Annotated in this window: 244 protein-coding genes, 5 tRNA genes and 2 riboswitches (1 of these 251 running past the window's edge); of the genes, 109 read left to right on the top strand and 140 right to left on the bottom strand. The window is 47.8% G+C overall.

The genetic code is table 11. The features are described 5' to 3' along the window. Positions 1-101 precede the first annotated feature (101 nt). The 14 genes from AC5JBY_RS15825 to AC5JBY_RS15760 form a co-directional block, all read right to left on the bottom strand. Positions 102-953: a sialate O-acetylesterase gene (locus AC5JBY_RS15825; RefSeq protein WP_495905583.1), complete on the bottom strand. Its 852-nt coding sequence runs from the start codon at positions 951-953 to the stop codon at positions 102-104. 28 nt (positions 954-981) lie between these two features. Beyond that, positions 982-2,670, bottom strand: a complete 1,689-nt coding sequence (locus AC5JBY_RS15820) for a glycoside hydrolase family 43 protein (protein ID WP_495905582.1) — start codon at positions 2,668-2,670, stop codon at positions 982-984. Positions 2,671-2,790: 120 nt separating this feature from the next. Beyond that, complete coding sequence (locus AC5JBY_RS15815) at positions 2,791-3,150, bottom strand: hypothetical protein (protein WP_495905581.1); 360 nt, start codon at positions 3,148-3,150, stop codon at positions 2,791-2,793. 54 nt (positions 3,151-3,204) lie between these two features. Next, positions 3,205-4,428, bottom strand: coding sequence for a peptidylprolyl isomerase PrsA family protein (locus tag AC5JBY_RS15810; protein ID WP_495905580.1), 1,224 nt, complete (start codon positions 4,426-4,428; stop codon positions 3,205-3,207). A gap of 93 nt (positions 4,429-4,521) precedes the next feature. Then, positions 4,522-6,678: an endo-1,4-beta-xylanase gene (locus AC5JBY_RS15805; protein ID WP_495905579.1), complete on the bottom strand. Its 2,157-nt coding sequence runs from the start codon at positions 6,676-6,678 to the stop codon at positions 4,522-4,524. A gap of 30 nt (positions 6,679-6,708) precedes the next feature. After that, positions 6,709-7,662 (bottom strand): DUF5627 domain-containing protein, encoded by a 954-nt coding sequence (locus AC5JBY_RS15800; RefSeq protein WP_495905578.1) that lies wholly within the window; start codon positions 7,660-7,662, stop codon positions 6,709-6,711. Between the two features lie 31 nt (positions 7,663-7,693). After that, entirely contained in the window at positions 7,694-9,463 is a 1,770-nt protein-coding gene (locus AC5JBY_RS15795) for a RagB/SusD family nutrient uptake outer membrane protein (protein WP_495905577.1), read from the bottom strand. Positions 9,464-9,494: 31 nt separating this feature from the next. Further along, positions 9,495-12,317, bottom strand: a complete 2,823-nt coding sequence (locus AC5JBY_RS15790) for a SusC/RagA family TonB-linked outer membrane protein (RefSeq protein WP_495905576.1) — start codon at positions 12,315-12,317, stop codon at positions 9,495-9,497. 29 nt (positions 12,318-12,346) lie between these two features. After that, positions 12,347-14,224, bottom strand: coding sequence for a RagB/SusD family nutrient uptake outer membrane protein (locus tag AC5JBY_RS15785; RefSeq protein ID WP_495905575.1), 1,878 nt, complete (start codon positions 14,222-14,224; stop codon positions 12,347-12,349). Between the two features lie 10 nt (positions 14,225-14,234). Further along, a complete protein-coding gene (locus tag AC5JBY_RS15780) occupies positions 14,235-17,363 on the bottom strand; it encodes a SusC/RagA family TonB-linked outer membrane protein (RefSeq protein ID WP_495905574.1) in 3,129 nt (1,042 codons plus the stop codon). A 375-nt stretch (positions 17,364-17,738) separates the two neighbouring features. Beyond that, on the bottom strand, positions 17,739-19,733 hold the full coding sequence (locus AC5JBY_RS15775) for a family 43 glycosylhydrolase (RefSeq protein ID WP_495905573.1): 1,995 nt from the start codon (positions 19,731-19,733) through the stop codon (positions 17,739-17,741). Positions 19,734-20,032: 299 nt separating this feature from the next. Then, positions 20,033-20,611 carry a YdeI/OmpD-associated family protein gene (locus AC5JBY_RS15770; protein ID WP_495905572.1) on the bottom strand — a complete coding sequence of 193 codons (579 nt, stop codon included), beginning with the start codon at positions 20,609-20,611 and terminating at the stop codon, positions 20,033-20,035. 253 nt (positions 20,612-20,864) lie between these two features. After that, positions 20,865-21,038, bottom strand: coding sequence for a hypothetical protein (locus tag AC5JBY_RS15765; RefSeq protein WP_495905571.1), 174 nt, complete (start codon positions 21,036-21,038; stop codon positions 20,865-20,867). A 109-nt stretch (positions 21,039-21,147) separates the two neighbouring features. After that, positions 21,148-21,495 (bottom strand): hypothetical protein, encoded by a 348-nt coding sequence (locus AC5JBY_RS15760; RefSeq protein WP_495905570.1) that lies wholly within the window; start codon positions 21,493-21,495, stop codon positions 21,148-21,150. Between the two features lie 496 nt (positions 21,496-21,991). On the opposite strand from AC5JBY_RS15760, the gene AC5JBY_RS15755 reads away from it, so the two are divergent. Then, positions 21,992-23,218: an MFS transporter gene (locus tag AC5JBY_RS15755; protein WP_495905569.1), complete on the top strand. Its 1,227-nt coding sequence runs from the start codon at positions 21,992-21,994 to the stop codon at positions 23,216-23,218. Positions 23,219-23,323: 105 nt separating this feature from the next. Here the strand turns inward: AC5JBY_RS15755 and AC5JBY_RS15750 are convergent, their stop codons facing one another. The 5 genes from AC5JBY_RS15750 to AC5JBY_RS15730 all read right to left on the bottom strand — a co-directional run bounded on the left by AC5JBY_RS15750 (position 23,324) and on the right by AC5JBY_RS15730 (position 33,881). Further along, a complete protein-coding gene (locus AC5JBY_RS15750; protein WP_495905568.1) occupies positions 23,324-26,485 on the bottom strand; it encodes a glycoside hydrolase family 2 TIM barrel-domain containing protein in 3,162 nt (1,053 codons plus the stop codon). Between the two features lie 12 nt (positions 26,486-26,497). Beyond that, a complete protein-coding gene (locus tag AC5JBY_RS15745) occupies positions 26,498-27,460 on the bottom strand; it encodes a BT_3987 domain-containing protein (protein WP_495905567.1) in 963 nt (320 codons plus the stop codon). Positions 27,461-27,499: 39 nt separating this feature from the next. Next, complete coding sequence (locus AC5JBY_RS15740) at positions 27,500-29,281, bottom strand: RagB/SusD family nutrient uptake outer membrane protein (protein ID WP_495905566.1); 1,782 nt, start codon at positions 29,279-29,281, stop codon at positions 27,500-27,502. A 23-nt stretch (positions 29,282-29,304) separates the two neighbouring features. Then, positions 29,305-32,595, bottom strand: coding sequence for a TonB-dependent receptor (locus tag AC5JBY_RS15735; protein WP_495905565.1), 3,291 nt, complete (start codon positions 32,593-32,595; stop codon positions 29,305-29,307). Between the two features lie 119 nt (positions 32,596-32,714). Continuing rightward, positions 32,715-33,881 (bottom strand): FecR family protein, encoded by a 1,167-nt coding sequence (locus AC5JBY_RS15730; RefSeq protein ID WP_495905564.1) that lies wholly within the window; start codon positions 33,879-33,881, stop codon positions 32,715-32,717. Between the two features lie 199 nt (positions 33,882-34,080). Here AC5JBY_RS15730 and AC5JBY_RS15725 point away from each other — a divergent pair, with 199 nt between their 5' ends. Both AC5JBY_RS15725 and AC5JBY_RS15720 read left to right on the top strand, forming a co-directional pair. Beyond that, entirely contained in the window at positions 34,081-34,665 is a 585-nt protein-coding gene (locus AC5JBY_RS15725) for an RNA polymerase sigma-70 factor (protein ID WP_495905591.1), read from the top strand. Positions 34,666-34,844: 179 nt separating this feature from the next. Beyond that, positions 34,845-36,395, top strand: coding sequence for a glycoside hydrolase family 43 protein (locus tag AC5JBY_RS15720; protein ID WP_495905563.1), 1,551 nt, complete (start codon positions 34,845-34,847; stop codon positions 36,393-36,395). A gap of 43 nt (positions 36,396-36,438) precedes the next feature. Here the strand turns inward: AC5JBY_RS15720 and AC5JBY_RS15715 are convergent, their stop codons facing one another. Then, complete coding sequence (locus tag AC5JBY_RS15715) at positions 36,439-37,107, bottom strand: hypothetical protein (protein WP_495905562.1); 669 nt, start codon at positions 37,105-37,107, stop codon at positions 36,439-36,441. 172 nt (positions 37,108-37,279) lie between these two features. Here AC5JBY_RS15715 and AC5JBY_RS15710 point away from each other — a divergent pair, with 172 nt between their 5' ends. The 3 genes from AC5JBY_RS15710 to rsgA all read left to right on the top strand — a co-directional run bounded on the left by AC5JBY_RS15710 (position 37,280) and on the right by rsgA (position 40,058). Further along, entirely contained in the window at positions 37,280-37,942 is a 663-nt protein-coding gene (locus AC5JBY_RS15710; protein WP_495905561.1) for a hypothetical protein, read from the top strand. A 56-nt stretch (positions 37,943-37,998) separates the two neighbouring features. After that, positions 37,999-38,718 carry a hypothetical protein gene (locus AC5JBY_RS15705; RefSeq protein WP_495905560.1) on the top strand — a complete coding sequence of 240 codons (720 nt, stop codon included), beginning with the start codon at positions 37,999-38,001 and terminating at the stop codon, positions 38,716-38,718. A 278-nt stretch (positions 38,719-38,996) separates the two neighbouring features. Beyond that, positions 38,997-40,058 (top strand): ribosome small subunit-dependent GTPase A, encoded by a 1,062-nt coding sequence (rsgA, locus tag AC5JBY_RS15700; RefSeq protein WP_495905559.1) that lies wholly within the window; start codon positions 38,997-38,999, stop codon positions 40,056-40,058. A gap of 119 nt (positions 40,059-40,177) precedes the next feature. Here the strand turns inward: rsgA and AC5JBY_RS15695 are convergent, their stop codons facing one another. After that, entirely contained in the window at positions 40,178-40,978 is an 801-nt protein-coding gene (locus AC5JBY_RS15695) for a hypothetical protein (RefSeq protein ID WP_495905558.1), read from the bottom strand. Between the two features lie 237 nt (positions 40,979-41,215). Continuing rightward, positions 41,216-41,647 carry a hypothetical protein gene (locus AC5JBY_RS15690; protein WP_495905557.1) on the bottom strand — a complete coding sequence of 144 codons (432 nt, stop codon included), beginning with the start codon at positions 41,645-41,647 and terminating at the stop codon, positions 41,216-41,218. A gap of 21 nt (positions 41,648-41,668) precedes the next feature. On the opposite strand from AC5JBY_RS15690, the gene AC5JBY_RS15685 reads away from it, so the two are divergent. Then, positions 41,669-41,989 (top strand): hypothetical protein, encoded by a 321-nt coding sequence (locus AC5JBY_RS15685; RefSeq protein ID WP_495905556.1) that lies wholly within the window; start codon positions 41,669-41,671, stop codon positions 41,987-41,989. A gap of 177 nt (positions 41,990-42,166) precedes the next feature. Here AC5JBY_RS15685 and AC5JBY_RS15680 read toward each other — a convergent pair whose 3' ends face one another. After that, positions 42,167-42,919, bottom strand: a complete 753-nt coding sequence (locus AC5JBY_RS15680; RefSeq protein WP_495905555.1) for an SDR family NAD(P)-dependent oxidoreductase — start codon at positions 42,917-42,919, stop codon at positions 42,167-42,169. Between the two features lie 141 nt (positions 42,920-43,060). On the opposite strand from AC5JBY_RS15680, the gene AC5JBY_RS15675 reads away from it, so the two are divergent. Both AC5JBY_RS15675 and AC5JBY_RS15670 read left to right on the top strand, forming a co-directional pair. Further along, entirely contained in the window at positions 43,061-43,429 is a 369-nt protein-coding gene (locus AC5JBY_RS15675; RefSeq protein WP_495905554.1) for a winged helix-turn-helix transcriptional regulator, read from the top strand. Between the two features lie 128 nt (positions 43,430-43,557). Then, positions 43,558-44,094 carry a DsbA family protein gene (locus AC5JBY_RS15670; RefSeq protein ID WP_495905553.1) on the top strand — a complete coding sequence of 179 codons (537 nt, stop codon included), beginning with the start codon at positions 43,558-43,560 and terminating at the stop codon, positions 44,092-44,094. Between the two features lie 423 nt (positions 44,095-44,517). Here AC5JBY_RS15670 and rbp (AC5JBY_RS15665) read toward each other — a convergent pair whose 3' ends face one another. The 3 genes from rbp (AC5JBY_RS15665) to rbp (AC5JBY_RS15655) all read right to left on the bottom strand — a co-directional run bounded on the left by rbp (AC5JBY_RS15665) (position 44,518) and on the right by rbp (AC5JBY_RS15655) (position 45,529). After that, a complete protein-coding gene (rbp, locus tag AC5JBY_RS15665) occupies positions 44,518-44,823 on the bottom strand; it encodes an RNA-binding regulator (protein WP_495905552.1) in 306 nt (101 codons plus the stop codon). Between the two features lie 147 nt (positions 44,824-44,970). Continuing rightward, complete coding sequence (locus AC5JBY_RS15660) at positions 44,971-45,210, bottom strand: RNA recognition motif domain-containing protein (protein WP_495905551.1); 240 nt, start codon at positions 45,208-45,210, stop codon at positions 44,971-44,973. Between the two features lie 13 nt (positions 45,211-45,223). Next, positions 45,224-45,529 (bottom strand): RNA-binding regulator, encoded by a 306-nt coding sequence (rbp, locus tag AC5JBY_RS15655; protein WP_495905550.1) that lies wholly within the window; start codon positions 45,527-45,529, stop codon positions 45,224-45,226. 304 nt (positions 45,530-45,833) lie between these two features. Between rbp (AC5JBY_RS15655) and AC5JBY_RS15650 the strand changes: the two genes are divergently transcribed. Both AC5JBY_RS15650 and AC5JBY_RS15645 read left to right on the top strand, forming a co-directional pair. After that, positions 45,834-46,964 carry a hypothetical protein gene (locus AC5JBY_RS15650; RefSeq protein ID WP_495905549.1) on the top strand — a complete coding sequence of 377 codons (1,131 nt, stop codon included), beginning with the start codon at positions 45,834-45,836 and terminating at the stop codon, positions 46,962-46,964. A gap of 65 nt (positions 46,965-47,029) precedes the next feature. Then, positions 47,030-47,557: a hypothetical protein gene (locus AC5JBY_RS15645; protein ID WP_495905548.1), complete on the top strand. Its 528-nt coding sequence runs from the start codon at positions 47,030-47,032 to the stop codon at positions 47,555-47,557. Between the two features lie 69 nt (positions 47,558-47,626). Here the strand turns inward: AC5JBY_RS15645 and AC5JBY_RS15640 are convergent, their stop codons facing one another. Beyond that, a complete protein-coding gene (locus AC5JBY_RS15640; RefSeq protein ID WP_495905547.1) occupies positions 47,627-48,406 on the bottom strand; it encodes a hypothetical protein in 780 nt (259 codons plus the stop codon). 453 nt (positions 48,407-48,859) lie between these two features. Between AC5JBY_RS15640 and AC5JBY_RS15635 the strand changes: the two genes are divergently transcribed. The 3 genes from AC5JBY_RS15635 (at position 48,860) to AC5JBY_RS15625 (ending at position 54,093) form a co-directional block, all read left to right on the top strand. Then, on the top strand, positions 48,860-49,636 hold the full coding sequence (locus AC5JBY_RS15635; protein WP_495905546.1) for a patatin-like phospholipase family protein: 777 nt from the start codon (positions 48,860-48,862) through the stop codon (positions 49,634-49,636). 107 nt (positions 49,637-49,743) lie between these two features. Next, a complete protein-coding gene (locus AC5JBY_RS15630) occupies positions 49,744-52,191 on the top strand; it encodes a TonB-dependent receptor (RefSeq protein WP_495905545.1) in 2,448 nt (815 codons plus the stop codon). 297 nt (positions 52,192-52,488) lie between these two features. Continuing rightward, the gene (locus AC5JBY_RS15625; protein WP_495905544.1) at positions 52,489-54,093 is read left to right on the top strand and encodes a PepSY-associated TM helix domain-containing protein; all 1,605 of its coding nucleotides are present in this window, start codon (positions 52,489-52,491) and stop codon (positions 54,091-54,093) included. Here the strand turns inward: AC5JBY_RS15625 and AC5JBY_RS15620 are convergent. Continuing rightward, positions 54,090-55,148, bottom strand: a complete 1,059-nt coding sequence (locus AC5JBY_RS15620) for a serine hydrolase domain-containing protein (protein WP_495905543.1) — start codon at positions 55,146-55,148, stop codon at positions 54,090-54,092. The genes AC5JBY_RS15625 and AC5JBY_RS15620 overlap by 4 nt on opposite strands. Positions 55,149-55,297: 149 nt before the next feature. On the opposite strand from AC5JBY_RS15620, the gene AC5JBY_RS15615 reads away from it, so the two are divergent. Beyond that, positions 55,298-55,684: a nuclear transport factor 2 family protein gene (locus tag AC5JBY_RS15615; protein WP_495905542.1), complete on the top strand. Its 387-nt coding sequence runs from the start codon at positions 55,298-55,300 to the stop codon at positions 55,682-55,684. Between the two features lie 84 nt (positions 55,685-55,768). Here the strand turns inward: AC5JBY_RS15615 and AC5JBY_RS15610 are convergent, their stop codons facing one another. The 3 genes from AC5JBY_RS15610 to AC5JBY_RS15600 all read right to left on the bottom strand — a co-directional run bounded on the left by AC5JBY_RS15610 (position 55,769) and on the right by AC5JBY_RS15600 (position 58,866). Beyond that, positions 55,769-56,464: a peroxiredoxin-like family protein gene (locus AC5JBY_RS15610; protein ID WP_495905541.1), complete on the bottom strand. Its 696-nt coding sequence runs from the start codon at positions 56,462-56,464 to the stop codon at positions 55,769-55,771. Positions 56,465-56,515: 51 nt separating this feature from the next. Continuing rightward, complete coding sequence (locus tag AC5JBY_RS15605) at positions 56,516-57,364, bottom strand: helix-turn-helix domain-containing protein (RefSeq protein WP_495905540.1); 849 nt, start codon at positions 57,362-57,364, stop codon at positions 56,516-56,518. A 119-nt stretch (positions 57,365-57,483) separates the two neighbouring features. After that, positions 57,484-58,866 (bottom strand): chloride channel protein, encoded by a 1,383-nt coding sequence (locus AC5JBY_RS15600; protein WP_495905539.1) that lies wholly within the window; start codon positions 58,864-58,866, stop codon positions 57,484-57,486. Positions 58,867-59,055: 189 nt separating this feature from the next. Here AC5JBY_RS15600 and AC5JBY_RS15595 point away from each other — a divergent pair, with 189 nt between their 5' ends. After that, positions 59,056-60,498 carry a phage tail-like protein gene (locus AC5JBY_RS15595; protein ID WP_495905538.1) on the top strand — a complete coding sequence of 481 codons (1,443 nt, stop codon included), beginning with the start codon at positions 59,056-59,058 and terminating at the stop codon, positions 60,496-60,498. Between the two features lie 41 nt (positions 60,499-60,539). Here the strand turns inward: AC5JBY_RS15595 and AC5JBY_RS15590 are convergent, their stop codons facing one another. Next, complete coding sequence (locus tag AC5JBY_RS15590) at positions 60,540-61,820, bottom strand: serine hydrolase domain-containing protein (RefSeq protein WP_495905537.1); 1,281 nt, start codon at positions 61,818-61,820, stop codon at positions 60,540-60,542. A gap of 166 nt (positions 61,821-61,986) precedes the next feature. On the opposite strand from AC5JBY_RS15590, the gene AC5JBY_RS15585 reads away from it, so the two are divergent. Continuing rightward, complete coding sequence (locus tag AC5JBY_RS15585) at positions 61,987-62,523, top strand: pyridoxamine 5'-phosphate oxidase family protein (protein WP_495905536.1); 537 nt, start codon at positions 61,987-61,989, stop codon at positions 62,521-62,523. 42 nt (positions 62,524-62,565) lie between these two features. On the opposite strand, the gene AC5JBY_RS15580 is transcribed toward AC5JBY_RS15585, so the two are convergent. From AC5JBY_RS15580 to AC5JBY_RS15560, 5 genes are all read right to left on the bottom strand, one after another. After that, positions 62,566-63,879 carry a gluconate:H+ symporter gene (locus AC5JBY_RS15580; RefSeq protein ID WP_495905535.1) on the bottom strand — a complete coding sequence of 438 codons (1,314 nt, stop codon included), beginning with the start codon at positions 63,877-63,879 and terminating at the stop codon, positions 62,566-62,568. A gap of 37 nt (positions 63,880-63,916) precedes the next feature. Then, the gene (locus tag AC5JBY_RS15575) at positions 63,917-64,744 is read right to left on the bottom strand and encodes a fumarylacetoacetate hydrolase family protein (protein ID WP_495905534.1); all 828 of its coding nucleotides are present in this window, start codon (positions 64,742-64,744) and stop codon (positions 63,917-63,919) included. A gap of 92 nt (positions 64,745-64,836) precedes the next feature. Further along, the gene (locus tag AC5JBY_RS15570) at positions 64,837-66,555 is read right to left on the bottom strand and encodes an IlvD/Edd family dehydratase (protein WP_495905533.1); all 1,719 of its coding nucleotides are present in this window, start codon (positions 66,553-66,555) and stop codon (positions 64,837-64,839) included. Positions 66,556-66,560: 5 nt separating this feature from the next. Then, entirely contained in the window at positions 66,561-68,105 is a 1,545-nt protein-coding gene (locus AC5JBY_RS15565; protein WP_495905532.1) for a SusD/RagB family nutrient-binding outer membrane lipoprotein, read from the bottom strand. An 11-nt stretch (positions 68,106-68,116) separates the two neighbouring features. Beyond that, positions 68,117-71,290 carry a SusC/RagA family TonB-linked outer membrane protein gene (locus AC5JBY_RS15560; protein WP_495905531.1) on the bottom strand — a complete coding sequence of 1,058 codons (3,174 nt, stop codon included), beginning with the start codon at positions 71,288-71,290 and terminating at the stop codon, positions 68,117-68,119. 176 nt (positions 71,291-71,466) lie between these two features. Between AC5JBY_RS15560 and AC5JBY_RS15555 the strand changes: the two genes are divergently transcribed. The 7 genes from AC5JBY_RS15555 to AC5JBY_RS15525 all read left to right on the top strand — a co-directional run bounded on the left by AC5JBY_RS15555 (position 71,467) and on the right by AC5JBY_RS15525 (position 80,216). Beyond that, entirely contained in the window at positions 71,467-72,354 is an 888-nt protein-coding gene (locus AC5JBY_RS15555) for a helix-turn-helix transcriptional regulator (RefSeq protein ID WP_495905530.1), read from the top strand. Between the two features lie 10 nt (positions 72,355-72,364). Further along, a complete protein-coding gene (locus AC5JBY_RS15550) occupies positions 72,365-73,924 on the top strand; it encodes a gluconokinase (RefSeq protein ID WP_495905529.1) in 1,560 nt (519 codons plus the stop codon). Positions 73,925-73,951: 27 nt separating this feature from the next. Next, a complete protein-coding gene (locus AC5JBY_RS15545; protein WP_495905528.1) occupies positions 73,952-74,875 on the top strand; it encodes an RraA family protein in 924 nt (307 codons plus the stop codon). A 34-nt stretch (positions 74,876-74,909) separates the two neighbouring features. Then, complete coding sequence (locus AC5JBY_RS15540) at positions 74,910-76,406, top strand: mandelate racemase/muconate lactonizing enzyme family protein (protein ID WP_495905527.1); 1,497 nt, start codon at positions 74,910-74,912, stop codon at positions 76,404-76,406. Positions 76,407-76,544: 138 nt separating this feature from the next. Next, positions 76,545-77,690, top strand: a complete 1,146-nt coding sequence (locus AC5JBY_RS15535) for a bile acid:sodium symporter family protein (RefSeq protein ID WP_495905526.1) — start codon at positions 76,545-76,547, stop codon at positions 77,688-77,690. Between the two features lie 36 nt (positions 77,691-77,726). Then, positions 77,727-78,671, top strand: coding sequence for an RraA family protein (locus AC5JBY_RS15530; protein ID WP_495905525.1), 945 nt, complete (start codon positions 77,727-77,729; stop codon positions 78,669-78,671). 264 nt (positions 78,672-78,935) lie between these two features. Continuing rightward, on the top strand, positions 78,936-80,216 hold the full coding sequence (locus AC5JBY_RS15525) for a mandelate racemase/muconate lactonizing enzyme family protein (RefSeq protein WP_495905524.1): 1,281 nt from the start codon (positions 78,936-78,938) through the stop codon (positions 80,214-80,216). Positions 80,217-80,219: 3 nt separating this feature from the next. Here AC5JBY_RS15525 and AC5JBY_RS15520 read toward each other — a convergent pair whose 3' ends face one another. Beyond that, positions 80,220-82,439 (bottom strand): tetratricopeptide repeat-containing sensor histidine kinase, encoded by a 2,220-nt coding sequence (locus tag AC5JBY_RS15520; RefSeq protein ID WP_495905523.1) that lies wholly within the window; start codon positions 82,437-82,439, stop codon positions 80,220-80,222. A gap of 251 nt (positions 82,440-82,690) precedes the next feature. On the opposite strand from AC5JBY_RS15520, the gene AC5JBY_RS15515 reads away from it, so the two are divergent. The 11 genes from AC5JBY_RS15515 (at position 82,691) to AC5JBY_RS15465 (ending at position 95,458) form a co-directional block, all read left to right on the top strand. Continuing rightward, entirely contained in the window at positions 82,691-83,455 is a 765-nt protein-coding gene (locus AC5JBY_RS15515) for an NAD(P)-binding domain-containing protein (protein WP_495905522.1), read from the top strand. A 200-nt stretch (positions 83,456-83,655) separates the two neighbouring features. Continuing rightward, positions 83,656-84,282, top strand: a complete 627-nt coding sequence (locus tag AC5JBY_RS15510) for a hypothetical protein (protein WP_495905521.1) — start codon at positions 83,656-83,658, stop codon at positions 84,280-84,282. Beyond that, entirely contained in the window at positions 84,279-84,581 is a 303-nt protein-coding gene (locus AC5JBY_RS15505) for a winged helix-turn-helix domain-containing protein (protein WP_495905520.1), read from the top strand. The genes AC5JBY_RS15510 and AC5JBY_RS15505 overlap by 4 nt, the downstream gene beginning before the upstream one ends. 136 nt (positions 84,582-84,717) lie before the next feature. Continuing rightward, a complete protein-coding gene (locus AC5JBY_RS15500; protein ID WP_495905519.1) occupies positions 84,718-85,962 on the top strand; it encodes a hypothetical protein in 1,245 nt (414 codons plus the stop codon). A gap of 24 nt (positions 85,963-85,986) precedes the next feature. Further along, positions 85,987-87,615 (top strand): serine hydrolase domain-containing protein, encoded by a 1,629-nt coding sequence (locus tag AC5JBY_RS15495; protein ID WP_495905518.1) that lies wholly within the window; start codon positions 85,987-85,989, stop codon positions 87,613-87,615. A gap of 24 nt (positions 87,616-87,639) precedes the next feature. Then, positions 87,640-89,016: a B12-binding domain-containing radical SAM protein gene (locus tag AC5JBY_RS15490; protein ID WP_495905517.1), complete on the top strand. Its 1,377-nt coding sequence runs from the start codon at positions 87,640-87,642 to the stop codon at positions 89,014-89,016. Positions 89,017-90,184: 1,168 nt separating this feature from the next. Beyond that, positions 90,185-92,329, top strand: coding sequence for a cbb3-type cytochrome c oxidase subunit I (locus tag AC5JBY_RS15485; RefSeq protein ID WP_495905516.1), 2,145 nt, complete (start codon positions 90,185-90,187; stop codon positions 92,327-92,329). Next, positions 92,307-93,320, top strand: a complete 1,014-nt coding sequence (locus AC5JBY_RS15480; protein WP_495905515.1) for a cbb3-type cytochrome c oxidase subunit II — start codon at positions 92,307-92,309, stop codon at positions 93,318-93,320. Before AC5JBY_RS15485 ends, AC5JBY_RS15480 begins: the two co-directional genes overlap by 23 nt. Continuing rightward, complete coding sequence (locus tag AC5JBY_RS15475; RefSeq protein WP_495905514.1) at positions 93,317-93,577, top strand: hypothetical protein; 261 nt, start codon at positions 93,317-93,319, stop codon at positions 93,575-93,577. Before AC5JBY_RS15480 ends, AC5JBY_RS15475 begins: the two co-directional genes overlap by 4 nt. Positions 93,578-93,586: 9 nt before the next feature. After that, positions 93,587-93,991 (top strand): cytochrome C, encoded by a 405-nt coding sequence (locus tag AC5JBY_RS15470; RefSeq protein WP_495905513.1) that lies wholly within the window; start codon positions 93,587-93,589, stop codon positions 93,989-93,991. Between the two features lie 582 nt (positions 93,992-94,573). Next, entirely contained in the window at positions 94,574-95,458 is an 885-nt protein-coding gene (locus tag AC5JBY_RS15465; protein ID WP_495905512.1) for a bestrophin family protein, read from the top strand. A 55-nt stretch (positions 95,459-95,513) separates the two neighbouring features. Here the strand turns inward: AC5JBY_RS15465 and AC5JBY_RS15460 are convergent, their stop codons facing one another. Further along, positions 95,514-96,581: a sensor histidine kinase gene (locus AC5JBY_RS15460; RefSeq protein WP_495905511.1), complete on the bottom strand. Its 1,068-nt coding sequence runs from the start codon at positions 96,579-96,581 to the stop codon at positions 95,514-95,516. Then, positions 96,578-97,636: a sensor histidine kinase gene (locus AC5JBY_RS15455; protein ID WP_495905510.1), complete on the bottom strand. Its 1,059-nt coding sequence runs from the start codon at positions 97,634-97,636 to the stop codon at positions 96,578-96,580. Before AC5JBY_RS15455 ends, AC5JBY_RS15460 begins: the two co-directional genes overlap by 4 nt. 172 nt (positions 97,637-97,808) lie before the next feature. Between AC5JBY_RS15455 and AC5JBY_RS15450 the strand changes: the two genes are divergently transcribed. Beyond that, positions 97,809-99,119, top strand: coding sequence for an amidohydrolase (locus AC5JBY_RS15450; protein WP_495905509.1), 1,311 nt, complete (start codon positions 97,809-97,811; stop codon positions 99,117-99,119). Positions 99,120-99,129: 10 nt separating this feature from the next. On the opposite strand, the gene AC5JBY_RS15445 is transcribed toward AC5JBY_RS15450, so the two are convergent. From AC5JBY_RS15445 to AC5JBY_RS15430, 4 genes are all read right to left on the bottom strand, one after another. Next, entirely contained in the window at positions 99,130-100,182 is a 1,053-nt protein-coding gene (locus tag AC5JBY_RS15445) for a hypothetical protein (RefSeq protein WP_495905508.1), read from the bottom strand. Between the two features lie 24 nt (positions 100,183-100,206). Further along, positions 100,207-100,605: a VOC family protein gene (locus AC5JBY_RS15440; RefSeq protein WP_495905507.1), complete on the bottom strand. Its 399-nt coding sequence runs from the start codon at positions 100,603-100,605 to the stop codon at positions 100,207-100,209. A 147-nt stretch (positions 100,606-100,752) separates the two neighbouring features. Beyond that, complete coding sequence (locus AC5JBY_RS15435) at positions 100,753-101,967, bottom strand: hypothetical protein (RefSeq protein ID WP_495905506.1); 1,215 nt, start codon at positions 101,965-101,967, stop codon at positions 100,753-100,755. A 214-nt stretch (positions 101,968-102,181) separates the two neighbouring features. Further along, a complete protein-coding gene (locus AC5JBY_RS15430; RefSeq protein ID WP_495905505.1) occupies positions 102,182-103,183 on the bottom strand; it encodes an NAD(P)-dependent alcohol dehydrogenase in 1,002 nt (333 codons plus the stop codon). 177 nt (positions 103,184-103,360) lie between these two features. Here AC5JBY_RS15430 and AC5JBY_RS15425 point away from each other — a divergent pair, with 177 nt between their 5' ends. Further along, a complete protein-coding gene (locus AC5JBY_RS15425; RefSeq protein WP_495905504.1) occupies positions 103,361-106,624 on the top strand; it encodes a choice-of-anchor tandem repeat GloVer-containing protein in 3,264 nt (1,087 codons plus the stop codon). Positions 106,625-106,725: 101 nt separating this feature from the next. On the opposite strand, the gene AC5JBY_RS15420 is transcribed toward AC5JBY_RS15425, so the two are convergent. The 3 genes from AC5JBY_RS15420 to AC5JBY_RS15410 are packed head-to-tail and all read right to left on the bottom strand — an operon-like array spanning position 106,726 to position 112,821. Continuing rightward, entirely contained in the window at positions 106,726-107,718 is a 993-nt protein-coding gene (locus AC5JBY_RS15420) for a hypothetical protein (RefSeq protein WP_495905503.1), read from the bottom strand. Between the two features lie 16 nt (positions 107,719-107,734). Then, a complete protein-coding gene (locus AC5JBY_RS15415; RefSeq protein ID WP_495905502.1) occupies positions 107,735-109,648 on the bottom strand; it encodes a RagB/SusD family nutrient uptake outer membrane protein in 1,914 nt (637 codons plus the stop codon). 11 nt (positions 109,649-109,659) lie between these two features. After that, a complete protein-coding gene (locus AC5JBY_RS15410; RefSeq protein WP_495905501.1) occupies positions 109,660-112,821 on the bottom strand; it encodes a SusC/RagA family TonB-linked outer membrane protein in 3,162 nt (1,053 codons plus the stop codon). Positions 112,822-113,214: 393 nt separating this feature from the next. Here AC5JBY_RS15410 and AC5JBY_RS15405 point away from each other — a divergent pair, with 393 nt between their 5' ends. The 3 genes from AC5JBY_RS15405 to AC5JBY_RS15395 all read left to right on the top strand — a co-directional run bounded on the left by AC5JBY_RS15405 (position 113,215) and on the right by AC5JBY_RS15395 (position 122,694). Then, the gene (locus tag AC5JBY_RS15405; RefSeq protein ID WP_495905500.1) at positions 113,215-117,507 is read left to right on the top strand and encodes a hybrid sensor histidine kinase/response regulator transcription factor; all 4,293 of its coding nucleotides are present in this window, start codon (positions 113,215-113,217) and stop codon (positions 117,505-117,507) included. Positions 117,508-117,801: 294 nt separating this feature from the next. Beyond that, the gene (locus AC5JBY_RS15400; RefSeq protein ID WP_495905499.1) at positions 117,802-120,825 is read left to right on the top strand and encodes a SusC/RagA family TonB-linked outer membrane protein; all 3,024 of its coding nucleotides are present in this window, start codon (positions 117,802-117,804) and stop codon (positions 120,823-120,825) included. Positions 120,826-120,834: 9 nt separating this feature from the next. After that, the gene (locus AC5JBY_RS15395) at positions 120,835-122,694 is read left to right on the top strand and encodes a RagB/SusD family nutrient uptake outer membrane protein (protein ID WP_495905498.1); all 1,860 of its coding nucleotides are present in this window, start codon (positions 120,835-120,837) and stop codon (positions 122,692-122,694) included. Between the two features lie 127 nt (positions 122,695-122,821). Here AC5JBY_RS15395 and AC5JBY_RS15390 read toward each other — a convergent pair whose 3' ends face one another. The 9 genes from AC5JBY_RS15390 to AC5JBY_RS15350 all read right to left on the bottom strand — a co-directional run bounded on the left by AC5JBY_RS15390 (position 122,822) and on the right by AC5JBY_RS15350 (position 138,528). Then, a complete protein-coding gene (locus AC5JBY_RS15390) occupies positions 122,822-125,605 on the bottom strand; it encodes a M16 family metallopeptidase (RefSeq protein ID WP_495905497.1) in 2,784 nt (927 codons plus the stop codon). Positions 125,606-125,642: 37 nt separating this feature from the next. Further along, positions 125,643-126,995, bottom strand: a complete 1,353-nt coding sequence (locus tag AC5JBY_RS15385; RefSeq protein ID WP_495905496.1) for a MutS-related protein — start codon at positions 126,993-126,995, stop codon at positions 125,643-125,645. Continuing rightward, complete coding sequence (locus AC5JBY_RS15380; protein WP_495905495.1) at positions 126,992-128,323, bottom strand: MutS-related protein; 1,332 nt, start codon at positions 128,321-128,323, stop codon at positions 126,992-126,994. The genes AC5JBY_RS15385 and AC5JBY_RS15380 overlap by 4 nt, the downstream gene beginning before the upstream one ends. Before the next feature lies 1 nt (position 128,324). Next, positions 128,325-130,628, bottom strand: a complete 2,304-nt coding sequence (locus tag AC5JBY_RS15375) for a DUF4350 domain-containing protein (RefSeq protein ID WP_495905494.1) — start codon at positions 130,626-130,628, stop codon at positions 128,325-128,327. A 9-nt stretch (positions 130,629-130,637) separates the two neighbouring features. After that, the gene (locus AC5JBY_RS15370; RefSeq protein WP_495905493.1) at positions 130,638-131,564 is read right to left on the bottom strand and encodes an ABC transporter ATP-binding protein; all 927 of its coding nucleotides are present in this window, start codon (positions 131,562-131,564) and stop codon (positions 130,638-130,640) included. 82 nt (positions 131,565-131,646) lie between these two features. Further along, positions 131,647-133,044, bottom strand: coding sequence for a RagB/SusD family nutrient uptake outer membrane protein (locus tag AC5JBY_RS15365; protein ID WP_495905492.1), 1,398 nt, complete (start codon positions 133,042-133,044; stop codon positions 131,647-131,649). Positions 133,045-133,055: 11 nt separating this feature from the next. Next, the gene (locus AC5JBY_RS15360; RefSeq protein ID WP_495905491.1) at positions 133,056-136,412 is read right to left on the bottom strand and encodes a SusC/RagA family TonB-linked outer membrane protein; all 3,357 of its coding nucleotides are present in this window, start codon (positions 136,410-136,412) and stop codon (positions 133,056-133,058) included. A 260-nt stretch (positions 136,413-136,672) separates the two neighbouring features. Next, positions 136,673-137,842, bottom strand: coding sequence for a FecR family protein (locus AC5JBY_RS15355; protein ID WP_495905490.1), 1,170 nt, complete (start codon positions 137,840-137,842; stop codon positions 136,673-136,675). A 74-nt stretch (positions 137,843-137,916) separates the two neighbouring features. Then, a complete protein-coding gene (locus AC5JBY_RS15350; protein ID WP_495905489.1) occupies positions 137,917-138,528 on the bottom strand; it encodes an RNA polymerase sigma-70 factor in 612 nt (203 codons plus the stop codon). A 590-nt stretch (positions 138,529-139,118) separates the two neighbouring features. Here AC5JBY_RS15350 and AC5JBY_RS15345 point away from each other — a divergent pair. Next, positions 139,119-140,303: a hypothetical protein gene (locus AC5JBY_RS15345; protein ID WP_495905488.1), complete on the top strand. Its 1,185-nt coding sequence runs from the start codon at positions 139,119-139,121 to the stop codon at positions 140,301-140,303. A 142-nt stretch (positions 140,304-140,445) separates the two neighbouring features. Here the strand turns inward: AC5JBY_RS15345 and AC5JBY_RS15340 are convergent, their stop codons facing one another. After that, on the bottom strand, positions 140,446-140,991 hold the full coding sequence (locus AC5JBY_RS15340; RefSeq protein ID WP_495905487.1) for an alpha/beta hydrolase: 546 nt from the start codon (positions 140,989-140,991) through the stop codon (positions 140,446-140,448). A 125-nt stretch (positions 140,992-141,116) separates the two neighbouring features. Here AC5JBY_RS15340 and AC5JBY_RS15335 point away from each other — a divergent pair, with 125 nt between their 5' ends. The 3 genes from AC5JBY_RS15335 (at position 141,117) to AC5JBY_RS15325 (ending at position 145,311) form a co-directional block, all read left to right on the top strand. After that, positions 141,117-141,521, top strand: coding sequence for a DUF3592 domain-containing protein (locus AC5JBY_RS15335; protein ID WP_495905486.1), 405 nt, complete (start codon positions 141,117-141,119; stop codon positions 141,519-141,521). A 602-nt stretch (positions 141,522-142,123) separates the two neighbouring features. Continuing rightward, complete coding sequence (locus AC5JBY_RS15330) at positions 142,124-144,415, top strand: Piwi domain-containing protein (RefSeq protein WP_495905485.1); 2,292 nt, start codon at positions 142,124-142,126, stop codon at positions 144,413-144,415. Then, positions 144,403-145,311, top strand: a complete 909-nt coding sequence (locus AC5JBY_RS15325) for a hypothetical protein (RefSeq protein WP_495905484.1) — start codon at positions 144,403-144,405, stop codon at positions 145,309-145,311. Before AC5JBY_RS15330 ends, AC5JBY_RS15325 begins: the two co-directional genes overlap by 13 nt. A 321-nt stretch (positions 145,312-145,632) precedes the next feature. On the opposite strand, the gene AC5JBY_RS15320 is transcribed toward AC5JBY_RS15325, so the two are convergent. Together AC5JBY_RS15320 and AC5JBY_RS15315 are read right to left on the bottom strand one after the other, a co-directional pair. Beyond that, a tRNA-Lys gene (locus AC5JBY_RS15320) sits at positions 145,633-145,709 on the bottom strand. Positions 145,710-145,737: 28 nt separating this feature from the next. Beyond that, a tRNA-Cys gene (locus tag AC5JBY_RS15315) sits at positions 145,738-145,808 on the bottom strand. Positions 145,809-145,911: 103 nt separating this feature from the next. Here AC5JBY_RS15315 and AC5JBY_RS15310 point away from each other — a divergent pair. The 5 genes from AC5JBY_RS15310 to AC5JBY_RS15290 all read left to right on the top strand — a co-directional run bounded on the left by AC5JBY_RS15310 (position 145,912) and on the right by AC5JBY_RS15290 (position 149,768). Next, on the top strand, positions 145,912-146,790 hold the full coding sequence (locus AC5JBY_RS15310; RefSeq protein WP_495905483.1) for a nucleoside phosphorylase: 879 nt from the start codon (positions 145,912-145,914) through the stop codon (positions 146,788-146,790). A 127-nt stretch (positions 146,791-146,917) separates the two neighbouring features. Then, a complete protein-coding gene (gene dapF, locus AC5JBY_RS15305) occupies positions 146,918-147,706 on the top strand; it encodes a diaminopimelate epimerase (RefSeq protein ID WP_495905482.1) in 789 nt (262 codons plus the stop codon). After that, positions 147,703-148,245, top strand: a complete 543-nt coding sequence (locus AC5JBY_RS15300; RefSeq protein ID WP_495905481.1) for a DinB family protein — start codon at positions 147,703-147,705, stop codon at positions 148,243-148,245. The genes dapF and AC5JBY_RS15300 overlap by 4 nt, the downstream gene beginning before the upstream one ends. A 28-nt stretch (positions 148,246-148,273) precedes the next feature. Continuing rightward, positions 148,274-149,212 carry a magnesium transporter CorA family protein gene (locus tag AC5JBY_RS15295; protein ID WP_495905480.1) on the top strand — a complete coding sequence of 313 codons (939 nt, stop codon included), beginning with the start codon at positions 148,274-148,276 and terminating at the stop codon, positions 149,210-149,212. Between the two features lie 88 nt (positions 149,213-149,300). Further along, positions 149,301-149,768 (top strand): NUDIX domain-containing protein, encoded by a 468-nt coding sequence (locus tag AC5JBY_RS15290; RefSeq protein WP_495905479.1) that lies wholly within the window; start codon positions 149,301-149,303, stop codon positions 149,766-149,768. Between the two features lie 173 nt (positions 149,769-149,941). Here AC5JBY_RS15290 and AC5JBY_RS15285 read toward each other — a convergent pair whose 3' ends face one another. Then, complete coding sequence (locus AC5JBY_RS15285; RefSeq protein ID WP_495905478.1) at positions 149,942-151,204, bottom strand: response regulator; 1,263 nt, start codon at positions 151,202-151,204, stop codon at positions 149,942-149,944. Between the two features lie 125 nt (positions 151,205-151,329). Continuing rightward, positions 151,330-157,782, bottom strand: coding sequence for a HAMP domain-containing protein (locus tag AC5JBY_RS15280; RefSeq protein WP_495905477.1), 6,453 nt, complete (start codon positions 157,780-157,782; stop codon positions 151,330-151,332). Positions 157,783-158,267: 485 nt separating this feature from the next. Between AC5JBY_RS15280 and AC5JBY_RS15275 the strand changes: the two genes are divergently transcribed. The 8 genes from AC5JBY_RS15275 to tamL all read left to right on the top strand — a co-directional run bounded on the left by AC5JBY_RS15275 (position 158,268) and on the right by tamL (position 171,240). Continuing rightward, the gene (locus AC5JBY_RS15275; RefSeq protein ID WP_495905476.1) at positions 158,268-159,134 is read left to right on the top strand and encodes an STAS domain-containing protein; all 867 of its coding nucleotides are present in this window, start codon (positions 158,268-158,270) and stop codon (positions 159,132-159,134) included. A gap of 9 nt (positions 159,135-159,143) precedes the next feature. Next, on the top strand, positions 159,144-159,545 hold the full coding sequence (locus AC5JBY_RS15270) for an STAS domain-containing protein (RefSeq protein ID WP_495905475.1): 402 nt from the start codon (positions 159,144-159,146) through the stop codon (positions 159,543-159,545). Further along, positions 159,514-159,939, top strand: a complete 426-nt coding sequence (locus tag AC5JBY_RS15265; protein WP_495905474.1) for an anti-sigma regulatory factor — start codon at positions 159,514-159,516, stop codon at positions 159,937-159,939. Before AC5JBY_RS15270 ends, AC5JBY_RS15265 begins: the two co-directional genes overlap by 32 nt. Before the next feature lie 2 nt (positions 159,940-159,941). Beyond that, a complete protein-coding gene (locus AC5JBY_RS15260; RefSeq protein ID WP_495905473.1) occupies positions 159,942-160,946 on the top strand; it encodes an ATP-binding protein in 1,005 nt (334 codons plus the stop codon). 5 nt (positions 160,947-160,951) lie between these two features. Beyond that, positions 160,952-162,574, top strand: a complete 1,623-nt coding sequence (locus tag AC5JBY_RS15255) for an ATP-binding protein (protein WP_495905472.1) — start codon at positions 160,952-160,954, stop codon at positions 162,572-162,574. A gap of 109 nt (positions 162,575-162,683) precedes the next feature. Then, a complete protein-coding gene (locus AC5JBY_RS15250) occupies positions 162,684-163,115 on the top strand; it encodes a response regulator (RefSeq protein ID WP_495905471.1) in 432 nt (143 codons plus the stop codon). A gap of 480 nt (positions 163,116-163,595) precedes the next feature. After that, positions 163,596-168,869, top strand: a complete 5,274-nt coding sequence (locus AC5JBY_RS15245; RefSeq protein WP_495905470.1) for a translocation/assembly module TamB domain-containing protein — start codon at positions 163,596-163,598, stop codon at positions 168,867-168,869. Between the two features lie 46 nt (positions 168,870-168,915). After that, a complete protein-coding gene (gene tamL, locus AC5JBY_RS15240; RefSeq protein WP_495905469.1) occupies positions 168,916-171,240 on the top strand; it encodes a translocation and assembly module lipoprotein TamL in 2,325 nt (774 codons plus the stop codon). Here the strand turns inward: tamL and AC5JBY_RS15235 are convergent. The 5 genes from AC5JBY_RS15235 to AC5JBY_RS15215 form a co-directional block, all read right to left on the bottom strand. Beyond that, the gene (locus AC5JBY_RS15235) at positions 171,237-171,842 is read right to left on the bottom strand and encodes an ester cyclase (RefSeq protein WP_495905468.1); all 606 of its coding nucleotides are present in this window, start codon (positions 171,840-171,842) and stop codon (positions 171,237-171,239) included. The two genes, tamL and AC5JBY_RS15235, sit on opposite strands and share 4 nt — an antisense overlap. Before the next feature lie 331 nt (positions 171,843-172,173). Then, a complete protein-coding gene (locus AC5JBY_RS15230) occupies positions 172,174-172,941 on the bottom strand; it encodes a helix-turn-helix domain-containing protein (protein WP_495905467.1) in 768 nt (255 codons plus the stop codon). A gap of 663 nt (positions 172,942-173,604) precedes the next feature. Next, a complete protein-coding gene (locus AC5JBY_RS15225) occupies positions 173,605-176,010 on the bottom strand; it encodes a TonB-dependent receptor (RefSeq protein WP_495905466.1) in 2,406 nt (801 codons plus the stop codon). A gap of 53 nt (positions 176,011-176,063) precedes the next feature. Next, the gene (locus AC5JBY_RS15220; RefSeq protein WP_495905465.1) at positions 176,064-177,107 is read right to left on the bottom strand and encodes a sensor histidine kinase; all 1,044 of its coding nucleotides are present in this window, start codon (positions 177,105-177,107) and stop codon (positions 176,064-176,066) included. After that, complete coding sequence (locus AC5JBY_RS15215; protein WP_495905464.1) at positions 177,104-177,778, bottom strand: response regulator transcription factor; 675 nt, start codon at positions 177,776-177,778, stop codon at positions 177,104-177,106. The genes AC5JBY_RS15220 and AC5JBY_RS15215 overlap by 4 nt, the downstream gene beginning before the upstream one ends. A gap of 181 nt (positions 177,779-177,959) precedes the next feature. On the opposite strand from AC5JBY_RS15215, the gene AC5JBY_RS15210 reads away from it, so the two are divergent. From AC5JBY_RS15210 to AC5JBY_RS15185, 6 genes are all read left to right on the top strand, one after another. Further along, complete coding sequence (locus tag AC5JBY_RS15210; RefSeq protein WP_495905463.1) at positions 177,960-178,283, top strand: ArsR/SmtB family transcription factor; 324 nt, start codon at positions 177,960-177,962, stop codon at positions 178,281-178,283. Between the two features lie 6 nt (positions 178,284-178,289). Further along, positions 178,290-178,772, top strand: a complete 483-nt coding sequence (locus tag AC5JBY_RS15205) for an SRPBCC family protein (protein ID WP_495905462.1) — start codon at positions 178,290-178,292, stop codon at positions 178,770-178,772. A 7-nt stretch (positions 178,773-178,779) separates the two neighbouring features. Further along, a complete protein-coding gene (locus AC5JBY_RS15200) occupies positions 178,780-179,163 on the top strand; it encodes a DoxX family protein (protein ID WP_495905461.1) in 384 nt (127 codons plus the stop codon). Positions 179,164-179,174: 11 nt separating this feature from the next. Then, positions 179,175-179,753 (top strand): YdeI/OmpD-associated family protein, encoded by a 579-nt coding sequence (locus AC5JBY_RS15195; protein ID WP_495905460.1) that lies wholly within the window; start codon positions 179,175-179,177, stop codon positions 179,751-179,753. A 20-nt stretch (positions 179,754-179,773) separates the two neighbouring features. Continuing rightward, on the top strand, positions 179,774-180,349 hold the full coding sequence (locus tag AC5JBY_RS15190) for a DUF4256 domain-containing protein (protein WP_495905459.1): 576 nt from the start codon (positions 179,774-179,776) through the stop codon (positions 180,347-180,349). A 90-nt stretch (positions 180,350-180,439) separates the two neighbouring features. Further along, on the top strand, positions 180,440-180,883 hold the full coding sequence (locus AC5JBY_RS15185; RefSeq protein ID WP_495905458.1) for an SRPBCC family protein: 444 nt from the start codon (positions 180,440-180,442) through the stop codon (positions 180,881-180,883). 57 nt (positions 180,884-180,940) lie between these two features. Here AC5JBY_RS15185 and AC5JBY_RS15180 read toward each other — a convergent pair whose 3' ends face one another. Beyond that, a complete protein-coding gene (locus AC5JBY_RS15180; protein WP_495905457.1) occupies positions 180,941-182,644 on the bottom strand; it encodes a T9SS type A sorting domain-containing protein in 1,704 nt (567 codons plus the stop codon). A 484-nt stretch (positions 182,645-183,128) separates the two neighbouring features. Here AC5JBY_RS15180 and AC5JBY_RS15175 point away from each other — a divergent pair, with 484 nt between their 5' ends. From AC5JBY_RS15175 to AC5JBY_RS15165, 3 genes are all read left to right on the top strand, one after another. Then, positions 183,129-183,638: a DUF4382 domain-containing protein gene (locus AC5JBY_RS15175; protein ID WP_495905456.1), complete on the top strand. Its 510-nt coding sequence runs from the start codon at positions 183,129-183,131 to the stop codon at positions 183,636-183,638. Between the two features lie 159 nt (positions 183,639-183,797). Continuing rightward, positions 183,798-186,077: a heavy metal translocating P-type ATPase gene (locus tag AC5JBY_RS15170; protein ID WP_495905455.1), complete on the top strand. Its 2,280-nt coding sequence runs from the start codon at positions 183,798-183,800 to the stop codon at positions 186,075-186,077. 13 nt (positions 186,078-186,090) lie between these two features. Beyond that, positions 186,091-186,306, top strand: a complete 216-nt coding sequence (locus AC5JBY_RS15165; protein ID WP_495905454.1) for a heavy-metal-associated domain-containing protein — start codon at positions 186,091-186,093, stop codon at positions 186,304-186,306. Positions 186,307-186,385: 79 nt separating this feature from the next. Here the strand turns inward: AC5JBY_RS15165 and AC5JBY_RS15160 are convergent, their stop codons facing one another. The 4 genes from AC5JBY_RS15160 to AC5JBY_RS15145 form a co-directional block, all read right to left on the bottom strand. Further along, positions 186,386-188,335: a KUP/HAK/KT family potassium transporter gene (locus AC5JBY_RS15160; protein ID WP_495905453.1), complete on the bottom strand. Its 1,950-nt coding sequence runs from the start codon at positions 188,333-188,335 to the stop codon at positions 186,386-186,388. A 200-nt stretch (positions 188,336-188,535) separates the two neighbouring features. Beyond that, a complete protein-coding gene (locus AC5JBY_RS15155) occupies positions 188,536-188,700 on the bottom strand; it encodes a DUF1328 domain-containing protein (protein ID WP_495905452.1) in 165 nt (54 codons plus the stop codon). A gap of 19 nt (positions 188,701-188,719) precedes the next feature. Then, positions 188,720-188,935, bottom strand: coding sequence for a hypothetical protein (locus tag AC5JBY_RS15150; RefSeq protein ID WP_495905451.1), 216 nt, complete (start codon positions 188,933-188,935; stop codon positions 188,720-188,722). A 317-nt stretch (positions 188,936-189,252) separates the two neighbouring features. Next, on the bottom strand, positions 189,253-191,496 hold the full coding sequence (locus tag AC5JBY_RS15145; protein WP_495905450.1) for a TonB-dependent receptor: 2,244 nt from the start codon (positions 191,494-191,496) through the stop codon (positions 189,253-189,255). Between the two features lie 177 nt (positions 191,497-191,673). Between AC5JBY_RS15145 and AC5JBY_RS15140 the strand changes: the two genes are divergently transcribed. The 3 genes from AC5JBY_RS15140 (at position 191,674) to AC5JBY_RS15130 (ending at position 195,131) form a co-directional block, all read left to right on the top strand. Further along, entirely contained in the window at positions 191,674-192,450 is a 777-nt protein-coding gene (locus AC5JBY_RS15140; RefSeq protein ID WP_495905449.1) for an MbnP family protein, read from the top strand. A gap of 2 nt (positions 192,451-192,452) precedes the next feature. Continuing rightward, positions 192,453-193,535 (top strand): cytochrome-c peroxidase, encoded by a 1,083-nt coding sequence (locus AC5JBY_RS15135; RefSeq protein WP_495905448.1) that lies wholly within the window; start codon positions 192,453-192,455, stop codon positions 193,533-193,535. Between the two features lie 87 nt (positions 193,536-193,622). Beyond that, positions 193,623-193,847: riboswitch (cobalamin riboswitch) on the top strand. 204 nt (positions 193,848-194,051) lie between these two features. Continuing rightward, complete coding sequence (locus AC5JBY_RS15130) at positions 194,052-195,131, top strand: DUF5074 domain-containing protein (RefSeq protein ID WP_495905447.1); 1,080 nt, start codon at positions 194,052-194,054, stop codon at positions 195,129-195,131. 57 nt (positions 195,132-195,188) lie between these two features. Here the strand turns inward: AC5JBY_RS15130 and AC5JBY_RS15125 are convergent, their stop codons facing one another. From AC5JBY_RS15125 to AC5JBY_RS15115, 3 genes are all read right to left on the bottom strand, one after another. After that, the gene (locus AC5JBY_RS15125) at positions 195,189-196,820 is read right to left on the bottom strand and encodes a hypothetical protein (RefSeq protein WP_495905446.1); all 1,632 of its coding nucleotides are present in this window, start codon (positions 196,818-196,820) and stop codon (positions 195,189-195,191) included. Between the two features lie 123 nt (positions 196,821-196,943). Continuing rightward, the gene (locus AC5JBY_RS15120) at positions 196,944-197,363 is read right to left on the bottom strand and encodes a hypothetical protein (protein WP_495905445.1); all 420 of its coding nucleotides are present in this window, start codon (positions 197,361-197,363) and stop codon (positions 196,944-196,946) included. Between the two features lie 37 nt (positions 197,364-197,400). Further along, entirely contained in the window at positions 197,401-197,901 is a 501-nt protein-coding gene (locus AC5JBY_RS15115) for a hypothetical protein (RefSeq protein WP_495905444.1), read from the bottom strand. A 392-nt stretch (positions 197,902-198,293) separates the two neighbouring features. On the opposite strand from AC5JBY_RS15115, the gene AC5JBY_RS15110 reads away from it, so the two are divergent. The 3 genes from AC5JBY_RS15110 to AC5JBY_RS15100 all read left to right on the top strand — a co-directional run bounded on the left by AC5JBY_RS15110 (position 198,294) and on the right by AC5JBY_RS15100 (position 200,775). Further along, a complete protein-coding gene (locus AC5JBY_RS15110) occupies positions 198,294-199,025 on the top strand; it encodes a ferritin-like domain-containing protein (RefSeq protein ID WP_495905443.1) in 732 nt (243 codons plus the stop codon). A 171-nt stretch (positions 199,026-199,196) separates the two neighbouring features. After that, entirely contained in the window at positions 199,197-199,688 is a 492-nt protein-coding gene (locus AC5JBY_RS15105; protein WP_495905442.1) for a low affinity iron permease family protein, read from the top strand. Beyond that, on the top strand, positions 199,681-200,775 hold the full coding sequence (locus AC5JBY_RS15100) for a DNA topoisomerase IB (RefSeq protein WP_495905441.1): 1,095 nt from the start codon (positions 199,681-199,683) through the stop codon (positions 200,773-200,775). The genes AC5JBY_RS15105 and AC5JBY_RS15100 overlap by 8 nt, the downstream gene beginning before the upstream one ends. Here AC5JBY_RS15100 and AC5JBY_RS15095 read toward each other — a convergent pair. From AC5JBY_RS15095 to AC5JBY_RS15085, 3 genes are read right to left on the bottom strand one after another with little or no spacing between them, the layout of a single operon-like run. Continuing rightward, positions 200,772-204,542, bottom strand: a complete 3,771-nt coding sequence (locus AC5JBY_RS15095) for a sensor histidine kinase (protein ID WP_495905440.1) — start codon at positions 204,540-204,542, stop codon at positions 200,772-200,774. The two genes, AC5JBY_RS15100 and AC5JBY_RS15095, sit on opposite strands and share 4 nt — an antisense overlap. Beyond that, positions 204,539-205,321 carry a nucleoside triphosphate pyrophosphohydrolase gene (gene mazG / locus AC5JBY_RS15090; protein WP_495905439.1) on the bottom strand — a complete coding sequence of 261 codons (783 nt, stop codon included), beginning with the start codon at positions 205,319-205,321 and terminating at the stop codon, positions 204,539-204,541. The genes AC5JBY_RS15095 and mazG overlap by 4 nt, the downstream gene beginning before the upstream one ends. Positions 205,322-205,349: 28 nt before the next feature. Next, positions 205,350-206,558: a DUF3667 domain-containing protein gene (locus tag AC5JBY_RS15085; RefSeq protein ID WP_495905438.1), complete on the bottom strand. Its 1,209-nt coding sequence runs from the start codon at positions 206,556-206,558 to the stop codon at positions 205,350-205,352. Positions 206,559-206,624: 66 nt separating this feature from the next. Here AC5JBY_RS15085 and AC5JBY_RS15080 point away from each other — a divergent pair, with 66 nt between their 5' ends. Both AC5JBY_RS15080 and AC5JBY_RS15075 read left to right on the top strand, forming a co-directional pair. Beyond that, complete coding sequence (locus AC5JBY_RS15080) at positions 206,625-207,491, top strand: hypothetical protein (RefSeq protein WP_495905437.1); 867 nt, start codon at positions 206,625-206,627, stop codon at positions 207,489-207,491. Positions 207,492-207,582: 91 nt separating this feature from the next. Beyond that, positions 207,583-208,014 carry a hypothetical protein gene (locus tag AC5JBY_RS15075; RefSeq protein WP_495905436.1) on the top strand — a complete coding sequence of 144 codons (432 nt, stop codon included), beginning with the start codon at positions 207,583-207,585 and terminating at the stop codon, positions 208,012-208,014. Positions 208,015-208,087: 73 nt separating this feature from the next. Here AC5JBY_RS15075 and AC5JBY_RS15070 read toward each other — a convergent pair whose 3' ends face one another. From AC5JBY_RS15070 to AC5JBY_RS15025, 10 genes are all read right to left on the bottom strand, one after another. Beyond that, on the bottom strand, positions 208,088-210,676 hold the full coding sequence (locus AC5JBY_RS15070; RefSeq protein WP_495905435.1) for a sodium:solute symporter family protein: 2,589 nt from the start codon (positions 210,674-210,676) through the stop codon (positions 208,088-208,090). Between the two features lie 26 nt (positions 210,677-210,702). Beyond that, positions 210,703-211,641, bottom strand: coding sequence for a dihydrodipicolinate synthase family protein (locus tag AC5JBY_RS15065; protein ID WP_495905434.1), 939 nt, complete (start codon positions 211,639-211,641; stop codon positions 210,703-210,705). 117 nt (positions 211,642-211,758) lie between these two features. Continuing rightward, a complete protein-coding gene (locus tag AC5JBY_RS15060) occupies positions 211,759-212,901 on the bottom strand; it encodes a sialidase family protein (protein ID WP_495905433.1) in 1,143 nt (380 codons plus the stop codon). A 71-nt stretch (positions 212,902-212,972) separates the two neighbouring features. Next, positions 212,973-214,121, bottom strand: a complete 1,149-nt coding sequence (locus tag AC5JBY_RS15055) for a sialidase family protein (protein ID WP_495905432.1) — start codon at positions 214,119-214,121, stop codon at positions 212,973-212,975. Next, positions 214,118-215,044, bottom strand: a complete 927-nt coding sequence (locus AC5JBY_RS15050; protein ID WP_495905431.1) for a dihydrodipicolinate synthase family protein — start codon at positions 215,042-215,044, stop codon at positions 214,118-214,120. The genes AC5JBY_RS15055 and AC5JBY_RS15050 overlap by 4 nt, the downstream gene beginning before the upstream one ends. Positions 215,045-215,046: 2 nt before the next feature. Beyond that, on the bottom strand, positions 215,047-216,720 hold the full coding sequence (locus AC5JBY_RS15045; RefSeq protein WP_495905430.1) for an exo-alpha-sialidase: 1,674 nt from the start codon (positions 216,718-216,720) through the stop codon (positions 215,047-215,049). Between the two features lie 131 nt (positions 216,721-216,851). Further along, entirely contained in the window at positions 216,852-218,699 is a 1,848-nt protein-coding gene (locus tag AC5JBY_RS15040; RefSeq protein ID WP_495905429.1) for a RagB/SusD family nutrient uptake outer membrane protein, read from the bottom strand. Positions 218,700-218,770: 71 nt separating this feature from the next. Then, positions 218,771-221,866, bottom strand: coding sequence for a SusC/RagA family TonB-linked outer membrane protein (locus AC5JBY_RS15035; RefSeq protein ID WP_495905428.1), 3,096 nt, complete (start codon positions 221,864-221,866; stop codon positions 218,771-218,773). A gap of 30 nt (positions 221,867-221,896) precedes the next feature. Further along, on the bottom strand, positions 221,897-223,357 hold the full coding sequence (locus tag AC5JBY_RS15030; protein ID WP_495905427.1) for a RagB/SusD family nutrient uptake outer membrane protein: 1,461 nt from the start codon (positions 223,355-223,357) through the stop codon (positions 221,897-221,899). Between the two features lie 80 nt (positions 223,358-223,437). Beyond that, positions 223,438-226,782 (bottom strand): SusC/RagA family TonB-linked outer membrane protein, encoded by a 3,345-nt coding sequence (locus AC5JBY_RS15025; protein ID WP_495905426.1) that lies wholly within the window; start codon positions 226,780-226,782, stop codon positions 223,438-223,440. A gap of 259 nt (positions 226,783-227,041) precedes the next feature. On the opposite strand from AC5JBY_RS15025, the gene AC5JBY_RS15020 reads away from it, so the two are divergent. The 4 genes from AC5JBY_RS15020 to AC5JBY_RS15005 all read left to right on the top strand — a co-directional run bounded on the left by AC5JBY_RS15020 (position 227,042) and on the right by AC5JBY_RS15005 (position 231,730). Further along, on the top strand, positions 227,042-227,737 hold the full coding sequence (locus tag AC5JBY_RS15020; RefSeq protein ID WP_495905425.1) for a FadR/GntR family transcriptional regulator: 696 nt from the start codon (positions 227,042-227,044) through the stop codon (positions 227,735-227,737). 777 nt (positions 227,738-228,514) lie between these two features. Beyond that, positions 228,515-229,753 (top strand): sialidase family protein, encoded by a 1,239-nt coding sequence (locus tag AC5JBY_RS15015; RefSeq protein WP_495905424.1) that lies wholly within the window; start codon positions 228,515-228,517, stop codon positions 229,751-229,753. Positions 229,754-229,977: 224 nt separating this feature from the next. After that, a complete protein-coding gene (locus tag AC5JBY_RS15010) occupies positions 229,978-230,613 on the top strand; it encodes a hypothetical protein (RefSeq protein ID WP_495905423.1) in 636 nt (211 codons plus the stop codon). Positions 230,614-230,719: 106 nt separating this feature from the next. Continuing rightward, positions 230,720-231,730 (top strand): winged helix-turn-helix domain-containing protein, encoded by a 1,011-nt coding sequence (locus AC5JBY_RS15005; RefSeq protein ID WP_495905422.1) that lies wholly within the window; start codon positions 230,720-230,722, stop codon positions 231,728-231,730. A gap of 6 nt (positions 231,731-231,736) precedes the next feature. On the opposite strand, the gene AC5JBY_RS15000 is transcribed toward AC5JBY_RS15005, so the two are convergent. Continuing rightward, positions 231,737-232,450: a type 1 glutamine amidotransferase domain-containing protein gene (locus tag AC5JBY_RS15000; protein ID WP_495905421.1), complete on the bottom strand. Its 714-nt coding sequence runs from the start codon at positions 232,448-232,450 to the stop codon at positions 231,737-231,739. Positions 232,451-232,579: 129 nt separating this feature from the next. After that, positions 232,580-232,801, bottom strand: a complete 222-nt coding sequence (locus tag AC5JBY_RS14995) for a hypothetical protein (protein ID WP_495905420.1) — start codon at positions 232,799-232,801, stop codon at positions 232,580-232,582. A gap of 818 nt (positions 232,802-233,619) precedes the next feature. Here AC5JBY_RS14995 and AC5JBY_RS14990 point away from each other — a divergent pair. The 8 genes from AC5JBY_RS14990 (at position 233,620) to AC5JBY_RS14955 (ending at position 243,338) form a co-directional block, all read left to right on the top strand. Then, on the top strand, positions 233,620-234,096 hold the full coding sequence (locus tag AC5JBY_RS14990) for a ribonuclease H-like YkuK family protein (protein ID WP_495905419.1): 477 nt from the start codon (positions 233,620-233,622) through the stop codon (positions 234,094-234,096). 136 nt (positions 234,097-234,232) lie between these two features. Then, positions 234,233-234,424 (top strand): hypothetical protein, encoded by a 192-nt coding sequence (locus tag AC5JBY_RS14985; RefSeq protein WP_495905418.1) that lies wholly within the window; start codon positions 234,233-234,235, stop codon positions 234,422-234,424. Between the two features lie 94 nt (positions 234,425-234,518). Continuing rightward, positions 234,519-234,686, top strand: coding sequence for a hypothetical protein (locus AC5JBY_RS14980; RefSeq protein WP_495905417.1), 168 nt, complete (start codon positions 234,519-234,521; stop codon positions 234,684-234,686). 188 nt (positions 234,687-234,874) lie between these two features. Continuing rightward, positions 234,875-235,975: a slipin family protein gene (locus AC5JBY_RS14975; RefSeq protein WP_495905416.1), complete on the top strand. Its 1,101-nt coding sequence runs from the start codon at positions 234,875-234,877 to the stop codon at positions 235,973-235,975. Positions 235,976-236,062: 87 nt separating this feature from the next. Continuing rightward, positions 236,063-236,497, top strand: a complete 435-nt coding sequence (locus tag AC5JBY_RS14970; protein ID WP_495905415.1) for a PepSY-like domain-containing protein — start codon at positions 236,063-236,065, stop codon at positions 236,495-236,497. Between the two features lie 118 nt (positions 236,498-236,615). After that, a complete protein-coding gene (locus AC5JBY_RS14965; RefSeq protein WP_495905414.1) occupies positions 236,616-237,803 on the top strand; it encodes a FecR family protein in 1,188 nt (395 codons plus the stop codon). Positions 237,804-238,040: 237 nt separating this feature from the next. Beyond that, the gene (locus AC5JBY_RS14960; protein WP_495905413.1) at positions 238,041-241,436 is read left to right on the top strand and encodes a TonB-dependent receptor; all 3,396 of its coding nucleotides are present in this window, start codon (positions 238,041-238,043) and stop codon (positions 241,434-241,436) included. 27 nt (positions 241,437-241,463) lie between these two features. Then, positions 241,464-243,338, top strand: coding sequence for a RagB/SusD family nutrient uptake outer membrane protein (locus AC5JBY_RS14955; protein WP_495905412.1), 1,875 nt, complete (start codon positions 241,464-241,466; stop codon positions 243,336-243,338). A gap of 75 nt (positions 243,339-243,413) precedes the next feature. Here the strand turns inward: AC5JBY_RS14955 and AC5JBY_RS14950 are convergent, their stop codons facing one another. The 9 genes from AC5JBY_RS14950 to AC5JBY_RS14910 all read right to left on the bottom strand — a co-directional run bounded on the left by AC5JBY_RS14950 (position 243,414) and on the right by AC5JBY_RS14910 (position 256,851). Further along, entirely contained in the window at positions 243,414-243,971 is a 558-nt protein-coding gene (locus tag AC5JBY_RS14950) for an RNA polymerase sigma-70 factor (RefSeq protein ID WP_495905411.1), read from the bottom strand. 149 nt (positions 243,972-244,120) lie between these two features. Further along, a complete protein-coding gene (locus tag AC5JBY_RS14945; protein WP_495905410.1) occupies positions 244,121-245,188 on the bottom strand; it encodes a dipeptidase in 1,068 nt (355 codons plus the stop codon). Between the two features lie 82 nt (positions 245,189-245,270). Continuing rightward, positions 245,271-246,380, bottom strand: a complete 1,110-nt coding sequence (locus AC5JBY_RS14940) for a D-TA family PLP-dependent enzyme (protein ID WP_495905409.1) — start codon at positions 246,378-246,380, stop codon at positions 245,271-245,273. Between the two features lie 16 nt (positions 246,381-246,396). Next, on the bottom strand, positions 246,397-246,876 hold the full coding sequence (locus AC5JBY_RS14935) for a RidA family protein (RefSeq protein ID WP_495905408.1): 480 nt from the start codon (positions 246,874-246,876) through the stop codon (positions 246,397-246,399). An 11-nt stretch (positions 246,877-246,887) separates the two neighbouring features. Further along, positions 246,888-248,201: a gluconate:H+ symporter gene (locus AC5JBY_RS14930; RefSeq protein WP_495905407.1), complete on the bottom strand. Its 1,314-nt coding sequence runs from the start codon at positions 248,199-248,201 to the stop codon at positions 246,888-246,890. Between the two features lie 9 nt (positions 248,202-248,210). Then, a complete protein-coding gene (locus AC5JBY_RS14925) occupies positions 248,211-250,343 on the bottom strand; it encodes a glycoside hydrolase family 20 protein (RefSeq protein ID WP_495905406.1) in 2,133 nt (710 codons plus the stop codon). Further along, positions 250,331-251,968, bottom strand: a complete 1,638-nt coding sequence (locus AC5JBY_RS14920) for an alpha-L-fucosidase (protein WP_495905405.1) — start codon at positions 251,966-251,968, stop codon at positions 250,331-250,333. The genes AC5JBY_RS14925 and AC5JBY_RS14920 overlap by 13 nt, the downstream gene beginning before the upstream one ends. 161 nt (positions 251,969-252,129) lie before the next feature. Beyond that, the gene (locus tag AC5JBY_RS14915; protein WP_495905404.1) at positions 252,130-253,683 is read right to left on the bottom strand and encodes a SusD/RagB family nutrient-binding outer membrane lipoprotein; all 1,554 of its coding nucleotides are present in this window, start codon (positions 253,681-253,683) and stop codon (positions 252,130-252,132) included. Between the two features lie 18 nt (positions 253,684-253,701). Continuing rightward, positions 253,702-256,851: a SusC/RagA family TonB-linked outer membrane protein gene (locus AC5JBY_RS14910; RefSeq protein WP_495905403.1), complete on the bottom strand. Its 3,150-nt coding sequence runs from the start codon at positions 256,849-256,851 to the stop codon at positions 253,702-253,704. A gap of 318 nt (positions 256,852-257,169) precedes the next feature. On the opposite strand from AC5JBY_RS14910, the gene AC5JBY_RS14905 reads away from it, so the two are divergent. The 4 genes from AC5JBY_RS14905 to AC5JBY_RS14890 all read left to right on the top strand — a co-directional run bounded on the left by AC5JBY_RS14905 (position 257,170) and on the right by AC5JBY_RS14890 (position 263,000). Then, positions 257,170-257,952 carry a DeoR/GlpR family DNA-binding transcription regulator gene (locus AC5JBY_RS14905; RefSeq protein WP_495905402.1) on the top strand — a complete coding sequence of 261 codons (783 nt, stop codon included), beginning with the start codon at positions 257,170-257,172 and terminating at the stop codon, positions 257,950-257,952. 95 nt (positions 257,953-258,047) lie between these two features. After that, the gene (locus AC5JBY_RS14900; protein WP_495905401.1) at positions 258,048-260,639 is read left to right on the top strand and encodes a glycoside hydrolase family 3 protein; all 2,592 of its coding nucleotides are present in this window, start codon (positions 258,048-258,050) and stop codon (positions 260,637-260,639) included. 40 nt (positions 260,640-260,679) lie between these two features. Then, entirely contained in the window at positions 260,680-261,489 is an 810-nt protein-coding gene (locus AC5JBY_RS14895) for a helix-turn-helix domain-containing protein (protein ID WP_495905400.1), read from the top strand. Positions 261,490-261,557: 68 nt separating this feature from the next. Further along, positions 261,558-263,000 carry an alpha/beta fold hydrolase gene (locus AC5JBY_RS14890; RefSeq protein ID WP_495905399.1) on the top strand — a complete coding sequence of 481 codons (1,443 nt, stop codon included), beginning with the start codon at positions 261,558-261,560 and terminating at the stop codon, positions 262,998-263,000. A gap of 51 nt (positions 263,001-263,051) precedes the next feature. Here the strand turns inward: AC5JBY_RS14890 and AC5JBY_RS14885 are convergent, their stop codons facing one another. Continuing rightward, complete coding sequence (locus AC5JBY_RS14885; protein WP_495905398.1) at positions 263,052-265,598, bottom strand: TonB-dependent receptor; 2,547 nt, start codon at positions 265,596-265,598, stop codon at positions 263,052-263,054. Between the two features lie 629 nt (positions 265,599-266,227). Here AC5JBY_RS14885 and AC5JBY_RS14880 point away from each other — a divergent pair. Further along, entirely contained in the window at positions 266,228-268,624 is a 2,397-nt protein-coding gene (locus AC5JBY_RS14880) for a TonB-dependent siderophore receptor (protein WP_495905397.1), read from the top strand. 178 nt (positions 268,625-268,802) lie between these two features. Here the strand turns inward: AC5JBY_RS14880 and AC5JBY_RS14875 are convergent, their stop codons facing one another. After that, positions 268,803-269,951, bottom strand: a complete 1,149-nt coding sequence (locus AC5JBY_RS14875; RefSeq protein WP_495905396.1) for a DUF4932 domain-containing protein — start codon at positions 269,949-269,951, stop codon at positions 268,803-268,805. Positions 269,952-270,046: 95 nt separating this feature from the next. Further along, positions 270,047-271,123 (bottom strand): helix-turn-helix domain-containing protein, encoded by a 1,077-nt coding sequence (locus tag AC5JBY_RS14870; RefSeq protein ID WP_495905395.1) that lies wholly within the window; start codon positions 271,121-271,123, stop codon positions 270,047-270,049. A 33-nt stretch (positions 271,124-271,156) separates the two neighbouring features. Here AC5JBY_RS14870 and AC5JBY_RS14865 point away from each other — a divergent pair, with 33 nt between their 5' ends. Then, the gene (locus tag AC5JBY_RS14865; RefSeq protein WP_495905394.1) at positions 271,157-272,056 is read left to right on the top strand and encodes an arginase family protein; all 900 of its coding nucleotides are present in this window, start codon (positions 271,157-271,159) and stop codon (positions 272,054-272,056) included. 68 nt (positions 272,057-272,124) lie between these two features. Here AC5JBY_RS14865 and AC5JBY_RS14860 read toward each other — a convergent pair whose 3' ends face one another. The 8 genes from AC5JBY_RS14860 to AC5JBY_RS14825 form a co-directional block, all read right to left on the bottom strand. After that, complete coding sequence (locus tag AC5JBY_RS14860) at positions 272,125-272,802, bottom strand: collagen-like triple helix repeat-containing protein (RefSeq protein WP_495905393.1); 678 nt, start codon at positions 272,800-272,802, stop codon at positions 272,125-272,127. Between the two features lie 27 nt (positions 272,803-272,829). Further along, a complete protein-coding gene (locus AC5JBY_RS14855; protein WP_495905392.1) occupies positions 272,830-273,396 on the bottom strand; it encodes a hypothetical protein in 567 nt (188 codons plus the stop codon). A 25-nt stretch (positions 273,397-273,421) separates the two neighbouring features. Further along, positions 273,422-273,949 (bottom strand): hypothetical protein, encoded by a 528-nt coding sequence (locus AC5JBY_RS14850; protein ID WP_495905391.1) that lies wholly within the window; start codon positions 273,947-273,949, stop codon positions 273,422-273,424. Between the two features lie 81 nt (positions 273,950-274,030). Continuing rightward, complete coding sequence (locus tag AC5JBY_RS14845; RefSeq protein WP_495905390.1) at positions 274,031-276,013, bottom strand: fibronectin type III domain-containing protein; 1,983 nt, start codon at positions 276,011-276,013, stop codon at positions 274,031-274,033. A gap of 48 nt (positions 276,014-276,061) precedes the next feature. Continuing rightward, positions 276,062-282,385 (bottom strand): carboxypeptidase-like regulatory domain-containing protein, encoded by a 6,324-nt coding sequence (locus AC5JBY_RS14840; protein ID WP_495905389.1) that lies wholly within the window; start codon positions 282,383-282,385, stop codon positions 276,062-276,064. Between the two features lie 41 nt (positions 282,386-282,426). Then, positions 282,427-284,133 carry a hypothetical protein gene (locus AC5JBY_RS14835; RefSeq protein ID WP_495905388.1) on the bottom strand — a complete coding sequence of 569 codons (1,707 nt, stop codon included), beginning with the start codon at positions 284,131-284,133 and terminating at the stop codon, positions 282,427-282,429. A 127-nt stretch (positions 284,134-284,260) separates the two neighbouring features. Further along, on the bottom strand, positions 284,261-284,905 hold the full coding sequence (locus tag AC5JBY_RS14830; RefSeq protein WP_495905387.1) for a response regulator: 645 nt from the start codon (positions 284,903-284,905) through the stop codon (positions 284,261-284,263). 89 nt (positions 284,906-284,994) lie between these two features. Next, a complete protein-coding gene (locus AC5JBY_RS14825; protein WP_495905386.1) occupies positions 284,995-286,878 on the bottom strand; it encodes a tetratricopeptide repeat-containing sensor histidine kinase in 1,884 nt (627 codons plus the stop codon). Positions 286,879-287,055: 177 nt separating this feature from the next. On the opposite strand from AC5JBY_RS14825, the gene AC5JBY_RS14820 reads away from it, so the two are divergent. The 4 genes from AC5JBY_RS14820 (at position 287,056) to AC5JBY_RS14805 (ending at position 291,770) form a co-directional block, all read left to right on the top strand. Next, entirely contained in the window at positions 287,056-287,628 is a 573-nt protein-coding gene (locus AC5JBY_RS14820; RefSeq protein WP_495905385.1) for a TetR/AcrR family transcriptional regulator, read from the top strand. A gap of 72 nt (positions 287,629-287,700) precedes the next feature. Beyond that, a complete protein-coding gene (locus AC5JBY_RS14815) occupies positions 287,701-289,041 on the top strand; it encodes a TolC family protein (RefSeq protein WP_495905384.1) in 1,341 nt (446 codons plus the stop codon). Positions 289,042-289,068: 27 nt separating this feature from the next. Beyond that, positions 289,069-290,178, top strand: a complete 1,110-nt coding sequence (locus AC5JBY_RS14810) for an HlyD family secretion protein (protein ID WP_495905383.1) — start codon at positions 289,069-289,071, stop codon at positions 290,176-290,178. Between the two features lie 11 nt (positions 290,179-290,189). Then, positions 290,190-291,770, top strand: a complete 1,581-nt coding sequence (locus tag AC5JBY_RS14805) for a DHA2 family efflux MFS transporter permease subunit (RefSeq protein WP_495905382.1) — start codon at positions 290,190-290,192, stop codon at positions 291,768-291,770. An 81-nt stretch (positions 291,771-291,851) separates the two neighbouring features. Here AC5JBY_RS14805 and AC5JBY_RS14800 read toward each other — a convergent pair whose 3' ends face one another. Next, positions 291,852-293,768 carry a tetratricopeptide repeat-containing sensor histidine kinase gene (locus tag AC5JBY_RS14800; protein WP_495905381.1) on the bottom strand — a complete coding sequence of 639 codons (1,917 nt, stop codon included), beginning with the start codon at positions 293,766-293,768 and terminating at the stop codon, positions 291,852-291,854. Between the two features lie 371 nt (positions 293,769-294,139). Between AC5JBY_RS14800 and AC5JBY_RS14795 the strand changes: the two genes are divergently transcribed. After that, on the top strand, positions 294,140-294,760 hold the full coding sequence (locus AC5JBY_RS14795) for a tetratricopeptide repeat protein (protein WP_495905380.1): 621 nt from the start codon (positions 294,140-294,142) through the stop codon (positions 294,758-294,760). 69 nt (positions 294,761-294,829) lie between these two features. On the opposite strand, the gene AC5JBY_RS14790 is transcribed toward AC5JBY_RS14795, so the two are convergent. The 5 genes from AC5JBY_RS14790 to AC5JBY_RS14770 form a co-directional block, all read right to left on the bottom strand. Further along, a tRNA-Leu gene (locus AC5JBY_RS14790) sits at positions 294,830-294,913 on the bottom strand. A 30-nt stretch (positions 294,914-294,943) separates the two neighbouring features. After that, positions 294,944-295,029, bottom strand: a tRNA-Leu gene (locus AC5JBY_RS14785). 53 nt (positions 295,030-295,082) lie between these two features. Then, a tRNA-Gly gene (locus AC5JBY_RS14780) sits at positions 295,083-295,155 on the bottom strand. A gap of 134 nt (positions 295,156-295,289) precedes the next feature. Beyond that, on the bottom strand, positions 295,290-295,508 hold the full coding sequence (locus AC5JBY_RS14775) for a hypothetical protein (protein WP_495905379.1): 219 nt from the start codon (positions 295,506-295,508) through the stop codon (positions 295,290-295,292). A 44-nt stretch (positions 295,509-295,552) separates the two neighbouring features. Continuing rightward, on the bottom strand, positions 295,553-296,581 hold the full coding sequence (locus AC5JBY_RS14770; RefSeq protein ID WP_495905378.1) for a glycosyltransferase family 2 protein: 1,029 nt from the start codon (positions 296,579-296,581) through the stop codon (positions 295,553-295,555). A gap of 67 nt (positions 296,582-296,648) precedes the next feature. Between AC5JBY_RS14770 and AC5JBY_RS14765 the strand changes: the two genes are divergently transcribed. Beyond that, positions 296,649-297,800, top strand: coding sequence for a sensor histidine kinase (locus AC5JBY_RS14765; RefSeq protein WP_495905377.1), 1,152 nt, complete (start codon positions 296,649-296,651; stop codon positions 297,798-297,800). Between the two features lie 61 nt (positions 297,801-297,861). Here the strand turns inward: AC5JBY_RS14765 and AC5JBY_RS14760 are convergent, their stop codons facing one another. From AC5JBY_RS14760 to AC5JBY_RS14750, 3 genes are all read right to left on the bottom strand, one after another. Next, positions 297,862-299,772, bottom strand: coding sequence for a metallophosphoesterase family protein (locus tag AC5JBY_RS14760; protein ID WP_495905376.1), 1,911 nt, complete (start codon positions 299,770-299,772; stop codon positions 297,862-297,864). Between the two features lie 174 nt (positions 299,773-299,946). Next, complete coding sequence (locus AC5JBY_RS14755) at positions 299,947-302,214, bottom strand: GH92 family glycosyl hydrolase (RefSeq protein WP_495905375.1); 2,268 nt, start codon at positions 302,212-302,214, stop codon at positions 299,947-299,949. Positions 302,215-302,406: 192 nt separating this feature from the next. After that, the gene (locus tag AC5JBY_RS14750) at positions 302,407-304,737 is read right to left on the bottom strand and encodes a TonB-dependent siderophore receptor (RefSeq protein ID WP_495905374.1); all 2,331 of its coding nucleotides are present in this window, start codon (positions 304,735-304,737) and stop codon (positions 302,407-302,409) included. A 165-nt stretch (positions 304,738-304,902) separates the two neighbouring features. Next, positions 304,903-304,977, top strand: a riboswitch (Fluoride riboswitch). 38 nt (positions 304,978-305,015) lie between these two features. On the opposite strand from AC5JBY_RS14750, the gene AC5JBY_RS14745 reads away from it, so the two are divergent. Continuing rightward, positions 305,016-306,314, top strand: coding sequence for a voltage-gated chloride channel family protein (locus AC5JBY_RS14745; RefSeq protein ID WP_495905373.1), 1,299 nt, complete (start codon positions 305,016-305,018; stop codon positions 306,312-306,314). 315 nt (positions 306,315-306,629) lie between these two features. Here the strand turns inward: AC5JBY_RS14745 and AC5JBY_RS14740 are convergent, their stop codons facing one another. Then, positions 306,630-307,508: an AraC family transcriptional regulator gene (locus AC5JBY_RS14740; protein WP_495905372.1), complete on the bottom strand. Its 879-nt coding sequence runs from the start codon at positions 307,506-307,508 to the stop codon at positions 306,630-306,632. Between the two features lie 424 nt (positions 307,509-307,932). Here AC5JBY_RS14740 and AC5JBY_RS14735 point away from each other — a divergent pair, with 424 nt between their 5' ends. The 3 genes from AC5JBY_RS14735 to AC5JBY_RS14725 all read left to right on the top strand — a co-directional run bounded on the left by AC5JBY_RS14735 (position 307,933) and on the right by AC5JBY_RS14725 (position 313,691). Next, entirely contained in the window at positions 307,933-309,663 is a 1,731-nt protein-coding gene (locus AC5JBY_RS14735; RefSeq protein ID WP_495905371.1) for a DUF885 family protein, read from the top strand. A 7-nt stretch (positions 309,664-309,670) separates the two neighbouring features. Next, positions 309,671-312,016, top strand: coding sequence for a S9 family peptidase (locus AC5JBY_RS14730; protein WP_495905370.1), 2,346 nt, complete (start codon positions 309,671-309,673; stop codon positions 312,014-312,016). Positions 312,017-312,170: 154 nt separating this feature from the next. Then, positions 312,171-313,691: a M61 family metallopeptidase gene (locus tag AC5JBY_RS14725; RefSeq protein WP_495905369.1), complete on the top strand. Its 1,521-nt coding sequence runs from the start codon at positions 312,171-312,173 to the stop codon at positions 313,689-313,691. A 200-nt stretch (positions 313,692-313,891) separates the two neighbouring features. Here AC5JBY_RS14725 and AC5JBY_RS14720 read toward each other — a convergent pair whose 3' ends face one another. Then, positions 313,892-315,574 (bottom strand): GH39 family glycosyl hydrolase, encoded by a 1,683-nt coding sequence (locus AC5JBY_RS14720; RefSeq protein WP_495905368.1) that lies wholly within the window; start codon positions 315,572-315,574, stop codon positions 313,892-313,894. A gap of 218 nt (positions 315,575-315,792) precedes the next feature. Here AC5JBY_RS14720 and AC5JBY_RS14715 point away from each other — a divergent pair, with 218 nt between their 5' ends. Further along, positions 315,793-316,452, top strand: coding sequence for an HAD family hydrolase (locus tag AC5JBY_RS14715; protein ID WP_495905367.1), 660 nt, complete (start codon positions 315,793-315,795; stop codon positions 316,450-316,452). A 335-nt stretch (positions 316,453-316,787) separates the two neighbouring features. Here AC5JBY_RS14715 and AC5JBY_RS14710 read toward each other — a convergent pair whose 3' ends face one another. From AC5JBY_RS14710 to AC5JBY_RS14695, 4 genes are all read right to left on the bottom strand, one after another. Beyond that, positions 316,788-318,509: a sodium:solute symporter family transporter gene (locus AC5JBY_RS14710; protein ID WP_495905366.1), complete on the bottom strand. Its 1,722-nt coding sequence runs from the start codon at positions 318,507-318,509 to the stop codon at positions 316,788-316,790. Positions 318,510-318,844: 335 nt separating this feature from the next. After that, a complete protein-coding gene (araA, locus tag AC5JBY_RS14705; RefSeq protein ID WP_495905365.1) occupies positions 318,845-320,335 on the bottom strand; it encodes an L-arabinose isomerase in 1,491 nt (496 codons plus the stop codon). 98 nt (positions 320,336-320,433) lie between these two features. Continuing rightward, positions 320,434-321,135 (bottom strand): L-ribulose-5-phosphate 4-epimerase, encoded by a 702-nt coding sequence (locus AC5JBY_RS14700; protein ID WP_495905364.1) that lies wholly within the window; start codon positions 321,133-321,135, stop codon positions 320,434-320,436. A gap of 62 nt (positions 321,136-321,197) precedes the next feature. Continuing rightward, positions 321,198-322,871, bottom strand: coding sequence for a ribulokinase (locus AC5JBY_RS14695; protein ID WP_495905363.1), 1,674 nt, complete (start codon positions 322,869-322,871; stop codon positions 321,198-321,200). A 505-nt stretch (positions 322,872-323,376) separates the two neighbouring features. Here AC5JBY_RS14695 and AC5JBY_RS14690 point away from each other — a divergent pair. The 3 genes from AC5JBY_RS14690 (at position 323,377) to AC5JBY_RS14680 (ending at position 327,976) form a co-directional block, all read left to right on the top strand. Next, entirely contained in the window at positions 323,377-324,909 is a 1,533-nt protein-coding gene (locus AC5JBY_RS14690) for an alpha-N-arabinofuranosidase (RefSeq protein ID WP_495905362.1), read from the top strand. Positions 324,910-325,005: 96 nt separating this feature from the next. Then, complete coding sequence (locus AC5JBY_RS14685) at positions 325,006-326,964, top strand: alpha-L-arabinofuranosidase family protein (protein ID WP_495905361.1); 1,959 nt, start codon at positions 325,006-325,008, stop codon at positions 326,962-326,964. Positions 326,965-326,980: 16 nt separating this feature from the next. Beyond that, complete coding sequence (locus AC5JBY_RS14680) at positions 326,981-327,976, top strand: arabinan endo-1,5-alpha-L-arabinosidase (RefSeq protein ID WP_495905360.1); 996 nt, start codon at positions 326,981-326,983, stop codon at positions 327,974-327,976. 123 nt (positions 327,977-328,099) lie between these two features. Here the strand turns inward: AC5JBY_RS14680 and AC5JBY_RS14675 are convergent, their stop codons facing one another. Then, a complete protein-coding gene (locus AC5JBY_RS14675) occupies positions 328,100-328,804 on the bottom strand; it encodes an NUDIX hydrolase (protein WP_495905359.1) in 705 nt (234 codons plus the stop codon). A 107-nt stretch (positions 328,805-328,911) separates the two neighbouring features. Between AC5JBY_RS14675 and AC5JBY_RS14670 the strand changes: the two genes are divergently transcribed. Beyond that, the gene (locus tag AC5JBY_RS14670; protein ID WP_495905358.1) at positions 328,912-329,814 is read left to right on the top strand and encodes a serine hydrolase; all 903 of its coding nucleotides are present in this window, start codon (positions 328,912-328,914) and stop codon (positions 329,812-329,814) included. 70 nt (positions 329,815-329,884) lie between these two features. Here AC5JBY_RS14670 and AC5JBY_RS14665 read toward each other — a convergent pair whose 3' ends face one another. From AC5JBY_RS14665 to AC5JBY_RS14600, 14 genes are all read right to left on the bottom strand, one after another. Then, a complete protein-coding gene (locus AC5JBY_RS14665; RefSeq protein ID WP_495905357.1) occupies positions 329,885-332,608 on the bottom strand; it encodes a hypothetical protein in 2,724 nt (907 codons plus the stop codon). A 32-nt stretch (positions 332,609-332,640) separates the two neighbouring features. Continuing rightward, positions 332,641-333,150: a hypothetical protein gene (locus AC5JBY_RS14660; RefSeq protein ID WP_495905356.1), complete on the bottom strand. Its 510-nt coding sequence runs from the start codon at positions 333,148-333,150 to the stop codon at positions 332,641-332,643. Between the two features lie 7 nt (positions 333,151-333,157). After that, the gene (locus AC5JBY_RS14655) at positions 333,158-342,091 is read right to left on the bottom strand and encodes an RHS repeat-associated core domain-containing protein (RefSeq protein ID WP_495905355.1); all 8,934 of its coding nucleotides are present in this window, start codon (positions 342,089-342,091) and stop codon (positions 333,158-333,160) included. 21 nt (positions 342,092-342,112) lie between these two features. Then, positions 342,113-342,892 (bottom strand): hypothetical protein, encoded by a 780-nt coding sequence (locus tag AC5JBY_RS14650; RefSeq protein WP_495905354.1) that lies wholly within the window; start codon positions 342,890-342,892, stop codon positions 342,113-342,115. Between the two features lie 29 nt (positions 342,893-342,921). Then, entirely contained in the window at positions 342,922-350,016 is a 7,095-nt protein-coding gene (locus tag AC5JBY_RS14645) for a DNRLRE domain-containing protein (protein ID WP_495905353.1), read from the bottom strand. 9 nt (positions 350,017-350,025) lie between these two features. Continuing rightward, complete coding sequence (locus AC5JBY_RS14640; RefSeq protein WP_495905352.1) at positions 350,026-350,442, bottom strand: hypothetical protein; 417 nt, start codon at positions 350,440-350,442, stop codon at positions 350,026-350,028. Between the two features lie 84 nt (positions 350,443-350,526). Beyond that, a complete protein-coding gene (locus AC5JBY_RS14635; protein ID WP_495905351.1) occupies positions 350,527-351,627 on the bottom strand; it encodes a hypothetical protein in 1,101 nt (366 codons plus the stop codon). Positions 351,628-351,629: 2 nt separating this feature from the next. Further along, positions 351,630-353,999: an ATP synthase subunit B family protein gene (locus AC5JBY_RS14630; RefSeq protein WP_495905350.1), complete on the bottom strand. Its 2,370-nt coding sequence runs from the start codon at positions 353,997-353,999 to the stop codon at positions 351,630-351,632. Between the two features lie 384 nt (positions 354,000-354,383). Next, the gene (locus AC5JBY_RS14625) at positions 354,384-355,292 is read right to left on the bottom strand and encodes an AraC family transcriptional regulator (RefSeq protein WP_495905349.1); all 909 of its coding nucleotides are present in this window, start codon (positions 355,290-355,292) and stop codon (positions 354,384-354,386) included. 87 nt (positions 355,293-355,379) lie between these two features. Then, entirely contained in the window at positions 355,380-357,707 is a 2,328-nt protein-coding gene (locus AC5JBY_RS14620; RefSeq protein ID WP_495905348.1) for a DUF5703 domain-containing protein, read from the bottom strand. A gap of 12 nt (positions 357,708-357,719) precedes the next feature. Continuing rightward, entirely contained in the window at positions 357,720-361,232 is a 3,513-nt protein-coding gene (locus AC5JBY_RS14615; RefSeq protein ID WP_495905347.1) for a glycosyl hydrolase, read from the bottom strand. A gap of 512 nt (positions 361,233-361,744) precedes the next feature. Beyond that, the gene (locus tag AC5JBY_RS14610) at positions 361,745-362,440 is read right to left on the bottom strand and encodes a LytR/AlgR family response regulator transcription factor (RefSeq protein ID WP_495905346.1); all 696 of its coding nucleotides are present in this window, start codon (positions 362,438-362,440) and stop codon (positions 361,745-361,747) included. Between the two features lie 17 nt (positions 362,441-362,457). Further along, positions 362,458-363,813, bottom strand: coding sequence for a serine hydrolase (locus AC5JBY_RS14605; RefSeq protein ID WP_495905345.1), 1,356 nt, complete (start codon positions 363,811-363,813; stop codon positions 362,458-362,460). A 20-nt stretch (positions 363,814-363,833) separates the two neighbouring features. Further along, positions 363,834-365,450, bottom strand: coding sequence for a sensor histidine kinase (locus AC5JBY_RS14600; protein WP_495905344.1), 1,617 nt, complete (start codon positions 365,448-365,450; stop codon positions 363,834-363,836). A gap of 403 nt (positions 365,451-365,853) precedes the next feature. On the opposite strand from AC5JBY_RS14600, the gene AC5JBY_RS14595 reads away from it, so the two are divergent. Next, positions 365,854-366,747 carry a tetratricopeptide repeat protein gene (locus tag AC5JBY_RS14595; RefSeq protein ID WP_495905343.1) on the top strand — a complete coding sequence of 298 codons (894 nt, stop codon included), beginning with the start codon at positions 365,854-365,856 and terminating at the stop codon, positions 366,745-366,747. 50 nt (positions 366,748-366,797) lie between these two features. After that, positions 366,798-367,835: a hypothetical protein gene (locus AC5JBY_RS14590; RefSeq protein WP_495905342.1), complete on the top strand. Its 1,038-nt coding sequence runs from the start codon at positions 366,798-366,800 to the stop codon at positions 367,833-367,835. A gap of 8 nt (positions 367,836-367,843) precedes the next feature. Here AC5JBY_RS14590 and AC5JBY_RS14585 read toward each other — a convergent pair whose 3' ends face one another. Beyond that, positions 367,844-369,344: the 3' portion of an aceric acid hydrolase gene (locus AC5JBY_RS14585; protein ID WP_495905341.1), read on the bottom strand. The gene runs 512 nt beyond the window's last position; the window shows 1,501 of its 2,013 coding nt (coding positions 513-2,013); the start codon falls outside the window, past its right edge — the gene reads right to left on this strand; the stop codon is at positions 367,844-367,846.

Genomic DNA, 369,344 nt, shown 5'->3' with positions numbered 1-369,344 from the left:
GTTTATCCATAAAAAATGCCCCCATAAGTGTCTAACTTTTTGGGGGCACTTCATTGCCGGCTTTTGTTATTATAGATCTTGTCTACGATCCGTTACATTGTCTACTTTCCCGCATGCTGTGTATTCTTCAGCAAGGACAGCATTTTATCAGCATATCTTTCGCCCAACATCCTATATCCTTCCGCATTGAAATGCAAATTATCAGGCCCATCCGTACATCCGGCAGAAGAAATAACATAGGAGTTAGGAATAGTAGTGGGTAAGGTAGCGATGACCTTGTTCATGCTGGCGCAAACGCCACCCTGATCTGCATTCACCACTTCTCCAGCCAGCAGGGGCACTGCTGCAGGATCAAGGCGAAGGTCTTTTATCAGATTATCATATACCGTTTTTACCTGCCGAGGCCATGTGGTATCGTTGGTATTGGATTCGCCCTGGTGCAGCAATATACCTTTGATCACGCCATCACGCTGCGCAATCTTTGCCATTTCCACCAATCGTCCATAAGGATTACCGCCATACTCTTTGATCATGTTCTTCATCCAGTCAGGCGCTGTTGCTGCGTACGCTTCATAACGGTCTTTATCGAACAATTCAATTTTGCATCCGCCCACCGCCACATGGACCACGCCTACCTTTGCATTTGGTGGCAGACCAGCCAACATTTTTCTACCGAAATAATCAGCGGGCGATAAGCCCGTGCGGCAACGGCACAGCGGTGGCTTTGCCGTATACCATTTGCCCATCTCCCTGCCGAGATTGGGACAATCCACCGCCTCCAATACCTGAAAGCGATTATCCACCGTTGTATCCTGCGGTTCAAATCGGGCAGCCCCTTCCATATTAGATTGACCCAAACATAAGAAAATATAAAAATTGGGATCCTGTGCCCAGGCGCTTGCACTTATCAATAGCAGCCCCGCCAACAGCAGCTTGTACGTTTTCTTTTTCATACAATCGAATAATTTATTCAGTTATTTTTTATTTAAACATGGGATCATTACCACTATATTTCAGATAGCCAAAGGAAGCCGTGCTACCGGAAGGCTTGCCCGATGAAGTGGCATAGAGCGCAAAGAAGCAACCGGTAAAGCCACCTGCCACGTGTGTGCTCAGGAATTTGGCATCCAGATCGCCCTGCAGTTTATTCCACTTGCCGGCAATGGTAGCATAATAGAAATCATATACATCACCTTTGGCTTCTATTTTCAATTGCACTTTATCCGCTTTGCCAGTAAGTGGAGTTTCTTGCAGCAAGTCCATGCCTTTGGTTGATGGGTTGCCTTTGTACAACTGCAACACTGGCTTACCATTCCCTACTGATTTGCACAGGTAGTAAAAGTGGTATTCGTCATAATAAACCATGAATCCTGCCTTTTCATTATCTGCTGCAGTAGTAAAAGACATTTCTGTCTCTGCAGTGGCATACAGGTGTTGCTGCCGCTTACCGATAAAAGAAGGTACACCTAATTCCATTACTGTCTCTGGCTTCAGCTTCATGGTAACGCCTGTTTTTTTATTCAGGGAAAAAGAACTGCTATCGCAGGAGCGCAGAAACAGCAGCGATGGGTCCCATTGCTGGCCAAACTTAACGGTGTAAGAAAAGTTTCCACTTTGCGGTAAGGCGCCGGACTGCTTCACTTCCGGAAAGTTCGCGTCATAATAATATTGCACTTCCACTTTGCCCGGATTGATAACCGGCCAATCGTTTGTCCATTCTACAGGAGCAATGAATGTTTCTCTGCCCGTGTTATAATAATCGCCGGCATAGGGACGGCAGGCGAGGAAAATTGCATAAGTCTTTCCATCAGGGCCTTCTACCATTTGTGCGTGGCCGGTACTGGTAATGGGATGTTTTCTGTCTTCCGGTAAGCCTCTTTGTGTAAGGATCGGATTGTTCTCATACGGCACATATGGTCCCCATACCGACTTGCTGCGCAATATCACCTGGGAATGATTGACAGAGGTGCCTCCTTCCGCTGCACAGAGGTAGTACCAACCATTTCTTTGCAGGAGATGCGGACCTTCGATCCATACCGGTTTTTTGCTAATATCCACACCGCCATTCACCAATATCCTCTCCTCTCCCACTGTTTTTAAAGCAACCGGATCGAACTCATACATGCGTATCGTTCTGTGGCCGGAATACAATGGCTTATAATCGGGTGCATCGCTATTGTAAATGATGTAGGCTTTTCCATCCACGAAATGAATAGAAGGATCGATACCACGTACATTACGCAGCCACACCGGATTGCTCCACGGGCCTGCCGGGTTCTTTGCAGTGATCACAAAGTTACCCCCATCATCGATATTGGTACAGGCTATATAATAGGTTCCATTATTGTGGCTGATACCAGGAGCAAACAACCCACGTGTGGTACGCTGCTTCAGAAACTGCATCTGCGACGTCCTGTCGATGGCATTGCCGATCTGTTTCCAGTTCTTGAGGTCTTTACTGTGCATAATAGGCAGGCCAGGAAAAAAGGAAAAGGTAGAGTTGACCAGGTAATAATCCGTTCCCACCTGTACAATACTGGGGTCAGGATAAAAGCCGGTCAGGATAGGGTTCGTGAAACGGATCGACTGGGCATTGGCCGGTTGGCTGCACAGGCTTACACTCATCAGCAAAACCAAAGCCCATGCGGTAACAAAACGATTCTTCTTCATTGTGTGTATCTTTTTAGGGTATGTATAACATAAGCCCGGCTATCCACTGCAAGCAGTCTAACCGGGCTAAACGATCAATATGATAAGTACCTGATCAAACAATTATAAAAATACGACTACTTAAAGTCCCCACTCCAGTTTCGATTCTCCATAACAGCTGGTCACAGCCATGTACATAGTTACGGTTCCCCAATATTGATTATAAAAAATGGAGCTGCTATAAGAGGGTGTGTTGTGGCCTGTCCACCAGGAATACTCTCCGATGAGTGTGCCACCATCGTAGGCGACAGAGCTACCCCCATTATAACTGCCTGACAAATCATACCACGAGCTACTGAACTTCAGGTAACTGCAGGTTGCATTGATGGTAACGTTTGATCCTGCATACCCTATCATTGGATTACAATAAAACACATGTTGATAGGCTGATGCAGATATTGACATAAAGATGATGGCAAAAGCGATAAGGATCTTTTTCATACTGATAATTTTGAAAATGGTTTAATGATAAAACGAATGGTCTGACAAGACTATCTATTGATCGTCTTTCTTTTGTAATGCTATTCTGTTTGCAAGGTAGGCTTCGAGATGATCGACGCTTACCGGATATTGTTGATCCAATTGATGGTTGACGTGTTGGGTTTTATAATAACTGATGAATAGTTGCTGCTGATACCGGTCCCTAAATTGCACGTAGGCGACGTCACGCTCCATATTCATTTGCCGTCCCTGTTCATACAAGTGGATACCGATCAACCAGGCATACAGCATTTGTTTGATATCGCCGGCATCGGCTAATGAACCGGTGAATGCGGGCTGACATTGAATGAATTCAATCAAGTCAGTCAGTCTATAGTTCCGGCGTACTCCCTTCCATTCATACTCCATCAATACCAGCTCCGGATCTACACCCGTCCATTTCTTTTCTGTCGTATCCGCTTTGGCAGCTATGTCGGCGATAGTAGTTTCATACAACAGCGGCTTCGTATCGCGCAATACCTGTTGCCTGCTTTCCCAAATAGCTTTCTCTTTTATGGCCAGCAGCAATTCTTGCCGGATGCGATCTTGCTCCTGTGCTATAGGCGCGGGGGCCAGCGGCTGTTTATCAGCAAGGTGCACGAAGTAATAACCCGATAATGCTTCAATTGGCCCCCATACGGTTCCTGTTGCAGCATTCCCTAATGCTGGTAGGTATACGCCCAGCGGATAAAAGGGATAGCGCAGATAACCGCTGAATATATTTGTACCAGGTACTCCTTTTACTTTTTGCTGCAAGGCATAAAAGTCATGCAGGGAAAGCTTCGCCTGATGCCCTGTATAATACTCCTTCAACAACGCTTCTTTACTAAAGTAAATGGTCTCTACTTTGTATTCCTGCCTACGTAAAGCATGGACTTTCTGCACATCTTCATCCGACACCTGCAACAGGAGTTTCACCTGTTTACTCCATACATATCCGTCTACGGAAGATACATGGTATTGCATCGCGTGGTCCAGCTGGCAACGAAGGCTGCTGATGGTGTCGAACCGATGGTCCGCAGCAAATGCCAGTATACGTCCCTCTTCTATCAGCCGGTCCCGTTGCTGCTCGGGTGTTAACGCTGTCCAGGATGGGCTGTTGACGATGTATTCGCAGGTGGCCGTATCGAGCTGCCAGGTACCAACTTTCAGGAGTACAACCTCTTTACTGGTGGAGGCAGTTTGGCATCCTGCCAGCACCATTGTTATACCAATTAGTTGTACAAATTTGGTAAACACGAATATATTTTGAGGAAAGGTTTAAAGAAAGGTGACATCCGGCGGGCGATGTCACCTTGTATTGAATGGTTTAGCAGATTCCGGAGCTTATTGCTATTTTGTATTCGTCTTCAGAGACTCAGCCACAGATGCATAAGCCTGTTTGCGCACGTAGGTCTCTGTCCAGATACCGATCGGCTCTCCGGCACGCCAGCTGGAGTTGGCCGGACTGTCGAGCGGGCTCCAGATGGTGATACCATAGCGCTGTTTGGCAGGTACCAGCTCAAAGTATTTATCGATCACGTATTTGTACATCTCTGCCTGTGCTTTGTAATGCTCAGCAGTAGCGGCAGGAGTCTTTACACCTACGCCAATGTCCAGTTCTGATATTTTAACCTGCTTACCTGTTGCAGCCAGCAGCCTGAACATCTCTGCAATATTGTCCTTGTTAGTAGTGATCGTGATGTGCATCTGGGTGCCGATACCATCTACTTTGGCGCCCTTGCTTTCGATGTACTTAACATACTCGATCAGGCCACGGCATTTATCGAGGTTGTATTCGAGGTTATAATCGTTGATGAAATGAATATCGCTGGCGTTGCCGAATTGGCGGGCCTGTTTAAAGGCCATCACTGCATAATCTTTGCCGAGATAATCCTGCCAGTAAAACTCGTCAGCTGCCAGTGTTCTGCCTACACCTGTTTTCAATTCGTACGGCTTGCCATCGTCCATAGGCTCATTCACTACATCCCAGGCTTTCACGTATGTCTTGCTGACGTCCAACATGCTTTTCATCCATTTATCCATCGCGCCGGTAAGAATGCTTGCTTTCTCTACCGGTGTCTTCTCTACAATGGTAGTGCTGCCGCCGGTTGCTTTGGTGCTCTTAACCACCACATCGTCGAGGTACACGGTACCGGCATATTCTCCATAGCTGAAGATAAGCCTGATCCTGGTGGCGGCAGTTGTTGTTGTCTGGATCGTCACCAGTTTCCAATCGGTAGTAACCGCTACCTGACCAAAGCCATTGGAGGAATAGTCGGCACTCTGCAATTCGGGCCTGATGATGCCTGCCGCTGTACCCTTCACCCAAAAGCTCAGCTCATAAGCTTGTGCATTGTCCAGCGCAGCTGCAAAGGAGTAGCTGGTTTGCACATCCCAGTAGTTGGTTGCCTTGGTGGGGTTAGTTACATAAAAGGCCTTCCCTTTGTTACCCACGCCCATGCCATCGGCTGTGATACCGCGGGTAGAGCTGCCGCCCCAGCCGCCCCAGGCTACACCTGTTTCGAAATCACCACCAGTAACCAGGTTGTTGATCGCAGGCACACCTTGCGTATCATATACATACAGGTTGTTGATATCTACAGAATAAGTAACGCCGGGTTTATAGCCAAGGTCGATTTTGATCTTGATCTGATCGCCGGCAAAATCACTGATCTGGAACCTGATCTCTTTCCAGGAAATACCAGTGGTGAAGGTCGCTGTAGCCGTACCCGATTTTGTCCAGTCGATCTGCGGTGTATTGTTGTTCAATCCTTCAAAAGAAATGCGTCCTTCACCTGCTATATCTGATTTGATATACATCACCACTTCATACTTATGCGTTTTGTTCACATTGATAGTGGGTGATATCAGTTGCAGGTCGGTAGCCGCCGAAGAAGAACCAGTGGCCACCAGCTTTACCGCATGGTTGCCGGTACCCATACCGGTGCCATCGGCAACGGTAATGCCGGCGCCGGGATTAGCCTTGTTCCAGCCATTGAAAGTCTTGTCTTTCAGGCCGGCCAGGTTCAGGTCGTTTGCATAGGCAGGCGACGTTACTACCATGGGCGACAGCAACCCGTTCAGGTAAGTCGCTTTCTGGTTAGCATGCCACATCAATGTATGGCCGTATACCGACATGCCTGCTTTGTTGGCTGTTTCGAGCAAGGTCTTTACTTTGCTAAGGTCGATGCTGCCATCGTTTTGTACCGCAGCGCCGTGCTTCATTTCATAACCCAGCACGATTTCATCGAAGTTCTTGTTGGTGAGTCGATACTTCACACCTTTATCAAGGTATTCCTGCAGGCCCAACGCTGCACCCCATTTGAAGTTGGGATGAGCCGCCCGGTTGATATAAGTTTTCAACGCAGGGTAAGCGTCGATATCTTCCTGAACGGTAACGCTTCCGGGTTTGTCTACGTTGAATTCGGGGGTTTTATACTTGTTGCAGGCAGCCACCACGGTCAATGCCGTGAGGCCGGCAGCAAGAGTATGTAGTCTGTTCATCATAATGACGAAGATTAAATATGGCAGAATTGATTACTTGTTCACTGGTGTAAAAGTTTCCATTGTTACGGCCCGGTCACGCATCACCAGCGTATCGGTGGAAGCCACCTGCATATCGGGCAATGTAACCTGGTAATTGAGGTAAAGCGCATCACGGTCTTTGCTTCCCCAGCTGTTCTTCTCTCCTCTTTTTACAAACTGGCCACTGCCGGTAGCAGTAAAGCTGGCATTGGCAGCAGCGATGGTGCATTTACCGGCATCGTCGAAAGTGAGCAGCAGTGGGCAGTTCACATTCACGCCGTTCTTATCCTTGAATACTACCGGAAACTCCAACTGTTTCATAGCACGCGTATTCAGTTTGTTCACCTCATCCTTCTCTACGTATTGCTGATGGCGAACGATGGTCTGGTTTACACTGCCGGTGATCACATCTTTACCACGGCGCAGGTAGTTACCATGCCAGGGGTTCACATACTTGATAGCATACAGCGTGAAGTGTTTACCAACGAGCACAGAATCTGCGCCTGATTTATCTGCGATACGCACAGGGATCACGTAGGTATTTTTGATGGCTTTGGGATCGTTGAAGAAAGCTTGTGTCAGTTGCACCTCCACACCACCGGTAAGACCGCCTTCGGGGATGGTGACGCTGTTGGCAGCCAGTGTATAATAGTTAGCGGGCATGGGCAGTATCTCATCCTTACCCGCACCAAACAGCAGGCCATTACCCAGCAAACTGTTGTCAACAGCAATACCGATGTTGAGGTTCTTTTTGTTGGAATACACACCACCGGTGGTAACCATGATCTGGCACTTTCCCTGGTTGTCGAGGTCGGTGTTGAAGATGTCCTCACCAAAGGTGAGCGTACGAACCGGGTACTGGTAAGCAAAATAGACGGTCTGGTACTTGTAGTCCGCGAACTCCACGTCTTTGTTGCAGGCGGCCAGTACAAAGAGCCCTATGATTGGTAATAGAAACTTTTTCATTGTATTGTTTTCAATAAGTCAATAGAATCTTTTATCGCCATCCCTGGTTTTGCTCCAGTGCGCCAAACTTCAGTATCTCGCCATAAGGTATAGGGCCATAGATCATGAATGGCTGGAACTGCCTTCCTTCCACATTGATAAAGGAAGGAACGTTGTTGCGGATGCTCACGCCTTTCGCTGTTTCCGTAAGGCTTGCTTTCCAGCGGCGCAGGTCCCAGAAACGAAAACCTTCAAAGCACAATTCCAGCCTGCGCTCGTTGCGGATCAGCGCACGCATTTGCTCTTTACTGGTCTTCGCTGCTTCGAGATAAGCATCATTATTGGCAGTACCGATACCAGCTCTTTTACGGATCGCTTTGATCACATCATACGCAGAGAAGGTCTGGTTGCCGGTTCCCGTCGGGCCCCAGGCTTCGTTGGCAGCCTCGGCGTAGTTGAGGAAGATCTCGGTATAACGGATATGGGGTTTGTAATGGCGCTGGTTGTTAGCCGATGTGGGGTTCAGGTTCACATCCTGGCGCAGCAGTTTGCGCATATAGTAGCCGGTACGGGTAGATGTCTCTACCTTGCTCAGTGCATCGTTGGTAGTGCCATCAGCCGCCGTAGTGATCACGGTATTATTCGGGCCAGCTGTGCCACCGTTCACCAGGATAAACTGGCGCAAACGTGGATCACGGTTGGCATAGGGATTAGCAGCATCATATCCGCTGGCAGGCTCAGTGATAGGATATCCATTCACAGCAGGGAAAGCATCCACCAGGTTCTGGGTAGGATTGATCCGTCCATTACCAAACAAACTGGGAGGATAGTTGGCTTGCTCCAGATCACGGTTGTCGCCATAGTTGTTGCGCCACAATATTTCGGGAGGGTTGGCGCCATCAGCCAGCCCTGCAATTTCAGCCGTGTTGGAATACCAGGTCAATCCGGTGGGCGCCAGTGCATTCACACCACCTTTCAATGTCAATACTTCTCCTGCATAGTTGGCAGCATCGGCCCAGGCAGTAGCAGAACTGGTATTGAAAGCCGGGCTGGCAGCCAGCAGCGCCGCTTTTGAACGGATCGCTTTGGCAATACGGCCAGTGAGAAATCCGCGGTAAGCAGATCCAAACGCCCGGTCATATTGCTCTTTGGTAACAGCACCAAACTTCACCGGTATTTGCGATGCGTTGGGAATATTTTCATAATCCAGCGGCAATAGCGCTTCTGCCTGGTCGAGATCACTATAGAGTTGTTTCATGCAGGCATCGAAGCTGGCACGGGGTTGGTTGAAATCGGAATTGGTACCTTGCACATTTAGCAGCAGGGATACGCCCAGCAGCTGATTGCTTTCTCCTACGCCGCCATGCATTTGCAGCAGGTGATACAGGAAGTAGGCACGCAGACCATAAGCTTCCCCTTTCACACGCATGCCAAACAATTTACTCACCACCGGATCAGCTACCCATTTCACCGTATCCACATCGCGCAACATGATGTTGAGATATTGGATGGCTGCGTAGGAGTTGGTCCATTGGTTCAGGGGGTTGTTGTTGGCTGTCCACTGCCCATTGGCCATTTTCAAAAAAGCATTGGTCTGATCATTACTCACCGCATCGTCTGTAGCCACATCGCTGAAAGTCCAGCCATTCGTAGGCATACGGTTGTAGCCATTGAGCAATACACCGAAAGGAAAACGGGCATCGTTGGGGATGAACCCATCAGGGTCCAGTTGCCGGTTATTTTCTATAGCCGGCTCCAGCAGGTCCTTGCAACTGCCCAACAGGAAGACCGAAGCCAGCAGGATAATAATACTTCTCTTCATATACATATACTTGATTGAATGCATCAGCTTGTTAGAATAAAGCCTTTACACCCAGATTATAGAAGCGGGTTTGCGGCGCACTGCCAATGTTAGTTTCCATAAGAGCGCGTTCAGCTGAAAGCGTAAGCAGGTTGAACCCACTCACATATATGCCCAGTTCTTTCACAAAATCCTTATCACCCAGCACGCCACTCAGATCGTAAGACACCTGTACTTTGGACAGGTCGAAACGGTTGGCCCTGTACATCCAGAAATCAGATGACCGGAAGTTGTTGTCGCTGTTGAAAGTGGTGAGCCTGGGGTATTTCGCTGTTGCTGCTGTGGCAGGCGTCCAACGATCGCGTACTACTATGGAATACTTGTCTTCTCCATCTACCCAGAAATAAGAGCTATTCTTCATACCATACGCACCTAACTGAGCAGTGCCCAGTGCGAAGAAGCTGAAGTTCTTCCATTTGGCGCTCAGGTTCACACCCAGTGATAGGGGTGCACCAAACCAGCCGCCTCTGCCGAGGAATACCTCATCCCTTGAATCGATCACGTTGTCGCCATTCTGGTCTTTGTATTTGATATCGCCTGCCTTAACCTGTCCGTAAGTTTGTGCGGGTGAAGCAGCAATATCATTGGCATCCTGGAAGAAGCCAAGGCTTTGCAGACCCCAGATCGCATCCAGCGGTTTGTCCGCGCGGTATTGATATTGATCCTGGTATACCTCCGCACGCTTGGTAGCGGTAGTTTTGTAATAAGTACCCACGATGCCAAGGTTCCAATCTACTTCACCGAGCTTTTTGTGAAGGCCCAGGCTGAAATCGAAACCGATACGTTTATCGTCGTTATAGTTTACATAAGGAATAAAAGAAGAAACGGGGAACCCGGTAGTAAAGTAAGACGGGAACAATACGCCTGCCTGTATGATATTACCGGTGATCTTATTGACGAAGAAATTGCCTTCAAACTTCACCAGTCCTTTGAAGAAAGAGCCTTCCACACCTACACTCACTTCTTCGCGTTTGGGAAATTTCATTTCAGGATTATCGCCCCTGCGCGATTCAGTAGCCTGGGTACCGGTACCATCTTTCCAGCCAAACCAGCTACCCAGTGGAGTATACACGCCCTGATAGAGGTAATAGGAAGTGATATCGAGATCGGTATGAACGATACCTGCTGAAGCAGTCAGCCGCAGGTCATCCACGACACTGTTTCCACGCAGGAAGTTTTCATTGCTGAGGCGCCAGCCCAGTGATACAGTGGGCGACAACGCAGTCCGGTTACCTTCAGGCAGTTTGGCACTGTGCGAAACCGCTCCGCTGAAATCGGCGTAATAGGTGTTCTTATAATTATATCCCATTTGCAAACCAAGGTTGGCATTGCTGGTACGGTGATACACAGTCGACTCGGATTGCTGCCATCCATTCATCAGCAACACAGCTGAGAGATTATGCTTATCCCGGATGGAATTTATGTAGTTGAACTGGGCAGTAGCGGCAATAGTTTGACTATACCAGCTATTACTCACAGTTTGCACGCCCGTCGTAGCATCCTGTCCATATTGAGTAAGATTGCTCACGAGGTCTACACCGGAATAAGTATTCCAGGTAGGTGCGTACACGGCATAGGTATTGTTAAAAGCGAGGTTGTAAGAAGTATTGTAATCCACCGCAAAAGTAGAGCGGAACGTAAGCCCCTTCAGCACATTGCGGAGATCGGCGTTTACACCGGTATTGAACTGAAACTGGCGGCTGGTGTACTTGTTGTTACCACCGGCATAAATAGCTGCAAATGGATTCGTTTGGTCCAGTTGCGACCCACCCAGCAGGTATTTACCATCGATGATGTGGTTGCTGTTCCTTACAAAGATCTGTGAGGCTTCATCTTCCGGCTCTATCATATCGATAGGAATGAGCGGCGAAAAGCGGTAAGGGCGCAACGTAGCAGCACTGCCCCAATAGTTGGTGTTGACGCCCTTGCCGGTATAAAAGATAGCAGAAGCATCTACAAAGCAACTAATGTAATCACTGAGGTTGATATCAACATTACCACGCAGATTGAGGCGGTCGGACTTATCATTCTTAATAGCCTCTCCGAAGTTGAGCGGCGAACCGGCAGTTATGTAGCCAATATTGGTGTAATAACGTGCTTTATCGTTACCGCCTGAAATTTCTGCCGTAACATCATGACGGCCGAAAACTTTCTGCAGGTATTCGTCGGAATAGTAGTCTACGCTCGGATAACGGTACGGGTTTTTACCGGATGCATAGTTGTAGATCGTTTCAGGAGTATACAAGTCTGCGAGGCCATCATTGCGGCGCGCTTCATTGTACAGGGTCATGTATTCGGCCGAACCCAGGTACTCAGGATAGGCTTTCGGCACATGCATGCCGGTATTCACACGCACATTGATACGCTGGTTGCCCACCTCACCTCTTTTAGTGGTAATATACACCACGCCCTTGGCAGCACGGCTACCATAGAGCGCCACTGCATTGACGCCCTTTAAGAAGGTGATCTGCGCAATTTCGGTAGGCAATACGTTGGTTGCATCACGTGGCACACCATCGATCACCAACAGGTAGCTGCCCATGCCCCAGTTACTATTACCATTGAAACCATTCGCCCACGCACCCATATTCTCCAGGCTATAGGTCATGTAGTTCTGCTTCATTTGTGTGGCCACATCCACCACAGACACACCGCCCAGCAGGTCTTTCTTATTCACCTTGCGGAAGGCTACCTGCACAGCCTCAGGATCGGGGGCATTGGAGGTTGTATTATTGATGACGGTATCCTGCGCTTGTGACAACGATGCTGTTGCCATCAGCGCACCTAATACCATTATATTTTTTATTTGCTTCATGAATTTTCGGGTTTGACTGTACTCAATAATTACCAACCGGGGTTTTGTGCGAACTCGAGGTACATATTGGCGTCAGCATTTTTCAGCGGGAACCAATAGTGCTTTTCAGTATACCTGCGCTCCAGGATCGTCACTTCGCGTATGTTAAGAACACGGTTGTTTTTAGGATCAGCGTTATTGAATCCCGGTGCACGGTCGAATTCAATAGACTTCTTCAGGGTATAGGGGCTTTTGATCAGGAGCATCCAGCGACGCAGGTCATTAAAGCGGTGTCCTTCGAAAGACAATTCCACCGCCCGCTCGCGACGCACTTCACCCGTGAAAGCGTCCAGGGAACCGAGAAACTGGGCGTTAACATGCCCCACACCTGCCCTGTCGCGCAGCGTATTGATGGCTTGTTCAGCAGTCTTGCCAAAGTTGCTTGATTTGCCGTTAGCAGAACCATAACCCTGCGCAGCCGCTTCGGCATACATCAGGTATATGTCTGCCAGCCGCATATAAGGCAGGTGAATGTTGAGCGCCTTGTCATAACTCCAACCCTGGTCCATTTCATTCGCAGTCATCGGTATGAACTTGTACAACACATATCCTGTACGGCTGCCGTTGGAAATATTGCGGTAGCTACCGCCTGTAAACAGGTTGGCATAACGGGCACCTTCATTGGTGGTGGCGCCCTGGATACATTTTACACCATCATATACGATATCATTGTAAAAGCGGGGATCTCTTCCTCTCCAGGGATATGAAGGATCATAACCTGACGTTGCATCTGCCTGGGTGATATCTTTAATAGGCAAACCATTCGCCATACCATAATTATCTACATAATTCGCAGTAGGCAGGAATTTTACCGACTCCTGCGACAGCGGGTTGGGTTGGTATTGCTTGGCAGTATTATAAGTAGTACCATGCGCACCATAATAAGGACCGCGGAAGATAGCTTCGGTAGCGCCCGGCATCAGCCAGTTCTGCCCGGTAGAGTAAAAGTTGGTATAGTACTTTGAGAACTCAACCAGCTTGTGAGGCGCAGCACCGGATTCAGTCAGTTGCAATAACTCTCCGAATGCCTCTGCTGCCTTCTTGCAATATTCTGCATTGTAATTTTGACTGCCGCCAGATACATAGTTCATCAACGGACTGCCAGCCCACAGATAGTTCTTACCAAGATAGCCCAGCGCCATGATCTTGTTGATGCGTAGTTGGTTTTTACCCAATGTTCTTTTACCGGCAGTAGTGTTGTCCCAATCCGTGGGCAACAAGTTGGCTGCTTCGCGGAAATCGGCAGCTGCTTTATCGGCACACTCACTGTATTTAAGACGAGGCAAAGTGAGTTTTTCATCACCGGCCAGCACCTTGTCTATATAGGGCAAGCCGCCAAAATACTGGATGAACTGAAAATGGAACCAGCCGCGGAAGAACAACAATTGTCCTTTGATGAGGTCTTTCTCCTCCTGCGTAGCATCGGTGAGCTTATCGAGATTTGCCAAACCCATATTGCATTTGCGGATGCCATACCAGCCGAGTCTCCAGAGCGACTTGGAAAAGCGGTCATCATTGGTGCTGGTATTGTTGCGGTCCATCCAGCCGGCCTGCCAGCCGTCGAACTGCGCCTGCCAGCCCCAGAAATCACCATTATCGATCTTTACCACGAAATGGAAATCATAAGAGGTAGACTGGATCTCATCTTCGCCCCAGTTCCAGCAATTGGTCCAATAAGCATTGGAAAAATCGGGAATGCAATGATATAGCTCTTCTGTAAAACCCTGGAAATTGATAAAGTTTTTGAACGCTTGTTCTCCACCTACGATGGATTGCGGCTCCCTGTCGAGAAACTTCTTGCACGATGTGAAGCCGGGCAAAATCGCTACCAGGCAAGCCACCATCAATGTTTTTATATTCTTATTCATATAGCCGTGTTTAGAATGTAATGTTTGCGCCGAGGTTATATCTTTTTACTGTAGGATAGGCTCCCTGAGATGCCCAGCCGGTACCGGCAAAGTTCGATTCGCGGTCATCAGGCATCTTGCTCCAAACGGCAAGGTTGTTACCATTAACGTATATCCGCAGAGATTCCAGTCCTAAGCGCTTTACCAGTCCTTTGCTCAACGTATAAGCGACCTCTGCGTTCTTCAGACGCACGTATGATCCGTCGAACATATATTGATTGCCGCGGTAATAGCCAGCCGGCGTGGATAACCAGCGGGGCATAGGCACATCACCATTGGGGTTATTTTTAGACCAGTAGCTGCCTTCATCATACACAATGTGATTTTGTGATCCAAGGCTGTTGAACACTACCTGGCGCGTAACATTGTTCACACCATAGAACTGTACAAAAGCACTCAGCCCTTTCCAGTCTACCCCAAACGTGGCATTGTAAGTGTTCTGCGGCCAGCCGGTATGGCCATAAGGAATGTTATCCTGTGCATCGATAACACCATCGCCGTTGTAGTCTACGATATAGTAGTTACCGGGCAGCTTTTGGTTATCGTTGGCATTGTGGATAGTACTGCCATACAGTTCATCCCAGGTATTGTAATAACCCTGGCTTACATAAGAATAAGCCTGACCGATCTGGAAGCCTTCCGATTTCTGGTAGGCAGGCAACAAAGCAGGATTGTCTGCTTCGATCACTTTATTCTTCGTGTGCGTCATGTTCAGGTCAGCCCAGAGACGAAGATTTCTGGCCGTTGAATGGTTGAAGTGCAACTCAAGTTCATAACCTTGCGCATTCACCTTACCAAGGTTGGCTACCGGCGGCGTGGCGCCGAAGTAAGAAGGCACGGATGTACGGTTGGCCAACAATATCTTGGAACGTTTATCACGGAAGAAATCTACTTTACCCCTGATGAAGCCTTTAAACAATTCGAAGTCGGCGCCGAAATTGAATTTCTCCGCCTGCTCCCACTGCACGTTGGGGTTACCCACCGTAGCTTCGCGGTACCAGTTGTAAGGGCTCTGTTCAGCAGCTTCACCCGTTACCCCCAACCTCGCACGGCCACCATAGGCCCATTCTGTGAGGTAAAGGAAACGGCCAGCTACATCGTCAAAGCCAGTCTGTCCATACGAAGCCCTGAGCTTAAACAGGTCGAGCCAGGCAATATCGCGCATGAACTTTTCTTTAGACACGATCCAGTTCACACCACCGGATGAGAAGAAGGCAAAGCGATAATCAGGCGCAAACTTCTCAGAACCGTTATAGGCGCCGTTATATTCGATCGTGTATTTACTATCATAAGAATAAGTGGCACGGAATACCCAGTCTTCGCGGTAAGAAGGGATCATGCTACCATTGGCGGTAATGTTACGGTTAAGCAATCCCATAGCCGTAACCGCATGCTTTTTCGCAAAGGTTTTTGCATAGTTCAGCTGCAGCTGGTAGAAGAGCCTGCGCTGGTTGCCTGTTACGGCGCCACCAGCCGGAGACCATTTGGTACCTTCCTGGAAGTCGAAGCCCGTAACCGCGTCAAACGCATTCTTATAAGTAACAGCACCTGTTTCAGGGTTGATCCACTTACGCTGCACATCATTGTACAGGTCGTTAACACCACGGTCGCTTTCAATGAAAGTATTATCCATAGAAACAGTACCATTGAAACGCAACCCCTTCAACAGCATACCAAGATCCTGCTCCAGGGTAAAGTCGGTCGTAATACGTGTAGTCGTTTGGTATTGAATACCACCCACTGCAAGACTACGCGCTGAGTTTTCCGCACGGCCTTCATTGGGCGCAAAGAAACCCCAGGAACCATCTGCATACACAGGCATGAACACATCAGGCGCTGTGGTATACGCATCTATCCACGGACCATATTGGTTGCCCGAAAAGCCCCAGGGACTTTTCCTTACACCATAAGAACCCGACAGGTTTACTTTAAATAAGGTAGAAGGAGTCAATTGAAAATCGAGGTTGGTACGCGCATTCAGACGCGTAAAACCAAACCCCGGTTTATAACCACGGCTGTTATCATAGATCCTGAAAAGGTCACCTTCATGCAGGAAGTCGGCGCTGGTGAAATACTTCACGAAGCGCGTACCGCCACTGATGTTCAGGTTGGCATTTTGCGACATGGCGTAATCCTTGAACAACGCTTTCGCCCAGTCCACATTGGGATAACGCTCTGCCTCTGCGAGGTTGGCAGGATAACGATATTTATTCAGAATGTCTTGCGGGTAAAACGCACTCCAGCTTTCAGGCTTCAGCGCCAGCTCATATTCGATGGCTTCGTTGATCGTACGCAACGCATCATAGGAATCAGCCTTACCAGGCAGTTTGGAAGGCACTTTCATGATGGTATTCACGGTTCCGCGGATAGAAGCTTTACCGGTCTTACCCCTTTTAGTGGTAATTAATATTACCCCATTCGCACCACGGGAACCGAACACAGCAGTAGCGGAAGCGTCTTTCAACACGCTCACGGTTTCTACCGATCCGATATCCACACTGGTCATCGGGCGTTCAACACCATCCACCAATACAAGCGGATTACTGTTGTTCCAGGTGCTGCGGCCACGGATGATGATCTGTGGATCTTCCTCACCGGGCAAACCAGTACTTTGTGCAGTAATGAGACCTGGCACGTTACCGGTAAGCGCAGCGCCGATGTTGGACACACCACCTGCACGCTCCAGCGTTTTACCGGTGGTGGTAGACACCGCGGCCACCACACTTTCTTTTTTCTGCCGGCCATATCCCACTACCACCACATCTTCCAGGCCAATGACACTGTCTTTTAAGTTGATGATAATATTGTTCTGGTTACGGATGTTGATTTCCTGCGCCACCTTGCCCACAAAGCTGATGAGCAGAATGTTTTTATCGGCAGGTACGCGCAAGCTGAATTTTCCATCCAGGGTCGTACCTGTACTGATGGTCGTTTGCTTTACCTGTACAGTAGCGCCGGCCACCGGTACTTTTTTCTCGTCCAGCACTACGCCCTGCACAACGCGGGCATCCTGCGCCAGCAAGGGTGAACAGACAAGTGCCATCGACAGCGTTACCGCTGTGGTCACCAGCCATTTCCAGGACTTTTGTTTAGAGTTCATGTTGAGCATTAGCTATATGATATTTAATGTGAGGACAATAAGGGCCCGGCAGCCCACAACAGACTATCTTACCATGAGCCTTAACCAATGATGGTCAATGCTGCAGGCTCTATACGCCGGACCGCTTACAGGGTTTTACTGGCTTTTGTGTAATTCTGATGATGATGTTTGGGAAAATGGCCGGAAGGGAGCATGTCGGCCGCAGATGCGTTCACAGTTCATAAAGCAATCATTTTAGTTAAATAAACAATTTTATCAAAGCGTTAGGTGTAGAAAATGGTCACATGGCACTGAACACGAAAATAACAACGCACGAATCTACAATTGTCATACTGACACACAGGGTACGAATTGCCAAAAGGAGAGTAATAATGTCTAATCGCGTTTTAGGCGAATACGCTTGACAAATATATCCTGCTGATTACCAGCAGGAAACCTGATAAACAGATCGTGCTGACCGGAAACACCCGCTACCCTGCGTAATGAATACACATGAGTAGCTGTCTTACCAGGTTTGATGGGAACAGCTGCCAGCCGTGTTCCTTCTTCAAGGCCATCCAGCAGTACTTCTACCACCCCTCCTTTTTGTGCATAAGCTTCCAATTCGATCGCTTTGGCTTCTCCGGCCTTACCAAAATCGACACCCGATATCATCAACCAACCGCCAAACGTCGATTGATTGGTCACAACCTCCTCACGCTCCTGCGCTATCTTTTGTATCCCGTAATGATTGCTGCTGCCAACAGCAGGCATAGCGGAAAAACCATCTTTACAAATGAAGAGATCGAAATCCACCGCCCCGCCTTCCGCAAATAAACCCACGCTCGTGCCCACCCAGCTATTGTAATTAGGTTGGGTTTTATCGAGCGGCACAGCACTCACAGGCGCACCAACGGGTAACCATTTCTTGCCATCAGCACTGTAGTAACCCGTCAGCTGGTGCTCATAACGTTCGAGTTTCAACCATAGGGCTCCTCCTTTATTATAAGATACTTTCCGCAGGGCCGTGTCCAGTTGCAATACAATACTTTTATCATCTGATGCGCAAAACAGTCGTACGAATACACGCTGATTGCCATTAGTGAGATAGATACCACCCTTGGCTGCTACCTGCTTATTACCCAGGTCAACCTTTGTGACAGCCGAATAATAATGATCAGTTTCCTTTTGAACCAGGTGCGTCAGGCCACTATCCGGCGTGAGGCGCACCCATCCTTTCCGCGCTGTGAGAGAATAATTGCCGGCCGCCCTTTTGGTAAGAAAATGCCACCAGTCGCCGATACTATCAGCATCGAAATGATCGGAGTGAACACTGCGCCAGGCAGTCCCGTTATTTTTTAGTGCCGGCTTCATCACAGGTGTACTCACGGGCGGCAAGCCCCAGGGCCTGTCATTTTCCCAGATCACCTGGTACAACGATGATTGCCGCCCCATACCACTCCAGTCGTCATTGCCACGACGCTGATAACTTTGACCAATGGTCCACCAGGTACCATCCGCCAGTTGCACCGGTGCAGCTATATGATTGGGACGTGGGAAAGTATTATTAGGATCAGGGCTTGGCTTGAAGAAATTACCCAGCCGCTCCCACTTGGTAGAATCAGCCGTCAGGGCAGTGCCCCGCAATACATACTGGCCACCCGACACATCACCGGCAGGGAAATAATAATAGTAACCATTGCGCTTGCACATCACCGGCCCTTCGGCCCAGCTGTATTGCAATTTGGCATTGATCCAATCGAGGTTGATGACAGAACCCGCCAGTTGGCCATCACGCCCGAGTTCTTGTAGACGGTTCACTTTCTGACCGTTCTTGATCACCATATAAGGCTTGCCATCATCATCCACAAAAATGGAGTTGTCGTATCCAAGCGGGCCGGTTTCAGCATTCTCTTTCACGCGCACGGGCGCCGTCCACGGTCCTGCCGGTGAAGCAGCCTTGGAAAACCACTGCCCGCCGGAAGAAAAATAGATCCAGTAAGAGCCATAGAAATACGTGATGGCCCCCTGCCACACACCGTTGGAAGGACGGTCGCTCACCATGGAAGCCTGCCCCGGCGGCAACACACGGCCGATCACTTTCCAATGCACGAGGTCTTTGGAATGATAAACTGGCAGGTAAGGATTGAAATGAAACGAAGACCCACAATGGTAAAAATCGTCACCCACCTTTAGCAAGGTGGGGTCAGGATGATCGCCCGGCAACACGGGATTCACGTAGGTATTTATAGTATTGTAAAATCGCAGGGAGTCGGCATCGGTCAGCCCCGCAGCATTTGATCCTGAACCGGAGGCATTGGATTGAGCTAAGAGACATTGGTTTACAAAGAGTACACTACAAAAAAGAAATACAAGCGATCTGCAATTCATCAGGCAAGTCATTGGTGATTGACAGGCAAGATATTATTGCACATTTGTGCACGATGCTACAAATGTTTAAATGAAGGGGAAAAATGTATTAACCGATCTGGAATGTATCAACCTTTGAGAATTGGTGGGTAAAAGCATTTACCGCCTGTTGAATAGGCTGTGTTGCTCCAATTGCCCGGCCCTTTAGGGCCGGGGTATAAACAAATCAATCTTCGGGCTTTAGCCCAACCCGGCACTGGCGCAAGCATGCAGCACAGCTACCGCGCGTTGGGTGCTTGTGCCCAACTTCCGGACTCTATTCAAAACTGTTTCGGCTTCTTTTGCTGCGCAGCCAGCGAAGCAATCTCGGTAATCCTTTTTTGCCGGGTTCCAGGACGTTTGGCAAACAGTATCCATTGCAACATGCCCTTTTTGACCGACTTGCTGAGTCCCTTGAAATAGCTGGCGGAACCCGGATAAGCCTTAAAAGCCGCGCTCAGGTCTTTGGGTATCGTCAAATTATCTACTACATCCAGCATGGTCCACGAGCCATTCTGCTTCGCCGTTTCGATAGCGGCCAACCCTGCAGGGGTCATACGCCCCTCATCGATCAACAGCTTCACCTTGTCTTTATTGATCTTCGACCAGGTACCCTTCGGCTTCCGCCTGGTGAAGAAATTCATGAAGCGTTCTTCGTCGATCGACTTCCGGATGCTATCCACCCACCCAAAACACAACGCTTCGTCCACAGCACTGCTCCAGTCGATGGTCGGCTTATTACACTCCTTTTTATACATCACCAGCCACACGGATTCCTTTTTATCATGATGGGCCTTCAGCCACGCTCTCCACGCGCGCTGATTGGTTGGCTGAAACGTCTCTACATCTTTGATGGGCATATACTTTCCTTATTTCATATTTAAGATAATACTTACCGGTGAAACAGCCGCCACCTTGCAGGCTTCCGCAAACTTACAACCTCCTGATGTCAGCCCTATGTCAGGAGAGAAACAAAAGTTGAAGATAAGCATGGACTTTGCACAACAGCGATTAGTCAGGCCGCTCAAAGCGGCCAGACTGAACGACCCGCTACTATTACAAAAGCGTAAAGCCCCGTTGCCAGGGCTTTACACGTTTTACCAACTGATGTGGTTATGCTTTAGCACATTTGCTTTTGTCGCATTTGTCCTTGCATGGTTTGGGACAAGGCTTGGTGCAGGTCTTTTTGCATTTTTCCTTGTCTTGTTTTTTGTCGCCATTGTTGGCATAAGAGATTGCGCTGATCATGAGCACGGCAGTAGCTGCCAATACGAATATCTTTTTCATATTGAGTTTGTAATTAATAATTGAACAATACAGTTTCAGGTCGTGCACCTTCAGGCCACGCACAATGAAACAAAAACTACTTTATTGAATTAAATGATATCGGTATGTATCAACCCACGTTGGGCGGCTTCCAGGAAGTGGCGTAGTAAGTATAGAAATAATGAGAGCGATAGAGTGAATATTCTTTCTTGATAATGTTATCCTGACCACTAAGCAGGTGCATCGCCGTAAGGGTAGCGGCATGACCGATCGGGCAATTGGCACAACAGGAGCCGGTATTGCAATCTTTCGAAGGCTGCTGGCAAGGCAACTCACCGGTCTGCTTTTTTTTGGCGCAGCATTTCTTCGGTGCTGCAGCTGCTACCACCGGCTTGGGCTGCAGGTAGAAAGGCAGCGCCGCCCACTCCGCGATGTACACGAAAAGAAAAAGTAGCAATATGGTAGCCTTAAGTTTCAAACTGTTTTATCTAAAAGCAAGTTAATAAAAGATCAGCAGCGAAACTACTTTGATCCTTTCAACTTGAAAGGTTAGAACTGTAAATTAAAATGTAACCTTTGTAAATTATTGTAAAAGCACCCTGGATCTTTACAGATGCTAAACTAAAGGTATTGTAACACCGGCCACCGACAAGCCAAATGTTGCGGAACCGACTAAATAATGCGTCGGGCAGTACCTAAACCCATTTGAGGCGATCCTGCCCCACCACTTCCCGGCACTGTTAACGAATTGTATAAAATATCGGGGGCGTCCGAACATATTGAAACATTTCGATGTTTCTATGTATCTTTGCGGGGTCATTCACAGCATTAGCCGCTGTCCCCGCTACTCAACCGGTGGATGCTGCACCTTACAGAACGCATCCTTCCCGACGATTCAATTGCCTGTTTTTACCAGATGCAAACAACAATCCCTGCATGCAAAAAAGGATGCGGGGTGCTCAACTATTCTATTTATGAAAAGATCAATTTACATCATGGCGCTGGGCGCCTTCGGCATCATTACCACTGAATTTGGCGTCATCGGCATCCTGCCTACCCTGGCAAAAGAGTTCAACGTATCCATCGATACGGCAGGCTGGCTGCTGAGTGGTTTTGCACTCACCATTGCATTGACAGGCCCCTTCACTACCCTGCTTACTTCAAAAATCAACCGCAAGGTGATGATGTGCCTGGTACTGGCCATCTTCGTCCTGTCGAACCTCTTATCGGCAGTATCCACCAGCTTTACCATGCTGATGATCGCGCGCATCCTGCCGGCATTCCTGCATCCGGTATTCTGGGCAGTAGCCACAGTGGCAGCTTCCAAACAGGTAGAACCTAAAGATGCACCCAAAGCAGTATCGGTAGTGTTGGGAGGTTTGAGCATCGCCACGGTGTTGGGTGTTCCCATCACCACGTATGTGGCCGATCTTTTCAACTGGCAGGCATCATTCCTCTTGTCGGGCATTGTGAACCTGGTAGCTTTTGCAGCACTGGCCTTCTTCGTGCCTTCCATGCCGGTGGCGGAGAAAACATCCATCAAAGATGAACTGGTCATTTTAAAGAAAGGACAATTGTGGGTTAACCTCACAGCTACGCTGATCATGATTGCCGGCATGTTCTCCACCTATGGGTATCTCGCAGAATACCTGGGTAAGATATTGCACATGAGCGGCGGACAGATCAGCCTGATGCTGTTATTATTTGGCGGTACGGGCATTGTAGGTAACTGGCTTACGGGTATCGCGCTCAGTAAAAATGTACAGCTCACCAACAGGGTATTCCTGATATCACTTATATTAATACACTTCGCCGCTTACACCTTCGGCGGTCTGTTCATTCCGATGGCCATCATCATTTCTATATGGGGCTTCATACACACCGGCGGTTTCCTGATCGGCCAAACACGCTCTACCTCCGTGGCGCCGGAAGCGCCGGAACTGGCAGCCAGCCTGATGGTATCTTTTGGCAACGCAGGCGTCACGCTGGGTACACTACTGGGAGGTTTTGTGATTACAGCATTTGGTGTACACGAAGTGATCTGGATCAGCGGACTCCTGCTGCTGGCAGCGTTTGGATTGAGCTTTGTGGCAGTAGGCAGCAAGAAAGAAGTTACAGCAGTAGCGGCAACAACAGCTAAAGAAGCAGCAAGAGAAGAAGAACAAGTAACAGAAGTTGAACGCGAAGCAGTGATCGGATAGCATACATATAGCCATGAAAACAAATTTAGTTACGCTGTGATAAAAAGCAAACGGCCATCATCATCGATGGCCGCTGCTTTTTTAACTAACTGCTTACTTATGCTGCTACTTACTGCTTTTCAATTGTAACAGGTAACTGAAGTTGGTAGCCTTCGCGTAAACCTTGTATGGTTCCAGCGGCCTTGGTCCACAACCATGCGAACCCACACCCAGCGTTCTAGCGCTGATGCACAACACGGTTCCCTTGCTGTCAGGCAGGTCTATTTTATATTCCACTTTTTCCATCTCTTCATCGCTATAAGGCAACGCGGCTACCTGCAAATGCGCAGAATCCTGCTGAACGGTTAGCCCCGCTCCTGCTGCATTGCGCACACTGGCCCAGCGCACATCTTCATGATTGCCACATTCCATGGGCTTTTCATAAGGCGTAAGCTGCGCTTTCACAGTACTGCTGTAGCGGCCCACATCGAATCCCTGCTTACGGTCAGCATAGTTCTCCATCGGCCCGCGGCCAAAGTAACTGAACTGATCGAGCGACTTATCAAGGAATAAGCGCACACCCATGCGGGCCAGTACAAGATTCTCTTTGTTGGAGCTGACGGCATTCGCCACGTGAATAGCGCCATCAGCCTTTATGGTATAAATAGCCTGATGCACCACGGTGAAGTTTTCTTTTCCTGAACCGGTCAGGATGGCTTTGATCTCCACAATGCCAGGCGAAGGCTGTAATGTTTTGATTTCGCCAACTGTCCATGTCAATGTCTTGAGTCCATATTTATCCCAATCGGGCGAAGCCCAGGTATCATCGATCTGATGAGGCGCCCGCCACAGATGCAACAAAGGACCACCACCTTCCTGCAATAAGTTTTTTCCATTTTCCTGTAGCTGTGTGAAAGTACCCTTCTGCTTGTTGAAAGTGAGTTGGAAGCCATTGCCCTTCACTTGTATGGCATTGGCATCTTCCTGCAAAGCAAGCATGCCGGTAATGGTTGGTGCGGCTGCAGGCGCTTGCACCGGCAGCTGGAATTGTTGCCACGCCACTTCATAACCTTTAGCCGCCCAGTTAGTAGCAGCTAACAGTTTAAAAGAAATACGCAGAAAATATTCAGCACCGGCTTTGGGCTGCACGTTATAAGGCACTGCTATCTCTTTTTCCCTACCGGGTGCAATAGTTCCAACAGGCAACGCCCCCGTTGCAATGACAACACCATTCTCCTGCAACTCCCAGTTGGCGCCAAGCCCACTAAGATCAAGGAATTGGTAGCGGTTCTTAATGACAAACGTTTTATAACCATCATCTTTCGCGCGGATACTGATCCACTGATAAGCATGCTTCAGCTCAGGGAAATGTGGTTTCAGAGAGCGGTCGGAAAACACTACGCCTTTATGAATGAAGTAACGGTCATTGGGAAACTCACCAAAGCCGCCACCGAAAGCAGTAATAGGATGCTTGGGATCACGGTTGTTGTAAATGCCCTGGTCCTGCCATTCCCAGATAGCCCCACCCAACAAAGCAGGGTACTTATCAAAAAGATCATTATAAATATCTACCGATCCCATCGAGTTGAACATGGCATGAGCATACTCACACAAGTAAAAAGGCTTCATCAGCCGCTGGCTGTTGGCGTGTTGTTCCAGCTCCACCACGTTGGTGTACATACGGCTGTCGATATCGGCAGGATTGTTGTCGCCAATGCCAAACCCTTCATAGTGTGTGGGCCGCTCAGGATCGATCTGTTTAATAGCCGCAAGCGCCGCCCTGAAGTTGGTGCCCCCACTGCCATTCTCATTACCCAGCGACCAGATGATTACAGAAGGATGATTCTTGAAGTTGTCTGTATTGGCAGTGTTGCGCTCAACGATAGCGGCCTTCATACGCGGCTCTTCATTGAAGCGGTTCATAGCACCGTGACATTCTACGTTGGCTTCTGCCACGAGGTAAAGACCATATTCGTCACACAACTCATACCAGCGCGGATCATTGGAATAATGAGATGTACGCACATGATTACAATTGGCCTGCTTGATCAGCAACAGGTCTTTGATCATTTGCGCTTCTGTGACAGCATGCCCGTCATCAGGCCAGTTCTCGTGGCGGTTCACGCCTTTGAGTTTCACAGCCACACCATTCACTTTCAACAAACGACCATCGAGCTCGATCTGCCGAAACCCGGTACGGGATGATAACATCTCTACAGTCTGCGCCCCTTCAAGTAAGCTGAGCACAGTAGTATACAATACGGGCGTCTCTGCCGTCCACTTCTGCGGATTGTTGACGGGGCATTTGATCTCCACAGAGACTTCTTCACCGGGCTGCAGCGCTGGTACAGCCTGCTGGCTTTTGGCGCCGGGTACAGGTTTATCGTTTTTATACAATACCACTTCCAGCGTGCGCGCTTTCACAGCCGTGCTTCCGTAGTTCTTTATTTTCGCAGATACGGCAAGCGTGGCATCACGATACTGTTTATCGAGTGGCGTTTTAATATGATAATCGCGGATATGCCCGGCAGGGCTGCTCCACAGCGTCACATTGCGGAAGATGCCACTGAGCCGCCACATATCCTGGTCTTCCAGATAACTGCCGGTGGTAAAACGATATACTTCCACCGCAATCATATTCTTACCAGGCTTCACATATTGCGTAAGGTCAAACTCCATCGCATTACGGCTGTTCACGCCATAACCCACCTTTTCGCCATTCACCCACAGGAAGAAACCGGCGTCCACCCCATCAAATGTGATGAAGACTCGCCGGCCTTTCCAGTTGGCCGGCAGGTTGAAGTCGCGACGATAACTTCCTACCGGGTTTCTTTCATTATAAGCAGTAAACCTCGCCGGAGGCGCACTCATGATCCGTGGAAAATCACTTTGAAAAATGTAATTGAAGTTGCTGTAATAAGGCGTGCCATACCCTGCCAGTTGCCAGTTGGAAGGCACTTTGATGTCCTTCCATGCTGATACATCATAACCGGGCTTGTAAAAATCGACAGGACGTTTCTGCGGCCAGTCCACCCAATTGAATTTCCATAAACCATTCAATGATTGTGCATACGTAGAAGCATGCCGCTTACCTGCCAATGCCTCCTGCAAAGTTGCATACGGCATCAACGTGGCATGATTCGCTTCACGGTTGATACCAATGTTTTCGGGGTCTTCGATTTCCGCTGGCACAGGCGCATGGTGATTGCCGGGTGTCCCAGGCTGGGCCAATAAAGTTCCATTCACCATGAGCGCTACAGCCCATGCCGTTACTTTTTTCCTGAACATATTTTGTTTTTGTTAGAAGGCGTTCAACTCGGCCAGGTGCGTATAGCTGGCACTATAAGAAGTATTAATGATTACTTTAAAATACCGGGCCTGCTTGAATCCTTCAGGCAGAAATACGGATTGCAGCTCTTTGCTGTTCTGCAGGTTGAAAGTGCCGGCATCGGTCCAGACAGTATTGTCGAGACTTACCTGTACATTCACTTCATTGGGCTTTCCATTATTATCCCCCTGGCGTGCCAGAAAAGCCAATCCATGCAACGTTTTCTCAACCCCCATATCGATAATGAACCAATGGGGTGGACCGGGAGATGCACCCTGCCACTGCGTATGCCAGAAGGAGGCAGTGTTGTTGTCGAGAATATGGACCACACGGCCATTGTTAGCGCCTTCGCCATTGGCTTCCTGCGAGGAGAAACCGGCAACAGCCCAGGCAGCCCTGTCATAGTTGGGATAATCTTTAAGATCAGGTTGCGCCTTTACAATATAGAAAGTAGTGCGCAAGCCTTCATTCACGGTGCCTGTTTTGGCGGTCAGCGTGATTGGTAATATATAAGATTTCAACGCCACCATGGCGCCGGCGCCATTGGTTTTAAAGGACACCAGCAATGGTTCTGTACTAAGCTTGCCTTTGGGTATCACCGCTTCAGTGGCCGACAAAGCATAGCTGCCTGCGGGCAACAGCGGATAAGTAGTCCTGTTCGCATTATTGAAGCTGTCCGCCTTCTGTTGATTCACCGTAAAGTTCACAGCAATATCTTCAGCAGGATAATCCTGCCCGCCAAAGTTGGCACCATATACCAGCGATTGTACGCTATCGGTAATTTTCAGCGTGCGTACGACAGGACCGTTCACAGCCTGTGGCATATACACACGATTATAACTTTCAACAGGCTGGTAAGGCAGGTTGAGATCGTCCTTACATCCGGCAACAGATAAACAAACAACGATCAGCAGCGCCGGTATAGATCTATGCATATTGTTCATAGTAATAACATGAAAGTGATTGAATAGAGTTTACCATCCGGGGTTTTGCACCACGAGTTTCGATCGGTCGATATCATACTGGCTCACCGGGAACCAATAAGATGCAGGCGTGCGGAACTTATGATCGCTGGCCACTACCCTTGTATAAAAAGAGTTATCATCCTTATTGATGTTCATGCCATGCATAGGCCCCATCACCTGCGCAGCGATCTTCCAGCGCCTGATATCGAACCAGCGCTGACTTTCAAAAGCCAGCTCGATCCTCCGCTCCTGCCAGATCATAGTGCGCATCTCGGCCTGACTGCCCGGCACAGGTAAATTGGCCGATCCATAAGTGGGTATACCTGCACGTGTACGGATCAGGTTGAGGTATTGCACAATGTCTGCGTTGCCCGGACTGTATTCATTCAATGCCTCTGCATAATTGAGGTATACTTCTGCCAAACGAAGCAGACAGATCGGCCGTTGGAACTGCTGACCATTACCACCACTACCCGCGTTGGTTTGTGGCGCCACATTCTTACGGATGAGATAACCCGTCTTGCTCCAGTCTGTCGGATGACCATTCTTACCATTGGGGCTGCTGGCGTAAAAAGTGATAGCCCGTGAAGCAGTCATAGTACCACCCTGGAAGAAACTGTTATTGTAAGTAACGGAAGCATAAAAGCGCGGCTCACGATTGATATACATGTTGAAGACAGGTACGCCATTCACAGTAGTAAAACCCGTCTCTGAATACAAAGCAGAACTGCCGATAGTCTTGCCATCACTCATGAAATAAGCATCCACCTGCTCCTGCGTCACCCCCATACCACACCAGCCACCTGCCTGCCGGGGCATGCAATGCACATCCCAGGTCCCCAGGCCATTACCCTTGCGGTTGAAGATCTGCTCACTGTTCCAGGCCTGCATGAACACACCCTGGTATGATTTGACAGGATCATTGCCCGCATCTTTATACAGTGAATACAATCCCATATCGATGACAGCTTTGGCAGCATCGGCAGCACGTTTCCATTTTTGCTGATCGTACGTCTGGCTGATCAACTGCTTTCCATCCTGGTTTTTCAGGCTGGCCATTTCAGTATTGCCATTATACAAAGGACTGGCAGCATACAACAGCAACCTTGCCTTCACAGCCAGCGCCATACCCACCGTTGCACGGCCATATTGAATATCACTTTCCTGGCCGTTGCTGGAAGGCACACGCGGTAATACAGACGCCGCTTTATCAAGCTCACTCACCACATACTCCACACAGCTGTCGTAAGGACTGCGGGGAATTTGCATAGCTTCAGCAGAAGCATCGGCAGCGATCTCTGTTTCTCCTACCAGCACCACCGGACCATACTGACGCATCAGCAACGTATAAAAGAAGGCACGGAGAAAACGGGCCTCAGCCTTATATTGATCGATAACCTGTTGTCCATCCACCGCCAGTATTTCGGCATTGTTATCGATATGATTGATAAAATAAGTAGCCGAACGGATACCCCGGTAATAAGTGCCCCAACGGTCAAACAACACATTACCCGCACTCATGTTGCCAATGTTCAATTCGTAGGTAGGATATTTACTCCAGGTAGCATCCAGTTCATCAGAATTGGCGCCCCAGGGATTGCCCTCCCACTGGTTACTCTCATCAGGTATGTAATTATAGATGTTGGCCAGGTATTGCTCAGAAGGTCCCTTTTTCTGAAACACCTGCTCGATCGTGATACGGTCGTTGGGCACCTGGTCCAGGTACTTCTTACAGCCTGCCAGCAACAGGAGCGACAGGGCCAGCAATGCTATGTGGTTATATTTTTTCATATAGCGTAGTCTTTGGGAATGCCTTATTTGAATGAACATTTGATACCGAAGTTGAAAGTTTTGGTGAGTGGGTACTGCGCACCTTTGCCATCACCCAGCTCCACATCCCACATATCGAATTGGCTCGCCGTCCACAGGTTATAGCCAATGAAGTAGACACTGAGATTACTCATACCTACATACTTCAGCCAGGAAGAACGCGCGAAGTCATAACTCACCTGCAAAGTTTGCAAACGGAGGAAAGAACCATTTTTCACCCACCAGGTACTGTTGGCATAATTCATATTGTCATTGCCATAAGTAAGGCGTGGATACAAGGGCCTTGGATTCGTATTATCAGGCGTCCATCGATCGGTGATCTGCTTCATCAGGTTACCGCGTTCACCACCCTGACTAAAAGGTTGCAAGCCATCACCGTTGAGTGAGATATCGACATTGCTGATCCCTTTGAACCAGCCAGCCACAGAGAAGCCTTTCCAGGTTACGGTAGGTCCAAAACCATACACGATCTCGGGGAAACTGCCATAACCAATAGGCCCCTGATCATACGTATCGATCTTGCCATCACCATTAAGGTCTTTGTATTTGATATCACCCGCTTTGTTGGTGCCGGGTTGTGAAGGACTATTAGCCACATCCTTGTCATCTTTGAATAAGCCGAGATCAGTGTAACCAAAACGCTGCCCAAACTTGCGGCCAATACGTTGTTGCCAGGGATAAGGCCAGGGCGCATTCGCATCATCGATCACCTTGGCGCGCGTCCAGGTAAAGTTACCCCTGATAGCAAGCACCCAATCCCTGCCCACCTGCTTGTTGAGATCGAGCGTACCATCGATACCCTTGTTATGGATCTCACCAAGGTTGGCCCAGGGCAAAGCAAGCACACCCACATAGTTGGGCACATCACCACGTTGACGGAAAATGGCCGTACGATCTTCGCGGAACACATCCACGATGAGCGAGAGCGCATTGTTCCAGGTCTTCAACTCTATACCGAGGTTTTGTTTCGTAGCTTTTTCCCAGGTTACATCAACCGCATAGTCGCCAATATCGAGGCTGTTGAAAGTGCGGTCCGTACCATTGCGGCCATAAGAATAACTACCGCCACTGCCACCACCTACGGTAGAAATGTAAGCGAAACGACGGCCACCAATACTACTGTTACCTACAAGGCCATAAGAGTACCGGAGTTTTGCAAACGACAACACCTTCGTAAGCGGTTCGAAGAATTTCTCTTCCGACAACAACCAGCCAACACCAAAAGAAGGGAAGAAACCGAAACGCTTTTTAGGCGCAAAAGTCTCTGAACCGTTGTAACCAAAGTTGACCTCTGCGAGATACTTGCTGTCCCAGCCATAAGTAGCGCGACCGGCCACACCGAGATAACGGTAAGGAATTGAGCTGATGAAGTCACCGGCGAAAGCATCCTGCCTGTCGGAGGCATTGAACAGGAGAAGACCCGATACATTGCTTTTACCAAAACTATTATTGTAGTTTAAAGCTGCTTCTGAATAATACTGCCGCGTACCACCATTACTGCGACTATAGCCGAGGAAGCTGGTACCAATAGAAGTTTGATCGAGCAACAACTTGCCGTTTGCATCACGGCCTTTGGCCAGCCAGCCATCTACCGATTTCGTCCGGCTGATGGTGTGCGAGTTATAGTTATCGAAAGAGAACATAGCCGTGGCCGATAATCCCTTCGTGATAGTACTAAGGTCCTGCGTCACACGGATATTACTCCACAGCTGGCTTCTGAACTCCGTAACGTATCCGCTTTGCGTAAGACGGTTATACGGATTGAAAATATCACCCGTGCGTATTTGCGCAAACAACCCATTGGAATATACCGGAGGAATGAGAACGGGCGGCAACAAATAAGCAGCATTCCAGATATCCCCCACGGAGCTACCGGGGAAGTTACCATTGCTGATCCAGCCCGAAGCACCAAAATCTACTTTGGTGGATTTGGTCACCTTCAGGCCAAGATTCGCCGTAAAGTTGTAACGCGTGAACTTGATGGCCGAATTATAATTAGCCAGTTCATCGGTTTTATACAAACCATTCTCGTCGTAGTAACCAATCGATAAATAATATTGCGACCTGTCCGATCCACCGCTGGCATTTACCCGCGCACGGCGGTTTTGTCCATGCTTCTTGAACAATACATCAAACCAGTCTACATTCGGATAAAGATCAGGATCTTCCCCGGTGATGGTTTTCTGTATCCTTTCTTCGGTGTATTTCGGCAAAGGATCGTTGGGGTTACTGTTTTTGTTGGCTTCATTCGCCATCCGCATATAAGTAGGGCCATCGGCAAACTCGGGTATGCGCGTAAACTGCGTAATACCCTGATCATATTGCGCATTGATCAGCGGCTTGCTCGACTTACCTTGCTTTGTTTGAATGATGATGACACCGTTGGCGCCCCTTACGCCGTACACGGCAGTAGCCGACGCATCCTTAAGAATGCTGAAGCTGGCAATATCTTCCGGGTCAACATTCCCGAAATCACGCTCCACTCCATCCACCAGCACCAGTGGCCGGCTGTTGGTGAAAGTGGAAATACCACGTATATAGATATCGGCATTGTCATAACCAGGTTGGCCGCTACGCTGCACACCTACCACACCGGCAATACGGCCGGCTACCAGGTTGGTCATATTGGCAACAGGCTGCTTCAGCTCCTCCGCCTTCACGGTGCTGATGGCGCCGATGAGGCTCACCTTCTTTTGCTGGCCGTAACCCACGACCACCACATCTTCCAGTCCGGCAGCATTGGCTTTGAGTGTAACGTTGATCTCTTTGAGGTTATTGATAGGCACCTCCTGCGCAGTGTAACCCACATAAGTGAATACAAGCACAGTGCTGCCATCGGGCAAAGCGATCACATAACTACCATCCTTTTGCGTGGTAGTGACAGTATTGCCATCTTTCGACGAAACGGTCACGCCAAACAACGGCAACGATTTTTCGTCAACAACTTTACCGGTGATCTGCTGCACGATGGAAGGAGGTTGAGCTTTACGCGGCGTAACAACGATGGTTGTTTTGTTGATAGCGTAGGTAAAAGGCTGGTTACTGAAACATTGCTGTAACGCCTCTTCGAGCGAAGCATCTTTTAATCGCAGACTGACTTTCTGGGCTTTTCCGATGAGGTCCTCATCATAAAGAACGCTGTAGCCGCTTTGCAGCCTGATATCCTTCAAGGCTTCCGCCAGGGGGATATTACTTTTCTCCAGGCTGATCTTTTGCGCGCATACTGTAATACTTACGAGCAGTAATGCCGCAAGTTGCAGGGTCAATAATCGCATGGCAACAATTGTTTTATTGGCAGTTAGTGTATTGCTGTTTTGGTAATCGCATAGGTATCCCGCTTTTCCTGGCCAGGGAAGTAGTATTGTATTCTACCGGTTAATGGCTTACTTGATTTTTATTTCTTCGTCAGCGTCACCTTTCTTCCTTCAATCCTGTAATCGATACCTCCTGTCAGTTTTAGATTTTCGAGGAGTTCGGATATCTCTTTATACCGGGAGATGTTACCCCCGAGTTTTTTATTCGCGATAGCAGGGTCGATCACGATCTCAGCATCGTACCAGCGCCCCGCCTGTTTCATCATGTTCTGTAAACTTTCCTGATTGAAAATGAACCAGCCATTCTTCCAGGCCACCACCTCTTCAACATTTACAACCTTCACCCGCATCTTGCTTTCTCCATCCTTTATCATGGCCTGCTGCCCCGGCACCAGCGATACCTTTTCCATATCATTACTTACATCCACCAGGCCTTCCACCAGCGTGATCTTGATAAAAGGATCATCATTATAAGCATTGACATTGAAAGCAGTACCAAGGTCTTCAATAAGTTGTCCTTTGGCTTCTACATGGAATGGGCTCGAAGCATTGTGCACTACATCGAAATAAGCCTGACCGGTGATCTGCACCCGGCGCTCCTTACCTTTAAACACAACAGGGTAAGTAATGGAAGACGCCGCATCGAGCGTCACCATGGTACCATCAGACAATGTAAGCGTAAACTTGGCGCCTCTCGGCGTGGTAAGCGTATTGTATACAGGAGGCTGATCGTCCGTCAGGCCCTGCATGGCCTGATAACCAATACCTCCTGACTGCAAACGCTGTATCTCAGTATTATTTTGTGTGGCGATATGTGCATTCCCTGAATCCGAGAGCACGATCTCTGAACCATCTGCCAGCTTTAGCACAGCCTTGTTGCTGCCGGGCTTGATATCATGCACAGGCTGCGTAGCCTGCTTGTTCTTGTCTGTTTGCGCTAACTCGCCACCCTGTTGCTTTTGATAAAACACGATGAGCAAGGCGATCAACACAGCTGCTGCAACAGCCACTTTGTACCACACAGCTCCACCCTTCCGTTTCGCCGGTGGCGCCACCCGCTCCCTGAAATCTGCATACAGCTCTTCAGTCAGCGCCTCAGCACCGCCTGCCTCCTGCAACCAGTTGCGCATATCAGCAGTACCCGGGTTCCAGGCATGAAACCACGCATCCAGCTCCTCCTGTTCTTCAGGGCTGCATTCGTTCAGCTGATAGCGCTCCAGCAGGTATTTTAACCGGTCCTCATTCATTGATACACATGTGTTTGATGCGATCGGGAGCCAACCTCTTATAGCTGGCCGTCCATTTGAAGACGGGGCATGAGCAATCCACCGTTATCGATTCGGAAAAAATATTTTAGGGATGTGCGATTCTGTCTCGACTATGATAACCGGGGTTGTTTTTTAAGAAAAATTCTTAATATTGTTCCACCGCTATAACGATTAGGCCATCAAAACTCAACTGCACCATACCGACCAGGAACTGATCCTGCTTTGGCAGGAAGGTGATGAAAATGCATTCGGTGTACTATACGCACGCTACGTAACCGAGCTGCTATCCATCGCCATGCAAAAGACCAACGACCGCGATACAGCACGCGAATTGGTGCAGGGCATCTTCGTCGCATTCTTCCACAACAAAGCCACCGCACACGATATCAACTCACTCAGAGCATATCTCTACACGATGCTGAAGAACCGCATCCTCGATCATTATCGCCACGACCAGGTACGCGAACAATACAAAGCCTATGCAACCCGACTGCACGTTGCAGTAAACGTAAACGATGTGGATTCGTATGTAGATACCCGGGAACTCGAAAAGCGCCTGCGCGAAGAAGTATCAAAACTGCCACCCCAATGCCAGCAGGTATTCCGCCTCCGCCGCGAGCAGGAGCTATCCAATAAAGAGATCGCCCTGCAAATGAATATTTCCGAGAACACAGTAGAACAACACATGCGCAAAGCCCTCCGCACCTTGCGCAATGCCCTGCAAGCCGCCAACCGCAGCTTTTTCTCGTTCCTGAATTTGTAATCCGTTACTGTCACCTGAGCTCGTCGAAAGCCGTCGCAGACGGCCTTACCGCCTTGACGTCTTACCGGCTAATATCAAAGAAGCCAAAGGCTTTCCCTATTGATACATTGAGACTATATTGCCAAATTTAGCCTCCCTGGATAGTTGCAGGCAACTGTCTATTTTGTACATTTGATTATATGTCAATTAAACACTTATTACTAACGATTGCGATCTTCACATCCTGCGTACCCGCCTGGTCACAAAAAGCCATCAACCCTATCATACATGCCGACGTGCCCGACCTCTCGATGATCCGTGTGGGCAACACGTATTACATGAGCAGCACCACAATGCACATGAGCCCGGGTGTGCCCATCATGAAATCGAAAGACCTGGTCAACTGGCAGATCGTGAACTATGTGTACGATACCCTGGCAGACGTCGACGCCTTGAATCTCAACAACGGCAAAAGCACCTATGGCCGTGGTTCCTGGGCCAGTTGCATCCGCTATCACAAAGGGATGTATTATGTATCCACTTTTGCTGGCACCACAGGCAAGACATATATCTACTCAACAAAAAATATTGAAAAAGGCCCCTGGAAAAGGACTTCTTTCAGGCCGATGATGCACGATCATTCATTATTCTTCGATGACGATGGCAAAGTGTACATGTTATATGGTGCAGGCAAGATCATGATTGCCGAACTGGAAGCTGACCTTTCCGGGATCAAGGCAGGCACTACACCACAAGTGTTAATTGAAAATGCCAGCGCACCCGCAGGCCCCAACATCGGTTTACAATCAGAAGGCTCACAACTCTTCAAAGAGAACGGTAAATATTATCTGTTCAACATTTGCTGGCCCCGTGGTGGCATGCGTACAGTGGTTATACATCGTGCAGATAAGATCACAGGCCCTTATGAAGGCCGCGTAGGCTTACAGGATAAGGGGGTAGCACAAGGTGGTATGATCAGTACACCAAAGGGAGAATGGTTCGCTTACCTGTTCCGTGATTACGGTGCGGTGGGCCGCATTCCCTATTGGGCACCTATACAATGGAAAGACGGCTGGCCGGTGATCGGTGTAGATGGTAAGGTATCCGACACACTGAACCTCCCTGCCAACAAAAGCCTGATACCAGGCATCGTAGCTTCTGATGAGTTCACACGCAAAAAGAAAGATGCTCCTCTCCCATTGGTCTGGCAGTGGAATCACAACCCTGACAATGCACATTGGTCGGTAACAGCAAGACCGGGCTATCTGCGCCTCACTACCAGCCGGGTTGATACTTCATTGATGTTGGTACGAAACATGCTGACGCAGCGCACGTTTGGCCCTACCAGTGTTGGCAGCACATTGATGGATGTAACCAATATGAAAGACGGTGATTGTGCCGGTCTGATCCTATTGCAAGGCAAGTATGGCTGGGTAGGCGTAAAGATGGAGAATGGCTTTAAGTCCATTGTGATGATAAATGCTGGTTCAGGTAAACTGGTGGAAATAGAACGCATACCGCTGAGTCAGAATAATGTCTATTTAAAAGCTGAATGTGATTTCCGAAACCGGACAGACAAAGGATATTTCTATTACAGCCTGAATGGCGAAAAATGGATAAAGATTGGCGATGTGCTGGAGATGAAATACACCCTCGATCATTTTATGGGGTACCGGTTTGGGTTGTTTAATTACGCAACCGCGGTTGCGGGGGGATGGGTGGATTGGAATTGGTTTAGGATAAGTAATTAAACACCTCATTTGTAATTGCGTCGGCAGTGCGGACGCAATTACCCTAATGGCATGCAGCAATTAGCTTCTCCAAATGTTGTAACTTTTCTACATCCAACCCCATGAAATTTTTACTCAGATGGAGAAATACATTAATTACCCTACCAGTTCTGGAATCCTCATCAGGAGAATGTTTGCATACACTCAAAGGCTTGCCTCCCACTACCCGCGTCAACACATACACTGCGCCATCCAATACGGCCCAGGCAGATATAGGCCTTCTTGCAGAGGCAATTGCACTATCCACAATAGCAACAAGTTGATCCCCTATATGCTTAGGCAATTCATCAATTAAAATTTTCCGCTCAACCTGTGTCGCCTCCTGATCTTCATATAACACACTCCAGAAACTTTCAAGCAATATTGTAAAAGTAAGTACACATTTATCTGGCAAGATATCTATGACCAGTAACCCTTCCGGTGTAAATGAAGGCCTAAGCAAAAAGGAGATTTGATTTTCCTGTATTTCGTCAAATGGCAACAGAACCCGCAGCCGCTGTTCGTAGACACTCGAAATATCATTACCAATTCTATACTCGAATGGCTCAAAATAATTTTGATCCTCCAGATATAAAAGATGCTGCTGATACATCCTTTCACAATGAACCTGCTTTTCCGGAGTATCAATTATGGTAAACCGCTCGAAATCCTTTTTATATTCTTCAAAAGTCATTATAGGCTGATTTGATCGTTCATGCACTTATAGGGTTACCACGATATTAAGCATTTCCGTCGGCGTAAGCAAGCCTTCCAACTGACCGCTATCACAACACTACCTAACGCCAGTCATCCATTCTCCTCCCGTCATCTCCTATCTTCACACCAGCAACAATCTCCTTTCTCTCATGCAACCACACCCCAACACTCCCGCCCTCAAACTCGGCTACTGGTCAGCAGTCCTGGCAACCACATTCAGCCTCCTCTACATCATCGGCCAACTCGCCGAATGGCTGAACATCTTCAACTCAGGCGGCGGACCGGAAAATGCCAGCACGCCCGCAGGATTAATCATCCTCATGCTGCCGTCGCTACTATTGGGCATTGCCTTCCCCGTATTGATGACAGCCATACATTATTACGTCCCAAAAGAAAGAAAGCTATTCAGCCACCTGGGAATTGTATTTGCAGCTATTTACTCCGTATTGATCTGCATGAACTACTTCATCCAGCTCACACTGGTGGTACCGCATATGCTGGCAGGAGAAACAGCCAGCGTCCAATTCCTGCTATTCAAACCATTCGACTCCTTCCTCTACAGCGTAGATATTCTCGGCTATAGCTTCATGAGTTTATCTACCCTCTTTGCCGCCTTTGCCTTTAGCAACAAGGACCGTGAAAAAACAGTTCGGGCTTTTATGATCGCCAACGGCCTGCTCATCCCATCCCTGGCATTGCAGAATTATTACCACTTTCTGATCTGGGGCGGCTCGCTTTGGACGATCACTTTTCCGGGAACAACGATCACTTTGGCAGTATTATTCAAAAAAGCATCCACACCTGCTGCATAGCCCCATTTGCACCCACACAAAAAAGCTTTATCATTGTCATCTCAACCCGGTCCTCTATGCCAGTAAGACATTCTATATACCTGCTACTGTTAACCACCTTTGCCGCCTGCCACTCCGCAGTCGAAAAAGAAAACGGGTACGACAAAGAATATACGGTAGGTCACATTCCTGACGCCGAAAGCTTTCAAACGCTCATACCAGCCGAGCATCACCTCGATAGCACCTACAAAGTACGCGATCAAAGGATCGACTCACTCATCCGGTATACCGATACCTCCCAGGCTGATCAGTCGCTGAGGAAAAGAAATTTCCGCAGCAACAGAAGCAGGATACAAATGGATTACAGAAAAGCAGGAGACACATTGCCTGCTATTGAATCAGGCATCTATTTCACACCCTGTGATTGCGTAGCATCGAATGACACGCTCCTGATAACCATGAATACCTCCAATTCCATAGCGAGCCGCCACCTGACAATTAAAGTATTTAAAAACCATTTCCGGATTAATTATCTTGACTCTGCATTTAATGGATCGCCCTATCAGGAAGCAGAGAACTCCACGCTTACAAACGCCATTGTTGTCAATAGCAAATCGCAGACATTGATACTTGATAAAACGCCGGCCTTTAAACCAGGACAACAACTATTAGGCTATTTCTCCATCACCAGCAACAACTATTGGGAACTTAGTCCGGGAAATAAGCAACAGGCAAGATTTATTACCGCACGAGGTTATTTCACCTGTCACACAAGTCTCGAATCGCTTCTCCCATAATGTTATTCAATTCCCAGGCTCAGGCATCTAACCTCCCCACATTCGGGCATAAACATAAAGCCACACACTATCACAAAATGTGTTATCTTTGCACCTGATGACACACACACCGTCATATCAACTCCCGGCAACCATTGCCGCCTAACGCAGGCCACGCTTAGCATCGTTATCACCATGCTCTCCCCCTGTCCGCCTGCGCTAAGGTTTCCAATCTATTTATTCAATCGGTTATGACTGAGCCATTATGCGCTTCAGTACATGACGTTATATTATTATCCATGTCGATATTACAATCGTACGGATGGAATGACCATTTCAACAACCTGTATACAAACTCCAATCACCAACACCTCGAAGCCGGCAGGGTAATGGCCATTCTGGCATTCAAATATGTGTTGATCACAGAGACAGGCAAACTGGACACACTGTTGTCCGGAGCCCTCATGAACAACAACGAACCCGAAGCCTACCCGAAAGTAGGCGACTGGGTGCTGTTCAAGCGATATGATGCCGAAGGAATTATCCTGGAGGTGTTACCACGCATGAATGAACTCAGCCGCAAAGCACCGGGTGCCGCTACGGCGCGGCAGGTATTGGCAGTCAACATCGATGCAGCCTTCATTGTACAGGGCGTCGACCGCGACTTCAACCCAATGCGCCTGCAACGCTACATCCAACAAGTACAGCAATGCGGCATTCAACCGATCGTGCTGCTCAACAAGGCCGACCTCGTACCAGATCCACAGGAGTTTGTGCGCGCTGTGGAAGAATTGGGCTATGGCTGTCCGGTATACCTGGCCAGCGCGCTCGATAAAGCCAGCCAGGAACAATGGGCTGCCACTTACCTGCAGCCGGGCAAAACGTATATCCTGCTGGGTTCTTCAGGAGTGGGTAAGAGCACTTTACTGAATGCATGGCTGGGCTACCAGTTGCAACAGGAAGGTGCTACCAGCACTTCCAACAGCAAAGGAAAACATACGACTACCGCACGCAACCTGATGTTGCTGTCCAACGGCAGCCTGGTAATCGACGCACCGGGCATGCGCGAGTTTGGCATGACACTGGAAGATGATGCCGCAACAGTGTCTCACCCGCTCATCGATGAACTGGCAGATCAATGCCGCTTCAGAGATTGCTCCCACCAGCAGGAGCCGGGCTGTGCAGTAATAGCAGCTGTCGGCAATGGCAATCTGCCGCAGGCTGTTTACCGCAGCTACTTAAAACTGCTGCGCGAGCAGTATCACTACCAGGCAAGTGCCGCCGATAAAAAGCGGAATGAACGCCAGTTCGGCAAGATCAGCAAGCAGGTATTCGCTCATCGGAAGAAATACAAGTATTAGGCTATCTTATCATCTACAAGGGGGGCTATCATCTATGTTTGCGAAATAGGCGATAGCCTCCTTTACCTATCTGAACAACAGGATAAGAGCTATAGCTAAATAAATTATCTATAATAATGTCATGGCGCGCTTGGCGGAAGCTTAAATCTATAACTAATATTCCCATCTTTTTCTTTAGGGAAATCTTTGCTGCTGCTTTCATAAATCTGAGCGCCATTTTTATCAATTATTGTAGTTGCATTTTGCGGAGGAGGATTCCAGCTCCTTATGCCTATCCATCGAATTCTCTGATAAAAAGTATTGTATCTTGTTTTGATTGTTGCGTATAAAATAATTTCATTTTGTTCTTTAAGGACAGGAATGCCAGGTAGATATATTTTTTGTTCCAAGGAGACATCTCCGATGTCCATTTTGTATGTAGTTATTTCTCGTAGATATTGGTCACCGCCATCGATATGTGTATTTACAGTTTGGGTTAAAAATAGATATGGTCTTTGCCATCGATCTACGATAGTAACCGAAACATCAAACAAAGGATACTTGCCTCGATGAATGATATAAGGAAAAACAGAATCTCGTCGAAAATTCGCAACAAATGAAGTAAATTCATTTTCTAATGTGATCATGCAATAGCTATACTTACTCTTTAAATGATCATCTATTTCCATAGACAATCTAATATCTTTACTCAGTCTTTCATTTATTGAGTCTGCACGATCCAACACTCTGCTCTGAATTTTCAAAAGCTCTTGAGCATTTTCCAAATTCAATTTTGTATTACTAAGAGTTTGTTGTGCTCGAATTGAGTCTTCTACTCTTTTTTGTATTAATATAGCCTGATCTATTTCATTCTTTTTATCGTCTAAATATGTTCGATAAACACCCCACCCTGTTAATATAATACTTATCAAAACCAACATCCTTCCTGCAAAGGCGCTTTAGCTTGAATCCCCATTTTTGAAATCGAGATCTATGTTGGGCAGTTTCTATTTCTGGCTTTTTTTCCTTTTCTACAATTTCATTTAGGATTGCCGTTCCTGCCCCCACCATGATCAATAAATACTTGTCTAACTCTCCAAACATATCATTTGTTATCAATTAGATTGACTTAACTAAAAGATACGCAATTTGAAACAAATGAGAAATACACAAGTTAACTACCCCACCCACACAACCTTCATCCCCGAATCACTCATGAGCCGGATAGGACCATCATCTTCTTCGTGAGGCACAACGCCCATCATCAACATACAAGGGGTCTCCACCGGCGGCAATTCAATCGTTAATTCAACAGCCTTGAGGTCGGCGTCATAAGAAGTCAGTAAACCCAAAGCCTCTCTTTTATGAGCCGTTCCCGCCGCAGCATCCGGCACCACTACCATAAAGCGCAGTTGATAACCTGCCCGGGGAATCTTATCCTTTACTTCCGGATGCATGTGCAAGAGTGCCCGTATATGCAGATCGGATTGCTCCCGCGTTGCAGAAATTTCATAGCCGCCGGCAAGCACTTCCGACAGCGGATGTTGTAAATTACATTCAAAGCTTTTCAGGCACTGAACACCCAATGGTGTATGAAGGATCTTATTCATAATCAGTTAAATCCAATTTTCATGGCCAAAAATATCTCTGCCATTTTTAAGCTCCAGGGAACTGTTGAGGGACTTACATTTGTTGACAGCAAGCGTTATAAGCCTCATGTCCGCGCCCGTAAGAACTCCAAAACACCTTTTGTGATGCCTGCCGCCCTGGCTGAAAGCAAGAATCGCTTACAGGCGTGTAACCAGTACGCTAAGCCAATTTTCCAGTTTTTGCGTAAGGAAGCTGATGGTTCGCTATGGTCACGTATTGTAAGCCAGCTATTTAAAGAACTGAAAGCCGGCCCACGTACATCCTTCACTAATACTTACGGCAAAACGGTCCTCGCGGATTGACCCTTATCGAGACCTTACCGAGACCTTTTCGAGACCTTATCGAGACTTTATCGAGACCCAATTCCTGGGCAATCCTTTATCAATCCTTGGTAAGTCCCCTACCAAACTTATATCACGCTCATCTCGCCTTCACTCCAGCCTAATGTCAACTCCCTCAATCAGGTTGTTTTCCTCCCCTCAAAACGGATAATGCCGCATGCCCCCATCCACCACTGCTACCGAGCCGGTTATGTATCGCGCGCGGGGCGAAACAAGGAAAGTAGCCATATCAGCGATGTCTTCCGGCTCCCCAAAGTCACCCAACGGAATGGCCGCCTGTGCAAATTGCTGGCGCACCTCCCCCGGAAAGAACCGGCGGATATTCTCCGTATCGATCAATCCCGGCTGCAGGCAGTTCACCCGGATACCATACGGCCCCAGTTGCGCCGCCAGTTGCTTAGACCACACGATCAGCGATGCCTTGGCTACTGCCGAAGCATTCACCGATCGCAACTCATAAGTACTGGCAATATTCAGGATCACCCCCTCCCTGCGCTCCATCATAGGTGGTAACAACTGCTGGGTAAGCTGCCGCGGACGATCGAAATCAAGCCCCATCGAATCGCTCCACCCCTGCTCATCACCTATTACCTCCAGTGGCTGACTCCGCCCCGCATTATTAATAAGAATATCCACATGCCCCAGTTGTTCCAAAGCAGCAGTAGCAATATTAGACGGTCCGTCCTTCGCCATAATATCCTGAACAAAGATCAGCGGCTCCACCCCGCCCGTAGCAACAACCTCATCCTTGAGCGCACGTAACAGCGTTTCATTTCGTGCAGTAGCGAATACTCTCACGCCTTCATTAGCCAGTGCTGCGGTAATAGCACGGCCCATCCCCTGGCTGGCCCCTGTTACGACCGCCGTTTTACCTTGCAGATGCAGTTCCATATTTTTTGACAACTTTATACAATGAAGAATGTTAGAATATCCTTCAGCCGGCTGTTGGAAATATTGCTGTAAAAGTAACAGGCGCCAGCTGATGTTGATTACGCCACAACCAATTGTGGGATACATACAAATATGTAAGCCATGACAACCAGGAAGAAGAACTCTACCTATAGCCGCAACGAAGAAACACTCATTGAATGCGATCTTACCTACGCCATCAACAAGATCGGCGGACGATGGAAACTCCAGCTCCTCGACCAACTCGAACGTAGCAAACTACGCTTCAGCGATCTCAAACGCGCCTTCCCCCACATCACCGAGCGCATGCTCACCTTGCAATTAAAAACCATGGAACAGGACGGCCTTGTAAAACGAACCGTCTACGCCGAAGTACCTCCACGCGTAGAATACGAACTCACCGAACAAGCGCAAGAGCTAACACCCATTCTTAAACAATTAAGCGCATGGGGAAATAAACAAAGAGAAAAAGCTAAAATGCAGGAACAATAAGCAACACAGGTAATTCCGACAACATTTCCCATTATTTATCCATTGCTCCACCAACATAAAGATTGCAACTTTGAATACGATGATTAAACGGTATCAGACCGGCATTGCTCATTCAAAAAAAAATCTCTATGCTCCGACCAGCACTTACCCCTGCCCGCGATCACATAGCGGGCGATCAGTTTGCACCCGTTCAGCTTGTGCAGTACGGCGACCTGCAATGCCCGCATTGCGCCGATACCTATGCCACCATTAAGCAGCTGCAGGATGCAATGGGCGATCATTTGAAATATGCATTCAGGCATTATCCACAGCCGCAGATACATCCACATGCCCTTGAAGCAGCCATAGCGTGTGAGATGGCGGGACTGCAGGGAAAATTCTGGTACATGCATGATATGATCTTCGAAAACCAGTACCGGCTATCGAGAACTTCGTTCCTGCACTTTGCCAGGGAAATAGATTTAGACACAGAATTATTTACCGACACACAAGACTACCGCCGCATGTCGAGGAAAGTTATCAGCGATTTTGAAAGCGGTATCCGCAGTGGAGTAAACGCCACACCAACCTTTTTCATCAATGGCTTGCGATACAACGGCACGAATGACATCGAGAGCCTATTGACAGCTTGCAGATATAGGCTGTTATTGCTGGAAGAACTATAACAACCCCTCGCGCTATTTGAATATTTCCTTCAGGCTGAACAGAACACACAACAATTAAGTGTACTAAATACAATTATAAGAAGACGGACGCAGGTAAAATTCCATAAATCACCACTGGAGAATTCTGTAAAAACGCCCCCTAATGGCCACCATGACACTCAAATTACGGCATTGCATCATTGGTTGAACAATAAAAAAGGAGAGATGCGACCATCCCTCCTTTACTTGCATTGCTATTAAAAGCTACAAAACGATTGTTCCTGCTACCGAAGCTGCCGAAACGGTAACAGGCCCTGTAAAAATGCGAATAGTGCTATCGATTTGATAGCACTATTCGCGAATTATATGATTCAATTGTTTAAATCTCCCTCTTTCAGGTAAGGGCACAAAAAAGCCCGCAGTAGATCGCGGGCTTTCTCTTAGTTACCATTTACGTTCGGAAAAACTGTTATTGCTCTTAAAAGGGCTTTTGCTGTATGACTTTTCAGTCTTGGGTCTTGCTTCTGCAACCTTGATCGCTCTGCCGTCGATACTTGATTGATCCAGCTGCTGGATTGCTTCACGTGCAGCATTGTCATCTGCCATCTCCACGAAACCGAACCCTTTGGAACGGCCAGTCTCCCGGTCGTTAACAACCTTTGCAGAGGAAACTTCACCATACGGCGTAAATAAATTCTTCAACTCTTCGTCCTGGACACTATAAGCCAGGTTAGAAACATAAATGTTCATGTATAAACTTTAAAAAATGATATCTGAGAAAGGCAAGAAGTAAGAAATAAAAATGCGGCTTAGTAGCTGATTAATAACGTTTACTGATGCGAAGCTCAAACGAATACAATAAAGGTATGCTTATTAATCGGTATTATCCTTTTTAATTTAGGCAGTCCATTCACTAACGGATATCTGTTTACCATCAACCGTTGTTTGATGCAGACTGACGATAGCTTGCATGGCCTGACTGTCTACAGGCATTTCCACGATACCGTTTCCCCTCGAACGACCGTTTAATGAATTCCTGTCCACAACCGCAGAATTGACTACACCGTATGGACGGAAAAGCCGCTCAAGTGCCCTGTCGTCGATATTTTGACTCAGGTTGTAGATCTTTATATTCATACTATATATCGTTCTACCATTTGCGGCGATTAAAATTATTATCGCCTTTGAAAGAATTTTTACCAAAAGAACCTTCCGGCTTGGGACGTGCTACGGTCACCTGTATCTGTCTTCCGTTGAGAGTCGAGGCGTTAAGCTTATCGATCGCTTCTTGACCGGCCTTGTCGTCCTCCATATCCACAAACCCGAATCCCCTTGACCGCCCGGTTTCCCTGTCTTTGATCACAACGGCAGAAGCTACAGAACCGTAAGGCGTAAACAAGCCCATAAGGTCTTCATCGCGGACATTGAAGTCCAAATTCGACACATAAATTTTCATGTAATAACTTTTAAAGGTGAGATCTGAGTAAGGCAAGAAGTAAGGGGACTAAAATGCACCTACAAGGCAGATTAATGACAATACTGTGATGCGAGGCTCAAATGAATGTTTTTGAAGGTAAGCCTAATTTCCGGGAACCCTCATTTTATTTTTCCGGCGTCAGTATTCAATAACATAGAATTGAAAAAAAATTTCATACACCCATCCATTCAGTTGGGTCGGGAAAACTGACGGTTCGGTGTCCTTTTACATTTTGTTAAGTACGTCTGCCCTGAATTTCGTGGTGCATTAAATTTTAAGCGCCATGAAAAATGTTATTACACAAACAATGTACACACTGGGCCTGAGCCTCTTATGCCTCACAGCCTGCCGGAAGGACCGCATTCCCCCGGCCGAACCCAACCCGAACCCCAAACCTATTCCAAAACCACCGGGCAACTCATCCGTTGAAACCATCGATATCCAGCTCCAGGCGGTGATAACGATCGGCTCCATCGTGTATGACAGCATACCTGCCAACTTCCGCATCCTTTCCTGGGATGCACAGGGAGCGGCTTATCAAAAAGATACCCTGCTGCCGGCAGGCGCACAGAAAGTACCTGTGCCCAAAGGCCACAACCGCTACCAGCTAAGCATGAGCCAATGGGGCATTACAGATGTGATGGACCTCACGAAAGATCAGCTGCAAACAGATGTAGTATACACACTGGGTGGAGCTAAAGCCGCAAAGCGCCTGAGCAAAGAAGAGAGCTTTATTTTTGCATCAGCTGCTTATCGCCCCCAGGGCAAAACATTGTACACCTACAATGCAAAAGGCCTGGCAGTAGCCACGTATTATCAAAAACTACCCGAGCACGCAGAGCTACAGCTGACCCAAACACAACGTTACACCCACACCGGCAACAACGTTACCCGCATCGACTTCACAAACAGCAATGGCTCTACAGGCTACACAGCCTTCGAATACAATGCACAGGCTACCAAAGTAACCAACATCCGCGACGTGCAGCCCGGCGGCGAAACAGGCGCCGCAGTGGAACATGGCTATGCTACCGGCGGCAACACGATCACCATCGATTACCTTTTTGACAATGGCCACTCCATGCAATACACCATGCAGTTCAAAGGCGGCAATAAGGTACAGGATGCAGCACGCACCTCACGCAACGGCGGCGAAGGCGGCACGTACACCTACGACAAAAGCATCAACCCTTATGCACACATGAACATGCCCAACCGCTACCTGTCAAACAGCTCGCGCAACAACCTCATAGGCCAGCAAAAGAGCTATTCAGGCGGTTTCCCCGTAGCAGAGCCCTACAAGTTCGAATACAGATATGACGCAGAAGGTTATCCCGTGGAGTTGGTGAAGTATTACAAGAACTTCCTCACAGGCGAAGAAGCCTATAAAGTGAAGACCGTATATACTTATTGAGAAAGAAATCGACAGTTTAAAAAAAGATAAATGTATTTTTTGGCGGGGTATTAACAAACCCCTGTTTGGAACTACCCCGCCTGTTTTTTAATTTCGACCAACTATCGACCGACCTATACGCCATCAACCTACAACCAGTCATGACACTCAGCCGCAATATCTTTTTTTTGCTGCTCCTGATCATTTGTATTAGCCCCTTTGTGATCTGGAAATTAGTATGGCTATCCAAAACCACCACCACCACCGGCAAGATGTGGTATACAGGACATACCATCGAGCTCGACGGGTCGATTAGCTCACACCTTATTATCCTTTTCATGGCAGGCAAGGATTCCATTAGCTTTCAGGCACCCACCAATTTACCATTCAAAGAAGGAGACGCCGTTCCTGTACGTTATGTACCAGGCGAAGCGGCTAAGGCGCGGGTAGACACACCACTACGCATCTGGGGCGATACCATTGTATATGGCCTCTGGCCCGTATTATTTATCGTGGTACTCTTCTCGATCCCCAAAAGGTTCGACCCGATCATACCACGTAAAAGCAAAATAAAACTGACCCGGAAGAAACTTATTGAAGTAGTTAGTCCTTAATTACGACGCGAAACACTTAGCATATATTGACAAGAGCCTGCAGTCAGGCCGCTCCAAGCGGCCAGACAATCAGTAATACTCATAATGCCCATAATGAAATTCCTGGGCCCGCCGTAAATAAAAATTATCGGTGATAGCCTTACCAATGTCATCAACAAGCTTATGTAGATACTTGTTGTGCTTCACCTTATGCTGTTCCGCCGTTCCGGTATCGATACTATCTTCATCTTCTACCAGCTGATGTAGCGATTGAATATACAAGGCTTTTTGCCGGGTAATATCGTATGTCTTATAAAGGTTATCTTCAGAGTACTTGTACAAGTAAATGGAATATTCAGCATATCCCTCGATCCGCATTGCCTGATGCCCAAAATAAGTACCGCCATGTTCAAAGTCGCCAAACAATTCATTGATCCTATAGTAAATATCTAAAAGCTTATCCCTGCGTTCAGCATACTTTTCCACCCCGTTTTTCTGCTTCAGGAAATAAGCATACAAAACATAATAATAGTCCTGTCCCACTTCGCTGTTAAAGCCAGGTCTATTTTCATTATAAACAAGATCCGGATTCATTACATAATCACTGTACAACTCCGGGTGCTTATCAACCATAGCATTAAACTCCTCCTTGGTATAAACCAGGGTATCGCCAAGTTTCGTTGGAATAACTAAAGAATCTTGAGTTAGATAGTAAGCCGACTTATCAACCTGCTTTGTCACCGGACCATGATCTGCAGTATCAGCCGGAACAGTAGCCTCCGGATGTTTTGCCGGACTATTACAGCTTACAGCAGTCAACATACTTGAAAAACTAACCAACACAATAAATAAAAAGAAAAGATGTCTCACGATCAGTAGGAGTTTAGGGTAACCGGGCTGAAATTACAATAAAAAAAGCCCCCATGTTGGGGGCTAATAAAATTTTCAGGACGAGTTCTTAACCTGTCTTTCACTGGACATTGGACGCGGATCTGGATGTTTAGCGTTGATACGATGCATGATTCTTGGGTACGGATTATAAACGGGCTCTTTTCAAGGATCATTGGACATTTTGGACTAAGGGTGCGATCAAAACCATCACATTGTATCAACGATTATAAAGCTACTCTTCAACAATTGCAATGTCAATAGGAAATCTACGATAGAAGAAAAGTCTTTTCGCATCATTGGTATTATCGCCGGCCATTATTTGTTGTGGATACCAGCACTTTAGATTTCTAAATCACAGATTAATGACGTATTATAGAGCCCGTTTAAACCTCGGAACTTTGTTATTGTTGAATACCGTAGATTATTTTTTCTATGATGAAAACCGGCCTGGTACTTAGTGGAGGTGGCGTAAGAGGATTTGCCCACCTCGGTTTACTGAAATTGCTCGATGAAATGGGAGTAAAACCCTACGCCATATCAGGCGTAAGCGCCGGCGCCATTGCCGGAGCTTTTTACCTGGCCGGTCATTCCCCTGAAGCCATCCTGAAGATTTTAAAACACAACGGCTACTTTGGCTGGACCAACCTGCTCTGGAAAAAAGATGGGTTCTTCTCCATGCAGCCCCTCATGCGAACCCTGCAACAATACATTCCCAAAGAACGCTTCGAAGACCTCGCCGCCCGCTTTTTTGTTACAGCCACCGATTTCACGCACAGCAAGGCCATTACATTTTCCAGTGGTCCGCTATATGAACCGGTAGTAGCTTCCGCCTCGGTGCCGGTGATCTTTGCGCCGGTAAAGATTGGCGACAGCCTGCTGGTAGATGGCGGACTCATGAACAATATGCCCGTAGAACCATTGGTCGGCCTCTGCGACCGCATCATTGGCAGCCATGTAAACAAGCTCCACCAGCAGACACAACCCATGCTCAACCCGGTAGGCAAAAGGAACATCCTCGAAAAATGTTTCCACATGGCCATCTCCTCTTCAGTAGAAGCCCGGCTGCAGCAATGCTCATTATATATTGAGCCCGACCTCCACCAGTTCAACATGTTCGACGTCAGCAAAGCAGACGAGATATTCAATATCGGCTACATCACAGCCGCACGCCTCCGCCCACAATTAGAGAAGCTGCTGCTTACAACATAAAACTGTATACAACACATTATTTCTGATTTCATAAATACTTTTTCCAAATACGGGACTTAAACCCACCTGATCCGCATAACCTTTGCGCCACCAAAAAGAGATTGGACATGCAGGCCCGGCTATTTCGTATCATCATATTATTTATAACGATTGTAACAGCATTTACAACAACAGTCCACGCGCAGGACAACAAACCAGCATATCAATTAAACGGCGCTGTGCAGGATTCCATCAACGGAAAACCCATTGCTTACGCCACGATCACCCTCTACGATTCAGCCGGCAACAATATCGCCTCCACCTATTCACTGGAAAGCGGCGCCTTCAAAACCCAGCTATCCGGCCCCGGCGCCTGGCGGCTGGACATAAGTATGGTAGGCTATCGCACCAAAAGCATACACATTACCATCAGTCAGGACCAACCCATTCAGCCAATATATAAAATATTACTCACTGCGGGCAGCGACGAACTACAGGCAGTAGTAGTGAGCGCACGCAAAAGACTCGTAGAACAAAAGCCCGGCATGCTCGTCTACAATGCCGACAACGACATCACCAACAAAGGCGGCACAGCAGCCGATGTCCTACGCAAAGCACCGGTATTGAACGTAGATGCGCAAGGAAATGTAAGCATGCGCGGCAGCAGCAACCTGAAGATCCTCATCAATGGAAAATACTCAGGACAGATGGCCCGCAGCGCGGCCGACGCACTCAACATGATGCCGGCTGCCATGATCAGATCAGTAGAGATCATTACCACACCCTCAGCCAAATACGATGCAGAAGGCGCCGCCGGCGTCATCAACATCATCACAAAAAAAGGAAAGAAAGACCTGAGCGGCACACTGGAAACCAGCATCAGCAACCTCGAACAAATGCTGAACCCACGACTGTCCATGGCCACCGGCAAATGGAATATCAACCTCGCAGGCCACATACATCGCCTGCGCAACAAGTCTGCCACGCTTACAGACAGAACCTCCTTCTCCGGAGGCAACACCATTAACCGTTTACAACAGCAAGTGGACGAAGACAACGCTGCCCCGCACGGATCAGCCGACCTCTCTATCGATTATACCATTGATGAAGTAAGTGAATTGAGCCTTGGAGTAAACGCTTGGCTGGGCAGGTGGCCCGATGACAACCGCGTAAGAAGTGTAGTATATGCACCCGGCGGCCAGCTTACAGAACAATACGGACAAAACATTACCAGCAGCAGCGCATACCTGGGTGCAGATATTAACCTCGGCTACAACAGAAAACTAAAGAAAGCCGGGCAACAACTTACCCTGTTGTTACAAAGTTCTCCATCAAGAGACATCTCTAAATACAATGCACTGCAACTATCACCTTCCGAAGCCTTACTATACCGCGAACGGAACGATAGCAAAACAAAGAACCGGGAATGGACATTCCAGGTAGATTATGCCCATCCCCTGAACGCCAAAGGAACATTGAACCTCGAAGTTGGCGGCAAAGCCATCTTCCGCAACGTGAACAATCGCTACGACGTTAAAGCCAGCGATCCACAACAGCCGTATCAGTTGATACCACAACCAGACAGGTCCGACAACTTCCGTTATAGCCAGGATGTAATGGCCGGCTACGGTATGCTGAAGATCAACCTGCCTAACAACTGGTACATTGAATCCGGCGCACGCATCGAAGCCACCTACATCGATGGACGCTTTACACATGCAGGAACGGGAATCGACAACCAGTTCGTCAACTTTGTTCCCACAGCCACCCTATCCAAAAAATTAGACGAACACCACTCCTTCAACCTCAGCTATACAAAGCGCCTCACGCGTCCCTACATTTGGGACCTCAACCCCAACGTCGATGCCAGCGACCCGAAGAACCTCGAATCCGGCAATCCCAACCTGCAGCCTGAGATCGCCCACCAGGCAGAACTATCCTATGGACTGAATACTGGCCAGACATTCTTCATGAATGCAGCTATCTTCTGGAAACAGACAGATAATGCGATCGTTGATTTCATGTCAACCAACGCAGAAGGCATTTCATTTGCCAACAAGCAAAACCTCGCAGCCAACCGGCAATGGGGACTTAACCTCTCCGCCACATCCAATATTTCGGAACACTGGTCCATGAATGGCAACGTCAATGTCAACTACTTTGATTACAGCAGCAGCGCCCTCGACATTTTCCGCTCCGGATGGGGAACCGATGTCAACATAAACAGCACCCTTAAACTGCCCCGCAACTTTTCCCTGCAGGTCTTTGGAGATTACAATACAAGAGCCATCACATTGTTGGGAACAGGGGGACGCATATACTACTACAGCTTTGCCGGTAAGAAGGAGATCAAAAAGGCAAGACTGACCATCACACTGGCCGCCATTAACCCCTTCACACAATACATCGCACAAACAGATCAGAAGCAACGACCCGACTTTATATCGACCGTCGACAACCGTTTCTATAATCGTGCATTTAAGCTCACCATCAACTGGGAATTTGGCGGCAAACTCCGCCAGAGCGAACGGAAAAAGATCGACAATAATGATGTAAATGTGCAAGGCAAAGGATAACGATACTAAGACCGGGATTGTGAAGACGGGACCATCGTAAAACAGTTGCACAATACCCGGCACTAACTATGAACAAAGTTTTTTCATAAGCAAGCAGTCGTTTTGTGGGCCCCTGTTTCTACAGGGGCCTTTCTATTACAAGTCAGGCCGCTCCAGGCGGCCAGACGTTAAAGCTTAAAATGATCTTCTTGTCTATGAGGCACATTAATTCTGTATCTCGTAACTGATTTTACCGAATTAGACAATCGATGTGATAGCCCCCGGTTACATTCGCAGCCTCAAATTCAACCCTACCACATGATCAATACGGAGGCCAGCGCTACTCCCGCTACAGTTACTACACAACAACCAGAGAAGAAGAAACGCAAATGGCGCTGGGCCAGGCACCAGCCAAGGTGGTGGGGCAAATGGCACTTATACCTCGGCATTTTCGCCGGCATCATTGTATCAGTAGTCGGCGCCACAGGCAGCATCCTCGTATTCCAGGATGAGATCGATGAAGCGCTGAACCCCCAATTATTTCATACACTGGCTAAAGAAAAGAAGATTCCGCTGGTAGAGATTGTCCCACTGATCAGGCAAAAATACCCAGACCTGCAATTCTCCTACATCTTTGAAGAAGAAGACAATCCCAATTTAACCTACAGTCTGTACGACGGAGCAGCAGAGCAACAAATATTCATCAATCCTTATACGGCAGAAATTGCGGGCAAAAGACTTTATACAAGTTCTTTCATAAGTATAGTCACGAGCATTCATCGCACTTTACTAATACCGGTGGCAGGACGTTACATTGTTGGCATTTCCTCACTCATATTACTCATCCTCACGATCACAGGATTACGCTTGTGGATACCGCAAAAATGGAAGCAGCTAAAGTCAGTCCTGACAGTCAACTTCAAAATGAGCGCTAAGCGGCAGAACTACGACTGGCACAACGTGCTGGGCTTCTATTCTTCCCCCGTAGTGGCACTGCTATCCCTCACAGGCTTTTGCATCACCTTCTCCATGCTGGTAATTCCGATGCTGTTTATATTAAGCGGCAAATCACCACAAGGAGTAGCACAGTTGTTAGGCGCAAAATCGCACTATACAACCGGAGCCACTCCCTTACCATTAATAAAGGTCGCTGACATTGCCAAACAAGCGATGCCCGAAGGAAGGATTGCCGGCATTGCACTTCCTGGTCCCAAAGACACCCTCGGAAATTACCGCCTCGACCTCGAAGTACCTGGCCTGCCAAAGAGCGGCAAGCGGGCCATGCTTGTTGTTGATCAGTACACCGGCAAAATATTACTCAATAACCAGAAAGATTTCCCCAACGTAGGTAACGCCTATTTAAGCTGGCTCACGCCCATTCACTATGGTAGCTTTGGAGGCCGGCCCACACAGATACTCGCGTTGATCGCCGGGCTCATACCACTGGCACTGGCAATTACAGGTTTCATCATCTGGTGGCCACGCTATAAAAAGCAACGGCGCAGCGACAAGAAGCAGGCAGAAAAACAACGCGCAACTAATTATACTCCTCCCGCTGCCATCACTCAACCACTTCCCCAACCCGCGCGTTATGGATGGAACTACTTTTGGCAACATAGTAAGAAAGGATTCATCTACGCAGGTTGGCTATTGGTCATCGGTCTTATTATGGGAGCATTATATGGATTGCCTTCAGGCATCATCATTCAGCCAGCCGTTTTTACAGTCGCCTTTACAACAGTACTGGTAGTGCTCAATTTCGCAGTGGCCCTGCTTACTTTTATAGTATGCCTCCTTTTCCTGGCGCCCTTTAAAAAGATGAGCAAGGCAGTCATCAAATACTTTGCGATCTCCCTTTCTTTCACCATTGTGTTTATGCTGATCTATATGATCCTGCTGAATACAGGACTGCAAACATTTTAGTGTCCAGCTTTGGTAGCACGAAATACCACCTGCGCCAGCTGATCACTATCGAGGAATATATCGCGCTCCGAAGAATTACTAAGAATAATCACACACAGATCATCCTTGGGATAGAATTGTAAATTGGCTTGAAACCCCGGCACCCCGCCGGCATGGGAAATACAGGTACGTCCCTGCTTTTGCTCATTGAACCACCCGTAACCATAATCCCCGTTTCTGTGCACAAAAGCCTGATCGCGCATACTATCCTGTATTACCCTCCCATCATATAACCCACGATACCAACGGTAAATATCCATAGCTGTAGAATACATGGCCCCGCATCCCGGCGCCCACGAAGAATCGAAATCTGTCTTAACAATACTACTATCCTTCATCGTCAAATGCCCGGTAGTCTTATTGCTGCTACGAACATGTTTAAAATCGTACCCTGAATGTTGCATACCCAACGGATCAAAGAACAAACGCCTCACCTCCTGTTCAAAATTGTTGCCGGTCACCCTTTCCACAACAGCAGCCAGTAATATATAATTGGAATTAGAGTAAGAGAACTTTGCGCCCGGCTGCATCGTCAATGGTTCATGACTGAAATAAGCGATCAACCTGTCACGATCAACAGGCGGTGATCCATCCGGCAGGTCCTGTATTGCCTTTACCTGCAGGTATTCCTTCACGCCCGAACTGTGCGTAAGCAAATGCTCTACCGTGATAATATCTCCCTTTGGGTATTGTGGTAAAAATTTCGAGAGTGGGTCCTGCAAAGACAACTTCTTTTCTTCCGCCAGCCGGAGTATAACAGTAGCAGTAAAAGGTTTCGTGAGAGAACCTATGCGGTAAATGGAAGCAGTATCATTAAGCGTTCCGGCAATAATATGCTTATACCCGTATCCCTTATACAATAAAATATTCCCCCGATGAACTACAAGCGCCGTTCCATTAAAAGCCTGCTTCTTCCGCGGGGCCGAAAGCACCTTATCCAGTTGTGATGAAATATCCTGTGCAGAAACAACAACAGTCATCAGCACAGCCACGACCATAGTAAATATTTTATACATACAGCAACGAATGGTAAGGCGTACAAGTTAATCATTGGCAATGGCGATTGTTCGAACAGTTTGTTAAAATTGGCTGTATAGAAATGTGATACAGGTCACACAATCCACACCCGGCCTCATCCCATCTTTGTGTTGCAAAAACAAACACAATGACACAGCAAGCAACATCTACAGCCACCGCTGCTATTTCAGAAGCACTGGAAAAATATTACTTTCAGGGGATCTATGAAGGCAATTTACACACACTCAATGAGGTGTATCACCCCGGCGCCCTCGTTTTTGGAGATGTAAAAGGAGTGCCCTATTTCAAAACACTCGACCAATACCTCGATGGCGTTAAGAACCGGCAAAGCCCCAAAGACCTGGGTCAGCCATTTAAAGGCGAGATCATCTCTATCAAGGTAGTCAATTCAATAGCCGTTGCCGAAGTAAAAGTGAAAATGTACCAATTTAATTACTACGAATACCTTTCCCTCCACCACATGAACGGCCGCTGGCTCATCGTCAACAAAATGCTCACCGATACGACCATGTAACCACTAAAACACAAGACAGTACAAAAGAAGAAAGGTGCCCCTTTGCGAATGGAGTCACCTTTACTACACTAAGATCCTAATACACTATAATTCTTTCACAAGAGATTCAGCCGCTGCTTTCAATAACCCCGCGCCGATCCTTTGAGTCATATCCGGATTGATATATTCGAATGCGATCTTACCCTTCCTGGTAAGAATGAATACAGAAGGCACCGGCAATAACTTATCAATATTCTTACCTCCGGAAGCTCCGGGCAGAAATGAATCGTAATTCTTTGGCGCCTTGAAAGCAATCCCTACCTTTTTAGACAATGCGAGGTCAGCATCCGACAACAAAGTATACGAGAGCTTTTGTTTATCCGTCGTTTTTTGCAGGTTTTCAGGACTGTCAGTACTAACAGCGATCATTTGATATCCCATATCACTAAGCTCTTTTTCTACCTGCTGCAGACCGGCCAACTGCTTGTTGCAATAAGGACACCACCCACCCCGGTAAAATATTAGTATAGTCGGCTTTTGCGCTATCAGCGCCTGTAAGTCTGTTGGCTTGCCCGCCGCATCAGGCAGCGTCATGGCAGGTATAGTTTCACCAACCAACAGGGGACTGATATCTTCCGGCTTTAATGGTACACCCGACACATTGATAGTAGTATCACCCGGTGCAATAACACATTTGACCGGTGGCACTGCAGCCACTATTTGTTGTAAGCCTACACCTGCAAACAAAGCCATAGTCATCGCCATTACCCGGCAGCGTCGAAACGATCTATAAAACCTCATGATCAATTAGTATTTATTGTTGTTAATGAATTATTCTATAAATCTCCTTGTCTACTCCAATGTATCCCTGAATACAGAAAGATTACTACCGGTTTTTAGCTTGAAGAACCGGCTGAAATGAGCCGCACTTTCAAAGCCCAGCTCATACCCAATTTCCTTGCCCGTTTTATCAGTGTAACAAAGATGCCGTTTGGCTTCCCGTATAATACGCTCATGAATGATGCTCGAAGGAGACGGGTAATTGCTCAGGCGGAACAAGTTGGATAATGTCTTGGGCGATTTATTCAACGCATCAGCATAAAAATTTACCTCGTGCTGTTGCCTGAAGTTGATCTCCACCAAAAGATTGAACTGCCGGATGAGATCGTACCGCTCATCTGTCAGTTGCCGCGCATTATCCATCTGCTGCTTGGCCATACGCGTACTCTTTATAATGAGCCGCTTGAGCAGCGTACGCAACATTTCACCCTGCATCCTGTCCTTCTCGCGCATATCTTCTAAAAACAATTGCTCGATAGTAGCGATCTTTTTCAGGTTGCTGTCATCGAGTTTGATGAACATGGGATTGTGTATACCAAAGAACAGGAACCCTACACAGCTTACCTCTGCATCATGATCCACAATACAATAAAAATCTCGGTTGAAGTGCCAGGCGATCAATGTCTCCGGCTTCTCGAAAATAAAATGCTGGTTAGCGACCAAAGGCAACAAAGTGTGGCCAGGCATCGTATAAGCAATTTCATCGATAACCACCCGCTGCCCTTTTGCCGATTTATTCACCACAATAGTATTGATCGGTTCGGGGTGACGATCAGCCATCCCTGCTCCATGCAACGAAGCGTCATTGACAGACATGACAAGCATGCCCCCGGTCGTTTTGTTGTTGAACACCCATTTCATGCACCCCAAAAGTAACATTATCCCGGTTATGGCCGATGACAGTAATTCCCGATGAATTGACAATACTTCCCGACATAATTGACAGAGCGAGAAGCTTATGGGCTAAAAAGGAGAATATTTTAATGACCGGGGCTGTTGGTAGAGATGGACGTCGGCTGCTCGCGCAACAGCTCCTGCTCGTACATAGTCTTGAGACGGTCATAAAGAGAATGACGGTCCACCAGCAGCGATACCAGGCTGGCGATCATACCCGCCAGCATAAGGTGAAAGATCACATTGTGCCTGTCGGTCATTTCCAACACGAGAATAAAAGAGGTAAACGGCGTACGCGTGACACCCGTTAAAAAAGCAACCATACCTGCGAGAATGACAATATTCATATCGGCAGGCGCAAGATGCAGCCACCCGCCTACCACAGAACCTATACTGGCGCCCGCTGCCAGCCCGGGAGCAAATACGCCACCGGCGCCGCCTGTAGTAAATGATAATACCGAGCCAGCCATGCGCATGAAAGGCATATACCACGGCAATTGCTTATCAGCAGTAAACAACGTATGCGTCATGATCTCTTTACCGGAGCCAAACGCCCGCTCATCGAGCCATATGCCCATAGCTGCAACAGCCAGCCCGCAAACAACGATGTAGAAGACATATTTTCTGACCGAATTGAACTTCCTCACCCTTGCCATTACAGCAAGGATCAATTTGGCCATACCACTGCCACCCACGCCCGCTATGGCTGCCACGAGCGCCACAGTAAAGAATACATAGGGAGAAAGATGATTAACATCAGGATAGCCGAGATAAAGATAAGGCCCCAGAAACGCCTGTGCTGTAAGGCCGGCAATGATCACAGCAGTAAACAAAGCCGTTCTAAAATAACTGATATGCGTTTTAGCAATTTCTTCTACAGCGAAAACAAGCCCACCGAGCGGAGTATTAAAAGCCGCCGATAACCCGGCAGCGGCGCCGGTCATGATCATGTTGCGCTTGGATATCTTCGGCCACCAGGCAGGCAGCCATTTGTTCACCTGCCGGAACACAGAACCTGCAATCTGTATAGTAGGACCTTCTCTACCAACTATACCTCCGCCCATGACCATGATGAAGCTGGAGGCGATCTTTACCAGTATGATGCGCACACTCAATAACCTGTCCACTTTATGATGGTGCTTAGGTGTAGCGAGATCTACTGCCGCTATTACCTGTGGAATGCCGCTGCCACGGGCGAAAGGAGCAAACCGTTTTACGAGATACCAGGCAACGATAAAACATGCAGGAGTAATGAACAAAAACCACATCACATGATGATGTATAACCCAGGCGGCTATTTTTTCAGCGCCGGCAAACAAGTCGGCATACAATACAGCCACCAGGCCGGTGATCACAGAGGCGATCCAGAAAGGAACAGCCTGCAGGAGGGAATTTTTCAGGCGTTCATTACCAATACGATCGAACAAATGCTTTAACCATGCTCGCAACTTACGGACCATGTTGATCATTCCGCAAAATTACAGAGCCACACATTAGAAGGAGATTAGAGCGGCATTAAAAATAAGTTGATATGTTAATCACTTGATTCTCCGGCAGCTTACTTATCGTTCCTCACATACAAAGGATGGTAGTTCACATACAATCCCCGTTCTTAATCACGGCTTTGAAGTTATTTGCCTGCCGTTAAATCCACTTGTATGTGTACAAAACTGATCCTGCTGTCTGTACTATTATCCTTTACCGGAACAACTTTCGCACAAGGCGTTGCCATTGGAGCCAATAACAATCAACCCGACGCCAGCGCCATGCTCGATGTTCAAAGTGACACCAAAGGATTATTGATACCACGTCTCACCCAGGCACAGCGCAATGCCATTACGACGCCCGCTACCGGCCTGCTGATCTATCAAACAGATGCTACGCCAGGATTTTATTACAACAACGGAACACCTGCTACTCCCAACTGGACAGCCTTACAATTGTCGGGTTGGCAACTAAACGGCAATGCGGCCACCAACCCTGCCAACCAGTTTGTAGGCACCACCAACTTCGCAGCACTGCAAATGCGCACGAATAACTTATTAAGGATGCAGGTAACGGAAAATGGACAAGTGATCATAAACGGTGCTACCGTCAGAAGTCTGCAGGATGGATTAGCAGTATATGGTACTGGTGCAACGCAGGCCTTAAACAGCTATAACTTCCCGATCAATGGCTACACCGGAAACACCCCTTCTGCCGGCATTTATGGAGAGAACACAGGTACTGGCCAGGGTGTGTTAGGACAAAATTTGGGAACCGGCACGGGCGTTTATGGCGTTAATCATTCTAACGGCGTTGGTGTTGCAGGCATGTCTTTCAACAGTACGGGAGTAAGGGGGCAAACAAATGTTGAGTCTACTGCTGGTGTGATGGGCGTTGGCGCCCATGCCAATGGTATAGGCGTGATCGGATTAGGAAATAATATGACAACCTTTAACAATCCGGGCGTTGGAGCAGGCGTATTAGGTCAGGGAGCAAACTTTGGAGTAATAGGATATGCTTTGTCGGGCACACCCTTTACCCCCGGTTTTTGGGGCGGCTATTTCGATTTCCTGCCAGGCGCCAACACTTACGCTTATATAGCAGGCCGCTCAGGAACTACTGACTATGGTATTTTATCCACCGGTGTCAAGTCAACGATGGTCAAAGACGAAGAGAACCGCAACCGCATCATGTATTGCACCGAAGCGCCGGAAGTATTGTTCCAGGATGTAGGCACAGGACAACTGGTAAACGGAAGGGCTCACATCAAGATCGATCCACTGCTGGCACGCAATATTCATGTCAGTGAATCTAAACCACTCAAAGTATTCATTCAGCTCGAAGGAGATTGCAAAGGCGTGTATGTTACCAATAAGTCAGCCGCCGGTTTCGACGTGATCGAACTGCAGGGGGGCCGCAGCAACACACCATTCACGTATCAGATCATTGCCAACCGTGCCAACAGCACCGATGCTGCAGGCCGTGTAACGAGCCGGTTTGCCGACAGCCGCTTTCCCATCGGCCCCGATCGGATCGAACCTGCCGGCCAGGACAAAGCCCGTATGGTACAGGTAGCTCCACTCGAACTACCTGAACGCGCACGCACAGATCAGTAAGACAGTCAGGCCGCTCAAAGCGGCCAGACTCTTCTCTTTCATTACTTCTTTTGCGGGTCATACACACCGTACACCGCATCCCGGAAACTTTTGTGCAGTTTTACTTTATCGAAAGGTATCAGTTGAGTAAACAATACTGCAGCAAGTTGATTTTCAGGATCAACCCAAAACATAGTACTGGCTGCACCGTCCCAGAAGAACTCTCCCACGATCCCGTTGTTCTCCTCCTTATTCGCAGGCGGTTGCGTACGCACGGCAAAGTCGATACCGAAGCCAACCCTGCCCTTACTGGGTAGCCACATGCGTTTTGTAATAGTATCGGACAAATGACTGGTAGACATCAGCTTTACAGTCTCAGGTTTTAATATGCGCGTCTTTCCCAGGCTTCCCTTGTTGGCCAGCATTTGTGCAAACTTCGAATAATCATCCAGCGTTGAAGTAAGTCCCCAGCCACCGGGCTTCAGGGCCTGCGGTTTTGTATTCATCGCATTAGCCTGCTCATCAGGCACCCTTGTCAGCTTACCATCATCACTGCGATTATAAAGCGCCGCGAAACGGCTCCTGTCACTTTCCGGTATCAGGTAGCGCGTATTAGCCATCCCGAGCGGATCGAATATATTTTCTTTCAGGTACACATCGAAAGGCTTGCCCGAAAGCTTCTCAACGAGATAAGCCTGCACATCCACCGATGGGCCATACGCCCATTGATCACCGGGATGAAACGCCAAAGGCAGAGAGGCCATTCTTTTTGCCATTTCTGCAAGCGTATTGGAAGTATTCATAGCATCAGCTTGTCTCACAAGCGCTGCCAGCGCAGGAATTTCAGTACCCGCAAAACCTGCCGTATGACGGGTGATATCACGAATAGTGATAGGACGTTTTGCCGGTTCTGTGATCACCTGACCATTGGCATCTACACCCTTATACACCTTCATATCAGTAAACTCAGGCAGGTATTTCGACAGCGGTTCATCCAGTTGAAAAGCCCCCTTCTCATACAAGGTCATTAAGGCTACACCGGTAACGGGCTTGGTCATGGAAAAGATACGCACGAGCGTATTGCGGTCCATAGCCTTGTTCGCTTCCCGGTCGGCATAGCCAAACGCATTGAAGTATACTTCTTTTCCTTTTTCGAAGATGAGTGCAGACACCGCAACAGTTTTACCGGAATCGGTAAAACTTTTCAGCGTGGCATCGATGCGGCTTTTAACAGCAGCATTGATAATGGGAGCAGGAGCCTTTTTATCACGAGCAGCAGTTAATAGCGTGTAAGCACCGGCAATGAGCAATACCGGCAAAATGGCAAGGATCGGCTTTTTCATGATTATGCGTTTCTATTGTTTTAAAATTAACTATTTCTACACTTCCCCTTCCTGCTACTTCTTTAATTAGTATCCAATTCCCCAGGTTCAATTAAATAGTGGAACCAGTGCATTTTCCTTAAACACAGCAGGCATCGTTTTTTAAGCATTGCTGCTAAAACATACTATGGACAGCATCAATAAAAACCAGCCGGAAGAGAATCATGAAGCATTGGCAGGCTCTTCAGCCATTGAGAAAATAAAAGAACTGGCCGAAAAAGCCGAAACCTGTTTCTTTTGTACACGCATTTCACAGGATGTAGAGATAAAGACACGGCCCATGGCCCTACAGGAGATCGATGAGCAAGGCAATATGTGGTTCCTGAGTGCCAGCGATAGCCATAAGAACAAAGAAATACAGGAAGATGCCGCTGTCCAGTTATTCTTCCAGGGCTCCAAACATTCCGATTTCCTGTCCCTATATGGAAAAGCGTCCATCAGTACCGACAAAGCAAAGATTGACAAACTATGGAAACCACTATTGAAAACCTGGTTCACCGAAGGCAAGGACGATCCGCGCATCACGGTTATTAAAGTGTCACCAGCCAGCGGCTATTACTGGGATACCAAACATGGTAACATGGTAGCCTTCGCCAAAGTAATTGCCGGGGCTATTACCGGTAAAACACTCGACGATTCGATCGAAGGCGAACTGAAAATATAACAACCCTTTTTAGTACAAACATCGCCCTATCTCAGGCGATGCTTATAAGACCGCATCGAGCACCAGCACACCTGCCAGGCCGATGACGGAAATAACTGTCTCCATCACTGTCCACGAACGCAAAGTTTGTGGCAATGACAGTTGAAAGAATTCTTTAAACATCCAGAAACCCGAGTCATTGATGTGAGAGCCGAATACGCTGCCTGCACCAACAGCCAGAACCATAAGTTCAGGCGATACGCCGGTTGTTGCGATGAGTGGCGCCACGACCCCGGCAGCGGTGATGCCTGCCACAGTGGCCGACCCGATCATCACCCGCAGAAAAGCAGTGATCACCCAGGCAAACAACAACGGCGGCATATTCCATTGACTGCTGAAGCCAGCTATATAACTACCGGTGCCGCTATCCACCAGCACTTGCTTGAACACGCCACCGGCTGTAATAATGAGCAAGATCATGGCAATGCCGGATATCGACTCCGTCAACAACTTCATCATACCAGTCATATTGATACCAGCATCTCTGCCCAGGAAATACATCGCAAGCAATACCGTGATCAGCAAAGCGATCACACTATCACCGATGAACAACAATATCGTTTCAAGGATACTCTCCTTCTCCAGTACATGACCGGCCACTACTGCCAGCGCAATGAGGCATACCGGCATAAGCGCAAACAACAGACTGGCCCCAACAGAGGGCAACATTTTGTGCTCACGCGTAGCAGCAGTCAGCGCCACATCCTGCGCCGGTGTGGTCAGGTTTTTCAGCACCCTGCCCAGCAAAGGACCGGCGACAATAACCGCGGGAATGGCCAATACAATCCCATACAACAGCACCTTACCCATATTGGCATTGAATGCTTTTACGAGTACCACTGGCCCGGGGTGCGGCGGCAGAAAACAATGCGTAGTACTTAATGATGCCGCCATAGGTATCACGATATACAGCAACGGTAAACCCGTCTTGCGCGTTAGTGTCACTACCAACGGCACCAGGATCACGAAACCCGCATTATAGTACAGCGGTATACCAATTAAAAAACCAGTGAGCAATACTGCCCACTGGATATTCTTAATGCCAAATGCCCGTATGAGTGTAGAAGTAATTTGTTCAGCGGCACCTGTCACCTCGAGTATTTTCCCCAGGAAGGCACCAAGACAAATGATCAGGGCCAATCCCCCCAACGTGCTGCCCACCCCCTTTTCGATAGAACCCAATAATGCAACAGGCTTCATACCGAGGAATAGGCCGGCCAATATAGCCACTACCAGTAAAGAAATAAACGGACTGACTTTCTTAGCCGATAAGAATATCTGCAAAGCAATGGCAAGAACAATGATAAGGATGGTCATGGGCAATCGTTTGGGCCAAAGCCCTTTTGTTACAGCACTACTGAACAGTATTTACAAGCGTTCCGATATTATCAATCGTAATAGCTATTTCATCACCACTTTGCAAAGTAAAATCATGTCCCGGCACGATGCCTGTCCCCGTCATGACCAGGCAACCGTGCGGAAAGCTGCATTCTCTGTAAACAAAGGATACCAGCTCTTCGGGAGTTCTTTTCATTTGATTCAATAATATATCCCCCTTGAACACCACTTCCTTATTACGCATAATAACAAGATTGATATTGGTATCACCATTCAAGCGGGCGCTGGGCACATATACACAAGGCCCTACGGCCGCACTGCCGTCATAAGTCTTTGCCTGTGGTAGATACAACGGGTTCTCCCCTTCTATACTGCGGCTGCTCATATCGTTGCCAACCGTATAACCAACGATCTTACCGGAAGAAGTAACGACCAGGGTCAACTCGGGCTCAGGCACATCCCAGGTGCTGTCTTTGCGGATGCGCACAAATGCGCCAGACCCAACAATACGGTGAGCGGTCGATTTAAAGAACACTTCCGGCCTTTCAGCCTCATACACTTTGCCATAGAAGTCGGCACCGCCTGCAGCCTTACTTTCTTCCTGCCGGCCGATCTTGCTCCGCAGGTAAGTAACACCACAGGCCCACAACTCCTGCTCCTTACCTACCGGCGGCAGTATTCCATTGATCAGACTGCTGTCTCCGGCCGGCAATGTTTTTGTGAGCTTGTTTAACCTGTCATACAATTCATCATCGTTCACTAATGTTTCCCAGTTTTCATTGACGGCATAATACTTATCATTCTTTTCAATGACTGCCCCATTTTTAGTTTTATATAACCTCATATAACTTCACTTCTTTATTATAACGTTTTTTAGTTCATACCGCTCATTACCTTTCCTTTTCAACTTGTCAACCTTTCAACTTATCAACCAACCTAATGCGAATCTCTTGTTACCGTAGAACCAGAACTACCTTGTAAGAAATCGAGATCAGCCCCCTTATCAGCCCCCAACACGTGTTTCACGTAAAGACTCACGTATCCACGATTGGCAGCCGGCTTAGGCGGCGTCCATGCAGCCCTTCGTTTTGCCAGCACTTCATCACTCACATCGAGGTGCAATCGACGCTGTTCCACATCCAGCTCGATCATATCACCGTTTTCCACCAGCGCCAGCGCGCCACCGATGGCACTTTCCGGCGACACATGCAGTACCACCGTTCCATACGCGGTACCACTCATCCTGCCATCGGAAATACGTACCATGTCAGTGACCCCCTTTTGCAATAGTTTTTTCGGAAGCGCCATATTGCCTACTTCAGGCATGCCTGGATAGCCAACCGGCCCAACATACTTCAGTACCATCACACAGGTCTCATCGATGTCCAGCTCCGGTGTATCGATCCGTGCATGATAATCTTCAATACTCTCGAACACAACCGCCCTGCCACGATGTTTCATCAGCGCAGGCGTGGCAGCCGAAGGTTTCATCACAGCGCCATTCAGCGCCAGGTTGCCCTTCACCACCACACAGCCCGCTTCCGGCATGAAAGGCGTATCCATCGCCGCGATCACCTGATCATTATAACAAGCAGTATGCCCTTTAATATTCTCGTGATGGTTCTTTCCGGTTACCGTAACTACGTTCTTATGCAAATGATCCTTCAATTCGTTCAATATCACCGGCAGACCACCTGCATAGAAGAAGTCCTCCATCAGGTATTTACCGGAAGGCATAAGGTTGAGCAACAACGGTATCTTACTACCGATGGTATCAAACTCTTCGAGATCAAGTTTGACGCCTATCCTTCCCGCAATAGCCGTGAGGTGAATGATAAAGTTGCTGGACCCACCTACCGCGGCATTCACCCTGATGGCATTCTCAAAAGCTTCACGCGTCAGCACTTTGTCGATAGTAAGGTTTTCCTTCACCATCGCCACGATCCTTCTGCCGCTGAGTTGCGCCATCTGCTTCTTCCGGCTGTCGGCAGCAGGTATCGCAGCAGCGCCACTGAGCGTAAGACCGAGCGATTCTACCATACACGCCATCGTGCTGGCAGTGCCCATCGTCATGCAATGACCAATGCTGCGGCTCATGCAACTCTCAGCATATTCGCAATCCTCCTGCGACATTTTACCGGTCTTCATATCCTCATCAAACTTCCACACATGAGTGCCCGAGCCGATGTCCTGCCCTTTGTACTTTCCGTTCAACATGGGGCCGCCGGGCACCACGATCGTAGGCAAGCCAACACTCGCTGCACCCATTACTGTGGAAGGAGTGGTTTTATCGCAGCCGGTCAACAACACTACCCCATCGATAGGATTGCCGCGAATACTTTCTTCTGCATCCATGCTGGCCAGGTTGCGAAACAACATGGCCGTAGGCTTCAGCAGCGTTTCGCCCAAACTCATGATCGGAAACTCGACCGGGAACCCACCCGCCTCCAGTACACCCCGCTTTACCATCTCTGCATGCTCACGGAAATGAGCATTACAGGGCGTTAGTTCACTAAACGTATTGCAGATGCCGATCACCGGCCTTCCATCAAACATGTCATTAGGCATGCCCCGGTTCTTCATCCAGCTCCTGTAAATAATACCGTCCTTGTCTTTTCTGCCAAACCAATCGTGGCTGCGTAATTTGTTTTCCATTGTTTCTATTGTTTATCCCACCATACCCGTGTGCTCAGTTTATCGGGGCCCATATTAGCGATAGCAGCATTCACATTTGTCGTGTTCACGCTCAGCTCCGATGTAGGATAAGTCAGTCTTCTGATAAAAGTGCCATTGGGTACGTCGGGGTTATTAGGTTGTCCATAAGGATTGGGCGTAAGCGCCGGGAAGCCGCTCCGTCTAAAGTTAGCAAAAGCTTCCGGACCATTGAGGAAAGATGCGATCCAATATTGAGTGTTGATATCGCGCAGCTCATTACCGCCTGTAAGCGGGTTGTTTGTTACATACGTATCGCGGGCGCCAGCAGCAACGGCACTGTTTGGATCATAAACTGCCATCTGGTCCATGTGTGCACGGATGCCATCAGCATAATATTGAGCAGCAGTATTGCCGGTAGTGATCCATCCCCTGAAGCGGGCTTCAGCAAGCAATAAGTTGGTTTGTGCAGCTGTCAGGAGAAACATGGGAGAAGTTGTCTTCACTATCCTGCGGCGATCCACCTGGCTGTAATCATAGAAGCTGGCCAGCCCATCAGCTATGGCGGCTGCACCTATGGTACCATTGTCTTTGCCGATAGGCATACCGATCTGCTTGGTGGGATCAGTGCTGCCAACACCCACCACTTGCCCGGCGCCGCTGGCTGCACCCACATAGCGGATGGCAATAGCTGACAAACGCGGATCATTTGTATTCTTTAATTGATCTACAAATGGCTTGGCAAGGTAAATATTGGCTGCTTCACTACCGTTGAGTGTGCCACCAATACCTTGCTGGAAGTTCGCATCATGGCGTATGTAGGCATTATCGGCATTGCTGGTAATAACACCTCCGGCAAAAGCAGCCTGTACAGTGGTTTGGGCTTTGCCCGGGTCTATTTTGGACAACCGCATACCTGCACGAAGTATAAGAGAATAAGCAAACTTTTTCCACTTCGGTATATCACCTGCATACAATACATCACCTGTTTCAATATTACCTGCAGGATTGAGGGCCGTTGCCGCTTCCGTCAGCTCCTGTATGAGCTTCGGATAAATATCCTGTTGTTTGTCATATTTGGGGAACATCACCTGTGTAACAAATCCTGCACCACCTTCCGTATAAGGAATATCGCCATATGCATCCGTCAGGATCATGAACACATAAGCCTGATAAATACGCACCATGTTATACATGTTGCTGCGGGCTGGATTGTCCTTCGAGCGGGTGAGCGCATCATAGGTATTTTTGATCACACTTTGATAGTAGACTGTCCACAAAGGCGCCAGCGTTACGTCGCGGCTATCCTGGTTGAAGTTGGCGCCCGTAAGTACACCACCGTTGGGCGTAACCATTTGCTGTACGACACCCTCATCGAATACGAGCGTTTTTGCAGGGAATGAAGTATTGATTATTGCCTGGTTCAACAACAGGGCCGGGTCAAGCGCAGTGGGACTTGTTTTATTGACATTCAGGTCCGACAATCCTTTGTCACAACCTGCTACGGCAAACAGGCACAAGACCGGTAATATATAATTGAAGATTCTTTTCATGACGACAAGTGTTAGAATTTAATATTCAGGTTCAATCCAAGGCTGCGGGTAGTAGGCAGGCCAGGTGATTCAAGTCCTACCTGGTTATCCGAACCGAAACCAAACGTTTCAGGATCGATATTGTCTACCCATTTTTTGAGCATGAGCACATTGTTGGCAACAAGATCGAGCTTCACCCCTTTGATGGGCCATTTGGCCGGAATGAATTTGGTAAGATCATAACCTACGGACATCTGGCGCAGCTTCCAATAACCACCATTATAGATTACCGGCTCTACGATCTGCTGTGTACGCAAGTGCTCCCAATAAGTTTGTACCGCAGCAACTGCATTGTTGGGGTTGCCGTTGGCATCCACTCCTACACCCTTCACACCACCTACGCGGCCTTCCAGCGTCATCGCATGCAAGCCCTGGCGTATAGCGTTGAAGTTGGTGCCCGACAGAATTTTACCACCCAATTTATAATCGATAAACACGGTGAGGTGAATACCTTTATAGTTGAAGGTATTGAGGAAACCACCTACCCATTTAGGCAAGGCACTGCCAAACAATAAGAAATCGCCTGTACGTTGCGGCACACCGTTGGATTGGAATATTCTTTGCCCTTTGACATCACGTGCATACCCAAAGCCAGCGATCTGTCCGATCTCCTGACCTACCACATGCCTGGTCTCTCCATTAAATACGTGCGTAGCCGTAGTGATGCGCTCACCCGGTTTATCGGTGATAATACTCAGTACTTTGGTTTTATTGTAAGAAGTATTGGCCGTGAATTCCCAGGTAAATTGCCTGTTTCTGATGGGCACCAGGTTCAGCAAAGCTTCAAAACCAATATTGCGGCTTTTACCACTGTTGATCGGCGTATTGAAATAACCGGAAGCATCGGATATCTGAACGTTGACGATCTGGTCACTCGTGATCTTCCGGTAGGCTGCGAGGTCAATGTTCACCCGGTTATTGAACATACGCAACTCCAGGCCGATCTCTGTTTCCGCTACGCGGCTGGGGCGCAGGTTTTTATTGGGCAAAGTAGTACCAGTACCGGTGACGATATTGCTGGTGCCTACGGGTACAGGCACACCACTGGGGTTGTTGATAAAGTTGGCATTTACTGTATAGAACAATTGATCGGCGTAAGGAGCTACATCACCATCGCTACCCACTTCTGCATATCCGAGACGCACCTTACCAAAGTTGAGCCAGGAGACCGTTGGCAAATGCTCAGAGAATACATAACTACCCGACACAGAAGGATACAGGATACTCCTGTTTTCCGGAGACAAGGTAGAGAACCAATCATTACGTAAAGTACCGGTGAGGTAAAAAGTTTGTTTCCAGTTCAATTCAGCAGATCCATACAATGAATTAACACCCTGTTCTATCAGTGTATAGGTAGGGTCCTTGCCACGTCCGTTCTGAACAGTATACAGTCCGCGGATGATAAAGTCGGTAACCACTACGTTGTTGATATCCGAACGCTTGCGCATACGGTTACCGCCAGCATTGATGTTTACACCAAGGTCACCAAACTCTTTATTGGCATTCACGAGGAAGTCGAGGTTGGTTTCGCGGAAGCGGCGTGACTCCTGCGTATATACACCATTTACGAAACCCGGAGGGGCTGCTGCACGGGAAGCATGGCCGGTGGGGAAGTTATTGACATCCTCATCGCGTGACCAGTAATCCTGTCCGAAGCGGCCTTGCACACTCAGCCATTTCAATATATTATACTTCAGCGAAACGTTACCAAAGATGCGATCGCGTTTGATGTTATGAAACTGCTCGGCCAGTACCCAGTAAGGATTGGTACGATTGGTGAATCTTGACCAGGGATACTCATTGCCGGCGGCATTGTATTTATTCTCATTGAGCACACTCAATGGCATGGAATTGGACAGGCCCATGATCGTAGTAGGAACAGAATTGTCCTGGTTGGCAATATTTGGAGGGTTCTTATTGAACTCCCTTGAATAATTGACATTGCCCGCTATAAGAAAGTCTTCCGTAAGGTTGTAACTGAAGCCAAGGTTCATACCCTTACGATTGAAAGAGTTATTGGGCATGATACCTTTATTCTCATTATTATTGAGTGATAACCGCATGCCTCCTTTTTCACCGCCGGTTTCGAATGCCACGGTGTTGGCGAAGTTCTGTCCATGACGATAAAAATTCTTGATGCGGCTTCCCTGTGGCGCGTAGGGTACAGTAAGGTTATTGAACAATATCTGTGTAGCGCCGGGTGTGAATTTTTCTCCAAAAGACCATTGACCAGACGTAGGATTGGGAGCATTGGGCTTGACTCCGTTCTCGCCCTGGCCATACTCGCTCTGATATTCGGTAAAGTCCAACGGATTATCGTTGGTATAATTAAGGTTGTAAGTAACGCCGATACCTTTGGTCTTTCCCCTTGTTTTAGTGGTTATCATGATGACACCATCCTTGGCGCGTGAGCCATAGAGCGCCGATGCCGGAGCTCCTTTCAGCACCGTCATGCTCTCGATGTCATCAGGGTTGATGCTCGATAACCCATCACCGCCATCGGCATAGGAGCCTCCTCCCTTTACGCTAACCGCATTGTCGTTGAAGTTGGAATTATCAACCGGTACACCGTTAATAACAATAAGCGGGTTATTTTGTCCGGAAAGAGAAGACTGTCCCCGGATGCGGATCTTGGAACTACCGCCGGGGCCGGTGCCCAATGAGGAAATGTTCATACCTGCCACCTTACCTTGCAGCGAGTTCATGACATTGCTGGTGCGGTTCACACTCAGCTCTTCAGGCTTTACATTCGTAGCAGAATACCCCAATGCACGGGATTGCTTTTTGATACCAAGCGCAGTCACCACTACTTCGCCCAGGTCCTGGTTGGTGGCCACCAATGTTGCATTTACTACACTGCGGCCTCCTATGACCTCTTCTACTGTTTTAAAACCAACAGAGCTGAAGACGAGCGTAGCGTTATTTCCTGCGGGAACGGAAATACTGTATTTTCCGTCTGCATCGGTGGCAGTTCCCTGTGTAGATCCTTTAACGACTACAGATACATTCAACAATTTCGTACCTTTTTCATCTGATACAGTTCCTGTAACTGTTTGAGCGCGGGCGGCGGATATACATAAGAGCAGAAAAGAAAGCAGCCATAGTCGCACAAAGCGGAATGGCTTGCCGCTGGAGTACTTTTTCATACCGGCAGTTTATTTTGGTGAGTTAATCGTTAGGGTGCCAAATTATCAGCTATTACACTCAAAAACTTCCAAAATAGAACAACGTTGAATTTTGTACATCTGACACGAATAAATTTCCTTTCTTTATGCAAGCTCCGAAATGGGGCAGATTGCTAAAGTACCATCGCTAACGTCATATGAATCAATTTGTGCTACAACACGGCAAGTCAGCAGAGCTTCGGCTATTTCCGCACCTGCTGGAAGTGGGCACAAAAAAGAATGTTTCTATCCAGCTCAACACTTTTCCTACCACCACTGCAGAGGGCATCAGGATATACTATATTATAGAAGGCAAGTTTGAATGGCGCATCGACCATCAATCATACGTTGTTTATCCCGGCGATGTAGCGATTGTGCTGCCCGGCGTCTCTTTTGGCAGTGACAATGGTGTGCTGGAGATCGGCGCTTTTACCTGGGTGCACCTCGGTATTCAAAAAATGGAGAATGGGCACATCCTGCCCGGCAAATGGAGCGGCCTCTCTGAAAGTGAAGGAGCGGCCATCGGCAAAATGTTATCCCTGAACAGTTCACCCATACTATCACGATTCGACGAAGCCGGTAAGATACTCAAGTGCATCAGTGCCGAATTGTTTGGCCATGAAATAGGTTACCAGGCGCGCATCAATCACCAGCTGGACGACCTGCTGATACAGGTAACACGCCACATGACAAGACAAAGCCATCCGGGCCGCGACTTCCCGAAGACATTCATGCGGCTGGAAGAAGTGCTACGGGAAAACCTCTCACACCAATGGACAGTAGAAGAAATGGCGGCCCTCGTGGGTCTGGGCACTACGCTGTTTACAGAGCGGGTAAAAAGTTACTCAGGATTTTCGCCGATCAACTACCTGATCAATATCCGTATTTCAGAAGCTATTAAATTATTGAAGCGGCCCGATATCAGTGTGACCGACATAGCGCTGGATACCGGCTTCTATTCATCGCAACACTTTTCGACTACATTTAAAAAGCTGACCGGTTACCGTCCCAGTGAATTCAGAAAAAATCATTTACGCAATATATAACCTCTACAATATGAAATGCATCATTACGATAGAATTAGGAACCAACGGGATCAGGGTATTTGCCTTTGATCTCAGTGGCCGTGTCATCGGATCGATGAAAGGCTACTATCCTACATTTCATACGGAACCCGACCACAGCGAGCAGGACCCCGAGCAGATATTCATTACTACTCTCTATGTAATGAAGAACCTGCTGAATGAATATATACATCCGAAGAAATATAAAGTAGCCTGTATTTGTTTCAGCGCCGCCATGCACAGCGTACTGGCAGTAGACAAAAATGGTAACCCGCTGGGCAACGCCATTACCTGGAGCGATAACCGCGCCAAGAAAGAAGCGCTGGAACTGCGCAACTCGAAAGCAGGGAAAAACCTGTATGCCGCTACAGGAACCCCCATCCACCCCATGAGCCCTTTGCTGAAGATAGCGTGGATCAGGAACCGTGACAAAGAGCGTTTTAAACTCACCAGTAAGTTTCTGTCCATTAAGAGCTACATCATCCATCAGCTCACCGGCGAATACCTGATCGATTACAGCATTGCTTCCGCTACGGGGCTGCTGAACATCCATACCATTTCATGGGAAGCAGACGCCTTACAATATGCCGGCATTACCGCTGCCAAGCTGCCCGGCCTGGCGCCGGTATTTGCCAATGCAGGCAAACTGAAGAAAGCCTACCAACAATCACTGGGGCTGAGCGCAGACACAAAAATACTGATCGGCTCCAGCGACGGTTGCCTTGCTACGCTGGGCGACGGCGTAAACGGAGAAGGTAATGCCACGATAACCATTGAAGACAGTGGCGCGGTGCGCGTGATGGGCCCTGCCGTATTGAAAGATGAACAGATGCGCTTCTTCAATTACCTGCTTACGGAAAACTGTTATGTAAGTGGCGGTCCCACCAACAACGGGGGAAACATCTTCGAATGGTTTACCCGGCAGTTCGGAGACTTTACACACCCCTACGATATAGAGCACAGCACCCAACAATTGATCGAAGAAGCATCACAGGTGCCAGTGGGTTCAGATGGCCTGCTCTTTCTACCCTATCTGTTGGGCGAACGCGCCCCTATCTGGAATGCCAATGCCCGCGGCGCTTATTTCGGACTGAACATCAAACACGAACGCAAACATTTTGTGCGAGCTACTATTGAAGGTATCCTGTATGAGATATACAGCATTGGCAAAAGCCTGGCAGAACAACGTACGATCAAGAGCCTGTCGGTGAATGGCAGCTTCGGCACCATTCCTTTCTGTACACAAATGCTGGCCAACATGTTCAACAAACCCGTACGTCTGCGTCAGCAGTTTCACAGTGTGAGCTATGGCGCGTGGTTGTTGAGCGCAACAGAAATGGGCATTTATAAATCATTGGATGAAGCGGCCCGCACGGTGCAACTGCCGGATGTATACAAACCGGACAAGCAACACCACGCTGTGTACGCCGACTACTTCAGCATTTTCGAAAAACTCAGCGGTAAGCTCTTCGATGAATTTGAAGCCATCGGGAATCTGCAACAGAAGTATGCAGTGACAGAAGAACCGGTGAAGCAGAAGATAAAGCTATAAAGACATTGACACAAAACCATCCTGCATATGAGAAGAAACAAACTAACGATGATTGCACTGCTGCTATGTACCCTGGTGCAGGCACAGCAGGTGACACTTACACCGGAACAGATCAAGGCACTGACGCCGGAATGGAAAGGCGAACGCTCTGCCGACGGGCGACCGCGCGTATCCGACAAGCTACTCGAACGCCTGAAAGGCATACACCTCGAAGAAGCCTGGGGTGTATTGCGCAACAAAGGTTACCAGAACCAGTTTGAAGGCGACTGGATGGTAATACACCCCGACTCCGTCATGACAGGCCGCGCCGTCACTGCCCAATACATGCCACTGCGTCCTGATGTAGACAAATTGATAAAAGATAAAGGCAAAGCCGAAGGCCGCATCGGCGCCACCAACTCATGGCCTATCGATGTACTAAAAAATGGCGACATCTACGTTGCAGATAGTTATGGAAAGGTAGTTGACGGCACCCTGATCGGTGACAACCTTGGCAATGCCATCTACGCCAAATCTGCCCGCGGCGTTATCTTCTATGGCTCTGTTCGCGATGTAGAAGGCCTTGAGGAGATCAAGGGATTCAACGGCTGGATAAAAGGGTACGATCCCTCTTACATACAACAGATGATGCTGGGCAGTATCAACATGCCGATCCGCATAGGTCGCGCCACGGTGTTGCCCGGCGATGCCGTGCTGGCCAAGAAAGGCGGTGTGGTATTCATTCCTGCCCACCTGCTGGAAGATGTGGTATTGACTTCCGAGTTCATTTCATTACGCGATGCTTTCGGCCATCAGCGCCTGCGCGAAGGCAAGTACACACCCGGACAGATCGATACACAATGGACCGATGAGATCAAGAAAGATTTCCTGCAATGGCTCGATGCCAATCCGGATAAACTGCCGATGACGCGGAAAGAACTGGATCAGTTCATGAAAGACAGAACCTGGTAAAACAAATTAGGTTAACCAAATAAAATTATCTGCTATGACTCCATCACAAAAATTCCTGACCAAACTGGGTTTGAAAGACCCGGTACCCGATACCGATAATAATACTACCCACAACGACTCCGCACACAACAGCCGCCGTTCCTTTATAAAGCGGTCTGCGCTCGGCGGCATTACGCTTGGCGGCGCGAGCATGTTGTTGCCCATTCAGGATGTAGTAGCGCAAAGCACACAAAAGGTAAATCGCTTCTCCGCCCCCTCCGATCTTAAGATCACCGACCTGCGTTACTGTGTTACCACAGTATTGGGCAGAACAGCCATCATACGCATTGACACCAACCAGGGCATTTATGGTTTGGGTGAAGTAAGAGATGGCGCCGACGAGCGCTATGCACTGATGCTTAAAAGCCGCCTGCTGGGAGAAAACCCTTGCAATGTAGAAATGCTGTTTAAGAAGATAAGACAGTTTGGCGGGCCCGCGCGGCAAGCCGGTGGTGTGTGCGGCGTGGAGATGGCTTTGTGGGACCTGTGTGGCAAAGCCTACAATGTACCCGCCTGGCAATTACTGGGTGGCCGCTACCGTGATAAAGTAAGGTTGTATGCCGACACACCGGAAGCAGGTTCACCGGAAGAACAAAAGAAACTCATCAATTACCGGATGAAAGAGCAGGGCTATACCTGGTTGAAGATGGATGTATCCATCAATGAGTTGAAGGGTAAACCTGGCACGCTGGTAAATGCAGATCAATGGCGCAATGCGCAGGGCAACCTCGCACAATGGGGTGATATGAACAACCCCATGTCCTACGCCAATGCCCTGCACCCTTTCACGCAGATACAGATCACCGACAAAGGGCTGGCAGAGCTGGCCAGTATTGTAGAAACTGTGCGTGGCATGGTAGGTTATGATGCGCCTATCTCCACAGACCACTATGGCCACTTCGATCTAAACAATGGTATACGCCTCGGCAGGGCTTTGGAAAAGTATCGGCTTGCCTGGCTGGAAGATGTGGTATCCTGGGAACTCACCGACCAATGGAAAACATTGAGCGATGCATTGGAAACACCCTGCCTAACGGGTGAAGACATTTACCTGCTAAAAGGCTTTAAAGCGCTGATCGATAAAAGAGCCGTTGATATTATACACCCCGACCTTGCGTCTTCCGGCGGATTATTGGAGACTAAGCGAATTGGTGATTATGCCGAAGAGAATGGTATCGCGATGGCCATGCACCAGGCGGGTACGCCCATTTCATTTATGGCGAGTGTGCATTGCGCAGCTGCCACCCAAAACTTTCTGTCGCTGGAGCACCACTCTGTTGACCTGCCATGGTGGGAAGACCTGGTGAAAACAACAGATGGCAGAAAGCTGATCACCAAAGGATTTGCCAATCTTCCATTAACAGCGCCGGGACTGGGCATCGAGCTGAATGACGAAGTAGTGAAGCAACACCTGCACTCCAAAGACAAAACCTATTTCGAACCGACGCCGCAGTGGAATGATGTTCGTTCACACGACCGGGTGTTTAGTTAGCGCATTTCCTTTTATCTCAGGGTGAGCCGCCCTCCCGCAAAGCGGGACAAGTTTTGAGGGCGACCCACCCTGAGACCGACAAAGTAACATTGACAGATTATCAGAAGAACCTAATCCTTCTACTAAACGAATTGCCAAATGAAGCGTTCAACCTTTTTTTATCTTGGAGCGGCGGCCTGCCTGATTGCTTACGCCGTGCTGGTGGTGCAACAGCAGCACGATTGGGGCGGCTGGATATTACTCCTGTTCTTTTTCAGCCTGGCGATGGCCTTCCGGGAACACCGGCTATTGAAAGGACTTTCCTATACACTCATGATCATGGCAGTGGTAAGCCTCGCGATGTATTACCCGCAGTACTTCAAAACCTATCGCGGCTTCAAGCTATCGGAACTCATCATTCCTTTGCTGCAGATCATCATGTTTGGCATGGGAACTGAGCTAAGCCTGAAGGACTTTGCCAACGTGTTGCGTATGCCCAAAGGCATCATTGTAGGTGTAGTATGTCACTATATTATTATGCCTCTGGTAGGATTCGGGATTGCCAACCTGTTCAATTTCCCGCCTGAAATAGCAGCGGGGATCATCCTCGTAGGCTGCTGTCCCAGCGGACTGGCCTCCAATGTGATGTGTTACCTCGCCAAAGGTAATCTTGCCTTATCGGTTTCAGTAACTACCATCTCGACCATCGTAGCACCTTTCTTAACGCCACTGCTCATGCGCCTGTTGGGCGGCAGCTTTATAGACATTGATTTCTGGGGCATGGTATGGGATATTACCAAGATCGTGATCATCCCGGTAACAGCCGGGCTGGCATTTCACTACCTCATCCACGGCAAAATGAAATGGCTCGACAAAGCCATGCCGTTGGTATCCATGGCTGGCATCGGCATCATCCTCACCATCATTACTGCAGCAGGCAGGGATAACCTGATTAAGGTTGGCGCGCTGTTGATCATTGCTACCGTCCTGCACAATGTATTGGGTTATTTCATGGGCTATTGGTCTGCCCGCATACTGCGCTTTCATGAACGCGATTGCCGCACCATTGCCCTCGAAGTAGGAATGCAAAATGCGGGGCTCGCTTCAGGATTGGCACTGGCGATGGGCAAGCTGTCCACTGCCGGGTTAGCACCCGCCATCTTTGGCCCTGTCATGAACATCAGTGGTTCTTCGCTGGCCAGTTGGTGGCATAATCACCCGCCGGGGGAAACAAGTCAAGAGTCAGGAGTTCAGGGTCAAGAGTTGGGAAGCGGAGGCAAGGAGAAACAACTTTCATCTCAATAGATCATGCTTTAGCCCAAACAATATAAACATCTGCATATGCAACTTATAAAAAGAATACTGTTCTTACTCACCATCACAATGATTGGTGAGTACACTGCTGCACAGGAAGTGCAGATCAGCAGAGAGGAACTGATCGCATTAACACCGGAATGGAAAGGCGAACGTTTCCCTGATGGGAGACCCAAAGTGCCGGATAGAATACTGGAACGTATGAAGCAAGTGAGCGTGGAAGAAGCCTGGGCCGTGATGAAGAATGCCGGCTATGGCTACCAGGTAGCCGAAAGCTGGCAGGTGATCAATCCTGACAGTGTATTGGTAGGAAGAGCCGTCACCGCGATGTTCATGCCTGCCCGTCCCGATGTGTGGAAAGCCATCGACACCGTTGGTAAGAAAAAAGGAAAACGCGGACAGAACACCTGGCCCGTAGACCTGCTGGTAAAAGGCGATGTGTATGTAGCCGATCAGTTTGGCGCGCACAGGAATGGCCCTACCATTGGCGACAATGTGGGCAATGCCATCTATGCCCGCACAGGCAATGGCATCGTGTACGATGGCGCATTGCGCGATGTGGAAGGATTGAAAGAAATAGGCGGCTTCACTTCTTACTACACCAGTTATGATCCATCCTATCACAATCCTCCCGGAGACCTGAACACCATGATCGTTGGCATTAACCGGCCGACCCGTATTCGAACGGTTACGGTGATGCCGGGCGATGTAGTACTCGGCAAGCTGGGCGTGGTGGTATTTGTTCCTCCACATCTGGCTGAGAAAGTTTGTACTACTTCGGAGATCGTTCGCCTGCGTGATATGTTTGGCCACCAAAGACTTCGCGAAGGGAAGTACACAGCGGGCCAGATCGATACAAGGTGGACGGATGAGATTGAAAAGGACTTTTCCAAATGGATTAATGATCATATCAATGAGTTGCCGGTGCCAAAGGAGACTATTCAACAGTTTTTGAAAGACAGGACTTGGTAAGGCGTAGTTTCTTTGCTCTTTACTTTTTTGCTTACGCAAGGGTTTCGCGCTGCACGCGCGGGGGTGTTGTTACTTTCTTTGCCTTGATGCAAAGAAAGTAACCAAAGAAAAATCAAGTCAGGCCCGATCGCTCCGCGCGGCCTGACGGGCTAACGCCTCTCCAAGGTAAAACATACCTTGCTTGATACGAACACCAAATCACTTCAAATGTGACATTCGTTAAGTATATACACATACGTAGATAACAATAAAAAACAAGATACTATGAGTAACATACATTCAAGAAGATCATTTATCAATAAAGCAGCTATTGCAGCGGCGATGACGCCGTTGGCGTCGCTATCTACCTTTGGCAGGGAATATGAGCAGGCGGTAGACCGGACGCCTAAAGTTTCTCCTCCCTCTGATCTGAAGATCACGGATGTGAAGTGTGGTTATATACGGGGCAGTTTGTTTGTAAAGATCTACAGCAACCAAGATATCTGGGGGTGCGGCGAAGGCGTAGATGCCATTCCCGGCACCTACCACCTCGTCAAGAATTTCGGGCAACGCATCAAAGGCAAGAACCCCCTGAACGTTCATCGGTTGTTTGAAGACATCCGTAAGTCGGGCTTCTTCCAGGGCGCCCAATCGGGTATGTATGTAGCGGTATTGTCGGCTATAGAATCCGCGCTGTGGGACCTGGCAGGCAAAGCCCTCAAATTACCGGTGTATCAATTACTCGGTGGTAAGTTTCGCGACAAAGTACGTGTGTATTGTGATACTGCTTTGTACCAGCGCAACCTGCCCAAACCTTCAGACTTTGCCGAGGCAGCGAAGAAAGCCAAGCAGATGGGCTTCAACGCCATCAAGTTTGATCTTGACCAGGCCACCGACCCCAACAAATATGACTGGTACAACTGGACGGCCAGCCCCGCAGAGTTACAACGCATGTACGATCAACTGGCCGCTGCCCGCGAAGCAGTAGGCCCCAACGTCGACATCTGTGCAGACATGCACGGCCGTTATGATGCCGTAACCGGCCAAAGCATTGCCAAGAGACTGGAACCACTCAACCTGATGTGGTTGGAAGAACCCATACCCGCTGAAAATGTAGAAGCCTACAAACTGATCACGGAGTCGACCAGCACGCCCATCTGCGCCGGCGAAAACCACTACCTCGCCTACGGCTTCCGGCGCTTGCTTGAGATAGGCGCCGTAGATATTGTGATGCCGGACCTGCAGAAATGCGGTGGACTTGGTGAAGGACAACGGATTGCCAACCTGGCCAATCTATACTATGTGCCTTTCGCCCCACACATGGTGGCTTCTTTCCTCGGTGCGATGGCTTGCGCACATGTGTGCGCATCCGTTCCCAACTTTATGATCATGGAATGGCAGTCTTATTTTCATACAGACCCCATGTTTAAAGATATCGTGACGTATGATGGAGAATGGGTGAAAGATAGCTTTGTTACCGTATCTGACAAACCGGGCATCGGCGTGGAGATCAATGAAGCCGGCATGAAGAAGTATGCTATTCCTGGTGTCCCATTTTTTGAATAGCAGCTACAGCTTTGTTTTCACTTTGCTGGTCCTGTGCACAGAAATACCAGATAGGATAACCTTTAATCCATTTTCATTGATCACTTGCACCTGGGCTTCCAATTGTTCGCTCAACCCTTTTATCAGTTGGAAGCCCAGGGTCGTGGCAGTATCCAGATTGAAGTCTTTACCGAGTCCTGTTCCATTATCGGCAATGATCAATTCATACTTATCGGTCCCGGTGGGTTGCAGGCTGATATCAATCTCTCCATGCTGATCGCTCTTAAATGCATATTTCATGGAATTGGTCACCGCTTCATTGATGATAAGACCCAATGGAACAGCATCTTCCACGTAAAAGACCACTGAATGATCCATATTTATATTGACATGCATATTGTGCTGCCTGCCAAAACAATCTTTTAAATAAGCAACGAGTTCCGGAATGTAGCCCGCCATGTCTACTGTCTTTGCATCATCATCCGCCTGATAAAGCTTTTGATGGATCAGGGACATCGAAAAAATGCGGGTTTGGGAATTGCGGATCGCATCGAGTGCATCATCATGTAAATAAGCCGATTGAAACTCCAGCAGGTTCATGATCGTATGCAGGTTGTTCTTAACGCGGTGATGCATTTCTTTCAGCAGCCAGCTTTTATCCTTTACCAATTGCTGTAGTAATTCATTCTTATGGGTGATCACCTTGTTTGACTTCAGCTTTGCCCTGAATAACCAGAAGAGCAACGCTATAATGACTGCCAGCAAGGATAAAATAACAATAGTGACTGTCCTTATCAGTTCAGCTCTCTGACGGAGAAATTGGATGTTGTCTTCTTTTATCCGTAGGTCTGCTTCCTTTTTCTGTGTCTGGTATTGTACTTCCAGTTCCTGTGTAAGTCTTGCTTTGTTTACAGCAAACATGGAATCGGAGATGGTCTTGCTTTTCAGGAGGTAATCATAAGCCTGTCCATGATTACCCAATGCAGCCTCGGAACGGGATATGTAAAGGAAGCCATTGGCCAAAATGGGTTCGCTGACCCAGCTTTTTTCTGCTTCTTTAAGCACGTCGAGCGCTTTTTGATGCTCATTGGACTGATTATACAGGATACCCAGGTTGAGAGATACGCCAGCTGTCGGCGTTTTAGCTGACTTGCCATAACGTATTGACTCCAGGTAGTTGTTTTCCGCCAGTTTAAACTGCTTCATCTCCCTGTATACATTTGCCAGTATTAAATGGTAATAGCTTCTATCGTAATCGGATTGTATCGGACATTGTTGTTTGAACTTTTGCATGAAAGATAATATCTCTTCCACAGGTTTTACTTTTCTTAAGTTGTTGCAATAAGTATTTGCTATGGCGTACATACCTAAAAAAGGCCTGTACTTTTGGGGATCGGCAACGAGTTTTCCAAAATACAGTACAGCCTGCTCTGTTTTTTCCTGCAATGAAAAGAGGTTACCCAGGTTCATGTATACAAGGGAAAGGTCTGCATCACTACTGCTCGTGTTCAATGCTTTTTCTGCATTTATCCCATAGCTGGTCGCCTTGTAGAAATTACCCTGATCGGAATAGGTCCTGCTCAGCCAGCTCAATACACGTGCCTTAGCCGAGAAGCCGGCACTATCCACATAGTTCAGCAGGAACAGGTATTGTTTTTCGGCGAGGTCATGAAACTTTTGATCGCTATATCCTCTTCCGATGGACTCCACCAATAGCGCCGTTTCAGCCCGCAGCATCTTTAGCTTTAATGCCAGCTTCATGGCAGCCTGTGCACTCAATACTGCGGAGTCGAGAAAGGAATGTCCACCGGGTGCAAACGGCTGGGTATGCATATCGAACTTGCCCAGGCAAATCAGCATCTTAAGCCGGTTACTATCGTTCAATATCGGTAGTATTTTTTTAGCAGCAGGCATATTCTTTTGCTCCATATATAGCATAGAGGTCAACAGTAAGGACTCATTGCTAAAAGAGGCATGTTTTATTTGCGTGCTGTAATCAGCGGCCTGCTGCGCATACAGCATACCGCTGTCCAGATCGGCCTTGTTTTCGCCATCTTTATATAAATGGCCATAGCCAACCTTCAATAGCAGCTCTGCTCTTTGAGGGCCATCGGGCGTGTTTTTCAACTGCCCCACGAGGCCGGGGATCTCAGTTGCAATAACGATCCTCTCCCCCTCGATATACTGGGTATAACCCACCGAGAAAAAACTTACCATTGTGGTAAATAGTATAAGGATTTTCATCTCGCTTATGTTTGTAAATGACCCGGGGAAAAATAAAGGCAGGATTATATAAGACCGGTAAATGTAATAATGACAATTATTGGACGTCAAATATAACGCATTATGCCGACAAGCGGTGCAAGGCCCATCCTCCCCCACTCAGCCCGTTAATTGACGGGTGTTTTTCGCCAGTATCGGTAAAACATACAGTCCCTTTTCTCTTTAATTTCGTGTAGCCGCTAATTGGCCATTCACTATACAAGTCATTAAGCATGAAGTTAGGTTTTATCGGTACGGGCAACATTGCATCGGCAGTTATTGAAGGGTTTTGTACTGCTGGCTTAGAAGAGCTGACCGTTTATGTATCGCCCCGGAATGAAGCACAATCGAAGCAACTCGCCGACAAATACGCCTGTGTCACCAGGATGGAAAGCAATCAAGCAGTAGTGGACCAGGCGGATATTGTTTTCATTGCCGTTCGTCCATTGGTAGCTGAAGCGGTTATACGTGAGCTGCAATTCAGGAAAGATCATACCGTGGTTTCTTTTGTGCCCTTTTTAAAGCTGGCTGCGCTCACGGATGCTATTGCGCCTGCCAGCGTTGCCTGCCGGGCTATCCCCTTGCCTTCTGTGGCGGTGCATCAATGTCCCATTCCTATCCTGGCTTCAACGCCAGCCATTACACAATTATTCAGCCATATCGGTCAACCGCTGGAAGTACATGATGAGCAACAATTGGTTGCCTTGTGGACGCTTACCGGCCTCATCACTCCCTTTTATGATATGCTGCTTACACTCAGCAACTGGACCGTAGCGAAAGGTGTTCCTGCGCCAACAGCCAATGCGTATATCGCCAATATGTACCAGGCTTTATCCTACATGGCACAGCAAGCCTCGCCCATCGACTTCCAGGAACTGAGCAGGCATGCTGCCACGCCCAAGGGCATGAACGAACAGGCAGGCAGAGAGATCAGGGAAAACGGTGCGCATGAACAGTATGCATTAGCTTCCGACCGTTTGCTGGAAAGATTTAAATGAAGCTGTGAGCTTTGAGCTGCAAGCCGGGTGAGCCGCCCCGGCAACGCTCAATATCCTGCGGCAGGGCGACCCACCCTTAGACCAGTCTTCTGAAGCTTCCGGAAGGCAAGCCCGTGGTAACATTTAAGGGGCATTATTTTTTGGTAAGTGTTGCTTAATTTGAATTTATGTATTAGCTTTGAACCACAAAGTGCTTTTAGATGAAAGAAGAACAAGATTATATCCAGGATATAGCGGAGATGCGCTCGATGATGGAACGCTCTTCGAAGTTCCTGTCGCTCTCGGGCCTTGCAGGTGTGATGGCGGGTATTTATGCACTGGCAGGCGCCTTCATCGTTTATAAGGTATTTCACTTCAATCCCGATCAGCTTGCTTACGATAGCCAGCCGGAGGGTCTTTTACCTGCCGGCCTGTTGCCTGTTATTTTTGTGGCGCTCGGCGTATTGGTGCTGGCCATTGGTACGGCTATTTTTCTTTCTTCGAAAAAGGCGCATAAAAGGCAGGAAAAGTTCTGGAACTCTACCACCAAACGGCTCCTGTATCATATGGCAGTGCCCCTTGTTGCGGGCGGGTTGTTGGTACTTATCCTGATCGCCAAAGGGTTTATTGGTTTGATCGCTCCGTGTACTTTATTATTTTACGGCCTGGCTTTGTATAATGCCAGTAAGTTCACGTATGAAGAGGTAAAAAGCCTGGGGCTGATCAATATTGTATTGGGCCTGGCCGGTTGTTACTTTGTACAATATGGCTTATTGTGCTGGGCGATAGGTTTTGGGCTGGTCCATATTATTTATGGCATTTATATGCATTACAGGTACGAAAGATGAAATTATTAATCGATGGTTTGGTCAAGGCATTTGAACACAGAACGAGGCTCGGCATCATGTCGGTGCTGGCGGTCAATGACATGCTCGACTTCAATTCGCTGAAGGACTATTTCGACATCGGTGACGGCAATCTGGCCAACCATCTTAAAGCGCTGGAAAAGGAAGAATACATTGGGGTTAAGAAAACATTTATCGGCAAAAAGCCTAATACTAAATATTTCATGACGAAGGCTGGTAAAAAAGCTTTTGATCATCATTTGAAGACTTTGGAATTGATCCTTAAATCGAGGAAGCCATGAGTCGGCAATCGGCAGTCGACAGTCGGCAATGGAGCGACGTACAGGCTCTATTTTTTTTGCCTTTACACTTTGAAGCACAAAGTTCTTTTTAAACAAATAATGCACAGTAATCCTAACCAACTTATAACTACGCAATATGAAAGAAGCAATATTATCCAACCTCGACAATCCGGTGCAGCTTGAACAGTTGTACAGGACCGACAAGCCCGCTTTTAAGCGGTCCTTCGATGCGCTGTATCCTCAACTAAAGGATACCAGCATTGGCGGCTTTTGGTATGCACGTTTAAACTATACTAAGGAGGATATTTCCTGGGGCAGTGGCAAAGACCTGGTATTTGTGGTCATTGCTGCACTCATTTCAGGGCTGATCGCGAAATTGCCGGCCATCCTATCCATCAACGAAGAAGCTTTCTATACGAGGAATGCCGGCTTCATCATCTTTCCTGCATTGGCGGCCTACTTTATCTGGAAAAACAAACTGTCGCTCAATCATATTGCCGTTGTCGTTGGCACTATTCTCGTAAGCGTGCTTTTTATCAACTTCCTTCCCGGCAACCTACAAAGTGATACCCTGCTTTTGTCGTGTATGCATTTGCCGGTATTGTTGTGGGCCGCCACTGGCTTCGCTTTCGTTGGCGGGCAACGCCATCCTATCGAAAAAAGGTTAGGTTATCTAAGTTATAACGGCGACCTCGTAGTAATGACTACTCTTATTCTGATCGCGGGCGGTATATTGACCGGTGTGACTATTGGTCTTTTTAACCTGATCGGATTCAGGATTGAAGATCTTTATTTCCAGTATGTAGTCATAGTAGGTTTGCCTGCCGCGCCCATTCTCGGCACTTATCTTATCCGATCCAATCCACAACTGGTGGGCAAGGTTTCACCAGTGATTGCGCGCATATTCAGTCCGTTGGTATTGGTGATGCTCGTGATCTATCTCGGCGCCATCATTTATTCGGGGAAAGACCCTTATAACGATCGTGACTTTCTACTGATCTTCAATGTGCTGCTGATCGGCGTGATGGCCATCATCTTCTTCTCTGTTGCTGAGGCCTCCAAGAAGGAAAACAACCGTACTGAAACCCTGGTACTTTTCCTGCTATCTGTTGTCACCATTGTTGTCAATGGTATCGCGCTATCGGCCATTCTGTTCCGTATATCCGCGGGTGGTATTACTCCCAACCGGGCAGCGGTACTGGGCAGCAATGTATTGATCCTGATAAACCTCTTGCTGGTTACTGTACAGCTGTTCAAGGTTGTTTCCAGGAAAACCGACATCAATGCTGTTGGAAAAGTAATTGCGTGGTTCCTACCTGTTTACTGTTTATGGGCCGCCATCGTGGCCTTTCTGTTCCCTTTCTTATTTGGTCATCAATAATATCATCTACTAATTAGTATAGCCATGAAAATAGCTTCCTTTGTTATCGCCCTGTTTCCCTGTATGACAGTTATTGCGCAGGACAAAACCAGTGATATCGACAAAGTATTCAGCTGGGCTTCGCCTACCGCGCCCGGCTGCGCCTGCACGGTTTATCAAAACGGAAAGCTGATCGCCCACCGTGCTTATGGATCGGCAGACCTGGAACGCGCCGTTCCGATCACTACATCCAGTGTATTCGATGCAGGCTCCTTGAGAAAGCAGTTTATTGCTGCCGCCGTGTTGTTGCTGGTTGAAGAAAAGCGGCTCGCGCTTACGGATGATATCCGCAAGTATATCAAAGAGCTGCCGGATTATGGTCACAAGATCACTATCGACAACCTGCTGACGCATACTTCCGGCATCCGCGACTGGACCGGTATGCAGCAACTGGCCAAGGACAATCCTGATGCGCTGACGCTGGCCTTCCGCCAACGGGGACTCAATTTCGTGCCTGGTGAAGAATGGGCTTATTCAAACAGTGGTTATGCATTGGCCAAAGAGATCGTGGCGCGCGTGAGTGGTGTGCCTTTCGCTGAATTTACCCGCAAGCGTTTGTTTGAGCCTCTTGGCATGCAATCGACCAGTTTCCGTGAAGACCTTCGTGCACCAATCAAGGACCGTGCGCTTGCTTATAACAAGATCGATGGTCAGTGGAAGGTGGCTATGTTGCTCGACAATGACCGTGGTGGTGGCGGCGCTTTGTTTACCACAGCGGCAGACCTTGCGCTCTGGAATGAAGGGCTGACGGGTAACAAACTGGGGCGCTTCGTATCTGCCAAACTGCAGGAGCCTGCGCGGCTCAACAATGGGCGGGTGCTTAGCTATGGCCGTGGCCTGATGCTGGATACTTTTCGTGGCACTCCTGAGATATGGCACAGCGGTAGTGCCGAGGGTTATAAATCATGGCTGGGCCGCTATCCTGCGTATGGTATTTCCATCGGGATCATGTGTAATTCCGGTGATGGCACTGACCGGCGGTCTTTTGCACGCCGCATCTTCAACGTGCTTGTTCCCGACACCGCCGGCTCACAACCAGAGTTCAATCCATTGCCGCCGCTTGCCAATGTAGAGGGACTGGACGTGAACAGTAAGGCGGGCTTGTATTTCAATGAAAAGACCGGCGAGGCTTTGCGGCTGGTGACCTTCCAAGGCAGGCTGCGTGTAGACAACGGCCCGGGCTTTGTGGCCGAAAGCAAGGAGCGTTTCAAGCGTTGGGGTGCGGTCATATCGTTTATGTCGCAGGACGCCTTTGCATTGAATTTCCTATCACCGGATGAGTTTGAATTGCAATCTATGGAGGGGGCTATTACACGTTATCGGCGTGCACAGCCGTACTCACCTACTCCAACGGACCTATCGGCTTTTGCGGGCCGGTATGAGAGTACTGAAATAGGATCGGTATTCCAGGTGGCCCCCGCAGCAAGTGGTATCGAAGTGAGCCTTGGGCATGATCCGGACAGAAAGATACCTTTCAAGGCAGTGGCGCCTGATACGTTCCAGGCGAGCCAGATCTTTATTCATTTCGTGCGGGACAAGCAGGGTAAGGTCATTGCTTTCGAGTTTACCAATCCTTTGGTGCGTAAAATACCATTCACTCGTCTTGCTCAATAAATAGCTCCCCAAAAAACAAGTGTTATGAAGATCGATATTATCATCGCTTATATGCAGCGGTATGAGTTTGGCCATGAAAAAGATTTTGTGCCACCTATTACCGGTATTCATCTTGCTGCGTTGACGCCCGCGGAGCATACGGTGCGGGTGATCCATCAACAGGTGGAGCCTATTGATTTCAACACAGATGCCGACCTGATCGCCATTTCGTTCTTTAGTGGATTTGCTCCGGCTGCGTTTACATTGGCGCGGGAGTTTCATAAAAGACGTAAAACGGTGATTGCCGGTGGCCCTCATGTTACTTACAATATTGAAGAGTCATTAACACATTTCGATGCCATTGTGACCGGCGAGGCAGAGTCTGTGTGGAAGCAGTTGCTGGCCGATTTTTGTGATGGGAAGCTGCGGCCTGTTTACAAAGGTGAGCCCACCGACCTGCAGGATATTCCCACGCCACGATTTGACCTGCTGCCTAATAAGTTCTTCATCAAGAAAGTGATCCAGGCTACGCGGGGATGTCCCTTCACTTGTTCATTCTGTACTGTTCCTTCTCTCAATCCAGGTTTCCGGTTGCGGCCGGTGGATGATGTGATCCGGGATGCTTCTTATAACAACTTCAAGTATTGGTGGCAGCGAAAGGTGGTGTGGTTTTGGGATGATAACTTAACGATCAACCGGAAATACATCAGAGAGCTGTTGGTAAAAATGAAAGCGCTGAAGGTGTGGTGGCTTACGCAAGCCAGTATGGATATTGCCAAAGATGAGGAATTGCTGCAGCTGATGAAAGAGTCGGGTTGTATTGGTGTATTCTTTGGGATCGAGTCGTTTGGCAAGGAATCGCTGGCTGATGCCAATAAGAAGCAAAACAAAATAGAGAATTATAAGAAGGCGGTTGCCGCGGTACATAAGAAAGGGATTGCCGTGATGGCCGGGTTTATATCGGGCTTTGATCATGACACGAAGGAAAGTATCGAGGAAATGGCTGACAGGCTGATGGACATTGGTGTGGATGTGCCCTTCTTAAGTATCATGACGCCTTTTCAAGGTACTCCCATTCGTACTACATTCGAAAGGGAAGGAAGAATTTTACAAGACAGGGATTGGAGTTTTTATAATGGGTATAATGTGGCTTTTGTGCCTAAGAATTTAACGCCGGATGCATTGCTGGAAGCGCACAGGAATTTATGGAAGCGGGCGTTTTCTTTTCCGTATGCCGTTAAACGGATCATTAGAAGCTTTTTCAAATTAAGACTGGGTGCTTTTTACCTGTCGCTGTTTATGAATGGGTTTTATTGTTACAAGCGAACGAAGGGTAATTACCCGATCGATATGAGTAAAAGGAAAACAGTACCAGTGTTACCCATATCCGATCACTGGCATAAGGTGGCCAAAGGGATTTGATACCCCGAAACAGATTGCCTACAGTACCGCCTGAACTTTTGCTTACAGTAAGGGGCACCCACTGCCCTGCCCTTTTTTGCAAATTGCATCACTTTTACCCTTTCGTGCTATTAGTACGTACTATCTACGGCTGATCTACGTACTATCTATGTACCATCCACGTACTATCTATGGCGTATCCTCTTCTCATTTTCCTTTTTCACTCCTCTTCTCTTCCCTTTTCCGGAATTTTTCCCATTTCTATTCTGTTGTCCGTCTCTAATAGCAAGCGTCGAATATACAATGCCGGTAATGCGATTTCCAAATTATTTTTTGCATGACATGGGATGAAATGGGATGGTTTCGGAAGGAATGGGATAAAACAGGAATCAATTTATCCCATTCTATCCGGTTTCATCCGAAACCTGGTCAAATAAATTTGGAAACGGGTATCGCGATGTTGTACGTTTGTCTGGAGCAGCAAGTCATGATTCGCTTTCTTTAAAAAAGTTCATTCGTACCGATACTGTAATTCATAAACTGGTAATTGATCAATGCCTGTTTGGGATTCAGTAAAAGTGTGATGAACGATGTGCAGCATTTATCTTCAGTTGTTTCTGCTGGCCACGGCCAACTCTATATATTGTTGCGCATTTTAGCCGGGAAGACGGGAAGGCGTTATCCGCCGTCTTCTACTAACTTTCTACTTATTCAGGATGACGCAAACAGCACCGGCAACGGCAGTACACTGCTACCTCGCCCACACTCCGGTAATCGTTGTTCAGTAGTTGTTTTAAGTAGTAGCTCATTGTTGTGAGCAAACTATTGACATGCTTCTGTTCAACAGCCAGCCAGGATGCTTCCTGCAATCTTTGGTGGTTTTGCCGGGGTCCCCGTTTCAGCAGGAACTCCGTTGCCGGGTTGAGTCTGTGCCGGGAAGACGGAAAGTTGGGAAGGATAAAATCAAGGTTTTATTTTTCCTGCTTTCCGGCGTCCTGGTTTGTATCCTGTAGCTAAGATATTAAGTCCACTTTCCATATTAAGAATATACAACGAAAGCCGCTATCGCTACCTTGACTTTACTTTCCTGATCATTCAACTTTGTAGCAATGATTCCAAGGTGAGCCTCCCCGCTGCCCGGCAAAGCAGCGCTCAGGGAAACTCACCTTAGTTCACCTACCCCTTTTGTATGATCATCCTAACTATTTTACCGAAACGTTTACTATCTGCTACCATCATCCTGCTGGCAACGTCGACGGCTATGGGCCAAACAGCACAGCCCAAACAGGTTAGCAATGCAGTAAGCCATAACTGGCTGTTATTCGCCTGTTTTATTGCTCTCGCCATGTTGGCGGCGGCTCTATTCCTGCTGCTGCGTATACAATCTTCCTTAACCAAGCTCAAAGAAAAAGCGGACGCTGATCATCCGGGCATCTTTAAACGTTACTTCAATCGCTTCAGCAGTGCACAAATAGACGACATCCTGCAAAGTGAGCAGAAAAAGAATACTTTACCGGTATGGATCACCATCGCTTTGTTGCTGGCATCCGGTGGAACGCATGCACAAGATGCCGGTGGCTCGCTTACGGACCAACCGGGTATCCTTATCACCATCGTATTGATCATGATCCCGCTATTCGTTGGTCTTCTGCTGATGATCGTGAAGGCGGCCCGCCTTTTCCGCCGACAGCAGGACCAGCATAATATCCGGGAAGGGAAGCAGCTTGCTGCTCATCTTCAATCAATGGATGAACAGGTGTTGCACGAACAGCTGGTGCAAAGGAAAGCGGCGCTCGATTTTCATCTTACCAATCACGAGCTTTCGGGGATGGAAACTGTGTTGGATAAAAAGGGGTTGATCTCCGAAACGGGCACTGAAGAAACAATCCCTTTCGTGGCGGTTAAAAAGAAAGCAATCAAACGGCCAGACATCACTCCCGAACTGGCCCGGCTCATCATTTGGTATTTGTGCTGCGCAGCTTTTTGGCTGGTGCTTGGTACTACGGCCGGTGAGTACCTGGGCATCAAGTTCGTGTCGCCGGACATCGATCACACCAGCTGGCTAAGTTTTGGCCGTCTGCGCCCCGTGCATACGAATATGGTATTCTGGGGCTGGTCGTCGCTGGCTATGCTGGGTCTGGGGCATTACATTGTACCCATGGTGAGTAATACTAAACTGTACAGTATTAAAGTTGGTTGGTATGCACTGGCGCTCATCAATGGGGCAGTTATAGCTGGCAGTTTATGCCTCATGGCCGGGATCAACAATGGTGGTGGTGAATACCGTGAATATGTCTGGCCGGTGATGTTGTTGTTTGCAGCGGGGCTTGTGCTGACGCTTCATAACTTTTTGCAGACTATTGCGCGACGCACTACCAAAGAAATTTACATTTCGAATTGGTATATCGTGGCGGCCATTATGTTTGCGCTGGTGATCACGTTGGTGGCTTACCTGCCCTGGTGGCAGGATGGACTGGGTGAAACGATCGTGCAGGGTTATTATATGCACCAGGGTGTAGGCATGTGGTTTATGTTGTTTACGCTTGGTATCGTTTATTATTTCCTGCCGCAGCAATTGAATAAGCCTATTTATTCTTATAGTCTTGGTATTCTTGCTTTCTGGGCGCAGATCTTTTTTTATACGGTTATCGGCACGCATCACTTTGTATTCAGCTCTATTCCGTGGTGGCTGCAAACGACTGCTATCGTTGGCAGTATTGGTATGATCATACCGGTGTGTGCAGGGTTCACCAATTTCCTGCTCACTTTCAAAGGGGCCTGGCACAAGCTGGCTGGCAGCTATACGCTTCCTTTCTTTCTTACCGGGGTTGTATTTTATGTTACCGGCTCTTTGCAGGGTACGGCAGAGGCCTTCCGGTTTACCAACCTGTTGTGGCATTTTACTGACTTCACGGTAGCTCATTCGCACCTGACGATGTATGGCATCATTGCTTTCTTCGCGTGGGGTTCCATCTACGCGGTGCTTCCCCGGCTGACGGGACGTGAAGCACCGCAAATTACCATTGGCGCCCATTTCTGGCTGGCGCTTATCGGTGTGCTGTTCTATACCATCCCGCTTATGTATGGCAGCACCTTGCGGGGTATTATGTGGATGGAAAAGAAGCCTTTTATAGAGAGTGTGGTGTTGATGGCTCCTTATTGGTTATGGCGGGCCATCGGCGGCAGCCTTATGTGGGCCTCGCATTTATTCTTTGCCTGGAATGTATATAAGATGCTGGCGCCTTCGAAAGTAGCCGACATCAACGAAACGGCTATTCAACAATTAAAGGCAGTTTATCAACCAACGACTAATGGAACTCTTCAACAATCATAAAAAGCTTTTCGGTACTGCGCTTGTTCTATTCCTTGCACTGACGTTGCTGGTAGCCATTCTGCCGGCGTTCAACAATCAACGCAACAATGCTGTGTTGCCAGGTTACGAACGGCTGAGTGCGAGTGCAGCCAAAGGACGTCAGGTATTCATCGCCAATGGCTGTGTGGCCTGTCATACGCAGCAGGTGCGTAATGTGGAGATGGACAGGGCGTGGGGATCGCGGCCCAGTATGGCGGCGGACTATGCGCCTATTCACCGGACGGATATCTGGCGCAACACGGCCACGCTGATGGGTACAGAACGCACGGGGCCTGATCTTACCAATATAGGCATGCGACAGCCCTCAGTTGAGTGGCAGCTTACGCATTTATATAATCCCCGCCTGCTATCGCCCGCTTCCATTATGCCAGCTTATCCGTTTTTGTTTCGTATAAAAAAAGATCCTGCACCGGGTGAGGTAATCGTGCATGTAGCAGAAGGCATGTTGGCTGAAGGATACCAGGTAGTGGCCAACCCGGAAGCGCTTCAACTGGTGGATTATCTGTTGTCGCTAAAGCAAACGACTGTGCCGGATGGCAAGCCGACACCGGCTTTCCTGTATCAGAAGGCTGCTGCAGCCGGCAAGGCCGATAATACGGTTTCTGTCGATGGCGGAGAATTATACGTTGCCAATTGCCAGGCTTGTCATCAACCGAATGGTGAAGGACTGAAGGGTGCTTTTCCTCCTTTGAAAGGCAGCCCCATCGTGCTGGACGAAAATCCTGAATTGTTCGTGGACATCATCATGAATGGTTACACCGGCCGTATGAAGGAGGGATACGGAGCGATGCCTGCGGTTGGCACTAATAATAAATTGAGTGTTGAAGAGGTAACTGCCATCATCAACCATGAGAAAACAAGCTGGGGTAACAGCGCCAAGAAAGTGACCACAGAGGAGATACAAAAGATCATGAACAATATTGCCACGTCCACTAAAACACCCAAACCATGAAGAAGCGTCTTTGTCTGCTGTTGTTGTGCAGCCTTTACCAGGTCTACGTGTTTGCCTGCGATGCCTGTCAAAAGCAGCAGCCGGCCATTACCCGTGCTGTATCGCATGGCGGCAGGCCCGACAGTGAATGGGACTATCTCATTGTTGGTATAGTGGCCGTGCTGGTATTGCTCACGTTGTTCTTTTCAATCAAATGGCTTATTAGGCCGGGCGAACGCTCTGAACAGCATATCAAGCATCTTATCATTAATTCTTAACCCGACCATATGGAAGACCATAGCAGTATATTGATCTTTATCGACGATGAGCCATTGCCCATCGCCAACTTCAGCACACCGGTGCACCTGGAGCTGGATACGCGTAAGCTGGTAGATGGCGAGCATGTCCTGAAGATCGTGAGCCGTGATCCTACCGGCAAGGAAGGCGTTCGCAAGATCCCTTTCGAGGTTCGTAATGGTCCTGCGATCAGCATCGAGGGGATCAAAGAAAACGCTGTGATAGATGGTGTGGTGCCGCTTATGATCAACGCTTACAGCAAGGGCGATCAGACGCGGTTTCTTATTGCCGGCAGTGAAACGCCGCAGAGTATTCCATCCTGGTTGTGGGTGCTTGTGCTGGGCGTGGTGGTGTGGGGCTTATATTATTTTATTGCGTATATCTCGGGGTCGTGAGTATAAATCATAGAGGCTGCCTCTAATGAGACAACCTCTATGCAGGCTACATAAGGCGCCTGTTTGGGGGTATTGGATTTAAAAACGGAGCATACATGTCCTTCATGCGGCACACCCTTATATCTTGAAATAATAAATAGCTTACTGCTTAACACGGCTACAACATGTGACTGACCCAGGAGATATGAGCGCTTACAGTTCAGGGGAAGTTCTTAATCGAGAGAAGTTGCTTGTTCAATCAGTGCAAATCTATTGCCAAAGTTGTCTTTTTTGCCATGCCACTCTTATTTATAGCGTGTATACGTTTGTTTTTGACGTTCATCAACCTTGTTATGTACTAAGGGGTATAATCTTACGGAAACAAATATCTTATTTATGTGGTCATCTTTCACCATTACGTTTATGCGCTTTCTACATTAAACACGATATCACTACATTCAGTACAATCGTGCTATATCGTAATTCTACCAGACAGACATCGTAAAAGCCACATCAAGAACCAATGAAGTGGAATGTTCAACAAGGCGGTAATGGCATGGATATTTTATTCAAATTTGTTGGTGAACAACAAATTATCCGGCTATGCTACTAAATAAGCGCATTTCAATCCTTGATTTCATCAACATCATCTGGGCTGATCTGATCGTCATCAGTTTTTACGCAATTGCCGTGGGGCTGGCTGACGAAACTGATCTTGTAAAGGGTGTCACTGTACCCATCCCCATTACCTCTGCGTTGGGAACTGCGGTGGTGCTTTTGCTTGCATTCAGGACGAATCAATCGTACGAGCGTTGGTGGGAAGCGAGGGTAATCTGGGGTGCGATTGTGAATGATTCTCGGACATTGATCAGGCAATTTCAGTCTTTCCGTTCAAAGGATGCGCCCGACGCAGCCTTGAAGGACCTGACTGAGCGCCAAATCGTATGGTGCTATGCGCTTGGTGAAAGTTTGAGAAAGCTGCCGTTTTCAGATAAAGTTTCTACTTACCTGCAATCGCACCAGGTAGAGATGGATAACATCCCTAATGCTTTGCTTTCGCTGCATAGCCAGCAAATACGGGAGGCGTATGAGGATCAACATATCAACAGTTATCAACAGGTACAACTGGATACAACGGTGGCGCGGCTTACCGATGCTATGGGAAAATGTGAACGCATCAAGAATACGGTTTTCCCCAAATCCTATAGTCTGCTGATCCATTTTGTCATCTATGTTTTTGCCACCTTATTGCCGTTTGGTTTGAACAATGAAAAACTGGTTGTGGAGATCGGGTTGACGATCGTTATCCCTGCTGTATTTATCTCTATTGAAAGAACCTCCATCCTGATGCAGGACCCTTTTGAAAACAGGCCTCTCGACACGCCTATGACTGCCCTGGCAGAGACCATCGAAATGAATTTAAGGCAAATGACCGGGGATAAACGTCCCTTCAAGAAAACGGAGCCAGACAGTTATTATCAGTTGTGAGTTAGTTTATAAGCTGGAAAGTTGATATGTTGAAAAGGAAAACGCTTGTGCGGGTTCAGGGTGATACTTTCTGCAGGTGAAGCAAACCAAGTGATTCATCGAGGAGGGGTAAGATCACGGTAAATTCTTTATGGTCCTGCATAATGATAATGTTCTCCTGCTGCAGCAGTTCGTATTTCAACCGTATATTCCTGAGCCCCATCTTGCTGCTGGGGACATTGACCAGCCGGCGCTGTAAGTTATTGGTGAGTACCAGGCGACCTTCACGAATGTAGATGTGAATGGTGAGGGGTTGTGACCTGGATACGATGTTATGCTTTACTGCATTTTCCAGTAATAATTGCAGGCTCAGGGATGGCAGCAGCCAGTTGTCATAATGCGGATCGGTTTCTACCTGCAGGCGAATACCCTCTCCATAACGGGTTTGCAATAGTTGGTAATAGGAATGTACAAAGCGCAGCTCACTGGCCAGGGTGCTGAGGCCCGTTTCATTGTTCTTTAGCAGGTAGCGATATACTTTGCTCAGCTCATTCAAAAACCGATCGGCTCTTCGCTTGTCTTCGTGGATGAGGGATGACAGGGTATTAAAGCAATTGAATAAGAAATGTGGATTGACCTGGTTCTTCAATGAGTCGAACTCTTCGCGGAAGGTGGTTTGCCTCAATACTTCTTTTTCTTCTTCTGCTGCTTTGTACCTCGCTATTGCATACTCGGCTTCGTAGAGTGTTTCAAACAGGATATTGACGGAAATGGTCAATACCGCACCGCTCCAAATATCTGATGCCTGAAAATGGTATCCTTGTATATGCAGCAAGCTGTAAATCGTGAGTACGATCGAGACACCGCTGATCATAGAGATCAGACAAATCAATATTTTGAATCGTATGCGTGCCCAGGTCTGGTCCAGTCCGGGGTATTTTCTTTCTACTTTTGCAGTGGCGTTTATCCGCGCATAGAAAGAAAAGAAGCCGAGCACAAATATCAGGGGAAACGACACCAGCCATATTTCCCACTCACTCCATAATCTTTCGCGGAACAATATCTGGTTGATGCCGACATCAATAACCGGCATGGACAGGAGGAAAGAATATATTTTGAGTTTGGGTATTGCCTTTATCTTCATGGCTGTCCCTCCTTTCCGGCGTCGAACAAAGGGAGGGTAATGATCCGCTCTTTGTCGTTGTCTTTTATTTCGATCTTTGCCTGGTGAAACAACTGGTATCTCGTTACAAGCGTATCGATGCCCGATTCTATGTCCCTGTCCTCACTCCTATGCTTTGGCTGTACATTGTTGCGCACAGTGATACCGCCTGCTGCCGTACTTATTTCTATGTGAAGGGGTTGTTCTTTTGCCATCACATTTTGGGTGAAGGCATTTTCCACGATGGTTTGCAAGGTTAATGATGGGAGCCAGCGGTCCCATTGATGTTTGTCGACATCGATGACGATCTGCAATGCATCGCCGTATCTTGTTTTGAGCAGGTAATAATAGGATGCCATGAACCGGAGCTCGGCGCTCAACCTCACCATCTCTCCTTCTTCATTGCGGAGCATGTAGCGGTATACTTTGCTCATTTCGTCGAGGAACTTTTCTGCTTTCTCTTCATCTTCCTCTATGAGACTGGACAGGGAATTGAGACTATTGAACAGAAAGTGGGGATTTACCTGGCTTTTGAGTCCCTGTATCCTGTTTTGACGCGCAGCCTTGCTCAACTGCTCGTTTTCTTTCATCTTATGTTTCCATATCTCATAGCGGGCTATGCCTTCCTGGACGAAGGTGATGAAAATGACAAAGATGGCGGTGCCTATGAAGGCCCAAACAAAGGAGCTCTGGTTGAATGTATATTGGTAAAGCGGCACTTGCCCGTAGCCTTTGAACAACGCCAGGAGGAACACAATGGTAAGCGCCATGAAGATGGCTATCATAACGAGCATCCGGGCTCCTATACCTTCCTCGGACTTGTAGCGTTGGCGCAACCAAACGCCAATGACGCAATAGAGGGTGAACCCTACTGAAAAATCGGTGGCTGCCAGCGCAGTGGCCGAAAGGAACACGCGGTAGTCGGTGAAGTATTTAATGCCCAGTGTAATGGTGTTGATGCTCAGCGTAAAGGGCCCAACACACAATGCCAGTACGAAGTAATCTTTTCCACTATATCGAGGTAGTTTCCAAGCCATATTGCCCGCTCGCGTTACAAATTAAAGCCAATTGTCGCTATTTGGCCTCCTTATGGATGAATTGATGATTTTGTGTGATGAATTGTTGATTTCTCCGATGGATTGAGCACAAATCATCTTATTTGTGCAAATAAGCATTACATGTTATTTTTATCGACTTAATCAGTAGACTGTGAAGCAATCTCTCTTTTTGTTTTTATTCGCATTGCCCGTATTTGTGTTTGGCCAGGATGCTGCGCTCAACCGGTTGGTTGATCAGGTGGAAGGTAAGGTTATTGCCTGGCGAAGGGATATTCATGAACACCCTGAACTGGGTAACCGGGAAGTACGTACTGCCGACCTGGTGGCGAAGCATCTCCGGTCATTGGGGCTGGAAGTGCGTACCGGTGTTGCCAAGACCGGCGCAGTGGGTATCCTGAAGGGTGGTTTGCCCGGGCCAGTGATCGCTCTTCGCGCCGATATGGATGCGCTTCCTGTAACAGAAAATACCAACCTTCCTTTTGCTTCGCATGTAAAGGCTATTTATAATGGCCAGGAAACCGGCGTGATGCATGCCTGTGGTCATGATGCGCATACAGCGATCATGATGGGTGTGGCGGAAGTGCTGGCAAGTATGAAGAAGCAGGTGCGTGGCACCATCAAGTTCATTTTTCAACCTGCCGAAGAGGGCGCTCCTGCCGGTGAAGAGGGTGGCGCCAAACTGATGATCAAGGAAGGGGTAATGGATAACCCAAAAGTGGAAGCGGTGTTTGGTCTGCACATGGCGGCCCTGACGGAGACCGGCAAGATCACTTACCGCCCTGCGGGCACGATGGCCAGCGCCTGTGATATGAAGATCACCGTGACCGGGAAGTCTTCACACGGCGCTTTTCCCTGGGGCTCTGTTGATCCCATCACGGTTGCTGCGCAAATTGTGGTGAACCTGCAAACTATTGTGAGCCGCAATCTTAATGTGACAGAAAACGCCGGTGTGGTAACGATCGGCAGCATCAATGGCGGCAACCGCTATAATATTATACCGGAAAAGGTGGAAATGATGGGCACTGTTCGTGCGCTAAGTCCGGAAGATGAAAAGATGATCTATGATAAGATCAGGCTGATCGCTACCAAAACAGCTGAAGCGAATGGCGCCGTGGCCACGGTGGAACTGCCGTATACGATCTACAATCCTGTCAACTTCAACAATATTGAACTTACCAACAAGATGCTTCCTTCTTTAAGGAAAGCGGCTGGCGATACGAATGTTGTTTTTGTACCTGCACAAACTATTGGAGAGGATTTTGCGTGGCTGGCACAGGAGGCGCCCGGCCTGTTCATTTTCCTGGGCGCTTTACCTAAAGGGACCGATCCGCGGAAAGCTGCGCCGCATCATACAGCTGGGTTCCTGATAGATGAAAGTAGTTTTAAGCTTGGTGTACGTGCTTTGGTGTCACTTGCGCTGGATTATCCCGCTACGCAACAATCATCTGTGCGAGGTAAGTAATAAATGTGGATCACATTTTTATGCTGCGGGCTGTTGCTTTGAATTTATCGAGCCATTTTCCGCTTTCGCTATCAGAACATAAAAACATCACCGCTTTTGTGTCCTTATGAATAATGACGTGGTAGAGGGTAGCCTTGTCGCCACCAGCATCCTTCGCCTGCAAAATGACCTCATAAGCGGGATTGCCATTGATAGTAATGTCCTGCCGGGTTACCTTGCTGATATCAACTCCCTGTGCATCGTAGTCGGAGATAAGGGTATCAAGAATTTCTTTGGCTTTTGCGAAAGTGGGTGCTTTTATTTCAGAGAACTGAAACCCTGGTAACGCGTCCCGCCCTGCTCTGCTCTTATTCAAATCCTCTTTACCATTGGGGGTATAGAAATATACATTTTTCGCAAACATTAAATATTTAAAGCCCGTTATGCTCTCGTCGAATTTAAAGTAAGCCAAATCCAACGGGTCAAGGTCAAGAGCCTTTTCATAATAGGATGAACTAAATATCTTATTTAGTTCATCTATCGCTCTTTTATCGGAGGTCTGACAAGTACCTGTCAGCATTACCACAAAGTCCTTATCACCAAACGCTAATACTATCTTGGTTTCGCCGGCGGTAGTGGATGGTCCTACATAATAGGTCGCCTCATATTCATTGTATTTAACTGACTGGTAGATATCTATTTTAGTGCCTTTTTTTTCCAGGGCTTCTTTTGTGAGCTTGCTTTTCATTTCAGGAAAATTTGCACCGGGGGCTTCAAGCACACGTAAATAAGTGTTACTGTCTCTTTGCATGCGCATCATGCTTTCTACCGGTTGATAGTTGTCGGGCGTGACAACAAAGACTCTTGTACCTTTTACTCTTTTAAACTTCTCCGATTTGACAACCTGGATATTGTCGGGGAATTTTTCCTGCCCATTACTGCTTATTGATAAGAGGGAAAAAAAGGTAAGGGCAATGGCGCATGTAAGTAGTCTCATAAAATCAAGGCTTGGATATGCTGTAACTAAACGGATAAAAGGCCGCAAAATTGCGCTTATACCGTCAGCATTCAGGCAGGCCGCCACGGGCGGCTTTTGAATATTACAATCTTATTTAAGGCGTCCGAAGTAGAGCAAATAACCATCAGCGTCCTTCACCTCAAAGCCTCTCAGACCATCGTCATTGTCTCCCAGCGAGGTAAAGAACTCAACATTACGCGATGCGTATTCTGCTGCCAGGGCATCCGGGTCGGGGACATACAGGTAGGCGTCCCAGCGGGCAATGCCTTGTTTGATATCGCGTGTATAGTTTGGGACAGGCTCTACTCCTATTGCCTTCATCATGATCATTGCCGCTCCGCGTTGTACGATGCCGAAGAAGATATCATCTTCAGAAGGCCCCTGAAAGGTGATCTCGAACCCGAGCTTGTCGCGGTAAAATGCCAGCGCTACGGGAACGTCCCTGACGATGAAGAATGGCGAAATGCCGGCGATGGCTGTTGGGGTCATGTGTATGGGGTTGAAACTCAGCTTCTGTAACGAAGTTAACAAGTATTATTATCAGCACCATGAATAACAAATAAATCATAAAGTATACAAGCAATAAATGCCTATATACTTTATGTTCAACAAATACCATTAAGCCATGAAATTTATTTAAGGGGCATTAAAATTACAAGTGGATGTATAATTATGAGGGGCAACCATCGGACTATTAAACCAGCACGTGATCTTCATAGTGCTTGAATATTGCATCATCAACTGAGCCTTTCTTTTGTCAGTAGAAATGGATATTGCTCGATTCGTAATAGTGCAATCGGTCTCAGTACAAGCAGGCGACTGCCCTCCTTTTATGGCAGCGCCTTCGCAGGTAAATTCCTTAAACTTCCAAATGTCTCCTTCTTTTTCGAGTATTCCTGTTGCAGTAATTGAATATGTCCAGTTATACCACAACAAATTGTTTCTGCTAAAATTAGGCCACTCGAAAAAACATGTTTTGGTTAGTTTTCCTGAAACAGGATCAATACTTTCCGTTAGACAGTTAACAGCACCTGGATTGCTGCTTGCCTCTGAAGTGAACTGTGCATTCTCATCAGGAATGCAACAATCTATCGGGGGATCTTCGCCACCACCACCATCACCCGGAGGACAAAAGCCCTGGTTCATAGGATCACAGGGAGCATTATCTGTACAATATGTTCCTAAATACGTTTCCGTTTGATTGACCAATATTCCGTCCACATAATAAGAAATGACGAGGTAATAGGCTGTACATTTCGCATCTGGCTGTCCCGGCACCTGCTTCGTAATAGAAGAAGGCTTTGTTGTATGTCTTCCATAAGAAGAAATCTTCCCATCCGAAAAGCCCATAGAGTATATAAACCTACCTCCTACACTCAAGAATTTAACCTCGCCATCCAACTCTACCGGTTTGTTGTTATAGATATTATGGAATGTATTTTCCGGGACTTGGGATTGTGGCGTTTTTGGTTTAAAGAAGACCATTTTAGCATTTTCAATGTTCTCTGTTTTATCCAATGCCAGTACGAGGTTGGATATGATCTCCCGGTCTACATTTTTTTCTACTTTGAACGCTTCCTTAATAGGAATGATTAACAGGTCTTTATTACCGTTCAGTTTTTCAAACCTGTGTTGTGTGTAATCAAGGTTTTGTTTCAGTAGTTCAATATTGGCGCTTTCAGCTGTGGGGACTGTTGCTTTTTGTTTATCTAACCAGGTTTCTACCTTTTCAATGATCTGTTCTGTTTTTTCAACATCGGACATTGATCCGGCAGATCTTTTTTGACAGGAATTAAAGAGCAGCATTGCAGTGAATACAACTGCAATGCACAGCATGATTTTGTGTCTCATTTTAGTTAATAAGGTTCGTTAGGAATAAAGCTTAATGGTATTAATATCAACTACTACGAATAACGACTTAAATCATGAACAAGCCAAGCACAAACTATTAAGTGAGTGGTTTAAAGCAGCAAGTGTGCTGTATTGGCTTATAAGTGTGCAGGTGAAGAGATCACATAAAACCCTGACTGAACAATAAAACAAGGCAAGAGATTGTTTGGTTGGTTTAATGTTCCAAGACAAGCCTTGCCGGAGTATTCTGGCTTTTCAGTATGTCTATTGCCTTCTCCATGTCAGTAAATGGCATCACGTCAATCATGCATTCAACATTATGCTTTGCTGCAAAGGCTAACATATCCGTCATGTCTTTGCGGCTGCCCACATAGTTGCCATAAATCGTACGCTGTGCATAATCATACAATAAGCCAACGCTGATCGATTGTTTTTGTAAAGGTGAGGCTACCAAACCCAATTTCCCCTGGGGTTTTAACAATCTTAAATAAGTGTCTATATCGAATCCTACGTTCAACGTAGAGAGGATGAAGTCAAATTGTTTATGCAGTCCTGATAAATCTTGCTCACTGGAGCTATCCACGTATGTGCCCCCGGCCTGTTCGATCATTTCTTTCTTCCCGGGGGAATGAGAAAGTGCAGACACCGTATGGCCCATCCTGGTCAGGAATTGTATGGCCAGCAAGCCAAGTCCTCCCACGCCCAATACTCCTACCCTTGCCTTGCCCTGCAAGTTGGCCTTAGTGATCGCAGTATATACGGTGAGCCCTGAAGACATCAGCGGGGTCGCTTTTGCGGAATCGAGGTTTGCCGGAAGCTTAAATACAAACCTGCTATCGGTGATAATGTGTTCGGCCAAACCGCCATAACAGTTCACGGCTATCACTTTCTGATCTGCACAAAACTGTTCGTTGCCCGATTTACAGGACTCACACTCAAAGCAAGCTTCCTGCTGGTAACCAATACCCACCCGATCGCCTACTTTCAAATCAGTAACATTGGGGCCTATTTCTTCTACTATCCCAACGATCTCATGTCCTGTGACCACCGGGAAATTCGTGTCGCCCCAATCATCATTCATGAATTGGATATCGCCCCTGGCGATACTGCAGTGGCTGATCTTAACGAGTGCATCGTTTTTGCCAACTTCTTTTTCGTAGTAGAAGGGTTCGGGCCTTCCTCCTTTTTCTTTAACGCCGTAGGCTTTGATCTTCATGGCAACTTAAATTGTTATATGAAGGTGCTAACAGAATTTGACTTTGCCGGGGGGTATATGCGGCTATTTACGGGTTATTTGCGAAAATGTTAAGTCAGTATCCCGTTTCATTAACTGTCACTGCATTCCGGGAGGTCCTTATTCTACTTTGGAGCCGTATTTAAACATACAGGCACCATGAAACATCTTTACACTCTTCCTTCTTTCCTGATCTTTTGTTTATTATCGACTGTCACCCATGCGCAGGGTATCTATCAGTTGTGGGGTACTACCCAAGTGGGTGGTCCAGACGATATGGGTATTTTATATAGTACAAAATACGATGGCACCGGTCAGGTGATCAAAAAGACCTTTACATATACCAATCCCGGCATAGCTACCGGCCGCAACCGCCCGGTGGTGTACAACAACAAGCTGTATGCTTTGCTTAGCAAAGGAAACTCATCCATATCGGAAGGCGCCATCATTGTGGAGTATGATCCTGCCACGAACGCTTATACAAGAAAAGCAGACCTGCTTGACATCGGGTTTCATGGAGGCAGCGGTTCTGCACTGACCGTTTATAATGGCATGCTGTATGGGTTGGCGTATGATAATAATTCACCGGCCGACGCCATACTGTTTGCATTCAATCCCGCATCCAATTCGCTCACTCTTAAACACCAGTTTACCAATGCTACCGGTGAATATCCTGCGGGCGACCTAACCTTATTCAATAATAAATTATACGGCATCACTATGGAGGGTGGCATCAACAATGAAGGGGTTATTTATGAATACGATCCTGCTAACAATACTTACACAAAGAAGCGAGACCTGTCTGAAGCTGTGACCGGCAAGTTTCCCAGAGGCACTTTCAGTGTATACAATAGCAAGTTGTGGGCAGTGACCAACTCTTACCAAAGTGATGCTACGAAAGGGGCCATTACCTCCTATGATCCTTCCACCAATATTTTCACCAGGCATGCGGTCCTGAGTAGTATTAACGGCCTTACACCTACGGGTGAGGTTGCGTGGTATAACAATAAAGCATACGGCATTACCAATAATGGCGGCTCTTCCGACAATGGTTTGGTTTTTGAGTTCAACCCGGCTAATAACAGCCTTTTAAAGAAAGGCGAGCTCTCTCATTTTAGCACTGGCTTGAATTGTGGTCCTTTTATAGTATATAATGATCTGTTATACACTCAGGCAGCATCAGGCGGTTTTGATGGTGAGGGTACCATCACTGCGTATAATCCTGCCACCGAGCAACTGGACCTGAAAGCATTTTTTGATCCCGCTACCGGTGCAGGCAGCGCAACAGCCCTGACGCAGTACAACGGCAAATTGTATGGCTTTACGCGTAATGGCGCTACTTATGGCCGTGGATGTCTTTTTGAATATTCTATCAACCCCATTCTGTTCACCAAGAAGATCATACTCGGTGGTCCTGAACAGCTACATCCGGACGGCAAACTGGTGTACTACAACAATAAGATATATGGTATTACGCAGGAGGGTGGCGATCATGGTATTGGCGGCATTTATGAATACAATCCCGCTACCGGCGCCTATACTATCAAGGTACACATGCAAAATAGTGAAGGACAGTTTTATGGCCATGGCGGCATGATCGTTTACAACAACAAGTTTTATGGCATTACGCCGAGGGGTGGTGCAACGGATGCCGGCGTGCTGTTTGAATACGATCCGGCTACCAATACTTACACGAAGCGGTATGATTTCCAATATACTACCGGCAGCTCCCCTCATGGTTTGCTGACAGAATATGGCGGCAAATTATATGGCACTTGTTCTGACGGAAGCACCAATGGCATGGGCAATATCTTCCAATATGATCCGGTAACATACACGTATGCGCAAAAAGTGATCTTCAGCAACAGTTCGGGTAATCAACCGCAAGGTGAGCTGCTGTTGCTCAATAATAAATTGTATGGCACTACCGCGCTGGGTGGGGCCAACAATAACGGTACCTTATTTGAATATAGCCCGCTTGCCAACGGGCTTACCAAGCTGGCTGATTTCGATGAGACAACTGTTGGTTCAAGTCCTATTGGAAAACTTGTGCTCTATAAAAATAAATTCTATGGGATTTGTGCCAACAGCAGTGTGGGTTATTTAAGTGGTGCGCTGTTTTGTTACGACCTGGCCGATGGCACACTCACGAAAAAACTAGAGTTGAGTACCTATCCAACAGGAAGATTGCCGAAGGCTGAATTAGTCCTATCCAACAACAAACTGTATGGCACCACTCAACTTGGTGGTGATTATAACTTTGGCGGCACACTCTTCGAGTATGATCCCGAGACTGAAACGCATACGCAACGGATCAAGTTTACCGGCGCGAATGGCCGGTGGCCCGACCGTAACGTACTGCTGCCTGTTCCCGCACCAACAGCACCCGGCAGCCCGGGCTCCTGCGCAAACACCAGCACGGTGAATATACAGGCTGGCAACAGTAACCAATGGATACCTTTTACCGACAATCAAGGCAGGGCAGTTGCAGAGATCAACGCCAATGGAAATATACTTGGCAATGTAACTGTTCGTTACTTTGTGAACGATGGCAACGTGCGGAAGGATAGCAAAGGAACTTTCTACCTCGACCGCAACCTTACTTTTACGGTGGAGCACCAACCCAGCAGCCTGGTGAGTATAAGACTGTACATCCTCAAGTCGGAATACGAAACGCTGAAAGCCACCGCAGGATCAGGTGTAACGGTTCCGTCAGATATTGCGATCTTCCACAACAATGATTTCTGTGCATCTGAAGTAGATGGGAAGGCGGTTAAAATAGCTACGACAGCCGTAAATTGGAGCAATGATTATGTGTACATAGCGCATGTGCCTTCATTCTCCTCTTTCTACTTTGCAACTAACACTGCATTAGCGCTGCCCATACATATCGAATCTTTTACGGGCAAGCCCGAAGCAAACGGCAATCTCCTCACCTGGAAGGCTTCCTGTACCAATGCCGTAGACTTTACGCTGGAAAGAAGCAGCAATGGTATCGATTTTACGCCCATCGGCAAAGTGGTTGCCACCCAACAGGATTGTGCTCATCCTTTCTCTTTTACGGATGCATCTTATCTGCCTGGCAAAAACTATTACCGGCTCATGATGCATGAACAGGGTAATATCACTTACTCTAAACAAGTATTGATAGATCGCAACAACAATAATGGTTTGTCCATACAAGTATTGCCCAACCCCGTAACAGGTTCGCAGGCACAGTTGCAGATCAACAGTGGCATCAAAGGCACGATAGCCATATTGATCACTGATATGGCAGGCCGTAACGTAATAAGCCACAAACTACCGGTAGTGACGGGTGTACAAACCATTCCATTGTCCGTAGGTAATCTGCCGGCCGGTTTGTATGCGGTACGTTATTATGATGGTCAACAGTGGCAATCGACCAGGCTGATCAAGCAGTGATGCCAAGCGCTATAATACACGATAAAAGGCCAGCCCAGGAGGGCCGGCCTTTTTTGATCCCAATTGGTCAATACGCCACATATTGACCAATACACTCTTTCTTATTGTTGAATCTTGATCTGAAATGTCAGGTACCGGCCAGTGAGGTGGTTTCTTCCTGTACTGCTCATGTATGCGATACCGAATTTGCCTTCCGGCGTCTTAAAGTATACACAACTGGTCCCTATAGCAGGAACAGGCGCACCTGCAGCGGGCGCACTATTGGCTACTTCAACGGGACCTGATTGGTCGATGGTTACTTTTGCTGCAGCCGTACCAAGGGAAGATGCACTAATGAGCTTGCCAAAATCGCTTGAGCTGATGGTAAGGCGATTGCTGAAAAGGGTTGTTCTTTTGTTCCAGGCAGCCACATCGTACACGGTGAACGGGGATGGTGATTTGCTCAATGAATACAGGTAGTACCTGTGGTATTCCGGAATGGCGGCAGTAGAGCCAGAGGCGGGCACCTCGGGATAAAACACGCCATAGATGCCGCAATCGATCTTCGAGGAGAGTGAAGGGTTGGCAGCCACTTCGCTGTAACTAAATGTCTCCCCGGTAGTCAGTGAAAGGAAGCAAGGGTTGATCTTTGCAGTGGTATCTGCGGGCCGCACTATCCGCTCGTTGAAATAGGACATGTTATTGACAACATCGATAGTTATCAATTTACCACCATCTCCCATGTAAACTCCTTGCCTGTCCAACGGGTAAACGCGGTAACTGGTTTGGCCGATCCTGGTGGCTTTGATCTTAATGACATTGGAAAAGCTCCTTCTATCCGATGGTTTTATATCTACTTTGGCCGGAGAAGAGGTACCTACCTCCAACAGACAGGCTGCATACATGTCTTTTTTGGATGTAATGGTATATGCTATCGAAACGGTATCGCCATCCATGACTTGTTTATAGCCGGTGATGCTGGTTTTTCCTGTATCATGGAAGGTGATCTCCACGTCTGTGAACATGTTGAAGATATTCGTCCCTTCTTTTTTGCAGGAAGACAAGTAGAGAACTCCTGCAACCGCTATGTATATTATATATTTAATTGACTTCATCGCTTTTGATTTAGTGTTATTTTAACGGATCAAATGTTCCATATTCCCATCCTAATGTCTGATCTATCAACGGGGAAGATTGCAGGAACCCACTATGTATACCATAGAAATAGATCGTTTCAGAAATGCTGATCGCATTGGTAACGTTTCCGATAATAGACGCCTGCGGTTTGAAGTAAAACAGGTAGGTAGTTTTATTATTCATATCCAGGGTATCTCTTCTCCGAAGACCCGTGTTGGGATCGATGCCCTCCAAGTGATCTTTCTTCACCCGCACCCCGGAAGGTTCATTCAATTCCACCACAGGTGCTGAAATAAATTGTCCCGACAGTAAATGAAGCCGCCTTGTTCTGCGAAGATCATGGGCTCTTTTGCCCTCGAAAGCAAACTCTACCATTCGCTCGTTGAGCATCAGGTCACGCATCTGCTCTTTCGTGATGGCTGCAGCCAAACCATAATCGTTGCCTGCAGCGCCGGGCAGGATACCTGCTCTTACACGTATCTGCCTTACGAGGTTCTTTGCTGCAGTCAGGTCACCGGTCTCATTCAAGCACTCTGCATAGTTCATGAGGACTTCTGCAAAGCGTAATTCGATCCAATCGAGTCCATTGCCGCCTTTGTCGTTGGCGATACCGACAGAGCCGGGCGCGAGCGTAATGTCGGAGAAGCGTTTGCAATAAAATGGTTTATTGCTCCCTTCGATCTCATTTTTATATGTCCATTGCTTCGTACCTAATTTCCCGTTGAGCTTCCATGTGCTGCCATTGTAAGCAATAGTGGCATCAAAGCGCGGATCCCTGTTTTTCCAGTAAAACACCGCATCATATGCCGGGTTGCCCGTGATCGGAGTACCGTCGTTCATTGTGTAGGCGTTCAACATCTGGTTGGTAGGTACGTAGCCGTCATAGCCTCCACCTCCGGTGGTGGCGCCTGGTGGTCTCGATTTCGACTCTACATTATTGTATCTCTTTTCCCAGGTCTTCGAGTATGACCGCACAATGATCGCTTCGGGGTTGGCCGTTCCTTCTATCAAGAAAATAGAAGGGTATGCAATCGACAGACTCTTACCAGCTGCCACACAGAGGTCATAGGCTTCTTTATTGGCTTTCAGGGCAATGTCCCAACGAGTTGGATCATGGGGATGGAGGGGATCATTAACGGGGTTGAACTGGGGGCTTGCCCAGTAGAGCAAAATCTTTGCTTTGTAGGCCGCAGCGGCAAATTTTGTCCATTTGCCCCGGTCAGCAGCATCCGTGTAAGGAACTCCATCGAGCTGCACCATCGCTGAATCGAGGTCTGCGATCATTTGTTTAAAGCACCCGGCTGCATTGACACGACCGCCTATATCCAGGTTGTCAGGGTCGGCAGGCTTCAGCAGCAAGGGTACGCCACCATAGGCACGGATCAAATCGAAGTAGCCCATCGCTCTTAATGCATAAAACTGTCCCATCAGGCTTTTTTTACTAAGCGCCGGTATGGGGGCATCCGGAATTTTCGTGAGGGCCAGGTTGCATCTTGCGATGTCGAAATACCTGTTGTCCCACTTTTGTGATCCCTGGTATTTATTGCCGATCAATTTGATATCGTTGGCTAACAATGTCTGCCCTAATCCATATACCTTTTTCAATATGGCGTCGCCTGTTGCTGCCAGTACGTTCTCATCCGATCCCCAGAAGTACCAGGGGATATTGCTGGAGCTGAAGTTCTGTGTCTCGAAAGGATAATCGGGCATGATGACACTGTAGGTACCATTGAGGAAAAGCTGAATAGCGCCTTCTTCCTGCCATAACCGTTCGTCCATCGCATTGTGATCCGGCAATATAAAATCGGTTTTCTTACAGCCTGAAAGGCTTCCTGTCAATACAGCGGTTGCCAGTAACAGGGCAATCAATGTTCTGTATCGTTTGTTATTTGAGTGATTGAATTTCATGTTGAATAGTTTTACAAGCTTACGTTTAGACCTACGGATATTGTTCTGAGTGTAGGATAGTCCAATACGCTGGAGGTGTATGGATCTTTATATGGTAAAGGGTTTACAATGGTCCACAGGTTATTTCCTGTTGCCATGATCCTCGCACTGTTCATCCCTATGCAGGATAATATTTGCTGAGGGAGTGTATAACTTAAGGTGAGGTTGTTGACGCGTATCATGGTACCATTTACCGCCCAGAAGGTAGATTGCTTGCTCAGGCCGGGGTCATCTGTTCGTGGGAACAAGCCATTGATGTTATCTACTGTCCAGTGGTCTTTCCAAAACGCATCTACGTTGTCTGTTTTGGTGGGTCCTTTCTTGGCCTGGTCATCGTAAAATACTTTTCCTCCAAGGTTTGCAGCGATATTGGCATTCAGGCTCAATGCGCGGTAGCTAAACCCTAACGTGATGCCCGTAACAACCGGATTGGGATGTTTGAACATGGGCACGTAATCTCTTTCATCGATCCTGCCATCTTTGTTTACGTCTTCGTAATACATCCATCCTCTTTGTGGCACGACTGTAAACAGGGTGTAGTTGGGATATTTAGCTAATAGTGCATCTACTTCTTGCTGTGTTTTGAGCAGGCCTTTCGAGATCAAACCGAAATTATTGGTATTGTAAATAGCGGCGTTGGTGCCTACGAAATATTGCCAGTCTTCCGGCGTGTTCTCAAAATACCTGTATGGATTCATCAATCCTTTTTTCTGGTAGCTGCTGTTGAGGGCGATATTGAAATCTGCAGTAATCCTGATATCCCTGCCAATATTGGTGCGGTAGCCAATGGACAACTCCAGGCCATCGGTTACGGTTTGCGCATAATTGACAGCGGGAGGGGTAAATCCTGCAAACATCGGTACGCTTTGCGAAGCGTAGGCATCGAACTGATCATAGTTCAACCGGTGAAATGCCTGGAGGTTGAAGTCCAGTTTATTGTTGAACAGCTGTGCTTCTATGCCTACATTCCATGTTCCGGCTTTTTCCCAGGTGATGTTGGGATTGGGGAACCGGGTGGGGTTCAGGGAAGCGTTTTGGTTTTCTCCGTAGATATAACCGGTGTTTGCGAGATCGACCTTGAAGTTCTCCTGCCATAGTCTGGTGCCTACATCGCCGGGACGGTCATCACCTGTAACGCCATAATTGACTTTCAATCGCAGGCCATTGATGAACGGAAACCTGTCCCTGAAAAAGTTCTCATTGCCTATATTCCAGCCCACACCGACGTTGTAGGAAAATCCCCAAATATTGTCTACTGCAAATCGTGTAGAGGCATCGTAGCGGGCTATGGCATCAAAGAAATATTTCTTATCGAAGTCGTAGCTCAACCTGCCGAGGAAGGACTGTTTGATATTTTCAGTGGCGCTAATGCCCTGGTTGACGAAGGTGGTTTGGTTGAATGCCCAGGTTTCGTCGATGTTACTGATCTGTTGATCGGTATAATAAAACCGGGCGCTTTGGCTGCCGCCTTTGGTGCGGTCGGCACCTGCCATGGCGCTGAAGCTGTGGTCTCCTATCTTTTTTACATAATTGACGGTGAGGATGCCCTGGTAGCTCGATGACCTGGAGTATTGATTGGTAATTCTTGCATTGACAGCAGACACCCCTACTCCACTTGCCACACCGTCCGGCGCCAGCGGCGTGATGTTCAATTGATCGGAGTAGAGTAAATTGTTGTTGCCAGCCCGGAGAAAATCATAGAGTTTGTATGCGGGCGAATATGTTTTACCGGCTGCATTGCCTCCCGACTGGGCAAATTGAAAACGGATGGTTAATCCTTTTACGGCAGCGGGGGAATAGTTGAGGGCTGTATTAACCTGGTAGGACGTGTTTTTATCTTGCTGGTAATAGCCTGAGTTGGTGAGGGCCAGGGGATTTCTTACGTTACCGGAACCGAGGAATACCGGTTTGCCTCCTATTTTCAACGGGACCCACTTAGGGGTCTTGACCAATGTCATAAAAAAGTTCTGGTCGGTTTCGTCGAAACCGTTTTGACTGTTCCTTATGTTGTGGTTGACTGTAAAATTCACATCCATCTTCAATCCGGGTATTACGGTTGCCGTCATGCCGCTGCGAAACCCATAGCGGTCCATGCTCATGCCGGCATAGTTGGCATTTTCGTTCTGGAAATTTCCTCCGGCAAAAAAGGTGATCTTATCATTTCCTCCGCTCATGCTTAGATTATGTCTTTGGGTGAGGGAAGCCTGCCACATTTCGTCGTACCAGCTTTTAATGGGATTGGTCTTCAGGTATTCGAGGTCGGCCTGTGAAAAGTAATCTGCTGCGGACACGTTTTGTTTTGCATCATAGGTTTCGTTGAGCAGCAGGGCGTGCTCATACGCGGAGAGCATGTTGGGCTTTCTGGCCGCATCGGTGTACCCCGCATATCCGTTGTAGGTCAAGGTAGTCTTGCCTATCTTGCCCCGTTTGGTCGTGATGAGTACCACTCCTTTTGCCCCGGTGGCGCCATAAATAGCGGCTGTAGCGTCTTTTAATATAGTAAGTTCTTCCACCAAGGCGGGATCAAGTGCATCGAACTGTCCTTTATCGACAATAATTCCGTCGATGACATACAGGGGCTCTGTGCCTGTGAGGCCGGATGGATTGGTACGGGCGTTCCTGATATTGATTGAAATGCTCGCGCCGGGTCTTCCTGAATTGGCGCTGACGCCCACGCCTGCCAACCGGTTTCTCAGGGCACCGGCAATATTGGGAGCAGGAATATCTGCAATCTCGGCAGCCTTGATAGTGGATACGGCGCCCAACACTTCAGACTTCTTTTTGGCTCCATAACCGACCACCACTACATCGTCGAGCGACACATTCTGCTTCACGAGCAAGATATTGATGCTGGCATCGTTGCCCAGCTTTACTTCCTGTCTGATAAAGCCAACATGGCTGATGACCAATACATCTTCTTTATCGCCCACGTTGATCCTGAATTCTCCTTTCTCATCGGTTAACGTGTTTTGTTTGGAGCTTTTAATGGCGACCGATACGCCGGCCAAGGGGGTTCCGGCTTCTTTATCGATGATCTTTCCGGTAATGGCCCGATTCTGGGCAGCAATATCCGGACTCATAAGCAGCATAATAAGTAGTGCGGGAAGAAATCCCAACCATCGTTTTAATGTCATATGGCAGTAATTTTAATCTACCTCAAACGTACCTGTTAGTTCAAGGACAGGCGTTCACTTTTCGGACAAATACGTTTAAAGATTGGACAGGCTGTATACCTCCGTATTGTAAATCAATGTTTCCGGATTTATTTGGTAGCTGGAAGCACTTAAAGATGTGCGCATGCGAAACATCTTCCGGTCGATATGATGGGAGCAGGCTTAGTAAAATAGTCCATCATTTTGCCTGAATCTGCCATTTCCAGGCGAAGGCTTCTTAACTAATTTAGAATACAGAAATAACTGCTTTTATAACGACGATTTGCTGCTATGAACGCTTGTAAATACTTTTTGTATTTATTCGTATTTATTTTCCTTCTAACAATAAATACGCTTGCGCAACCAAGGTGCAAGGTGGAATATTTTTCAACAGAGCAAGGTCTCTCTCACAGCAGGATCAGTGAAATCTTAAAGGACAATGAGGGGTTTATGTGGTTTGCCACCTGGGATGGCATCAACCGGTTTGACGGACGCAGCTTTGTATCGTACAAGGCCAACCAGGGAGAGATGTCGCAAAAGGGCGACTACAGGATTGCCCAGATCTTAGAAGATGAATCCGGCTATTTGTGGATCAGAACGTATCGCAACCACGTGTATCGTTTCGACAAAAAGACAAAGGCTTACTTTCCCGTCTCCTCCCTTGTTTCAACTGATGCCAAACAAGACATTTGCTTCGATAAGATCTATTCTGTGAGCAATGGCTTTGTGTGGATCAAATCTCCTACGAACGGGCTCTTTTGTTTTCCCCAACATAGTTTGACCAATAGGCAAATCAGCAGGTTTAGTACCGATCAGCCGAAGCATCGGCAATTGCCCTCCAAAACGATCCGTGTTTTTCATGAAGACATGGATCATCGTATCTGGATCGGTACACCCGATGGGTGGTGTTGTCTTGCGCAATCGGGCTCCGGACAATATGAAAAGAAAAATATTATTCCGGATGGGATAGCGCGTAGAGAACTAACTGATGTCGAAGAGGACAAGAACAATATTTATTTCAGCACGGTCGATGGAAGCATGGTCATCTATAATAAGCAGCAGCAATCGTTTTCCACTTACAAGATGACGAACAGCAGGATCAACAGCATTTTACGATCGCTCAAGGCTCCCGTGGTATATGGAACAACTGCTGACGGACATGTTATTACATTCAGTATTACCAACAATACTTTTTCTACCAAGCAATATCGTCACGAAAGTTTGTATTCCCTATACGAGGATCAAACGGGGGCTTTGTGGATCGAGCCGAAAGACTCGGGGGTGATCCGCTTCAACCCAATCAATTCATCATTTTCCTTTTTCTCACAAGCTGCAGCAGGCCCTACAAAATTGATGGGCAATCATTTCAATGTCTTTGAAGACGTTCGCGGGACTATCTGGGTAAATATGAAAGCGGGTGGATTTGGTTATTACAATGCTGCCCGCTCAACGATGGAATATTCTCTCGATGCGGTGAATATGCCTGGCTTCCAGCTACCTCAATCTGTTGACAGAAGTTACTATGACAGCACCGGAGTATTGTGGTTGCGCATGCATGGCGGATTGCTCGTCCGGGTTATTTTGCAGGAAGATAATTTTAAGCAGCAATTGCTGGCTGACCAGCGGACAGGATATGGATATAATGAGGTAAGGGGTATTTTGTGCGACAACCGGAACAGGTTATGGCTGGCTTCCAAGAGAGGGAAGCTGTACCTGCGGCAGGATGAAAAATGGGTAAATGGATTTTTGACGAATGAGCCTGCAGGTGGACTCGGTAATGTGTATGTTATTTTCGAGGATAGCCGCCACAATGTATGGCTGGGCACTAAAGGCAATGGTCTTTTTAAGGCAACACCTAAGGACAGCCAATGTACGCAATATGAACTGACACATTTCTCAACGGGCAATAGCAAGGGCGAAGGCCGGAATGATATTTATTCCATTATAGAAGATAAATCTGGTTGTATCTGGGTAGGTACTTATGGAAGTGGTTTGGCTATGGTATCAGCACACAGCGACAGCCTGCAGTTTATACATCATGCGGGCGCTTTCAAAAATTATCCCCAGGAAAGATTCGCAAAGATCCGTCATATGAACCTGGATAATGCCGGCAATATCTGGGTGGGCGCCACGGATGGGCTGCTGATCATACATCCCGACTACTCTCCTACTGCTTCTTATATCTTTAAAAGCTATTCCAGAGTTCCGGACAGGGGGACTGGCCTGGCGAGCAGTGATATCCAATTCATCTATCGCAATCCGGGAGGAGGCATGTGGCTGGCGACCGCGGGTGCAGGTATCTGCCTGGCTACCGGCAATCCGATCACGGGATTAGCATTTAAAAGTTATACAACGAGGGATGGTTTGCCGAATGATTATGTGTTAAGCTGTACAGGTGACAGCGCAGGGAATCTGTGGATCGCTACTGAAAATATCCTTTCGAGGTTCAACCCTGCGACTGGTATTTTCCGGAACTATGACTCCTACGACGACTTGCCCAAGGTAAATTTCTCCGAAGCGGCTGCGTGTCGTGAGCTAACAAATGGCAACCTCATATTTGGCAGCTCTGATGGTTATATTGTCTTCGACCCCAACCATGCAAGTATGCGGCCCGTGAGCGCCAATATCGTTTTTACCAACTTGCAGATCAATAAGCAGGATGTACACACGCTCGATAATACAACAGCAGCGAAGACCGATATCAATTATACGTCTGAACTGCTGTTGAAGTATAATGAGAATATCATCAATATCGACTATGCGTTATTAGACCCGCGTGCCGGTAACCGCCAGGCTTTTGCTTATCGCCTGATTGGTTTCGACACTACGTGGCATGCAGACCGGGCATTCAAGGGAGCAGCGTATACGAACCTGCCTCCCGGTGATTACACACTCGAAGTCAGGAGTCTGTATGATGAGTTGTATGTAACCACGCCCTATAAACGGCTACACATTACCATTTTGCCTCCACCCTGGAAAACCTGGTGGGCGTATTTATGTTATGCCGTATTTATTGTACTTGTTCTTGCCATCATCAGGCATCATGCCTTGAAGATGGTAAAGCTGCGCAACAAGGTGATCGTGGAACAAAGGTTATCGGAGCTCAAGCTTAATTTCTTTACAGGTATTTCGCATGAGCTCAGAACTCCCCTTACACTGATTGTCAATCCGCTCGAAGTGATCGCCAACAGAGAACGGTTATCACCCGAAGGGGCTACCTACCTGGAAGTAGCACGGAGAAATGCAGACAGGATGATCCGGTTTACCAATCAGTTGCTGGACCTGCGGAAGATACAAAGTGAAAAGGCAAGGCTTACCATATCGAGGATAGAGGTGGTTGGTTTTGTGCAAAAGATCTGCGATCATTTTATAGAGGCCATCGACAGCAAGCAGATCAGATTGGAGCTTTCTGCTGAAGCAAAGGAGATATTTGTATTTGCAGACATCGAGAAACTCGATGTCATCATTTATAATTTATTGAGTAACGCCATCAAGTTTTCCCCGAAGGGCGAAGTGATCAGGATATTCATTGAGTCCTGTGCGGCCGACAATAATTTTACCATTATTGTACGCGACCATGGTCCGGGCGTTACAATGGAGAAGATCGGGGAAATATTCGAGTTGTTCCAGCAGGGAGAAAACACGACAGATACCTATTTTAAAAGCAACGGAATTGGCCTCGCTCTATGCAAAGAGTTTGTGATGATGCATGGAGGGGCTATCCATGCGGCCAACAATGAGGATGGCGGCCTGACGATGACCGTGACCATGAAACTGGGGCATGAATTTGCCGGTATGGTTGCCTCCAACAAGTGCCCTGAAGCCCCGGTTGAACTGCCCGGGAACGAACTATCAACGCATGTTGATGCAGGACCGCTTTCTGAAGCTCCGCTGTTGTTGCTGGTGGAGGATAACAGCGACTTATGCCTGTTTCTAAGGGGGCAGCTGAGCGAATCTTTCCGGGTAGAGACGGCCTCGAATGGCAAGGAAGGATGGGAGAAAGCGCTTGCGCTGGTTCCCGATCTCATTGTAAGTGATATTATGATGCCGGAGATGGATGGCATCCAGTTGCTGGATAAAATAAAAAACGACATCCATACGAGTCATATCCCCGTAGTGCTTCTTTCCGCCAAATACTCGATTGAAAGTCAGGTAGAGGGTTTGAAGTATGGCGCTGACTGTTACATTACCAAGCCTTTCAACAATGCGTTGCTGGTGGCGTCTATCAATAATATATTGCGTCAGCGAAAGAAGTTGTCCGAATTGCTCGTACAAAGAAAGCGGCCCGCCTCTGTGAACGCCGACCGGGTTGTGATGACTTCCAAGGATGAAGCTTTTATCAAAAATGTGATCCTGACCGTGGAAGAGAGAATGATCGATGCGCAGTTTAAAATTGAAACGATTGCAGAGGCTATGGCCATGGGCCAAAAGACCTTTTACCGGAAGTTAAAAAGCCTGACGGGTGTGGCACCGGGGGAATTCGTTCGCGATATCCGTCTGCAAAAGGCAAAGCAACTGCTGGACACGCATACGAATAATGTTTCAGAGGTCGCCTACCTGGTAGGGTTTACCAGCCCTAAATACTTTGCAACCTGTTTTAAAGAAAAATACCAGGTTTCTCCTTCCGATTATTTGAAGTCGGGACAGGTGCAGGTGTTATCGGCTTAATGTGGTTGAATGACTATCTTTTCATACAGCTCTTCGAAGGCGCCCCACCCTTTCGCAAAATCGTGGTTGCAAAGCCAGAGGCTTTGAAATACCCGTCACCAGCCAGAGGCTGGCGACTGAGGAACTTCGACAACCCTTCGACAGGCTCAGGGTGACAGCAATTCGGGGTGACAGCTTAAGGACATTGTCCAATCTTTGAACCTAATTGTCCAAATCCTGTACTGCTTTTTTTCTGTTAGCGGATAGGTTTGTTTATTATTTGCCCGTACGTGGCAATTTTAAACAAGCCTGCATATGAAACGACTGTTACCATTATTATTCTCCTTTTGCATTATTGTGAATGGCGCCCTGGCACAAACGGGCCGTATAACGGGTACCATTAAAAACCCTACCGGCGAGCCGCTGGCTGGCGCCACGGTCCAGGAAAAGGGTACTACGAACTCGGTAATCTCAGACACCAGTGGCCATTTTTCCATCACCATTACACGACCGGCGGCCGTGCTCCAGGTATCTTTTGCGGGTTATCAAAATGAAGATGTGAAACTGGCCGGCAAAACCAGCGTGCAGATCGTTCTACAAATTGCCGCAGCCAGCAACCTGAATGATGTGGTGGTGATCGGGTATGGTTATGCCCGGCGGAAAGACCTGACGGGTTCTATCGCTTCGGTGAAAGCTAAAGATATTGCGCTCAGTCCCGTGAGCAGTCCTATGGAGGCCCTGCAGGGACGTGTTTCCGGTCTGGACATTCAACGAACAAGTGGTCAGGCCGGAACAAGTCCTGACGTGCTGCTGCGGGGCAACAGGTCGATCAACGGCGGTCAGGAGCCGTTGTATATTATCGACGGTATCCCTGGCGATATCAACAATTTGAATCCATACGACATCGAGACGATCGATGTATTGAAGGATGCGTCGGCCACTGCCATCTATGGCGTTCAGGGGGCCAATGGGGTTATTATGGTGACGACCAAAAAGGCCGTTGCCGGCAAGCTGCAGGTTGATGTGAACAGTTATTACGGTATCAACGGGTTTGCTTCGTTTCCGAGACCTCAGTATGGTGACAAGTGGATCGAGTATATGAAGGACCGTTACCGGGTGTCTACGGGTAACGAGCCTACGCAACCTATCGACTATTTAACGCCTGAGATGATCAGTCTCCTCGACAAGGGCCAATGGGTGAACTGGGTGGATGAAACGCTGCGGCAAGGCGCCCAACAAAATCATTATATTTCTTTACGGGGCGGCAACGATAAGCTAAGAGGCTATCTCACGCTGGGGTATGCAGGTGAAAAAGGGATTTATAAATATGACCAGGTAAATATCTTCAGCTCGAGGTCGGGGCTTGACTTCAATTTCAACAAATTTATCAAAGCCGGTATTCAAAACATTGTCAGTGTTCGTAATGGTGAAAGCACCAACAGCCGGGTGAATAAGGCATACGGCCTCGTTCCGTTGGGTGTTCCCTACAATCCCGATGGCTCTATCAATGTCCGGCCATTGGGGGCCAGCAATGCCACGGTGAGCCCGATCGCTAATTATGCTCCGGGGGTGTATATCGATGAGGAGAAAAGCCTGAGCCTGAATGTTTATCCTTACGTGGAAATAAGTCCTGTACGCAACCTGATGATCCGTTCCAACTTCGGGGTCACCTTGTCTGGCAGCCGCTCGGGTGGCTTTGAGAACGAAAGGTCTTATAATATGCTTATTGAAAGCAGGGTGACCAAACAGGGGACGTATGAAACGGGTGTTGGGTATAATTACAATTGGGAAACGTTTGCTTCTTACAATTTCAAGTTTAAGGAGGATCATCAGTTTTCTGTTACTGCGCTTACTTCAATGGCCAAATCAAAGGATGAAGAAAGCTCTCTGATCGTTACCGGCCTGGATTACGACAAGTATCTGTTTTACAATATGGGTGCAGGAACCAACGTAACGAGCAGATCGACAAAATATGAGGAAACGAGCAGAATGTCTTATGGTGGCAGGCTCAACTATAATTATAAGGGTAAATATTTTTTGACTGCTTCCAATCGCTGGGATGGCGCCTCTCAACTGGTTGACCACTGGGCTTCTTTCCCGTCTGTTGCCGTGGCGTGGAGGATCAGTGATGAAAATTTCATGGCCACCACGAGCTCGTGGTTGAACTATTTAAAAATAAGGGCGAGTTATGGTGTAACGGGTAACAGCAAGATCGATCCCTACCAGGGGTTAACAGAGGTAGTGTCCAAAACCTCTGCCAGTCTTTCTCTTGGCGGTACGGCCATGCTGCCCGTATTCGTGCTGAAGCAGGCATTGGCCAACCCTGACCTGACCTGGGAAAAAAGTTATTCGGCCAACCTGGCGCTCGAAATGTCTTTGTTTGACAACAAGATTGATATAACAGCGGAAGCTTATCATACCAATACCAAGGGGGTGTTATATCGCAGGAAGATGCCTTTTACTTCGGGTGGCTTCGATGCGAAGAATGCTTATACCAAAGCTTCCAACATTGCCGAAACAGAGAATGACGGCATAGAGATCGCGATCAACAGTAAGAACATCAACACACCCACCTTTCAGTGGACCTCTACTTTAATATTTACGATGGCCAAAGAAAGGCTTGTTGGTATCAATCTGGGCAACAAGGATGCGGCCACGCAATTGATATCGGAAGGTTTGTTTCCCGGTCATCCGCTTAAAAGTTATTATGGCTATAACAAGATCGGCATCTGGCAATATGCAGATACTGCTCAAGCACGCCTGTATGGCGCCAGGGCTGGTGATATCAGGCTGGCAACTGTTCCATTGATGGTGAATGGTGTATCAGATAAAGGAGTGCATGTCTATTCGCCTGCCGACAGGATGGTGCTTGGGCATCAGAATCCTGATTTTTACCTGGGTTTTCAAAACAACTTTACTTACAAAAATTTCGATCTGACCGTTTTCATCACTATGCGATATGGTCAAACGATCAATGCGCAATTATTGGGGTACTGGAATACGGTAGCGCAACCGGAGTCGTATGATTATTGGATGCCGGATAATCCGACGAATGATTTTCCACGGCCCGGGTCGGGCTTTAGTTCAACGTATTCATCAGCGCTTGCTATTGTAGATGCCTCTTATCTTAAAATCAAGAACCTGACATTCGGCTATTCCCTACCACAAAGGGCTGCCAAGAAAATAGGTCTGTCAAGGTTGAGAGTATATGGCACTGCTTATAACCCATTGATCTTTGTAAAGAACGATATGCTGAAAGACGTGGATCCGGAAACAGGCGGAACAGATTCTTTCCCGTTGTACAAGCAGATCGTATTTGGCATCAACCTGTCATTTTAAAACTGAAGTATGAAAAATACCATCAAAAATATTGCTATAGCTATCGTTTGCCTGCCTTTGTGCATAACATCGTGTCAGAAGCTCACTGAATATAATCCTGCTACTGTGAGTGTAGATGAAGCTTTTAAGGATAAGACCGGCCTCGAAGGCGCCATCAACGGCTGTTATACGGACCTTTATTTCCTGCATGGAAAAATCGACTTCATCGGCCCAACTGATCTCGGCACCGACAGCTGGATCAATATTGGCGGGAACGAGTCTGGTTTTTCTGTGTATGATAACACATTGAATACGTCAACAGGTACATTGGGGACCTTGTGGAATACGTTTTACTCGCTTGTGAATTACTGTAATACTGCCATTATTTATTCAAAGGGAGTGGCAGGATATGCTAACCAGGCTGAGATCGACGCCAAGGTAGCGGAGGCTCATTTTATCAGGGCTTATGCGAACTTTAATCTTGTTGAGCAATTTGGCGGTGTTGTGCTACTGACGAAGTCTGCCGCTACGGGTGGCATAGAGTCTGCACCTAAGAGAACGGAAGAAAAAGTGTTTTATGATTCGATCATTACAGACCTCAAGTTTGCCTGTGCCAATCTACCTTATCAGCAAACGCTGCGGGGCAGGGTGACGAAGAAGGCGGCTTATGCCTTGCTGGCAAAAGTATATCTGCAACGCACCAGGCTTGGTGAAAAAACGGAATATGCACGACTCGCCCTGGAGACCGCCGAAGAGCTGATCAACAACCAAGGGACTTACAAGTGTGGCCTGTATACCAGCGACAATAGCAAATCTGGTTTTACCAAATTATGGGAAGGGGCGAGTAATAAAAACAATACGGAGTTTTTGTTTATTCAGGCAGTAGATGGTGTGACGTTTATCAATCCCGAAACTTTTAACCGTGGGCGTACCAGGCAATATTATCTTCCCGACCTCGGCAGCAGGGGTGCTGAATGGGGAAGTGCGGAAACAAATATTTTGTATGGACGTGCAAACACGAGGCGTTTCCGGCCAACCAAATATTTGTTGACAAACATTTTTGAGCCCAGCGCCACGACAGCGGATACACGATTTAAAGAAACGTTTACATATAAATTCTATGCAACTGTTGACAAAACTATTTCCTCCGCTTTGGTGACGACCTATAAGAAAGATGCGTCTTTAGTCGGGAAAGTTATTCTCAGCACTGTTGCGCCAGTGACCGGGCCTGCCGCCACCCAGAATATGGAGGAGGAAAAGAACATGACCAATGATGCAGGGTTGGCCGTGTTTGCGCCCAACTGGATTGTTCCGGAGGCGGATAAAAAGCTGATGCCATACCTGGTGGCAGACCCGGGTGATATTTTTAGCCCTGTGACCGGTAATTATAAGGTAGCAGCAGAAATACCAACGGGCGATCCTAACCTCACGAATATTTTCCCTGCTTTCAGGAAGTTCTCTTCCAAAATGTGGGTGTATACGAATCAGTACTGGGAAGGTGATATGCCGATCATTCGATTGGGCGATATCTATCTTGTGGCGGCAGAAGCTGCTATACTGCAAAACAACGATCAGCAAAAGGCGGCGACCTACCTCAACACGCTCCGTAAAAGAGCTGCGTTGATAAGCCGGGAGACTGAGATGCTCATTACGCCGGCGCAAGTCGATATAGCTTTCATTGCAAAAGAACGTGGCCGGGAGCTTACCGGCGAACATTGGCGCTGGTATGATATGAAACGTATGGGGTTGTTGACAAAAGAATACCTGCAATCAACGAATCCCGCTGCCTCTGTAAACTTTGTAAACAGTAAACATATTATCCGGCCAATTCCTCAATCAACCCTGGATGGTATTACCAATGCGGCGGAATTTGGCAATAACGGATATTAACGCTCTCTTCATATGGCACTCACAATCAAGAAAAGGCTACGGAAACGTAGCCTTTATCTTTTTAAACAGCCCCTTGATGTGATCTCGGGGCTGTTATTCAGAACTGTAACGGGGAACAGTCTAAATATTATGGCTCGGGCATTAGTATCAACCGGATGTAGTTGTCTGGATCGATGTATTGACGAGCAGCCTGCTGTATGGACTGTATCGTTATCGTATTAAGCAAAGCGTTGGGATGTAGTACTCCATTGACTGGTTCGTCGTTCTGCAGTGCATATACTATATATCCTCTCCAGTAGGCATTGGTGCTTATTTGTGTTTCTGCTGCTCTTGTTCTCTCTGCCATAAACTTACCGATCTCATCGGCGGTGGGACCATCGGTTTTGATCTTTTCGATTTCCTCCTGGACAGCGGTTATCAGTTTCTCCACATTGCCAGAGGCACAGGTGATCTGTATGGAAAAGGTGTAACGGCTTTGTGGCTTTTTGTTGTAGGACACACCGGCTTGCGGGGAATAAGCGCCTCCTTCCAGTTCGCGTATCCTACTGGTCATCCTATACTGCAAGATAGTACCTAATGCGGAGAGCTGTGTGTTGTTGGCTTCATTGAACTGGTATTTGCCACTATAGTAAAGCCTGATGGTTGCTTTATTGTCTTTGCCTTTGTACACTGTTTTGCTGATCTTTCCTTCGGGCATGGGAATGCCGGCGCCTTTTGCCTGTTCTCTATTGGCGGCGGCAGGCAGGGAACCGAGGTAGCGTTCTATGAGTGGAATAAAGGTGGCGGTGTCGATGTTGCCAGTAAATACAAATGTAAAGTCGCCGGCGTTGGCAAAGCGTTCTTTATAGATGTTATATGCTTTGTCAAGATCGATGGAATCCATCCGGCTGACCGTTATAGGTTGACGGCGGTAATGGTATTGCCCCAGCACAAGGTTTACCGTATCGGCAAACATGGCTTCGGGATTGTTGTGCCTGTTGGCTATCGCGGCTTTGCTGCTGCTGATAATGTTGTGGAAGATGGCGGTATCCTTACGGGGTGCGGTAAAGTACAGGTATGTCAACTGTAAAGCGGTTTCGAGGTCTTTGGGCGTGGCTCCACCGCTGATGCCTTCATATCTTTCCTGTATGTAGGGTTGCACCTGCACGGATCTACCTGTCAGCATCTTGCTTAATTGAACGGGGGTGAACGTGCTGACGCCGTTGGCAACCATCAATTGCACGGCATTGGTGGCGCTGAGGAATACTTCATCGCCATATAAGGATGTGCCTCCTTCACTGAATGCCGTGAAGGTTATTTCTTCATTTCTGAAGTCGGTGGCTTTCGTCCACACTTTTACGCCGTTGTTCAGGGTGTAGATGGTCATGGCGATGCTGTCCATCTTTTCGCGTTTGATCACTTTACCGGCAACAGGCAAGGTGGACAGCAAGGTTTGCTGGCTGCCTTCGTCTTTCCAGGGCGACAGCTTCTCTCTTTTTACTTTTGCGATCCAACTATTGACAGTGGTTTCACCGGGCAAAGTTGTTCTTTCTTTTTCGGGGGCGTAGATAAAGATATCGCGGTCGGTGTCTTTGATGGCTTTGGCAACAGCTGTATTGAGGTCCTGTAAAGTGATGCCGGCGATCAGTTCTTTGGTCAGGGCAGCTTCGGCGGTGATGCCTGGCGCGGCTGCGCCGCGCAGGAAATATTCGAGGTATTCTTTTACGTAAGCCGAGGAAGGCGTTTTACTGCTTTCTTTTACGGCATTGTCCATGCGCGTGAGCCAGGAAGTTTTGGCTCGTTCCAACTCACTGGTGGTAACACCTGTTTGCTGCAGGCGTATGACCTCTGTCCATACAGCATTGAATGCTTCTTCGGTCCTGCCGGGTTTGGGAACAATGTTTACACTGAAGGCGTCCAGTCCGCCCATGAAGCCCTGCATACCGGCGCCAGCCTGTGTGAAAGGGGGATTGGACTTAGCAGCTAATTCGCGGAAGCGGCCAGCAAGGGCCTGGTTGTACAAAATGCGGATGAGCTGATCCCGGAAGTCGGCTTTGGTTTTCATTGCCAGCTCCGGCTGCTTGATGGTAATGCTGATCTGCGTAGTGGTCTGCTCCGGATCGGTCAATATTTTGAACTGGTCTTTTCCGGTGAGGGGAATGGTGTATTGCTGTACCGGGCGTTTGACGGCAGGATTCTTCAGGTCACCGAACAGCTTTTTGATCTGCTGCTCGATGGCATTGACGTCGATATCTCCTACTACGATCAATGCCTGCTGATCGGGGCGGTACCAGTCTTTGTAAAACTTTTTTAGTGTGGCGGGCGTGAATGTTTTAAGGACTTCTTCAGTACCGATGGGTAAGCGGACTGCATAGCGGGAATGATTCATTTGCAGGGGAAAGGCGCTGTCCTGCATACGCTGCCCGGCTCCGAGGCGCAAGCGTTTTTCTTCCAGCACTACACCCCGTTCTTTATCGATCTCTTCTGTTTCGAGGGTGGCATCGGCGGCCCAGTCGCGCATGATCTGTAACCCATTTCTGACGATGGAAGTATCATCGGAAGGCAGGGGTAACTGGTAAACGGTTTCAGTGAAGCTTGTGTAGGCGTTGAGGTCGGCACCGAAGCGTACGCCTGACTTTTGCAGGTATTCTATCAGCTGGTTTTTAGGATAGTGTTTGGTACCGTTGAAGCTCATGTGCTCCATGAAGTGGGCCAGGCCACGCTGGTTGTCGTCTTCCTGGATGGAGCCGATCTTGTTGGCCAGGTAAAGGACTACGCGATGCTTCGGTTCGGTATTGTGACGGATATAGTAGGTAAATCCATTGGATAGTTTGCCCGTTCTGACCGCGGGGTCGAGTGGCAGGGTTTGAGCGAAGCTGGCGGAAGATGCTATGAGTAATAAAGAGAGTATTCTATTTTGAATAGGAAGCATAAAATGATGTTGCAGGTTACAAGTTTCAGATTACAGGTTACAAGGTTTCGGATTTTGCGATATCGCTGTTATAGATAATGTCGAGTATCTTTTCATTCTCTATGATGGTCATGCCGTGGCGGTCGCTGGATATGCCTTCGGTGAGGCGATAGGTATAGCGGGGCACGGCGCCTTCGAGGATGGTAGGCAAGTACGCGTATTGTACATGGGTGTTGGTTTGCTGCAGCGCCTGTCCTACTTCGGTGATGTGGGTAGACACGAGGAACCAACAACGATGAAACTCCGTGAAGGCATGGGTAACAGCGAGTGTGGCATCGTAGGCATCTTTTACATTGGTGCCTTTGAAAAGCTCGTCGAAGATGACGACCAGTCTTTTGCCACTGCTGACATCTGCAGCTACTTTTTTCACCCGGAGCACTTCTGCATAGAAATGACTGTATCCAAGTGCCAGGTTGTCGGCCACGTTGATAGAGGAATACATGCCTTCCATAACGGAGAACTTCATACTGCGGGCGGCTACAGGAAAACCCATGTGCGCGAGATAGATGGCGATGCCGAAGGCTTTCATGAAGGTGGACTTGCCGGCCATGTTGGCTCCGGTAAGAAAGAAGGTATTGGTGACGGCATCCAGTGACAAGTCATTGGGCACGGCAACGCCTGCGGCGATGCGGGGATGGTACAGGCCGGTGATCTGCAGCCGGTTGCTGTCCGGCAGCAATGGATTTGCAAAGCAGAAGCTATGTTCCTGCGCCACGGCGGCCACGGCCGTATAGACATCCAACTCGTAAATGATCTGTATGACTTTCTCCAACTGTTCGCTACAGGTGTGTTTCAGCAAATGATCGTACCGGGCGGCATCCTGCAGGGATAAGCTGGTTCCATCTTTGCGCTGCAGCATGCCGGTGATGGCCTCGCTGGCCAGTAACTTTTTCACTACCGTTAGCTGTTCGCGGAAGGGGCCTTGCTCATCCAGCGGTTGGATGCATTGCTGCAATTGCTGCAACAGGAGGATGGTGGCGCGGATGCCTGCTATCACCTGGCTGTATGCTTCGTCCTTAACAGTGGTTTCCATCGCCTTCTTTTTCCACAACAACAAAGCTGCGACAGGCCGGTAGCGCGAGGTAGCGCTTTGCTCAATATAATCTTTCGCTTTGTTCAACTGTTCGTTGGAAAATGGGATGTGTAACGACTGCTGCCGGAAGTATTGCAGCATGGCCACGCGCTGTTTGATGGCCTCCAGGCTGGTGAGGGGCGTACGGAACATGGATTCCAACAACTGTTCACCACCGCTCAGGCGGCAGCGGTTGAAGAGACTGAAGATGGAATCGGCCCTGTAGCGGCCAGTGAGGTTCAGGTCGTCGGTGGTTTGTTTGTCTGCTATAAAGCTCATGGTGCTGTTCGTTTAAATGGGCTGCTTTGCAGCATATCGAGCAGGCCTTCGTTGCGGATGATGACCATGCCGTGCCGATCGCTGGTGATGCCTGACTGTAACTGATAGGTGTACACAGGCCGGTCGCCCTGCATGGTGGTAGGCATGTATACGAATTGCAGGTTGCTGCACTGGGGCTTCAACTCCTCGCCTGCTTCGATGATGTGTGTGGACACGATGAATACGCTTTCTTTTTTCTGCGCAAAAGCGCGTGTAAGGGCCACGGTGGCTTCCCAGGCATCTTTCACGTTGGTGCCACGGAACAGCTCGTCGAAAATAATGAGCAGCTTTTTGCCGCGGCTTAGCTCACGGGCCACTTTCTTGACGCGTAATACTTCAGCATAAAAGTGGCTGGCGCCCATGCCCAGGTTGTCGGGCAGGTTGATGGTGGTGTAGATGCCATCGAGCACAGAGAACTGCATCTCGCGAACAGGTACGGGGAAGCCTGCATGGGCAAGGAACAATACGGTGCCGAGGGTTTTCATGAGGGTCGATTTGCCAGCCATGTTTGCGCCTGTCAAAAAGATCACGTTGTTGTGTGCCGTGATGTGGACCGAGTTTGGTATGGCCTGTGGCAATGCAGGATGCTTTACGTCTGCAATGTCGATGCGCAGCGGTGAGGCGGGCAAGGCCGTGGCAAATACCCATTGTTTTTCGTTGGCCACGGCGGCAATGGCGATGTATGCATCCAACCGGTAAATGTATTGGAGCAATTGGTGTAGCTGTGCGCGGTGACGAAAACGCAGGAAGGCGTCGAGTTGCACTACCTGCTGATAGGGAATGTTCTTTTTGTAGGGCAGGTGCAGCACCAGCTGCCAGTCTTCGCTGGCCAGCAAGGCTGCTATTTCGCGGCTGTTATTCTGCTCCTTCCCTACTCCATCGACCCATGTGTGCAGCGACTGCACGATCTCCAGCAGGGCTGTGATGCCTTTGTACAGGTTCTTGTATTCGTTGTCTTCTGCCATGAGGTTGCTGAGCCGGTTGCCCCATCCTTTTTCTCTGCCTGACAGGCGACTGCGCTCATCGGTATTGGCGAGGTAGTGTTCTGCCACATCAAATAGTTCTGCGCGGAAGGGAAAAGCGGTTTTGTGGGTGGCGAATTGCCGGATCACTTTGCTGCGTTGGTTGATGGCGTCTGCATCGGCCAAGGGATAGCGCAACAGCTCTTCCAGCAGGGCTGCGCCTTTGATCGTGGCTGTTCGATTGAACAGGCCATGAATGGAGGCGCCCTGGCTGCCAAAGAGGTTGAGGTCGTTGAGTGTTTGTTGATCGGTGACGAAATGGCTCATGTTATTTGCGTTTACGCCTGATCAACAATATGGAACCGATCACGAGGAGCAATGCAGGGAATATACCGATGCAAATTATTTTCAACAGTTTGAAGCTTTCTTTGGTCAGGTTCAGCTTGTTGTCGCGTGATTCGGGCCGGCTGCTGTTGATGGGAAAATCTCCGTAGGTGAACCAGCCAAAGATGGCGGTGTTGAAATTGAAGTTGGCGGTGCGCGGGTTGTAGCGGACCAGTTCCTTGTTGCTAAGGAAATCCGCATCGCCGATGACTACTATGCGCTGTTCGCGGTTATTGATCTTTCGTGTGAGCTTTACAGCGACGGCAAAGGCCCCTTTCCGATCTCCTTCTTCGGGCTTGTATTCAATGGTGGCGCTGTCGGTGACCAGTTCACTTTTCTTGATCCACGTTTTTGCGGCGTCGGTCATCATCAGGGGCTGTACTGCAAATCCTTTATCGGTGGTATAGCTCAGGGCGGCGGCGCCGGGCGTGGAGATGCACATGCTGTCGTCTTTGCTGCGTGCAAGTGCTTTGGACAAAGTGGCGGCGGTGTCGGTGAGGTAATTCAATACCAGGTCGGGACTGAAATCTTCGCTTTTCTGCACCAATGTTCCGGGTTCCAGCTGTACTCCCAATGGCTGGAGCAGCGGATTCAGCAGATCCTGTTTACCGGGCTCTCCGGCAATGAGCAGGTTGCCGCCTTTGTCGATGAATGCCCTGATGCGCGTCAGCGAAGCGGTGTCGAAAGGCGTACGCGGATCGGCAATCACCAGTGCGGCTATGCTGTCGGGTATGTTGCTTTGTGTGAGGTTCACATTGATGACGTCGAAACCCTGGTTGACCATGGCATGCCGGAAACTTTTTTCATTGGTGAGGACCTGGTATTCCCGGTCGCCTTTTTTATCGGCGCTTCGTTGGAGCTGTCCCTGTGCAAAGGCAATGACGGGCGCCTTTGTCATCAGCCGTTTCATGGCCGCGGAAGTTTCTGTTTCGGTAGGATAAATGAACTGGTCGTTGAAGAGCCGCAGGAAAGTGGTTTTGCCCTGGTATTCGAGCTTCATGACGTATTTGTTTTCTTCCGGCCGCAGGTCTATGATCTTGCGGATCTCTTCGGGTGTCTTGAAGCGTTCGATGTCTACGCGCGAAGAAGTGGCATAGCGCTCTGCAAGTTGTTTATTGGTTTGTCCTTTGTTGTATTTGTAGAAGCCGGGGTTATAGGTGCTGTCGTAATAGTATACGTAGTTGAGCTCGATATCGGACTTGAAGCGAATGTACCGGTCCCATCGCTGGAGATCGGTGTTGCGCTGTTTGGGCTGTCCCATCCAGAAGAAGTTGTCGAGGAGGTTGATGTAGGAAGTCACTTTCAAGGGCCCGCCGTTCATGGACTTTGTGATCTTTTGCCCGCCTTCTGTGATGGTCATACTCTTAGTGGCGGTCACATCCCAATATCCGTTCCATCCCTGCCGGTTGCTAACGTAACCAACGATCAGGGCAATGACCACGTATGCGGCATAGCGGCCTACTTTTATCCATACGGGTATGGTGCGGCGGGTGGAATGCAGTTTGAAAATGGTCATGGCGAGGAACAGCACGATGATGATGAGGAAATACAATACATCACGGGTGGTGATGAGGCCCATCATCATGGTTTCTGTGCGACCGGATATGGACAGGAAATGGGTGAGGTCGCGGACAAAATCCATATCCTGCCAGAGGGTGCCTACGTAGTTGAGTAGTCCCAGCAACGCGAGGGTGCTGACGGCGGCCACGATCTGGTAGGACGTGAGGCTGGACATGAAGAGGCCGATAGCTGAGTAAGTACACATGAGCAGGTATATGGCGAACAGTCCGGACAGCATCAGGGGAATATCTGCGTGCTGAATATTAAACATGCCAATGATGGCAAACAGGGCGAGCACGCCTGTGAGGACGGCGGAGAAGACCATCATGGAGAGGAATTTTCCCAGCACGATCTCTTTGACGCGTGTGGGTGAAGAATACAAGAGCTTGATGGTGCCGCTGCTGATCTCCCGGCTGATGAGGCCCATGGTTAGTAATGGCAGGTATAGGTATACGTAATTTTTGATGGCAGCCAGGATGCCGTAGGGGAAAGCGAATATGCCCTGGGTCAGGAATCCCAACTGTTTGCTACGGGCACCGCCCAGTTGCTGCGATATGAGGTAATTGTCGATGTGGTCTGTATACGACAGGCCGCACTGGAACATGAACACGACGAGCAGGAACCAGGCAATGGGTGAATAGAACAGGAGGCTGAGCTCGGTACGGGCTATTTTAGTGATTGTTTTCATAATCGTGCATTAATTCTTACGGTTTGAGAGTTGGGCAAATATTTCGTCGAGGGAGCTTTTATCGAGACTGATCTCGCGCAGGCGCCAACCGTGTTGTACGCTGGCGTGTACGATGCGTTCGGTGATCTCCTGGTCGCCGTTGAAGAAGATGCGCAGTTTCCTTTCGGTGAGTATGTCGACTTTGGACACGCCGGGAATCTTCAGCAGTTCTTCTGTGGCGGGCGGCTCTTCGAGGTGGACGAGGGCGCTGTGGGGCTCTACATAGTTGTTGAAGGCGTCCATGGTATCGGCGAACACGATGCGACCGTTCTCTATCATGCGGATCTCTTTGCAGAGTACCTGTACTTCGGAGAGGATATGGGTAGAGAAAATGACGGCGCGGTCGGTGGCAATTTCTTTAATGAGGCTTCTCACTTCAATGATCTGGTTGGGATCGAGGCCATTGGTGGGCTCGTCGAGCACCACGAGTTTGGGCCGGTGGATGATGGCCTGTGCGATGCCGACGCGCTGCCGGTAGCCGCCGGATAGATTGCGGATGAGCCGCTTGCTGTAATGAGCGATGCCGCAGCGCTCTTTGACGGTTTCCAAGGCGCGGGGTATATCGGCCTTGCTCATGCGGCGGAGGTGGGCGCAGTAGACGAGGTATTCATCGACGGTAAGGTCCATGTAGAGCGGCGGGTTCTGGGGCAGGAAGCCGACTTCCATTTTGGCGGCTTCGGGGTTTTCGCGGGTATCGATGCCGTTGATGGTGACGGTGCCTTCGGTTTGGTTGAGCACACCGCACAGGATGTTCATGGTGGTGGACTTGCCAGCGCCGTTGGATCCGAGCAGGCCAATGATGCCGTGCTGGTGTATTTCGATGTTGATGTCGCGGATCGCCCAATTGACACTGTATTTATGCGACAGGTGTTGGATGCGCACGATTGGTTCTGCCATATTTATTTTTGTTTAGACAAAGTGATAACAGGGCGCTGCCACCGGTGTGGCAGCGCCTGTTAAAAAAGAGAGCCTTAACTAACTACTGGTAACCCTTGTTCTGTGTTAAAAAGGGATTGGTGTCCATTTGCTGTTGCGGTATAGGGTATAAAGTGTCTGTTGCCTGCCAGTCTGCTTTGATTGGCTGAAGCACGGCGGTTGCCCTGCCGGTCCTTTTCAGGTCAAACCAGCGATGGCCTCCTTCGCAAAACATTTCGGTTTGCCGTTCGCGTTCGATTGCCATCAGTACATCCTCTTTCGATACGGCGGTGGTACCTGCGAGACCGGCGCGGGTGCGAATGCGGTTGAGGTCGGCGCGGGCACTGTCGAGCAGGCCGCGCTGCGCATTGGCTTCTGCCCGGATTAGGAATTGCTCACCTGCGCGGAAGAACATGTAATACTCTTTGGGTGTATTGGCCAGGTCTCTGTTCTTGTACTTCCAGGGATAATAATACGTGACGGTGTTGACGGTGGTGGCGCCGGTCCATGTCTGTTTGCGCTGGTCGGTTGTTTCGAAGGCATTCATTTGCGCGTTGGTCAATGCATAAGTTGGTACACTACCTGTGTAGGGTATCAAATAATTGGCATCGACGGTCTGTCCGTAATTGCTGGTGGACGCCATTTGCCAGATGGCTTCTTTACTGCCATCGAGGAACACTTTGCTCAAAGGTTCCAGTGTGTACAAGTTGCTGCCGAGCACCTGGCTGGCTTGTTCTGCCGCCTGCTGCCATTGGCTACGGGTGAGGTATACCTTAGCGAGCATGGCGCGGGCGGTGTGCACGTTGGGACGCAGGCGGCCTGCCGAAGGATAGGTCTCGGACAGTTGCGTGATGGCGTTGTTGAGATCGCCGATGATAAACGCATACACAGAATCGGCGGACACTCTTGGCTTGACAGCATTTTCTTTGTAATCGGTGCCGGTGATGAGGGGCACTCCATCAAAGAGCTGCACAAGGTTGAAATAGTACAAAGCGCGGCAGATGAGCGCTTCTCCTGTGACCTGCTTTCTCAAACTGGCGGAGAGCTTGCTGCTTTTGGGCACACCGTTCAGGAAATCGTTGGTCTGGTAAATACCACTGTAGCCCGAAGTCCACAGCGTGTTTACGTTTCCGTTATCTGTCCTGATCTTGTTGAGGTAAATCTCGTTGAGCCCTGTAGCGTCGGATGCGGGCCATAATTCATCGGACGAGAAGCCGGTAAAGAAAACGAGGTAGCTGGTGTTGATGCTACCGGAAGACCCTCCTGCGCCGAAGTTCATGTAAATGCCCGACAATGCGGCCATCACATTGAGGCTGTCGGTATATACCTGGTCGGCCGATATTTTATCGGTGGGGTGCGAGGGAATTTCAATGAGCTTATTGCAGGAGCCGGTGAGCAACCCTACAAGGGCAAGCACCGTGAAGCAACGCACTGCATAGTTTTTATGGATGGAGTGTTTCATTGTACGTTGTATTAAAAGTTAAAGGATAATCCGCCTGCTATGGTGCGCTGCAGAGGAATGGTGAATGGGGTACCGTCCTGCTCGGGATCGCCAATTTTGTAGTTGGTAATGGTGAGCAGGTTTTGCGCATTGACGAACAGCCGGATATCTTTTATGCCTGTTCTTTTCAGGAGGTTTTGTGGTATGGTGTAGTATACCGAAGCGGTTTTCAACCGCACGTAATACGTATCGCTGAAAGCGCCTGAAGAGTTGTTAAAGTTGAGGCCGGGCGAGTAAGGCGCGTCGAAGCCGGTAGTGAGTTTTTGGAGGGGCGTTTGGTCGCCTGGTTTTTGCCAGTACTTGCCCAGCACTTCCTGCGGCAGGTTTACATAGCTGCCGGGTAAACTGTAGGCATTGATGGAATACAGGTAGTTGCGTGCCATTCTTTGCTGGAACTGGAAGAACAGGTGCAGGCTAAGCCCTTTGTAAGTGAGGGTGTGGCCCATGCCGCCAGAGAATTTGGGGTCGACATTGAACAGGGCCTGCCGGTCGCCGCCCTTCGCAAGCATCTGGCTGTTGGGGTTGGTGACCTTAGTGCCTTTGCTGGTATAAAATTCATACAGGCCGGTAGCGGGGTTGAGCCCGGCAAACTGGTATCCGACGATGAGGCTGGTGCTCTGCCCTACTGTGTACATGGAAGCATAAGGGGATTGATCAAGTCCATCGAATGCCACGAGCTTGTTGCGGTTGAGACCGATGTTGAAGGTGCTTGTCCACGTAAAGTTCTTCGTTTGAATATTGGTGGACGAAGCGGAGAACTCCCATCCGTTGTTTTGCAGGACGGCGGGGAAATTGCCGAGCACATTGGGGAAGCCTACCTGTGCGGGCAAGGTATACGGGATCAACTGGTCGTACATGCGGCTCTGGTACCAGGTAACATTCAACAACAGGCGGTCATGAAAGAAGCCGAGATCGAGCGAGGCGTTCCATGATTTCTTGACGCTCCAGCTGTAGTTGGGATTGAACAGGTTGGAAGGCGTGTAGGGCATGAATCCCTGGTAGGGCAAGGTGGTGGAAGCGTAGGCAACGCCATAATAAGCCTGGTAATTGTAAGGCGCTATACCGTCGGAGCCATTGGTACCGTAGCTGGCGGACAATTTACCAAAGCTAATGAAGGGTGCTATTTTTTTGAAATCTTCTTCTTCAGAGAAGATCCAGCCAGCGCCTGCTGAACCAAAATTACCGAATCGTTTGCCGGGACCAAAGTTGCTGGAGCCATCTCTTCTGCCCGACAAGTTAATGATGTATTTATTTTGGTAAATATAACCGAGGCGTGCATACGCGGCCACGTACTTGTAGATATTGCCGGAGTTGCTGGCTGAGATGGTCGCCGCATTATTGATAGAGCCCAGCAAATCATCATTGGGAAAATTGCTTCCATTGAGGTATTGGGATAATGTGGTTTGCTTCCGGTAGGTGCCGCCGACCATGGCAGACAATACGCCGGCGCCGATGTTGCGGCGGTAATCAACCTGCGGCTCTACGTTGAGGGTCTGGTAATTATTGGTCGTAAAGGTAGCGGAAGAACGCGAGCTGGCAGAGCCAGGATCAAGCGTAGAGAGTGGTGTAGCTGAATAAGAAGTACCATTCATGCGGCTGTAGCCGAAGTTGCTGCTGATGGTGAGGCCGGGCAGCACCTGATAAGCAATGCGGGAAGTCATGTTCAGACTATGCGACTGCACGTCTGCAGGCTGGCGCAGGTTGGCATATTGCTGGTACATGCCAAAGCTCAACCCTTTGTAGCGCCACAGCAGGTTGTCGTTCTCATCGAGCAATGCCGGGTAATTGGGTGGCATCATCATGGCAGCAACGACTCTCGGCTGCGCACTGGCGTTGTTCTTATTATATGAATAATCCGTGATGAACTGCACAGTGAGCTTATTGTTGGGCGAACGGTACGTGTAACCGCTGTGAATGCTGAGCCTATCGTCGGCAAAATCGCCGGGGAAATTATACGTGGTGTGTGTGTAACCACCAGACAGGATGAACGTGCTGTATTGCTGTCCACCGCTGAAGGAAGCATGCACATCGGTGCTGAGCGGTGTATTGTTGAAGAACTCGTCGTACCAGTCCACATTGCGGGTGGAATCGAAGAGTGTGATATCGGGATAGTTGATGGCATTGGCGGGCGTGATGACGACCTTGTCGTTGGCCAATGCTTCGCGCCGCATGGCGAGGTATTGCTGGGTGTTCATCATCTTCAACTTGCGCGTGGCGATGTTGACATTGGTGTTGACGGTAAGGTTGAGGGCGGGCTTGCCGGGCTTACCTTTTTTGGTGGTGATGAGCACGACGCCGTTGGCGCCCTGTGAACCGTAGATGGACGTAGCATCGGCATCTTTGAGAATGCTGATGCTTTCAATGTCTGCCGGATTGATGCTACCGAAGGCGCTGACACCATTGCCGGGAATCCTGGAGGAGGACTGGTTGGTGATGACGGAGGTGAGCAGGTTGCCGATGGTATTGTTTTGCGCAGCGAGGGGCACACCATCGATGATGAACAGGGGCTGATCAAGGGGTTTGTAGTTGCCAGAATAGGGACTGCTGGACAGTGTATTTTGTCCGCGTATCTGGATCTTGACGGCAGAGCCGGGCGCACCGCCGGTTGGCGTTACGATGAGGCCGGGCACTTGTCCCTGCATGGCCAGCAGGATGTTGGGTACGGGTTGTCTTTCGATCTGTTCGGACGTGATGGTGGAGATGGCGCCTACGCTAAATCTGCGAGAGGTAGTACCATAGGCCTGCACGACGGTTTGATCGAGTAAACTGGGACTCAATTTCAACTGGACGATGATGGTGGTGCGGTTGTTCACAGCCACGGTTTGTGTCTGAAAAGTATTGTAGGAAACAATGAGTATTTCATTACCGGTAAGCTCATGGAGGGTGAAGAAACCGTTCACGTCGGTCTGCGTTCCTTTTTTAGCACCTTTGACCATGACAGAAGCCCTGTCGAGCGGCCTGTTGAGTGTATCGTATACATATCCCTGCACGGTGATCAATGGCGGTGGAGACGGTGCTGTAGTTACAACAGCTGTTTCCTTTTCGCTGATGACGATCGTTTTGCTGACGATGGAGAAGCGGAGGGGCTGCTCGCTGAGCACGTCCTGCAAAAATTCTTCGAGGGGCTTGTTGTTGGCCGAGACGTTGATGGGCGTGGTCTTTTCGAGCAGGTCGGCGTTGTAGACCACGACGTAGCCGGTTTGCTGTTTGATGACGCCAAAGATGGTGGTCAGCGGCACCCTGTAGCCGGTGAAGCTGATGGTTTGTCCTTTGGTGGCAGCACTCAGGTGGAGGGTGAAGCCGAGCAGCAGAAAGGCGATCATTCTCATAATACGGCCAGTTTTGGTTAGCCAAGCTTTGGCGGGCCTGTGAAAGGCCCGGCAATTGCCGGCAGTCTTTTTACTTTGCATACATTTGCAATGCCCGGTGACCCCGGGACTGGGTTTTGGAATTTTAATAAGCAGTCTTTGTCGAGGCCATTTACGACGTCCAGAACCTTGTGCCGTCATGTGGTGCAAACACATGGCGGTTTTTTATTTCCGCGTCGCAGCCGATTTCTTTACTGTGGACAGTAAGTGGCAGCACCGTGTTACGGCAAGATGATAAGGTTTTTTCCTTCGAGGTTTACGTGAACACCCATTTTTTGCAGCACTGTTATGACCTGGGAGAGGTTGAGGTCCATTCCCATTTCGCCGGCGATATTAACGTTTGGTACCGGGCCCTGGTACACAATGTCGACATCATACCAACGGGACAACTGGCGCAAAGAAGTAGCTACGGGTTTATCGTTGAAATTGAAGGTTCCATTTTTCCAGGCCATCACTGCTTCAGTGTTGGGATGGCCATTGAGTGTTACCACGGTGGTAACTTTTGCCTGCTGACCGGGCCGGAGCGTGAGCTGGCTGCCAGGTTTTGCTACGCGGACGGCGCCTTCGAGCAGGGTAACCTGCAGGTCGGGCTCGTCGGTATAGGCGTTTACATTGAAGTGCGTGCCAAGCACCGTGATATCCACGTCGTCTTTGCTGACGATGAAGGGATGTGCCGGGTCTTTTTGTACTTCAAAGTATGCTTCGCCGGTGATGGTGACCTTTCGCTGTGCGCCGGTGAAGGCGACGGGATAGGTAATGGAGCTGGCTGCGTTGAGCCATACCTGTGTGCCATCGGGCAGTGTGAGACGATAATGTCCGCCGCGTGGTGTGGACAAGGTATTATATACGACAGCAGCACTGGCGGCAGCAGCTGAAGGTGCGTAGGCAATGCGGCCATTGGCTTGTTTGCTGATGGCAACCGTGCCCTGTAGGGCAAGCTGTCCATTGGCGGCGGTGTCGAGCACAATGCGTTGGCCGCTGCCCAGCGTGAGTGTAGCTTTGTGACCGCCGGGTGCTGCATCCTGCACGACTGCAACGGGTGGTTGCTGCGATGGCTGTTGTGTTTTCCAGATGGCAATGCCAGCGATAATGAGCAGGATGGCGGCTGCGGCAATTGCGGACCATTTCCTTATTGACCGCAGGCGGCTTACCGGTGCAGGCTGCTGACGACCGGGGAACAGGCGTTGCTCAATACGGTCTACGGCCGGCGTGGCAAAAGCTTTCAAGGCATCATCGGGCTCGTATTGGTGCCATGCTGCGCGCAGCTCCTCCAGCAGGGATTCCTCCTGTTGCGGCTGATTGGCCCAATCGGCCAATTCTTCCTTTTCCGCGAGGGTGCATGTGCCGTCGAGGTAACGTTGTATGAGATAGGCGATCCTTGTCTGTTCCATAGTGTTGGTAACAATTCCTTAATAAGACAAACGGGCGGGCAAACAGGGATAGTGGACGGGAAAGTTTTTTTCAATTATTTTTCAAAGGCGGCAATTATGAGCAGGAAGCAATAGATGCCTGCGGGTGGATGAAGGTTTTTTTCGAGGTGCTCGCGCAAGGTGCGGAGGAGCTGTACCATATGGTTTTTGACGGTGCCGGGCGATATCTGTAATTGTTGTGCGATCTCTTCATGTTTCAGCCCTTGCTCGCGGCTAAGCTGGTAGACCTTTTTTTGCTGGGGCGGCAACTGGTCGATGGCTTTCCGGAAAAGGGCTTCCATTTCTTTATAGGCAAGGACCGACTCGGGGGTATCGGGCGTAAAGGGGGCTTCTCCCGTCAACAGCTGACGCATGATGGCGGTTTCGCGGGCCATGCGTTTGAAGGCGTTGATGCACTGGTTTTGTGCCATGCGAAAGAGATAGGCGCTGAAATTGTCGATGGCAGCGAGGGTAGTATTGTTTTTCCAGAGTTGCAGGAAAACATCCTGGACGACATCTTCGGCCATTTCGGCGGACTGGGTGAGGCGGTATACGAATCCGTACAGCTTGAACTTGTAGCGGGTGAACAGTTCGGCAAAAGCCGCCTCCTCTCCTGCTGCTGCGCGCTGTAACAGTTCTTGTTCTGTAAACCCATTTGCTACCATCATACCTTTTATCGCTTTTCTCCTGTCAGGTGGTCAAATCTACAAAAAAACGGGATATGCGTTTTTAAAAGGCAGCGGGCCTGGGTTGTACAGTGATGGTGGCCGATGCAGCATTTTACTTTGTTGTCTTGTCTTATTAAAGTATGTTTTTCAATCTATTATATCTGCTTTCACCACTGACCATTTCCAGCCTTCGGAGCATTTTTCCGCGTCCAGCCTGCATTTGAGCCTTCTCCGCGTACTATTAGCCTACTATTGCCCTACTATCAGCCTATGATTACCATACTTCTACCATGCTTCTGCCGGGAGAGTATTATGCCTGAGCTATGGCTGAACCATAGGAGCTCTATGGGAACATGATGACACTACTGTGCACCGGATATGGTTGTGGTGCGCATCGATGTTGGCGCCTGGTGTCTTTACGGATGCTGTTATGACGATCCATGTTGCACCATTGCGAGCATGATTAAAGTCAAGAAATTAAAAAAATTGTGACGTGATATGAGACTTTATGCGGTGGATCGTACCCTGCTCTGCCGGCACTGTTGTTTTGGGCTGTACAATGACGTAAGTTTATGTAAAATCCATATGCTATGCCAAAACAAATTGGACCTATCAAATTCCGCGGCCTCCTCGATGATGTTTGCGGACGCAAGACTGAAGATGGTGATATCCTGCAACGCAAAACCGGTCCTACCCGGAAGCAGGTACTCAAGCACAAAAAATTTATCAATACACGACGGAATGCGCGTGAATTTGGCGGTGCGGTGGCGGCCTCTACCCTGCTGCGGCGGGTGCTGGGTTATACGGTGAAAGCTGTGAAGCATTCCAAGCTGGTAAGCTATATGAACAAGCAGCTGCATGAAGTGGCGATGTCGGACACTGAGAGTGGCTGGGGTGATCGTTGTGTGAACAAAGGTGATCTTCAATTGCTGGAAGGGTTCGACTATAATCAGGAACTAAGTCTGGATGTTGCATTGCCGGTGAAGCTTTCGCATGAGCTGAATGTGGCTACGGGACAGGTGCAATTGTCGGTGCCCGGTTGCCTGGTACGGCACAAGCGGGTGTTTCCGAAGGAAGCGACGCATTTCCGGATCGTGTCGTGTGCCGGGGCGGTGAACTTCGATAAGAAGCGTTGTTCGTTCCATATAACAGAGAGTGAATTGCTGCCACTGGGCAAGAAGATGACGGCTTTGCAACTGGAGCATCAGCTGGCTGGTAAGCCGGGAGAAGTGATGTTGCACACCGCAGGGATCATTTTCTTTGAGGTGATTGACGGTAAGGAACGGATGCTGCGTGGCGGGGTATTGAAGGTTGTGGAGGTGGCGAGGGTTGCGGCTTCTATGCGTGTTGCTGACAGGAAGGATACCAGCATTATTAACAAGAATAGCTCACGGACGTCTGTGCGACAGGTTAAGCAGCAGGCTTGCGCCCTTGTTTGTGTTGATGAAGACACTCCTATTGTGCAGCTGGTGGTGGCGAAGAAGAGGACTTGCGCTCCTTGTGTGTTGCCTGAGATGTTGTCTGAAACGGCAAGAGATATTATACCTGGAGTGATGGAAGAAAAAGTTGTACATGCCGTAGTGATGCATGATGTGGCTGGTGTTGTTGATGATGAGGTAACGGTTATTTTACCTGCTGAAACAGATGACTTTACTGTGGGCATTACAGATGCGATGGGAACACCCTTGCAGGGAGCTGTTACGGTTTCGGAGGGACTGGCTCGTAAGCCGTGGTCTGGAAAGAAGAGGTGGCTGAGGAGATATTATAAAGAGTGAGGGCTATTGAAAGAGGCACAAGTACGCCAACCCACAAGGCACTGCTGCATACTTGCGCCAGTTAGGGGGAGCGTCTATTGAAAAAAGACACGAATACGTCAGCACACCAGGCTCTGCTGTATACTTCCGTCAATGTTGGAAGTTATAGGTTCTTAATGTCTGTTGCTACCAGTTTCAAGTCATTATTAAATTGATGACCTCCTTTCTTTATTTCACGGACAATTGCCTGTGGCAATTTTTGCCTATATAAAGCGAGGTGTTCGAATGGAACCTCTTCGTCATCCATGCTATGGTATAGAAAGAGCGGAATGTCGGAAGGTAGTTTGCCGGGGAAATCAGTGCGTAGTTTAAGCCCTTGTACCCAATCTTCGTCGCCACTCCACCAGGCGGTAGCGATCAGGAAAATGCCACTTATCTTTTTTTCGATCTTCGTTTCGGAGAGGTATTTGAGTATGAGTGATGCGCCTAATGAGTGTCCGACTACAATAAGGTCTTGCTGGCTGTGCTGTATTTCTTTACCGATCTGCCCGGGCCATCCAAAGTCTGAAACGCGTTCATCACTTTGCAATTTTGGATAATTCACTTCATAATCGTTTCCCAAGGCATTCTTGAGTGAATCTACCATTTTTGTATCTGCCTCATAACCATTATCGCCACCTCCCTGTATAAATAATACTTGCTTTTTCATAGTTGATGTATTTGCCTATAAAGATGTCAATAGAATTTGATACTGTCGAAAGAGTCGAAGCAAAGTCCCTGCCTTATGAACTTTCCCAAAATTTAGGTATTATTGAGTAAACATCGCCCTATTATATGTGGTATACCATCTGTGTAGTCGTTGGCGCTGCCCTACTTATCGCCTCCCTGCTAATGCTGAAAAAGTCCATGGCATTTTTAAAAGATAGTGAAAGGGCTACCGCCACGGTAGTGGACCTGCAAAGGGTTTCCGGTAGCGATGGCGATACCTATAAGCCGGTCTTTACCTTTAAGACTTACGCTAATCAAGATATTACTTACCGTTCCGGGGTGTCCAGTTCGCCGCCTGCTTTTGAGATAGGTGAAGAAGTTACCATTGCCTACGACCGTAATAATCCCTCTACGGCTCAACTCCTGACGTATTGGGGCTCTTTCCGATGGTCGATCATCCTGGCGTGTATTGCCATGCCTTTGATCATCATTGGTGGGGGTTATCATTTGGCGCAGCGGGTGCTGCAGTGAGTAAGGAAATGATTTCTGTTGTGCAGTTCTCAATAGATGGGGATTGAGTAGTAGGTTGTGGTTTGGGAAGATGAGTCGGTTAAGGAGATATTGCAAAGGGTGAGAGGATATTGAAAGAGACACAAGTAGGCCAACCTACTAGGCGCTTCCGCATACTTGTGCCCGCCAGTGTTAGCTGAACATTCTGCTATTAAGCCACTACAGCAAACTCATAATTAGCTGATTATAAACAATCAAGATGTAACTTTATACGCGGCCCAGAATGTGATTTACCTGTTTAAAACAAAGAAGGTCAAGTTTGGAATTGTTAAAATATTAATATTATTTTCGATACGGATATCTACCTCTAACCTATATCCTTTCCGAAGTACCGCTATTAAAGCCTACCTAATCATTTTAGTTCCTTTCACTTGTAAAGGGCTGCTACTATTTTATTTGGAATTTCAGGCCAATTATGGCAATCTGGTTTACTGAATTATTATAAAGCAGTCTAATAGTTATACATGAAATTGATCTATTAGCTTAAGGTTCGGCATTTAAAATATATCGTTGATAACAAAACAATAGTTAATTCATAGAAGAAAAGAGGAGAATCAAAAAGTATGCAGTTAAATTATTTTCCAATAAATATTGAGTTTGAAAAATATCAAATCAATACAGAATCTTATAGCCAAGAACGACTTGCAGAATTAAGAAAGCTTTATAATTCAACCCATTCTTTTTTCAGAAATGGTGACTTAATCTATATTTCAAATAAAGATGGAGATGAAAATCATTCTATTGGAACGCACAGTGAAAGAAATACCTATGATGATCATGAGATTACTTCGTCGCTAATTAAGCATCTTTTCTTTCGAACATTTAAAGACCGGTTTACTGGTTATACACCAGTTGATTTCTATCCATTTCGCTTTTTTTCAGCCCAATCAAAAGACGACATTATTCACGACGCCCTTCCTAGCCATTTACAAAATAAAATAGCCTATAAAAAATTAATTGAGATACAACTACGCCTAACGCATATTGATGGGAAGAAGCAATTTGGATTTGTGATAAGTATAAAAAGGAATTGGATATTTGACAAAAACTGCGAAGTTCTACACTTAGAGGGTTACAACCTAGTAGGAATTGATGTATTACATGCTGAAGTATTGCCTGGCTTACAAAACATTCTTGCTCCAAATGAAGAGTTTGTTGGTGTTATAAAAGAAGTTATTAAAGATAAAGCTAAGGTAGAAACTAACGAAGGGGTGAAAGAATATGATCTTAACGAATTGGTTATTAAAAAGACGAAGTTTAATATTGGTAATTACTTAGCATTTGCGGTATCTCAGCAGAAAAGCAATGAAATACTTACAATTATAGAAAACAAGCGTTCAGAAATATATAATGCAAAGCATTTGTACACAGAAATCGCCAATATCGCAAAGCGATTGTTTTACAACGTAGATCAACCTGTTTTTTTTCAAAATAAAGAAAATTTTTTCTTTACAGTGGAAAGTAAACCTATCGTTGTTCAAAATACAATGGAGCTGAAAACTCCAACTTTTATTTTTGATTACGCGGCAACTAAAACGCATAATTCCAACCCCGATATTGGACTTAGTAACTATGGTCCTTATGATAGTATGACTTTTGATACGAAAACTCCAAATGTTCTTTGCATGTGCAACCGAACTAATAGGGGCTATTTTTCAAACTTTTTATCAAGCTTAAAAGATGGGGTGCCACAATCGAAGTATTTTCAAAAAGGTCTACTAAAAAAATATGATTTACAGGATGTTATATTTGACATCAAAGAAATGCAGTCTTATAGCTTAGATGAATATCTTAATATCATTAAAAATTATGACGAACTTAAACCTAATTTGGCTATAATTGAAATCCCCGCAGAGTTCAGAAAATACGACGACAAATCTAATCCTTACTATAAAATAAAAGCAAAGCTTCTTTCTCTTGAAATACCTGTTCAGTATGTGACTTCCGAAAAAGTGAAAACCTACAATGAATTTATTTTAAACTCTATTGCCCTTCAGATTTATGCAAAACTTGGTGGGACACCTTGGGTATTACCTTCACATCGCTCAGTTGATAGAGAGATCATTATTGGTATTGGACATAGTTGGCTTAGAACTAACCAATATAGTGGCGCAGAACAAAGCCGAGTGGTGGGAATAACTACATTCCTTTCGAGCGACGGTCAATACCTTCTGGGGGACAAAGTTAAAGATGTTTCATTTGAAAATTATTTTCAGGAATTACTTAGAAGTTTAAAAAGCTCGATTAAGCGACTTTCATCAGAACAGGGCTGGTCAGACGGCGACACTATCAGATTAATTTTTCATATTTTCAAACCCATTAAGAATACAGAGTTTGATGTTGTTAGCCAGCTTATAAAGGAAACTCCGGAATATAAAATCAAGTTTGCTTTTGTGACAATTAGCAAATCGCATCCTAACTTATTATTTGATGTCAACCAAAGCGGCGTGTCCAAATATGGTAATCCTCAGATAAAAGGAGAATATATTCCAAACAGGGCGAGCAATGTTTTCCTTGATGCCGAAACTTGTATTGTCCAAATGTTTGGTGCAAACGAATTAAAAACAGCAAAGCATGCGATGAGTGCCCCGATTCAAATCAAAATACGGACACCGCAGGGCAACTATAATAACAATGAATTAAATGATTTGCTTTATTATGATTTGAGTTATATAACACAGCAGATATACTCCTTTACTTATTTATCATGGAGAAGCTTTTTGCCTGGAGAGCAACCTGCGACAATGTTGTATTCAAATTTGATTTCAAAATTACTAGGCAAAATGAGAACTGTTCCTGGTTGGGATGCTGATAACTTGAATTACGGTTTAAAGAGAAAAAAATGGTTCCTTTAGAAGAAAAGTTTATATATCAAGTTAGAATAAATGAGAGCCCTAAACTGTCTGCTTTTAACAATTTGTTATTGAGCAAACCTATTATAAAACTTGATATAGCTGATTTAAATGAATCGGATGAAATATTTTTCTCGATAGTAAATGCCATTCAAACAAATAATAAGACTTTATTTGAGGCATATTTCAACAAAAAGAATAAAAGTAATCCAAGTAAAGAGTCGCTATCTCCTTTTGTAAACGATGACTTTTTAATTTTCTGTTTAATTGTCGGTATTCTAAAGTTCGGATGTGATAGAAATTGGATTAAAAATATTATTTCCTTACGAGGCAGAAATTCTTTTACGATCACATTTGATAATCTCATTAATGAAAACTTATACAGCAAGAGTAATTTGCCGGAAATTGTATTAATGTACTTTAAGTTGCGTGATCAAGCACTAATTACTAATGATTTTTTGACGACTACCTTTAAAAGCATCTCTGGCAATCCTTCACTATTTGAAAGCAAAAGTGACTTTCATATCTTATGTTCAGTAAGAGCTTACGACTTGATTATTGAATTGAAAGAATCTACGGATAGTAGTGAAGTAGATTTATTAAAAAGGTTTAATAGAAAATTCCTGGCTCGAATTAAGGTAACAAGCTGGCTTGTTCAGACGGTTATACTGATTTCATTATTATATAGTACTATTGAGATTATTTCCCTTAAACCTGAAATAAAAACTTTCTTTGACAAAATTGGGTCGGTATTAAAGGTATTTGGGCTTTTTGGGATAAGCCAACTGGGAAATGTTTTTCCCATTATTAGAAAGAAATTATATGAATTAATTTTAAGATTATTTGGGTATCCGAAAGAGTTGATTAAGCGCTTAGATACTAAGAGTGACTCCAAATAAATATAAAATCCTTTTCCATTTTCTTTCACCTAGTACTTGTGTGGAATCGCTTAAAAACTCGCTTTCTCCTCATTTTCGATCTTAGCTTACAGGCTTCAACTATAAAATTAGACCTACCTAAAGGCAAAGATATTGGCCACAATGGGAAGCCGCGTGCAGCATAACCCGGCTTTATTGCTTATAAATTTGATAATCGACAAAAAACAATGTCGAACTCCTCAATTCAATGATGCGATAGAGTGGATATGAAAGCTTGCCCTATCTTGTATGCTGGGCAAGATAGAAAAGAGGAGGCTTCCAAGTTTGGAAGCCTATCCGACTTGGTGTACCCGCTAGGAATCGAACCAAGGACCTACTGATTAAGAGTCAGTAGCTCTAACCAAAAAGCAAAGGGTGACACTTTTAAAAAATGTCACCCTTTTTTCGAGGTCCCGACCAGATTTGAACTGGTGTAGGAGCTTTTGCAGAGCTCTGCCTAGCCGCTCGGCCACAGGACCTTATTTTTCCCCATTTTACCGGCACCCGAGGTGCTCCTATCGAACGGGGTGTGCAAAAGTAGGATATTTGTCGGATATTTGGCAATTACCAGCGACACTTTTTATGCAACGTATCCCGGAATCGGAACTGATTATCAACCAACGAGGGGCTATTTACCACCTGGACGTACGTCCGGAGGAGCTTTCGACCACGATCATCACAGTTGGCGATCCGGACAGGGTGCCCATGGTAAGCCGGCACTTCGACCGGGTGGAAGTGCAGCGGCAGCACCGTGAATTTGTGACCCACACCGGCTATATCGGACAAAAAAGGCTGACGGTCGTTTCTACCGGTATCGGTCCTGACAATATAGATATTGTGCTGAACGAACTCGACGCTCTGGTGAATATCGATTTCGAGACCCGGACCATCAAACCTGAACTTACTCACCTCGACATTATACGCGTAGGTACTTCCGGCGCCCTGCAGGCCGATATTCCCGTAGACAGCTATGTGGTGTCGACGCACGGCCTGGGTATCGATAACCTCCTGAATTTCTACCGCCACGAGGAGAATGACGGGGAAAAGCAGCTTTTACAAGCTTTTGTAACGCAAACTCAACTTCATAACCGCATTTCCCAGCCTTATATCTGTGCTGCCAGCGGCTCGCTGCTGAAGCATTTTGCCGGTGACGGGTTTCATGCGGGGATCACCGTAACCTGTCCGGGGTTCTATGGACCGCAGGGCCGGGTGCTGCGGCTGGGCCTCAGCAATCCCAATCTCATCGACCGGCTGACGGAATTCAGCTTTGGCCAGCACCGCATTACCAATTTCGAAATGGAAACGAGTGGTATTTATGGACTTGGGCGCCTGCTGAGCCACCACTGTCTTTCTTTGAGCGCCATCGTAGCCAATCGGGTTGTTAAGGAGTTCTCAAAAGATGGTGGAAAGGCTGTTGAGGGTTTGATTACAAAAACATTAGAAGTCGTGAGCGGGTTATAATAGTTGTGTGATTGTTAGTAATTTTGAGTAGTAAAGGGGCCAGAGGCCCCGCAATAACCTCATCCCGCCATGCGGCGGGAAGGCGAGCGAGTGAAGAAGAGCTAAATAAAACCGTAGAGGATACTCCATGAAACTGAAATTCTACAAATACCAGGGCACAGGGAATGATTTTGTGATACTGGATAATCGTGATGGTCAATATAATGAACTGAATACCGAGCAGATCCGTTTTCTGTGTGACCGCCGCTTTGGCATTGGCGCAGACGGGTTGATGTTGTTGAATGTTAAACCCGGCTACGACTTCGAGATGAAGTATTACAATGCTGATGGCCGGGAAAGTACTATGTGTGGCAATGGTGGCCGCTGTCTCGTAAAGTTTGCCTACCACCAGGGCATCAGAAAGAGTCTCTATCACTTTATTGCCGTAGATGGTGAGCACGAAGCCGAGATCGATGATGACGGCACGGTGAGCCTGAAGATGAAGGATGTGGCTAACATCCGCGAATCGCACGGCGATTTTATCCTCGATACCGGTTCTCCCCACTATGTAAAGATGGTGCCTGATGTGATGGCATTAGATGTGTATAAGAAAGGCATGGACATTCGCTATAACAACACGTACAGCAAAGAAGGCATCAATGTAAACTTTGTAGAGCAAAAACGGGTAGACGAGATCATCGTACGCACTTACGAACGAGGTGTGGAGGATGAAACGCTTTCCTGTGGCACCGGCGTTACTGCCAGCGCCCTCGTATGCTACCACAATGAACGTGGCTTCAATGATGTAACGGTGCTTACCCGCGGCGGCAAGCTGTCGGTAGAGTATGATCGCGTTGACGACGACACTTATAATAATGTATGGTTGTGCGGTCCCGCAGAAAAAGTATTTGAGGGAGGGATCGAACTGAAACCATGAGTTTACCCAATTCACTTACCATAGCGGAGATCTTGCGCGAATCGGAGAAGGCTTTTCAACGGTTTACCGCTTTTTGCCGTGACCTGCCGCAGGAACGTTTTTTTGAGGAGCCAGCCGGCCAATGGTCTATTGCACAACATCTGCAGCACCTGGTCATCCATACCAAATCCGCTACGGCGGCTTATGCTATCCCCAAGTTTTTGGTACGTCTGTTTGGCGGCAAGTCCAACCGCGCTTCCAGCTCCTACCCTGCCCTTGTAGAAAAGTATCAGGCAGTATTGGCAGCTGGTGGAAAGGCACAGGGCCGGTATATTCCCAAGCACTTCAAGCCCGGCACCAATAAAGAAGAGTTGATCAATCACTGGCGACAGTTTAGCGCCATTTATCTACAAGCGCTGCGCAAGAACTGGAAGGACGATCAACTGGACAAGTACCTGGTAAAGCATCCTTTATTGGGAAAAATCACCTTGCGGGAGTTATGTTATTTTACCATTTATCACACAGATCACCATCTTAATATTGTAAAAGCAAGGGTTTAGTGTTTTCCCCTACCTTTGCGCCGGCCAAATGATCCAGTACTTTAAAAATATCAATCACCAAACGGTCGCCATCGACAAACCCGATAATGGGGCGTGGGTGAATGTATTGCCACCGCTGAAGCAGGAAGAGTTTTCCGAGCTGGCTGATGCGATGGATATTCCACTGGACTTCTTGACCGACTCACTGGATATCGACGAACGTAGCCGTTTCGAGGAGAGTGATAATGTGAAGCTGGTCGTTATTAAAACGCCTACGGAGAACAACTCTTTCAACGAGAGTGACGCACTGTATATCACCATCCCGATCGTTATCATCCTTACGCACAACCAGATCGTCACTGTAAACTCTTTCGACAACGAGGCGATCAAGAAATTCCTGCACACTTTCCAGAACCGTCACCCGGACAACCGGAAGATGATGGCGTTGAAGATCTTCGAGAAGATCATTCAAACGTATATGGAATCGCTGAAGGAGATCAACCACCGCCGTAATATCGTAGAGCAGCGCCTGTATGCCGCCAACCGGAATGAGGAGCTGCTGCAACTGATGCGGATCCAAAAAAGTCTGGTGTATTTCGTAACGGCGCTGCGTTCCAACGAGATGTTGTTGATGAAGATCGAGCGTACCAGCTTCCTTGGCCTCAATGAAGAGGAAAAAGAGTTCCTGGGCGACCTGATCGTTGACAACTCACAGGCCCTTGAAATGGCCAATATCTACACGAACATCCTGAGTAGTACGCTGGATGCTTTCGCCAGCATTATTGCGAATAACCAAAACGAAGTGTTGCGCCGCCTGTCGGTGATCACGATCGTATTGACCTTTCCCGTACTGGTAGCCAGTATCTATGGCATGAACGTGCCCATCCCTTATAAGGATTCTCCTTACGCGTTTTATATCCCTGTATTTCTTTCGCTTGTCATCTCTCTTGTAATCGGCTGGTTCTTCCTGAAGAAGAAGATATTCTAACATCGATATTTACTCTCTGCTCCCGGTAAAAAGGTTTTACCAAATAAGTATTAAGTTTACTCTCTCAAATCAGCCAATAAATACAGCTATGTTTAATGTAAGGGTTTACGGCATTTTGATGAATGACAAGAAACAGGTTTTGGTAGCGGATGAATATATCCGTGGGGGGCTCTATACCAAGTTTCCCGGCGGCGGGCTGGAGTTTGGAGAAGGTACACGGGATTGTCTGAAGAGAGAGTTCAAAGAGGAGATGGACCTGGATGTGCGTGTTGGCGATCATATCTATACTACCGACTTCTTCCAGATGAGTGCGTTCTCTCCCGATCAGCAGATCATTGCCATTTATTATTTTGCGCATGCGCTGGAGCCTATCAAAGCGCCGCTACGCACGAAAGAGTTTGATTTTGATGAGCAGCAGATGGATGTGTACAAGCGTACAGGAGAAACGGAAACTTTTCGGTTTATTGATTGGGAGGATTTTTCTTCAGCGGTTATTACGTTGCCGATTGATAAGATTGTTGCGGATTTAGTGAAGGCGGAAAACAGATTGGGCTAAAGCCCAAGAAGGAGTTCATGATTTTATCCCGGCCCTAAAGGGCCGGGCAATTCGTTTGCTTCGTTGTGCCTTTTCTTCGATATGTTTTTGCTTCGCAAGCAGATTTCTCACTGCGCTATCGCTCCGTTCGAAATGACAAGGAAGGGTGTACTTGTTACATAGACGAAGGCTTCTTACACTCCTACTTTTACAGGTTGGTAGACAGGTAAGGTGATGATGAAAGTGGTGCCTTCGTTGGGTTTGCTTTTGGCGGCGATGAAGCCGTGGTGTTTTTCCACGATCTTCTTGCATAAAGCCAGGCCGATGCCGGTGCCTTCGAAAGCGCTGCTGACATGGAGGCGGCGGAACATTTCAAATACCTGCTCGGCGTATACCTGGTCGAAGCCGATACCATTGTCTTCAATGTAGATGCGGCAATATTTACCAAGGTTATCAGTAGTGCTGTTGATATTGGCGCCAGAAGTACTTAGCTCATAACGAATATTGATCAGCGGCGCCTCCTCTTCTTTACTGTATTTAAGTGCATTGCTGATGAGGTTGAAGAACAAGGGCCTGATAAGACCGGGGTTGACTTCCAATGCCGGCAACGGCTCTGCCACGCTGATGCGCGCCTGCTTCTCGCGAATGGGCGCCTCCAGGTCTACCAGTGCTTCATCGAGTAATATATTCAGGTCAGTAAACTCGAAGTTGTCTTTCTCACCGGTGAGCTTGGAGAAGGCCAGGATGTCCTTGATCAATGCCTGCATACGGGCTGCAGCGCTTTGTATACGGCCAATGTACGTATTGGCATCGCCATCAAGGTTTTCCTTAAACTTGGAGGAGAGCAGATCGCTGAAGGTGCGGATCTTGCGCAGGGGCTCCTGCAAATCGTGGGAAGCCATGAAAGCGAAGCGGTCGAGGTCACGGTTGGCGGATTCCAACAATGCAATGTTGTTCAGGAGCTGCCTGTTGAGCTGGTGGACTTTTTCTTCGGAAGCCTTGCGCTCATGGATCTCGTTCTCCAGGTTCTTATTGATGGCTTTCAGCTTTTGCTCCTGTACCAACAGGCGACGGTTCTTTTGATATAGATCAATGAACACCGCTACCTTGGCCCTCAGCAGATCGGGATTGATGGGCTTGTAGATATAATCCACTGCCCCGGTACGGTAGCCTTTGAAGATATTGTCTTCGCCATAGGTGTTGGCGGTAATGAATATAATGGGAATATGCCGCAGCTTCTCCCGCTCATAGATGAGTGCAGCGGTTTCGAAGCCGTTGAGGTTGGGCATTTTTACATCCATGAGGATGAGTGCGAAATCGAATTCGGTCAACAGGATCTTGAGGGCATGACGTCCAGATGTAGCTTTTACAAACTGGTATCCGTCAGACTCCAGGATCGCCTCCATCGAAAGCAAATTATCTTCCCGGTCATCTACCAATAAGATCTTTTGCTGCATGTGAAATGTTTCAATTTAGGAATTTAGTATTAGGATATTGGGATAAGGTCTGTTTATCTGGTATTAGCTTTTAGGTATTAGCTTTTAGCCTTACTAACAGCTAATACCTAAAGGCTAACAGCTCTCTATTTATAGAACCATACACGCATCAATGACAGCAACTGATCAATCTTCAACGGTTTGGTAATATAATCGGAAGCGCCGGCTTCTATACATTTCTGGCGGTCGCCCTTCATGGCCTTTGCCGTAACTGCTATGATGGGCAACGTACTGTTCTTGTGTTCACGCCTGATCTTCTGGGTGGTTTCGTACCCGTCCATTTCCGGCATCATAATGTCCATCAGCACCATGTCGATCTTTGGATTCTCATCGCGGATGATATTGATGGCATCTTTTCCACTCTCGGCCGTGATCACATTGATATTATATCTTTCAAATACGGTGGTCAATGCAAAAAGGTTCCTTACGTCATCGTCCACTACGAGGATATTTTTAGCGGTGAGGATATCTTCTTTCATGCGGATATTCTCGATCACCCGTTTCTTATCCTGCGGCAGGTCTTTGTGGTTGATGTGTAGGTGCAACACAGTCTCTTCCAACAGATGCTCCAGTGAGTTGACTCCTTTCAGGATAATGGAGTTGGACGTGCGGTTGAGGTGTTGCAGTTCCTTCTTGCCAAAATCCTTTGCGGAGTAGATGATCACGGGTGTATGTTTCTGTTTCGCTTCCGCCACCTTGTTTACAATATCCGTACCCGAGATATCCGGCAAGGTATAATCAAGAATGATACAATCAAAATCATTGTCGCTGCCAGTGATCTGTTGTACTGCATCTTTTCCTGTATCAGCCAGTGTGACTTCCATGTTGCCGGCGTGCAGTATTTTCACGATCTGCGAAGAGTCGATCTCATTGTCTTCTATCACCAGCACTTTCTTGACCTGTTTGCTGTTGAACGTCAGGATATCTTCAAACAACTCATTCAATGCTTCATTGTCCAGCGGCTTCAGCAGGAAGCTGCGGGCGCCACGTTTGAGCGCCAGGTCCCTATTCTCTTCACCGGAGATGAGGTGAATGGGTATGTGGCGGTAGTTGAGGTCATTGCGCAACAGATCGAGTACTTTCCACCCACTGGTATCGGGCAGTTTTACATCGAGCGTAATGGCAATGGGCAGGAAGCGATTGATGAAGTCGAATACTTCAATATAGTTGGTGGCCACGATGGCTTTGAGGCCGCGTTCGTGTGCTTTGTCGATAATGATCTTGCCGAAGCGCAGGTCATCTTCCACAATGAGGATCACTTTATCACTGGGCAGCACGCCATTACGGTCGTCGCCTGTTTCGTTGATCATTTCATTGACCATGCCGTGCATTGCCTGTGCAGGTTCTACATTCTCATTACTTGCCCGGATAGAATTGATGAGTGTATCGATCTCACCACTGTCGCCTCCCAGCTGGTATTGACGATAAGCAACTGACAGGGTGTCTTCTTTGGCAGGGATGATGCCGGCCGATTCTACAGGCAGGAATAACGTGAAGGTGCTACCAAAGGAAGGCTGGCTTTCCAGTTCGATGGTGCCACCCAATAGTTCGGCCAAACCGCGGCTGATGGAGAGGCCCAAACCAGTGCCTCCATACTTACGGCTGGTGGAACCTTCTGCCTGCTGGAAGGCTTCGAAGATGATGTTCTGCTTTTCCTGCGGAATACCAATGCCCGTATCGGTAATGGCAAAGGCCACGACTTTGGAAGCGTTATCGAGCGTGGTTGTTCCCTGCTTCCAGTTCTTGCGTGCTTCATAGATGCGCAGCTTCACTTCTCCTTTCTCGGTAAACTTAAACGAGTTGGACAGCAGGTTTTTGAGGATCTGGTTCAAGCGCTGCAAGTCGGTCTCCATCGCCTCAGGCAGTCTTGGGTCTGTTTCGATGGTGAAGCGCAGGTGACGTGCTTCGGAGATCGGCTTGAAGGTGGTTTCCACGAAGGAAGCGATCTCTGTGAAGCGCACTGCACCGAGGTTGGCGGTAATGAAACCTGATTCGATCTTCGACAGGTCGAGGATATCGTTGATCAGCTGGATCAGGTCATCTCCACAAGAGTGGATGGTACGCGCGTAGCGTATCTGTTTATCGGACAGATTGCCTTCTGCATTCTCATACAATTGCTGTGCAAGGATGAGCAAGGAGTTGAGTGGTGTACGCAACTCGTGCGACATGTTGGCCAGGAACTCCGATTTGTACTTAGATGTAAGTGTAAGCTGTTCTGCTTTTTCTTCGAGTGAACGACGGGCTTCTTCCACCTCTTTGTTCTTGGCTTCCACTTCGTTCTTTTGTTTTACCAGCAGCAGTGCTTTATCCTGCAGCTCGTCGTTGGTACGGCGCAGCTCTTCCTGTTGTATTTTCAACTCACCCGCCAGTGATTGTGATTGACTCAGCAGCTCTTCCGTCCGTGTATTTGCTTCGATCGTGTTCAACACGATACCGATACTTTCCGTAAGCTGGCTCAAGAAGTCGAGGTGGGTTTCGCTGAAAGTATCGAGCGAAGCCAGCTCGATCACCGCTTTCACGTTGTTTTCGAAGAGTACCGGCAGGATGATGAGGTTGGCCGGTTTGGCGCGTCCCAGTCCTGAGCTGATCTTGATATAATTGCCCGGTACATTGCTGAGGATGATCCTCTCTTTTTCGTAAGCCACCTGGCCTACGAGGCTCTCTCCTATTGCAAATTCTGTGGGAATATTTTTATCTGACTGGTATCCATACGCGGCGAACAGGCTCAGGTTTACATTTTGTGTTTCTTCATCCTGTTTGAGGATATAGAAGGCGCCGTAGTGGGCCGTTACCACCGATGCCAGCTCGGACAGGATACGCTGGGTTACGGTCTTCAGGTCTTTTTGCCCCTGCAACATTTGTCCGAATCCTGCAAGGTTTGATTTCAACCAGTCCTGCTCCTGGTTACGGAGTGTCGTCTGCTTCAGGTTGCTGATCATCTGGTTGATAGTATCTTTCAACGCTTCCACCTCACCTTTCGCTTCTACACGGATGGTACGGGTAAGATCACCCTTCGTTACCGAGCTTGCCACCTCGGAGATGGAACGCACCTGCGTGGTGAGGTTTTGCGCCAGCTGGTTTACGTTTTCTGTTAAGTTCTTCCAGATACCGGATGCGCCAGGCACGGACGCCTGACCACCCAATCGTCCTTCGACACCCACCTCACGGGCTACGGTAGTTACCTGGTCGGCAAACACCGCGAGGGTATCGATCATTTCGTTGATCGTATCTGTCAACTGCGCCACCTCACCGCGTGATACGATGGACAGTTTTTGTTTCAGGTTACCGGTTGCCACGGCGGTTACCACCTTCGCGATACCACGCACCTGGTTGGTAAGGTTGGAGGCCATCATGTTCACGGAGTCGGTCAAGTCTTTCCAGGTACCGGCCACACCACGTACTTCGGCCTGGCCACCCAGTTTACCTTCGGTACCTACCTCACGGGCCACACGCGTTACTTCGAAGGCGAAGGAGTTCAACTGCTCCACCATCGTGTTGATCGTATTCTTCAGGTCAAGGATCTCTCCTTTAACGTCGATCTGTACTGTTTTACTCAAGTCACCGGATGCCACCGCTTTGGTTACTTCGGCGATGTTGCGCACCTGAGCTGTCAGGTTACCCGTTATCTGGTTTACGGAGTCCGTCAAGTCTTTCCAGGTACCCGCCACACCCGGTACGAAGGCCTGTCCACCCAGTTTACCATCGGTACCTACCTCACGGGCTACACGTGTTACTTCCGATGCGAAGGCGCGTAGCTGATCCACCATCGTGTTGAGGGTTTCTTTCAGCTGGAGAATCTCACCGCGCACGTCCACCGTGATCTTCTTCGACATGTCACCATTTGCCACCGCGATGGCCACCTCGGCAATGTTCCGCACCTGTGAGGTGAGGTTACCCGCCATCTGGTTTACGGAGTCGGTCAAGTCTTTCCAGGTACCCGCCACACCCGGTACGTTGGCCTGGCCACCCAGTTTACCTTCGGTACCCACCTCACGGGCTACCCGCGTTACTTCCGATGCGAAGCCGCGGAGCTGGTCCACCATCGTGTTGATCGTATTCTTCAACTCGAGGATCTCTCCTTTTACGTCCACACCAATCTTACGCGAGAGGTCACCATTGGCCACCGCTGTCGTTACCTCGGCGATGTTGCGCACCTGCGAGGTAAGGTTGGAGGCCATTTTATTTACAGAGTCTGTCAAGTCTTTCCAGGTACCACCTACACCGGGTACGTCGGCCTGTCCGCCCAGTTTACCTTCCGATCCCACCTCACGAGCCACACGCGTTACTTCCGATCCGAAAGAGTTCAACTGGTCCACCATCGTATTGATCGTATTCTTCAACTCGAGGATCTCTCCTTTTACGTCCACCGTGATCTTACGCGACAGGTCACCACGCGCCACTGCGGTCGTTACTTCCGCGATGTTACGCACCTGTCCGGTCAGGTTAGAGGCCATCCCGTTCACAGAGTCTGTCAGGTCTTTCCATACACCACCAACGCCTTCTACCGTTGCCTGACCACCCAGTTTTCCTTCGGAGCCCACCTCACGGGCCACCCGCGTTACTTCCGATGCGAAACCGCGCAACTGGTCCACCATCGTATTGATCGTATTCTTCAACTCGAGGATCTCTCCACGCACGTCCACATCGATCTTACGCGACAGGTCACCCGTAGCCACCGCAGTCGTTACTTCCGCGATGTTACGTACCTGGGAGGTAAGGTTACCCGCCATTACGTTTACGGAGTCTGTCAAGTCTTTCCAGGTACCACCTACACCGGGTACCTGCGCCTGGCCACCCAGCTTACCTTCGGAACCTACCTCACGCGCCACACGCGTTACTTCCGATCCGAAAGAGTTCAACTGGTCCACCATCGTATTGATCGTATTCTTCAATTCGAGGATCTCTCCTTTTACGTCTACCGTGATCTTACGGCTCAAGTCACCCCGTGCCACCGCCGTCGTTACTTCCGCGATGTTGCGCACCTGACCGGTAAGGTTGGAGGCCATCCCGTTTACTGAGTCGGTCAAGTCTTTCCAGGTACCGGCCACCCCTTTTACCTGGGCCTGACCACCGAGCTTACCCTCGGTACCTACTTCGAGGGCCACGCGCGTCACCTCGGAAGAGAATGAGTTGAGCTGGTCCACCATCGTGTTGATCGTATTCTTCAGCTCGAGGATCTCTCCTTTTACGTCCACCGTGATCTTACGCGACAGGTCACCTTTCGCTACCGCGGTGGTTACTTCCGCGATGTTACGCACCTGACCAGTAAGGTTAGAGGCCATCTGGTTTACCGAGTCCGTCAAGTCTTTCCACACACCACCAACGCCTTTTACTTTCGCCTGTCCACCGAGCTTACCTTCCGAACCTACCTCACGCGCCACGCGCGTTACTTCCGCAGAGAAGGAGTTGAGCTGGTCCACCATTGTATTGATCGTATTCTTCAATTCAAGGATCTCTCCTTTTACGTCCACCGTAATCTGGCGTGACAGGTCACCTTTCGCCACCGCGGTGGTTACTTCCGCGATGTTCCGAACCTGACCCGTCAGGTTAGAGGCCATCTGGTTTACGGAGTCTGTCAAGTCTTTCCAGGTACCGGCCACCCCTTTTACCTGCGCCTGGCCACCGAGCTTACCCTCGGTACCTACTTCGAGCGCCACGCGCGTCACCTCCGAAGAGAATGAGTTCAACTGGTCCACCATGGTGTTGATCGTATTCTTCAGCTCGAGGATCTCTCCTTTTACGTCCACCGTGATCTTTTTGGAAAGGTCACCTTTCGCCACCGCGGTGGTTACCTCCGCGATGTTCCGAACCTGGCCTGTCAGGTTAGAGGCCATCTGGTTTACGGAGTCTGTCAAATCTTTCCACACACCACCTACTCCTTTTACTTTCGCCTGGCCACCCAGTTTACCTTCGGAGCCCACCTCCCGCGCCACGCGCGTTACTTCCACGGAGAAGAGGTTGAGCTGTTTCACCATGTCGTTTACCTCCTTGGCAATGCGGGCAAACTCACCCTGCAACAGGTGACCGCCGATCTCCAGTGGCATTTCCTGGGAGAGGTTACCTTTTGCCACCAGTGAGATTACGTGGGCGATCTCGATGGTGGGGTGCACCAGGTCGGAAATGAGGGTGTTGAGTGAATCCACGCCGGTGCCCCAGGCACCTTTGGCGTTGGGTACTTCTATACGTTGGGTGAGCTTACCCTGCTTACCGATGGTATTACCGGCGCGGGTAAACTCCTGCATCATTTTTTCGTTGATGGAGATAATATCGTTGAGCGTGTCGCAGATCTTGCCGCCCAATCCTTCTTCATCGATGGGCATGCGCACGTTGAAATTACCATTCTTCATTTCGGTGAGGACCCGGAGCAGTTCGCGGAGATCGAACTGGCTGGCCTGCTGTACCTGCTTGTCATCGTAGCCGATGGTCGCCGGTATTGCCTTCTTTGTTTTGGCGGCAGGCTTTGCCTTGGGTATTCCATTTGCAGCAGTAGTCTTGTAACCGTCCACTGATCTGGAGGACTTAGTTTTTGGGCGGGTCATAGAAATAATTTGGTGGATAACTGGTATAACAAAAGGTATATCAAATAATAAATCATGCCAGTTTTAAGCATTTTCACTTATCGTGTGCCCTATTGAGTTTCAGCCGACTGCTCCCCAAATTACTTAAACAGATTTCCACATTTTGGGCATTATTTTCCACATATTGGGTACTCTACACCTCTACTTGATTATCAATGCTTTTGGGTAGCAACAAATCTATTTTTTATTGAAGATGTAGGCCCGGTGGGCGTTACGGGCTGCATAAATTAATCCATGATTAAATTCTACAAACCGGCACTGTTTTAGGGATTGAGTGTACACTCTAATTACCTTATAGAAGGCTTCGACAAGCTCAGCCTGACAGCTACGAGGGCTCAGCACGATAATAACCTTTGTAACCATCTTACGAAAGCACCCTTAAACCTATCCTATTTCTTTTAGGCCTCGCCATTTATTATTTCAGTTTATAAACACGTATGACATATATGAAACCTGATCTCGCCAAAACCCTGCAAAAGAAAAAGAGGCAAATCCTGGAAACCTGGATCCAGAAGCAACTGGCTGATATCAGCCTGCGTGAAGACCTGATGAGCAATGATGAATTGCGCGGCCAGTCTGAAGAACTGGTGGAAGGATTGCTGAAAGCTATTACGGATAAAAATATAGAGGACACTGATTCGGCCGATTTCGAGCCAGTACTGGAAATCCTCTCCGGTATTTCGATCTCACGAGCCAAACAGGGTTTCAGCCCCCGGGAAACCGGCGCTTATATTTTCAGCCTGCGCGATACACTACTGGAAATACTGCAGGAGGAGTTGAAAGCAGATCCATTATTGCTGTACCAGGAAAGTCTCCGCATTAATAAAATGGTGGACAAGCTGGGCATGGTCACTTTCGAAACTTTCATCAAGGGCCGGGAAGATGTGATCCTGCGTCAAACGGATGAGATCACAGAGATCTCCACGCCCGTGATCCGGGTGTGGGACGGGATCCTGGCGCTGCCGATCATCGGCACACTGGACAGCGCGCGCACACAGGTGGTGATGGAAAGCCTGTTGCAGGAGATCGTGGAAACAGGCAGCAGCATTGCCATTCTGGATATATCGGGCGTACCGGCTGTGGATTCGCTGGTGGCGCAACACCTGATCAAGACTGTAAGTGCCACCCGCCTCATGGGCGCCGAATGCATCATCAGCGGCATACGTCCTGAGATTGCGCAAACAGTGGTACACCTCGGTATCGACCTTTCGCAGATCACTACCAAGGCTACCCTGGCCAGCGCCCTGCGTCATGCTTTTACTTCATTACAATTGGAAGTAAGAAAGAAACAAAAACTCCAAAAAGAAATATAGAGGACGTATATGGAAAAGATTCCTATTCTAAAGATGGGACATTTTTTATTGGTGACCATTCAGGTAGACCTGTATGACCGGCTTGCTTTGAGCCTGGAGTCGGACCTGGTGCAAATGGTGAATAAGACCGGCGCCCGGGGCGTTCTCATCGATATTTCAGCTGTTTCGATCGTCGATTCGTTTATGGGCAGGATCATCGGCAATATCGCCAGCATGTCCAGGATACTGGACGCTGAAACTGTGGTTGTAGGTATGCAACCTGCGGTGGCCATTACGCTTGTAGAGCTGGGCTTGCCATTGGAAGGTGTACATACTGCGTTGAATGTGGAGCGGGGCATGGAATTATTGCGAAACAAGATTGACCTCACTCCCATAGAAGATGACGACGATGACATTGATGACGCTGAATAAGGAAATCATGCAGGTTAAGAACGAACAGGACGTGGTTCCTTTTCGCAACCGCGTAAAGGAATATGCCGTGCGCATCGGTATGGGGCTGGTGAATCAAACCAAGCTAATCACCGCCGCCAGCGAACTTAGCCGCAATATGCTACGCTATGCCAATGGTGGCGTGGTATTGATCGAGGCCGTGAGCAAAGGACGCGAAAATGGGATACGCCTCACCTTTACAGACAAAGGACCCGGCATTTCCAATATTTCTGAAGCTATGAAGGATGGTTTCAGCACCGGCAAAAGTCTTGGCCTGGGATTGCCTGGCGCGAAGCGGCTGGTGAATGAGTTCGACATTAAAAGTACACCTGGTACGGGCACTATCGTGATGATCTTAAAGTGGAAGAACGGATGATTATGCACAAAAGTTTCAAAGCATCTGACAGGAGTTATACTGCGATCATCAAAAAGGATATTCATAAGATGGTAGTGGAAGCCGGCTTCCCTCCCAAAAAGACGGATGAGATCGATATCATTATTGCAGAGATCACTTCGAATATCAATAAGTACGGCAAGGATGGAGAGTTATTGGTGATGATCCATCCCGATCCGCAGCAGATGTACCTCGAAGTGATCGCCATCGATAACGGGCCAGGGATGCACGAACCTTTGCGCATGATGGAGGACGGGGTATCTACCACCGGCACGCTGGGCCAAGGGTTAGGCGCGATCAAGCGGCTGTCGGACAAATTTGAAGTGTTCTCTATCAGGCACTGGGGCACTGTGTTGCTGGCCAGGGTGTACAGTAAAACAACGCCTGGCATCCGGAACTCATCGCGGCCTGAATTCCGCCACATCATTGTGGCCAAGCCGGGTGAGGAGATGTGTGGTGATGGCTGCGTGATAGAGCATACTGCTACGCAGGTAAAAGTATTACTGGGTGATGGCTTGGGCCATGGCCCTGAAGCGCACAAGGCAGTAGCAGCGGCCGGCGCCGTATTTAGGGAATCGCGGGAAACCAGCCCTACCGCTCTTATCCGCGAAATGCACCAGGCGGTGAAAAGAACGCGGGGCCTGGTAGGATCGATCGTGGTGATCGACCTGCTGGCGAAAAGGGGCTGGATCAGCGGCATCGGCAATATTGCCGTCAAATCTTTCAGCGCCTCTCAATCGCGTAATCATATTTGTTATAACGGTATTATCGGCCTTAACATACCCGGTACTATGAAGGACCAGGACCTGCTGACGGGAGATGCCAACCAATATATCGTGCTATGCTCGGACGGCATTCGGTCGCAATGGGACATTACCAAATATCCCGGCCTTTTGAAATATGATCTGTCGATGCTGGCGGCGGTTATTTATAAAGATTTTGCCCGCAAAACAGACGATATGTCTGTGGTGGTAGGCAAACTAAACTGAGGTGTATGCATGAACTTACCCGGCTTGGGCTGGAGAATGATATGGACATTATCCTTGCGCACCGCCGCTCGATGAAGCTGGGTGAGCTGGCGGGCCTGAGCCTGGCAGCACAAACTACCTTTGCCACGGCTGTGTCGGAAATATGCCGTTATGGTGTGGACTTTCTCGAACGGCCGGTATTGCGCCTTGGGGTGAGCATGACCGATAAGCTGGTGCTGGCATTCATCGATGGCGACCAGCCGATACCCGACAAACTGCACCCCAACCTGCATTATGCCCGTAAGCTGGCCGACCGATTTATAGTGCACGACCAAAGCATCGAAACCGGCTTCCGTACACCTTCCAACAATAAATTCACCGACGCCTCCATCAAACTATGGGCGGGGAGCTTCTCACAGGAGTATCCTCTTTCGCCTTATGATGAGATCAAACGCAAGAATATTCAGCTGCAGCAGTTGAGCGAACGGCTGACTGCCAGCGAGCTAAAATATAAACAGCTTTCGGAATCGGTGCCGTTGATGATCTTTACACTGGATGAAACGGGTCGCCTGCTGCATGCCAACCATTGGCTGCTGGATTTTACCGGCGCTACTGTGGATGAATTACAGGCGCAAAACTGGCAACAGGTGATGCATCCCGAGGATTGGGACAAACTACGGATCACCTGGGAAAATGAAGCGGGCCTCCGGCAACCTATGCACTTCGAATATCGACTGCGTCATAAAGATACCGACGAATATGTGTGGCATATGGCTTCCAGTATTCCGCTCAAGGATGACAATGGCGGCAGCGGCTGGATCGGCTATGCCGTAAACATCCATCACCAGAAACTGATAGAACAAACGCTCAAGGATAATAAGGAGCTGCATGATGTTCAGGCCAAACTGAAAACCTACCAGGTGGAACTGGAAAGCAAGATCCAGGAGCTGAACCGGAGTAACCTGGAACTGGCGCAGTTTGCCTACGTGGCTTCGCACGACCTGCAGGAGCCGCTGCGCAAGATCATGGTGTATAGCGATTTTCTGCAAAGAAAGTATACCCAGATCGACCAGAGCGGTGTGGCGATCCTGAACAATATGATCAGCGCCACGGCGCGTATGAAGCGCCTGATCGAAGACCTGTTATTGTTTTCGCGCATATCAAGCGGACGGCAGGAGTTTATCAATGCGAGCCTGCAATCTTTACTGGAAGAAGTGCTGCAGGATTTTGACCTGAAGATCCAGGAGCGGCAGGTAATTGTCCATGCGGACCCGTTGCCTGAGGTATATTGTATTCCGCAACACCTGAAGCAGGTATTTGCCAATTTGCTGTCGAACTCGATCAAATATTCGAAGCCAGATATTGCACCGGAGATCAGCATCAGGGCTGATGCCGGCGATGAAGGAATTACGATCTATTTTAGTGACAATGGTATTGGTTTTGATGAACGATACGCGGAAAAGATCTTCGGTATGTTTCAGCGCCTGCACACGCGCGAGGAGTTTGAAGGCACCGGCATCGGCCTGAGCCTGGCGAAGAAAATCGTGGACATGCACCGTGGCAATATTTCCGCAAACAGCCAGCCGGGGCAGGGCACCACTTTTATTATATCATTACCTAATGAGCAAGAGTTGAGTCGAGAGTCGTGAGTTCAGGGTCGAGAGTGGCTTTGGGTTCAACCCTTCGACAGGCTTAGGGTGACAAAAGAGTGATAGGCTCAGGATGACAATAATGCTTTATCTTTTTAAACGTGGTATTATGGTAAACAAGAACAAAACGATTTTATTGGTGGATGATGACTCAGAGGATCAGTTCTTAATGCTGGAGGCGTTCAAAGACAATGGTTTGGACGACGCTATCCAGTTTGCCGACAACGGTGAGGCTGCCATCGACCTGCTGAATGACATGAAGCCGGATGAATTGCCCGCACTCATCGTGATGGACCTGAACATGCCCCGCATGAACGGGCGTGAGACACTTACTTTTCTGAAGGAACATCCTGTATATCAAAGTATTCCGGTGATCATTTATTCTACTTCGATCAACGACATCGAACGGATGCGTTGTAAAGAGATCGGTGCGGCGGCTTATATCATCAAACCTACCACCTTCACCGAATGCCAGGAGATATCGAAGTGGTTTCATAAGATCGGAACGGAGGAAAGGGGCGCGGAGAGGCTGGTGAGTTAGGAGTTAGCTTTTAGCCGTTAGCTATTAGGAATACAAGCTATGAGCGAAAGGCCGTTTTCTTTGAACCTATACGCGTTGAAGTTGCGCCAGCAAATGTGGAATTACCACTACAAATTTATTTTACCCAGTCCCCATAAAGGGGTATCAAGATATCGTCCATTGATCATTAACCTTTCATTTTAGCCATTAACCTTACTTGTCAGTTGACAGGTTGAAAAGTTGATGGGTTAATAAGGAATACAAACTCCTTGTTAATCTATCAGCTTTTTGACTTATTAGTCTTCCCGCTTCTATTAACCTATCAACCTATTAACCTGTCAACTACCTATCAACTTATCATTTACATTTGTAGAACGATCTCCCCAATTTGCCGGTCATGTAAATAATTCGAGGCGGCCGGGAAAAGGCTTGCTTTTTGAATTACTGTTGCAAGGCACCGCCGCCTAACTGATAGTATTACATATAAATAGACAATTTTACGTGAAACAACCAACCACTGTGCCTGCAAGACTTAAAAAGATCGGGAGGATCCTTCTTAAAACCTTCCTGATCATATTGGGCATTTTGATCCTGCTGTTGGTACTGATCCAAACTCCTCCTGTTCAAAACTTCCTGCGCGGCAAGGCCGTGACCTGGCTGGAAAAGAAGCTGCAGACAAAGGTGGCCGTTGGCAAGTTCTACATCGGGTTTCCCAAAAAGATCGTGCTGGAAGGTATTTATGTGGAGGACCGGCAAAAGGACACGCTGTTCTATGGTGGCCGGATGAAGTTTGACGTGAACCTCTGGAAGCTGATGGACAATGAGCTTATTGTGCAGGAGATCAACCTTGAAGATATCAATGCTTCCGTGAAGCGGACGCTGCCCGATACTACTTTCAATTTTCAGTTCATTATAGATGCATTTGCTTCGAAGACTCCCGATACCACTACCAGTACCGATACTGCTGGTATGAAGATGGAGATCCGGCATGTGGTGCTGAATAAGGTGCGGGCGCGGTATAATGATGTAGTGAACGGGAGTGATATGACCGTGTTTATCGGGCATCTCGACACACGTATCGACCGATTCGATCCCACTAACGCTGTTTATTCTGTTCCTTCTACTGAACTGCGGGGCCTGCGGGCACAGATCTACCAACGCAAACCGCTGGCCGAACCGGAATCTGAAGCCACCGACGCCGCCGAGGCGGCGGCGGGACCGGATATGCAATTATTGTTTAAAAACATTGCGCTGGAAGACTGCCAACTCGATTATGGCAATGATGTGAGCGCTTTTTATACGAATTTGAATTTAGGTGAGCTGAACCTTGACATGCGGCAGCTGGACCTTACCAACCGCCTCATCAGGCTGGACGAAGTGGTGCTCAATAATACTACCGCAGCCGTGCGCATGGGTAAGAAGCCGGGGGCCAACGTGGTGGTGAAAGAAGTGAAGCAGGAAGTGAAAGCGCAAGCTGAAAGCGGTGGCTGGCGAGTGACGGTGGACAAGATCAACCTGGCGAAGAACAGCTTCCGTATGGATGATGACAATGCCCCGAAAGCCAAACAAGGTATGGACTATGCGCACCTGCATCTGCGCGACCTGAACTTTGCGGCCAGCGATATCCGCTATAGCAGCGATACTATCAGCGGGCAGATCACAGAAGGTAATTTTACTGAGCAGTCAGGTTTCAAGTTGAATACGCTGGAGACTGAATTTCAATATACCGCCAAGGGGGCTTACCTGCACGACCTGCTGGTGGAAACGCCGGGCACGCGGCTGGAGCGCAGCATCGAGGTGAGCTATCCTTCGCTGGATGCGCTCAAAAGAGACATTAGTCAACTACGGCTTAACATGGACGTGCGCAACAGCAAGGTGCAGGTAAAGGATATTCTCACGTTTGCACCCGACCTGAAGGCCCAGCCTGCTTTTGCCAATCCGCAAGCTACGTGGACGCTCAACAGCCAGGTGAGCGGCACCGTGAAAGACCTGCGTATTGCCTCCTTCCGTCTTAAGGGTTTGCAGCAAACGAACGTGGAAGTGGCCGGTTATATTCGCGGCCTGCCTGACATGAAGCAACTGCAGGCTGACCTCGTGATCAAAGATATCAGCAGCAGCAAACGGGATGTGCTTGGCTTATTACCCAAGGGTTCCATTCCGGACAATATCACCTTCCCTTCTCAATTCAATATTTCCGGCAAGCTGAAAGGCACGGAACAACACCTGATTGCCGATCTATTGCTGAACACCACACTGGGTACTGCGACTGTGAAGGGCTGGGTACGCAACCCCGCCGACTCCAACCGGATACAATATGATGCGGCGGTGACTACCCGCTCTTTTGATCTGAAGCAATTGCTGAATCAACCCGACCTGGGGCTGCTAACGATGGATGTGACAGTAAAGGGCACCGGCTATAATCCGAAAACGATGGATGCTTCGGCCGATGGATCGATCGCCGTGGCGGAATATAAAGGGTATACTTATCGCGATTTCAAATTCAACGGCAGTATTGCGGAACAAGTGTTCAAGGTGAATGCCGGGATCAAAAACGAACCTATTCATATCAGTCTCGACGCTTCGGGCAGTATGGCCGGCGCCTACCCTGCCATCAAGCTGAATGCTGTTGTGGACAGTATCAATACACAAGCGCTGCACCTGACCACCGACCTTATCAAATACCGCGGCGTGATCGATGCCGACTTCCCGGTGCTGAACATCGACAGCCTCGATGGCCGGTTGCTGGTGACGAAGAACCTGCTGGTGATGGGTGATCAACGGATCGAAACGGATACGCTGGAAGTGGTGGCTGCGCTTACTGATACCGGTAAAGTGATCCGGCTGAACAGTGAGATCGTGATGGCGCAATTGTGGGGGCAATACAAGCTGACTGAAATGGGCGGCATCGTGCAACGCTCCGTACAAAAATATTTCACGAATGCCAGCGACTCGCTGACGGCGCTGGCTCCTTACGATTTCAAGATACGGGCAAGGGTGATCCACCGTCCGCTGCTGGAGGGTTTTGTGCCTGCACTTAAGCGCATGGAGCCGTTGTTCCTGAACGGCCACTTTACCAGTAATGGCGGATTGAATGTGAACCTGCGGGCGCCGATGGTTGAGTATGGCACTACGGAGATCAACAACCTGGCGCTTACTGCCAACACCAACGAAGAAAGGCTGCAGGCCGTGATCGGCATCGAGGGTATCCGCAGTGGTCAATCGTTGTCGGTATATGGTACTTCGCTGCGTGCTACGCTTGCCGACAACAAAATCAATTTTACGCTGGGCACCAAAGATGTAAACGGGCGTGACAAATATCATGTGGAAGGCCTGGTGGCGCAGCCGCAAAAAAATGTGTATGAGTTCTCGCTGCGCCCCGACTCGCTGATGCTGAATTACCAGCGCTGGGCAGTGAGTGATAACAACAAGATCAGGATCGACTCGGCGAATATTACTGCGGATCAATTCTGGCTGAGTTTCATCGATCAACGCCTGACGCTGCAGAGCCGCACCGACCAAAGCGGGCAGCCGCTGGGTGTAGACTTCTCGCGCTTCCGCATCAGTACTCTGGCGAGCTTTATCCAAAAGGATTCGCTGATTGCTGACGGTGAGCTGAACGGTAATGTAACTTTCACGAATATCATGAAGCAGCCTGTGTTTGTAGGCGACCTTACGATCAACAACGTGAGCATGAGCAAGGACACGCTGGGGGACCTGCACGTGAAGGTGGACAATGAAACGCCGAATCAATATGATGCGGACGTGACGTTGACCGGCCGCGGCAACGATGTAGGCGTGAAAGGTTTTTATAAAGTTGCCGACGTAAGCACTTTCGACTTCGATGTGGCGGTACGCACGCTGCAACTCAATACGCTTGAAGGTGTATCGATGGGCGCTATCAAAAAAGCAGCGGGGACTGCCAACGGGCAGTTTGCGCTCAACGGCACCGTCGATAAGCCTTCGATCAACGGGGAACTGAATTTCAACAAAGCGGTTATTATACCTGCTTCGCTGAGCAGCGAACTGAAGATAGACCAGGAGAAAATACGCATCACCAATGATGGGGTGGTATTCGACAACTTCACGATCAAGGATTCCGCCAATAATACCGCCGAGCTTGACGGTACGGCTTATACCACCAACTTCAGCAATTACCGGTTTGACCTCGTGTTCAACGCGCGCAATTTCCATGCGCTTAACAGCACAAAGAAGGATAATGACATGTATTATGGCGACCTGTTCTTCAACAGCCGCCTAAATATAAAAGGTACTGAACTGCACCCCATCGTAGATGGCTCGCTGAGCGTACTTGATAAAACAAAGCTAACCGTAGTGCTGCCACAAGACGATCCCGGCGTGCAGGAACGGGAAGGGATCGTGCGCTTTGTAGACAAAGACGCCGTGCCCAACGATTCATTGTGGCATAGTGGTCTCGACTCGCTCAACACCGCCTCCATCCGCGACTTCGATATCAACGTCAACATCTCCCTCGATAAAGCAGCGGAGCTGAACCTGATCATCGATGAGGGTAATGGTGATTTCCTACGCGTGAAAGGGGAAGCGAACCTCAATGGCGGCATCGATCCCAGCGGCAAGGTAACGCTGTCGGGCACTTACGAACTGGAATCGGGCAGTTATGAGCTTTCGTTCCAGTTTCTGAAGCGTAAGTTCGATATCCAGAAGGGCAGCCGTATCATCTGGACGGGCGAGCCTACCAAGGCGGATGTAGATATTACTGCCATGTATGTGGCGAACACCGCGCCCATCGACCTCGTGGAAAGCCAGCTGCCGGATATGACCGCTTCCGTGCGCAACACTTACCGCCAGCGCCTGCCTTTCGAGGTGCACCTGAAGATGACCGGCGAACTGCTGAAACCCAAGATCGCCTTCGACGTGAAGCTGCCGGAGGATAAAACTTATGTAGTAGATAAAGCCATCATCGAGAACTCGAATATCAAGCTGGAGCAGCTGCGGCAGCAACCGGCCGAAATGAACAAGCAGGTGTTTGCCCTGCTGTTGCTCAACCGGTTTATCCGTGAAGATCCTTTCGTGACGGGCAACAGCAGCCTTACGGCTGAAGGGTTTGCCCGCCAGAGCGTGAGCAAGCTACTGACGGAACAGCTGAACAACCTGGCTGCCGGGCTTGCCACTGGCGTAGACATCAATTTCGATGTGCAATCGGAAGAAGACTATAGTACAGGTGCTATGCAGAACCGTACCGACCTCAACGTGGCGCTTTCCAAACGCCTGCTGAACGACCGGCTTACGGTGACTGTTGGCAGTAATTTTGAACTGGAAGGGGCGCAGAATACCAACCGCCAGAGCAACAATATTGCGGGTGACGTATCGATCGCTTATCAACTGAGTAAAGACGGCCGCTATATGCTGCGCGGCTATCGCAAGAATGAATATGAGGGTATCCTTGAAGGCTATATCGTGGAGACTGGACTGGGCTTTGTGATCAGTATCGACTACAACCGCTTCCGCGAAATCTTCGAATCGGCGAAGAAGCGGGAGGCTCGACGGGAGGAGCGCCGGAAGCTAAGAGAGCAAGAGGAGAAGAAGCGGGATTCGATACCGACAGTGCCGGGAGAGAAGGCAGCGAGGCAACCAGGCACTGAGGCAACGAGCGGAAGTGGCAGAGAGGCAATGGAGCAGAAAGGCAATGAGGAACAAGGTAATGAATCGACAAAGGATACAGTTCCAGTGGTGGCTCCCGTTGTGCCAAGGAAGGAGGATGAGGCGAATGAGTTGCAACAAAGCCAGCCGCTTTGAAATAGGCGTCACCAGCCAGAGGCTGGCGACTAACTCTACTAATTGTTTGATACGCATAGAAACTATGACATTGAAAGGACGAATATTTATATACGGCTTTATTGTACCCGGGCTTTTGTTGTTGATGGTATCATGCAGCAATACGAAGAAGCTGCCGGCTGGTGAAGCGCTGTATCTTGGCGCTACTGTGGAAGTGCGCGGTGAGAACCTGGGCAAGAAGAAACGCAAGGCTATCCGCAATGAGCTGAATGCGCTAACACGTCCACGACCCAATAAAAAGATATTAGGTGTCCGTTTCAAACTATGGGTGTATAACCTCGCCGGCAATCCGAAGAAAGAAACCAGCATCCGCGGCTGGCTTAAAAATAAAGTGGGTGAACCGCCTGTGCTGCTGAGCCAGCTGAGCCTGAACCGGAACACGGCCGTGTTGCAGAACTATATGGAGAACGAGGGTTACTTTCAGGCCATGGTGCGGGGCGATACAACCGTTAAACATAAAAAGGCTACCGCCACGTATACTGTAAGGCCCGGCGCCCAATACATGATCGATACTGTACGGATCGACATGGACAGCAGCTTCCTCGCCAATACCATCCGGCAAACGGAGAAGCAAACTTTGCTGAAGCGGGGTGAACCTTTCGATCTCGATATCATCAAGCTGGAACGGGAACGCATCGATGCTTATTTAAAGGACAACGGTTTTTACTACTTCAACCCCGAATACCTGCTGGTAGAAACAGACAGTACCATCGGCAATAACCGTGTGAACATGTATGTGCGGCTTAAGTCGGGCATCCCCAAGGCTTCCAAGGAAATGTATACCATCAAGGATGTTGTGATCTATACCAATTTCCGGCTGAACCAGGTGAGCACGGATACCGCGCGCAAGAATGCCGTGCCTTACCAGGGTTATTTTGTGGTTGACCGCGGCAAACTCTACAAGCCTTATATGTTTGCTCAGTCCATGCAGTTTGAGCCCAACGATATTTACAACCGTGCAGACCACAACTTATCGCTCAACCGGCTTGTGAACCTCGGTGTGTTCAAGTTTGTCAAGAACCGGTTCGAGCGCGTGGAGAACTCTCCTTTTGCGCAGCTGAATACTTATTACTACCTCACTCCTTTTCCCAAGAAATCATTGCGGGCGGAGATCAACGGTACTACTAAGAGTAATAACCTCGTAGGTACCAATATCTCCGTATCGTGGCGCAACCGTAATACTTTCCGTGCGGGTGAATTGCTGAGCATCACTGCTTCGGGTGGTGCGGAAGTTCAGTACAGCAGTGAGCAACGGGGGTATAACGTGTACCGCATCGGGCTGGAGGGGGGCCTCTCCTTCCCGCGCTTCCTCGTTCCTTTCTTCAATATCAAAACGCGCGGCGGCTTTGTGCCTAAAACAAATATGCTGCTGGGCTATGACATGCTGAACAAGCGGAAGTTGTATACGCTCAATTCGTTTCGCGCTTCGTATGGCTACTCCTGGAAGGAATCCCTGTATAAGGAGCACCAATTCAACCCCATCAGCATCAACTACGTGCAGCCCATGAACGTGACGCAGGAATACAAAGACCTGATGGCTAATGATGTGACGCTGGCCAAGGCCATCGAAAAGCAGTTCATCCTCGGCAGCACCTATAATTTTACTTACGACAACCGCATCAACAGAAGCAAGTGGGCATCGGGTATTTACTTCAGCGGAACGCTGGACGGCTCGGGCAACGTGGCGGGGCTGATCTTTGGCGATAGCGCCAACGGTAAATCGGGCCGTGTGTTTGGCGGTGTGTTCTCTCAATACATCAAGGCTGAGACGGACCTGCGGTATTACCTGCAGGTGGGTAGTACGGCCGGCTGGGCCAACCGGCTAATCGTGGGCGGTAGTGTGCCGCATGGTAACAGCCGCGAGCTGCCTTATATCAAACAATTTTTCAGTGGTGGTAGCAACAGTGTGCGCGCTTTCCGCAACCGCAGCATTGGCCCCGGTACTTTCGATGGCAGTGCTAATAACGCCATTCCCGACCAGACAGGCGATATCAAACTGGAGCTGAATACGGAGCTGCGCAGCAAATTGTTCAGCATCGTGGAAGGCGCCGCCTTTTTGGATGCCGGCAACGTGTGGCTGTATCGCGATAACCCCAATAAGCCGGGTGCTAAATTCAGCAAGAACTTCCTGAAAGAGATCGCCGTGGGCGCCGGGCTTGGCCTGCGCCTGGACGTGACGATCCTGATGATCCGCCTCGACGTGGCGTTTCCGCTGCGCAAGCCCTGGCTGCCGGATGGCGAACGCTGGGTGATCAAAGACATCCAATTTGGTGAAAGCTCCTGGCGCAAGGAGAACCTGGTTTGGAATCTTGGTATTGGGTATCCATTCTAATTGCCTGCTTTTTTATATTGCCCATTTTCAATGGTGATACCCAGTTGTTTCAGCATGGCTGGCAGCGTATAAATAGCGTTGATATCGAGCGGCAGTACGCCCAATTCCTGCAGGAAGCCGAGGCGATCGGTGTGTACTTGTCCGCTAATGATCCTGCCTTCTTTCAACTGGAAAAAGCCTATCCCGTTGCCCGTGATCTTTTTGCCGGTGGCCGGCAGGCCATTGAAAGTGCCCGTGTGGGTGCCATGGGTAGTGAACCGTACCGTGACCTTCTCCCCTTCTTCAATCATCTCTTCTACCGTCCACTTCATATCGGGAAATGCTTCGAGCAGTGGTTGCAGGGGCGCCCAGAAACCAGCTGCGCCTTTGAGGCCGCGCGGGCCAGTATACTCCTCTCCTATTAATTGTTTTGTCAACACCTGGTCTCTTTTGTTCAATGCCTCTGTGTACAGTTTTTGAATGATGGCTTTGTTGTGTGTCTGTGTCATTTTTCCCTCCTTTTGTTTATTGCTGATCGAATTGTTACTACCTGACTGGGCTCGTGTTGTTCCTGTAATAAGGACAGTGAACAACAAGACCAGCAGGGCTGGTGATGATTTCATGTGCTGTGATTTATGGAGGCAAAGCTCTCAACTGCCTACTTTGTTTCCTTGTAAAAAATCATTGATTTGGAGAGAAGCTCCCGCTATGGGGGACAAGTTGTGAGCTACAAGTCTTTTGCTTCGAGGACGTTTGCTTCGCAAGCAGATTTCTCACTGCGCCGTAACGCTCTTTATTTCGAACCCACTGATGGCTTCGTTCGAAATGACAAGTAAGGGAATGTTGCGTTCGAAATGACAAAACAAGAGGGAACATCTTTCGAAATGACAAGTAAGGGAGTGTTGCGTTCGAAAGGAAAAAGAAGGGGTAAGTTTTGAATGCGAAGGATTCAAGTTACATTACTGAAGGTGCTTTCATGAATTCGGTGGGTGTTTGCCCGGTGAAGAGTTTAAAGTCTTTGTTGAAGTGGGGTTGATCGTAGTAGCCGGCATCGAAAGCTATTTCGGCGAAGGAACGTTTTTGCAGTGCACTATTGACTACTTCTTTCATTTTGATGATGTAGGCAAACTGCTTGGGCGCCACGCCAACTATGCGGCGGAAGCGCTTTTCGAATGCATCCTGGCTAATGTAGAGCGAACCGACCAGTTCTTTTATTTTGATCAATCCTTTTGCTGCGTGTATCTTTTGTAGCGCTGCAGTAATGAGTGCATCGGGGTGGCGGTTGTACAGTCTTGCTGACAGGAACGCTTCTATGTGTGCTATTCTTTGGATGTTGTTGCGTGCTACAGACAGTTGCTCACCTATGTGGTCGAGCTGACGGTAGCCGGTGAAGTTATCGAGGGGCACACTGTCTTCGAACAACTCCTGCAACGGCTCTTTGATGAAGGCATGAGCTGCGGCCTCCCGAAAGATGACCAGGATGTTAGCCGTGTGACTGCTGTAATTGATGAGGCGGTTTGTTTTGCGGAGGCCCGAGAGCGTGAAGGAAGTCAGTTCCTTCGCAACGCCCTGATCCAGGAAGCGTACCTGTCCTTTGTAGCGGAATGACATTACCAGTGAGGTATCCGGCAATGTTCTGTTCACCATTCCGTCGTGGCTTTCGAGGACGAGGTAGTGTTTGATGAAAGGACTTAGTGTTATCGAGGGAAGATGAACCTCCATGGTATAAAGGTAATAAAGAATCCTCTGCTTTTAGGGCACAAGTATCTAGGTCTTCTTGATTGCGGTCAAAAACCCCTTAGTCCATAAACCCGTTGACACAGGTCAAAAAGCATTAATGTAGTTACTAAACGAAATCCAGTGCCTCATGTAATTCGTTTATTGTTTGATATAATTTTTAAATTAAGGGATTTAATACAATGGAAACCCTGCCTTTCAAGGCAGGGTTTGTTTTTATGGAGGGGGAATATGCTGCATAGCCGAAAGGGGCCGCGAAAAAATACCCATAAACGGTAGCTTCCTTAACCCTCTATAATTATTTTTTACTATTTGATTATTTCTTTAACTTAGTATCACCTTCATCTAATTCTCTACGTTAGTAGCACCTGCATCACCCCCTATCCTTTCATTATCTAAAAAAGACATTTCTGTTTTAGTAGCCTTTGATCAGTTTCCTCGCCACGTATATGGCAGGGATGTTATTGTATTCTCTATGTAGTAGTTGTATATCTGCCTATGGAATGTGCAGATGACGGCTGGTATTCCTGCGTCTCTTCTTTGGTTTTCTATGGTGATTTTCATTTTGAATTGGATTTTGAGTTTTCTTTTAGCTTTTCATTTAGGCCTGGATTTCTATCCGGGCTTTTTATTCTCCCGAGCTACCCGTTAAAATTTATAGTTATACCCTAAACGGATCACCTGGGTTTCATAATAGTCAATACTGTTGTACCGGAAACCATTACCTTTTACTTCTCTTTTGATACGTAATGTATTGCCTACGTCGGTAGCATTGGCAAACAATTCTCCTTTCCCTTTTTGAATCGTCTTCTTTACACCAAGATCAACGGAGAAACGGGCATACATTTTTCCCTGCGGCACCAGGTCGGGCGCCTGGTAAATGGCTGTCAGCTGTGCCTCTACCTGTTTGGGAAATTTGAAAGCTCCATTCAGCTTGATGTTGCCGGAGAAAATATCTTCCCGCGCAGCAGAATAGGTGTTTTCGGACGGGTATTTATTCACCACCGTAAACGCATCGATGATATTCTGATAACCATTCAGGTTGAGGTTGAACGTGGCCCATTGGGCTACCGGCTGTGCCACCATCAACTCGACACCCGTGTTGTAGCTTTTACCGGCGTTCTGGAAAATATTATAGATGATGGTGCTGCCGGGCACGATGCTACCGATGCGCACAATGGTAGCATCCATCCATTTGTGGTAGGCTGCAGCGAATAAATAGCCTTTGTTCCAGGAAGTCTTGTAGCCCAGTTCGGCCGTGTTGGTGAATTGAGGGCGCAGCGCGGGATTGCCCACTTTGATGATCTCCGCATCATCGTATTTGGGAAAAATGCGGATGTCTACTTCATTGGCCCTGTCTACCCGCCTGTTGTAAAACAAGGATATTTTGTTGTCTGCATCGATCTTGTAAGCCAGCCGCAGGTTAGGGAAAGGTTGCGTGTAATGGTAGTCATCACTCTTGTATACCGGGTGATTGGGGTTCACATCGTATCGAACGTTTACATATTCCACGCGTAATCCTGCCTCCACTTCAAACCGGCTGCTCTCAAACACATAGTTGCCATACACGGCGGGGATAGTTTCCCGGTAATCTGCCTGTCCTCCTGCATTCACATCCAGCGGAGAATTGAGGCCGGGCTTGAACTGCATGTTTACCGGTATCGACCGCGCACGGAATTTCACACCACTCTCAAAGCGACCGTAGCGCAGGGGGTGTACATAATCGATCGTAAGATCGGCCACATGCTCATCGGAGAGCAGTTTAAAAGAGTCGAGCCCGGTGTAGGTGGGCATGATGTTGGTGAAGAAATACTTTTCATCTTCGCGGTGGAAAGTATAGTTGAACCCGGCATTCAACAGCCGGCCGGGTTGGCGGAACTTGTGTTGCCAGCTGGCAGAGGCCGTTACTGTGGTTTTCAATTCATCTTCGAGGAACTGCCACAGGCGCGCTCTTTTGGAAAGATCGTTATTGAAAAAAGGTTCATCTCCACGATCAAGTATCTTTTCGCTGCTAAACAAACCAGAGATCGTAAAAGTGTTGTTGCTGTTGAGGAACCAGTCGGCGCCAGTTTTCACCGTCACGATATTCGTGGTTCTGTTCCGCTTGGTTTGTTGGCGAACGGTATCGCCATCATCGTAAAAGCGGTCAACAAACTCATTTTTATTCAGTGTTTTGGTGTACAGATCATCTGCCTGTAAAAAGAGGCTCAGTTTGTTCTTCCGGTAATTGAGCGAGACGGAGGGATTGATCTTTGGTGTGGCCTGGTATTGCGGACGGATGGTGGGCAGGTTGTCCTGTTTTATCCAGAGCGCACCGAGGCCACCACTGAGGCCTACTTTACCATTAAAGCCTTCTTTCTTTTCTTTACGGTAAATGATGTTGATGATGCCCGCATTACCATTAGCATCGTACCGGGCAGAGGGATTGTTGATCACTTCGATCTTTTCAATAGCAGAAGCCGGTATGTTATCCAACCCACTCTGCCCGCCAAAACCTGTTAAAGCGGTTTGCTTACCATCGATCAGCACCATCACTTTGTCGCTACCACGCAATTGCACTTTGCCATCCTGCACGGTGACACCCGGCAGGTTTTTCATGGCTTCCAGCACGGAGCCACCCGCCTGGCTGATGTTGTCGGCTACGGTAAACGTCTTTTTATCCATCTTTTGGGAAACAGCCTCCTGCTTCGCCGTTACGGTCACATCAGCAAGCGATGCTGCCTCTGGCGACAACTCCATATTACCGAGGTCGAGAAAGTTGCTCAACTGCCCTACCAATATGTTTTGCGTTTGGGGTTGGTAGCCTACATAAGAAAGTTGTAAGAGATAATTGCCGCTTGGCACATCGGGTAATGTAAAGCGTCCGTCCTCGCGCGTAATGGTACCTGCCACAAAAACACTGTCTTTTGTTTTGAGGGTCACGTTCACAAAGGGAAGTACGGCTTTATTCTTAGCATCTTTTACCAGGCCGCTCAGGGTTACTTTTACCGGCTGTGCCTGCGTGCTAATAGTCAGTAGTAATAAGCCAATATACAGGAGGTATTTCCTCATCATACGAGATCGGTTGTGACTGCATAGTTAGCAACCGATTTGGTAGGAAATCTAAATCAGAAAGTAAGTGTAAAAGTGTGCAGGTTGTTGCTGAATGCATAACCGATGTTCCAGCCATAGCGGTTACTGATCTGCTTTACCAGCGCCAGCCCCAGACCTGTGCCTGGCGTTTGGGAGGATATGCTGCTGAAACGTTTGAACAATTGTTCCTGTTTTAACGGCGCTGTGCCGGCATTGGTAATAGACAGGTTTTGTTTGTCCAAACGGATGGCAATGGCATCACTGGCCGGGCTGTAACGGATGGCGTTGGTGACCAGGTTATTGAGCAATATCTCGATCAGTATCTTATTGCCCTCCACCATCACACCTGGCTGTATATCCGTTTGCAGGGTCAGCTGTTTGTCTTCCGCGAAGCTGGCAAACACCGGTAGTGTATTTTGCAACAGCGCCGACAGATCGATGCGCTCTTTTTCCATGAACTGGCTGTTCTCTATTTTGGTGAGCAGCAGCAGATTCTTGTTGATGCGGGTGACACGGGCCAGCGCCTTATTGGCTTCTTCAATAATGTTATATTGCTCATCGGTAAGCGACTGACTTTGCAACAATAGGTCCAGCTTCGATTGAATAATGGCCAGCGGCGTTTGCAACTCGTGCGAGGCATTGTCGGCAAATTCTTTTTGCTGGTTGTATACAGCCACGTTGCCTGCAATGAGTTTGTGCAGGCTTTGGTTCAACTCTCTAAATTCATCGATATCCGTCTTTTCAAATTCAACGGGCTGTTGCTGATCGAGGTCGAAGCCTTTGATTTGCGCGAGGCTGCGGTAGAAAGGCTGCCAGAGGCGGTTGGATATACGCCGGTTGACGAGTATGAGTCCCACGATCAGCAAGGCAAAGAACAATACCGTGAGCCCCGTAACAAAAACGATGATGAGGTAGCTATCTTCCCGGCTGGCTTCGGCCGTAACTACTACGTTGTGCTCACTTAATTCATATTGCCATAGCCTGCTGAAGATGAAGTAATAGGCAGGTATACTGCACACCAGCACCAGTCCGGCATAGATCATCAGTCTTCTCAGTGAACGGTTCAACAGCTTACTCATATTTCCCATTTGTAGCCTGTTCCATACAATGTTTTGAGGTAGTTGCTGCAGCCGGCCTCCTGCAGCTTCTTTTTCAGGTTCTTGATGTGCACGTACACAAAATCGTAGCTATCGAGCATATCGGCTATCTCTCCTGACAGGTGCTCTGCCAGGGCGCTTTTGGAAATGACCTTGTTCTTGTTGCTGATGAAATACAGCAGCAGGTCGAATTCCTTGCGGGTAAGGGTTACAGGTTGATCATTGACTGTGACCGTTTTGGCCGGCAGGTTGATCGACAGTTCATTTTGCGTGACGATATTGGCATTGCCAAACTGCTTTCGGCGAATAATGGAATAGATGCGCGCAGCCAACTCGGATAGGTGGAAGGGCTTGGTAAGGTAATCGTCGGCACCTATCTGCAGCCCTTTTATTTTATCTTCCAGTGAGTTTTTCGCCGAAATAATAATCACGCCATCCTGCTTTTGCTGGGTTTTAATCTCTTCCAGTATTTTAATACCATCACCACCCGGCAGCATCAGGTCGAGCAGGATACAGTCGTAGTCGTATATATCTATCTTGTCGATCGCCTCTTTATAAGTAGCAGCGAATTCGCACAGATAGTTCTCGTCCGACAGGTATGCTCCCATGCTCTGCGCCAGCGCCGCTTCGTCTTCAATGATCAGGATCTTCATGCATCGAAAGTATATACTGATTCTGTTAAAATTCTAAATACCTCAAAATTACTACAGAATTGACTGGTAAGTCATTATGGGCTATAAAGCACCAGACGGATGCAGCGCAAGCGAGCATTTTGCAAGAAATATTTGCGTAGTCAAATAGCTACACATATATTTGTAGTCAAATAGCTACATAATGAACCTAAGAAGAGATGTTTTCCAAGCCATAGCCGATCCCACCAGGAGGGCCATATTGCTGCTGGTGGCTACGCAATCCATGACAGCCGGCGCCATTGCCGCCAACTTCGACACCGCCCGGCCTACCGTGTCCAAGCACCTGCAAATACTGACGGAGTGTGAACTGCTGCAGCAGGAGCAAACGGGGCGGGAAGTGCATTACCAACTAAACCCACAAAAGATGAAAGAGATCGCCGATTTTATTGAGCCTTTTCGTAAGCTATGGGACGACCGGTTTAACAAGCTGGAAGCCATGATGAAAAAATATAAACCTAAAAAATAACCTACTATGGAACGTAAAACGAAAGTGACTGCCGACAATAACCAACAAGTCATCAACATCTCCCGGGAATTTGAGCTTCCTGTGGAACTGCTCTTTAAAGCGCATGAGGATCCCGAACTTTTCGAGCAATGGATGAGCCATGAATATGGCACTACGAAAGTGGTGAAATACGAAACGAAACAGCATGGCGGCTGGGAATTTCAAACGGTAGATGCCCAGGGCAATGTGCTCTTCAAAGCCAACGGTGTATTCCACGAGTTTGTGCCCAACAAAAAGATCACCCGCACTTTTGAAATGAATGGTACCCCTTTCGATGTACAACTGGAGTTCCTGGAATTTGAAAGGCTGACCGACGAGACCAGCAAGCTCACCATGCAAACCGTATTCAGGACAGCCGCGCAGCGCGACCAATTACTGAAAATGCCATTTGCGCAGGGACTGGACATGGCACACAACCGTTTGCAACAAGTAATTAGTAACCTTAAATAAACCTGTTATGAAAAAGAGAAACAAGATCATCTACTGGATCGCTACGGCCTGGCTGGCGCTGGGCATGCTCTCCACCGGTATCGTGCAACTGATGCATTCGGAAGCGGAAACCGAACTTTTCACAAGACTGGGTTATCCGCTCTATTTCCTAACGATACTGGGCATCACAAAGATTTTGGGTGTTGCCGTTGTGCTAATCCCTAAATTTACTTTACTGAAGGAATGGGCCTATGCTGGCTTTGCCTTTGCGATGGGTGGCGCCGTAGTATCGCATCTTGTATCGGGCAGCCCTGCGAGCGACCTGTTTGGTCCGTTGCTGTTGCTCATTCTTACTATTGTATCCTGGTACTTCAGGCCCGCCGATAGAAAACTCGTTGCCGTTCACCATTAAATTGCCTGCATATGAATCCCAAGGTTGATTTTTATTTCGTCAAAAATGAAAAGTGGCAGAAGGAAATAGAACAATTGAGAACGATCGTGCTCGACTGTGGGCTGAACGAAGTATTGAAATGGGGCTGCCCCTGCTATACGCATGACAACAACAATATCGTACTCATCCATGTATTCAAAGACTACTGTGCGCTATTGTTTTTCAAAGGCGTGCTGCTCAATGATCCCAATGGCATATTGATACAACAAACGAGGAACGTGCAGGTGGCACGGCAGATGCGGTTTACCAACGTAAAAGAGATCGTGAAGCTGAAGAACACCATCAAATCTTACATTTATGAGGCCATCGAGGTGGAAAAGGCCGGTCTGCAGGCCAAGCTCAAAAAGACGACCGAGTTTACCATGCCGGAGGAGTTTCAAAAGAAGCTCAATAAAATGCCCAAACTAAAAAAAGCATTCGAGGCTTTGACGCCCGGACGGCAAAGGGGCTACCTGCTGCATTTTGCACAAGCCAAACAAGCGAAGACGCGGGAAGCCAGAATCGAGAAGTATACGCCGCAGATATTGGCGGGGAAGGGTTTGGATGATTAGTGAAAAAATAATTCATACATATGAGTAAAGCAAAAAGTAATGATAAGAAGCTGTCGGCTACGGAACAGGCAGCACTACTGAAAACACTGAAAGCACGCTTTGAGAAGCATACAGCCCGCCATAAAGGTATCGACTGGGCAAAGGTGCAGGAGAAGCTGGAAGCGCTTCCTAAAAAGCTGTGGTCGCTAAACGCCATGGAAGAAACCGGTGGCGAGCCAGATGTTGTTGGTTTTGATAAGAAGACAGGCGAATATCTTTTCTATGATTGTGCTGCAGAAAGTCCCAAAGGCCGCAGGAGTATTTGCTATGACGGAGACGCGCTTGCCTCCCGGAAAGAACATAAACCGGCAGACAGCGCTATCAATATGGCAGAAGAAATGGGCATCGAGCTGTTGACAGAAGAAGAATACCGTGCTTTACAAGCGTTGGGAGAATTCGATCTGAAAACGTCGAGCTGGATCGTAACGCCACCTGCTATTCGCAAACTGGGTGGCGCGCTCTTTTGCGACAGGCGTTATGATACAGTGTTCTTGTACCACAATGGAGCTGAATCCTATTATGCGGCAAGGGGATTCCGGGGTGTACTGAAGGTGTAATATGACGTAATCGACCCTACCTAATGTCGCCTTTACACCCTGTTTTTTTAGACCAGATATTCCATCTTTGTAGCATCAAAATTATCAATTATGGAAAAGCTCGTTTTCACCACTACGATCAATGCTCCACGGGAAAAAGTATGGAGCGTTTTATGGGACGATGCCACCTACCGGCAGTGGACTACCGCTTTCTCGGAATCGTCTCATGCAGTGACCGATTGGAAAAAAGGCAGTAAAGTATTGTTCCTGGATGACTCAGGGTCTGGCATGGTTTCGCGTATTGCAGAAAACATACCCAATGAATATATGTCGATAGAACATCTTGGTGAGGTAAGCGGCGGCGTAGAAGACACTGTGAGTGAGAGGATAAAAGTGTGGGCTGGTGCACATGAAAATTACACGTTGAAAGCAATCGGCAATGGCACCGAACTGACTATGGACATGGACATTACTGATGACTTTAAAGAAATGTTTGAAAAGATGTGGCCCAAAGCAATGGATAATATAAAGCGGCTGGCGGAAAGCGCGAATTAAATCACGAAAGCCGGGCGAGCCCAGCTTTCGTTTTATGGCAATGTCGTATTACCCAATTTATCTTCTTATCAACATCTTTTGCGTAAATACTTCATTGCCCACTATCATTTTCACAAAATAGGTTCCGCTCTGCCATCCGGGTGGGCATTGGATATCGATTGCCGAAGCTCCCTTTGCTACGTTTGTTTTCACCTTCTTCAGTATCCTTCCTGAAAGATCGATGATCACAATATTGGCCTCCGTTTTATCAGGGCTTGTAAACGCCAGGCGGATCCGGCTACTAACCGGGTTGGGCAGTATTACAAATCCTTTTGTACCCACCTGTTTTTGCCATATAAAGCGTCCATCCTTATCCTTTTTGTCCAGTAAAGAACAGGATGCATCCAGCAGGATGGTTACTGTATCTCTTGCATATGTGCTGCCGCAGCTATCCATCAATTCCTGGCGCACGATGTAGCTGCCGGGCTGATCGATGGTAATAGAAGTTCCAATGGTGTCGCCCACAATGTGACCATCGGGTGTGGACCAGGTATACAATGAGGTGATCAGTGGATTTCCAACGCTGATGGTACTGATACCTACGCTGCCACAGAATACCGGTATATCTGCCGATGCCGCCGCCATGGGTGCGCGGAAGAAATCGAAAGGACCAACAAAGTCTTTCAACTCGGCGCTGAATGAATTGGACGATCTCGACTTTACCAATATCCTGCGGAAAGGCATACCACAGGGATCGCCCACATTTACCAATGGGTCTAATCCCAGTTTGCTGAGGTTGACAGAAAACTCCAGGAACTGATCGGCATTGTAATTAGTTACTACACTGTTATCTACTCTTACGAGACTGAAAGGTCCGGCCCAGGTGTTGGCGCCACACTGCAATCCGGTATAATAAGTGCCAGCGGTTGAAGGTAGGATATTGGCATATCCGTAAGTGGACCCTGCCGTGGCTCCATCGAAAGCACCACCCCAGGTGAAAGCTGTTGGCGTAACCGTAGTGATCGCATTCTTATTGACCCATATTCTTGCTTCAAGGTTGTTGAGGCCTGAGCCGCCATACTCTGCCGTGAAAATAATATCGCCTGCTTTCAAAACGTTGCCCGCCGCATCGAACTCCCAACTGGTGTGCCCGGCATCAGGACCATATCCTTTAAAGCTGAGGCTGGCACGTTCGTAATAAATATCTGTCTGGTACATTTCAAAATCGAAATACCGGTTACCACCGGTCCCTTCGAGTGATACGCCACCAAACAGCCAGAGTGAATCGGTTACATTAACGCCTGCTCTGCGTACGTGCATGAACATATCGAGGATATCATTCTTATCCGGTACACCTTGTGCTACAGGCGTAGCCCAACTGGCCGGGCTCATCCCATTTTTATTGGAACCGGAAGCGAAAGCAGTGGAATCGTCTCCATGATGATCACGTATAAACACTGCATCGATCAGCATCGAATTGTTGACGATGGAGAACTGTGGATAACGCATACCCCTGAATAACGGCAGCATTCGTGTGGCAGGCGTATTGATGTAAAGCTGATTAATATATCCGGCACCGGTAGTGTCAATGACAAACGTTCCCGTGCCCGGGTCTCCATTGCCAAACCAGTCGTCCGTATTGGAATTGGGTGTGCCATTGAATATATTGGCGCGCAAGCCACCATCTACTTCGAAATTGGCGCGCTTTACCGGCGTTGTTATTTGCGCGGTTGCAACAAAGACGTTGCTGCATAACAATACAAGAGATAGAATTCTCTTCATAAGTAGGATTTTGAGTGAAATGATAACCGGGTATATATCATTGAGCATATAACCGGGTCATTCAATAGATGCCCATTGCTTTCCCCGCATCATACAGGAACAGCTAACAGAATGACATCAAAATTTATGAGAACGGTTTGAGGAGGATAAGGTGGGAAACTGTTTAATTCTGCTCGCGCGGAGCGGGAAAATGTGCCTTGCTACTGGAGCATGGCGGATCGTTTAAAAGATAAAATGCTTTCATGGGTTACAGATTTGAAAACAAGATATAATAAATGTTTTTATCCTGCCATACCTATTTATACCCAAACTCCTTAGTATGCTCATTATCAATATAATCTTTTTTCATATTTAGAATCTCTTTAGAATTCATTCAGACTTGCGGGGTTATTCATCGCCGGGTGCGAATATATTTCATCCACTTTACCTTCTTATCCTTGCCATTTGGCATGATTTTTCATTATTTGTTTTCAAATTACACACTATGAAACCACTGCGCCTTTTACTCCCTGTAGCCGTTGCCACTGCTCTTGTTATTGCCTGCAACAAAGACAATGAAACGACCACTGACCTGCGGATCCGTTTAACTGACAACCCGTACAATGCTACTGAAGTGAATGTAGACATTCAGCAAGTACGCGTGAACCTGCAGGACGATTCTTCGGGTTGGGTGAACCTGGAAACGAGAAAAGGTATCTATAACCTGCTCGACTATCAAAATGGTATCGACACGCTGATCGCGCAAAGCACAGTGCCTACCGGCCGGGTTAAGGAAGTTCGTTTTGTGTTGGGCAGCCAAAACAGCATCAAGATCGACAACAAGGTTTATCCGCTTACCATTCCCAGCGGCAGTGAATCGGGTCTGAAGATCAAGCTGAATAAGCAGCTCAATGCTCATGTAGATTCGCTGGTCATTGACTTCGACGCAGCCCTGTCTATCCTCCAGGAAGGAACGGGTGATTACAAATTGAAACCGGTATTGAAAATCAAGTAGTATTCAGCCATAAACATGAAGATGGCCCCGTTCCCCTGAACGGGGCTTTTTGTTGTGCGGCAGCAAAATGCCGGGACCGCCAAATTATATAAAACACTCCCTGAATAGTGTAACAAGCTGGCCTGCCGGTGGATGTAGTTTTGTAGAAATGATTGAACCATGTCTACAGCAACAGCCACTATAGCCACTCCCAAAACGCCTGCGGCAAGCACCAAAGGTGTTCCATCTATTACCAAAGAAACGTTTCCGGTATTGGAGATGACCTGCGCCTCCTGTGCCGTGAGCGTGGAATCGATCCTTAAATCGGTGCCGGGCGTATCGAACGCCGGCGTGAACTTTGCCAACCAGACCGCCTCCGTGGAGTATGATGCGGCACGCGTAAACCATCAACAGTTGCAAGCGGCTGTGCGCTCCATTGGCTACGACATCGTGATCGATACCGACAATAAGGCGGAAGTGCAGCAAGCCGCACAGCTTGAACATTACCAATACCTCAAGCAAAGAACGATATGGGCCTCTCTCCTATCGCTGCCTGTGGTGGTGATCGGCATGTTTTTCATGAATATGCCTTATGCCAACTGGATCATGCTGGCGCTGTCGACACCTGTCGTGTTTTACTTTGGCCGCTCCTTCTTCGTCAATGCCTGGAAACAAGCCGCCCATCGCAAAGCCAATATGGATACGCTGGTAGCCCTGAGCACCGGCATTGCGTGGCTGTTCAGCACTTTCAATACGATCTACCCTGCATTCTGGCACCAACGCGGCTTGCATCCCCATGTATACTTTGAAGCAGCCGCCGTAGTGATCGCTTTTATATCACTGGGCAAACTACTGGAAGCCAAAGCCACCTCCAATACTTCAACTGCGCTTAAAAAACTGGCGGGACTGCAACCTAAGACTGTTGCGCTCGTTACACCTTCGGGCACTATTGTAGAAATACCCGTAGCTGAAGTAAGTATCGGCGACCTATTGTTAGTGAAGCCCGGTGAAAAGATACCTGTAGACGGCACCGTGACCAGCGGCTCTTCTTATATCGATGAAAGCATGATCACCGGCGAACCAGTACCAGCCGCCAAGCAACAAGGTGATGCGGTATTTGCCGGTACCATCAACCAACAGGGCAGTTTCCAGTTCCGCGCCGACAAGGTAGGCGCCGATACACTGCTGGCCCAGATCATCAAAATGGTGGAGGAAGCACAAGGCAGTAAAGCACCCGTACAAAAGTTAGTTGACAAGATCGCCGGCATCTTTGTGCCGATCGTTATCGGCATTGCTGTGCTCACGTTTATTGCCTGGCTGGTGCTGGGTGGTGAAAATGCCTTTACGCATGCCTTGCTCACTTCTGTAACCGTGTTGGTGATTGCGTGTCCCTGTGCATTGGGGCTAGCTACGCCTACCGCCATTATGGTGGGCGTGGGGAAAGGCGCCGAAAACAATATACTGATCAAAGATGCAGAGAGTCTTGAGGTGGCGCATAAAGTGAATGCTGTAATACTCGATAAAACCGGCACCATCACCGAAGGCAAGCCCGTGGTAACCGATCTTACCTGGAACAATACAGCACAAGAACGCGCAGAACATGAAGCTATTCTCTATGCACTGGAACAACAATCGGAACACCCGCTGGCACAGGCTATCTTACAACATCTGCCAGCAGCAAACAATAGAATACATTTTGAATCCGTAGAAAGTATTACAGGCAAAGGCATACAAGGAATCCGTGGAGGCATCACCTACCGCGTGGGCAACCAGCAACTGATGGAAGAAAACAACATACCTATTCCCGCAGCGCTGGCCACCAAAGCCTCCCACTTACAGGAGCAAGCCAATACGGTTGTCTGGTTTGCTGCCAATGATCGCTTGCTGGCTATCATTGCCATTGCCGATAAAGTAAAAGAAACATCCAAAGCCGCTATTGCCACCTTGCAACGCAATGGTATCGAGGTACACATGCTTACCGGCGACAATCGGCATACTGCTGAAGCCGTAGCACGGCAAACAGGCATCACTTCTTTCAAAGCTGGTGTGCTGCCTGCCGATAAAGCTGCTTTCGTGAAGGAACTGCAACAGGCTGGTAAAACGGTAGCGATGGTGGGTGATGGCATCAATGATTCTCATGCGCTTGCGCAAGCGGATATCAGCATTGCGATGGGTAAAGGCACCGACATTGCCATGGACGTGGCCCGCATGACGCTGATCACTGCCGACCTCAATGCTATTTCCAAAGCCTTGCTGCTGTCACGCAAAACGGTGCGCACCATCCGTCAAAACCTGTTTTGGGCTTTCATCTACAACATCATCGGCATACCGGTGGCAGCCGGCTTGCTGTATCCTTTCAACGGGTTCTTATTGGATCCCATGATTGCCGGGGCCGCTATGGCGCTGAGCAGTGTAAGTGTGGTGGGCAATAGCCTGCGGTTGAAGATGGCTAAAATATAAAAAGATAAATACAATGAAAACAGTACAATTCAAAACAAACATTAAATGCAGTGGCTGTGTGGCTACGGTGACGCCGGAGCTGAATAAAACAGCTGGTGAGAACAACTGGAAAGTAGACCTGGCATCGCCCGACAGAATATTAACCGTATCGGTAGAAGAAGGCAAAGAAGCCAGCATACCTGAAGCGGTACAAAAAGCGGGTTACAAAGCAGAGCCACTCGCTTCTTAGTCAGCAACGATATACCATGAATAACGTTACGAACCGGCGCCTGTTTATGCTACTAACGCAGCATGGATGAGGTGCCGGTTTATTTTTCGCGCACCAGCTTTTCGTGTACCACAGGCGTTACCACCAGCGGGTACATCTCGACGGTAACGTTGCTGGGGTCTAACCCGAAGTTGACAGCTTCTTTTACGCTGAGCAGTTTCAGGTTGAAGTAGCTCTTCATGACAAACCGCTTTATAAAGGGCATATCGTTATCGTAAGATAGGAATGACTCCAGCAGCAGGAAACGAAAATCCCCGATGCCGTTTGCCTGGTAATATTGTTCACGTCTGTCCGACACATCCACTTCCCCATCTTTTACGAGCTCACTCACCACCTGCCTGAAATAATAATCCACGCGCGGCTCTACCCTGAAGCCAAGGTTGAACTCGAGAAAGTATACATCATTTCGCACGATGGTATCTACGTGGTAGCGCATGGCATAGGGTTCGTCCAGTACATTCACGTGTACGAACCAGTATATATCGGCGCGCTTGGGCGACCGGGACAGGATCGATTGGATAGCTGTTTGTTCTACTTTGCGTGGTGAACCGGAGCTGGTGAGGTATACCAGGTTGGTAGCATACTTGGGTATTTCCTCGTCATTGCTCAGTCGTTTCAACAGTTCAACTTTAGGTTCTATCGGTACCATTTTGGTCAGGGAACGTTTAATACTACGTCCTTTGTTCCATACCAGCATCGTGATGAACAGCACGGCGCCAATGACCAGCGTGATCCACCCTCCTTCTACTATCTTTTGAAAATTGGCTGTGAGGAAAGCACCTTCTATGATGATGAAGATCCCCGTGATCAGTACTACCAGCGCGGTGGGCACTCTTTTGACGTACAGGTAAAAATTGATGAGCACTGTGCTCATGATCATGGTGAGGGTAACACTGAGACCGAATGCCGCTTCCATGGCGGTAGACTCTTTGAAGTGCAGTACCATGGCGATACAACCTGCCATCAGCAGCCAGTTAATAAAGGGTATGTATATCTGTCCTTTGATATCACCGGGAAACACTACGCGGTGGCGCGGCCATATATCGAGGCGGATGGCCTCATTGATGAGTGTAAAGCAGCCGCTGATGAGCGCCTGGCTAGCAATGATGGTAGCGAGGGTGGCGATGATCACCGAAGGGTTGTAGATCATATCTGGCACGATGTGGTAGAAAGGACTGATGCTTCCTACTTCTTCGCCCGTGTGCTGCAACAACCAGGCGGTCTGCCCGGCATAGCTCAGTATGAGCATGATCTTGACATAGATCCAGCTGATGCGAATGTTGTTGCGGCCACAATGTCCCATATCACTGTACAGTGCTTCAGCCCCGGTAGTACACAGGAATATGCTGCCCAGCAACCAGAAACCGCCCGGCACTTCTTTCAGCATTACCCAGGCATAATATGGATTGAGGGCTTTCAACACACCTGGAGCCTGCCACATAGCCATAATACCCAGCACACCGATGAATGTGAACCATACCAGCATGACCGGGCCGAAGATCTTTCCGATACGCTCGGTGCCAAACTGCTGGAAGCTAAACAAGCCTATAAGTATAGCGATTACAATAGGAACCGTGTTGATTTCGGGGTTGATCTTTTGCAGCCCTTCAATAGCTGAAGCCACAGAGATCGGCGGCGTGATGATGCCATCGGCCATCAGGAAGGCGCCACCAGCCATGGCCGGTATGATGAGCCACCGGCCCCAATAGCGGCGGATGAGCGCATACAATGAAAAGATACCGCCTTCGCCCTTGTTATCGGCCTGCAGTGTGATGATGACGTATTTCAGGGTAGTTTGAAAGAATAGTGTCCAGAAGATAGCCGACAAAGCGCCTAACGCTACGTCTTCCGTAATGACGCGATCGTGGAATACTGCATTGAGCGTATAAAGCGGAGAAGTACCGATGTCGCCAAAGACTATACCTATTGCGATTAGTGTACCTGCCGTCGTGATCCGTTTATGGAACGAGGCCCCGGAAGTAGAACTCATGTGGGCTGTTTGAACCGCCAAAGTACTATAAAAATCGGAGTATCAACAAAAGCAATGGCACCGACCAGACATAACGCTGAACAGCGTTACTTCGATCGATGCCATTAACATTCTTTCTTTTGCTTCTTTGCTCCAACAACGTCTTTCGTAAGCTGATGCCGCCGTAGCGGCCAAGACGCTGATTATAATTCGTTCATTCGTTATGGAGTCCTTGTTCTACCCATGATGAGGGACAACAGGAACAATACGATAAAAATAAAGAAGAGGATCTTCGCGAAGCTGGCAGCGCCTGCTGCAATACCACCGAATCCGAAGAGAGCAGCTACAATAGCTACTATCAAAAAGATGACTGTCCAGCGTAACATAAATAAATGATTTAATTGTTTACAATGGATCAAAGTCCCTGGCCTTATACAGGGTATCTATGAACAAAGGCAATGATGCCGCCGCAGCTTCATGCCTGCCAGCAGTTGCGCCCAAGAAAACAGATGTGTTACTTTGATCTTTTACTTTACCGGGTTCACTAACAAGACCTGATGCCGGCTGGTTCAATGATCCATTCCAGCGTTCGAGGTCCATGCTTCCATTGGGTTTGCTCATACAGCATAGTGTTTAAAAACAATGCCCGTGCCAGCTATTTGATTTTCAGCACTAAACTTGAGTATTGCACTCCCCAATACGCAGAATTTGCCCATAAGTCGCAGCTAATCAATCCCCAATAATTTAGGAATTCTTTTGGTTTCGACTTAAGACAATGCCTGAAGACTGATCGTTGCAGCTGTTAAAGAATTATAACAATGGGTTGGAAAGTGAATGTTTTACGGAAAACCCTGCGCCGGAGAAGGGGAATTACGAACCAATAGGTCAACATGAAAGCATTTTACTTTTCATGTTGTTGCGCCTTTAACATTTCTTTTTTAGAAGTTGTAGGTAAAGCTCAGTTTGGCGAAGAAAGGGGTGCCGGGCGTAAAATGGATCTCGGATACCGGGGCTGCTTCATTGAACAGACGGCTTTCGGTATCGAACTGCGTTTCTTTCCATTTAATATCGAAGAGGTTCTGAATGGCCAGCCCGAACTCATACTTTTTGCGCGCATAGCTTACAAAGGCATCTGTTACAAAATAACCTTTGGCTACAATGCTATTGTCTTCATTGGCCGGGCGATCGCCCATATAGCGATAGCGGAGTGACGCATTGATGCCAGGCTTTGTTTTAACGGTAAGCCCACCAATGGAGGTGAATTGTGGCGCTAACGGTAAATAATTCTCGCCTTTGGGTGCATCGGCCGCACGGCCATGTGAGTAATTGAAATCGACATCTGCGTACAGCCATTTCAGCGGCTGGTAACGAACTGACAGATCGGCGCCGTAGCGACGACTTTTGCCGCTGGGCTCCACCACTCCTTCATCGCCCACATATACAAACTCCTGATCGAGCCAGAGGTACCATACCGCTGCGTTGATGAGCAGGTTCTTCGCCGGCTTCAACACTGTGCCCAAGTCGCTGCCATAAGCAGGCGGCAGGATGGTGAGGCCATTCTGCGGAACCACTACACGGGTATCGTTGGAGTGGAAGCCTTTGCCACTGCTGAGGTAGAACTGCACTAACTGGTTGGGATGGTAATAAAAGCTCAGCTTGGGGCTAAAGATATCAGCCGATGCTTTGCCTTTGGCATTGCCATTCAGTTTATCTGTATAGGCATCGTGGAAAAAATCGTAGCGCAGGCCCGCATTGATGCTGAATGCGGAATTGAAACGGAACGTTTCACTTACATAAGCAGCGAGGTTGTTCTCTGCAATATTGCCGAGCATTTTGGGATCGGTAACGATGGTCCTGTCTTTGGTGCGCGACAGCTCACTACCGTACGTGCGGTCGATGCGCACATTGGCGCCTACTTCAGAAGTGATCTGTGTGTTGCCAGCATAATGAGTAGCGTGGTAGCTGCCATTGTAACCAAACAGGTCGCGCTTTTCGCGTTGCTTGATCTGGTCGCCATTCACCGGATCTTCCTTGAAGAAAGTAAAGTTGGAGAACAGCTCGAACTGGTAGCGTGAATAATATACCTGGTTCTTGAAGTAGGAACGGGGATTGAGTGTGGTGGAGAGCAATGCATTGGCATTGATGCGGGAAGTCTTTCCACCTTCGTTGGGATCGATAGCGCCATACCAGCCGATCAGTTTGCTTTCAACAGCCCGGTCAGGTATTTGCCCTGAAGCATCCCACTTGCTGGAGAATACAGAAGCGGAGAAGCTAAGGTGGTTGCGCTTGTTCAACGCGCCATAATATTTACCAAACAAATTGACGCGGTTGAAATCCTGCGGATGATCGAAATACCCCTTGGTATACATGTATTCAGAAGCGATAAAAGCCGATTGCCCTTTGGCGCGGGTTGTTTCATTGAGCAGGTTGAGCATGCCCACTGCACGTACGGTATTGAACATACCTCCTTCTACTTTAATAGAGTTGGTGGGCAGTACATTGAATGTTTTGAAATCTACAAAGCCAGTAGTGGTGAAGTTTCCTTTCTCGGCATAATACGTACCCTTCTTGAATGCCACGTTATCTATCAACTCCGGGATCACAAAGTGCAGATCAGCATAACCCTGTCCATGTGCGTGGGACACCATGTTGACCGGCATACCATCGACTGCAATGTTTATATCTGTGCCGTGGTCGATGTCGAAACCGCGCAGGAATATCTGTTCTGCTTTACCGCCACCCGCATGCTGACCAATGAACAGACCGGGCACCATGCGCAATACTTCCTGCGAGTTGTTGATACCGCGCATTTTAATGTCGAGCTTGCTGATGGGCCTGTATTGCTCACCGGCACTGCCGGACACCGTGACCTGGTTGAGCTGCACTGCGCGTGATACAAGGCTAATTGACTGACCGGCTTTTATAAAATCGGCCAATGCAATGGTGATGGTATCATATCCGATGGCTGTAACAATAAGGCGGGCATCTTCTTTTACTTCCTTAAAATAGAAACGGCCGTTCTCATTGGAGATGGTATGCCGTTGCTCAGGCATGAGCGTAACAGTGGCGCCTTCCACCGGGGTGGCAGAACCGGCATCCAGCACTTTGCCTGACAACTCTTTTACCTGTGCAGATAGGGAAACAGACAGGAGCAACAGGAAAAAAGAGAGGGTGTATCGCATTACAGTTGATTTTGGCTGCGAATATAGTTAACAGGTTGATAAGTTGACAGGTTAATAGGTTGAAAGGCAAAGGCACTGATTTATGCCCCTGTCTACGCTTTCCTTTTCAACTTTTCAACCTATTACCCTGTCAACTATTTCCACTATTTTTACCGCTGCAACAATCCGGCCTCACGCATGAAACCATTGACATTCCTATCCTTACAAATTATAACGCTGCTGTTTTATGGCACCACAACAGCGCAGGTCATTCTGCAATTCGACCATCGCGCGGAAGGAAAGAAGCTGGTATTGAACACAGGCTCTTATAAAACCAGCGTCAACGACCCGGTTACCATCTCGCTTTTACAATACTATATCAGCAATATTCAGTTCATCAAAGGCAACGGCGACAAGTACACGGTGCCCAAAGCTTCCAGCTTTTTCCTGGTAAAAGAAAACATTGACAGCACTAAAACTATCGTGCTCAATGTGCCGGATGGCGTGTATTCGGCCATCACTTTCCTTATAGGTGTAGACAGTCTTACCTCTATCCTTGGCATTGAAGAACGCAAAGGTGTACTTGACCCCGGCAAGGATATGGCTGCCAGCGAAAGCATGTACTGGACCTGGAACAGCGGTTATATCTTCTTTAAAATGGAAGGAAGCTCTCCTGCTATTCCTGCCGACAAGACCGGCTTCCGCGAGTTTGAATATCATATTGGTGGTTATGGTGGTTACAACTCCCCTACCATCAATAACATCAGGCGCGTGACCATTGAATTGCCAGCTACAGGCCCTTTGCGGGTACGCAGCAATAAGAAAGCCGTTGTTCATATCAGGTTTGAAGCGTTATCGGTATTCGACCGGCTCGATCTCAAACAGCATCACCACCTGATGCTGACACCAGCCAGTACACAGATTGCAGATAATTACGCTGCCGGTTTTAAATACGGAGGAACCCAATATCAATGAGCATGGGCAAGATGTCTTATATATATGTGCTGATGGGTCTCGTATTGACCGGGCTGTTGTCGGAATTTCTGCAAGGCGCGCCTGCTCCCCACATTTTCAACAACCAGGACAGTACTTTTCCGCAGCCTGCCAATTTTCCGCCACCGGTGTATGATCTTTCCAAAAACAAATTCAATAAGATCAAGATAGAACTGGGCAGAAGATTATTTTACGATGGTACGCTTTCAAAGAATGGCACTGTGAGCTGCGGCACCTGTCATATACAAGCTTCTGCGTTTTCGCATCATGGTCACCGGTTGAGCCACGGTATCTTCGATTCATTGGGCGCGCGCAACGCACCTGCCCTGCAAAACCTTGCCTGGGCAACCAGCTTTATGTGGGACGGCGGCGTTAAAGACCTCGACCTGCAACCCATTGTTCCTATTACCAACCACGTGGAAATGGGTGAATCGGTAGAGAGTGTAGTGGAGAAGATAAAGAAAGATCAATACTACCCCTTGTATTTTAATGCGGCCTTTGGCAGCCGGGAGATCACCACTGCACGTGTGATGCAGGCGCTCAGCCAATTTATGGTGGCCATGGTAAGCGCCAACAGCAAGTATGATAAAGTGGTACGTAAAGAAGGGGGTGCCTTCACCAAAGAAGAGGCTGCCGGTTACAAAATCTTCCAACAAAAATGCGCTACCTGCCACACAGAGCCTTTCTTCACTGATTTCAGTTTCCGCAACAATGGCCTGTATCCCTATAGCGAAGACTTTGGCCGCATGGGCGTTACTTCCGAAACGGGCGATAAGTATCGCTTCAAAGTACCTTCATTGCGCAACATAGCACTGACAGCGCCCTATATGCACGATGGCCGTTTTAAAGAGCTCGACTTTGTGCTGACGCATTATGCGCAGGATGTGCAACTGACTGACAATATCGATCCATCGCTTGTGCAGCCTTCCGGCCGGGCAGGTATACCGCTTACGCCTGCCGATAAAGAAGTACTGAAATCTTTTCTGTATACGTTAACCGATTCTGCTTTTGTTCGTAATAAAGGATTGGGGGAGGTTAATATATGCCCTCAATGTATAAGATATTAGTTGACAAGTTAACAAATTGATAGGTTGAAAGGTTTACGACACAAGCCGTGTAAACTTTTAAACTTGTGAACTTATCAACCTTTCCATACCTTCGCCGCCGCTAAAGGTTCATAGCTCTTCAATGAGTCATGATTAAAAGGGAATCCGGTGATTTCTTTAGCAGAAAGAATCCGGAGCTGTCCCGCAACTGTAAGTTCTTCACGTAATGTCGACATCTACATGCCACTGTTGATGCTTTGTAAACAGCAAGCTCAATGGGAAGGCCGTCGGCACAGAACAAGCCAGGAGACCTGCCTTCAGCATCATACTTAATTCATAGCTTTCGGGTAAAAAGCATGGATGAAATAGCTGCCTTCAGCTGATTCATTTATTTTCCTGTAGTTATGCCACTGTACAGTTCCTGCCATAGAGCTGTCTGCGTGTGCATGCCTGTAGCCGGATCACTGGTCCGTGGTGTATCATGCCGGGCATTGTTAAGTATGATCAACCTGTTCATATATACTTAACAATACGATTATGAGTACACGTTTATTCCGAGGATTATTGCTTCTGTTAACCATTACTGCATTTGTAGCCTGTAACAAAGATGAGTACAGGCAGCCTGAACCACTGATCACTGGCAAATATGAAAATGGTATCATTCTCGTGAATGAAGGCTGGTTTGGTCATGACAATGGTAACGTAAACTTCTACCGCTATGGCCAGGACACCATCGAACAAATGGTTTATCACAAAGAGAACCCCGGCAAAGAACTGGGCGTAACGACTCAATATGGCGCTGTGTGGAATGGTAAATTATACCTGGTGTCCAAACAAGGACCATTCGTTGTTACAGATGCCAAATCGCTGGTTGAGACAGGTCGCATCGCCAGCCTGCCCGCCAATGGCCGCGCCTTCCTTGGTCTCGACAACAACAATGGTCTTATCAGTACTGCCAGCGGTATCTATCCGCTCAACCTCTCCACGCTTACGCTGGGCACCAAGCTCACCAGCGTAACCGGCGAAACAGGTGGCATGCGCAAAGAAGGAGCTTATATCTTCGTGATCAACCAAAGCCAGGGGCTGATCATCCTCAACGCAAGTGATTACAGTGTAGTAAAAAAGATAGCCGGCATGAACCAGGGCTTGTCTAAAACACCTGATGGCAGCTTGTGGGTAGCCGGTGGCAGCTCACTCGTAAAGATCAACACCACTACGCTCGATACCAACAAGATCACTTTGCCTTTCACACTGGGCAATCCCTGGGTGGCCTGGAACGTTGGTACTGTGACTACCTCTTCTACTGAGAATGCCGTGTTCATTGGCAGGACCAATTCCTGGGGCGCCGGTGGCAATCAACTTTATAAATATGTAGTGGGCAACAGCGCTTCGCTGGCTACGCTTTTCGCTACCATCCCTGCCGGTAAAGAGTTTTATGGGGCCGGTGTTGGCTACAACGCAGGCAGCAATGAGCTGGTGGTAACTGCTGTTCAGTCCGGATATGGACAGAACTATCAGTACAACAGTCTCTACTTCTATGATGCTGCGAATGCTACCTTGAAGAAAACCATTACCTATCAATACTTCTATTTCCCCGCTTTAATGATCTTCAATTAATGCAGGGTTGATAAGTTGAAAAGTTGATAGGTTGAAAAGGGAATAACAAAGTAACCATTAATTGGAGATACCTACTGATTGTTTTACGCCTTCGAAAACAGACTTCCAGACAAGGTTGAAGAAAGACTTGCTGGTGTTGCGGTCGTAGTGCACAGTGGCGCGGCGTATATCGCCTTTCTTATTGGGATTCGCATTCTTTACCTGTATATTGGCCAGCATGCTGGCCAATTTCTTTTTACTGAGGGTATTGTCGACCGTATCTTTTTTGAGTAGTGTGATCTTGAGGTCATCATACAGCATGGTTAGTGTTCCATCGGCTGCATAATCATTGCAATTGAAACTAAAATCCAGTCCATTGAGTGTTCCTTTCTCGATCGTGGCTAACCCCATAGGCTTTGTCAACTGGTTTACTGTTGTAGCAGGCATGCTGCCCATCGACCCATCGATGGTGAACCGGCCCTTGTCAGGGTAGAAATTAATCAGCGCCTTTACCGGCGCTGCATTCAGGAATCGGGCGTTGAACTGCACACGCATCGGCTTCTCTGCCATGAGTTGCCGGTATGTAGTAAGATTATTGACCCCGACGCTTACCTGGTAAAACTGCACCTTACCGCTTTGCTCGCTTTTGGCATTGCGTTCTTTGTATTCTATAAAAGAATTATTGAACCGGGCCGTTTTGATGCGCACATCAAAAGGTAATTTCATCAATGCCTGTTGCGGATAGGTGCCTATCCTACTCTTTCCATCATGCGGGAAAGAAAGATCGCGGTAAATATGGAGGCTGCTTTTACCCGACACGAGCGAGTCCGCACGCACCTCCTCCTTCATCAGCATTGGCACGTCCAGACCGGCCAGCCTGATGTTGTGAAAGTCTATATCAAACCGGTCGTTGGCGTATTTGTATTGTTGCAGGAATTTCTGTTCGGGCAAGGTGGGTTCTATCACGAACCGGCTCATGCCTAACAATTTTTGCCCGCTGTTCAGGTCTAATTCACGCACCTCGTAATTATATAGTTTATTCTTACTGCTCCAGCGCGCTTTTTTACATTTGACCGCCACCTGCTCGGCAAACAAGACACGGGTAGTATCTTTCTCATGCAGGCTATCTACTGCAATGCGGAACAGATCAATGGTTACGCTATCGAATTGCATGCGGGTGGCGCCTGTTTTCCAGTCGCGGGTGATCAAGGTGGCATTCACCACAGAAAGTGTATCGATCTTGATCATCTCCAGGTTGCCCAGTATTTGACGGTATACTTCTTTATCGGGAACACTTTTCAGCGAGTCTTTACCCTTGCCGGTAAAGAATAGTTCGATGCGGGGATTGTGGATCATTACTTTTCGTCCGTCGATCGCGCTGTTCAATAATGCCTTGGGTGTTTTTACGCCTTCTACTGTCAATGCGGGGATATTGATCTTTATTAGTACAGAGGGTTCATCAGCACTCCCTGCCATGTTATTGTAAACATTGGAGTCGGGCTCAAGCTGGAGATTGGTAACAACAAGATTGCCCGCCACTTCATCGATGTCCAGTTTATCGGTTTTTATGCCATACAAGTTATTCGTTTTATCGGCTACTGTTTTCGACACTGTATCCTTCACGATCTTGCGCTTGTAAATGCTCCAGGTAACAACACCACCTGCGATGATCACTAATATGATTATGATAATTATTTTCCTTCTTGACATAGATCAGTGATTTAGGTTTACAAAGGGCCCTTCGACAAGCTCAGGGTGACAGGGAAGTGCATAAAAAAAGCGGTCCAACCCCCAACGATCAGACCGCTATGTATACTTTCTTCAGTGGTCCCTTTAGCTGGCTACGGCATAAAAGTTAATATCGCCGTTATTCTTTTTATAGTAAACAGTCTCCGTCATTTTGACTTTGAGCAGTGTAAGCTTATCGCCGGTAAGATCGTTCACAGCATGGTCGAGTGCTACCTCGCTGCCTGGCTCCAGGTTAGGATTGACCCGGCTGGCAATACCAGTGATCTTCATATAAATACCTTTTACCTTGTCTACATATTTCAAGGATACGGGGAACTTCTCCGTTTCTACCGGCAACTCTTCCGAGCAACAACACCACAGGTACTGATTCGCGTCTACAAAAACAGTTTCTATGAGGAAGCGGTCTTGTGTGAGTTCAGTATCATGCAATTTCAATGCGCCGAAGAACGTCTTCTCTATAAAACGCTTCACGAACTTCAGGTTCTCAGGTAATATAAAACGCATAGGTGGTGGTTTTTAGTTGTTATTGATTAGTGATTGCTTAGGCTAATACTATCGGGCGCATCTTATAGGGCCGGTAGCTGGGCTTTTGCTGCAATACATACTTGCAGATCGCATGCCACCAGGATTGGATCCTGCTCACGGTGCGTTCGCGCTGCTCGAAGCAGGACGCATGTTCTACCCTCACTTTTATCGGCATCATGTGGTTCAGGGAATGTGCGGTCAACTCGGGTATTTCAGCCGTCAATTCATTGATCTGCTGCTCATCGGTAATGATCTCAGCCTTCCCCAATACCTGCAAATAGAAGGGTTTGCCTTTGCGGTAGAAGTCGAGCTTTGCCGGAAACTCCTTGTCGGTCTCGTCCATGAACCATTCAGGGCTATGGAGGAAGAACCAGATGTTTCCTGCTGCATCCACTCTCAATACATTTATAATAGAAGTAGGTAATTTAAAAGCAGTGTTCCCGGTGTTAGAGAAAAGCGCGCTGCCAATCTCCTGGATGCGGTCTCTAAGAAAACCGACTTGTATATCGTTAAGCATGGGGCTCTAATTTTAACATAGTATTTTCAAATGGTATGCCCACATTGTCGATGGTCGCGCATTGGGGAACTCCCTACCCATGTAAGCCTGTATTAATGAGAAATTAATGCGCGCGGGCTGTTTTGGGGAATTAGCGTCGAGTCTTGAAGCTATTGATCCTATCGCAGAACAGAGAATTGGTCACGAAGCTACAAGCTTCAAAATAGTGCTTCGATGCTGCACGCTTCTCAGCGCCAGACAACACCATGCGTACACTTCCATACACAATCCAGCGACATCACGCCTCAACCGTATACGAAAAATGTAGAATAGACCTGTGTTATCGGATGGCATAGCTTTTTCCGATCACCCGTGACCACTTACCTATTGAACATTAAACTAAAAATCATTTTATGGAAAAGGCAACTAAGTCGAAGAAGGCCAGTGCTGAGAAAACAAGCACTGCTACAAAAAACAAGAAGGCTTCGCACGCAGCAAGTTCCAACAAACAAATGGAGCATTCAGGCTCCGGCCAAATGCAAATGGGCGAAGAGCTGGAAACGCTTTTTATAGATATGCTGAAGGATATTTATTGGGCGGAGAAGGCATTGACCAAAGCATTACCCAAAATGGCAAAAGCCAGTACTACCGAGGAGCTACGTGAGGGTTTCGAGGAGCACCTGACACAAACTGAAGAGCACATCAAACGACTGGAACAGGTGTTTGAACTGATGGGGCAAAAACCACAGGCCAAAAAATGTGAAGCGATGGAAGGTCTGCAGAAAGAAGCAGAAGAAATAATCGAGGACACAGAGAAAGGCACCCTGACCCGTGATGTAGGTCTCATCGTAGCTGCACAAAAAGTAGAGCACTATGAAATTGCTACTTATGGCAGTCTGACTACATTAGCCAATACCTTCGGTATGACGGAAGTGGCAGACCTGCTGGCACAAACATTGGAGGAAGAGAAGCAAACGGATGAAAACCTTACTTACATTGCCGAGAACAACGTAAACTTCCCGGCAGGTATCGAGGACGAGCCCGGAACAGCGCAGCGGAAAGGCAAGTCTTCCAAGAATGCGATGGAAGAAGAGGATTTTGAAGAAGAGGAAGACGATCAGGACGAAGAAGATGAAAAAGAATAGGATAGCACCTTTGCCATCCAACGAAAGCTTGAGTAACAATATTATAGCGATAGACTCCTGAGTCTGTTGCTTCGAACGCTCTCTTAAAGGTTAAAAGTGAAAAGGTAAAAGCCAGGCAGCAAAGGCCTGGCTTTTTTATTGTATTAGACCTGTAGTACAACACCATTATATATGTCAACCAAACAATCCGAAGAGAAAGACAACCTGAAGTGGGCACGGCTGTATAATAAGATCAGTGGCAAACTAACCCGTGCAGCAGGCAGCCCCATCGCGTCCATCATGGCCTTCCTACTCATTATCGGATGGGCATTATGCGGCCCGATCTTTCACTTTTCCGATACCTGGCAACTGGTTATCAACACTTCTACTACGATCATCACTTTCCTGATGGTATTCATCATTCAACAAACGCAGAACAAGGACACAACAGCTATCCACCTGAAATTAAATGAATTGATCGCCTGTCATGAAAAGGCGAGCAACCGCCTGGTGGATATTGAGGATCTAACGGAAGAAGAGTTAAGTGTGATTAAGAAATATTACACCAAGCTGTCGGACCTGTCGGAAAAAGAACAGGACCTGTATAGTTCACATTCGCTGGACGAGGCAGAAGATAACCACGAGGAGAAAGCTAAAAAACTTAAAAAGTCAACTCATGCGTGATAGTATACCAGGCACCCAACGATTGAACCACCGGCAAATGCTGGTGATTGACCATGACTACCAGCGTGCGGCTAAAGTGGCTTCCCTGGTATATGTTAGTGACGCCATGCCCGGCATTCTCCGGTTGAAAAAGGGGAAAGGCTTTTCTTTCTCGTACCAGAACAAGCGTTTGCAGAATAAAGAACAGCTGGCACGTATACGCAAGCTGGCCATCCCACCCGCCTGGACAGCCGTATGGATATGCCCGCTTGACAATGGGCATCTGCAGGCCACCGGTAAGGATGCGCTCAACCGGAAGCAATACCGTTATCACACAGCCTGGGGCGCGATACGCAACGAAACCAAGTTTCACCGGTTGTACGAATTTGGAAAGGCTCTGCCAACGCTAAGGCTGCAACTGGAAAAGGATATTTCTCGTAAGGAGCTTTGCGAAGAAAAAGTGCTGGCCACCGTGGTGAGCCTGATGGAGCGGACTTATATACGCCCCGGCAACAACAATTATGAAAAGCTTTACGGCTCGTATGGGCTTACCACACTTAAGGACAAGCATGTGGCGGTAAATGGACAATCCATCCAGTTCAGCTTTCGGGGTAAGAAAGGAGTCAACCACACTATATCCGTCAAAAACAAGCGGCTTGCCCGCATTGTGCAGGCCTGCCGGGATATACCTGGCAAAGAGCTGTTCCAATATTATGATGGAGACGGCAACAGGCGGAGCATCGATTCGGGCATGGTCAATAACTATATCAAGCAAACTACGGGGTTTGAGTTCACCGCCAAGGACTTCCGTACCTGGGCAGGTACGCTCAACATATTGCGCAGCTTCAAAAGCCTGGGCGAAGCAGTGAGTGAAGCCGCCCGTAAAAAGAAAGTAGTGGAAGCACTGGATGAGGTGAGCATAAAACTGGGCAACACTCGCACGGTGTGCAAAAAGTATTATGTGCATCCCGGCATCGTGAGGCTGTATGAGGAAGACCAATTACAACAATACATGAAGGAGCTGGACAACATTGAAGAGCCCGATGACAAAACGGGTTATGCGCATGATGAGAAAGTGCTGATGAAAGTGTTGAAAGCGCTTCATTAGTTCATCGCTCGCAGCAATGGTATCTTCACATAGAAGGTGGTGCCCTCTCCTTCTTTGGTCACAAACCAGATATCGCCTTTTGCCTGCTCCACAATACTCTTGCTCATGGCCAGGCCCAATCCGGTGCCTGATGACTTGGTGGTGAAGTTGGGCGTAAATATCTTGGACTGTGTGACTTCCGGAATGCCCATACCATTATCTGTAATACTCACCGTAATATACTCTCCACCATTTAATGCTTCGTCCATGCGGATCACATGACGCTCTCTACCCTCACTGGCTTCGATGGCGTTCTGCATCAGGTTGGTGAACAGACGATTCAACTGCGTCTTATCAGCAAACAGCAATACTTTGTGCGGTACCGGCTCCCAGGTAAAGTCGAGGTTCTCTGTTGCCTCATACAGCGAGGTAAGTGAATACAGCATTTCATGGAGGTCGAATACTTCATTGCGCGGGTTGCCGATGTTGGCAAACTGCGAGAAGTCGGAGGCGATCTTCGACAGGTGATCGATCTGTTCGATGAGTGTACGAGCCACGCTGGCCGTCATCTCTTTTACGTTGGGTGAATTATCGTCGATCGCTTTTTGCAGGTATTGAATGCTCAGCTTCATCGGCGTGAGCGGGTTCTTGATCTCATGGGCTACCTGCCGGGCCATCTGCCTCCAGGCTCCCTCCCGTTCGCTCTTGGCCAGTGTTTCGGCACTCTCGTCGAGCTTGCGTACCATCTTATTGTATTCCGCCACCAGGACACCGATCTCATCTTTTCGCGCCCAGTTGATCTCCTGGTTCAACTTACCCAGGTTGATATCCCGCAGCTTTTGTGTGATGAGGGTAAACGAAGAAGTAATGCGATTGGTAATGAACAGGGCAAGCGCGCCTGCCACCAGGAATATAAATGCGTTCAGGTTGATGATCGTTACCAGGAAGTAAGAGATCTCCTGCGTCAGTTCCACTTCGGCACTGTACGACGGCACGTTGAGGTAGGCCACCGCATTGCCATCGTCATCGCGCACCGGAGCATAGATACTCAGGTAATCTACCTTACCTACTTTTTCATCTGTCATCGTTTGCACCTGTCGCAGGTTGTGCAACCTGAAATAGGCCAGCGGGTTCATCTTTTCACTTAATACACCGCGGTAATAGATATCCGGGTTAGAGGTCACTTTCAGGTCGCCCGCTGTATCGTACAGGTTCACGTCCATACCATGTATGTCCGAAATATCGCGCATCAGTTGTTCTACCTCGTCATTGAAGCTGGGTTCATACAACATGATGCTTTCATTGAACGTGGAATCGTCGGCCAGCTTCTTTTCCACTTCGTTTACCATGATCTGGATTGCGCGGGTGAGCCGATCCTGGTTATTACGGTGGTAGCGGTTGATGATAAATATAATGTTGGCAATACCAATGACCACAAACAGCAACAGGCTGATCATGATAATGGTGCTATGGATCTGTGAGCGGATGCTCAGCTCCCAGTACTGCCGGAAAGAAGTTTTGTGCAGGCGGCTTCGCATCAGGAAGGCCACTATGCGGTAGAAGGCCAGCAGAAACAAGAAGGTGCTGAACAGGTAGGCGAACAAGGTGATGGCTTCAATAAACGAGTTGTTCTTGCGGGCTACCACCACCACTTTATCGGGCGTACCCCGGTACCACAGCTCTTCATACCCATCTTTTTTAACGATACTGTATTCCTGGTTTTTTGTTTGCTTATTGAGATAGGTAGGGAATGGATAATCGTTGTAGTGGCTGATCAGCTTAAGGCTATCGTAAATAGCATATGCATAGGATGGTGAATATTCGGGTATCCGTTCACGCGTTTGCTTGAACAGCTCCGGCACCAGCGCTTCACTCTTATAGCGTTTAGGATCGGATAATACAAAGAGGTAACCAACGGTAATGTCGTTGGTATCGACTACTTCTTTCTTGAAGATGTAGGAGAACTTGTCGTATGACCTTTCAAAGTAGCGGAGGTCATTGATGTTGGTACCCTTCGACTGGTTGCGGAAAATGGTGTTCAGCGTATCGAAGGAACCCGGCTCTGTATTGTACAGTGGGTTCATGTCTCTGTCGAAGGTGAACATCCACGTATCGTACTTATTCGCATAACCAATGAAGCCAGTGTTGATGATACTATCTTTCAGGCGCGCATTTTCTTCCTTATTATAAAAGCGGGAGAAGTTAGGCTCCAGGAAATCATTGTCGAGGTAAGCAAGGGCAATACTCAATAACCGTTCGTTGGAAGGATCGGCCTGGGAAGCCAGTTTTTCAGCAAAGCGCTTGCGTTGGTCAAACTCTATCTTGCCGTTCTCAAAAAGGATAACGGCCGACATGGAGAAGGAGAATATAAACAGCCAGAATAACACTTCTGACACATTCAGCCGGTAATTGAGGCCAGCGAACATTTTCTGCCGCATCAGCCACATGAACAACAGCAGCCACAGCAAGGCATACAGGTTCAGCTCTATCATGGCTGTATTGCGCTGGAATGACAGCATTAGTAGCCCGAGGAAAGCCGATATGATATACACCGCATAGTTCCTCTTACCTACCAGTTTGCCAACTACTGTCAGGAATATTTGCGCCAGCAGGAAATAACTCAACCCCAGCGTGGCCATTACCGCAAAACCAACAAAGCTGTATTGCTCTACCAGGCTGAAGAAGTTGGTAACGTTGAACGACATCTTAGCGTCGGACACCAGGGTTTGCAGGATATCGGCAAACGTAAATGTGCATATAATGAGTGCGCCCAGGACGCCTACTACGGAGAGCCAATTCTTCCAGGGGGCTTTGAATCTTTTGATCGTAGAAGTATTCAGCCGCCGGTTCACGAATATCACCATCCAGCACAGTAGCAGGGAATTGATGAGCAGATCGCCCAGCGAACTCAACACGAGGCTGGAGCCATAGATAACAGGGTCAAACAATTCAAACTGCCGCAGGTCCAATATTTCAGGAAAGAAATAGGTGGTGAATCGAAGGATCAGCAGGATGCCAACCAGGAAGATGGCGCCGAACCAAAGGCCATAGTTGCGGGAGATATGATCGGCCGTTTGCTGCAGGTATAGAAACAGCAGGAAGAACCCGGCTATCACTAATATGATGGACCAAATATTATGTTGCTGCAGGTGCTCGTTGATGCGCTGCAAATAAAATAGGGTGTTGCCCCGAACGCTCTTTACCGGGTAAGGCGTGGTGGATAATACGAGGTCTACCCGCTCCACCGCGCCGGCATAACCAGCAAACTCTTTGCGCAGGTTTTCATTCTCTACAAAATACTTCCACACTACCGGTATCAACCCCTGGATGGTAAATTGGCGGTTGCCGCTTAAAGTTATCTGGGCGCTGCTGTATACATATTGGCCGTTGCGGAGCCTTATCAGTCGACTGGTGTCACGCCCCCAGGCAAAAGACACATCCGGCAGAATGTTCTGTGTATTCCAGAAAACAAGACGGGGGGTATTGAGTGAATCGTGGAGGTGCTCGTAAATGAAAATATCGTAGCCTTTTTTGGCATCCAGCAAGCCGGAAAGGCTTTTTTCTTCGTAATGCTGATCAACCAATTTGGCCAACAGAGCTGTATCGGCCGCGAGTTCCTGAAAGTCCCGTTCTTTTTCGTGTATCCTGTTCTGGATAAGGTTGACGTAGTACCGGGCCGTGGTGGTACCAATTACGTATTTATTGAGAATGAATGCAATACCAAAAAGGCTTATGGCAGCCAGGAGGTAGATGTTCTTACTAAGCCAATTTTTCAGCAATTGCTTCAAGTGCCGGGGTTTTGTTTTTTAATGCTGTTCCAGATGGCGTCCATTTCGGCGAGGGACATATCGGCGAGTGATTTGCCATCCTGGTTAGCCGCCTGTTCCATGCGGGTAAAGCGGCTGATAAACTTCTTGTTGGTCCTTTCCAGGGCGTTTTCAGCATCTATCCGCAAAAACCGTGCATAATTGACCAGGGAGAACAGCAGGTCGCCGAACTCCTCCTCTATTTCATCCTGTCCTTTGACGGCCACCGCCTCCTGCAGCTCACCCATCTCCTCCTCTACCTTTTCCCATACCTGCTCGCGGTGGTCCCACTCGAACCCTACCTGTTTTGCCTTTTCCTGCAACCGGGTAGCCTTCACTACGGCAGGCAGCGACACAGGAACGCCGCCCAGTATGGAGGTCTTCCCTTCCTTCAGTTTCAGCTTTTCCCAGTTCTGCTTCACTTCTTCCTCATCTTTCACGGTAGTGTCGCCATAAATATGGGGGTGACGGAATACCAGCTTATCTGAAATGCCATTGAGGGCTTCTTCGAGGGTAAACTTGCCTTGCTCGGTGCCGATCTTGGCATAGAACAGCATATGGAGCATCAGGTCACCAATTTCTTCTTTGATGCCCTTCCAGTCTGTATCGGTGATGGCGTCGGCCAGCTCGTAGGTCTCTTCGATCGTCAGCGGCCTCAATGTGTGTACGGTCTGCTTCTTATCCCAGGGGCATTTTTCCCTGAGCTCATCCATAATCGTCACCAGGCGCAGAAATGCTGCGGCCACATTATTCGTTTCCATAGCTGTTAAAGTTAGACGTAATCCGCTTTTACACGCGGAAGACCGTCAAAGTAAAGAAAAATACGAACAGGAAGATCAGGGTAAACAAGGCCAGCAGGTTGAGCAGGAAGAATTTGAGCAATGTCATTGCCCTACTCTGCAAGTAAAACTTACGCATGGCTTTATAGGCATAGTAGGCTCCTGCGAGGAAGAGCAATGCCTCGATCCACCCGATCCAGCTCTGGTGTGTGTGTATACGCAACTCCATCACTGAGAAGTAAACGAGGAAGAATATGAACGTAAAAATATAAAGATAGATAAAGAAAATACCATGATCTACATAGAAGAACTGCTTGTGCCGGATATACAGCAGCTTCATAAAAAGTGCATACAACGGCAGTGAAAAGAACAACAAATAGGGCAGCATGTGAATGAACTTATCAACCAGATCCTGCACAAATTCTTTGTCTTTGCCACGGTATCGGTTCAGCAGTTCAATATTGCGCCGCTGTACCTTGCGTTCCCACCAACCGTCGCGTTGGTCGGCCGGCAAGGCTTTTTGCGCCGAGTCGTAAGCTTCTACTGTTTTAAACTTCGTTTTTTTATCGAAGAAACCAATGTTGATGTTCTCATCACCATCGTCGTCTGTATCGTCGTACGTCGTATCTCCGCTATCGATCAGGTTCACTTTTTTGCGCGCCGGTTTGGTACTGTCTTTTTTGTATCTCCAGTCCTTCGTGGTGCTATCTTTTACATTAACCTGCTTCTGATTGGAGTTCTTTATCTTGTCTTTCGCCAGGGCAAAAGAATTGATGATCTCGAGGGAATCCTCCTTGGAATGTGCGGTTTGCAGTACAGCATTCTGCGCGTAATTGATGTAGCTGAGGGAGTCCTTTATTTTTTCTCTGGTCGTGTTCCAGTCGCCTTTGATAAGATCTTTGGGCTTTACCAGCATGAAAAAGATGAGGAAGAACAGCGCGGAACTGAATACATACATCCTGATGGGATGGAGGTAACGCGCCCGGCGCCCCCTGATATACTCTGCGGGTAAGAATCCTGGCCTGGTGATCAGGTATTTGGTAGTGCTAAAGAACTTGCCATCAAAGTGGGTAATATCATAGAAAAAGTGGCTGACGAGGCCCCACACAGATTCTTTTGGCTCGATATTTTCCTGACCACACACATGACAATACCTTCCAGTCAATTCAGCCTCACAATTCAGACAAATTTTCTCATGACGTTCTTTAGAATGGGACACGGGGCGTAATTTTGGCTAAAAATAAGGAAAGACAGTATTTTATAGAAAAATTTGGATATCCACTATATGAAAAACAGGCATTTATTCGTTAGCACCACCATGAGAACCGTTATTTTAATCTTTTTTATATGTTGTATGGGCCTGGCAGGTCAAAGTCAGCACTACTATAATGACCTGGTGGCAACGGGAGAGCAGATCAAGAAGCGTGCTATATGGCAGCAGCAACAGGTAAGATCGGTACGCTTTAATAGTTATGACGGCAATAATCAGCCTATTGACGGTTTCAAATGTGAACAAAATGTAAGGAACAACTTTACCGAGATCATTACAGAGACCACCACTTCCCTCGCCGGCACTTCTGTAAATACTGCTACTTTTAATGCCGCCGGTCAGCTCATTAAAACGACCGATACGGCCGATGGCAACAAAACAGAGATCACTTACGCTTACGATGCCAATAACCGCATCACCAATATTATCAGTTTGTCATTTTCTCCGGGCAACTATGTAAACAAGGAGCAACACCTGTGGTTTTATGATGCCAATGGCAAACCGGTACGCATGCAGAAGATCAAGAACAATGCAGACACTACCTATATCACTTACGTGGCTGACGATAATGGGAATCCCGGTGAAGAGAAAAGTATTCGTAAAGGTCAAACGCTGCCTACTGTATACTACTATTACGATGACAAGAACCGCTTAACGGATATTGTGCGGTATAACAACCGCGCCAAACGTTTACTACCTGATTATATCTTCGAATATGACGACCGCAGTCGCATCGCCTCCATGCTGGTGACTACCGAAGGCACCGGCGACTACCAGAAATGGCATTATAGCTATGACGCCAAAGGGCTAAAGGTGCAGGATATGTGTTTCTCCAAGACCAAAGTGCTGATCGGCAAGGTGGAGTATAAGTACCAGTTTTAAAAGCACCGGACAGGGATAAAATAAGCGGGGTATTAGCAGATATGAGAAACGGGTTGTATATTAACCCCGAATTCAATTAAAATCCATTACGATGAAAACCACCCCCTTACGCTATTCCCTGATTGGGCTACTTGCTCTTACTGTTCTTTATTCCTGTACAAAAGAAAGTGATGCGCTGAAAGCACCGCAGGACCGCATCCTCGGCAAATGGAGCATTGTGAGAGAATCTGAAAAGACCTACCATTATAATACCGGAGCTTTGAAGGATTCTACCGGCGTTACTATTCCTTACGGCACATTCACCATCGAGTTCAGATCAGATGGCAAGGCGTATTCTACCATTACCGAGAACGGTAGTACCGAACGTGAGACGTTTGACTATGTATTGCAGGGAGAAAGCCTGCTGCTGGTAGATGGTGAAGAATATTATATTCAGCAGTTTACCAATAACCGGCTGATCACTACCGATTATTACGATGATGGCACCAGTGATGTAGAGCATATTCTGGAGTTCAGAAAATAATAATAGTCTTATAATAACAATGGGGACGTCTTTTTGAAAAGGCGTCCCCATTGTTATTATAGCTAATTAATTACTATACACGGTTCAACGTAGTCTTCTCTTTCCAGATGAGGCTACTTATATATCCTACCAACACGCAGACCAATACCGCTACTGCGGGATAGAGGAAGAAGTTGATCATGTTGGTTGCCTGCACAAAAAACAGGGCAATGGCACTTACAATAAAGCCAATAAATATCCCTATACTGTTGATACGCGGGAAGAAGATGCCCGCCACAAACATGCCAGCGAGGCAACCTCCAAACAAGCCAATGATCTTTATATACTGATCCCAGATGGATGCATTGCTGAGGTATACCATGTATACAGCGATGAAGAAACCCAACACACCCAGCACCACTGTAGTGCGGCGTGCAAACGCAAACCGCTGACGATCGGTACTCGCTGGTTTGAGGTATTGATAGAAGTCAGTTGTTACTACCGTAGCAATGGAGTTCATGCTGGAACTGATGGTAGACATGGTAGCTGCAAACAAACCAGCGATCACCAGCCCCGCGAGACCGGAAGGCAGTTGATTGGAAATGTACCAGGGGAACACATCATCGATGCGTCCATTAGGATTTAGTGAAGCAGGGTTGTGCTTGAAGAATACCCATAAGGCCGTGCCTACTGCAAAGAAGATCAGCGAGGCGGGTATTACCAGCAGGGCGTTGGTGTAAATGGATTTCCTCGCTTCTTTTTCTGTGGGCGTAGTAAGGTAGCGCTGCACCACTACCTGATCTGATGAATAGGTTACTAATTGTGTGAGGAATCCACCCACCAATACGACCCACAATACGGGCTCTTTAATATTGCTCTGCATGATGGCCATGCGAAATTTATTGTTATCGGCCGCTTCTGTAAACAATTGTCCGAAACCTCCGGGCAGGGAATTGGCCATAAAGATCAATGCCATGAGTGCTCCGCCCAACAGTACCACCACCTGCATTACTTCTGTCCATACTACTGCTTCTATCCCACCCGACACGCTGTAGGCAGTTGTGATCACCGTGATACCAATGATGCATACGAAGATATTGATACCAGTAACGGCGCTCAGCACCAGTGCCGGCAGGTATATAACGATACCGAGGCGGCTTACCTGGAACAATACGAAGGTGAGGCTTCCCAACAGCTTTACGCGTTGATTAAAGCGTATGCGCAGGTATTCGTATACACTCGTAAGTTGCATCTTACGGAAGTAAGGCAGGTAGAAATAAACGATCAGCGGCGCCACTGCCACGATCATGATGTTGTTGAGTAGGTATACCCAGTCGGTAGCATAGGCTTTTGCCGGAATGGCAATGAAGGTGAGCGCACTCAGCTTTGAGCCGAAGATGCTCAACCCGGCTGCCCACCAGGGTATTTTACCACCACCGAGGAAGAAATCGCTGGTAGAGTTATCCATCTTACGTGACACCACCACACTGATACCAATCACCAGCAGGAAGTAAATGCCTACGATGATCCAGTCCAGCAGATGGAAGGCACCTGCGGGCTGTATCGGTGTAGCCATCAATACGCGCGCAGTTCTTACAGCGGGCCTCACTTCACCGGAAGGCAGCACCAGTTTACCATTCCATACTACAGCAGGCGTTGTTACAGGCGCCCATACACTGTTGCCAGGTTGCTGTGCCGCATCGGCCTGTTTACTCGTAAGGATGGTATCGGTGGCTGTCCATACATTGGTGATGTTGTTATAGCCCCAGACCTCGCCGGAGAAACCGGGGTGTTGTTCTTTCAACACTGCATTCTGTTCAAAATACTTACCGTGGTCGCCGCCAAACACCAACAGGTGCGACTGACCTGTGGGGAAGGCAGGGCTGGGTGCTGCTGCTACCGGTTGTGGCAGATCAGCTATTCGCTGCCAACCTTTGGCGGGGTTATACCGATAACTATCTTTCAAGAATACACGATGTGCGGCTGAGTCTCCTGCATTCTTAAAAAGCTCGACGCCACTGATGAGGTAGAATGCTCCATCCAATGTGCCTGCTACTGCCAACATGCGGGAAGGTCCGGGCCAGGAAGGCAATACTTTCCAATGCCGGTTTTGACCGCTCTGTGAAAGATCGAGTGACCAGAATACTTTCTCAGTGGCAATAGCCGAGGGACTTGTGGTGCCTCCTGCAATATAGATCACATCGCCGATCAGCACACCGCAGGCATTGGCCAATGGTTGCGGCAATGCAGGCAATGCTTCAGTTGTTACCTGTCCGTTGGTATAACGCACCATGAATACATCTGCATAATGTTTAGTGGCATCGCTGCCACCAATGCAGATGAGTGCATCGCGCCAGGTAACGGATACACCATAGCCTAATGGCCGGGGCAATGTGCCTACCTGCCGCCAAGCGCCTGATGGGTTTTCCAGTGCATACACTTTATCATGCCATGCTTTGGTGCTGCCTGTCCAGGGTGTGCCGCCATCGGGGAAGTTGGCGCCACCTGCTACTAACAGGGTTCCGTTGGATACACCGGCAAAACTTCCTGCGAGGCCAGGTGTGCCCGGCAATGCCGGCAACTGGCTCCACTGCAGGAAGGATGGATGGGGCTTGTCGCCAGCCAACGATCGTGTTGGAAGCATCAGCAGCAACAAGCCTATTATGAGCAAACAATGTTTCATTGTGAATCGTCAATCGTTAATAAATCCTATTTCGCAGCGCTTAGTTTCTTACCGTAATGTTTGTCCAGCTCCTCAAAGAAACCAACTTCCTGTAAAGATATTTTCAATGCGGCAGCTTCCTGTTTGGTAAGGCTTACCAGCGGCAGGCGACAGGGGCCGAGTGTATATCCCAACATTTCCATAATGGCTTTCTGGGCAGGAATGGGTGAATACTTCAGCAGACAACGCACCATCTCTACCAGCTTTAACTGGAGTTGCTGTGCTTCCTGTTGTTTACCTTCGCGGAACAAGGCCATCACTTTCAGGTACAATGGTGCAGCGAAGGTATAGGTGCTGCCAATAGCGCCACCCGCTCCTACTGCCAATGCACTCAACAGCATTTCGTCGTAACCATACAGGATATTGTACTTACCGTTCTTATAGTTGAGGCAAGCCTGGTATTCAAAAATGGTAGCAGCGGTATATTTGATGCCCGCCAGGTTCGGGATCACTCCTTCGCTCAGCTTCAGAAACTCGATCATGTCCATGCCCACACCCGTCAACACCGGTATGTGGTAATAATAGAATGGTAAGGTGGGTGCGGCTGATGCGATCTCCGCAATGCTGTTGACCAGGTTTTGCACCGAGCCCGGCTTGAAGTAAAAGGCTGCTACCGCTGAAATAGCATCTGCGCCAATCTTCTCAGCATGCGCAGCCAGCTTACGCGACTCTCCAATAGTAGTGTGGCCCACGTGCACCAACACCAATATGCGTTTATTAACGGCTTTCACATAGGCTTCCGCCACTGCCATACGCTCTTCGATGGTGAGGTTGGGGCCTTCGCCGTTGGTGCCGCAGATAAATACGCCTGCTACGCCGTCTTTGATCAGTTTTTCTACCAGGTCCGGAATGGGGGCAAGGTTTAAGGTTCCGTCTTCATGAAACGCTCCGAACGTCGCTGCGATCAATCCTTCAATTTTCATCATGTTATTGTAGTTTAACTTAGTTACGTTATTATTTTTTGCTTCTCTTTTTTAAAGCTATTAGCCGTTAGCTTTTAGCCTTTAGCTGCCAGTTCTTCGCTAACAGCTAATACTTAATTGCTAATCCCTTTTCTTTATCCAATCCACTGTAAACCGTTTCAACACCAGGGTGTAGTTAAAGCCGGTGCCTACCGTGTTGGTTTCATAGAGGCAATACACATTGCCTTTGTCATCTACTGCGATATCTGAATAGCCGGCAAAGGAGGTGTCGATCACTTTTCGAATGGACCAGGTTTTCCCTTCATCGTAACTCAACTTCGCTGTCAGGTTCTTGCGCGGAGGCTTGGGAGCATGGCGGGTATCGGGATTTGTGAATAGCAGCGCCGGCCGTCCTTTATCGTTTACACGAATGATAGAGGCCATGCATACCGGTTCATACAATGCCGTGTCGAGCACGGGGATCGTCCAGCCACTGATGCCATCGGGGCTATAGCTTACGCCGCGACGGTGACTATCGCCTGCATGGCGAATGTTGAGCATCACGCGGCCATCTTCCAATTGCACGGCCATCGTTTCGCTGGGATTTTTGAGCACCGTATCGGGCAGTATCGCGCCACGCTTCCAGGTACGGCCGGTATCATCGCTGTAGATGGTAGCTACTTTGGAAGGGTAATGACTTTTATGGGGCGTGAGTTTCGCCGGATCACAGATCCATGCTGCTACGAGCAAGCGGCCATTCTTCAATTGAATGGAGTGGCCCGGACCGGGCGCTACCACCTGCCAGTTGTATTCGGGCTTGAAGGCATCAAACACATAGGTGATATCAACAGCCGGGCTCCAGGTCTTGCCATCATCGGTGGACTTGATGTAATAAGTTCTTTCATAACCACGCTGGTAGATGAGGTGGATGTTTCCACTGGCATCTACAATGGGGGTTGCATTACTCGTAGGCATAGCACCCTGCCGTGGAGCGATCACCGTAATGGGTTCCCAGGTCCTTCCGCCATCGGTGCTGCGGCGCATGAGCATATCCATTTCGGACCAGTCACTGGCGGTGCCTACCCTGCCTTCTGCGAAGGCCAACAGGGTACCTTTCTTTGTAAGCACCAGCGCGGGAATGCGCATGGAGGCATACGTGCCGCCGACCGGTTCAAAGACGATCGTTGTTTCGGGCGCCTGTTTGCTGCTGCTTACTTTACTGGTTTTGCAGGCATTGGTAATGCAAGCTGCTGTTAACAATAATAATATTATGTTCTTTTTCATAATCCTATTTGTTACCGATCAAGGTAACACCTTCGTTTGCTTCGCAGGAGAAAGGTGTCACCTTGATCTAATCAGTTTTTACTTTCCAGCCAGGCAAGGTTAAAGCGTTTCAGTACCAAACTGTAATTCCATCCTTTACCTGTGGTATTTGTTTCATAGAGACAATACACGATTCCTTGTTTATCTACCGCAATATCTGAATAGCCTGCCGCAGCCGTATCGATCACCTTCTGCACGGGCCAGCTTTGTCCTTCATCGTAACTGATGCGGGCTGTCAGGTTCTTGCGCGGATGCTTCGGTATATCCCGGCTATCGGGATTGATAAAGAGCAACCGGCTTTTGCCGCTTTGCTGATGGCTTGCGCGGATGATGCTGGCCATGCATACCGGCTCAAACAATTCATCATCTGCCACAGGCACTGTCCAGTTGGAAATGCCATCTGTGCTATAGCTTACGCCGCGACGGCGGGCTGCGCCATTGTTGCGGATGCTCATCATCACCCGTCCATCTTCCAACTCTACTACCATCGACTCATTGGGATTCTTTACTTCCGGCACATCAGGCAAGACAGCTCCTCCTTTCCAGGTAGCGCCTGCATCATCGCTATAAATGGTGGCCACACGGTAGGTGCGTTGCGGAATAATTTCTTTTGGTGTACGTAACCACACGGGCGCCAACAAACGACCGTTGCGCAATTGAATAGCATGTCCGGGACCGGGAGCCAATACCTGCCAGTCGTAGGTGAATCGGAAAGTTTCGAAAGTATGTGTGATATCTACTGCCTCGCTCCATGTTTTGCCGTCGTCGGTGGACTTGATATGATAAGCTCTTGCGTATTGTCGCTGGTACAATAAATGAATGGTACCGTCTTTATCAACTACTGGTGTGGGGTTGCTTGTGGCGCCCTTGATGTGGGGAGCCACTATTATTGCCCGCTCCCAGGTTTTGCCGCCATCTGTGCTGCGGCGCAGCAGCATGTCCATATCAGTGGTATCGCTTGCACTGCCGATCCTGCCTTCGCAGAAAGCCAGCAATGTTCCTTTTTGTGAAAGTACCAGTGCAGGTATGCGCATGGCTGCGTATTTGCCAGAGGGCTCGAAGACGACGGTTGTGACGGGCGCTGCCATGCGCGCTTGCTTCACAGACTGTTTACCGGCTTTGCAGCCTTGCAGCAAGGAGATTACTGGTAAAGAGAATAATATGTATTGTATAATGCTCAATATTCAAAGAATTCGGGTAATAGCTCTTTACATACTTTGCGTGCGCTGGCGACTTCTTCTTCCGGAATCCATTTGTAGGGCCAGCGAAGGCGGGTGCCAATGTTGGACCAGCCGCCTACTGCTGCGAGGAACTTGTCCAGCGCAGGATTGGAATAGCCTGCATTTTTATAGGGTACAATGCAGGAATCAAAGAATTGCAATATCCGCTGCTGTATATCCAGTGCCTTTGGCAAATCGGTGTGCATCAACTGCCACCACCACTGTGCGCCTTTAGGACTGATGCAAGCGACATTGGAATAGGCGCCCGCTCCTACTCCTTCCTGAAAGCCAGTAGCCAGAAAATGGCCAGGCACAAAGACGGACAGGTTGTTGCTGTACACTCTCATCTCTTCATACCAGGAAGCATCACCACCAGCTACCTTGATGCCGATCAGTTGTGGCACCAATTGCTGCAGTCTTCCATAATCTGCAGGGTGCAATACTCTTTTAGCATGCGGCGGATTGTACAACACCAGTGGAATGCCATTGGCAGTTTCTGCCATCTTTTGCAGAAAGCTTATCTGTTCACTCACGCCAGTGCTTACCCAATCGGGCAGGATTACCTGGAAAGCAGCGGGCTTCAATGCCACCATCCTTTGTACCCGCTGTAGCGACACCAGCGGGAAGGGATGGTTGGCGCCTACCTGGAAGGGTATACCAGCGGCGTGGCATTTGTGGGCCATTATTTCCTGTACTTTATCAAACTCTTCTTCTGTCTGGTTGTGCAGTTCACCGGCTGTGCCATTGGAATAGATACCATCAGCTTTTGCCTGTATCATATAGTCCAGTTCATCTGCCAGCCTGCTGTAGTCGATGCTGTCATCTGCATTGATGGGCAGCAACAAGGTGGCCCAGTTTCCTCTAAGTGTCTTCGCTGTAAGCATGTTTATAATAATTCTTTCAAACTGATCTGCTGGAATACCATGTCGGCCACGCTGCTTTCGTACAGGATGCCGATGGTATTATTGTCTACGCTGGTGAGGCAGGAATAACCTCTGCTCTTGCCTTCATCTAATAATATCTTCTTGCTGTTGACCCAGGTCTTGCCATCATCGTAGCTCACTTTGATCGTCATGTGGTGGCGGGTGGTCTTTGAATCGGGATTGGAAAACAGCAGTACAGACTTTTTCTTTCCATTCTCCACGTAATCGTGCCGGATGATGCTGGCCATGCAGGTGGGTTCTATCAATCCACCGCCTCCGCGGGAAGAGGCATGTTCCTGCCAGGTGGCGCCCAGGTCGTTGGTGACGGCAATGGCTCTTCCGTTGTTGCTACCCGTATCTGTGCGATTGATATTGGAGCGCATGTTCAGCATGACGCTGCCATCGGATAATTCAACGGCCATATTTTCTGTAGTGGAAAGGTCGATGGCCGGCTTACTCGTCTTCCAGGTTTTGCCACCATCTTTGCTGTAGGTGATGTTTGAAAATGCTTTTCCTTTTATGCGGCCTTGTGTGGGAATGATGAGTGTGCCATCTTTTAAGGTGATGCCTGCGCCGGGGGCAGGCGCCCATAGCCACCAGCCTTCCTGCTTGCACATGCGCGTTAGGTTGATGGGTTCGCTCCACGTCTTGCCATTATCTTCGCTTTTGGTGATCATGAACTGGGAGGTCTGCTTCACATCGAAACCGGGTTGTGAGCCTTTATCGCGCCACTGGTGGTTCCAGGCCGTACTGTCTTCATTCAGTCCTTCGATCCATTTGCCCTGTACGTTCAACACGCCATGCATCCACAGGCCGGCAATGAAAATATTGCCTGTGCTTTTATCTACCAGGATGCAAGCATCGGAGACACCGTTGAACTTCTCTGGTAGTCCACCCCACTTGCCCATGTCCAATACAATTTGCAATGGCAGCCAGGTGTTGCCACCATCGATGCTGCGGTTGATACCGATATCGATATGTCCCTGCAGGTCGCGGGTGCTTTCACGACGCACATCATATACGGCCAGCAAGGAGCCGTCTTTGGCAGTGGCCAGTCCGGGAATACGGTAAGTATGTACACCGTCCTGGTTGTGTTGACGTACTGCTACGCCGAACCGTAACGGCAAGGGTGTAGCAGGCTGCGCTTTGATGACCTGTTTATCCAATGTGGCAGATACCACCTGTGCCGTAATGGAACCCAACAGGTTCACCTTGTCTTTTAACTCGATTGCCAACCAGCAGTAATGTTCGCCGGCGTCCAATGTCAACTGTCCTTTAATGCGTACTGTTGAGCTGATCTCTTCCGTGCTACCGAACAGGGCTACTTTATCTGTGCTGAATAAGTTATTGAATGCTGCATCGCGGCCTGCGTAGTATACGGCTACGCGCTTAATGTCTTTTACACTGCTTCCGCCCAATGCAATGACCATATCGTTGAGCGACCAGGCGGCAGTGTCTACCGGGAACCGGAGTGTAACACGTAGTACGGGGTTGTTCTTTTTTAGTGTTAGTACCGGCAACTGGTAGTGTTGTTGCGTAATGACGATCGCATCATTGGGTCCTGCGGCTGCTACCATGCATGGCAGGGCCATGCACAGTAGCAGGGCCACAGTGGTTTGAAGGCGTAAACGGGACATGTTCATTTTCTTAAGCACGGAATGCATTTTTATAATTGGGCTAAAGCCCGAAAAGAGTTTTTGATCTTTTAACCCCGGCCCTAAAGGGCCGGGCAATTAGCGTTTGCTTCGAAACCTTTTAACTCAACATCCTAATAACCCGGAGGCTGGACCATTTGTGTATTTCTGTTCTGCTCGCTTTGGGGCAGGGGCAGCAAATAGAAACGGTCGTCCCAAACGCGGGTGGATGTTCTGGTGCGTGCATAATAGGCAGGATCATTGAGACTACTACCTACCAGCACATTCATACCAATGAAATCGCCGCCCTGTCTTCCTTCGGGTGTGTTAGCTATCTTCCAGCGGCGCACATCGTAAAAGCGGTGGCCTTCGTAAGCCAGCTCAATCAACCGCTCCAGCTGGATGTGTTTGCGCATTTCTTCTTTGGTCAATCCCCCTGCCAGTGCAGGGATACCTCCTCGCGTTCTTATGACATTCAGATACGTCAGGATATCTGCATGGGCAGGATTGGATTCGTTCAATGCCTCTACATAATTTAAGTATAATTCTGCCAACCGGATGTACATAGCGGGGCGTACCACGTTGCCCGCATTGTTGGACAGGTTCCTGGCCGGGTTTGTATTCTTGCGCACCAGGTAGCCCGTACGTGGGTACCTTACTTCACTACCGCCGCCGTTGCCAGAGTTACCTGCTGGCCAGAACTGCACATGTGTTTGTCCTGTCTTGGCCACAAAGGGTACTGTTGCTCCGTTAAAGGTAATGGCATTATAAAAGCGGGGCTCACGGCCAATGTACATATTGGAGGTGCCTGCTACATAAAATCCGCTCTTTGCCGTATTGGTAAAACCTGTTTCGGTATAACCACTACCTGCTTCATTGATGTTCTTACCGTTCAGCATCCGGTAGCGGTCAACCATTTCCTGTGGCGGTGTGAGGTTCGAGTTGGTAGTGGTGCCATTTGCTGCGCGTGGGGCTGCATCTACTTCCCATTGCTGGTAGGCTGTAGTGGTACGAATCCAGATGCCTTCATCGCTCCAGCCCGTGAGGTACAGATCACGGTGTGTATTAAAGGCGGCGAGAAAGGGATCGGCATTGGTGACTTTGAAAATCTTTTTGCCATAGGCCGTGGCACGGTCGATGGCTTCTTTGGCAGCTACCGCAGCACGCTCCCATTTGGCAGCATCGTAGGTCGTATTCATGAGGGCTTTGCCATCTTTGTTCTTGAAACTGGCAAAACCTTCGTTGCCATTGAACAGCGGACTCGCATCGTACAGCAATACTTGCGACTTCACAGCATCGATGATCATCTTGTTGATGCGCCCTGTTTGTGAAAGGTCATCTGCCCCGGTGGCTGCCACGATATGTCTTTCGGGCACCATTTCCCTGGCGGCATTCATTTCTGCTATCACGTAGTCGATGCATTCTGTCCAGGTATTCCTTGGTTGCTGGTAGTTATCATCTACCTCTCCTATTTTATCGCCCACCAATACAACTGGTCCATATACTTTCATGAGCGTCCAATAGTAATACGCGCGCAGGAAACGGGCTTCGCCTTTGTATTGTTGTACCAGTGCTGCGCCGTTGGGCTCGTCGAGGATATTGGACTCCGGATTCTCCACGTTGGCCATGAAAATATTGGCGAGGCGGATGCCCTGGTAGTTGGCTGTCCAGATATTAACGGTAGTTATCGAACTCAGTGCATTGGTGGCTTGTGCTGAAGGTGTGTTGAGGTCCAGCTCTTCGCTCCAGGCGGCAAAGTAACGGGCCGAACCGGCCGTGGTACCATAGGGATCCAGCATTTTGCTGTAGATACCGGCCAGCCAGTTTTCTGTTTCTGTTTTGTTTTTGAAGATGGCTGTTACATCAACGAGGTCTTTCGGCACGGCATCGAAGTAGCCTTTCTTACATCCCGAATGTGTGATGGCAGTGAGGCCAGCAACCAGTGTCAGGATAATTATTTTATAAGGATTAATCTTTTTCATTTTGCAAATTCTGTTAGCATAATCTTTTTCTTAACAACCCTTCGACAGGCTCAGGGTGACAAGGGTGACGGTTAAAATGTAACTCTTGCCCCAAAGTTGAATGCCTTGATATTGGGATAGAATCCGCCACGGGTAATGGTGGTAGAGCTCGTGCCCGTATCGTTTAGCTCAGGGTCCCAGAATTTCCATTTGGAAATAGTGATCAGGTTGGTACCGTTGAGGTAGATACGCATGTTCTTAATGCCCAGCTTCTTTACGCTGCTCACCGGCAGTGTGTATCCAAACTCTGCACTTTTAAGCCGGATGAAATCTGCGCGCTTCAGCCACCAGTCGCTCACCAGGAAATTGGAGTTCGGGTCCTGGTTGCTGGTGAGGCGTGGATAAAACGCATTAGGGTTTGGATTTTCTTCTGTCCAGCGGTCTTTGATGATTGCATACAGGTTGGGGCTGTTGGCGCCTGTGCTGAACGGATAGGTACCATCACCACTGCCATAAAGCAACCACACTTTGCCAGTGCCCTGAATGAAGGCTCCGATGTCGAATCCTTTATAGCCAAATGACAGGTTGATACCATACATCATCTTGGGTGTGCCCGATACGTTGACGCGTGATACGTCGAAGTTGTTGATGACGCCGTCGCCATTGAGGTCTTTGTATTTGATATCACCGGGCCTGATGTCGCCGCTTTGTTGTGCGGAGGTATCGATATCTTTCTGGTCCTTGAACAGGCCGAGGGAAGTGTACAATTCTTTTGCGTCTACTTCTTTGCCTTTCCACTGCATCCAGGGATAGGGCTGTGGTGGCAGTCCGTCTTCGAGGTTGGTATTGTTGTTATAAGTGAATGTTCCGGTAACGTTAATCCACTTGTTTTTATCGATCGCTTTGTTATAGGAAAGTGTGAGGTCGATGCCCTTATTGAGTACGATGCCGATGTTGCGGGTAGGGTTCACGCCACCAAAGCCGGAAGTGAGGGGAATGGTTTGGTCGGCCCGGAGTACGCCTTTGCGCATTTCGCGGAACAGTTCCAGCACCATCTTCAATCCATTGTTGAGGAAGTTCATTTCTATACCGAGGTTGTGGCGGTAGGATGTTTCCCAGGAAGGATCGGTAGCGATCTGCGATTCTGCATAGCCGCTGTAGTTGGGCGAGAGCGAGGATGGCACGCCAAACTGATATACGTTGCTTGTTTTGCTAAGCTGGCTCAGGTAGAGGAAACGGGTGTTGAAACCACCATTACCTGTGAGACCGTAGCTATACCTCAGCTTGAAATAGTTCAATACATCGCTGATGGGATCAAAGAACTTTTCGTTCGATACCAGCCAGCCTACGCCAAAGGACGGAAAGAAGCCAAATCGTTTATCGGGACTGAAATTCTCAGAACCTGTGTATCCAAAGTTCACCTCTCCAAAGTACTTACCATCGTACCCGTAGGTGGCACGGCCTGTAATACCTCGGTTTCGGAAAGGCACAGCCGTGGTAAATGTGGTAGCGTTTCCATCTACATATTCCGATTGGTTGAACAGGAACAATCCACCTATTTCATGTATACCAAACGTACGCTGGTAGTTCAGCGATGCTTCTGTATACATGCGGCGGTTGGAGCTACGGGCAGAAGCAAAGGAAAGAATATCGTTGCTCGTATTTACCTGACGGGTGATCAGCTTGCCATTGGCATCACGGCCTTCAGCATAGAAGGTTGGTGAAGCATGGGTGGTGGCCACCAATGCATCTGTGTATACATCGAATGAGAAGAGACCGGATACTGACAACCCTTTGGTGAGTGCACCCAGCTCCTGCTTTACGCGAATATTGGGACGCAAAGTGGCAGAGTATTCATTGCCTGATCCAATGCCGAAAATAATACGGGCAGGACTGCTACGTCCGTCCGGTGTTGAAGGCCAATCTCCATTGGAATACCGGGCAGGGATGATGTGGGAAGGCACTCTCAATGATTGCTCAAAGGCGCCGTTCTGTGGATTGTTGGAGCCATCATAAGGTCCGTTGCGCTGGTCGATGATCGTAGCGATCCCCAGGTCGAGCTTCGTGGTATTGGTAACACTCACGCCAATGTTGGCCGTGAAGTTGTACCTGCGATAGTAGGTCTTGGTATCATAACTTCTTTCGGGTTGTGTTTTCAGCAGGCCGGTTTCTCCATAATAACCGGCAGAGATGTAGTAGTTGGCTTTTTCTGAACCGCCGCTGATGTTCACGTTGGCACGTTGGGTGTGACCAAAGTCGCGGAACAATTCTTTTTGCCAGTCGGTATTGGGATAGAGGTCGGGGTCTGAGCCGTTGCGGTGCAGGGCAATGCGCTCAGGAGTATAGAAAATATCACGACCTCTTGTTTTCAGGGCTTCGTTGTAGGTTTCCATCCAGGTGGGCGCATCCAACAGTTCAGGTACTTGCACAAACTGGGTAAGGCCTTGGTTCACTTCCACATTCACAGCGGGTTTACCAGCGACACCTCTTTTGGTGTTGATGAGGATTACACCGTTGGCGCCGCGGGTACCGTATACTGCTGTGGAGGCTGCATCTTTCAGTACGGTGAAGTTTTGTATGTCTTCCGGGTCAATGTCATTGAAGCTTCTGTCGGGCACTCCATCTATAATGATCAGTGGTGTGCGTGTACTCGTGCCAAAGGTGGCCACGCCTCTTACCAATACGCCTGCATTGTCCTGACCAGGGCCACCACCTCTTGACGTAGTGATGACGCCAGCGATGCGGCCCGCCAACATACCTGCAATATCACGTGCAGGCAGTTTCAGGTCTTGCGGTGTTACGGTGGATTGAGCGCCTACCACGCTTACTTTTTTCTGTTGTCCATAGCCAATCACCGTTACTTCGTTGAGGCCGCCGGCAACGGGTGATAGTTTTACGTTCAGGTCTACGCGGTTACGTACGGCCAATACTTCCGTTTTGTAACCTGTGAAAGAGAACTCCAGCGAATCGTTGGGGTTTACCATGATGCGGTAGTTACCGTCGTTGCCGGTAACGGTAGTGATCGTGGTGCCCGTTATCCGGATGCTGGTGCCGGCCAGGGCTTTGTCGAGGTCGTCGGTAACCTTACCGGTTACCTGTAGAATACGTTCCTGCGCGTAGCCTGTGAGGCTACCAACGGCAAGCAGCGTTAGCAGGATGGTGTAAAAAGAAACGGTTTTGTTGATCATAGCGGTCAGTTATAGGTTAGCGGGTATGGGTTAGTACCCGTCGGTTTGCAGTAGTTTTGAGTTATTGGCCAGTACGGTCGTATTCAATGGCCAGAATAAAGGTGTTGTTTTACCTGCGAGGTTGGGCACGTAGGTGTACACGTTGATCGTTCCGCCTTTGTGGAAGCGAATGAGATCATACCAGCGTTTGTTTTCGAAGAACAGCTCGCGGCCTCTTTCGTCCAGTATCTCTTTCTCTACTGTTGCTTTATCTGTTGCGCCGCCATAATTGCCATTGCCTGCACGCACACGCACTTTGTTGAGGCAAGTGATCGCATCATTCGTATTGTTGAGTGCGGCGTAGGCTTCTGCTTTCAGCAGGAAGATATCCGACAGGCGATACATGATGATGTCGTTATCTGAAATGCGATCGTCGGCGTATTTGGTGCCGGGATATTTGGTGATCCAGGAAATTTTAGGGCCGGAGGACTGGCGTTCGGTGATCCAGGTATAGGGTCTACGCTTGTCGTTGGGGAAGGCATCGAACAATGCTCTTGATTTCGTACTGATCTGGTAAGCGCCTTGTCCATTACCCACAGCTGCTACATAAGGCAGGCTATCGAGGTTCAGCGCTCCCTGTACACCCAATAGATAGGGCAATGCATTCAAGGCATAGTTGGTGCCGCTTTCATCGCGCAGGAAATAAGCAGACAATATAATTTCGGTATTCGTGTTAGCTCTCGTGCCGGTTACGTTTTTATAATCGTTGTTGAGCACGAGGCCGGATGCTTCTACTTCAGTGATAGCTGTAATGGCATCGTTGTAGGCCGCATCTCCCCCACTCGTTACTTTACCACTCCACACGCATACATCTGCTTTCAGTGCCTGGGTGGAACCGTAGGCAAAGCGATACTTGGAAGGATAGGTCTTTTTATCAAAGCCGCTCATGGAAGAGAACAGCAGGATGGCTGAATCCAGATCGGAACGTATTTGTTTGATCACGTCCGGTGCCTTGGAGCGTTCCAACAGGGGTACATTGTCATCTACTACCGGCTGCAGCATTAGCGGTGCATCGCCAATGATGCGGGTAAGGTGGTAATAGAAATAGGCACGCAGGCTATAGGTCTCTGCAATAATGCGCTTGCGGGTATCCGGATTGGAAGCAAATTCGAATGCTTTTATTTTATCCAGCAATAGGTTGCAATGGCCAATGGCTTTGTACCAATCGTTGTAATTGAGTGCACCGGAGGAAGGTGTAATGTTTTGCGACCAGGCCACGCCAAAGCGGGAGTTGAGGGCCGATACCAGTTCTTCGCTGCGCTCTGTGCCATACGTGATGTTGTTGGCCAGGGTGCGCATATAGGTGTAGACGCCGGTGAGGTATGGTTCAAAGTCGCCTTCGTTTTGCCAGAAGGTTTCTTCTGTAATGTTGGACTGGGGGTCTACTTCCAGTAGTTTATCGCAACCTGCGAGGAAGACAGACAGGGTTATTATTATAATAATATTTTTCATACAGTCAATGTTTTCTGTTTTAATGTCAGAGTCGTTAGCGGTTAGCTTTTAGCCTTTAGCTGTTAGCTAATACCTAATAGCTAAAATTTCAACGTTGCGCCTAATGAGAACTGTCTTGGCCTTGGGTAGCCACCGGGATCGTAGCCGGTGTAGCTTTCAGGGTTCAATCCTTTGAATTTGGTGATGTAGCCAAGGTTGAACACGCTGGCAAATACATTCATATTGGTGGCGCGTATTTTCTTCACGATGGATTTGGGCAGGTCATAAGAGATAGACACTTCACGGAATGCGAGGAAGTCGCCCTTCTCGATCATCGTCGATACATCGGATGCGTAGCCCTGGTTGACGCCGAGGGTGGCGCTGCGCAGGTAGTTGCGTTGTCCGAAGTCGAAATCAGCAAAGGAGAAGCGGGCATATTTTTTATTGGCATCGCCTTCTTTCTGCCAGATGTCGGAACCCAATGCTTCTGCAGGAGCGCCTTCATTGAAGGCACGGCCTGTACCCAGTGAGCGGGCCAATGCACCATTACTGATCAAGTGCCCCATCGCATAGTCGACAGAGATGCGCAGGTTGATGCCTTTGTAGCTGAAGGTGTTTTGCATACCGCCGATCTTATCGGGTGTGCGGTAGCCCATGAACACCTGGTCTTTGGTATCGATCACACCATCTCCATTGATATCGGCGAAGATGTAATCGCCGGCATGTTTCTTCACGGTTTGCCCGGAGGGTGAAGCCAGCAGGTCTTTGGTGGTCGCATTCCAGGCAGCGGCTTCTGCTTCCGTAGCAAACACGCCCAATACTTTATAGGCATACAATGCATAAGGACGTTCTCCTTCTGCAAAGCCACCTGCATCTACGTTTTGCTTGGAAGCGGGATCATATACTACGTCGCCTCCCTGGCGGTTCTTCAAACGGCCATTGAAGGGCAGTTCCTTGATCGTTGTTTTGTTATAAGCAAAGGAGAAGTTGGTTCTCCACGTGAAGTCTTTGGAACGGATCACCGTGCCTCCTATTTCTATTTCCACGCCTTTGTTGAGCAAAGAGCCGTTGTTGTATGGAATAGAAGGGAACGGCGCTTCGGAAGGCAGGGGCTTGGTGGTAAGCCTGTCCTTCGTGAGTTTGTTATAGAAATCTATAGTAAGGTTGATACGGTTTTCAAGGAATCCGGCTTCTAAAGCGAGGTCGGCTGTTTCGGTGGTTTCCCACACCAGGTTGGGGTTGCCCAGGTTGGTGCGTTGGATACCGGGTGCGTTGGCATATTGCAGGGCGCCATAGCCTCCATAAGTGTCGGCAATGTCGAGGCGGCTCATACCACTACCACCATAGCTAAAGCGCAGTTTGAGTGTGCTGATGGGTTTCACTTTCCAAAAGTTCTCACGGTGGATGTTCCAGCCTGCAGAGATGGAAGGGAAGGTTGCATAGCGGTTGCCGGCAGCAAAGTTGGAGAAGCCATCATAGCGGAGTGAACCTGCCAACAGGTATTTGTTGTCGAAGTCGTAGGCAAACTGTCCGAAGAAGCTGGCGGAACGCTCTTCGCGCAATGTGGTGGCAAAGTTCGTAACGTTGGAAGTAACCACGCCACCGATCACTGTTGTGGGCGGCTCTACGATGGTATAGATATAATCGTTGTTGGCTCTTTGTGAACCGATGCTGATAATGCTGTTGGTCACTTTGCGGAAGTTGAAACCACCCAGCAGCATCACGTGGTGTTCTTTCACATCGAAATCGTATTGCAGGATCTGATCGGTCATCAGGTCGCGCATGTTGTCGGTGTATTCGTTCTTCTGCCGTTGGGTAGATGGTTGTATTTCATTGGAAGGGGTACCCTTGCGCATGAACAGTTCGCGGTAGTCCTGTATTACATAGGAGAAGGCAGGCTTCCAGTGTAAGCCTTTAATAATAGTGAGGTCACCGGCCAGACGGCCCACTACTCTTTCGGTAGACACGCGCATATCGTCATACTTCAATGTATGGAAGCGGTTGCGCACCGTGTAGAGCTCGCCCGGTGTAGGATTGCCATCATCTTTATAGATACGTATCAGTGGTGTGATGCGGGTGCCGCGTACCAGCTCATTCTGGTAGGCGTCTACATAGTTGGGCAATACGTTCTGGTAGTTGAGCATCGCATCGATGCGGAAGTTCTCGGATGCTTTGAAGCTGAAGTTGCCCAGCACATCGTAGCGTTTGTATTTGGTGCCTACGAAAATACCTTCCTGGTTGGTGTAGCCTGCGTTGATGTTGTAGCTGGCTTTTTCGCTACCGCCATCCATCGTCACGTTGGTATTGTTACTGAGGCCGGTAACCCAGATCATATCCTGGTAGTGGTTATCGGCATATAGGAGCTTCGTGCCGGGGTTGATGGGATCATCCATCGTTTTCCAGCCTTTCGCCAGCAGGTTATCTACATAGGCCTGTCCTTCTATGGCTACTATATTATCATAGAGTGCGGTGAGGTTGATATTGTTGCTGTACTGTCCTTTGGCCGTGTATACACGGGTGCCAGCAGAGAAGCCGCCATTGTTGAGCAGGTTGTTCTTATCCAGCCCATCGAATGTGTTCTTTACTGTGGTACGTGCCAGCGGCAGGTATTGGTCGGCGTTGAGGTAGTCGTAGTCACGTGCATTGGTTTCCCAGGTAGTGCGGTGGTTGAGGGTGAGGCCCATCTTACTATTAAACTTACCGCCTTTCGTCTTGATCACGATTACGCCATCGGCGCCACGGGCTCCGTATATTGCTGTGGAGGCCGCATCTTTCATCACCTGGAGTGATTCTATATTATCGGGGTTGATATCGTTGAGTGAGCGGAACACGCCATCGATGATCACCAGCGGGCCGATGTTGTCGGAGGCGCCCAATGCATTACCATTGGCATTGCCCAGACCAGAGCCATAGGCATTGGGCTTGGTACCACCGCGTACTATAATATTAGCGGGGCCTGCACCCGGCTGACCGGTAGATACCGGGATCGACACGCCGGCGATCTTACCCTGCATTGCCTGCACCGGGTTGGGGTTGGAAGTATTGCGCAACTCTTCGGGGTTGAGCTTCGACACCGCAGCGGTAACCTTCGTGCGGGACTGCGTAGTGTATCCCACCACCACTACATCGGTGAGGGCTATCTCAGCGTCGAGGGCAGCATCTACCTGGCTGCGGCCGGCGATGGCCACTTCTTTGGCCTGCATGCCTGCATAGGTAAATAGCAATGTTCCCCTGGGATCGTTTACTTTTAAGGTGTATTGTCCGTTGGCATCTGTAGTGACCACCCGGGCAGTGCCTTTGAGGGTGACGGTGACGTTGGACAATTTTTCGGTGGAGGAAGACCTGGTAACCGTGCCGGAGACTGTGTGCTCAGTGTCCTGTGCTACAGCACTTAATGAGAGCAGTAACCAGCAGCCCAGTGCGAGGCAGTAGATCAGTTTTTTCATAAATGGCGTGCGTTAGCTTGTTTGTAGATTAATTATGTACTACATAATACAAATATAGGGAACTCCTGTATGCGACCAAATTTTGGGTTGAAAATTTAATCTGTGGGCAGATTGCTGATAAATAGTCTATTACGATCTTATCGTCGGCAATCGGCAGTATCGGCAGTCGGCAATGTGAAATACAGGCTCCGTGATTGGTTGGGGAATAAAACGTTTATTAAGTCTTACATATCAATACTCTTTTATTACATTTGCTGTTATGAAAGCCGAGCAGGAACTATACAAGCTGAAGCCTATTGCCTCTGTGACCATGGCCGACCAGGTGGAAACGCAGCTGCGTGATTATATCATCAAGCGGTCGATCCGGCCAGGAGATTCCATTCCCAAGGAAATGGAGATCGCAGAAGCGCTGGGCGTTAGCCGCAACGTGGTACGGGAGGCGCTTAGCCGGCTGCGGATGCTGGGCATGATCGAATCGCGGAAGAAAAGGGGCATGATCCTTACGCAGCCTGACGTGATGAAGGGCCTGGAGCGCATCCTGCATCCTAACATGTTGGACGAGAACGTACGCAAGGAGCTATTCGAGCTGCGTATCGTGCTGGAAATAGGGCTGGGTGACCTGCTGTTTCGCCGCAAAACCAAGGAGCACCTGCAGCAGTTGGATGCCATCGTGGAGCGTGAGCGCCGTGCGAGCACTTCTATCGAGCGTATCCGCTGTGAGGTAGACTTCCACTCCACCCTGTATGAAATGGCTGGTAATGAGACGCTAAAGCGTTTTCAGACCATCCTGATGCCCGTATTCGAATATGTGGTAGAGTATGAATCCAAGCTGGAGCATACGTCCGTAGGTTCTGTGACGCATGCCGACCTGGTCCGGATCCTACATGGTAACAAGCCGGAGGAGTTCCCGAATGCTATGCGGCTGCATTTGATGCCGCATTTGGAGCATTTGTGATTGGTTGACAGGTTAATAAGTTGATAGGTTGAAAAGGGAGATGACACGTTGATAGGTTGACAAGCTGAAAGGGGGAAATCCGCTTTTTTCGTTTTTATTTCCTGCTATATGTTGATTTATAGTTCATTATACCACTTCTGTAAAGTACCCAAATTGACATTTCCGCGTCCAGCCTGCATTTGAGGGGTGTCGTCTTACTATTGTCTTGCTATTTCCTTGCCTTTACCTTGCTTTTGTCTTGCCTTTGGATAACCGTATCCCGGAAGCATCTATTCTTTATCCCGGGTTGATCTATAAGGCCTCCCCGACTCTGGGTAACGCCTAATGTTAGCGAGTGTTTCCGGAATGCTCACTCCCCCATATCGCTCCTACATGAAAATCATATCTATCTAAGGGATATCTCCCGGTAAACCCAGGTAATGAGCGTACCACAAGCGCACTTTAAGCGTATTACAAGCGTATCTGTAAGGTATTAAGCGTAGGCAGAAACGTAAAAGCTGGCATCACCGGGCAGACAGGCAACATCTGAAAGATGTGTAAAAGCAGCTATTGTCACTGGGAAGTACACGAAGAAAAGGGCATTTATTTATACTCCCTAATTTAATCCAAACAGGTCATATTACCAATTAAAAAGCCCTTACCCGGACTGCCCAATCGAACTCTTTGTTAGCTCCTCACCCCCGGCAGCCGACACCCCAATTTGGCGTTTCCGTGAAGATTACCTAATTTGATTATGTATTACATAACAACATAAGTTAACTAAAAACCGACTTGTCTATGAAAAAGAAGTTCTTTCCGAAGGGGCATTCCTATGCCCCGCTCTTGCTTGTCCTATTTGCCGGCGCTGTTTCCTGTACCCGCAGTATGGCACCCGCTCCCACCGAACCCGCCCCTACCGATCTTGAACGCACCACCAATGCCGCCGATCCCTATCACAACACCATGGTTCTTTTCAATGGCGGCTCCGAGGGTTATCATTCTTTCCGCATCCCTTCTATCGTGCGCTGCAACAGCGGCACGCTCATCGCTTTTGCTGAAGGCCGCATGAGCAACAACAAGGATTATGGCAACATCAACCTGGTGTACAAACGCTCTACCAACAATGGCTCTACCTGGGGTGCGTTGCAGGAAGTGGTGGGTGTTGGTCCGGGCACCTGGGGCAACCCTACTGCTGTGGTGGACCGCAACACCGGCCGCGTGTGGCTATGGCTGTCGTGGAACTCCGGCACCACCAACCAGGGCGGCACTGACGGTTACGATCCCATCGATGAATGGGGTGAGCGTAAGGTGTATGTCTCCTGGAGTGATGATGATGGTGCTACCTGGGCTACGCCTGTAGACAAAACCAGCACGTTGCTGCCGCCCGGCTTTACGTGGGATGCGATGGGTCCCGGTGTAGGCTTGCAAACTACGGAAGCAAATCCCGGCCGGCTCATCATTCCCGCTAACCGGCGTAATATTTACAGTGATGACCATGGCGCTACGTGGCATTATGAGCTGGTGCCCAACGGTAGTGGCGAACCTACCATCATCGAGCTGATGGATGGCCGGCTGATGCGCAATGACCGTCCCGGCAGCGCGCAGTTTGAAACGGCGAAAAGACGCTGGATCTCCACCGGCACTATTGGTGGTTCCTGGACTGCGTGGGCGCCGCACAACACGCTGCTCGACCCACGTTGTGAGGGGTCTGTGCTGCGCTATACCGGCGAGCCCAGCCGTATTATGTTCCTCAACCCCGCCAGTAGTGAAAGGCGGTGTAAGATGCGTATCCGCATCAGCTATGATGAGGGTGTTACCTGGCCCATCAGCCGCAGAACGCACGACTGGCTTACTGACGAAGAGACCTGCGACCAGGGAAAAGGTGGCTATTCCAGCATGGCTAAAACCGCCGACTATGCCGTGGCTGCGCTCATCGAGATCAATGAGAATGTGAGCAACAATGCTACCAGCAACCGTTCGATCGAGTTTCACAAGTTCAATCTGCCGTGGATTTTGAATGGGGCGGTGGAACCGTAGGGTATACAGCTGTGAGCTACGAGCTTCGAGTGAAAACAGGGCAGCGTGTATGGCGGCTCTGTTCAGTCTGGCCGCTTTGAGCGGCCTGACTATATGGCGCCATTGCTCGTGGCTCGCTGCTCACAGCTCGTAGCTTTTTATTTTAACGCAACCTTTACACAATAAATCCGATCTTGTTTGGATGAGGAGCACGTGCTAAATTCGTGCTATCCAAATTTCCGATCATGCGTATTTTTCTTCCTTTACTTCTCCTTTGCAGCACACTGTGCCTGGCACAGGATGATGAGTTTCGTGACTTCCGTAATAAGAAAGACAATTTCATAAAGATACCTACCGCTCAAAAGGAGATCCGTGCCGACCTGGCTTCGTTCCTGATGGCCGGCATCGATGAAAGTATCACCAAGCTGCCACTCAAATCGCTGCCTGTAAAAGCATATGGCGCTAATTATATGACCTGGGCCAATGACCAGATCCAGGTGACTATCAAAACCGGCACATTCGATCCCAGCAAGCATAAGCTCATGATGGAAGAGAAGCATGTGGTGAAGATCGACAACAAACCTTATTATGGCAATTATGGTGAGATGCCGCACACGACTATTGAGTCCATCACTGTGCTGGTGGGCAAGGATACCGTAGCCATCCCTCCTACTGCCTACTTCGACCTGTATGAGCCCAGCTTTTTCTACCAGGATAAAGACGGCAGTTCCAAAACACGTAATGGGGTTTTCCTCTCTAACGACGGTAATACTATCTACATTTACTTACTCAATACTTCTTTCAAAGGAAATGAATATACCTGGGTGATCCAGAACAAGCAGTATCTGCGCCGGGTGGTAGACTTCGATGTGCTGAAATAGCAGCGAGCCTCGAGCAAATACAGAAATGATTTATATTTATCAGAACTTCCGGTAATATTGCCGGAAGTTCTGTCTTTTATGCCCACCCTTTTACTAAATAGTTATCATGAAGTCTTTCAGCATAAATGCTAATCATATTCCCAGCAAGATCAAGCAGATCGTGCATGCTGTGTCCATGGCCATCGACAATGGCGGCCTCAAACCGCATAGCAAGCTGCCCAGTATTAATGATTTCAGCAAAACGTATCAATATGGCCGTGATACAGTAGAGAAAGCATACCGGCAGTTGATCGCGGAAGGCTATGTCTACGCAGTTCCTGCCAAAGGTTATTATGTGGTGGGCAAGAAGGATAAGAAGCTCAAAGTGCTGCTGATCTTCAACAAGCTCAGTTCTTATAAAAAAATCATCTATTACAGTTTCATCGACACTTTACAGGACAGGGCTGTGGTGGACCTGCAGGTGCATCACTACGACATCCGCCGCCTGGAAGAGATACTGGAAGCCAATATGGGCAAGTATCACTACTATGTGATCATGCCGCACTTCTTTCATAAGACCAGCAAGAAGAATTACCTGAAGGTGTTGAAGTCTATTCCTGCCTCTCAGTTGATGGTGCTGGACAAACAGGTGCCGGAACTGGGTAAACAATATATGTCTGTATACCAGGATTTCAAGCAGGATATCCGTGATGTATTGGAATCATCGATCAAACTGCTGAAGAAATATAACCGCCTCATCATTGTATTTCCCATGCAGAGTAATCACCCGCGTGATATTGTGGAGGGTTGTTATGAGTTTTGCCTCAAGCACCAGAAAACATTCGATGTGGTCTCCAGTCTCGACAGGGAGATCCCACAGGAAGGCACCGTGTATATTGTCACAGCCGAATCGGACCTGGCCCAGTTGATCAAGAAATCGAAAGAGGCTCATCTGCAGCCGGGCAAAAATGTTGGTATCATTTCTTTCAATGAAACAATACTGAAGGAACTACTGGAGATCACGGTGGTGACCACGGATTTTGAAGGCATGGGTAAGACTGCTGCGCAGATGTTGCTGAACAAAGAGGTAAAGCAGGTAAAGAACCCATTCAGGATGATCGTACGGAAATCGCTGTAACAAAAATTATCTCCTTATTGTACTATAGGTAGGCCTTATCAGGTTCAGCGTGATCTTTGCCGCGTCTTCTGCTGAAGCAGGATTTTGTCCTGTAATTACATTCCCATCTGCTTCTACATGTTTCACGTAGTTAGCTGCTTTAGTATATACAGCTCCCTGATCGGTCAATTTTGTTTCGAGCAGAAAGGGAAGGTGTTTGGTCATGCCGGCCGACTCTTCTTCTGCGTTACTGAAACCCGTCAGCTTTTTCCCTTTTATCCAGGGCTGGCCCTGTATATCCCGCACGCTCAATAAAGCAGCTACGCCGTGGCATACAGCTCCTACGGGTTTATTTTTAGCATTAAAGGTCTCTATCAATTGTTTCAGTAAAGGATTGTTGGCAAGGTCCCACATGGCGCCATGTCCGCCCGCAATAAACAGCAGGTCATGGTTTTCGTCTTTAATATCGCGCAAGGGGATGGAGCGCATTAAATGGTTCATTGCTTCTGTATCATTTCTGAATCGCTTTGTATGACGTGTTACAGAAATGATGGACTCACTTTTAGGGTCAACCGGAACTTCACCGCCTTTTGGAGAGGCAATTGCGATATAAGCGCCTGCTTCTTTAAAGATGAAGTAAGGACCCGCCAGCTCATCCAGCCACAGGCCTGTCTTTTCAGTGGTTTCGCCCAATGTATCGTGTGAAGTGGTTACAAATAGTACTTTGATAGGCTTTGTCATATGTATAAATGTTTAGCAAGCACCGGCAGTCAAGTTTTTTAACTTACCGGTTATGAATAAAAGTATGGCTGGTTACCAGTTTGGCAACAAGGGGCTATAAAAAGTGTACAACGGGCAGTGGGCGATTATTTATTTTTTTCTCTGTGGTGCATTTATAAATGCTCCTTCAGTGTACCTGCCAAGTACAATAACTGTTTTGTGACCTGTATAGAGTTGCGCTGCATCGAGCATCGCTTTTTCAGTAGCGTTCCAGATCTTCATTCCTTTGCTTGCTCCTTTGTCGCAAACTTCGATGTAAAATCCGTCTTTCAATTGCACGGGCGCAAGGGATGGCCTTCCTCCACTTCTCATTGTACTGATTTTTAAGATGATGAATCTGCTGGGGATCGGTGTATAGACGTGAACCTTATCTGATGCAAACGAATAACCGAAGAGAAGGTCAGCAACAGGGAAAGTGCAAATTTATCGGTTAAAGGTAGTCTTAATTTAGGGGATCCGAAGAAATAATAAAAAAATCCGCCTGGAAATTTGGAAACAACGGGAAAATATTTTCATCTTTGCACCGCAAATCAAATTTAAAAACAGCAGATGCCACGCATACAATCACATATTGAACTACGGAACGGAGGTAGCCAGTTTTGGGGCGATACCGGATGCGGGGCGGGTTATACTGCTGAATAAGTTAAATTCAACGAATTCACGATAACACAGGCCCCCGCAGCAAGCGGGGGCTTTTTTTCACCGTACCATATGCTACTGAAAGGTTTACACTTCTCAGCAAGTGTCGACTATCTATAACTTATAAAAAAGCAATGAGACTATCATCATTACGGCATACCATGTTCATAAATCTGTGGGAGTATAAATCGCTCCCCGGCTGTGATCGCTTTGCGCATACGCAACAGGGCATGTTGTACATAGCACCCAGGGAGAGTATAGCCATTCGACCGTGCGAATCTGAACAGAACGATACTGTGTAAAGCAGGATCACTGTACAGCAAGGCCCGGTCGAAAAACGACCGGGCTTTTTCGTCTGAACCGGGATCTATTGGATTTATAGGATTTGGAGGAAATAAACATTATAACCGTTCAGGCTTTGAATGGCCTGACTTAAAAAGAATAATAAACCAGATCATGGATATTATCAGTGAAACTTAAAACACAATACAATGGAACAGCAATGGCAGCGGTTGGATGGTTCTGCCATCCGCCGGCCGATCGAAGAGGAAGTGAGATCGGTATTGGCAAGGGAATCAGCGATGGGGCATCAGTTGAAGGTATGCATCGGCACCGATAGTCAGGTACGCGCAGGCACCACGGCATTTGCCACCGTAATCGTATTCATCCGTAAAGGGAAGGGTGGCTTCATGTATGTACTGAGTGATCGCTCAGAGCAGACCATGAGTTTAAAGGAACGGATGTTGACGGAGGTGAGCAAAAGTATAGAGGTGGCGTACAACCTGTGTGGCTTGTTTACTACGCACAACATAGATATGGAAGTGCATGCCGACATCAACACCAACCCCAACTTTAAGAGTAACCACGCCTTGAAGGATGCGATGGGCTACATCATGGGGATGGGATTTGCCTTCAAAGCCAAGCCGTATGCTTTTGCCAGTTCGTGCTGTGCAGATAAGGTTGTCTGAACCTGGATTTATTGGATTTGGAGGATTATGAAGATAATAAGGGCAATGATCTATTGCCGTAATGTACAATATTGAACCGGTTGGTTGAGGGATTAATGCAGGCGAAATCCTGCTAATCCCAACAATCCGACTAATCATGGTTCTGACAGACTTGCTTAACGGCAAGACTGGTATCTGCCTGTTGAAAAGCAAACCGGGTGTATGTTTCAAAGAAGCATCACAGTGCAGCCGTAGTAACGAGCTGTATGCTATTGCGCAACAGCAATGCCAGCCAAACACCTCCATAGGTCAGGGGTTCGACTCCCCTTCCCGCCTTGCAGCGGGATAGCTCAGCGGATAGAGCGATGGCTTGATGTGGGTTCGAATCCCACTCCCATTCCGATGGGATAGTTCAATGGTAGAACGCTACACCTTGACAGTGTATGAGCAAAGAAGTACGCCGCTTCTCAAATGGCGACCTTTTAAAGTCAGGATTATTTACCGGCAGTAGCCTGGTTGTACCTCCGCTTGTTTGCAACTACGCCTTTTCAGCAGGCAGGCAAGGTACAACGGGCCTACGCAATCCGGTAAACACCCGCAGGCAACAGTAAGGGTTTGTAGCGGGAGATCACTTTATTCATGCTGTGCTGGTCACGGTTTTCCGAACCAGTACAAGCATTGATAAACTGGTCTCTTTAAGCAGACAACCTGTTTCTTCCGTGCTTACCAGATGGTAAATAAGACTGGCTTTATTTCAAACTTTAAAGTAAACGCCAAAAACAAAACAACAACAATCAACATGAAACAAGTAAGAATAAATGCCGGGCAAGCAGGTCTGGTGTTTAAGCGCGGTGTATACAAGCGCTTTTTAAAGGAGGGTAACTACTGGTTCTGGGATAACCCTGTGGTAAAGGTCTATGAATTGACCAAACAATTCACTGCTCCCGTAGAACTGAACATCTTATTGCAGGATAACCAGCTTGCTGAAGCACTGCATGTGGTGGAAGTAAGGGATGGTGAGATCATATTGCATTATGAGAACGGCTTATTGAAGGAAGTGTTGACCGCGGGCCGGTATACTTTCTGGAAGAGTGTGCTCGTTCATACTTTCCTGCGCCTGGATACCAGCAAGATCGATATTACCGAGAACGTGGACCGTTTTACCCTGCAACATAAACTCGTAGCACCTTATATCCGTAGCTACAGCGTCGAGAACTATGAGCAGGCCCTCCTGTTTGTAGACGGAAAGTTTGTGAAGGTGTTGCAAAGCGGTGTGTACTTCTGGTATAAGAACGGTATCAGTATCCATGTGAGCAAGGCAGATACGCGTCAGCAACAACTGGAGATCAATGGACAGGAAATCCTGACCAAAGACAAGGCTGCTTTGCGTATGAATGCCTGGGCACAATACCGCATCGTGGATATTGAGAAGGCTTTCCTGCAAAACAGGGAGTATGATATGCAGTTGTATATCGTGCTTCAGCTGGCGTTGCGTGAATACGTCACTTCGCTGAACTTCGATGAACTGCTGGAAAAGAAGGACAGCATCGGGCCGTTCATTTTGCAACAGGTGAAAGAAAAGGCCGGTGTGCTGGGTATCGAAGTAAATGGTTTTGGTATCCGTGATATCATCCTGCCGGGTGATGTGAAGGAGATCATGAACCAGGTGCTGATCGCGGAGAAGAAAGCGCAAGCCAACACCATCATGCGCCGTGAAGAAACTGCCAGCACCCGTAGCTTACTGAACACAGCCAAGTTGATGGAAGATAACGCGATGTTGTGGAAACTAAAGGAAATGGAATACGTGGAAAAGATCGCGGATAAGATCAATAATATCAGTGTAAGTGGTAACGGGGTATTGATCGAACAGTTAAGGCAGATATTCGTGCCACAGAAATAAACAAGTAAACCGGGGGTTTATACAAGTATATTTCAATGGTTTCCGGGTTTAGGTCATTAACTTTGGTTATTAATAAACTTTAGTGTTATGAAAAATCTGATCCTTGGTTTGGCATTATGTGTTTCCAGTGCCGTTTATGCTCAGGATATCCCGCAAAGTCAGGTCCCTGCAGCTGCGGTCAATGTGTTTCAACAGCAGTTTAAGAATACAACGGATGCGAAGTGGGAGAAAAAGCCTGATCACTATGTTGTTAAGTTTAAGATCAATAAGGTTGATCATAAGCTCAAGATCGATGGTGCTGGTAAGATCCAACGGCATGAGCAGGATGTGAAACAAGCTGAATTACCTGCTGCTGTGCAAAAGCAGCTGACTACTCAGTTTGCCGGCTTCAAAGTAAAGGACCCTGAAAAGTTCGACGAGGGTGGCAAAGTGAGCTATAAAGTAGAGTTGAAAAAAGACAGTGACGAGCGGAAAGTGATATTCGGTGTTGATGGCGCCGTGCTCAGCAATAAGAAGGATTAACAAAGTCTTGATTACCAGGATAAATGAAGCCCGGGCTGCCTCGCAGCGCCGGGCTTTTATTTTTTCTTTAAAAAGGAATAGGTATAACTGTTCATTCGATATACTACTATATAGACTTATGGAATTACCTATACATATTATAGAAAAATACCTGCGCGGAGACGCTACCGAGCAGGAGTGCCAACTGGTAAATGATTGGTACTATTCATTTAATGATGAAAGTACCTTACCGGAGGCCGGTCTGAAGCAGCTTCACAACCAGGTGCGTGAACGGATACGGATGCGATTGGATGAAAGTATCAGCAAGCTGAAGGCGGCAGAAAAAAGGCGCAGCAGATACCGACAGCTTGCGGCGGCTATTGCAATACCTGCTGTGCTGACCATCGGCATCTATTTTATCAGTAAGAAAAACACAGGCTCTGCCGTTACTGATCCCGGCTCTGTTGCGATGGCGGAAGACTCCCTTGTACCCGGGGGTAATAGGGCAACGCTTATGCTGGCAGATGGGAGAAAGGTTGTACTGGACAGTGCTCATGCGGGCATTGTTGGTGAAGAGGGCGGTTTACAAATCATTAAACCGGAAGATGGCACTATCGTATATAAAGCCAGTACGCCGAACATGCAGGCTGGCAAAGCACTGTACAATACAATAATAACTCCGCGTGGTGGTCAACACCGTGTGACGTTGCCGGACGGCACCAAGGTGTGGCTCAACTCGGCTTCCGCGTTGCGCTACTCCATAGTACCTGAAGAAAGCAGCCGTGAAGTATATCTGCAGGGGGAAGGATATTTTGAAGTGGCAACGGCTTTGTCTGAGAAAGGGCTGAGAAAACCTTTCATCGTTTCTGTCCATACCTCCCGTAAGGATGATATGAAGGTGAACGTACTTGGTACCAAGTTCAACATTATGGGTTATGGCGATGAAGAGGTTGTAAAAACTACGCTGGTTGAGGGTCGTGTAGAGCTATGGAACAATAGCAGGCATGCAGCAATGGTGCCTGGCCAGCAGGCAACGCTCACCCAAGCGGATTCCGGGTTCACGCTCGCAAAAGCGGATATACGGCAGGCGCTTGCCTGGAAAAACGGAGAGTTCCGGTTCGAAAAAATGAGCATACAAGGAATCATGCGGCAGTTGTCGCGCTGGTATGAAGCTGAAGTAGAATTCAAAGGAAACGTGAGCAAGGCTCATTTATCGGGTGTCTTTTCCAAGACGGATGATATAAAACAGTTGCTGGAAGTGCTTGAAACTACCGGCCTTGTTGCTTTTGAAATAAAAGGGAAGAAAATTACGGTTCTGTCTAAATAATTCTTAATGATAAAACGCATGCCAATGAAAGTGTAACACCAAACAAGGCAGACCAAAATAAAAACCGGAAGTGCGGCTAACACTCCCGGCGAACATTTTGGATTCGATTGCTTACAACTACTTGATGGAGATTACAAACAATTTTAAATCCCAAAACATAACGAAGATATGCATCTTTCTCCTATTCCTAAGGGGTTCAGGATTCCTACATTCATGCCTGCTAAATCATTGTTATTTATGAAACTTCTGAGTTGTTTCATGCTTGTTGCCACCTTACAGGTAAGTGCTCATACCAATGCGCAAATGGTAACCTTGAAAGGCAATCAGCTTCAGCTGCAGACGATCTTTGAAACCATCAAAGATCAAACGGGTTATTCATTTATATATGACGAAACACTGCTGAAAAATGCACTACCTGTCAGCATCAATGTAATGAAGGCTCCCCTGAAGGATGTGCTGGACCATTGCTTTAAAAACCAACCTTTTACCTACGAAATAAAATACAAGATAATAGTTGTCAAAAGAAGGGAAATGCCCTCGCCGCAAAAGCCGGTTACGCGGGAGACAGCCCGACCTGTCAATATTCAGGCGACCGGTACAGTTAATGATAACATTGGAGAGCCATTGGTTGGCGCCACTGTAAGTGTTAAGGGAACGTCCATATCTGTGGTTACCGACAATGCCGGAAAATTTTCAATACCTGTTCCGGACGGTGGGGCTACACTTGTAATAAGTTATGTAAACTATGTTCAGCAGGAAATGATCGTGACACCTGCTACACGATTTCCTATCGATGTAACGCTGCAATTGCTGGCAAAAAGCAATGAAGAAGTAGTGGTAATCGGCTATGGTACGCAAAAGCGTAAATACCTGACTGGTTCCGTCGCTTCTATCGGTCCCAGGGAATTGCGTCAGAGCCCGGTGGCGAATGTGAGCAACTCATTGGCCGGGCGTCTGCCGGGTCTCATTACCGTGCAAAATAGCGGTGAGCCGGGCGCAGATGCGTCCAATCTTTTCATCCGTGGGTTAAGTACCACCGGTAATAACAGCCCGATCATTTTAGTGGATGGTATTCAACGGTCTTTTGGTGATATCGATCCGAATGAGATTGCAGATATCAGTATCCTGAAGGATGCAGGCTCTACTGCTATTTATGGGATCAATGGCGCCAATGGGGTCATATTGGTTACTACAAGAAGGGGTAACTTTTCTAAACCCCGGGTAAGTGTGACGATGCAAAACGGCTGGCAAAGTCCTACAAGGTTACCCAAATATGCAGATTCTTATGATGGACTTACCATGTACCGTGAAGGCTTAATGAATGATGGATTACCGGTTGCCATTCAATATACAGATTCGGTCCTTAAGTATTATCGTGACAGAAGTAAGCCTGCTTATGAATTCATTTATCCCAGTGTAGACTGGGTAGATGCGATGTTAAAGCCTTATTCATTGATGCAGCAGGCGAATATCAATGTGACCGGCGGTAATGAATTTGCCAAGTATTTTGTGTCTATGGGTTACTTAAGGCAAAACGGCCAGTATAAGTATGAAGACCAGATCGAAGATTATAATATGCAGGCCATTACCAATAAGTATAATTTCCGATCGAATATCGACCTGCAAATTTCAAAAGACCTGAGCATGGAGCTGGGGCTGGGCGCCATTGTAAGAGACCGGAATTATCCGGGCGCCAATGCCAGTGACATTTTTGCCACTATCAAATCAACGCCTGCCTGGTGGTATTCTACTGTGAACCCGGATGGCAGCCCGGCAGCATTCACCAGCGGACCTGCATCGCCTTATGCATTATTAACTCAGTCGGGATACCAGCGTAATTTTGAAACGAACCTCCAGTCTACTGCCGGTTTCAAGTGGGATATGCGCTACTTTATTCCCGGCCTGAGCTCACGGGTGAGATTTTCGTTCGACAATACCAATTACCGGAATGTAAGCCGTCCATTATCAAGAAGGACATTTCTTTATAGACTAAAACCCGGCGTAATACCTGACACGGTGACTAACCTTGCTGCCAGTGGTACTTACCAGGTCATCGAAAACGGGGACAATACATTGGGGTATAATGTAGGCGCCAACGGAAGCAGAAGGAGTACGCTGGAAGCTTATTTAAACTATGACCGTGTTATTGGAAAGCATACCATACAGGCCATGGCGCTTTATACGCAGTCCTCGCTTTTTGAAGCGATAGGCGGCGGCAGTGAAAATGCCATTCGCGGGCTTCCTTTCAAGAACCAGGGGATTATTGGGCGTATCATGTATAACTATGATAACCGGTACACATTGCAGCTATCGGCGGCGTATAATGGCGCAGAGAACTTTCCTCCCGGCAACCGGTTCGGGCTTTTCCCTGCCGTATCTGCAGGCTGGGATATTGCGCAGGAGAAATTCATCGAAGAGAGCGATCTTTTTGGGTTTATCGACCAGCTAAAAATAAGAGGATCGTATGGTATAGTTGGTTCTTCTACTTTGCCCAGGGACGGTGATGGTAACCCGGTACGGTTTTCTTATTTAAGTCAATGGAATCCCAATGCAGGCGGTTACCAGTTTGGCGTAAACCGGGATGGAACAAGTTATGGTGGTGTTGCAGAAGTGCGTATTCCCAACCTGGTGCTGACCTGGGAAAAGGGTTATAAAACGGATATCGGATTGGACCTGGGCCTGTGGAGAGGTGGCCTGAACGTGACTGCCGAATATTTCCACGAAAGGCGGGAAAATATCCTGGTATATTCTGAACTGATCCCTGCCTCTGTTGGACTGGCCAATGCCCCGGCTTTAAATGCTGCTACCGTTAATAAACATGGTTTTGATCTGTCGCTTGAACACCGGAAAGAATTTGGCAAACAGGGGTATGCAGTAAGGGTCAACTATTCTTATGTAAAGAATAAAATAGCTTACTATGCGCAACCAGCCTTTACCGGTAGAGAGTGGCAGGCAAGGGCCGGTACGGAAATAGGATCGATCTATGGCTATACGGCTATTGGTTTATTCAGGGATAGTGCAGATATCGCCAAGAGTCCTGCTCAATCTGTTTTTGGAACTGTCAAACCAGGGGATATTAAATACAAGGATATCAATGGAGATGGGATCATCAACACGCTCGATGCAGGTTATCTTTCCGGCAAGCGGAATCAACCTACTTCTATTGTGGGCGTAAGCCTTTCTTATCATTATGGCGGCCTGGATGTGAGTGTATTGTTCCAGGGTGCTTATGGCGGTTCTTTATTGGTGAATGGATCTGGTATTTTCCCCTTTTCAAGATTTGCAGGTGTGCTGGCCGAGGTGAAGGATAAGCATTGGGTGCCGTCGAACCCGGATGGTAATTATAAATATCCGCGCCTGTCTTCTCAGGACAATACCAATAACCAGGCGAATTCTACCTTCTGGATCTATTCCAGCAATTACCTGCGATTGAAAACAGTGGAAATAGGATACAACATTCCTAAATACTGGCTTACCAAAATAGGGTTCAATAATATCAGGGTGTTCGTAAACGGTATTAACCTTGTTACCTGGGATAAACTGAAAATTTTTGACCCGGAAATTGCCAATAGCGGCACGGGTACTTATCCGCAGCAACGGGTAATTAATACAGGTCTTAATTTTTCTTTTTAATTGTTCAGGTACAAAAAACAGATCAACATGACACGCAATATATTTTTCTATACGGTACTGGTCTTTTGCCTGCTGGCAATATCCTGCAAAAAGTACCTTGATGTGGTGCCCAAAGAAATTGTGACAGAGGTAGATATTTACAAAAACATTATTACCGCAGAGCGGGCCTGGGCCAATATGTATGTTTCGCTGAATACCAATTCCACAGATATTTATGGCAATACCAACACCGGCGCCTGCACTGACGAATGTAAAAATCACTGGGAAAGTGTTCCTGAGTTAAAGTTCAACTCCGGCGCCTGGGGACCAACGGATAATACATTGGGCAACTGGACAACGGCTTATCAATATATACGCAAGGCGAATATCTTCCTGAAAAATATCGATCAGACGCCGATACCACAGGACAGGGCAGATTACTACCAGGCAAGGATACCTCAATATAAAGCCGAGGTGCGTTTTCTGAGGGCTAAGCTGTATTTTGAATTATTCAGGCGTTATGGCGCCGTGCCGCTTTTGGGAGATACTGTAACGGATGTAGCTGTCAGTATCCCTGATGGATTAAATACCAGAAAGCCCATAGAAGATCTGGTAAATTATATAGCAGCAGAACTGGACCAGGTTGCGCCGGCTTTGCCTATCGATTATGTAGATAACCCGGGGGAAACCGGACGCATCACCCGCGGTGCAGCGCTGGCCTTAAAAGCGATTACCTTGTTATACGCCGCCAGCCCCCTGTTTAACGGGAATACGATGTATGCCAATGTGAAAAATACAGACGGCACACAACTGTTTCCGCAAACGTATGATAAAGAAAAATGGAAGAAAGCGGCTGATGCTGCCAAAGTTGTGCTGGATATGAATGTATATGCGCTCAACAATCCCATCCCTTCAAATCCAATAGACAACTACGCACGGCTGTTCTATTCGCGCGAGTATAAGGAAACTATTTTGCCATTGTTGCTGGCCACTACCAGAGACCTCGATCAGAATCTTCAACCCAATGGCAAGGATGCTCAAGGTTCAGGTGGTTCCGGCAAATACAGTGTATTCCAGGGACTGATAGATGCTTATGAGATGAACAATGGGCTGCCTATTTCCGATCCCAATTCCGGGTATCAAAAAACCGGCTCCTGGAATGGGCAGCTTTGGGATGGAAAAGCGTTCCGGCGGGTGACTAATGTTTCCAATATGTACAGAAACCGGGACCCACGTTTTTATGCCAGTATTAATTTCCACTATACCTGGTGGGATTCGGCCAACCATCGCAGACCGCTTAAGTATGCCTATTTTGGCAATAACGGGGGTGCTTCGGATGGCTGGCCCAAAACAGGTACCAACTGCGAAAGCGGATATACCTGGAGAAAGTGGACTGACCCCGGGGTAAACATCAAAGGGAGTGGTAATGCCAACAGGAATTTCCCGGTAATCCGCCTGGCTGATATTTATCTTATTTATGCAGAAGCGATGAATGAGTATTTGGATGCTCCTACATCAGATGTGTATGATGCCATCAATAAGGTAAGGACGAGGGTGTCGATGCCTGCACTGCCTATTGCCGGCACCAATGACAATACTAAAGAAGGAATGCGGCAAAGGATCAGGAATGAACGGCGCATAGAATTTGCTTTTGAGGGGCAACGTTTTTGGGATGTGCGCCGCTGGTTGATTGCCACCACCGTAGACAATGGCCCGATGTATGGCCTCAATGCGCGCCCTACTACGGCAGAACTTCAAGCGACCGGGCTTGACCAAGGTAGCGAGGCAGCCGGCGTAGCTGTGTTCTACAAGCCGGTAGTTATACAAAACCGGGTATTTTTAGACCGGCACTACCTAATGCCAATTCCTCAAAACGAAATCGATAAGGGTGGAGGAAAGCTGATGCAAAACTTTGGATGGTAATCTGACTATGAAATATACATGGCGCCCGGGGTTATATACTTCCGGGCGCTTATGTTTTTATATGTGTTTGAAAAACTATAATATTAGTGAGAGCATGGAGGACAGCACCTGTTTTAACCGCCCGCGAATGCGGTCCAGGGCTTTCTGGATCTGATTATCTACCGTTTTCTTACTCAGCTCGAGTACTGTTGCTATCTCTTTGGCACTCATCCCTTCTTCACGACTGTATTGAAAGATAAGTTTGCACTTTTCAGGGAGCAGGTCTATTTCTTTTTGTACCAATTCCAATACTCTTCTATGGTGCAGGGCATCATTGAGGGTTACATCAAATGATGGCTGGGCAGTCTTGCCAACTTCCTGCACGTATTTTTCTGCGTAGGCTTTCTTTTTGATTTGTGTGAGCACCAGGTACTTGGTGGCTGTGGTAAGATAATTCTCCAGGGAGTTGATCTTGGTATTTTTCCTGTTTTTCCACAGGGCTAAAAATACATCGTGTACTATATCTTCAGCAAGCGCAGGATCGTTCAGCCGGTTTCGGGCAATAACATACAACTTTTCCCAGTATAGCTCATACAGTTTGGTAAAGGCATGCGCATCATCCTTAGACAATAACAATTCGTTAGAATGCTCCATAATGCAACAGGACTACTTTTTCCCGCTAAAAACAGTTAGTAAAGTGATATAACGACATGAATGTAAAACAAATTTGGGATTTTTTGTGCATTGCCTCCTGCAGCGGGGGGCAGCTTTTTCGAAATCGATTTCGGTTAGTGTGCAGCAGCCTACCAGGCTTTACGCAAGAACCTCAGCCAGTTGCCGTGCATTATGTTTTCTATGTCGGTGGTGGAGTAGCCACATTTTGCAAGCAGTGCGGGTATCTTCTGCAGGTCGGCAATGGTTTCGAGGTCGTAGGGACACTGTTCTTTGCCGAAAGCGCCGTCGAGGTCGGTGCCGATGCCAATGTGCAGGGAATTGCCGGCCAGCTGGCAGATGTGATCGAGGTGGTCGATTAGTTTTTCGAGGTTGCATTGCGTGCCTTCTGGCGTGGATTGTTGGCGTACCCAGTTGGGCACCATCATCCAGGCATCCAGTGCGCCACCAATCACTGCTCCCCTATCGATCAAGGTTTTGATCATTTCATCGCTGAACTGGCGGTTGTGGTTTACCAGTGCGCGGCAGTTGTTGTGGCTGGCCCATACCGGTCCTTTGAATATTTCCATCGCATCCCAGAATGCATCATCGCACAGGTGGGTGGCATCGAGTATCATGCCTAGCCTGTCCATCTCCCGGATCAGTGTCTTTCCCTGTTCATTCAGGTGGCCTGTAGCATCTGTGCCGTTAGCGTATCTGCCCGGTCCATAATGGGCCGGACCTACCGCCCGCAACCCATAATTGTATGCTGTTTCGAGGTGTTGCACCGTCACCAATGAATCAGCTCCTTCAAGACTCAGGATATAACCGATTGGCTTCTTTTCGTTGGGCTCGTCGTTCATCCACAGTGCCAGGTGCTGCTCCAATGCCGCTTTGTTTGTGATCATCACCATTTCTCCGGCAGCTTCCATGCTTTTGTACCAGGCCAGTTGTCCTTGTGTTTGCGCCCATGCCTGCTCCGGCGAATGCCAGCCGGGCAATGGATTGTCCGGCGCTACATAGCGCCCGATCTGTGTGGCAACGACCAGGCCAATATTGCCTTTGCGCAGCTCGGGGAGTGCTACCGTACCTTTCGCCCTGTCGGGCTTATCCGTGAGCCCTTCCTCGCGCTTGCGTATGTTCATGACAGGTTGCCGCAGATCGCGGTTCCATTCGAGGGCATTCATGCTGAGGTCTAAGTGGGCGTCTATTGTGAACATGGTAAATGTTGGCTTGAACCGCAGCGCCCTCCCATCCCCCGAAGCGCTGAAAATGATAGGGAGGTGCAGCTGCAGTATTAGTTTATATACTGATTTTCCTGTCGCGGGCTATTACTTTCCATTCGCCGACAGTCTTATGGTCATTGATTACGATGCCTCTTTCGTACAGGGCTACTGAAGGGCATATGTGCATGGGCGCGGCATAAAGCACGTCGCCAATCTTGTAATCGGCCGCGTTGGCCACTTTGATCATCATGTGTTCTTCGCTTTGGCCCACGGGTATTGCTTCCGGAGCATTCAGGAAGTATACGCGGGGTTGGGGACTTTCTGCGGCCACCGATTTATGTCCCAGGTCGGTACAAATGGTGTGTTCATCCACCAGTGAGATCACGCGTGTGATGACCAGCGCCGCATAGTCGAATGGTTGTTCGGGGCACTGTACTTTATAGCTTCTGTCCCAGAATACAAAGGTGCCGGGACTGCACTCCACGCCTGCACGGTATACGTGGGTAGGGAATGTGGGTGAGCCGCCTGCTATGATCGTAGGGGTGATACCAAACTTCAATTGTATCTTGTCTGCCAGCACCTGCACTTTGTTGAACCCTTCATCGCTTTGCTGTTGCCTCAATGTCATATCCACTTCTTTGATATGACCATCGTAGGCATGCAATCCTGCTACATGTATGCCGGGCAATGAAAGTCCGAGTTCAAATAAAGACAATGCTTCTTCCGGCAGAATGCCCGTGCGGTTCATGCCAACGTTGAGGTCGATGTACACATCGAGGGTCATGTTGTTGCGCACCGCCTCCTGTGATAAGGATGTTACCACTTCGCGGTTATCAATAAGACAAGAGACACGGGTAGCGGGATAGGTTTTGATGAGTTTTATCAGGCGCTGTGCTTTGGGACCAACGGGCTGATAAGCCAGCAGGACATCGGGCGCCTGTATCATTGCCAGCATTTCTGCTTCGGCAATGGTAGCGCACTTGAACTTCGTAATGCCCTCTTCCAGCATCAGTTTGCACACTTCCGCGATCTTATTCGTCTTCACATGCGGGCGCAGCAGGGATACGTTGCCCGACAGTTCTTTCAGCAAACGGATGTTTTCTTTTATTTTGTCTTCATACAGCACCAGCGCGGGAGAGTCGATCTCTGCGATGTTGCTGATGACGTACCAATCAGAATTTTCCATAGATGCTTTTAAATACTCAATGTAATTCAAACATCGCTTCGATTTCCACCGGGATGTTATCGGGCAGGGAGCCGAAGCCTACGGCGCTGCGAACGCCGATGCCATTCTCTTCGCCCCAGATGGCGGCAAAGAGCTCACTGCAACCATTGATAATATAAGGGTGGCGTTCAAAGTCGGGCGTGCAATTTACCATACCCAATATCTTGATCACACGTTTTACGCTATCGAGGTCACCCACATGGGTACGGATGGTAGACAGGATCGTCAATCCAACCTGCCGTGCAGCGGCCTTTCCCTGCTCCATATCCATGTCTTTACCAATGCGGCCGATGATCAGCTTCTTATCGTTGAGCACAGGTCCGTGGCCTGAAATATACAGGTACTTTCCGTCAATTAAAAATGGTTTGTACACGCCGAGGGGTGTGGGGGCCGGAGGTAAGCTTAACCCTAACTGTGCGAATTGTTCTTCTGCGCTTTTGATTGTCATGTTCTTCATGTTAGCGTTTTTTATATCCATAAACTTAATATCAGTACGCCTATCAATCCGGCAACAGAAACGATGGTTTCCATTACGGACCAGGTTTTGAGTGTATCTTTTATGCTCAGGTTAAAATATTCTTTGAACATCCAGAACCCAGCATCGTTGACATGTGAAAACATCAGGCTGCCCGCTCCTACTGATAATACCATCAGGTTTGGGTTGACGTTTGTTTGTAATACCAATGGCGCTATGATGCCTGCCGTTGTGAGCCCTGCAATGGTGGCCGAGCCTACACATACGCGTATGATGGCAGCCATCAACCAGCCCAGCACCAGCGGGTGGAGTGGCCATGTTTGCAATGCTGCCGCAATGTCTTTGCTTACACCGCTATCCGACAGTACTTCTTTCAATGCGCCTGCACCTGCAATGATCAGCAGGATCATGGCAATGTCTTTCACCGAATCCGCATACATATCCATCACTTCCTTAACTGACCGGCCTGTACCTGTTCCCAATGTAAAGGTAGCCACCAGCAATGCCACCAGCATCACTACAGCCGGTTCACCCGCAAAGGCTATTGCCGCTTTTACAGCCGGCTCATCGGCTGCAAAGTAAGTCAGGGCCGTGGTGAGCATCAACAGAAACACCGGCAGCAGTGCAATCACAAAGCTGATCGCCGTGCTTGGCATTCTCGATGGTTCGATGTGTTTGGGCCGGAAAGTTTGCAAAGGTACGGAGGGTATTTTTTTCAGGAGCTGTGAAAACAGTGGCCCCGCAATGATGATGGCAGGTATGGCCACTATGAACCCATACAATAAAGTCAATCCCATGCTCGCCTGTAGCTGTCCTACCAATGCTACCGGTGAGGGATGTGGGGGCAGGAACCCGTGTGTAACGGACAATGCAGCCAGCATCGGCAAGCCTACATATACTGCCGGTAGTTTGTATTCGTATACCACCGAGAAGATCAGGGGCACCATGAGCACAAAGCCAACACCATAATAGAGGGGAATACCAATAATAAAACCTGTCAACATCAATGCCCATTGTACATAACGGGGACCAAAGGCTTTCATGAGCACCGCCGCTATCTGCTGTGCAGCACCGCTTTCCGCCACTAATTTACCCAACATGGCTCCCAACACAATGATGATGACCAATGAGCCCAAGGTATCTCCCATCCCTTTTTGTACGGCCGTCATTACTTTGTTCAATGGCAGCTGTAATAAGATACCCGCCACTACCGATACCAGCAGGAAGGCCAGGAAGGTGTTCATCCGTCCCCAGGTAGTGAGGAGGATGAGTAGCAGAATGCATCCTATTACGATGAGAAAAGACATGTGGCTTATTTAGTTAACTATTATTTCATCAATCATCAGGAGGGCTTTGCCGCCTGCACCGTATTCGCCGACGGGGATTATGCCTTTGTTGACTCCCGTCACTTTCACATACCTGACTTTCATTCCTTTGACTGATGCCCGCACTTTATTGATACCGTTGACCGGGAAATTCTTTTGGGTATATACTTTCTTATACTGCTTTCCATCTTCCGACACTTCTATGTCCAGTACCACCGGTGCCCATATCCGCTGCCAGTGGTAGTTGAGCAGGTTCAGGCCAATTGTGTTGATGGTTTGTGATGCGCCCAGGTCGATCACTGCTTCGAGGTTATCGCCGCTGAAGCCCAACCACTGTGCATCGTTGTAGCGATGGTGACCGAAAATGCCGTTGACCAACACTTCTTTGCCGGGATTCCAGCGTGGCAAGGGTTCATATTTCAAGGTTACCTCCGCGCCTTTTGCTTTATGCATGGTAACTGCAGGCACGTATATTTTGCGCGAGGGATTGTAATATTTTACTTTCAACCGTGACAGCAGGATCGTTTGCCAACGCAAGCGATTCAGGAACTGGTCGTAGTTGCGCAGGACTGCAGGTGTCCAGGCTACTTCCGCAAGGGCCAATGCACGGGGAAAGATCATGTAGGTGGCCTGGCTATCGCTGGTATAGTATTCGCTCCAGGCCTGTCCTTCTACCCCTTTTATATAAGGCAATAAACTATCGGGTAAGGTAGCGGCGGGCTGGTAACTGTACACTTTACTGAGTGGCGTATAATTTCCTGCGGCCACCGGCTCGTCGTGGTGGAGTGACTGGTAATAATCGAAGTAGAGGTTACTTTCGGGCGTCATGATCACCGCATGTTTTTGCCGGGCGGCTTCCAGCCCTCCTTCTTCTCCGCGCCAGCTCATCACCGTAGCATTGGGAGCGAGCCCACCTTCCAGTATCTCATCCCATCCAATGATGGCCCGTCCCTTGCTATTGAGGTGTTTTTCTATCCGCTGTATGAAATATGATTGGAGTTCGTGTTCGTCTTTCAACGCCAGTGCCTTTATGCGTTGCTGGCATTTGGGGCATGCCTGCCATTTTGTTTTGAGGCATTCATCTCCGCCAATGTGTATGTAGCGTGACGGGAAGAGTTCCGTCACTTCATCGAGAACGTTTTGCAGGAACGTGAATGTGCTATCGTTGCCTGCACAGTATACATCATCGAATATGCCCCAGAAAGTAGCTGTAGCATATGGGCCACCGGTGCAGCCTAATTCGGGATAAGCCGCCAGCGCTGCCAGTGCATGGCCCGGCATTTCAATCTCCGGTATGATCGTAATGCCCCGTGCTGTGGCATACCGGATTACTTCTTTTATTTCTTCCTGTGTGTAATAGCCGCCATAGCGCTTGCCATCAAACCGATGGGGTGTTTCTTTCTTATGTCCTATCAATGTCTGCTTTCGCCATGCGGCTACTGATTGCAGCCGTGGGTACTTTTTGATCTCTATGCGCCATCCCTGGTCATCTGTGAGGTGCCAGTGGAAGGTATTGAATTTATACAGGGAGAGCAAGTCGATGTACTTTTTGATGAAGTCGACAGAAAACATATGGCGGCTTACATCAAGGGCCATACCGCGGTAAGCAAAACGTGGGTAATCGGTAATGGAATAGCCGGGAATGGTCAATGCTTTTCCTGCGGATGATAATGTTTTCCCTGAACCGGACAGTGCGTTTTCCAGCGATGTGGCCCATAGTTGCCGCAAGGTTTGTATGCCGTAGATGATACCGGCTACATCGTGGGCGATCAGTTGTATATGATCTTTGCTAATTTGTAATTTATAGCCTTCCTGTTGTGGTATAGTTGCTGAATCTATTTGCAGGGAGATGTAATTGGTGGCAGGCTGTTTTGCGTTCACTTTGGGCACCTGACCACCGGCAGCCTGCAGGTAATCCTGTAACAGGCGGGCTGTTGCCTCCAGTATTTCCTGTTGGTAATAGATGGTGGTAACATCATTAACGACAAAGGACTGTCCTGTACTTTTCAGGGATACCGGCTGGGGCACAAGGGATAGCCGCGTGCTGTCGGCAGTTTCCTGTGCCAACAGATTAACGGGCAGCAATCCTATTATTAGTATCCAGGCTATTCTCATTGTTGCCATACTTTTTCATCTCCGTTGAATGTAATGCTGTTGTATTCAACTACTGCTTTGTACTCGTATTTTTGTCCTTTCTTTAACTTCTCTACGGTTGTTGTAAAGCTACCATCTGCTGCCGGTTTTGCAAGTGGTGTTTTTATCCAGGGCCCGGCATACAGGTCTTCTGTTTGTCCATTGTAAGCGCGGTACCAGAAGCCGGCTTTCATAGTCGTTGATCCTTTTCCCTGCAACACTTTGCCATTTAATTTTACCGTAGCCCCGATGGCTGTAGCAGCCCCGGTTTGCACCTGTACCGGCTCAATGGCGGGCTCGACCTGCTCCAGTTTGATCACCACTGCATTGGGCCAGCGATGGTCGTCGTAGAGGCGTTGGGCTTTGACCACGCTCACCACCAATCCTGTATCTGTTTGCTGAAATTTACAACTTACATCTTTACCGGGTCTGTATTCCTGTATCAGGCTGTTTTGCCCCAATACGCTTACCTGTGTAGCGGGTGTGCTCTTAATGGAATGAAAGACCAATGATCTGCGGTCACCCTCTTTCCAGGTGGCTGCATCTGTTACCAATGCATAGACTGTTTTTTTATCAAGGCTTTGCGTGAACCAGTAATTGTTTTCATGGGTAATGACCCAGGGCCGCACACTGTCTACAGCTTCTTTGTTCACGAAATACCAGGCTGCCATTTCGCGCAAGCGGTCTTCCTGCTCCTGAGCCATAGCTCCATTGGGCTTGGGGCCTATATTCAGTAACAATGAACCTCCTTTGCTTCTTGCTTCGATCAGCAACTCTATCAATTGTGTGCCTGTTTTATAGCGGTCATTGGTGGGCTGGTATTGCCAGGCCGTGCCCATCGTGATGCAGGACAACCAGGGATCTGTGATAGTAACACCGGGCAGCATCTGCTCCGGTGTTTTGAGTGCTCCCCGAGTGATCAAAATATCGGGCTGCAGTTTCCAGCAGGCTTCTTTTACTACTTCTTTGGGTTCGCCATCTATGAACAAGAGGTCGATCTTCCCATAGTTGGTCATTAGTTCTTCGCACTGGCGGCGTGTAAACTCCGTGAATGTTTTCTTCACTTGCTCGTTCATCACCACATTATCGCGGCTAATGGGCAAATGATTTCTGTACAGGAAATTGAAATCTTCCGGTGAAAAGTAAAACCCTACCTGGAGGCCCGCTCTTCGAGTGGCCTCCACAAATTCCTTTAGCAGGTCTTTGTGGTAAGGGGTGTTCATGATGTTGAAGTCTGTTGTCTTCGTATCCCACATGCAAAATCCCGAGTGGTGCTTTGTGGTGAACATGATGTACTTCATGCCTGCCAGCTTTGCCAGGGTGGCTATTTCATCGGGATCGAAACGGGATGGGTTGAAGGTCTTTGGCAGCTCATTAAAGTAGCGGTTGACAAAATCATCGGAGGCGCCTACCAGTGAATGGCTGATCACAATGCCGAGGGGGGCATCTACGCTGAAGTGGATGAACATGCCATTGTTGGTATTGCGCAGCCATTCTTCCCGTTCGGGTTTGTTGAGGTTGTAGCTGCTGGATTCATCGTCATTGACAACATCCTGGGCGGAAAGCAAGGTGCTTCCGAGAACGAATATCAGTATTAGCCAAAGATGTTTTTTCATGTGAATATTTAATTGGGCTAAAGCCCAAAGGAAATATGTTGATCTTTTATCCCGGCCCTGAAGGGCCGGGCAATTCCTTTTGCTTCGAAAAGTGTAAAAATTAGAGGGCATAGACATGCCCTCTCTCACTTAAAATCTCTGATGCATGCAAAAAACGATTGTTATTGTTTATCCCACCACACTCTCGTCATCAGGTCATCAGCGCCCTGTCTTCCAATTGCTTCTGTGTAGGATGCTCTATTAAGTGTTTGTTCCAATACGGGATACAGGCAACGGCGGAATATTCTGCCACCTGTAGCGTTGCCCGGATAATTATTGGGCACCAATGCGGGATATCCTGTTCTTCTGTAGTTGTTGTATACTTCCTGTGCATCGGGGAAGATGCCTACCCAAAACTGGTTGTATATCTGCTCCAGCTGTACTGCCTGTGATGCGCTGGTGCGCAATGCATGGGCAGCAACATAAGTATTGATCCTGCCAGCATCGATTGTTCCGGTAGTGCCGCTGATCAGGTCCCACTGTTGCATAGCCAACCGAATCCCTTTTTCATAAAGAGCGGTCGCCGCCTCTGCTGTGTACCAGTTCCTCAATGCTGCTTCGGCCAACAGGAAGTTGGATTCTGCTGCCGTAAACAGCAACAGGGGCGCATCTATTTTCAGTACCGTAGTTTGTTTGGGCTCTGAATAGGTAACAAAATCAGCCGGCTTGGTTCCATTGATGTTGGAGGCCATGCCTTTCTGGATGGCTTCTGTAGAATTGGCCACGCCACCAACGTATACCACTGACAGCACGCTCAACCTTGGATCGTTGTTTATTTTAAGCGAGTCTATGAATGCTTTCTGGTATTTGCCTCCTTCGGTATTGTTGTTGCCATCGGCCCGGAGATAGTTGTCTTTGAGTAATTGCCAGGCAACAGGATTCCGGTTGATCTCCTGTCCGGAACCGACATAGCTTACTTTGGCAATGTCTGCATGCTCTTTGATGACGCCGCCTGCGATGGCCTTGGTAACCCAGCTTTGTGCTGCCGCTGCGTCTACTTTCGTGAGCCGCATGCCCAGGCGCAGCATTAATGAATAGGCCAGTTTTTTCCATTGTGCCGTATTGCCCTGGTACACGAGATCGGCAACACCAAAAGTAGTGGTATTGGCAGGGTTGAGTGCTACAGCTGCTTCTTCCAATTCTTTCAACATATCGGCATAGATGGTGCTTTGCGCATCGTACTTTGGCTGAAAGAGGGACAGATTATAGCCTTGGGCCGCTTGTGAATAGGGAATATCGCCATATAAATCGGTAAGCCGGCTGAAGCAGTATGCCTTCCAAATACGCGCTACCGCATACATATTTACTTTGGTGGGATCATCTTTCACCGCCTTGATCACTTCACCGATCTCGTTGATCTGAGCAGGATAGGCCAAGGTGAAAAACTCCGACGTTCTGTTTACCTGTGAAGCCACGTATTTTGAACCAAAACCTTCCACATCGTTGTAGCTGGTAGTATACTGCATGGCTCCAAACAAGAGCTTACCCGTATTGCCGCTATAGGCCGCGCCATCATATAGGGCTTTGCTGAAAAGGTATTGGGGCGTGGGTACCGAAACCGCGTTGGGGTTCGTGTTTATCTCTTCGAAATCCTTGTCGCAGGACTGCAACAGCGTAGTGCAAAGTGCCAGCGACAGCAGGCCGGTATATTTATATTTTGTTATTGTCTGTTTCATCACAATTTCTTTTAGTGATTAGAATTTAAGAACAAGGTTCAATCCGTAAGAGCGTGTGCGGGGCAAGCCGATGGACTCTATACCTTGTGCTGCGCCGTTCGTCAAGCTTTGTTCGGGATCGAAGTTGTCTGTTTTCTTGTACAGGATCAGCAGGTTGCGGCCTACCAGTGACACGTTGGCGGACTGCACGCCCAATCCTTTCAGGAAGTTGTTGGGCAGGCGGTACGAGATGATCACCTGGCGGAGTTTTACGAAGCTCGCATCATGTACAAACAGCTCTGTGTACCTGTTGAGGTTATTGTACCAGGCAGCGCGCAGGTTGGCTACGGGCACCGTGTACGTGTATTTAGCACCGGCTTGTGTTACACCTTCCAGCTGTAATCCGTTCTCACGACCGGGTAATGTAGATTTCATCAATCCTAAGCGGGTGGCATATACTTCCATTACAGAAAAGATGCTGTTGCCGAATTTTCCATCGACCAATACATCGAGTGAAAAGTTCTTGTAGCGGAAGGTATTGGTGATGCCTGCTGTAATCGGCGGTACGCCTTTACCCAGTTCCTGGTTGATATTGGTTTGTACCGGCAGATTGGAATTGGGATCGTATATAACCGTGCCTGATGCATCGCGCAGCATGCGGAAGCCATAGATGGCGCCGTAGGTGCTGCCGACCTGGTTATTGATAAAGGCGTTTCCGTTGGCCGAGTTACCGAGAGAGAATGTGCTGATGCCGTCTGCCAGTTTCAGTACTTCGCTTTTGTTGTAAGCAAAGTTGAAGCTCGTGTTCCAGCTGAAGTCTTTTTGTTTTATGGGTGTGGCATCGATCAACAACTCTATTCCTTTATTGCTCAACTCGCCCGAGTTGAGGATAGCGTTCGTGTAGCCGGATGCTGTCGAGATCGGTACGCTCACAATGTCGTCGGAAGATTTACGATCATATACCGCAAAGTCTACTGCCAGGCGACCACCAAAGAGCTGTGTATTGAAACCCGCTTCTATCGTCGTAGAGGTAAAGGGTTTCAGGTTAGCATTCGTAATAGATGCAGAACTTACATTTTGCAGGGGCACTGAACTCGCGCTGGGTACGCTGGCATAGGCCAGGTTGATCGTATAGGGATCCGGACCTCCGCCACCTACCTGCGCCCAGGAAGCACGCAGCTTTACCTGATCGAAGAAGGAAGGCATGTTCACCACATCTGATAGAATGAAGCTGGTACCCACGCTTGGGTAGAAGATGCTGTTGTTGGCAGGGCTCAGGGTAGAGAACCAATCCTGTCGGCCTGATGCGGTTAAGAACAACAGTCCTTTATAATCCAGATCAACTGAACCGAAGATCGAATTCGTCTTTATATCGCTCGCTGCTGGCGTAGCTGATGAAGTAGACAGGTTGGAGAAGCTATAGAAATAAGGTGTTGTGAAACCCTGTCCAAAGAAAGTGAACTCATCCAGCTTGAAACGACGGGTGTTGGCGCCTGCCAGCACCGTGATGCCCAATTGTTCATTGGCAACAGACGTTTTGTAAGTGCCCGTGAGCATACTGTTCGTCTCTGACGCATCAGATTTAATACCATCGTACTGACCTTGTGGCACGTATTGTGTGCCTGTGGGCATGATGCTGGTGAAGTTGTAATTGTAAAAGTCGCGGGTCACTGTTCCTTTCAGGGTCAGGTTCTTAAGGATGTCGTAAGAAATAGCTGCCTGTCCGATGAAACGATTCTTCGTATCAGTTTGCTTGAATTTATTGATAACGAAGTAGCTGTTGGTTACGATACCTGCATCATTCCATACTATTTCATTTCCGTTGGCATCATAGCCGGGGCTCAACCAACGTGCATCCACTGTGTTGGCCACTTCATAGGGTGTCCAGTTGGGATTGCCGAGGGCATCGCCCGCAATTGGCCTGTTGTTTCCTTTTTCGAGGTTGTATTGTACCACTGCTTCTGCTCTTAGTTTTTCGCTGAGCTTGGCAGAAATGTTCAGGTTGACCGTTTTACGGTTGTAGGTATTGGTGGGCAGAATGCTCTTTGCGTTAAGATCGGATAAAGAAAGGCGGTATACAACATTTTCATTACCTCCTGAAAGGGCTACCGTGTTCGTAAACGTAGTACCTGTTTGATAGAAGTTTTTCAGGTTGTCTTTCTGTGCAGTGTAGGGATGGTTCTTACCATCGGCGGCCATATAATCTGTGGAGCCATCGATCTTCGATCCGAAGGAGCGCCGGCCAGTGGCTTGTGCCTGGGCCAGTGTGGTGGGTTTAACGCCGCCATCTCCTTGTCCATATTCGTATTGGAAATCGGGGAACACTGCCACGTTTTCCATGGTGAAGGTGCCATTGTATTCTACGCCAATGCCTTTTTGTGCCCTACCCTTTTTAGTGGTAATAAGAATAACACCGTTGGCGCCGCGTGAACCGTACAAGGCCGCTGCGGCTCCTCCTTTCAATACGCTGATCGACTCGATATCGTCGGGGTTGATGGCTCCAATGCCATCGCCACGATCGGTACTTTGTTTAAGGCCCAAACCGTTTGGCAGTGGTGCGCCCCCGGGCGTACTGTTATCGATAGGCATACCATTGATCACATAGAGTGGCTGGCTATTGCCGGTGAGGGAACCATTGCCCCTGATGACTACGCGGCTGGAACCACCGGGTCCCGTAGAAAGGCCCGTAGCATTTACACCTGCGATCTTACCCGTAAGTGCGTTGGCTACGTTGTTTTCGCGAGCCTGGGTAAATTCACTGCCGCTCACTTCTGTCATAGCATAGGTGACCGATTTTCTTGACTTGCGGATACCCAGGGCAGTTACTACTACATCAGCCATCGTTGCGCCCGAGTCTTTTTGTAGTTGAATTTCCATAGAGGTTTGCCCGGCCGAAACGGCAAAGGTGCGGGTGGCAAATCCGATAGAGCTGACGACCAGTTCTATGTTGCCTTGCCTGTTGGCTGCAGGAATGCGGAGGGAGAAATAACCCGTATTATCGGTTGTGGTGACCACTCTTTTGTTGGTGGCCAGGGTGATGGTAGCGCCCGGCACGGGGTCGTTACCGCTTTTTACAGTACCAGTCAGGGGCACTGGTTCGTTGGCAGCCTGTCCGTAGCCGGCAAAAGCGACGGCGAGGTGCAGGATGCCACACAAGAGCAGCAGTTTAGTTGATGGAATTTTCTTCATACGCATTAGTTGTGGAGAGCATTAAAAATTTGCAAAGTCCAACCAAACCTAATGCAAATTTTACAAATACTGCAAATAATACGCAGAATTTATTGCACAAATTTGCAAATATTGCTAATTTAAGGCGTGAAATTAACCGGCTAAATGTTGTATAATTGCAAAAATTGCAAGTTTAGCCGGAAGGTCTGAAAGACCAAAAGGGCCGTCTTCAATGGTGTTTCGAATGATCCGCTCCTGAAGAGCGTCTATTCTTCGGCACCCTTCGACAAGCTCAGGGTAACATCTGTACGATAAGTTTGCAAATCAATCTTGCGTGTTATGTCAGACAACCAACAACAGGCGCCCCTTCCGGTGGCCCTTCAAAAGAAGGAACGGAAACAACTGATCATCAAACAGGTGAATATTCACACGCGTTTGATGTTTACCGACCTGGTAAAGCTGATCGATGTATCGGAAGATACTATCCGGCGTGATGTGAATGAACTGGCAGAAGAAGGGTTACTGATCCGCATTAAAGGTGGCGCCATGTCGGCTGCTTACCACATTGGTGATGACTCCAAGACTTACTCCCGCAATAATAAACTCATCATTGCCGACAAAACGCTGAGCCTGCTGAAGGAAGACATGATCGTGCTGATCGGTGGCGGTACTACCATCCGCGAGTTTGTAAAAAAAATACCTAATACGCTCCGCGCTACTTTTCTTACTGTGAATGTAATGACCGCTGTGGAGCTACTGGACAAGCCCATGATCAAAACCATCATGATCGGCGGCCAGATATCTGCTTATAGTCAAATGACCGTGAGTGGCGAAGTGTTTCAATATCTCTCCAACATCAAAGCTGATCTCTGCATTATCGGTATCAACGCCATCGATGCGGAAGGTGGTCTTACCGATTCGGATTGGGAAACCATTCAGGCCAAGAAGGCCATGATCAAAGCAGCTGATAAGATAGCAGTGCTGACTATCTCAGAAAAACTCAATTCAGTGATGCAAATGAAGATCGCCGATGTAGATGAGGTCGACTACCTGATCACGGAGTTGTCGCCTGAGGATGCTGCGTTGAGATCGTATAGAGCGAAGGAATTGACTATTTTGTAAGTTCGCTCAAACTTCTGACCATTTGTATGAGAATTTCTTTCCTTTTGGTTGTTTTCTTTTTGTGTATTTGTCGATCTACATTTTCCCAAAATATATTGCCGTATAAAGATGCGCGCCTGCCCGTGGATGTGCGGGTGAAAGACTTGCTGGGCAGAATGACGCCGGAGGAAAAGTTCTGGCAATTGTTCATGATCCCCGGCGATCTCGATAAAGCTGCTCCGCAACAATATCGTAGTGGCTTGTTTGGTTTCCAGGTAAGTGCCGGAGCACAAGGTGATGCTGGTGGTCAGCTGCTGAGTTACAGCACCCGGGAAAATGCACTTACGCTGGCGCAGAAAATAAATCGTATTCAAAAATATTTTGTTGACAGCAGCAGGCTTGGTATTCCCATTATTGCTTTTGATGAAGCGTTGCACGGCCTCGTGCGTGATGGCGCTACTTCTTTCCCGCAAGCAATCGGGCTGGCCGCTACGTGGGATACTGTTTTGATGAAACAGGTGTCTACCGTCATCGCTACCGAAACAAAGGCGCGTGGCATACGCCAGATATTGACGCCTGTAGTGAACATAGCGAGTGATGTGCGCTGGGGAAGAACGGAAGAAACGTATGGTGAAGATCCTTTCCTGTCGTCGGAGATGGGCGTCGCTTTTGTATCGCCGTTTGAACGGATGGGGATTATCACGACGCCCAAACATTTCCTCGCCAATGTGGGTGATGGTGGACGCGACAGCTACCCTATTCATTATAATGAACGATTGCTCGAAGAAATATACCTGCCTCCTTTTAAGGCTTGCTTTGAACGGGGAGGTTCCCGATCGGTGATGACTGCTTATAATTCGCTGGACGGCCGTGCGTGCTCTGCCAACAGCTGGTTGTTGCAGGAGAAGTTGAAAAAGCAGTGGGGTTTTACTGGTTTTGTGATCTCCGATGCCAGTGCAGTAGGCGGCGGCATCGTGTTGCATTACACCAATGCTGATTATGCTGACGCCGGCAAGGATGCTATCAACAATGGGCTGGATGTGATCTTTCAAACCAGTTACGACCATTATAAATTATTCATTCCTTCTTTTCTCGATGGTCGTGCTGACAGCAACCGGGTGAATGAAGCTGTGGCACGTGTACTGAAAGCCAAGTTTGAACTGGGGTTGTTTGAGCATCCTTATGTAGCTGAAGATGCCGCTGCTGTATTGATCAAAAACACAACGCATAAAACGCTGGCCCGGAAAGCTGCGCAGGAATCTATTGTGTTGCTGAAGAATAACAATCATGTTTTACCATTTGCTTCGACGGTACGCACCATTGCCGTGATCGGTGAAGAAGCCACTGCTGGGAGACTGGGCGGGTATAGTGGCCCGGGTAATCAGAAAATCAATATGCTTGATGGCATCCGTGAGCGCGCAGGCAAAGGCACTAAAGTGTTATACGCAGCAGGGGCCGGTATAAAGGCTGATCAGTATATAGTGGTACCTGCTTCTTTTCTTTCGCATGGTAATAATCAGCAAGGTTTGCAGGCTAACTATTTCAACAATCTTACTTTAAGTGGCAGTCCTGTAGTAACACGAACTGACAAGGATATCAATTTCCGCTGGACGTTGTATGCACCTGATCCCAAAATAAATCTTGATTTTTATTCAGTACGCTGGACCGGCTTCATCCAATCTCCGCAAACGGGCAATTTCAAACTGGGGCTGGAGGGCAATGATGGTTACCGGCTGTACATCAATAATAAGCTGGTCGTAGACAACTGGATGAAGCAATCTTACCAGACCATCACCAGTACTGTATATTTCGAAAAGGGAAAGCGGTATGCCATCCGCATCGAATTTTATGAACCCGTAGGCAATGCCCACCTTAAACTTGTATGGAATGCAGGGGTGGTGAATGACCGTGCCAGGAAAATACAGGAAGCCGTGGCTGCCGCCAAACAAGCTGATGTGGCTGTGATTGCAGCCGGCATTCATGAGGGTGAGTTCCAGGACAGGGCCCTGCTGGGATTGCCCGGTTACCAGGAAGAATTGATCAATGCCGTAGCTGCTACCGGTAAACCTGTTGTGGTAGTATTAGTCGGCGGCAGCGCCATCACTATGAGTAACTGGGTGCATCGTGCACAAGGGATTGTCGATGTGTGGTATCCCGGCGAAGAGGGTGGCCGGGCTGTGGCCGATGTATTGTTTGGTGATTATAACCCAGCCGGTCGGCTCCCCATCACCTTTCCCGTGCATGAGGCGCAACTGCCGCTCGTGTACAACCACAAGCCTACCGGCCGGGGCGATGATTATCATAACCTGAGTGGTGAACCGTTGTTTCCTTTTGGCTATGGATTGAGTTATGCTCAATTTGAATACAGCAACCTGCAACTTGATAAAAAGATCATAAGTGCTAACGAATCGACCACTGTGCGTTGCACTATCCGAAATACCAGCAAACTGGCGGGTGATGAAGTGGTTCAATTGTACATTCGGGACATGCTCGCTTCTGTAGCGCGCCCCGTGCTGGAGCTGAAGGGCTTTCAGCGTATTCACCTGCAACCCGGTGAGAGTAAAGAAGTGTCTTTTACCATCTCTCCTACCCTGTTGCAAATGCTGAACCTGGAGATGCAAACCGTAGTAGAGCCGGGAGATTTCAGGATCATGGTGGGGGCGTCTTCGAAAGACCTGCGGTTGAAGGAAGTACTGACGGTAAAATAATTACCTTGTAACATATTCTGTTTGGCTGCGTCTTTATAGTATGGTAGAGATCTACGATAATATCAGGAAGTTGTACCGGTTCAAAGCCCCGTGTGCTGAGCTGGCTCCTTATATCGAGTTCTTTTCCGAGACCTTACCGGCCGCTATGCAGCATTATATTGGTGAAGCTGCTTTTACTGTTAAAATGTTTCCCAGTTTTACGCCTACCATTTGGATCAACCTCGGCACTCCTTATTTGCTAAAGAACGGAGAGCAACTGCACCGGATTGACGAACATACCGATGTGTTGTTATTGAGGAGTGATATTGTAGAAAGGCGCAACCTGCCTACTGATAATATTTTTACCATCAAATTTAATGCAGGTGGTTTTGAAGCTGTGTTTGGTATTGCGCAAACCAGGATCGGCCATGAGGTAATCAATGTAAATGAAGTTATTCCCGCTACTATTCTCCGGAAACTGAAAAGGCTGGATGGATTTGACGATAGGATGCAGCTTATCGAAGGTTTTCTACTGGATCAACTTACTCATCATCAACAACAGGATCATTACCGGCAGCATGTACAGGAAAGCATCGATGCTTTTTATGCATCGGGGATGCAGTTGAATAATCAACAGCTGGCCAGCCGGCAGCATCTTACTGATAAAACTTTTTATCGTTATTTCTCGCAAGTGACCGGCGCCAGCCCCAAGCTCTTCTTTGGCACCATGCGGGCACGTGCTGCGCTCACCTCTTTCATCACCGATCAATCGTCTTTTGAACATACCAGCTTTGGTTATTATGACCTGAGCCACTTTTATAAGGATGTGATCCGGTTTACAGGTCAGCGGCTTAAGACCGGCCGGTTGTAGAATGTCCGGTTTTTACCTTTCGTGCTTCTCCCCGCCCTCCTATCTTGCATACCGGAAAAAGTATTGACATGAAAACAATGATATTTCTTACCGGATTATTGACCGGCATATGTAAACTTTCCTTTGCACAAGGTTACACGCCGAAAATAGAGTATGGCGACTGCCAGATCAAGATTGCTACCGGATTGGTTGCGCGCTGTGGTTACCTCGTGGTGCCGGAAAACCGGCAAAAGCCCAACGGACGAACTATTAAGATCCCCTTTGTCTTTGCACGGAAGCCGGACATGGATTCCACCAAAGATGTATTCCTGTACACTACCGGCGGACCGGGTTATAGCACGATTGCCAACTTCGATAGCCTGCGCTATAATTCCGACTTCTTCCAGTTTGGCCCTTTCCTTGTTTTTGACCAACGGGGCACTAAAAGGTCGCAGCCCTGCCTGGATTGTCCCGAAGTAAGTGAAGCTGCTAAAAGGTCTTACCGCGAAGGCTTATCGTTTGACAGTCTGCAATTATTAGCCGTAAAGCAATGCCGTAAAAGGCTGGCGGCACAGGGCATCGATCTTTCGGCATATACGACCATCGAAAGCGCCGCCGATATCAATGATCTGCACAAAGCGCTGAAGCTCGATTCGCTCAGGCTGTTTGGTATCTCCTATAGTGGCGGACTGATGCTTACCGTAGCAAGGAACCATCCTGAGGCTGTAAAATCAATGTTCCTTAATTCTCCTTTACCTGGTTTTGTAAATTATGAGGAGCATGCTTTGTTCAACTTCAACGGGGCACTAGACCGGGTGTTTGCGAACTGTGAAGCTGACTCTACTCAGGATGCGCAATACAATGGCCTGCGTGAGCGGTTCCATGCGTATTTTTCTTCTATCACCGGCAAACGTTTCCCTATTCGTTATGCAGTAAAAGATTCGAAGGATTCTTTTACTGTTCAATACGGCAAGAACGAGTTGATCAATGCCGTGATCGATCGGCTCAATATGTGGCAATTAAAGTCTGTGCCTTTTGTGATGAATGAACTTATCAATGGCAATCACGCGACTTATGTGAAGGAACAACTCGATGGCGTTTTCAATAATAACAATTCGCTTTCTGCCGGCATGCGGTACAGCATCTATTGTTCTGAGCAAATTGCTTATTCCAATAAAACGCTGGTCAAAAAGCAGGACACCCTATTACCGTGGCTGGCAGGCATCCGTTTCAACAATGTGAATCATGCTGTTTGTGATTGCTGGCAGGTGAAGCCGGAACCTGCTATTGCCAAAACGCCTGTGTATTCGAATGTACCGGCACTGCTGGCAGCCGGGGATGTCGATCCGTGGTGCCCACCTTTTTATAACCGGCTTATTCAACGAACTATGCCCAATGCTCAAATTCTTATTGTGCGAGATAATGGACATGTTGCCCGGGCGGGAATGAAAGGGATTGACTTTGTAAAGCTATTCTTTACTGCTCCATATAAGAAGTTGGTGTCGCCGCTCAAAGAAGTGACAGTAGAATAAAAGCAAACGTCCCGGCAGGAATACCTGCCGGGACGTTTGCAAATTTCTTTCTTAGAATGTATAACGTAAGGTAACTCCGTATGTACGGGGATCACCTAAAACGGAAGCGTATTGGCCTGCATTACCTCCAGCTATCAGCAATTGCTCATGGTAATCTTTATTGAACAAGTTGCGGGACCAAACGAACGCCGATAATCCATTAGTTGCCCGAAATCCAGTGCGTGCATTTACCAACGTATATCCATCAACATTCAAATAAGCGGAAGGCGAAGCGCTGGATGAGAAATCGGAGCGATAAAATCCTTCCAGGGCCAGGAAAAACCTACTGGCATTTCCTATAAATGAGGCAGGCGTTGAAAACTCTCCTCCAAGTGAACCTGCCCAATCAGATATTCCCGGCAACTTTCCACCCGAAATATCTTTGAAGGCAAGTTGTTGTCCGTTTTGCGTCAACCCTGTCTCTTCAAGGGGCAAAGGAGCGTTTGTGAATTTTTCATACTTGCCATCAGTATATGCCAACGCGCCAAAGAAGGTAAAGTTTTTGCTGGCCCGATAGTTTGCATCCACCTCAAATCCACGAACCCTTACTTTTTCTGCATTCGCCAGGTAACCACGGTTCACCCCAATCTCAGGCGACTGAACGTTGGTCTGATAGTCTTTAATGTCGGAGTTATGGAATGTAACGTTGAGGGTAAGATCGTCTGTAAAGTTTGTCTTAACGCCAATTTCGTAGTGCTTTACATCTTCGGGCCTGATCACTGCGAGGTCGGTTGCAGGCTTATTGTTAACGGTCGGAAGTCCCGAAACGTTTACACCAACAGGCTTGAAGCTCGTTGAATACGTGGCAAAGGCATTGATCTTACGGTTTGGCCTGTATGCCACTGTTATCTGGTAGGTTAAATTGTTTTCGTCTGCATCTGCCACATATGATTGATTGGTGTATACCAGTGCTTTCAAAGCGAGTAAATCCGGGTCAGTAGTCTGTAACCCTCCGTAGGTGGTTCTATCATATACAACATCCTTTTTATCATAGTTGAATCTCAAACCTGGCAAAATGTGCAGTCCTTTGATGACTTCCCAATCAACGTTTGCAAATGCGGCGGCGCTAATTGATTTAATGGAGAACCTGTTTCTTATGCCAAATCCCTCAAATAACCCCGGCGTCTTCCATTTATCACTGGTGGTGCTTTGTGAAAATCTCCATGTTGCAGAGCCTGCTTCTTCAATTGCTACAGGATCTGTTTGTACTTCCTGATCGATAAAGTAGAGACCAATGACACCGCTCAGGTTAGAAGAGAACTCGCCTGCGTAGCGGATCTCCTGTGACCAGTTGGAATGTTTGGAATAGTTGCTTGACCTCGCCAAAGACTGTAGTCCCGTGAAATCCCTGTCATTTGAAGGATCCCATTTCCAGAATCGCCAGGCTGTTGTTGAAGTAAGGGTACCGGGGCCAATTTTCGTATCGACCGTTACAGAAGCACCTCCCACATCATTTCCCGAGTTCCATGGGGTATCGTGGTCAACTAACCTATCGAATGCATTCTGGCTTGGCAACTTATAATTAAGGTCAGCAATGATGGCATTGAACTGGCGGTAGGCAGCACGTTTTGTTGGCACTACACCAGCCACCACCTGTGCATATCCATTGGGTCGCTGACGTGAAAAGTCACCGGATAACAGGATCGAGGTGTTATCAGATATCTTATATAAAAACTGTCCTTTCAAGCCAAGGTTATTGATATCGTTGATGTACTTAAGGTTGCGTTGGTTATAAATAGTTCCATCACGCTGTGTACCTGAAAACGAAAACCTGCCTGCTATTTTTTTTGTAAGGGCACCTGTGATCGATGCTTTCGCCTGTACAAATCCATAGTTACCGTAACTAACCTCGAAGGTGCCACCTGATTTAAAACTCGGTTTTCTGGTTGTGATGTTTAAAGCGCCAGATGTGGTGTTTTTGCCGAATAGAGTTCCTTGCGGCCCGCGCAACACCTCAATTTGCTCAATGTCTATAAAGTCCAATGTTGCTGCGGCCGGCCGGGCAAAATACACACCGTCAACATACATACCCACGCCAGGATCCAATCCATCATTGGTAAGACCAAATGGTGAACCTAATCCGCGAATGTTCAATCCCGTATTACGTGGATTGGATGAGTATAATTGTACAGATGGAATCAACTCTTTTACACGGTTAACATTGAATGCCCCTGCGGCATCTACTTGTGCTCCACTAACAACGCTCACAGGAATTGGTACATCCTGGAGTAATTCTCTGCGCCTGCGGGAAGTGATGACAATGGTATCGTTTTGAAACAAAGCCTGTAAGCGTATAACAACATCACTGGTTGCCTCCCGGATAGTTCGCTCTTCAGAGTCGAACCCGGCAAAACTTACGACCAATGTAACAGGGAATTTGTCAATACCTGTTACTGTGAAATATCCCAACGAGTCGGCTGTTGCCGCAATCCTGGTATTCTTTACAAGAACGGTGGCATAAGGAATGCCCTGGTTGGTTCCGCTAACCACACGGCCTGAAACCTGCGCTAAAGCCAGGAAGGGCATTAAAACGATTGCCAATAGAATGATCCGTTTCATTATTTACATTTTCAATGTTGGTGATGACGCTTTACAGCGATTTAGATAAAGTATACTGTTTTCATGTGGGGATGCGATCAGTAGTTTACATAGTCCATCTATTCAGTAGACAATAATAGAACATTATTTTCAGAAATCGAACAAAGTCTACTATTTTTGTAGGAATATACCATTGATGGTTCCCTGCTCACCATACTTATTGGTCATTTATTATCCTGTTGGGGTTTGGCTGATAGGCATCGCTCTCTTATTTTTCTTTCTTGACTATGCGATCAGGAGAATCAGGAAAAGAATGCTGTGGCTGAAGGCGCAAGCTTTGTTGCTGGAGGAGGATTTTATTCCTTGAACATTAACTACTCAAGCAAGCCGGAGGCTTGCAAATAGGCGTCACCAGCCGGAGGCTGGCGACAGAAGGCCAGCCGTATTGGACATCTACTTAACCCCAAACGGCATGGCAGAACACTCCTCCTATCACAACTACATGGTTGATAATCATTTATTACTCCGTGAAAAGACGGTCCCGCTCCTCTCATTTTCCGGGTTGCGTAAACAGATTTTCCGGGTTGGCGCACACCCGCCCCGGCGGGCTGGTCTAATTTGCGGCCCGAAAATAAATTCTGATTATGCACATGAGACGCTACGCTGCATCATTATTGGCCAGCCTTTTCCTGTTGTCTTTCCTGCCTGTTTGGGCTCAACAGCAACAGGGTGGCTCTATCAAAGGCCGTATCATCACCAGCGATGACAGACCCGCCGCCTGGGTTACTGTACTATTGAAAGGTTCGAAGAAAACAGTTACTACTGACGAGCAAGGTCATTTTACTATAAAGAATATCAAAGCAGGCAGCTACGAACTGGAAGTAAGTCTCGTAGGTTATGAAAGTGCCGTGAAAAGCGTGGTAGTGGATGACAATCAAACGACCACTGTGGAGATACCCATGAACGTATCTAACAAACAACTGGAAGAAGTGATCATCCGCTCAAGCAAAGGAGCCTATAATGTGAAGCAAGGTTCTGCCTCTCTTCGCCTGAACGAGCCGCTGCTGGAAGCACCTCAAAATATACAAGTAGTAACCAGCGCCAACCTGGCCGACCAGCAGGTTATCAGCATGAGTGATGGCGTGATCCGCAATATCAGCGGTGCTGTGCGCCTTGAACACTGGGGTGACCTGTATACAAATATCCATATGCGCGGCACACAGATCCAGGCTTTCCGCAATGGTTTCAACGTCGTGAGTTCTTTCTGGGGTCCACTTACTGAAGATATGAGCATCGTGGATCACATCGAGTTTGTAAAAGGTCCTGCCGGTTTCATGCTGGCCAATGGCGACCCGAGTGGTTTATATAACGTGGTAACCAAGAAGCCTACCGGACAAACCAGGGGTGAAGCTTCTTTCACTGTCGGCAGCTGGGATCTGTATCGTGCTTCGCTGGACCTGGATGGCAAGTTGAGCAAGAATGGTAAATTATTGTATCGTCTAAACCTCGCTGCTCAAAACAAAAAATCTTTCCGTGATTTCGAATATAATAACCGCTACACTTTTGCTCCGGTTATCTCTTACCAGGTGGATGAAAAGACAAAGCTCACGCTGGAATACAATCTGCAGAATGCCCGCATGGCTGATGTAGGTTCTTTTTATGTATTCAGCCCCAAGGGTTACGCCAGCCTGCCCCGCAACTTTACACAAATGCAACCAGGACTGGAGCCCACCAAGATCAATGACCATAGTGTTACTGTAAACCTGCAGCATGCGCTGAATGATGACTGGAAACTAACCGCTCAGGCTGCTTATTATAATTATCAGCAGCAGGGTACCAGCTTGTGGCCTGCTTCAGTAAATCCTGATGGCAAAATGATCAGGCAGGTGGGTTTATGGGATGCCAAGAGTGAAATGAAGCTGGCGCAATTCTTCGTGAATGGCTCTGTTACTACTGGTGCTATTCAGCACCGCATCCTGGCTGGTGTTGATATGGGCACTAAAGAATATTTTGCAGACTGGTCTCAATATCACCCGCTGGATTCTGCAGGTGCTGAGTTTGATCCACTGAACCCTAATTATGGCCCTCCCGTGAATGGTTTTCCTGTGTGGGACCGTAGTCTTGACATTGAAACAAGATCCAGACTGGCTGGTGGTGATATCAACCAAAGTTATACAGGTCTGTATGCTTCCGACGAGTTGGGTTTCTTTGACAATACTGTACGCCTTACGCTTGCCGGTCGCTATACCCAAGTGAAACAATCAGCCTGGGGTGGTGCTTCCGATGAAGCAAAGCGTTTCACTCCCCGTATTGGCCTGAGTGTATCTGTAGACAGAAATACTGCTGTGTATGCATTGTATGATGAGGCTTTTGTACCTCAGGGTGGCCGCATCAAGAATGGCGACAAGGTTCGCCCTATTACCGGCAGCAATCTTGAATTTGGTATCAAACGCGATTGGTTCAACGGCCGCTGGAATACTACTGCTTCTATTTACCGCATCACCAAGCGGAATGAGTTGGCTTCTGATCCCAACGAACCTCCAACATCAGGTTTCAGTGTAGTAGTTGGAGAGAAAAGGTCTGAAGGTTTTGAATTCGACGTAAGAGGTACTATCGTGAAGGGCCTTAATGTAGTAGCCAACTACGCCTACACAGACGCCAAGTTCACCGAAGTAGCTTCCGGTGTTAATTTTAAAGTGGGTGATGTAGTACCCGGCTTCTCCAAGCACACTGTGAATAGCTGGTTAAACTACAAGTTCTCCAATGGCCCGTTGAAAGGTGTTGGTATCTCCGGTGGCTTTACCTGGCTGATGGACAGGGCTACTTCCGAATGGAGTGCTGTGCAGACCAACCAGGAACTGCCTGACTATTTCAAACTGGATGGCGGTCTCTTCTGGGAGAAGGACAAGATCAAGCTGACGTTGAATGTATTCAACATCACAGACAGATACATCTACACTGGTAGTTATTATGACTGGTTGAATGCTTACTACTGGCAAGCTGAATCGCCCAGGAATGTACGATTTGGTATCTCTTATAAGTTCTAAGATATTAGCTGTTAGCTTTTAGGGATTAGCAGTTAGCTAATCGCCATTAACCAATAACCTCGCACTATGAACAAAGGTCGCGCTTCCGAAATGGGGCGCGACTTTTGTTTTGTGAGGTTTCATTAAGTGTCCCTTCGACAGAGTTTATCCCGCCCAGCGGGACTCAGGGTGACAGTTATCAGTGCTGTGTTTTCAGGCGCTCCATGATGTTGATGACGACCTGCTGGTAAGTGAGTTTAGGATTGCGGTCGTACTTCTCCAACTCCTCGATCACCAATAGCAAGTAAATGAACTTCCGGTTTTCAATATATTGTTTTTGTAATCGCGCTGCTGCTTCAAGCTTTCCCAATTTCCGGGCCACCACCACTTCCCCAGCCCGCACAAAATATTCGAACACACATGATCGCCAGTTATTGTATCCCTGGTTTTCCATCGCTTCTTTTACGGGCTCGAAGAGATGTGCAGTTTCTTTGATCAGTTGTAGTGGTATGCGGGCCACTGCCGGATTGGAGAATGAATGTCCAAACTCATGGGTGCTGAGTTCGCGTATGTGGTCTTCGTCAGCAAACCCCATGTTCAAAGCAGCTGTATCTGCCAGGCGCTGAAGGGCAAAAGGGCCAAAGAGATTTATGATGGTGGTTTTGCCGGCAGTGGTATAGTTTACACCAAAGCCCATACCCGCAGGAATCGTGAGGCTGGGGATCAACATGTACCGGTGAAACTGTTGACGATAGAATTTTTCCATCGTTGTCACCAGCCGGGCCTCCGGCAATACTGACCTGATCTCTTTGAGGGCCTGTTCATAAAAGCGGGCGCTTTCGCGGAAGTAAGCATCAAAGTCTACTGCTTTGTAAAACCTGTTGCACGCCTCGATGAATTGTATTACTTCTTTTCTGGCGGCAGATGTATCCTTCTTCCCTTGTAAAAAAGGTTGCAGGAATTGAGCATCTGTATCGCTCCTAATGGCCGCATGAGGAAACTCATCAAGGTGGATAAGCAGATGGCCGAGACTACTGCCTTCGTGCTGTTCGGCAAAGCGGGCAATAATTCCCAGGTCGGGATCGGCAGTGAACGACCGGTATTTATGGTACAGGGCAAAGTCGTAGGCAAACCAATCCTGTTTTTTGGCGCCGTGGGCCATAGGGACCGTGTCGTGCTCATACTGTGGCCCCAGGTAGCCCATGAAAAATGTAAATCCCAGAAACTCGATGTTCTTGTAAAACTGAACGTCGATCCCTTGTTTGTTGGTAGCTGGCTTGAAGGGTTGTGCATGGGAAAAGTGACAGATCAGGACGCAGCAGAGGCAGGCTAACAGGACATGTTTCATACCAGTTATTTTTGCCTGCAAAGAACGTTTTTGGGCCAACAGCAAGCGTAGAAGCAAGGCTTGTACAGGTCCAATGATCGGTTTTCCGGACTAATTCAGGAGAAATACTGAGAGGGCGACTTGCCGGTATGGTCTTTAAAGACCTGGTTAAAGGAGGATTTGGAACTGAAGCCTGATTCCAGCGCGAGGGCCAGCAGGGTTTTATGTCGCTCTTCCGGATCGTTTATTTTGCGGATCACTTCCTGCACCCGCCATGTATTTATATAATAATGAAAGTTGGCAGCATGATAAGTATTGATGAGATAAGAAACATACCGCACTGGCAAGTCCAGTTCGCCGGCCAGTTCCTCGAGGGTGAGTTTGGGTTTCTTATACAGGCCTTTTTGTTCGAAAGCACCTTGTAGTTTATTTAGTTCTGTGGTGTCGTTGTAAGCAGCGAACATTGGTTGCACAGGCAGCTTGTTCTTTGTCGCTCTTACTACTACATCAAAGAAAGCTCCCTGGGTGTAAGACAGATAACTAAGTGTAAAGAGTAACAGGATCAGCACCAATTCGATTGCGGGGAACACCGGCAACTGCAATACGGCATCGGCCACCCACAGCAGGGTCAACAGGCTTAACAAGATAAATACAGATAACAGCTTAGCGGGATGCAGACCCGTGAATGAGACAGGCGAAGCATTGCGGCGGGCCAACTGCCTGAGTTTTTGACCTCCCCATAGCAACACTCCTATCAACCACAAGACCGGTAATATCTCTGTGAAGAACCACCAGGCTCTTATATGTATGAGGTTAGCTTGTTGCGTACTGAAACAGTTGTATATGTATTGGGCAAATTCCGCCGCTATCTCGATGGCTGCTGGTATATAATAAAGCAGGTCTTTTTTTCTAAACTTATATGTGGGGTCGATATTAGAACGGATGAAGAAATAACAGGAAGGTGGAATCAACAGATAAGACCCTATCACCCAGAAAGGAAATACGTTTTTAATATGGTGGTATCTTATTTGTATCCCCCAATCGTTGAGTAGTTCTATTGCAAAGACCAGCAGCACCAGCCCAAGGAAATATCTTGACGTGTGTTTGTTTTTGCCGGGTCCGATCAGTGCAAGGCTCAGGAGCAGCCCCTGTACCGCAGCAACGAATAATATACCTGTTTGCCAATTTTTCATGAGTATAATAGCGACCTAAAAATAGTAAATCGCATGGATATACCTTATAACATTGAAATACTGTCGGCGCCTTCTACGCTTGGGCTCAGATCGGATGGTGTGGAATTACTGGCCGAAACCTTGCTGCGGGCGGGACTCGCGCAACGTTTACAGGTAGCGCACCCTGTGGTGCAGGTGCCTACGCTGAATGAGTTTCGCAGTAAAGAGCGGGATGCTGCAACTCGCTGTTTGAACCCGCATCTTATTCACAAATTTTCGCTGGACCTTGGCAAGACTGTTACGCAAACATTAGACAAGCAACGTTTTGCGCTTGTACTGGGTGGTGATTGCAGTTTGCTGGTCGGTATTATGCCCGCTTTAAAAGTGCGAGGCAGTTATGGTTTGATCTTCATAGATGCACATGCAGACTTTTACTCGCCTGAAGCGTCCACCAGCGGAGAGGCAGCCGACATGGACCTGGCCATTGTGACCGGACGCGGTCCTACCCTGCTTACCAATATCAATGATAAACAACCGTATGTAGCCGATCAGCATGTAGTTCACATCGGACAAAGGGACTGGGAAGAAACCAAACATTATGGTTCACCGGACATACGGGATACCGCTATTCGTTGTTTTGATCTTGCCCTGATTGAAGAAAAGGGTATTGTTGCCATTGCAGCTGAAGTGCTGGAGCATATCGATTCTCTACCTGTAGACGGTTACTGGATCCATTTCGACACAGATGTATTGTCGGACGATATCAATCCTGCTGTCGATTATCGCTTGCCGGACGGGCTTTCCTTTGAGCAAGCATCTTATTTGATGCGTCATTTATTACAAACCGGCCGCATAGCTGGCATGAGTATTACCATCTATAATCCTGCGCTCGATAAAACAGGAACGGTTGCGAAGGGTATTATTGGTTGTCTGGCGCAGCTATTTAACGAATAAAAAAGGGAGATCACCCTCGTGATACTCCCTTTTGTTTCATAGCCTGTAACTGCTAATGAAACCACCCTTTACCTTAAGACTTTGAAGTCAGCTTCTTTTATGTTGTAGCGTTCCATTACTTCTTCGAGGGGAAGTGTTTTCAAATCCATTGAACGACTACCTACTATAACTTCACCGGTGGGAATAACGATGATCTTTACGCCGGAGGCATCGTAGGATGGTGGAGTAGCAGCAGCAGGGCTTGCCTGCGCAATATCGCCAGTGATACGAACCGCGAGGTAATCATTATTACCCGTTTGGTCACGGTAATTCTGAAGGGCCGTGTATTCCTCCGATCCTGCGGCCATATTGCCACTGAGGTGTGGCATAGCAAACCAAACCGCCTCCTGCGTACTGTTTTTCTTTTTCATTTTCACGTACACGAGCACTATGCCATCAGGAACCGCTCCTTCCTTATCCTCCACATAAAATCCTTCGTCGTAGTTAACACTGGTCGAATTTGAGGCACGTGCAAGCGTATAAAGACTGGCGACAAAGTTGTTCTTATTCCATCGAAACACATTGGTTGCTTCAGTGGTGTACGCAATCACTGCTCCATTGCCGGTACCACCGCTGCTACCGGGAGCGCCAGGATTGCCAGCAGGACCTTCCGGCCCTTCGGGACCATCAGGGCCTTGCTTTTCGCAAGATGCCAGGAGTGCGATCAACAAAAAGAATATGGTATTGTAATAAAGTATCTTTTTCATGATTGTGTTTTTTTGTGTGTCAGCTATCTATCCCCATTCTATTGTGCCGGTGCCTGTTTGGGGAATGATCAGAAACTTCAGCGTGGTAAATTTTATAGGCGTCCGGTAAGGTGTTCCATAATCCTGCATATCTGCCAAGACAGTGATGACATACCGGCCGGCGACTTTTTCCAGTTGATAGAGATGCGTTGCAAGGGGCCAAAACTCCGCAGCCGCGTAAGCTAATTGAAACATTCTGTTCTCGCGCAGTTCGTCGCTACCATCTTCAATCGCATATATCAATAGGGCGCCATTCTCAATGTGGGCAGTAAGCGAATCAGGTAATCTGAATGTATTGCCCTCTGTGGTGCCGACTTTCCATTTAAGCCGGTAAACAGCGTTTTCCGTATAACGGGAAATCCTTTCCCAGCTAAAAGTTGCCTGAGTGGGGGTCATCACCGAGATGATGTTGGTAGCTGTTCCGCCACCGCCTGTGCCTGGCTCACCGGCCGGCCCTTCAGGGCCTTCAGGCCCTTGGGGACCAGGCAACCCTTCTTTGGAACAGGAGAACAGGAAGCTACAGCAGCTTATTAAAACAAACAGGTATCGTTTCATAATGATCTTTTTTAAGGAATGGTGATCAATTGGTCAATGAGAGTGTATATACTTTAGAGGCAGGTGCAATGACGACTTTTACTTTATTGACCTCAATAGGGTCATTGTCTGCGCCACTGGCGTCATCTTTGATCTTTGCGTATATGACAACTTCGGTACCTTCAAAAAAACAGTCGTATATATGGTCTTTTTTTTCTCCCCAGGTCCAGGGCAGTTTGTACCAATCATTTTCTGGTCCCTCCACATACACTACTGCCAACCCTTCTTCAATGAGCTTTTTATAGGATTCAGGTATTCCAAGACCATAATTCTCCAGTTCGTATACTCCATAACCACCCCATCCATCAATACCTTGCCAATCGAGATTGGCACTTGGAGGTGTAGTAAAAGTTATGACGCTACTGCCACCACCGCCACCCCCATCTTCGCCGGGCGGGCCATCAGGCCCTTGTGGTCCTTCAGGTCCCATGGGGCCTTCGCGCTCGCAGGAAAGGAGCAAGAGCGTTATGAATATGGACAGTAAGCCTGTTATATTCCGGTTGAATGTTTTCATTGATCGTGTTTTTATGGTTAATATTTTTTGTTGTCACCCTGAGCTTGTCGAAGGGCTTCGACAGGCTCAGCCTGACATTGATTAATACCTTATGCTTGCTTCATTGCTTTTATCGCTTTCTGTTTTATCGGCTGACAGGGAGCGGATAAAGTAGAAGTAATGTTTGCCTTTGGTGGCTGTCTTGTCGGTAAACTGATCGGTGTCGCCTGCTACTGTTCCCGCTTTCACCGGTTCCTTGCCACGTTCGTAACGATAGATATTGTATTGCAGTGAGGCATTTTCAGCAGGCACTTCCCAGTTGAGCTGTATACCTGTTTGGGCGAGGTTGGCTGTTAAAGAAGCGGGCGCTGCCGGTTTGTCGCCTTTTACATTTACTGATGCCCAGGTAGCGGGAACGCTTTGTACGCCCAACATTGATTGTGTGATGACACTGTAGCGATAAGTTTCATTAGGCTTCACCAGCGTATCCACAAAACCATTGGTAGCGCGCAGGATGGTATCGGTAGTGAAGTTGCTGGCGCCAGCTGCTTTTTTACTGCGCAACAGTTTGTACCCTGATACTGTTTCATCGTAGGATACAGCGTCCCAATCCACGTATATGCGTCCATCCTCAGCATGGGCCGTTACGCGCATCGGAGGTTTGGGTACCGGTATGTTCTTAAGCGGTCTTGCTATAACCGTATCAGAAAAGGGGCTTTCAATATGGCTTGTTGAAAAAGATTTGAGTGCATACTCATAAAAGCGATCTCCTCTCAATAAACTGTCTGTGTCTGTCCAGGTATACCGTTGCATGGTATCCAGCGCTGGTATCATCGTCGTAAGCAGTTGCAGGGGTTTGCCACGCTCTGCCCGGTAGAGCCAGAAGCCGGTGGTGTTACCGCCCTGGTAATCCCAGGTAAGCTCTACGCCTTGCTTGTTGCCGGTAGTAGTGATATTACGCGGCAGTGACGGAGGCAACGCATCAATGAAACTACCAGCAAAGGCAGTGCTGCGCTTGGGCTTGTACTGTGTTTTATATTCCACTTCAAAGTAGTAGAAGTAAGCTGTGGCTGGCTGCACCTGCTGGTCGAGAAAGCTGGTATCAGTTGATGCAAATTCTGCTATCGGTTCAAATCCTTTTACGGAATTGGTGCTGCGGTAAAGTCGCAGCATTTTGATGACCTGCGCCTCCTGTAATTGCCAGGAAATATTGATGGCACGGGCGGCACTGTCGCTTATTGCTTTCACTTGTTGAGGCATGGGCATCTGCATCATATCGAGCGAAGCGATGGTGATGGTATCGGATATAGGCGCTGCATTGCCATATACATCATAGGCTTTAATAAAATAGCGGTATAAACGGCCAGCTTTTGCGGAAGTGTCTTTGATCAGGTATTGAGCAGAGTCTTTACCTGCTCTAAGACCTACAATGGCCGGCACTTTGGTATAGGCGCCGTTATCTTCCCTGCGCCAGGTCTCGATAAAGTCCGGATGGTCTTTAAAGGCAGTACCCCAGTAGAGCTGCATGTGGCGTTGAGGCTTATTAAATACAGCTTGCTGATACAAGGGAGTGGCTACGGGTAAGCGGTTAAAGCTAACCGGTATAGAAAGCGCTGCGTAGGTGCCACCTACAGCAGTTACCCGGTACTGGTAGCTTTTACCGGCCTGTACTTTTTCATCCAGCCAGAGCATATTGAACCCAGCCAGCACAGGTGTACTGTGACCAACGGTAGGTAGTTTCGCAAGGGTACCTGCCGCCTTTCCTTTTATCCATATCGAGTCAAGGTTGAGTAAAGAAAGGTCATGCTGGAAGGGTACCATATTGTCGGCTGCTGACGCACGTTTTTTGAAATCGTCTATTGTGGCAACAGCCTGCAAGGTGGCTACCACGGTAAAGTCTTTATCATTACCTGCCTTGCGTTCTATCTTGTAAGCAGTGACTGGTCCTTTCGCATCGCTGATGACATCGCCGGTGAGCACGAAGATGCCTTTGGCGCCGGGCCGGGCAAGGCCGGCCAGCATATCCTGTGCCTGTATGTGTAAGGCTGCCAGGAAGGAAAGAACGATGATTGAATACTTTTTCATTTAAGGTTATTTATCGTGTTACAGTTGGGTGTTTTATCTCGTGTTACTTTACTTTTTCTTCGGGAAGGTGCTGGAACCGCTCGACAGTTCGAACCGGAAATCAGATCCGTCATTGGTAATAGTTCCGGTAGCTGTGAACCCGATCTGTCCGTATGCTTCGTCATACACACAAGCGCCATCACATTTGCTGGTACATACCAGACCACCACCGGCGTATACACGTCCTTCCAGCAGTATATAGCCTGTTACCTGCATGCTGTAATTGCCATTGGTAGAGTAATTGCCATCGGCATCAACACCTGCCCTTACTCCTACTTCTACACCGGCGCAGGCATGGATAACTGAAACACCTATCCTGAAATAAGCATTCACGAAGATGCCCATACCCATATTGTAGGTCGTATTGTCTCCGAAGGCAATTCCCAATCGCACATCTCCTCCCACGGTTACTTCCAGTGCTGCATCTACCAGACCGAGATCGATATCGAAGTTGGGTACGCCCGGCACCGGTATTTCTGCGCCGGCCTCGAAGAAGAAACCATCGACCTTCTGCATATTGGTATAACCTCTGGGGAATTTGTTCAATGCCTGGTAGTAATAGCTATACTCCTTGAGCATGTTTTCAATAGCACTACGGCGATCACTGGATTGGTGGTTGTAATTACCAAAGAGCATATAGGCCTGTCCTTTTATGGAAGGGTTGCTCGTTTCCATACCGCCGCCTGCCATGAAATAGTAACCATAGCGGTCTACTACTATCTCAGCATCGCCCCTGATCTCCATGCTGCCAGCCTTGTTGTTGAAAGACAGGTTACCCATGAGGCGGTGGTTCTCCATGTCGTAGGTCATGTTGAGGTTGCCGAAGGGCGTCTCCATTTTCTTCAGCTTCACACTCTGGTTGCTGACAGACAATGCACCGCGTACATCGAAGCGCATGCGTTTGCCATCGGCCGTAAAGCCCATGCTTTCGGGCATATCTCCGTTGATGTAGAGGTGATTCCATTGGTTGTTCGTCACCCACATGCGGCCTTCTATATTGGAGAGTACAATAGGACTGTTGCCGGAACCACCTAAGCGTACGCTTTGTTTTTGCGGTGTTTCATCCAGCACCAGTTTGGTTTCCTGGCTGGTTTTGGTAAGCGTGAAGGCTACGTTGCTAAATACATCCGGATTTTCATCGCTCACCCTGCCTCTGATCTGCATCTGGCCGTTGCTGAAACTGATGCTGGTGCTATTGTTGTTGTTGAACGCAAACTCTACTCCATTTACTTTGATATTGTTCATGCCAAACGGACGCAGTGTCATACCGGAAATGGTAGTGGCGCCTGTTTTCTCGTAGAGCAATGCGGTGGGATACACCGGGAAGGCCGGGATACCGGGATCTAATTGTCCGCTCAAAGTGATCAGCGTGTTGGACAACAGCACCGACTGCAAAGTATAATCAGTAACGTTGTGCACCTTGTAAGACGGCAGGCCGCTCAACAGATTCACCGTTTGTTCGCTATTGCTGTAGAACCATACCGAAGTAAAGGGTATTACTGCATTGGCAGCAAGGCCGCTCAGGTGCTGACCGCTGATCTCTGCTGCAGCTACTGTACTGCTCTGGCTCGTGATGGCCAGGTACCAGGCCGGCACACTACGGGTGGCATCATACCCAAAGGTGGCGCCGGTGTGTACAGTGACCGGCACGGCATTGAGCAGTTTTACATTGTTGGTTTGCAACGAGCCTTGTGGTATCCAGAATTCTGTAGGATACAGTTCGGCGTCATCCACCGGCATGTTCATACCAGCTGCAGTGAGCGTACCGTCAAACTTCACACCGGTGCTGTTGACGTAGATGCGCTGCCACAACATACTGAAGGTGCCCAATGCAGTAGTATGATTGATAGCCCTGTTGATATTATCCAGCTCCCTGTTCTTATTGATGCGTACTCTACCAATAGGCAGGTTGAGATTGCCCTGTGATACATGCTCCAGATTTGTCTGTAACCGTGTATCCAGTGTCAGTGAGTCTTTATATATGCGCGAAGTGCTTTTTGCTGCTATGGCTTCAAAGTCATAGAGGCGGTAGTTGAGTGCATTACCGGCATCATTGCCGATACCTATGCCCTGACTGGTGTTGACAACTGAAGGCCCGTTGGCGGTAAATATCTGGAACAGGGTGGGATTGTCGACACTACTGGTGACGAGGTTGATGGATTGTCCTTCATCGAGGGCAATACTGTTGCTCGTAAAAGAAGTAAGCTCAATTCTTACCTTAGCCTGTGCCACGCCTTGCTGCACGTTGCCTGTTGTGTGATTGGTGAGCGTGACACCCCTTGTATTGTCGTACATAGTGGCATCGTAGAAATTAAAGACCCTGATCTTCTGTTCATTCACATCCGTTTGCATGGGCAATGTCTGTGGACGGCAGTATGGTTTCAATGAGTCGTTCCTGATAGCATCTGCTACCACCATCAGGTCAGAAAACTCAATAGTGTTCAGTCGCTTGCCGTTGGCACCAGAGCCACCCATTTTGAATACCGTATTCAATGAGTCGGAGATATTGACGATGCCGGAGATCTTTACAGATTTGTTTTGAACGGCAGTTGTGTTTCGTACGACTCCGCCATTATTCTGACCACCTGTATTCTGGCCAGCTGCTCCGGCCCCTACTCCTCCAACTGTCTGCGCATTTTCTGTAAGCGCCGTTACTTCCAGCGGGAAGCCCAGCAGGCGACTCAGGTCGAGGTCTTCATAGATGCGCAACTTAAAGTTGATGGTAGTGGTAGTAGGGCCTCCAACACCAGATAGTGTATAAACATAGAACACCAGGCCATAGGCGTTTTGCCCGCTGGCTTGTCCTTCTGTATACTCCAACCCCTGATAACCTACCTTGGAAGCAGTGAAAGTAAGAACCGTGTCAGCAGGCACACCCGTCATCGTGTATTCGCCATTGCTATTGGTGAATGTCTCTATTAATGGAGACGAGCCTTTTACCCGTACGCGCGCATTGGCAACCGGCACCTGCCCAAACGTTACTTTACCTTTTACAATCCTCGCCTGCTTCAACTGTACATCTACCCGCTTCCATTGCTTGCTGGCTAAGCTGTAGACTTCTTTATCGGTAACCACATAGCTGGTACCATCTGGACCGGTGATGCGGAAGGTGAAGCGGGTGCCTCCATTTTTGAAGGCAAAGTCCACACCGCCACCATTGTTGGTGAATTTGGTATAGAGGCCTATAAATTCGGGAACATCATTCGCGACGAGATTATTACCGACACCATTATTGAACGGCAGGCCATTGTTATTCTGGTTATTATTGTTGTTATTGTTCTGATTGTTGTTATTCTGGTTACCGATGGGTTGATTCTGTGGCAAAGAAAAATTGCCATCCTGGATCCATGGGCTGGACAAGCCGTTGTACATTTCTGCGGAGTTGTTATCCAGCAGCAGTTCAACCTTGGCTCTGGCAAGGGCGCTCGCCGGCAGCATGCCCGTCTTGCCTTTCACATTGAAGTAGATGCGGTGAAGCTTATATTTAATGACCACGTCTTTTACCACATCTTCATTCGAAGGTATAGTAAGCGTGATGGTATCCTTCTCATACTTCTCATCGGTGAAAGGGTGGATGACTATTTTGCGGTTGCCGCCTGAAGGCAGGTCGAGTTCAACGGTATGATAGTCGCCAGCAGGATCATCCACAGGATGAGAACTTATGGTCACACCCTCTACGCCCGTTGCAGGATCATAGTAATGCACTTTAGCGCCTGCTTTATTTCCCCCTTCATCTTTGAGCCTGAGCGTAAGCTTTCCTTTCGGCTTCAGCCATATTTCACCTGCATTGAACGCTATGCCTGGCTTGAGTATACCCATGTCACCGCCCTCGGCTTCATTCCAGGTGCTGAGTTTATTGATGGGCACATAGGCGCTTTCAAAACCATTTTTATCCACTTGTAATATGTAGTAATACCCATAGGGATTATTAAATGCACCTTCATAAGGCAGCAGTTCTTCATTCACTCTTCCATCAGCCCCTGTAAGTCCGGTACGTTCCCAGATCATAGGTACACCATGATTTTCCAGCGCAGCCTTGAGGAGGAGAAAGCCAGCTTCCTGTCCTTCTTTGATCAGGTTGCCCCACTTGCCCTGGTAAGCAGTCTGCCGGGCACGTTGCATGCCGGCCTTGCTGATCTTCCACAGGTACCAGCGCGCCCCGGGTTGGTTTTGTCCCAAATTGTCCGTATTACCAGCAACACTGTTCTTTACCTGTGCATATATGCGCGGCTTCACGCGGTAAGTGCCTTGTATGTGGTAATACTCTGTTCGCGACCCAAGCCGACCCGTTTCTGAATATCGTTGAAGTGAGAGGCTGTTCAAACAGTTACCATGCGCACAATCGGCATCGATATAAACATCTGAGTATTTAAGACAGGAACTGCCAGGTTGCCACTGGTTTTTGGTGGCGTATCTCAGCTCGAAGTCATAATGCCCGATGGCCTGATCGGTTTGATTGGGATTTGCTATGCGGCTTAAGATGTAATAAGACGTTTTACCGTATGATCCGGTGCAAGCCTCCAATACAATGTTCTCGATAACGGCTTCTCCGTTGGCGCCGGATGTTGCTTTGCCAATGACCTCATAATCATACAAACCATCGTGGTAAATAGAGTTATCACTGAAGATGCCCGGACTTCCTTCATCTTTCGGTATCATGTTATTGCGGGGCGTGCGCCGGCACACCATCACTTCCATACCATCTTTTGTCTGCGAATGGTCCTCATTATCGGCTACCAACACGCGCAACCTGAATGTTCTCACCTGGGCATAGAAAGTACCCATATCCTTATTGCCAGGCACGCCAGTGAGGTATTGGATAGGCTGCGCATAATAGGTCGAGCCCTGTGCCGCCAGCCTCACCATCAATACGGTATGGTGCGCGCCGGAGATGCTCCAGTTGCCTGCATCACCACCGCCACCGCTATTGATGGGCGTATTGCTGAAACCAAAGTTGATATCTTCAAGATCGGGCACATTGAAAGTGTAACTTCCATCAGCCGTGGTAGTTGCTGTAGCCAATACGGTAGGGGCAGCGTCCACTAATACATTACCCGGCAATAGCGTAGGTGCATTGCCACTGGGAGATGGATTGACGAAACGGGTGGCTTTGATCAGCTGCACCGTCATACCCGCCAGCGGGCTGCTTTGATAGCCGGATAAGCCATCGGCATTACCGAGGTAAGCCGTGTTGCCATTGTTGTTTTGCTGAAAGTTGTATCCGGCATCATTGTAACTGTTATTATTATTGTTGTTGCCGCCACCACTCTGATTGCCTCCACTATTGGATGAAACAGTATTACCAAAGTTGTTTCTATTGGAGGCATAACCACCCATCAGCCAGTAGTAACGTAGCTTTCCCTTCAGGGAAACATTATTGAAGACAGGGCCATTATATTCCCCTAAGGGCAAATCATTACTGGGTGCATATGTTGCATTGCCTACCTGGAAGGTCACGATCTCACTGCGCCCCAGGTTGGTCATCAATGTTTTTTCATTCCGGTCGCGGGCAATGACCTGCATAGCATAGGTAGCTCCTTTTTCGAAAGGAAGATCATATGGCTGTGTAACATAAGTCTGTGTCAAAGACTTTTTCCTGTTCACTACCGGATTACCGGCATTGAAATCACGTGCAGCCGCAATAGCATCATTGGGGTTTTGGCCCGGCTGCACTTTGACAACGATCTGATCATATTCTATCAGCGCGCCTGAGAGGTTACCCATGGGAGGCGTCCAGCTAAAGTTGAGGTTCTTTTGCTCGACCGGGTAAGTATGGTTGTTTTGTGGGAAAGTGATCACCGGTGGATCGAGTCGGCTGAGGTTGAAGTTGAAGCAGCCTACAGAAGCATCGGAGAGTTGTTTGCCCGTGCGGTAATCGTAGGCATTGATACATACCTGGTAATTACCTTCCGGCAGCAGACCTGTTTGTATGATGTTGGCCAACATCGCATCATTAGCATTGGTGGTAATGTTGTTCTGATCGAAGAAACGCATTGCATCCGGATTGGCCGTCAGCACTACGGTAGCGCCAGGCCCGAGAGTAAGAGGCACCGGCGGCATAAAGTCTTTATTGGTGCGGATGTACACGCCACGCGACTCATTGCTGATACTACCGCCCAACTTGATATCCAGAGAAGTGCGGGTAGTATTGGTGAGCACGATGACTGCTTTGTTCTCCAGACGATAATAGTCCTTGATGTAAGCAGAATAAGGCGGACGAAGCGTAAACGATATGTTTACCTGCGCCGATGCAGTAATGGATACAAAGGCCAGCAGCAGGAAAAGAATGGCCAGCAATAACCGTTTACTGATAATGGGTGGTATATTTTTCATGATTACAGTTGCTATGGGTTGATGTATTCGGGTAAGGTTTGTTAGAAGGTAATGCCGTAGCCGACACGGAATGTTTTTTCATCGAAGCTTTGCACGACGGTCTGGTCCTTGGCTTCGTTCTTTAGGTAATTAAAGAGCAGTTGTACTGTATTTCTCTTTATAAGCCTAAAGCTGAGTCCCACGTCAGCATTGAGGGTATAACCGTTGGAAGTACCGTCAAACTTGTTGCTGTTGTAAGTAGCATTGGTAGTGACCGCCAGCTTTTGTTTGAAGACAGGCAGCGTAGCTCCCGCCCCCGCGCCTATGGAACCAATATCGCCACCTGGCAAACTCGTATTATTATAATTAGCCGAAGCATTGAAGGTTAGCCCTGTTTTCAGGAAGGAATGACTATACACGAGGGTAGAGAAGAGCGTGTGCTGATCGGCCGTGGCATTGATGCTTTGTACCGGACTGTTGAGTGATTGATAGCTGGCCACGAACTGCACATTCTTCACAGTGCTTTCATCGACAAAGTTTAAATAAGGCATCAGCACAACGCTTTGCGACACCTGTTTGAACAATTCATCTGTTGGGGAAGTACGTAAGGGGTTCTGTGTGATACCGAAGTTGCTGTAGCTAAGGTTGAGGCCAAACCACTGCACCGGCATATAGCTGATGTTGCCATTGCCGGTAAAGCGTTTGGAGGTAGCCAGCTTTTGCTGATAGATATTGTCTTCCTGCCAGCCGAGGTTACCATTGATCATTAGTTTTCCTTTGATCAGCCGCAGTGAAGGCAACACCGAAAATTGTTGTATATCGCTCTGGAAGAAGTAAGCGCCCATGGATTTGTAATCGGGATCGATACGCTTGTAGCTAACGCCCAGTCCGAATATTTTTCCGGCATAGGATAGTTTTGTTTCACCCGCCGTCAAGACTTGTGATGAGATGCGGGAACCGAAGAACTTCGTGAGCTGACGGAGTATTTTGGGATCGGAAGAATCCAGCGCTATTTTTTCACTGTGTATGTCATTGGTGTAATGGCTGAGACCGATATCCGTTTGCCAGGTGAAGTGCTTGAAGAAAGTAAGTCTCCACGATAGGCCCAGCACATGGTTCTCCGCCGGTGGCAATGAATCCCTGAACTTGGAATCTACAGAGCCTTCTTTGTCCCATCCTTTGAGGTAAGAGAAATCGAGGTAGTTCTTTTCTGATCCTACGCCTACTTTGGCTGCATAAGCCATACGGGTGTAAGCAGCTACCGGACGAAAGGCCAGTGGATTGGCCATCTGTGCCGAGTCGATAGAAGCAGAGCGGTTGAGCCGCCCATACATGAATCCGAGCCGCAGCCCTTTAGGGTTCAGCTCTACCCCACCGCCCAGCATGCGATAGCCTGCCAGCGTATAGGGAGAGAACTGAACGTTGCGGTAACCGGCGTGAACGGTTACCCATTTGTAACGAGGACTGATTCCATATTGATTGAAGGGTTGGTAGTACCTGTTCTCAAAGTTGCTCAGGAGAAAAGAGAACGGTATCTGTATGCCGAGTACAGTTAGAGTCGGCGTGCCACTGATCATCCAGGAAGAAGCCTGTTTCCTGTTTTCGATGCCACTGGCGCCATATTGCTCAAACTGAAGGTTGAGGGTGCCGCTGAACTTTACCGGCTTTTTGAAGTTGATGCTTTCAATATCCTGCGAGAAGGATGGTCTTGCAAACAAGACCAGCAGTAACAGGATGGGTAATTTGTTGGTGTATGGGTGGTAATGCATGGAGCAGTTGTTTTAACCATACAAAATTGATTCATACACAAAGGGAATAAAATCGCGAGAAAGGGTGAGAAATGAGGAGTAGTGAGTCCAGAGTGGTGAATTCAGAGTAGCGGATTCACCTGATTGGTTATACGAGTTTATCGCGGAGGGCGCGGGCAACAGCTTCGGTGTTGGAGTTTACCTGCAGTTTGAGATAGATGTTGCGGATATGTGTTTTGATGGTATCCAGTGATAGTTCCATGGAAGAGGCGATCATCTTATAGCTCTTGCCTGTTACGAGGTGTTGCAGTACGGCGCTTTCTTTGTTGGTGAGTTCCACCTTCTCTGTAGTATTACGCTCCGGCACATTGGCCCTGAACAATTCCATCACCCGGCGGGCGATGCCCGGCGTCATGGGCGAGCCGCCGCTGCTCACATTTTGCAAGGCTTCTATATAGCCTGCCAGTGTTGTCGTCTTTAATATATAACCTGAAGCGCCTGCGCAGATGGCATCGAAGATATAACTGTCCTCGAAGAAGACAGTTTGTATAAGCACGTGTATGTTAGGGAAAGTAGTTTTGATGATACGGGTGGCTTCTATGCCATTCATACCTGGCATCTCGATATCCATCAGCACAATGTCGGGCCTGTCTTTCTCTATCCGGTGCAGCAGGTCGCTGCAGTTGTGGTAAGCGCCTGCACACATGAAGCCGGGCGTACCGTTCAGTACGATCTGCAGGCTTTCACGGAGGTGTTTGCTGTCTTCAAATATGGTGATCCGAATCTCGGGCATAGGTCTTATTACAAAAGAACAATTATTTTACGATATGGGAGATCGCGAATATGGGTGAATACCGGAGGTAAGAAGAAGGAAGTAAGAAGTCAGACAGGAAAAAACAGCTGCACTTCCGTTCCTATGCCCGCCGCGGAAAGGATATCCAGCTTGCCGCCCAGCTCTTTTGCCCTGTTGCGCATGTTGTCCAATCCATTGCCGCTGCCGGCCAGTTCCGTATTGAATCCTTTCCCTTTGTCTTTTACCAGTAGGCAAAGGTGGCGGTTGTGCATATCTACTGTGATATCGATCGTATGGCTGCCACTGTATTTGACAGCATTGTTGAGTGCCTCCTTGAAGACAAGATAAAAGTTCTTGCGTTGCTGCATGGAGAGCTTCAGCTTTTGTAATGCTTCGGTTCCATCCAGCGTACAGGTAATATTTTGTGGTGCGCACATTTCATACATAAAACGCTCCATGCGCTGAGTAAGGCTAAGCCCTTCACTTTCCCCGGGCTTGATCATCCAAACGATGTCACTCATTTTGTCCATCGTTTCGCGGGCATTGGAGCTCACTTTCGACAGGATTTCTGTTTGTCCGTTGCCCGGCCCATGCTGCATGGCGGCCACCTGGCTCAGCATATGAATACTACTCAGTGAACTGCCCACTTCATCATGCAGATCGGCGGCTATACGGTTGCGCAATTCCAACTCTTTCATGCGCTGGCGCAAACGGTGGCGGCTCACCAGCAGGAAAATACCTGCAATGGCCAGGGCCACCAGCACCACCGAACCGATGAGATAAAAACGCTGGCTGCGCAATTGCTGTTGCTGTAATTCTTTGTCTTTATTCAGCAGGGCTATTTCTTTATCCTTCTGCCCTACTTCAAAGTTCTTTTCCAGCGTAGCGGTCTCTGCATCGTATTGCTGCTTATAGAGGCTATCGTTCAATTCCAACGCAATTCTCACGTTGGCATACGCTTTTTTATGATCGCCCAGTCCGGCATACGCTTCGCTCAACACGGAAGCCGCATCTCTCCTATAACCAAAGTCATTTTCAACCAGCGCGTATTGGTACGCTGATTCACCAGCCTTTGCGGCTGCTGCAAACTCTTTTTGCTGGTTGTACATGTCGGCTATCCGGATGTAGACCACGGTATATTGCCGGCTGTTGTCCTGGTCTTTGGCCCAATCCAATGCCTTATCGAGGTAAGGCCTGGCCTCCCGGGGTTTCTTCTGCTGCAGGTACAAAGTGCCGATATCTGAATTATAAGCAGAAAGGTTTTTACTATCCCGTGTGCTATCGCCGAGCACCAATGCCTTTTTGAAATACGCCAGCGCAGTGTCGTGCTTACGTTGGTCCATATACATGCCACCAAGATCACTGTATACCTGCCCTACCATCATGTAGTTGGCATCTTTCAGGTAAAGCTCAAGCGCTTTGTTGAAATAAAGGGTCGTGTTCTCATATTGCTTTTGCCTGCCGTATATATCACCAATGATGTGGTAAATACGGGCCAGCCGGTCATTGTCTTTTGCTTTTTCGGCGTACTGTAGCGCTGTATCGCAATAGATCAAAGCGGCACGGGGATTATGCAGGTTCACGTAGTTATCGGCCCTGTTGAGGTAGACCAATGCCAGCCGGGCAGGATCAGCGGTGAGCTTGGTATAGTAAATCGCTGTATCGGAGTAAGTAATGGAGCTATCGAGCATCCCGGCAAAAGAATAACCGGTAGCAATATTGATATAACAACGGGCAAGACCTTTAATGTATTCGAGACGCTTTCCCAGCGCTACACCCTGCTTCCAATAGGCAACCGCCAGGAGCGGGTCCTGGTGTGCGTAGTTGTTGCCGATATCGCGCAGCAACATCACTTTTGCCGTATCCTCTTTAGCCGTGGGTAATTTTTTGAGCAGCGAATCCAGCTTGCTGGTTTGGCCCCATGCAGTAGTACAGGCGAGTAATAAAAACCCGGTCAGTATACGATAGAACATGTTGGAGGGTGGTTATGGGGCAAACTACCCAATAGCGCACATAGTGATGAATATGAACGAGTAAACGGTAAATAATGAAGCATCTGGCACCATCTTATCATGGCCATAAACAAGCCGTTAACAAAAATACCCACCCAGGCACTTTTAACTGAATAATTATTCATTTATCTTTGTGCCGTGAAACCGAAAGACGAAGGTAAAATAGCTGAGATCTACACCGCCACCCTCACCCTGGTGAAGGAACAGGGGCTATCGGGCATTACCATGAGCATGATTGCCAAGAAGGCAGGTTTTGCCACCGGCACGGTATATATCTATTTTGCCAATAAGGAAGAACTGATCGTGAAGTTGTTCGATAAATGCATCGACGACTATACCAAACATTACTTTACGGGATACGACCCATCGGCTCCTTTCAAAGTGGCTTTCCATACCATTTGGATGAATATGCTCAGACATTCCATTGAGCGTTTCGACGAACTTGTCTTTATTGAACAATGCTTCCATTCTCCCTTTATTTCAGATGAAACCAGGAAGGCAACGAAAGACCGTATGTTGCCCTGGCGTGAGCTGATCGAGCGGGGCAAAAAGGAAAAGCTGATCAAGCAGTTCGATTATTCCTGGATCATGCTCTTCGTGCGGGGTGGTATGCGCGACCTGGTGAAGCATTGCACCTACAACCAGCTCAAGATCACCAACGAGTTCAAGGAAGCCATGTTCGAAATGTGCTGGGATGGCATCAAGGACTAATTTTTTGCCAGAATGATGAATATTTATTCACTCATGGTGTTCTTTATCATCGTTTGTTTTAACTAAATGTATATGTACCCAACTCAAAAAAGTGGTTTACTGGCACTGTGCTTAGGATTGGCTATATTTTGCTCCTTTGCCGTGCATGCCCAGGACCCAAAGCCCTTGTCGCTACAGCAGGCGATCGAACTAAGTTTACAAAACAGCAAACAGCTGAAAGTAAACAAAGCAAGGATCGACGCTGCTACCGGCCAACTGAAACAGGCTCTTGACAACCGCCTGCCCGACGTGAAGATCAGTGGCGCTTACATGTTCCTCACCTCCCCCAACATCGACCTCAAAACCGGCAGCAAGGATAGCAGCGGAAGCGCTTTCCCCAAACCCAACCAGGCGATGTATGGTATGGTATCTGCCAACCTGCCGCTGTATGCCGGCTTGAAGATCCGCTATGGTATTGAATCGGCTAAGTACCTCGAAAAAGCAGCAGCAGCCGATGCCGAATACAACAAGGAGCAAGTGATCCTCAACACCATCAATGCTTATTGCAATCTCTACAAATCCATTTCGGCCGTGAAGCTGGTGAAAGAGAACCTGAACCAGTCACAACAACGCGACAAGGATTTCGGCAATCTTGAAAAGAATGGTTTGCTGGCGCGCAATGATCTCTTAAAAGCTCAATTGCAAACGGCCAATATTGAACTGGCGTTGGTGAATGCTGAAAACAACCTGCAGCTGGCGATGGTAAGTCTGAACCTGATGATGGGCCTGCCGGAACAAACTATCCTGCAGCCTGATACTACCAGCTTCGGCCAGTCATTCACGCCAGGCTCGCTCGACAACTACGAGCAACAGGCTTTCCTTAATCGCAAAGATGTGGAAGCGCTTGGCCTGCGCAAAAAAGCAGTAGGCGCCGAGATCAATGCAGCCAAAGGAGAGTTCTATCCCAGTATTGGCCTGACGGGTGGTTATATCGCCGGTTATATTCCCAAACTGGTGACGGCTACCAATATTGTGAACATCGGCGTAGGCGTTCAATACAACCTCAGCTCATTATGGAAAGCGAAGTCTTCGGTGGCCATTGCCCAGGCCAACGAACGGGAGATTTCAGCCAACCAGGAAATGCTGAGCGACAACATCAGGCTCTCGATCAACAGAGCTTATCAGAACTTCCTGTCAGCTCAAAAGCGCATTGAAGTGCAGGGGAAATCGGTGATCAATGCTACCGAGAACTACCGCATCACGAAAAACAAGCACGACAACAACCTCGTGACCACCACCGAGCTGCTGGACGCCAACGTGGCGTTGCTGCAATCGAAGATCGCACTGGAAGAAGCCAAAGCCGACATTGTGGTGGCTTATAATTCATTGCTGGAGCAAGCCGGCTCGTTAACCCATGATCAATCAGTAAAATAAAGACCCTTAAAGGATAAAACTATTATTATGTCTACTACAAATAATGAACAAGCTGCTCCTAAAAAGCGAAACTATACCTTCCCCGTTATCCTCATCCTGCTGGTAGTGGGTGGTGGCTGGTTTGGTATCAGCAAATACATTCACTCGCTTCATCACGAAGAAACAGATGATGCGCAAGTAGAAGCCAACATCAGCCCCGTGATCCCCCGCATATCCGGTTATGTAACCGAAGTGCGCGTAAAGGACAACCAGGTAGTAAAGAAAGGCGACACCCTGCTCATTCTTGACGACCGGGATATGAAGCTTAAAGTGGAGCAGACTGAAGCAGCGCTTGCTACTTCCCAATCGAACCTCGAAGCCATGCGCGCCAATGCCGGCGCTGCACATGCCAATATCGCTACCACACAGGCATCTGTTTCTACCATCGATGCACAGATCGAAACAGCAAAAGTAAACGTATGGCGCACCAGCGAAGACTTCAAGCGTTTTGAGAACCTGATCAAAGATCACTCTATTACCCAGCAACAATATGAGCAGGCGTTGGCTGCCAAACAAACGGCCGAGAAGCAACTGCAGGTGTTGCAGGAACAAAAAGGACAAGCTTCACGCCAGGTTAATGCCGTGAGCTCACAAAGCAATGCCACTGCTTCGCAGGTGGGTGTGGCTGCTGCTGCCATCAAAGAAAAGCAGGTAGCCGTGGATGATGCTAAATTGAATCTCTCGTATACAGTAGTCACAGCTTCTTCCGATGGCAAGATATCCAAAGTGAATGTGCGTGAAGGTCAATTCGTGAATGCCGGCGCTGCATTGTTCAGCATTGTGCAGGGAGATGATGTGTGGATAGTTGCCAACTTCAAAGAAACACAGGTTGGTAAAATCAGGGAAGGACAAAAAGTAATCGTGGAAGTGGACGCTTTCCCCGGCCATGAGTTTGAAGCGAAAGTAGGCTCCTTCTCCCCTGCTACCGGTGCGCGTTTTGCCCTGCTGCCGCCCGATAATGCCAGCGGCAACTTTGTGAAAGTGGTGCAACGTCTTCCGGTACGTATCGAGTTTACGAATGCCAGCGACTCCCTGATCCACCTGCTGCGTGCGGGCCTCAACGTGGACGTGGACATTCACCTCGATGCGGTTAATTAATCTATATCAAGATGCAACAACAAAATTCGCTGATAGAGTACGGCGCCCGCCGGGTGATCATCACCATTACGGCGGTCGTGTGTGCCCTGTTGGAAATCATCGATACCACGATCGTAAACGTTGCGATCAGTGACATGCGGGGTACGCTCGGCGCCACACTCAATGAGGTGAGCTGGGTGATCACTGCGTATGCCATCGCCAACGTGATCATCGTGCCCATGACGAGCTGGTTATCGCAGCAGTTTGGCCGTACCAATTACTTTGCCGCTTCTGTCATTCTGTTCACCGTCTCTTCTTTCCTGTGTGGCAATGCTACCAGCATCAATGAGCTGATCCTCTTCCGCTTTTTGCAGGGATTAGGCGGCGGTGCGTTATTGGTTACTTCACAAACGATCATCACGGAGATATTCCCGGTAGAAAAGCGTGCCATGGCGCAGGCCATTTATATGCTGGGCGTGATCGTAGGCCCTACACTGGGTCCTCCGTTGGGTGGTTATATCATCGAGCACTATGCATGGCCCTATATCTTTTACATCAATATCCCGGTGGGCATCCTCGCTACGCTGTTGACCATCCGGTACATAAAAAGTCCTAAGTATACCGAGAAGCGTAAGCCCAGTGAAGTAGACTGGCTGGGCATTGGGTTGCTGGCATTGGGTGTTGGTTGCTTACAGTACATTCTTGAAAAAGGTCAGGAAGAAGACTGGTTCAGTAATACTACCATCATCCTGCTGACCGTACTGGCAGTGTTGGGTTTCTTCTTCTTCATCTGGCGTGAGCTGACGTTTAAGTATCCGATTGTAGAACTGCGGGTGTTGAAGAATAACAACCTGCGCATTGGAACCATCCTGTCGTTCATCATGGGATTTGGTTTGTATGGATCCACCTTCGTGATACCAGTTTATACTCAATCGATCCTGGGATGGAATGCCCAGCAAACCGGTATGCTGATGGTACCCAGCGCTCTGATGATCGCCTTCATGATGCCGATCATAGGTCAGTTGATACAAAAAGGAGTTTCACAGAAACTACTCATTACCGGAGGTTTTATCACCTTCTTCATTTTCTGTATGGGCTGTTACTATATCATTACCCCTTCTACCGGTGGCGATAATTTCTTCTGGGTGCTGATGATCCGCGGTGTAGGACTTGGGTTCCTGGCGGTGCCTGTTTCCGTGATGTCGCTCTCCACACTACGTGGCGTGCAGATCGGTCAGGGTGCAGCCTTTCAGGGCATGATGCGCCAGTTGGGTGGTTCCTTTGGTGTAGCGATGATCTCTACCTTCATCTCCCGGCAAAATATGGTACACCGCAGTACACTCGTGTCGAAACTGGATATTTATAACCCCGATGTGCAGCATCGTGTGGAACAGTTGAAAGCTGGCTTTATCGCCAAGGGACAACCCGTGAATGTGGCGGAAGGTTCGGCTTATAAATTATTGGAAGGCTCCATCAACTTACAATCCACTGTATTGTCCTATATGGATGTGTTCTTGTATGTGGGCCTCATGTTCCTGATCTGTGTACCTATTGTCATCCTGTTTGTAAGGCAATCGAAGAACAAGGTCAGCATGGCTGAGGCAGCGCATTAAACTGATAGTTAGCCGTCCCCCATAGGCCCATGCCGCTATCGCGGCTGGGCTTTTTTATTGTTGCGCGCCCGGCAAGCAAGATCACGTAGTTAGGGAATTGAGGGTGAGCAAAACAGTCGTTCCTTTTCCTGGCATGGAATCGATGGTCAGTTGCCCACCTATCTCTTTGGCTCTGCTTTTCATATTATCCAATCCATTACCCGCAACGATGACAGCCGGGTCAAACCCCTTACCGTAATCTTTTACGGTGAGTGTAAACTGCCGGTTTTGCAAATTGACCAGGATGTCAATTTTTTCGGTGCCACTGTATTTCACTGCATTGTTGAGCGCTTCTTTAAAGATAAGGTAGCAGTTCCGGCGCTGGGTCATAGACATTTTTAGCTTGTGTAAGGTCTCTGTATCCTGTAAAGAACAGGTAATATTCCGGCTGCTGCACATTTCATAAGCAAACCTTTCCATGCGCTGCACAAGGCCCTGCCCCTCCTTTTCACCCGGCTTTATCATCCATACGATATCACTCATCTTCTCCACTGTTTCCCGCGCATTGGTGCTTACCCTTAATAGTATGTCTTTGTGTGCAACATCATGCTGTTGCTGCTGCGCCGCCACCTGGCTAAGCATATGAATGCTGCTAAGCGAGCTTCCTACTTCATCGTGCAGGTCGGCTGCTATGCGGTTGCGCAGCTCCAGCTCTTTCATGCGCTGGCGCAGGCGATAGCGGTTAACGAAAAGGCCAATACCCAGTAAAGCAAAAACAGCTACTGCAAATGAAGCAATGGATCTTTGTTGCTGTAACTCTTTGTCTTTGTTCAGCAATTGTATCTCCTTATCTTTTTGAGCTACCTGCAAAGTAGTTTGCAGCCGCGCAGTTTCGTCATTGAACTGCGCCTTCACCAAACTATCGTTCAGGTTTTTGCTTATTTGCAGATACTTATAGGCCAGTGAAGTATTGCCCAATTTAAGATACGCATCCGCCAGGTTGGCGGCAACATCTTTTTCGCGCAACAGGTCGCGGTCTTCCTGAACAATAGCATAAGCCTTCAGCTCCTCCTCAATAGCCTGCTGATAGTTTTTCTTACTCATGTTGAGTGTATAGAACATATCATACACCACAGCCTGCTGCGTACGATTTCCTGTTTCCAAAGCATACCTGAGAGAAATACGGGCTACAGAATCAGCGAGCGTAAGGTTTCTCTGTGTATGGTATAGCTGCGCCAGCACGATCGTAAAAGAGGACAGGTTCTGAAAGTTCTGTATACTATCTGCAATGCGAATGGCTTTTTGTATAGACTGAATGGCTTTATCCGGTTGATCTGTTTTCTGGAACAGTAAGGCCCGGTTGAAATGCGACTGTCCCACCATTTGTATATTTTGTACCTGTTCAAAAAGCGCCTGTGACCTATCCAGGCTGGCTAATGCCTGGTCATATTGTTGCTGGGCAGTGTACACATAATTCAGGATGGCATAAATGCGTGCCATCCTGTCTTTGTTGCCGGAAAGTTCTGCATAACTTATCGCCGTATCACAATTTTTCAAGGCCTCACTGAACTGCTGCAAATTGGTATAGCTATCCGCTCTGTTGAGGTACACCAATGCGAGCCTGCTTACGTCGCCTACTTTACGGGCGTAGTAAATAGCATTATTATTATACACCAGGCCGGAATCATATTTTCCCATGAAAGTGAATGCGAGGGCGGTACCGGTATTACAACGTTCAAGCCCGCGATGGTACTGAAGTTTTTGGGCCAGCGCCATGCCGTGATTAAAATAAGGAATGGCAGCGGGAGCATGCTGATAAATCACTGAAGCACCAGCTTCCCAGTAAAGATTTACTTTATTGGTATCGTCCGGGGCTACTGCTATCCGCTTTAGTAAACTATCCAGTGCTGATGTTTGGCCCAACATGGTGGTAGTACTAATCAATAGCATGATAGCACACGTCGGCACGAACCGCGTGAAGGATCGGCAGCGGGGTGAAAACTTATTGCTGTTTGCCATGTACGGGGGTTAATGTAAATAACTGTTTATAAACCAGGGGGATAAAACGAGGAAAAGGTAGCGGGTTGAGGCAATGGCAATATGCCTGCAAAAGGTCAACTCTGCCCAAGAACGCTCCTTTTGCTTATATGGTTTTCCCATTGATTCTCCATTCATCCTCCGTTCATCCTCCGTTGATCTTCCGTTATAGTACGAAAGATCAATGGAGAGTCAATGGACTTAATTTGTATATACAATATATCTTGCATGTCTTCACAGGAAATGCATAGAAGAAGAGCTGATGTGGTATAGGAGCTTTTAGGAAATGCCACATAACAATTAAAGGAGTGGAAACGACGTTAGCTATTTCTTGATTTTAATAACCTCGGGATATGAAGATTGACAATATGAGAATCCTGATTGTATCAGCTATTTTAACCTGCTTAACATCTTGCCAGGTAAGCATAAACAAAGACCATGTGGCTGAAGGGACAAAGCTCATGTCGCAAGGTGATTACTTTAACGCCGACCTGGAATTTGATGATGCATTATTCGCTGACGAAAATAATTTAGACGCTTTAAGAGGCTCATGCTTTTGCGCGCTGAATATGAGATATAACGACAAAGCATTAAAGAGGGCAAACAAATTTATTGAGCTAAGACCAGATTCCTCTGTTGGCTATAGTGACAGAGGAATGATATACTTTGTTACAAAAGATTACGAAAAAGCTTTGGCTGACTTTAATAGTGTTATTGAAAAAGGTACAGACTATCCCACAGTTGCCTACTTCAATAAAGCAGAATCCTTACGGGAATTAAATAGGTTTGAAGAAGCTATAAAATCTTACAATACTGTTATTGCCGTTAACAATAAAGACGCAAGAGCCTACTTCAAAAAAGGAATAGCATTTTCAAAAATGGGAGACAAGGATAGCGCTTGTATTTCTTTTAAGATCGCAAAAGATTTAGGCGATCCTGAAGCAGGAAAAGAAATTGACGCAAACTGCCACTAAATAAGTGTTGCAGTATTGAGAACGTCTTAAAATAAAAAAGCTCCGAACATTCGGAGCTTTCTACTTATGTGCCCAGGACAAGATTCGAACTTGCACGTCCTTTCGAACACCACCACCTCAAAGTGGCTTGTCTACCAGTTTCAACACCTGGGCAGCCATAAAAATTTCAAATAAGAACTTTTGTACCCCAGACGGGAGTTGAACCCGTACTCGCCTTTCGGCAAATTGGATTTTAAGTCCAACGCGTCTACCAGTTCCGCCACCGGGGTGACGATTGTCGAAAAAAAAAGCAGATAACAACGCTATCTGCTTTTTTCATCTGAGCGGAAGACCGGGCTCGAACCGGCCACCCCGACCTTGGCAAGGTCGTGCTCTACCAAATGAGCTACTTCCGCTTTTTACCTGCAATTGCTTGAGCAACAGCGTGTATTATTTTTAAAAGAACTTATTTCGTGATTTGGGAGTGCAAAGATAGACAAAGAATAATTCCGACAAAATCTTTTTAAGATTATTTCTGACTAATTATCACTTATTTATAGTCAGGTGTGTACAACGTACTTGAAGGTACATTCACTTCGGGTTTTCCTTTATAGCTATGCTTATAGAGGTTGTAACAGCCGCCCAGAACGAAGGCTACTAAACAAAATACCTGCAGGTAAAACAGGAATACAGAAGAGTTTACCCAGTTGTTCTTAAAATCCTTGTTGCGGTAATCCTGCTCTTGTTCTTGCTCTAAATGTTGATCCATAATGAGTTGATTGCGATGCAAAAATAATGGTTCAATTTAAAAAATCAGCTTTTATTGCCAACAATTTCTGCAAAGGTCTTTTTACCTTTTACAAAATGGCTGTACACCACACTTTTGTGGAGGTACCCTTGCAGTTTGGCGCTTTTATCGGCGGGAAAAATACTCTGTTTTCTCCTGAAAAGCAACCATCCGACAAAAGCAATATGTGCTTTGAACACAGCCACAAAATAAGTGCCCTCCCCCGCCAGCAATGACTTCACCGCAGAAATCGCGTCCAGCCAGAACCGGTACAATATTTTCCAGGTGGCCATCCCCGCCGGCATATTCTTGGCCATCATGATGAGGTTGTTGCGGAAATTCAGGAACACCTTCCGGGAATTGCCCTTGGGCAACGTTCCCCCGCCCACATGGTACACCACCGACTGTGGACAGGCATACACCTGGTATCCCGCCAGCTGCACCCGCCAGCAGAAATCGATCTCCTCCTGGTGGGCAAAGAAAAAAGGATCTAACCCACCCAGTTGATGGTACAGTTTAGCCCGCACAAACATAGCTGCCCCACTGGCCCAGAAAATAGGAGCTGCTGTATCATATTGTCCATGATCAGTTTCGTTCACATCAAATATGCGCCCCTTTGCAAACGGATAGCCCAGGTAGTCGAGCCAGCCACCAGCCGCCCCTGCATATTCAAATACCGTTTTATTATGGTGCTCCAACAGTTTGGGTTGACAAACGCCAATGCTGGCATCCGATTCCATCAGCGCCATCACCGGCTCTATCCAACCCGGCGTTACTTCTACATCTGAGTTGAGCAACACATAATAATCACCGGCCACTTCTTTCAGCCCCTCATTGTATCCTTTGGCAAAACCATAATTACCGGCATTGCGCACAATCTGTACCTGGGGATAATGTGTCTGCAGAAAACTGATGGAGTCATCAGTCGACGCATTGTCGATCACCACGATGGATTTGTTGGCCCAGGTAGACGCCTGTACTGATGGCAGGAACTGTTCTAAGAACTTCCGGCCATTCCAGTTGAGTATTACTATGGATACTAAAGGTTGCGTCATATTACGGGATGCAAAGGAACGCATTTTATAGATTCTTAGTATCTTTCGAAATCAACAAATCCTGTACATGATTCGACCGCTGTTTAACTGGAGAACCGGCTTATCGATTATTGCAATTGCCATCGTCAGCGGTACTATCTTCTACTCGCAGTTCCTGGCCAAACAAATTGCACTGGAAGAAAGGCAAAAAGTAGCGCAATGGGTGGAGGCCGGTAAGTTGCTCATGAACGATACCACCGGGATGAGTGATAAACTCGTGAGCATTATCGTTGCCGAAAACAGGACCATCCCTATTATCGAGACCGACGAGAAGAACAATATTACACAATACGTCAACCTCGACTCGGCAAGTATTGCGACCGACAGCAACTATGCAAAGAACCGGCTGAGGGAGTTCAGCAAACAGAATGAACCCATTGTGTGGGCTGATCCGCGCGACAGCACACGCACCAACCATTATTATTATGGGCACACCAGCCTACTCAATCAGGTACGTTATTACCCGTTGGTACAACTGTTGATCGTGAGCCTGTTTATCATTATCACTCTTACAGCACTTACTACCAGCTTCAAGTCATCCCAAAACCAGGTGTGGGCGGGTATGGCAAAAGAGACTGCCCACCAGTTGGGTACGCCACTTACATCATTACAGGGCTGGGTAGAAATGTTGAAGGATATCCCGGACAATGAAAAGATCGTTGCCGAAATGGAGAAAGATGTAAACCGGCTGAAGCTGGTATCGGACCGTTTTGGTAAGATCGGTAGTACGCCTCATCTTGAAGAACACAATATCGTGGCGCAGGTTTCCAGCATGATCGATTATATGCGCAAACGAGCTCCGGGTAAAGTACAATTCTCTTTAGATACCGGCGATCAGCAGGAAATAGTAGCCAGCATTTCTCCTCCCTTGTTCGATTGGGTCATTGAAAACCTCCTGAAGAATGCACTCGATGCCATGGAAGGCAAAGGCAGCATTGCCGTACAGATACGACAGGATGATAAAGAAGTGTTGATCGATGTAACGGATTCGGGTAAAGGCATTGCCCGCCAGAATATTCACCGCGTGTTTAAACCCGGATTCACCACCAAGAAAAGAGGATGGGGACTGGGGCTCAGCCTGAGCCGCCGCATCATTGTTCAATACCACAAAGGACAGCTCTTTGTGAAACAATCAGAGATCAACAAAGGCACCACTTTCCGGATCGTGCTTAAGAAGTAACCAGTTATATATCTACAAATAAAGCGTGCGCTCCAATAGAGGCGCACGCTTTATTATTTCACTAAAGTATCTGCCAGAAATAATTGGCATTCGCCTGCGTATACAGGTAAACACTGCTATACACCCTGCTCCAGTACAAACACAACCAGTTATTGGTATAGTAGTTATTTACAAAATACACCTCGTCCCCATAATTGATGCCAGTGCCTGTACTGGTATCTTTCTTATAAATAGTCCATTGCAGCTGTGAATAATTCCCGTTATAATAATACAAAGTAGGAGTAGACCAGGCGCCCAACATATTTTTCTGGCCGGCAGCATGTTCAGTAGTCTCAATCAATACTTGATCACCATGTTGCACCTGACCAGGGTTGCCACCCTTAGTAGGTTTCAACACAAGACCAACAGGATTATTGGTAGTAGCTGTGGGATAATTGTAGGGGTACTGACTTACCAATGGTGATATGAACAATCCCTCCTGGGCAAGCATATTAAGAGAGGTCCCATACATGACCGGCTTTGTCACTGGCGTTGGCATAGCATAAGAGAAACTGGCGATGGGCGTAGCCTGTGGATTAGAGGGTCTGTTTACACCCCAGGAAGGAAACTGGTAATAAGAGGCTGTGATGGGATCGGTAGGATTTTGACGAACGCTGAAATCGAGAATGGCATAAGCGTGATTGTAATACCCTACCCCATTGGGATCCGTATTGGTGCCCAGTTCCCACTGAGAAGGAGTGCCATAATAAGGTATCTGCGGATAGTTCTGTGCATAAGGATTCGCTGAAGTCAACTCTTCATAAGCACTACACCCCAACAGCGCCGAATTTGACAACTGTAACAACCCTTGTTGATACAGTGCGAAATTATGTTCATGCCCCCACAGCCAGGCGGCCACCTTGGTGCGCAAATAAGGACCGAATACACTATATAAATAAGGATTGAGATACGGCAGGTTGCCATAGGTAGAAAGCGACCCATTCAGCTTGGCATTGGTAGAAAACAACTGGTGATGCGACAACAGAATGGTAGCACCTTTAAAATTATTCAGCTTGTCCTGGTGCCAGGTAGCTTCCGTAGATTGAAGCCATGGACCAGCATAGCCGGTATTGAACTGATTGGCCGGATTGGCATCATTATAACCGGTATCCATAGCCAGGAACTGATAGCCGAGGTCTGCCGTTCTCAGACAAAAATAACTGGCAGGCTGTGCGGCATTTGGAATATTGATGTTTAGCTGTGTAAGCATCGGAAAATAACCATAGCCCAACGAATAATACTCATGATTGCCCGGAATGGTAAAGACAGGAATCTTACTGGCGCCCACTGCTGCCAGGGCATCTATAAAAGCATGGGTGCACTCAGTAGGTGTTCCGGAATAATAAATATCACCCAGGTGAATGATAGCAGTTGGATTGTGTTGCAGCATGATATTCTGCAACAACTCAATGGCATCATCAAGCCCTGTTCCCCAATCCCCGATAACAGCTACTTTGGCATCATTGGGCAACTGGTATTCGATCACACCGTAATTGATATTGTTATGCCCCTGAATGGTCCAATCATTATATAGAAATTGTCCGCTGTACTGGAGTAAATAATTAGCATACGTTGTGGCGCAGGTAATGAAACCAGGGTCGTTATCACTGAACTGGCGGTAGGTGGTCCCCAACGCATCAGCCAGTGCTACATCTCCATTGATCTCCGCATTCGCCTTTTCATAACACAAATGAGAAAGATAAACATTCAACTGGTCGGGAATGGACAGGTTACGCTCGGCTGTTGGCGGAGTGCCCTGGTAAGTAGCAGTAACATGATCGGCAGCCGCTCTAACCATGGGATGCTGCAGCACCTTGGTTTGAGATACCTTGCTATGTACTTTTTTCAGCTGTTGCCGTGCATGCTCTGCCACGGCCGTTTGCCAAAGGGACAGGGGGCGGCTTGCCACCCGGTCAAATCGGATAAGCGACATAGTATATGATTTAAGGTTAAGAATCAGGAAAAGGACAATAAAATTCCAGTGGGATACAGATAACAGTAATGAGGAGAGTCGATAGTAAAAGTAGAGAAGCTTTCAACACAGAAAACAGGAATAAATACCTGTTTTTACAAGTGCATGAACAACTATGTCACCAATTGAACAAAGCTATTTACCGGCAGAAAGAGAAAAAGGCCGGTCAGCCTGTCCTATACCACGCGTTGTATTGGGAGAAGCAGACATGTTAAACTCAAACAGGCCGCCGTTTACGATATCATTGTGCGTAATATAATTTTTGGAGTAAGGCGTACCATTAAGCGTAGCTTGTTGTATATACACGTTTGAACCGCTGTTGCCATTGGCTTTTATCACCAGCTGTTTGCCGTTCTCCAGTGTGATGGTGACTTTTTTAAATAAGGGACTGCCCAACACGTATTGATCAGTACCGGGACACACACTATAAAAACCAAGCGCACTCAGTACATACCAGGAAGACGTTTGCCCCTGATCTTCATCACCGGGATAGCCGTTTTCAGTAGCACTGTACAATCTCCGCATCACCTCGCGCGCATGAAACTGTGCCTTCCAGGGTTCGCCGGCATAGTTGTAGAGATAGATCATATGCTGGATAGGCTGATTGCCATGCGCATACTGCCCCATATTGGCCATGGCCATTTCTGTCATCTCATGTATGGGTCTGCGGTAGGTACCCACTTTAAAAGTGTTAGGCTGTGTAAACACAGAATCCAGTTTGGCGACAAATTGCCGGTTGCCACCCAGCAGGCCGATCAGCCCCTGTACGTCATGAAACACCGACCACACCCAATGCCAGGCACAACCTTCGGTGTAAGGCCCGCCCCACTCTGTTGGGTCGAAATCAGCCAGCCATTGCCCCTTACTGTTCCTGCCACGCATGAAGCCAGTAGTAGAATCATACACGTTGCGGTAGTTGTACATCTGCTTGGCAAAGATGCCTTCATAAAAAGGCGCCTTTACTGTTTTGGCCAGTTGGTATCCGCAAAAATCATCGTAAGCATACTCCAGTGTTTTGGCAGTAGCCTCACCATACTCAGGATAAGGCACATAACCCAACTGATAATATTCTTTCCAGCCATGCCTGCCGTTGGCGGGCCCCCACGGCCCTTTGTTGGTAGCCTCGTGCAGGTAAGCAGCCAATGCTTGTTCGGGATCGAACGTGCGAATACCTTTCACCCACGCATCCGTGAGCAGGGAGATGGCATGATTACCGATCATGCTGCCACCTTCACCGGGAAACGACCACGCAGGCAACCAGCCACACTGCTCTTTGGCAGCCAGCAGCGCCTGCATGTAGCGGCCATGCATGGTGGGATGCAGAATGGTGTTTAAAGGAAACTGGGCACGGAACGTATCCCAAAAGCCAGTGTCCGTATACATGTAGCCATAATAGATCTTACCATCGTAGGGACTGAAATAGTAAGCCTTGCCATCTTTGTCATACTCGAAGAACTGGCGTGAGAACAAACTCGCCCGGAAGAAGCAGGAATAGAAAGTAGCTTTGTTCTCTTCGGAATCATCTTCCACCAATACTTTCGACAGGTATTTATTCCAGGTATCCGTAGCCGCCTTCTTTGTATCATCGAAACTTTTGAAGCTCCCCAGCTCACGCTGCAAGTTCAGCTCTGCCTGTTCAGTACTGATGTAAGACGAGATCACTTTTACCTGTACCTTTTCGCCGGGTTTGAATTGAATATAAGCCCCCACTCCATCACCTTCGGCTTGCGCCGCTGCTGCCTGCACGGTGTTCTTGCGATTCTCCCAGGTGCCCCATGCTACAAAAGGTTTGTCGAATACCGCTACAAAGTAGTTTTTGAAGTTGGCCGTTTTGTAATGCCCGTTGTTCACATAACCAATGATCTTCCTTTCTTCAGGAATGATCTTCACCATACTCATCTTGGTGTAACCATCTAATACAATATAGCTATCCTGCTTTTTAGGAAAAGTAAAACGCAGGTGTGCACCACGCTCTGTGGGCGTCATCTCAGTAGAGATACCATTGTCGAGCTGCACTTTATAATAATCGGGATGGGCAGTTTCATTGGCATGACTGAAGCCGGTAGCCCGTTCATCTTCGTTCACGGTGAGTTTGCCGATCACCGGCATGAAGGAGAACACGGCATAGTCGTTGGTCCAGGAACTACATTGATGTGCCTGTTGAAAACCACGGATTGTTTTTTTGGTATACTGGTATTTCCAGCCATCGCCATTCTTACCGGTTTGCGGCGTCCAGGTATTCATACCAAATGGCAACGCTGTAGTAGGATAAGTATTCCCGCGCGTCAACTCAAAAGAAGAGTTGGTCCCCTGTAAGGTGTTTACATATTTTACGAGGTCTGGCTGCTGTGCCAATGCTACTTTACTGCAGAGAAGCGCTCCAACGATCAATTTCCAGTTCATAAGGAAGTTTTGCTTTTTATCCGGCGGCATCGCCAGGAAGAGCCCAATTTCACCAAAAACACAAATACCTGACTATCAAATAGCTATTACGTTTTAGCTAAAGCCACTGCCTACAAATGTAATATTATAAAAACAACTGGCCCGGACAAAAGCCCGGGCCAGCGTATAATGCTCAATATTTTCTATGCAGCACTAAAACTTGATAGCCACATCAACCGAGAAGTTGCTCGTTGGGCTGTAGTTCCCATAAGGGTCCCAGTACTTTGTGTTGCCAATATTGTTCAGCTTCAAACCTGTGCGCCATTTGTTGTTCTCATAAAACAACGTACTGTTCACTACATGGTAATAAGGAATGGTAAGTCTGTTGGCATCTTCGAAATAACAATTGCTGACATAGTTACCACCAGCACCGATACCAAAGTTTTTCAGCACGCCGTTCTGAACCCTGTAGCTAATCCAGTAGCTGGCGATATTACGTGGCGCGCCTGCAACGATGTTACCCTGGTTTTGAGTAGCCTTAACGATCCGGTTTTCGTTATAACCGTAACCCAATACAACACTGAGTCCGGCTACCGGGTTGGCTAAGATATCAAGCTCAATACCTTTGCTCTGTTGCTCGCCATCTTGTCTGGTAAACAGCTTGCCATCAATTGTTTCATTACGCAGCGCATTATCGATATTGATGTTGTAATAACTTAAAGTAGCATTGATCCTGCCATTTAGCAGCTCACTCTTTACACCAGCTTCCCATTGGTTGGCATAAATAGGTTTAATAGAGAGAATAGAGCCGTCTGGCTGCTCCACCTGCGGATTGCTGTTTTGGAATCCATTCATATAGTTACCAAACACAGACACCTTGCCTTTCACCACCTGGTATACCAATCCTAATTTGGGCGACAATGAATTTTGCTCATATCCACCTGTAGCAAACCCACCTGCAGCCTGCTTATACTTATCGAAACGAAGACTAAGCATAGCATACAGACGATCACCAATGTTCAACACTTCAGATACATACGCACCCATGTATTGATTCTTTGAAATACCACGGCTGCTTACACGCTCCGGCTGCAACAGGATCTTATCTGCGTACACCCTGGTGATCAGCTTGGGAGTCTTCTTGATATCGATGGTATCGAAGTTAGGGCCACCTTTCTGCGTACCATTGGCATATTGATCAGTGTAGCTTACACCAACGAGCAAAGTATGTTTCAATCCACCTGTGGTAAACTTACCTACAAAGTTCTGCTGCACATTGGTATAAGATAACTTGATAGGTCCCCAGATGCCCACATACCTTGCCAGGCTATCCTTGCCCACCCAGGTATTGTACGTTTGATAGCTGTAGTCGACAGCTTCATTGACATACGCAAGGTTGGTGATCGAGGTCCAGCTGTCGTTGATCTTATATTTAGCCTCTACATAAAACTTTTGCGATTGAGTTTTTGCATCAAGGTCATTGTCATACACCGATCTCTTGTAGTTTAACGGAAGCTGCTTCATATTACTATAACCTGTCCTGGCAACGTTTACAGTAGTGTACGTTGGTCTGGTAGAATTAGCGTTGTAGATCTCTGCATCGAACAAGATCGTTAACTTATCAGTAGCCTTGTACAATAAGCTGGGAGCAAAAGCAAAACTGCTCACCCGTCCAAAATCGCTAAAGCTGTTTTGCCGGTGAACAGCTGTATTGACACGCGCCAGCAACGTTTTATCCTTGTTAACAGGTGCGTTGATATCTGCCGTTAAACGGGAAAGGCCAAAACTTCCCACCGTTAAACCTACATTGCCAAAGAAGTTTTCGCCCGGCTTTTTGGTCACGAGGTTCACCACGCCACCAAAGGAGGAGGCGCCTGCACCGAATAAAGTGCCGGAAGGTCCTTTGATAAATTCTATCCTTTCAACGTTAGAGACATCTGCGCTGGCCCGGTTAAGGTCGGAACGCAAACCATTACGTGCTCCAACACCCGTATTGAAACCGCGAGACACAACACCAACACCGCCACTGGGGAAAGAAGCAGCGATCACACCGGGAGCAGCTTTTATAGCATCCTGCAAATTGGTTACCACCTGCTCTTTCAGCAATTCCTTACCAACCACGTTATACACCTGCGGATTCTCCAGGTTGGAGAGCGGCATCCTCGCCACCATGTCGGATGTTTTGTTGGTGAGCTTGCTTACTGAATGTTGTACCACTACTTCCTGCAACTGCTGGTTGCTTTCCACCAACTTGAAATCCACTGTAGCTGTTGCGCCTTCGCTAACGGTAACTTCCTTTTTTTGCGTTTCCAGTCCTGTAAAGCTGGCTACAATAGTGTAGGTACCAACAGGCACTTTACCAATTATATACGATCCCTGCTGGCTGACGATCGTTCCCCGTCCTGTTCGCTCAAGCGTTATATTTACCTGTTCGGCCGGCTTGCCGTCGGAGGTAGTCACAGTCCCTTTAATGGTTCCTGTTTGTGCATTCGCCCATATGGGCACCAGAAAAATAAGTGTAGAAAGAATAGATGTTAATCGCATTAGAGTTGGTTTAAAACAAGGCGCGAAATAACAGCTAACGGGTATGGTTCCTGTTACGAGATCGGGAAGAGAAAATGATGCAATGCGGAAAATTAAAAAACGCTATATGTCTGTACAGGATGATGCCTGCTGCTTTTCTTTTAAAAAATACGTAGATTTGAAACGTCTTACACAGGAAATGGTGTCTTCCTGCTCCCAACCGTGTCGCCCGCCGGTGACGCTGATGGCGCCTACAAATAAACACTGGTACATGCTGCCAGGAATAAACTTTTGTAGGTATGAAGAAAATATCCACGTCATTTGAACTCTTCCACATTGTCCGACACCTGATCAAATGGACACTTATCACCATTCCCGTTGCAGCCGTCACAGGATCGCTGGTGGCCCTGTTCCTATGGCTGCTGGATGAAGTCACACACTTGCAATGGCATTATAGCTGGTTGTTGTACCTGCTGCCGGTAGCAGGTATTGCTATTTATTTCCTCTATAAATTATGGGGCAAAGATGCAGAAGCAGGCAACAACCTCATCATCGAAGAGATCCATCAACCCGGCGCAGGCGTGCCAGCCAAAATGGCCCCGCTGGTATTGATCACCACGTTGATCACCCACTTATTTGGCGGCTCTGCCGGTCGCGAAGGGACGGCCGTACAAATGGGTGGCAGCATGGCCAACTTATTGGGAAAATGGTTCAGGCTGTCACCCGAAGATATTCGCATCATATTAATGGCAGGCATTGCTGCAGGCTTTGGCGCAGTATTCGGCACACCACTCACCGGCGCTGTATTTGCACTGGAAGTACTGGCCATCGGGCGAATTAAATACGATGCACTCATCCCCTGCCTCATGGCTTCGGTATTTGCACACATCGTATGCAGCGCCTGGGGCATTCAACATACAACCTACCACATCACCGCCAGCGCCACTACCCTTTCACATCCATATAACTTATCGGCTGACAATTTTTACCTGCTCGCCAAAGTGATCCTCGCAGGCGTAGCCTTTGGCCTGGTAGGCTATTTGTTTGTGTTGTTATCACACGGTATCAAATCCCTATCCAAACAACTGATCAAAACAAACCAGTGGCTGATACCAGTGGCCGGTGGTTGTCTCATCATCGCGCTCACCTGGATGCTGGGCACGCGCGATTATCTTGGGCTGGGCGTTTCATCACCCGATGCTTCAGGCCCTTCTATCCTCAATGCTTTTAACCCGGAGGGCGTTACTTACTGGAGCTGGTGGTGGAAACTCCTGTTTACGGCTATTACCCTGGGCACAGGATTCAAAGGAGGAGAAGTAACCCCCTTGTTCTTTATAGGTGCTGCACTCGGCAACACGATTGCCAGTTTAACTGGCGCTCCCATCGATCTTTTTGCGGGACTTGGTTTTATTGCCGTGTTTGCAGGCGCTACCAACACTCCGATTGCCTGCACGCTCATGGGCGTTGAGCTATTTGGAACTGACCATGTGCTCTATTACGCCATCGCCTGCTTCACGGCCTACTACTTCAGCGGCCACACCGGCATCTATGCTACGCAACAAACAGCCGTTTCAAAATCATGGTTTGGGAGAAAATAACCTGATATAGACAATAAAAAAAGGGGGCTATGATCCGCCCCCTGAAGTAAGCACCTCTTCCTTTGAATTTCGTACACACCGGCAGCGTCGGCCAGATGCGCAATAACTTATTGATACAAAGCTAAAACAGGAACTACGCCTGCCGCCGGCAGATGCGTAATTGGTACCAAAAACTGAGTAATTAGCACCAAAAGCACAACGCCCGGCAGGCCGAAACCCCGGGCATTAACATAAAAAGCCAAGGGTCAGGAACCGGAAGTGTTAACCCCTCGATCCCTGACCCTTACTCTGAACTATTGACGCTGAGCGCTGAACTCAGTCTACCTTATGTAAATATTCATTTAAAAACTTCTTGGGAGGCTGACCGGTAATTTTCTTAAACACCCGGTTGAAAGTAACAGCATTCGTAAAACCGGTTTGATACGCTACCGTAGCGATACTATCAAAATCCTGCGATACGATCTTTTTACACGCCTCATTTACCCGCACCTCATTGAGGAAAGTAATATACGTCTTGCGCGTATGCTTCTTGAAATACCGGCAAAAAGCCTGCGGCGTAAGATGCGCCACCGAAGCGATCTGGTGCAAACTGATGTTCTCTGTGTAATGCGTCATGGTATACTGATACACATCATTCATACGCAGCCCTTCCGACTCACTGATAGAGTACTCACTGCCAGAGTTGGACAGCGTCTTGTACTTCTTGATCGTAGTCATTAATTGCAGCAGCTGAATAAAGGTAGCCAGGCGGCTGCCATTCCGTGCATCCTTCACTTGCAGCATCTTATCCATGATCTGTGCCTTATAAGCACTGGGTATCTGCATACCCATAGCGGTCACCTCCAGGAACTTCTTCACACTCTTCATTTCAGGCAATTGCAGAATGTGATTGAAAAGTCCGCCCGGGTCCACAAACATGGTCAGTGCATGGATCTCCTTTTTACTCCGCTTCTCGAAATAAGAAGGATCACTCTTAAATAAGTGAGGCTGATTGGCGCCAATGATATAAATATCACCCGGTTTAAAACGCTGCATCGCATTGCCCGCAATTAACGTTCCTTCACCTTTGATAACCCAGGTGATCTGTATCTCATTATGACGGTGCAGGTGGTTGTAAAAGTAAGGCAACACGTCTTCCTGCACGATAATTGAATACTCTGTAGCAACAGGTATAGTGAATTGTACAACTTTCATACTTAACCAATATTACCGCTTTTTTTTGGAATTAAATCACCGCGGGTTAATATCGGTCAATAACTGATTAATAACATACAGATAACATTCACACACACGAAAGCATACGTAAGCACAATTCATTGATAAAATGCAGCAGTAGACAGCCTTATAGCAGAAAAATATACTGTAATTAACCCGGTTAATTTTTATTCAAAATGCTGTATCCCGAATGCTAAATCGAAAATGCAGGTTCCATAACCTGTATGTTAAATTCGGTACCCTGTTTTCTTTTCCCAATCCTGCCTGATAATTAGCCAATCTTAACACTTTTATAAATGGTGAACTACGGATCATTATTTTACTGACTTTCGCCTTATTAACGTTGCCAAAGAGTTAACTTGTTAATTCGACAACAAATCAACCAAATCAACACATCTCTGCTATGAATCAAGCCGTTCGATTAAAGATTTTTCTCATCCTTTGTATTACACTCACCACCGTACAAAGCTGGGCACAGAACAGTCCCCTTTATCTCAACAACAGTGAGATAAATAATATTATGGTGCAGTACAATGCCGACCGCGGTAGCCTGTCGCGCTTCTATGTGCTGGAAAGCTCCCCCGAACGCCGGCAGCGTTTGCAACAATTGCAAAACGACTATTTGAAACAATTGCAGCAGGTGAAATTCGAATCACTGCCCACCGGCTCCAGAGTAGATTATGTCTTATTCAAGAGAAACCTGGACGAACAAGTTGATCTGCTGAAAGAAGAAGAAACAGAATACGGCCAGATAGCCAAATGGTTCACCTTTTCCGATAAGATCTACGCTATCGAAAAGATCCGTCGCAGAGGCACCCAGCAGGATGCGCAGCAACTCGCAGCAACCATGAACGCGTTGGCTACTGAAATTAACAATACCGCAAAAGCCCTCGGCAAAGAAGGCGCTTTCGAAGCTGCCCTTAGCCGTCGCGCCAGCAGCGTCATCCGTGGCCTGCAAGCAGCACTCAGGAGCGTAAATGACTTTTATACCGGCTACGATCCCGCCTATACCTGGTGGATTCCCGAGCCATTCAAGCGCCTTGAAAACTCCCTCAGCGATTACGCCAAAGCATGGCAGCAAAAAGAAAAAGCAGCTCCCGCAGCAAAAGATGATGGCAGCGGTATCATCGGCAACCCCATCGGCGAAAAAGAACTCATCCGCCAGCTACAGGCAGAAATGATCCCCTATACACCACAGGAATTAGTAGATATCGCCAACAAAGAATTCGCATGGTGCGACGCAGAAATGCTGAAAGCATCCCGCGAAATGGGCTTTGGCGAAGAGTGGAAAAAAGCAGTGGAGAAAGTAAAGAACAGCTACGTGCCACCGGGCAAACAACCCGAAGCCATGATGAAGCTGTACAACGAATCCATCGACTTCCTGAAGAAAAAAGACCTCGTTACCATTCCTCCTATCGCTGAAGAAACATGGCGCATGACGATGATGCCTCCCGCACGTCAGTTGGTGAGCCCCTTCTTCCTGGGTGGCGAAACGTTCATCATCTCCTATCCTACCAACACAATGGCAGAAGAAGACAAACTGATGAGCATGCGTGGCAACAACCCCCACTTCTCCCGCGCCACGGTACACCATGAGCTGATCGCTGGTCACCACCTGCAAGGCTTCATGAACAACCGTTACAAAACATACCGTAGCAACCGCACACCTTTCTGGACTGAAGGATGGGCGTTGTATTGGGAGTTGATCCTGTGGGACATGAAATTCCCCCAATCACCCGAAGACCGCATCGGTATGCTCTTCTGGCGTATGCACCGTTGCGCACGCATCATCTTCTCCCTCAACTATCACCTGGGCAAATGGACACCACAACAATGTATCGACTTCCTGGTTGACCGCGTATGCCACGAGCGCGCCAATGCAGAAGGCGAAGTACGTCGCTCTTTCACCGGCGGTTATGGACCATTATACCAGCTGGCCTATATGATCGGCGGTATGCAATTCTATGCCCTGAAAAAAGAACTGGTAGACGGCGGCAAGATGACCTACAAACAATACCACGATGCCGTGCTGCACGAAAACGCTATGCCGGTAGAAATGGTACGCGCCATCCTCACCAACCAACAATTACCCAAAGACTTTAAAACCAACTGGCGTTTTTACAATACTAAATAACTGGTTTATGACACTCAATAAACTCATACGCGCATCAGTGCTGCTCATGACCGGCCTCTTACCGGTAATAACACAAGCACAAGATGGAGTAGCCCAAACAAATGGTGGAGTGGTAATATCCCACGGCACTCAAAAGGCTGCCATTACACCCTACCTGCCTACACACGCCGAAATAATGAAGCGGTACCAGGATGCAGCCAGCCTCGACAGCCTTGCCCGCAATACCGTTCTAAAAACAACGGTGCAGGCATTCTGGCAGCCGGACAACAAAGGCTTCTGGTACAGGAACAACTTGAAAGATAGCGTACAGGAATATATCTATGTGGATGCAGTAGCTGGTAAAAAAGGCCCTGCCTTCGATCATGCACAACTGGCCACAGCACTCAGTCAGGCCTCTGGTAAAAAAGTGAGCGCCCAAAGACTCGGCATCAATTCACTGATATTCGACAACAAGACAAAGCTGATCACTTTCCGCTACCAGAATGCCTGGTACCAGTACGATATCACAAAACAAACTTGTGCCACAGCTACTGCTGTTGACACACAATCCATCAGCGCGCCCAATCCACGCCGCCGGCCCCGTTGGGACCGTGATGGCAGAAGAGACAGCTCTTCACCCGATAAACAGTGGCTATCTTATATCAAGGATTACAACGTATACATCAAGCCCGCCGCCGGCGGAGATGCCATACAGTTTACATCAGATGGCACAAAAGAAAAACCCTACGGACAATTGGTATGGTCGCCCGATAGCAAATATGCCATCGGCTACAAAATAGACCCACGCGAGCAAAAGGAAGTATACTACATACTCACCTCTCTCCCCAATACCATGCGTGGCCAGCTCCGTTCACAACGCTATGCACAGCCCGGCGATGAATTCACCAGCTACGAAATGTATGTATTCAGCCTCACCAGCAAAAAAGCAGTGAAGGTCAACACAGACAAGTATGACTTCCTCGGTTCACCTTACATCCGCTGGAGAAAAGAAAGCCGCTATTTCACCTATGAAAAAGCTGATCGCGGTCACCAGCGCTTCCGCATCATAGAAGTTGATAGCGAAACTGGTAATACGCGTAACGTTGTTGACGAGCAAACCAACACCTTCATTTACGAACAGCGCATCTTCACCCACTACCTGCCCGAAACAAATGAGATCATCTGGAGCAGTGAGAAAGATGGTTACCGTCACCTCTACCTCGTAGATGCGATAAGTGGAACCGTTAAGAATGCGATCACTGCCGGCTCCTGGGTGGTGCGTGAAATAGACAGCATCGACGAAAAGAAACGCGAAGTATGGTTCCGCGGCAGTGGCATGCAGGCTGGCGAAGACCCCTACAACCTCCACTACTACCGTATAGGATTCGACGGCAAGAAACTGGTATCACTCACACCGGCGCCAGGCAACCATAATGTTAGCTTCTCTCCCGACCGTAAATACTTTACCGACACCTATTCATCACCCAATGTAGCACCCGTTACCAATCTAATACGTGCTGCAGACAACAAACAAGTGATGGAGCTGGAAAAAGCAGACATATCCGCTTACCTCGCACTCGGCGTAAAACTGCCGGAAGTATTTGTAGCTAAAGCACGTGATGGCGTTACCGATATCTGGGGCGTGGTATGCAGACCACGCAACTTCGATCCCAACAAACGCTACCCTGTTATCGAGAACATCTATGCAGGTCCACAAGATGCATTTGTTCCTAAAAACTTCATGACACACGGAGAAATGCAAAGCATGGCTGAGCTCGGCTTCATCGTAATACAATGCGATGGCATGGGAACCGCCAACCGCTCCAAAGCATTCCATGATGTATGCTGGAAGAACCTGGCCGATGCAGGACTACCCGATCGCATCCTTTGGATCAAGGCCCTCGCTGCAAAATATCCTTATGTAGACGATACACGCGTAGGCGTATATGGTACATCAGCCGGCGGACAAAACTCTACTGGCGCCATGCTCTTCCATCCGGAGTTTTACAAAGCTGCCGTATCAGCCTGTGGCTGCCACGACAACCGCGTAGACAAACAATGGTGGAATGAACAATGGATGGGCTTCCCGATCGCCAAACATTATGACGAACAATCCAACATCACCAACGCCGCCAAATTACAAGGCAAGCTGTTGTTGATCGTAGGCGAAGCAGACACCAACGTGCCTCCAGAATCTACCTATCGCCTGGCCGACGCCCTGATCAAATCCAATAAGATGTTCGATCTCCTCACCGTACCCGGCATGGGCCACAGTGATGGCGGACCTTATGGACGCAAGAAAAAGAGAGACTTCTTTGTAAAGAGCCTCCTCGGCGTTGACCCACCCGACCGCAACAGTGGAGAATTAAAATAGGTTTATAGATAGCAACACAAAGCATGATTGGCCCCTTTCGGGGCCTCTGCTTTTATAGAGACGATATCAAAAAGGTTTTTAAGTCGCCAGCCTCTGGCTGGTGACGCCTATTTTCCAGCCTCCGGCTGGATTTAGCACACAAACTATGAATAACATGAATAAACAATTCATTACCATCGGCCTGTTGCTGATAACACTTAGCGCCACAGCTCAAAAGATCCATTTCACGGTATCGATGGAGCAACCAGCCAGCCATTACTTTCACGTGGTACTACAATACTCAGGGGCCAAAGGCGCCGCCACAGAATTTAAAATGCCGGTATGGTCACCCGGCTATTACCAGCGCCTGGATTATGCCCAATATGTAGAAAGCTTCAAAGTCACCAGTAACGCCGGCGACACACTCCCCTGGACAAAAGGTACAGCCAACAGTTGGCAGGTAACCCACAAAGGCCAGTCATCCTTCACCATCAGCTACGATGTAAAAGCTACCCGCGCCTTTGTAGCCAATCCCTTTTTAGATTCTACCCGGGGCTACATCATACCCGGCGGATTATTCGTACATCCTGCCGGCAAGATCAACCTGCCGTCCACAGTCGAAGTAAAGCCAGCACCGGGCTGGAACAACATAGCAACCGGCCTCGATCCGGTAGCAGGCAAACCATTCACCTATACGGCTCCCAACTTCGATGAACTGTATGACAGCCCCCTGCTGGTCGGTAACCTCGAAGAGCTGCCATCCTTCACGGTACAGGGAATCCCACACCGCTTCATTGGCTACAAGATGGGAGATTTCGACAAGCAGGCATTTGTGAACGACCTGCAAAAGATCGTAGCTACAGGGTCCGATATCATTGGCCACATCCCTTACAAACATTACACCTTCATCGCTATTGGTCCAGGCGCCGGAGGCATCGAACACCTCAACTCTACTACCATCAGCTTTACAGGCCCATCCCTGAGCACGCCCAAAGGACGCCTGCGCATACTGAACTTCATTGCCCATGAACACTTCCACCACTACAATGTAAAACGCATACGCCCTATTGAGCTCGGACCATTTAACTATGACAGCGGCAGCCGTACCAACCTGCTGTGGGTTTCGGAAGGACTTACGGTATACTATGAGTACCTGGTGGTAAAACGTGCAGGACTTTCTACCGAAGAAGACATCCTCGGATCATTCCGCAACAATATCATGGCCTTCCAAACCAAGCCCGGCCGATTATGCCAAACCCTGCAACAAGCCAGCTACAACACTTGGTCAGATGGTCCCTTTGGTCGCCGCGATGACAAAGAGAACAAAACGATCTCCTATTATGATAAAGGGCCAGTAGTAGGTCTGCTGTTCGACTTCGCCATCCGCCACAACACACAAAACAAAAAGTCGCTCGATGATGTAATGCGCACGCTGTACAGAGAATACTACCAGAAGAAGAAAAGAGGATTTACAGAAAAAGAATTGCGCACAGTGATCGAGCAAACAGCCGGAGGCCCACTTGATGAATTATTTGATTACATCTACACCACCAAAGAATTAGATTACAACAAATACCTCAACTACGCTGGCCTCACCATAGACACCACAGGCGAAAAACCAACCTATAATATCACCCGCCTCCCCAATCCCGACGCTTTGCAAAAGCAAATACTCGAAAGCTGGCTGGGCAAGTAATAACAACATAACCTAAATAAAAAAGCAACCAACGAAATAGAATTCGTGGTTGCTTTTTTATTTAAAACAAGAAACTCATTTATTCGACAGCTCTTCGAGGCTTGCAGCCTCGAAGCACTATTCCAGGGCCTTTGGCCCTATCGAAGTAAAAGTCACGAAGCAAAAGCATTGCCGACTGCCGGTACTGCCGATTGCCGCGCTCACCACTCCATCTTCAGCAACACAACTCCCTGACGCTGCAAATTCAAATTCACTATCAGCTTGCCATCTTTCACAACTTCTGAAGACTTTCCTGTCTGCGCCAGCTGCCCTGCCTTCTCCAACTGAGCGATCTGCTCAGGCGTAGGCTGCTGCGGAGAACCCAGTTGCTTCCACACCTCATAAGAATTACTATGCTGCCTGTCAACCACAAACTGCGTCAGCGTAACCTTCTTACCCGGCACACCATTCACTACCACCTGCACGTTTTCAGGTGTTCCTTCCAGGTCTTCGTCATGATAGTTCCACACCATCACAGTAGCATTCTTTTTATCCTTCGCTGCAAGACCACCAATATCAGTCGTTGCCTTGCGTACACCGGAATCACGTACAGCAAATACAGGATACATACGATCACTGGCCACCGCCACACGCTTACCACTCATCATACCAAACATCCGGAAGATATTCAGCACAGGCTTATCGACACCATTGGTAGCCAGGTCACGGAAACCATAAAACCACGGCTGATTCTCAAACTCAAACGACCACGACACAGCACCGAGGAAATTAACGCCAAAATGATCGGCCAGTAAATACTTTCGGGCAAATGAAGCCGCTGTATAAGAAGAATACATAGTACCATTCCGGTAAGCATTCTCAGGGTTGGTAGCCATGCCGCAGGCAGCACAACCCTCAGGATCAGATTCACCGATCACGATAGGCAAATGTTTAAAGGCAGGCGTGGAAGCCACGATCTCAAAACCTTTACTCACATCACGCATTTGATTAGCAATACCCATCCGCACATGCCCTTGCACTACACGCGGCGCACCCTTGGCATGAAAAGCAATAAAATCGAGTGGCGAACCGATCTTGCCGGTAGCATAGTTGGTATCACTTTCACAATGCTTGAGGAAAGTGCGTAAGAATTTTTCTGCTACATCCCAGGAAGGGCCGGTAGAGTGAGGACCACCAATACGCGCAGTAGGAAGCGCGCGGCGCAAACCCTCAGCAGCATAATCATACATCTTGCAATAATCCTGCACCTTGCCTTTGAAGTAACCGATATTAGGTTCATTCCATACCTCCCAATACCAGCTTTCCACTTCCTTCTTGCCATAACGTTGCACACAATGCTTCACCCACTCATAAACAAGGTTACCCCATTTCTTATAATCATTCGGCGGATAAGCCCAGCCGGTATAAATATCATTATAATTATCCCCCGGTTTCCAGTAATGCCGGTAAGGTTGCGGTTTGGGCGATAATGCCTCTGGCATAAAACCGATCTCAGCCAGCGGCTTCATGCCACGCTGCACATAAGTATCGAAGATACTGTCCACGATACGCCAGTTGTAAATAGGATTACCTTGCGCATCTTCCGTGTAAGCATTGGTAGAACCCCATTTCAAACCAGGCGTACCATCACCGGTGGTCAGCAGGTTGTGCGCCCGCACATACACAGGCACGGGGCTCAACGCCGCAATTTCAGACAATAGTTTTTTGCCATCCTTCATATACGTATAGTTTGGCTCATCATAACCAAACCACGCCCACACCGGCTTCATATCACCGGTAGGCTTAGAAAGATCGACATTAACAGTGGTATAATTTTGTGAATAGACGGGCACGGAAAGAAGAAATATAGCCAGCAAGCGTGCCACCATAGAAAGGTGTTTCATGTTGTTAAATTTACGCGTACCAATAACAATCGTTTCAAGTGTCAATTTAACAATTAAATACCAACATCCACATGGAAACATCCTCATTAAAAAAATAGCAACCGCTGGACATTAAAAACTGAGCATTAAGCATTTCTGTCTTCCCCTATCAACTTTTCAACTTATTAACATGTCACCCCCTATCAACCTCTCAACATATCAACGTACCTTCGCCCCCTATGAAAGCATTCTTATTCGACCTGAACGGCACGATGATCGACGACATGGGATACCACATACAAGCCTGGCACACATTACTCACAAAATATGGCTCCGGTATTACGCTCGAACAAACCAAAGAACAGTGCTACGGTAAGAATGGCGAGTTGTTGGAGCGCGTTTTCCCAGGCCGGTTCACTGACGAAGAAAAGAATAAGATAGGCTACGCCAAAGAAGAACAATACCAGCGCGAATTCAGACCCAACCTGAAACTCATCAACGGCTTAGACAAGTTTTTAGCAGCAGCCCACAAGCAACACATCAAAATGGCGATCGGCTCCGCAGCCATTACTTTTAATATCGATTTTGTGCTGGATGGATTGAACATCAGGCATTATTTTAGTAGTATTGTAAGCGCCGATAATGTAGTATACAGCAAGCCCGATCCGGAAACCTACCTCAAAAATGCTGCAGAGCTGGGTGTGGCGCCGGAAGATTGCATAGTGTTTGAAGATGCGCCCAAGGGCGTCGAAGCGGCCCAAAATGCCGGCATGCAGGCGGTAGTAATTACCAGCATGCACACCAAAGACGAATTTGGGGCCTACAACAACATTATCGGGTTCATAGAAGATTATACCGAATCCTGGCTACAGGAAACCCTCCTCACCGCCACGGTATAACGGCCCTGCCCGGGGCTCCTTTCAGCGACCCAATAGCGTCCTTCCCGCGACGCTTCAGCGACGTTACAACGACCTTATAGCGGCGTTACAGCGACCTTTCAGCGACGTTATAGCGACCTTATAGCGACTATGCTCCGTACATGCTTCATAGACAAGCCGTTGCAAAGCCATATCACCTCCTACTCTCCTCTTATCAGCCCTTAAACCTGTCAACCTTCCTACTTTTCTTCCCCTTATCAACTTGTCAACCTATTAACTTGTCAACCACCCCCCAAATAACAACAGCAGGCCGCTAAGCCTGCTGTCGTTCAAAAGAGAATATTATAATTTATTGATTACCAGAACTTGATATACAAGGCGGCCAGGATCATCAGCGTGATAACGATCAGCACCAATGTAGCAGGCTTAACCTTGAACATAGAACCGTCGATCTCGAACGCCTTAGGATTCACCTTAGGACCAGCAAGGCTGATACCCACCATGGTAGCCACAGTGATAAAGAACGACCAGCCCATATTGATCAGGAACGGAATCTCTACAATAGTCTTCAATTCACCCTTCTCAACCTTCTGATATTCAAAAGCAGTATACATCCAGGTTTCGCGACCGAAGATATCCACAGCATAGTTGTTGAAGAAGATAGCCAGCGCAAAACCGAGGATCACACCCACCAGGGCAGCCGTACCAGTCGTACGCTTCCAGAACATACCCAGAATGAACATGGCGAATACACCAGGGCTGATGAAGCCAGTGTACTTCTGGATAAAGGTAAAGCCACCTTCACCACCGATACCCAGCAAGTCTTCCCAGGTAAAGATCAGGGAGATAATGATAGCCGCTACAACAGTCATACGGCCGATCCACACCATCTTCGTCTCATCTACATTCTTATTAACGTATTTCTTATGAATATCAAGCGTGTAGATGGTAGAGATACTGTTCAGCTTACCAGCCAGAGAGGCGATAATAGCAGCTGTCAATGCAGCGATAGCCAACCCTTGCAAACCATTAGGCAGGAAGCCCAGGATCGCAGAATAAGCGCCGTCCTTGCTCGCCAGCTGAGGCAGGTGACCATTCTTATACAATACCCACGCAGCAATACCGGGCAGCATTACGATGATAGGCATCATCAGCTTCAGGAAACCGGCAAACAAGATACCCGTACGGGCAGTTTGCAGGTCAGCGCCCAGCGCACGTTGAGTGATATATTGGTTACAACCCCAGTAATTCAGGTTCACGATCCACTGACCGGCAAAATACATGGCGATGCCGGGCAACACCACATACTTCTGAATTTCAAGGTTCAGCGGCGTATCAATCTTACCCACCGTACCCGATGGCTTGTCCAATATCATTTTGAAGTGCTCCGGAGAATCCTGCAACAGCGCCTTGAAACCGGCAATGGCACCTTGGCCAACACCCAGTTTCTCGGCAACGATCGTCAAAGCCAGGTAAGTAGTAGCAAGACCACCAACGATCAATACTGCTACCTGGATTACGTCCGTATAGCCAATTACCTTCATACCACCCAGCGTGATGATCAGCGCGCACACAGCCAGCGCCAGCATAATGGCATGGAGATATTCACCACCCAATAAGCCATTGATGGCCACTGCACCGAGATACAGGATAGAAGTCAGGTTTACGAATACATACAAGAACAACCAGAATACCGCCATGATCAAAGCCACGGTCTCATTATACCGGGTCTTGAGGAACTGCGGCATCGTATAGATCTTATTCTTAAGATAGATCGGGATGAACCAGATGGCAATAATAATGAGCGCCAGCGCAGCGATCCACTCATACGCAGCAACAGCAGTACCCACAAAAAAACCCTCACCACTCATACCAATAAACTGCTCAGCAGAAATATTGGAGGCGATCAGGGAAGCGCCAATGGCCCACCAGGTCAAAGAACCCTCGGCCAGGAAGAAATCCTTTGTATCCATCGCAGCCTTCTTTTTCCGGCGGTAGATCCAGTATCCGTAAGAACCTACCAGGACAAAGTAGAGTACGATGATTAAATAATCGTAAGACACAAGACTGTTATTCATACGCAGAAACCGTTTAGAGGTTGTTTTAGAAGATGGTTATAAATTGGGTGAAGAAAGGCTTGAATAGCTGAAGAGAAGAACGACTGTTAGTATGACGAGTACCGACTACGTTTAATTTCATATATGCAAAGCACTTTTCAAACGTGAAAAATAGCGATTATTTTAATAAAAAGCACACCATACTGTTCAATCCTTGGACGTTGTGTATCAAATTTTAATAATAACAGCACCGCTTGTCCCGGATATCTGGCACTATGAGCAAAATGAAAGCACCTGCCAGCGGCGAGGTGCCCTCATCTTTATGAATTTTAATGTGTAAAGCTTACACTCATCGCTTATTTATAATACGCTTCATTCCACCGCAGCTCATTCTTAAGCTGATACAGGTTAGTGTCCTTGTTGATCAGCACAAACTCAACACCGGCAATCTCAGCAAAGTCTTGCAGATACTCGGAAGTGAGGTTTTGGCTATAACCAGTATGGTGAGCGCCACCAGCCAGGATCCAGGCCGCACAGGCAGTCTTCATATCCGGCAATGGCTTCCACAACACCCGTGCAACAGGCAGTTTGGGCAGGTCCTGTTCAGCCTCTACCGCTTCCACCTCGTTTACGAGGAAACGGAAACGATTACCCATATCGATCAAAGAAGCATTGAGTGCCTTACCCGGTGCGCTATTGAACACGAGGCGCACAGGATCTTCTTTACCACCAATACCCAGCGCATGCACTTCACAGGAAGGCTTGGCTTCAGCTATAGATTCACAAATTTCAAGCATGTGAGAACCGAGCACGAGCGGGTTACGAGGATTGAAGTGGTAAGTATAATCCTCCATGAAAGAGTTACCACCAGGTAAACCCTGTCCCATTACCTTCATAGCCCGCACCAGGGCCGCAGTTTTCCAGTCACCCTCACCGGCAAAGCCATACCCGCTGCCCATCAGGCGCTGAGAAGCGATACCAGGCAGCTGTTTCATGCCATGCAAGTCTTCAAACGTATCAGAGTAACCCTTATAATTACCGTCTTCCAGGAACGCGCGCATGCCGAGTTCGATCCGCGCAGCATCGACCAGCGAAGAATAGCGGCTGCCACCCTTCTTCAACACGTCCATCAGCTTATACTTATCGTTATACTCCTGGATCAGTTTCTCAACCGAAGCATCAGAAACCTCATTAATAACCTTCACGAGGTCACCAATACCATGTGTATTAACAGAGAAACCAAACTTGTATTCAGCCTCCACCTTGTCACCGTCGGTAACCGCAACATAACGCATGTTATCGCCAAAGCGAACAAAGCGGGCGCCTTGCCAATCGTGCCAGCCGGCAGCAACACGGCTCCACACATTGATGCGCTCCAGCACCTCTTCATCCTGCCAGTGGCCCACCACTACTTTGCGGTTCAGGCGCATGCGCGTCATGATGAAACCAAATTCACGGTCACCATGCGCACTCTGGTTCAGATTCATAAAGTCCATATCGATATCACCCCAGGGAATATCACGATTGAACTGCGTATGCAAATGCAATAAAGGCTTGTTGAGGATCTTCAGACCGCCAATCCACATCTTGGCAGGCGAGAAAGTATGCATCCAGGCAATGATACCAATACAGTTAGGAGCAGTATTCGCATCCTGGCATACCTTATAAATTTCTTCAGGCGACTTCACAGTGGGTTTCCACTGAACAGTCACAGGTATCTTGGTAGAAGCGTTCAGGGCAGTAGCAATCGTTTGAGCGTGATCAGCCACTTGCTTCAGGGTCTCCGGGCCATACAAATGCTGACTACCGGTTACAAACCAAACTTCCAAAGTCTTTAAATTGATCATCTATCGTTTATTTACTGTTTTGAATTCTTCTTATTCAGAAAATGTCATTTCAAGATCGAAGCAAACGCATTGCCGATTGCTGACTGCCGATTGCCGGCTTACGCCTGCCCATAATACGAATCCGGCCCATGCTTCCTTTCATAATGCTTACGGATCAACGCATCCTTCAGCCGCGGCGCATTAGGATTGATCCGCTCCGTCAACAATGCCATCTGCGCCACATTCTCCAACACAGCACTGTTATACACAGCCTTGGCAGCCGTCTTCCCCCAGGTAAAAGGAGCATGATTACCCACGAGGATCATCTCTACTTCCTCATAATTATATCCCTTAGCCTCCAGGCAATTGATGATCTGGAAACCAGTTTCATATTCATAATCCCCTTTGATCATGGCGTCATCCATAGGAGGCGCACAAGGAATATCAACAGTATTATGATCGGCATGCGTAGTACCGAAAATAGGAATATCACGCTGGGATTGAGCCCACGCAGTAGCATACGTGGAATGCGTATGAACAATGCCCCCGATCTTCTCCCAATGCTTGTACAACACGGCATGCGTTTTGGTATCCGAGGAAGGACGCATCGTTCCCTCTACAGTCTTACCATCGAAGTCAACGATCACCATGTTGTCGGGCGATAAAGAAACATAAGGAACACCACTGGGCTTGATGGCAAACACACCGGCACTGCGGTCAACCGCACTCACATTACCAAAAGTAAATAACACGAGGCCTAAAGCCGGAAGCTGCATGTTAGCCTCATACGCTTCCTCACGAATATGTTGATAACGACTCATTGTTTCTAAACTATGTATTGTAGTTTTTCTGAATACTGGATTCTGAATGCTGGATTCTTGACTTACTTCGTATGATCTTCCACAAATCCTCCCAACTCATGATACTGCCTGTAGCGCTTTGCATACAGCGGTACCTTCTTCGCATCAGGGAAATACTCCACATCGAAGCCCTGTCCCATCGCCGCCATCGCATCCTCTACTTTAGAGTAGAGCCCCGCAGCAGTAGCCGCAAACATGGCAGCACCGGCAGCACAAGTTTGCTCAGAACGGTGAATGCGGATAGGCATGTCCATTACATCAGCCATCATCTGCATGATGAAAGGCGACTTACGCGCCACACCACCCAATCCGATCAGGCCCTTCACAGGCACACCCTCATGATTGAAGCGGTCAACGATACTTTTAGCACCAAAGCAGGTAGCCTCCACAACAGCCCTGAACACACGCGGAGCATCACTGCCCAGGTGCAGGTTAGAGATCACCCCCTTCAGCAACTGGTTGGCATCTGGCGTACGACGACCATTGAACCAATCCACAGCCAGCTCGCTTTTTTCATCAAAAGGCAAAGCCTCAGCTTGCTTGCTAAGAGACGGGATAATTTTACCCAGCGTTTCCTCAGCCAGCTTGGCCGCAGTATCCTTATCGATCAGAGAAGATTGAGACAACAATTGTTGAACAGGCCAGCCCAGCACATTCCGGAACCAGGCATACGCATCGCCAAAAGCTGATTGACCAGCCTCCAGCCCGATCATGCCGGGAATCACAGAACCATCCACCTGACCACAAATCCCCTTCACCAGCTTACCCTCCATGTCGGCCTTGGGCGCCACCAGCATATCGCAGGTAGAAGTACCCATTACCTTACTTAAATGATAAGGCTCGATCTGGCCACCCACAGCGCCCATATGAGCGTCGAAAGCGCCAATACCGATTACCACGTCAGTAGAAAGCCCCAGACGCTCAGCCCAGGCCCCGCTGAGTTTGCCCGCAGGCTTGTCGGCCGTATAAGTATCCTTAAACAATCTTGAAGTAAAACCTTTTAGCACAGGGTCGAGAGAAGAGAAGAACTCATCAGGAGGCAAACCACCAAACTCAGCCGCCCACAAAGACTTGTGACCAGCCGAACATACGCCGCGCCGGATATCCTGCGCACGCTGACCGCCGGTAAGTAAGAACGGGATCCAGTCACAATGCTCTGCCCAGGAATAACAGGCCTTGCGAACCTGCTCATCGGCACGCAACACGTGCAGCAGCTTTGCCCAGAACCACTCCGAAGAATAAATACCACCCACATACTGCAGGTAGTTCACATCGAAACGCTCGGCATGAGCATTGATCTCCGCAGCCTCCTTTACCGATGTATGGTCCTTCCACAATACAAACATAGCATTGGGATTCTGCTCAAAACCTGGCAGCAGCGCCAGCGGCGTACCGCTTTCGTCTACCGCAACCGGCGAAGAACCCGTAGTATCGATGGAAATAGCTTTTACCTGGGCAGCTACAGAAGCGCCGGCCTGCTGCAAACAACTCTTAATACTTTGCTCCAGCCCTTCCACATAATCCAGCGGGTGCTGGCGAAACTGGCTGGCGGCAGCATTACAATACAAACCGTCCTTCCAGCGGGGATAGGGAAACACAGCAGCAGCAATCTCTTTTCCGTTGGCAGCATTTACTACAATGGAGCGTACAGAATCTGTTCCGTAATCTACTCCTATAACATATTGATCACTTTTCATGAGGCAATTCGTGTCAAGGTAACACTTATTATTTTATGTACAAAAGAATTAACAAAAAAGGACTTTACCAAATACGTTACAGCCAACGCAAATCTACCAAAGTAACCTAATTAACAAAGTCAAAATATGATTTACCTTATACAGATAATAACCAATTCACTATCAACCTCCCCCACCACCCGCCCGATCCGGTCAGCAGTAGCCGGCAAGCAGGAGGTCAAAAAATAAATGTAATTATGACAATTATTGAAAGAAATATGTTATTTTGCTACATACTTGCAACACTGCTATATGAAAAGAACCATGCTCCACAAAGGGTTGATTACCCTGTACGCGCGGCACCTTTGCCATCACCTGTTCCAATTGGTCAATTCGTCTCATTTCCCAAAACATAAGAATCTCTTTTATAATTACACAGTTGTTTTGTTTATTACAAGCAGGCCTGCTGTTTCCACAGCAGGCTTAATTACATTTGAAAAACCATGCACCAATCAAATATAAACTTATGAAGCGATTGTTATTCGTTCCCCTGGTATTAGCCGTCTATCTCACAACACAGGCACAGAATGAGATCACGGTCAATGCCGACGACGCCAAACTCACCATCAGTAAACAGATATATGGCCACTTTGCAGAACACCTCGGCCGCTGCGTGTACGGTGGGTTCTATGTAGGAGAAAACAGCAAAATACCCAATACAGCAGGTGTGCGCAACGATGTAGTGGCGGCCCTGAAGAAACTAAAGATAGCCAACCTCCGCTGGCCCGGCGGCTGCTTTGCCGACACCTACCACTGGAAAGATGGCATCGGCCCCAAAGACAAACGCCCCACGATCGTAAACACCTGGTGGGGAGGCGTCACAGAAAACAACAGCTTCGGTACCCACGACTTTCTCAACATGTGTGAGCTGATCGGAACAGAACCCTACCTCGCCGGCAATGTAGGCAGCGGTACAGTTCAGGAGTTGGCGGACTGGGTACAATACGTCAGCTTCGCCGGCGAAAGCCCCATGTCCAACCTCCGCAAACAAAACGGCCGCGAAAAACCCTGGAACGTAAAATACTGGGGTGTAGGCAACGAAGCCTGGGGCTGTGGCGGTAACATGCGTCCCGAATACTATGCAGACATCTACCGCAAATACGCCACCTTCATGACGGGCTGGAGCGAAGGCAACATCTTCCGCATCGCCTCCGGCGCCAACTCGGCCGACTATAACTGGACAGAAGTCCTCATGAAAAATATACCCCGCAACATGGTAAGCGGCGTAGCCCTGCACCACTATTCAGTGATCGACTGGAACAAAAAAGGACCAGCCACCGGCTTTTCGGAAGAACAATACTTCACTACCATGAAACGCGCGTGGCAAATGGATTCACTGGTGATAAAGCATTCCGCCATCATGGACAAATACGATCCGAACAAACGCATCGCACTGGTGGTAGACGAATGGGGCGGCTGGTACGATGTAGAACCCGGCACCAACCCCGGCTTTCTCTACCAGCAAAACACAATGCGCGATGCGATGATTGCTGGCATAACCCTCAACATCTTCCACAACCATTGCGACCGCGTGCGCATGGCCAACCTCGCACAAACCATCAACGTGTTGCAGGCAGTATTACTCACGAACGAAGAAAAACTCATCCTAACGCCAACATACCACGTGATGGAAATGTACAACGTGCACCAGGATGCTAAGCTCCTGCCCATCACCATCAAAACAAAAGACTATACACTGGGCAGCGACAAACTCCCGGCAGTTTCCTGTTCAGCCTCCCGCGACTCCCTCGGAGCCACCCATATATCACTGGTAAACATCGACGCAAAAAACATGCAGGAGATCACCATCAACCTCAAAGGAGGAAAGTACAACAACATCACAGGAAAGATATTGGCCTCAGCCAAAATACAGGACCACAACACCTTTGAAAACCCTGACAAAATTAAGCCGGCAGCATTCAGCGGCGCTACCCTCAAAGGAAGCACCCTCACCGTAAAACTGCCCGCCTGCTCAGTCGTAGTATTGGAATTGAAATAACGCTAACGCTCTGCGAGGCTTGTAGCCTCGCAGCACTATTCCCGGGCTTTAAGCCCGCTTACAAAGCAACACTATATGAGGACCATAACAGCACATATGAAATCAATCACAGCTTTGCTGGCCGCCGCTTGCCTTACAGCCGGCACCACTTCAGCCCAAACCACACAAGCATTCACAGTAAAGGCAAACCAGCTCAAGACACCCATACAAAAAACGATGTGGGGCATCTTCTTCGAAGACATCAACTTCGGCGCCGACGGTGGCATCTATGCCGAGCTGGTCAAGAACAGATCATTCGAATTTGCAACACCCCTCATGGGATGGCGCGAGCAAAAACAGAATGCCGACGGCTCCATACTCATCATCAACCGTGGCGACCAAAGCAATCCCCGCTTCGCCCGTTTCACCATCCGCTCAGCGAGTGGATATGGTGTGAGCAATGAAGGCTTCCGCGGCATGGGCATCACAGCCAACGACAAATATGATTTTTCCCTGCTCGCACGCGCACAGGAAGGCAACACCAAACTCCGCATAGAACTGGTCAATGCAGCTAACCAAAAAATAGGAGAAACCAGCATAACCCTCTCCGGCAAAGAGTGGAAAAAATACACGGCCACCATCACGGCCACTGCTACAGAGCCCAAAGCCAAACTCAACATCTGGTTTGAAGGCACAGGCATGGTAGATGCCGATATGATCTCCCTGTTCCCACAAAAAACCTGGAAGAACAGGCCGGGTGGCCTGCGTGCCGACCTGGTACAACTCCTGGCCGATATGAAACCGGGCTTCCTCCGTTTTCCCGGAGGCTGCATCGTGGAAGGCCGCGAACTGGACACCCGCTACCAGTGGAAAAAGACAATCGGCCCGGTTGACCAACGTGAGCAGATCGTGAACCGCTGGAACACGGAGTTCCGCCACAAACTCACCCCCGATTATTACCAATCCTTTGGCCTCGGCTTTTATGAATACTTCCTGCTGTCGGAAGACATTGGCGCCGAACCCTTGCCCATCCTCAACTGCGGCATGGCCTGCCAGTTCAACACATCAGAAGTAGTACCCACAGAAGAGCTGGACCAATATATCCAGGACGCACTGGACCTCATCGAATTTGCAAATGGTTCTGCCGATAGCAAGTGGGGTAAGGTGCGCACCCAGATGGGACACCCAGCCCCCTTCAACCTCAAACTGCTGGGCGTAGGCAACGAACAATGGGGCGAGCAATACATAGAACGATATAAGCTTTTCGCCAAGGCTATCAAAGAAAAGTACCCTGCGGTTCAGCTGATCAGCAGCGTTGGCCCCAACCCCGATGGCCCATTATTCGACTACCTCAACCCCACCCTACGTGGACTGAAAGCCGACATACTGGACGAACATTATTATCGGGCGCCCGATTGGTTCCTGAAGAATGCTAAACGATACGACGAATACGATCGCAATGGACCTAAAATATTTGCCGGCGAGTACGCAGCACAAAGCAAAGCCATCGCCAGCCCCGACAACATCAACAACTGGCAGTGTGCACTATCAGAAGCAGCCTTCATGACTGGCCTCGAACGCAACGCCGACGTAGTACACATGGCTTCCTACGCACCCTTGTTTGCCCATGCAGAAGGATGGCAATGGACCCCAGACCTCATCTGGTTCAACAACCTCCAGTCATACGGCACCCCCAACTACTACGTCCAAAAAATGTATGGTGTAAATAAAGGCACACACGTAGTACCCATGACGCTGAACAATGAAACAGTAACTGGACAGAATGGCCTCTACGCCAATGCAGCCATCGATAGCGCAGCCAAAGAAGTGATCATAAAGCTGGTAAATACAGGAGCCATCGCGCACAACAGTGAGATAACGATCGAAGGTGTAAAGAAACTGGCCACCACGGCTACAACAGACGTATTGAAAAATGCCGACCTGCAACAAGCCAACACATTCGCGCAGCCTGCCACCGTTAGTCCCACCCAGGAAACCATCAAACTGAAAGGAAAGAAAGTGCCGGTCACCCTGGCCCCCTATTCCTTCCAGGTAATCAAGGTAAAAATGCTGTAACTCCAAACGACTTGCCATGCATCCAAAAACACTCCTCCTTTCCCTCACCCTGGTCCTGCTCGCAGCCACTGCCTCTGCACAAACGGCACAGCCGGCACAAACAACACAACCGGGCGTCCACGATCCGGTCATGATCAAGCAGGACGACGTTTACTACCTCTTCTGTACAGGCAGAGGCATTAGCGTCTTTTCATCGAAGGACATGAAGACATGGCAACGGGAGAAGCAAGTGTTCGATACCTTACCTTGGGGCGTGCAGTCAGTCAAGGGCTTCAGGAACCACATCTGGGCGCCGGACATCTCCTTCCACAATGGCCAGTACTACCTGTTCTATTCCGTATCGGCCTTTGGGAAAAACACCTCCTGCATCGGCGTAGCCACCAATAAGACCCTCCATCCCAATGATCCCAACTTCAAATGGATCGACCACGGCAAAGTCATTGAATCTGTCCCCGGCAGGGACATGTGGAATGCGATAGACCCTAACGTCATCTGGGACGAACAGGACCAACCCTGGCTGGCCTTCGGTTCCTTTTGGAATGGACTCAAGCTGGTAAAGCTCAACCAGCAACTCACAGCCATCGACACACCACAACAATGGCACAGCATCGCCAGCCGGAAATTGAACTACTATACCCCCGACTCATCAGCCGGCGACGGCGCAATAGAAGCCCCTTTTCTCTTTAAAAAAGGAAATTACTATTACCAGTTTGCCTCGATAGATTATTGCTGCAAGGGAGAACAAAGTACCTATAAAATGATTGTAGGCCGCTCCGAGAAACTCACAGGACCTTACATTGACAAAGCAGGCGTTTCCCTCCTGAAAAGTGGAGGCACGATCGTGCTGCAGGGAGATAAAGACTGGCATGGCGTGGGACACAATGCCGTATGCACATTCGACGGCGTCGACTACCTCGTATTCCATGGCTACGATGCCAAAGACCGCGGCCGCTCAAAACTCCGCATCGAAAAACTCACCTGGAAAGACGGCTGGCCCGAAGTAGTGAAATAACACAATGTTTTGTCATTTCGAGCCCTCCATGCGCTGCAAAAACAACAACCAGATTGGAGGGCGAGAAATCTGCTATCGAAGCAAACGACAGCTAAAAAGTAAGGAACTAACAGCTAACTCCTGCTAAATCAGATTGTGCGCGTTAGGAATGATATTAAGGAAGTTGTGAAACTTGGAGTTATACTTACGTTTATCCAGTTTATAATAAAAGGCGCCACGTTTGGAGCTCTCCTTTTCCTTCTCCTTTTGCTTCACCAATAAACCGGTAGACAACACCTTGCGGCTGAAGTTCCGTTTATCAATCTCCGCATCATAGATACCCTCATACAACGTTTGCAATTGCGGCAGCGTAAACTTGTCGGGCAATAGTTCAAAGAGAATCGGATGCAGTGCAGCCTTGTATTGCAGCCTGTCCTTTGCCATTTCAATCATCGCTTCATGGTCAAAGATCAGGCGGGGATGCTTATGAATAGGGAACCATTCAGCATGATAATCGTCGTTGATCTGCTGCTGGTACTTACGGATATCGATCAGGCTGAAATAAACGATAGAAGCAGTACGCTCCAGTGGGTCACGGCCGGGATGGCCAAAAGCATGCAGTTGCTCCATATATACACCGCCAAGCCCCGTAAGCTCCTTCAATACCCGGGCAGCCGCTTCTTCAAAACTTTCAGTAGGCTTCACAAAGCCCCCCATAAGGCTCCACTTACCCCTTTCCGGTTCAAAGCCACGTTGAATAACCAATAATTTCAACTCCTGACCATCAAAACCAAAAATGATACAATCTACGGCTACAAGCAATCGGGTTTGTTGAGAGTAACGTTTCATAGTTCAGTGCTAAATATGGATAAAAATAACAAACATTAAACTATGGCAAAGTTTTTATATAGCTTCCTTGTCTCTTTTCCCTATTTTAGGCAAACAACTGCAAACGTATGCGTTACCGATTATCCGCCGGTTTACTTATATTGATCACATTTACACTGACCGCCTGCCACTCGACCATGACACTCCAACAATTACAACAAGACATCACCGCCACCCTTAGCAAGCAGGAAGGAACATATGCAGTAACTTTCAAAGACCTCGGCACCGGCGCCACCTTCCAGATCAACGGCGACACAACCTTCCATGCCGCCAGCACCATGAAAACACCCGTACTGATCGAAGTATATAAACAAGCCGCAGCAGGCACCCTGTCCCTCACGGACTCTATAACCGTCAAAAATGAGTTCCACAGCATCGTAGACAGCAGCACCTATAGCCTCAACCCCGACGACGACAGCGAGAAACAACTCTACACCCACATAGGCGCCAAAAGAACCCTCTACGACCTGGTTTATGACATGATCATCATGAGCAGCAACCTGGCCACCAACATCGTTATAGAATATGTAGACGCAAAAAAGGTAACCCAAACCATGCGCAGCCTGGGCGCCAAAGACATACAAGTACTCCGGGGAGTGGAAGACAGCAAAGCCTATCAGCAAAAACTGAACAATACCACAACGGCCAACGACCTCATGATCATCTTCGAAAAGATAGCTAATGGGCAGGCCATTGACAGCACCGCCTCACAAGCCATGATCCAAATACTCCTCGACCAGAAGTTTAACGAGATCATCCCCGCCAGGCTACCCAAAGATGTAAAAGTAGCCCACAAAACCGGCAACATCACTGGTGTACAACACGACTCCGGCATCGTGTTCCTGCCAGACGGACGTAAATATGTATTGGTCATGCTGTCAAAAGGCATCAAAGATGAAAAAGCCGCTATAGCAGCAATGGCAGAAGCATCAGAACAGATCTATCAGTACATGACGCAACCAAAGAACTAACCATATAATAAAACAAGGTCCCAGCACCGAAGCACCAGGACCTTCATATAAACTATAAAGTTATTATCATTTAATGCTTCTTCACAGCCTTTTTCTCTAACACCTCAATCCGCTCCTGTTGTTGCTTCAGTAACTTATTCTGCTCGATCACATACAACGTAAGCTCCTCGATCTTCTTCAACAAAACAGCCTGATTGTCACCAACATCAACACCCTCTTTAGCTACTTCCGTTGCAGAAGGCACACCCGGCAGATGACGATGCTCCTGGATGTACTTTTCTACTTCAGGTAGCGGAAGCAGTTGATAGTTCCGCTCAAATACATAATCAGCCCAGCTCTCCGCATCCACGCGCACCTTACGTGCACGAACATTTCCTTGTACATATAGTTTGTAATCCCCATTCACGATATCTGCGCCCCCAATGCCTACCCTGCCATTGGTGCCAATACGGATGCCCTCAATGTTATTGGACTTAAAGATCAAGGCAGTAGCATCAGTTGTACCAATAAAGCTTCCAGCTCCGGGACTACTATTACCAGTCAATCCCCAACCAGCGGTACCGCCGCCGCTGGCAGTCTGCCAGGAAGCAACACCATTGGCATCACTCGTAAGCACCTTGCCCGCGCCGGCACCTGTAGGAATGTGAAGACTGCTGGCCCATACGGTACCATTTACTTGCAGCTTATTGCCATTATCCGTAGAAGTGCCGATTAAAGTATTGCCGCTGGTAGTATTCAAACGGTTTGCCCCGGTTGTATTCTCATAAGCTATGTGTGTACTACCTCCCAGGTTGGTAACCGTTGGATTATAATAAATCCCTCTGATAGTACTTGCCGTACCATTAGTGGTGTTAATCTCATTATCGATACGAATAGTGGCCACATTATAACCAGTCGTGTTTGGATTTCCCCACCCCTGCTTGATCCTTATAATACTGGCACTACCATAAAAGTCCCTCAATACACCATACGCATTTTCAAACACGAAGTTCTCACTTACACCTCCCTGGTTAGACGTCTGAAACCGTACAGGAGTGTAAGCTGCATCATCTACCCGTATCCCCTGGTGCACGCCAAAGGTGGTAACATCTGCACCTTTCATAATAGCAAAAGACCCAACTTTAATAGAAGATTGAATTCTTGCTACACCATTCAGATCAAATTCATACCCTCCATCAGTAGTATGACCAATTAGCATACGGCCATTGTTCAGGATTCTAAGCCTCTCTACATTGCCGGTCTTGAATACGAGCGGCTGGGCATCAGTGGTACCAATAAAATCAGTACCGGGTGCAGTTCCACCATTACCGCCAAGTCCCCAACCACTGCCACCACTACCTCCATCATTTACCAGGATCACATTACCAGTAGCATCCAATCCCAACACCTTACCATTGCCAGCAACCGCAGTAGAGGAACTATTAAGTTGAGTAAACTGCAAGCCACTGGTACCGGCAGTAGCACCGGCAATAGAAAGACGGTTTCCGGGAGTAGCCGTACCTATACCCACATTCCCTTGCTGCGTGCCGATCAGGATATTACCATTGTTTTTGGTCGTACCACCTTTCACACCACCATCGATATAGACGTTACCACCATCATACCCAGAACTGACGTTTCCACCAAGGCCCCCAAACAAGTATAAATCTACTCCCCTGTTATCCCCATATTGCGGAACCGGAGCACCTAATTTTATAGATGTGCTGCCATTTACATCACTCGATGTCAGGATCGACGTGCTATGATGCGTCAAAGAAAATGTCTTATCAGCAGGGAAACCCATAAAGACGTTTCCATAACTGGGGTGCTTTAGCTCAACACTAAGATTGGCAAATCCCGTCAAACGGATTGCACCAGTATATTCCTGCAACTCTAAAACGTTACCGGTAGTACGTGATATATGAGTATTAAGATCGTGCCAGTAAATGTTTTCACCTCCACCCAATCTTAAACCCCTGCTATTGATGGTACCCTCTACATTCATTTTAAAACCATTATCCGTAGTAGTACCTATCAGTACATTACCATTGGACATAAATCGTGCCCTTTCCTGGTTATTAGTTCTTACTGCCAGGTCCTGGTTATCTATAGTACCCAGGAAATGCGTGGTAGGATTAGAGCCAGTAGACCCTGTCAACGGCCATACTGAACCCGCCCCGCCCACATCATTCACCAACACCACATTACCGCTGGCATCCAGTGAAAGCACTTTACCATTACCAGTACCCGCCGTAGCCGTATTATTCAACTGAGTAAATTGTAGACCGCTTGTACCCGCCGTTGCACCGGCAATTGAAAGACGATTGCCCGGACTCGTAGTGCCAATACCCACGTTACCAGTCGGGTCTACCACAAGCCTTGGCAGCGCAGCATTCTGGTCCCAGATAAAGAACTTATTGGTCAACCCAAAGTAAGACTCGGCAGCATTACCAACGCCAAGGTGATACATTCTGCCGGTACCCTTCATCTGGAACATCACATATCCATCATTCAGCGCATCTTCCAGGATCATTACTGGGTTGTAATTACCCGAAGTATTCTTGTATACATGTAGCGGAGCAAATGGACTACCCGTGCGTATTCCCACGTTACCGGTACCCGTTAAAGTAAGATTATAGGTACTGAGGTTGATACCCGTATTTCCAGTAAGTGTACCACCAAGCGAAACTTTTCGGGTCGTTCCACTGCCACTGGCAGTAACACCATTGTCTGCATCATACACCTGCTGTGAAAAAACAGGCTGTACACAAATACCCAGGAATAGCGTAATACAAAATGCGGATAAAGGCTTCATATACTGTTTTAGGGATTTAAACAAAACCGTTATTAAAGCAATATTTTATAATACTCACTGAATTGATCGCCGCCAGCCAATGCTATACACTTACGCAGACATGCATTCCGGGAAGCATCATCATGTACATGCCCATCGATCTGGGAAATTTCAAAAAGCATCAGTTCGATAAGCACTTCCAGAAAACTTTCTACACTCTTTGCAGCCTCGTATGCCTCATCACCCTCATCATCTACCACAATTATTTTTCCACTCTTCTTGTGAATGGCATAGTAGAAGCTATAAGTAAGATTGGATGCAAATACCCGGAACACTCGAGTAACTTCAATTTCGGACAGAACATAAAAAAAACGGCTAAATGGACGTACACCAGAAAGGTTTGTAGACTCCACGATGTAGCCAGCACAGTCACGTAGATCATCAGGAAGCTCCTTCGAACGTATGACCTTTACCCGCTCATCCAGGTTGTTCTTTTCCTCGAACACGGTAAGTAACCGTTGACAGGTATCTAAAAAAAGATTCACTAATTCGTTCTGCTGCATAAAATATCTATTTCTTTTGAGTAGTTTTTGGCTCCGTTTTCGTCTCGGCTGGTGGCGGAGGAGGCTGTTTTTCAAGTGGCTTTATCCCTACCAGCGTAAACTTCTTTTCCCCATTGTACCTGTAATAAATGAAAGCATGTGTCACCGCTGTTTTTGTTTCTACAGTAGCCGTCTTTGAATCTTTATAAAAACTGTTCCATCCGCCCGCAATGAACTTTCCTCCGCCTGCCTTCGATAAATCAGGGAACTGCTTATCATTGATTGCTTGTTCTACTTCGTAATCTGTCGCGTAATATACACCAAAAATACCCCTGCTCTGTTCCGAACTATTATTTCCTTCTGCCCCTACTACAAACCCATCATACTCCTTGCTCATGGTAGCGTCGAAAGCAAAATCGGCAAAATCATCGTTGTACCCGCTCAAAATAAGATCCGCGTTTGGCATTGGATTTCCCTGCGCGAAATCAACCAGTGCAAGAATCATTGTAGCAGATAGCAATACCTTGGCGGCAGGCTTACCAAACTTATGCCACAGCTTTGTAAAGCCCTTTCCGCGATGTAATTGTCGGGGCAGACCGTACGAAGTAGTAGGTCCATGGTTTAAGTGATGTATCTCTAAGACCTGATCCTTGAAATTTTCAAACACCTTAAACTTATTGATAAAAGTCGGATCAGAGGTCGGAGACAATCCCAGATCTATCAAAGCATTATTCCTCGCGCTGAAAGCATCCTTGGTTCGGCCCCTGATCTGGTCCCAGGCCCATGCAGCATTATACTTGCGCCCCTTCCTGATGATCGTTCTGACTTCAATGCCACCTTTTGTCTTAAATACATCAGGCGCTTTACTCATATCAACTTTAAGTTCTTTGAGTAAGTATTGAGGCGGGTTTTCTGACGCACCGTCAAGATCGATAAACCAAACCGGTTTATTACCGGCATACTGATAGGGCGTATACCACGGGTATGATTGCGACAGAGGATCCGAACTCAGGAACCTGCCTATTCGTGGATCATAGATCCGCAGACCAAAATCAATCTGGTTACCCTCACCCTTTGCATCATTATCATTTTCCTTTCCATTAAATCCAAAACGGTAATCAGATAGCCCCCATTTACGGCCAGGCATGATCATACCAAAAGGATAATAGTCAGTAGCACTTAACACCTCAGCCTCGTAATGATCTATAGTACCGTTATTATCAGCATCGACACCCGTTTTCCTGTCGCTGATCACCGTCATCACAGTACCCAGGTGATTGACAAGCTCATAACTACGTTGACCTACAACAACATTACCGGATGGGGGATTAGAAGGAGCTTCGTTAGGATCGGGCCTCCAGACACCCAGCCGGTTACGGCCATACAGGTGCTGCTCGGTTTTAACAGGTTCTTGCTGTCCGGGAGGCGATTCAGTCCATTTATAGACAGCAAGGATTCTCGCCTCCGCATCCCGCACATAATAATTCCACACCCTTGTAGAAGCCTGTCCTGTTGAAGTTATCCTCTTTATGATACGATTGCCGGAAAGGTCATGCCAAAAAGAGCTCTCTACCACATCATAATTTGGTTCCAGGTTCACGTATGAACTTAACTTCCCATACGGGTCCCAATGGATATATTCTATATCCTCCGAAATATCCTTGACAAGGTTCCCAACCTTATCATACCAATAATTATTTGATTGCTGAGTAACAACATCGAGAGGTTTGCCGGAAGGCGTAGTATACCCCCCTGCCGGAACAGGATCGATAACATGCAATAATTTATTATTTATCAACCGCCCATTCGCATCGCGATTATAGATGTACTCAAGATTATCCATCATCGGAGCGCTCGGATTAGCGCCATACCGTTGATAAGCCAGGATATTTCCATTGCCATCATAAGCTACATTCTCCTGATAATCCTGTACAATATTGCTGTTACTCCAGCTATTGCCCGAACCGATCGTATGCATACGCATTTGCTTCAGCCGGTGAAGCTGATCATAGCGGTAAGAGTAACCAGTAACAGCTCCATTATTCAGTTTACTAAGCGCAAGAGTAGTATGCGTGATATTACCATTGTACAGGCCAACACCCGTACCTGTGCCTGGTGGAGATGCCTGATAGTTTAGTGGGAAGGCAACCCCGCTACCAATAGGACTGTAATCATTATTAAAATAACCGATACTGAAGGCCATTACATCCCGCCCATGCTGAGAGAAAGAAGAACCCGGCTTGCCGTCCTGCGCCATATCAGCATTGGGGTCCAGGCGATGACTGTTGATACCTTTTAGCCACCCTTGCAACGTATAAGCATAATCAATCCCCTGCACCTTCAAATGACCAAGCTCAGTCCTTGCCAAAGGACCATGCAGGAAATAACGATAAGAAGCTTCAGTATTCCATATCAATTTATCGCGACTCGTACGGGCCTCGATGATACGATTATCGGCATCATATTGGTAATCATAGAAAAACTGATCACTGGTACCATCATTAAGTCTTACCCTGTTTACCTTACCGCTCACCAGGTCATAATCATAATCGATGCGGGAAAGAAAATAATTATTGTCCGGCCGCATATAAGCCTGGTGCATCATCTTTACATTACCGGCTATATCATAAGAGTAAAGACATTTATACACCGGCCTGCTGGCATTATTCTGATCGTCGATATATACAGTCGAAGCCACACGGCCGCGCAAATTGGTATACTCACCCTGGCCTCCATAAGCATCCGCTGGAGGTGCGTCATACAGCAGCTGTTTTATATGACGCCTGTAGCCTCCGGTACTAAAAGATTCCATAAATCCTGTTCTCCGTACCTCGGTTTCGTTTACAGTCGCAGGATCACTTTGCCGGACACCGGTTTCAACAACACGACCAAAAACATCATGTCGTGTATAAGTATAAGTATTGGAATAATTATTGAAATTGGTAGATTCCAGTTGTTCCGCATTCTGCGAAACAGCCAGCCGGCCTATCCGGTCATACCACACCTGCGTAGTGCCTTCATCAGGAGTAGTATGTCGGATTACCTGATCGTTACTATTAAAAACGTAAGTAGAAGACAGCCCATGCTGAGGTACAATAAAGCGGCTTACATACTCCGTAGTGCTGCCTGGCCCTGTAGTCGTCTCGCCACCAGCAGCAGGAACATTGAAGCGCCCCCAGGTGAGTATAGGAAGCCCTGATACACCAGGCGAAAGACACGAACTTTTATAATTGGCATATACAGTAGCATCGCTGAGCGTATTGCTATAGAAACGAACATGTTTTAATAAAGCCAGCTCTTCCGCCGGCAGCGTAAATCCAGAAGCTATTTCCCAGGCAAAAGGATAAGGAGGCGCGTTGATAGCTGGCAACAAAGTAAGCTTTCGGCCATCAAGGTAAAGATCCCAGATGGCGCTATTGAAGCTCGTACTTTGAACCACCAGGTGAGACCAGGGTTGTAAAGCAGATTGACTGATGTCGGCAATAGCATGGTTAGTAAGCGTAATTTCAATAGCGGTACTTCCCGGAGTCAGGCTATACAACTCAACCCATAACCTTTTATCATGAATAGCTACCTGGTAAAAATATTTATTGTCGGGCGTAATAATGCGTACCTGCCTCGACGGACTGTTACTGCTGCTATGTAACCAGAACTCCAGGGATTTCCCGGTATTATTTTGTAAGGCAGAACTGAGTGCATTGAAAGTAACAGTTTTGTTCTCGGTAGCAGGTATACCAGAGCCCGTGCAGGTAGAAGCATCGAAACCACGATATTCTTCCACAAGGTCCGTTTCAGCACTGCTCAACAAACGCACACCTTCCGGCGGAATAGTCTTTACCAGGTTGTTGCTTTGATCAAAATAGAATAATGTGTAATGATATTCATATTGATCTCCTTCGATGAAGGCAGAAGCATTACTGCTAAGGCATTTCGAAACATAACGATTCCTGAACTTACTGCGTTCAAGCGCTATATACAGATCATACTCCTGTCCGGCCCGCTCATAGGCGCCTTTGATAGCAGGTGCTACGCAGGCCAGATAATCCTGAACGATCAGCGGAGAGGCCGGCTTATTATACAACACAGCCTGAGCATCCATAGAACAGCGGCTTTGGAAGCCTATGTATTCACTGGAAGAAAGAGCATACCCCAACTGGTGGTTCATATAGTTGGTGAAAAGCGTATAATACAACTTACTGTTCGTATTGATGCCTGGGAACAAAGCCAGGAAAGCCGTATTGAGAGATGCAATACGCGTACAGCTTACAAAAGGATGATCGCTATTAGCAGGGGCCGGACTGGCAAGCGCAGCAGGCAGCATAATTGGATCAGCCAGATAACGGCATGAAATGGTGCATCGGCTTTCAAGGTCTGCAAGCTGAGCCTGTGTTAATACAAAATCCTCCTGCAACTCCTGCTTAAGCCAGTCATAAAAGCTACTGGCGCCGGAAGTATTGAACCTTGTCTTTAAAGCAGTCAGGTTACTGCATAATCCGGTAGATATCTCACCCGAATTAGGATTAAGTTCAATAGGAGTTTTATCGTGCGGATAAGGCTTATCCAGCAAATAAGGGCTGAATCCCTGTTGTACCAGCGAAGAGCCAATAATCCCGTTGAATGCATCGGCAAAAGTATTGTAAGGTACAGATGGAACCTGGTTAGAAGGTAGCGTGCTGGCCGGACGTATTGTAGCAGCAGTACCTCCCAGTTGTATGTTCTTTTGAGCAATGGCATATAGAACATTTACCAACTGTTCGATCATATTGTCGGTAACAGCATTAAAAGTCGGAGCTTCCTCATCCCGTACAGCTTTCAGCCGGTTACGCCAGTTTGTTCTCAGTGGCTCCAGATCATCAATTGCCCTGTTACGTAAACCCTGCAACATGTCAGCTTCAGTAGGTGCAGAGGTAGGAGCATTGGCAATCAGGCAATTCTGATAAGCAGCCTCATTCACATACTCGTTAAAAACACGGCTCTTATAGACATACAGTTGATAACGCGGATCGGAGGAGCAGCGCGAAGGTATTGGAGGAGGAGCAACGGGTGGGCATTCCGTAGATTCAGGAAATACATAATAAGAGATGCGCGTTACCTCTTCTTCCTCCATTGCATAATTATTATTGGCATCATGCCATTCATCAACAAACTGCCCAAGGTAAACCCTGTCTTCACCAGGTTGCATAACCACTGTAAAAGGATCCATGAAAACCGGATTCCAATAACTTGTCATCTCCATATAGCCATGGATAATTACCGGCCTGTTTACTGGTCCACCATTATGCACATAATACCTGTCATGGCTCGAAAAGGTATATTGGGGACCGGTAGTAGTATTGAAGTTGACATCCTCATAATGAAAGTTGGAAGGTATAGGGCAAGGTCCCGGATCAACAGGATCGCCACTACAATTACCCAGGTTGCTGCCACTTTGCGGAGCACAGGTAACAGATAAAACAGCCTGCACCACATCAAACCTGGAGGTAGACAACAACAATACCTGTAAAGCACCTTTCTGCGCAGTAACGGTGTGCTGGGTGATGGACATATCAACACCACTTCTGACAGTATAAGTAACAATGTAAGTGGCCGGAAAAGGTTGCATGCCTTCATTATACTGCAGAAATACATCCCAGCTATCCCTTCCCGTTCCAATAGTCTTTCGGGTAAACGCAGTCAAAGGCAGGTTCACACAGGGAGGCTCCGAAAGCGCATCGCCACCAACAAAACAATTGACGCAGAAAGGATTCACTTGTTCCTTTACGATGCGCACGTATTTACTCTTGATCTTTAAATAATATTCCCTGTATAGCTCCCATTCCCGCGTTACAGACCGGCAGGAATTATCAGGCGCACAGCTTGTCCAGGAGCTGACAAACTGATTACCGGTAGTATTGAAAGCAACCGGCTTACAATACAATTGCCAATCGATATACTGAAAAATATTTTTACCAGGCAATACATTTCCTGACTCATCCTTTACAATAAAGCCGATAGCATTCGATAAATTATTGAGATCAGCTTGCATTTCATCGAGATAGCTACTGCCTCTTCCGCCATTGAAGAAGGGATCCATATTTAACAAGGCCATCATATTCGACCTGTTGTAATAATTGCCACCGGTAGCATCTGCACCGGTCACAACAACATCCCGTAGCAATTTGTCGAAATTGTAGCTTCGTTCATTATTCAGGTTCTGATTAGCATAGCTGGCATCCTTACACCAGAGGTAACTACAATATTCAATATGCTTCTTTACAAAAAGGTCTGCCCATTCAGGATGTTCTGTATAAACCTTTATGAAATCCTGCTCAGATAGATTTCGTACCAATACAGCATTACCGTCATCATCCGTATAACTTAAATTATAGATATCTTCATTACCTGACTCATTTAACTTATAATAACGAAGTACATTGATATCCCGCTCCAGGTATAGAAAAGTCTCACTATTATACAAAGCATATTGACCGCCAGGACGCACGTCAGCCTTCATCTGTTCAAGGTAGGTATCACAGGCAGAAACAACATTGCAGGACGCGGAGAGCAGTCCACACCTTTGCTTCAATGTCATCCAGGTATTATCGATCCAGTATCTTATTGGATTACCGGTAGCTATCGCGCCAATATCGATACCCACAAACTTACCACCCGACAACAGTTCAATCACCTTTTCACGGAAAACATCCATGCTGTTTCCTAACAGCTTACATTCTTCGCACGTTGTATAACAACCGTTAAGATCAAGAGCTATCAATTCCGACAGGAAAAAATCCTGCAACTTTTTTAAATTGGAGTTATGTTCGATATAATAATCGACCTGGTAGCTCACAGCATCCTCCTTTAGCCGCAACGTATAGGTAACATAATATTCACCAACCTTATCCACTGACACAGGCACTGTACCGGTAACAGGGGCAACGTTGGAATTGCAGGTTACATCATTTAGCAAAAAAGCAGTGCTGACCGTCCCTCCACCTTTTAGCACACCACAATCGTTACGCACCTCTATTAAAACCTCATAATGACAATTACTACAGAACTGACTACTCTGTCCATGCGTAGTAATGAGAGAAGCCGGATTGATGCTATAATGAACATTGAACGTTCCGGTAACAGCCGCCATAAAAGTGGCAGTAGAGCGCATCATCATCGCGGCTGCATCACGATTGAAGTTGATGGGACTGATCAGACGTTGATTAAGTGTTGTCCGGGCCTCTGAAGAATTGGAAGATAATTGATCCACACTACTTGGATTGCCACCAGCAAGAGCAGTAGCGATTACCTTCCCTTTGGCATCTAAATAAGTAACGTTGATCTGACCATTGGGGTCCACAACCATATTCTTTAGATAATGAGACGCATCGCCCATCTCAGCACCAAATAAACGGTCCAGTTCCTTTTGAGAGGGCTTACCATAATAATATTGGCTCTCATGGCCACTGCCAATCTGAAAAGCGCTGCCTACCCCACCCTGACGGCGAAGACGTCCGGTATTATCCGGCGTATATTGAGTTAAAGCATAAGGGAAACCATCGGCATTGGGCACATTACCAGTAAAGTAAAACTCAGGGTCGTTGATAAAACTATTGCTTGGAGAAAAATATTGACTGGAGCCACTGCTAATACCCATGGGAAGCGCACCTGCAGCACAGCTGCCATCAGGAGAATTTACATTCAACAGAATATCGGTATGAGAATAGGGTTGATTGGAAGGGTTCTTATTGAAACCTGAATAATAAGCAAGGCTTTTACTCCGCACAGGCGCAGGTATCACGTTGATAGCCGGCCGGCCCATATTATCATAAATAGTCTCTTGTACGACCGCAGTTTCCTGCCGGTCTACAGGGCTGCCATTCTTTAAAGTCTGATTGCTGTTTACAAGAGATACCGATTGCCGGGTCCGGAGCGTACCATCAGCAAAATCTACCACCTCCTTCCGCTTGCCATCTTCCGCAAAAGCAGCCGTATATTTCCAGTTCATGCCCGGCTCAAAAGCATCGATAGCCTCGATAGCTGTTTTATTGGATTCATCCCTGTATAGCCAATTGGTTTGAATACGTAATGTAGAGTTCGAGATAGGTTGATAATAAGCACCACGTACCCGCACCAAAACATACCCATCACCATAAGCTAGATTTATGACGTAAGAAGGAACAGTAACAGTTACACGGGTATTATCGTTACGCATCCATTCTTCCAAAATGGCGTCAGGGATATCAACAACACCATTAGAAGTATACAGATTATTGATATCGGCAGCACGGCCACTTTGAGCATCAATAAAAGCCCACTCCACATCATACTCTTCTGAATTATTAAAATCAGCTACGTCCCAGGCAATAGTCAACTGACGATCCTGTTCACTCAATCCGATCCGCTGCATTGTCATGCCACCATTATTGGACTGTTGATTTACCTGGCTTAAATGAAGAAAACCATTAACCTGCGGGTTGAAAGGATACTTTCTTTCCACCAGGATTTGATTCTTCACCCGGAAAACAGCAGGAACATCTTCACCTAATTCCTGGGATTTAATCGAATTGATTACTACAATGACCTTAAAAGCATTTTTAAACTTATACAAAGCACTTACCGGATGGAAACTACCCTTGGTGGTATCATATTTAACAACAAGATCAACATTGCTGATCTCATCGGGCGTTTGCTGATCCCTGCTGGTAAAATACTTGATGGTAACATTCAATGAACAGGTAAAAGAACGATTATAATAAAACACAGAGGTATCGGAACGCAGCTCGAAAGAAACAATATTATTCACCGAAAGATGATTGAGCTGATTCCACTCAAGCAAAGGCAAATGCAGGAACTTGTCATCCACTACAGTACAGGAGTCACCCTTTTTGATCTTCCCGCTCAGTGTTTGGATATATGATTCACTGGCTGCCAGTAAAGTTGCCGGAATCATCAGCAGCAACCACGCCAGCACATGTCTCTGTATCATATTTTTTAACATAGAATAAGCTTACTGTTCCTGATTGAATGCAATATGTACTTCGTAATCCTTGTATTTGTCTGTAGGAATCACCTCTTTACCACGCAAAGCCACCACCTCACGCATCATATCATTCACTCCTCTTCCAGCCGTTTGCCGGTAGCGGTAATCGATTTGAGTAACCCACACCCTGTTCGCATTTGTGCTATCGGAAACCATAGCATCCTTCCACCATTCGATAGTTGCGTTCTTTAATTGATAAGTCTTCGCATCATAAGATATCCGGTATTGCCTGATCTCCGGATTGAAATCACTTTTAAAAGAAAGCGTTCGTTCCAGTTCATTTCCCGTTACCTCACCAACCAGCCTGAATGCGGCAGTGTCACTAAACAACAGGTCCACCGATTGTTGAAGAGAAGAACCATTTCTTGTCTGGTTTTCCATTGCCTCGGCAATAACCATGATTCGGTTTACAGTATCCAGTTGTACCATCAGTTGCTCATTGGCAAACGTTTGCAGGTGACTTAAGCGTGTATACATACCATTCCCTTGCTTTATAAGCTCAAAGCTCGACTGTTCCTTTACCTGCCGCCGGTCTTCACCATCATATAATCTTATATTGCCACCCAGGTTCAATACAGTATCATGTTGAAGATAGCGGGCACATAGTTGCTGAAACTCTGCCCTGGCATTCGGTTGCACAACATGTTCCTCCTTGCCAAACCAATCGGCATTGTTACCAGCCATGGTGATCAGCACACCAATAGCCAGCAGTACAGAAAGCAGCAACAGAAACCTTATTTTTCTCATACAATTGATTGTTTCATTAACTAAAATGATCAGGGACGTTTTCTGTAATAGCTCCGATTCTCTTTAATCGTTTTAATTCCTTGCTCAGTCTCCTTCTTTACACGTATAGGAGTACCTTCATCATCATACTCATAAAAAGTAGCTGCATTGGTTTCATCCAGTTGAGCCATCAAACGCATAGTCTGGTCATCGTATACATAAGAATTGAAACGAGCATCGAATGGATGCACCCGCACGTCGTCTATATATACATTGCCACCTCCAGGCTTGTTAAACTGAAGATTAAAACTACCTCCGGAAAATAGTAGCTCCAAACGTTTCCATCCTTCCACTACCGGCACTTCCATATTGCTTAAAGTACTTTGTTGCCTGTTAACCGCATTCATAAACACATTGGTTTCCCCATTAAGAACAAGATTAAGCCCTGTAATCTTATTGGAGTTCGGAACACCATCATACACCCACATACTTATTACATATTGTTTGCCCAGAATTGGCCCAAAACCATTTGCCAATCTGTTGTCTGACAACCTGATACGACCAACATAATCGTAATCCATGAAAAATAACGTCGTATCGCTATAGCCGCTGATGTGCGCAACATTAGTAGTGCCATTGTTTAACTTATAGCTGTATTTTCCGGTATGAGCTCGCTCGGTTGAAATACATCCGCCTTGGCCGCACCAATTATTATTCTCATTGACCAGTCCCCAATTAAAATGACGCTTCGGTGGACAGTTTTCAGGGCCATTCTGCAAGGAGAAATAATAGTCTTCAAACCCATCATAAGCAATCTCATTTCGCCGGGCATTGGAAGCTATGGCAATAGCGACCGATTCCTTATAGCCAAACAAAGCAGCAGAAAATTGCTTTAATGCGTCTACACTCTCTATCTCGTTTCCTCGCTGGTCGAAATAAATAGCCTGATTTTTCCAAACCCACCGTTGTGCAGGATCAGCAGAATTATACTGAACAGAAGTAGAAACATACCCACCCGGCTGAAATACCCAAAAAGGATCGAAACTCGAATAATAGCCCGATGACCTGATATTCGTACCTCCTTGCTGTCCAGACAAACCGGCTTTTTGTTCCCTGTCAACTATATAACTAAAAACTCGCTCGGAACGCCAGTTACCCAGTAAGCCAGTATAATAGGGATTTATAACTTCGTTCAATGGATCAGGGCAGGAATTACATTCATCAACAGTCAGGGTTGCTACATTAGGAGCCGTACCAGGCACAGTATAAGTAACTTCCAGCCGCGGCCGTTTAGCTGCAGTAGGATAATTTTCAGAAGCAAAAGCAGCATAATAATTCAACAAGCTGTTGGTTGGATCACTATATAATAACCAAAAACCATTATTCTGATACGTACCCGATACTACATCTTGAACGAAGCCTCCAATATTAAACACGACATCCTCATAATGACCAGTAAGAGACACAGTACCTATCGATAGACCGGAATACATATTACTATTACATTGCCTCGGATTAGTAACACGGTCAAGTTGCAGATAATTACCAGGATTAGCCGAATGCGAATAAGGAAAAGCAGGCGGCGAGTAACCTTCCTGCAAAGCATACAGATAAAGATTCGCAGTAGTAATGGTAGCATTGGAAGGTATTTGAGAAATCCCCGGAATTTGAAATTGAGACAGCCCGCCACTAACTCCATTTTGAGTAACCGACACGATCTTTTGATTAGGATTACTAACCCCTGATGCGCCCTGTGTCACAGTACAGGTACTGGTATATGTTTGTGAAACACTCTGAGTACCTGCACCGGAATAACTAACCGAAGAACCATCTGCGCAGATTTGGCTGGTTAATCCATAAAAAGATACCGGATTAGCACTATTCGAGCGAATAGACACTTTACAAGCTCCTACCTGAGCAGTATAGATCGTTCCAGTAGCATTGGAAGTTAAAGCATAAAAATACCTGGTCCGGTTATTTTTCAACACAGCACAATCACCAACATTATAACCGGCATTTTTTGCTGAAGTCACCAATTGTCCCACAGTGATATGTTGCGAAAGCTGGATAAATAACTGATTCGTATTGATAAGATAATCAAACAGCGGCTTAAGACACGAACAGATACAGGACTCATCCACCAGGCTACTCCTGAGCGGGCTATTGTCCGGAACAGTTGTTAGTATCCATTGAACACCATTCGGACCGGTTTGCTGGATCATAGTGTCTTTAAATGCAGGCAACGTAGACGAAGCGGCAAACCTGCCATTCACAGACTGTTGACAATCATAATCTGCCCATTGTGGAAATACAGGCACCTGCCATTTTTCCCTGAAAAAAGCCGTCTGGGCATCCAAAATCTTCTTATTAGTGTCGAATTGCAATGTTCTTGAACCATTGACAACAACCCGTGGATCAACCAGACACACGATATTACCAATCACAGCACTGGGCAGATTACGTCGGCCGGATCTGATCGTAGCATAACGCCCGGAACCGACAATAAAATCACCCGTCTCATCGATAAAACGAAGCGTATTATTGACAGATCGAACTATCCAACCCTTCTGATTGCCATCTACTGCTACCAGCTCATCACCAGGGAAAACATGGCTATTATAAATAGCAGGCACGATACCGTCCGCCCCCGTCGTAAAATTGGTGTAGATATTCCCGATATTCTTGTAGGCGCCAGCCATACCATCGTACCCCATCCACGCAGGATAAGTAAAAGAATATAAATAATCATTGAATTCGTTTTGACTACGGCTCAACAACACTTGACCCGTTTCACCATCCCAAAGCAGATTTTCAGCAATGGTAGTAGATCCATTCTGCGTAGTAACAACCTTCTTTAATATCCCGTATTTATGAATAACCTTTACGGCAGAAGACGAATGATAAGAATCTGCCGTAATACTATAACCAAAATTAACCGCTCCATAAGGAGCAAAAATGGGAATAAAAAAAGGAATCACCATTCCTCCGGCGTATCCGCCTACACTGGTACCCACACTTTCATTTACACTCTCTCGCATATCGGTAATGAAATCCACATCGGTTCCAAGCACAGTATTGGCACGAATAGTTCCATTCGGCCTTAACACATCTACCTGGTTATTCAACACCTTCTCCGCAGCATTTTCATCCTCTACATTATAAAAATACTCAGAGACAGAGAGCAGATCCCCACCCTTGTTAAAAGCCTTTACAGATCTCGACTTTCCATGCATATCATTCAACACGATCTTGAACCCTTGCGAGGCCACTACCCGCTTTACATAAGTAGAGCTGAATAACTTCAGGATAAGACTATTCTCATAATTATTCTGCTCCAAAGGAAGATTATCTACCACCGTTGGAAAATCACGGGCCGTATAAAACTCATGCTCAACATAACCGGCATGCTTCACCAGGTTACCGCTCAAGACGTAATCGTCACCAAAAGAAGTCACAATCACCTTGCTGTATCCTACATCAGCAGCAGGGAAATAACTCTCGCAGAAAGGCTTTTCGATAAAATGATATCGATCAACACTCCAATGCACCTTTTCCGTAAAATTGATAGGTTCGTGAAATGGATTTTCCTCGTTTCCGATAGAAGGCTCGTAAGCAGCTACCCCCGAAGAAATTTCCCGCCCACTGGCATCCTTGGTCAGATAGCTATACAATTGTCCGTAAGAAGCATTTTTACCACCAGTAGCCATATCAGCCCAGTTATCCCGCATAGTGATCTTTTTCACCCGGCATCCACCACCCAGCTTTTTACCGGTAGGATTGTATAACCGGATGATACTTTTAGAAAGATCGATACTATTGGAAAAACTTTTATTACTGGCTATCGTTTCAAAAGGCATTACAATTTCGCGCAGATTCAGGAAAGCACTCACCAACGACTTGATGGCAGCTACAACATCGCCGTCCACGGCATCGGAGTTATCATAATTATCATAAGCATAATGAGGCAGGTCTACCTTCAACATTTGCCAGGCAGCCTTGGCAACAGGGTTTTTGCCACCCAGCTTCTTAAGCGGAATGAAAGCAGACAATCCATCACCCGAAACAGTACACCCTTGCAGGTCCAGTTCGGCATACCCTTGCACAAACTCATAATGGCCGCGATTGGTAATATTGCTGAATACCTTATACCAAAGCTTATCCATCAATTTACCATCAGCACCCTGCAGGTACATTCGTTTAAAACCGGCAACCTTATCCCCATCCGTCACAGGAACAGGCAACTCCACAGTAAAGCCATTCGCGTTGATCAAACCACTATTACTCGTACCGATGCTATTACCGATCCCTTTTACAAAGCACATCTGCATCGCACGGCGGTTCTGCACATAAGCATAGTCATCCGACTCATATTCAGCCTCGATAGTGCTGCCGGTAGGAGTAATGATCTTAGTCAACTGCCATTTGGAGGCAAACCGGCCAGCCAACAACTTTTCATCATGAGCTGTATTCACATTTTCTTGCAACGCGTATGGGAATTCAGAGTTATTCATCTTCATAGCCCCACCTTGCAAACGGTTATAAAAGCTATGCTTGTAAGTCCCCCACCGGTCCTGCTGACGTTGAGTATACCGATCAGACGCCTCGTTAACATCGTTGGATACAGGAAGACCGGGGATGCTACTGATCAGCCGCACGTCATACTCGAAATTGTAAGGGTTCGACTTACCACGATTATTTTTGCCAAAAGTGAAATACACCTTCTTTAAAGTCAGTTTCCCCTTGGCTGTATTCACATTGATTTGTGGTCCCGCCGGATTAAGAGGATCAGGCGCCATTACAGTCGCACCAGTATTATTGGGCAATTCCGCACACAAAGAATAATCATACTCAAAATGAACCGTTTTAACAGGAACGGCATTAGTACCATTCTTGACCCAGTCCGCTTTCGAATAAAGCTTGATCCTGTCGAGCTTTTTCAGCTTGGTACCACCAGGACCGCCATGTTCGCCGGCTACACCTGTACCATCCTCTCTATCCGACGTTTCAAAAAAAGCAACCATCGTTTTACTATCGATAGATTCCAGATACCACACCTCCTTCACTCCGTAGGTATAACTACCTTTGTCATCCTTCTTATCACTGTAAAATCCTTCATTATAATTAGCCATATCGGCAGCATAAGGCGCACGCCATTGATAGTTGCCCGAGTGCTTTGCATAATTCAGCTTTACAGCAGAGCCGATATCATCATCTGTAATACCATCCCCCTGCAGGTCCACATAATCCGGCGACAAAACACCCGTAAGCAAAAAAGAAGTTGCATAGGCCGGTACCGTCTCTTTAGAAAACATTTGGTCACGCCCATTCTTATAACGGATCCTACCGTCCGTTCCCGTTGTATAAGGGATCAATCCACTTCTCGCAGTCTGCGCAACATCAGCAGGAGGTTGAGCAGAAAAACTTACATCCTGCTGAGTAGTATTATAAACAGGTATGCCATACACCATACGCTGACCATCGTGGTCCGTCATAGTCATCTCAGAAATATGATGTGACTTTCGATAGCCACCTTCTCTCGGCTCCCCGTTAATCGTCTTATCCAAAGCATATTTCTTTGCCTGCGCGGCTGTCAAATAGCTGATAGCAGCAGTTCTTTTTTCACGTTGATCTTTTTTCAGGGCAGTATTGACCGCTTGCCGGCCAAACTCACGTGACTTCAGTGCCTTGAAAGCTTTGGCCTTGGTAAAATAATTACCCGCATCATTGATGGCTACCTGCTGCGTTAATTCATTTCCTATTTTAGTCAGATAAGTTTCTTCGCTCTCCGTTTGCTCTCCTATAGCTTTAAAATAAACAGGCTCTTCCGCAGGATTGTTAACCTGGTCAAAAGCCGCTTCCCCTACTTGTAGATACTCATTATTGCTGGTCCATTTGTTGGTATAAGCATCACCAGTAGTAAAATCGATACGTCCGCCACTCTTATGCGTATTACCTACGCCTATAGTAAGCGCGCCCTTCAGATTCAAAGTGGAATTATAATGAGCCTGGTCAAAAACAATATAGTTACCACCAAAAAAAGGCCTGAACTGCTTCGAACCAGACTGGCTGGTAGCCATAAAAAAGTCTTGCGTAGCAACAGGAATACCGATAGATGGAGCACCGGGAATAAAAACACCATCCTTCTCCCGGTTGAAGTCGAGCAAAGCAGCCTTATTTTGCCGGCCGCTCAGGTAATTCATATACCCGTAAGCCCGGGATAACGACAGGGGGTTAAGGATCTTTTCATTATACACATACCCCGAACCGCCAATACCAATATAACCACCAAAAATAGACGGACCAAGATCAAAGCTGAAAGTAAAACCATTATTGCTCGTATTGTTACTGATCGAAGGCGTATACGTCTGACCAAAGTACTTCACACCAGAAAAATCCATAGTGAACATATGCGCCCTCTTCTTGGTAGAAGAAAAACTGGCATCCAGTTGCACCTGCTTTAAACCACTACGGGTATTATAAGTAAGAGAACCCGATAAACTGCGTACAGATTCATCACTCCAGAAATCATGGGCCCTGCTGAGTGATAGAGAAGGAGTAATAGAAACCCCGTCCCGGCTATCGGAACCAATATCCAGCCCCGCTGTTAGAGAAGTCTTCTTGTTCTTTGCCAGCTTAAAACCAAGGCTGGCGCCCAGTTCCGCACCCATACCATAATAATTATCCTTATAAACACCAACCTTGATGCTCGCGCTGCCAAACTCCCAGGCAAGCGCAGAAGGCTTTAACACAATCTGCCCGCCAACCTTCTTAAATTCCTTTCGATCATATTCCTTAGTCACAAGATCACCCTTGAAGTCATCCGGCAAACCACGCATATCACGTGTAATAGCGCCAGGGTTGAGCGTCCACCCGGCACCCACCCAACTCGCCTCTTCTTCCATACCACTACCCGATTTATAGGATAGATTAAGCGGATAACCACCTACATCAGCCAGAGGAATATTATACTTCAGGTCGCCGGTAAACAATTCGACCAGATCACCGGCACCAGCTGGCTCAAACCTTTCCATTTCAGGTTGAGAAGGCCCCGATGTCAACGCATAAGCAGCACCTGGATATAAAGTTTCAACAGAAAAAATGACCAGGAAAAACCAGGCAGTTAGTTTTTTAGTTCTTTTGCTCATCCTCAGAACTTATTTAGTTGCATTCAAAACAATAATTTGAGTACCCCATAGACCAGTAGCATCCCGGTACACAAGCGCCTCGGGCTCAGCATCACCAGACAGCTCAAAAACAAGGACCCCTTCCCTTTCCTGCGAATTCAGCTTTACTACCGGATGATAAAATACAGGAGCGATCGAATCCCCACCCACAACAGCTTTCCAGTCATTCATTACATGAAACTGGTAATAAACACCCTTCTCCTGTTGCACTTTCGCATCCCGGTTTAAAGCACTATCGCAGAAACCTACTAAGTAAGAAACGAATTGCCCACCCTGCACAACGTCCTGTGAAAGCACCCTGTTATTATCAACCTTGTCCACATACAACAAAGCGCCGGGTTGGTTGATAGATGCCAGGTGCTTCTTCAAAGCAGTTTTCCCCGCCATCTGTTGTCTGCAGCCAGGCAGAACAATAGCACCAATGCATATAAAAAGCACGCATACAATAGAAAAAGACTTTTTACACATAGCTTATGGAGTATCAGTAATATCCTCGTCTTTATAAATAAATCTTATTTCAACCATTGGTTCATTAAACGGGTACACCTTTAGCAGATAATGCTTACCTGCTACAAGCTCAGCATCCGTAAGATCTATATCCACCTTGTTCAATCCTTGGATCAGCGCCACTTCTGCTAACCGCGGAATTTTCTTTGACCCATTTTCAATATCATGAATAGAAAAGTTTAGTTTTTTTACACCATAATTATTTGTGAACGAAAACTTGATGGCCCGGTTGGCGATATAGTAATTACCATTTACCAGCAGCTTCAGCTCACGATAACTATCGTTAGGCAACTGCTTGCCAGGTTCCTGGCACTGTACAGTAAGCTCCCATATTTCAGATTTTGACATCACAATATTTCCCTGATAAGCCAACACCTGCCAACAATAAGTTTTTCCTTCTTTCAGTTCAGGCCGGGTCGAAGGATAATTGACAGTAGTACTTGTAATATTATCCAGCAACAACAAAGGAGCATTGATCAGTAGATTTTCTACTGATTCACCTTGTTTCTTTTCAGTCAACAACAACCGGAAGCGCATAGAAGGATGAAAAGGCAAAGGAGGTTGCCAGCTCAAGACAGGGCGGGTCTGACAGATCTTATCCCTATCTCCCGGGTTGAGCAGAGCCAATGGGACCAATGGCAACACCTCCGCATCAAAACAATTTTCATATTCCTCATTTGATCCTTTATCAGCATTTACAAACTGATAACAAAAAGAATACTCGCCGGGAGGCAGACCTTTGGTTTGATTAGCAATATTGCTGTAAGCATTAGCAGAGAACTTAAACACACTACCAGCAAATATATTCCTGGGAAAGTTATAAGTACCAGTAGGAAGATTTGTAAGCGGAGACGTTATAGTTACTATAGGCAGTTTCTTTGTTTGCTCCCGCACTACTATTACTACCTGACCTTGCAATACCCGGCCGGTAAGATTCTGTACTTGAAACAACCCAAGCCCATCGATCGTTCTGCCCGCAACTTCCGGCATGAAATAAAAGTTGAATTGTGCCCGACACACCGTGCCAACCAGCATGATCAATAAGATAAAAACAATCCGCTTCATAATTAAAAATTGAAGTGCGCTCCTGTTGTCACAAAAAGTTGGTTCGCCAATTCTCGCCTTTCTATATGAACAGCCTTTCTGTAAGAAACTTCCACATCAAGATTAAGCTTATCGAAAAAAGTAGCACTCAGCTGCTGCCGTCCGCCAACTTGCCTGTTCCAACCTGTATTAGTATAATATCCCAAACCACTGCTCAGCCGGACATTACTGGCAGCAGCATAACCATAACTGGCTTCTGCCGTGAACATGGAAGTATTGAACAAATAATCAGTATTATCAGACCTGTTTATTATTACCTGCAACGACAGTGGGGACTGCTTGAACATAGCAGTAGACGAATACATCAGCATAAAAGAATTTCCTTTGTAATATTCTCCGGCCAACATAGGCACATTTAATTGCTGGTGACTGATCACCACATTATTCATGATCCTTTTATGAGCAACTGAAAACTGATAAGCACCATCTACCTGTAAACGGGCATTCCCCCCTTTGGTAGTAGCAGCAACAAAAAGGCGGGAAGAAAAATCACTACGCTGATAAGTAACACCTACACGATTATTACGACGAATCTTATAACTCAGCTGCACCCTATTATTCACCGTAGTATGACTATACCTTTTCAGTGGATCGAAATTCTGCTTGCGATAATCGATATTATAGCGTGTAGTCAACTTATTATTCAGCCATTTCCTGCTAAACCCTACACCTACCTGCGTCTCCCCCTTTCGCAGCATACTATTGCCCGGGTTATTATACCCCATACCCACTTTCTTCACAAACAACCTTATATCTGTATCCAACAATTCACCTGTGTAATCGACCATAGCGGCATAATTGGAAGTTCCACTGCCGGAAAACACATCGGCGTGAGCATTCGCCTTATAAAGCACACTATCCTGAGAAAGATTATCTACAAAGGAGCCAAATGATCGTGAAACATCTACACCTATTTTATGCGTACCACCAATAGCATATCCCGTATGAAAAGAGATCGTAGCATCCCGCCTTTGCGGCACACCCAGGTAAGTTGCGCGAAGCATTCCTTCCCTGTTATCCGCCCCAGGCGAAGAACCACTGAAGTTGAAAAAATTAATAGAAATGGATTTCTCCACACTGCCACCTGTTCCCGAACCCAGCGAGAATCCTGCAACAGATGAGTACTCATTAGTAATAGTATTATTCAAGCCAGCCTGCAGCCAGTTATTAATATTATTATTGCGGCCATAAATAAATCCTACAGAAGTCTTATTGCTCTTAAATTCAGTATTGATACCTGTATTGATAAGGTTCTGCAAAGAAAAATCACCCGATTGAACCGCATTCTGACCAATATCAAGCCGCGTTACATTTACAAATAATCGTTGTACGGAATTTAGGTCAATGTGATCATCCAGGATCTTACCAAGATTACCAGGTTTGGCAAGAAAAGATTTATAATTATCAGGAGTAAATGGCAAATTACTCTTTAGCTCTTTCACCAGTTTATTATTTTCAAACCCCTCTTTTGCCGCCACGATTTTCTGATACACCTTTTCCAACAGTTCCCTGCGCTTTCCGTCTGAATCTATCTTTTCAACAGCAGCTCCGTCCTGTCCATTAAATAACTTGTTCTTTAACGCCACCATATCACTCTTTGACAGATCGCTAATACCCTCGGGCAACGCTACAATAGTTTTGTACTCCTTACTAAAATCATTTTGCAAAGATTGAATCTCCTTTCTCAGTTTGCTTTCATAATTGCTACGCAAAGCATTTACCCTTGTCATGGCGCCAGCCAGCACCTGTTCAGCACTAAGTTTTTCCAGTACCTTCTTCCTCAACTTCTCAACATATGCCTGGTGATCGAAATTGAATTGCAATAACTTATCAAAAGGATTCCCCTGCATCGCGTATATACCATTCTGTCCCCGGAAAGAAAGATCAAATGGCATTTCAAAAACAGAAAGACCTGAATTGAAAGTATAATTATAAACCCCACGCATGTCCTGGAACGTTCCCAAAGCGACACCGCCTGTGTCATTCATATAACTATAATCCACTTGTGCTTGTATACCAGTTGATTGAATAAACTTACCGCCACTGAATAACTTTATCTTCGACAAAACGCTTTGCAACGGCATCTTTACATCCTGTACCAGATCAATATAATCCCTTTTATTGAATGGCAAAGCCCCCCTCAATAACCCTGTATCAAGAGGCAGAAGCCTTTTACCGGTCGCATCGGCAGCATTTTTTAATCGCTTATCCAGAGACGAAAGCACCGAATCTACTCTCTTTACAGAAGTAGTCGTTGTATCAGACTGTGCATTTGTCAGGATCACCGTGCACATACACAGCAATAACATGCCCGTTATCTTTATTAACCGCATCTGATTAAGTTAAAAGATTCTACCTGCCGGGCTTGTAAGACCAAGCCACAGCAAAACAAGCGGCATCATATGAAAGATGCCACATGCCAAACCAATATGTAATAAATGATTAAGTGATATCAGGTAAAGAGAAGATAACTACAACGGGGACAAAGCACACAAAATGCCTGAAAGAGTTTTTTTTCATAAGCGAAGGGTTATGGTTATTGAATAAGGAGAAGCGTATTTCAAATATAGGCAACAAAATAACACTCCGTACATAATTCAGACACTATTTAGTAAGTGTGTAGCTTTAAACAATAAGTGTGTATCTTCTTCGTGTAACTGTGCAGTTAGTACATTATAAAAACCAATCGTATAACATAAACCGATAATACACAACATCTAATCCTTCCTGGTCATCCTATACTTCTTGGGGCTCATCCCAATGATCTTCCTGAACCTTTTGGAGAAATAATAAGGATCGTCAAAACCCATGCTCATGGCAATGGACTTTACACTCTTGTCTGTAAAATCCAGTTGTTGTGTGGCCTTCTGCATCTTGAGCTGGATGAAATAATCGATGGGTGCATAACCCGTCTTCTGCTTGAACAAACTGGAAAAGCGGGAAGCAGAATAATTATAATGCTTGCAAAGATCAGTAAGCGTAATATTTTCACTAATATGCTGATGCATATAAAGGATAGCACTGTCGATACTATCCAGTTTATCCTGCGTATGCTGCGGAAAATGCCGTGGATTGTAAATGAATAAAGAAATGAAGTGCGACAGGCACATATTGGTAAAAACCAGGTTATCAAGACTATAACCCAGCTCCAGCGATTTGTATATCTTAGAAAATAAGCCCGTCATCTCTTCACTGATCTTTATATAACTCGGCTTGAAGTGCTTTTGTACGATCTGCATGTTGTTGAACTCCGGTAAACTATCCCCTCCAAAATGGATCCAATAAATCGTCCAGGGATCACTATCACTGCTTCCATAAGCATGCTCCACGTGTTGAGGAAGAATAAAGAACTCATTGGCACTCACTTCATACTTCTTATCTTCAATTTGATACCACCCCTTGCCATCCACACAATAAAACAGGAAGTTCTCCGGCAATCCTTTCTTGCGATAAGTATAATGCTTTTCAGCCTTGGGATAATAACCCAGGCTGCATACATACAACTTAGATAAGAGAGGATTGTTTTGAACCTTTGATTTTATGACGGTCTTAGGGATCTCGATCCGCTGCCTGCCCAGCCCGTGCCATATATTCTTGTGAGAGCCTATTTTATTTGCAACACCCATATGAAGACAAGTTCGTCGTTGATAATGCTAATTTAATAGAACTTGTGGGATTATCGTATTAAAGTATACCCCGCCAATTCCTATGTCCTACCTCTTACTCTCTACCTCCAGCATATTCACTACATCTTTCTCTCTTTCCTTAGGCAATACGATCAAGGAAACAACCGCTCCCCCCTTCAGCTCCGCTTCCACCGTCGTGTTATAAGGCGCCTGTAGTTTAAAATGCACATCCTTGTCCCTTGGCCAGGCGGGAAACAACCATATCTTCCGGTCATCCACCTGCAACAACATCTCCTGGATACCGATCATCCCGCTGCCGCCCCAGTTATGGTCAGGCACCCAGTCGAACCCCGGACCCCAGAAAGCCGGAAACCGCCGGCCGGAATTTTGAAGCTTCAACACATTCAGGTCCCAGGCTTCCTGCCGTAAGCCCAGGCGCGCAGCAAAAATATTATCCTGCTTCCAGCCGATATGACTCCTGAACTTCAGGGCAAACGTATCATACCGCCACGTACTGAGCGCCGTATCCAACCCCGGTTTGCCCACACCGAAAATCCCCCAGGGAAACACAGGATAAAGCTGTGTAGATTCTGTATTCTGTACCCGCTCCCACAACCTGGCAGGCGCTATAGTGGTATGACCATTGAACTGTGTATAAGAAATAGCAGGAATGCGATTTAGTAAAGCCTGCCACGAAGCACGCTGCGCCTCAGTACCATATGTAGCAGGCAACGCCAACAGCCTGGAGGAAATTACCGTAAGCGCAGCGATGGTAGAACTGGAATTATAAGCCCCCTTGAATGTCTCAGCGCCCGAGCCGGGATACAATACCAACTTACCCGCACCATCCAAAGCCTTCGCCCCCCTTTGCCGGGCGAGATATTGATAATGCTCATCGAAAAAACGCAAACAACTTTCGATAAAAGGAATGAAACGGCTGATATCACGCCCGGTGTAACGCTGCTCTTCCAGCATCATGAGGCAAAACTCAAACACGGTGTCCCACTCATATTCCAGCCACGCATTATACTCAACCCCTTTATCAAAACCAGCGGGCCGTTTGGTTCCATATTCTGCATAATCGGGCAACCCATAATTTTCCAGCTGCTCGGTAAAACAAGCCCCTTCATGATTCCAGTACACTTTACTGCGCAGCTCTGCATTGTGCAGGATCCGCATATAAAATTCGAACTGCGATTGCAGCATATCCCAATCACCATTCTTGATCATAGGATGATATACGAGCCGCTGGTTCTGCATTGTATGCAATCCCCCACCCCAGTTTCGATAATCAGGCGTGGCCCTATGAGCAGTATCCGTAAAGATAGGATCAACAGTCAGCAACCCGCCATTGAACTTGGTAGGCCAGGCGCCCCTGGCATTACAAGCCAGCATATAGCGAAAGAGCTGATAATTACGTCCCATTTCCCAGGCAGTACCACTCCCTTTTGCTTTATCGATCGATACAAAACTCCTTTGCCAGAATTGCTTCCACCAGTTATGCGTAGCAGCAAAAGCCGTAGCGCTTTTCTCCTCAGCAACTGTCTTTAGTGAATCCAGTGATTGCTTCCATTGGTCAACAGAAGCAACCTGCGCTGTATGCAGTTGCAACGAAAGCGAATGAGCCTTCGCAGCCTTCTTGCTCCTCAGCCACCAGGCCTTATAGTCCGTACCGGCATGCACACCATATAATGTTCCTGCCGGAATAAAAGACTTGCCACCGAAACTGCCCCCAAAAGCAAGATCACGCAAAGGATTGTACAATTGATCCTTCACACTGTCCATACCCTGCTGAGCAACGGTAGCATCAAAAATGGTAGGCGATACATTGTGGTGATAGAACAGCACTTCATTACCACGATAGTCAATACTATCCCTACGGGTAACAGTACCTTTAGGCGGCGCCCATTTCCAGGAAGTGCCAAAAGCAGCACGGCCAGCCAAAGGCCGGTCACTATAACGCCAGCTTTCGTAAGCAGCCTCCACGACTATTTTCTTATTGCTGTTCACATCCACATGCACCAACGGACTGAACACATCCACCCAAATACGCAGGGTAGCAGATTGACCACCCGCCTTGCCTGATACCGTAACATACCCTTCCTGCAAATGCAGTTCCTGTTTAAAATCCCTGATCAATACATTGGGAGACAATTGCACCCGTAACCTTCCGGCCTTCATCAGACCATTATTCTCATCAAAACTTCCGCTGCGGGCTGCATAGATCAGCAACACACCATCCTCTACCCACACATTCAAACCTATATCACCACCACCACAAGGCATGGATTCACCGGCATGCTCGCTGGGCGTTGTCCACACAACATTATAACTATCAATATGAGAAGATTGCGCCTGTAACCACAGCGCAGTCAACAACAAAACAACCAGACTAAAAATATTCCGTAATAGCATTTTCAAATTATATTACCGCATGATCACCACATTACCCAACAACCCCGCCGGCAACAACGGCTTCCCCTGCAAACGGAAAGGAGCAGTAGTCCACGTAATACGCTTATTTGCCGGCAATCTTTCATCACCGATCAATCGATTGGCCCACGTATTCGTTACTTCCACCTTCAGCTCATTGACTCCCTTGCGTAGCGCCTTTGTAATATTCAGGCGGTAAGGAGCAGTCCATGCAGTACCACAATCGATACCATTCAACTTCACCGTAGCCATATTCTCTACACTATCCATCAGCAACCATACCTGGCGGCTGTCATCATTACCATTCCAGTCAAATTGCTTGCTATACACAGCAGTACCGGAATAATAACGGATACTTGAATCCGCATGCTCCGGCCAGCTTTGCAACCCATGAAAAACCACAGGCTGTTGCGGACCACCAAGCGCCTTATCGAAAGTCACGAGCCAATCACCTTTCAACGTATCATAAACCAGGGAACGGGCATTTTTTACCAGTGTACCATTATCAATCCTTCGCCTGAACACCAGAAACAGCGATTCATTTTTATAGAGATACATCGGCACAATAGTACGACCATTGTTACGCTCATGATCGACCCTGGTCCTCATTGCCCCGGAAATAGGGTCCCACAATTCAGGCTCCTTGCCCGTAAGCCTTACCGATACATTTGTCATTCGGCCGCTGTCCAGCTGATTCGAAATAAAATAAATATCAAAATCCTTTCCCTTACGGTGCGTCCAGGCTATGCCTGGCGCAGGTTTACCATCGGCACCTGTAACCTCCACATCCCGCTCGATACCCAATGGAGCAAACGATTCATTTATATAAGGGCCGGTTATCAGTTTACCCTTGCCACCAGCAAACCCATCGAGCGATAGGCCAACACCGGTGAGTTCTCGTTTATCCAATACATTTTCCAGCGAAGGCGACCGCGCAGGCATATTCTGCATCACTACCGTAGCCCCTGCTTTTACCAGTTTCATGATCTTTTGCCCTACTTCTGCACTCATATATTGGCCATCTGGATTCAACGCATTGCTGCCCGGCACTACCAACACACCATAACTTGCGCCACCCGGCAATACGATACGTTTATTTTTTACAGTGGCCAGCCGCAACAAAGCATCAGGATTGATAGCATCATAAGCGTAACCACGCAAAGGGTCGATCCAATCCTCCGGATCAGCCATATTCGCCGAATGCGTCACACCGGCAGGAAGCTGGCGAAGCGGTGTACCCACATTTTCCAATCTCTTCTTTTCCCGATCTACCCTTTCCTTACCTATAATACCGGGCAACGACGTTACCAATCTATTCGGCAATACAGAACGGCGTGGTAATTCCTCACCAGTAAACACAGCCACGTCGGTCACCGGCGCGCCCAATTGCAACAATGCCTGACACCGTTGCAAATAATCGATCCAGGCTTTACTCTGCTTCCACCACGTTTGATCACGCTGAAAATACAAGCCCACACCATCCAGCGTCATACCCGGCTTGCGGTCCATCCAGGGATTGTGCGTAAACACATGCAACACGAGCTTATTAGCACCCAACGCAAAATTGCGGTCGCCAACAGCCTTTAACATGCCCGGGTGTTCGCCCCACGTCATCCGTACCGTTGTAAAACTTTCCGCCTGAATAATTGACTTTCCATATACATGCCCACCGGAAATAGCATCCAGCATATCATTCGGTTTATCGTGCGTAGGGCTATTGAGCCAGAACTCCCCCATCGGCATATCAGCATAACGGTAATGCAACATGCCATCACTCATCATGGTAGGCGCCACACTCTCTGCACTGAACTGCGTACCCTTTTCATGCGCCAGCTTCACCAACGTACCATAAAAATTATCGGCGATCAGTGAAGCAATAGTTTGCCGCACATCATACAAAAACCCTTCAGAAGTAGCCGCATCCTGCACCGGAGTGCCGGTCATGGCCAGCAGATAAGGCATCATATCATAACCACGACGCTTTTTAAACTCCTCCCTGAACACATTGCTCCAGTTCTGGCTGCCACATTCCCAACTATCCACATGAAATATCTTGATTACTTCTTTTGCCAGTTCAGGCCCTGCCACCCGCACCGCTTCACCAAACCATTTATCGAACTGCAGTTTGATAGCTACAGGGTTGAACTTATCACACTCCAAACCCTTTCCCGCTCCACCGGTAGCATTGGTATGACCGGTAGAAGTATGACCGATACGAACGATCACCCAGTTGCCCGCCGGTGCCTGCCAGGTAAGCTTACCAGTAGAATCAGTCCTGCTGGTCAGGTCAACAATACCCTGCAGCGGTACACACACCGAATCCGGCGCCTGCTGCGCAGTTGTTTTCTTACCTACCCGCCAGATAGAACCATTCTTACCCTCATACTGATTCAACACGGGTTCATCCGACATATAAATACCCGATACTTTAAAAGAAGGTTTCCACTTGGCGGCATCCAGGTCTTCCGCACCCGGTTCCGAACCGGTCTTATCATATACAAAACGATAATACAGCGCCGAAACAGCAGGAATGGCATGCGTTACATCCTCATCCGTATCCTGCCAGCCATGGCGAGGAGGCTCAAGCCGCGTTACGGTGATAAAATCATATCCATCATTACTTACCTGCACCAGCAATCGGTGAGCCTGGTAATTATTACCACCAGTATGGATCCTGATAGAGCGACAGGTAAAAGGTTGCGGGTACTTATATTGGATCCAGCACACCGAATCACTTTTGAAACTCTCCTTACTATCATTGTCAAAAGCGAGGAATTGCACCTTGACGCCGGGAATGCTGCTGGTCACCTTCGGGATCAATACCGTATCACTGAAAGCTTGTGTACTCCTGGCAGGGTAAGCCAGCACAGCAATATCCTTGTAATAATTTTCATGGATGTCAGGCTCAGGCAACGTCAGATCAACCATTTCCCCGCCCTTCACATATTCTTTGCTCCAAACGAGCTTTTGCATGGACAACTCCGGTGTGATCCATGGTCCACCAGCCAGTGCAAAACCATCACTTACATGCATAGCCAGTTGCAGGTTCAGCCTTTTGGCCTCCTGCATGGCAAAACGCACCATATCCCACCATTCAGGCGTCAGTTGCCGCACAGGCGGATTATACAGAGGAGGAGAAGTAGTGTCCTTGATACTCATCAAATAAGCCCCGCCGATGCCAACCTCTTTCATCGCTTCCAGGTCGGCTGTTATCCCAGCCTTGGAAACACCCGCCTGCATCCAGTACCAGAAAACCCAGGGCCTGGCGCCAGCCGGAGGGTTTTTAAAAAGGTTATCCGTAAGGCGGCCAATAGTATCGGCGGCCAAAGGAGCATATGCGTATTTAGGAAGATTTTCCTGTAAAACAACAGTTTGACGGCCCGAAGCGTCGGGCCCGGGAACGGACATATAAGCGGGAGGAACAGATGTACTGTTGTGCTGGATCAACCTACCAACAGCCACGGAGGACAGCAAGCCCGCAATCATTAATAAACACTTGTGCATCATATGAAAGCCTTATCGCGTGTGAAGTTAGGGCAACAGACGGTTTAACCTAAAAAAAAGGGGGCCAACGGAGAACCGTTACCCCAATTTGCTTGCTTTTTGCTATATGAAACTCTTAAATGTTCTCGGGCATAGTCCCGGAACAGATTATAATCAGATTAAAGACTAAAATTACAAGGTTGAAAGCCCCGGGTAAATGGCAAATCCGGGCAAGATGATGGAACATTTGACTATTTCTCTCCCGGGCCTCCGGGACCTGTTGCCCTCCGCCCGGGATCCTAACCAGATACTTAGAGGATCAAGGCAACCAAAAGTTATCTGAAAGCAAGACGAAAGCAAGGTAAAGGCAAGACAATAGCAAGATAATAGCAAGACAACAACCCTCAAATGCAGGCTGGACGCGGAAATGTCCACTTGAGTACTTTGCAGAATCTGTATAATAAACTATAAATCAACATATAGCAGAAAATAAAAAACAAAAAAGTAAGCTTTCCCCTTATCAACCTGTCAACTTATTAACTTTTCAACCCCTTCTCAACCACCCCGGCATACCCCGCCCCGATAGGCAACTCCGTTTTCTTTACCCACACATTATTCTTATCCATCCTGCTCACGTGCTTCTTACCCACAATATAAGAACGATGAATGCGCACAAAAGCTGCGGCTGGTAACAAATTTTCTGCTTCCGTCATAGTCAGCCGGGAAAGTATCTTCTGTCCCTCCAGCACAAACTGAACATAATTCCCATTGCTCTCCACATATAAAATATCGTCCGGCTCTACCCTCACCTGCTCATACCCACTTTTAATGAAAAGCGATGCGGTGGCAGGCGCACCAGGGCTCACATGTTGACGTAACTCAAACTGCTGCGCCGCCTTATTACAAGCCTTTAAAAAGCGGGCCTGCGAGAAAGGCTTAAGCAAATAATCGATAGCATCCAGCTCAAAACTCTGCACCGCGTGCTCACTATAGGCAGTAGTAAAAATAACCATCGGCGGGTCAGGAAGCGATTTCAGGAAATCGATACCCGAAATATCTGGCATCTTGATATCCAGGAATAGCAGGTCTACCTTTTCCTTGCGCAGGTAATCCAGCGCTTCAAAAGCATTGGTAAAACAGTGTACAAGGTCAATAAAAGGAACCCGCTCCGAAAGGTTTTTCACCACTTCCAGCGCCACAGGCTCATCATCGATTACGATTGCTTTAAGCATATACGATTACCAAACAATTATTTGATCTTCGGGGCAAGCTTGGGATCACCATTGGGATTCACCATCATCCGCACCACCTTCCCCGTTTCATCCGATTCGAAATATATCCGGAACTCATGTTCATTACTCAAAAAGAAATGCGACTCGTCCAGCGCCAGCAGTTCCGAAGGCGGCCCTTTATGCGGCCTCGCCATCAACCGGCCATTCTCCAGCACTACATCTATCAGCGCACCATTCACTTCGATCTTATACGTACCCTCATACCTTTTAAGAATTTCCTCCTTTACCGTCACAGCCTTCAATTCAACAGGTATGGAATAAGGCTGTCCATACAACACGGCCAATATCCGTCGCGTAATATTGCTGATTCCCGGGATCTCGGTATTGCTCAGCAAGATAACACATACATCATCCTCCGGTATACGCGCAAAATCTGTTCTGAAACCAAATATACCACCACTATGCGAAACCATCAGCTTGCCATTCAGAGAATCGATGATCCAGCCATACCCATATTTATTCTTATAAGGAGTATACGCCTGCTGCAACAACTGCCGGCGAACAATTGAATACCCCTGCAACCCACGATGCCATTTATACAAGTCCTCGACAGTTGAGTAAATAGACCCCGCCGCATAAGGACTCGCAGAATCGACAATAGGTGTCGGCTTTATGGGCTTTTCTGTGGAATCGGCATAATATCCTATCGCCTTATCCACACTGGCAAGATGTTTAAAATCAAATCCGCTATGAGACATCCTCAACGGATTGAAAATATATTGCCGCACCGCTTTTTCATAAGGCATGCCAGTCAATTTTTGGATAATATAGCCCAACAGGTAATACCCGGAATTGCTGTAAGCCCACGCAGTCCCCGGCGCAAAATCAAGCGGCTTATCTTTAAAGAATTTGATCAACTCTTCTACATGTACAGATCCATTGATCTGTTTGTTGTTCCTGAAATCATCGTCGCGCGTATAATCCCAGATACCGGAAGTATGCGTCAATAAATGCTCGATAGTAATACTATCCCCATGCGGGTAACCGGGATAGAATTTGCTTACCCTATCGGTCAACGCCAGTTTCTTTTGCTCCACGAGCTTCAGGATCATAGCAGAAGTGAAAGTCTTGGTAATAGAGGCGATCTGAAATACAGTATGCGCATCATTGAAAGTACTGTCCTTGATATTCTTAAGACCATACCCGCCTTTCAACAATATCTTACCCTGCCTGGCCACCAATACCGATCCGCTGAATTTGTCCAGCTTGCCATAAGCATTCATAAGCACTTCCAGCTTTTGAACCGTACTGTCTTGCGCCAGGGCAAATTGACACATGCCAATCGCCCACAATATGACGAATGTTAGTTTCATACAATATGTTTAAAGGATGATTAAAACAGAATAGACAACTCAACGGCAAACTCCTGCCCGCTATTATTAATATGGATGGTATGCCTTCCGGGATATACCAGCTTTAAGCGCTCGATCACATTTTGCAGCCCGATGCCCGACCGATCTTTCTCCGGATCATTTTCAGGGCGGGGGTGTACACTGTTACGCACAGAAAACTTAAGTTGTTTTTCCTCACACACAAGCGACACCTTGATCCACGATGGCTCCCGCAAACTAATGCCATGCTTAAAAGCATTCTCCACAAAAGGGATCAGTAACATTGGCGCAATCTGGTGGTTACACAATTCCTCCTGGATAGTATCCTCGATGACGATCTCCGGCGAATACTGAATACGCAACTTTTGCAGCGATATATAGTGCTGCAGGTATTCAATCTCCTTATCCATAGGAATGAAATCAAGATGATTCTCATGCAGCATAAAACGCATCATATCACCCAGTTGCTGAATACCCGTCGCTGTATCAGCAGCCTTTTCACGTAAGGCTGTTCCATACAAAGTATTCAGCGCATTAAATAAAAAGTGAGGATTGATCTGAGAACGAAGGAACTGCAGGTCGGCCTTGGATTTATTCAACTCCGCCTCCATGCCCCTTAACTGCAGTATCCTGTCCCGCCGCTGCTGATAGACAAGCCAGGATATGGGGTTAGTTACAACCAGTTGCATACCCCAGCAGGTCATTAAAAAATTAAACGTCCTGGAGGGCATACTGGAAAAACCATCAAACAAAAAAGGTATGAACGTACACAGAAAGGTCGCCGCCAATAGTTGGACCAGCGTCTTGAAACTGAACTTAGACGTGCTTTCCCTTTGAGGAAATATCCAATACGTGTTGACCATAAATACCAGGAAAGTGGCGGGAATAAAACCTGCATAAATGATCCTGAAAACGGCGCCGGAAAAAATATCAAACATCAAAATAACGGCCAGCACAGTAAAATAAACGGTAGCTGCCATGGTGAATTGGTTCAGCACCAGGATACGGTAAGCTCTTACGCCGGTCCGTCTTTCCATGTACTGAATGATCACTTCCCGAACACCAGTTATCAAACTAAATATCCCCAGCAGCCACAAAGCCCTGTCGAAACCAGTCAACAAATTTTGCATCGGATGATCGTTATAACCCAACCATGATAAAAACGGGAATCCCCTATAGCTATAAACCCAGGGACGTCCATAATAAGTAGCCGTATTGAAGCCCAACGCCAGGAACCAGCTTAATCCACAAAGCACCAGCGCAGCCAGTACCAGTTTGCGGATGATAACAACCGTCTCATCCCGGAAAGATATCCTCCTCACCAATGGAATCACCCCTTTGTTGATCCCGATATAGCACAAATACAGCAACAACACCGAATTGATTTGTGGCAGCAATACTGACCTAATATAATTAAATGGCAGGTCAGGATCAGGATTACTATAAAGCTTTGCGTAAGATTCAACCTGTTGCTCATCCAGTTTAAACTTATCCCATATATAAGCCCCTATACGGATCACGGCAAACAGGGTAACAAATACCAACTCATGTGCCCTCCATCGGACTTTATTCTCTTTAACCGGTGCCGTTGTGGCTATTGCTGAAGTCTGAATTGTCATATCTCGTTCTTTTCAACAAGATTAGCGCATAAATCAGGGCGTATGTGGCAAATGTGACGAAACCAGTGAAATATGGGGCGAAAACTGCAGACATGTGATTAGCGTATGCCATACACAATACCATCCCTAACTGTCACACGTAATTAATCTGATACAAAAAGTTGATTTTAATCATAAGGATCAGGTTTGCTAATTCAGATTATATCTCTAATTTACCCACCTGTTACACTAAACCTGACCAGTACACCAGTAATAGTACTACGCCAGATTCTTCCCAACCGAATAGTTACACTATCACTGCGCAGCAACACTGCCTGTCGCACACCCATGTCAGCACCCTAAACAAAAAAACGATTGCAAAATGAGGTATGTCCCAAACCTGATTCCCGGTAGTTCGAAAGTAATGGCCAACTATTTTAAAGGCAGTATATACAGGCCCACAAAGAAAACCCCGCTAAAAGATCTGGTGCTGTGGATAGCAGGCATTTTCTTCCTGCTTGGCGCTCTTGCTTTCATTAATCGCTTTCCCTTGTTCGCACTCCTGGCCTTATTAGGTCTGATCTTGATCCCTCCGGGACAGCGACTGATAGAACGTATGCTGCGATTTCGCCTGACGACTAAATTAAAAACAATTGCTGCTTCAGTCCTTTTTTTAGCGTCAGCCCCTTTGGTAAATCACTATTCAGAAATTGATCAACAGGTTGCTTCCCAACAAAAGCTTAATGAAGAAAACCAGGCAAAACAGGAGGCCGCTGCTCAGCAGAAAGAGCAACAGCGAAAAGATAGCCTGAACCACTATGTACGACAATCCAATCAGTTCAGGGAAGCACATAAAATTGAAGAAGCTAATCAACAACTACAATTTGCAGCAACCTTTGCACAGTCAGCAACTGAAAAAGAGCAGATTGAAAAGCAAAAGACAAGTATTGCAGCAGTTGAAACAATCGACCTGGTCAAAGCAGGAAAATACCAAACAGCCTTACCCGAAATCGAAAACCTGTTATTATCAGACCCAACAAATAAGGATTTGCTATATAACAAAGCAATTTGCTATAGCAAAACGGGAGAGATTGAGGAAGCAGTAAATATCCTGAAGCCATTGATCCAGTCAGGGCACGCAGAAGCTGATGAACTTCACGAAAAGATCAATCCGCTACGTAAAAGAGTTGCCTATTCCGTTACCCGTTGTTGGGACGGCTCTATATCCAACGCTACAGGCAGGGGCGCCTGCTCCCACCATGGCGGAGTAAAGAACTGGAACGAACCCGTTTACGAAGAATACAGAAAATACGAATAACAATGAACAGTCATCTATATAAGTCCGCCACGTTGGTAAAAACCAGCTTTATGCAGAAGTTGCTCAAGCAGTTTCCGCAAGAAAATGCAGTAATAGAACTAAATAATCTGTTAGCAACAAAATCGGTAACATCGATTACCAAACAAGATGTGGAAGCAATCGAAGACAGATACAAGATCAACCTGGTAAAAGAGTTCAGGTTAAACATGGAAGAGTTTTACACAGTATACCTCAACCATTGCCTGGCAGATAAAATCCTGAACACACAGGAACTGGCAGAGTTGAACCATTTAAAACAGCTACTCAACCTGGACGATAAAACCATAGACAAGCTTCACACAAAGTTGGGAGAGATAATATATAAGCAATCCTTTCAGGAAGCGGTAGCAGACGGCAGACTCACACAAAGCGAACAAGCCTTCCTCGATCAGCTTGAAAAAACCTTAAGGCTTCCCAAGCCACTTGCCGAAAAAATATCTGCTGAAACAAGGACCAGTTTTATTGAGAACTATGTGGCTCAAATTGTCTCAGACCAAAGGTTATCACCCGTTGAAGAACGGGAGCTGGACGCCATCTCAAACAGCCTCAATGTACAAATAGAGTTCAACGACAAGACCAAAGAGCAATTGAGGAAACTGAAACTCTATTGGGCTTTGGAAAACCTGGACCTGCCAACCATCCAACCCGACATTACTATCCAAAAATCAGAAGTTTGCCATATAAAGATATCCAATGTAAAGTGGTATGAACTACGAAGCGTAAGAAGAAGAACAGGTGGCAGCTACTCAACACGCATCAAAGTAGCCAAGGGATTCTACCTCCGTGTAGGCAGCCATTCATCCAGTAGCTACAGCGAGAGTACGATGACCCATATTGATACAGGCACTTTGTACCTCACAAATAAAAGGATCATTTTTGTAGGTGCAAAGAAAAACTCAACCATACAGCTGGGGAAAATAATTGACCTCACCCCCCATAGCGATGGTGTGGAAATCGATAAAGAAACAGGTAAAAGTCCTACATTACAAATGAAACAAAACGCAGACATTTTCTGTATGATGCTGGAAAGGCTATTAAATGAACGATAAAATAAGACCTACCTCAACACCGGCATCCACACAGTCATATCACCATACCCCCTGTTCGCCCACGCATAATAGGGAACCAGCTTTATGGCTACCGGCTTTGTTGTGGTGCTTATCTCCCGATAGAGACTGGTAGTATTGTTTTGCAGCAATCGCGCCGTTCCTTCCAGCGCCATAATATTTCCATTATCCACGCGCATAGGCTGTGGTTTCAGCTTTATATTGGCAGGCAGGGCGATATCAAACACCTTTTCACCCGCAGGTAGGTCTGCAGATTCAAGACAGTACACTACTGGCCCGCGCTTTACCGCTACCTGGTTGCGCGTCTCCTCTACCAAAGGGTGCGTCTCCAAAAGAGTGGCTGGCATATTCAGGTCAAGGATGATCTCATCACCGCTTCCTTTCCACTTGCGTTGAATAACAGCATAACCATTATCCGGCACATATTGCCCGGTGCCATTCGCACGCACACCGAATTGCTTACACCAACCCGGAATGCGCACCCGCATGGCAAAATCCATAGGAGGCAATCCCTCCATGGTAATCTTTATCTTTCCATTCCAGGGATAATCAGTTTCCTGCTTCAGTTTAATGGTGCGCCCATTCCTAAGGGTAGTAGTCAGTTCGCTGCCCCCATATAAATTCACCTGCACAAAAGAATCAGCCAGGCTATACACATAATTACTCACCTCTGCCATGGTACGTACCGTATTGGGCGGGCAACAATTGGACAAAGCGATATAAGACTCCCGTCCTCCCATCCACCGCAAGTGATAAGGATAATCCTTCGATAGCGCCAGCGGATTGGTATAAAAGAATTTATTACCATCCATGCTGACACCCGATAAAACACTATTGTACAAAGCCAGCTCTACGATATCAGCATACTTCCCTTCACCGGTCAATTGCAGCATGCGCCAGTTCCACAACACGTTCCCGATATTGGCACAGGTTTCATTGTGCGCGCTCAGGTTGGGCAATTGGTAATCCTTCCCATAAGCCTGGTGCACCTTCTGCACGGTGTCAGGCGTATAAGAAGTGCCATCCACCGACACCCCGTCATACAGCGATCCACAACCACCGGTCACATACATTTTATGATTGACGACATTATCCCACATGCGGTACAAAGCAGGCAACAAAGTAGTGTCACCGTTTTCGGCATACACATCTGCCACACCGGCAAACAGGTAGTTGGCCCGCACAGCATGTCCCACTACCTTTTGCATATTGCGGAAAGCCGTCCGGTCCGAATTATCATCCGTCCCTTCCGTAAGCCCTCGTATATTGATGAGCTTTTGAGCCAGCGACAGGTACTTCGTCTCATGCGTGGTACGATACAATTCTATAATACCCATATAATGCGAAGGGCAAATGGCATTTCGCGCCTGCTCCGGCGTAGCGCGGGTATAAAACCCGATCAGGAAATCACCCGCCTTCTTCGCTACATCCAGTAAAGAAGTTTTCCCGGTAGCCCGGTAATGCACACAGGCAGCCGTCATCAGGTGTCCA

The sequence above is a fragment of the Paraflavitalea sp. genome, assembly GCF_059502485.1.
The sequence above is the reverse complement of the archived record's forward strand: the minus strand, read 5'-3'. Positions and strand labels throughout refer to the sequence as shown.

Coding starts and splice junctions, on each gene's coding strand:
- AC5JBY_RS15825 (WP_495905583.1), bottom strand. CDS start 953: ATGAAAAAGAAAACGTACAAGCTGCTGTTGGCGGGGCTGCTATTGATA.
- AC5JBY_RS15820 (WP_495905582.1), bottom strand. CDS start 2,670: ATGAAGAAGAATCGTTTTGTTACCGCATGGGCTTTGGTTTTGCTGATG.
- AC5JBY_RS15815 (WP_495905581.1), bottom strand. CDS start 3,150: ATGAAAAAGATCCTTATCGCTTTTGCCATCATCTTTATGTCAATATCT.
- AC5JBY_RS15805 (WP_495905579.1), bottom strand. CDS start 6,678: ATGATGAACAGACTACATACTCTTGCTGCCGGCCTCACGGCATTGACC.
- AC5JBY_RS15800 (WP_495905578.1), bottom strand. CDS start 7,662: ATGAAAAAGTTTCTATTACCAATCATAGGGCTCTTTGTACTGGCCGCC.
- AC5JBY_RS15795 (WP_495905577.1), bottom strand. CDS start 9,463: ATGAAGAGAAGTATTATTATCCTGCTGGCTTCGGTCTTCCTGTTGGGC.
- AC5JBY_RS15790 (WP_495905576.1), bottom strand. CDS start 12,317: ATGAAGCAAATAAAAAATATAATGGTATTAGGTGCGCTGATGGCAACA.
- AC5JBY_RS15785 (WP_495905575.1), bottom strand. CDS start 14,224: ATGAATAAGAATATAAAAACATTGATGGTGGCTTGCCTGGTAGCGATT.
- AC5JBY_RS15780 (WP_495905574.1), bottom strand. CDS start 17,363: ATGAACTCTAAACAAAAGTCCTGGAAATGGCTGGTGACCACAGCGGTA.
- AC5JBY_RS15775 (WP_495905573.1), bottom strand. CDS start 19,733: ATGAATTGCAGATCGCTTGTATTTCTTTTTTGTAGTGTACTCTTTGTA.
- AC5JBY_RS15770 (WP_495905572.1), bottom strand. CDS start 20,611: ATGCCCATCAAAGATGTAGAGACGTTTCAGCCAACCAATCAGCGCGCG.
- AC5JBY_RS15765 (WP_495905571.1), bottom strand. CDS start 21,038: ATGAAAAAGATATTCGTATTGGCAGCTACTGCCGTGCTCATGATCAGC.
- AC5JBY_RS15755 (WP_495905569.1), top strand. CDS start 21,992: ATGAAAAGATCAATTTACATCATGGCGCTGGGCGCCTTCGGCATCATT.
- AC5JBY_RS15750 (WP_495905568.1), bottom strand. CDS start 26,485: ATGTTCAGGAAAAAAGTAACGGCATGGGCTGTAGCGCTCATGGTGAAT.
- AC5JBY_RS15745 (WP_495905567.1), bottom strand. CDS start 27,460: ATGCATAGATCTATACCGGCGCTGCTGATCGTTGTTTGTTTATCTGTT.
- AC5JBY_RS15740 (WP_495905566.1), bottom strand. CDS start 29,281: ATGAAAAAATATAACCACATAGCATTGCTGGCCCTGTCGCTCCTGTTG.
- AC5JBY_RS15735 (WP_495905565.1), bottom strand. CDS start 32,595: ATGCGATTATTGACCCTGCAACTTGCGGCATTACTGCTCGTAAGTATT.
- AC5JBY_RS15730 (WP_495905564.1), bottom strand. CDS start 33,881: ATGAATGAGGACCGGTTAAAATACCTGCTGGAGCGCTATCAGCTGAAC.
- AC5JBY_RS15720 (WP_495905563.1), top strand. CDS start 34,845: ATGTCAATTAAACACTTATTACTAACGATTGCGATCTTCACATCCTGC.
- AC5JBY_RS15715 (WP_495905562.1), bottom strand. CDS start 37,107: ATGACTTTTGAAGAATATAAAAAGGATTTCGAGCGGTTTACCATAATT.
- AC5JBY_RS15710 (WP_495905561.1), top strand. CDS start 37,280: ATGCAACCACACCCCAACACTCCCGCCCTCAAACTCGGCTACTGGTCA.
- AC5JBY_RS15705 (WP_495905560.1), top strand. CDS start 37,999: ATGCCAGTAAGACATTCTATATACCTGCTACTGTTAACCACCTTTGCC.
- rsgA (WP_495905559.1), top strand. CDS start 38,997: ATGTCGATATTACAATCGTACGGATGGAATGACCATTTCAACAACCTG.
- AC5JBY_RS15695 (WP_495905558.1), bottom strand. CDS start 40,978: ATGTTGGTTTTGATAAGTATTATATTAACAGGGTGGGGTGTTTATCGA.
- AC5JBY_RS15690 (WP_495905557.1), bottom strand. CDS start 41,647: ATGAATAAGATCCTTCATACACCATTGGGTGTTCAGTGCCTGAAAAGC.
- AC5JBY_RS15685 (WP_495905556.1), top strand. CDS start 41,669: ATGGCCAAAAATATCTCTGCCATTTTTAAGCTCCAGGGAACTGTTGAG.
- AC5JBY_RS15680 (WP_495905555.1), bottom strand. CDS start 42,919: ATGGAACTGCATCTGCAAGGTAAAACGGCGGTCGTAACAGGGGCCAGC.
- AC5JBY_RS15675 (WP_495905554.1), top strand. CDS start 43,061: ATGACAACCAGGAAGAAGAACTCTACCTATAGCCGCAACGAAGAAACA.
- AC5JBY_RS15670 (WP_495905553.1), top strand. CDS start 43,558: ATGCTCCGACCAGCACTTACCCCTGCCCGCGATCACATAGCGGGCGAT.
- rbp (WP_495905552.1), bottom strand. CDS start 44,823: ATGAACATTTATGTTTCTAACCTGGCTTATAGTGTCCAGGACGAAGAG.
- AC5JBY_RS15660 (WP_495905551.1), bottom strand. CDS start 45,210: ATGAATATAAAGATCTACAACCTGAGTCAAAATATCGACGACAGGGCA.
- rbp (WP_495905550.1), bottom strand. CDS start 45,529: ATGAAAATTTATGTGTCGAATTTGGACTTCAATGTCCGCGATGAAGAC.
- AC5JBY_RS15650 (WP_495905549.1), top strand. CDS start 45,834: ATGAAAAATGTTATTACACAAACAATGTACACACTGGGCCTGAGCCTC.
- AC5JBY_RS15635 (WP_495905546.1), top strand. CDS start 48,860: ATGATGAAAACCGGCCTGGTACTTAGTGGAGGTGGCGTAAGAGGATTT.
- AC5JBY_RS15630 (WP_495905545.1), top strand. CDS start 49,744: ATGCAGGCCCGGCTATTTCGTATCATCATATTATTTATAACGATTGTA.
- AC5JBY_RS15625 (WP_495905544.1), top strand. CDS start 52,489: ATGATCAATACGGAGGCCAGCGCTACTCCCGCTACAGTTACTACACAA.
- AC5JBY_RS15620 (WP_495905543.1), bottom strand. CDS start 55,148: ATGTATAAAATATTTACTATGGTCGTGGCTGTGCTGATGACTGTTGTT.
- AC5JBY_RS15615 (WP_495905542.1), top strand. CDS start 55,298: ATGACACAGCAAGCAACATCTACAGCCACCGCTGCTATTTCAGAAGCA.
- AC5JBY_RS15610 (WP_495905541.1), bottom strand. CDS start 56,464: ATGAGGTTTTATAGATCGTTTCGACGCTGCCGGGTAATGGCGATGACT.
- AC5JBY_RS15605 (WP_495905540.1), bottom strand. CDS start 57,364: ATGAAATGGGTGTTCAACAACAAAACGACCGGGGGCATGCTTGTCATG.
- AC5JBY_RS15600 (WP_495905539.1), bottom strand. CDS start 58,866: ATGATCAACATGGTCCGTAAGTTGCGAGCATGGTTAAAGCATTTGTTC.
- AC5JBY_RS15595 (WP_495905538.1), top strand. CDS start 59,056: ATGTGTACAAAACTGATCCTGCTGTCTGTACTATTATCCTTTACCGGA.
- AC5JBY_RS15590 (WP_495905537.1), bottom strand. CDS start 61,820: ATGAAAAAGCCGATCCTTGCCATTTTGCCGGTATTGCTCATTGCCGGT.
- AC5JBY_RS15585 (WP_495905536.1), top strand. CDS start 61,987: ATGGACAGCATCAATAAAAACCAGCCGGAAGAGAATCATGAAGCATTG.
- AC5JBY_RS15580 (WP_495905535.1), bottom strand. CDS start 63,879: ATGACCATCCTTATCATTGTTCTTGCCATTGCTTTGCAGATATTCTTA.
- AC5JBY_RS15575 (WP_495905534.1), bottom strand. CDS start 64,744: ATGAGGTTATATAAAACTAAAAATGGGGCAGTCATTGAAAAGAATGAT.
- AC5JBY_RS15570 (WP_495905533.1), bottom strand. CDS start 66,555: ATGGAAAACAAATTACGCAGCCACGATTGGTTTGGCAGAAAAGACAAG.
- AC5JBY_RS15565 (WP_495905532.1), bottom strand. CDS start 68,105: ATGAAAAGAATCTTCAATTATATATTACCGGTCTTGTGCCTGTTTGCC.
- AC5JBY_RS15560 (WP_495905531.1), bottom strand. CDS start 71,290: ATGAAAAAGTACTCCAGCGGCAAGCCATTCCGCTTTGTGCGACTATGG.
- AC5JBY_RS15555 (WP_495905530.1), top strand. CDS start 71,467: ATGAATCAATTTGTGCTACAACACGGCAAGTCAGCAGAGCTTCGGCTA.
- AC5JBY_RS15550 (WP_495905529.1), top strand. CDS start 72,365: ATGAAATGCATCATTACGATAGAATTAGGAACCAACGGGATCAGGGTA.
- AC5JBY_RS15545 (WP_495905528.1), top strand. CDS start 73,952: ATGAGAAGAAACAAACTAACGATGATTGCACTGCTGCTATGTACCCTG.
- AC5JBY_RS15540 (WP_495905527.1), top strand. CDS start 74,910: ATGACTCCATCACAAAAATTCCTGACCAAACTGGGTTTGAAAGACCCG.
- AC5JBY_RS15535 (WP_495905526.1), top strand. CDS start 76,545: ATGAAGCGTTCAACCTTTTTTTATCTTGGAGCGGCGGCCTGCCTGATT.
- AC5JBY_RS15530 (WP_495905525.1), top strand. CDS start 77,727: ATGCAACTTATAAAAAGAATACTGTTCTTACTCACCATCACAATGATT.
- AC5JBY_RS15525 (WP_495905524.1), top strand. CDS start 78,936: ATGAGTAACATACATTCAAGAAGATCATTTATCAATAAAGCAGCTATT.
- AC5JBY_RS15520 (WP_495905523.1), bottom strand. CDS start 82,439: ATGAAAATCCTTATACTATTTACCACAATGGTAAGTTTTTTCTCGGTG.
- AC5JBY_RS15515 (WP_495905522.1), top strand. CDS start 82,691: ATGAAGTTAGGTTTTATCGGTACGGGCAACATTGCATCGGCAGTTATT.
- AC5JBY_RS15510 (WP_495905521.1), top strand. CDS start 83,656: ATGAAAGAAGAACAAGATTATATCCAGGATATAGCGGAGATGCGCTCG.
- AC5JBY_RS15505 (WP_495905520.1), top strand. CDS start 84,279: ATGAAATTATTAATCGATGGTTTGGTCAAGGCATTTGAACACAGAACG.
- AC5JBY_RS15500 (WP_495905519.1), top strand. CDS start 84,718: ATGAAAGAAGCAATATTATCCAACCTCGACAATCCGGTGCAGCTTGAA.
- AC5JBY_RS15495 (WP_495905518.1), top strand. CDS start 85,987: ATGAAAATAGCTTCCTTTGTTATCGCCCTGTTTCCCTGTATGACAGTT.
- AC5JBY_RS15490 (WP_495905517.1), top strand. CDS start 87,640: ATGAAGATCGATATTATCATCGCTTATATGCAGCGGTATGAGTTTGGC.
- AC5JBY_RS15485 (WP_495905516.1), top strand. CDS start 90,185: ATGATCATCCTAACTATTTTACCGAAACGTTTACTATCTGCTACCATC.
- AC5JBY_RS15480 (WP_495905515.1), top strand. CDS start 92,307: ATGGAACTCTTCAACAATCATAAAAAGCTTTTCGGTACTGCGCTTGTT.
- AC5JBY_RS15475 (WP_495905514.1), top strand. CDS start 93,317: ATGAAGAAGCGTCTTTGTCTGCTGTTGTTGTGCAGCCTTTACCAGGTC.
- AC5JBY_RS15470 (WP_495905513.1), top strand. CDS start 93,587: ATGGAAGACCATAGCAGTATATTGATCTTTATCGACGATGAGCCATTG.
- AC5JBY_RS15465 (WP_495905512.1), top strand. CDS start 94,574: ATGCTACTAAATAAGCGCATTTCAATCCTTGATTTCATCAACATCATC.
- AC5JBY_RS15460 (WP_495905511.1), bottom strand. CDS start 96,581: ATGAAGATAAAGGCAATACCCAAACTCAAAATATATTCTTTCCTCCTG.
- AC5JBY_RS15455 (WP_495905510.1), bottom strand. CDS start 97,636: ATGGCTTGGAAACTACCTCGATATAGTGGAAAAGATTACTTCGTACTG.
- AC5JBY_RS15440 (WP_495905507.1), bottom strand. CDS start 100,605: ATGACCCCAACAGCCATCGCCGGCATTTCGCCATTCTTCATCGTCAGG.
- AC5JBY_RS15435 (WP_495905506.1), bottom strand. CDS start 101,967: ATGAGACACAAAATCATGCTGTGCATTGCAGTTGTATTCACTGCAATG.
- AC5JBY_RS15430 (WP_495905505.1), bottom strand. CDS start 103,183: ATGAAGATCAAAGCCTACGGCGTTAAAGAAAAAGGAGGAAGGCCCGAA.
- AC5JBY_RS15425 (WP_495905504.1), top strand. CDS start 103,361: ATGAAACATCTTTACACTCTTCCTTCTTTCCTGATCTTTTGTTTATTA.
- AC5JBY_RS15420 (WP_495905503.1), bottom strand. CDS start 107,718: ATGAAGTCAATTAAATATATAATATACATAGCGGTTGCAGGAGTTCTC.
- AC5JBY_RS15415 (WP_495905502.1), bottom strand. CDS start 109,648: ATGAAATTCAATCACTCAAATAACAAACGATACAGAACATTGATTGCC.
- AC5JBY_RS15410 (WP_495905501.1), bottom strand. CDS start 112,821: ATGACATTAAAACGATGGTTGGGATTTCTTCCCGCACTACTTATTATG.
- AC5JBY_RS15400 (WP_495905499.1), top strand. CDS start 117,802: ATGAAACGACTGTTACCATTATTATTCTCCTTTTGCATTATTGTGAAT.
- AC5JBY_RS15395 (WP_495905498.1), top strand. CDS start 120,835: ATGAAAAATACCATCAAAAATATTGCTATAGCTATCGTTTGCCTGCCT.
- AC5JBY_RS15390 (WP_495905497.1), bottom strand. CDS start 125,605: ATGCTTCCTATTCAAAATAGAATACTCTCTTTATTACTCATAGCATCT.
- AC5JBY_RS15385 (WP_495905496.1), bottom strand. CDS start 126,995: ATGAGCTTTATAGCAGACAAACAAACCACCGACGACCTGAACCTCACT.
- AC5JBY_RS15380 (WP_495905495.1), bottom strand. CDS start 128,323: ATGAGCCATTTCGTCACCGATCAACAAACACTCAACGACCTCAACCTC.
- AC5JBY_RS15375 (WP_495905494.1), bottom strand. CDS start 130,628: ATGAAAACAATCACTAAAATAGCCCGTACCGAGCTCAGCCTCCTGTTC.
- AC5JBY_RS15370 (WP_495905493.1), bottom strand. CDS start 131,564: ATGGCAGAACCAATCGTGCGCATCCAACACCTGTCGCATAAATACAGT.
- AC5JBY_RS15365 (WP_495905492.1), bottom strand. CDS start 133,044: ATGAAACACTCCATCCATAAAAACTATGCAGTGCGTTGCTTCACGGTG.
- AC5JBY_RS15360 (WP_495905491.1), bottom strand. CDS start 136,412: ATGAGAATGATCGCCTTTCTGCTGCTCGGCTTCACCCTCCACCTGAGT.
- AC5JBY_RS15355 (WP_495905490.1), bottom strand. CDS start 137,842: ATGGAACAGACAAGGATCGCCTATCTCATACAACGTTACCTCGACGGC.
- AC5JBY_RS15350 (WP_495905489.1), bottom strand. CDS start 138,528: ATGATGGTAGCAAATGGGTTTACAGAACAAGAACTGTTACAGCGCGCA.
- AC5JBY_RS15345 (WP_495905488.1), top strand. CDS start 139,119: ATGCCAAAACAAATTGGACCTATCAAATTCCGCGGCCTCCTCGATGAT.
- AC5JBY_RS15340 (WP_495905487.1), bottom strand. CDS start 140,991: ATGAAAAAGCAAGTATTATTTATACAGGGAGGTGGCGATAATGGTTAT.
- AC5JBY_RS15335 (WP_495905486.1), top strand. CDS start 141,117: ATGTGGTATACCATCTGTGTAGTCGTTGGCGCTGCCCTACTTATCGCC.
- AC5JBY_RS15330 (WP_495905485.1), top strand. CDS start 142,124: ATGCAGTTAAATTATTTTCCAATAAATATTGAGTTTGAAAAATATCAA.
- AC5JBY_RS15325 (WP_495905484.1), top strand. CDS start 144,403: ATGGTTCCTTTAGAAGAAAAGTTTATATATCAAGTTAGAATAAATGAG.
- AC5JBY_RS15310 (WP_495905483.1), top strand. CDS start 145,912: ATGCAACGTATCCCGGAATCGGAACTGATTATCAACCAACGAGGGGCT.
- dapF (WP_495905482.1), top strand. CDS start 146,918: ATGAAACTGAAATTCTACAAATACCAGGGCACAGGGAATGATTTTGTG.
- AC5JBY_RS15300 (WP_495905481.1), top strand. CDS start 147,703: ATGAGTTTACCCAATTCACTTACCATAGCGGAGATCTTGCGCGAATCG.
- AC5JBY_RS15295 (WP_495905480.1), top strand. CDS start 148,274: ATGATCCAGTACTTTAAAAATATCAATCACCAAACGGTCGCCATCGAC.
- AC5JBY_RS15290 (WP_495905479.1), top strand. CDS start 149,301: ATGTTTAATGTAAGGGTTTACGGCATTTTGATGAATGACAAGAAACAG.
- AC5JBY_RS15285 (WP_495905478.1), bottom strand. CDS start 151,204: ATGCAGCAAAAGATCTTATTGGTAGATGACCGGGAAGATAATTTGCTT.
- AC5JBY_RS15280 (WP_495905477.1), bottom strand. CDS start 157,782: ATGACCCGCCCAAAAACTAAGTCCTCCAGATCAGTGGACGGTTACAAG.
- AC5JBY_RS15275 (WP_495905476.1), top strand. CDS start 158,268: ATGAAACCTGATCTCGCCAAAACCCTGCAAAAGAAAAAGAGGCAAATC.
- AC5JBY_RS15270 (WP_495905475.1), top strand. CDS start 159,144: ATGGAAAAGATTCCTATTCTAAAGATGGGACATTTTTTATTGGTGACC.
- AC5JBY_RS15265 (WP_495905474.1), top strand. CDS start 159,514: ATGACGACGATGACATTGATGACGCTGAATAAGGAAATCATGCAGGTT.
- AC5JBY_RS15260 (WP_495905473.1), top strand. CDS start 159,942: ATGCACAAAAGTTTCAAAGCATCTGACAGGAGTTATACTGCGATCATC.
- AC5JBY_RS15255 (WP_495905472.1), top strand. CDS start 160,952: ATGCATGAACTTACCCGGCTTGGGCTGGAGAATGATATGGACATTATC.
- AC5JBY_RS15250 (WP_495905471.1), top strand. CDS start 162,684: ATGGTAAACAAGAACAAAACGATTTTATTGGTGGATGATGACTCAGAG.
- AC5JBY_RS15235 (WP_495905468.1), bottom strand. CDS start 171,842: ATGAAATCATCACCAGCCCTGCTGGTCTTGTTGTTCACTGTCCTTATT.
- AC5JBY_RS15230 (WP_495905467.1), bottom strand. CDS start 172,941: ATGGAGGTTCATCTTCCCTCGATAACACTAAGTCCTTTCATCAAACAC.
- AC5JBY_RS15225 (WP_495905466.1), bottom strand. CDS start 176,010: ATGATGAGGAAATACCTCCTGTATATTGGCTTATTACTACTGACTATT.
- AC5JBY_RS15220 (WP_495905465.1), bottom strand. CDS start 177,107: ATGAGTAAGCTGTTGAACCGTTCACTGAGAAGACTGATGATCTATGCC.
- AC5JBY_RS15215 (WP_495905464.1), bottom strand. CDS start 177,778: ATGAAGATCCTGATCATTGAAGACGAAGCGGCGCTGGCGCAGAGCATG.
- AC5JBY_RS15210 (WP_495905463.1), top strand. CDS start 177,960: ATGAACCTAAGAAGAGATGTTTTCCAAGCCATAGCCGATCCCACCAGG.
- AC5JBY_RS15205 (WP_495905462.1), top strand. CDS start 178,290: ATGGAACGTAAAACGAAAGTGACTGCCGACAATAACCAACAAGTCATC.
- AC5JBY_RS15200 (WP_495905461.1), top strand. CDS start 178,780: ATGAAAAAGAGAAACAAGATCATCTACTGGATCGCTACGGCCTGGCTG.
- AC5JBY_RS15195 (WP_495905460.1), top strand. CDS start 179,175: ATGAATCCCAAGGTTGATTTTTATTTCGTCAAAAATGAAAAGTGGCAG.
- AC5JBY_RS15190 (WP_495905459.1), top strand. CDS start 179,774: ATGAGTAAAGCAAAAAGTAATGATAAGAAGCTGTCGGCTACGGAACAG.
- AC5JBY_RS15185 (WP_495905458.1), top strand. CDS start 180,440: ATGGAAAAGCTCGTTTTCACCACTACGATCAATGCTCCACGGGAAAAA.
- AC5JBY_RS15180 (WP_495905457.1), bottom strand. CDS start 182,644: ATGAAGAGAATTCTATCTCTTGTATTGTTATGCAGCAACGTCTTTGTT.
- AC5JBY_RS15175 (WP_495905456.1), top strand. CDS start 183,129: ATGAAACCACTGCGCCTTTTACTCCCTGTAGCCGTTGCCACTGCTCTT.
- AC5JBY_RS15170 (WP_495905455.1), top strand. CDS start 183,798: ATGTCTACAGCAACAGCCACTATAGCCACTCCCAAAACGCCTGCGGCA.
- AC5JBY_RS15165 (WP_495905454.1), top strand. CDS start 186,091: ATGAAAACAGTACAATTCAAAACAAACATTAAATGCAGTGGCTGTGTG.
- AC5JBY_RS15160 (WP_495905453.1), bottom strand. CDS start 188,335: ATGAGTTCTACTTCCGGGGCCTCGTTCCATAAACGGATCACGACGGCA.
- AC5JBY_RS15155 (WP_495905452.1), bottom strand. CDS start 188,700: ATGTTACGCTGGACAGTCATCTTTTTGATAGTAGCTATTGTAGCTGCT.
- AC5JBY_RS15150 (WP_495905451.1), bottom strand. CDS start 188,935: ATGAGCAAACCCAATGGAAGCATGGACCTCGAACGCTGGAATGGATCA.
- AC5JBY_RS15145 (WP_495905450.1), bottom strand. CDS start 191,496: ATGCGATACACCCTCTCTTTTTTCCTGTTGCTCCTGTCTGTTTCCCTA.
- AC5JBY_RS15140 (WP_495905449.1), top strand. CDS start 191,674: ATGAAACCATTGACATTCCTATCCTTACAAATTATAACGCTGCTGTTT.
- AC5JBY_RS15135 (WP_495905448.1), top strand. CDS start 192,453: ATGGGCAAGATGTCTTATATATATGTGCTGATGGGTCTCGTATTGACC.
- AC5JBY_RS15130 (WP_495905447.1), top strand. CDS start 194,052: ATGAGTACACGTTTATTCCGAGGATTATTGCTTCTGTTAACCATTACT.
- AC5JBY_RS15125 (WP_495905446.1), bottom strand. CDS start 196,820: ATGTCAAGAAGGAAAATAATTATCATAATCATATTAGTGATCATCGCA.
- AC5JBY_RS15120 (WP_495905445.1), bottom strand. CDS start 197,363: ATGCGTTTTATATTACCTGAGAACCTGAAGTTCGTGAAGCGTTTTATA.
- AC5JBY_RS15115 (WP_495905444.1), bottom strand. CDS start 197,901: ATGCTTAACGATATACAAGTCGGTTTTCTTAGAGACCGCATCCAGGAG.
- AC5JBY_RS15110 (WP_495905443.1), top strand. CDS start 198,294: ATGGAAAAGGCAACTAAGTCGAAGAAGGCCAGTGCTGAGAAAACAAGC.
- AC5JBY_RS15105 (WP_495905442.1), top strand. CDS start 199,197: ATGTCAACCAAACAATCCGAAGAGAAAGACAACCTGAAGTGGGCACGG.
- AC5JBY_RS15100 (WP_495905441.1), top strand. CDS start 199,681: ATGCGTGATAGTATACCAGGCACCCAACGATTGAACCACCGGCAAATG.
- mazG (WP_495905439.1), bottom strand. CDS start 205,321: ATGGAAACGAATAATGTGGCCGCAGCATTTCTGCGCCTGGTGACGATT.
- AC5JBY_RS15080 (WP_495905437.1), top strand. CDS start 206,625: ATGAAAAACAGGCATTTATTCGTTAGCACCACCATGAGAACCGTTATT.
- AC5JBY_RS15075 (WP_495905436.1), top strand. CDS start 207,583: ATGAAAACCACCCCCTTACGCTATTCCCTGATTGGGCTACTTGCTCTT.
- AC5JBY_RS15070 (WP_495905435.1), bottom strand. CDS start 210,676: ATGAAACATTGTTTGCTCATAATAGGCTTGTTGCTGCTGATGCTTCCA.
- AC5JBY_RS15065 (WP_495905434.1), bottom strand. CDS start 211,641: ATGATGAAAATTGAAGGATTGATCGCAGCGACGTTCGGAGCGTTTCAT.
- AC5JBY_RS15060 (WP_495905433.1), bottom strand. CDS start 212,901: ATGAAAAAGAACATAATATTATTATTGTTAACAGCAGCTTGCATTACC.
- AC5JBY_RS15050 (WP_495905431.1), bottom strand. CDS start 215,044: ATGCTTACAGCGAAGACACTTAGAGGAAACTGGGCCACCTTGTTGCTG.
- AC5JBY_RS15045 (WP_495905430.1), bottom strand. CDS start 216,720: ATGTCCCGTTTACGCCTTCAAACCACTGTGGCCCTGCTACTGTGCATG.
- AC5JBY_RS15040 (WP_495905429.1), bottom strand. CDS start 218,699: ATGAAAAAGATTAATCCTTATAAAATAATTATCCTGACACTGGTTGCT.
- AC5JBY_RS15035 (WP_495905428.1), bottom strand. CDS start 221,866: ATGATCAACAAAACCGTTTCTTTTTACACCATCCTGCTAACGCTGCTT.
- AC5JBY_RS15030 (WP_495905427.1), bottom strand. CDS start 223,357: ATGAAAAATATTATTATAATAATAACCCTGTCTGTCTTCCTCGCAGGT.
- AC5JBY_RS15025 (WP_495905426.1), bottom strand. CDS start 226,782: ATGAAAAAACTGATCTACTGCCTCGCACTGGGCTGCTGGTTACTGCTC.
- AC5JBY_RS15020 (WP_495905425.1), top strand. CDS start 227,042: ATGAAAGCCGAGCAGGAACTATACAAGCTGAAGCCTATTGCCTCTGTG.
- AC5JBY_RS15015 (WP_495905424.1), top strand. CDS start 228,515: ATGAAAAAGAAGTTCTTTCCGAAGGGGCATTCCTATGCCCCGCTCTTG.
- AC5JBY_RS15010 (WP_495905423.1), top strand. CDS start 229,978: ATGCGTATTTTTCTTCCTTTACTTCTCCTTTGCAGCACACTGTGCCTG.
- AC5JBY_RS15005 (WP_495905422.1), top strand. CDS start 230,720: ATGAAGTCTTTCAGCATAAATGCTAATCATATTCCCAGCAAGATCAAG.
- AC5JBY_RS15000 (WP_495905421.1), bottom strand. CDS start 232,450: ATGACAAAGCCTATCAAAGTACTATTTGTAACCACTTCACACGATACA.
- AC5JBY_RS14995 (WP_495905420.1), bottom strand. CDS start 232,801: ATGAGAAGTGGAGGAAGGCCATCCCTTGCGCCCGTGCAATTGAAAGAC.
- AC5JBY_RS14990 (WP_495905419.1), top strand. CDS start 233,620: ATGGAACAGCAATGGCAGCGGTTGGATGGTTCTGCCATCCGCCGGCCG.
- AC5JBY_RS14985 (WP_495905418.1), top strand. CDS start 234,233: ATGGTTCTGACAGACTTGCTTAACGGCAAGACTGGTATCTGCCTGTTG.
- AC5JBY_RS14980 (WP_495905417.1), top strand. CDS start 234,519: ATGAGCAAAGAAGTACGCCGCTTCTCAAATGGCGACCTTTTAAAGTCA.
- AC5JBY_RS14975 (WP_495905416.1), top strand. CDS start 234,875: ATGAAACAAGTAAGAATAAATGCCGGGCAAGCAGGTCTGGTGTTTAAG.
- AC5JBY_RS14970 (WP_495905415.1), top strand. CDS start 236,063: ATGAAAAATCTGATCCTTGGTTTGGCATTATGTGTTTCCAGTGCCGTT.
- AC5JBY_RS14965 (WP_495905414.1), top strand. CDS start 236,616: ATGGAATTACCTATACATATTATAGAAAAATACCTGCGCGGAGACGCT.
- AC5JBY_RS14960 (WP_495905413.1), top strand. CDS start 238,041: ATGAAACTTCTGAGTTGTTTCATGCTTGTTGCCACCTTACAGGTAAGT.
- AC5JBY_RS14955 (WP_495905412.1), top strand. CDS start 241,464: ATGACACGCAATATATTTTTCTATACGGTACTGGTCTTTTGCCTGCTG.
- AC5JBY_RS14950 (WP_495905411.1), bottom strand. CDS start 243,971: ATGGAGCATTCTAACGAATTGTTATTGTCTAAGGATGATGCGCATGCC.
- AC5JBY_RS14945 (WP_495905410.1), bottom strand. CDS start 245,188: ATGTTCACAATAGACGCCCACTTAGACCTCAGCATGAATGCCCTCGAA.
- AC5JBY_RS14940 (WP_495905409.1), bottom strand. CDS start 246,380: ATGGAAAATTCTGATTGGTACGTCATCAGCAACATCGCAGAGATCGAC.
- AC5JBY_RS14935 (WP_495905408.1), bottom strand. CDS start 246,876: ATGAAGAACATGACAATCAAAAGCGCAGAAGAACAATTCGCACAGTTA.
- AC5JBY_RS14930 (WP_495905407.1), bottom strand. CDS start 248,201: ATGTCTTTTCTCATCGTAATAGGATGCATTCTGCTACTCATCCTCCTC.
- AC5JBY_RS14925 (WP_495905406.1), bottom strand. CDS start 250,343: ATGGCAACAATGAGAATAGCCTGGATACTAATAATAGGATTGCTGCCC.
- AC5JBY_RS14920 (WP_495905405.1), bottom strand. CDS start 251,968: ATGAAAAAACATCTTTGGCTAATACTGATATTCGTTCTCGGAAGCACC.
- AC5JBY_RS14915 (WP_495905404.1), bottom strand. CDS start 253,683: ATGAAACAGACAATAACAAAATATAAATATACCGGCCTGCTGTCGCTG.
- AC5JBY_RS14910 (WP_495905403.1), bottom strand. CDS start 256,851: ATGAAGAAAATTCCATCAACTAAACTGCTGCTCTTGTGTGGCATCCTG.
- AC5JBY_RS14905 (WP_495905402.1), top strand. CDS start 257,170: ATGTCAGACAACCAACAACAGGCGCCCCTTCCGGTGGCCCTTCAAAAG.
- AC5JBY_RS14895 (WP_495905400.1), top strand. CDS start 260,680: ATGGTAGAGATCTACGATAATATCAGGAAGTTGTACCGGTTCAAAGCC.
- AC5JBY_RS14890 (WP_495905399.1), top strand. CDS start 261,558: ATGAAAACAATGATATTTCTTACCGGATTATTGACCGGCATATGTAAA.
- AC5JBY_RS14885 (WP_495905398.1), bottom strand. CDS start 265,598: ATGAAACGGATCATTCTATTGGCAATCGTTTTAATGCCCTTCCTGGCT.
- AC5JBY_RS14880 (WP_495905397.1), top strand. CDS start 266,228: ATGAGACGCTACGCTGCATCATTATTGGCCAGCCTTTTCCTGTTGTCT.
- AC5JBY_RS14875 (WP_495905396.1), bottom strand. CDS start 269,951: ATGAAACATGTCCTGTTAGCCTGCCTCTGCTGCGTCCTGATCTGTCAC.
- AC5JBY_RS14870 (WP_495905395.1), bottom strand. CDS start 271,123: ATGAAAAATTGGCAAACAGGTATATTATTCGTTGCTGCGGTACAGGGG.
- AC5JBY_RS14865 (WP_495905394.1), top strand. CDS start 271,157: ATGGATATACCTTATAACATTGAAATACTGTCGGCGCCTTCTACGCTT.
- AC5JBY_RS14860 (WP_495905393.1), bottom strand. CDS start 272,802: ATGAAAAAGATACTTTATTACAATACCATATTCTTTTTGTTGATCGCA.
- AC5JBY_RS14855 (WP_495905392.1), bottom strand. CDS start 273,396: ATGAAACGATACCTGTTTGTTTTAATAAGCTGCTGTAGCTTCCTGTTC.
- AC5JBY_RS14850 (WP_495905391.1), bottom strand. CDS start 273,949: ATGAAAACATTCAACCGGAATATAACAGGCTTACTGTCCATATTCATA.
- AC5JBY_RS14845 (WP_495905390.1), bottom strand. CDS start 276,013: ATGAAAAAGTATTCAATCATCGTTCTTTCCTTCCTGGCAGCCTTACAC.
- AC5JBY_RS14840 (WP_495905389.1), bottom strand. CDS start 282,385: ATGAAAAATATACCACCCATTATCAGTAAACGGTTATTGCTGGCCATT.
- AC5JBY_RS14835 (WP_495905388.1), bottom strand. CDS start 284,133: ATGCATTACCACCCATACACCAACAAATTACCCATCCTGTTACTGCTG.
- AC5JBY_RS14830 (WP_495905387.1), bottom strand. CDS start 284,905: ATGCCCGAGATTCGGATCACCATATTTGAAGACAGCAAACACCTCCGT.
- AC5JBY_RS14825 (WP_495905386.1), bottom strand. CDS start 286,878: ATGTTCTATCGTATACTGACCGGGTTTTTATTACTCGCCTGTACTACT.
- AC5JBY_RS14815 (WP_495905384.1), top strand. CDS start 287,701: ATGTACCCAACTCAAAAAAGTGGTTTACTGGCACTGTGCTTAGGATTG.
- AC5JBY_RS14810 (WP_495905383.1), top strand. CDS start 289,069: ATGTCTACTACAAATAATGAACAAGCTGCTCCTAAAAAGCGAAACTAT.
- AC5JBY_RS14805 (WP_495905382.1), top strand. CDS start 290,190: ATGCAACAACAAAATTCGCTGATAGAGTACGGCGCCCGCCGGGTGATC.
- AC5JBY_RS14800 (WP_495905381.1), bottom strand. CDS start 293,768: ATGGCAAACAGCAATAAGTTTTCACCCCGCTGCCGATCCTTCACGCGG.
- AC5JBY_RS14795 (WP_495905380.1), top strand. CDS start 294,140: ATGAAGATTGACAATATGAGAATCCTGATTGTATCAGCTATTTTAACC.
- AC5JBY_RS14775 (WP_495905379.1), bottom strand. CDS start 295,508: ATGGATCAACATTTAGAGCAAGAACAAGAGCAGGATTACCGCAACAAG.
- AC5JBY_RS14770 (WP_495905378.1), bottom strand. CDS start 296,581: ATGACGCAACCTTTAGTATCCATAGTAATACTCAACTGGAATGGCCGG.
- AC5JBY_RS14765 (WP_495905377.1), top strand. CDS start 296,649: ATGATTCGACCGCTGTTTAACTGGAGAACCGGCTTATCGATTATTGCA.
- AC5JBY_RS14760 (WP_495905376.1), bottom strand. CDS start 299,772: ATGTCGCTTATCCGATTTGACCGGGTGGCAAGCCGCCCCCTGTCCCTT.
- AC5JBY_RS14755 (WP_495905375.1), bottom strand. CDS start 302,214: ATGAACTGGAAATTGATCGTTGGAGCGCTTCTCTGCAGTAAAGTAGCA.
- AC5JBY_RS14750 (WP_495905374.1), bottom strand. CDS start 304,737: ATGCGATTAACATCTATTCTTTCTACACTTATTTTTCTGGTGCCCATA.
- AC5JBY_RS14745 (WP_495905373.1), top strand. CDS start 305,016: ATGAAGAAAATATCCACGTCATTTGAACTCTTCCACATTGTCCGACAC.
- AC5JBY_RS14740 (WP_495905372.1), bottom strand. CDS start 307,508: ATGAAAGTTGTACAATTCACTATACCTGTTGCTACAGAGTATTCAATT.
- AC5JBY_RS14735 (WP_495905371.1), top strand. CDS start 307,933: ATGAATCAAGCCGTTCGATTAAAGATTTTTCTCATCCTTTGTATTACA.
- AC5JBY_RS14730 (WP_495905370.1), top strand. CDS start 309,671: ATGACACTCAATAAACTCATACGCGCATCAGTGCTGCTCATGACCGGC.
- AC5JBY_RS14725 (WP_495905369.1), top strand. CDS start 312,171: ATGAATAAACAATTCATTACCATCGGCCTGTTGCTGATAACACTTAGC.
- AC5JBY_RS14720 (WP_495905368.1), bottom strand. CDS start 315,574: ATGAAACACCTTTCTATGGTGGCACGCTTGCTGGCTATATTTCTTCTT.
- AC5JBY_RS14715 (WP_495905367.1), top strand. CDS start 315,793: ATGAAAGCATTCTTATTCGACCTGAACGGCACGATGATCGACGACATG.
- AC5JBY_RS14710 (WP_495905366.1), bottom strand. CDS start 318,509: ATGAATAACAGTCTTGTGTCTTACGATTATTTAATCATCGTACTCTAC.
- araA (WP_495905365.1), bottom strand. CDS start 320,335: ATGATCAATTTAAAGACTTTGGAAGTTTGGTTTGTAACCGGTAGTCAG.
- AC5JBY_RS14700 (WP_495905364.1), bottom strand. CDS start 321,135: ATGAGTCGTTATCAACATATTCGTGAGGAAGCGTATGAGGCTAACATG.
- AC5JBY_RS14695 (WP_495905363.1), bottom strand. CDS start 322,871: ATGAAAAGTGATCAATATGTTATAGGAGTAGATTACGGAACAGATTCT.
- AC5JBY_RS14690 (WP_495905362.1), top strand. CDS start 323,377: ATGAAGCGATTGTTATTCGTTCCCCTGGTATTAGCCGTCTATCTCACA.
- AC5JBY_RS14685 (WP_495905361.1), top strand. CDS start 325,006: ATGAAATCAATCACAGCTTTGCTGGCCGCCGCTTGCCTTACAGCCGGC.
- AC5JBY_RS14680 (WP_495905360.1), top strand. CDS start 326,981: ATGCATCCAAAAACACTCCTCCTTTCCCTCACCCTGGTCCTGCTCGCA.
- AC5JBY_RS14675 (WP_495905359.1), bottom strand. CDS start 328,804: ATGAAACGTTACTCTCAACAAACCCGATTGCTTGTAGCCGTAGATTGT.
- AC5JBY_RS14670 (WP_495905358.1), top strand. CDS start 328,912: ATGCGTTACCGATTATCCGCCGGTTTACTTATATTGATCACATTTACA.
- AC5JBY_RS14665 (WP_495905357.1), bottom strand. CDS start 332,608: ATGAAGCCTTTATCCGCATTTTGTATTACGCTATTCCTGGGTATTTGT.
- AC5JBY_RS14660 (WP_495905356.1), bottom strand. CDS start 333,150: ATGCAGCAGAACGAATTAGTGAATCTTTTTTTAGATACCTGTCAACGG.
- AC5JBY_RS14655 (WP_495905355.1), bottom strand. CDS start 342,091: ATGATACAGAGACATGTGCTGGCGTGGTTGCTGCTGATGATTCCGGCA.
- AC5JBY_RS14650 (WP_495905354.1), bottom strand. CDS start 342,892: ATGAGAAAAATAAGGTTTCTGTTGCTGCTTTCTGTACTGCTGGCTATT.
- AC5JBY_RS14645 (WP_495905353.1), bottom strand. CDS start 350,016: ATGAGCAAAAGAACTAAAAAACTAACTGCCTGGTTTTTCCTGGTCATT.
- AC5JBY_RS14640 (WP_495905352.1), bottom strand. CDS start 350,442: ATGGCGGGGAAAACTGCTTTGAAGAAGCACCTGGCATCTATCAACCAA.
- AC5JBY_RS14635 (WP_495905351.1), bottom strand. CDS start 351,627: ATGAAGCGGATTGTTTTTATCTTATTGATCATGCTGGTTGGCACGGTG.
- AC5JBY_RS14630 (WP_495905350.1), bottom strand. CDS start 353,999: ATGCGGTTAATAAAGATAACGGGCATGTTATTGCTGTGTATGTGCACG.
- AC5JBY_RS14625 (WP_495905349.1), bottom strand. CDS start 355,292: ATGGGTGTTGCAAATAAAATAGGCTCTCACAAGAATATATGGCACGGG.
- AC5JBY_RS14620 (WP_495905348.1), bottom strand. CDS start 357,707: ATGCTATTACGGAATATTTTTAGTCTGGTTGTTTTGTTGTTGACTGCG.
- AC5JBY_RS14615 (WP_495905347.1), bottom strand. CDS start 361,232: ATGATGCACAAGTGTTTATTAATGATTGCGGGCTTGCTGTCCTCCGTG.
- AC5JBY_RS14610 (WP_495905346.1), bottom strand. CDS start 362,440: ATGCTTAAAGCAATCGTAATCGATGATGAGCCTGTGGCGCTGGAAGTG.
- AC5JBY_RS14605 (WP_495905345.1), bottom strand. CDS start 363,813: ATGAAACTAACATTCGTCATATTGTGGGCGATTGGCATGTGTCAATTT.
- AC5JBY_RS14600 (WP_495905344.1), bottom strand. CDS start 365,450: ATGACAATTCAGACTTCAGCAATAGCCACAACGGCACCGGTTAAAGAG.
- AC5JBY_RS14595 (WP_495905343.1), top strand. CDS start 365,854: ATGGCCAACTATTTTAAAGGCAGTATATACAGGCCCACAAAGAAAACC.
- AC5JBY_RS14590 (WP_495905342.1), top strand. CDS start 366,798: ATGCAGAAGTTGCTCAAGCAGTTTCCGCAAGAAAATGCAGTAATAGAA.